Origin of the sequence: Bacillus sp. LJBV19 (assembly GCF_017797845.1) — a bacterium.
GTDB classification, from domain to species: Bacteria; Bacillota; Bacilli; order Bacillales; family Bacillaceae; genus Bacillus; species Bacillus velezensis.
The window spans coordinates 1,868,009-2,329,381 of the sequence record NZ_CP072563.1 but is presented as its reverse complement, the minus strand read 5'-3'; the positions used below and the strand labels follow the sequence as shown (position 1 = coordinate 2,329,381).

The window sequence follows — 461,373 nt, the reverse complement described above, 5'->3', positions numbered from 1 at the left end:
CGTCAGTCAGGAAATGCTTGATGAGCAGGAGAATGGGGTGATTCAATGTTTCCGTTTCATCAAAGCGCTGCTGTCACTCGGGTATGGAAACCGAAACATCAGCTTTACGGCGGTCACCCGGCAGACACAGTCCGTGTATCCGGGTGATCTGCCGCAGCCTGAGCATGCGGGCGTACATGGGTTGATCGGTTCATTGGCAAAAGAATATCCGAACTGGGACATCAGGCTGATTGATACAGAAGAAGGCAGTGATTCGTCTGAGATGAAAAACATCTGGCGCCTTCCTCCAGATCCGGACGGAAATGCTGCCGCGTACCGTAACGGAGCTTGGCACAAGCAAAAAACAGTCCGGGTGCTGACAAGTTCCGCTCCGCGTATGTCGTACAGAGAAGGCGGCGTTTATGCTGTCATCGGCGGAGCGGGCGGCATCGGAGAAGCATGGAGCAAATACATGATCACCCGTTACAAGGCACGAATGATATGGATCGGCAGGCGACCGAAGGATCAGGAGATTCAGAGCAAAATAGACAGGCTGGCGCTAGCAGGCCCCGCGCCGCATTATATACAGGCTGATGCTCAAGATGCCGCAGCGCTTAAAGCGGCCGTCCGTTCCGTAAGAGAGCAATACGGCAATATAACGGGAGTCATCCATTCCGCGATAACGCTTGCCGACAAAAGTATGGCGAATATGGATGAAGCTTCTTTCAGAAACGCTTTTTCAGCTAAGGTGAATACGAGCGTCCGAATGATCGAAGCTTTTAAGGGAGAACCGCTTGATTTTGTGCTGTTTTTCTCATCCGTTAATTCTTTCACAAAAAATGCCGGGCAAAGCAACTATGCGGCAGGGTGTACATTTCAAGACGCCTTTGCCCGCCATATCGCTTCCTTGCTTGATTGTGAAGTGAAAGTCATGAATTGGGGATATTGGGGCAGTCTGGGCGTTGTATCAGACCCGTCTTACAGAAAACGGATGGAGGCGTCAGGGATCGGTTCTATTGAACCCGATGAAGCAATGGAGGCGCTGGAAGTCTTACTATCAGAACCGTTCAGCCAAGCGGCATTCATTAAAGCTGCTCCGCACGCCTTAGCCGAGCTGACGGATCAAGATGCAATATCGGTTGTATCCGGCCCGAAGCCTTCATTTATGGAAAGCGTCAAGCGGCAAAATCCGGATCGGAATGAACGGCTTGAGACTTTAAAACGAGAAATGGAGTTGCGCATATGAACAGCCTTCTTTGCAAACTGCTCTTTTACCAATTACAGTCAATCGGGTTTTTCAGCGAGCCTGTCACCACACCTGCAGCATCCATGCGGAGCGCCGGCGTGATCGGCACATACGGCAGATGGCTGGAAGAAAGCTTGAATCTATTAAAAGAAAACGGATATATCGCGTATGACGGATACACGATCACTCTTCTCACGGATCAGCGCCCGGACGGCCGCACAGTCTGGAATGAGTGGAATGCCCATAAACGCCTGCTTCCCAATGGGGAGCTTGCGCAAGCTGAATTGGCCGAGGCGACGATAAAAGCGATGCCTTCCATTTTAAAAGGAGAACGTCCGGCTACGGATATCGTATTTCCCGATTCATCAATGCGGCTCGTTGAAGGTGTTTATAAGCATAATCCCGTTGCGGATTATTTTAATGAAGTGTTGGCAGATTCCGCGGCCGCTTACCTGAAAGCTTATCTTACAGAACACCCCGATGCCCGCATCAGGCTGATAGAAATAGGGGCCGGGACGGGCGGAACGAGCGCCATGCTGTTTACAAAACTGCAACCATTTGCAAAACAGATTGCGGAATATTGTTATACTGACGTTTCTAAAGCTTTTTTAATGCATGCCGAACAGGAATACGGACCTGATGTGCCGTATTTGACAACAGCCTTGTTTGATGCGGAGGAACCTTGCGAATCACAAAATATCAAAACGGGTGTTTACGATATTGTCATCGCCGCCAATGTGCTTCACGCCACAAAAAATATCGGTTTGACACTGCGCCGTCTGAAAGCGCTCCTGAAATACAACGGGATGATTCTGATAAACGAAATCAGCGATCGTTCTGTTTTTACCCATTTAACCTTCGGGCTGCTTGACGGGTGGTGGTCCTATGAGGATGCTGAGCTTCGGATTCCGGGAAGTCCCGGCTTATATCCAAAATCGTGGGAGTGTGTGCTGCATTCGGAAGGATACAGAGCGGTTTGTTTCCCTGCTGAAACGGCTCATGATTTAGGTCAGCAGATTATCGCAGCTGAGAGTGACGGACTCGTCCGGATGCAAGGGATCAGAGACGGCAGAAAGCCATACGCCGCCCCGGCCGAAGTTTTCCGAAAGCCCGCACAGCCTGTTTCCCGCAGCCGCGCGCCAGAGGAGCATCAAGCTGTTAAGGCTGATGGGGAATCGGTCGCTTCCCATGTCCGCTCTGTCATCAAAACAAGTATTGCCGATGTATTAAAAATGAAAGAAGAGGATATTCAGGAAGAACTGAATTTCTCTGAATACGGCATTGATTCCATTTTGGCCGTCAATGTGATTAACGAGATTAATAAGCGTTTGAATCTTACACTGCAGACAACGATTTTATTTGATTACTATCATGTGAAACTGCTGACCGGTTATATCTCGGCAGAATACGAAACCATCATAGCCTCGTCTCTGGAGACCGAAAGAGCGAAAATCCGCCCGGCGCTTCAGGAAGAACGGCCTGCTGAAAAACCTCTGCAGACGGAAAGAAAGGAAACCGGTTATCAGAAACCGAAACAAGAACGTATGCCGCCTTCTTTTGCAAAGTCCGATGACTCGGGAATGTTCCGGGTTGTGATTGACCGTCCGGGCGGCATTGAAGATCTGACGATTGTCCGCAGTGAAGTGCCTGAGACAAAAGATGACGAAGTTCAAATAGCCGTCCGCGCCTTTTCTTTAAACTTCGGAGACTTGCTTTGTGTCAGAGGGCTGTATCCGACGATGCCGCCTTATCCGTTCACTCCGGGATTTGAAGCAAGCGGCGTCGTGATCAAGACAGGGAGGCATGTAACATCCGTCGTTCCAGGTGATGAAGTGATTGTCGGCATGGGAGAGGAATTTGGATCTCAGGCGAATCTCATCACATGTAAAGAACATCAAGTCTATCATAAACCGGCCCGGCTGACCTTTGAAGAAGCATGCGCTCTTCCCACCGTGGCGGTGACCATGATAGACGCCTTCCGGAAAGCCGGACTTAAAAAAGGCGAAAAAATATTAATTCAGACCGCGACGGGAGGAACGGGGCTGATCGCGGTGCAAATGGCCCGGCATATCGGCGCGGAAATATATGCCACGGCCGGATCACAGAAAAAAATTGAGTATTTGCATTCGCTCGGGATACACAATACCATTTGCTATTTAGAAGAAGATTTTGAAACGGAAATCATGCGAATGACCGGCGGCCGTGGGGTGGATGTTGTCATTAATACCCTGGCCGGTGATGCCATGCAAAAAGGAATGAATTGCCTGGCGCCGGGCGGAAGATATATCGAAATTGCCATGACTGCGCTGAAATCCGCTAAATCAGTCGACTTGTCCGTCCTTCATAACAATCAATCGTTTCACAGCGTGGATTTGCGGAAGCTGTCCCTTCAAAATCCGGATCAGGTCAAGGACTATCAATTGGAACTGCAGCGGCTGGCGGAAGAGGGAGTCATTCAGCCTGTCATCTCAAAAATCTTTTCCTTTGAAGACATAAAAGAAGCGTATCACTGTCTGGATGACCGCGGAAATATCGGGAAAATCGTCATCAGCGTTTCTGAGCCGTATCAAATGACGTACCGCCCCGAACAAAAGGATCCGGCCGATACAGTAAAATCAGCAGCTGTGTTACCTGAAAAAGAACCGATCGCGATTATCGGGATGAGCGGGCGGTTTGCTGAATCGGAGAATCTCCATGAGTTTTGGGAACACTTAGCCGCCGGACGGGATCTGATTAAAAAAGCAGACAGATGGGATGTCTCTGACAGCCAATGCCAGTATGGCAGTTTTATAGAGGACATTGAATGTTTTGACCCCGTTTTCTTTCATATATCGGGACGTGAAGCGACCTATATGGACCCTCAGCAGCGGCTGTTTTTGGAAGAATCATGGAAAGCGCTTGAAGATGCGGGATATGCGGGAGACTCGGTAAGAGGCCGGGAATGCGGCGTGTATGCCGGCTCCTGCGGCGGAGATTACCAGGCCATTTTTAAACAGCAGGGGCCCGCGCAGGCTTTTTGGGGCAATCATAATTCCGTCACTCCGGCAAGGATCGCCTATCACCTTAATTTACAAGGTCCGGCGATCACTGTTGATACAGCATGTTCCAGTTCGCTGACAGCCATTCATTTGGCATGTCAGGGGCTTTGGACGAAAGAAACGGAAATGGCGGTGGCGGGCGGGGTTTTCATTCAATCCACTCCCGCTTTTTATCAGTCGTCAAATAAGGCGAATATGCTGTCACCGACCGGACGCTGCCATACGTTTGATCAAAGCGCGGACGGGTTCGTGCCGGGTGAAGGCGTGGGAGCGGTGGTGCTGAAACGTCTTAGCGACGCCGTTAGTGACGGAGATCATGTGTACGGCGTCATAAAAGGCTCTGCAATGAATCAGGACGGCGCTACAAACGGAATCACCGCTCCAAGCGCGCTATCTCAAGAACGATTGGAACGGCATGTCTATGATACTTTTCACATTGATCCGGAAACCATTCAAATGGTGGAAGCTCACGGAACGGGCACTGCACTGGGCGACCCGATCGAATTCGGCGCCTTAACGCGCGCTTTCCGCCGCTATACGGATAAAAAAGGATATTGCGCCATCGGCTCTGTGAAAACCAATCTCGGGCATGCCGCTGCGGCCGCGGGGATGGCCGGACTGTTTAAAATCCTGCTGTCGCTGAAGCATCGGCAGATTCCGGCTTCCCTGCATTTTCACCAAGCCAATCAGCATATTCAATTTGCGGACAGCCCGTTTTTTGTGAATGAAAAGCTGATACCGTGGGAACGGAATCCGGATGCACCGCGCAGAGCAGCCATCAGTTCATTCGGATTCAGCGGAACAAATGCCCATCTTGTGATTGAAGAGGCGCCGCAAACCGTGCGCCGGTCACCGGCAAAACCAGCCTGCCTCATTCCTTTATCTGCGCGGACGGAGCGTCAGCTGGAAATTCAGGCAGAACGCCTGCTGGATTCACTCAGCAAGAACAAAGACAGCGATCTGGGAAATATAAGTTATACGCTCCTGCTCGGCAGAAAGCATTTACATCACCGGTTTGCCTGTATCGTAAGCAGTGCGGACGAACTGAAGCGGGTATTATCGGAGTGGCTTGTAAAAAGAGAGCTTCCGGGTGTGTTTGTGTCCAATTTGAAGGATCAGAAGCCGGCAGAAGAAGCCGGAATGAAAACATTCGGAATGGAATGCATTGAACAGTGCCGCTCGGCGTCTTCGCCCGCACAGTACAGAGAAAGCCTGGCACATATCGCTGACCTTTTTTGCAGAGGGTATGATCTTCCTTTTGCACGGCTTTTTGACGGAGGGCAATATTATAAAACGCCGCTGCCTGCCTACCCGTTTTTAAAAGAAAGGTATTGGGCGGCTGATGTAAACAGTTCTTTACCAGGCCAGGCCATGAAAAAGTCTGAAACGCAAACCGTTCTCCCGTCTTCGCCGCAGCCTGAACATGAAGGGCTGATTTCTCTGACTCCTTTAACTGAGATCGAAATGAGAGCGTTTGAACCGGAGACATTGCAAAAACCGATCGTGTTACAGCCTTTGGATTGTACTGTTTCTGTCCAGCAGCCAGAAAAAGCCGTTTTCGAAGACAATAGAACATTGCTTGAAGAATTGAGGATAAGCCTGGCAGATATTTTATTTTTGTCACCGGAAGATATTGATGCTGATGAGCCTTTCATCGACATGGGGCTTGACTCCATTATCGGGGTTGAATGGATACAAACAGTAAATAAAACGCACCACACTGAGATTACTGCCAATAAGGTGTATGAACACCCGACGCTTAAGGAGCTTGCGGAATATATAGCGGGGCAAATAAAGAAACCCGAGTATGCTGAAGCGGAGGAAACAGCGGTACGTCCGCAAATCCCGGAAGCAGAAACGCCCCTTGCCGGCATCTCTGACGGCACTTTGCGCAAAGAGCTCATAGAAAGCCTTGCGGACATCCTGTTTCTGAAGCCGGAAGATATTGATGAGCATGAAGCATTCATTGAGATGGGGCTGGATTCTATTATCGGTGTGGAATGGGTTCAGTCCATTAATAAAACCTATCAAGCGTCTATTACGGCAAATCTGGTCTATGAATATCCGACAATCGCAACATTAGCCGGGTATCTGACCGGTTCTGTCCAAAAAGACACCGAGGAAGTACATGAGGAACATACGAAACAAAACGATATATCACAAGAGACAGATGATCAAGAACCGCCCGAACTGATCTGTCTTAACCCGGGGGGAAAGGGAAGACCGATTTTCTGGTTTCATTCCGCGTTAGGGGCAGTGGAGCTGTACCAGCCTGTTGCCGAACGGACCGGGCGTCCTTTTTACGGAATTCAGGCAAGAGGGTGGATGACAGACCGGGAACCGATCCGCGGCATTAAAAACATGGCGGAATATTACGTTAAGCTCATACGTACCGTGCAGCCCCGGGGTCCTTACGATGTAGGCGGCTATTCATTAGGGGGCATGCTCGCTTATGAAGTCACCCGGCAATTGCAGCTGGCTGGAGAAACCGTTGAGTCAATCGTCATGCTCGACTCCTTTGACTCAGCGGGTGCGCGGGAAATCAACATTCCTGATGAATTATTTGATAAAAATATGATGCTGCAGACGGTGAACATGGCTTTATTTGCACCAATCTATCAACATCCGGAACGCATATCTGAAACCTTGATTCATCGTGATGAACTAGATGCCGATCTTCATGAAGACATATTTTTAGAGCAATTAATCGCAAAAGCCAAACAGCGGGGGTTAACGAAGACGGACGCGTTGGTGAAAAATCTGATCAGGCAGAATATAAATGTTCAGGACGCTTACGAAATCACTGATTACGAACTCTTGCCGCTTCCGGACCCGAACGGGGTGACATGCTATTATTTCCGAAATAAAAACGGAATTTTCTTGGGTGAGCTTGATCCGTATTTTACGATCAGGGCTGATATTTTATCCGCTGATTTCGTCAACTACTGGAGCCAGTGGGAAGAGCATATGACAAACATCGCCATCATGGATGTGGCGGTATCCAACCATATGACGTTATTGGCTGAAGACAGCGCAGCCGAAACGATTTCTGAATTTTGCGGCGTTTTATATTCGGCAGACGGAATGACAGAACACAGCTTCCTGCAGCTGCAGGAAAAGATACTGAACGTGCATGGTGAGATGCTGAAGCAGCCCGCCAAAACAAGACCGTAAATTCACATATCCGCCCGCCGGGTTTACTCGTAAGCTTCGGCGGGTCATTTCAAATCTTGATCACATCTTGGAGGAATGAAAATGACCAGTTTAACAAAAATCAGACAGCAGCAGCCGTACAAGTGGTACCAAACGATGAGAGAAACCTCTCCCGTTCATTACAATGAAAAGGAAGATTGCTGGGAAATCTTCACCTATGATGAAGTGAAGCGGGTGATTTCTGACTACAGTCATTTTTCTTCCGATCATAAATACTTAAGTGCGGACAAGCAGGAAAAAATGATCCGGCATATTAACAAAGACAGCCTTTTGAAAATGGACCCGCCTGAACACACCGTCTTCAGAAAATTGGTCAATCAGCCGTTCATGCCGAAATCGGTTGAGTCTCTTGCACCGCGTATAGCCGCTATCGCTGATGACCTGCTTCAGGCCGTCCGTTCAAAAGGCAGGATGGACATTATTGAAGATTACGCATTTCCGCTTCCGATTATCGTGATCGCAGAGCTTCTAGGATTCCCTCCGAAAGACAGGGATATCTTTAAAAGCTGGGTCGACCAAAGCCAGAATGTAAAAGATGAAAAGAAAATGAATGAAGTGCAAAAGCAGATGATCGGATACTTCATGCAGTTTATTTTACAGCGGAGAAAACAGCCGCAAAATGATTTAATCAGCCATTTAATTGCAGCTGATTTAGACGGAGAGCCGCTGTCAGACAAGCAATTAATCGGTTTTTGCGGCTTGTTGATCGTCGCGGGGCACGTAACGACGGAAAATGTGATCGGAAATTCATTTCTCAGTCTCAAGGAGTTCCCGCACATTCTGCCCCGGCTGCTTGAAAATAAGGCGCTCCTTCCTGACTTTATTGAGGAAGTCATCCGCCTCAGACCTTCCATTCAGCGGGTAACCCGCTACACCGCGGTTGAGAGCGAGATTGGCGGAAAAACGATTCCGGCCGGAGAAAAAGTGTATGCGTGGATTGGATCGGCGAACAGAGATGAAAAGAAGTTTGAAAATGCCGATCAGATTGACTTGGGACGAAAGCCGAATCAGCATCTGTCATTCGGTCAGGGCAGCCATTATTGTTTAGGAGCGCCGCTGGCCCGGCTTGAAGCGAAAATCGCGCTTTCCCACTTTTTTGAACAGATGCCCGCATGGCGTTTTACTGAGGATCAAGAGCCGAATCTGGTTCCGAGCCCTGTATTTCACGGCGTTGACAGGCTGCTTGTTGAGTTTTGAACGAAAAAATAAAAGAGGCTTCCACAGGAAGCCTCTTTACTCTGGGGGCTTGGAGAAATGAATGTAGGAATCGAAGCAATGAACGTGTTTGGCGGAACCGCGTATGTAGACGTCATGGAGCTTGCGGAACATCGGAACCTGGATAAAAAAAGGTTTGAGAACCTGCTGATGAAAGAAAAAGTGGTGGCGCTTCCGTTTGAAGATCCGATTACGTTCGCCGTAAATGCCGCAAAACCGATTATCGACTCTCTGTCAGAAGAGGAACGGAATCAGATTGAAATGGTGATTACCTGTACGGAATCCGGGATTGATTTTGGCAAATCCATCAGTACATATGTCCATGATTATTTGCAGCTGAAGCGGAATTGCCGGTTATTTGAGGTGAAACAGGCTTGCTATTCTTTAACGGCCGGGTTTCAAATGGGCGTGAATTTCATCTTATCGCAAACATCGCCGGGAGCGAAAGCGCTCATCATCGGAACGGATATTTCCCGCTTTTTAGTGGCTGAAGGCGGTGACGCGTTGACGGAGGAATGGTCCTATGCCGAACCGAGTGCGGGGGCGGGAGCTGTGGCGCTTTTAGTCAGCAGCACCCCTCATGTCTTTTTGCTTGATCAAGGCGCAAGCGGGTATTACGGGTATGAAGTCATGGATACCTGCCGCCCGATTCCGGATAGTGAAGCGGGGGATGCTGATCTGTCGCTCATGTCTTATTTGGACTGCTGTGAAAAATCATTTCAGGAATACCGAAAGCGTGTGAGCGGGGCGGATTATAAGAATACATTTCAATACCTTTCTTTTCATACTCCGTTTGGCGGAATGGTAAAAGGAGCGCATCGGACGATGATGAGAAAATTGGCAAAGGCTAAGCCGCAAGACATTGAAGCGGATTTTCAGCAACGCGTGCTGCCTGGGATTCAATACTGCCAGCGCGTCGGCAACATCATGGGGGCCACCGTATTTTTATCTCTTGCCAGCACGATTGATAACGGCTCTTTTGAAACGCCGAAACGCGTCGGCTGTTTTTCATACGGTTCGGGCTGCTGCTCTGAATTTTACAGCGGTGTCGTTATGCCGCAAAGCCGGACGCGGCAGAATCAATTTCAGATCAGCCGGCATTTGGATGAACGCGTCCGTTTATCGATGGCTGATTATGACCGGCTGCTCCAAGACAGCGGCATCGTAAAATTCGGCACAAGAAATGCCGCGCCAGCAGCAGACATCCCGAATGCGCATCAAGGAAAAACACGATTGGTGCTGACTGAAATAAAAGAGTTTCACAGAAAGTATGAATGGACGACTTAATATCAGAAACACTCAGAGTCGGAAAGGCTTTGAGTATTTTTAAAGAAACGGAGAATAAACATGAATCCAATGATTGATGTACAGGAAACAGAACCGGGCATTGTGCAGGTCACAATGCAGGATACGGCCGGGAAAAACGGGCTGTCAGAAGAGTTTGTCAGAGAGCTGCACCGGGTATTCCAAGACATCAATGCCCATCCGTCCTATAAAACCGTCCTTCTGACGGGTTACGGAAATTATTTCTGCACGGGAGGAACGCAGGAGGGGCTTTTGACCATTCAGAGCGGAAAGCTCCAATTTACAGATTTAAAGCTTCACAGTCTTTTATTGGATTGCAGGATTCCCGTGATTTCCGTCATGCAGGGGCATGCGATCGGAGCCGGTTTTACGATCGGTCTGAGCTCGGATTTCGTGATTTTAAGCAGGGAGAGTTTTTATTCTTGTAATTATATGAAGTACGGATTTACACCGGGAATGGGCGCGACGTATATTGTGCCTGAAAAACTGGGAATTGTCCTCGGGGAAGAAATGCTGTTTACGGCTGCGAACTTCAGCGGCGCCGCTCTGGAAAAACGGGGAGTTCCGTTTGAAGTGCTGCCGAAAAAAGACGTCCTTCAAAGAGGCCGCGAATTGGCCCGGCTGCTGGCGGATAAACCGAGAGCCTCACTGGTTGCGCTGAAAACCAATGTGACCGCACGGATGAAAAGAGAGCTGACAAAAGCGGTTGAGGAAGAGGTGAACATGCACGAAGCCACATTCCATCTTCCTGAAGTAAAAGAGAGAATCAGCCGCTTATACGGCAGTTAAACAGAATGAAAAAAGCATGGGAAGCCCCATGCTTTATCACTGATCCGTCTTTTGCAGAACGGAGCCTGCGAATTGTTCTTTAATTTCGGCGCTCCGGGCTGCGGTTTCTGCGATGCAGTGCATGATGGCTTCTTCAAAGCGGCGCTCTTCTAATGCGCGAAGGCCTGCTTCAGTCGTGCCGCCCGGGCTTGTGATTTCCTTGCGCAGGCGTTCAGGCCGTTTGCTGCTTGTTCTGAGCATTTCCGTCGCCCCGGCCATGGTTTGTAAAATCAGCTCTTTTGCCGTTTCTTCCGGCAGGCCGGCTTGAAGGGCGGCCTTTTCCATCGCTTCGACATACCGGTACACATAGGCGGGACCGCTTCCGGCAATGGCTGTGACGGCATCAAGGTGTTTTTCTTCAAAGCGCGTCGCTTCTCCGATTGTTTCCAGAAGCTCTTTTGCCGTCCGGATTTCAGCTTCACTCGCCTCGGAGCTTGCGGAAAAACCGGTCGCCGATTGCTGAATGGCCGCGGATGTATTCGGCATCGCCCGGATGATGGTGAGCTTTCTGCCGAAATATTGCTGAATCGTGTGAATCGTCAGCCCTGCGATGACAGAAATCACAAGCTGATCTTTCACGTATTCGCGAATGTTCTCAATGCTTTCTGCCGCATCTTTCGGTTTAAAGGCGAGAACGATAATGTCGGTATTGCTGAAAAACTCTTCTTTATCCCGGCACGGTTTCACTCCGAACGTTTTTTGGAGCTCTTCAAGCCGGCTGTCATTTGAGCGGTTTGTCATATATATATGTCCGGGGGCTGTCATTCCGCTTAGCAGCAGTCCGTTCACCATTGCTTCCGCCATTGATCCGGCCCCGATAAAACCGATTTTCTTCATATAAATCCTCCTTCTTCTCAAAACACAAAAAAACCTTCCCGTCAAAAAGGACGAAAAGGTTTCGCGGTACCACCTTACATTAGCACGAATCAGCCGTGCTCAGCTCAAATCCCGTAACGAGGGGGTACGTTTAGGTTTTCCTAACCGCTCTGAGGGCAGGTTCTGTAAACAAGAGGGCCGCAATGTCTTTCAGCCGGGGACATTGCTCTCTGCTGCCGTTGTTTATATACTAGTTCCTCGTCATCGCGTTCCGTGTTTTCTAGTTTGTTGTTCATTATGCTATGCGCAAGAGCGGGATGTCAATCTTTTTTTCCGATATGCGGCAATAATGACACAGTGAAAAGAAAACGCTAAAATATGATTATTCAGGAATGAAAAGAACGAAGGAGCGTAAACATGGCAGCGAGAAAGATCATTCCGATACGTGTGCCGACTCCGTTTGCAGTCGGCGACGTTATCGTTTATTTAGTAAAAGATGAAGCCTTAACCCTTATTGATTGCGGCCCGAATACAAAGGAAGCGGCTGAATCGCTCTCATTGCAGCTTAAGGAACACAGGGTTTCTGCGGCGGATATAGAACAGGTGGTGCTCACTCATCATCACGCAGATCATTCAGGTCTGCTGCACCTTTTTTCCGAGGATACGGAAGTAATAGGGCATCCGCTGAATGACAGGTACATTACTCAGGATCAGTCGTATATCGCCCGGCAGGAGGACTTTTTCCTGTCGCTTATGACTGAAATGGACGTTCCCCTGACGCCTGAAGACATACATAAAACAGTTAAGCTGTCATACTTATTTTCTGCAAACCGTCCGTTAACGAAAACAGTGGGAGAAGGCGGAAAAATTGACGGGCTTAACGGCTGGACGGTGCTCGAAATCCCGGGCCATGCCGCTTCTCACATTGCGCTCTACCATGAAAAAAGCGGTGAAATGTTCAGCGGCGATCTGCTTTTGTCCAACAGCTCCACCAATCCGATTCTGGAAGCTCCGGAAAAGGGGGGCGTGCGCGCGGCCCCGATGCTCGACTACTTGAACTCAATGAAGCGGCTGTATGACGTAAACCCGTCCTTATTATATCCGGGACACGGCGATCTGCTGACAGACGTAAAGCCTGCTTTTGACAGGCGGCTTGAAAAACAGAGAAACCGGTCGGAATATGTGCTGCGCCTGTTGTCAGAGGATACGCTGACGGCTTTCCAGGTATGCCGGCGGCTGTTTCCGGCTGTTTATGAAAATGAAATGTTTTTAACGATGTCAGAAACGATCGGCCATCTTGACGTGCTGGCCGCCGAAGGGAAGGCTGTATCCTTTCAGTCGGGGAACACTCTGATGTTTAAAGCTGTGAAGGGGTGAAGGAAATGGGCAGATTAACGGATAAGCGGATTTGGATCACCGGAGCATCCGGCGGACTCGGAGAACGGCTTGCATATTCCTGCGCGGCAGAAGGAGCTCATGTTTTTTTATCCGCGAGGCGGGAGGACCGCTTGCAGGAAGTGAAAAAAACGATTACCGCGCGCGGCGGACAGTGTGATGTCATTCCGTTTGACGTCCGGCATGCAGAAGAGGCTGAAAACGTAAGGCGTTTGATCGGTCATGTTGACGTATTAATCAACAACGCCGGCTTCGGCATTTTTGAAACGGCCGCTGATTCATCTTTGGATGATATGAAGGCAATGTTTGAAGTCAACGTCTTCGGATTAATCGCCTGTACGAAGGCCTGTCTTCCTGTGATGCTTCATGCGAAAAGCGGCCATATTATCAATATCGCCTCACAGGCCGGCAAATTGGCGACGCCGAAATCAAGCCTTTATTCCGCTACGAAACACGCCGTTTTAGGGTATTCCAATGCGCTGCGGCTTGAGCTGGCCGGTACGGGTGTAGCTGTGACAACGGTTAATCCCGGTCCGATCAAAACAGACTTCTTTACAATTGCAGATAAAGAGGGCGGTTATGTGAAAAGCGTCGGCAGATGGATGCTTGATGCCGACCATGTGGCAGAGCGCATTACATCCGTGATTCTGACGGATAAACGGGAAATGAATCTTCCGCGATGGATGAGCCTCGGGACGAAGCTGTATCAGCTTTTCCCATCGTTTACAGAAAAACTGGCCGGCCGCGCATTAAAGAAAAAGTAACAAGGGGGAAAAAGGAATGTCCGACCGGGATATACACAAGGCATTGATGGCAGAGCCTTTCGTCAGGAAAATGGCGGAGGCGCGTGAAGTATTTTGGATCAACCCGCATAAAACCGATGATCCAGTAAAGCATGGTGCTGAATGGAAACAGGAGATTGCCGAAGCGGAAGAAAGGCTGCGCCGGTTTGCGCCTTATATCGCGTCGGCTTTTCCGGAGACGGAAGCGGAGGGAGGCCTCATTGAATCTCCGCTTGTCTTGGTCAATGAAATGAAGAAGCATCTGGAACACAGCGCCGCTCAGGCTTTCCCCGGGCGTCTGCTTTTGAAATGCGACGACGAACTTCCGATTTCCGGTTCTATTAAAGCGCGCGGCGGGATTTATGAAGTGCTGAAGCATGCCGAAGACCTCGCGGTAAAAGCGGGAATGCTCTCAGCAGACGACGATTACAGCATATTGACTGAAGAACGGTTTACCGCTTTTTTCTCAAAATACTCTATAGCCGTCGGCTCTACGGGCAATTTAGGTCTGAGTATCGGCATAATCGGCGCGAAGCTCGGCTTTTGTGTGACCGTTCATATGTCCAGTGACGCAAAGCAGTGGAAAAAGGAGCTGCTCCGGGAAAAGGGGGTTCGCGTCATCGAATATGAAGCAGACTACAGTCTGGCTGTCAAAGAGGGGCGCATGCAGGCGAAGCAGGACCCTTATTGTTATTTTATTGATGATGAGCATTCCCGGGATCTGTTTTTGGGGTATGCCGTTGCGGGAAGCCGTGTGAAAAAGCAGCTCGTTCAAATGAACATAAAGCCTGATGCAGATGAACCGCTTTTCGTTTATTTGCCGTGCGGGGTCGGAGGAGGCCCGGGCGGCGTCGCGCTTGCGCTAAAGCTGATCTATGGCGAGCATGTCCATATTTTTTTCGGTGAGCCGACGCATTCACCGTGTATGCTGTTAGGACTGTTTTCCGGCTTGCATGACGGAATCAGCGTGCAGGATATCGGTCTTGATAATCAAACGGCCGCCGACGGACTTGCGGTGGGAAGGCCGTCCGGACTGGCCGGCCCTCTGATGGAACCTATACTCAGCGGCTGTTATACCGCCGATGACGGCACGCTTTTTTCGCTGCTTTATCAATTGAGAGCGGCCGAGAATAAGAGCCTTGAACCCTCTGCACTCGCCGGTATGGCCGGAGCCGTCAAGTTTGTTCAGACCGAAGCCGGAAACCGTTATATAAAAGAACGGGGGCTTGAGATGGAAAATGCCGTGCACCTTGTGTGGAGCACCGGCGGAAGCATGGTTCCGGAGGAGGAAATGGAAGAGTACAGCCGGATCGGTTCCTCATTTGTGAAAAAAATGGGCAGACAGTGAAGCGGTTTTCCGTTACAATCTTTGTAAGCGTTTGTTTTTTTATCGGAAAGCCATACAGAGAGATTGGTGTGAATTGTGAAAAGTAAAGAATTGAACTTACATACATTGTATACGCAGCACAGCCGCGAGTCGTGGGCCGGATTCGGCGGCCATCTTTCCATTGCCGTTTCAGAGGAAGAAGCCAAGGCCGTAGAAGGGCTGAATGACTACCTGTCGGTGGAAGAAGTAGAAACGATTTACATTCCGCTTGTGCGTCTGCTCCATCTTCATGTCACGTCTGCCGCAAGACGGAATCAGCATGTCAATGTGTTTCTGAAGCATCCGCATTCAGCGAAAATCCCGTTTATCATCGGAATCGCGGGCAGCGTCGCCGTCGGCAAAAGCACGACGGCGAGAATTTTGCAAAAGCTTCTTTCCCGTCTGCCGGACAGGCCGAAGGTGAGCCTGGTGACAACCGACGGTTTCTTGTATCCGACGGCGGAATTAAAAAGGAAAAACCTTCTGTCCAGAAAGGGATTCCCGGAAAGCTACGACGTGAAAGCGCTGCTTGAGTTTCTGAACGATATAAAGTCAGGGAAAGAGAGAGTGGAGGCGCCCGTATACTCCCATCTTACGTATGACAGGGAAGAGGGCGCCGTCGAGGTTGTCGAAGGTGCGGATATCGTTATTATCGAAGGAATCAATGTCCTGCAGTCGCCTACATTAGAGGACGACAGGGAAGATCCGCGGATTTTTGTATCCGATTTCTTTGATTTTTCGATCTATGTGGATGCCGAAGAAAGCCGGATTTTCACGTGGTATTTGGAGCGTTTCCGCCTCTTAAGAGAAACCGCTTTTCAGGATCCGGCTTCTTATTTTCATAAATTTAAGGATTTGTCTGATGCAGAAGCGGATACCATGGCCGCCTCCATTTGGGAGAGCGTCAACCGTCCGAATCTGTATGAAAATATCCTGCCGACAAAATTCAGATCGGATTTGATTTTGAGAAAAGGTGATGGCCATAAAGTTGAAGAGGTGCTGGTAAGGCGGGTGTGATGTGAGGAGGAAGCGAATATTATGATACATCATATTGAGTTGTATGTATCTGACTTGAAAGCCTCCGCCCGGTTTTGGGGATGGTTTTTAGGTGAGCTCGGTTATAGGGAATTTCAAAATTGGGACTCCGGCATCAGCTGGAAAAACGCAGGATTTTATGTTGTGCTTGTACAGACAGAGGAGCGTTTTTTAACACCGGAGTACCACAGATGCCGGGTCGGGCTGAACCATCTGGCTTTTCATGCTGCATCAAGAGAGCAGGTTGACGAGATGACAGAAAAGCTGCTTGCCAGAGGATGCCCCGTGCTTTACAGGGACCGCCATCCATATGCAGGCGGAAGCGCGCATTACGCCGTATACACGGAGGACCCGGATCGGATAAAAGTGGAGCTCGTTGCTCCTGCTTCTGAATGAACTATAACTTTTCGTTTCTTTCTTCGCGCAGCGCGTCGAGTTTCTTTTCGATTCTGTCCAATTGTATGCGGCGCTTGTTCAAGCTTCTGAATACGTATATCACGGCAAACAGGAAAACCGCGGCTGCAATAAATGAAATCAATTGAAAAATGATATCACCGATGTTCATCTTTTTTACCTCCGTGTGCGGCGGGCTTCTTCAGCCCGCCGTTTTTGCATTTTGACCGATGTGAAGACATGGGGGATGAATCAGTCCTAGCTTTGTGTTTTTCTGAGAATGAATAGTTTCTGCATGTGGCTTATGACCACTTTTGCGGCCGCATATCCCGGAATGGCCAGCAGCATCCCGGCAATCCCTGAGAATTTGCCGGCGGCAAGCAGAAGAAAAATAATGGTCAGCGGGTGAATGTCCAGCTTCCGTCCCATAATTTGCGGGGAAATCAGCTGGCTTTCAAGCTGCTGGACAATGACGACGACCGTAATCACCAGCACCGCCTCGGTCGGTGAATCGAACAATCCGACAATGACTCCGGGAAATGTGCCGATCCAAGGCCCGATAAACGGAATCAGGTTTGTCACCATGGCGAACGCGCCCAGAACGAGCGGATAATCGAGCCCGATTATAAAATAGCCGATTGTGACGAGAACGCCGACACAAAAACTGACGAGCAGCTGTCCTTGTATGTATGAACTGAGAGCTTCATCCATGTCCCGAAGGATTTGTTTTCCTTCTTTTTGATGTTTTTCCGGAAGAAGCCGCAGCAGTCGCCGGGGGGCTTTGTGTCCTTCTTTTAACATGTAATACAGCGCAAACGGAATAATGGCGGCGGTGATGGCGGCATTGGCAGCCGTACCGGCCAGGCTGCTGAGAGAATCAGCGATTGAACCGGAATAATTTGCGGCTTTGTCTGCTAATTTTTTGAAGGAATCCCCATGCTGAAGCCGGGAAAACCATTTGCTGTCCTGAAGATGCCCGATCCAATTTTCAGCTTTTGCGGAAAGCTCCGGAATATGATCTGTGAAGGCTGTAAACTGTTTTTGAACGGCAGGGCCCGCCGTATAAAGGAAGAGGACAAAAAGGCCGGCTGTTCCCGCATAAATCGCTAAAATCGCGATTCCTTCGGGCAGCTTTAATTTCGCATGCAGCACTCTGACGAGCGGGCGGCACAAATAGTAAAGGACGCCCGATAATACAATAGGCGGAAACAAGGTTTTAACCGTAATCACAACAGGCTGGAACAAAAAGTCTATTAATGTTCCGAGATAAATGATGAGAAATAACAGAAGAACGGCATAGCCGATCCTGAAATAAGGCCCGACAGGCATATCCTGCACCACGCAATCTTTAAGGGTTTACTCTCGGACGTTTCCCTTATCGCCCGGTGCATAAACGTCCGTGTCAGGAAAACTGCCCCTGATTGGTGACGTAATCGTAGATAATATCTTCTACATGGGCATGGAGAACCTCATCGGGTTCTTCATTCCTTCTTTCTTCTAAAGCTTTTTTTAAACTCTGTTTTTCATAGGGGCTCAGCGGATCTGTCGACACATTCCGTCCATACTGGCGGAGGGCTTGTCCCAGCATTTTTTCTATAAATTGATCCATCATATATTCTCCTATTCTTGTCATTCATCTTTATTCTACTAAATATCATGTGATCCTCCCACTCTTCTATCATATTTTCTGTCAGGCCGGGGTAGGATTTTTATTCCAATTCAGCTGAGAGAATACGATGAAACGGCAGCGTTAACGCATCTTCATCGTTTATGATTTTTAAACGTTTTTCGTCATGCATCACTTGTTTTACCCATCCCCAAAAGCGGCGGGGGCCGTGTGCGGAAGCGTAGGTGACCGAAATGGCCCTGTCTTCTTTAATTGACGCCGCAATGATGCGGTTCATGTCGTTCAGTTGCTCTTCGCTCAGTTCCGGAGGCCGGAATTCCCGTTCTTTTCGTTTTTTCGCAAGCAGCTGCTCCCGATGTTCGGGCAGCATCATCCGGCTTGATTCCCACATGACATTATACCCGGGTGTTAATTTGTTCGGATTCATGTATATCACCTCAAATTATTTGTAATGCCCGCCGATTTTTTCAGCCCGGTGAAAGGCTTGGCCGGCCTCTGTCAGCGAAGCGGCATGGAGGAGCGACGCAGGGCCGTACCGCTCATGAATATCATCCAATACTTTGCCGAGACTGATCTTTTTTTCCTGGGCATCGAACAGGCTCAGCTGAACATAATCACAAGGCTCCAGCTGGGAAAGGGAGACGCCGGCGCTGCGGACGGGCTCACCGTTCCAATGCTCTTTGAAGAGCTTGACCGCCGCTTTAAAAATATCCATTCCGAAATTAGTCGGAGAGACCAGCTTTCTCTGTCTGTGAAAACCTGAAGGGAATTCAAAATCAGCGCCTCTGATGCTGACCGAAACCGTATGGCCGATGTATTGTTTGAAACGGGCGCGGCGGGCCACTTCTTCGCTTAACTCCAGCAGCACGACTTTGATATCCTCAAAGCGGCTGTAGTCTCTCGGGAGGGTCATGTTATGGCCGATCGCTTTTTGCCGGCTGTGCGTGTTGACGGTGACCGGAGAGGGATCGATGCCGCGGGCTGTCCGCTGAAGCAATTCGCCGTTAATGCCCCAGCGTTTTTTCAGCAGTTCGGCGGGGTGCCCGGCAAGCCCGCCGATTGTGCTGATGCCCATCCGTCTTAAATGATGCTCCATCCGTTTTCCGATGCCGAATAATTTTCCGACCGGCAGCGGCCACAAATCCTGCCTGATATTTGACATATCCAATCTGTGAATGCCGGATGCGTTTTTTTTGGCAAAATGGTCGCAAGCCATTTTCGCGAGCGCCTTATTCGGCCCGATGCCGACACGGGCATAAATTCCGAATTCACGCATAATCGCTTGCTGAATGCTTTTGGCAATTGTAAAAGGATCACCGAACAGCCGCCTGCTTCCGGTCACGTCGAGAAACTGCTCATCGATGGAGTAGGGTTCTACAAGATCGGTATACCGTTCAAACAGTTCGGTAATCATGACGGATACATCAATATACCGCTGCATCCGCGGACGGACAATAACGGCGTCGGGACATTTGGCCTGCGCTTCCCACAGCCGTTCGGCATTTTTTACGCCGTATCGTTTGGCGAGCGGACAAGCCGCAAGCACGACGCCGCTGCGTCTTTCGGGATCTCCCGAGACAATCACGGGCCGGTTTTTGAGATGAGGCGCTTCCGCTTTTTCCACAGACGCATAAAACGATTGCATATCTACAAGAAGAATATCAGCCATAAAAAAACCTCCGGGAACATTTGTTCTGTTTTTCATTGTACCCGAACAATGATCACGTTTATACTGGTAAATCATTCCCCGGCTGGAAGGCGTGCTGATTCGTTTGCTTGAAAAGAAATCATTTACAATTGCAAACAACCCACATATAATTTTTTATATTCCAATGAGAAGAGCTGACATTCATTTTGCCGGACGAAAAGGAGAGTCAATCGATAATGGATATTCGAACAATTACCTCTGAAGACTATGAAATGGTTACGTCTGTTTTGAATGAATGGTGGGGCGGCAGGCAGATGAAAGACAAACTGCCGCGCTTGTTTTTTGAACATTTTCAGGACACAAGCTTTATCACGTACGGGCCGGAGGGAATGACCGGTTTTTTAATCGGTTTTCAGTCACAATCAGACCCTGAGACAGCCTACATTCATTTTTCCGGTGTGCATCCGGATTTCAGAAAAATGCAAATTGGAAAACAGCTCTACGACCGATTTATGGAGACGGTGAAGAAAAGGGGCTGCACAAAAGTCAATTGCGTGACGGCGCCTGTCAATAAAGTATCAATCGCTTATCATACAAAATTAGGCTTTGAAGCTGAAAAAGGAACCAAAACCGTAAACGGAATCCCTGTTTTTGCGAATTATGACGGCCCGGGAGAAGACCGGATTCTGTTTGTGAAATATATGTAGAGGGGGATGAATATGGGTTTTTTAGCTGACACGCCCAAACCGCCCTATTATGCGGTCATTTTTTCATCAATAAAGGGAAAATATGATGAGGAATATGAACATACGGCAGAGCGCATGATGAATTTGGCAGGCGGACAGCCGGGCTTTTTAGGCGCGGAAAGCGTTCGGGAGGAAAACGGCTGCGGCATCACGGTTTCCTACTGGGACAGCCTGGAGGCGATTAAAAGGTGGAAAGATCATACGGACCACCAGGCGGCAAAACAAAAAGGAAAAAGCGCCTGGTATGAAGCGTACGCGGTCCGCATTACGAAGACGGAGTCACAGCGGATGTTTGCGTCAAAAGGGGCGGAAGATTGATTACATTTTTACAGCATACACAAGAACAGACCGCGCGGGAAATTGCGGCGGTTCAGCGCTGCTCTTATCAAAAAGAAGCCGAGCTGATCGGCTTTTTCGGCATTCCCGCCCTGCATGAAACACCCGATGATATACAGCGGTCACGGGAGACGTTTGCCGGTTTCAAGGAAAAAGATCAGCTTGCAGGCGTCATTTCGTATGAAAAAAAGGGATATGACCTTGTCATATGCAGGCTGACGGTGCACCCGTCCGCCTTTCGGAAAGGAATCGGACGGGCGCTTCTTCAATTTGTGATAGACGAGAACCGAGACGCTCAAAAAATAGAGGCGGCTACCGCCAGCCAAAACGTTCCGGCAGTCTCTCTCTATTTAAAAACCGGGTTCACGGAAGCCGGACAGATTGAGACGCCGGAAGGGCTGACCCTCTCGTTTTTTCATCTTTATCCGAAGAGGAAAGCGGAAGTTGTTCCGTACAAGCCGGAATGGAAAGAAATGTTTGAAAGAGAGAAGGCGGACTTGATCCGAATCTTCGGCCCAGCACTTCATTCTGTCAGCCACATCGGCAGCACCTCCATCCCGAGGATGGCCGCCAAACCCGTCATTGATATATTGGCGGAGGTCAAAGATATTTTGGATGCCGACCGATTCAGTCCGCAGCTGGAAGCGCTCGGCTATGAGGCGAAAGGGGAAAACGGGATAGAGGGCCGGCGTTTCTTTCAAAAAGGCGGCAACAAGCGCACACACCACGTCCACATATACGAAACAGGCCATCCGGACGTGAAGCGTCATCTGCTGTTCCGGGATTACCTCACTGCAAAGCCTGAAAAAGCGGCTCAATACATGGAACTGAAACGGCACCTCGCTGAGACATACCCATACGATACGGCAAAGTATAGTGAAGGGAAAAATGACTGGATCAAGGCGGCTGAACAAGAGGCAAAGGTCTGGGAGAGCGGGCTGCTGTAAAGAAAGCAGAAACAATGCATACAGCGGCTCGGTATGCTACAATGGCGAAAATGAAAAACGGAGGATCATCTATGCAAATACATGTGACGGATGCGGCGAAACACACACTTCAGCAGGCGATGGACGCCAACCCGGGGAAAAAAGCGCAGCTCCGCTATGACGCAGAAGGCTGCGGGTGCGCGGTGAGCGGCGTGCCGACCATCTGGCTGGCGGACGAATTAACGGGACAATGCGAAGCTATTGAAACCAACGGACTTCCGCTTTACATCCAGACCTCACAAAAAGTGTTTTTTGACGAGGAAATGACAATCGATTACAATGAAAAGGCAAAAACGCTCGTCTTAAAAAGCCCGGCAGAGATGCTGAGCCCGAGAATGAGCATATTAGTAAAGCAGGGAGAAACGGAAAGTGAATCAAAAGCTGAAAGCCATTAAACAGACGGCACAGCATAAAACGTGGGTATCCTTTTTGAACAACAACCATCCGTACAGTCTGCTGCACTGGTCCATCGGAGGCGCTGAATCCGTTCAGAAGGATGTCTGGCTACTTCAGGATGAGATGACCTTCAAAGCGCAGGAGTTTACGACAATCGACCTCGCCATTGACTGGATCGGAGAAAATATGGACGGGATTACCGACGTTTTATGACGGGAAAGCGAAAGAACCAGCATACGTTCTTTCGCTTTTTTACGTTTGCGTCATGGTATCTAAAAAGGTTTGAACGGCTTTGCGGTAGCTCTCCGGATTTTTGGTGTACGACATGGCATGCCCGCCCGATTCGGCCAGATAGAGCATCTTAGGGCCGCGTTTTCTGCGGTGCAGCAATTCGGAAGAAGCGGGAGGTATATAATCATCTTCCTTACTGTGAATAAACAGCACGGGCTGCCGGATACGGCTGATAACCGATAGAGGAGATACATCACGGATACGGTATCCTTCTCTCATCCGCAAAAAGAAATCAGCCAAAGGCAGAAGCGGCCACGAAGGCAGCCGGAACTCCCGCTTCAGCCTGTAGGCGAGCTGATCGCGAAAGCTTGCGAACGGACAGTCCGCAATATAAAAATCAGCGCCGTTTTCATCCTGATGCCCGCCCGCGTATAATAAGGCCGTCACCGCTCCCATCGATTCCCCGTGGATGCCGATTTGACCGCCGTCTCCGGTTTTGTGTCTCACCCAATTCACGGCTTCTTCCAAATCATCTTTTTCAAAATAGCCGTAGCTCGTCGTTCTGCCGCCGCTTTTTCCGTGCCCGCGGTGGTCATATACGAGCACATTCCAGCCTAAATCTAAAAATAAATCCATGTATTTCAATGAATTGAACGAATTTACGGTAACGCCGTGACAAATAATCATGGTGTTTGCCGTATGATGCGGGGCGACGTAAAAGCCTTTGATCTCATACCCGTGGCGTGACAGGATGACGGCCTCTTCTTTTTCCATGGCCTGAAAGGAATCAAATCTATCATACCCGTCCGCCGTTTCTTTTTTCATGATATCTTCATCCGTCTTTTTCTTCATAAACATAATCAGATTCGTAAAAGCGAATCCGGCAGCCAAAAAGACTGCGCAAGCCGAACCGAACACCGCCAGCCATTTTTTCACACAGGCACCCTCCTTTAATATGAAAAATCCTTCCTCCGGCTTTTTGGGACCGTGAACGTTGCCGGCCTCCGGCGCTCCGTGGTACACTTGCTTCACCATATTCAGATACGGGGGGCGTAATGATGAAAAAGCAGCTGCCTAAAGAAAAACACAGCTTAAAAGACGATCTGGAGGAAGATCTGAAGGCCAGGCTTTTGCAAATGAAAAGTGAGCTGAAGGAAGAAGACGAGAAAAAGCAGGCGCAGCAAAAGGCGGAACAAATCAGAAAACGAAAAGAAAAAGAAAAACATAAAAGCTTTGAAGAGCTGCTGAATGAAAGCAGTCTCGATTGGCACAAATATAAATAAACCGGCATCTGAAAAGGTGCCGGTTTTATTGTTAAGAACGATGGGCTTCGTATACGTCCCGTTTTGTATGGTATTGCAGGGCTTTGATTTCCTGGCTGCTTAAACGACGGGCCTCTGCAGCCGAACAGTTTTCTCTCAGCTGCTCAAGTGAGCTGGCTCCGGTGATGACAGAAGCGACGGCCGGCTGTGACAGCAAGTATTGAAGAGAAAGCTCCGTCATGCTTAAGTCAGGTGCGGCAGCGCTGATCGCTTTTTTGGTTTCTGCCAGTTCTGCAAAAGAATATGTTAAATAGCCGTTCTCTTTTACGCTTGCAGCCGCTTGATCAAGCGGTTTTTCCGTAAGAAGCCCTTTAGCGACAGGCCCTCTTGCGACTACGCTGATTCCGTTCTCCTCTAAAAGGGGAAGCCACTCCTCGGGGCGCCGGTCCAGCAGGCTGTATTGCATCATAACGCTGGTGATAGTTGATTTTTTCACATATTCTTTAATAACATTCGGACGAATCGAGGAAATGCCGTAATACCGGATGACACCTTCCTGTTTTAAGTCCTCAAAAGCTTCGATCGTTTCGTCAATATGGTCTTCCATCGTGCCGCCATGCAGCTGATAAAGGTCGATATAGTCCGTTTTCAGTCGGCGCAGGCTGTTTTTGACCGCTTCTTTTATGTATCCTTTGGAAGCGTCCCAATGCCAGCCGTCTTTATCATCATTCCAGCGGTTTCCGGCTTTCGTGGCTAAAATGATGTCGTGCCTGCGGTTTTTGACGGCCTCCCCGACAATTTCCTCATTTCTGCCGAAATCATAAAGATCAGCGGTATCTAAATAATTGATTCCAAGCTCGATCGCTTCATCCAAAATAGACAGCGCTTTAGCTTTATCCGTACCCAGCGACATACAGCCGAGCCCGATTTCGCTTATTTCTAAATCAGAATGTCCCAGTGTGCGTTTTCTCATCGTTTCGCTCCTTTTTATAGTCTTTTATTGACCGTAATATAAAGGCGCGAAGTTTTCAACTGTTAAGGCCCGGTGATCCAATCTCCGACATAGCGGAATGTCCGTCCGTATTCTTTCAGTTTAGCCCGCACTTCCCACGCCTTTCCGACCAATACGATACTCTTATCCTTCCGGTACACCTTCAATCGAAAAGCACCTCCCTCTCATGCATGTATGATAAAATATATGAGGCATAATAGAGAGACAGAACGGGAGATGACATGATGAAACATTTAGAAGAAAAAACACTTGCGAAAAAAAAGCTGTATGACGGGAAAGTCATAGATCTTTACTTAGAGGATGTAGAGCTCCCGAACGGAAAAACAAGCAAGCGGGAAATCGTCAAACATCCGGGAGCGGTGGCCGTACTTGCGGTGACCGAGGAAGGAAAAATCATTTTGGTGAACCAGTTCAGGAAGCCGCTGGAACGGACAATCGTTGAAATTCCGGCCGGGAAGCTTGAAAAGGGAGAAGAGCCGGAACATACGGCGTTAAGAGAGCTCGAGGAAGAAACGGGATATACGGCGGAAACCTTGACGAAAATCACCGCTTTTTATACATCACCCGGGTTTGCTGATGAAATCGTGCATCTCTTTCTTGCGGAAGGGCTTTCGCCGCTGGAAGAAAAACGAGAGCTGGATGAGGATGAATTTGTCGAAGTCATGCAGGTCACGCTTGAAGAGGCCGTGAAGCTGATTGAATCCCGCAGGGTGTATGACGCAAAAACGGCGTACGCGATTCAGTATCTCCAGCTGAAAGAAGCGCTGAAGGAAAAATGATGAAAACCATCTATGCGGATCTGCATATTCATATCGGCCGCACCTATACGGGAAAACCGGTCAAAATCACCGGGGCCAAAACGTTGACGCTGCACCGGATTTTAGAAGAAGCCAGTGAGGGGAAGGGAATTGAACTATTGGGCATCATCGACTGCCATTCCCCGGAAGTCATAGAAGAAATCGAGCGCGGAATTGATGAAGGCGGATACCGTGAGCTGAAAGAAGGCGGCATCCGGTATCGGAATACGACGCTTCTGTTGGGCAGTGAGCTTGAAATCTATGATCACACATGCCGCGGGCCGATTCACGTTCTCGTCTTTATGCCGTCTCTTGCCGAAATGAAGATGTTTTCTGAGTGGCTCGCAAAAAGGCTTAAAAATATCCATCTCAGTTCCCAGCGCATTTATGAAACCGGTTTGAATCTTCAGAGGAAAACAAAGGAATTGGGCGGGCTGTTTATTCCCGCCCATATGTTCACCCCGCATAAAAGCCTGTACGGAAAAGGGGTCAGATCTTCTTTGACAGAAGTTTTCGACCCGGCGCTCATTGATGCGGCGGAACTCGGGTTAAGCTGCGACACCGACATGGCTTCGCGGGTAACGGAACTTGATCCGTATACATTTTTAACAAATTCTGATGCGCATTCCTTAGGAAAAATCGGCAGAGAATATAATGAAATGCTTCTTAAAGAAGCGAATTTCACGGAATTTTCGCTGGCTTTAAAAGGGAAGGACGGAAGAAAAATCACGGCGAATTACGGGCTGAACCCGAAGCTCGGGAAGTATTACCGGACGGCTTGCGACCGCTGCGGCAGCCCGGTTGAAAAAGGAGCTTCCACATGTCCGGAGTGCGGGGGGAAAACAATGACAAAAGGGGTCAGTGAACGGTTGGAGGAACTGAGCGGCCCGAAAAAAAGCCGCGTGCCGCGGCCGCCGTATATTCATCAAATCCCGCTGCAGTTCATTCCCGGCGTCGGGCCGAAAACGTTAGAAAAACTGAAGCGGGCTTTCGGGACGGAGATGGCGATTCTACATCAGGCGCAAGAAGAGGAATTGGCGAGTGTCGTCCAGCCTAAAATAGCGGCTGTCATTCATAAAGCGCGCACCGGGCAGCTTGTCCTTGAGGCCGGGGGCGGAGGGACGTACGGCCGAATCAAGCCGTAAAAGCCGGTTTTTAGAGGAGCTCCTCCTGCACCTTCTTTTTCGTGCGGACAAACGCAATCAATTCGATGATTTCATCCTGATTCAGCGGCTGTCCGTCAACGGTCAGTGTGCCGCGGCCTTGTGCGGCGTTTGTTAATTCGATGGTCTGGGCAAACGGCTCCGCCTTTTTTTCAGTGCGCCCCAGTAAATCGTCGCACGTCGTGTCAAACAGATCGGCAAGCGTGCCCAGTGCCTCGAATGACGGCCGCCGGTATCCTGATTCATACCCGGCGTACGTGCTTTTGGCGATGCCGAGACGATCAGCCGTATATTGAAGAGACCAATTTTTCTTTTTTCTCAGTTCAGTTAAACGATCTAAATTCATATTCAAAACCGCTCCTTTTCACTTGAGCAAATTATATCATATCGATATGCAAAAGTGTACGCGAATTGAATAATAATCACTTGATTAATTTCATTCGTCTGTCTATAATTTGATTAAAAGTATGCGAAAAGCGAATGCTTAACACATCTTGAGAAATGGATGAAGAGGTGCAGGGTATGAAAAAATTATTGCTGTTAACAACCGGAGGAACAATCGCCTCAGTCGAAGGAGAAAACGGGCTTGCACCCGGGGTGAAAGCAGACGAATTGTTAACCTACGTATCAAAACTTGATAACGATTACACGATGGAGACCCATTCGTTAATGAACATCGACAGCACAAATATGCAGCCTGAATACTGGGCCGAAATCGCAAATGCTGTCAAAGAAAAGTATGACGCATATGACGGGTTCGTCATTACGCACGGAACAGACACAATGGCTTATACATCAGCGGCACTGTCTTATATGCTTCAGCATGCTGATAAACCGATCGTCATTACGGGTTCGCAAATCCCGATTACATTTCAAAAAACCGATGCCAAAAAAAATATCACGGACGCGATCCGCTTCGCATGTGAAGGGGTGGGCGGCGTATACGTCGTATTTGACGGCAGAGTCATTCAAGGCACACGCGCCATTAAATTAAGAACGAAAAGCTATGATGCATTTGAGAGCATTAACTATCCGTATATCGCGTTTATTACCGAAAACGGAATTGAATATAACAAACAAGTGCACATGCCAAAAGACGATGCTTTTACGGTCAATACTTCACTTTGCACGGACGTGTGCCTGCTCAAGCTCCACCCGGGGCTGAAACCGGAAATGTTTGACGCGTTAAAGGGCATGTACAAAGGAATCGTCATTGAAAGCTACGGCAGCGGCGGCGTGCCGTTTGAAGGAAGAGACATTCTCGCCAAAGTCAATGAAATGATTGAAAGCGGCATTGTCGTCGTCATTACGACACAATGTCTTGAAGAAGGAGAGGACATGAGCGTCTATGAAGTCGGCCGAAGAGTCAATCAAGATCTCATTATCCGCTCCAGAAATATGAACACGGAAGCCATCGTGCCGAAATTAATGTGGGCGCTCGGCCAGTCTCACAACTTGGCTGAAGTCAAAAACATTATGGAGACACCGATCGCAGACGACGTTGTACTGTAAAAACATGACTACCACAAAGAGAAAGTAGGGTTTTAGCATGACAAACGCGCAAAAAGAATATCGTCAGGAAAAAGATTTCCTCGGAGAAAAACAAATTGAAGCTGATGTGTATTACGGAATACAAACGCTGCGCGCGAAAGAAAACTTTCCGATTACCGGATACCGCATCCACGAAGAAATGATTAATGCGCTCGCCATCGTCAAAAAAGCGGCGGCGCTTGCCAACATGGATGTAAAACGGCTGTATGAAGGAATCGGAAATGCGATTGTACAGGCCGCAGATGAAATTCTTGAGGGAAAATGGCATGACCAATTTATCGTCGATCCGATCCAAGGGGGAGCCGGAACGTCCATGAACATGAATGCCAACGAAGTAATCGGCAACAGGGCTCTTGAAATCATGGGCCATAAAAAAGGTGAATACATTCACCTCAGCCCGAACACACACGTCAACATGTCACAATCGACGAACGACGTGTTCCCGACGGCAATCCATATTTCAACCTTGAAACTTTTGGATAAGCTCCTTGATACGATGGCGCATATGCTCAGTGTCTTTAAAGATAAAGCGAAACAATTTGATTCTGTCATTAAAATGGGGCGCACACACCTTCAGGACGCTGTGCCGATCCGTCTCGGACAGGAATTTGAAGCATACAGCCGCGTGCTTGAGCGTGACATAAAGCGAATTAAACAATCCCGCCAGCATCTGTATGAAGTAAACATGGGGGCAACGGCCGTAGGTACGGGGCTTAACGCCGATCCGCGCTACATAGAACAGGTTGTGAAGCACCTGGCTGACATCAGCGGACTGCCGCTTGTCGGCGCCGGCCATTTGGTTGACGCCACACAAAACACTGATGCGTATACGGAAGTTTCAGCCGCGTTGAAAGTATGCATGATGAACATGTCGAAAATCGCCAACGATCTGCGCTTAATGGCTTCAGGTCCGCGCGCGGGACTTGCGGAAATTTCACTGCCCGCCCGTCAGCCGGGATCATCCATTATGCCTGGGAAAGTCAACCCTGTAATGGCAGAGCTGATCAACCAAATCGCCTTCCAGGTCATCGGGAATGACAATACGATCTGCCTCGCTTCAGAAGCGGGCCAGCTGGAGCTTAACGTAATGGAGCCGGTACTTGTATTTAACCTGCTTCAATCCATCAGCATCATGAATAACGGGTTCCGTTCATTTACCGATCATTGTCTGGCGGGAATTGAAGCCAACGAAAAACGTCTGAAGCAATACGTGGAAAAAAGCGTCGGCGTCATTACAGCGGTCAATCCGCACCTCGGGTATGAAGCGGCTGCGCGAATTGCCCGTGAAGCAATCATGACGGGGCAATCTGTAAGAGATCTTTGCCTTCAAAATGATGTACTGACAGAAGAAGAATTGGATATCATTTTGAATCCGTATGAAATGACAAAACCGGGAATTGCCGGAAAAGATCTATTAGAAAAATAAATTTTAAAGCAACAACAGCCGCCTTTTCACGTTTTTTAGTGAATAGGCGGTTGCCATACAAAGGGATGAGGCAGTATAGTATAATTTGTTATATCATTTGATGAAAGCGTTTTAGCTTTTTTCTTCTAGGGGGATTTTCTTGTGAAAGAGGCCAGATTGCCAAATTTATTGGAAATTATTATCTTATTATTCGGGTTTTTAGCACTTGTCTTATCGTTCACAGTGTTTTTAGACCTGCCGATCCAGCTAGCTCTATTAATATCCTGGTTTTTCGCTATTATTCTCGGAGTCAGGCTGGGATATTCATATAAAGACTTGCAGGATTCGATTGTCACCGGGATATCAAACGGTCTTGAAGCGGTGTTGATTCTTGTTTCGGTCGGTGCGCTCATCGGGACATGGATTGCCGGCGGCGTTGTGCCGACGTTAATTTATTATGGTTTAGAGTTTATTAATCCTCATGTTTTCCTGCTTGCTACACTGGTTATTTGTTCCGTTATGTCCGTTGCGACCGGAACGTCGTGGGGAACCGTGGGTACAGCGGGGATCGCCATGATTGCCATCGGAGAGGGAATGGGTATACCGCTTCCGATCGTAGCGGGAGCCGTTTTGTCCGGCGCTTACTTCGGAGACAAGCTTTCACCGCTGTCTGACAGTACGGTGCTTGCCTCCACGCTTTCTAAGGTGGATGTGCTGTCACACGTCAGAGCGATGATGTATCTGTCAATTCCGTCCTATATTATTACGGCCATTCTATTTACCGTAACGGGATTTATATACGGCGGAAAAAATATTGATCTCGACAAAGTGGAATTTTTAAAATCTTCATTGCAGAAAACGTTTGACATTCATATATGGATGCTCATTCCTGCTGTTGTCGTCGTTGTCCTTCTGATTTTGAAAAAGCCGTCTATGCCCGTTATTATCATCGGTGCTTTGCTTGGCGCAATCTGGGCTTCCGTCTTTCAGGGAATGAATTTTGCCAGTGCCATCGCAACTGCTTATAATGGTTTTTCTATTAAAACGGACGTCGAATTTTTAAACGGCCTGTTAAACCGCGGAGGCATTACCGGTATGCTGGATACGTTAGTCGTTATCCTGTTCGGTCTTGGTTTCGGAGGAATTCTTGAGAAGCTCGGCGTATTAAAAGTGATTGTCTCAACTTTTGAGAAAAAGCTGACCACACCGGGAAATGTAACGCTTTCGACATTGATCGTCGCCCTTTTAGGAAACATTTTCGGCTGTGCGATGTACGTGTCATTGATTCTGACGCCGAAAATCATGGAGAACAGTTATGATAAACTGAAACTTGACAGAAGAGTTTTATCCCGGAACGCAGAGGTGGGCGGCACGCTTACTTCAGGGATGGTGCCGTGGTCTGATAACGGCATCTATATGGCCGGCATTCTCGGCGTATCCACATTTTCTTATCTGCCGTTCATGTGGCTCAGTTTTGTATCTATCGGACTGGCAATATTGTACGGATACACGGGGAAATTCATTTGGTACACGAAAGAAAAATCCTTGCAATCTCAAAAATTGGGTTAGGAGGTTCATTTCATGATTACAAAGCATATGATTCGGACGTTAATGATTGAAACGCCGACTGTTCCCGGAAATCTCGGAAAAGTGGCAACCGCCATCGGAGTGATGGGCGGAGATATCGGGGAAGTTGAAACCGTTAAAGTCGGCCCGAACTACACAATGCGCAACATTACGGTGCAGGCTGAAAATGAAGAGCAGCTGCAGGAAATCATTCAAGCCATTGAAGCTCTCGGTGAAGGCATCCGTCTTCATACAGTCTCAGATGAAGTGCTCTCTGCTCATGAAGGCGGCAAAATTCAGATGAAAAGCAAAATGCCGATCCGGACATTGGCTGAGCTTGGCCGTGTTTATACGCCGGGTGTCGCCGATGTGTGCAGACTGATTGAAAACGAGCCTGAAAAAGCGTCCATCTATACGACAATCAGCAATTCTGTCGCCATTGTCACCGACGGCACGGCGATTCTCGGCCTCGGCAATATCGGCTCTGTCGCCGGAATGCCCGTAATGGAAGGGAAAGCCGCGCTTTTTGACCAGCTGGCGGGTATCAGCGGAATTCCGATTTTGCTCGATACCTCTGATCCGGAAGAAATCATTCGCACGGTAAAACATATTTCTCCGGGGTTCAGCGGAATTCTGCTTGAAGATATCGGTTCGCCTCACTGCTTTGACATTGAAGACCGCCTGAAAGAAGAACTGGACATTCCGGTTATGCACGATGACCAGCACGGCACGGCGGTCGTCACGCTCGCCGCCGCCATTTCCGCTTGTAAAAGCGCCGGTCTTGATTTAAAAGAAGCGAAGGTCGGTCAGATCGGTCTCGGCGCGGCAGGCGTCGCCATCTGCCGCATGTTTATGGCATACGGAGTCAAAGCGGTCTGCGGAACGGACAAGTCAGAAGACGCAATGAACCGCCTCGCTCAGTACGGAGGTCAGCCGCTTGGAAGCATCAAAGATTTAATGGACACGTGTGACATTGTGATCAGCACCACAGGAGTTCCGGGTCTCATTAAAAAAGAGGATGTCAGAAAAGGACACGTCATTCTGGCTTTATCTAATCCGAAGCCGGAGATTGAACCGGAAGAGGCATTACAAGCCGGAGCCGCTTATGCAGCTGACGGCCGTTCAGTCAATAATGTTCTCGGCTTCCCGGGGATTTTCCGCGGCGCGCTGAACGCCAAAAGCAAGAAAATCGACCATGAAATGCTTGTGGCGGCCGCAGAAGCCATCGCCTCTTGCACAAAACACGGCGATCTCGTGCCTCAGCCTTTGGATGCGGACGTGCATCAAGCCGTATCAGCAGCCGTAGAACGGGCCGCGGCAGGAAAATAAACAACTCTTACAGTACCGGACATGTGCCGGTGCTGTTTTTTTCATGAATAGGAAGCGGAATTCTTAGGCAGGCTAACAGATAGCAAAAGACGGAATAAAGAGGTGTCGATGTGGATTATTTTCCGCTGATCCATACAAATATTTGGGATGCTGTGATCGGCGTGCCGGTCGTCTTATGCGTCACACAGCTGATCAAAGTGTTCTGCCGGGTTCCGGGCATATTCGTTCCCACGATTGCTCTTGCTGCCGGAAATGTTGTGTCTATCGTTTTCGGTCATCATGAACACGTGTATGCGGGGATTTTTATGGGGTTTTTTTACGGATACGCCGCAATGGGGAGCTATTCATCTGCCAAAACGTCTCTGCGCGCTTACCGGTCGAAACATGAGCCGTATTCATGAACACATCTGGATTTTTTTGTTATGATAAAGAAAAGGGAAAAAGGAGTGATTGGCACATGGCGAAGAGCAAAACGAAAAAAATGCGGGAGCATCTCAAAAGAAACGGGATGCGTGACGCAGTCCTGTCAAGGGGGACGGCGCCGTCTTTCAGCACCCATGAAAGAGTGACGAAAACCAAAAAAGACAGGCTTGAAAGAATAAAGCATAAAAAAAGGAACCCCTATGATCACCGGAGTGATGACGGGGGTTCTTTTTTTATGCCGGAATCTCGCACCTTTCTATGATTTCTCTGTCATGTTTTCTCTTTTCTTTCATACAATCTACTAAATCAAGTCAATAGATTAGCGGGAGGAAAGCGGTATGAGAAAACAATCGTACAAAGAACTGTTTTTTCGCCATGTAAAGGATCATCTGTCACTTTATATATTTGTGTTTGTCTTGTTTTTGATGGGGGTCATTTTCGGGGCGATCATCGTCAACAGCATGACCATCACGCAGAAAGAAGATCTGTATTACTATTTAAGCAAGTTTTTCGGACAGCTGTCTGACGGAAAACATGCCGGCGCTTCAGAAATGTTTTGGCAGGCCGTCTTTCATGATGTAAAATATTTGGGGCTGATGTGGATTCTCGGTATTTCCGTGATCGGTCTTCCGGTTATTTTCATTATGGTGTTCTTAAAAGGAATCGTCGTCGGCTTCACGGTCGGTTTTTTAGTGAATCAAATGGGGATGAACGGGTTTTTCCTGTCATTTATTTCGGTTCTGCCGCAAAACATCGTTCTCATTCCGGCATACCTTATCATGGGGACATGCTCCATCGCTTTTTCCCTGAAACTGATCCGGCAGCTGTTTGTCAAACGCAGCCTTCATGACGCGCCGATCCAATGGTTCGGACGCTACGCCTTCGTGCTGATTCTCATCGTTTTCTTCTCGGTCATCGCCTCGCTGCTCGAGGCGTACGTGTCTCCGCTGTTTATGGAAAAGCTGTCATCACGCATATTTTAGAATAATTATCACAAAATAATACTTTTATTTATCAGTTTATAATAATTATAGTTGGAACTCTGCGCGTATTTTGTTATAATGAGTCATGGAATGCGGCGTAGGAGGGAAAGACATGGAAAACCGTATTGATCGAATTAAAAAGCAGCTGCACTCGTCAAGCTACAAGCTTACGCCACAGCGGGAAGCAACGGTAAGAGTGCTGCTTGAAAACGAAGAAGACCATTTAAGCGCAGAAGATGTATACCTCCTCGTAAAAGAGAAATCTCCTGAAATTGGTCTCGCTACAGTATACCGTACATTAGAATTATTAACAGAATTAAAAGTCGTTGATAAAATTAACTTCGGGGACGGCGTATCCCGCTACGACCTTCGCAAAGAAGGCGCGGCTCACTTTCATCACCATTTGGTGTGCATGGAGTGCGGAGCCGTCGATGAAATTGAAGAAGATCTGCTTGAAGACGTTGAAGAAGTGATTGAACGTGATTGGAAATTTAAAATTAAAGATCATAGATTGACTTTTCACGGAATCTGCCACCGCTGCCGCGGGGATGAAACAGAGTAAAAGCCTACGAACCTTTTCTGCCAGGAAAGGGTTTTTTGCTGTTTTTATGTATAAAAGCCTTTGAAATTGGCATAAGGTGTACTAACAGCCGCCAAAGAAAGGGTCGATCGAAAGATGGGCAGATTCTTAAAAACAGCCGCGGATACGATCAAAGTGTTTATACTGTTCACAGGTTTTACCGCGCTGTTCTATTATGCTATGATATGGGTGAATTCAGAGTATGAAAACTATCATCGGTACGATAAACCGGAAGGCTCCGCCGTCAAAGTGGCCAAAACGGAACATGAGGAGAAAGACGGCTGGTTCGGCCGATTGATCTTTTTTTACCAAAACGGGGAGTAGATCGAGAGTGAAGGATCAAATTAAGGATTTCATCCATTACGTGAGGGTTGAAAGAGGGCTGTCCCAAAATACGATGATGTCCTATGAGCGTGATCTGAAAAGTTATTCTCTCTTCTTAACTGAAAGCCTTCAGATCACTTCATGGAATGATGTGACCCGTCTTCATATTATTCAATATTTAAAGCATATAAAGGACTCCGGGAAATCCGGCAAGACGTCTGCGAGGCATTTGGCGTCGATCCGGTCTTTTCATCAATTTCTGTTAAGGGAAAAAGCCGCGGATAAAGATCCTTCGGTACATATTGAAACACAAAAAACAGAGCGGACGCTTCCGAAAGTATTGGCGCTTCACGAAGTTGAGCGGTTATTGGACACGCCTAAGCTTGACAGCCCGTTCGGTCTCAGGGATAAAGCCATGCTTGAACTGCTGTACGCGACCGGCATCAGGGTCAGCGAGATGATCGAGCTGAAATTATCCGACGTCCATTTGACGATGGGATTCGTCCGCTGCTTCGGAAAAGGGCGGAAAGAGCGGATTGTGCCGATTGGTGAAGCCGCTTCTCATGCGATAGAAGCGTACATTGAAAAAGCCAGAGGGAAATTATTAAAGAAAAATGTAACCGAAGCGCTTTTTCTGAATCATCACGGCAGGCAGATCAGCCGTCAGGGATTCTGGAAAAACCTGAAAAAAATCGCACTTGAAGCGGGGATTAAAAAAGAGCTGACACCGCACACGCTCCGGCACTCCTTTGCAACGCACCTGCTCGAAAACGGGGCGGATCTGCGCGCCGTGCAGGAGATGCTCGGACATGCCGATATTTCCACGACGCAAATTTATACGCATGTGACGAAAACAAGGCTGAAGGACGTGTACAAACAGTATCATCCGCGCGCTTAGGAGCCGCTGCCAGAGGGGCCGCGGCTTTTTTTGCCGGATTGGCGGAATACAGAGAAGGTTCTAATTATTTGAATCGGCATTGTCAACAAGAATGTAAACGGTTTATACTTGAGTTGTCTGACCTCTGTAAGCTACAATGGACAGATGGAAGAAAAGGAGGCTTTTATGATGTCTGAATACAAATATAACCGGGTATTTTTGATCGTAATGGATTCTGTCGGAATCGGTGAAGCGCCGGACGCCGCCGATTTTAATGATATAGGCGCAAATACGCTCGGACACATCGCAGAGCACATGAACGGCTTACATATGCCCCATATGGCGCAGCTCGGTCTCGGACTGATCGGAGACATTAAGGGCGTGGAAAAAACGGAGCACCCTCTTGCGTACTACGGAAAAATGCAGGAGGCGTCAAACGGGAAAGATACGATGACGGGGCACTGGGAGATTATGGGCCTCTACATTGAAAAACCGTTTAAAGTGTTCCCGGAAGGATTTCCGGATGAACTTCTTCAGGAACTTGAGCGGCGTTCAGGACGGAAAATCATCGGCAATAAGCCGGCTTCAGGCACGGCGATTCTGGACGAGCTCGGAAAAGAACATATGGAAACGGGTGCGCTGATTGTTTATACATCAGCAGATTCCGTGCTGCAGATTGCAGCTCACGAAGATGTCGTTCCGCTTGACGAACTGTACAGCATCTGTGAAACGGCCAGAGAACTGACGCTTGATCCGAAGTACATGGTCGGCCGGATTATCGCAAGACCGTTCGTCGGAGAACCGGGCAGCTTCAAACGCACGCCGAACCGTCATGATTATGCGCTCAAACCGTTCGGCCGCACGGTAATGAACGGAATGAAAGACAGCGGATTAGACGTCATTTCCATCGGCAAAATTTCTGATATTTATGACGGAGAAGGCATTACATCTTCCCGCCGCACGGTATCTAATATGGACGGCATGGACAAAGTGATTGAAACGCTCGGTGAAGAGTTCACGGGCCTGAGCTTTGCCAACCTCGTTGATTTTGACGCGCTGTACGGACATCGCCGCGATCCGGAAGGGTACGGAAAAGCGCTCGAGGAATTCGATGCGAGGCTTCCGGAAGTGTTTGAAAAAATGAAAGAAGACGATCTGCTTATCATCACTGCGGATCACGGCAATGATCCTGTCCATCACGGCACGGATCACACGCGGGAGTATGTGCCGCTTCTTGTGTACAGCAAAAAGCACAAACACACTGAACAGCTGCCGCTTGCGGATACATTTGCCGATATCGGCGCAACCATTGCGGATAATTTCAAAACGGAAAAGCCGGAATACGGAAAAAGCTTTTTATCAAGATTACAGTAGGGGGACTTTTTTTGAAACAAAAGATCGAACGTGCTGCTGCATTTATTAAAGAACACGTGAAAGAAACACCAAAGATCGGTCTGATTTTAGGGTCAGGGCTCGGCGTATTGGCCGATGAAATTGAAGGAGCTGTCAAGCTTACATATGAAACGATCCCTGATTTTCCGGTCTCAACGGTAGAAGGCCATGCCGGCCAGCTTGTGATGGGAACGCTTGAAGGCGTGCAGGTCATCGCGATGCAGGGCCGCTTTCATTACTATGAAGGCTACTCAATGGATCAGGTCACATTTCCCGTCCGCGTGATGAAGGCGCTCGGCGTTGAATCTCTTGTCGTGACGAACGCAGCCGGAGGTATCAACACTGAATTCCGCGCCGGCGATCTGATGATCATTACAGACCACATCAACTTTACGGGCACCAACCCGTTAATCGGGCCGAACGAAGCTGAATTCGGAGCGAGATTCCCGGACATGTCAGAAGCCTATAACAAAGAGCTGTCAAGCTTGGCTGAAAAAACGGCCGATGAGCTGGGCATTCCTGTTCAAAAAGGGGTGTATACAGCTGTTACGGGGCCGTCTTACGAAACGCCTGCTGAGGTTCGGTTTTTAAGAACGATGGGTTCTGACGCTGTCGGCATGTCGACCGTGCCGGAAGTCATCGTCGCCAACCACGCGGGGATGCGCGTGCTCGGCATCTCATGCATTTCCAACGCAGCGGCAGGTATTCTTGACCAGCCGTTATCCCATGAAGAAGTAATGGAAATGACGGAAAAAGTAAAAGGCGGCTTTTTGAAGCTTGTAAAAGCCGTAGTCGCACGATCTCAAAAATAAGTCAGCATAAGTCAGCTGTTTCTTCGGAAGCAGCTGTTTTTTTATGCCCTCAACACGAAACATTTTCCAGATAAGGCGTATAAAACCACCGGATTTGGAAAAAATAAAAAGGATTATGAAATGGAGGGCTTTGGAGATGAAACGTCTTATATCCACTTTGTTGATTGGCATTTTATTAACGGCATCAGCACCGTCCGCTTTTGCAAAGCCGGACGGAAAACATACATCGGAGCTCGCTCATGAAGCCAAAAGCGCCGTGCTGATTGAACGCGATACGGGAAGCATTCTTTATAACAAGAACAGCCGGGAGCGTCTGGCGCCGGCAAGCATGACAAAAATTATGACCATGCTTTTAATCATGGAAGCGCTTGACAAAGGGAAAATAAAGATGAGCGATAAAGTCAGGACGAGTGAACATGCCGCGTCCATGGGCGGATCACAGATTTTCCTTGAACCCGGAGAAGAAATGACGGTAAAAGAAATGCTCAAAGGAATTGCGATAGCTTCCGGAAATGACGCATCCGTCGCAATGGCGGAGTATATCGCCGGTTCAGAAGAGGATTTCGTCAGCCGGATGAACAAAAAAGCAAAAGAATTGGGATTGAAAGATACCTCCTTCAAAAACCCGACGGGACTGCCAGAAAAAGACCATTACAGCTCTGCTTATGACATGGCGAAAATGGCCAAGGAATTATTAAAGTATGATAAAATCACTCAATTTACGGGAACGTATGAGGATTATTTAAGAGAAAATACAGACAAAAAGTTCTGGCTCGTCAATACAAACCGGCTGATCAAATTTTATCCGGGTGTAGACGGCGTGAAGACGGGCTTTACAGGCGAAGCGAAGTATTGTTTAACCGCCACCGCTAAAAAAGGAAATATGAGGGTCATTGCTGTCGTTTTCGGAGCCAGCACTCCGAAAGAAAGAAACGCCCAAGTGACCAAAATGCTTGATTACGCCTTCAGCCAGTTCAAAACACACCCGCTGTACAAACGGGATCAAATCGTCGGAACGGTAAAAGTAAAAAAAGGAAAACAGAAACTGGTTAAGCTGACCACATCTGAGCCGATTTCTCTTCTGGCCAAAAAGGGAGAGAACATGGACAAAGTAAAAAAAGAAGTGAAAATCAACGGCAATGTAACAGCTCCGGTTAAAAAAGGAGAGGTGCTCGGCAGCCTCGTTCTGAAAAAAGACGGAAAGGTGCTCGTTGAAAGCCCGGTCACGGCAAAAGACGACATGGAAAAAGCGGGTTTTCTCACTTTTCTGAAGCGCACGATGGGGGATTGGACAAAATTTAAATAATCGTGGCGAACGGGCACTAGTTTTGTCATAGTGAAGGAATTGCTTTCCCGAAAATCGAAACACTCATTATCCGATCATATCAAGGAGGAATGAGCATGAGCCTTGGAATTGACTTTCATGTCAAAGAATCCGTGCTTTGTATTCGATTAACAGGTGAACTCGACCATCATACGGCAGAATCATTAAAACAAAAGGTTACTGAATCGCTGGAGGCTGACGGCATCCGTCACATCGTGCTGAATCTTGAAGATCTTACCTTCATGGACAGCTCCGGCCTCGGCGTGATTTTAGGGCGTTATAAACAAATTAAACAGCTCGGCGGAGAAATGGTCGTGTGCGCGATTTCGCCCGCGGTGAGACGTCTGTTTGACATGTCCGGCCTGTTTAAAATCATCAGGTTTGAACAATCAGAACAAAAAGCGCTTTTAACGTTGGGGGTGGCATCATGAAAAACGAGATGCATCTTGAATTTTCAGCCCTCAGTCAGAACGAATCGTTTGCGCGCGTAACAGTTGCTTCTTTTATCGCACAGCTCGACCCGACGATGGATGAGCTGACGGAAATCAAGACCGTCGTATCAGAAGCGGTAACAAACGCGATCATCCACGGCTATGAAGAAAACTGCGACGGAAAGGTGTACATCTCCGTTACGCTGGAGGATCATGTCGTCTATCTGACCATACGTGACGAAGGCCTCGGGATCACGGATCTTGAGGAAGCGCGCCAGCCGCTCTTTACGACAAAACCCGAGCTTGAGCGCTCCGGAATGGGCTTTACCATTATGGAAAACTTCATGGATGATGTCACGATTGATTCCTCGCCGGAGATGGGAACGACGATACGCTTAACAAAACACCTATCAAAAAGCAAAGCGCTTTGTAATTAAGGAGATTTGTTATGGATGTGGAGGTTAAGAAAAACAGCAAAAACGCGCAGCTCAAGGACCATGAAGTCAAAGAATTGATCAAAAAGAGCCAAGAGGGCGACCAGCAGGCAAGAGACCTCCTCATAGAAAAAAACATGCGTCTTGTGTGGTCCGTCGTTCAAAGGTTCTTAAACAGAGGCTATGAGCCGGACGATCTGTTTCAGATCGGCTGTATCGGATTGTTAAAATCCGTTGATAAATTCGATTTGTCCTATGATGTCCGTTTTTCAACTTATGCCGTGCCGATGATTATCGGAGAAATCCAGCGCTTCATCCGCGATGACGGAACCGTCAAAGTATCAAGATCTTTAAAAGAGCTCGGCAATAAAATACGCCGGGCGAAAGATGAACTGTCAAAAACATACGGAAGAGTGCCGACCGTTCAGGAAATCGCGGACCATTTAGAAATTGATGCGGAGGATGTGGTGCTTGCGCAGGAAGCGGTGCGGGCGCCTTCATCCATTCATGAGACCGTGTATGAAAATGACGGAGACCCGATCACCCTGCTTGATCAGATCGCCGATCATTCAGAAGAGAAGTGGTTTGACAAAATCGCCCTCAAGGAAGCGATCAGTGATTTGGAAGAACGGGAAAAACTCATTGTCTATCTGAGATATTATAAAGATCAGACACAGTCGGAGGTAGCCGAACGGCTCGGGATTTCCCAAGTCCAGGTATCGAGGCTGGAGAAAAAAATATTAAAGCAGATTAAAGTGCAGATGGATCATACGGAAAGCTGACCTTTTACGGGCCGGCTTTTTTTATTTGTGTATCGGTGGTAATTTATGGTCTTTTGCCGCTGATGAATGAGAACAAAAGTGAACCACATACTACATATATAACCACCCGAAAGATGGTGATGCAAGATGGAAAGACGAATATTTCTCAGACTTCGCCACCGCGTGAAGGCTCATACCGGAGATATCATCACAATCGGCGACGCCGCGCAGATCGCGGGACAGCAAAAGCTGAAAAAAAAACTGTCGGCACTGCCGCTGTATAAGGTCACGAAAAAAGACAAAAATATCGTCGTGCTGGACATCATAAAAGTGCTGAAAACCATTCATACCGCTTTTCCCGCGCTTGATGTACAGACTGTCGGCGGCGCTGAAACGATAGTGGAAATCCATTACCAAAAAAAGCAGCTGTCAGCCGTTTTATTCGTCGGTGTCTGGCTCCTGCTTTTTATCGGTTCATGTCTTGCCATTATGAATTTTCATGAAGATGTCAGTATGAGAGAAGTTCATATCGCCTTATATGAAATCATAACGGGCGAACGGAATGAATACCCGTATCTGCTTCAGATTCCATACAGCATCGGCCTCGGTCTCGGTATGATCGTCTTTTTTAATCACATCTTCAAAAAGCGCCTGAATGAAGAGCCAAGCCCGCTGGAAGTCGAGATGTTTAATTATCAGCTTGATCTCGATCATTATGTCGCAATGCACGAAAATGAAGAGACGATGAAAGATCTGCATGATCGTTAGCATTCTTTTCGTTATGTTTGTCGGGCTTGGCGGAGGGCTGACAGTGGGTGCGGGCTTTGTGGCTTTTTTAACCGTTATGGGAATCGTCCCCCGCCTTATGCAGCTGACAAAAACAATGCGCTTTGTACAGGCCTACGAAGGAGCCGTTATTTCAGGAGCTGTGTTCGGCGGCTGGGAAACCTTAAATATGAATCATTTTTTTTTATCTGAATGGCTGGCCGTTCCGGTCGGGCTTTTGGCCGGCATGTTTGTCGGCATGCTGGCCGCCGCGCTTACAGAAGTGCTGAATGTGCTTCCCATTCTTGCCAAACGGATCGGCTTCGGCAGCAAAATCATCATATTGCTGATGGCCATTGTGTTCGGCAAAATAGCCGGCTCTTTATTTCATTGGCTGTATTTTATCCATCATTCATAAGGAGGAACCGACGTGACAAACTTAAAAGAAAATTACAAAACAAAAGTGAAAGACTATCAGCCGAAACCGCCATATGTTTGGAATTGCGTCAAAGCCTTTCTGATCGGCGGTTTGATCTGTCTGATCGGGCAGGCTCTTCAAGACTTTTACATCCACTTTTTTAATTTTAATGAAAAAACAGCGGGCAACCCGACGTCCGCCACTCTTATTTTAATTTCCGCCCTTTTGACCGGATTCGGCATTTATGACAGACTCGGGCAGTTTGCCGGAGCGGGTTCAGCCGTGCCGGTGACGGGTTTTGCAAACAGTATGACAAGCGCGGCTCTGGAACACAGAAGTGAAGGACTCGTGCTCGGAGTAGCGACAAACATGTTTAAATTGGCGGGAAACGTCATTGTATTCGGCGTCGTGGCAGCCTATATCGTAGGCCTGATACGGTTTGCTTGTGAAAAACTGTTTTCGTAGGAGGAGAAAAAATGAAATTGACCGGAAAGCAAACCTGGGTATTTGAAAACCCGTTATTTGTAAATGCGGCGGGGACGGCAGCCGGACCGAAAGAAAAAGACGGCCCGCTCGGTTCGCTGTTTGATAAGACATACGATGAAATGCATTGCAATCAGAAAAACTGGGAAATGGCGGAACGTCAGTTAATGGAAGATGCCATCAACTCCGCTTTGCAAAAACAGAATTTGAAAAAGAGCGATATTGATTTGTTGCTCGCGGGGGATCTTTTAAATCAAAATGTGACCGCCAACTACGTCGCCAGACATCTGAAAATTCCGTTCCTCTGTCTGTTCGGCGCCTGTTCGACATCAATGGAAACGATTGCGGTCGCATCCGCGCTCATTGACGGCGGTTTTGCGAACCGGGCGATCGCAGCCACGAGCAGCCATAACGCGACGGCAGAACGGCAATTCCGCAATCCGACGGAGTATGGCGGGCAAAAACCGGATACCGCCACTTCAACAGTCACGGGGGGCGGGGCGGTCATCATCAGCCAAAACCCTTCTGACATCAAGATTACAAGCGCAACAGTGGGAAAAGTAAGCGACCTCGGAATTACAGACCCGTTCGATATGGGATCGGCCATGGCGCCCGCCGCTGCCGACACAATCAAACAGCACCTGCAGGACTTAAACCGCACGGCGGATGATTATGATCTGATTTTGACGGGTGACCTTTCAGGCGTCGGCTCGCCGATCGTGAAAGATTTGCTCAAAGAAGAAGGCTATCCCGTGGGAACGAAACACGATGACTGCGGTCTTCTAATCTATACGCCGGACCAGCAGGTGTTTGCGGGAGGAAGCGGCTGCGCCTGCTCCGCGCTTGTTACGTACACACATATTTTTAATCAATTAAAAGCAGGGACTCTAAACAGGGTACTCGTTATCGCGACAGGAGCGCTTTTAAGTCCGACAATGATCCAGCAGAAGGAAACCATTCCGACCATCGCGCACGGTGTGGTATTTGAGCGGGCGGGAGGTGCATCATAAATGGAATATCTGTTGGCTTTTGTTTGCGGGGGAATCATATGCATTATCGGTCAGCTGCTGCTTGACATTTTTAAACTGACACCCGCCCATGTAATGACAACTTTTGTCGTCATCGGCGCCTTGTTAGATGGGTTCGGAATATATGACAAATTTATCGAATTCGCTGGCGCGGGCGCGACGGTTCCCATCGTCAGCTTCGGTCACAGCTTATTGCACGGCGCCATGCATCAAGCTCACGAGCATGGATTTATCGGGATCGCCATGGGGATTTTTGAACTTACTTCCGCCGGTATATCTTCAGCGATTTTATTCGCTTTTCTTGTAGCCGTTATTTTTAAACCGAAAGGATAATGCCTGATGACGAAACGGAAGGTCATTCTTGTGACAGACGGGGACGTATACGCCGCCAAAACAATTGAATATGCCGCGGAACAAGCAGGCGGACGGTGTATTTCCCAATCAAAAGGCAATCCGTCAACGAGAAGCGGCCCCGAACTTGTTCAGCTGATTAAAGCCGCGCCGAATGACCCGGTGTTTGTCATGTTTGACGATTCAGGCCTGCAAGGGGAAGGGCCGGGCGAAACGGCGCTGAAATATGTCGCCTCACATCAGGATATTGAAGTGCTGGGGGTGATTGCGGTCGCTTCTAAGACCCATCAGGCTGAATGGACGAAAGTCGATGTCTCCATTGACCGTGATGGAGAAGTGACGGAGTTTGGCGTCGATAAAACCGGAATGAGAGAAATGGACGAGCACAGAATGAACGGAGATACGGTGTATTGTCTGGATAAATTGGACGTTCCCCTCATTGTGGGCATCGGCGACATAGGAAAGATGGGGAGAAAAGATGACATATCCAAAGGCTCGCCGATTACGATGAAGGCGGTCGAATTCATTTTAGAAAGGAGCGAAAGCCATGCCGGAAAAACCGGAAAACATGATCAAGGTGTACCGGGATCCTAGAAAAAATGAACAATTTTTTAAAGACCGCGTCGGTATGGGAACGAGCTATGATGTCGGCGTCCGCAAAGTTCGAGTATTAGACCGGGAAGTCCAGATTTACTTTGTCAACGGATTAACCGATACTTTATTTATCATTCATTTAATGGAACAGCTCGTCGACGTCAATAATTATGACGAGAATGCGGATGAAGCGATTGACGTTGTTGAAAACAGGCTTGTCAATCAGCAGGTCCAAAAAGTCAAAACGCTCGACGAAGCAACGGATCAAGTGCTTTCCGGACTTGTGGCCGTTATCGTTGAAGGCGCGGGCTTCGCTTTCGTCGTCGACGTCAGAAGTTACCCCGGACGCACACCTGAAGAACCGGATACGGAAAAGGTCGTCCGCGGGGCAAGAGACGGTTTTATCGAAAATATCGTCATTAATACAGCATTGATCAGAAGACGAATCAGGGACGAAAGGCTCCGCGTCAAAATTACGAAAGTCGGCGAGCGCTCTAAGACCGATCTTGCGATTGTGTATATAGAAGACATCGCGGACCCGGACCTTGTCAGCATCGTCGAAAACGAAGTGAATGCGATTGACATTGACGGATTGACGATGGCTGATAAAACGGTGGAGGAATTCATCGTCAAACAGGGCTACAACCCGTTTCCGATGGTCAGATACACGGAGCGGCCGGATGTGGCCGCCAATCACATTTTAGAAGGGCACGTCATCATCGTCGTTGATACGTCACCGAGCGTGATCATAACGCCGACCACGATTTTTCACCATGTTCAGCATGCGGAAGAATACAGGCAGGCGCCTTCAGTGGGAACATTTTTAAGATGGATCAGGTTCTTCGGTATTATCGCTTCAACTGTTCTGCTTCCGATCTGGTTCCTCTTTGTTCTCGAACCGTCTCTTCTGCCTGAAAGATTGGATTTTATCGGTTTAAATAAAAATACGCATATCCCGATCATTCTGCAAATCTTTTTAGCCGATTTGGGGATTGAGTTTCTCAGGATGGCCGCGATCCATACGCCGACCGCTTTATCCACCGCCATGGGTCTGATTGCGGCGGTGCTGATCGGTCAAATCGCCATAGCGGTGGGGCTGTTTTCAGCAGAAGTGATTCTGTACGTATCGATCGCCGCCATCGGATCATTTACCACGCCGAGCTATGAGCTCAGCCTCGCCAATAAAATGATACGCCTCATCTTAATGGTGCTCGTGGCCATTTTCCAAGTGAAAGGCTTTGTGATAGGCTTTACATTGCTGCTGATCATAATGGTAAATATCCGCTCGTTTCACACGCCGTATTTATGGCCGTTTTTACCGTTTAACGGCAAGGCGCTGTGGCAGGTGCTCGTCCGGACGACAGTGCCGGGAGCGAAAGTCAGACCGAGCATTGTTCACCCGAAAGACCGTCAAAGACAGCCAAGCGGTTCATAATCGCATTGAAACCGACAGAAGATTATGATATTGTATGTCTTAACTTATACGGGACTTGTATAAGGACAGCTCAAAAGAAGCTGTCCTTTTCACCCATATGCGGATCAGAAAGAGGGAATGAGCATTGTTCTTACATGGCACAAGCAGACAAAACAAACTAGGTCATTTGGAAATCGGAGGTGTGGACGCGCTGTATTTAGCGGAGCATTACGGCACGCCTCTTTATGTTTACGATGTGGCTTTAATACGTGAGCGCGCTAAAAGCTTTAAACAGGCATTCATTGACGCGGATTTAAAGGCGCAGGTCGCGTACGCGAGCAAGGCGTTTTCTTCCGTTGCGATGATACAGCTCGCTGAGCAGGAGGGGCTCTCATTGGACGTTGTATCCGGCGGAGAGCTGTTTACGGCGGTTGCGGCTGGTTTTCCGGCTGACAGGATTCATTTTCACGGCAATAACAAAAGCGAAGAAGAGTTGAAAATGGCGCTCGATCATCAAATCGGCTGCATCGTCGTGGATAATTTTTATGAAATCTCCTTACTCGCGGAACTGTGCCGCAAATCAGGGCGCACAATGGATGTGCTTCTGCGGATCACTCCGGGGGTAGAGGCGCATACGCATGATTATATTACGACGGGACAGGAAGATTCCAAATTCGGTTTTGATCTGCATAACGGGCAAATAGAAAAGGCGATTGAACAAGTATTACAGTCGGACCATATCCGCCTTCTCGGCGTTCACTGCCACATCGGATCGCAAATTTTTGATACGGCGGGCTTTGTGCTGGCCGCAGAAAAAATCTTCGCAAAACTGAATGAATGGAGAGAATCATTCGGCTTTGTCTCTGAAGTGCTGAATTTAGGGGGAGGCTTCGGCATCCGCTACACGGAGGAGGATGAACCTCTTCATCCCGCCGTTTATGTGGAAAAAATTATCGAAGCGGTAAAAGAAAACGCAGCGCTGCACGCTTTTGACATTCCGGAGATCTGGATTGAACCGGGACGCTCGCTCGTCGGAGACGCCGGAACGACGCTTTATACCATCGGTTCGCAAAAAGAAGTGCCCGGCACCCGTAAATATGCAGCGGTTGACGGGGGCATGAGCGATAATATCCGTCCTGCGCTGTATCAGGCGAAATATGAAGCCGTATCGGCAAACAGAATCGGAGAACACCACGATAAAACGGTATCCATCGCGGGCAAGTGCTGTGAAAGCGGGGATATGCTCATTTGGGATATAGACCTTCCGGAAGTGAAAGAAGGCGATCTTCTCGCCGTTTTCTGCACGGGAGCATACGGATACAGCATGGCTAACAACTACAACCGCATTCCGCGTCCCGCCGTCGTTTTTGTGGAAGACGGCGAAGCGCATCTTGTTATTAGAAGGGAAACTTATGAAGACATTGTAAAACTGGATCTGCCGTTTAAGACGGGGGTCAAACAATAAATAAAAAAGAGACCGGAACAATGGCGTCCGGTCTCTTTTTGCATTCAGCTGTTAGAACTTGATCCGCTGTCTCCTGTGAATACAGACACGATCGCATTCCAAATCGAAGCGAAGAAATCAATGACTTTTTGAACAAAGCTTTTGCCTTCATCGGATTGAATGAACTTCGTGATTTTGTCTTTTGCCTTATCGAGCTGGCTGCCGACTTGGCCCCAATCAATCTTGGCGTTTTTCATTTTATTAAACAATGAAACGAGCTGGTCTTTTTGAGCGTCAGTCAGTGTAATGTTAAGGTTTGAAGCCGCATCATCGACCTTTTTCTCGATTCCTTCTTTTGTATCGGGCACACCGTTTTTCGCGAAATCATCTTTAATGTTTGCGATCAGCGCGGAGGCGTTTTTATCCCCGATTTTATCCCCGAGATCTGATGTCGTAACAAGCTCTTGGTTGGCGACTTGTTTTACATCTTCTGAAATCGCTTTGTCTGATGAGACTTCATATGCCTTGATGATTCCCGTTAATGCTGCGGTGCCTGATACCTCAAACGGCGCCGTCACGTATACTTTTGCATCTTTCACGCCTGCTGTCATCAGGGCGTTTAAGTACATTTCATCCGTGATGGAATCGATATTATGGGTCTTAACGTCAAGCCCGGACCCTTTCTTTGCCACCGTGATGGATGATGAAGAGATGGCTCTTGTGCCGATTTGGGCATTCGATATATATTTTCCCAGATATTCATGTTCTTCTTTATTCGTGACCGTCACTTTTGTCGCGTTATCAGGGACATTTAATTCGTCAAGCACTTTCTGACGGTTTTCGTTTGACAGATCCGCCCCCAGTGTGACGATGACATCTCCGACTGCGGCATCGGCCAGGCTGATTTTCGGTATTGTGCACAATACAACGGCCGCCGCCAGCAATCCAATCCACATTTTTTTCAAAGCGGTTAACCTCCTTCTTTTCACAAATGCCGTTTTGAAGCGGTTTGTGAGGGCCTGCGTGAAGCAGTTCCGATACATAGACGGCTGTGAAGCTGTTCTGGTTTCATTTTCTTTCTGCGGAAGCGGGGAGATTCGTTTTCCGGCTGAAGGTGTGGTATAATAGCCGCGAAAAGAAGAGCAGAGGCCTCTTCCTTCAAAAGAATATCAAAAAGAAAGCCGGCTTACAATTGAAATTCATATTGAAGAAGGCTTTGACAAAAAACAATACGGAAGTAGGAATGAGAATGAAAACTGGTTACATCGAAATGGAAAACGGCAGCAGAATCGAATTTGAACTTTATCCGAATGAAGCGCCTAATACAGTCGCTAACTTTGAAAACCTGGCGAATACGGGCTTTTATGACGGCGTTATTTTCCACCGCGTGATTCCGGGCTTTGTCAGCCAAGGCGGAGATCCGACTGGGACAGGCATGGGCGGAAGCGGAAAAACGATCAAATGTGAAACAGAAGGCAATCCGCATAAGCACGAAGCCGGTTCTTTATCAATGGCGCATGCCGGTAAAGACACGGGTTCAAGCCAATTCTTCATCGTACATGAGCCGCAGCCGCATTTAAACGGCGTTCATACTGTATTCGGAAAAGTGACAAGCGGTTTAGAGCATGCGAAAAACATGTCTAACGGAGACAAAATGAAAGAAATCCGTGTAGAAGGATAATGACGTAAAACCCGCCTTTTTCAGGCGGGTTTTTTTATGTATATGAAAATTCTCATGTGTAAATCATGAAAAAATACATATATGAACATCGGCGATCATTCTGGTATAGTGAAAAAGACCGATTACAACAATGAAAAGAGGTAGAAACGTTGGTTCAATTGGCAACCGTTTTATTTGTCATTATCATTCTCGCACTTATGATTTGGTTCAGGGTGAAAAAGGGAAACAGGCCGATTAAAGGCGGCGGCTTCGGCATCATTCTCCCGCTTTTGATTATCGCCGTCATTTTTACATTCAGCATCAGCCAGCTCATGAATATCCCAGGAAAGCCGTTTCATTTTCCCGCTCTTTGGGAGCTCGCCATCGCCGGACTGTTAGGCGCGGTATTCGGTGTCATCATGCTGTCGCAAACCGCCTATGAAATCCGGGAAGACGGCTTTGTCTACTCCAAGCGGAATAAAAACTTTAAATATGTCATTCTCGCGATTATTGCGATCCGCATCGTGCTCAGCCAATATTTCAAAAACATTGACGCGGCGGAATTCGCCGTTTTAACGATGGAACTTGCTTTTGTGTATTTGTGCATTTGGCGGATCGGAAGCTTTGTGAAATACCGTAAAATCAGCAAATCCGGCTTATAAAATGAAAAAAATGGATGGGGTGCGGGGCTTATTTGCCCTCTGTGCAGGGATTCATGGTAAAATAAAAACGACCATGGCTAATGGGAGGAAATCACTTGAAATCAGAAAAAGAAAAAACTTCTAAAAAAAGCGCCGTACTTGATTGGGCGAAAGCCATTATCATCGCTGTCGTTCTGGCACTGCTCATCCGAAACTTTTTATTTGCCCCTTATCTCGTTGATGGAAGATCAATGGATCCGACGCTGCATGACCGCGAGAGAATCTTTGTCAATATGACGGTCAAATACATAAGCGACTTCAAACGCGGCCAGATCGTCGTTCTGAACGGAGAAAATGAGCACTATGTCAAACGGATTATCGGACTTCCCGGCGACACGGTGCAAATGAAAAACGATCAGCTGTATATCAACGGCAAAAAAGTGTCCGAACCGTATTTAGCGGCAAACAAGAAAAAAGCGAAGCAAGGCGGCTATGACCGGCTGACAGAAGACTTCGGCCCGGTGAAGGTGCCGGACGACAAATATTTCGTCATGGGTGATAACCGCAGAGAATCTATGGACAGCCGCAACGGCCTCGGTCTTTTTACGAAAAAACAAATAGCGGGCACATCAAAATTCGTCTTCTTCCCGTTTAAAGAAATTCGCAAGACGAAATAAACCGTACAAGCAGTTTTCTTATAAGAAAACTGCTTTTTTATATAAATTTATCTTTCTACCCTCAAAAACAGAACATAAATTCGTATATCTATTTAATAGATAGAAAGTTTTACAGATACATGAAACATCTTCCCTTTATGAAACGTTATATGAATAACTCACGCAGGGAAGAACGGTTTTCTATTCATGAAAAAAAGGAATATGACATAGTAATGAATAGATTGATACGGGCTGGAGGTAGAAAAATGGGAAGAATTAAAACAAAAGCAGCCATTTTACTTGTACTGCTGCTGTTATTGGCGGGCGGTTATATGGTCATAAACGATATTGAACTGAAAGACGTGCCGACTGCAATCGGACAAACCCTGTCCCAGGAAAAAGAAGAATATACAGTCAAAACATATAAAATTACGAAAATCGAAGGAACTGAGTACCACGGTACGGCAGCAAACGGCACAAAAATTATTTTTAACGGCGACAAGCTGAAGCAGGATCTCTCCGATGTGAAAAAGGGAGATAAAATTAAAGCGTATTTCAGCAAATCAAACCGGATTGACGGCTTATTGAAGGTCGTCAAAGTGAACGAATAAATAAAGGCGCCTTTTATGGGAAAAGGGCGCTTTTTATTTTTCTGAATAATTAGGTGCAAATTCATTGCGCCTGCCGCAAAGGATGTTATAATAGCGGATAAGGACAAAAAAATATTGATTGTATCCTTCGGGGCTGGGTGAAAATCCCGACCGGCGGTAATAAGGCGCTTTGCGCTTTACAGCCCGTGACCCGTATGCATCTGTATACGGTGGATTCAGTGAAAAGCTGAAGCCGACAGTGAAAGTCTGGATGGGAGAAGGATGAGAGAAGCTATGCAAAAAATAAACTTACTGTATAGTCTTATTTCCTATGGATTAAAACTGGCAAAGCCCCGAACTGTGTAAACATTCGGGGCTTTTTTGACGCCAAATTGCGTGGAAGAAGGGAGGGATAACGATGGAAGAATATTATATGAATACGGCAATAGAACTTGCCAGACGCGGTGAAGGACAGACACAGTCCAATCCTCTTGTCGGCGCTGTCGTCGTCAAAAACGGACAGATCGTCGGAATGGGCGCCCATTTGCAATACGGAGAAGCGCATGCCGAGGTTCACGCGATTCATATGGCCGGCAGACACGCAAAAGGCGCCGATTTGTATGTGACGCTGGAGCCTTGCAGCCATTACGGAAAAACACCGCCATGCGCCGAACTGATAATAAAGTCGGGGATAAAAAGGGTGTTTATCGCTGTGAAAGATCCGAATCCGCTTGTAGCCGGAAAAGGCATCGGAATGCTGGAAGCAGCGGGCATCGAAGTGAAAACCGGACTTCTCAGGCAGCAGGCAGAAGAGCTGAATAAAATGTTTCTTCACTTCATGCGGACCGGACTTCCGTATGTCACCTTGAAAGCGGCTGCGAGCCTTGACGGGAAAACAGCAACTGAAACCGGTGACAGCAAATGGATTACATCAGAGGCGGCAAGGCTTGATGCCCAGCAATACAGGAAATCGCATCAAAGCATTCTTGTCGGAGCAGGCACAGTCAAAGCCGATAATCCGAGCCTGACCTGCAGGCTTCCTGATGCAGTGAAGCAGCCGGTCAGAGTGATTCTCGATACAAAGCTGACCATTCCTGAAACGGCAAATGTGCTCACTGACGGCGCTGCGCCGACATGGATATTTACGGCCAAAGATGCAGACGTGCAAAAGAAAGACCGGCTGACCGCACTCGGAATAAAAGTTATTCCGCTGGAAACAGACCGCATTCACGTCCCTGAGGTGCTCAGCATTCTCGCTGAAAACGGCATAATGTCCGTTTATGTGGAAGGCGGAGCATCCGTACACGGAAGTTTTGTCAAGGAAGGCTGTTTTCAAGAGCTTCATTTCTATTTCGCCCCTAAATTAATCGGAGGAACGCTTGCTCCCAGCTTGATCTCCGGTGAAGGTTTTCAATCAATGAAAGATGTCCCCCATTTACAATTCACACAAATCACCCAAATCGGGCCGGATATAAAACTGACGGCCATACCTAAAGATGGAAAGGATGGTGACGATGTTTACAGGAATCGTTGAAGAAACAGGCACGATCCAAGCAATCAAAAAGACAGGCCTTTCCATGGCATTAACCATCGCCGCTTCAAAAGTGACAAGTGATGTGAAGCTTGGCGACAGCATTGCGGTAAACGGCATCTGCCTGACCGTAACCGGATTTTCTGACAATCAATTTACGGTTGATGTCATGCCGGAAACAGTGAAAGCCACTTCGCTGAACGGCTTGTCAAAAGGCAGTAAAGTAAACTTGGAAAGAGCGATGTCCGCCAACGGACGGTTCGGCGGCCACTTTGTATCAGGGCATGTGGACGGAACGGCGGAAATTACGCGGATCGAGAAAAAAAGCAACGCGGTCTATTACGATTTAAAACTTTCGCCGGAATTGACAAAAACGCTCGTATTGAAAGGTTCAATTACGGTAGACGGCGTGAGCCTGACGATTTTCGGTCTATCAGACGAAAGCGTGACGGTATCCATCATTCCGCATACCATCTCAGAAACGATTTTTCAGACGAAAACAGTCGGATCGACCGTAAATATTGAGTGTGACATGATCGGCAAATACTTATACCGCTTTTTGCACAAAACAGAACAAACGAAAAGCAATCAAACTATCACGGAAGCCTTTTTAAGCGAGAACGGCTTTTAGAAAGGAAGATCGATATGTTTCATCCGATAGAAGAGGCGTTAGAGGCGCTGAAAAAAGGTGAAGTCATCATTGTTGTCGATGATGAAGACAGAGAAAACGAAGGAGATTTCGTAGCGCTGGCTGAGCATGCCACGCCGGAAGTGGTTAATTTTATGGCGACCCATGGGAGAGGCCTGATCTGCACGCCGCTGTCTGAAGACATCGCCGGCCGGCTGGATCTTCACCCGATGGTCGATCATAATACGGACTCACATGAGACCGCGTTTACGGTCAGTATTGACCACAGGCTGACAAAAACGGGCATCAGCGCGCAGGAACGATCCTTTACCATTCAGGCGCTGTTGAACGAAGAATCTGTGTCTGACGATTTTCAGCGTCCGGGCCACATTTTCCCCTTAATCGCAAAAAAAGGAGGCGTCCTGAAGCGGGCCGGCCATACGGAAGCAGCCGTTGACCTTGCAAAAGCCTGCGGATCTCAGGGAGCGGGCGTCATTTGTGAAATTATGAATGAAGACGGCACAATGGCCAGAGTGCCGGAGTTAGCCGAAATCGCCGAACGCCACCAGCTGAAAATGATTACGATAAAAGACTTAATAGAGTACCGTTACAACATTACGACACTTGTGAACAGAGAAGTTGATATTACGCTGCCGACTGACTTCGGCACGTTTAGAGTTTACGGATATACAAACGAGGTTGACGGAAAAGAACATCTCGCCTTTGTCATGGGGGATGTCCCGTTTAACAGCGAACCCGTTCTTGTCAGAGTGCACTCAGAATGCCTGACGGGCGATGTGTTTGCATCCCATCGCTGTGATTGCGGACCTCAGCTTCATGCCGCGCTTGCGCAAATTGCTGAAGAAGGCCGCGGCGTTCTATTGTATTTGCGCCAGGAAGGCAGAGGAATCGGTTTAATCAATAAGCTGAAGGCGTACCGATTGCAGGAACAAGGGTATGACACGGTTGAAGCGAACGAAGCGCTCGGCTTTCTGCCTGATCTGCGCAACTACGGCATCGGCGCCCAGATTCTCCGCGACTTAGGGGTTCAGCATATGAAACTTTTAACCAACAACCCCCGGAAAATCGCCGGCCTCGAAGGATACGGTCTCAGCATTTCAGAACGGGTGCCGCTTCAAATGGAAGCGAGTGAGCATAACAAGCAATATTTACAGACCAAAATGAAAAAACTTGGACATCTGCTTCATTTCTAAAAACAAATCTCACAAAAAAGGATGGATAACATATGAATATCATACAAGGAAACCTAGTAGGAACAGGACTTAAAATCGGAATCGTTGTCGGCAGATTTAATGAATTTATTACGAGCAAGCTGTTAAGCGGAGCGGAAGACACGTTGCTTCGCCACGGTGTAGAATCAAACGACATTGACGTCGCTTGGGTGCCGGGAGCGTTTGAAATCCCGTTTGCGGCAAAGAAAATGGCGGAAACGAAAAAATACGATGCCGTCATTACGCTCGGCACGGTTATCAGAGGAGCGACAACGCATTATGACTATGTCTGCAATGAAGCGGCAAAAGGCATTGCCCAGGCGGGAACGGCGACGGGCGTCCCGGTTATCTTCGGCATTGTGACGACTGAAACCATTGAGCAGGCCATCGAACGAGCCGGAACAAAAGCCGGAAATAAGGGAGCGGATTGCGCAGTATCTGCCATTGAAATGGCAAATTTAAACCGTTCATTTGAATAATTTGTTGAAAAGCGTTTAAAACAGCAGCGAAAATGATATAATGTGAGGAAACGGATCGCCTTTATGTATCCGTTTGATAGGACATGAATGGACATTTTGGATATAGAGGGGTTTTTATGTTAATTCGTTATAAAAAATCGTTTGAAAAGATTGCGATGGGTCTTCTGTCATTTATGCCGAATGAAAAAGATCTCAAGCAGCTTCAGCAGACAATAAAGGACTATGAAACGGATACTGGCCGCCAGCTCTTTCTTTGGAAAGAGGATGAAGATATCGTCGGAGCGATCGGAGTCGAAAAAAAGGACTCAGAAGTTGAAATCCGGCATATCAGCGTGAATCCTTCTCACCGCCATCAAGGGATCGGAAAGCAAATGATGGACGCCTTAAAACGTCTGTTCAAAACGGAGGCACTCGTTCCGAATGAATTAACGCAAAGCTTTTTTGAACGCTGTCAACATCAAAAAGATCAGGATATCTCATATAATAACTGACAAATGCTCCCGGAATCTTCACGGTTTCGGGAGCTGTTTTGATATAGAAAAAGCAGGGCTGACCGTCAGCCTCTGCTTTTTTTTCTTCTCTCAAATTCCCGTTCGCGTTCCTTAATGACATCCGTCCTGTCCCGCAGGCGGTGTTTATGAATAAGAAAGGTATCTGATACGCCGTCTTGCCCCCATGTATAGCCCTTTCGGCGGCATTCGGCAAGACATGCTTCTTTCAGGGCTTCATCTGTAATCGGCAGCATAACACTTCTGTAAGGCAGGCCCGCTTCTATATCGTCTGACAGCGTTTCTATCAGCTCAATCAGCTTCGGATGGCTGAGACCGAGAGAACAGACCGCCTGCTTTTCAGACCGGAGAATACGTAAGCTGTTGGCAATCAGCCGTTTCGCCCCGGCTTCATTTCCCCTGCGCTGGTGATACAGAGCGACGGCAAGCTGAATCAGGCCGACCCAATGAATGCTCCGCTTTTCAGCCGGGCTTTCTTTCCAATATTCCTCTAACAGTTCATGACACTCAAAATAATCTCTTGATGCGTGAAATTCGGCCAAAAAGCCGATATAAGCTTTAGGATACAAGCCGCTTCCTCCTTTTATGCTAAAACCAGTGTACCACAGCGTTATGAAAAGGAAAAAAGAGCGGCTTGGTGTCCGAAGCCTGAGGAACTAGCAGATGTAAGATGCTCCTACGACAACGAGCAAAATAAACAGAACGACAATTAATGCAAAACCCCCGCCGAAACAAGCTCCGCTCATGTGAAATCAGCCTCCCTTTGTTTCAAGTTTACACGGCTATCATATGTGCATCCGCCTTTAAAGGTATAGGCGTATATCTTCTTTTTCAGTATTTTCTAAATAACGGAGGACGTGTATAAAAGTATTGGACGAGAGCATTTCGGTGGATTATACTAAAGGGTAGCCAGTTTTTCCGGCAATGAGAGTGATATTGAAAATGGTGAGATAATGGTAGAATATCAAGTGAAAATTGATACGTTTGAAGGCCCATTGGACCTGCTGCTTCATCTGATTAACCGTCTTGAAATCGACATATACGACATACCCGTGGCAACCATTACTGAACAATATTTATTATATGTACATACAATGCAAGAGCTTGAACTTGATGTCGCCAGTGAATATCTGGTCATGGCAGCGACGCTTCTCAGCATTAAAAGCAGAATGCTGCTTCCGAAACAAGAAGAAGAGCTGTTTGAAGACGAAATGCTTGAAGAAGAAGACCCTCGGGACGAGCTGATTGAAAAGCTGATTGAGTATAGAAAGTATAAAACCGCTGCGAAGGATTTAAAAGAGCGGGAAGAAGAAAGACAAAAGTCATTTACAAAGCCGCCGAGTGATTTAAGTGAGTATGCAAAAGAAATCAAACAGACCGAGCAGAAACTGTCGGTGACCGTTTATGACATGATCGGCGCGTTTCAAAAGGTGCTTCAGCGTAAAAAAATCACGCGGCCGAAAGAAACGACCATTACAAGGCAGGAAATACCGATTGAAGACAGAATGAACGAAATCGTAAAAAGCTTAAAAACGGCGGGGAGAAGAATAAACTTCACGGAGCTTTTTCCTTCTCGGCAAAAGGACCATCTCGTCGTGACGTTTTTAGCAGTCCTGGAGCTGATGAAAAATCAGCAGATTATCATTGAACAGGAAGAAAACTTTTCAGATATATACATTACGGGGAGTGAATCCATTCATGGCGCTTGATATCGTGAATTGGAAAGCAATTGTGGAAGCCCTGCTGTATGCGGCGGGTGATGAAGGGCTGACCAAAAAGCAATTGGTGACGGTGCTTGAAATAGAAGAAGCGGAACTGGCCGGAATCATGGAAGAAGTGGCCGCTCAGTACAAGGAAGATGACAGGGGCATCGAGCTTACCGAATATGCGGATACGTATATGCTTGGAACGAAAAAAGAATTCGTGCCTTATTTGAAAAAACTAATTGAAGTGCCGTCAAAAGGGCTGTCACAGGCTTCTTTGGAAGTGCTGGCGATCGTTTCGTACAAGCAGCCGATCACACGGGCGGAAATTGAAGATATCCGGGGCGTGAAGTCTGAGCGGATTCTGCACAGCCTCGTGTCAAAAGCGCTGCTGTGTGAGGTGGGCCGCGCCGACGGTCCCGGCCGGGCGATTTTATACGGCACGACACCGGTATTTCTTGAACAATTCGGCTTAAAAACATTGGAGGAGCTCCCGCCGCTTCCTGAAAATGCGGAGGAAGACGTTCTCCAGGAGGAAGCCGATTTATTCTTTGAAAACTTCAACCAAACTTTTGAGGATATTAAATAATAATCGTTTTTCATCATACGATAGTAGGGAAAGGCCATTGATGAATGACGCAAATGACGAAGTAAAAGAGAGGAAGGAAACGGACGGAAATGGGAAATTCGATTGTGAGGGCCCATACTGAAGAAACTGGTGAATTTTTAGCCGAGGTTGTCACGATGGTCAGCAGCTATTTAAATCATACAACATTGCCGGAGATGCGGGCTCAAGGAGAGGCGGATGAGGCATACTGCCGCGACGTGCTCAGTGTGCTGAGGAGGATGACCGTCTTTTGCGAAGGCGCCCAGGAAGCCTGCCGCCGGCTCTTAATGCAGGAGCCGTTTCATGAGGTGAGAGCGGAAAAAACGCTGTATAAAGTGTATCATCAGTGCGTGGAAGAATTTTTCATGCCGAAAAAGGATACATGGTACGAAAACAGCCGCGCCGCTTATACAGGCCAAAGCGCGATTGAATTCTACCAGCAAGTGCCGGATTCGCTGCGGAGCCTTCTGCTTTCGCTCAGCAGTGAATTTCTGCGCATGCGGGAAGAATTGGCGCAATATGAAGCATCAGGCTCAAATATGGCATCAGTCAGATAAAAACTCTTCCTTTTGGAAGAGTTTTTTTATGTGAAAGTGATGCAATTGGTATTCATAAGTCATGGACATGCGCATAAACTTGTACAAACCCACAACAAGGACGTGAGCATTCATGCGCTTTCTCAAAAAAGCTGCCGTATTTCTTTTGACTTTTGTTATTCTTTTTTCCATTACAGACGGCAATACGGCACATGCCCAAATACATGTCAGCGCAAAAAGCGCGATTATAATCGACGGAGCATCTGGCCGGGTGTTATTCGCCAAGGATGAACATCATAAGCGGCGGATTGCAAGCATTACGAAAATCATGACGGCGGTGCTGGCGATTGAATCAGGGAAGATGGAAGAGACCGTAACGGTTTCCCCGAATGCCGTAAAAACGGAAGGCTCAGCCATTTATCTTCAGCCGGGACAAAAAGTAAAGCTGAAAGATCTCGTATACGGGCTTATGCTGAGATCGGGAAATGACGCCGCTGCGGCAATAGCGGAATATGTCGGCGGAAGCCTTGACGGTTTTGTATTTATGATGAACAAGAAAGCCGAGCAAATCGGGATGGAAAATACAAAATTTCAAAATCCGCACGGGCTGGACGACCATGAAAATTTATATTCAACGGCGTATGACATGGCGCTTTTGACTAAATACGCGATGAAAATCAAGGAATACCGGACCGTTTCAGGCACAAAAGTGTATAAGGCGGAAACGATGGACCGGGTATGGAAAAATAAAAACAAGCTTCTGACTGGGCTCTACCGTTACAGCACAGGCGGAAAAACGGGTTACACAAAAATCGCGAAACGGACGCTCGTCTCGACGGCCTCAAAAGACGGTACGGATCTCATCGCGGTCACCATAAATGATCCGGATGACTGGGATGACCATATGAATATGTTTGATTATGTCTTTGATCACTATAAAACCTATGTCGTCGCTAAAAAAGGCGGCATTCCGAAGCTGAAAAAGACGTTTTACGGAAAGCGCGCTTTTATTGCCCGGGATGTCAAATATTTGTTAAAAGAGGATGAAATCGACGATGTAAAAATCAGCACAACCTTAATAAAACCGAAAAAAGCCTGGAAAAAGGACGCCTCTCTCATTCCTGATGTCGTCGGCCGGATGACTGTTATGCATGATGGGAAAGTGATCGCCAAGATCCCCGTCTATTATGAAAATGAGCGCCATAAAAAACCGAAAAAGCATTTCATTGAGACGTTTACGAGCCTGTTTATGAGCGCGGCGGGCGGTTCGTCATGGTCAATTTAATCTGGGTATGTCTGACGGTAATCGGACTTGTCTTTGCGATGTTTAACGGTACCTTGCAGGATGTGAATGAAGCCGTTTTTAAAGGAGCGAAAGAAGCGGTTACGATCTCGTTCGGATTAATGAGCGTTCTCGTGTTCTGGCTCGGCCTGATGAAAATAGCCGAGCAGTCCGGTCTTTTGGATATATTCAGCAGAATGTGCCGCCCGTTTATTTCTAAGCTGTTTCCCGATATTCCCCCTGATCATCCGGCGATGGGATACATCTTATCAAATCTCATGGCAAACTTTTTCGGACTGGGAAATGCGGCGACACCGCTCGGCATTAAAGCCATGGAGCAGATGAAAAAGCTGAATGGAGGTAAGTCTGAGGCCAGCCGTTCCATGATTACCTTTTTGGCGGTAAATACTTCGAGTATTACATTGATACCAACAACCGTCATTGCCGTGCGCATGGCTTACTCGGCGAAATCACCGACCGATATCGTCGGGCCGACTATCTTAGCGACTTTAATTTCGGGAATCGGCGCGATTTTCATTGACCGCTACTTCTGGTACCGCCGCAAAAGAAAAGGGAGGTAAGCGAATGGAAATGGTGAATTGGCTGTCTTTAGCCATGATTCCGATTATTATCGCCGGTATATTGATATACGGCACGATCAAAAAAGTGCCGACGTATGAATCATTCGTTGAAGGCGGAAAAGAAGGAATTGAGATTGCGTTTTCCATCATTCCGTATTTGGTCGGGATGCTGGTGGCGATTACCGTATTCCGGGCCTCAGGCGCGCTGGATTTTGTCATGGGGCTGTGCAAGCCTTTCTTTACAGCGATCGGCATTCCCGCAGAAGTCGTGCCGCTTGCTCTGATCCGCCCGATTTCGGGGACGGCGGCGCTCGGCATGACGACAGATCTGATCGCCGTGTACGGGCCTGATTCATTTATCGGCAGACTGGCCTCGGTCATGCAGGGATCGACTGACACGACGCTGTATGTCCTGACGGTGTATTTCGGGGCGGTCGGCATCAAAAAAATGGGGGATGCTTTAAAGGTTGGTCTTCTTGCTGATTTGATCGGGGTGGTTGCATCAATCATCATAGTTACGTTATTATTTGGAAGCGCCTGAAATCAGGCGCTTTTTATATATCAGAATAACTCTCCTTGAAAAAGCTTGTTTGTTCAAGGGGAAAAAAGTAAGATTATACATGAGGTGAACGACATGGAAAGACTGCAAAAAGTTATTGCTCATGCCGGCGTGGCATCACGCAGAAAGGCGGAAGAGCTGATAAAAGAAGGAAAAGTAAAGGTGAATGGAAAAGTAATAACAGAGCTCGGCGTAAAAGTGACCGGTTCTGATCAGATTGAAGTAAACGGATTAAAGGTGGAGCGGGAAGAACCCGTGTACTTTCTGCTTTATAAACCGAGAGGAGTGATCTCAGCAGCTGATGACGACAAAGGGCGGAAAGTGGTGACCGACTTTTTCAAAGAAGTGCCGCAGCGCATTTATCCGATCGGCAGGCTTGATTATGATACGAGCGGACTTTTATTGCTGACAAATGACGGCGAGTTTGCCAACAAACTCATGCATCCGAAATACGAAATTGATAAGACATACGTCGCCAAAGTGAAGGGGATTCCTTCCAAGGAACTTCTGAGAAAGCTTGAGCGCGGCATTCAGCTTGAAGAAGGCAAGACGGCGCCGGCCAGAGCGAAAATGCTTTCCCTGGACAAAAGAAAGCAGACGAGCATCATTCAGCTGACGATTCATGAAGGCCGGAACAGACAGGTCCGCCGCATGTTCGAGGCGATCGGTCATGACGTGCTGAAACTAAAACGTGAAGAATACGCATTTTTAGATTTAAGAGGCCTGCGCACAGGAGACGCAAGAGAATTGTCGCCGCATGAGGTGAAAAGGCTGCGGGCTTTAGCTGAACACGGTAAAAACGCTTTCTAATTTTCACATAACCTTCAAAAATTACAAAACGTGTTGATGATATAATTGAATGGATTTGCAGGCAGGGGAGGGGAGCAGTGTACAATGAACAAAAAACGGCGGCGTTTATTCATTCGGACCGGCATCCTTCTCATCTTACTCTGCGCGCTCGGATATACCATCTATAATGCCGTATACACAAACGGAGAGCGTATATCTGAGGGGTCCAAAGCCCCGAATTTCGCGCTGAAAGATACAGAGGGCAGACTCATAGAACTGAGTCAGTTAAAAGGAAAAGGTGTTTTTCTGAATTTCTGGGGAACGTGGTGCGAGCCGTGCAAGCAGGAATTTCCCTACATGGAGAATCAATACAAGCATTTTAAAGACCTCGGTGTCGAGGTGGTTGCGGTAAATGTCGGCGAATCAAAAATTGCAGTACATAATTTTATGAAAACATACGGCGTCAATTTCCCGGTTGCGCTCGATACTGACCGGCAAGTGCTGGACGCGTACGGCGTATCACCTATTCCGACGACATTTTTGATCAATCCCGACGGAAACGTCGTGAAAGTGGTGACCGGCACGATGACAGAACGCATGGTTCATGACTATATGAATTTAATTAAGCCGGAGGCGTCTTCATGAAAAAGGTCAAATGTGAATGCGGGCACGTGAATCCAGCCGGGACGGTTTTGTGCGAGTCGTGCGGGAAGCCGCTTGATGATCAAAAATCGCCGCTTGCGGATATGCGGTACGACGGCAGCGCAAGGCGTTCGCAAACATATAACAAAACAATCGTAGATAAGGTATGGAACTTCTTTTCTTCCGTAAAAGTCGGAATATGGCTGATCGTCATTACTCTGGCGGCGTCTGCTTTCGGCACGGTTTTTCCGCAGGAAGCTTATCTGCCGCCGGGCGCCCAGCCGGATACATATTATGAACAGCAGTACGGCATAATCGGTCAACTGTATTATCTGCTGGGATTTCATCACCTGTACGGCTCATGGTGGTATATGCTCCTGATCGCATCCATTGGCATATCACTGGTCATCTGCAGCCTGGATCGGGTGATTCCTTTGTACAGGGCACTGAAAAATCAAGGAGTTCGGCGGAATCCGGTCTTCTTGAAGAGGCAGCGTCTATACAGCCGGACAGAAACCGAGCTGAGCGGGGATGCGGCTGATAGCCTCAGAACACGATTGAAAAAAAAGCATTATAGAGTGCGAGAACAAGAGGGAAGCATTCTGGCGGAAAAAGGCCGTTTTTCAAGGTGGGGGCCCTACGTCAATCACATCGGCCTGATCATTTTTCTGATCGGAGCCATGCTGAGATTTGTACCCGGTATGTATGTCGATGAAACGCTCTGGGTCCGTGAAGGCGAAACCGCCCAGATCCCCGGCACTGACGGCAAGTATTACTTAAAAAACAACCGGTTCACGATGCAGACATATAACAAAGGCACTGAGAAAAAAGTATTCGCCGACGCCATTGACAGAGCCGGAAACGGCAAAGTCGCCAAATCCTTCACAACGGACGCGGTTTTGTACAAGAGGGAAGGCGACATTGTATTCGGTGAAAAGCCGAAGCTTAAAAGAGTCAAAGAAAACAATATCCGCGTCAATGAACCGCTGCGCTTTGACTCCTATTCTGTGTATCAGGTGGACTATAAAGAAAACCAGCTCGATCAGATGGTATTTCAGCTGATCGACCAAAAAACAAAACAGTCATTCGGCAAACTGAAGATCAATCTTCTTGATCCCGACACGGACTATGATCTTGGTAACGGTTACAAAGTGCAGATCGCCAGTTATCTTCCTGATTTTTATTTTAACAAGGACGGAGAACCGAGCACGAAAACGAAGGTTCCTAACAATCCGGCTTTTGTCTTTAAAATCACGGCTCCTGACAAGCCGAAAGGGGAGAAAAGTTTTGTTGCGATTCAGCAGACTGTTGAAGGTTCCGAAAGTAACAAGTACAAATTAAAATTCGACCATGTGGAAACGAAAAACATTACAGGACTCACCGTCAGAAAAGACTTAACCTTATGGGTGCTTGCCGTCGGCGGCGCGATCTTTATGATCGGCGTCATTCAAGGAATGTACTGGCAGCACAGAAGGATCTGGATCAAAACAGGTGATCATGAAGTGCTTGTGGCGGGACATACGAACAAAAACTGGTTCGGTCTGAAAAAGGATATCGAATTTGTTCTTAGCGGGACCGGGATTCAAGAGCCGGCCGATCAAAAAGAATTGGCCAAAAATCAGGCCTAGTGAAAAAGGAGTGGTGTCATGGCGGAGCTGAGCGCAAATTTTCTTTATGCTGCCTTTTTGATTTATTTAATTGCCGTCCCGGTTTTCGGCGGCGCCATCCGGGGAACAAAAGGTGCTAAGGACGGTAAGGGCCGCTGGTCGGCTATCGGAATCACGTTAACCATTTTCGGATTTCTTTGTCATCTCGGCTACTTCATTGCGAGATGGTCAGCAAGCGGACATGCGCCTGTCAGCAATATGTTTGAATTTACGACGTCATTCGGCATGATGCTTGTTCTCGCTTTTATTATTATTTACTTTATTTACAGACTGCCTTCATTAGGCATGTTCACATTGTCTATCGCGCTTTTGCTTATCGCATATGCAAGCATGTTTCCGACAGACATCACGCCGCTTATTCCGTCACTGCAGAGCAATTGGCTGTACATTCACGTCACAACGGCGGCTCTCGGGCAGGCGATTCTTGCGATCAGTTTTGTAGCCGGCGTCATTTTCCTGTTAAAGCATGTCGACCAATCCAGACCGGGCAAAAAAACGTTCTGGCTTGAAGTCATTATGTTTATACTCGTGACGACCGTGGCATTTATCGCCGTCACGTCGGCATTCCGGCTGGCGGACTACAAAGCTGAATTTAATTGGGTGGATAAAAAAGAGGCCAAAAGCGTCATGATATATGATATGCCTGCGCTTGTCGGCCCGCATGACGGAGAACTGCTTACGGAAGGCGCAATGAAGCCGCTTATTGAGCTTCCGGCCATTTTTTCAGGCAGAAAGGTCAATACGGTGATCTGGTCGTTTGGCGCAGGTCTCGTTTTATACGGTGCGCTCAGGCTGATATTCAGAAAGAGAATCAGCGCTCTTATCAGCCCGCTCGTCAAAAATGTGAATCTGGACTTGGTCGATGAAGTCGGCTACCGCGCTGTTTCTATCGGTTTTCCGGTATTCACACTCGGCGCGCTTGTGTTTGCGATGATTTGGGCGCAGCTTGCATGGACGCGTTTTTGGGGCTGGGACCCGAAGGAAGTATGGGCGCTGATCACCTTTTTATTTTACGCAGCGTATTTGCACTTGCGGCTGTCAAGAGGCTGGCATGGCGAAAAGTCCGCGTGGCTTGCCGTCATCGGCTTCGCCATTATTATGTTTAACTTAATTTTTGTGAATCTCGTGCTTGCCGGACTTCATTCGTACGCATAGATGCAAAAAGCCGATACAGTTCTCAAGCTGCCGCACAGTTTGTTAAAATGAAAGTAACAGAAGGAAAGCAGGGGGAAAACGATGGATCAAACAAATGAAACTAAAATATTAGTAGTAGATGATGAAGCCAGAATTCGACGCCTTTTAAGAATGTACCTTGAACGGGAAAACTATGTGATTGAAGAAGCGGAAAACGGCGACGAGGCCATTAAAATGGGGCTGGCATCAGATTATGATCTGGTGCTCTTGGATTTAATGATGCCGGGAACGGACGGAATAGAAGTATGCCGGCAGCTCAGAGAAAAAAAAGCGACGCCGATTATCATGCTGACGGCAAAAGGGGAAGAAGCCAACCGCGTCCAGGGGTTTGAAGCGGGTACGGACGATTATATCGTCAAGCCTTTCAGCCCGAGAGAAGTGGTGCTTCGGGTAAAGGCGCTTTTAAGAAGGGCTTCCCAAACATCTTATCTGACAGCCAATACCCCGACAAAAAATGTGCTCGTCTTTTCGCATCTATCTATTGATCACGATGCTCACAGGGTGACTGCGGACGGCACAGAGGTGAGCCTGACGCCGAAGGAATATGAACTGCTGTACTTCCTGGCGAAAACACCGGACAAAGTGTACGACAGGGAAAAGCTTTTAAAAGAAGTGTGGCAGTATGAATTTTTCGGAGACCTCAGAACGGTGGACACCCATGTCAAACGGCTCCGTGAAAAATTAAATAAAGTGTCCCCGGGAGCGGCGAAAAAAATCGTCACCGTATGGGGAGTTGGATACAAATTTGAGGTAGGCGCTGAATGAAGTTTTGGAAAAGCGTAGTAGGAAAGCTTTGGTTTACCATTCTTTCACTCGTGTTAATTGTTTTATTTATTTTAACGGTGCTGCTTCTGGAATTTATAGAAAATTACCACGTTGAAGAAGCGGAAAAAGATTTAACGCAGCTTGCCGATAAAATTGCGGTCATAATAGAAAATCATGAAGACCAGCCGCTTGCCAGATCCATCACGTGGGAACTGGCGGACAATTTAACGAGCATCGCGATCATTCAGGATGATAAGCATGTCTGGTATTCGCCCAATGACGATAATCATTTATCCTCTATTACATTAGAGCAGATCAAACATGACCGGGATCTGCACAAGGCGCTGACAGACCGCAAAAAAGTAAGTAAACGCGCGGTCCCCAACAATGCCGGTTCGGATAACGAACGGCTGATCGTCGGAGTGCCGTATGAAAAAGACGGCAAAAAAGGCATGGTCTTTTTATCCCAATCGCTGCTTGCCGTCAAAGATACGACGAAACATACAACACGCTATATTTTTCTTGCGGCGGGCATTGCCATCGTCCTGACAACGTTTTTCGCGTTCTTTTTATCCAGCAGGGTGACATATCCCCTTCGGAAAATGCGGGAAGGCGCCCAAGACTTGGCGAAAGGAAAGTTTGATACAAAAATTCCGATTCTGACCCAAGATGAAATCGGGGAACTGGCTATTGCCTTTAATCAGATGGGACGGCAGCTCAATTTCCATATTAACGCGCTGAATCAGGAAAAAGAACAGCTGTCCAATATTTTAAGCAGTATGGCAGACGGTGTCATTACCATTAATATCGACGGCACCATTTTGGTGACCAACCCGCCGGCCGAACGTTTTCTGCAGGCATGGTATTATGAGCAGAACATGAACATTAAAGAAGGAGACAACCTTCCCCCTGAAGCAAAAGAGCTATTTCAAAATGCAGTGAACACGGAAAAAGAGCAAATGATTGAAATGACGCTTCAAGGAAGGTCATGGGTTTTATTGATGTCGCCTCTTTATGCGGAATCACACGTCCGCGGCGCCGTGGCCGTGCTCCGTGATATGACCGAAGAGCGCAGGCTGGATAAATTGCGTGAAGACTTCATTGCCAATGTCAGTCATGAGCTCAGAACCCCGATTTCTATGCTGCAGGGATACAGCGAAGCAATAGTGGACGACATTGCAAGCACAGAAGAGGAGAAAAAAGAAATCGCGCAGATCATTTATGATGAATCTCTTCGCATGGGCCGGCTCGTCAATGATTTGCTGGATTTGGCCAGAATGGAATCCGGACATACGGGCCTGCACTATGAAACGGTAAACCTGCATGAATTTCTGGAGAAGATCTCCCGCAAATTTTCCGGGGTAGCGAAGGAAAAAGGCGTTTCGCTCACAGAAGACATCTCGGTGTCTCAGCCGGAGTGTGTCTTTGACGAAGATAAAATGGAACAGGTGTTTACCAACCTTATAGATAATGCGCTGCGCCACACGGAGTCAGGCGGAAGCGTTCATATCGCGGCTCAGACCGTAAAAGACGGACTGAAAATCGATATCAAAGATTCCGGCTCGGGAATACCGGAAGAGGACCTGCCTTTTATTTTTGAACGTTTTTATAAAGCGGACAAAGCAAGAACAAGAGGCAGGGCGGGAACCGGACTCGGACTCGCCATCGTAAAAAATATCGTGGAAGCCCACGGCGGTTCAATTGCGGTTCACAGCAGCATCGACAAAGGGACGACGTTTACATTTTATATTCCGACAAAAGTGCAGGATGACGTCTGAAATTGACGAACAATCTTGTTCCATACGAAACACCCGCATGTTCTGCGGGTGTTTTTTATTTGTTTCTCCTTTAAAAATTTAAGAATATGTTAATATAAATTCCCTTCCAAATTCCAGTTTCTCGTAATATAGTTGTAATGTAACTTTTCAACGCATTTTTACGACAAAAAAGTGAACGGAGGGGTTTCCCATGGAAGAAACCTTTCAGATATTATATGATGCATACCATCAAGATTTATATCAATTTTTATTTTATATGGTAAAAGATAAGTCGCAGGCTGAAGATTTGGCGCAGGAAGTGTATATCCGCGTCTTGAATTCCTATCATACATTTGAAGGAAGAAGCAGTGAAAAAACATGGCTGTTGTCCATCGCACGCCATGTGGCGATTGACTGGTTCCGCAAGCAGCAGACGATCAGACAGCGTATTATGGGTACGTTTGATTGGGATACACAAGATGTCAGAGATCAGCATTTGCTTCCGGACGAACTCGCCGTACAGCATGAAAACGTCCGGGAAATTTATACCGCGCTTGATCATTGCACCATTGATCAAAGAGCTGTTATTATCTTGAGATTTATTCAGGGATATTCCATTCAGGAAACAGCCGCCGCTCTCCGCTTCTCGGAAAGCAAAGTCAAAACGACCCAACACAGAGGGCTCAAAATACTTCGGAAACAGATGGAGCTTTTGAGGGAGGAGCTAATGGATGATGAAGTCATATTGGAACGAAGAAAGAGTAGAGGAGTTGTTAAGACAACTTCCGGCGGTTAGAGATCATCGTTCACCCGAGGCCATTTACCGGAATATTGAAACAGGTAAACCGTACAGGAAAAAGCCGGCCCGAAGCTGGATCGGCCCCGCCGCAGCCGGCGTCTGCGCATTGTGCATCGCTCTGATTATATCTCCTCACCTGATGACAAACAAATCTTCCGGTGATCTGACCGCTGACAGCCGCCAGACTGAAAAAGCCAGTCAGTCAGCTTCTGTTAAGCCGCCGGATCAGAAGACGTTCGTCGTCTCAAACCAAAACAAAAACAATTACATTACTTTGGCATTTGCCGATTCAGAAACATCCGCCGTCATTCCGGTCAGTTTTGAAAAAAAGAAGCCGGATGAATCGGTTTCAGAGGCTTTATCCGAAGCGGAAAACCTAGAAGTGCCCGAATCCTTCCTGTCTGTGCCGAACCTTTTGGACGGTGTGCAGGTAACGTCGGATAAGAAGGATTTGCTTGTGCAGGTAAACGGACGGCTTTCTATCGAATCAGTTGCCGATGCTGACTTATTGAAAAAGATGCTGAAAGAGACTTTGACATGGAGTCCTTACGAGCGGATTAAATTGAAAAAGGTTCAAAACGGAGCCGGACAGGATTTTTATAAATCTTACGGCATTTCCGCTGAGATGTCCGTACATAAACAGACAAACCGGGCGTATTTTTCTTACAGAGACAGTCTGGGACAAGAGTATCTCATCCCGTCTGAACAAACCTATTATTCAGTATATCAGGCTATTGACGGGATGAAGACAACAGACGGAGGCTCACAGACCGCGAGCATTATAGAAGCAGATGCGATTGCATCGGTATCGGAAAGGGAAGACGGTGAGCAGCTGCGGATTCAATTGTCCGAAAAACATAAGGTTGAAGATTCGCTGGAAGGGATTTTAATGATCGAAGGGCTTCTGTTAACTGCGAAGGAATTCGGTTATTCTGAGGTGCTGTTCACACATGCGCATACAAAGAAAATCGGTAATTATGATGTGACAAAACCTATCGCTGTGCCTGCCGCGCCTAATCCGCTTCCAAGCCATTAAACGTAAAAAAACCCAAAACATATGAATGTTTTGGGTTTTTTGTTGGTTACGGAAGGTCAATCAGTTTAACGGAAACAATATCCTGAATTGAAGTCAGCTCATTGACGACTTTATCATCTAAATGTTTATCAAAAGAAAGCATCATAATGGCTTCTCCGCCTTTTTCTTTACGGCCTACCTGCATGGTAGCGATATTGATATCGTTATCGCCGAGGATGCGTCCGACGCGTCCGATTACACCAGTCGTATCCTGGTGCTGGATATAAACGAGGTGGCCGGCAGGATTTAAGTCAATATTAAAGCCGTTCAGTTCAACGATTCGTTCACCGAAGTGAGGGATATACGTAGCCGTTAACGTAAATGTGCTCCGGTCTCCGGTCACTTTTACGCTGATGCAGTTATCATATCCTGATTCATTGGAGGAAATCTTCTCGCTGAAGCTGATTCCGCGTTCTTTTGCTACACCGCCGGCGTTCACTTCATTGACCGTTGAGTCTACACGCGGTTTTAAGAAACCGGACAGCAGGCTTTTTGTAATAAATGATGTTTCAAGTTTGGCGATGGTGCCTTCATATTGAATCGCAACATCTTTGACGGGTTCCTTCATACATTGTGACACGAGACTTCCGATTTTATCGGCAATTTGGTGATAAGGCTGGATTTTTTTGAATTCATCTTTCGTCATCGCAGGCAGGTTGATCGCTGACATGACAGGCAGACCTTTTGCAAACTGCAGCACTTCTTCAGAAACCTGTGCCGCGACATTCAGCTGTGCTTCTTTCGTTGAAGCGCCTAAGTGAGGTGTGGCGATCACCAACGGATGGTCGGGAAGTTTTGATTCAACAGGCGGTTCCACTTCAAACACGTCAAGGGCAGCGCCTGCGACATGGCCGCTTTCCAGCGCTTCCAAAAGCGCTGCTTCATCAATAATGCCGCCTCTTGCGCAGTTGATAAGACGGACGCCTTTTTTTGTTTTGGCAATGGTTTCTCTGTTAAGCAGTCCTTTTGTTTCCTTTGTTAAAGGCGTGTGGACGGTAATGATATCCGCGCTTTCAAGCACTTCTTCGAATGTCCGGCTGTTTACGCCGATTTTGCCGGCTCTCTCTTCGGTTAAGAAAGGATCGAATACATGAACCGTCATACCGAACGCTCTGGCGCGCTGGGCAATCTCGCTTCCGATCCGGCCCAGACCGACAATGCCTAAAGTCTTTCCGTAGAGCTCCGCCCCGACAAAAGCCGTCCGGTTCCATTCTCTTGATTTTACTGAGATATTGGCTTGCGGAATGTGTCTCATTAATGAAGAAATCATCGCGAATGTATGCTCTGCAGTTGAAATGGTGTTTCCATTCGGCGCGTTTATCACGATAACTCCATGTTTTGTGGCCTCATCGATGTCGATGTTGTCTACGCCGACACCGGCTCTGCCGACGATTTTTAAAGAAGTCATTTTTTTAAACAAATCTTCGGTTACTTTCGTGGCACTGCGGACTAACAGGGCATCAAAGGTATGTAATTCATCTTCTGCATCCGCGACGTTTTTTTGAACAATTTCTATAAAGTCTGATTCCATCAGCGGCTTTAAGCCGTCATTGCTCATCTTATCTGAGACCAAAACTCGAAACATTGTTAGATTTCCTCCTAGTTTAGCTGACTAAATATCTGATAATTTATCATATTCTCAATAGAGTGTCAATGTGTATTGACGCAGTAAAGGAGAAAAGGAAACCGCGGAATCAGCTGAAAATGGGGCTTCCCCAATATTTTATTTAAATTTGAGCAGTTCTCTATACAATTGCAATTTGATCATATATAATGTGAATAAATTCATAAGATCAATCTTCGGGGCAGGGTGAAATTCCCTACCGGCGGTGATGAGCATCATGCTCTAAGCCCGCGAGCTGCTTCGGCGGCAGGATCCGGTGAGATTCCGGAGCCGACAGTATAGTCTGGATGGGAGAAGATGGAGGTTCAGCAGACGTTTTGATGCTTATATCAAACGTTTCTTTGCCAAGCCTTAGTAAGCTCCCGCTTTTTAACAAAAGCGGTTTTTTTATTGGGGCGCAAAAGAACCTTTCCTCTTTTCGAGAGATTTGATCGAAAAGGAGAGAGCATTGTGAAAGTAAAAAAATTAGTTGTCATCAGTATGCTTAGCAGTATTGCTTTTGTGCTTATGCTGTTAAATTTCCCGTTTCCGGGTCTGCCGGATTACTTGAAAATTGATTTCAGTGACGTTCCTGCAATTATCGCCATTTTGGTTTACGGGCCTGCGGCGGGGATTGCGGTTGAAGCGATTAAAAATATTCTGCAGTATATCATTCAAGGAAGCATGGCCGGCGTGCCTGTCGGGCAGGCAGCCAATTTTATCGCGGGAACGCTGTTTATTCTGCCGACAGCGTTTATGTTTAAAAAGCTCAATTCTGCAAAAGGTCTTGCGGTGAGCCTTCTGGCCGGAACCGCGGCGATGACCGTGCTGATGAGTATTTTGAACTATATTCTTATCCTGCCCGCGTATACTTGGTTTTTACATTCACCGGCACTGTCAAACAGCCAGTTAAAAACAGCGGTTGTCGCAGGAATTCTGCCGTTTAACATTGTAAAAGGCATTATCATCACCATCGTCTTTACGTTCATCTTTACGAAGCTGAAACCTTGGATTGAACAAAAACGCAGCATCCAAACACAATAAAGACTGAAAGCGTCCGCTCTGTGAAAACAGCCGGACGCTTTTTTGTTTGTGCTGATCGCAAAAAATAAGACTCCGGCCGATAACAGCCGGAGTCTTATTCAGGACGAAAAAGCTCCTCTCACGGGGAGGGCTTTTTTATTCGTATTTCAGCGGGTCGCCTTCGAACGGTTCATCCGCAACTTTGATTGAATCAGTAGGGCATCCTTCAAATGCGTCAATCATATCTTCTTCCAGAACTTCCGGAACTTCGACGACGCCTTTATTTTCGTCAAGCGTAACGAACGCAATGCCTTCATCATCATAATCATAAATGTCTGGTGCCGCAGCTCCGCAGGCGCCGCATGCAATACACGTATCTTTATCTACGATTGTGTACTTTGCCATGAATAAAACCTCCCAGATTGTTCGTGTTGGAACAAATGGTTTACCTTATATATTTTTAAATATAACACCTATTCCTCTTACTTATTGTAATGATGTTAGTGTCAAATTTCAACAGAAAAATGATTGAGAATGCTTATCACATAAGGGATTCTCTTTAGCACTTCCCCCTAAAAGATGACTTTAAACGTCAAATTTATATGAAAATCTGTTAAAATAAAAAGAACCAAAAAACGAAACTTGTCACAGAAGAAATGTAGGTGTGTTTAGATTGGCGATAAACTACTTTGATACCGTGGTTCTCGACTGTCTGGACAAAATAGACGGCGAACGGACTCCGAGTGCTGTGTTTCATTTATTAAAAGGAAAAAAGTCGTCTCAAACCATTCAGGATGCCGGCTTATTTCAGATCGCTAAATATTTCGGCATGGCTTCACATTGTGAACGCGGCGATATTGCGGCTTCTTTGCATAAACTCACCGAGAACTCATACATTACAGCCGGAAAAGAAGAGGGAACGTGGAAAGTGACTGCGCGCGGCGTTCAAAGGCTTGAACGGGCGTTTGCCGAGCGGCCTTGGCCGAAGCACTGCCACGGCGCGAATTATCAAACGCCTGCTGGCACCCTGTGGAGGCGGCTTTCCCTGCTCATTCAAGTCCTGTCAAACAAAGAGCATCAATGCAGTCAATATATCCCGGTTACCAACGATGTACAGACGCTGAGATGGGTCAAACGGTTCATGCGGAAAAACAGAGATGCTAAAGAGCTTTCCGTCCAAATGCATGACGCGCTGTTTCAGCTTCTGCAAGGCGTAAGTGAACGGCAGGCGCTTATTTTTGTCTATTCTTTAACTTCATTCAACAGAATCGGCAAAACGAATAAGCAGCTCGCTCTCCAGCTGAACGAAGATGAATGGTATGTGTCCGTCCAGTTTTGGGGAGCGGTACATTATGTTATTCAATCGCTTCCGCAATGTGCATATCCCGCTCTGCGCGAGCTGCTGTCCGATCTGCAGGCGGAAAGCGCGCTGACACAGTCTGCCAGAAAAACCTTTGAGCTGTTGGAAAAAGGGTTTCCGATTGAACGGATCGCCGCGGTCAGAAATTTAAAAACCGCCACAATCGAAGATCATATCGTAGAAATATCATTGCACCAGCCTGCATTTTTTATAGAACAGTATCTTTCTGAAGAGGAACAGCGTATGATAACGGCATTTGCAAAACAGCATCAAACGAATAAAATTAAACGGATTCGCGAAGGAATGCAGATGCGCTTCAGCTATTTTCAGATCAGGCTGGCGCTGGCAAAGACGGTGAATCAGCATGACTGAGCTGCATAAAGCTTTATCCAGGTATTTTGGTTTGCATTCCTTTAAAAAAGGGCAGGAAGAGATTATGACTAGCGTGCTCCAAAAAAAAGATACGATCGCCATGCTTCCGACCGGCGGGGGAAAATCATTATGCTATCAGCTCCCGGGTTACATGATGGACGGGCTGGTGCTGATTATTTCACCGCTTCTTTCATTAATGGAAGATCAGGTGCAGCAGCTGAAAGCGAAAGGAGAAAAGCGGGTTGCGGCATTAAACAGCATGCTGAATTCCGCAGAGCGGCATTTTATCCTCAGCAACATCAGCCGGTATAAATTTCTCTATATGTCTCCTGAAGCCCTTTCTTCACCTTATGTGCTGAACCGTTTGAAAAATGTCCCGGTCAGTTTATTTGTTATTGATGAGGCTCATTGCATATCAGAATGGGGACATGATTTCAGGCCTGATTATTCGAAGCTCGGGCCTTTCAGGCAGGCACTCGGAAAGCCGCCTGTATTGGCGCTGACCGCAACAGCGACAAAAGAAACGCTCAGAGACGTGACGGATGTGCTCGGCCTTGAGCATGCGGTGCGTCATCTTTATTCAGTCAACCGGCCGAATATTCTCCTGGCGGCAGAACATTTGGCGGATAATGCCGAGAAAATAAGCAGGCTCACGGAGCTTGCCGAAAAGCTTGAAGGTCCGGGTATCATATATTGTCCGACCAGAAAATGGGCGGAAGAGCTTGCGGCTGAGCTGAATGAAAAAACGGGAAAGCGGACGGATTATTATCACGGCGGAATGGATACAGGGGACAGAATCTTGATCCAGCAGCAATTTATCCATAACCAGCTTGATTGCATCTGCTGTACCAATGCGTTCGGCATGGGTGTGGATAAGTCAGACATCCGCTTTGTCATTCACTTTTATCCTCCCCAAACGGCCGAGGCCTTTATGCAGGAAATCGGCAGAGCGGGGCGCGACGGCAGCCCGAGTGTCAGTATTTTGCTGAGGGCGCCCGGTGATACCGAGCTTCAGCAGCAGATTATTCAGACGGAAAGCCTGTCTGATTATGACCTGGAAGCCATTCTGGCCGTCATACGGGATGCCGGTACGGGTGATGAGCGAAAGCTTCGGGACGTTCTGATCAATAAGGGCGTCCAGGAAACACAGGCGCGAACGGCCGTCCATCTGTATCTGCAAGGAAAAACCACAAAAGAGCAGCTGCAGGAAGAACTGACATACCGCGTGGAAAAGAAGCTGCGTAAAATGAATCGTTTTTCGGCGTTATTAGAGCGGAAAGAATGTATAAGAGAAGCGCTGCTGTCTTATTTTGATGAACCGTATGAGCCTGTAGGTCAAACCGGACAATGCTGCAGCAGCTGCGGACTTGATCTGGCTCCGTACGAGCAAAAAGGAGAACGTAAAAACATGGAACGGTTTGAAGATTGGAAGCTGGAATTAGGCCGGATTTTCGGTTCAGGGTCTGCGGGTGAGTTCAGCTGAGACGGCAAAGCGAATTGATCCGGCAGCTCTCAGACCGGGAGATTGTGATGCAGCTGTATGCCACCCAATTGCTCATATTGGCGGTTTCAGCTGTTATTGGCTTTTTCTTTTTCACCGACATTCACGATTTTTTAAAGCTGTGGCATATACGTGACGATAATATCATATGGTACGGTGTAACTCTTGCCGTACTTGTCATTTTTGCCGATCTTGCGGTGATGAAATGGTGTCCTTCGCATTTATATGATGACGGCGGCATTAATGTATTGCTTTTTAAGAACAGGCCGGTTTTGCACATTTTGTTTTTGACGCTTCTCATTTCGTTCAGCGAAGAGATTTTGTTCAGAGGCGTTCTGCAGACACATATCGGCTTATGGGCCGCCAGCTTCATTTTTACCGTGCTTCATTTCAGATACTTGGCGAAGTGGCTTCTGTTTATGATGGTTGCGGGCATCAGTCTTTTGCTGGGGCTTATCTATGAATGGACCGGCAATTTATTCGTTCCGGTTACAGCGCATTTTATTATTGATGCGGTATTTGCCTGTCAGATCCGTTTTCAATATGTTAGGAGGGGTTTGCATGACGGAAATGTCAAGAGTTGAAAGAAGAAAAGCTCAGCTGCGTGCCGAGCAGCAGGTTGCCGCGGCCGCGGATGAACAAATTGAATATCTTGAAGACAGCCTCCCGACAAGACAATCTGTAAAAGAGGAGCGTAAAAAAAAGGAAGAGCAGGTAAAGGAAAAAACCAAAACAAAAACGCCGCTGTTCACTTTTCTGACCGTCCTGTTCATTATCGTAACAATCGGTGTCTTTTTCGGTCTTCTTTATATGACGAACAGCAGCAGATTTGACCCGAAGGACTATGAAGATGTCTTCATAGACCACAGTGAAAGCGCGCCTGCCGTTATTCCGAAAGGCGCTCAGAAAGAAACGTCAGAAACCGCTCTTTTAGAACAACAGAAAAAAAAGTCTGACGACAAAGATAAGAAAGAAGCGGCTGCATCTGAAAAAACGAAAGAAAAACCAAGTGAAAAAACACCTGAAAAAACGGAAACGCCCTCAGAAAAACAAGTAAAGCCGACAGACACCGATTACGCGGAGACAAAACAGCAGTCTCCGCCGGCTGTCCGTGAAAAAGCGGCTCCGGCTGCCGCGAGTGATCAAGCCGGGACTGTCCCGAAAAAAGTGCGGACCGTACAGCATACTGTACAGCCGAAAGAAACGCTTTACCGCATTTCAATGAAATATTATAAAAGCCGGGCGGGCGAAGAAAAAATCCGCAGCTACAACGGATTAAACGGAAACGACGTGTACACCGGCCAGGTTCTGAACATTCCGCTGTCTGATTAAAATAAATGCATGTTTTCACCGCGTTTTTCATATAGTGTACCAATGAAAACGGACAAGGTGTGAAGCGCATGGATTCTTTATGGAAGCAATTAGACCGATTTGCTGACGGACCGACGAAACAAATGCTTCAGGCGCTGGTGAAACGGAAATTAAAATACGAAAATTATGCCGCACAATGCCGAAGATGGCAGTGGGCGTCCCTCGTTTGTTTTTCCCTGATGTGCATACTGCTGATGTTTAAAAGCTTTAATGCTCCCCAAGCCTCTCCGCAGCTGATTCTGCAGGAAATATTAGGCCATACGGTTTACTTGTGCTGGATTATGGCTTCCGCTTTTGCGTATTGCACTTCTTATTATTTTAAAAAAAAGGAAGAAAAAGCTGAGGGTGAATTTCATAAACTGAGATGTGAAATTATCCAAAAAAGCACGGATTTATGGCCCCAGCCTGAAAAATGGAGGGCGAGAGAATCTGTTTTTCACTTGATGAAACATCGGTATGATATCAATCTTTATTTTGAAAGCAAATAAAATGAGGCGTTTTCCGGAAAGGATAGAAACGTCTTTTTTTGTTTGTCCGTCTAATGTAAGACAATGACAGAATGGAGAGTGCGTTTATGAAGCTTACAGCGGGAATTCTCGGCTCATTGGCGGGAGCGGCTGCGGTTATGGCGGCCGTTATGTACAAAACGGCAAACGGCAGCCATCTGAAAACACATACATTTACGCTTGATAAAATGAAGGGGATGAAGCCGCTCACCATCTTCTTTATATCTGACGTGCACCGCCGTTTAATTGATGAAAAGCTTCTCCGCGAAGCGGCAGGTTATAAGCCGGATGCCGTTTTGCTCGGCGGTGATTTGGCGGAGGGCGGAGTTCCTTACGCCAGAATTGAAGAAAACATCAAACGTCTGACGGCTCTCGCGCCTGTCATGTATGTGTGGGGGAATAACGATTACGAGGTCAGCCAGCAAAAGCTGCTCTCTCTTTTACGGGCATACAAAGTGATCCCGCTGAGAAATGAATCGGTTCAGTTTGCTTATAAAGGGGAAACCGTTACGATCTGCGGGGTGGATGATATCAGGATGATGATGGATGATTACGATTCTGCAATCAGATATACGGATGCTGACAAAGTAAACCTCCTGCTTTGCCATAACCCGGACATCCATGAGCAGATGAGTGAGTCAGACGGGATTGACGCTGTGTTCAGCGGTCATACGCATGGCGGCCAAATCCGTTTCGGCCGGTTCGGGCCGTACGAATTGGGCGGGACGGGAACGGTAAAAAAAGCGCATTACCTGATCAGCAACGGCTACGGGACGACAAAAGTTCCGCTGAGGCTCGGGGCGAAACCGGAGACGCATATGATTACGCTGTGCGGACCGGATGAGCCGTCTTCCTGAAACAAACCCGGCCGCGGTGATAAAAAACGGCATTCTGCTTGTCTTCCCGCTGTACACGGTGTAAACTGATAACAAATTAAGAACCTATGACTCATTTATTCATATACTGTGTTATATGATTTGTGTGCAAGAAGAGGCAGGAGGGAACATTATGCGGCTTGAGCGTCTGAACTATAATAAGATTAAAATCTTTTTAACCCTCGACGATTTGACTGATCGGGGACTGACAAAAGAAGACCTCTGGAAGGACTCGTTTAAAGTCCACCAGTTATTTAAAGATATGATGAATGAAGCAAATACAGAGCTCGGCTTTGAAGCGAATGGTCCGATCGCGGTGGAAGTATATTCTCTTCAGGCACAAGGCATGGTTGTGATTGTAACGAAAAATCATGACGCGGACGCAGAAGATGACGAATATGACGATGATTATATCGAGATGCAGGTCAAACTTGACGAAAGCCCGGATATTATTTATCAGTTCCATTCGTTTGAAGATATCATTCAGCTTGCCGGAAGCCTTCACCGAATCGGGATTACCGGCGGCACCGTCTACCACTATGAGAACCAATACTATGTAAGCCTTGAAGACCTCGGCTCCCGTTCCGCCGAAGGCGTCATCGCGGTGCTGGCTGAATACGGACACCCGGCGACGATTACGATTTACAGGCTCCATGAGTACGGAAAACTCATCATGGACGGCAATGCTGTGGAGACCATCCAGAAACATTTTTCATAAAAAAGATTTGAAACGGCAGCTGTTTTCAGCGGCCGTCTTTTTTTAAGCGAAATAATGGAAAAATCATTGTCTTTCTTCTATGCACGGAGATATTGAAGGTGTATACTAGTCACTGAAAGGGAGCATGAGAGAAACAGAAGATTTTAGGAGGTTAACTCAAATGGCAGCCGATCGATTCACCGGTCATAATGAAGAAGACAAACATGATGTATTAAAATCAACCCAAACCGTAATACATAAAGCTCTGGAAAAATTGGGGTATCCAGAAGAAGTGTATGAACTGCTGAAAGAGCCGCTCAGATTATTAACGGTTAAAATTCCTGTTCGGATGGATGACGGGTCTGTGAAAATATTTACAGGCTATCGTGCGCAGCACAATGATTCCGTAGGTCCGACAAAAGGCGGCATTCGTTTTCACCCGAATGTAACTGAAAAAGAGGTGAAAGCACTTTCCATCTGGATGAGTTTAAAATGCGGAATTATTGATCTTCCTTATGGCGGTGGTAAAGGCGGAATTGTTTGTGATCCGAGAAATATGTCATTCAGAGAGCTTGAAAGGCTGAGCAGGGGATATGTCAGAGCAATCAGTCAGATTGTCGGACCGACTAAAGACGTCCCGGCACCTGACGTATTTACAAACTCACAGATTATGGCTTGGATGATGGATGAATATTCAAGAATTGATGAATTTAACTCACCCGGCTTTATTACGGGAAAACCGCTTGTACTCGGCGGATCCCACGGCAGGGAATCAGCGACGGCAAAAGGCGTCACCATCTGCATAAAAGAAGCGGCCAAGAAAAAAGGTCTCGATATTCAGAACGCGCGCGTCGTTGTACAAGGTTTCGGAAATGCGGGCAGCTACCTGGCCAAGTTTATGCATGACGCCGGCGCGAAAGTTGTCGGAATTTCTGACGCGTACGGAGGCCTTTACGATCCGGACGGTCTTGATATTGATTATCTGCTTGACCGCAGAGACAGCTTCGGAACGGTGACGAAGCTGTTCAATGACACCATTACGAATCAGGAGCTGCTTGAGCTGGACTGTGATATACTTGTCCCGGCGGCGATTGAAAACCAAATTACAGAAGAAAATGCTGACCGCATCAAAGCGAAAATCGTTGTAGAAGCGGCAAACGGACCGACGACACTGGAAGGAACGAAAATCCTGACAGACAAAGGAACGCTGCTGGTTCCCGATGTCCTGGCGAGCGCCGGCGGTGTAACGGTTTCTTATTTCGAATGGGTTCAAAACAACCAAGGCTTCTACTGGAGTGAAGAAGAAGTCGAGGAAAAACTGGAAAATATGATGATAAAATCGTTTAATAATATTTATGAAATGTCCCAAAACCGCCGGATTGACATGAGGCTTGCGGCTTACATGGTCGGCGTGCGGAAAATGGCTGAGGCTTCGCGTTTCAGAGGCTGGATATAAACCAATCGTTTGCATAAACAAAAAAAATCTCCTATGATAATATAGGAGATTTTTTATATGAGTGGAAACTTATGATGGAAATGCCAATCGCAGGAGTTGAAGGACATGACAGAAGAAAAGGCAATTATAATAGGCGGAGGTCCTTGCGGATTATCGGCGGCTATACATCTGAAGCAAATTGGCGTGAACGCGCTTGTGATCGAAAAAGGGAATGTCGTAAACAGCATTTATAACTATCCGACCCACCAAACTTTTTTCAGTTCAAGTGAAAAATTGGAGATCGGCGATGTTGCCTTTATTACGGAAAACAGAAAACCGGTCCGAATACAGGCTCTCTCTTACTACAGAGAGGTCGTCAGAAGAAAAGAGCTGCGCGTAAACGCCTTTGAAACAGTGGAGCGCGTAACGAAACAGGAAGACGGCCGTTTTCTTGTAGAAACATCAAAAGACCGCTACCTCACTCCGTTTTGTATCATTGCGACAGGATATTATGATCATCCGAATTATATGAACATCCCGGGTGAAGGGCTTCCTAAGGTATTTCATTACTTTAAAGAAGGCCATCCTTATTTTGATAAAGATGTTGCTGTGATCGGCGGGAAAAACTCAAGTGTGGACGCGGCTTTGGAACTCGTGAAGTCCGGTGCGCGCGTCACTGTGCTCTACAGAGGACATGAGTACTCCCCGAGCATCAAGCCGTGGATTCTGCCTGAGTTTGAGGCCCTTGTCAGAAACGGCACAATCCGGATGGAATTCGGCGCTTGTCTTGAAGAAGTGACGGAAGATGAAATCATTTTCCGCTCCGGCCGAAATGAGACAGTCCGGCTGAAAAACGATTTCGTATTTGCCATGACGGGATACCATCCCGATCACGGTTTCCTCGAAAAAATCGGTGTGCGGATTGATGCTGAATCAGGCCGGCCGTTTTTCCGGGAAGAAACGATGGAAACAAATGTTGACGGTGTTTTTATCGCCGGAGTCATTGCGGCTGGAAATAACGCCAACGAAATTTTTATCGAGAACGGCCGTTTTCACGGCGGCTTGATTGCAAACGAAATATCAAAACGGCTGGGTAGAGAGAGCATATGATCATTCATATGCTCTTTTTTTAAAAAATTGAAAGATGTAAAAATATGAACAACATGGTACCATAGATATAGGAATATAAAGGAAAGAGGTTGCCTGATGTTTGCAATCATCTCTGCAGGAATTGCTCCCGGCATTGCGCTGTTAAGCTATTTTTATTTAAAAGATCAGTATGACAATGAACCCGTACATATGGTGCTGAGGTCTTTTTTTCTCGGGGTTGTCCTTGTGTTTCCGACCATGTTTATCCAATATGTTCTTGAAAAAGAGCATGTGGGGGGAGGAAGCTTTTTCGTTTCGTTTTTGTCTTCGGGATTTCTGGAAGAATCGGTGAAATGGTTCGTTCTGATGATCAGTGTGTATCCGCATGCTCATTTTGATGAGCATTATGACGGAATCGTTTACGGGGCCAGTGTGTCTTTAGGATTTGCCACGCTTGAAAATATTCTGTATCTATTCGGCCACGGCGTTGAGCATGCTTTCATCAGGGCGCTTCTGCCGGTCTCCTGCCATGCGCTGATCGGAGTGATTATGGGATTTTATCTCGGAAAAGCCCGCTTTTCGCAGAAAAAAGCCCGTGTCAAATGGCTTGTGATTTCGCTGGCCGTGCCTTCATGTCTGCACGGTTCTTACGATTTTATTCTTACCGCCCTCAATCATTGGGTATATTATATGCTGCCGTTTATGCTGTTTTTATGGTGGTTCGGGCTGCGAAAGGCAAAAAAAGCACGCTCCGTCAATATGATCCAAGTGTGAAGAAACCGCGCGTCGCGTGCGGTTTCTTTTTTATGCCTTGACAGGGGATAAGAAGGAAACGTGCATAAAAATAACCTCGTGACAGACAATACGGGTACACTTTAAATTTTGCAGTAGGAGGCTTGAAGAGATGAAGTGCAAAGGAGCCTTTATGGCATGTCTCATTCTATTTTCTTTCGCCGCCGCTTTCTTCGATCATCATGAAACGGTTCATGCGTTTTCAAATCAAGTGATTCAAAGAGGCGCGACGGGTGATGATGTTATAGAATTGCAGGCCCGTCTTCAATATAACGGATTTTATAACGGGAAAATCGATGGAGTTTACGGCTGGACCACATACTGGGCCGTGAGAAATTTTCAGGAGAAATTCGGCATGAAGCCGGTTGACGGCCTCGTCGGCGCGAAAACCAAACAGGTGCTGGTTTCAAAATCAAAATATTACCGTGAATATGTAATGGAGCAGATCCAAAAAGGGAATACGTTCACTCATTATGGCAACGTCCCATTGGAAAACCAAACAAAACCGAGAGCCGGAACGCAGAAGCCGGCGGGAACGAATAAGCCTGCTCAAAAGCCGCAAAACAATACAGGCGGCCAGTCAAATCAAAAGCAAAATACGACAGCGGCCAATATGCCTGGCGGTTTCTCAAACAACGACATCAATCTTTTGGCACAGGCTGTGTACGGAGAAGCGCGCGGTGAGCCGTTTGAAGGGCAGGTTGCCATCGCCGCGGTTATTTTAAACCGTATTAAAAGCCCGTTATTTCCGAATACGGTGGCCGGCGTCATTTTCGAACCGCTCGCGTTTACCGCTGTTGCCGACGGCCAAATATATATGCAGCCGAATGAAAGAGCAAAAGAAGCGGTTCTTGATGCGATCAACGGCTGGGACCCTTCTGAAAACGCGATTTATTATTTCAATCCTGATACGGCGACAAGCAAATGGATTTGGGGACGTCCGCAGATAAAAAGAATCGGAAAACACATTTTCTGTGAGTAAAAGTACGCAAAATGAGGTGTTAACATGATTAGAGGAATCATTATCGTTCTCGGTGTCGCGATCGCCGCAACCGGATATTGGGGATATAAAGAACATCAGGAAAAAGATGCGGTCCTTCTGCATGCGGAAAATAATTATCAGAGGGCTTTTCATGAATTGACGTACCATGTAGATCAGCTTCACGACAAAATCGGGACGACGCTTGCGATGAACAGTAAAAAATCTCTGTCTCCGGCGCTCATTGATGTATGGAGAATTACATCTGAAGCTCATAACAATGTGAGCCAGCTGCCGCTGACTCTCATGCCTTTTAATAAGACGGAGGAGTTTTTATCCAACATAGGAGATTTCAGCTATAAAACATCCGTCCGGGATTTAGATCAAAAACCGCTTGATAAGAAAGAATATACAACACTGAACAGCCTGTACAAACAGGCGGAGAACATTCAAAACCAGCTCCGCAGCGTTCAGCATCTCGTCATGAGCAAAAATTTACGGTGGATGGATGTTGAGATGGCACTCGCCTCTGACAAAAAACAAAGCGATAATACGATCGTCGACAGCTTTAAAACAGTCGAAAAAAATGTAGGCGCTTTTTCTGAAGACAGCATCAGCCCCACATTTACGGGAGCAAATACAGAACGAAAAGGTTTTACGCATCTGAAAGGAAAACAAATTACGGAAAAAGAAGCGGTCAAAATCGCACAACGGTTTGCGCCTGATCATAATTATTCAATTAAAGTGGTCAAAAGCGGCAGGAAGACGAATCGGGACGTATACAGCATCCGCATGAAAGACGCCGACAACAAGTCTTTTATCTATATGGATATTACCCAAAAAGGCGGACATCCGGTCTATTTGATTCAAAAACGGGCCGTGAAGAAACAAAAGATCAGCCTCAATGAAGCATCTAACCGGGCCGTCGCGTTTTTAAAGAAAAATGGATATGAAACAAAAGGCCTCGAAATTGATGAAAGCGCGCAATATAATAACATCGGCGTCTTTTCTTTTATCCCCGTGGAGAAAAATGTCCGCATTTATCCGGAAGCCATCCGAATGAAAGTGGCGCTGGATGATGGTGAAGTCGTCGGTTTTTCCGCGCGTGATTACCTGGCGGCGCACCGCACGAGAACGATTCCGGCTCCCGCTTTGTCAGCTGATGAAGCGAAAGCGAAGCTGAATAAAAATGTTGAAGTGCGGGAGACCCGGCAGGCGCTGATCACGAATGAACTCGGTCAGGAAGTGCTTTGCTACGAAATGCTCGGGACGATCGGAAAAGACACGTATCAAATGTTCATTAATGCGGACGATGGAAAAGAGGAAAAAATAGAAAAGTTAAAAAGTGCAGAACCTATATATAAAGACCTATAAAAATAAAGGAGGAAAGGACTAAAAGTCTTTTCCTTTTTTTCGTTACATGCTTTAATAAAAGCATAAAAAATGAAAGAGTGAAGGCCCATGATAGCTGTCGGAGATTATATTTGGATTGAATACATAGAGAACAATGAGCCCAAAAAAGCGAGGAGCAAAGCAGTAAGCGTTGAAAACGGCGAACTGCACATCTCATATCCCGTCGATCTGGATTCGGGACGGACGGTCTTTTTGCATAAAGGATTGGAAATAACAGCGGAATTTATGGGGAATGGCCAAGTGCCGTATCAATTTAAAAGCATAATCAAAGGAAAGAAAAAAGACCCCATCCCGATGATCGGATTGGACATCCCCCCTCAGGAGGAAATGAAGCGGATTCAAAGACGCCGATACGTCCGTGCAGACGCAGTATTGGATGTATCCGTCAAAATGGAAGCGAAAAAAACCGCTTTCCAAACGGTTTCCTCTAATATCAGCGCCGGCGGAATCGCTGTTGTGATGCCTGAGCATATTTCCGCGGAACCAGGTGAAAAGCTGTATGTCGCATTTTCTCTTCCCGGCAAGGAAAATACGGCGGATATTACGGCCGAGGCTGTTATCCAGCGGATTTTTTATGATGAAAAGGCGGATAAACAAAAAATGACGCTTGAATTTGCAGAAATCGCTCCCGCTTCGCAGCAGCTTTTACTCCAATATTGTATGCGCGCGCAGCTGCAGCAGAGAAGAAACAGTCTGTCGGAATAAACAGCAGCGCACTTTTCCATACTAATCCTAATGGAGGTGCGCGTGTATGAAAACGTTTGAACGTCTGCTGGTCAAATTGGTCTGCATTCAGCTTATCATTTTGGGCGCGGTGCAGTTTTTGCTTCATTATCAGCCTATTGAACCTTATATTTCGAAAGCTGTGAAATATGAGGGAGTTGATAAAATGGAGAAAAAAGAATGGATTGAAACGGTAAAGCGGTAAATCAGCTCAATTTTTTCGCCCCTTTTCCGGCAGTTCATGATACAATCCATAGAGGAGTAAAGAGCAAGGAGAGAGATTATGGACAAGAAATTATCAATTGCGATCGACGGGCCGGCCGCTGCCGGAAAAAGCACCGTTGCTAAAATAGTGGCTGAGAAAAAATCATATGTGTACATTGATACAGGAGCGATGTATCGTGCCATTACATATACGGCGCTCAAGCAGAATGCCGATTTAACCGATGAAGCCGCGCTTACAGAGCTGCTGAAGCATACGGAAATTGAGCTTGTATCCGCTCCGGAAGGACAAATCGTTCTGGTAAACGGAGAAGATGTGACAGAAGAAATCCGAAAAGACGAAGTCAGCAACCAAGTATCAATCGCCGCCAAGCATAAAGGCGTCAGAGAAGAAATGGTCAAAAGACAGCAGCAGCTCGGAGAAAAAGGCGGTGTCGTCATGGACGGCCGTGATATCGGTACTCATGTGCTGCCTGATGCCGAAGTGAAAATTTTTCTGCTCGCGTCCGTAGAGGAAAGAGCGAAGCGCCGATATGAAGAGAATAAGAAAAAAGGCTATGACGTGAATTACGAGACGCTTATTGAAGAAATTGCCAGACGCGACAAACTCGATTCAGAGAGGGAAGTTTCCCCGCTGCGCAAAGCGGAAGACGCGATTGAAATCGATACCACGTCACTAAGCATTGCCGAAGTCGCAGGAAAAATTCTGGAGATCGTTGAACAGAAATCACGTTAAGCCCGGGCGGAGCGCTTTATAATTTTTTTCGAAAGACAAGATGTTATTGCTTGACAAACCAGTCCATTTATTAGAAGTTAATACTAATAAAACTTTTTATTGATCATTCAAAATCTTTTTTGGATGATTCTTTAATACATATTCGGCTGAAAAGCGGACATTCACATGTTCAGCTTTCAAACCGTATTAATTAAGCTGTGTAGGTTTGGACCAAGGAGGTTATTCAAATGACAGAGGAAATGAATCAAATTGATGTTCAAGTGCCAGAGGTTGGAGATGTAGTAAAAGGGATTGTGACAAAGGTAGAGGACAAGCATGTAGATGTCGAAATTGTCAATGTCAAACAGTCCGGAATCATTCCAATCAGTGAATTATCAAGTCTTCATGTAGAGAAAGCATCGGATGTCGTAAAAGTTGACGACGAGCTTGACCTGAAAGTAACAAAAGTGGAAGACGATGCTTTGATTTTATCTAAACGTGCCGTTGATGCTGACCGCGCTTGGGAAGACCTTGAAAAAAAATTCGACACAAAAGAAGTGTTTGAAGCTGAAGTGAAAGATGTGGTGAAAGGCGGTCTCGTCGTTGATATCGGCGTTCGCGGCTTCATTCCCGCATCACTTGTCGAAGCTCATTTCGTCGAGGATTTCACTGACTATAAAGGGAAAACCCTCTCTCTTATCGTCGTTGAACTCGACCGTGATAAAAACCGGGTGATTCTGTCACACCGGGCTGTAGTGGAAAAAGAACAGACAGCCAAAAAGCATGATTTTCTCCAAACGCTTGAGGTTGGAAGCGTGCTTGAAGGAAAAGTGCAGCGTCTGACTGATTTCGGCGCATTTGTCGACATCGGCGGAATTGACGGGCTTGTTCATATTTCGCAGCTGTCTCATTCACACGTCGAAAAACCGTCTGACGTGGTGGAAGAAGGTCAGGACGTAAAAGTGAAAGTACTGTCCGTAGACCGCGATAACGAGCGTATTTCTTTATCTATTAAAGAAACGCTGCCGGGACCTTGGAGCCAGATCGGCGAAAAGGTAAAACAGGGAGATGTGCTTGAAGGAAAAGTGCAGCGCCTTGTAAGCTTCGGCGCCTTCGTTGAAATTCTTCCGGGCGTGGAAGGACTTGTGCACATTTCGCAAATTTCCAATAAACATATCGGAACGCCGCATGAAGTGCTTGAAGAAGGACAGACTGTTAAAGTGAAAGTGCTTGACGTGAACGAAAGCGAAGAGCGCATTTCCTTAAGCATGCGTGAGCTTGAAGAAGCGCCGAAAGCCGATCAGGAGGACTTCCGCCAATACCAGGCGAAAGAAGAGCCGAGCACCGGCTTCCAGCTTGGCGATTTAATCGGAGACAAGCTTAATAAATTAAAATAAATTGGTGATAAAACGTGACACGAGCAGAACGAAAAAGAGAACATATAAATCATGCGCTGTCTACCGGCCAAAACCGGGAAACGGGGCTTGATGATATTACGTTTGTTCATGTCAGCCTACCGAACCTAGCATTGGAAAAAGTGGATATATCAACGAAAATCGGCGGACTCACAAGCAGTTCGCCGATTTTTATCAATGCGATGACAGGCGGCGGCGGACAGCTTACATACGAAATTAACAGATCGCTGGCAAGAGCCGCGCGCAAAGCCGGCATGCCGCTGGCTGTCGGTTCGCAAATGTCAGCTTTAAAAGATCCCTCCGAACGGTGTTCTTACGAGATCGTCAGAAAAGAGAATCCGGACGGGCTGATATTTGCCAATTTAGGCAGCGAGGCGGATGCCGAGCAGGCGAAAAGGGCAGTTGATATGATTCAAGCGGATGCCCTCCAGATTCATTTAAATGTGATTCAGGAGATCGTCATGCCAGAGGGTGACAGAAGCTTTACTGGCGCTCTCGGCCGTATTGAGCGGATTGCGGCGGAAGCGGGAGTTCCCGTTTTTGTCAAAGAGGTCGGCTTCGGAATGAGCAGGGAATCGGCACGTCAGTTATTTGATGCCGGCGCAGCAGCAGTTGATGCCGGCGGATACGGCGGTACAAATTTCTCTAAGATCGAAAATATGCGCAGAGAGAAGGCGCTTCAATTTTTTAATACGTGGGGAATTTCCACTGCCGCAAGCTTAGCGGAAATCCACTCGCTCTCCGCTGATCAATCAATTATCGCATCCGGCGGGCTGCAAAGTGCCCTGGATGTCGCCAAATCGATTGCCCTCGGCGCTTCCAGCGCGGGAATGGCGGGCACTTTCCTGAAAGCTCTCACCTCTAAAGGAGAAGAGGGCCTGTTTGACGAGATGACGGCGCTTTTGCAAGAGCTGAAAATGATTATGACCGCCCTCGGATGCCAATCGGTTTCCCAATTGCAAAAGGCGCCTTTGGTCATAAAAGGTGACACACATCACTGGCTTTCTGAACGGGGAATTGACACATCCCGTTTCAGCAAACGTTAAAAGGCATGCGGACCCGCATGCCTTTTTCTGTTTTTTACGATTTTCTTTTTCGGAATTCCCCGTTTTGCTCAAGGCTTGTCGCTCCTTTATGGTGAATCGAATCATCGCGATCAGATTCCACTCGTCGGGAGGCTTTCAGTTTTTTCTCCTGTCTGTCTTTTCCCATCCTTATCCGCTCCTTTCAGGCATAATTGGTTTAAAAAATGCGTTCCCGCTCCATACTGATCAGAGGAGGAGCGATTATGGAACCGTTTTATTATTACTGGTCAATGTGGTTTTTATGGATACTTGCGACTTTTATTTTTGCCAAAACGAAAAGCCGTTTTTACGTATCAGTCTTTATTTTGACTAATATGATGGCAAGCATACATCAGATTACGGCTTATTTTACGCTGAATGCGGCATATGTCATGTTTTTTACTGCGGCATTTGTTTATGCGGGAAGCCTCGGCATGCATAAACGGCTCCGTAATATTGTGATTCATCTGACGGCGTCTGCGGCGTACGGCTTTATTTTTCTTTTTGCATTATATGATCCTGTTTGGTTTATCATAAAACCTGAATGGGCGGCGGTTATACTGCTTACCGTTATTACGCTTTCCGTTGAGGGGCGGTTCCCTGAGAGGCTTTGTCTTTTTGTTCTCGGCATGTGCCAGGGGGAGCTATTGTATGCTGCGGTCATCCGCAATATTGCGGGTGCGGCAGCCGTCGGTGATTATAAATGGCTTTCAGGCTGTTCGGCGGGAGTGATTCTGCTCGTCGGGCTGACTACATATGAACAGCTTGCGGCGCGCATCAGCCAAAAAAGCAAAAAGCAGGGCAAAGGAGCGACAAAAATGTCTTGAAAACAGACGGAGACTGTTACATGAATGCGAAACATTTTGAAGAATACATTGTGATCTCAGTGAAAACTGATATAATAAATGAGTTAAGCCCTTCTGTTTGAAGGGTTCTTTTCATAGCGAAGATGATTTTTAATAACCGGTTGAACAATTTTTTGTGAAAATGTAAGCGGCTGGATTGAAAGGAAGGGTACTATGGGTAAACCTGTCGTAGCCATTGTCGGAAGACCGAATGTGGGAAAATCCACAATCTTTAACCGGATTGCGGGTGAAAGAATTTCAATAGTAGAAGATACCCCCGGAGTGACGCGGGACCGGATATACAGTTCGGCGGAATGGCTGAATTATGATTTTAACCTGATTGATACGGGCGGAATTGATATCGGAGACGAACCGTTTCTGACACAGATCCGCCAGCAGGCTGAAATCGCCATGGACGAGGCTGATGTGATCATCTTTATGGTGAACGGCCGCGAAGGTGTGACGTCTGCTGATGAAGAAGTGGCAAAAATACTGTACCGGACAAAAAAACCGGTCGTATTAGCCGTTAATAAATTAGATAATACCGAAATGAGAGCGAACATCTATGACTTTTATGCGCTCGGCTTTGGAGAACCGTATCCGATTTCGGGCACACACGGTTTAGGATTGGGAGATTTGCTCGATGCTTGTGCCGAGCATTTTAAAAACATTCCGGAGACGAAGTACAGTGATGATGTCGTTCAATTCTGCCTGATCGGCCGCCCGAATGTCGGAAAATCATCCCTTGTCAATGCGATGCTCGGCGAAGAGCGGGTTATCGTGAGCAACGTAGCCGGAACGACTAGAGACGCAGTGGATACGGCGTTCACCTACAATCAGCAGGAATTTGTAATCGTTGACACGGCGGGAATGAGAAAAAAGGGTAAAGTATATGAAACAACAGAAAAATACAGTGTGCTTCGGGCGTTAAAAGCCATTGACCGCTCAGACGTCGTCGGCGTTGTGCTGAATGCAGAAGAAGGCATCCTTGAGCAGGACAAGCGGATCGCCGGATACGCCCATGAAGCCGGGAAAGCCGTCGTCATTATCGTAAACAAATGGGATGCCGTTGATAAAGACGAGCGCACGATGAAAGAATTTGAACAAAATATTCGGGAACATTTCCAATTTCTTGATTATGCGCCGGTGCTGTTTATGTCGGCACTGACGACAAAGCGGATTCATACACTCATGCCTGCGATTATTAAAGCGAGTGAAAACCACTCTCTCCGCGTGCAGACAAATGTCTTAAATGATGTCATCATGGATGCGGTCGCCATGAATCCGACTCCGACGCACAACGGCTCCCGTCTGAAAATTTATTATGCGACTCAAGTCGCTGTTAAGCCGCCGAGCTTCGTTGTTTTTGTCAACGATCCGGAACTGATGCATTTTTCTTATGAACGCTTTTTAGAAAACCGAATCCGGGACGCTTTCGGATTTGAAGGTACGCCAATTAAAATATTTGCAAGAGCAAGAAAATAAAAAGGTGTGATACAGAGATGAAAAAAGTGGCAATGCTTGGAGCGGGAAGCTGGGGCACTGCACTTTCTTTAGTGCTGGCTGATAACGGACATCAAGTTATGATGTGGGGACACCGTGCCGAATTGATCGATCAAATCAACGAACTGCATGAAAACAAAGATTACCTGCCGGGGGTGGAGCTATCAAGTTCTATCATCGGGACAGCTGATTTAAGCGAGGCTTTAAAAGGAGCGGACTTCATCATTGTGGCAGTCCCGACAAAAGCCATTCGGGAAGTGTTGAAAAAGGCTCTGCCGTACATCCCGAAACAATCGATTTTTGTTCATGTCAGCAAGGGAATCGAGCCGGATTCGCTTCTCCGTATTTCAGAATTAATGGAAGAGGAGCTGCCTGAGGAGTACAGAAAAGACATCGTCGTGCTTTCAGGGCCGAGCCACGCTGAGGAAGTCGGATTAAGACACCCGACGACTGTTACATCATCTTCAAAAAATATCAAGGCTGCAGAAGCGGTTCAGGATTTATTCATGAACCAGCATTTCCGCGTCTATACCAATCCGGATATGATCGGTGTTGAAATAGGGGGAGCGTTAAAGAATATCATCGCTCTTGCAGCGGGGATTACAGACGGATTAGGATACGGAGATAATGCAAAAGCGGCCTTAATCACCCGAGGTCTTGCTGAAATCGCCAGACTCGGCACAAAGATGGGCGGAAATCCGCTCACCTTTTCCGGCCTGACCGGCGTAGGCGATTTAATCGTGACGTGTACAAGCGTTCATTCCCGAAACTGGCGCGCCGGCAACCTGCTCGGCAAAGGATATAAGCTGGAAGCTGTCCTGGATAAGATGGGGATGGTTGTTGAAGGCGTGCGGACGACAAAAGCTGCGTATCAGCTGTCTCAAAAATACCAAGTGAAAATGCCGATCACAGAGGCGCTTCACCAAGTATTATTTAACGGGCAGAAGGTAGAAACGGCCGTAGAATCCTTAATGGCCAGAGTGAAAACCCATGAGATGGAAGACTTGGTCAACACATTCGAAAACCGGGTGAAGTGACAATAACATGCCGTCAGCATATTCTGAAGTGACGAAAGTCCAAAACGCAGAACTCTCCGGCTGAAATCGCTTAAAACATTTGCTGATTTAGGCAGAAGAGGATGCAGACGTACGCATCTGCGCATACTATAGCATCGAAGTCCAAGAGAGTGTATCTCAGACGTACAGGTGAATATAGTCAACTTGACTGAAGCAAAGTCCCCCTCTTTGCTTCAGTTTTTTTGTTTTTTCAATAGATGGAAAACCTGTTGATCTTTTCAACATTTGTATATTAAAATGAAATATAACGCTTACAATGATGGGACGGGGGGCACGAACGTGAGTGTGGCATTGATGAAAATGTGGTTTGCGCTTGGTGCTATGGGATTAATGTTTGTTGCGGTGGCCTCTATTTATGTCAGCAGGTACAAAGTGAAAAACAAACTGATAAAAGCAGCGGTTTCTTCACTCGCTTATGCCTGCATGGTCATCTCGGGATTGATCGTGTTAATGGTCGTTTTCAGCGGGCCTGTCAATGAATAAAGCAAAAAGGGGGCGCGGAATGCATAAGTTTAAAATGGCCGTCATAACGGCAATGGCGGTGCTTCTGCTGTCCGGCTGTCTGTACCCTGAAGCGAAAAAAACTGAAAATAAAGTATCTTACAAACATCAGCTTCAGCAGGTGCAAGCGGCAGTGGATGAATTTAAAAAGGCGAACGGCGGACTTCTGCCGATTCAGACAAAAGATATGAAAACACCGCTCTATCAAAAATATCCGATAGATTTTAAGCGGCTCGCGCCCAGATACATAGAGGAGCCGCCGGCCTCAGCTTATGAAAGCGGAGGAATGTACCAATACGTGCTTGTCGATGTGGAAAATAAGCCGACCGTCAAGCTGGTCGATCTCCAAATGGCGGAAGCAATCCGCGACATGAAGCTGCGTGTCAAAATGTATCAGGAAAAGCATACATATCCTCCCTATGAGGACGCCGTTTCAAAAGGGCTGTTCACTTTAAATAAAAAAAAGCTCGGCATGAAAGACTCTCCTTCAGTCAAAAGTCCGGTTTCAGGCACGTCTCTGCCGCTTTTAATCGGCGCTGACGGAGAAATCTATGCCGACTATCGCGTCGATCTCGCCCGCTGCCTGAAGGAAAACAAAAAGAAAATCAAACCGGGCGCGGAAATTCAGGATATTTTATGGAAAGAGACTCCTTTCGTCCCGGCCTTTTCAGTCACATACACCGTAAATGAAAAACAGGAACCCGTTTTTTTAGAAAGTCAAACGAAACAGGAATGAACCTTTTTCCCGCGCATACAAATAGGGAGAAAGGTTTTTTTGATTTTGATAGAAAAGACTGCCTGAAAATTTTCTAAAGATGTCATATTGAAATAGGACAACGTCATACACATATAGTGTCCTGTATTTGATTGGAGAATGGTGAATGAAAAATGATAAGGATAGGAAGTCCGGGAGGGGATCACTTGGAAAAGGTCGATATTTTCAAGGATATCGCTGAACGAACAGGGGGCGATATATACTTAGGAGTCGTTGGCGCTGTCCGTACAGGGAAATCTACATTCATTAAAAAATTTATGGAGCTCGTGGTGCTCCCGAATATCAGCAATGAGGCCGATCGAGCGCGGGCGCAGGATGAGCTTCCGCAAAGCGCAGCAGGAAAAACGATAATGACCACAGAACCAAAATTTGTCCCGAATCAAGCCATGTCCGTTCATGTCGCGGAAGGACTTGATGTCAACATCCGTCTTGTGGATTGTGTGGGATATACGGTTCCCGGGGCGAAGGGATATGAGGATGAAAACGGCCCGAGAATGATCAATACACCTTGGTACGAAGAACCGATTCCCTTTCATGAGGCAGCGGAAATCGGTACGAGAAAAGTCATCCAGGAACACTCCACAATCGGGGTCGTCATTACGACAGACGGCTCAATCGGCGATATTGCGCGGGGCGATTACGTGGAAGCGGAAGAAAGAGTCATCGACGAGCTGAAGGAAGTCGGCAAACCGTTTATTATGGTCATCAACTCGGTAAAACCGTACCACCCGGAAACAGAAGCGCTCAGAGCTGAATTAAGCGCGAAATATGATATTCCCGTCCTCGCCATGAGTGTTGAAAGCATGCGGGAAACAGATGTGTTAAGCGTCCTCAGAGAAGCGCTTTACGAGTTCCCTGTTCTGGAAGTAAATGTAAACCTTCCGAGCTGGGTCATGGTGCTGAAGGAAAATCACTGGCTCAGAGAGAGCTACCAGGAATCAGTGAAAGAAACCGTAAAAGATATTAAACGCCTGCGCGATGTCGACCGGGTTGTCGGCCACTTCAGTGAATTTGAGTTTATTGAAAGCGCCGGTCTGGCCGGAATCGAACTTGGCCAGGGTGTCGCAGAAATTGATTTGTATGCGCCGGATCATTTATATGACCAGATTTTAAAAGAAGTGGTCGGCGTTGAAATCCGCGGGAAAGACCACCTGCTTGAATTAATGCAGGACTTCGCCCACGCGAAAAAAGAATATGATCAGGTATCAGATGCGCTGAAAATGGTGAAACAGACCGGCTACGGCATTGCCGCCCCGGCCTTAACCGATATGAGCCTTGATGAACCGGAAATCATCAGACAGGGATCAAGGTTCGGAGTAAGGCTCAAAGCGGTCGCTCCGTCCATTCATATGATCAAAGTGGATGTGGAAAGTGAATTCGCGCCGATCATCGGGACGGAAAAACAAAGTGAAGAGCTTGTCCGCTACTTAATGCAGGACTTTGAAGATGATCCGCTTTCTATCTGGAACTCCGATATTTTCGGCAGATCATTGAGCTCTATCGTAAGAGAAGGAATCTCCGCAAAACTGTCACTCATGCCGGAAAATGCGAGATATAAACTGAAAGAAACGCTGGAGAGAATTATTAACGAAGGCTCAGGCGGCCTGATCGCCATTATTTTGTAAGCTGAAGGACCTCTTCCTGAAACGGGGGGTCTTTTTTTATTCTTTTTAGATACTGGAAATCAATCAAGGATTAGGAGGAAAAAAGCAAAAAAAGGAATATTTGTTCGGTAAAACACGTGAAAACCTTGACGAGCAAGGGATTGAGGCTTTAAAATGCTTGATATGGCTTTTTATATGTGTTACTCTACATACAGAAAATCTTCACTTTGTTGGACAAACATTCCTCAAAGTGTCTGTTTTCTTATGAAAAGCCGTTTACTTGTCTGTTCTTCCCTGCTTTGATTTTTTATCAGACAGGTTTAGAATCAGGCTGAACTGTGAAGAAATGATAATAAACTGCTGATTTGATACCCTTTTGGGAGGAGGTGAAAGGCATGAACAAGACAGAACTAATCAATGCGGTTGCTGAAGCAAGCGAATTGTCTAAAAAAGACGCTACAAAAGCAGTTGATTCTGTTTTTGATACGATTTTAGATGCACTTAAAAACGGTGATAAAATCCAACTGATCGGTTTCGGTAACTTTGAGGTGCGCGAGCGCTCTGCACGTAAAGGACGTAACCCGCAAACAGGTGAAGAAATCGAAATCCCTGCAAGCAAGGTACCTGCTTTCAAACCAGGTAAAGCTCTTAAAGACGCTGTTGCAGGAAAATAATTGTGAATATAGATCGTGTATGCATCTGATACATACACTTTGTTTCTTCACAGAAAAGCCCCTTGATAAAGGGGCTTTTCATATTTAAGCAGCCTCGGTCACCGGGCAGGACTTTCGTTTTGCTTTTGGCGCGGCAAATGTGCTAGAATCGAAATTAAATGTATTCAATGGTGGAGGACACAGACAATGAAAGAAGTTAATAAAGAACAGATTGAACAGGCGGTTCGCCAGATTTTAGAGGCGATTGGAGAAGACCCGGACCGGGAAGGGCTTTTAGATACGCCGAAACGCGTGGCAAAAATGTACGCGGAAGTATTCTCGGGATTAAATGAAGACCCGAAAGAACACTTTAAAACCGTTTTCGGAGAAGACCATGAGGAGCTTGTTCTTGTAAAAGATATCGCGTTTCATTCCATGTGTGAACATCACCTTGTTCCTTTTTACGGAAAAGCGCATATTGCCTACATTCCGCGCGGCGGCAAAGTGACGGGCCTGAGTAAATTGGCGCGGGCGGTGGAAGCCGTCTCAAAACGCCCGCAGCTGCAGGAGCGCATCACTTCAACGATTGCAGAAAGCATCGTAGAGACCTTAGATCCCCACGGCGTCATGGTTGTCGTCGAAGCTGAGCATATGTGCATGACGATGAGGGGCGTAAGAAAGCCGGGTGCAAAAACAGTGACTTCCGCTGTAAGAGGTATTTTTAAAGATGACGCAGCGGCGCGTTCCGAAGTGTTAGAACATATTAAACGTGCGGATTAATAATGATAGAGGGTGCAGATATGAATTCAAAGCATTCAAGTGATTTTGTCGTCATTAAAGCGGTCGAGGACGGCGTGAACGTCATCGGTTTAACGAGAGGAACGGATACGAAATTTCACCATTCCGAAAAACTGGACAAAGGCGAAGTAATTATCGCTCAGTTTACTGAGCATACCTCTGCCATCAAAGTGAGAGGCAACGCCCTCATCCAGACCGCTTACGGAGAAATGAACAGCGAAAAAAAATAAGCCGGCTGTTTCCCGCTTTTGCCAAATGCCCGCAAACGGCGGGAGAATACAGCCAATTTCTTTTTTTTATGCTATAATGATACCTGCGTATAATAATGACGAGTAAATCTCATACATATTAGAATAAATGTGAATTTGGGGACAAGGGTGATATTTTTGCAAGACATCTACGGAACTTTAGCGAATCTAAATACGAAATTAAAACAAAAGCTGTCTCATCCTTATTTAGCGAAACATATTTCTGCGCCTAAAATCGATGAGGATAAGCTTCTTCTTTTTCACGCTTTGTTTGAAGAGGCGGACATTAAGAACAACGACAGAGAAAATTACATAGTAACTGCGATGCTTGTCCAAAGCGCCCTTGATACCCACGATGAAGTGACAACAGCCAGAGCGTTAAAGCGAGACGAAAATAAAAACCGGCAGCTCACCGTGCTTGCCGGCGACTATTTCAGCGGACTGTATTATTCGCTTTTATCTGAAATGAAGGATATCTATATGATTCGGACGCTCGCTACGGCAATTAAAGAAATCAATGAGCATAAAATCCGTCTGTACGATCGGTCTGTCAATGACTTGAATCAATTGATCGAAAGCATGGCGATTGTGGAAGCGGCCCTGTTTCACAGAGTGTCAGACCACTTTAATCTTCCGCGCTGGAAAGAGCTGGCGAGTGATTTTTTTGTATATAAGCGGCTGATGAACGGCAATGCTATATTTCTCGATGTCATCGGCAATATTGTAAAGTCAGGGAAATCAAAGGCTGACATAATGGAAGATAGCTTCCGAAAGGCAAAGCAAAGCATTGAAACGCTGCTGCCGCTCAATTCACCAATCCAAAACCTAATGCTGAACCGGCTTAAGGCGATCAGCCAGGACAAAACATATCATCAGAAAGTGGAAGAAGGGTAATCAACATGCAGGAGTCAAAAGAACAGCGCGTACACGGCGTGTTTGAAAAAATCTATAAAAATTATGACCAAATGAACTCTGTTATCAGTTTTCAGCAGCATAAAAAATGGCGCGATAAAACGATGCAGATCATGAATGTAAAAGAAGGCGCAAAAGCGCTTGATGTCTGCTGCGGAACGGCTGACTGGACGATTGCCCTCGCAGAAGCGGCCGGAAAAAGCGGCGAAATCAAAGGACTGGATTTCAGCAAAAATATGCTGAGCATCGGTGAGAAAAAAGTGAAAGAGGGCGGTTACAGCCAAATTGAGCTTTTGCACGGAAATGCGATGGAGCTTCCTTTCGCTGATGATTCTTTTGATTTTGTCACCATCGGCTTCGGGCTGCGAAACGTTCCCGACTATCTGACCGTGCTGAAAGAAATGCGGCGGGTCGTCAAACCGGGCGGGCAGGTCGTATGTCTGGAAACATCCCAGCCGGAAATGTTCGGATTCAGACAGGCATATTTTCTTTATTTTAAATACATCATGCCTTTCTTCGGAAAAATGTTTGCGAAGAGCTATAAAGAATATTCTTGGCTTCAAGAATCGGCAAGAGAATTTCCCGGTATGAAAGAACTTGCGCGTCTGTTTGAAGAAGCGGGCCTGACGAATGTCAAATACCATTCGTTTACCGGCGGAGTGGCCGCTACGCATATCGGTTGGAAATGATGAATATACAGATGTTTGGGTGAATGATATGAAATTTAAAATGGCCTATTCTTTTTTAAATGATGATATTGATGTGATCGAAAGGGAGCTTGAGCAAACGGTGCGGTCAGACTATCCCTTGCTGAGTGAAGCCGGGCTCCATCTGCTCCAGGCGGGAGGCAAGCGGATCCGCCCTGTTTTCGTATTGCTTTCCGGCATGTTCGGCGACTATGACATTAATAAAATAAAATATGTTGCGGTGACGCTGGAAATGATTCATATGGCGTCCCTCGTGCATGACGACGTCATTGATGACGCCGAGCTGCGGAGGGGAAAACCGACCATCAAAGCCAAGTGGGACAACCGCATCGCCATGTATACCGGTGATTATATGCTTGCGGGCTCACTTGAGATGATGACGAGATTGGATGAGCCGAAAGCCCACCGGATCCTGTCCAAAACCATCGTAGAAGTATGCCTCGGAGAAATTGAACAGATCAGAGATAAATACAATATGGAGCAAAACCTCAGAACCTATTTGCGCCGCATCAAACGGAAAACGGCTCTTCTCATTGCCGTCAGCTGCCAGCTCGGCGCCATCGCTTCGGGAGCTGATGAGAAGATTCATAAAGCATTATATTGGTTCGGTTATTACGTGGGCATGTCCTATCAGATTATTGACGACATTCTTGATTTCACTTCAACGGAAGAGGAACTGGGAAAACCGGTCGGAGGGGATCTGTTGCAAGGAAATGTCACTCTGCCCGTTTTGTACGCGCTCCGTCAGCCTGAATTGAAAAATCAGCTGAAATTAATTAACAGTGAAACAACACAGGAGCAGCTCGCCCCCATTATTGAAAATATTAAACGCACAGACGCGATTGAAAAATCAATGGCCGTCAGTGACAGGTACTTAAAAAAAGCGTTTGAAAAACTGAATACACTGCCGAGAGGACGTGCGCGCTCATCATTGGCCGCCATCGCCAAATATATCGGCAAACGGAAATTTTAAATTCCTTTTACGAACAAGATGTGAACATTCTCCGCCCTGGATTGATTAATTGTCAGAAAGATGTTACGATTTCGGTGTGCAACTTGAAAGCCTATACATAATGATGGGGTGGAGAATCTTATGGAAAAAACTTTTATCATGGTAAAACCGGACGGCGTACAGCGCCAGCTGATCGGAGAGATTTTATCCAGATTTGAGCGTAAGGGCTTACAATTGGCAGGAGCCAAGCTAATGCAAGTTTCAGAACAGATGGCTGAAAACCATTATGCTGAACATAAAGGGAAGCCGTTTTTCGGCGAGCTTGTGGAATTCATTACATCAGGACCCGTATTTGCAATGGTATGGGAAGGGGAAAATGTAGTAGAGATCACAAGACAGCTGATCGGAAAAACGAACCCGAAAGATGCACTGCCGGGCACGATCCGCGGTGACTACGGCATGTTTGTCGGCAAAAATATCATTCACGGTTCAGACTCCTTAGAAAGCGCTGAGCGGGAAATTCACATTTTCTTTAAACAGGAAGAGCTTGTACCGTATCAAAAATTAATGGCCGACTGGGTGTACTAAGCCGTCAGCCTTTCTTTTTCTCGTATTATGAAAAGGTTTACATCATTTATGAAAGACAGAGGCTGCGTTGCCCTGTCTTTTCGTTTCTCACAAATCAGCCCGCGGGCTGATTTTTTTATTGAAATCGTACAATTTCGACAGAAAACAGGCTATACTAGGACAAAAGACAGCGAGATTGGGAGAGAAGCAATGGAGCCTTACGACATTTTTATCACCAAGTGGAAACAAATAACCGGCGTTGATTTATCTTTATACAAAGAAGCACAGATGAAAAGGCGGCTGACGTCCCTTTATGAAAAGAAGGGGTTCAGAGATTTTCAGGAATTTGCCACCGCTTTGGAAAAGGACAAGCTTTTATTAAACGAAACATTGGACAGAATGACGATCAATGTTTCTGAATTTTACCGAAATTATAAACGGTGGGAAGTTCTTGAAACCTCAATTCTTCCGTTAATAAAGCATAACAAACCGTTAAAAATATGGAGTGCGGCCTGTTCAACGGGAGAGGAGCCCTATACTTTGGCTATGATTCTCAATCAGCAGACGGGACTGGCCGGATTTGATATATTGGCGACAGATATTGATGAAAAGGCGCTAAGCAAAGCCAAGCGGGGCATCTATCAGGAACGCTCGCTGCAAGAGGTGCCGGCTTCCGTGAAAAGCCGTTATTTCACCAAGCAGGCTGACAGCAGCTATCAAGTAAAACAAGAGATTCAGAAAAACATCCGGTTTAAGCGGCACAACCTGCTTGCCGACAGCTATGAACAGGATTTTGACCTGATCGTCTGCCGCAACGTCTTTATTTATTTTACTGAAAAAGCAAAAGAAGAGCTGTATGTGAAAATGGCGGGCAGTCTGAAAAAGAACGGAATTCTGTTTGTCGGCAGTACAGAACAAATTTTCAGCCCGGAAAAATTCGGCCTTGAGAGCACTGATACATTTTTTTATCAAAAAAGATAGAAGACATTTAATGAAAACTTGTGTTATAGTTTTACTTAAAAGCGTTAATGTGATGAAGGGAGAAAAAAGAAATGAGATACTTAACAGCCGGAGAATCACACGGTCCGCAGCTGACGACAATTATAGAAGGTGTGCCTGCGGGGCTTTATATAACTGAAGAAGACATTAATTTTGAGCTTGCCAGACGTCAAAAAGGGCACGGCCGCGGACGCCGCATGCAGATTGAAACGGACAGAGCGAAGATCACGAGCGGCGTGCGGCATGGCCGGACACTCGGTTCACCTATCGCGCTCGTTGTAGAGAATAAAGATTGGACTCACTGGACAAAAATCATGGGCGCTGCACCGATTACAGAAGAAGAAGAAAGTGAAATGAAACGCCAGATTTCAAGACCGAGACCGGGACACGCAGATTTGAACGGTGCTATTAAGTATAATCACCGCGATATGAGAAATGTGTTAGAACGATCTTCCGCGCGTGAGACAACGGTTCGCGTGGCTGCCGGAGCCGTCGCTAAAAAGATTTTAGCGGAGCTTGGCATTAAAGTCGCCGGGCATGTCCTGCAAATCGGCAGCGTAAAAGCAGAGAAAACCGATTACACATCCATTGAGGATCTCAAACGGGTAACGGAAGAATCACCGGTCAGATGCTACGATGAAGAAGCAGGCCGTCAAATGATGGCAGCCATTGATGAAGCGAAGGCAAACGGCGACTCGATCGGCGGAATCGTTGAAGTGATCGTCGAAGGTATGCCGGTCGGTGTCGGAAGCTATGTCCACTACGACCGTAAGCTGGACAGCAAGCTCGCTGCTGCCGTTCTGTCGATTAACGCGTTTAAAGGCGTAGAGTTCGGCATCGGTTTTGAAGCGGCCGGCAAAAACGGCAGTGAAGTTCATGATGAAATCGTATGGGATGAAGAGAAAGGCTATACACGCGCCACAAACAGGCTCGGAGGATTAGAAGGCGGTATGACGACGGGAATGCCGATTGTCGTCCGCGGCGTTATGAAACCGATCCCTACTTTGTACAAGCCGCTGAAAAGCGTCGACATTGAAACGAAAGAACCGTTTACAGCGAGCATTGAACGTTCAGACAGCTGCGCGGTTCCGGCAGCAAGCGTAGTGGCTGAAGCAGCAGTGGCCTGGGAAATCGCAAATGCCGTCGTAGAGCAATTCGGGCTTGACCAGATCGACCGCATTAAAGAAAATGTTGAAAACATGAAAAAACTATCGAGGGAATTCTGATGAAAGAGCTTGAGGTTCGGACAGCTTCCTCCGCATATCCCGTGTATATCGGTGAAGGCATAAGGAAACAGGCCGCTGCCCTTTTGTCTTCACTGAACAGGCCGCTGACAAAGATCCTTCTCGTCATCGATGCTGAAGTTGACCGGCTATACGGTGATGAGATGTTCCGGCTTTTAAACGAAACATGGCCCGTGAAAAAAGTGATCGTTCCAAGCGGAGAAGAAGCGAAGTCTCTGAAAGAGTATGAACGGATTCAAACGGAAGCGATCGCTTTCCATATGGACCGCTCCTCATGTATGATCGCCTTCGGAGGCGGCGTGACGGGTGATTTGGCCGGCTTTTGCGCAGCAACTTTTATGCGCGGAATTGATTTCATTCAAATGCCGACGACACTGCTTGCCCATGACAGCGCGGTCGGCGGCAAGGTGGCCGTCAACCATAAACTCGGAAAGAACTTAATCGGCGCGTTTTATCAGCCGAAAGCGGTGATTTACGATACGGAGCTACTGAAAACCCTGCCGGAACAAGAGCTGAGATCGGGTATGGCTGAAGTGATCAAACACGCGTTTATCGCCGATCATGCTTTTTTAGAAAAACTTCTCACGTTTGACACGTTGCAAGGACTGACAAGCGCTGAGCTGAATGAAATGATTTATAAAGGGATTTCAATCAAATCGGCCGTCGTGCGTGAGGACGAAAAGGAAGAGGGGATAAGAGCTTTTCTGAATTTCGGCCATACGCTCGGCCATGCCGTTGAGGCGGAATACGGCTACGGCCGGATTACACATGGAGATGCGGTCGCCCTCGGCATGCAGTTTGCCCTTTACGTGAGTGAACAGGTTGCGGGATGCAAGATGAACAGAAAAGAACTCACGCAATGGCTGATTGGGCTCGGCTACCCGGGAAGCATCAGACAAGATATTGAAACGCCGGTTCTCTCCGCCCGGATGATGAATGATAAAAAAACGCGCGGAGGCATGACACAGTTCATCGTGTTAAAGGAATTAGGCGAAGCGCGGGACTGCATGCTTTCAAAAGATGAGCTCGAAAATTTGCTGAACAAATGGCGAATGGAGGAAACAGCATGATGATACGCGGCATTCGCGGAGCAACAACGGTGGAACAAGACACCGAACAAGAAATTTTAGAAAAAACACAGCAGCTGCTTGAAAAAATCATTGAACAAAATGGATGCAAGCCGGAAGACGTTGTGCAGATCCTGTTATCCGCCACGCCTGATATCCATTCCGTATTTCCGGCAAAAGCGGTCCGCCGCCTTTCCGGGTGGCAGTACGTCCCGGTGACGTGCATGCAGGAAATGGATGTCACCGGCGCTCTGCAAAAGTGTATCCGTGTCCTGATGACGGTTCAGACGGATACGCCTCAGGATGAAATCAAGCATGTCTATTTAGAAAAAGCCGTTGTGTTAAGGCCGGATTTATCATTGACAAAAAATACTGACATGTAATACGATAAACAAAGCTTAGAAATACACAAGAGTGTGTATAGAGCTGGTAAGTAAGATATTGAACAGTTGAGTTTAGAATAGGGTAGCAGAGAATGAGTTTAGCTGAGCTGAGATAAACACGTTTTTATTCTGCCCAAAAGAATCCTTTCTTTTGGGTTTATTTCTTATACGCAAGACTCCTCTCACTCTTCATCTCATTCTCCTTACCGTAAGGAGGAGAATCATGAATTTACAATCGGATGTTTCTTTATTTTTAAAGGACAGTCTGACACACCGCACCATTCCAATCGCAGAGACTTTTACGGTCGACACGATCACACCCATTCAGATGGTTGAAAAACTGGACAGAAACATTACGTATCTTTTAGAAAGCAAGGATGAGTCGTCAAGCTGGTCGAGATACTCTTTTATCGGCCTCGATCCTTTTATCACCATTAAAGAAAGTCATAACACATTCACTGCCGCTGATCCAAACGGGCATACGCTGTTTGAAGGCGGAGAATTAAAAGCCGTGCTTGACTGGATGAATGAGAGCTTCCGCATTAAAACACCCGAGCTTGATATCCCATTTTCGGGAGGGGCGGTCGGTTATCTGAGCTATGACATGATTCCTTTGATTGAGCCTTCCGTGCCAAGCCACGCGAAAGAAACAGATTTCGAAAAATGCATGCTGTTTGTCTGCCGGAAAATCATCGCGTACGACCACGAAACGAAACAAGTGCATTTCATTCAATATGCGGAGCTTAACGGCCGGGAGACGGAGGAAGAAAAGCGGGCCGTTTTTAAAGAAAATTGCGCGGAGCTTCGTAAGCTTATCGGTATTTTGACAGAATCGAAAGATATGAAAGAGCCGTTTTTTTCTAAAGAAACGTTTGACACGCCAAGTTTTGCCGATGTGACATCCAATTATACGAAAGAAGAGTTTATGGCCGGCGTTAATAAACTGAAAGAATATATAAAAGCGGGAGACATTTTTCAAGGGGTGCTTTCGCAAAAGTTTGACATTCCGGTATCCAGACATTCATTTGAGCTGTACAGGGTGCTCCGCATCATCAATCCTTCACCCTATATGTACTATATCAAACTGCCTGACAGAGACATTGTCGGGAGTTCGCCTGAACGTCTGATCCGCGTGCATGACAGGCACCTGGAAATTCATCCGATTGCCGGAACGAGAAGAAGGGGCGCCGGAAAAAAAGAAGATGAACGCCTGAAAAAAGAGCTGATGAATGACGAAAAAGAAAAAGCTGAACATTACATGCTCGTCGATCTTGCGCGCAATGACATCGGCAGAGTTGCGGAGTACGGTTCCGTAGCTGTTCCGGAATTCACAAAGGTCGTTTCTTTTTCACATGTGATGCACATCATCTCTGTTGTAACCGGCCGTTTAAAGCAGGGCGTTCATCCCGTTGACGCGCTGATGTCGGCATTCCCGGCAGGAACACTCACGGGCGCTCCGAAAATCCGCGCGATGCAGCTTTTAAATGAATTAGAACCGACTTCCAGAGAAACCTACGGCGGATGTATCGCTTATATCGGGTTTGACGGGTCAATTGATTCGTGTATTACCATCCGCACCATGAGTGTCAAAAACGGTACGGCGTCGGTGCAGGCGGGCGCGGGAATAGTCGCCGATTCCGTCCCGGAAGCCGAATATGAAGAAAGCTGTAACAAAGCGGGGGCGCTTTTAAAAACGATTCAAATCGCAGAAGACATCTTTTCTGGCGGGGAGGAGAAGACGGATGAACAAATTTCTGCAATCGTGCGTTAAGGGCCGTACGCTGAAAATTGGAGAAGCCGAAAAGCTGATGGAGATGATGATGAACGGGGACATGTCGCAGTCTGAGATAGGCGGGATTTTATCGGTATTAGCCCACCGGGGTGAAACGGCGGAGGAGCTTGCCGGATTTGTAAAAGTGATGCGGGCGCGGGCACAGACATCAGGTGGCTTGGCGGATGTCGTTGATACGTGCGGAACAGGCGGAGACGGGATTTCTACGTTTAACATATCCACGGCAGCGGCAATTACAGCTTCTGCCGCCGGAGCTAAAGTTGCCAAGCACGGAAATCGCTCCGTTTCGTCAAAAAGCGGCAGCGCGGATGTGCTGGAAAAGCTGGGGGTTTCCATTCAAGCCACTCCAGAAAGCGTTAAACGCAGCATTGAAATGAAACAAATGGGGTTTTTGTTTGCGCCGCTGTTTCATTCGTCAATGAAGCACGTCGCCGCCGCAAGAAAAGAGCTTGGCTTCCGAACCGTATTTAATCTGCTGGGCCCGCTCAGCAACCCGCTGCAGGTGAAGCGGCAGGTGATCGGCGTCTATTCATTTGATAAAGCGCGCCTGATGGCAAGCGCTTTGGAACAATTTGATGTCAGACACGTCATGCTTGTCTCTGCCCGTGACGGATTAGATGAATTGTCCATCTCAGCACCGACCGATATCATTGAACTGAAAAACGGTGAACGTCTGGAATATTCCGTTTCACCTGAACAATTCGGTTTTGCAGAAGGTTCATTGAAGGATATTCAAGTGAGTTCATCGGAAGAAAGCGCGCTCCTCATTCAGAATATTTTTGCAAATAAAGCTCCGTCATCCGCTCTGCATATTACCGCCTTAAATGCGGGCGCGGCCATTTATACGGCAGGTCTTGCAAACGATCTGAAAGAAGGAACGAAAACCGCCTTAGAAGCGATTCAAAACGGAGATGCCAAAAGGCAGCTCGAACGTCTGAAACAGAAAGAGGAAGAAATGTATGCTTGATCAAATCATTCAGCAGAAAAAAGAAGAAATCAAATCCATCGTGCTGCCGGAAACCTGTCAAATTGAACGGAGATCCTTTAAAAAAGCGCTCCTGAACCCGAACCGTTTTATCGGGCTGATTGCCGAAGTGAAAAAAGCTTCGCCGTCTAAAGGATTGATTAAAGAGCATTTTGTTCCGGAAACGATTGCGGCGGATTATGAAGCGGCTAAAGCCGACGCCCTTTCAGTTCTCACGGATACCCGTTTTTTTCAGGGGAGAAATCAATTTCTGACAGATGTTAAACAAACCGTGTCTCTTCCCGTGCTGAGAAAAGATTTTATTATTGATTCCCTTCAGGTGGAGGAATCGTTCAGGATCGGCGCCGATGCCATTTTGCTGATCGGGGAAGCGCTGGAACCTTCAGAGCTTCATGAGCTTTATCTGGAAGCCCGCGAGAAGGGCATGGACGTTCTCGTTGAAGTCCATAATGAAACTGTGCTTGAACGGATTTTACAAGTGTTTCAGCCGGACATTCTCGGCATAAACAACCGGGACTTAAAAACGTTCCGTACTTCTGTTTCGCAAACGGAAAAAATAGCGCAGCTTGTACCGGACGGCTGCCTGCTGGTCAGCGAAAGCGGCATCGGTTCTTTGGCTGACCTGCAATTCGTCAACAAGCACGGGGCGCAGGCTGTATTGGCCGGAGAATCCTTAATGAGAGAGGATTCGCAGCAAAAGGCGATCCGCGGACTGTTCGGGGAGTGACGATATGAAAAAGCCTGAGTTAAAGTACTGCGGAATACGATCGAAGCGTGATTATGAACTTGCGGCAGCTTCAGAAGCGGATTATCTGGGATTTATTTTTGCCGCAAGCAAACGGAGAGTAACGCCGGATGAGGTCCGGAAATGGAAAGAGCAGGTCCGGACAGACAAGAAACATGTCGGAGTATTTGTAAATGAAACGATAGAAAACATCGCGCAAATCGCCTCTGATCTGGCACTTGACGTCATCCAGCTTCACGGTGATGAATCGCCTGAGGATGCCCTCCGCCTCCGCCCGCTAGTGCGCTCGGAGATATGGAAAGCGCTCCATCACGGGGAAGGGACGCTCCGTCAGATGGCTCAATTCGCACCTGCTGTCGACGGCTATGTCATTGATTCTTCAGTAAAAGGAATGAGAGGCGGCACGGGAATCGCGTTTTCATGGGCCCGTGTCCCCTTGTACCGAAAGCAGGCTCAAAATGCAAACAAGCGCTGTTTTATCGCGGGCGGCGTTAATCCTGAAACGATTACCGGCTTACTGAGATCGCGTCCGTGCGGTATAGATCTTGCCAGCGGAATTGAAAAAAACGGACAAAAGGATCAAACACTGATCCGGATTTTAGAAGAAAGGATGAATCACTATGTATCCATATCCAAATGAAATCGGAAGATACGGCGAATTCGGCGGCAAATTTGTCCCTGAAACATTGATGCGGCCCCTTGAGGAAATCGAAACGGCTTTCACAGAATTAAAGAATGATCCCGTTTTTCATGCCGAATATAAAAAACTATTGTTTGATTACTCCGGAAGACCGACCGCATTAACGTTCGCAGACAGGGTGTCGGAGTATTTGGGAGGGGCGAAAATCTATCTGAAAAGAGAAGATTTAAACCATACCGGCTCTCATAAAATTAACAACGCGCTAGGCCAGATTCTGCTTGCCAAAAAGATGGGCAAAACGAAAATCATCGCCGAAACCGGTGCGGGACAGCACGGTGTGGCTGCCGCGACAGCCGCCGCAAAATTCGGTTTTAAGTGTACGGTTTTTATGGGTGAAGAAGACGTTGCACGCCAGTCGCTGAACGTATTCCGGATGAAACTGCTCGGCGCGGAAGTGGTGCCGGTCACAAGCGGCAACGGCACGCTGAAAGATGCGACGAATGAGGCAATCAGGTATTGGGTCCAGCATTGTGAAGATCATTTCTACCTTATCGGTTCTGTAGTGGGGCCGCACCCGTATCCGTATATCGTTCGCGAATTCCAGAAAATCATCGGCGAGGAAGCGAAAGAACAGCTCCGCCGGGTTGAAGGAACGCTCCCGGATAAGGTTGTTGCATGTGTCGGCGGCGGAAGCAATGCGATGGGCATTTTTCAGGCCTTTTTAGACGAAGATACTGAGCTGATCGGCGCCGAGGCGGCCGGAAAAGGAATTGATACGCCGCTGCATGCGGCAACGATCGCAAAAGGGACGCTCGGGGTGATTCACGGTTCAATGACCTATTTAATACAAGATGAATACGGGCAGATTATCGAACCGTATTCCATTTCAGCAGGCCTTGATTACCCGGGGATCGGCCCTGAGCACGCCTATCTGCATAAAAGCGGCCGTGTAACGTACGAAAGCGTGACAGACGATGAAGCGATTGCCGCGTTACGTCTGCTTTCTGAAACAGAAGGTATTCTTCCGGCTATTGAATCTGCCCACGCCCTGGCAAAAGCGTTTGAAATGGCAAAAGACATGGATAAAGATAAAATCATTCTCGCCAGTTTATCGGGAAGAGGAGATAAAGACGTTCATACGCTGATGAATGTTTTGGAAAACGGGGTGGAGACACATGTTTAATCTGCGAGATTCTGAAAAATTATTTATCCCTTTTATTACAGCTGGCGATCCGCTTCCTGACATTTCTGTTGAGCTGGCAATATCATTGCAGAATGCAGGCGCTTCTGCCCTTGAAATCGGCGTTCCTTACACAGATCCGCTCGCGGACGGACCCGTCATACAACGGGCTTCAAAACGGGCTCTGGAAAACGGAATGAATATCGTAAAAGCAATTGAACTTGGCGGCAAAATGAAAAAAAACGGCGTTCATATTCCAATTATCCTCTTTACGTATTATAATCCTGTGTTACAATTAGATAAAGAATGCTTTTTCGCTTTACTGCGGGAAAACGACATAGACGGTCTGCTTGTACCCGACCTTCCATTAGAGGAAAGCGCCCTTTTGCAAATGACATGCAAAAAGGAGAACATCGCTTATATCTCACTGGTTGCGCCGACAAGTGAAGACCGTTTGAAAATAATTACTGAACAGGCCTGCGGCTTTGTGTATTGTGTATCCTCTTTAGGAGTGACGGGCGTACGCAGCGAATTCGATCCGTCTGTATACTCTTTCATTCGTAAGGTGAAAGAATTCAGCTCTGTTCCGGTGGCGGTCGGTTTTGGCATTTCAAACCGCAAACAGGTTGACAGGATGAATGAAATATCTGACGGTGTCGTTGTCGGCAGCGCGCTTGTCAAAAAAGTTGAAGAGCTTAAAACAAAGCTTGTGAATCCCGGCACAAGAGCCGATGCGCTTCTTGAATTTGAAGAATACGCAAAGACGTTCGGACGACTGTACAGTGTAAAATGAGGTGACTGGATTTGCAGATTAAAGAACAGCTGCGGCAGCTGAAACCGTATCAGCCGGGCAAACCAATAGAAGAAGTGAAAATGGAATACGGGCTTGAGAAAGTAGTAAAACTCGCTTCTAACGAAAATCCGTTCGGCTGTTCACAGGCCGCTAAAGATGCGCTGCATCAGGAGATTGAGCAGCTTGCGCTGTATCCCGACGGTTACAGTGCCGCTTTGAGAACACGGCTCAGTGAGCATCTGCAGGTCAGTGAATCTTCGATCATTTTTGGCAACGGCTCTGATGAGCTTGTGCAGATTATCTGCCGTTCTTTATTAAATGATCAGGCAAACACGATTACCGCCGCCCCGACTTTCCCGCAATACAGACACAATGCGGTGATTGAAGGCGCTGAGGTGCGCGAGGTGCCGCTCCGCAGTGACGGCGCTCATGATTTGGACCGGATGCTGGAAGCAATTGACGGCAAGACGAAAGTCATATGGGTATGCAACCCCAATAATCCGACGGGGACATATACTTCTGAGCAAGAGCTAATTGCCTTTTTAAACAGAGTTCCCGAGCATATACTCGTAGTACTTGATGAAGCGTACTACGAGTATGTCACGGCGGAAGATTACCCAGAAAGCATTCCGCTTTTAAAGCAATATGCGAATGTTATGATCCTCCGCACCTTCTCTAAAGCGTACGGACTTGCCGCGCTGCGTGTCGGATACGGCATTGCGGACGAAGCGCTGATCCGCCAGATTGAACCGGCGAGAGAGCCGTTCAATACGAGCAGAATCGGTCAGGCTTCGGCACTGGCAGCGCTTGATGACCAGACATTTATTCAGGAATGCGTCGAGAAAAATAAAGCAGGCCTTAAGCAGTATTATGATTTTGCAGAAACTCACGGATTAACTTGTTATCCTTCACAAACCAACTTTGTGCTCATTGATTTTAACCGCCCGGCGGATGAACTGTTCCAAGCCCTGTTGGAAAAAGGATATATCGTCCGCTCAGGACAGGCGCTCGGATTTCCGACAGCGTTAAGGATTACGGTCGGTACGAAAGAGCAGAATGAGGAAATTCTCACAATTTTAGCTGCAATATTATAAGAGGTGATCAGGCATCACCTCTTTGCTCTATTAAAATAGTTGAAAAAGGAAATGAGTGAAATGAAGGATACTATATTGCTTGCGGGGATCGGGCTGATCGGCGGATCGATCGCATTGGCCATCAAAAAGGAGCATCCGCATAAACGGATTATCGGTGTGGATATTTCGGAAGAACAGCTCACTGCCGCGCTGAAGCTCGGAATTATTGACGAGCGGGCCGGCTCATTTACGGAAGGGGCGCAGCAAGCGTCTGTTGTCATTATCGCCACGCCTGTCGCCCAAACGCTGAAAATGCTCGATGTGCTGGCCGCATCAGACATCACCCATGAACTCCTGATTACGGATGTGGGCAGCACGAAACAGAAAGTCGTCAGCTACGCCGACAAAGTGCTTCCGGCTCACTATCAATTTGTCGGCGGCCATCCGATGGCGGGATCTCATAAATCCGGGGCCGCTGCCGCGAAAGAATTTTTATTCGAAAATGCGTTTTACATTTTAACACCCGGAAAATCAACTTCTAAAGAGTCAGTAACGCATCTGAAGGAACTTTTGAAAGCGGCAAACGCCCACTTTGTGGAGATGACTCCCGAGGAGCATGACGGCGTAACGAGCGTCATCAGCCATTTCCCTCATATCGTTGCTGCAAGCCTCGTACATCAGGCTCATCATGCTGAAGAAGATTATCCGTTTTTGAAACGTTTCGCAGCCGGCGGTTTTCGGGACATCACCAGGATCGCCTCAAGCAGTCCGGCGATGTGGAGGGACATACTTCTTCATAACAAAGATAAACTGCTTGACCGCTTCAAAGAATGGAAACGGGAGATTGACACGATCGAATCTTATGTAGAAAATGAAGATGCGGACAGCCTGTTCGGATATTTTAAAAAAGCGAAAGATTATCGCGACGGTCTGCCGCTCCGTCAAAAAGGAGCGATCCCGTCCTTTTATGACCTTTATGTCGATGTTCCCGATCATCCGGGGGTCATTTCGGAAATTACGGCGATATTGGCAGAAGAAAAAATCAGTATCACCAACATCCGCATTATCGAAACAAGAGAAGATATTAACGGAATTCTCAGAATCAGTTTCCAGACTGATGATGACAGGAAGCGGGCGGAAACCTGCATTCAATCCCGCGCTAAATATGACACATTTTACGCTGACTGAGGTGGAAAACATTGAAAAGAGAAAAAGTGACGTCTTTAAACGGTGAAATTCATATTCCGGGGGATAAATCCATCTCCCACCGTTCTGTTATGTTCGGAGCGCTTGCGGAAGGAACGACAACGGTAAAAAACTTTTTGCCCGGAGCCGATTGTCTGAGCACCATTGCCTGCTTCAGAAAAATGGGTGTCTCCATTGAACAAAACGGAAGTGATGTAACGATATACGGGAAGGGCATTGACGCACTTTGTGAGCCTGACAGCCTTCTTGATGTCGGAAATTCCGGCACGACCATCCGCCTGATGCTCGGCATTTTAGCCGGACGCCCATTTCACAGTACGGTAGCGGGCGACGAAAGTATTGCAAAGCGCCCGATGAAGAGGGTGACAGAGCCTTTAAAACAGATGGGAGCCGCGATTGACGGAAGAGCGGACGGAGGATTTACGCCTTTATCCGTAAGAGGCGGACAATTGAAAGGCATTGATTACGTCTCCCCTGTTGCAAGCGCGCAGATCAAATCCGCCGTGCTGCTTGCCGGATTGCAGGCTGAAGGGACGACGACCGTCACTGAGCCTCATAAATCAAGAGACCATACGGAACGGATGCTGAACGCTTTTGGCGCCGAGCTTGCGGAAACGGAGACGAGCGCTTCCGTAACGGGCGGTCAGAAGCTTCGGGGAGCTGATATTTTCGTGCCCGGCGATATTTCTTCAGCGGCCTTTTTCCTCGCCGCGGGCGCTGTCGTTCCCGGAAGCCGGATTGTGCTGAAAAATGTCGGCCTGAATCCGACACGCACGGGAATGATTGATGTCTTAAAGCAAATGGGGGCTTCACTTGAAGTGATTCCTTCAGAAGCGGACAGCGCGGAGCCTTACGGAGACCTGGTTATTGAAACTTCAGATCTGAAAGCGGCAGAAATCGGCGGAGAAATCATTCCCCGTTTAATTGACGAGATCCCGATTATCGCCCTTTTGGCAACGCAGGCTGAAGGCACAACTGTCATTAAAGACGCTGCGGAGCTGAAGGTGAAGGAAACGAACCGGATCGACACCGTCGTATCAGAGCTCCGGAAAATCGGTGCAGACATTGAACCGACTGAAGACGGCATGAAAATACACGGCAAAAAAACGCTTGCGGGCGGAGCCGATGTGTCAAGCCACGGCGACCACCGCATCGGCATGATGCTCGGTATCGCTTCATGCCTGACAGAAGAGCCGATTGACATCCGTGATACTGAGGCGATCCATGTCTCATATCCGTCATTTTTTGAGCATTTAGATCAATTAGCCAAAAAAGCCTGAAGACGATTTTTCGGGCTTTTTTCTTCATGTGTCATAAAATCTTGGGCTTTGACATAGCTTGTCTTAAACAGAAAAATAAAAGAAAGGGGGAATGCGTTTTCGTTACAGAAACAGCCGGAACAAATTGCGCTGTTTGCGTATAAAGATGCCGTCCCCTTTTTTGCCGTTTTCCTCTTAACTATTTTCTGATAAACTATAATGCCGGGTGAAGCATCTTATTTGCGGGCAGGCCCTGTCTGAATTATGATAAGAATAACCCGAATAAAAACCCTTTTCATTGGTTGATGAGGTATAGGAAAAGAAAGGACCGGTCTGATTTGAATACATTGATTCAAGAAGCCATAAAATTAGTTGAAGCAGGTGAAACCGAAAAGGGACTCAAAGCGCTTTCAAAAGCTGAAACGCAGCTTCATGACGAAGACAAAGCCATTGCAGCCCAGCTCTACTATGAATGGGGAAACGCCGAAAAAGCGTTAGCGCTGATCAGTGATCTGCATGACCTTTATCCGGATGAGTCTGAGCTGACGAATTTTTACGCCGAATTGTTAATAGATATTGATGAAGAAGAAAAAGCTCTTGAGGTGCTGGAGACGATTTCTCCGGAAGACCCGTCTTACGCGGAAAGCCTTCTTCTAATGGCTGATCTGTATCAGATGCAGGGCTTATTTGAAGTAAGTGAGCAAAAGCTGTTACAGGCGAAAGCGATGTTACAAGATGAACCTGTTATTGATTTCGCTCTGGGGGAATTATACTTCACTCAGGGATCATACGCAAAAGCCGTTCCTTACTATGAAGAGACGGCAAAAGAACGGCACGAAATCGGCGGCGTAAATGTTCATCAGAGGCTGGCTGAGTCATTGAGCGCGGCGGGTGAATTTGAGGAAGCGATTTCATGGTATGAAAAAGCGGCGGCAGAACATACAGAACCGAATACGATTTTCGGGTACGGGTTCACAGCCTATCAGGCGGGAATGGTCAAAACAGCCATCAAGCAGCTGTCTGATTTAAAAGGGCTTGATCCTTCCTATTCATCGCTTTATATGCCGCTTGCAAAAAGCTACGAGGCAGAAGGCATGTATGAAGATGCATTAAAAACCGCTAAAGAAGGTATTACTTACGATGAATACAATAAAGAGCTTTTTCTCTATGCGGCGAAAATGGCGTTAAAGCTCGGCAACGAAGAGGAAGGCAAAAAGCTTCTTCAGGAAGCGCTGGCGCTCGATCCGGGTTACGTGGAAGCGCTCCATACGCTTTTAGCCGTCTATCATAAAGAAGAAAGCTTTGAAGAGATTATTGATCTGATTCAGGAAGTCCGCGGCTACGGAGAAGAAGATCCGAAATACAATTGGTATTTGGCGGGTGCCTATACAGGCCTTGAGCAATACGCTGAAGCGAAAAAAAGCTTCGAAGCTGCGTATCTCCATTATCAGGATGATCGGGATTTCTTATATGAATACGCTCACTTCTTATTGGAAGAGGGTCTCCAGAAAGAAGCGCTGCCGCTTTTAAAACAAGTGCTTTCAATGGATGGAACAAACGAAGAGCTTGAAGAAACAATCTTACGGATAGAGGATGAATTTTTAAGATAAGCAGGATTTTGGACCATGCTTGCTGAATGTATAAGTGATGTCAGATTATACGATCGATAGAGGAGGGAATTACATGCAGACCCCTGTTTCTGTCAATGAAAAAAAGGATTTTATCCGTTGGTTTTTAAATCATTATCAGCTTAAACGCCGGGAGTGCGTCTGGATTTTAAATTATTTAATGAGTCATGATTCATTAATGGAAAAAGTCCATTTTGTAGAACAAGCCGAATTTTGCCCGCGAGGCATTATCATGTCTACTCATTGCGTTGATGAGGTGCCGTTTAGGTTTTACAAAGAAAATGTCATGACTACGGACGCGGAAAAATCTTTTCACGACATCCGGTTAAATAAACAGCAGGATTTATTTATCCAGCTGAATTTCCGTTCGGCCTACAGCTCACCGGAATATGCCGCTGTTCTTGAATCAAATCCGCATCTGCCGAAAGACCTGTTTGAAAATAAACAGGATCAGGGGATGGCTGAAAAAATATTAGAACATGCCATTTCCACTTTCCAGCGGGAAAAGCTGCTTAAAGATATCGACGAGGCGCTGGACCGCCACGACAAAGAAACATTTGAAAAGCTTTCCCGCCAATTGAATCAGCTCACATAAATGACAGCCTTGCAGAGTATGCAAGGCTTGTTGCGTAAAGAGGAGGAACGAGACATGAGATGGAGGGCCGCTGATGCCGATGCCTATTTACAATCTGCGGATTACATTGATACCGCTGTCATTCCGTTAATTTCCATAACATCTTCAGGAGGCTTAAAAGAGGCCGTTGAACAGGGGGAAAGCACCCAATTGCTTTCTGAAGAGCTTGAGCGCCAATTGAAGGGACGGGTATATTTATTCCCCTCTTATACATATGTTGATATAGACCAATCACAAATCGCCCTGCTTCAAAAACTCAAAGAAGAGGTGATGACCAACTTCCGCCACGCCTTGTTCCTGACGGCAGACGAAAAATGGAAGGATTCTGAAATAGGGTCTGATGTCATATACATTCCTGCCGTTCCGTTTGAACATATGAAAGACTCTTTAAAGAGAAAAATTGCGGATGACAAGTGCGGAGAAATTTTGAACGTTTTGTTACAGAAGTGGAACAATTCTTAAAAACTCCATACATCCCGCAAAACACCCGTTTTGCCTCTGTTGACCTTGCTGAAAGATTCATATATTATGAGGGTGTCAAATCTCAGAATTATTTTCTATTTTAGTTAATTTTTGGTCAATCTTTAGGGGGGGGAAGAGATGGGCGGAAAACAAGATATATCAAGAAGACAATTTTTAAACTATGCGCTCACCGGCGTGGGGGGATTTATGGCCGCCAGTGCGCTTATGCCCATGGTCCGTTTTGCGCTGGACCCGGTATTAAAACCGACGGGAGATCAAAAAATGGTGCAGGTTGTCAGTGTGGATGAGCTGACGAAGGAGCCGAAGCGGTTTGACTTTAAAATTCATCAAGTCGACGCCTGGTACGAATCGGAAGAATCCAGGTCAGCCTGGGTTTACAAGCACGGGGATGAAATTATAGCGCTTTCTCCGATCTGTAAACATTTGGGCTGCACCGTAAACTGGAACAATGATCCTAAAAATCCGAACAAATTCTTTTGTCCCTGCCATTACGGGCTGTATGAAAAAGACGGCACGAACGTTCCGGGCACGCCGCCGCTCGCGCCTCTTGACCGTTATGAGCAAAAAGTAAAGGACGGCTTTTTGTATCTTGGAAAAGCAAAGCCTAGGGGGGAAGGGTGACATGCTGAATAAAATTTATGACTGGGTGGATGAACGTCTCGATATTACGCCGATGTGGCGGGATATCGCCGACCATGAAGTGCCGGAACATGTAAATCCCGCTCACCATTTCTCGGCTTTTGTCTATTGTTTCGGCGGTTTGACGTTTTTTGTAACCGTTATCCAAGTGCTGTCCGGGATGTTTTTAACGATGTATTATGTGCCGGATATAAAAAACGCGTGGGAATCCGTGTATTATTTGCAGAATGAAGTCGCTTTCGGGCAGATTGTAAGGGGTATGCACCATTGGGGCGCAAGTTTAGTCATTGTGATGATGTTTTTACATACGCTGCGGGTTTTCTTTCAGGGAGCTTATAAAAAGCCTCGGGAATTGAACTGGATCGTCGGTGTTCTGATCTTTTTTGTGATGCTCGGTCTCGGTTTTACAGGGTATCTGCTTCCGTGGGATATGAAGGCGCTGTTTGCGACAAAGGTAGGTCTTCAGATTGCGGAGGCGACGCCATTGATCGGAGCGCAGGTGAAAACTCTTCTTGCCGGCCACCACGATATTGTCGGCGCCCAAACGCTGACGAGATTTTTTGCGATTCACGTATTTTTTCTCCCTGCCGCTTTGTTTGCGCTCATGGGCGCCCACTTTGTCATGATCCGCAAGCAGGGAATTTCAGGACCGCTTTAATACAAATCTGATATAAAAGGGAGGGGATGACATGCACCGGGGGAAAGGAATGAAGTTTGTAGGAGATTCAAGGATACCGGCTGAAAAAAAACCGAATATACCGAAAGACTATTCAGAGTATCCTGGAAAGACAGAGGCGTTTTGGCCGAACTTCCTGCTGAAAGAATGGATGGTCGGGGCCGTTTTCCTCGTCGGATTTCTCGTTTTAACGATTGTGCACGAGCCGCCTTTGGAACGGGTGGCGGACCCGACGGATACAGGGTATATTCCGCTGCCGGATTGGTATTTTCTATTTTTATACCAGCTATTAAAATATGAATATGCCGCAGGGAGCTACACCGTTATCGGCGCGATGATTATACCGGGTCTTGCCTTCGGGTCGCTGCTTTTGGCTCCGTTTCTCGACAGGGGGTCTGAAAGAAGGCCGTGGAAGCGTCCGGTTGCGGTCGGGATGATGCTTTTGGCGCTTTGTGCTACGGTCTTTTTGACGTGGCAGTCAGTCGCGACGCATGACTGGGCGAAGGCGGAGGAGCAAGGGAAAATCAAAAAAGAAGCCGCCATTGATACTGAATCAGACGGTTATAAGGTATTTAAAGAACAAGGCTGTATTTCCTGTCACGGGGATAATCTTCAAGGCGGAAGCGCCGGTCCGTCCCTGGTCGATAACGGGCTGAGCCCGGAAGAAATTAAAAAAATCGCCGTCAAAGGGAAAGGGCAGATGCCAGCCGGTATTTTTAAAGGGAATGACAAACAGCTTGATCAGCTGGCGAAGTTCATTTCTGAAACGACAGCGAAATAACGTATTGTGAAGCAGACAATAGCAGGATATACTTTTATGAAAAGAGCTGACCGGATGTCAGCTTTTTTTGCATGATACATACTTTTTACGGACTGAGAGTTGATGGTATGAGGTGGATTTCTTATCTTTTAGGGTTGCGCGGCATGCTTCTGCTTGTTCTTGCCGTTAATTTTATCGGTACGGTGTACGGCTATTATTGGTATGTGCCTCAGCTTGCGGACACGCCGTTCCGATTTCTGATATTTGTGCCTGACAGCCCGACGGCGACGTTTTTCTTCCTGTTCGTGCTTCTGGCATTTCTCATGAAAAGAAACGCGCCGCTGTTTGAAGCGCTGGCTCTTGTAACCCTTGTAAAATACGGGCTGTGGGCGGTCGGAATGAATGTCTTTGTGCTGGCCAAAATGGGGCAGATGCCTTGGGAAGGGTACATGCTGATTGCTTCACATTTTGCCATGGCCGTTCAAGGCGTTTTATACAGCCCGTATTTTCGGTTCCGGTTATGGCATCTTGCCGCTGCCGCTGTTTGGACGCTTCATAATGATGTCATTGATTATCTTTTCGGCATGATGCCCCGCTACTCAATGCTCAATGACTATATGCAAGAGATCGGCTATGCTACATTCTGGCTGAGCATATTTTCACTCGGCCTTGCATACTATTTGGTGATTTCCAAAAGACGGATAAAGCTTGACTTACACTGATAGAATCTTGGTCTAACCTTGTCCCGCTCCTCATATTCTGTAAAGAGAAGGAGTGGGAGGGACCTCTATGAAACGAAAGCTGACGATCTGTCTTTTACTTGCTCTTATGTGTTTCATCACAACTGCCAAAGCTGAAGATGAGGGCGGTCTCAAGGAACTGAACGACCTTTCGGATACCGTTTTCCAAATGACGCGGCATTCGCAGTATGATGAGGCTCTGCAAGTGCTTGGCTACTTTAAGAAAAAAATGACACACGTAAACTCACTGAGCGGCGCCGAAGTCAGGCAGGTGACTCTGGGTTTCAATGATTTAGTGCGCGTTCTGAAACAGGCAGACGCCTCAGATAACGAAAAAATCCGGGCAGCCGCCCAGTTCAGGTTGGTAATGGATGCGATGGAAGACCACTCCGATCCGCTGTGGGGTTCGCTTGAAAGACCGATTATGGCGACATTCAGCGCCTTAAAAGAAGATGTCAGCGGAAACGGAAGTGAAAATTTCAATGAAAAGTGGAATGAATTTATATCATTATATGATTTAATTTATCCCAGCCTGACAATGGATGTGTCGGCCGGCCAGCTTGATACGGTGGCGAAACATATCGAGGTGATTGAGCAGGAAGGGTTTCAGCAGATGACAAAAGGAACAAAGCTTGAGCGTCTGACGCTCCTGCAGCAGGATTTAAAGCGGGTTTTTGACAAGGTGGAGCGGGATGACGCTGATCCTTCGCTGCTCTGGGTCATTCTGACAACAGGCGGTATCATTATTACTGCGCTGACATATGTCGGCTACCGAAAATACAGAGCGGAAAAAAAGAAAGAGAAAAAGCGTGAATATCCTAAGTCTAAATAAACACAAATTGCTGTAAAGGAGCTAAGCCAGTGAAAAAACTCATCCAGCAATTGGCTTCAAAACACCTCCCGCAGCCGATCAGAGGCAGAAAAGGGGCGACTGACGAAGGACCGCGAAACCTCGCGCGTGACTTCCAGAATCCTGACATGCTCGTTCCGCCTTCAACGGATGCAGGAACGGTTCAAAACTTGAAATTCTCATTTTCTGATACGCATATGAGGCTTGAAGACGGCGGATGGTCCAGAGAGGTGACGGTCAGGGAACTGCCGGTATCCAAAAATATCGCGGCGGTGAACATGAGACTGAAGCCGGGAGCTGTGCGGGAGCTTCATTGGCATAAAGAAGCCGAATGGGGATATGTGATTAACGGAGGAGTCCGTTTAACTGCGGTCGATCAAAATGGGCGGAATTTTATTGATAATGTCAGTGAAGGGGATCTGTGGTATTTTCCTTCCGGCATTCCTCATTCCATTCAAGGATTAGAGCAGGGAAGTGAGTTTTTGCTCGTCTTTGATGACGGTTCTTTTTCAGAAAACAGCACCTTTTCAGTAACGGACTGGTTTGCCCACACCCCGCGCAGCGTGCTGGAGGCGAACTTCGGTGTTCCGGGTTATGAGTTGGCTTATATTCACAAGAAAGAGCGTTACATGTTCCAGTTGGAACCTCCTCCACCTATCGAGCAGGCAGCAGTTTCTTCCCCGGAAGGCACCGTTTTGGAGCCGTTCAGCTACAAGCTTTCCCGGCAGGAGCCCCTTGTTACCAGCGGGGGAAGAGTAAAGATTGTCGATTCAAAAACGTTTAAGGTGTCAAAAACGATTGCCGCAGCTCTTGTGGAGGTCGAACCCGGGGGCATGAGAGAATTGCATTGGCATCCGAATACGGACGAGTGGCAGTATTATCTTTCAGGAGAAGCGAAAATGACGGTGTTTGCGGCGGAAGGAAGAGCGCGGACATTTAACTATCAAGCGGGTGACGTAGGATATGTTCCTTTTGCAATGGGACATTATGTTCAGAATACCGGTGACACCGTGCTTCGCTTTCTGGAAATCTTCAAAAGCGACCGTTTCGAAGACGTCTCTTTAAACCAATGGCTGGCACTGACGCCGCAGCGCTTCGTCGAGCAGACGCTCAATGTCAGTCCGGCATTCGCCCGCCGATTGAAAAAGAAAAAATCACCGGTTGTCAAATGGAAACACGAACAGTAAAGGCGGCAAAAGCCGCCTTTTTATTATCGTCTGATCGGATTTTTATTTTCATCAAGCGTAAATCCTTCGCCGAGCACATCATGGACGTCGCTTTCTGCAACAAAGGCGTGCGGGTCAACGGAAGTGATGACGCTTTTCAAAAGCACAATTTCGTTTTTCGGAACGACGCAGTAAAGAACGTCCCTGTCTTCTTTTGTATATGATCCCTGTCCTTTTAAAACGGTGACGCCGCGCTCCATCTCTTCAATGATTTTTTGCTGGATCAAATCGTTTTTCGAAGAAATAATCGTTGCCCCTTTTGCGGCATAGCCGCCTTCCTGTATAAAATCAATCAATCTCGCAGCGACAAAAACGGCTACAAGCGTGTACATCGCTTCCTTGTAAGAAAGATACGTAAACAAAGAAAGAAGAATGACACAGGCGTCAAAGGCAAACATCGTCCGGCCCATCGGGATTCCGAAAAATTTGTTGATCAGCCTGGCGATGATATCGACCCCGCCCGTCGTGCCGCCGTATTTAAAAATAATGCCGAGACCCGCGCCGATAAATACACCGGCGAATAAGGCGGCCAGCGCTAAATCATGGGACAGCGGCATATGAATTTCGTAGCGCTGAAAAACACTCAGAAAAACAGAAAGAGAAACGGTGCCGATCAGGGTATAGACAAACATCGTCCGGCCGAGCATGCGCCAGCCGATGAAAAAGATAGGAATGTTCAATACCAGGTTGGAAATAGAAGGGCTGATGTGGAATAACGCATATAAAAGCAGCGTAATGCCGGTAAATCCGCCTTCCGCCAAATTGTTCTGCATATTAAAGTGAACCAGTCCGAATGAAAAAACAGCGGCGCCGATTAAAATAAAGCAAATGTTTTTGATTCTGATTTCTCCAAGCATTGCATCAAACCCCTTTTCCTTCCATAAGATTGCGTAAATATTATAGTGGATACAAAAGAAAACAGCAAACTGCCGTTTTTAACATTTGTCAAATGTACTTGAATTAGCTAACATGGAAGAGATGACAGGAGGTATTCGCACAGTGAGTGACAAAACGATGAAAGACTTACAAGCTGAGGTCGATGAATATATCGGCCAATTCAAAGAAGGCTATTTCAGCCCGCTTGCCATGATGGCCCGTCTCACGGAAGAACTGGGCGAACTTGCAAGAGAAGTCAACCATTATTATGGTGAAAAGCCGAAGAAAACGACGGAAAATGAGAAAAGCATGGAAGAGGAAATGGGTGATGTGCTGTTCGTCCTGATCTGCCTCGCCAACTCCCTTGATATTTCATTGGAGGAAGCTCATAACCGCGTCATGCATAAATTTAATACACGTGATAAAGACCGCTGGACTAGAAAAGAAGAAGGAAAGTAGGAGAAACCATGTCAAATGAAACCATTAAAGTCGTCATTGCCGGACCGAGAGGCAGAATGGGCCAGGAGGCCGTAAAACTTGCCGTCCGCACGCCTCATTTTGAGCTTGTCGGCGCCATTGACCATACATACGATCAGCAAACATTGCGGGAAGTGATGTCAGCTGATTCAGACGCTCTTATTTATACGGATATCCGCGCATGTTTCCAAGAAACAAAACCGGATGTGCTGATCGATTTGACAACGCCTGAAATCGGCAAAAAACATACGAAAGCCGCTCTTGAACACGGCGTCCGCCCCGTTGTGGGAACGACCGGATTTTCTGAAGCGGATTTAGAGGAGCTTCAAGCTTTGACTGAAGAAAAAGGAATCGGCGCCATCATCGCTCCGAACTTTGCATTGGGCGCGGTGCTGATGATGAAGTTCTCACAAATGGCCGCCAACTATTTTGAAGATGTAGAAATCATTGAGCTTCATCATGATCAAAAGCTGGATGCCCCGAGCGGAACGGCGCTGAAAACAGCGGAAATGATCTCAAGCGTCCGTACAGAAAAGCAGCAGGGCCATCCTGATGAAAAAGAAATTCTGCCGGGCGCCCGCGGTGCTGAATTAAACGGCATCCGCCTTCACAGCGTGCGTCTGCCGGGCCTTATCGCCCACCAGGAAGTCATGTTCGGCATGGACGGCCAGACGCTGAAACTGCGCCATGATTCCTATAACCGGGCTTCCTTTATGTCAGGAGTGAAGCTGTCAGTGGAGCAAGTGATGAAAATCGACCAGCTTGTATACGGACTCGAAAATATTATCGACTGAATCGGCAAGGGGGAGAACATCAAATGAAAATTGCTTTGATTGCTCACGATAAAAAAAAGCAGGATATGGTTCAGTTTACGACCGCATATAAAGATATATTGAGCCATCATGAGTTATACGCGACGGGTACGACAGGCCTGAAAATCCAGGAAGCGACCGGATTGTCTGTTGAACGTTTTCAATCCGGCCCGCTCGGCGGAGATCAGCAAATCGGCGCATTGATTGCAGCAAATGCCCTGGATCTCGTCATTTTTCTGCGCGATCCGTTAACTGCGCAGCCTCACGAACCGGATGTCTCGGCGCTGATCCGGCTGTGTGACGTATACGCGATCCCGCTCGCCACAAATATGGGAACAGCGGAAATCCTCGTCCGGACGCTGGATGGCGGGGCATTTGATTTCCGCAATCTTGTGCGCGGAGGAGAGCCGAATGTCTGAACACGTTGATATTCTGGCGTTCGGCGCCCATAGTGATGATGTCGAGATCGGTATGGGCGGCACGATCGCAAAATTTACGGCTCAAGGAAAAACCGCGGTGATATGCGATTTGACCGAGGCCGAACTATCATCTAACGGAACGGTAGGGATAAGAAAAGAAGAAGCGGCAGAGGCGGCCCGAATTCTCGGCGTAAAAGAGAGAATCCAGCTTACGCTTCCCGACCGCGGGCTTTTGAAAAGTGAGGACGGCATCCGCCGGATTGTCAGTGTCATCAGAGCCTGCCGGCCGAAAACCGTTTTCATGCCTTATCCGAAAGACCGCCATCCTGACCACGGCAATGCGGCGGCTTTGGTCGAAGAAGCGGTGTTCTCAGCGGGAATTCATAAATACAGAGATCACCAGGAACTGCCGGCTCATAAGGCTCAGCGCGTATACTATTATATGATCAACGGGTTTCACCGTCCGGACTTTGTAATCGACATAACGGAAACCATCGATCTGAAAAAAGAAAGCCTGCACGCCTATCAAAGCCAGTTTATTCCTACGGCGCAGTCAGTGAACACACCGCTGACCAACGGTTATATCGAAATGGTGGAAGCGAGGGAAAGACTGTATGGCAAAGAAGCCGGGACGGGGTATGCCGAAGGTTTCTTTTCAAAACAGCTTCCCGTTTTGAATGATGATGTTTTTGGGGGCGGACAATGAGACCATTAAAAATAGGGATTACATGCTACCCGAGTGTCGGAGGCTCGGGTATTATTGCGACGGAACTCGGCAAGCTGCTTGCGGAAAAAGGGCACCAGGTTCATTTCATCACATCAAGCATCCCGTTCAGATTAAATACATATCATCCGAATATTCATTTTCATGAGGTGGAAGTCAACCAATACGCGGTATTTAAATATCCGCCTTATGACCTTACGCTGGCGAGCAAAATCGCCGAGGTTGCCGCGAGGGAAAATCTTGATATCATTCACGCGCATTATGCGCTGCCGCATGCGGTATGCGCTTATCTCGCCAAGCAGATGCTCAAGCGTGACATCGGCATCGTGACGACACTTCACGGTACGGACATCACCGTTTTAGGATATGATCCGTCATTAAAGGATTTAATCCGTTTTGCCATCGAAGCGTCCGACAGAGTGACGGCGGTATCAACCGCGCTTGCCGGAGAAACATATGACTTAATCAAGCCGGATAAAAAAATTGAGACCATCTACAACTTTATTGATGAACGTGTTTATCTTAAGAAAAATACAGAGAGTATAAAAGAGAAACATGGCATTTTGCCGGATGAAAAGGTCGTCATCCATGTTTCGAACTTCAGAAAAGTAAAACGTGTTAAAGACGTCATCCGCGTTTTCCGTAATATCGCAGCCAAAACAAAGGCGAAGCTCCTGCTTGTCGGCGACGGGCCGGAAAAGTGCGTCGCTTGGCAGCTTGTCGAAAAATACGGACTGCAGGATCAAGTGCTGCTCCTCGGAAATCAGGACAGAGTGGAAGAGCTGTATTCCATCAGCGATCTTAAGCTTCTTCTGTCTGAAAAAGAAAGTTTCGGACTCGTCCTCCTTGAAGCGATGGCCTGCGGCGTGCCGTGCATCGGAACAAATATCGGCGGAATCCCGGAAGTGATTAAAGATCAAGTAAGCGGTTTTCTGGTGGAAGTCGGCGATATTCAGGAGGCATCTGAAAAAGCGCTTGCCGTTTTAGAAGATAAACAGCTCAGCAAACGATTGACTGACCATGCGCTGAAAATGGTGGAGACCGCCTTTTCTTCGCAAAGAATCGTCAGTCAGTATGAACGGATTTATGACGAATTGGCAGGACCGGAGTGATCTTATGGAACAGGAATTTGTCAAAGCCCTCCCCATCCTTCATCATCTGATGAAGGCGGGCCATCAGGCGTACTTTGTCGGGGGAGCCGTCAGAGACAGCTATATGAAACGGAAAATAGGTGATGTGGATATCGCAACCAGCGCTTCGCCGAATGAGGTGGAGCGCCTCTTTAAGCGGACTGTCGATGTAGGAAAAGAGCACGGCACCGTAATCGTCTTGTGGGAAGATGAAACCTATGAAGTCACCACTTTTCGCGCCGAATCAGAATATAAGGACTACCGGCGCCCTGAAACTGTGCGGTTCATTACTTCTTTATCAGAAGACTTAAAGCGGAGAGACTTAACGATAAATGCGATGGCGATGTCTGCCGAGGGAGAGCTGCTTGATTATTTCGGAGGCGCGCATGATATCGGTCAAAAGCTGATCCGTACGGTGGGTAATCCTGAAGACCGTTTTCGGGAAGACGCTCTGCGGATGATGAGAGCCGTCCGCTTTATGAGTCAGCTCGGCTTTCTGTTAGAAAAAGAAACAAGAGAGGCCGTCATAAAAGACAGGGAGCTTTTGGCACATGTATCAGTAGAACGAAAGACCGTCGAATTTGAAAAGCTGCTGCAGGGCGATTCCTCACAAGAAGCGATTCAAACGATGGTGCAAACAGGTCTGATACAAGAGCTGCCCGGCCTTTCCGGTTATGAGCAGCAAATGCTTGAAGCGAGCGGATTTCCGTTTTCTTCTTTAGATGCACGCGAAGAACGCTGGGCAGCGCTGTTATTGTTTCTCGGTCTTTGTCCGAAAAGCGCCGAGGCGTTTTTAAAACAATGGAAACTGCCGGGAAAAGTCATAAAAAAAGCGGTGCAGATCATAAGCGTTTATCCGGCGCAGCTGGAAGCGGAAGCGATGTACCGGGCGGGAGAGGCGCTGTTTTCAGCCGTTAAAATCGGGATGCTGAAAAAGCATAAGACGATTGATGAACAAAAGCTGAAAGAGGTTCAGAGCCTGTATGAGCAGCTGCCGATCAAAAGCCTTCGAGACCTCGACATTTCAGGCGCTGATCTGATGGAGCTCAGAAACCGCCGCGCGGGTAAATGGGTGGCCGAAGAACTTCGCCGGATTGAAGAAGCGGTATTGGCAGGGAAGCTCCCTAACCGAAAACATGACATAAAGGAGTGGCTCGCATCATGGGATCAACATTAAGAACCCGATTAATTGATTTATTTTCTGAGGCGGGTGACGGCTTTATCTCCGGGCAGAAAATAAGTGACGCGCTCGGCTGCTCGAGAACCGCCGTTTGGAAACATATAGAGGAACTCCGCAAAGAGGGCTATGAGGTTGAGGCGGTCAGACGAAAAGGGTACAGGCTCATTAAAAAACCGGGGAAACTCAGTGAATCCGAAATCCGTTTCGGGCTGAAAACAAAGGTTTTGGGCAAACAGCTTCATTACCGGGACGTCCTGCCGTCCACCCAAAAAACTGCTCATGAACTTGCCAATGACGGTGCGCCGGAAGGGACGCTCGTAGTCGCCGATAAACAAACGGCAGGCAGAGGAAGAATGGCCAGAGTGTGGCATTCACAGGAGGGAAACGGGATTTGGATGAGCCTCATTCTGAGACCCGACGTTCCTTTGCAAAAAACGCCGCAGCTCACCCTGTTATCCGCTGTTGCGGTCGTTCAGGCCATCGAGGCCTTTACAGGAGTACAGCCCGCCATTAAATGGCCGAATGATTTAATGATTCACCGCAAAAAAGCCGTCGGGATTTTAACTGAGCTGCAGGCAGAAGAAAACCATGTCCGTTCGGTTATTCTCGGGATCGGCATCAACGTGAACCAGCAGGAAGCCGATTTTCCCGGCGAGCTTCAGGACATTGCGACGAGCCTGAGCATGGAAGCCGGCGAAAAAATTGACAGAGCGGGTCTGATACAAGAGATTTTGCTGACTTTTGAAAAACGCTATCAGGATTACTTGAACCACGGCTTTACACCGATCAAGCTGCTATGGGAAAGCTATGCGGTCGGACTGGGGAACGAGCTCAGTGCGAGAACGCTGCAAGGGACGTTTTACGGGAAATCGCTCGGCATTGATGATGAGGGAGTTCTTCTCTTGGAAACGAGAGACGGTATAAAGAAGATCTATTCTGCCGATATTGAGCTCAATTAATCTTAGTTGGTACAAGCCTCGTGAATTTGGTATACTTCCTATGGGCAGTATCATAATGAACTGCACCTGATCAGCAGAACAGAGATTACGAAAAGTCTGCCTTGATCCAAAAAAGGACTGGGACAGAGGGATGACATTCGCCGAACGTTAAACAAGTGGGAATCCTTCTTATTTTACAGAAGGCTTTTTTGCTTGCGAAGAATTGGCGGCTCATCTCCTCACCGTTTAGAGGAGGAGAAACAGAATGAAAACAAAACTGGATTTCATGAAAATGAAGGAAAACGGAGAGCCGATCGTGATGCTGACCGCTTACGATTATCCGCAGGCAAAGCTTGCGGAACAGGCGGGAGTCGACATGATTTTAGTCGGGGATTCGCTCGGAATGGTGGTGCTCGGACTCGATTCAACAGTCGGCGTAACGGTCAGTGACATGATTCACCATACAAAAGCGGTAAAACGCGGTGCGAAAAATACGTTTATCGTAACTGACATGCCGTTTATGTCTTACCACCTTTCAAAAGAGGATACATTGAAAAACGCCGCGGCCATTATTCAGGAAAGCGGCGCGGACGCGTTAAAGCTGGAAGGCGGAGACGGCGTTTTCGAATCCATCCGTGCGCTGACTCTCGGCGGAATTCCCGTCGTCAGCCATTTAGGCCTCACACCGCAGTCTGTCGGCGTATTAGGCGGATATAAAGTGCAGGGAAAAGATGAGCAAAGCGCGAAAAAGCTCATTGAAGACAGCATCAAATGCGAGCAGGCGGGAGCGATGATGCTCGTGCTTGAATGCGTGCCTGCTGAACTGACTGCTAAAATAAAAGAAGAAGTATCCATTCCCGTCATCGGAATCGGAGCCGGTTCAAAAGCGGACGGCCAAGTCCTTGTTTATCATGACGTCGTTGGCCACGGCGTGGACAGAACACCGAAGTTCGTGAAGCAATACGCCAAAATCGACGGCACGATTGAGTCGGCCCTCAGCGATTATGTCCGTGATGTGAAAGAACGGGTTTTCCCGGAAGAAAAGCATTCCTTTCAGATAAACCAAACTGTGCTGCAAGGCTTGTACGGAGGAAAGTAAGCGATGAAACAACTGACAGAAACTCAACAGCTGAAAGAATTGATTGCACAATACCGCTCAGAAGGCCGGACGATCGGATTCGTCCCGACAATGGGTTTTCTTCATGAAGGACATCTGACGCTGGTTGAAAAAGCAAGCAAAGAAAACGATATTGTCGTGATGAGCATCTTTGTCAATCCGACTCAATTCGGACCGGGCGAGGATTACGAAGCATATCCGCGGGATTTAAAGCGCGATGCCCGGCTTGCAGAACAGGCGGGGGCAAATGTTTTGTTTACGCCGTCTCCAAGTGATATGTATAAAGGCGAGCAAAATGTTGCCGTGCAAGTGAAAAGGAGAACTGACGTGTTGTGCGGCGCCTCCCGCGTCGGCCATTTTGACGGAGTGGCCACTGTGCTGACGAAGTTTTTCAATCTCGTTAAACCGACCCGCGCCTACTTCGGCCTGAAAGATGCCCAGCAGGCAGCGGTTGTGGACGGATTGATTGAGGATTTCTTTATGGATATCGAATTGGTTGCAGTGGACACGGTCAGAGAAGAAGACGGACTTGCCAAAAGCTCTCGCAACGTCTATCTGACTGAGCAGGAACGCAAAGAAGCGCCGATGATCTATAAAGCATTGCAGCAAGGTGCCGAACTGATCAGAGACGGTGAAAGAAATCCGGAAACCGTCATAAAAACCGTCACCGATATCATCGAAAACACAAGCGGCGTCATTGATTATGCCGAACTGTACGCTTATCCGGAGCTGACTCCGCTTAAAACATTAAACGGCAAGGTCATTCTGGCCTGCGCCGTCCAATTTTCTAAAGCCAGACTGATTGATAATATCATTATTGATATTGATGAATGGGAGAGATCATAATATGTACCGCACTATGATGGCCGGAAAACTGCACCGCGCTACCGTGACGGAAGCCAATTTAAACTATGTCGGCAGCATAACGATTGATGAAGATCTTTTAGATGCCGTCGGAATGCTCGCTAATGAAAAAGTTCAGATTGTGAATAATAACAACGGAGCGAGACTTGAAACGTATATTATTCCCGGTAAGCGGGGGAGCGGCGTCATCTGTTTAAACGGAGCTGCCGCCCGTCTCGTCCAAGAAGGAGATAAAGTCATTATTATTTCTTATCAAATGATGTCTGATCAGGAAGCAAAAAGCCATCAGCCGAAGGTGGCCGTTCTGGATGATCAGAATAAAATCGAGCAGATGCTGGGCCAGGAGCCGGCACACACGATTTTGTAAAAGAGCCCCCTTCATGGGGGTTTTCTTTTAAGATTTAGGGGCAAAAGCTGTTTTTCCGCTCCATTTCTCAACAAAACGTGTTACACTTTTCTCGTATGCAAGAATTGAGGTGTCCATTTTAATGAACAAACAACGGTTCGTTGTCATAGATGTCGAAACAACAGGAAATTCGCCGAAAAAGGGCGATAAAATCATTCAAATCGCAGCGGTTGTCATTGAAAATGGACAAATAACTGAGCGGTTTTCAAAATATATCAATCCGAATCAGGCCATCCCGCCGTTTATTGAACAGCTGACCGGAATTTCGTCCGGAATGGTTGAAAATGAACTGCCGTTTGAAGCGGTCGCAGAGGAGATTTTTCATCTGCTTGACGGCGCGTATTTTGTTGCCCACAATATTCATTTCGACCTCGGATTTGTCCGGCATGAACTGAGCGAAGCGGGCTATGAGCTGCCGGATTGTGAAGTGCTTGATACGGTTGAGCTTTCGCGTATTGTTTTCCCGGGGTTTGAAGGATATAAGCTCGGTGAGTTGTGCGCGGAGCTGAATATTGTTCATGACCGCCCTCACCGCGCAGACAGCGATGCGGAGGTTACGGGACTGGTCTTTTTAGACATTTTACATAAACTGAAACATTTGCCTTTACCGACGTTAAAGCAGCTTAGAAGGCTTTCACAGCATTTTATCAGCGATTTGACGCTGCTTTTGGATTCTTTTATACATGAAAGCAGGCCGGCGGAAGAAAAGAGCTGCATTCCATACGCCTCTTTTTCAATTAAAGAGCCCGATCACATTCCGGTTTCCCGTCCGGTGAATGCGGCCATTGACCTTGAAAAGTGGAACGAAGAAAAAGAACAGATCTTATCCGATATCATCCCCCGCTATGAAAAGCGGAAAGGGCAGCTTTCGATGATGGATGAAGTGCTTGGCGCCTTCCGCAATCGGGAGCATGCGCTGATTGAAGCGGCGCCCGGCATCGGAAAAACGATCGGTTATCTCGTTCCGGCTGTTTTATTTGCCAAAGCGGAACAAACTCCCGTGATTATCAGCACGTACTCTACTCTTTTGCAGCAGCAGATCATGTCTAAAGATCTTCCGCTTTTGGAGCGTATGTTTCCTTGGCCGGTCAAAGCCGCTATTTTAAAAGGGAAATCACATTATCTGTGCCTGCCTAAGTTTGAACATATTCTGCATGAGGAAGATGACAACTATGATGCGGTTTTGACGAAAGCACAGCTTCTCGTCTGGCTGACGGAGACTGAAACGGGCGACGCCGCTGAGCTGAATCTTCCATCAGGCGGCAGATTGCTGTGGGAGCGCATGGCTTACGATGAGAATTCTTTTTTGAAAAAAGGGAAGGACTCGGCTGCCGGGTTTTATGAACGGGCTAAAGAAAAAGCGCAGGCCGCAGATCTGATTATCACAAACCATGCTTTGCTGTTTTCAGATCAAAGCAGTGAAACGAAAAAACTGCCTGCAAGCGGAACGGTCATCATTGATGAAGCGCATCATTTCGAACGCGCTGCCAGCGAGCACCTCGGGAAGAGAGCTTCATACATCGGACTGCACACAAAGCTCAGCCGAATCGGAACCTTAAAGGAACACGGACTGTTAAAGCGGATGAGAAAACTGTTTTATACGTATGAACTGCCGGCGGAAAGTTTTTTTGACGCCGATGAGTGGATGAAGCATATTCAATCGGAAAGCGACGCATTTTTCAGTTCAGTGCATTCTTTTGTCAAACGAAGAAAACCTAAAGACGATCTGAACCGTCTCGTCTATAGTCTCAATCATAAAAGCCAGGATAAAGGGTTTCACATGATAACGGACGGAGCGGAGCGGCTTTGTGCGATGCTGGATCAGCTGCTTGACATGTTTTCAGTACAGGAGAAACTGTTACATCAAAAGCTTGAACAGATGAAAAGCGGAGCGGCTTTTTTAGCGGCTGAATATGTAAAGTGTATCAGGGGGCTGAAAGAATATCGCGATACGTTCAGCAGGCTGCTGTTTGAAAATGATGAGAAAGAAGCCGTTTGGGTTGAAATTGACGCGAAAGGCGCAAAAAATGCCGTCAGCATCTATGCGCAGCCTTTGGAGCCCGGTGAAATGCTGGCAGACCAGTTTTTCGCCCGCAAAAAAAGCGTTGTGCTCACATCAGCGACCTTAATGGTGGAGCAGTCTTTTCAATTTATGATTGAAAGGCTCGGACTTGCGGATTTTTATCCGCGCACCAAAAGCATCCCGTCTCCTTTTTCTTACGATGATCAGATGAACGTCATCATTCCGAAAGAGATGAAATCCGTTAAATATGACGGGGAGCGGGAAGTCATTGAGCATATTGCCAAGTATGCAGAAATCATGTCAAAGGGAAAACAGCCGAAGATCCTTGTCCTGTTTACGTCTCATGATATGCTGAAAAAAGTGTATCAGGAACTGAAACTCAGTATGGAGATCTCAGGCATTCAGCTTCTCGCCCAAGGTATTTCGGGCGGGAGTCCCGGTAAATTAATGAAAACCTTTAAAACGGCAAGCCGGGCGATTTTGCTCGGGACGAATCATTTCTGGGAAGGCGTTGATTTTCCGGGGGATGAATTGTCAACCGTCATGATCGCAAGGCTTCCTTTCAGGGCGCCTGATAACCCGCTTCATGCCGCAAAATGCGAATTTGCCAAGAAGCAGGGGAAAAATCCGTTTCAGACGATTTCCCTGCCTGAGGCCGTGTTAACGTTCAGACAGGGGATCGGGCGCCTGCTCCGTACGGCGGGAGACAAGGGAACAATCGTTCTTTTAGATCAGCGTGTAAAGACGGCGGGATACGGACGGCTGTTTCTTGAAGCGCTCCCGACTTCATCCCTTTTGGAGCTGACGGATGCCGAACTCGGGGCTTATGTCAGCCAAACGGAATAAAAGCCGCATAAACGCGGCTTTCGTGGTGTGGGATGAGGAATTGTTTTTATAGTAAAAGCGGGTTCATGCCGCCTTGTGATTTTATTATGCCGCGGGCGCATCCCGTTATGACTAACAAAATTTGTTCGACCGATGGAGGGTATAAAAATGGAAAGCAAAATTGAAATTCTGTCAACGATTAATGTGGAGCATTCAGATGATTTATATAAAATCGTCGATACATTAAACCGGACTTTGAAACGGGATAATCTGATGTTCGGCCTTGCGCTCGACGAAGAAAATCAAAATGAAGCGGTCTTCACCATTTATCGTACATAGGTGAAAAAGATGAGAAAAAAAGCATTAATATTTACAGCCGTATTTGGTATTATTTTTTTAGCAGTTCTTTTATTTTCGGCCAGCATTTTTAAATCTGCAATGGCTCAAAAAGAAGAAGGCCACGAAACAGCTGCCGCAGCGGCTAAAGAAAAAACGGATCTGACAGATGCTGAGAAAGTGGAGACCTTTGTCGGCAAACAGAAATATTATGTTGTTACCGGAACGGATAAACATGGAAAAGATATGTATGTATGGGTTCCGGCCGACAAAAAAGCAAAAATTCTCTCAAAAAAAGCCAGTGACGGCATTTCAAGCGGCAAGGCTGCCAAGATCGTTCGGGACGAAGGGCTTGTTTCCAAGCTGAATGGCGTTCACCCGGCGAGAGAAAACAATGTTCCGTTATGGGAAGTGACCTATATCAACAAAAGCGGGCAGTATAGCTTTAGCTATGTGGACTTTACAAGCGGCAAGATTCTCAAAAACATCACACCGTGAGACGTATTAGGGGGAGTTCAAGTTGAAATTGGCAAAAAGAGTATCCGCATTAACACCGTCTGCAACACTTGCAATTACTGCAAAAGCGAAAGAACTGAAAGCAGAAGGCCATGATGTCATCGGCCTCGGAGCAGGAGAACCGGATTTTAATACGCCTCAGCACATTATAGATGCCGCGGTGCGTTCCATGAATGAAGGCCATACGAAATATACGCCTTCAGGCGGTCTGCCGGCGCTGAAAGACAGTATCGCAAAAAAATTCAAAAACGATCAGGGGATTGAATATAAGCCGTCAGAAATCATTGTCTGCACCGGAGCGAAACACGCTCTGTATACATTATTTCAGGTCATTCTTGATGAAGGGGACGAAGTGATTATACCGACTCCTTACTGGGTCAGCTACCCTGAGCAGGTGAAACTGGCAGGGGGGCGTCCCGTCTATGCAGAAGGGCTGGAATCCAATCAGTTTAAAATTTCACCGGAGCAGCTGAAGCAGGCCATCACCGAGAAAACAAAAGCGCTCATTATCAATTCACCGAGCAACCCGACAGGTGTTATGTATACGAAAGAAGAGCTTGCGGAACTCGGAAAAGTGTGTCTGGAGCATGGCATTCTGATCGTTTCTGACGAGATTTATGAGAAGCTTACATACGGAGGAAAAAAACACGTCTCAATCGCACAGCTTTCAGATGAATTGAAAGAGCAGACGATCATCATTAACGGCGTTTCGAAATCTCACAGCATGACGGGCTGGAGGATCGGCTATGCGGCGGGTTCGGAGACGATTATTAAAGCGATGACGAGCCTTGCGAGCCACAGCACATCAAATCCGACGTCCATCGCTCAATACGGCGCCATTGCGGCCTATAACGGTCCGGCTGAGCCGCTGGAAGAGATGAGACAGGCATTTGAGCACAGACTGAACACCATTTACGCTCAGCTCAGTGAAATTCCCGGATTCACCTGTGTCAAGCCTGAAGGGGCGTTTTACTTGTTCCCTAACGCCAAAGCGGCCGCAGAAAACTGCGGATTCAAAGATGTCGATGAATACGTCAAGGCGCTTCTGGAAGAAGAAAAAGTCGCCATCGTGCCGGGCTCGGGTTTCGGCTCACCGGACAACGTCCGCTTATCTTACGCAACGTCACTTGATCTTTTAGAAGAAGCGGTCGAAAGAATCCGCCGCTTCACGGAAAAACACAGCTGATTCTGAAAAAGCGGCTTTTAAAGCCGCTTTTCACTTGCATTGACCCCGTTAGAGTAGAACGGGTATAATAAAGTGATGAAAAAAGAGATTCAGGCAGATTCCTGAATGTCTTTCTTGTTCTGGAGGGAAAGAGTTTGAAAACAACAATCAACCAAGTGTATAAACACACAGGCGAGGAAGTAACGATTGGAGCTTGGGTCGCTAATAAACGCTCAAGCGGTAAAATCGCATTTTTACAGCTGAGAGACGGTACCGGCTTCATTCAGGGAGTTGTCGTCAAAGCTGAAGTAGAAGAAGACATCTTCCAAATCGCGAAATCAGTGACGCAGGAAACGTCACTTTATGTAAAAGGAATTGTGAAAGAGGACGAGCGTTCACCGCTTGGCTATGAGCTTGCTGTTACATCCATTGAAGTCATTCACGAAGCGACTGATTATCCGATTACGCCTAAAGAGCACGGTACGGAATTCTTAATGGATCACAGACATTTATGGCTCCGTTCGAAACGCCAGCACGCAATTATGAAAATCCGCAACGAAATCATCCGTGCGACTTATGAATTTTTCAACAAAGAAGGCTTCGTGAAAGTTGATCCGCCGATTTTGACGGGAAGCGCTCCGGAAGGCACGACTGAGCTGTTCGCGACGAAATATTTTGATGAAGACGCCTTCTTGTCTCAAAGCGGCCAGCTGTATATGGAAGCAGCTGCAATGGCGCTCGGAAAAGTATTCTCTTTCGGACCGACGTTCAGAGCGGAAAAATCGAAAACGAAACGCCATCTCATCGAATTCTGGATGATTGAGCCTGAAATGGCATTTGTTGAATTTGAAGAAAACCTTGAAGTTCAGGAGAATTATGTTGCATACATCGTGCAAAGCGTGCTGGAACATTGTAAGATCGAGCTGAACACATTAGGAAGAGACACATCGAAGCTTGAACAAATCAAAGCGCCATTCCCGCGCATTACGTACGATAAAGCGATCGAATTCCTGAAAGAAAAAGGCTTTGACGATATTGAGTGGGGAGATGACTTCGGTGCGCCGCATGAAACAGCGATCGCAGAAAGCTATGACAAACCGGTGTTTATCACTCATTATCCGACGTCATTAAAACCGTTTTATATGCAGCCTGCCAAAGATCGTGACGATGTCGTGTTATGTGCCGACTTAATCGCTCCGGAAGGCTACGGGGAAATCATCGGCGGTTCAGAACGCGTTCATGATATGGATTTATTGGAAGAAAGATTAAAAGAACACGGTCTGGATTCAGATGCTTACAAATGGTATGCTGAACTCAGACAATACGGTTCTGTTCCGCACTCCGGCTTCGGCCTTGGACTTGAGCGGACAGTGGCTTGGATCAGCGGAGCGCCTCACGTGCGTGAAACGATTCCGTTCCCGAGACTTCTGAACCGTCTGTATCCGTAATAGTTATGAAAAACGAAGTCTCCTGCAAGGGAGACTTTTTCTAAGTAAAGGGGAAAGCTCCCGGAGATAACCTTTTACAGTAAGAGGTGTAAGGATGAAAAAACAGCAATTTATAGATATGCAGGAACTCGGCATTTCAAGCATTCCCAACCTGCTGCTGACACATTACCGGCAGCTCGGGCTGAATGAAACCGAATTGATCCTGCTTTTGAAGATTAAAATGCATTTGGAAAAGGGCTCTTATTTTCCGACGCCGTTTGAACTTCAATCAGGCATGTCCATCTCTGCTGAAGAATGTACAAGCTGCCTGAGAATGTTTATTCAAAAAGGTTTTCTGTTTATTGAAGAATGTGAAGACCATAACGGCATAAAGTTTGAAAAATATTCTCTGCAGCCGTTATGGGCGAAGCTGTATGATTACATGCAGCATTCACAAAACGAAACGCAGGAAAGAACGTCAGAAAGAGAACAAAAAAGCCTGTATACCATCTTTGAAGAAGAGTTCGGAAGACCGCTGTCGCCGCTTGAATGCGAGACGCTGGCCATATGGCAGGATCAGGATCAGCATGATGCGATTCTGATTAAACACGCCTTAAAAGAAGCCGTTTTATCGGGGAAACTCAGTTTTCGCTATATTGACCGGATTTTATTTGAATGGAAAAAGAACGGCTTCAAAACGGTTGAGCAGGCGAAGGCGCACAGCCAAAAATTCCGGCGTGTTCAAACGAAACAAAATGATCCGCAAAAAGAGTATACGAGGCAGGTGCCTTTTTACAATTGGCTGGAACAATAACATGAGAAGGGGAGAAACGTGTTAAATTTAAAGCAGATTGAATATTGTCTTGAAAAAATCGGCGATATGTTTCCGCACGCAGAATGTGAACTTGTCCATTCAAATCCTTTCGAATTGGTTGTGGCAGTCGCATTATCCGCGCAATGTACGGATGCTCTCGTCAACAGAGTGACAAAAACGCTATTTCAAAAATATAAACGGCCCGAAGATTATCTTGCCGTATCGCTGGAAGAACTCCAGCAGGATATTAAATCAATCGGCCTGTACCGTAATAAAGCCAAAAATATTCAAAAGCTGAGCAAAATGATCATCGAAGAGTACGGCGGAGAAGTGCCGAAAGACCGGGATGAGCTTGTGAATCTGCCGGGTGTCGGACGGAAAACGGCAAATGTGGTCGTGTCTGTTGCTTTCGGCGTACCTGCGATTGCAGTAGACACTCATGTGGAGCGGGTCTCTAAACGGCTCGGTATCTGCCGCTGGAAGGACTCTGTTTTGGAAGTAGAGAAAACATTAATGAAAAAAGTGCCGAAAGAGGATTGGTCTGTTACGCATCACAGATTAATATTTTTCGGCAGGTATCATTGTAAAGCGCAATCTCCCCGCTGTGCGGAATGTCCTTTGCTTCCGCTTTGCAGAGAAGGGCAGAAGCGTGACAAAAAAGGGCTGGTGAAACGGTGACGGCGATTGACATTCTGGCAGGCTATGAAACATACCTGCGCAGCCTTACGGACTTGGAAAGCCTCGAGATCAAAACGGCGCTGCGCCGCCATCCGCTGTATATGGATTTCAGCGGTCAGCCAACAGTGCAGCCATGGAGGGAAAGGGGCGAATATGTCCCGTTTCTGTTTCAGATTTGGAACGAAACGAAAGAAACGCTGCTTCCCGTTTTTCAAACAAGAAAATCGAGATGTGATCAAAATGACATGCTGAAGGGAATTGCCTGTCTGATTGCCGCTTTTCACTGGACGGCAGGGGAGCGGGTCACATCACTCGACTGGACTGTGCTTGAAACAAAACATTTTCCCGCCGAACCGATCAATTGGGCGGAGCGAATGGCGTTTATTTTAACAAAACCGACTCAATTTCACTCGTTTATTCAGCTGGATGAATTGATGACGGAGATGAAGAAACAATATCATAAATATGAAGCCATGAACAAATGTTAAAAACCTCCTTTTCTCATAAGGAGGTTTTTTTTGTATGAAAAAAATCCTTCACCTGTTTGAGGTGAAGGATTTCGTCCGCTAATGAGCGGAATTTGACTGGATGGTTGACGAATTGGACTGCCCATTGATATTTGAAGATGAGTCTTGGTTTTTGTCCGTTTGACCGCTGTCAGGTTTATTTGTGCCGTCTGAACCGGAATCAGAATCATTATCAGAGCCGTTATCTTGCTGTCCGTTGTTATCCGTCCCGTTACCGGGCTGATTCTGATTGTTGTTATCCGTTTGATCCTTATCGGATTGATCCTGATTTTTATCTGAGTCATCAGTTGGTGTTTGATCCGATCCGTCTGACGTATCTGTTTGATTGTCATCTGTGTTTGAATCATCGGTTTGCGTCTTGTCTTTATCTTTATCTTCATCAGACTTCTGTTCATCGTCAGTCGCTTTATCTTTATCTGCATCGTCTTCTTCATCTTTCGGGACTTTGAAAGATGCTGATGCCGTATCGCTTTTTCCGTCATCGTTTTCCGCTGTCACCTGGAAGCTGTATGTGGAGCCTGGCGTGACATCTGAGACGACGGCTTCTTTTGCCGAACTGTTTTGAATGTCACTGTAGCTTCCGCCGTCAACGGATTGTTTGACATTGAATGTTGCATCACCGTCATAATCCCAGCTTAAGGTTAATGATTTTTTATCTTTGTCGTATTTCACTTGCAATCCTGTCGGTTTATCGGCTTTTTCTTTCGTGTACGTTTTAGAAACGGCAGTTGGCTGCGTTCCTTTCACGAAGTACTCCGTCACTTTTTTATCATCCGGTGTATTCGGTCCGGCTAAAGCGGCAGGATTCGAGCCTTTCTCAACCGTTTCTTTGACGACGCTGTCAGGCTGCTTGAAGCTTCCTTTACCGTCATCAACGTATGAGATCAGCTTTTGGAAAATCCGTTTTGCGACTTGCTGGTCAGCAGAAGACAGTGATTTCTTACCTGCTTTGTTGCCAGACTCAACTCCGGTCCAAACCGCTGCTGTATATTGAGGGGTGTATCCGACAAACCATGAGTCTGGGACTCCGCCTTGTGCGATATTATATTTTTGAATGTCCTCTTTAGTAAAGTTAGTGGTACCCGTTTTACCGGCGACTTCCACGTTCGGTACTTGAGCTAGTCTGCCTGTTCCTGACTGCACGACTGTTTTGAGCATATCGGTAATCATGAATGCCGTGTAATCGCTCATAGCACTTTTCGGTTTCGGTGTTAAATCAAGCTTAGTGCCGTCATTAAATTCAATCGATGTGACCGCATGCGGTTCATTGTACGTTCCGTTATTTCCGAAAGCGCTGTAGGCGCCCGCCATTGTCATAGTAGATACACCGCGGTTATCCTGACCAAATCCTCCGATCGAATAAGATTCGGTTACACTCTCTTTGTTTAATCCTAGTCCTAAGTCATTTGCGAAGTCGACGGCATTATCTTTACCGGCTGCTTGATATGCTTTCAGAGCCGGAATATTACGCGAGTCTGAGAGGGCCTCTCGCATTGATATCATATTTCTGTATTTATTGTCATAGTCGTGAATCGGAGTGCCGTCAGAGTACGTATAAGCTGAGTCGTCAATCTGCTCATACGTCGACCATTTTTTATTTTCAATGACCGGGCCGTAATCAAGAATCGGTTTTATCGTTGAACCGGGCTGGGTTTTACCTTGTGTTGCATAATTGAATCCCCCGGTAGTTCTGTTCCGTCCTGCTCCGATGGCGCGGATTTCTCCGTTTGTCGTATCAAGGAGCGTGACGCCGCCCTGCATGCCTTCGGTAAATCCGGCTGTGTCGCCGTTCATCAATTGATCAAGATAATCTTGTGCTTTCGTATCAAGAGTCGTGTAAATTTTCAATCCGTCAGTTGAAATATCGACGTCTTTCTTTTCTTTTGTCTCAATTTCTTTCATAACTTCTTCGACAAAAGCGCTGTATTTATTTGTGTCCTTTTTATCGTATTCCTTTTGGCTGACGACGCCTTCATCTTTCATGGACACTTTCTTCGCTTTTTGGTATTCAGAATTTGAAATGAATCCTTGTTTTTCCATTAAGCTGAGAACGATGTTTCGGCGTTTTTCGGAAGCCTTCGGATTTTTAACCGGGTTATATCCGGTCGGGCTTTGCGGCATTCCGGCAAGCGTTGCCGCCTGTTCAACCGTAAGCTTGCTCAAGTCTTTTACGCCGAAGAATTCTTCAGCCGCTTTACCGACGCCATAGGCGCGCGGTGAGAAATAAATTCTGTTTAAATACATTTCTAAGATTTCATCTTTAGAATAATGGCGCTCCAGCTGCAGTGAAAGCCACACTTCCTGTGCTTTCCTTTTAATCGTTTTCTGATGGGTCAAAAGCGAGTTTTTCACAACCTGCTGGGTGATTGTGCTTCCTCCCTCTGAACCGAACCCATCCGTAAAGTTGGCGACCAAGGCGCCTCCGATCCGGATCGGGTCTATACCGTGGTGCTTATAAAAACGGGCGTCTTCAGTTGCGATAAATGCTTCTTTCACAACATCGGGTATATCCTTAATCGGGACGTAGGTTCGTTTTTCGCCGCCCACTTCCGCGATTTCTTTGCCGTTTTTATCGTAAATCGTTGAAGAGTAAGGCGTTTTCAGCTTGGCTTCGTCCAAAGACGGCGCGCCGGAAACCAAAACGGCAAATGCCGCCGCTCCGCCGACTATGCCAAGGACAAACAGAATAACCAAGGACAGCACAATCTTTTTGAATAAACCGCCTTTACGCTGTTTCTTGCCTTTTTTCGGTGAAGAGGGCTTAGTGCTTTTCGTCTGCCTTGCCTTACGGCGTTCTTCACGGCTCATAAATTGATCTGACATAACATCTCAACCTTTCGTTTATCAACCTTTCGCTCAGTCTACTGTTCCTGCGAAAAATAAAGCTGTTCAATAATACTAATATAATCAATTCTCGGTGAGTATCCAAGGGAAATCGGAAAGGAAGCATCTTCTAATTCGTCTTTGCGAATCGATTTTCTGCCGTTCTTCTCCTTTCTCTCCCAAAAGACAAACAGCTTGTCGGCTTCGAGGAAATAAACCTTTCCGAAAGCGGATATAATAACAAAACAAATGCCGTCTTGCCTGACCACCTGCTTCATATGTTCAATCTGATGATCATGAAAATTCTGCAGGGGAAATGCCGTTTTGTTTTTTGTTTCTTTTGCCTCAAAATCAATGTAGCGTCCTTTATAAATGCCGTTGTAGTCAGTTGTTGAAGACTGTTTAAAATAAGCTTCCTTAATGACTGCGGCGCTTCTTTTCGGATAGTGGACGTTTACAATCTGGACGGGTGTCGGCTTTTTGTGAATGACAGCAATTTGGTTAGCCAGATAATACTTATTCGTTTCATTCAGGTCGTCTTCGAGGGTCATGCCGCGATTACTGTATGAATGGGATCGTTTCTGGCTGTTTTGGGATGAAACCGTTTTGTTCGGCTGAAAAGTTTTTCCATTCGGGTACCGAATCACTTTTTCCATCCTCCTTATCAAACTAATAGTGACGGAAGTGAATGAACGTGCATAAACGACAGACCGTAACCGCCATTCTTCGCCTGATCGAAAAAGAGACGAAAATAAAAAATGCCGATAATATTTCCCGGACGAATGCCTATAAAGCATATTATGACCGCCATCCTGAGATCAAGTGGCCGCTTTTGGCATCCTTTGTGTCCCGCAATGCGGGCTGGTCGATGACTGATTTAAGAGGCGTCCTTTATCAGGAGGGCCTTGACAGCAGTCAGAAAAACTGGTTTTTCCTTTCGTATGAAAGGGCGAATTGGCTGATTTTTTCTGATGCCTATCCTCAGCTTCTGGTCTACCAGTGGTCAAAACAAATCGGCGAACCTCTTTTCCGTCATCTTTCTTATTTCCGCGTCTCGGCTTTTATGCAGGAAGAATGGTTCCGCTTTTGGCGTGACGGAGATAAGGAACGGCTCATGTATGCTCTTATTATAAATGAACAAAACACTATCCAAGCACCTATTATACAAAATCCTTCGTTTAAAAAGAATGTTTTTGGCACGATTCCTTTTTATTTAAGTGATTGGTTTCACTTTAATACGGTGATATTCCCTTCATTTGACGGACATTTATACGGAATTTCCGTCAAACGGTTTTCGAAAACCGAAGAAAGAATTACGCTCGGAAAACAGCTGGCCCGTCTTCTGTTCAGTCCTGATCTGCACGCTTCTTTTTACCGTTTTCTTGATACCGTTCCTCATACCGGTTCGCGCTTTGATATGGAGAAAATGATCGGCATCAAAAAAAGAACATCACCGATGCTGAGGACAACCTATCCCATTGTTGCCCACCCATTAGACGGCGAAAGGGCGGATTGGTTTCAAAAAAGGTTAAGAAAAGGGGCTTTCTTACAGGAGAAAATGCCGAAACAGCTTGAACTGACGGACTGGTACTTCCAGAAAAGACGGGAGCTCCATGCGCTCTTCGCGGTGAAAGAGTGGCTGAAGAAATGAAAAAGCCCGAAACCGTTCGCTGGGGTTTCGGGCTGCTGATGTGTTACGTGGAAGGGCGGTTTGGGCCGCCTAATTTTTTATCAAGCGTATCAGTTGTTTTTGCTTCGGTTTTTTGCTGTTTACCTGCATTTTTCGGTCTCGTTTTCATACGGCACCTCCTCAACTGTATCGTTTGCATTAACGTGCCGGTTCATACAAAGTTTGCGGCACTTTTTTGTCGAAAGGCACGCCTTTTAGGATAATCTCTGTTTGTTTGCCGAACTGCTTCTAGTTTTGTCATGTGCAGAGGAGAGCGGTATGAAAACGAGAATTATATTCTAAAGAGACGCAAGTGATAAAAGGGAGGAACATGAATGTCTGTTTACACGAGCAAGGCTGATATTCTCCGTCTGCTTTCTGATATTGAAATCCGGATTTCTGCTGCTGAAAAAACGCTTACCCAAGCAGTCAGATCCTGTCAGGCGGAAGCTGAAGAAATCAGACAGGAGAAACTTTCCCGCCTTGAGGAAGAGGCGCGGGAGCTTCATGTTTGTATTGATGACCTGTTTTTGGCTGACCGGCGTAAAAAGGATTTGCCGAGAGCCTGCCGGATCAGCTGATTTTATGCAAAAACTTTGGTACCATATGTACTGAGGTGAGTCCGTTTGCAGACACAGTCGTTATTGGAGCTGACAGAACAAATGATAGAGGCGGTTCTTGAAGCCGAAAAAAGATATCAGGATGGAAAAGAGTCCGGCCGTTCATATGATTTTTTTGAGATTATTAAACCCGATGTTGAAAAAAGAGACCGGCTTTGCGCGCTTTGGACTAAAGCAGCGCTTGCGTTTATTCAGGAAAACCGTCCGAAATACGTTCATCACGCACAAATACAGGCCGTTACAGAAAATTTCGGAGAGCTGATGCTCCAATCATATGTTCATCATATTCATAAAAAAAGATACAGGGATTTAACTGAATCTGTTTTATATACGCTTCGTATATTAAGGGATGAAATTGAAAAAGAAGGCAGCTGAAAACGGCTGCCTTCTTTTATATAAAGGGGTCGGGTATGTTATTCATACGCCGGGTTTTCTGCTCCACTTGCTTCGAGAACCTTCATACTGTTTCGAAATTCGGTTGCGGTGAGATGGCCTTGAATATAGAGGAATTTTGCAAAGTCCATCAGTTTATCTGCACAATCTGTTTCATATTTTTTCACTTCAGCAAAACGCTTTCTTAAGTATGATACGTTCATAATGGTGCATCCCCTCTCATGTATGTTGAGATTATGGTAACATAACGATTCGACTTTTTTCTGTTTTTAAAAAATTAAGACTTTCGACAGCATTTGACAAAGATCAGAATCACCGAAAGCACATAACCACGGCGGAATTCATACATATATAGCAGAAACTTAGTGAGAGACAAGGGGGAATGTCATATGCAATGGAGAGCGCAGCCCTATCAAAATATGTACCAGCAGCCGGCGGGATATTTCTACCCGCAGCAGATACAGCCATTACAGCAGCCGAGTCCGCAGCAGATACAGCCATTACAGCAGCCGAGTCCGCAGCAGATACAGCCATTGCAGCCGCCGCCATATCAACAGCAAGGGCAGTACCCGCAGCAATTTTATCCGAATCAGGAATACGGTCATATGCAGCAGCCGTTTGCTCCCCCTCCTCCTCAGGCAGCCATGCCCGGGGGGCAGCCGGGGTTTGTGAATCCTTACCCCGTTCCCAGACCGAATCAGCAGCAGTCTTCCCAATTCTCAGGCATACTCTCCCAGTTTAAAAAAACGAACGGACAGTTTGACTTTAATAAAATGATGGATACAACGGGGCAGATGGTAAGCGCCGTAAATCAGGTCGGATCGCTGGTGAAAGGCCTCACCAGTATCTTCAAATAAAAAGCATGAATGATATCCATCATTCATGCTTATTTTTTAGGGAAAAAGAGGGTAAGCGTCTGTTCATTCCAGGATGTTTCCATATCTTCTTCACTCACCTTATACGGGAGGACAACGGTTCTTGTCATGCTTGAAGACACACGGGATGAATGAGCCTGTTTATGATCGTAGCGGATTGTAACGTGAAGGTAGCACCCTTTCGTTTCCACCAGCATATCCCCGTCACGGAATGTCTCGGGAACGCTGATATCAACCGCGAGGCCCGTCGGCTCTTCTCTGACGTCAATCGTCACTTGCGCTTCAGTAAAAGCCGAATTGACAAGGTGCTGAAAACCCTGCATCAATTCTGCGAAGGGACCTGAGTGAAAAAATTGGTCCATCGCATGGCTGATGATGTCCTCATTTCTTTGTGGATCAAGTTTATCGTTTTGTGATTGATCCATATGACCACCGCCTTTTTACAAACAGACTATGCGATGTTATGCCGTATGGTTAAGAATTGAAGGAAAAAAGAAAGTATGGTTAAATAGTGGAGAATAAACTGGTAACGGATTCACATTTAGGAAGGGGAGCACAACACATTGCTGAAAAAATTATTCGGATTGGGAGACAGCCGGAAAAAGCCGGCCGAAGAAGTGATTTTTTCTCCGGCTGACGGAGCGGTGATGGATTTGGCTTCAGTGCCGGATCCTGTATTTTCACAAAAAATGATGGGGGACGGGATCGCCGTCGAGCCTGCAAACGGAGACATTGTTTCACCGGTTGAGGGCGAAGTGATTCAGCTGTTTCATACAAAACATGCTGTCGGCATCCGCACCCTTTCCGGAGCGGAACTTTTGATACATGTCGGTTTGGACACCGTCAATATGAACGGCGAAGGCTTTGAAGCGCATGTAAAAGAAGGAGACAAAGTGAAAACAGGCGATCTGCTTTTAACGTGCCGGCTGGATTTAATAAAAGAAAAAGCAAGCAGCACCGTCATCCCTATGGTGATTATGAATGGCGATGCCGCAGAACCTTTGCAATTTGCAGGCGCAAATGAAGCGAAAAAAGGACAAACAGAGCTTTTTACGATAAAAATGAAGTAGGCAGGGGCTGATTCCCTGCTTTTTTTCTTGTGCAGGATTTTCATCTAGCCAGGCAAACAAATATTCGGTAAACTGTACCTCATAAAGAGGTGTGAACGATGAAGAAAAAATCACTGAGCGAACTGATACAGGAATTAAAAAATCATGAAAATATTGTGCATTGGCATGAAGAGGAACCGCGGGAGGCGAAAACCATGCCGATGCCGGAGCAAGTAGATCCAAAAATTCGGGCGGCTCTCGAAAAGAGGGGGATCGAGCGGCTCTTTACACATCAATACTCCGCTTTTCAGACGGTTCAAAACGGAGAAAGCATTGTGGCTGTCACACCGACGGCCTCCGGAAAAACACTGTGCTATAATCTTCCGGTTCTTCAGTCTATCGCGGAAGATGCCTCAAGCCGCGCGCTTTATTTATTTCCGACAAAGGCGCTCGCGCAGGATCAAAAAAGCGAGCTGAACGAAATCATAGACGAGACGGGCATGGACATTAAAAGCTTCACCTATGACGGAGATACGTCTCCGGCCATCAGGCAGAAAGTCAGAAAGGCCGGGCATATTGTGATCACAAATCCCGATATGCTTCACTCAGCCATTCTTCCCCACCATACAAAATGGGTGAGTCTGTTTGAAAACCTGAAATATATCGTAATTGATGAATTACATACGTACCGCGGCGTATTCGGCAGCCATGTGGCGAACGTCATCCGCCGTTTAATGAGAATCTGCGCTTTTTACGGAAGCAAGCCGTCATTTATCTGCACATCCGCCACAATCGCCAATCCGAGGGAGTTGGCGGAGCAGCTGACGGGAAAATCAGTGCGCCTGATTGACGACAACGGCGCCCCGGCCGGAAGAAAGCACTTTGCTTTTTACAATCCTCCGATTATAAATAAACCGCTGCATATTCGAAAAAGCGCTACCGTGGAAGTAAACGAACTTGCCAAAACTTTTTTGAAAAATAAGATCCAGACGATTGTTTTTGCAAGAAGCCGTGTCCGGGTTGAAATTATTTTAAGCCACATTCAGGAGATCGTAAAAAAGGAAATCGGCGCGAAGTCTGTCAGAGGTTATCGCGGCGGATATCTTCCGAAAGAAAGAAGAGAAATAGAGCGGGGGTTAAGAGACGGCAGCATTCTCGGGGTTGTCAGCACAAACGCGCTGGAGCTTGGCGTTGATATCGGCCAACTTCAGGTCTGCGTGATGACGGGGTACCCGGGCAGTGTCGCGAGCGCATGGCAGCAGGCGGGCCGGGCCGGGCGCCGGCAGGGTGAGGCGCTTATCGTGATGGTGGCGAATTCTGATCCGATTGATCAATATATTGTGCGCCATCCTGATTATTTCTTTAAACGCTCGCCTGAATCTGCAAGGATTAATCCTGATAATCTCATTATATTGGTCGATCACCTGAAATGCGCTGCGTATGAGCTGCCTTTCAGAGCCGATGAAACATTCGGAGAAAATGATGCAAGAGACATTCTCGAGTATTTAGAAGAAGAAGGGGTGCTTCACGAAAACCGCGAACGCTATCACTGGGCGAGCGAATCTTTTCCCGCCTCCAACATCAGTCTCCGTTCGGCGTCACAGGAAAACGTGGTCATCGTTGACCGGTCAGAGACGGCTGATGTAAAAATCATCGGAGAAATGGACCGTTTCAGCGCGATGACGCTTCTTCATGATGAAGCGATTTATCTTCATGAAGGGGTGCAGTACCAGGTTGAAAAGCTTGATTGGGATCATAAAAAAGCGTACGTGCAAAAGGTCGATGTCGAATATTATACAGATGCCAATTTAGCGGTGCAGCTGAAAGTGCTGGACATTGACAGAACGGACAGCAGAAAGAAAACGGCCTTACATTTCGGCGATGTAACCGTGAACGCACTTCCGACAATATTTAAAAAAATTAAAATGACGACATTTGAAAATATAGGATCAGGGCCGATTCATCTTCCAGAAGAAGAACTGCATACCAGTGCTGCCTGGCTTGAATTGAAAGAGACGGATTCGGAGATCGGCGAAAAAACGCTTGAACAGCTGCTTTTAGGCATTGCCCACGTCCTGCAGCATATCGTGCCTGTATACGTCATGTGCGACCGAAATGACGTGCATGTCGTGCCGCAAATCAAAGCCGCACATACCGGACTTCCGACAATCTTTCTGTATGATCATTATCCGGGCGGAATCGGACTTGCTGATGAAGTATATAAGCGATTTGATGAAATCAATGAAGGGGCTGAGCGCCTGATCAGACAATGTCCATGTCAAGACGGATGTCCTTCCTGCATCGGCTCCGAAATAGAAGGAATAGATGCAAAGAAAGCGATACTCCGGCTCTTGAATTACGTGTAAAAGAAAAGGGGGACGAAAGATGTCCTTGAAAAATAAATTAAAGCGGATGAAAAACCACCTGAATGTGCCGGAAGCTGAAAAAAAGCCGGCAGCTTCACAACTTTCGGTCCCGGATATTCAAGTCCCATTTAGAGAAGAATGGGAGGCATTCGGAGTGAAGCCTTTCTTTTTTGAGGATGAATACTGTCTTATCCGCGAAACCGTCTATCCGCTTTCGCACCGTCACGGACGGTACAGCTTCAGTGAACTTGATGACGTCATGGCATTATGGAATAAAGGCGGTTTGACACATACTTTATCAGCAGAAGGATACGAAAAAAGCCAGCTGTTCTTCTTTGATACTGAAACGACCGGCCTCGGCGGCGGGGCCGGCAATATGATCTTTTTGCTCGGTCATGCAAGAGTGTATGAAGACCGTGTCGCGGTTAAACAGCATCTGCTTCCTAAACCGGGAAACGAGACGGCTCTTTACAAAAGCTTTTTAAGTGAGGTTGACATTACGTCTCTTGTTACGTATAACGGAAAAGCCTTTGACTGGCCGCAGGTAAAAACTAGGCATACATTGCTGCGGGACAGGCTTCCGAAACTTCCTGACTTCGGACACTTTGATCTTCTGCACGGAGCGAGACGGCTTTGGAAACATAAATTAGAGCGTGTATCGCTTTCGGCGGTTGAAAATGAAGAGCTTGCTTTTAAAAGGGACGAAGACACCCCTGGTTATTTGGCGCCGATGCTGTATTTTCAATTTTTAAAGGCGGAGGACCCGGCTCTTTTAAAGGGAGTGCTCTCGCATAATGAACAAGATGTGCTTTCTCTCATCGCTCTTTACATCCATATGTCAAAAAAGATTTTTGCATCTTCTGATCAGACGTCAGAACGTCAGGAAGCATACGCCATGGCGAAATGGTTTATCGCTCATAAAGAAACCGATCGGGCTGTTTCACAGCTGGAAGCGCTGCAAGGAAAAGCCTTTGAAGATTCAGATCGGGCCCTTTTTGACTTAGCAATGCTTTATAAAAAACAAAACCGCAGGCAAGACGCCGTGCCCCTTTGGGAGAAACTGACGGGCTCTGATCTTCACATATGCAGACACCAATCAGCGGTAGAGCTGGCGATCTATTTTGAGCATCACGCAAAAGATTACAAAAAAGCTCTGCAGGCCGCGCAGCAGGCGGCAGAAGACGGGGAAATATCGGAAAAAGAAGCCGAGAAGCTCCATGTGAGAATTGCCCGGCTCAAGAGGAAATATTCCTCTTGAAATATTGCCCGGGAAAGCGCAAAAGCCGAGCTGTTTCGCCAAAAATATTTTTTTCTGAATCCGCATCGATTTTGTTGTAGAATGGTGCCGCATCTTGTAAAATAGCGTTAGTTATTTATAGGGGAGAGTTGGTATGTATAAAGGTGTTTTTTACTTGTTCTTTGTCGTGGTTTTTTTGATTGCGTTTGTATTTTCGAATTTTAAAGACAGCTTGCTGACGCACTTTTAAATTGGGTGATTGAATTAGAACATGCACCCTCTTTTCTTCATAACCTAACAGTGTAATAAAAGTTAATGGAGAGGGGATTTAGCATGTTTCATCATCATTGTTGCAGACCAAACGTGATGCCGCCGATTGTCCATCCGACTCATTGCTGTGAACACCATTGTTTTTCTAACACAGTTGTGCCGCATATTCATCCGCAACATACAACTAACGTAAATCACCACAACTTTGAGCACGTTCATTACTATCCGCACACTTTTTCAAATGTTGACCCGACAACTCACCAGCATTTTCAGTGCGGAAGCCCTTGCTGCGATCATTAGTATTGAACGCTTAAGCAAGATCGGTTAGGATATCAGCAAAGCAAAATGGGGCCCGATGGGGAGCCCCATTTTTTAAAGCAGGTGATCAATTGAAAGTATTAGCCGTAACAGGATACAAGCCGTTTGAACTCGGGATTTTTAAACAGGATGACCGGGCGCTTGTTTATATAAAAAAGGCGATAGAAACCAGACTCAGAAGCTTCCTTGACGAAGGCTTGGAATGGATTCTCATATCAGGACAGCTGGGGACTGAGCTTTGGGCGGCAGAAACGGCGTACGATCTCAGAGAAGAGTATCCGGAATTAAAGGTTGCCGTTATCACGCCTTTCTACGGCCAGGAGGAAAAGTGGAAGGAGCCGAATAAAGAAATGTATGAAGCGGTGCTTGCTCAGGCAGATTATGAGGAGAGCCTGACGCATCGGCCGTACGAAAGTCCGCTCCAATTCCGGCAGAAAAACGCGTTCTTTATTGAAAAGTCAGATGCGCTTTTGCTTTTATATGATCCTGAAATGGAAGGATCGCCGAAATATATGCTGCAGCAGGCAGAAAAACGCCGTGAAACAGACGGATATCCGATTTATTCGATTACGATGGATGATCTCCGTGCCGCCGTTGAAGAAGAAGATTTCTTTACATAACACGTCAGAGAATATTTGACAACGGGACGTGTTTCTGAATAAAATATAACATGATGATTCACGATATGAGGTGAAAAAGATGCTTGCTGATAAAGTAAAGCTTTCTGCGAAAGACATTTTGGAAAAAGAATTTAAAACAGGCGTTAGAGGTTACAGACAAGAAGACGTTGACAAATTTTTAGATATGATTATTAAGGATTATGAAACCTTTCATCAAGAAATTGAAGAACTGCAGCAGGAAAATCTGCAGCTGAAAAAACAGCTTGAAGAAGCAAGTAAAAAACAGCCGGTGCAGTCCAATACGACCAACTTTGACATTCTGAAAAGGCTGTCCAACCTTGAGAAACATGTATTCGGCAGCAAACTTTATGACGAATAAGGCAGATACACTTGTCAAATGAGACAAGTTGCTTTATAATGAACAAGTGTTCTTAACGTTCGGGTAATCGCTGCAGATCTTTGAATCTGTAGAGGAAAGTCCATGCTCGCACGGTGCTGAGATGCCCGTAGTGTTCGTGCCTAGCGAAGAAATAAGCTAGGGCAGCCTTGATAGGCTGACGGCAGGAAAAAAGCCTACGTCTCCGGATATGGCTGAGTATCCTTGAAAGTGCCACAGTGACGAAGTCTCATCAGAAATGGTGAGAGTGGAACGCGGTAAACCCCTCGAGCGAGAAACCCAAATTTTGGTAGGGGAACCTTCTTGAAGGAACTGAACAGATAGAAGGACAGAATACTTTCTGTAGATAGATGATTGCCGCCTGAGTACGAGGTGATGAGCCGATTGCAGTACGACGGAACAAAACATGGCTTACAGAACGTTAAACATTATTGATATGACAAATTAGAGCTCTCCTTAAAAGGGGAGCTTTTATCTTGAATGAAACGAAAGCTTAAAAGAGACAGGGTGATACGATGAAGAAGTACACACTAATAGCGACGGCGCCGATGGGAATCGAAGCGATCGTCGCCAAAGAAGTGCGTGATTTAGGTTATGAATGCAAAGTAGACAACGGAAAAGTCATCTTTGAAGGAGATGCGCTTGCGATCTGCCGCGCTAACTTATGGCTCCGGACGGCTGACCGCATCAAGGTACAGGTCGCCGAGTTTCAGGCGAAAACGTTTGATGAGCTGTTTGAAAAAACAAAAGCGATTGACTGGCGCGCGTACATTCCGGAAAACGCCAAGTTCCCCGTTATCGGAAAATCCGTGAAATCAGTGCTTGCCAGTGTGCCTGACTGCCAGCGGATCGTCAAAAAGGCGATAGCGGAAAAGCTGAAACTGCAATCAGGAAAACAAAATGAATGGATTGAAGAAACGGGACCCGAGTATAAGGTGGAGATTTCCCTTTTAAAAGATAAAGCCGTACTTACACTGGATTCATCAGGAACAGGCCTTCACAAACGGGGATACAGGGTTGATCAGGGAGGAGCTCCGATTAAAGAGACGCTCGCTGCCGCGTTAATTCAGTTAACCAACTGGACGCCTGACCGTCCGTTCGTCGATCCGTTCTGCGGTTCCGGCACGATCGCCATTGAAGCCGCTTTAATCGGACAAAACATTGCTCCCGGTTTTAACCGTGATTTTGTTTCAGAAGACTGGGAATGGATCGGAAAAGAACTGTGGGACAAGGCGCGTCTTGAAGTGGAGGAAAAGGCGAACTATGATCAGCCGCTGCAGATTTTTGCCAGTGATGTGGATCACCGGATGGTAAACATCGCCAAAGAAAACGCAGAAGAAGCGGGACTTGGTGACCTGATCGAATGCAAGCAAATGAGAGTGCAGGATTTTACGACGAAACTCGAATTCGGCGTAATCGTCGGAAACCCTCCGTACGGCGAACGGCTCGGCGAAAAAAGGGAAGTCGAGCAGATGTATAAAGAAATGGGCCGGGCATTTGAATCTCTTGATACATGGTCTGTCTACATGTTAACGTCAAATGAACAATTTGAAGAGGCCTACGGAAGAAAAGCAACAAAAAAACGGAAGCTCTTTAACGGTTTTATCAAAACGGATTATTATCAGTACTGGGCTAAAGTGCGGCCGCAGCGGAAAAAGCCGCAACAAAGAGAAGACGCCTGAAACAGCGTCTTCTCCGGCATCTTTACGTTTTATTCTGCCATTACCAGCGGTGCGCTTTTGCGTTGCTCCGTAAAATAATGTTGGTCTGGGACATTTCGGTGTGGCCGTTCACTTGCGATTTAGAGCGTTTCGGCCGCGTCCAATTGTGATGAAACAATTCAGAATGCTGATCTAATCGATCTTTATAACTCATGTAACCATCACTCCCGGATAGAATAATTTTGTGAAGATGGATATTCGATCGAATATCTGTTGTAGTTTGTGCAGGTCAGGTGCGGATCATTCAGAATGGCATGTATAGAAAGTGAAGCATCGGCATAGAATGATGATTATTTCTATTTGAGAGGTGATCTTATTTTATGCTGAACAGCGAGCACTTCAGTAAAATACAAAAGGCGTTAGACGCAACTGCTTTCCGGCTGGAGGAAGCCGGAGCGGAGTTCGGTCCTTCCGCTGTGACACACGCACAGGAAGAACTTGAAAATGCGGTAAAACATACACATTCAACAGACCATCCGTTCCTATGTACACATATCATTAACCGGAAATGATCATGACAAAAACTTGGCGAGGCCAAGTTTTTTTGTTGTATTGAAAAGGGTTAAATGATATTATAGATGGTCTGAATGCCGAATAGTTAGGGGTTGGAGTTGGGTGACAACATCACGTTTGCCTTTTGCTTTAACAAAAGAAAAGAATTTTTACGAAGAATTGAACAATTGGATTGGTGACGTGTTTTACGATATCCTTCCCGAGAAAGGCTTTGACCTTCGGGATGAGCAGGTATTTATGGCGTTTCAGCTTGAACGGGCATTTAAAGAGAAAAAGGTCATGTTCGCTGAGGCAGGAGTCGGTACGGGGAAAACGCTGGTGTATCTGCTGTTTGCCATCAGCTATGCCAGATATACGGGTAAACCGGCCATTATCGCATGCGCCGATGAAACGTTAATTGAACAGCTTGTCAAAAAAGAAGGCGACATTTCCAAGCTGACAGAACATTTGGATCTGCAGATTGATACACGGCTGTCCAAATCCCATGAGCAGTATCTGTGTCTGAAAAAGCTTGAGAAAACGATGCAGCGTTCTGATGATGAAAAGTGGCTGGATCTTTATGAGTCGCTGCCTTCATTCGTACACGAATCACAAGCGATGCAGCGCTTTTATCCGTACGGCGACCGCAAACAGTACGCTGATTTGACGAATGAAGAGTGGGCAGGCGTCAGCTATGATTCCTTCCAAGATTGTTTAACTTGTGATATGAGACATAGATGCGGTTTAACACTTTCAAGAGATCATTACAGAAAATCAACGGATCTGATTGTTTGCTCCCATGATTTCTACATGGAACATGTATGGACGGAAGAATCACGCAAAAGGGAAGGACAGCTGCCGCTTTTGCCGGATCACAGCGCCGTCGTGTTTGATGAAGGACATCTGTTGGAATTCGCCGCGCAAAAAGCGTTAACCTATCGCGTGAAGCAGTCGACGCTTGAGCTGTTTTTAGAGCGTCTGCTTCAAAATGACATCAGAGAGGAATTCGCCGAACTGATTGAAGATGCCCTTGCCGCAAACGATGAGTTTTTCTATGTGCTGTCAGAGGAATCGAAGGAAATCGCCGGCTCTCACCGATTGGACATCCAAAACGACCAGCGCGTTAAGCGTGCGGCTGACGAACTGTGCCGTCTGCTCGATAAAATCGGCGAGGCGCTCGTATTTGAATCGGAAATGTATACGATTGATAAGTACGAGCTATCAGTTGTAGAAGAATACGTCGAACAAATGGCATATTCGCTGTCGCTGTATCAAAAGGATGCCATCAGCTGGCTTGAAACGCGGGATACAGACTCAACGTTTGTCGTTATGCCGAGAACTGTAGCCGAAGTGCTGGGAGAAAAGGTCTTTTCTAAAAAGATTCCTTATATCTTCTCATCGGCCACTCTTTCTGAGGGCGGTTCATTTGATTATATCGCTGACAGCCTCGGAATCCGTGATCCTTTATCATTCACCGTTGAATCTCCGTACGATTACGAGGAGCAAATGTCTGTTGCGCTTCACGGTGACATGACGTCTGAGCAGAAAACAGCCGAAACGATTGAAACCATTAAGGAGAATGAAGGACGCACCCTCGTTCTTTTCCCTTCCTTTGAAGACATGAAGGAATTTAAAGAACAGGCTGCCGCGTGGGAGCTGCCGTATCCGATATACTACGAAGGTGACGAAGAGATCAGCAGTCTGGTCGAAAAGTTCCAGCGGGATGAAGAATCCGTGCTTTGTTCCGTCCACTTATGGGAAGGTCTTGACATTCCCGGTGACTCGCTCCGGAATGTGACCATTTGGGCATTGCCGTATCCGCCTCATGATCCGGTGTTTGCCGCAAAGCGGAACGGAGCGAAAAAAGATCCGTTTGAGGAAGTTGATCTGCCGTACATGCTCTTGAGAGTCCGGCAGGGAATCGGCCGCCTCATCCGTTCTAATCAGGACAGCGGAACCATATCCATTTATGCGGGCGGAGAAAGTGAACGAGTCTTGGCCGAAGTCAAAAAGATCTTGCCTGTTACACCGAAAATCGTATAAAAACAAAAGCTGCAGGATTCTTATCCTGCGGCTTTTTTAAATCCGGGAAGTTGACTTTATCACGGCATTCCATTAGCCTGTAATTGATAGTGAAAAGGGAGGGGAATGGATATGGATTTACATACATATGAAAAAGAGTTTTTTGATCTGTTAAAAAGAGTATCCCACTATGTCGAAGCCATTGCACTTATGCATTGGGACTTAAGAACGGGAGCCCCGAAAAAAGGCTCTGATGACCGGGCGGAAAGCATCGGACAGCTGTCGGCTGACGTTTTTCAAATCCAGACATCCGACCGGATGAAAGAGCTGATCGACATCCTTCTCGCGCATGCAGAAGAGCTCTCTGAAGATACAGTGAAAGCGGCGGAACTTGCGAAAAAAGATTATGATCATAATAAAAAAATTCCTGAAGATGAGTATAAAGAATATGTCATTTTAACATCGAAAGCTGAAACGGCTTGGGAGGATGCAAAGGCGGCCTCTGATTTCTCTATGTTTGCTCCGTACCTTGAGAAGCTGATTAATTTTAATAAGCGGTTTATTTCGTATTGGGGCTATGAAGATCATCCATACAACGCATTGCTCGATATTTTCGAACCGGGTGTTACGGTAAAGGTGCTGGATCAGCTGTTTTCTGAATTGAAGGAAGCGATCATTCCGCTTATCAAAAAAGTGACGGAATCCGTCAATAAACCGGACACTTCCTTTATAACGAAAACGTTTCCGAAAGAACAACAAAGAGACCTCTCCTTGTATTTCTTAAAAGAGTTCGGGTATGATTTTGACGGCGGCCGCCTGGACGAGACGGTGCATCCGTTTGCGACGACAATCAACCGGGGCGATGTGCGGGTGACGACCAGATATGACGAAAACGATTTCCGCACGGCAATTTTCGGAACGATTCATGAATGCGGGCATGCGATCTACGAGCAGAATATTGACGAAGCGCTGAGCGGAACGAACTTATCTGACGGTGCATCCATGGGAATTCATGAATCCCAATCGTTATTTTATGAAAACTTTATCGCCAGAAATCAACATTTCTGGACCGCCTATTATGAAAAAATGGTTGAGGCTTCGCCTGATCAATTTCAAGATGTGAAAAGAGAAGATTTTGTACGCGCTGTCAACGAGGCGAAACCGACCTTTATCCGAATTGAAGCCGATGAGCTGACATATCCGCTTCATATTATTATCCGTTATGAAATTGAAAAAGCAATTTTCAGTAATGAAGTGACAGTGGAAGAACTGCCTGCATTGTGGAATCAAAAATATCATGATTATTTAGGCATTACGCCGCCATCTGACGCAAAAGGCATTTTGCAGGACGTACATTGGGCGGGCGGCGATTTCGGCTATTTCCCTTCCTATGCGCTCGGATATATGTATGCGGCACAGCTGAAGCATACCATGCTTGAGGATCTGCCTGAATTTGACCAATTAATAGAACGGGGCGATTTTGAGCCGATCAAACAATGGCTGACAGAAAAGGTTCATCAGCACGGAAGACGCAAAATGCCGCTTGACATCATAAAAGATGCAACGGGAGAAGAGCTGAACGTTCAATATCTCATTGAGTATCTCGTCGGTAAATATTCAAATTTATATTTATAAACGAAACACCCGGTATACACCGGGTGTTTTTCTAAAAATTCTAAAAAGACGAATAATCGAAAACCAATTATTTGTAAAAGTTCGGAAATATTCAAATTTCACTATGCAAAAGAAGTGTATCTTGTTATAATTTGATTAATATCATACGAACACTCATATAATCGCGTGGATATGGCACGCAAGTTTCTACCGGTCACCGTAAATGTCCGACTATGAGTGAGCAATGGAACGGCTTTATTCGGCCGTTGCGTGTAGATCATTCGGCATTGCTTGCTCTTTTTATTGAGAGCGGGCAATGCTTTTTTTATTTTTTATAAGCGGGGGTAATCATTGTGGAAGCATTAAAACGAAAAATAGCAGAAGACGGAATTGTTCTTTCTGATCAAGTGCTGAAAGTGGATTCTTTTTTAAACCATCAAATTGATCCGGTTCTCATGCAGCAGATCGGCCGGGAATTTGCGCGCCGTTTTGAAAAAGACGAGATAACCAAAATCGTCACAATTGAATCTTCGGGCATTGCCCCTGCGGTGATGGCCGGCCTTGAACTCGGCGTTCCCGTCATCTTTGCGAGAAAAAGGAAGTCTCTCACATTAACGGATGATCTGCTGACGGCATCCGTCTATTCTTTCACGAAAAAAACAGAAAGTCAGATTGCAATCTCCGGAAATCATCTGTCGAAAGAAGACCGCGTGTTAATCATTGACGACTTTTTAGCGAACGGACAGGCGGCAGAAGGGCTTTTATCCATCGTAAAACAAGCAGGCGCAGCGGTTTGCGGGATCGGAATCGTCATTGAAAAGTCATTTCAGCCGGGAAGAGATGAGCTGGTGAAAAAAGGATGCCGAGTCGAATCGCTGGCGAGAATTCAATCGCTTGAAGACGGAAAAGTGACATTTGTACAGGAGGTCCGTTCATGAAAAACGGCTATGCCAAAACACTTTCCCTCGGTATCCAGCATGTGCTTGCCATGTATGCCGGCGCCGTCGTCGTTCCTTTAATTGTAGGAGCGGCATTGGGACTGAACGCAGAACAGCTGACATATCTCGTATCAATTGATATTTTTATGTGCGGGGCGGCTACGCTGCTTCAAGTATGGAGAAATAAATTTTTCGGTATCGGCTTGCCCGTTGTGCTCGGCTGTACGTTCACCGCGGTAGCGCCGATTATTTCCATCGGTAAGGAGTACGGGATTTCAGCCATTTACGGAAGCATTTTGGCATCGGGTCTGCTTGTCATTCTGCTGTCGTTTTTCTTCGGCAAGCTCGTATCGTTTTTCCCGCCTGTCGTAACCGGATCTGTCGTGACGATTATCGGGATGACCTTAATGCCGGTCGCGATGAATCATATTGCCGGCGGGGAAGGCAGCAAGGATTTCGGTGATCCGGCTAACCTTGCCCTCGGATTTACGGTGCTCGTCATCATCGTGCTGCTTTATCGGTTTACAAAAGGATTTTTGAAATCCATTTCGATTTTAATCGGCATTGTCATCGGGACGGCCATCGCATATTTTATGGGAAAAGTGCAATTTGACAATGTGGCGAATGCTGACGCAATTCAAATGATTAAACCGTTTTACTTCGGGACGCCGACATTTCATGCGGCACCGATTATTACGATGTCCATCGTTGCCATTGTCAGCCTTGTTGAGTCAACCGGCGTCTATTTTGCTCTCGGTGACCTGACAAACCGGCGCCTGTCTGAACGTGATTTAGCAAAAGGCTACCGCGCGGAAGGCCTGGCGGTATTCATCAGCGGCATTTTTAATGCTTTTCCGTACACGGCTTATTCCCAAAACGTCGGCCTCGTGCAGCTGACGGGAATTAAGAAAAACGCGGTCATCGGTGTCACGGGTGCACTTTTAATGCTCTTCGGCCTTTTTCCGAAAATCGCAGCCTTCACGACCATCATCCCGTCTTCGGTACTGGGAGGCGCGATGGTGGCCATGTTCGGCATGGTCATTTCCTACGGCATTAAAATGCTCAGTCAAATTGACTTTAAAAAGCAGGAAAATCTTCTGATCGTCGCGTGTTCGGTCGGATTGGGACTCGGTGTAACCGTCGTTCCCGATATGTTTAAGCACCTGCCGTCTTACTTAAATCTGCTGACCACAAACGGAATCGTCGCCGGAAGCTTTACCGCCGTGATTTTGAATATTGTTTATAACATGATTCCTAAAACGAAAAAAACCCTTGATGTGACAAGGGTTCAAGAGGGTTAGTTATCCGTTTTTCTTTAAAATAACATCTTATTTTATCCAGATCGAGGATGCTTCCGAAAGTTGCTGAACTTTTTGCGAGGCATTCTCTTTCATTTTTTGAAAAAGAAACTAAATTGAGTGATGAGGCATCCGCCTTATTTCGCCGAAAAACCGTCCCGCACTATATGTACGTGAACGAGTATTTTGTGCACAGATCCTTACAAAAGAGAGTGAAAAGAAGGGAAAGCCCCTTCTTTTAATTAATCCATCCTTCAAAAGTTGCGCGATAGAACCCTTCGATTATCTCTACTTTCTTAAGGTAATAAGTAACACCATTCTTAACAGTTGTATTTGGGATATCCCTGTTGAATATTGCTGGCCTCTGGTGATCTGCAGCCTTTGAGTCAGTGTTTGCTTTAGCTATTCCAGCGCTTTTCCAACGGGGAAGGTGCGATATGAAATTTAACACTGAAACAATTGTACAAAAGTAAAATCTTTATTTAAAATGTTATAAATACGAATTTTCAATATAGGAGGTTATCTGATGGCAGAAAAGAAAAAAGCTTTAATCATTGTGGATGTACAAAAAGCCTTTGATGATAAAAAGTGGGGAGAACGAAATAACGTAAAGGCGGAAGAAAATATCAGCAAAATACTGAAATTATGGAGAGAAAAAGGATGGACAGTCATATACATACAACATATTTCTGATAAACCTGGTTCTTTATTTTATCCAAAAAACGAGGGGGTTGCTATAAAGGAAATCGTTAAACCTATGGATAAAGAAGTCATTATAACCAAGAAAGTAAACAGCAGCTTTATTGGTACTAATCTAGAAGAGCTTTTAAAAGCAAATGATATAACAACTGTCGTAATCACTGGCTTGACTACGCCGCACTGTGTTTCAACAACCACAAGGATGAGCGGTAATTTAGGATTTGATACATACCTGATTTCAGATGCAACAGCAGCCTTTGGAATGAGAGACCAAAATGATACATATTATGATGCAGAGACTATTCACAATATATCTCTGGCAACATTGCATGATGAATTCGCCACAATATTAACGACTGATCAATTAATCAATGATTTTATAGCCGGCTGAAAAGCATATTCAGGCGCATACAAGGACCTCGTCGGAAAATACGGGGGTTGCCGACTCTTTTCATCGTCGCAATATCGATTGCAAAAAGGCATCTGTTTCAGATGCTTTTTTTTGTTTCTTGTAAACCGGTTTCGGTAAAAAATGATCGGCGCGGTTAACGGTCTGATTCGACTTCGGTTTTGAATAACAAAAGGCTTTACTAATCAGCGAATTATTCAAGATTTTTTGGCTTGTGCTGAGTCTGGTGTTTTTTGATTTCCTCGAATATATTGGCTTGATCATCTTTTTGAGGCCGAGGCTCTTTGTTAAGACATTTTGGATCGATCACATTTTTAAGATCTTTGATGGTTAAAGGCTTACAGTCCTCTTTTAATTCGTAGCCTAATTGTCCATTAGCTTCTAAAATGGCATATATATCGGAGCAATTATTAAGGTCAGTGAAACTAGAAAAAGGGGACAGAGCCCCCTTCATATTCGTAACAGCGCTCATCATTCCCATACCAGATTCCGTTCCAGAAAGAAACTCCTTTTAGATACCAATTGTTGATATCGTCCAGCAGTTGCAAAAGCAGGAGATGCTGATACAAGTAGAGCAAGAGATAATTCGAAATCTGTCATAATTTTCAATTTTGACACTTCTTAGATACATGTTAGCAATCATTTATTCTCTTATCGGCACGGTAACATACGGATTATTTTTAGTTGTTACTTAGAACAAACATTCCGCGTCATGAAAAATCAGCTTTTGTAGACGGCTGTCCAAGTGCCATCAGCACCATGGAAGGTGATGTTGTCTAAATAATAGGTGATTCCATTCCGGTAAATTGAAGTAGGATAATCAGGGCCAGAACCATTAAGTATGAACGTCGCCAAAGCAGATACTTCCTTCGTTTTACTTTCTGCAGAAGGTGTATCAGCAGGACCTGCGGCAAAAGCAGGGGCGGCAGAACAGAGTAAAGCGAGTGATAGGGCTGAGCCGGCTAAAGTTTTTTTCATTTTCATTGTAAACACTCCTTTTCTTTTTTAATACAATTGTATTATTACATATTATGTTAAATAAGTACATGCTTATCTTTGTTAATTTTTTGTGAACAAACAGATAATCTATTTAAACGCAGAGTTGAAATAAGTATGATGATGAAGCAATTATCATCTATAAAAATAAGATCAGGAAGTAGCTGATTTTCTCAAAAATCATCTGCTCTTGCGAAATGAGGAGTTGCATGACATTTACGGCACGGGCGGTAGCCATTATCAAACAGATACCTGAAGGAAAAGTGATGACGTATGGTCAAATTGCCGGTCTTGCGGGAAGTCCGCGGGGAGCGAGGCAGGTTGTGCGGATTCTTCACTCCATGAGTAAAAAGCATCGCCTTCCTTGGCACAGGGTCATCAATGCAAAGGGCGAAATCGGATTGAGAGATGAAGAGATGTTTTCTGTACAGAAGCTGTCTCTTGAAGCTGAGGGGGTAGCGGTCACGTCAGACGGACGGATCGATCTCAATTTATACGTCCATGATCCGAATATGTAAAAAAACCTGCCGTATATCGGCAGGTTTTTCAGTTATATGCTGCGAGCCGGCCAGAAAGGTTTTGCCGGATATAAGGCCATTCCTCCCGAAGGATGGAGTAGTAGGCAGTATCTCTGAGGCCGACGTCGACAGCCGGAATGTGTGCGCGGCGGATCCCTTCAAATTGGGCTCCGATCCGCAAAATCGCAGTCCGTGAGCGCTGATTGCGAACATCGGTTTTCAGTGTCACCCTGACAGCTTGCCACACGTCAAACGCATGAGTCAGCATCAGAAGTTTACATTCCGTATTGACACCGGTCCGCTGCACGGCAGAGGCATACCATGTGCTGCCGATCTCACACACTTCCGGAGCTGCATCCGCCGGCCGCGTAAGCACTTCCGCATCCATAAACCTCGTGCTTCCGACGATTCGGTCTGTTTCAAGACTCCGTACTGCAAATGGCAATGCAAGTCCTTTTTCATAATCGGAAAGCGCCCGCTCAATATAACGCTTTGTTTCTTCGATTCCGTCAGGAACATGGGTGTAAGCGTAAGTCGTCCTATTTTCTGAAGCAGCGTCACAAAGTGCTTGAGTGTGATCAATCGCCATCGGCTCTAACTGTACGAGTGATCCTCTAAGAATGACAGGCTTCAGCATTCCTATCACAACCTTTTTTTTATGAATGGATCAAGTATAGTCGAACGGTTTCTTATTCAAAAGGGCCAATTTCCTATTAAAATGGCATGTCAGTGAAATCCTCGATTCAAACTTATGCATACATTCAGGAAAAAAGCGGAAACCTTTATGTAAAGAGGTGATGGGCATGGCATATGTGTTATCTGTCGGAACGAGCATTCCGAAGTATCATGTCTCGCAAGAAACGGCGGCGGATTTTGCGAGAGGGATGTTTGCCGATTCATTTAAGGATATTGACCGGCTGTTAAAAGCCTTTCAAAACGGCGAAATTGAATCAAGGCAGTTTGTCCGGCCGATTGAATGGTATAAAACGGCACGGGGTTTTTCAGAAAAGAACCGGCTGTATACGGAAGAAACCGTCAAGCACAGTGCGGATGCGGCACTTGATTGTTTAACAAACCCGGATTGTTTAACAAATCCCTTTCCGTATGAAAAAGTGGATGCGATCTTTTTTATTTCCAGCACCGGGCTTTCGACACCCAGCATTGAAGCGAAAGTGATGAATCAGCTTCCGTTTTCTGCGAAAACAAAACGGATACCGATCTGGGGTTTAGGATGCGCGGGCGGAGCGGCCGGCCTGTCCAGGGCATACGAATACTGCCGCGCGTATCCTGAAGCATACGTGCTTGTCATCGCGGCTGAACTCTGCAGCTTAACGTTTCAGCCGAACGACAAGTCAAAAAGCAACTTAATCGGAACTTCCCTGTTTGCGGACGGAATTGCCGCAGTACTAATCGGAGGAGAAAAGGCGAACCGAAACGACGTCAAACAGCCGCTTCTTCCGCGGATATTCGCCACTCAATCGGTAATGATGCCGGATGCGGAAGATGTGATGGGCTGGGAATTCACGGACAGCGGTTTTCAAGTCATTTTTTCAAGAGACATTCCCACCCTGGTTTCACAGTGGCTGAAGGACAATGTTGATGAATTTTTATTTGAATATGGTGTCAGTCCTCACGACATTAAAACCTTTCTTGCCCATCCAGGCGGGAAAAAGGTCATTGACGCCTATTTAACGAGTCTTTCAATGGACACTGGGCAGCTTGCGGCATCTCGGAAGGTGCTGCAAAAACACGGGAACATGTCTTCCGCAACTATTTTTCATGTGATAAAAGAACAGTTGCTCCACGGACGGCAGAAAGAAAACGAAAAAGGGCTGATCGGCGCTCTCGGGCCGGGATTTTCGTCTGAGCTTTTGCTGTTCGGCTGGGAAAAGGGGGCTTCTTAATGTTTTGGCTGTTTATCATGCTGCTTGCGGCCCAGCGGATTGCGGAGATGATCGTGGCTCGGCGCAATGAGCAAAAGGTGAAAAAGCAAGGCGCAGTCGAATACGGAGAAGGACATTATCCCTTTCTCGTCCTGATGCATGTGCTCTTTTTTGTCTCTCTTACAGCTGAGGTGGCGGCGTTTCAAAAAACGCTTTCTCCAAGGTGGGCCGCCATTATATGTATCATTTTATTTGTACAGGGGATCAGGTATTGGGCGCTATTATCATTAGGACGGTATTGGAATACGAAAATCCTTGTCGTGCCGGATGCGGAGCTTGTCAGAAAGGGGCCGTACAGGTGGATGAAACACCCGAACTACGCGGTCGTCATCTTAGAATTTATTTTTCTGCCGCTGTTATACGGAGCGTATTGGACACTGTTTCTCTTTTCGATTCTCAATGCCTGCATGCTCACTGTGAGGATTCGCGCCGAAGAGAAAGCGCTAGAAGAAAACACCGCAAAATAGAGATTGAAAATCATTCTCACTCATGATAAGATATAAATATGAAAATGATTCTCATTCAAGGTGGTGCCGAAAATGACAATGTTATTTTTATTTGCAGCCGTTTGTACATACAGTGTTTTAATTGGTTTCGTATTGAAAAAAGTTTCGAATAAATCGATGTCTTCTTAAACATCTGCGGTTTTTCCTGCCGCGGGTGTTTTTTCTTTATCAGCTGCCGATATCGGCGGCTTTTTTGCGTTTCCTGAAGAAAAGTGTGCCATTCTTGTGTAAAATGGGGGAGAGGTTTTTTTCAGAGCTTTCTAAAAATGAAAACGTCATTTGATGCGACAGACACAAAGGGGTAAAGACACATGACAGAAGAAGAACGCCATAACAGGGAGATTTTCAGCAGAACGGGTGCCTTATACGCACAATTTTTGGATCATCAGGATGAAAAACGGGCCGATCAGCTCGCGGCCATTATGAAAAAAGCGGCTGATGAAGAGGTTTATATCGCGTTTACCGGGCATTATTCGGCCGGAAAGTCCTCTTTATTAAACACATTGCTCGGTGAAGACATACTGCCGACAAGCCCGATTCCCACAAGCGCCAACCTCGTTGTCATCCGGCACGGTGAAGATAAAGTCGTGCTTCATACGACGGACGGGGCTTATGCAGAGATCAAAGGAAGTTACGATAAAGAACAAGTGCAGCAATTCTGTAAAGATGGTGAGCAAATTGAGACGGTGGAAGTCTATGCCGGCTTTAAGGAGTCAGAGCCTTATGCGGCCTACATCGACACACCGGGAATTGATTCGACGGACGAAGCGCATTTTTTATCTGCGGCTTCGGTTCTCCATCAGGCTGACGCTTTATTTTACGTCGTTCATTATAATCACGTTCATTCAGAAGAAAATATGATGTTTCTCAGTTCCATCAAAGACCGTATTCCGAATTTGTTTCTGATCGTCAACCAAATTGACAGGCATGATGAAACTGAAACGAAGTTTGAAGCGTACCGCAGGCAGGTGGAAGATATGCTTGAAGACGCGGGAATACCGAAAGAATCGCTTTTCTTTACGTCTGTCACTGAGCCTGACCATCCTTTAAACGGCATGGAACAGCTGAAAAAACATCTGCAGAAGCTGAAACAGCAGGCAAAAACAAATTTATGGTCCTTAACGGAGAGAAAAGTCGCACACTTAGTCACAGAGCATACAGAGATGCTCGTAAAAGAAGATAAAAACGGCAGCGGAGAGCAGTTTGACAAACAAGAAGCACTTGTCCGTTCTGTTGAAGAAGAGCTTAAAAAAGCCGTTCAACAGGCTGAAACAGCAGAGAAAGACATCAGAAAAGACGTGCAGAACATATTGCAAAACGCTAATCTGACACCCTTTGAGATGAGGGAGCTTGCATCTGCTTATATTGAATCACAGCAGCCCTCATTTAAAACCGGATTATTCTTTTCAAAAGCGAAAACGGCTTCGGAAAAAGAAAGAAGGCGTGCTGAATTTTTTGCCGATATTAAAAAAAGAACGGAAGGGGAAGCGGATTGGCATATTATCGACACATTTACGAAAGCGGCCAAGCGGTATGAAGCGGATTCGGACGAACTGATCAGGAAAATCCAGGCGTACCGTACACCGCTTTCTGATGATATCACCGCTCAGGCCCTTAAGCAGGGAGCGGCCTTTTCATCTGAATACGTATTAACTTATACGAAAGACCTCGCTGAAATGATCAGAAGGGAAGCCAAAAGACAGACAGCGGAACTCATTGAGGAGCTGACCGCTTATGTTCAGACAAAAAACGGACCGCTCATTGAGAACTTGAAAAACCGGCTCGAAAAAGAAAAGAAAATAAGGGATGAGCTCGCGCAATCGGCAAAAGAAGAACGCAATGCCTTGGAAAAAGCAGCCCGAGTCCGCGCTTTGTGGGAAGAAGAATTGACCTGTGATCCGGGAAACGGCGACTGGTATACGCGAAAAAAACGCCTTGCAAGAGCGCCCGTCCAAAAAGAGAAACCAAAAGAGGCTGTACAGCATGAAGTAAGCAAGCCCGAAAAAAATGCGATGAAGGAACTTCCTATAAAAGAGCAGACTGATCGGTTCTATGAGCTTGCCGGGATTCTTGAATCCTCAAGCATATTAGGAAAACAGGCAGAAGCCTTTCGAAGCAGGATTGAGCGGCTTGAAAACCGCCAGTTTACCTTGGCGTTATTCGGCGGATTCAGTTCCGGTAAATCATCATTTGCAAATGCGCTTGTCGGTGAATACGTGCTTCCGTCATCACCGACGCCCACAACGGCTACGATCAACAAAATAACGAAACCGCAAGACGGCAAACCGCATAAATCTGCGGAAATCGTTTTTAAAACGGAGGAGGAGCTGGACGCTGAAATGCTTCAGCTGACTGAGCTGAAAGACGCTGACGTAAAGGGGCGTTCACTGAAAGAGAGATGGAATTATGCCATTAAAAAGGGAAAAGTTCCCGATGAACTCATCCCGGTGATTCAGACGATGCTGCAGGCGTTTGATACGTATGAAGAACAGATCCGTCAAAGGCTGACACTGACGGTGCCGGTTGAAGATGTAAAACCGTACGCAGCCGAAGAAAAAACGGCCTGCTGCGTAAAAGAAGTCACCGTGTATTATGATTCGCCTCTCACGCAAAAAGGCATCACCATTGTTGATACGCCGGGAGCAAGCAGTATCAATAAGCGCCATACGGAACTTGCCTTTCAATATATAAAAGATGCTGACGCGTTCTTTTATATGACGTACTATCAGCATTCTTTTTCAAAAGGAGACAGGTCTTTTCTGAAGAAACTCGGCCTCGTCAAAGAATCATTCGGCATGGATAAAATGTTTTTTGTCATTAACGCCGCCGATCTGGCCAAAACCGAAAGCGAGCTGGAAATCGTCAAAGACTATGTCCGCTCAGAACTCTCAAAAGAGGGAATTAACCGGCCGAAATTATATCATGTCTCAAGTAAAGAAGAGCTTGCGGGTAAAAAAGCAGCTTTTTATAACAGGTTCTCTGATGTAAGAACCGGGCTTGAGCACTTTATTGAGGAAGATGTAATGAGGGCAAGCTGCGCCCAGCTGAAAACAGAGGCGGACAAATTGTGCGAGATGGTGGAACAGCTTCACGAATCTCTTCACCAGTCGGCGGAAGAAAAAGAGAAAAAGAAACAGCGTCTGGAGTCTTCCTATGAAAAAGCTCTTGCTGACATTTCAAAGCGCCGTACGTCTGAGGTCATCATTCGAAAAGTGATGAAAGATACGGAAGAACAGCTCTATCACATTAAACATCGCCTGACGTTTTATGCGAATGATATGCTGAAAACCGCCTTCCATCCGGGTCTTCAAAACGGTGATTGGAAACAAAATATATCAGCGGCGCTGAATGAAGCGCTCAAGGAATTCCGTTTTGAATATATTCAAGAGCTGAAAACGCTCGATATCCGGATGACCGGTTTTATTGAGCGCCATATGACTGAGGAATGGATGGAAAACTGTCAGAAGAAGCTTATGGAAGACGGAGATTTCTCCATTTATGTGAGCGGTGAAAACGAATTTGCCGTTCAGCTGAAAGAGGTCGCTCCGGTCATTGACGTCTCGGTATTCACACATCACATAAAAGAAGTTAAATCGCCGAAGCAGTTTTTTGAACAGAACGGAAAAGCAGCGTTTGTGGAAGGGCTCAGGCTCAGCCTGCAAAAAGTCACAGAAAAGTGGCTTGAGCAGGAGAAAGAAAGCCTTTCAGAGCGATATACTGAGCAGGTGCGACGTCTGCAAGAAGACATGGCGGATAAAAGCCTGTCCCAGATCCGTGAGCAGCGGGACACTTATTTACAAGGTCTTGCGGAAAATACGAGTGCAAGGGAAATTGAACACCTTTACGAAGCCGAAAAAGCATGGAAAAAGAAAGATGAAATGCTGAAAATTTAAAAATCCGGTTGGCGGGCAGATATCAGTCGTGGTAGACTAAAATGAAAAAAGCGAGATGAAACCTTTTATGTCAGAAGTCCATAAAGCAATTTCAGCACATTCCGCAAACCAGCATCAGCATGTCAAAACATTTGTACAGCTTGATTATGAGCGTGAACAGGCCATTGAAGAAGCCATTGTAAAATGCAGACAGAATAAACCGTTCACGACAGATGCCATCAATGGCATCACCGCAAAAATGAACCAGCTGGCGAAAAAGGGCATCGTGCCGCAAAGACGATTCGTAAGTGAAGAGATGGTGAAAGAATTCGTCAGCAGACAGTAATGGATGAACCTGCCGCGTGTGTCATCAGCGCTTGCTGTACATACTATCCGTATCTTCTCTAAAGGGGGATATGACCATGGGCAGAACAAAACTGGGAAACAGAAATGCTCAGCAGAATAACAATGCCAAAAAGAAAAACGGCTTCGGACAGAAATTTGATTCTTATGCCGGCCGTGAAGCTGAAAAGCTGATAGCAAGCAATAAAAGACACGGTGAGTAACGTGACGGCAGCATCTTCCAAATGGGGGGATGCTGTTTTTTTACCGCCTTCTTTGGTAAAATAGGAACATTGAATAAAAAGGAGTTTCGATATATGAATAACAAATTACTGCTCGTTGACGGCATGGCGCTTTTATTCCGCTCGTTTTTCGCGACGGCCGTTCATCGCAATTTTATGATAAATGAAAACGGAATTCCCACAAACGGCGTCAACGGTTTTTTAAAGCATCTTATTACGGCGGTTGATACGTTTCAGCCCACACATGTCGTCTGCTGCTGGGATATGGGAAGCAAAACGTACCGCAATGATTTGTTTCAAGATTATAAGGCCAACAGAAGCGAACCGCCGCTAGAGCTGATTCCGCAATTTGATCTAGCGAAAGAAGCAGCGCGAGAGCTCGGTTTTTTAAACATCGGCATAAAAGGCTATGAAGCGGATGACTGTATCGGTACGCTTTCTGCCCTATTTTCCGGGGAAGCGGAAATTACGATTGTAACGGGTGATAAAGATCTGCTTCAACTGCTGAATCATCAAGTTCAAGTAGCGCTGTTGCAAAAGGGTATCGGCAATTATAAGGTATATACAGATGAGATATTCAGAGAAGAAACGGGAGTTCCGCCAAAAGCGCTGATTGACATTAAGGCGCTGATGGGAGACACGAGCGATAACTATCCCGGCGTTAAAGGGATCGGGGAAAAAACGGCGTACAAGCTGATCCGTGAATATCAAAACATAGACCGGTTATTAGAAAGCCTCGCTCTCTTGCCGAAGGGCCAGCAAACGAAAATTCAGCAAAGCTTGAAAGAATTGGAGCTGTCAAGGCAGCTTGCTGAAATACATTGCGAGGTGCCGTTAGTCTGTACGCTTGAAGAAGCACTTTTTTCATTGAAGATGGAAGAAGCATCCTTAATGCTCAGACGCCATCAGATAAAAGGAATTGAAAGAATGCTCGAAAAGCTGAACGCCAGAGAGATCAGCTGATCCCTCTAGCGTTTTGTATTGCTTTTTTTTGCGTTGTTTTCAAGGGCTGATTTCGGGTCTTTATGCGCGTTTCCTTCCATATTTCCCTGAGGATTCACGCCCCCGGTCAGCCGGCCTTTATTTTCTTTTCTCATAGCTGTTCACCTCATTTGTAGGATGAACAGCGAGACGCAATTTCATTCCGGTTATTTATTCAGCCGAATCGCTTTTTTTGCGAGTTGATCGGCTGTTTGGTTTTGTCTGCCGGGAATCCACTTAATGAAAAACAATGGAAACCCGGCCTTTAATCGGACGATTTCATCCACAAACGGCTGGAAGGCCTTGTTTTTAACCGCTTCAAGATCTGCGGCCCGCTCCACGATATCCGAATCCGTCCGGAATGACACGGACTCAAATCCGCGGGCGGCACACAGCTTCATTCCTTCAATTAAAGCGAGAAATTCAGCTTCCTGATTTGAATGGTCGCCGATCGGAATTGAGAAAGATTCTGTTTTCCCGTCATGTTTAATAAAAATACCGATACCGGACGGGCCAGGGTTTCCGGCGCTTGCACCGTCTACATAAATTTCAGCGGGCATCATCCGTCACTCTCCATTCGGTGTCATTCGTTTTGCCGCATACGCATAAGGGACAGAAATGAGTGATACCGCAAATTTAATCAGGTAAGTTGAAATGAAGATGCTGAACCATACTCCCGCGGAATAAACGCCGATAAAGGCCACGGCAGTGAAGATAAATGTATCCAGCAGCTGGCTGAGCGCCGTGCTTCCGCTGTTTCTGAGCCAGAGAAGCCTGTCTGAAGGAAAGATTCTCCGAATGGCTGAATATACATAAACATCTATCGTTTGGCTGAAAATAAAAGCCAAGAGGCTTCCGAGCGCAACACGCGGCAGAAAACCGAAAATCGTCTCAAGGGCCGGCTGTGCGATATCTGACGCAGCCGGTTTATATAAAAGAGCCCCCTGCATGGCGCATGTCAAAGCGAGCAGAGTGGAAAACCCGAGCCAGACGGCTTTGCGCGCTTCCCTGGGACCGTATTTTTCATTCAGCACATCCGTTGCGAAGAAAACGGTGCCGTACATGATATTTCCCAGTGTCGCCGTAAGCCCGAACAGCTCGACTGTTTTGACAACCTGCAAGTTGGCGCACACCGTGGCGAAACCGATCCATACGAATAGGCCCGTTTTGCCAAATCCTTTATAAAACAGAAGAACAATGATAAAATGAATGACCGCAAATAAGATCCATAACACATCGTTAAACAAAACCTGCTGACTTCCTTTCAATTTGAGAATGGTTTGATTATAGCACACGCCCGTCAACTAATGAATGGTAAGGTGATTTCAATGAATCTTAAGCCGTATATCGAAATAGAAGCAAAAGGAACAGGCCCCGTCGCGTTTTTTTCCGAAGATTGGCTGACCGTTCCGAAAGCGCGCATGCTTGCAAGAGAAGTCAGCCGCTTTCCTTATATAAAAGACATTTATTTTGAGGATGAAAAAGGCGCGAGCTGGACGCTTAAAGAATTAGAAAAGCTTACTGAAGAACTTGCGCACGAACCCGACGACATTACAGTGTATTTCGACGGCGGCTTTGACAAAACAAGCGGACGCGCCGGACTCGGAATTGTCGTGTATTATTCTCTCGGCGGCAAGCGGCACCGCATACGGAAAAACAAAAGCTTAACGCTTCAGACGAACAATGAGGCGGAATATGCCGCTTTGTACGAAGCGCTTAAGGAAGTGCAGGAACTTGGCGCAAGCAGAAATTCAATCACGATAAGAGGGGATTCCCTCGTCGTTTTACATCAGCTTGACGGCAGCTGGCCGTGTTATGATGAAACGCAAAACGAATGGCTGGATAAAATTGAAGCGCTGCTCGAATCCTTAAAGCTGACACCGACATATGAAGCCGTAAACAGAAAGGAAAATCAAGAAGCGGATGACCTTGCCAGAAAAATTCTCTCGGACCGGCAGATTGAAAGCCGCATAACATTAGAAGGTAACGGAGATGACTGATATTGGATAAAAAAAGCATTTATAAAGAATTGACAGAGCTTCAGGATGAATATTGCAAAGACTGTTTCGTAAAAAAGCATTTCCGCAAAGAGTTTGGAAAAACGCACGCTCATTCTTTCTGCATCAACCAATGCACGGTGGGGGAGAAGCTGAAAGCCTACGGCAAGGTGCTGACAAATCAATAAAAAATAAAACCGCAGCTTCTGCGGTTTTATTTTTCGAATTCATCGAGCTGATGCTGGCAATCGTCGAGAAGCATTCGCTGCTTTTGCAGAAAATCCTGGTCGAGAGCCTGCAGTTCACTGGATTGTGACATCGTTCTGGCATCCTGAATCGCCTCGTGCGCAGATTCCACCAAAGTTGAATTTTGGCCCCGGGTAGCCGCTCCCGTTGTTTTCTGGGCCGTTTCCACCGCTAATTCAAGCTGGCGTTTATCCGTCAGTCCGTTTGGAAAAAATTCAGAGTCCATTAAAAAACACCTCCGCAAATAGTTTGGAGTTTTTTTTTTGAAATATGTACGGAAAATAGAAAAAAATATAGAAAATAAGCCGATATAACTATTGAACCTGATTAATTAGGGCTAATTTACTATTATTCAGGGTATCTTGGGAGAGAAGGGAAAAAACCAGCCGTGAATGATAAAGATTTAAAAACAATCCTTCAGCAGACATTTAAAGAAATATACGGTGATTTGGGAAGTTTAGCGGAAATGGCAAAAAAAGGAATGCCGTCAATGGAGAAACAAATTGAAGAAATCGAGCAGCGCTGCAAGCAGAATCTTGTCGCCATTGAGATTCAGACGGCAATCAAATAGGAGAGGCATACGCCTCTCCTCTATTTGTCATCTGATCAACATGTATTGAGTTTAGAGTTTTACAACATTAGAAGCTTGAGGTCCACGATTACCTTCGACAATTTCAAAAGAAACTTCTTGTCCTTCTTCTAATGATTTGTATCCTTCTCCTTCGATAGCAGTGAAGTGAACAAATACGTCGTCTCCGCCTTCAACTTCGATGAAGCCGAATCCTTTTTCGTTGTTGAACCATTTTACTTTACCGTTTTGCATATTGCTTAATTCCTCCTAGTACTGTAGCACCTTCGTGCTAAAAAAAATTTTGTCATCATCCAACCGTACGTATGTAAACGTTGTTAAATGATGGTTCAACTATACACCATATGGGAGCGGGCGTCAAGCGGCAGCTCCCTATTTTTTATCTTTATTTTTCCAGTAACAAAGCTTAACCGGAAAAAAACAAAAAGCACACGAATCGTTCGTGTGCTTTTCTTTTACGATAATGCCATATCCGCCTTCCCGGCCATCATTTCAGATTCTTTTATAATGTCCTGCAAAATGACTTCAGAAGAGTTGGGGAGGTGAAGGCTTTTAATATTGTCCTTCATCCGGTTCAGCTTCTCCTCATCCGCAAGAAGGGAGGTGACAGACTCTAAAATTTCTTCGTGGCGGTTGACCACGACAGCCGCACCGCGATCTTCAAAGAAAATGGCGTTTTCTTTTTCCTGTCCGGGAACCGGTTTGTACAAAATAACGGGTACTCCGATCGCCGTCGCTTCCGTCAGTGTGATGCCGCCCGGTTTTGTGATCATGCAGTCCGTAATACGGAACAGCTCGTCAATTCTTTCTACATAGCCCAGCACTTTCAGCCGGTCGGCATTGTCACCTTCCAAGCTGCTGAGGGATTCTTTCAGCGAGCTGTTTTTGCCGCATACCACCACAACCTGCACCTGATCGTCATGAACGAGATTTTCGCACAGTTCTTTTACGTTTTTCAGCACACCATGCGCTCCCGCCATAATAAGAAGAACTTTTTTGTCGGGAGAGAGATTGTATTTTTTGTAAATCGGCTCTTTCGGCATCGATTCCTCGAATTGAGGCCTGATGGGAATGCCCGTAATCTTTACGTTGTTCGGGTGAGTGCCGATTTCAATCAGTTTTTCCTTCACGTAATCTGTGGCGACATAATATTTATCAACATTTTCATGAACCCAGATTTTGTGAAGGCAGAAATCGGTCATAACGTTGAACGTCGGGATCACTTTTCCGGTTCTCCGTCTGTATTCCGGTACGACAATCATCGGAAATGTATTGATAATAATGTCCGGCTTATGCTCTTCGACGAGCTGGCCTAAACGTTTATTTCCCATTTTAAAATAAATATTGAATTTGCGTTTATTATAGATTTTGTCAACTCCGTAATAAAACAAACGATAAAACTGTTTTCCGATTGAGAAGCTTTTTAAATAAAGGTATTGAGTAACCTCTGAAACAATCGGATTTGACTCTTGATACAAATTGGAAACCGTCACATCTAAGCCGAGACGCAGACATTGTTCGTAGAGCGTTTTGGCCACTTGAACATGCCCGTTTCCGTAATTTGCAGTCAAAATTAATACTTTTTTATTGGTATTCAAGTAAATTCACCTCAATGTAATCAACAACAAGCAAGCTTCATGCATCGTAAGGAGTTATTGTCTATAGATAAACATAACACAAGTGCATCATTTTATAATAAGCGCGGCAACATATTTAAACTAAATTTAATTGATATGTTCCATTATTTTAAAGTTTTGTTATACGCATACTGAATCAAGAGTATTTTATCATATTTTTGTCACCGTATCACTCAAAACAAAAATTAATCCCATTCATACGGGGTTTCCTGATATACGTAATAATTCAGCCAATTCATAAACAATAACGTTGCATGAGCTTTCCAGCGGTTAACAGGTTCTTTCCCGCCGGGCGCAAAATAGTGCTTAGGAGCTTCTACGTTTGAAAGATTTCTCTCTATGTCTCTCTCATACTCCTGAAGTAGCGTATCGGTATCATATTCCGGATGACCCGTTAAGAAAATCTGTTTTTCGTCTTTTGAAACGATTAAACAGACCCCCGCTTCCTCTGAAACGCTGAGCACATCCAGATCCGAAGCCGATTGCAGCTGCTCCGTATTAATATCTGTATGCCGTGAGTGGGGCACATAGTATAGCTCGTCAAATCCTCTTACCAATCTCTCATGTTTTTTAAGAACGGTATGCTCAAACACACCGAAGATTTTTTTCGGCAGCTCCACTTTCTCAATGCCGTAATGATAGTATAAACCGGCTTGAGCGCCCCAGCAGATATGGAGTGTTGAAGTGACGTTCGTTTTGCTCCATTCCATGATTTCCTTCAATTCTTCCCAGTAAGAAACATCTTCAAACGGCAGGTGCTCAATCGGAGCCCCGGTAATAATCATTCCGTCAAACCGTTTGTGGCGGATACTGGAAAAATCCGTATAAAATTCATCCAGATGCTGCCTTGCCGTATTTTTTGGAGTATGTGTGCTCGGAATTAAGAACGTAAAGTGAACTTGTAAAGGTGAATTCCCAAGCATCCTGAGGAGCTGGGTTTCCGTTTGGATTTTTTTCGGCATCAGATTTAAAATCACGATCTTCTGCGGCCGGATATCCTGATGAAAAGCCCGGCTTTCATCCATTACAAAGATGTGTTCACTTTCAAGCACCTGCTTAGCGGGCAGGTGATTTGGTATATTAATAGGCAACATGCCACCTCCGTTATTCCCCGTTAATTTTCTTCATTATAGAAATTTTTAAGCCATTTTTCAATCCATCCCGGCGTAATAAACCGTATTTAACGCATAATGACAGGGATAAAAGCGGCAAATGGGCATAAATTCGGAGCGGCTCTTTATTATGACGGGTAAAGAGCCGTTTGGTTCCTCGAAAAAAACGTTTTCCGTTAAGTGGAAGGAAAAAGCGGTTACCGTTTGTTTTGCAGTGTAAAACAGGTAAAATAAATGAAGAATGTAAAAAGGAGGGCCGCAGATGACAATTTACGATATAAACGTACGGACCATAACAGGCGAAGACATGACGCTATCGGCTTACAGAGGCAAGGTGATGATCATTGTGAATACAGCAAGCAAATGCGGGTTCACATCCCAGCTCAAGCAGCTTCAGGAGCTCTATGATACATATCGGGAGGAAGGTCTTGAAATATTAGGATTTCCCTGCAACCAATTCATGAACCAAGAACCTGGAAACGAAGCGGAAATTCAAGAGTTCTGTGTGAAAAACTACGGAGTCACATTCCCGATGTTTGCGAAAGTTGATGTCAATGGAGCAGACGCTCATCCTCTCTTCACATATCTGACGGAGCAGGCGAAGGGGATGCTCGGCACAAAAGCGGTCAAATGGAATTTCACTAAGTTTATCGTGGACCGAAACGGTGAAGTCACCGGGCGTTTTTCACCGAACGTCAACCCAAAAGAGCTTGAAGATACGGTGCAGAAGCTTTTGGCCCGATAAGAGGTGATACGGTGAACGAAAAAGAGCAGCTGGAAAGCGTCAGGAATTGGGTTAGAGAAAAGCTTATCAATGAACGAACGGGCCATGACTGGCTTCATATTTCCCGGGTCGCAACACTTTCAGTTTATATGGCAAAAGAAGAAGGCGCCGACTTATTTATCACTGAGACGGCCGCGCTGGTTCATGATCTGATTGACGCCAAGCTCGAAAAAAGCGAAAGGCTGACGGCAGGCGAAGTGACAGAACGGCTGGCTGCTTTCAACATCGCGGATGTCCCCATTCAGGAGATCACGGATATTATCACGAGAATGTCATTCAGACACAGGGAACTGCTGAAAAAGCGGCCGCTTTCATTGGAGGGGAAAGTTGTTCAGGATGCAGACATGCTTGATGCGATCGGCGCAGCGGGCATTGGCAGGGCTTTTATGTTTGCCGGGGCGAAGGGTCATCCGATGTACGGAACTCAAACAAGTGTGCTGGCCCATATAGAGGATAAATTAATCAAGCTTAAAGGCTTAATGAATACAAAAACGGGGGCCGGTTTAGCAGAGGAGCGGCATCAATTTCTTTTGCAGTTCGCCGCCCGTATCCAAAAAGAGGCCGGCATTTGCAAAAGCTAAGCGGCGCAATAGAACGCTTGTGCCGACTATGTTAGAATAAGTGTCAGATTGCGCATAGGAGGACCAATATGAAGATTAAATCAATAGAACCGACGCCGAGTCCGAACACGATGAAAGTGATTTTGACTGAAGAGCTTCCGGCAGGGAAAAGCAACAATTACAAACCCGATCAGGCAGATGATGCTCCGGCCGTCGTACGTGATATTTTAAACATTGAAGGAGTAAAGGGCGTATATCACGTTGCCGATTTCCTGGCTGTGGAGAGAAACGCCCGTTTTGACTGGAAGGAAATTCTGCCTCAGGTCCGTTCCGCTTTCGGAATGGAACATACGGAGCAGTCTGAGAGCCGTTCTGAACAGGAATCGTTCGGTGAAGTGAAGGTTTTCGTACAAATGTTCAGCGGAATCCCGATGCAGGTCAAATTGACGGACGGCGAACGTGAAGAACGCTTCGGCCTTCCGGAACGTTTCCAAGAAGCCATTTTAAAGCTGCGTTCCGAAGCTTCAAATGTCGTATTTGAGCGGGCTTGGAAAGAACAAGGCGTGCGCTTCGGAGATTTTACCGAAATCGGACACGATGTCACAGAAGAGCTTCAGGCCGCCTACAGTGATGAACGGCTCAAACGTCTGACAGAAGCAGCCGCACAGCAAAAGGGTGAGGCCAAACCGGCAGTGCAGCGGAAAGCTTATAAAGTGACATTGGAGATGCTCGATGATGAAGACTGGAAACAGCGCTATGCCCATCTTGAGCAAATGGATCCGGATGAAGACGATTTACCAGTATTGGAAAAGGCGCTGCATGATCCGAAGACTTCGATCAGAAGACAAGCCGTCGTTTATTTGGGAATGATCGAAAAGCCGTCTGTGCTTCCGCTGTTATACAAAGCGCTTGAAGACAAAACGGTGACGGTCAGAAGGACGGCGGGTGACTGTCTGTCGGATCTCGGCGATGCGAGCGCCATCCCGGCCATGATGAAATCGCTCAGTGACTCAAGCAAGCTCGTGCGCTGGCGCGCGGCCATGTTTTTATATGAAGTCGGCGATGAAAGCGCGCTGGAAGCATTAAAAGCGGCGGAAGACGATCCGGAATTCGAAGTCAGCCTGCAAGTCAAAATGGCGATTGAACGGATTGAGCACGGAGAAGAGGCGAAAGGTTCAGTCTGGAAACAGATGACTGAAAGCAGAAAAAAAGAACAGTTATAACAAAAAGGTGCGCCATGCACCTTTTTTATTTGAATTCACTTTTTATAAAAATTATTTAGAATATTGTTGAAAAATGATTCAAAACTCTATATAGTAAGTACAATATTAATTGTTGGAGGGTTTTTATCGAAATACAGAAAGAATAGAAAAGCGAGACAGGGCAAAGATACTGTAAAATTTGCAGAACGCGCCCTAGAATAAACTGAAAATTTTAAAAATAATGCACAGTCTAAAAACAGTAGGGGGATCACCATGGCAGAATTACGCAGCAACATGATCACACAGGGAATTGACAGAGCGCCGCACCGCAGCCTTCTTCGCGCTGCCGGCGTAAAAGAAGAAGACTTCGGCAAGCCGTTTATCGCGGTCTGTAATTCATACATCGATATCGTTCCCGGGCATGTTCACCTGCAGGAATTTGGAAAAATCGTAAAAGAAGCAATCAGGGAAGCGGGCGGTGTGCCTTTTGAATTTAACACGATCGGAGTAGATGACGGAATCGCGATGGGGCATATCGGCATGAGATATTCGCTGCCGAGCCGCGAAATCATTGCCGATTCAGTTGAAACAGTCGTCTCGGCGCACTGGTTTGACGGAATGGTCTGCATTCCGAACTGCGACAAAATTACGCCGGGAATGCTGATGGCGGCTATGCGGATTAATATTCCGACCATTTTTGTCAGCGGGGGGCCGATGGCAGCCGGCCGTACAAGCGACGGCCGCAAAATTTCGCTTTCTTCAGTATTTGAAGGCGTCGGCGCATATCAAGCCGGGAAAATCGGTGAAAGCGACCTGCAGGAGCTGGAACAGTTCGGCTGCCCGACATGCGGATCTTGTTCGGGCATGTTTACGGCAAACTCCATGAACTGTCTGTCTGAAGCGCTCGGTCTGGCGCTTCCGGGCAACGGAACAATTCTAGCAACTTCACCGGAGAGAAGAGAGTTTGTGAGAAAATCAGCGGCCCAATTGATGGAGACCATCAAAAAAGACATTAAGCCGCGCGATATCGTCACCGAAAAAGCGATTGACAACGCGTTTGCGTTAGACATGGCTCTCGGCGGCTCAACCAACACGGTGCTTCATACGCTTGCGCTTGCCAATGAAGCTGGGGTTGAGTACTCTTTAGAACGCATTAACGAAGTGGCTGAACGAGTGCCTCACTTATCGAAATTGGCGCCGGCCTCGGACGTCTTCATTGAAGATCTGCACGAAGCGGGCGGAGTCTCGGCGGCCCTTAATGAATTGGCGAAAAAAGAAGGGGCGCTTCATCTTGACGCGCTGACTGTAACAGGCCGCACACTCGGAGAAACAATTGCGGGTCATGAAGTAAAGGATTATGACGTGATTCATCCGCTTGACAATCCGTTTACCGAAAAAGGCGGTTTGGCCGTCCTGTTTGGGAATCTGGCTCCGGACGGCGCCATTATCAAAACAGGCGGCGTACAGGATGGGATTACAAGACATGAAGGTCCCGCTGTCGTCTTTGATTCCCAAGATTCCGCGCTTGAAGGCATTATAAACCGCAAAGTAAAAGAAGGAGATGTTGTCATTATCCGTTATGAAGGGCCAAAGGGCGGCCCGGGCATGCCGGAGATGCTTGCTCCGACGTCTCAGATTGTCGGAATGGGGCTTGGCCCGAAAGTGGCGCTTATTACAGACGGCCGTTTTTCAGGAGCGTCCCGGGGCCTTTCAATCGGGCACGTATCGCCTGAAGCGGCTGAAGGCGGCCCGCTCGCATTCGTAGAAAACGGCGACCATGTCATCGTTGACATAGAAAAACGGATTTTGGACGTACAAGTGCCTGAAGAAGAATGGGAAAAACGCAAGGCCGAATGGAAAGGCTTCGAGCCGAAAGTAAAAACAGGATATCTGGCCCGGTATTCCAAACTCGTAACAAGCGCCAATACAGGCGGAATCATGAAAATATAAAACAGAGGCCTGAACAATTGAATTCCGGCCCCCTCTATAGTATCCTTGACTTCATATAAGGATTTTAGAGGGGGCTTTTTTATGTCAATGGCTTATGAAGAATATATGCGCCAGCTGGTCGTGCCGATGCGCCGTGAGCTGACGGGTGCGGGTTTTCAGGAATTAACGACTGCTGAAGAAGTAGAAAGTTTTATGGAACAGGCAGAGGGCACGACATTGGTCGTTGTCAACTCCGTGTGCGGCTGTGCAGCCGGTCTTGCCCGTCCGGCTGCGACTCAGGCTGTTTTACAGCATGAAAAAGCGCCTGATCATACGGTTACCGTATTTGCCGGTCAAGATAAAGACGCAACTGCAAAAATGCGTGAATATTTTACGGGGCAGGAACCTTCCTCGCCTTCAATGGCGCTGTTAAAAGGGAAAGAGGTCGTTCATTTTATTCCCCGCCACGAAATCGAAGGGCATGACATGGAGGAAATTATGAAAAATCTGACGGATGCCTTTGATGCGCACTGCTGAAATGCCCGATTTCCGGGCATTTTCTTTTTGGAGAAAAAATGATCACAACGAGTTACAGACCAAGCGAATATACGATACACACAGCGCAGTCACTCAGTGTCAGGCTGGGTGACACTTACTGCAGCCGCAATAAACAGCCCATTGAAAAAATGCTGGAACGAGCGGCTGGCGATCTTTTAGTCATCGGAAAGGAACGGTTCGAACTTTACACGAAGCAAGGGGAGAAGTTCTTTTTTCACCCGAATACAGCGATGTTCCGTGCAAAGCGGTTTTTGAGAGGGGAAGCCGAGCCGTTGTTAAAAGCAGCCGGATTACGCGAGGGGGATTCCTTTTTAGATTGTACGCTCGGCCTGGCATCTGATGCGATTTTGGCAAGCCTGGCAGTCGGAAAAAGCGGACAAGTTATCGGCCTGGAGAAAAACAAGCTTGTCTCATTGCTTGTTGAAACAGGACTTCAAACGTGGGAAACCGGAATGGAGCAGCTCCAAACCGCCATGAAACGCATTCAGGTCAAACATGCCGACTGCGCCGATTATTTGCGGGAGCTTCCTGATTCATCGGTAGATGTCATTTATTTTGACCCGATGTTTCACGAACCTGTTGAAACGTCAGACGGCATTGCACCGCTCCGCGCGCTGGCAGAAGAGGGTTTTAACGAAGAGTGCATCACGCAAGCCGTCCGGGCGGCGAAAAAATGCGTAGTGCTTAAAGACCATTGGAAAAGCCCGCGGTTTGAACGATACGGCTTCAAGGTGCTGAAAAGAAAGACGGCGCTTTTCCACTTCGGTGTCATACATGTAAGCTCATGATATCATGGGCTTCTTTTTCGTTAATCAGTGATTTCCATAACGACAAAATAAAGCAGCGTGAGAAGTGATACAGTCGCAAATAAAGCGTTAATCATCTCATCCCCTCCTTTTTCTCCTTCTTATTGTAAGCGGTTTATCCGCTCGGTCACAGTTACCAATTTCCCATATTGCATGATAATACGCTGCCGGACATGACGCCGCGCTTTCATCTATGCTAAAATAAAGGAAAAGAGGACAATAAAACAGAGGGGAACAATCTGTCATGAAATTGTGGATGAAAAAGACCCTTGTGGTTCTGTTTACCATTGTAACGTTCGGTCTCGTGTCTCCTCCGGCTGCTTTGATGACAGAAAAGCCTTCAGGACAGTCGAGCAGTCTTGAGCAGAATGATTACACCGCTTTTTATGATGAACATGCCCTGCCGGGAGAAGAGAAGGCAGGGCGGGAGCCTGAATTACTGTTTCAATCGTATCAGCAGCAGCTTCTCGGTGATGCTGAAAATCAATCATTTTTAAAATTCGGCAGCAAAATCTCTCCGGTCATTGAAGATGATTACAGAAGTGAAATTCTGCCGAAAATCGAAGATGTGATCACAGGACATTTAGCCAAGTTTCAAGATGATGAAGCGTATCAGGATGTGGTTATTTCCAGTAAACCGTCGGCCGGAAAAACCGAAAAAATTTTTCATGTGTATAACAGGCTGACGGGTGAAGATCTTTTAAGGTTTCACGTCCGCCGGGACCATCCTCCGCAAGACGGCTACTGGTTTAATTTTCATTACCATACCGCTGAAGACGGATTTCAATCACATTATGAGCTCGGCAGCATTTACTGGGACCGCAATACGCCGCCTGACTGGATGAGCGTGTAATAGCGAGAAGAAATAAAAAAATCATTTCTGAGAAATTTTGCAGAAATGATTTTTTATTGTGTTACACTACTAAAAGACTACTTTAAAAGGATGAAAAAAATGAAACAATATAAAGATTTGTGCCGTCATGTGTTAGAAAACGGAGAAAAAAAAGGAGACCGTACGGGAACGGGTACGATCAGCACGTTCGGCTACCAAATGCGGTTTAACCTTCAGGAAGGTTTCCCGATGCTTACGACGAAAAAGCTCCATTTTAAATCCATCGCGCATGAGCTGCTTTGGTTTTTAAAAGGAGATACGAATGTCCGCTACCTTCAGGAAAACGGAGTCCGCATCTGGAACGAATGGGCGGATGAAAACGGAGAACTCGGACCGGTTTACGGCTCTCAATGGCGTTCATGGCGCGGAGCGGACGGCGAGACCATTGATCAAATCTCCCGGCTGATTCACGACATCAAGACAAACCCGAATTCCAGACGTTTAATCGTCAGCGCCTGGAATGTCGGCGAAATTGATCATATGGCGCTTCCGCCTTGCCACTGCCTGTTTCAGTTTTATGTCGCGGACGGAAAACTGTCGTGTCAGCTTTATCAGCGCTCAGCGGATGTCTTTCTCGGCGTGCCGTTTAATATTGCGTCTTATGCGCTTTTAACAATGATGATCGCGCATGTGACGGGACTTGAACCGGGTGAGTTTGTTCATACATTCGGAGACGTCCACATTTACCAAAACCATGTGGAGCAGGTGAATTTGCAGCTGACAAGGGATGTCCGTCCGCTGCCGAAACTGCGGTTTGCGCGAAATGTTGATTCTATTTTTGATTTTACGTTTGAAGACTTTATCATTGAGGATTATGACCCGCATCCGCACATCAAAGGAGCTGTCAGCGTATGATTTCGTTTATTTTTGCGATGGATGAAAACCGGCTGATCGGAAAAGATAACGATCTGCCTTGGCACCTTCCCGATGATCTCGCATATTTCAAAAAAGTGACGACGGGTCACACCATTGTAATGGGGCGGAAAACGTTTGAATCAATCGGACGCCCGCTTCCGAACCGGCGTAACATCGTTGTAACCTCACGGGACGAATCTTTATTCCCGGGCTGTATTACCGCCGACTCGGCTGAGGAAGTGCTCAAGCTGATCCCGGCCGATGAAGAATGCTTTGTGATCGGCGGCGCCCAGCTGTACAGTGCGCTCTTTCCTTATGCGGACAGACTTTACATGACAAAAATTCACCATGTCTTTGAAGGAGACCGTTTTTTTCCGGAATTTAATGAAGCTGAATGGGAATTGACATCCCGCAAACAGGGAGTAAAAGATGAAAAAAACCCTTACGATTATGAGTACCTTGTATACGAGAAAAAGAATTGAGTTTAAGCAGGGGGACAAGAATTGATTCGTTACGGCTGCCTTGTGATGTACGTTGTATTTATGTTCATGAAAAATATTCAGGAATATATCAATCAAAAAGAGCTTGACCCGCGGCTTTCTTTTCAAAAACAGATGAGGCTGGTGTATGAGCGGCCGAAAGCCTTTATGAGAGGCTGCATTGACGTGTCGGGATCGGCAATCGGCATTCATCATGATCAGCCGATACCGGACGGCCCCGTATTGTATGTGCATCCCAGATTGCGCCCGGCTGATCTTCTTCTGCTTGCGGGACATCTTGAAGAGCCGGCTGGTTTTATCGCTGGCGAGAAAGCTTTCCGGATGCCGTTTCTCGGAAATTGGCTGCGGCTGATGGGTGTCATTTGTGACGGAGACAGCCAGGATGCCGTGTTTCAGGAGGCGGAAGTCCGTCTGCAAAAAGGGCAAAGTCTGATTCTGTCCGAAGACGGCAAAATCAATCCGGAGGAACTGGCCCTTCGTTTCGATCTCCCGATTGTGCCTGTCAGCACTTCGGGAACAGACCGGCTGCTGCGGGGCAGATTACTGAAACGGCTGAAACCGGCTGACATTGAATTACATATAAAGCCCGCTTATTATCCGGCCGATCAGAAACGGCTCCGTGCATAAAAAAAAGCACAGTCTCTATACGAGAGGCTGTGCTTTTTTATTTCAGATAAAGGGAACTTTGACGCAATAAAATAAAATACAGAAAAACATCGAGGCGCTGCCGCCTAAAACAAAACTGTGCCAAATGGCGTGATGATACGGAACCTTTCTCCAAATATAAAATATTGTGCCGGCGGAATACAATAAGCCGCCGAAAAGAAGAAGGCCGAAACCGGGGCCTGACAGCGAAGCGTACAGCGGTTTAATGGCGACGATGATCAGCCAGCCCATCATTAAATAGACAAGCGTTGAAAAAATGATAAACCGCTTCACGAAAAAGATTTTAAACACGATGCCTCCGATGGCAAGCGACCAAACAATAATTAAAAGGGTCAGACCGAGCGCCCCTTTAAGGGGTCCTAATAAAAATGGCGTATATGTTCCGGCTATTAATACGTATATCGCGGAATGATCCACAATCTCAAGAATGTCTTTCGTTTTTTTATGCTGAATGCTGTGCAAAAGAGTCGAGCTGAGATACAGCAGCAGCATTGAAGCGCCGAAGATTGAAAAGCTGACGATGTCTGTCGGCGAGCCGTATTTCACCGCGAAGATAATGAGAAAAATAAGCGCCGGAATCGACAGCAATACACCGATTCCGTGTGTGACGGCATTTGCGATTTCTTCTTTTATTGTGAACAATCAAATGTCCTCCTTTTTAAAGGATTTGTTTTTGCAGTGACTGCAAAAAGCTCAACCCTTCTAATGTAATTTTTGTTCCTGCGCGTCCTCGGCCTTTTGTCACATAGTTCATCTTTTCTAAGTAATCAAGCCTGTTTCTGACCTGCTGGGGCGATAATGTCATTGTGCTGTTTTCGCTTAATTCGGATATGCTCCGTCTGCTGGCGGGTTCGCCCTTTGTATTTAAGTCTTTAATTGATTCCAAAATAAACAAAAACTCTTCTTTCTCCATCAATGTCAGCCGTTTTTCTTTTTTCTTAGCTGTTTTCGCTTTCTGGCTGTTTTTGATATACAGCGGGACATCATCGGGATAAATCGTGCTGCCGGATGCTGCCGCGGCCATATAGTACGCCGTATTTTGAAGTTCTCTGATGTTGCCGTTAAAGGTGTGCCGCTCAAACAGCGGATAAACGGACGGATCGATATGAACATGCTGCCCCGTGGCTGTCAGCATATGCTGCAGAAGAAGCGGTATATCGCTTTTTCGTTCAGATAAAGCAGGGAGCGGAAGGCATAACACGTGAAGCCTGTAAAATAAATCTTGGCTGAACGTATTTTCCGCGCCGGTACCGCCAAGATCCGCCGTGCTGCTTGCAATGATGCGGGCGGAAAGCCCGGCGTCCAGCTCGGAAAGAAGGCGGGCCTGTACCGAGAGCGGCATGTCTCCGATTTCATATAAGAATAATGTTCCGCGGCGGGCCCTGTTTAATGCGCCTTCAGCGCCGAACAGTTCATACTCGAGCCGCTCTTCGCTTTGGCTGCAGTGAACGGTAATAAATAGTTCGCTGTTTCTGCGGGATTTATGATGGATCGCTTTGGCCATTTGTTTTTTTCCGGTTCCGACTTCACCCGTTATGAAGACCGGCAAATCAGATAAGGCAAATTGCGAGGCCAATCGTTTCGCTTCTGAAAAGGTGTGATGTTCGCCGGCCAGCTGATAAAAAGGATCAGTTTGTTCAATTACACTCATGAATTGGCTCCTTTTGGTTCTAATTGGTTTAAGTATAACACGTTTTTGCGATCGAAAATATCTTTTTCTCTTGTATCGGTTCATTTAATTTTATTTACGAAATTAAAATAATTATCTTATTGTTTGAATATTCATGTTATAATGGCATATTAAATAGGGATTTAAATAAGAAAGGACTCTGTAAATGAAACCGTTGCTTAAAGAAGACTCTCTCATCCAGGTAAAAGACATTTTAAAAGCGCACCAAAACGTAAAGGACGTTGTGATACATACGCCTTTGCAGAGGAATGACAGACTTTCTGAGAGGTATGGCTGCAATATCTATTTGAAAAGAGAAGACCTGCAGGTGGTCAGATCATTTAAGCTCAGAGGGGCTTATAATAAAATGAGGCAGCTCTCAAAAGAGCAGACTGAAAACGGAATTGTATGCGCAAGTGCGGGAAACCATGCGCAGGGGGTTGCGTTTTCATGCAAACACCTCGGCATTCACGGCAAGATTTTTATGCCGTCAACCACACCGAGACAGAAAGTATCCCAAGTGGAACTGTTCGGAAAAGAATTTGTTGAAATCATATTGACGGGTGACACTTTCGATGATGCGTATAAGAGTTCCGCGGAATGCTGTGAAAAAGAAAACCGCACGTTTATCCATCCGTTTGACGATCCCGATGTCATGGCCGGACAGGGAACGGCTGCCATCGAAATTTTAAATGACATTGACGTTGAACCGCATTTTCTTTTTGCAAGCGTAGGGGGAGGGGGACTCCTGTCCGGGCTCGGCACGTACATGAAAAACATCTCGCCGGATACAAAAATCATAGCGGTAGAGCCGAAGGGCGCAGCCTCCTATTTTGAATCGAAAAAAGCCGGACAAGTGGTTGAACTTGAGAAAATTGATAAATTTGTCGATGGGGCGGCCGTAAAAAAAATCGGCGCCGAAACCTTTCAAACGCTCGAAACCGTCGTCGATGACGTTGTGCTTGTCCCGGAAGGAAAAGTGTGCAGCACGATTCTCGAATTATATAATCAATGCGCCATCGTAGCGGAGCCGGCGGGTGCATTGTCCGTGTCAGCACTTGATCTGTACAAGGAAGAGATTAAAGGGAAAAACGTCATCTGCATGGTCAGCGGAGGGAATAACGACATCGGCAGAATGCAGGAGATGAAGGAACGCTCGATGATTTATGAGGGGCTGCAGCATTATTTTATCGTTAATTTCCCGCAAAGGGCGGGAGCGCTTCGCGAATACCTTGATGAAGTGCTCGGGCCTGATGATGACATCACCCGGTTTGAATACACGAAAAAAAATAACAAAAGCAGCGGCCCCGCATTGGTCGGCATTGAGCTTAAGCATCGGGAAGATTACGGCGCGCTCATTGCCCGGATGAATCAAAAAGGATTTCATTACATAGAGGTGAATAAAGATCAGGATCTGTTCCACCTGTTAATCTGACTTTTTTTAGAACGGCCGCGCAAAATGACAGACACGCTTTCTCAGATTGTATATAATAAAAAGAAAACAATCGAAAAAGAAGGATTGATATCTTGTTACTCAAAAGCCTAGAGTTCAAACGACAGGACGGGATTCAGGTAAAAGTGACAGAAATACCGGTTGTCACGGAAGGTGAACATTATTTTTTTCAAATTCATCAGCACCTTGAGCTTTATTTGAGAGAGGTTTTTGCTTCACAAAGTGTGAGAACAGTGTATTCATTCCGACAATATGTCAAGCGCCGTATGAAGTGGAAAGATTACGAGGCCGTTTTCAACCAAGAGATTTTAAAACATAACGCATAACGGTGCATATTCCTTAGCGCCTTCCTTTTGATAAGGGAGGGTGCGGGAATTTTTTTATGATGAATGCTGTAAGCGTTTTATCCATGGGGGGAATGGAAATGAAAAAAATGAAAATCTTCGCTGCCGTCTTTTGTTTGCTGCTCTTGTGCGCCTGCGGGGGGAAAACGATAAAAGACCCGCTGAACTATCAGATTGAACCGTTTTCATATCAGAACCAAGACGGAAAAACAGTGTCACTGAAAAGCCTGAAGGGGCATGTCTGGATTGCCGATTTTATGTTTACAAATTGTAATTCAGTCTGCCCGCCGATGACGGCCCACATGACCGAACTGCAAAAAAAACTGAAGGCTGAGAATCTGGACGTGCGGATTGTGTCATTCAGTGTAGATCCTGAAAATGATAAGCCGAAACAGCTGAAAGCATTTGCTTCCAAATATCCGCTTTCGCTTCGCAACTGGGATTTTCTGACCGGTTACAGCCAAAAGGACATTGAAGATTTTGCGCTGAACAGCTTTAAATCAATCGTCAAAAAGCCGGAGGGAGAGGACCAGGTCATACATAAAACCTCTTTTTATTTAGTCGGACCTGACGGGAAGGTGCTTAAAGATTATGACGGCGTGCAGAAGGTTCCGTATGATGATATCCTGTCAGATGTCAAAGCGGCTGAGGAGCTCAAGTAAACTGGCAGATTAGACATTTTCAAATCTGAAAAAACATGTTACACTTTCCACTAGTAGACGGGGAAGGAGCAACCAGATTGAAGCTGCGAATGTTCTCATTGATCGCCGGACTTGCTTTGCTTTTATCAGCTTGTTCTGTCCAGCGCACCGGTTCTGACACTGAAGAACCGAAAACGAAAGATCATATTGTTATAGCTGCGGTCGGTGATTCATTGACTGAAGGAGTAGGAGATCCTGACGGTTCAGGATACGTCGGCAGGGTAGCGGAGTCTCTTAAGAAAAAGGGACATGTGAAAACGGTAGATATTAAAAATTATGCGGTGCAGGGCGACAAAACGTCGGACCTGCTGGAAAAGCTTGATAATAAAAAAGTTCAGAAATCATTAAAGAGCGCCGACTATATCTTTTTTACCATCGGCGGCAATGACTTAATGAAGGTGCTCCGCCAGAATATGATGCAGCTGACGGTTCAGCCGTTCCAAAAGGAAGAGAAACCTTTTGAAAAACGATTCAAGGCGATCGTTTCAAAAATCCGCAAATATAATGAAAACGCAGAGCTGGTGTATGTCAGCATGTATAATCCATTCACGTTTACGCTGCCTGAATTAAAAGAAATTAATGGGGTTGTAACGGATTGGAACAAGATCGCCGCAAAAGAGCTGGAAAAAGATCCTCACGCCGCCGCGATGAATGTTGAAGACTTGTTCAGTCAAAAAAGCGGCAGCAGACGGATTTCAAAGGATGATGATTTCCATCCGAACGCAAAAGGGTATGCACTCATCGCCGATCGATTGTACGGCATCATTGAAAAACAAGGGTTACCAGCAGAATAGGGTGAAATGATGAAAAAGTGGAAATCGCTGTTTTTTGTTCTTCTCGCACTCAATGTGATTGCCGCCGCGGTAATTGTGACATTATTGGTTATGCCGGGAGAGCAGGCGAAAATACAAGATCAGACAAAAAGTGAGTACGGCTTTCATATCACAAGCTCCAAAGAATCTCTTGCCAGGTTTGTGAATGCGTACTTAAAAGAAAAGGCATCGAATCAGCTTGACTACAAAGTGGACATCAATAACAATGTGCACGTGGCAGGTAAAATCAAAGCATTCTCAACCTCCATTAACGCGGTCGTCACATTTGAACCGTCCGTACAGGAGAACGGAGATGTGGTTTTGAAAGTGACGAAGTTTTCATTAGGCGAATTAAGCCTGCCGATCAGTTTTGTGCTGAATTATATGGACAGCTTTTATGAACTCCCGTCATTTGTGCACGTTCATTCCGGGGATAAAAGCATCGAGATCCGTCTGTCAGAAATGCCTTTAGGCAACGGCATGTATGTAAAAGCGGATAAAATCAATCTCGACACGGATGAAATTGAATTTTCCTATTATCATCCGAAACAATAAGTCTTCATAAAAAAAACACAGATCCTTTCAGGGATTTGTGTTTTTTCGTGTCAGCGTTTTTTGTCTAGCTTGCTGAACAGTTTGATTAACGTTGCAAGCTCTTCATCAGAGTAGCAGTCAAACCGTTTAAAAAAGTATTCTGTTTTTTTCTGATTGAAATGATCGACAATTTTCTCCCCGGCTTCCGTAATATGGATTCTGATAATTCGCCTGTCCTCTTTAGAACGGATGCGGGTGATCCATTCCTTTTCTACTAAAGCGTCGGTCACTGCGGTAATGTGGCTTGCGGAAACCTCAAGAATAGGGGCGAATTCCGTTACTTTTTTAGGCCCTTGTTCACTGAGAATCCGCAAAATGGTGAATTCGTTCCTGGACAGCTCTTTATCTAGAATTTCATTAACTTCATTTCTGATTTGTTTAAACACTTTTCGAAGCAAAGCTTCCATATCATACATCATTTGTGTCCTTACTTTCAAATCATGAACCTCCAATATGTAGTCAGCGTGGCATTCGTTTAGCTTCCCCTGAAAGCAGAATTATTTTTATTCTGTTTATACATGCTATAATATAATAATACCACGTATGAACAAAGGAGGGCACCCGTATGTCAGAAAAAAAAGAAATCGCCACATTTGCAGGCGGCTGTTTTTGGTGCATGGTGAAGCCGTTTGACGAACAGCCCGGAATTGAAAAGGTGGTGTCCGGCTATACAGGAGGCCATACTGAGAATCCGACTTACGAAGAAGTGTGCAGTGAAACGACCGGACACAGAGAAGCCGTTCAAATCACATTTCAACCTGACATTTATCCGTATGAAAAACTTGTCGAGCTGTTTTGGCAGCAGATCGACCCGACTGATGCAGGCGGCCAGTTTGCAGACCGCGGAAGTTCATATCGGGCGGCGATATATTACCATAATGATGAACAAAAACAAATCGCTGAAGCCTCAAAAAAACAGCTTGAAGAAAGCGGCATATTTAAAAAGCCGATCGTGACAGACATTTTAAAGGCTGAGCCTTTTTATGAAGCGGAAGGCTATCATCAGCACTTTTATAAGAAAAATCCTGATCATTACGGGCGCTACCGTGTAGGTTCCGGACGTCAAGGCTTTCTGGATGAGCATTGGAGGGACAGATAAGATGGCTTTTAATAAAGAAAAAAAAATCAAATCATTAAACCGCATGCAATATGAAGTCACACAAAATAACGGAACGGAGCCGCCGTTTCAAAATGAATTCTGGGATCACAAAGAAGAGGGGCTGTATGTTGATATCGTATCGGGAAAGCCCTTGTTTACTTCTCTGGATAAATTCGATTCTCATTGCGGCTGGCCCAGTTTTACAAAACCGATTGAAGAAGAAGAGGTTGACGAAAAACTGGACACAAGCCACGGGATGATCCGGACGGAAGTGAGAAGCAAAACAGCTGATTCCCACTTAGGCCACGTATTTAATGACGGTCCGGGGCCAAGCGGTCTCCGTTATTGCATTAACTCTGCGGCACTCCGGTTTATTCCGAAAGACAAGCTGAAGGAAGAGGGCTATGAAGCCTGTCTGCATTTATTTGAAAAATAGAGCTCAGCAATGAGGCCTGCCTATCAGACAGGCCTTTTTTCTATGTTTTTTTTTCTTCATGTAATCGTTCAATAATCTTTACGATTGTGTCTTTTGTGATGAGCGGCGCCTGATCGGATTGATATCTGGGGAGATTGACCTTCCGAAATTCCGGATGTTTGGCGGGTTCCGGCAGTATTGCGTAAAGATTGCCCCATTCATATAAAGATTCCGTCTCATGAGGAGAGGTCAGTTCTTCATGAAGCTTCTCACCGGGGCGTTTTCCCACTTCAACAGCGGCGGGGCGCGGCAGTCCGTGCCGGAACGCATATTCTTCAAACCCGTGAAGCAGTTCTTCGAGCCTCAGGGACTCCATTTTAAAAATAAACGTTTCTCCGCCCTTTGTGATCGCTGCAGATTGCAGGGTGAGCGTTGCGGCGTCATCAATCGACATAAAAAACCTCGTCATGTTTTTATCCGTAATGGTGAGCGGGCCGCCTGCCATCAACTGCTCAAATAAAATAGGAATAACAGAACCGCGTGAACCGAGCACATTGCCGAAGCGGACCGAACAAAACACCGTACCGCGGTTTTGAACATGATGATTTGCCTGATGAAACAGCTTTTCGGACAACAGCTTCGTAGCTCCCATTGTGTTTACCGGGGAAACGGCTTTATCGGTTTTTTAAGATACTTACTGTTTTGAGGACGATTAGCGGCGGTGAGGTCAAAGACAAAATTAAACCTTAGGATAGGGGTAATTTCAAACTGAGCCGGAATTGGCCCTTTTCTTTTTTGTGTCATAGTAACGATAACTTCTTTAAAGACCATTCTTAATAGCGCGTTCTTTTTCTCTGAGCTTGATTCAATGTGATATTGATCAATTATCTTATTTATGTTGTTTCTGACTGTATTACTGTCTATTTCTGATTGCGCTTCTTGAGTTCCGTTGAGCTCATGCTTGGCAATCTGGAGTTCTTTAAATGCTTCATCTAAAACAGCTTTTCTTTTCAAAAAAAGTTCATCAGTGTAAATGCCGCTCTCATATTTCTCGAAGATAAAATTCTCTTTGTTTTTTAACTCTTGTTCTTTTTGTGAAAGATGTTCAGACATTTGCTTCTTTGTTTTCACATTACTATTCACGTCTTCGTATTTAGAAATCATTGAAATGATATGTTTTGTTAAAGTCTTATTATCTAAGTTGCTTAAAGAAGAGAGGTAATCCAAAATGGCATTTTCAACATCGTTATATCTCACATAAGTGCATTTATTCTTTTTGCAAGTGAGTGATTTAACGTGATATACACTTTTCGTGCCGTTTTTGTTTTCTCGCGTTCGCCTAGTTTCGTATTTAGATAATGGTTCACCGCACTTAGAACAAGTGCATACGCCTGCCAATTCACTTAATTCCAATGCATTTTTATTAGGCAGCAGGGGGACTTTGTTTGCAATTTTCTCTTGTGATTGTTGAAATTGTTCTTGATCTATTATAGGGGCATGTGCATCCGATACTACAATTTGTTCCTTTTCAGGTCTAATTGTTCGTTTACCGTCTTTTGTTTTTTCTCTAACCTTATATTTAACAGTTCCGATATACGCTTCGTTTTGCAGAATTGCTTTAATTGTGTATTGATTCCAGCGCTTTTTTCCTGATGGAGTAGGTATTTGTAATTTTGTTAAGTGAGAAGCAATCGCTGTATAACTATAATCTTTTCCATTCAACCCATTTAAAAAGATGTTAAAGATGAATTGAACGACTTTTGCTTTTTCTTCGACTGGGACTAGTTTGGATGTTTTTTTGTTTAACCGGTATCCATAAGGTGCTAGTCCGGAAATCCATTTACCTTGTGCCGCATATGTGTATTTAGCGCCTGTCATACGCTCTCTGGTCATTTCAAATTCTTCTCTGGCCATAAACAATTCAAAACGAATCTGACGCATGTCTGCAGGATTTCGAGGGTCATAAACTTTATATGGTGTAATGATAATCAATCGCTTGCTTTGAAGAAGGTTAACAATTTGTCCCGCATCACTGTAGCTCCCGCGGCTGAGTCTTGTTATTTCTTTAACAGCAATTGCCTGGTACTTGCCTTCCTCGAGGTCTTTAAGACATTCTTTAAAAACAGGGCGGCCCTCAATGCTTTCTCCTGACCCGATTTCCATTTTTAATTCATAGGGGATTTCAATCGACTTCAGTATTTTATTCATGAGTTCATTTTGTTCTGTTAGCGTATCTTCGCCTGTTCTTTTTTCCCGCTCCATATCCTGACGAGAGCGTCTGAGATAACCCAAAATATTTGTAATGTTGTAAGAATGAACGATGTTTTTTAACTCCAAACAATCAGCACCTCCTCTTTATTATATTTGCTGTAAAAACAGAAGTATTCGTACAATATTCTGTCTGACATTGAATACGAAAATAACCTAAATTCTGAAGATGAAACTTTTCTCGTCCAGTTGTCAGGTGCATTTTGTAATTATGAAAATGATAAAGCGAAAGAAATGAATAAACAACTATTCATTAACCGATACGGTGAAGAGCTTGGAATTAGCTCCATTAAAGGAGATAATCGATCAGAATATGAAGAAATTATTCGTACTTATGAAAAGAATAATTACAAGCAGAACGAAATTAATATAGATGAACTGCTGCAGGCATTATTTGAGACAGAGATGATGTTATCTTTAAAAGAAAAGTTTTGATAAAATCCCAATTGGTGTATCATAGGGGTTTAATCAGCCACTATAGGCCACAGAGTCCCTCACACGCTCTGTGGTTTTTTTGTTTAGATTGAATGTATCCAAATAAAAAAAGAAGCCTCAGAGGACTTCAAAATAATTAATTCTTCTCACATGCAAAGTTGTCATTGTCGCGATCCATCTTGGATGTATAGGCAGGGTGAGTGCTTGGTACACCATGCGGATATTTCTTTCTCAGCTCTGTGCAGTTTGCAAAGTGTTCTGTTCCTCCAGCAGAATGAAAGTGAGCGAATTTAAGTCCGATGAAAATTACAAGAATCTTTCAGAAGCAATAAGGATTTCACAAGGCATTATACATAAATCCTCTCACGATATGGTTTCAACCGACAGGAGAAAGGATTTCATGAAAGCTACTATTGAATTAAATCCTAAGCCTATTGGAAATCCGATAAATGAAAATAATAAAGCTGATTTCAAATAAAACAGCAGTTTTAATTAGATAAGATCTCGCTGTATAATAAAGGAAACGGTAAGGTGGGGGAGTCATGAAAATCTTAAACTTTAAATTTGATAATTCTTTCTTTGAATTACATGCAGCGTTTACTACTAATTTGGATCTTCTAACTGATTATGATATCCAGATGGATATGCTCATGATGAGTAAAGCGATACTCAAAACAGCCGGCTATAAGATCAGCTTCTTAATCCAAGATACATACATTAGAGATGAAGATAACAACTCAGTTTATTGTTCTTATCACTTTGAAGATTAAAGAGGACATATTCCCCTAGCATTGGAAGATTTTTAATAAAACTTAATTGGAGCGAAAAAATGAGTAGTTTATTTATTATAGGCAATGGTTTCGACTTAGCACATGGTTTACCGACAAGGTATAAAGATTTCTACAATTATTTATTGAAGACATATCCTGATGCAGAAGGCTTAGATCCTTCATTTGGTATTCAAACGATCCAGATGCCTGATGGTTCAGAGGAGTTTAACACAGATGAACTTGTTGCTTTTCTTATCAATGTCATCTCAGAAGTTAGTGGAGAAGACTGGAATGACTTTGAATCTAGCCTAGGTAGACTAAATTTTGATAACGACTTATACGTTATGGAAACTTTATTCGAAGATGAAAATGATGACTCTTCTCTTTTTAGAATGGCTTATAGAAATGAAGATGCTGCCGCCAACTTTTACTTGGCAAGTTTAAAAATAAAAGACTTGTTTTCGGAATGGATTAATACTATTGATGTCTCTGATGTAGAACCAAAAGATTCTTTTGAATCTCTGATAAACTCCTTAGAAGACACTTTTTTAACTTTTAATTACACGCCAGTGTTAGAAGAGGTATATGAAGCCTATGACGTATACCCGATACATGGGCAACAAAACAATGAAATAATAATTGGACACGGGGAAGATGATAAGGAAATAATAAATTCATTTGTCGGTTCTGAATATTCATTGGCCCAAATTCATTCAGCATTAAGAAAAAATACAAAAGAAATAATAGAACGTGCACAAGAAGAATTCTATGAATTGCTGCCTGGTGATATAGAAAAAGTATACTCATATGGTTTTTCTTTTTCAGATGTTGACCTTCCATACATTAGAGAAATTTGCAAAAGGTTAGATACAGAGAATATTACATGGTTTTTAAATGATTTTAATTACGAAGAAACTGGAGAATTATTTAAGAATAAAATTAAAGAATGTGGTTTTAAAGGTGAATTTAGTGTGTTCAGTGTAAAAGAAAACTCACCTTTAGAGAAAACTAAATCTAAATAAAACATGGATTTTAAAGTGATTTTAAGGAGGCATCTAGATTGATGTTGAAGAAGCTTTTAACATGAAAGGGGTTATAAACATGCAACTTTTAAGGATCTTTATTGTTCATATCTTGTCTGCGTTAATAGCTGCAGCTGTTTATGTTTACTGTATTGATTATGATGGTTACTATCCATATATCTTAATAAGTGCCATTCTCTTTATCTTTTATTTAATCTTTGCAACACCTGTTCAATACTTTTTAAATCGTAAGCCAAAAAGATTTCACCTGAAATATTTATTCATATACTTATTCTTTTCCTTTTTAGTATGGTTAGTCATCGCTATAATCACTGATCCAAAGAACACATTAGGAATTTTATTAGGATATGAAATTTATTTATTTAGTATCTCATTTGCTCTGGTCTTTTGGATTTTGGATTCTATTCTTGTTCAAAAGGGTGAAGTTAAGAAAAATTAGTTTGTAATACCCTTTTCGCAAATGAAAAATCCCCCGCAAAGGGGGATTTATTACAAGGAACCCCAGATGGATCGTCCACCAGTATGCCCAGTCTTTTTATGAATGTTCTTATCTACTAGCTGAAGCCTTCCTCTGTTTTCATGATGATGCCATAAGTAGCCTCTAGGGGTCTTTCCATTTTTAATATCTTGTATTTGGTATTTGTTAAACTTTTTTGCGTGTTCCCAAGTGTTAATTGCTTGTTTCAAAGCATAATTTGCATTCTTAAACTGAACAGCGTTTGATGATTTAATTTGCCCTAATGTCAAATTATAATTATATTTTGCTGCAAAAACAGGAAAACCTTTAGAATTAAATTTCACTCCGGTTTTTGGATGCTTTTTGCCGGCCAACTTACCATTTCTTACAGTTATCTTCTTTGTTGTGGATTTGAGTGTCTGTTTAACTAATAATTTACCCCCAACACGGCTAACAATGGCAATTGCCGGAGGAAGTAACCAACCGAACTGAGCATGAAGTTCTTCATCAGTTCCGGTTGCATCCACTTCGGGAGCAGTCTTTTCTTCAGTTCCGTTAACAATGTTTTCATCAAAAACTTTGTCAGATACATCCTGGGCTTCTTCAGATATAGAATCATCAGATAAATCATCTTCTAAATCACCCTCATAGACGGGTGCATTAGCTAAATCTGAATAATAAGGATCTTCTATTACATCTGAATAGTCTTCATAGTTTTTTTCTTCATAGCCAGCCTCATCATCTGAAATATCATCAGTGGAGGTATGTACAATGTCTGGACTATGATTTTCTTTGCTGTTTGTTGTGTGTGCTTCTGCAAAATTAGGAAGGACGAATGAGGTAAATAGAAGCAGTGGCAGAACAAGACTTATAATTCTTGTTAAATTTTTCATACCTCTCCTCTTTCTGTTAGTATTTTCTTCACTTAACATCTTAATATATTTTCAGGAAGAAATAAACAGAAAGAGGATAAAAAGTAAAAAAATTAAAGGAAGTCCTTGATTTGTGTCAAAATATTATCGACATCTTCATTCTTTTGTTTGCTTAAGTTAGCTACAATCTCATCAATACGGTCTTTAAGAATTGTGGTTTTAATATGGTTATCATACGTTGTGGCTAGTGTCATTAATAAATCTGCTAGTTCAAAAGCTTGTTCTTCGTTTAAGATATATGATGACTCTTTAATCTGATTTATGACCCATTCTAGGTCATCTGTGTCTTTTATGGGGTAGTATGCCACCCTATAAATATCCAAAGGGTTCTTTTCTTTTAATATTGTTGCAACCTCTTTACTTGTTATTGACTCAGAATTACTCAATGAGGCATTTTGAATTTCTGAGTCTTCATTGTTAGCTATTTCAGTGTCCATATCGTAATGATGCGTATACAGTTTTGACAAAAATTCATCAAACGATTTTGCTAGTTTGAAATCCTGATCAACCTCCACATCGAAGTAGTGAATTGAAGGGTTTGAGTTTGTTTCTCGATAATCCATTGCTACCCAAGTATGTCCGTCTCCATGGATAAGGAGCACATTTTCAGGTAAATCCCATTCCTTTATTAGGTATGAACTGTCTAGTATCCCTGGGTCTTCACCTAGCCCTAGTAGGTAATCAAACTCAATGTGATCTTCTGCCCATGAATTTTGAACAGTTGTGGGGAATGCATTATAATTTATCATCCCTCCATTTTGCTCAAGTATAAGCTTCTTGTACGACTCAGGTAGAATGATATTTAACCTGTTCTCGGTATGTTTGATCATCTCTTCAGTTACACTATCAAGTTTATAAGGATCTTCCTCAGTTGCTTCCCAAAAATTACGCACTGTTTTTCCTCCTTAAAAGCAATACCGCAGTATAGTTCGCATAGCTATATATGTTTTTCGACATTAAAGTAGATATACCTGTAATATTGCGAAAAAATTATAAAGGGAAACCACCTCCCGATGTGGTATTATTTGGAATAAGGGGGAGAGGAAAATGAAAAAGCTAATCTTTTTGGCTGTAATTTGCTTTGGTTTTATATTGAGTTTTAACACACCAAGTACTGAGGCGAAGCTTACATTAGACTACAAAAATGTGAATTTTCACATGAGTGAGGATACAGAGAGTTTTTCAATGGCAGATTATTTTGATCGGAATTATGATCGCACTTGGCTCTTCTACAAATTCACAATTAGCAATGCTGAGGGGTGTACTCTAAATATGAAAATCAGTAGGATAACTCTTGCAGGCTGGGTATTTCCACGTAGTGAGAAGCAGTTTGTTGGGAACTATGCTGACTATACTGCTACAGATCGAGTAGAGGGAGATGCAAACCGTAATCATGTGTTAGAGATTACAAAGAATCCAGGCTGCGGGGATGTGTGGATTAAAGGTATTTATGGATTTGAACATGAAGATTCATTTGATATTGGTAAGCTTAATACATAGTCAAGGTATATCCTTGACCTTTTTTATGCATATGGTGATAATTTATAGTGATCATACATAATGAATGTGGGGTAGTTAAATTGATTAAATCAAATTTAAAGCCGATATTAGACGAAAAGAATATCAGTATTCGAAAGCTGTCCAATGATATTGATCATGGTTTTAACACAGTCAGGAAGCTGTATCGTGACGAAATGGAGCGGTACCCAAGGGATCTGTTGGATAAAGTCTGTACATATTTAGACATTGAGCTGCATGAGCTGTTGATTTACAAAAAAGATTAAAAAGATATTGATCACTTAAAATGATCATGATATACTAAAGTTACAATAAAAGTAAATACTTACAAATTTTCTAGGGCTACATAAAATCATTCTTTTAACGACTACGAGGGATAAGATGAACAATAAAGCGCTTATTAAAAAAAATATTGTTGAAAGTATATTTTTTGCTTTTGATGAATCTGGGACAAGAATGGGAGACGCATGCGTTCACACCTCTTATCTAACAAAGGATTTATTAAAAGACAAATATAATATTAATGCAAAATTAAAAGCAGGATCAGTTAGAATTCCATCATTACAAGTTCATTACAAGTGGAATCCTCCATTTGAATTCCATATGTGGGCATTTCTATACGGCGAGATAATAGACATCGCAGGCTCTAAGATAACAGAAAGAGAAAAATTTTAAAAAATTAAAAAATCTAAAAAACTTTCAAACTTTAAACAAATTCCGGTTATTTGGCAAGCGTATCCCAGCGATGGAAAAACCTATACTGCTGTAAAGAACGGTGTAGAATTAATAGAGTCTCCAGTTAATGAAACGGCATATAAAGAGTTATACCGATATGCAAGTGAGTTTATTGATCAACGACATAGTTAATGGAGATAAATTATGACCTGGGACTTGCTTTATTGTTTTTTCAAGCACTATAACAATTAACTCAGCTTTTTTGTATAGCGATGTATGCGGTGTTTTTCCATTATTGTTTTCCCTCTAGAATAGCTTTTGCATATGTGTCCACGAAAAGAAAAACATGGATCGAGTAGTGTATTTTATTTAAATCATGAATTTGATAATGTTCACGGTAAGTATTAAGACAGATGTTCCAAAGAAGATATATCCATAGCTCTTTTGCTTCTTTGAAAGTAATTCCAACCCGACTATGATAAAAAGAACTGCAACTAATACCTGAAGAGAAAATAACAGGATTCCACTTTGATTAAACAGGGAATACACGGCTAGTAGTAATGCCATAAATGAAATGAAAATTTTTGAAGCCTTTAACATGAAAACACATCCTTAGGTAATTTGATTAACCTTAACACGTTACGGACTTTTTTTGGAGAGGCGTATGTATCAAGAACAAAGAAGTATTTTTGGAGGGGAGTGTACATGATTAAGGTTTACACAATAGGTCATGAGATACCAGAAAAGATTAAGTCCTACATCACTGAATGGAATTATTGGTCTTGGATTGCTGCATCAAATAGTGAAAAGGGCAATAAAAGTGCAAAGCGGCTTATTGAAAAGATTGAATCGGATCCAGACAAAATTGCGGAATATAAAACTGAAGACGGAATTGAAGTATATGTAAGCTACATGAATCCAGTGAAATAAAAAAGAGCATTTAGATACTCTTCTTCATACCACACACCTACGACACTCGTGTAAAAATACACCACTCTTCACTGAACTCTTGAATAAAGTATAATCACAGTTGTCACAGCATCTTATTTAACATCGGGATACTCCTTATAATCATACACAACTGTTACATCGTAGCCATTAGTCTCAAACTCTTTCTTTTCCATTAAATTTCACCTCACAAAGTATTTAACACTACTATAATACCAGACGATATATATAAGCAGGGTTTTAATTTGATTGGAATAGCATATTTCTTAATACTCTGGCTTGGTGTTGGCTTTCTAACGGGATTTAAGGCCTTATTTGTTGATCAGGTTTATGATGAAGAGTTTAAGCAGGAACTGATTGATTCATTTTCACCGGGTATGGAGCAGAATATGATTGAACTGTTCTTTAAGAATAAAATAAATATCATGGTGTTTTACATATTAATTGGATTGCTGCCACTGGCCATAAAAATTGAGGGTCTGCTGGAGAGGAGTTAGCTATGCCGGTTATCGATACCTTTTTTGTATTCAATTTGAAAATGATGATTACTTCAAGTCATTTAAATTAGAAGGCAGTGGTTATACTCAAATCGCTGCTGATAAAGGTCTTTCAGGATTGCGGCCCATTACACCGGGACACTCCTCACCTAGTAATAACTTCAATTTGTCTTATGGCGGAAGTGGCTTTAAACTCTGTATGTAGCTCGTTTGATATCACTTATGTTGAATGGAAGAGACTTTAACCAGATATAAGGAGATGACAGATGGAAAAAATATTCAAATGATGATAGAGTAAGGCATAGGAAAAATTAACTAACCAAAAGTGAGGGGTATACAATGGGGTTTAAATTTAGAAAAAGTGTCAAAATTGCTCCAGGAGTTAAACTGAACATTAACTCAAAAAGTGTCGGCATCAGTGCCGGTGTTAAAGGGGCACGTATATCAACAAACACTAAAGGTAGAACCACAACCACTGTAGGAATTCCAGGTACGGGTATTTCTTATAGTAATACCGTGAATTCTAAAAGGTCTAAAAATAAAACAATATCTTCAGATCAGGCAAGAGTTCAAGCTACTTCATTCCCAAACCCTATTCAGGAAGTCTATAGTTCCTTGAGTAAAAAATATAAAAAACCATCTAAAGATCTTCAAAAAATATTTAGTCATGCAGCCAATCGAATAAATCAAGATCAAATAGTGACTTTCGTTAGAGGGAATCTAAATGGTTTCATGGGAAATGCCGGCGTTCTTTTTGCAATGCCAGATAGGTTATTGCATTATGGTGATAAATATGCAAAGTACGAGATTGTGGAATTTGATTATAATCTGATTGATCATGTAAAAGTTAAAAGTGGGCTAACGGGTTATAAACTAATCTTTGATTATGCCGGGAAAGAAATTTCAGTTTCAACAATTGATGAAGGAAGCATTGACGAAATTTTCGCATATATCCAAGAAAAGATAGCAGAGCAATCAAATCAAAATATGAATGATGTGTCTTTTTCAAGCTCGAATGTCCCTGAACAAATTAGACAATTTGCTGAGCTTAGGGATCAAGGAATAATAACCGAAGAAGAGTTCGCGAAGAAAAAAGAGCAACTGCTTGATATTAACTAATGAATTTTTAAGTGAACTTAGACTTTAAAGTAAAGTAGGTATATATTCAATGGATGAAATAAAGCAAATAGGCTACCAAGATTTTTTTGATGTAATAAAAAACGAAAAATTTGATGTGGGTTCATTTAAAGAGTTTGTCAATTCCTTATACGGGGAGACAAATTTTCTTGATTATAAGGAGAAGATAATTGAAGAATTTAAATTAGCAAAGCTTCTCCTTGCAATGGCGAATTCAGGTGGAGGAATGATTGTTTTTGGTATTGAAGATAAAGAATATAAGCCAGTTGGGCTACAATTAGATGACAACTTTGATAAAACAGTTTTTGAGAAGAAATTGAGGAATTATGTACCTGATGAGCTTAAGTTTTTTTCTCAACTTTTAAAATACTCCGACGAAGATGTTTACGGTGATTTGAAAGGAAAAGCTTTTTTGGTTGTATACATTCCAAAGCAATTGAGATACATTCCATTCTTAGCAAAGAAAGAAACAACAGGAATCAAAGTAAACAGAATTTATGTAAGAAGAAACACGTCTGTTGAAGAGGCAAACAGCCATGAAATAGAGGAAATGGTCAAAAAACGAGTTCATAGTACGTATCACGATCTTTCATCGTTAACTTTGAATGAGCATATAGAACAATTGAGATGTTTATATGGGAATATTAATAAATATAACAACAAAAGTTATGCTTTTACATCTCTCGCACAAACATTTGCAGCACAGCTTTACACTAATAGAAAAAATCCACATTATCCGGCTGAATCTTTTGATAAGTTTATAGCAACAATGATTGATAAAAAGAAAAGAAGAATTGAAGGTATTTTGGAAGTAGCAGAGCAATTAAATTTTTGGAGAAATTAGTACAAAAAATTGAGGGGACAAGAGAGTGCCGTAGTCTTGTCTCCTTAAAATACGAATTTAATTAGAGGGATCTGAATTTTTCTTAGGGGAGAAGACTTATGGATTTACTTAATTTACATTATATCTACAATTATAGGAGCTGCTGGGTTCATAAGTTTAGCAACTACGTTTACAATTTAGAAGGGTATAACGAGAAAGGATAGAAAAAGATGGTCTCTTTCTTTGTTGAAAAGCCTTATCAAGAAGGGGATATTGTACGTGTGCCGAGGAGCCATGACGGATATACTGGAGAACCTGAAGCTATTAAATCCGATAAAACTGCCAGAAAAGATCAAAGACCGATTTAATCTAGAGAAATAACAACGACCTGTATTAAAGGAATGATGAAATTGAACAAAGAGAATATCAATCGGAACTTTATTCCGATCAGGTCAAAGGTCGGAACACTCTTCCGAATCTAGTGCGCTGCTGTCCACTCTATATATTGTATATAGTGTATCTCCTTAGAGCAAACGAACAAATTGCCTTTTGGATCAAAACAGACATTTCCTTTTGCTGGGTGAAGAATCGTTCAGTCTACAAAAATGCAGAGTGAGACCAAGGTGAGCGATACCTAAATTTTCGAAATCGCGTTTTTCGAACTAACTCAATTTGATTTTAGTCAATGAAACGGTTCTTTTGCATACCCTCAGGTGAAGGTATGTTGATTTGTAACACTACTTTAATTATGTCGGCAATGATGGAGTCTTGTTTTGTTACTCCATAACTAATTGTTCAGCGGGTCTTTTCGTGTACCATGGAGTCACACAAACATTTTAAACTACTTAGAAACAACAAATATCAATCAGAAAACTAAATCCCATGAAGTTTGATATGACAAGGGTTTGGGCAATTATTTAGGATTGTTAAAGATTAGTCAGAATACGTGTCTCGTCCTTAACAGGGTAGAGGTCTCTGGTTCGAGCCCAGTCGGAATCATCCATGGCGGTTAGAGGCGTTATATCAACGTTTCTAGCCGTTTTTTATTGCGTTGACTTAGTCGATGACTTAGGCGTATTAAGGCACAGGGTAGCGGTGGGCCGTTACCGTGTTTGAACGTTTCTTATTCTATTAAACTGGAATAGGAGGCGTTCTTTTTTTATGGATGATGTTCGGAAGGGGAAACCGATTAAACGAATATGCAGGCGTAAACTTCGTGATTTCGGTGAATTAGACATAAAAGATAAATTACTGAATAAGTCCTTCGCTCTCCAAGGTGTTATACATTACTCGCAGTGTTTTTAAGGCGTATTTATCGTGCTATCTGATAGACCTCGCTTCTTTTCCTCATCCGATATATAAACGTTCCCCTTAAATTGCACCCAATCATCGCGCATATAGTTTTTTTGTAGTGCCGTAATCTCGATCAATAGCCGTAGGAGTCGGACTATGGGTTGAGTAAAAATAACTATAGGAATAGCATTAACTCTCCTATACTATGGTAAAATTTAGAGTGTTGAGCGTCGGAAAAAGGAGAATGATATGAAGGTGTTTGAAGCGAAGTCATTACTTTCTGAAGTGGATAAAAGAACCAAAGAGTACAAGGAACTAAGAACGCAATTTATCACTCTCAGGAAAGCCTATCAGTGAATGGCTGACTTAGACGATAGTGAGTTTTCAGGCAAAGGCGCTGACAACATTAAAGCCTTTTTTCAAGATCACGCCGGCGTCACAGACAGCTGGCTTGATCTGATCGATATGAAAATCGCATTTCTCACAAGCCTTCCCGGCAAGGTCGAAGACGCCGGACTTTCCAATTCGCATGTGGAGGAATCATTTCTGGAGCACGAGCTCACCCACGCCCTCAGTAAATCAAAGGTGATTATGGAAGAGCAGAAAAAGGACATGCGCTCCATCCTCGGAGAGATCGATGACATCATCTCGCTCGAGTTGTTTTCAACCGAAAGCACAGATCAAAAGCTTTCTTCAGCTGAGAAAAAAAGAAGCGAAACGATACATAAACTCGGCAAGCTTGATCACGATCTAACGAAAGAATACGCAGAAACCGAAGCGAACGAACAGTTCATCCAAGCTGACTTCCAGCAACTTCAAAACGCCACGAGCAAAGGAAAAAGCGCAACTCCGCTTCATTACAATGCCAAGGCGTACCGTGAAAGCGACATCCATAAGAAAAAAGGCGATATCGCAAGACATTCGGATGCTTATTTGACGATTAAAAAGGAAGAAGCGAAAGAGCGGGAGATTAAGGACCTAAAGAAAAAGCTGGCCGATGGTGTGACCGATCCGGATGAGTATTTGGAAATCGCGAAGAAGATCGGATATGAAAACCTTGAACCTTCTCAGCAGCAATATGTGATCCAGCTTGAACAAGCAAAACAGATGGAAGAAGCCGGAGAAGTGACTTGGGATATATTAAAAGGAGCTGGCGTTGGTTTATATGATGTCGGGAAAGACACGGTCAGCGCTGGGTAACGCAGTAATTCACCCGGTTAAAACATATGATGCTGTTAAAGCGGCAATTGAAGAGTCGTATCAAAAGGATATGGTGAACGGGGATGCTTACTCCAGATCAAGATGGGTGACATATGCAATTGGTTCAGCAGCTGTGGCTGTCGTCGGAACAAAAGGCGCAGGAGCCGTTAACAAAGCTGATGCGGCGGGGAAGGTTATAAATAAGGCAGGACAGGCAGGGAAGAAAATTAAAGACGTTAAACTTCCAGATCTGCTTCCTTATAACTCTAAGTATGACCTTGCTCTGGCGGGTGGCGTACCATACAATATGATTAACAGCCAAAACCTTAAAAATGAACTATTAACTAATGTGAAGAAATTAGATGAGAGCAGAAAGCCATTTACAGGTAAGGAATTAACTCTCCCTTGGCTAAATAAAGAGAAGTATGGCGCCTTTGAAGTTAAAGGGAAGGTAAAAGCTTCAGGTAAAACTAAAGATGTAAGTCGAAGAGTATACACGTTGAAAGATATTGATATAAACAAAGTTGATGCTGAAAGCGGAAAAACAAATTTACAACTTATGAAAAAAGGTGACGCTCCTTTTGCTAATGATGGCACAAAAATCAACTTACATCATTTAATTCAAGAAGAGCCAGGAACGATGGTGGAAATTCCAGCTTCTGTTCATCAAAATAATAAAAAAGTTCTCCATGGATTGAAAAAAGGTGGGGAAAGTTTTAGAAATGACAGGGAGTTGCGGAATCAGTATAAAAGCTTCCAACGAAGATATTGGAAATGGAGAGCGAGCCAATTTGAGAAAGGAGAAATGTAACAATGACTTATCATGAAATTGAAGAATTTATTAAAGAAAACGCTGAAGATGATGACTTTACAGGCGGAATAACTGAAGAAAAAATCAAAGAGATACAAAATCGTTTAAATGTAAAACTTCCCGAGAGTTATAAGTGGTTTTTAAATAAATATGGCTCCGGTGGAATTTACGGGGTAAATATACTTGGCCACGGAAAAGTTTCTGCAAGGGTTGTTACAGTTACTGAGGAATATAGAACTCATTATAATTTAAGTGACGGTATTATCGTTATAGAAGATGTAGATGAATTCTCTTATTGCCTTGATACAAACAAAATGGAAAACGACGAATGTCCAATAATTGTTTGGGCAAATGAAGCCGGTTATGGTGACAAGGTTGCAGATAACTTTCTGCAATTTTTCTTGGAAGAGCTTGAAGAAGCAAAAGAAAATTGGGAAGAGGACGAAGATTGGGACGATTAAGTAGAAGTATTGCAAAGTTAAGCTCTCTTTTTGAGAGCTTTTTTTGTATGAAATAATGAAATAAGATACTGTTGATTGAAAAGAAACTGTTTTTCTATCTATTATATTTGGTGGAATTTAAGTTGAATATCTCGCTGGAATTACCGATAAATAACATGTGAAATAATACCAAACGGAAGGGGTTTGTTATACAAAGGTGAAGCGAACATATACAAATATGACCCTATACTTGGACAAAACAAAGTTGTGATAGGATGGGACAAATACATTGAAATTCCAATGAACGAACTTCCTTCAAATGAGATTCAAGTTGAAGGTCTTGGGAAAAACATGAAAATCATTTATAGCAACGTTGTAAAATTCGAGAGAGGATGAATGTTATGGAAGGTCTAAATAACTCTTACAATATCACGAAAGATCCGAAATTTTTAGCGTTTTGCAGTTTAGCGACAGAAGGTGCAGGAATTAGTTCGAATCAGCAATGTTCAATTGGTTTTAATGAATTCAAAGAAGCGCTGGAGAATGGCAAAGTAGTTGATAATAAAAACCTTAAAAGCAGTTCAGAGTTAAATCACCAGTTTGATTACTGGAAGTCCAGAATAACTGGGGGACGAGCTGTAACTGAAACTGATAATCAAGTGTTAGATATAATCAAACAAGCATACAATCTTGGAATGGTTACGAAAGATAATATGCTTTTGAGAAATCAAGCCATTAACGCGTATAAAACATCTATTTAATTTAAAATTAAAGCCCCTTATTCAGGAAGGGGCTTTTGCTTTGCAACTTATTCTTTATGTTTAATCTAAAACCATAAAGTCCTGCACTTTTGTTTCTTCTTCAGGCAAATCAAATTCATTAAGTTTCTTTTTAGTACGGATATCAAAAATCCCCATATAGCCACCAATGCCTTTTTTGTTTTCCTCTTGTGAAATCACATAAAGTTTTTGATCTTTAAACTTTGCATTCATATACGGAAATTGTAAATCGAATTTTTCAAAAGAAAAATCTTGATCGTACTCAAGTAAGCAGGCGTATCCGGATTTATTAATATATGTAACGTAAAATTTACCGCTTTTTTTGTCGTAATACACAGCGTCCGCTTGTTCGAGATCATCAGGATATTTTATGAATTTTGATTTCCATGATCCTTTTTCGATTACAGTTAGTTCATGTTCTGAGCTAGCCACAACATATTTTTCAGAGTGATCAAATACATCTCCATAGGAAGCTAATCCAATCGTTTTAATAATCTCTTCTGTTTTTCTATCAATGACGTACAAAGACATTCCTTGAATGACGTAAATATACTTATCATCGCTTTCTCCCATGGTTACGAGGGAGGGCAAAGTCAGGCTGTATTTTTTATTGAACTTTTTATCATTTACTTTCAGTTCATTTCCATTGGTGTCGACATTATAGGCTTTTACAGAAATATCTTCTCCTTGATGCCAAAAAGCAAATGGATTGGATAATTTATGTTCTTTAATGGTGTTGTTTTTTAATGTGTAATAATATGGTTCATGTTCAGCTAACAAGACGATATCGTCTGAAGAGGGGGTTTTTTCTGGATATATGGTATATCCGGTACCTTAAAGTATCGTTTATTGAATTTTTCTCCTTGTGATGTGGATATGAGTACGCTTTTCTTGATGAGTGAATTTGAATAGATAAAAAAGATTTTATCCTCGGTTGGATTAATTTTAGAAGTACTTACAGAGTGTTCACCTTTATTTATAAAGAATGCATTGATCAACAATATAACTATTGCACCAATTAGAACTCCTGAAATCCCATATAAAACATAAGACTTTTTCATATAACGCTCCTTATCTTTTATATAAAATAAAAAGACACTTGCAGAATAAATCTGCAAGTAAAATGATTAGTAGCTAACAGTTTTTGATGAACGATCAATATCTGCAGGTGTGACAAGTGCGCCTCCATTACTGTCTAGGTCGGTTCCTTTTGTGTTTTTGTATGATTGCCACACAAGTTTAGAGCAATACTATTTATTTGTGCTTTTTTGGTTGCAGCCACTGAATAAGGCTTACCTGTTTTACTACTAGCATATCTCTGGGCCTTTACCTTATCATAGATATCTGCGCTCTTAACATACTGTTTCTTTTTGCTTTTGAATCGCTTACCCCAGTTGTTCTGATAATTCCTTACCCCTTTTCCAGCCCATGCTTCCATAATTTTGTTACGGACGGGATAAGAAATAAATATGGATCTAAAGCGCTTACGAGCTGTTTCATATACACCTGGAGGCACAGCTTTGCATAGAGCAGGTTTGACAGGTGGACACAAATCATAAAATAAAAAGCCCACTCATATGAGTAGGGCTAAATTAATTAATTTTTTAACCTCCGACTGGCCTTTCAGCTATCTGGATGTTAGATGGTGAATCTGTACTCAATTGCGTTAAAGCTACTCCACTTAAAATTACAGTTAAAATAGATACGCAAAGCATAATTTTTTTCATAAGATTCCCTCCACCTGATTCATTTTCTGTTCAGCCCAAATTTTTTCATTGAAAAAGCTTGTTGCTTCTTCAAAAGCACCTATTGATTCAAACCTTTTTGCAGCTATGTAGGACAATTCATCTACACTTTCAAGGTCATTTTGTTGTTTTAAAAACTCAATGTAACGGATGCAATTATTGAAGTTGTTTTTTAATTCACCACAATATAGGTTGTATAGGATGCTAATTTTGGCTTCGTATACCTTATTCTCCATTAATATGAGTCTTTCCTGTGCTTTATTGTAAAAATTAATGGCTTTCATTTTTTCGTCAATTTTAAATAGCTCCTTAATCATCATGAATAAAGAATTTATATAATAATTTGAATTCATCCAAGATTCATTTCCAATAGCTTTTTCGAGAGATTTAATGCACTTATCAGGTTTGTCCCAATCAGAATACACGATACTAAGGTTGTGATATAACTGAGCTTCCAAATATTCATCCTTTGTTTCTTGTAAAATGTCTATTGCTTCTAAATAATATGTTTCTGACTCTTCAAACCGTTTCATATCGGAATAGTTTGCAGCCGCAATCATTGTTGAAGTTGCCAGTTTGCATTTATAGTCAGGGTGTCGCTTATATATTGCAATTGCATTCTTGATATAGTGTTGTGCCACAATGCTTTGTTTAACAAGAGTGTATAAGTAGGAGACCTTGGAGTAGAATTCAGCTGCTTCAATTTCATCCGGAATCCAAACCCCTCTTTCTGAAAATTTCCAAAATCCCTTGAAAATAATCATAACATGTCATTGAAAAAAATGTAAAAGGATGTAGAGTTTTTGTGGTTTCTAATTTGAAAAAACGGAAAAAATACACTCCTCGTTAGAGAAGGGTACGTGATCAGTTTGCTGTTGCTTTCAGAGAAGCAAGCCACTCATCTAATGTTCCAGAGAAACCTTGTTGAACAGCTAATTCATATGCTGATTTTCCATCTTTACCGGCAGCACCAGTAGCTCCTTTAGCTCCAGTACTGCCTTTTTCACCTTTTAATGAAGCTAATCATTCAAAAGTGATGAATATTTAAGTCGGGAGTAAGGGAAATTAACAAAAAAATGTGAGGGAATTTAGATGAAACGATTTATCTTGGTTATACCTTTATTGGCTGCTGTTATTGCCTCTCCAACTCAAATGAAAGCAAGTCCAATGCCTTGTACTGCAGTACTCGAACCGGTGAATCAAAAACTGAAAAATGCGAAGGGTGCGGCACTAATCTATAAAGTGCAGTTATACCCGCCAAGTGCTGTAAGAACGAATATGAGTATTCTTGCTGTCCACCTTCCTCAACCATCTTCTTATGGAAGCTACGACAGTTATGAAGGATTTGCCGCCAAAACAGGGGAAATCAGTTGGCGATTTAAACTATATCCGACTCCCGAGGAAGAGAGCCCTAATTGGGCTGGAAGGATTGATTCCATATCAGCTGAAATGACAAATGTTAAAGTGCAAGTACGCCTTTCAAATTCTAAGACACAAAAGTTGGGGCCGAGTGTATTAACAAACAATATTCAATCTTGCTATTAGAAATGTAGAGCTCTTATCAAAGAGAGCGATGCGACTGGATCTTTTGGAAAAATTCTGGTGAAAAATGAAAAAGATTCCATAAAGGTGGAGTGCAAAAGGCAACGGTATGAATGATGAGGAATTAAGAATCGTTCTGAAATCAATTCATCATTGACAGAACAGAGCCGGTAAAAGTCGATATTGCGTTTGATTTTGTACAAGAAAGACGGCATAAAAAGAAATGGTTAGCTAAAAAAAGGCAAAGAGTCAACGCTCTTTACCATCAGGTGTTTTCCTTAAGCGGTCTGCAATATGCTTAATTAAACTCAGCGCAGCAGTCACTAATCCAATAACTAAAACAATTTCAAGTAAGAGGATAAATCCAAAATTTAAACCGCGACTTTCAAAGTAATCACCAGTAAAAGAGAGCAATTGATAAATACCAAGCATTAGCACAATAAAGGAAGCGCCTATAATCGCCAGAGACTTTTTAGAGAACTCCTTAGTATGGTTAAAATTATAAACCAATAAGAACAAAAATAGACAAGCCATGGCGATCTTATGAGTCAATGAATCACTTGCTGAAAACCCTTGCACAAGTAAGGAGATAATTAATCCGGTCATTCCGATTATTTTGTTCAATATATCACCTGCCTTTGTAGTAAGTATGACTTAGATGTCAGCTTACCAATTAAAGGTGATATTCTCAACATAATGCAGTTTAAAGTTAACTTAAAATCGTAATTTAAATTTTAAAAAATTGAGGCCAAGGAAAAGAGCAGCATGAAAAGAAAGAATCTTAATATGGCAAGCACTAGCAATTAGTTTTGAAGTGCTCTTTTTTTCAAATGTGTATATTAGTGCAGGTGATGTGGTTGATCAGCCAATTGAATATTTCATGATGCAATTGTGCGGTTCTATAATGGTGAAGACCTCGCCGTGTTCCATTTGTCCAGGGGGAATATTTTAAATTCATAAACATGAGGCGTTTTAGTCTGTCATTTCCTAAAACAGTGTTTTATCCTTGTTACAAATATGCAAGAAGGGCGGTTTGAACTTGTATAGAGTGTTTATAATGCTGTTAATTTTGTTATGTATAACATTAGGGTGTCAAAACCAACATAACAAACATTTTATGGAGGCTGAGCAAACCATGGTCGGCTATGTCATTTTAAAAGGAGAGAATCAAGCAATTCTCATACCTAATGAAAAAGCTGATGTTAAAGACTATGAAAATCTTAGTGAAAAAGAGATTATTGAAAAGTATAGATCGGATATAGTTTTACTGGGACTTAGTGAACTTAACAATAAAGATGACTTGAGCAAAGGACAAAAAATTCGTATTTGGTATAAAAAATTAAATGAATCTTCACCTCCAAAAACAAACATCTCAAAGTTTGAAAGTATTTAGTACATATTCTTTCATTCCTAGGAATGCCGCTGCAAAACTGAAGCGGCATATTGAACAAAAATTAATGTCTTCAAACCTCACCTCATTCGCGGTGGCTTATTCCTGCCCCAAGATTTATTTGACGATTGTGACTCAGGTGCAGAGAAGGCACATATCAAGAATTCATTTTTGAATTACTGGGCACCTTGAATAAAACCAGCATTCCCATATTCATATGCGAAGAGGTCGGTACTGAACGCTGGATAAAGAAAAAAGTTAACGATACATTGAACAAGCTTGTGAGGCTTTGATAAAGAAAGAACAGTCAAGAGACGAACCATTACATACATATAATACTCCTGTGAAAGCGGGGGTGTAGTTTTGGAACCTTACCAACGTTATGAGGAATTAAAGAAGAAAACAATAAAGGTTGTCCATAAAGATAATTACAGTATCCGCTATATAGATCAGGATGAAGCGAGTAATGACTTAGATGAATTTTATAAACAATTTGCTCAGCATTTATTGGAGGCTGCTTTGGAAAGGAGTGCAGAGTAAGCTTCTTTTTTTGATTTGTTTGTAGTAAGTATCTTAATAAACGGCTTTATCGGTACTGATATTAATCACATGCGTCACCTCTTGCAGCAAAGCGGCTTCTGCGACATTTTGTCCGCCGATAAGGTTGGTTTGAATGGCTTCAAAGGGATTATCCTCACATGTCGGAACCTGCTTCAGCGCAGCTGTGTGAAAGACAATATCAACACCTTTCATCACTTGGTTGACTCTTCTGTAGTCACGAACATCGCCGAGCACAAACGACAGTCTTTGTTCATCCGCGTATTTTTGTTTCATTACATATTGTTTACTGTCATCTTTGCTGAACACAATGACTTCTTTAGGGGTTAAGAGCAAAAGGCGTTTTACTATTTGGCTTCCGATTGATCCTGTCCCGCCGGTGACGAGAACAGTTTTATCGTGAAAAAACGGTTGTAGCTCTACTGCTTGCTGTTTAGGCATGGCTTATCCTCCAACTCTCGTTTCTCTACCATGCATCATATGTTGAACAATTTCAGCGAGTTAATGAAAGAAACCAATAAATCAAAAATTAGAGAAAAACATTAATCTGATGCGCTTTCACTTCGCTTTACCCGATTAATAGAATAGAAATACAAATAAAACATTGTACTAAATATTCATTTTAAATATTTGCTCACGTCAATTTTTTCTCTCCGTAAATTCTCACATGCGGACAATCTTCACAAAAACTTAACACTGAACTTCCTGTATGTATTTTACAATTAAAGTGAACGTTCATTAAAAGGAGGAAGGAAAATGAATCATTCAAAAACACTTTTGTTAACCGCGGCAGCCGGATTGATGCTCACATGCGGTGCGGTTTCTTCCCAGGCCAAGCATAAGCTGTCTGATCCTTATCACTTTACCGTGAATGCGGCGGCGGAAACGGAGCCGGTTGATACAGCCGGTGATGCAGCTGATGATCCTGCGATTTGGCTGGACCCCAAGAATCCTCAGAACAGCAAATTGATCACAACCAATAAAAAATCAGGCTTAGTCGTGTACAGCCTAGAGGGAAAGACGCTTCATTCCTATCATACCGGGAAGCTGAACAATGTTGATATCCGCTATGATTTTCCGTTGAACGGAAAAAAAGTCGATATTGCGGCGGCATCCAATCGGTCTGAAGGAAAGAATACCATTGAGATTTACGCCATTGACGGGAAAAACGGCACATTACAAAGCATTACAGATCCAGACCGCCCGATTGCATCAGCAATTGATGAAGTATACGGTTTCAGCTTGTACCACAGTCAAAAAACAGGAAAATATTACGCGATGGTGACAGGGAAAGAAGGCGAATTTGAACAATACGAATTAAATGCGGATAAAAATGGATACATATCCGGCAAAAAGGTAAGGGCGTTTAAAATGAATTCTCAGACAGAAGGGATGGCAGCAGACGATGAATACGGCAGTCTTTATATCGCAGAAGAAGATGAGGCCATCTGGAAGTTCAGCGCTGAGCCGGACGGCGGCAGTAACGGAACGGTGATCGATCGTGCCGACGGCAGGCATTTAACCCCTGATATTGAAGGACTGACGATTTACTACGCTGCTGACGGGAAAGGTTATCTGCTTGCCTCAAGCCAGGGTAACAGCAGCTATGCGATTTATGAAAGACAGGGACAGAACAAATATGTTGCGGACTTTCAGATAACAGACGGGCCTGAAACAGACGGCACAAGCGATACAGACGGAATTGACGTTCTGGGTTTCGGGCTGGGGCCTGAATATCCGTTCGGCCTTTTTGTCGCACAAGATGGAGAAAATATAGATCACGGCCAAAAAGTGAATCAAAATTTTAAAATGGTGCCTTGGGAAAGAATCGCTGATAAAATCGGCTTTCACCCGCAGGTCAATAAACAGGTTGACCCGAGAAAACTGACTGACAGAAGCGGAAAATAAACATGAAAAAAGCAGCTTATCCAAGCTGCTTTTTTTGATGTGAAGAGCGTTTCATGAGAAAGTCCTGGAACGGATAGCCGCAAGCACAGCCGGCAGCCGGTCATACGTATACGCCGGTACTGTCTCTTGGTAATTAAGCGCCGCGATTTGTTTACGTTCACCCGGGTTTGTCATATAAAAATGGATCTTATCCGCAAAATCCGCAAGCCCGCTGTAAGAAACAAAGGATGAAAACGGGAGCGCGGGAGAAAGGTCTGTCAGCTGAAAGGCCTGACAAGCCGCAATGTCTAAGCTTCTCGTATTTAAACTGATATTTTCGATGCCGCGTCCGTTCTGATTGAGCGCAAACCGATAAGAACGGTGAGGGTTTAAGACCACGTCTGCGCTGTTGTAATATAATGCGGCATGTTCGGGTGCAATCCATTCATCCATTACGAGCACATTTTGCTGCCTGGCGATTTTTTTAGGCAGATGTCTGCGCCATCCCTTCCCGATAATACGAAGCGTATACGGAAGCTTCGCCGCTGCTTTCACCAGTTCAACGCGGTTCGGGTAAGGGTATCCGATCAGAAGCAGATTTGTGTGAAGAGAGGCTTCAGCAGGTTGTTTCTTAAAAAGCCGCTGATTAACGGGGATCGGGACATAATATACGTGCTGTAAGCCCATTTGCCGGTAAGCATCAAGCGCGTTTTGTTCTATCGTCAAAACGGCATCGGCGAAAGGGGCGATTGTCATGCTCACATCGAAATAAAAAGGATCCTCCGTCATCCATAGATAAACGGGAATCTGTTCTGTCTTCAGCCATTGAAGCCATTCAGACGGAATACGGTCTCCCGTCATCATCAGACTGATGTCTGGTTTGAATGCCCGTATACTGCTGATGGTATCTTCCTCAAACTCAGAAACAGAAAAAAAGCGGACGGAAGACTGTAAAAAGCCTTCCTCGATCCAGCGGTCAAAATACGTGTATATGCCTTTATATCCTGAACGGATATATAAAACGTTCATATGCTGTTACGAAGTGAACGTGACACTTTCAACTTTGTCGACGTCAAGCAATGTTGTAGCAGAGCCTGCCGGTGTAACGGAATTTTCCTGCGTAACAAAAACGATTCCGTGAATTTCGTCAAAGGCAACAAATTGAACCGGGCCGATCATGTCTCCTGAATCCATCACAATGCTGATGACAGTGCCGGGCTGAATTCTTGCAAAAATCCATCTCGCCGCTAATGAAATACCGCTTCCCAATACAGATTGTGCGCTGAGACTGTCTTTCGCCGCTGCTTCATCTATTTTTGCATCAATTGCCGATTCCAATAATTCTTTTACTTTGTTTTCCACATTATCTCCTCCATCTGTGCCGCCAGATAAAGCGCTGTTGTCAAATACAGGGGCTAAAAGAGTTTTCAATAACTCCTTTTTAAGCTCCAAACGATCCTCGCTCATGCGAACATACACCTCCTTTAACAATTTCAACCTCACGTTTATTCATATTCCTGATTGAAGAGATTGGTATAAGTCGAATGCCGTTTTGCTTGTGTTTTTTTCAATATTTAATCAAACAGCTGAATTTTCGAATCAGGCTTTGTTTGCCTATGCGGATTGTAAGAGTATGACATACGTTGTACAGATTAAAAAATGAAGGAGAGGAATACGTTGGATTCAGAAGAAACTGTAAAACACGGGGGTTTTGAGGAGGAATTTCAGCTCGTACTGCTTCTTCTTCTTTTGTTATCCCGTCAGCCGTCCGGAGATCATTCAGATTTGCGGCGTCAGCTTGTAATGGCAAAAGAGCTTGGGGTTCCTGTATCACGCGTCAATCTGATTAACGGCAGCACACTGCAAAACGTAATTGTCAAAGAAGTGCTGTCAGATTTGGCCGTTTTTCAAAATCCGCTCAATAATACGAGATCAAACGTCGCGATTTCAAGCATCGTCAGCTGGGGTGCTTTTTAATAACGGATATCAGGCTCTGTCTCTTTCGGAGCCGTTTTTTACGTTTTACAGAAGGGGTGATGGGATGGAAAAGAAGATCTCAATTATCTTAACGAGTTACAACAAACCGGATCTTGTGAAACAGGCGATTGAAAGTGTTTTGCATCAGACCTACAGCAATTGGGAGCTGTTTGTGATGGATGATCATTCAAATGAAGAAACCTCGGCTGCCATCAGTACGTATATAAAAGATCCCCGCATATATTATGACAACAGTTTTATCAATCCTGCCGAACGGCTGAAGTCGACCCGGTATGCCGTTTTGATTAATGATGCGCTTTCACGGGCTAAAGGCGAATACATCACTTATTTGACAGACGACACCGTATTTCATCCGGATAGGCTCAGCCGCATGGCGGAAGTTCTTAATCAATGCAGCGGGTTTGATGCCGTCTATTCCAGCCAGAAGGTGATACATGTAAACGGGCGCGGAACAGAACAATTCCACTTCTATCGTTTTGCTGAAGAGGTGCTTGATCAGGCCGCTTTTCTCGTTGATCACTGTTCAGTGATGCACCGGAGATCATTGCTAGAGCGTGTGAAAGAGAAGTTCGGCAGCTTTTGGGACGAAGATGTTATGCATTGGAATCACGGAGACTCTGTTTTTTGGAGCAGGCTCAACACATTTACATCATTTCTGCCGATAAAAGAAGTGTTGGATACGACCTATAAAACACCCCACTCATTTCAGAACACGTATCAATCGCTTCCGTCTGTCCTGATCGACGGGTCCTTTGTAAAGGGGACGGATCAGAAAGTATATCAGCTTGACCGAAATAAAAGGAAGCCTGTAAACGAGCGCTGGCATACGTTATATGAAGGCAGAACCGTCGTCATTCCGGATCCGTTTTTATTTCAATATGAGGAAGAGAACTCCGTCAGTATTCCGAATTTTCAGCTCGTCAGGGATCAGTTTCATGTTTATTTTATAGAAGACGGGGAGAAAAGGCTGGTTGATCATAGCGCATTTCGCTTTTACCGATTTAAACGGCATGACATCCCGGCTTTAGAACGGGACGAAATACAAGCGCTTCCGGACGGTCCGCCGATCAGCCGGGGGGCATCGGGCTGTATTCAACATCTGCCCGGGAGAATGCTGTTTCGCATTGAACGGGAATTTTATGTTTATTTGAGAGGGGTTCTCCATCCGATCAGTCATGACGTAGCGAAACGCTTTTTTGCGAATCAGAAGGCGATACCCATTTCCTTTCAGCAAATTAAACAATTACCAATTGGAATGCCGTTCTATCCGGTGTACGATGAAATTATGAGAAATCTCAATATAACAAAAGGTTGAGAGATGCAGTTGGATGTGTAAGGAAAAGGAGAGCTTTTATGACCGATCAATTTGATAAAACCGAGAAGCAGTATATAGAGCTTACTTCCGGCATTCAGAGGTTCGAGCATTTCAGTGTATATACGGACCCTTTTTTGCCGCAGATTTTTTCGCATAACTTTATTCAGCTGCACCATACATTTCCGTTAGACAAACTCCTGCCGTTTTTTTCGTCCGTTCCGGGCATGCTTCAAGCCAATTATATTCATGTGAAAGCGGCTCCGGAGCACACGTTTCCGCTTCTTCTGAAACAAACTCTGGTAAAACAGGGCTGCGTAGTGGAAGATGAGCTGTTTTTTGCAAGGAAACTGGAAAATGGGGACCTGCAGCCCGGGCACCCGCTCACTGCTTGGGGGACGGAAAAAAGCCTCGCCGACGGGTCGTCTATTATGAACATCTATGATGCCCTTTACATTGGCGAGGCGGCGGCCGAACAAAAGCTTGAGCGGAAATATCCTTTGTATAAGGACGGAACGGTTATGCTTGTCGTGTGCTACAGCGACGCCTCGCAAACGATTCCGATCGGCTGCGGAGAGCTTTTCATCAACAAAGCAGATAAAACCGCAAAAATAGAAGAAGTCGCAATTCTGGATCAATTCCAACGAAAAGGCTACGGATCGATATTGATGAATGAGCTGATGGCGGCGGCAAAGCTGAACGGCATGGAAACCGTATACCTTGTGACGTCCGGGATGGACGGTGTAAACCGCTTTTATGAAAAACTCGGCTTCAAAAGATTTCGGCGCGTGCATACAATTTTTCATTATTTTCTTACATAGTTGGGCATTCGCATAAACCAATTGGGAGTTGGCCCGCATACAATGCCGTATATCGTAAGAAGAAAGGATGATTTGCGTATGTACGGATACGGATATGGCTACGGCTGCGGCAGTTTTGGCTATGGTTACGGGCACGGCGGCTGCGGAGGCGGAACCAGCACTTTTGTGCTGATCGTGGTATTGTTTATTTTATTAATCATCGTCGGTGCGGCTTTTATTTGTTAGACTGAAAAAAATCCTATAATGAAAATCAGCCTGCAGAGAACATCACTTTCTGCAGGCTTTTTGTTATTTCCATGCTGAAAAATCAGCTTGAAAAACATTTTAATACATATTACCTTTCTGGAGAAGGGGGCGAAAATGTGAACATAACGATTGAAGAATTACCTGAATCAAGAATTGCTTATTTCCGAAACGTCGGAGAGTATGGCGGAAAGCAAAACAAAGAACTGATGGAGTCATTTAAAAACTGGGCGCAATTGAATGGTCTGCTTGATCATTCTGTCATTTTAGGAATTCCGCAAGATCATCCGAATCGTACTCCTAAAGAGAAATGCCGCTATGATGTTTGTCTTGTTACCAATCAAGACCATGTGCCTGAACCAGCCCGGATCGGTACATTTTCCGGAGGGAAGTACGCTGTTTTCTTGCTTGATCATACAAAAGAGGCAGTCAGTGGATTTTGGAACACTGTTTTTTCTGAGATCGAAAAAAATAATTTATCAATCAGAGAACAGCCTATTATCGAAAGGTATACTTTACAAAAGGTGAATCATCATTTGTGTGAAATATTGATTCCCATACAGTAAAGAAGACAAGAATTTTCCGCCTTCTGCTTATACTGATTCAGATCAAAAATGATGTGATGATGAGCTGAGCAAAGAATAAAATCAACAATAGGAATAGAATTTCCAGAACGCTCTTCAGGCTGTCGGGACATCTCCGGCAGCCTGTTTTACAGAAAGGTATTTTCTGCAAAAAACTTTCTGGAGGATAAGAATGCGGTTATTCATCTGTTCATACAATGAAGCAAATGGGTTTTCGAGGTGGAAAGATATGGGGAGCTATTTAATCAAACCGGAGCTTGACGGGAATTATCCGTCAGTCAGTCATGGAAAGGGATCATATGTGTATGATCAGGAGGGGAACAAGTATCTTGACGGAGCATCGGGGGCTGTCACTTGCAATATCGGCCACGGCACGGAGGATATTATACAAGCTTTAAAAGAGCAGCTTGACTCCGTTTCGTTTGTGTATCGCTCCCAATTCACCAGTACTCCGGCAGAAGAACTGGCTTTATTTCTGGCCGATCATCTGCCGGGCGTGCTGAATTGGTCATTTTTTGTAAACAGCGGCTCAGAGGCAGTCGAAACAGCGATGAAAATAGCCGTTCAATATTGGCAGGAAAAAGGGCAATATCAAAAATCCGTCTTTCTATCAAGATGGGGCAGTTACCACGGTATTACTTTGGGAGCGCTTTCATTATCAGGATTCTACGAACGGAGATACCGCTTCACCCAACTGCTCGAACGGTTTCCGGCCGTTTCAGCGCCTAATATGTATCGTTCTGAGCTGCAGGGAGAGGAATTTGTGAAGGCTGCGGCGGCTGAACTGGAAACGGCTGTTCAGCGGGTCGGTTCCTCATTTATCGCGGGATTTGTCGCAGAACCGATTGTCGGAGCAGCCGGGGCGGCCATCACTCCGCCGGCAGGTTATTATGAAGCGCTTGAGGATGTCTGCCGCCGGCACGGTATTTTGTTTATCGCGGATGAAGTCATGACGGGGCTCGGGAGAACAGGGCGGATGCTTGCTTCTGAGCATTGGGGGATCACACCTGATATCGCGGTGCTCGGAAAAGGGTTAGGCGCCGGTTACGCTCCGATAGCGGCAGCTGTTGCGTCTGATGACATCATTGAAACGATCAAGCGGGGCTCCGGGGTCATTATGAGCGGACATACGTACAGTGCCAACCCATACTGTGCAAGAGCGGCGCTTGAAGTGCTTCGCTATGTTAAGAAACACGAGCTGCTTCGGCAGTCAGAGGAGAAAGGCGTAATGCTGAAGCGGAAATTAGAAGAAATCAAAGAGCGCAGCGGGGTGATCGGGGATGTCCGCGGTAAAGGCCTCCTGATCGGGGTTGAATTCGTTAAGGATAAAACGACGAAGGACATTTTTTCGAAAAAACAGGCCTTCACCGAAAAAATCATTAAAGCGGCAAAAAAACGGGGCCTGCTTATTTACCCTGCAAAGCCCGGTATTGACAGCGGAGAAGGAGACGCCGTCATCATCGCCCCGCCGTTCACGATTTCATATGCTGAGCTGGATGAGCTGTCAGATCTATTTTCCCAGGCCGCAGAAGAAGTTGAAAAAATGATGAAGAAGGATTGAGCTGATATGTCTATTTTTCATAAAAAAATCGATATTCATGAAGCAATTGCCGATGTCAAGGACGAATCTGTCATCATGTTCGGCGGTTTTGGGGGAGTGGGTTCACCTCCGTCATTAATCGAAGCGATTTTGGAAAGCGGCGTTAAAGAGCTGACCGTCATCTGCAATGATGCCGGATTTCCGGAAATCGGCATCGGCCCGCTTATCGTTCATAAACGGGTAAAAAGGCTGATCGCTTCCCATATCGGCTCAAATCCTGTCGCGGGCAGGCAAATGACTGACGGAACGCTTGAGGTGGAATTTTCGCCGCAAGGGACGCTTGCTGAACGGATTCGCGCAGGCGGAGCGGGGCTAGGCGGTATTTTAACTGATATCGGCATTGATAACGCAACCGTTTGTGAAAACAAAGAAACCGTAACGATTGAGGGAAAGTCCTATTTAGTTGAAAAAGCGCTGACGGCTGATTTTGCTTTTGTGTCGGCACATACTGCTGATGAATTTGGGAATCTGACGTTTGACAAAACGGCGCGCAACATGAACCCTCTGATGGCTGCGGCGGCCGAAAGAACATTTGCTGAGGCGGCAGAGATTGTGCCTGCCGGCGAACTTGACAGCGAGCATATTGTAACGCCGGGTGTTTTCGTGGAGGGTGTCGTGCAAAGTGAAGGAGTGAAGTGGAGATGGGCTTGGGAATAGCGGAAAGAGAGAGTATCGCGAGGCGGGCCGCCAGTGAAATTACCTCAGGTATGATTGTCAACCTGGGGATCGGCATTCCTTCTTTAGTGCCGAATTTTCTGCCGGACGGCATGGAGGTAATGCTGCAGGCGGAAAACGGCGTCCTGGGGATCGGCGGAAGTCCGGAGCGCGGAGAGGAGGATGAGCTTTTATGCAATGCGGCCGGATTTCCTGTCAGTACAGTTAAGGGTGCTTCCTATTTTGATTCAGCTCTGTCTTTTGCCATGATCAGAAAAGGGCTGATAGATATTACCATTTTAGGCGCGCTCCAAGTCAGCAGGACAGGTGATCTCGCCAATTGGCTCGTGCCGGGGAAAAAAGTGCCCGGAATGGGCGGGGCGATGGAGCTTGCCCAAGGCGCGAAAAAAGTGGTTGTCGTCATGAGCCACACCGATCAGAAAGGCCGGCCGAAGCTGGTCGAAAGCTGTTCGTTGCCGCTTACAGCAGCGGGCTGTGCAGATCTCATCATTACAGAGAAAGCCGTCATCAGCATAGATGATGGGGCTTTTGTTCTTGAGGAACTGCTGAATGGCACGACCATAGACGATGTCATTCAAACAACGGATGCCGAAATCAGATTGGGAGAATGTTTTCTTAAAAGGGGGTCTGTCCATGGATCAATTAGAAAAGAAAGTCATTGATTGGGCGGAAGAAAACACAGCAAAAGCGGTAAGCTTGCTGAAACGGCTGATCGGGGAAAAAAGCACGTTCGGCCATGAATTTAACGCACAGGCAGTCGTTTTAGAAAAACTGAGACAGTTTGACATGGATATTGATGTATGGGAGCCGAGTGTCAAACATTTGAAAGAGCATCCTTATTTCGTATCGGAACGCGAAGACTTCCATGAAAGCCCGAATATCACAGCCGTAAAGAAAGGGGCCGGGGGCGGAAGATCACTGATACTGAACGGACATATTGATGTTGTCCCGGAAGGAAATCCCGCCGCATGGACGTATGAACCGTTTACCGCTGTTGAAAAGGACGGCAAAGTTTACGGCCGCGGTTCAACGGATATGAAAGGCGGCAATACAGCCCTCTTGTTTGCGTTAGAAGCGCTTGAAGCCTGCGGGATTACGTTAAAAGGAGATGTCCTGTTTCAAAGTGTCGTAGATGAAGAGTGCGGCGGCGCGGGAACGCTGTCGGCTGTTATGAGGGGCTACAAGGCTGACGGGGCGCTTATTCCCGAACCGACTAATTTAAAGCTGTTTGTTAAGCAGCAAGGGTCTATGTGGTTCCGCATTACGGTAAGAGGATTGTCCGCACACGGCGGCACCCGCTATGAAGGGGTGAGCGCCATTGAAAAAAGCCTGCATGTCATCACAGCCCTTAAAGAGCTTGAACACGTCCGCAACGCCCGTATCACAGACCCGCTTTATCGGGACGTTCCGATTCCGGTTCCCATTAATATCGGCACCGTCCAAGGGGGAACGTGGCCATCATCGGTAGCTGACCGTGTGGTGATAGAAGGCAGGTGCGGAATAGCGCCGGATGAAACGCCGGAAGCAGTAAAAGAAGAACTGGCAAGCTGGCTGAAAGATTTGGAGTACCGGGATGAATGGTTTAAACACCACCCGGCGGAAATAGAATGGTTTGGGGCTCAGTGGCTTCCGAATGATCTCCCGGATGAGCATCCGCTGATTTCCGCTCTGGAATCTTCTTTTGAGAAAATGAAAGGGGCAAAACCGGTTCGTGAAGCGTCCCCGTGGGGAACGGACGGAGGGCTTTTGCAGCACGCGGGACAGACGCCGGTCATCGTCTTCGGTCCGGGAGAAGTCAAGGCGGCGCATCAGGCGAATGAATACATTGAAATCCGGGCGTTAATCGATGCCGTCAAAATCATTTCTCTTTTTATCATGGAATGGTGCGGGGTGGCAGATGGGGGTGACGGAGCTGATAAAGGAACTGAGGGCTGAAAAGGGAGCGGCCGAGATTGATGCAGACCGTTTCAATGAGCGGCTCAGAGTCATTCGTTATGACGGGCAGATTACGGCGCTTATTCCGGCCGTTTTGGCAGAAGCAAAGCAAGAAGGAGCCCAAAAGGTAATTTTCTTTGCCAAGCGCGGCGATGAGCCGGAATTTGTCAAGCATCTTTTTATTGTTGAGGGTGTCATAGACGGGTATTACAACGGGCATGAGGCTGTTGTGATGGTGCGCTATTTATCAGAGGAACGGAGACGGTCAGATTCATATGTATCAGAAGATTCGACTGTTGACCGTTTATATGAGACACCGCCGCGGGGACTGACTCAGACTGAAAGCGCGCTGATGTTCAGGAAAGCGGATGAAGATGATGCAGACCGCTTATCGAACTTATATAAACATGTTTTTCTTACCTATCCGACTCCTGTCTTTAATCCCCTTTATATTAAAAAAACAATGAGAGAAAACACCATCTATTATGCCGCATTTGATCAGGATCGTCTCATTGGGGCGGCAAGCGCAGATATCAATCCGGTATTGGGGCACGCTGAAATGACCGATTGCGCGGTTCTGTCAGATTACAGGGGGAACTCCGTAACGGCACACTTGTTTAAAGCGTTGGAGCAGGAACTCGCGGGCCGGGGAATCATCCATCTTTTTTCCTTGGCCCGTGCAGCGTCTTACGGGATGAATGCCGTTTTGTATCATGCCGGATACGGCTACAGAGGCAGGCTTGTGAACAACTGCTGCATTTCAGAAGGGCTCGAAAATATGAATATATGGTGTAAGACTTTACGTTTGGCCATTCATAAGGAGGAATTCGTTTGACAAACAAATGGTTTCAGCCGAAGCGTCATTGGAAGGAGATTGAATTGTGGAAAGATGTGCCGGAAGAAAAGTGGAATGATTGGCTGTGGCAGCTCACCCATACTGTAAGAACCGTCGATGACCTGAAAAAAGTCATTCATTTGACCGAAGAGGAAGAAGAAGGCGTCAGGATGTCTGTAAAAACCATTCCCCTGAACATTACGCCTTATTATGCTTCTTTAATGGATCCCGATAACCCGAGATGTCCGATCCGCATGCAGTCCGTGCCGCTGTCAGAAGAAATGCACAAAACGAAATATGACCTTGAAGATCCGCTGTTTGAAGATGAAGATTCACCGGTTCCCGGTCTTACGCACCGCTATCCCGACCGCGTTCTATTTCTGGTGACAAATCAATGTTCGATGTACTGCCGATACTGCACAAGAAGGCGTTTTTCCGGACAGATCGGAATGGGGGTGCCGAAAAAACAGCTTGATGCGGCAATCGCTTACATCCGGGAAACGCCGGAAATCCGTGACTGCCTGATTTCCGGCGGAGACGGGCTTTTAATCAACGATCAGATTCTGGAATATATTTTGAAAAACCTGCGTGACATTCCCCACCTTGAAATTATCCGGATCGGAACGAGAGCGCCCGTCGTATTTCCGCAACGGATAACGGATAACCTTTGTCAGATTTTGAAAAAATATCATCCTGTCTGGCTGAACACTCATTTTAATACGAGCATCGAACTGACGGAAGAATCGGTTGCGGCGTGTGAAAAGCTCGTTAACGCAGGTGTTCCGGTCGGTAACCAGGCCGTTATTTTAGCAGGCATTAACGATTCGGTGCCGATTATGAAAAAACTCATGCATGATTTAGTGAAAATCCGCGTGCGTCCGTACTATATTTATCAATGTGATTTGTCAGAGGGAATCGGCCATTTCAGAGCGCCTGTGTCAAAAGGGCTGGAAATCATTGAAGGACTGAGGGGCCACACAACGGGCTTTGCCGTGCCGACCTTTGTCGTCGACGCCCCGGGCGGAGGCGGTAAAATCGCCCTGCAGCCGAACTACTTGCTCTCCCAAAGTCCGGAGAAAGTTGTGATCAGAAACTTCGAAGGGGTGATTACATCTTATCCCGAGCCGGAAAACTATATCCCGAATCAAGCCGACGACTATTTTGAATCTGTTTTTCCGGGAACGATGGCCAAAAGTGAGCCGGTCGGACTGAGCGCCATTTTCGCGGACAAAGAGGTTTCGTTCACACCGGAAAATGTATCGAGGATCGACAGGAGGAAAACGTTTACATCAAACCCTGATCATGAAACGCTGAAAGACCGCAGGGAAAAGAGAGATGAATTGAAAGAAAAGAAATTTATTGCACAGCAAAAGAAAGAGCAAAAAGCAGGATCGGAAGTCGGAGGTGAATCGCCGTGAAGCCATGCGAGTGGTGCGGCAATCAGAAGGCGTCAGCTTGTCAGGCGGCTGTGTACTGGGAGCTTCCTGACGGTACGAGGGCCATAGAAATTACAGAAACACCTGCATTCGCCTGTTCCTCCTGCGGCATGACTTATCAGGAGGAAGCGGTCATAGCAGAAATCGAAAATCAGCTTTTTTTAGTCAATGCAAAAAAATTACCGGAAACACTCACATATCAAGAGCTGATGGAGACAGAACGGATCTTGAAACGGAATTATTTTGACTTCTCCTAGTCTTCTTTTGTTGTAATTTCACACTTGAATTGTATAATAGTACAACAAAAGACAGTCATCAGGAGGGGAAACCCATGAAATCCTTTTATCACTATTTGATGAAATACAGGCATCCCAAACCGCAGGACGCAATCAGCCGGTTTGCGAATCAGGCATACGAAGATCACGGCTTTCCGAAAACGTCAAGCGATTATCACGAGCTCAGTTCTTATTTAGAACTGAGCGCCGACTATTTAGAAACGATGGCGACCTTTGATGAAGCTTGGGAAAAATATGAGACCGAGGTCCATCACGCCTGACGAAAAACCGCACACTGTGCGGTTTTTTTCTGTCGAAATTACTCGCTTATGAGGTGCCGTATGATCAAATCCCGCGACGCCGTCCGTTTTGATCAGCACGTAAACAAATCTACCTGACGGCACATATCACAATCAGGCAGGAGAAGGTATAGCTGCAGAGTTCACCGGATCAGCCTGCTGCCGGCGGGGTTCCGTGTAAGGAGTCTCTTTTCACGGAGAAATAATCAAACAATTAAAAATGAAGTGAGGGGAATCAAATGATCCATTAGGTAAGACAGATGAGGAACTGACGTTTGGACGGAAAAGGGGATTTTATGTGACAAGGTTGAAGCGGTTTGAAGTTGTGGCTTCATTGAAAGCCGAAACGAGTTTGGTTCTTCATGATACACAAGCAATTGCAAATATGCAGCCGGAATGGGAGTTCCATACTCCTACGGATCTTGAACATCACGGCGGTGATATTGTCAACATGCCTTCGGGCCGGGTATTTTCCTTTGCATCATAGATAAAAAATAGAAGCTTTTTGTCTCAGCATTGTTACTGCTCATTCGATCGAGAGCGGAATGTCATCGGACGCTTCTGTTTACGGTAAGTGAAAAAACGCACAAGCATGTTGCGGTTTTTGACATTTTGAACAGGTGCAGAAATAGATATTTCCTGTGGTTTTCATGCCCATGCGAAATTATGGCGGCCGGCATACGATAGCGTATGACAGTCCGCGGCAAGGGGGAGACAGCATGAAGCCAGATAAACCGAAATTTCAAGTGGGAGACATCGTGGTCGTCGTGATGTACGGAACCGTCGGCACCATTACGAAGGTTCATCAAATTGATAAACATTATCTTTACGAAGTCAATCATAATGAAGTGCTTTATTTTGAATCGTCCATCCAGCTTTATAAAGATTATGAGGGCGTGATCGTCGATATGGAGAAATTGGATATTGAATATGAATTTCTGATCGGCGACGTCGTATATGTAAAGGACTACGGAAAGGAATTATTCCGTGTCATCGGCCACAGAACTGAAATATGGAGATATTTAGAGGATGGCTGGGAGGATATTATTTATGAGCTGACTCGGCTGAAAGACGGAGAGTGGCTTGAAACGGAGGAAGAGGATCTCACGCTGGTTCTGAGAAAATATGAAATGGATCAGTTTGTGCATCAGCTGCTGTTTGTCCACTATGTTGGGGAAGCATCTCATGAGATCGGCGAGGATACCGTCGCGTCTGCTCTTCTTCAGTTTGAAGGCGATGCTGATGATCCCGATACCCTGCATGTGCTGGCGGTATCGATTGTAGATGAGCTGCTTGATATTTATAACGATTATAAGATTCTTTATCATTTGTTCGGTGACGAAGAATATAAAGATATGATGAATTTTGTGCTGGAAAGCCTGCGGGAGCATTTCAGCTAGCCGGCAAAAAAACGGACGGTGACATATAAAAACCAGGGCAGACAGCCGGCAAAGATTACAAACGACATTCCTTTCAGCACTTTTTCCAATACGATATCAAATCCATCTCCGTCCAATAAAGCCATCATTTTCGTCATCATCTTTTCTCCCTCCGGGGCTTGTTTTTTAAAAGTATATGAGCGGACAAAACGTTTAGAACTTTCGGGTATAATTTGAACGGTTTTTTCATAAAACATAAAAAAGGAGGCGGTGTTTGCATGAAAGAAATAGATCTTGTGATTGACACAGAAGAAATAGCTGATTATTTTTACAGTCAGCTTGCTATGCGCGGGTACATACCGAGTGAAGAGGAAATCTTCGAAATAGCCGACATCACCTTTGATTATTTATTAGAAAAATGTATGATAGACGAAGAGCTTGATGAAGACTGAAACTGCGGAACCGAAGTGAAAAAGCTTCGGTTTTTTCAATCAGCTCGGGAGAATGAAACATGGGGGGAAAACGTTGTACAAGCCAGCAAGTCTTTTCGCATTGTTTATTCTGCTCGCAGCAGCGATCCGGATAGAAGCCGTCCGGGTTTTTGATGAGCGTGTGATAGAAGCGGCTGTCAGGATCAGGGCTGCCTGGCTGAATGAATTGATGTTATGGATAACGGAGCTCGGCACGACCGCGGTGCTTTTGCCGCTTCTTCTTTTGACAGGCGCGGCTCTGTATATGTACAAAAAAACGCCGGATGTTGTTTTTTTGCCGCTTCTCTTTCTCATTGAACGGATTGTAAACATAAAAATAAAAGAATTGATTGAAAGAGCCAGACCCGCTTTTGAACCGCTCGTCCATGAAACCTCATACAGTTTTCCGAGCGGCCACTCCATGAATTCGGCAGTGATGTATCCCGTCATCGCTTACTTTTTGATTAAGCATGTTCCGTTTTTTACGAAAAGAAAACGGGCCGTCACCGTCTTTACCGGAGTTCTCGTCATTCTGATCGGACTCAGCAGAATTTATTTAGGCGCGCATTTTCCGACGGATGTCCTTGCCGGATTCAGTCTCGGACTTTGCCTCGTTTCGCTTTTTGCGCTCTTTGACGAAAAGTATCATCCGTTTCGACAAAAATAGAGACAGGAAAAATGAGAAAAAACGCTAATACTATTAAGAAATAAGAGGGAGGGATCTTGATGCTGTTATCGCTGCCCGTGTTTAAAAAAAAGACTTGCGCCTATGATGTGACGATTTTTCAAACGCCCCGCTACGGCGAGAAAAAGGGATACAGGGTCGTCTATCGGACAGAGCTGGCCGCTGACAATCATCAAGACGCACTGGAAAGGGCATTTTCTGTTTTTAATGTGCCTGATACGGTCCCAAACGACTATCAAGCCAGATTCATAGCGACCGGAGATGTCATACTCATAGACGAAGGAAGAAAAGGAAAGACCTATTACAGGCTTAACCCTGCGGGATGGAGCAAAATTAACCGGCTGCTCGTCCAGCCGAGGTAAGACGGGGCCGGCTGAATCTTCAGCCGGCTTCCGTATTGTCTGGGAAAGACAGTGTTAAGGCTTCCGTTTAGCGGCGGAATGCTCTTTTCCATGCGCTTCATCAGCTGCAATGACGTCTGAAACGGGCACATGATTGTTCTTTTTCTGGCCGGTCACCCGGTTGCGCTGTTTTTTGCCCATTATGTTCACTCCTTTTTCTTTAGGCTTGTCATCCCGCATATTCTGCCCAAGATCGCCCTGATCATGCTGATGATTGTCTCTTACCGTTATTCAGTGTACAATGGGTGGGAGTTTGAATAGGCAGGAGGAAAAGGAAATGAGTGTACATATAAACGCAGAAAAAGGCCAAATTGCGGATACAGTGCTTTTGCCGGGAGATCCGCTCCGAGCGAAATTTATTGCGGAAACTTATCTTGAAAATGTGGAATGCTATAATGAAGTCAGAGGAATGTACGGATTTACGGGTACATATAACGGCAAAAAAGTATCAGTCCAAGGCACCGGCATGGGTGTTCCGTCTATCTCTATTTATGTGAATGAACTGATTCAAAGCTATGATGTTCAAAACTTAATCAGAGTCGGCTCATGCGGAGCCATCCGTAATGACGTGAAGGTGCGTGATGTGATTTTGGCTATGACGTCTTCAACGGATTCACAGATGAACCGTGTCGCCTTCGGCAGTGTAGATTATGCTCCTTGCGCAGACTTCGAACTGCTCCATAAAGCGTACCAGGAAGCGCAAAAAAACAATCTTCCTGTAGCGGTCGGAAGCGTATTCACCGCCGATCAGTTTTATAATGAAGACTCCCAAATCGAAAAGCTTGCCAGATACGGCGTCCTCGGCGTAGAGATGGAAACGACTGCTTTATATACGCTTGCCGCTAAATACGGCAAAAAAGCGCTGTCTATCCTGACTGTAAGCGATCACGTATTAACGGGAGAAGAAACAACGGCAGAAGAGCGACAAACGACTTTTCATGATATGATTAAACTGGCGCTGCATACTGTATCGTAAACTTGAGATGAGGGTTATGCTGATTAAAGCAGCCCTCTTCTTTATGCATCGCCCTGATTCAAAAAAAGAAAGGTAAGTGTAAAATGAAGAAATCCACTAAATGGTTCTCGCTCGCTGCCGCCCTCAGCGTAACCGCAATCGTGGGAACCGGCTGCAGCATTTCAGGCGGCGACAGCCACAAGGACACAAAAACAGCAGCTGAAACAAAACAATCCGATGACACATCAAGCAAAAAAACAACGAAGACAGAAAACAGCGATTTTGTATTGGAGAGTAAATATTTTAATGATATTAAAGAAGTGAACGGGCTTGAGACCATTCAAAATCCGACAAATACACTTGCGCTCGTGAATAAGACATACACGCTGCCGGGAGATTATAAACCGAATGATCTCGTGATCCCGAAAGTCGAATTTTCTTTTACTGAGAAAATCGAGAAACGATATATCCGCAAACCTGCCGCCGATGCTTTGGCGGAACTATTCAGCGCCGGGAAAAAAGAAGGTTATGACCTGGTTGCCGTTTCAGGATACCGCTCTTATGACAGACAGAAAGTTATTTTCGATAATGAAGTCAGTCTGAAAGGTGAAAAAAAGGCCAAAGAAGCCGTCGCATATCCGGGGCAAAGCGAACACCAGACGGGGCTTGCCATGGACATTTCCAGCAAAAGCAACGGATATGAGCTGAATGAAGCGTTCGGAAACACGGCGGACGGCAAATGGGTGAAAGACCATGCGTATGAATACGGCTTTATCATCCGCTATCCTAAAGGCAAAGAAAATGTCACAAAGTATGAGTATGAACCATGGCATTTACGCTATGTAGGCAAAAAAGCGGCAAAAGCCATCCATGACCATCAATTAACGCTTGAAGAATATTTTAATGAAGTAAAGAAAGTGTAATGAGAAGAAGCCCGCTTGAAAAATAGAAAGCGGGCTTTCTTTATTACCAGAAGAGTAAACCTCCAAGCGCAAATCCGGTAATGAAACCAAGGCCGATACCGTAGGCTGCTCCCCAGCCTCCCCAGCCTCCCCAATAGCCGAACCCGTATCCTCTGTGACGGCCGCCGACAGGGGCGATATACACTTTACTGTTAGTCACCCGTACGATTCTTCCGACGTGGACTCTGCCGTTTCGTTCTGTAATTCTTGCTACTTTTCCCTGGTGCTGCCGGCAAAGATGATAATAGTTTTGCATCTTTTCTCCTCCTATCCAACCTATCTTTCTATGTCAGCTTATGATAGAGTGCGGTAAAAAGGTTGGACGAAAACAGGAGGACAATCGCCGTTTTACTTGTAAGCGACAAAAGCGCAGTGTCCCATATATTCACGGTACGTCTGCATAAGCTCGTAATGAGCCGTCAGCGTATCGTAGTGAACCGGCTGAATAACGGGCGATAAATCCATTTCTGTAGTCGGCTCCTGCGCATTGTTTTCATAGACAGCGGGAATGAAATCCGCTTTCTGAAAGCCTTGCTGAAGCAATCTCTGTTTCCATGCCGTTTCATCCTGCAATACGGTAAAACCGTAGAAGTCTTTTATCTGCGTGATGGCGTTTTCCGGCATGGGCTTTTGTAAAGCAGCTTCAATGCCGATCAGCATACCCCCGGGTTTAAGGACCCGCAGGATTTCAGACAGCGATGAATCAAGATTTGAAAAGGTGAGAACTGATTCGGAAAGAACGGCGGAAAATTGATTTTCAGCAAACGGAAGCCGCTCAAGCTCCGCCAAATAGCCCGGAATGGTTAAACCTTCAGCGGCAAATCGTTTTGCTGCTTTTTCAAGCATAAGGGGGTCCTTATCAACACAGGTGACGGGATACAGCAGGTGGCCGAGATAAGCGGCCGTCTGTCCCGTTCCGCAGCCGGCGTCAAGAATCGGTTCGCCAGGAGGAGGAGCCGCTTTTGTGAGAACGGCTTTGGAAAAAGCGAGTCCGCCGGGGTGAGCCCCTCCGACTCCGAATAAGGACAGCATATCTAAATATTTGCTCAAAGGCCGAATCCTCCTTTTTTCCTCAGCATATGTTGAGAGAAAAGCATAGGTTTGGGTAAACGGGAAAGAAGGGCGCCTCACGTTTGAAGTTGACGAATGAGCGTTCGTCTATGATAATAATGTAAGAATAAAAAGGTGGTGTTTTCTTGAAGCGGCAATTTAAACTGTTTTTTATTATATTGATCACCGCGGTCGCAGCCTCGGCGCTTACGCTGTTTATCACGGGCAATACGACCATTTTCGGACAAGGCTCGGCTGCTTTGACGAACAGCAAATTTGAGAAATTCAATAAAGCCTACGAGCAGATTAAAAGTGATTACTATCAAAAAACAGATGACAGCAAATTAGTAGACGGAGCGATAAAAGGCATGATCAGTTCCCTGAATGATCCATATTCTTCTTATATGGACCCGCAGGAAGGAAAGTCTTTTGAAGAAACAATTTCCGCTTCGTTTGAAGGCATCGGCGCACAAGTGGAAGAAAAGGACGGCAGCATCCTGATCGTATCGCCGATTAAAGGGTCACCTGCGGAAAAAGCGGGGGTTAAACCGAATGACCAGATCTTGAAGGTCAACGGCAAAAGCGTTAAAGGCCTTAATGTAAACGAAGCCGTCGCATTAATCCGCGGCAAAAAGGGAACAAACGTCAAGCTCGTGCTGCACAGAGCGGGTGTCGGCGATCTGAACCTGTCGATCAAACGTGACACCATCCCGGTTGAAACGGTGTACTCTGAAATGAAAAAAGGAGACATCGGCGAAATCCAAATCACATCCTTCTCCGAATCGACGGCAAAAGAGCTGAATTCAGCCATTGACAGCCTCGAAAAACAAGGAGCGAAAGGATACATTCTCGATTTAAGGGGCAACCCGGGCGGACTGATGGATGAAGCCATCAAAATGAGCAACATGTTTATCGATAAAGGGAAAAATATCATGCAGGTCGAATACAAAGACGGCACGAAAGAGGTCATGAAAGCGACGAAAGAGCGCAAAGTGACAAAACCGACAGTCGTCCTCGTCAATGACGGCACCGCGAGCGCCGCGGAAATCATGTCGGCTGCGCTGCATGAATCATCGGGCATTCCGCTGATCGGCGAGAAAACGTTCGGAAAAGGAACCGTGCAGACGGCAAAAGATTACAGCGACGGTTCTACCGTTAAGCTGACAATCGCAAAATGGCTGACAGCGGACGGAGAGTGGATTCATAAAAAAGGCATCAAACCGCAATATCAGGTTAATCTTCCTGAATATGCGAACCTGCCGTATTTAGATGCGAAAAAAACATACAAATACGGGGATTCCGGAACCACCGTCACCAATGCGCAAAAAATGATGAAAGCGCTGGGGTACAGCGTGAAAGTAAACGGCACGTATGATAAAGCATTTGAACAAGCCGTTAAACAATTCCAAGCAAAAGAGAAACTGAAACAAACAGGCATTGTAACGGGAGACACAACGGCAAAATTGATGACGGATCTGCAAAAACAGCTTGCGGACAACGATACACAAATGAAAAAAGCCGTTGAAACATTAAATAAGAATATGAAATAGTAAAAAACACCCGATGCGTCGCTCGCGCATTGGGTGTTTTTTGTTTGCGAAAAGCCCGTCTTATGTCGTTTCCTGTTCAAAAAGGTGGCTGTTCGCCTGAATGAAAAACTGTGATTGCTCATAGTGATAGGTGACTTTTGAGTAGTCAAACGGCTGGCCGTTGGTTAAATGAAAAATCGTTTCAACGCAAAGCTTAGGCGCTCCTGTAAACAGACCTAAGTACTCCGCTTCTTCCTCATTTAACATCCCCGCGTACAGATATAAATCTGAAAAACCGCGCTTTAACCCGAGACCTTCTCTAATATAATCAAATATTGATTCTGCCACGATCTCTTTATTCAAATACGTAATAATCGATTTGTTGTAAAATGACTCTTCGATACACAATGTCAGCCCGTCAATATATCTGATTCGCTTAACATAATACACGTCGCCGTCAGGCGGCATATTCAGATTTTGGGCAGCCTCAGGCGTGGGTTTTCTCACTTCCAGCGCTAATAATTTGGAAGTGACATTAAAATCTTCAAGTGATTCTTTAAATCCCTGATTAGAAAGCAGACTGATATACCCTTTTCTTTTATTCCGTCTGACAAAAATGCCGCTTCCCCTCACTTGAAACACAATCCCCTTTTTTTCTAATAAATCCAAGGACTTGGTGATCGTGCTTTTGCTCACGTTAAACCGGGTCATTAAGGTTTGCAGCACAGGCAGTTTATCCCCTTGCTGCAGCTGATGTTCTTCTATGTATTTTTCAATATCTATCGCGATTTGCTGGTATTTTAACATATACATTCCTCATTCATTTATTGTCCCGCTTCTTTCAGAATTATAGCATAATCGTTTTTAAAAGCCATTTCGTAAATTAACTATAATTGTTTATGTATTGATAAATTATACCGGTACAATTATAATGTAAACGTATAATATGAAAATAAAGGCAGGAATTCTTCTACACTATCGAAGCGGATGCTTGAAGCGGCTGCAGTGCATTTATTCGGCTTGCAAGCGGCAGTCAAATAAAGGAGGATATAAACGATGGGGACATTGCCAAAAGATTTTTTATGGGGAGGCGCTCTCGCCGCCCACCAATTTGAAGGGGGATGGAATAAAGGCGGCAAGGGGCCGAGTGTAGTGGACGTCATGACGGCAGGCGCGCATGGTGTGCCCCGGAAAATAACAGATACAATTGAAGAGCGGGAATTTTATCCGAATCATGAAGCGATCGATTTTTATCATCGTTATAAAGAGGACATCGCATTATTCAGCGAGCTGGGTCTGAAATGTTTAAGAACGTCCATCGGCTGGAGCAGAATTTTTCCTAAAGGTGATGAAGCGGAGCCCAATGAGGAAGGATTGGCTTTTTACGACCGGGTGTTTGATGAATTGCTGAAACATGGGATTGAACCGGTAATCACGCTGTCACATTTTGAGATGCCGCTGCATTTGGCGAGGGAATACGGCGGTTTCAGAAACAGAAAAACAGTCGGATTTTTTGTGAAATTCGCTGAAGTGTGTTTTGAACGCTATAAACATAAGGTGAAGTATTGGATGACGTTTAACGAAATCAATAATAAGATGGATGTGAATAATCCGATCTTTTTATGGACGAACTCGGGCGTCGCCGTCAAAGAAAACGAAAACGCAAAAGAAGTCATGTATCAGGCCGGCCATCACGAACTGCTGGCAAGCGCATTGGCTGTTTCGAAGGGAAGAGAAATCAATCCCGAGTTCAGGATCGGCGCGATGGTATCACATGTTCCGATTTACCCGTACTCATCTCACCCCGATGATGTGATGCTGGCTGAAGAAACGATGAGACAGCGTTTTTTCTTCCCGGACGTGCAGGTTCGCGGATATTATCCAAGCTATGCGTTAAAAGAATTTGAAAGAGAAGGCTATCAGATACACTTTGAAGACGGTGATGAAGAGATTTTGAAAAACGGCCGGGTGGACTACCTCGGATTCAGCTATTACATGTCTACAACCGTAAAAAGTGATGTATCAAACGATAATACCGGGGATGTCGTAAACGGAGGATTGCCAAACGGCGTGGAAAATCCTTATATTACAGCGAGTGATTGGGGCTGGGCGATTGACCCGACCGGTTTACGGTACACATTAAACCGCTTATACGACCGCTACCAGATTCCATTATTTATCGTGGAAAACGGATTTGGCGCCATTGACACATTAGAAGGGGACGGTTCAATTCATGACACTTCAAGAATTGAATATTTATCGTCACATATAAAAGCTTTGAAAAAAGCAATCACATATGATGGTGTGGATGTAATGGGCTATACTCCATGGGGAATTATTGATATCGTGTCATTTACAACCGGAGAAATGAAAAAACGCTACGGCATGATTTATGTTGATCGGGATAATGAAGGCAACGGTTCAATGAGGCGGCTTAAGAAAGACTCATTTGAATGGTATAAAAAAGTGATTGAAACAAACGGCTCATATGTATCCTAAAGGTGTAAAAAGGGAAGGCTTCACCGTTGTGTGAAGCCGGCTTTTTATCAGTAATTTTGAAAGCGTATTCATTCAAGCAGGAAGGAGGTGACTGTCCGGCTTTTCATTTAGGATCGCTTATAAAAATAAGGAAAGGGATGGTGGCTCATGTTTTTTAAAAAAGGTCTGCACATGACGCTGGTTTTTCTTATGTTTTTCTTTTTCATATCAAGCAGCATGACCGAAGTGTATGCGGCTGATCGGAAGGCTTCAGACAAAAACAAAGTAAGGGTGTGGTTCAGTTCTGAAAAAGATCCGGCTTCCCGTACGTGGTATGACGGGCCGCAGGAAGTGAAATACGCCTTAGACGAACAAACACCGCTTACATGGACAAATAAGAAAGCTTCTGACTCCGCCGCCGTGTATATTGATCCGTCGCGCCGCTATCAAAGAGTGTTAGGCGTAGGATCGTCCTTGGAAGAATCCACAATCCATAATTTATCAAAAATGACACCCGCAAAAAGAAAAGAAGTGCTGAAAAAATTGGTTGATCCCAAAGATGGTATCGGCATGGACGTTATGCGCATAACGATCGGGACATCTGATTTTACGGCACAGGAATTTTATACGTATGACGATATGCCTGAAGGCCAAACAGATCCTAAGCTCCGTCATTTCTCGATCCAAAAGGATATTGATTTACACATTACAGCAACCATCAAGGAAGCGCTGGCGATAAATCCGGAACTGAAAATCATTGCCTCACCGTGGAGCCCGCCAGCTTGGATGAAAACGAATGAAAACCTTAAGCGGGGAAAGCTGAAAGATAAATATATCGGCGAACTGGCCGTTTACTTCCGCAAATTTATTGAGGCGTACGAAAAGCAAGGAATTCCGATTTATGCCATGACCCTTCAAAATGAACCTCTGCTGAAAATCGACTATCCGAGCATGTATATGCCGCCGTCTCAGCAGCGCAAACTGGCACTGGCCTTAAAAAAAGAAATGAAAAAACACGTAATTGACACGAAAATTTGGATTTATGATCACAATGCGAGCGGGGCGTGGAACTATATTCCGCCGATTTTAGATGATAAAAAAGGAAACCGGGCGGCAGACGGCATCGCTTTTCACGATTATGACGGTGACCTTTCCGTCATGTCGGAGATCGGAAAGAGATATCCTGATCAATCTATTCACTTAACGGAGCGGTCTGTCTGGGGGACGGCAGGGGCGGACCGGATCGCGCAGTATTTCCGCAACGGCGCGTCGAGCTACAATGCGTGGGTGACGATGCTCGACAGTCAAATCAAGACGCATCATTGGATAGGCACCCCAGACCCGACGCTGTTTATTCAGGATGCTAAAAACCCTGACCGCTATTGGAATATCCCGATCTTTCATATGACAGGAAACTTTTCAAAATTTATCGACCGGGGAGCAAAGCGGATAGAAAGTAATTACGGCTCCAAAAACACAGTCTCGAATGTATCGTTCCTTAATCCTGATCAATCCATTGTGACAGTCGTAATCAACCAGACATCCGCCGACCAAAAATTCCATGTCGTTTCAGAAAATCGGCAGTTTGAAGCCGTCATCCCGGCTAAAACCGTGGCTACCTACAAATGGAAGCGGAAAAAGTAAAAACCGGCACATTTACGTGCCGGCTTCTTTCTGTTAAGCGCCTTTTTGGTTCAGTTGATCAGAAGGCGCTTTATTGAATAAACCGTCTTTGACGGCGTTTGAAGCCGCTTTTTTTACAAAAAACGGGTTTAGGATAATAACGGCTGCCATGTTAGCGGTCAAACCCCAAAAGCCTTCATATATACCGTGGGCGGATTGGGTGATATTTACCGTGAATGTCACGATAAGACCGACGAGAAGACCGATAATTGTCGCTTCTTTCGTTTGATTCTTCCAAAACAGACTGACGGCGATAGCCGGAAAGATCTGAACCATGCCGGAAACACCGAGAAGCTGAAGGGTAACGAGCGCAGTCGGGAACAGCATGCCGAATAAAAGCGCGAGCCCGATGACGACAAATACCATTGAACGGGTGATCATTGTCAGCTTGCTTGGTGACACATTCGGGTGAATCAAATCCCGATATAAGTTATTCGCAAATAAGTTTGATGCTCCGATGGCCATGATAGAGCAGGGAATCAATGACGCAAGGGCAATCGTGGAGTAAGCAAAGCCCTGCGCGACTCCGCCGTAAGACGTTTGAATCAGCTTCAATAAAGCGAGCCGCGGATTGGTATCTTCCGGCAGGACAAGAAACGCGATAAAGCCGAGAAAAATAACAAGAATCAAAACAATATTATAAAGCGGCAGAAACATGCTGTTTTTGCGGACGGCATCTGCGCTTTTTGCCGTAAATACGCCGGTTGCCGCATGCGCCCACATAAAGAGCGCCAGCGCAGATACGATGGAAGCTGTGATAAACCAAGGAATTCCTTTCGGTCCTGAGTCCGGGATCGTCAGCATTTGCGGCGCTTTTTCAGCCAAAGTGTGAATCATCGGCGTCCAGCCGTGAAAATGGATCAGCGGGAGTGAGACGACCATAAACAGCATAATCACCCACACGAGAATGTCTTTAATAATCGCCGTAAACGTCGGCCCTTTAATTCCGCTGAAAAAAGTATACAGCGCTACAAGAATAAAAGAGATGATGACGACCATATTGACATTAATGACACCCGTTCCGGCCACCTGAAGCGTATCTTGAATTCCGCTCAGCTGGAGACAAATATAAGGAATGAGCATAAGAACGCCGACAATCGCGACAAGACTGGCCAAAAGTTTACTGTCAAAACGCTCACGGGCATAATCGGCAAGCGTCGTTAATTTGTGTATTTTTGCCACTTTCCACAGCTTCGGCAGAAAGAAATAAGCGATAAAATACGCCAAAACAGAATACGGGATTGCAAAAAAAGCAACGCTTCCCCCTGTGTAGGCTGTGCTTGTTAAGCCTAAAAACGTATAAGCCGTATAAAGATCCGCGCCGACTAAAAACCAGACGAGGAGCCCCCCGAACCGTCTGCCGCCGACAGACCATTCCTCAACAGAAGTGCGTGATGATTTGTCTCTCCCGGCTATAAAGCCGATGCAGACAACGGTTAAAACGATTACGGCTGTAATGATCAATGCTGTTATATTTGCGGGCATCAGTCCAGTCCTCCTTGTTTCTTCTGCAGCCTATAAATAAGAAACGAACATAATGGAGTGACTGCGATCCATAAAAGCAGCCAGAAATGAAAAAAAGGCAGCCCGATAATGATCGGATGAACCCGATTAGCGACTGACAGCAGGGCCAGCTGGCTGAAAGGGATTAAGATGAGAACGAAAATTAGTGCTTTTCTGACCATTTACTTTCCTCCTGAAACTTGATAATGCTCCTTATCATAGCAGGTGTCAGATAAGATCACAAGATATTTTTCAGAAAAAAAAGAATTCTATTACTTTTTTAACTGAAACACTTTAGTTGCATCTTCATTCATATTAAATTAGAATAGTTAATATCTCGAAATCAAGATATTTAGGAGTGAATACATTGAATACACAAGGATTGCACCATGTTACCGCATTTGCAAAAGATCCTGCTGAAAATCTTCGGTTTTATACTGAAGTGCTGGGTTTGCGGCTCGTTAAAAAAACCGTTAATTTTGACGACCCGGCCACTTATCACTTTTATTTCGGCAACCAAAACGGAGAGCCGGGCACGATCATTACATTTTTTCCTTTTCAGGGAAGCCGCCCGGGAACCGTGGGAAAAGGGCAGGCCGGAAGAATTTATTTCTCCGTGCCGAAAGGAGCACTCGCGTTTTGGAAGCGCCGGCTTGAAGAAAACGGCTTGTCTGTAAAAGAGCAGATCATACTGTCTGAACAAGTGCTTCTCTTTAATGATACAGAAGACCTGCCGCTTGCCATAATGGAAGATGAAAGAAGCGGACAGAGTGAATGGACGCCTTCGGGCATTACTGAAAAAGAAGCGATCACAGGCATGAGAGGTGTTCTTTTGTACTCGTACCGTCCTGAAGCAACCATTCAATTTCTCATAGAACGCTTCGGTTATTCAAAGACAGGAGAAGAAAATCAGATTGTCAGGCTGCAATCGGAGGCCCGGATCGGACATATTATAGATGTTGATCTCGCGCCGAAAGAAGCAGGTATCGGCGGTTACGGGACAGTCCATCATGTCGCTTTCCGCACTACCGAAAAAGAGCAGGCGGAGTGGAAGGACATTCTTGCTGCTTCTCATCTTGCTTCATCTGACATTCTTGACAGGTCTTACTTTACTTCAATCTATTTCAGAGAAAGCGGCGGTATTTTATTTGAAATGGCAACCGATGAACCGGGCTTTATGACGGATGAATCCTTTGAAAATCTCGGAACAGAGCTGAAGCTTCCGGAATGGCTGGAAGAGCATCGCAGTCAGATTACAGCTGTTCTGCCCAAAATGGAGAAAGGAGAATGATGATGAAACATGTGTTTGAACAGGGGACGTCAGAAAATGTTCTGCTGCTTTTGCACGGAACGGGGGGAAATGAACATGATCTTCTGTCGCTCGGACGTTTTATCGATCCGAAAGCAAGTTTGCTCGGGGTCAGAGGATCAGTGTCGGAAAACGGCATGCCCCGTTTTTTTAAGCGGCTGAAAGAAGGCGTATTTGACGAGAAAGATTTAATTGAACGGACGGAAGAATTAAAGAATTTTATTGATGAAGCGGCGCAAATGTACGGATTCAGCAGAGAAAACGTGATTGCTGCCGGCTATTCAAACGGCGCCAATATTGCAGCAAGTCTTTTGTTTCATTATAAAGATGTACTGAAAGGAGCGGTTCTGCATCATCCGATGGTGCCGATACGCGGAGTGAAGCTGCCTGATATGGAAGGGCTGCCTGTGTTTATCGGTGCGGGAAAACGCGATCCCCTATGTACAAAAGAAGAATCGGAGGAGCTTTATCAGTATCTGACAGATGCTCATGCATCCGTTTCTCTTGTTTGGCAGGAGGGCGGTCATCAGCTCACACAGCAGGAAGCAGAGCAGGCGAGAACCTGGTACAGTGAGCGATTCCTATAAAAAACCCTTAGTCTGCTTAAGCGGACTAAGGGTTTCTTTCATCTTACAGCCAAGTTGACACTTTAGATACAGGCAGCCGGTTGCTTTTATGCGCCGGCTTAACGGCTTTGCCGATTGAAATCAGCATGACGGGCACGAAACGCTCGCTCACGTCGAATTCCTTAACGAATTGCTCTTTATTGAATCCGCCGATCGCGCAAGTGTCGTAGCCTTTTGCTTTAGCGGCAAGCATCAGCTGCATCGCTGCTAAAGAAGCGTTTAAAAATGCTGAATCACGGGCAAACTGATCATTTTGGTATGCGCCGTTAATCTGGCCTAAAAGCGTTTGTTTAATCTCTTCTGTGATATTGCCTTGCTCAGCCAGTTCAGCATAAACGTCTTCACCATTTTCATTTGCTTTTAAATCGCCTAATACGGCAATAACTGCTGATGAATCAATAATCTGTTTTTGATTAAAAGCAACCGGAAGCAGGGCAGCTTTTGCTTCATCACTGTGAAAGACTTGAAAATGCCAATGCTGAAGGTTCCAGGCGGAAGGCGCTTGCGTTGTGATTTCAAGGAGTTCTGTTAATTCCTCTTTTGTAATGACCGCGTCTTTATCGTATTCTTTAACAGATGCGCGTTCCTTTAAAACGTCTAATACGGATGTCATCATGTTTCCTCCTTCGGATAAACGTGTTATCATAATAGAAAAGTTAGAAGCTTACTAAATGTAACTCGAAAACTAATTTTAATGGATCACAAAAAACTTGTCAATTCATAGATGAAGGGATGAACTCACGTGGGATATACAATGTGTCCTAAAATGGAATCCGCTTTTTCTCTTTTGGGAAAGCGCTGGAACGGCCTCATTATCCATGTACTGATGGACGGGCCGAAACGATTTAAAGATATGACCGAAACGATACCGACAATCAGCCAAAAAATGCTCGCGGAGCGGCTCAAAGAGCTGGAACAAAATGAAATCGTCGAGCGTCAGGTGCTGCCTGAAACACCTGTCAAAGTCATTTATAAACTGACTGATAAAGGCATGGCCCTGCAAGCCGTTTTTCAGGAAATGCAAAAATGGGCAGACAGTTTTTGCGAGCCCGGGGGATCTGCCAACGACACATGTGATGAATAACAAAGGCTGCCCAAGGCAGCCTTTTCTTAATAATAATGTTTACTCGTCATAAAAACCATTAATATCAAAATTGTTCAGATTGAGGTTCAAGCCTTTTAATTGCTTTAATAAAGCATCGAATGTAAGGAAATGATCATTTTTACATTCCGCCGGAACATCATTTGGAGAAAATAGTTTCATTCCCCCCTCAATCCACTGTTTCCGGTATAACTGAAATGCCGCTTCAATTAAATGATCAGGCGTTACAATAAACCCTAAGCTTACGTCATGGTCCTCACTGTAGCCGAATTCAAACCCGCAGCAGGGGCAAATATCAAATGTTTTTTGATATTCGCCGTTATAAACGGGACTTGTCTCTAATCCTTTAAATCCGCATATCAAACAAGGGTACAACTCACTAACCAACATACATCCCTCTTTTATTCAGTTTGCAATCATTCAGAACAAGCGGGGGGGCCTTTTACAGTTTCCCGGTTAAAAACTGAGCCTCACCAAGCCCGAAGCTCCAATCGGCGTTCCCGTTTTCTGTAATGGAAATCATGACGTCCTCGGGTGATATGCCGCATTCTGTTTTAAGCTGATCAGCCATCAGTTGATATAATGTTTCTTTTTGATGTTCGGTGCGCGCTTTGCTGACAATGCTGATGATGACAAGATCTTTGCTTCTTTTGAAACCGAGCCCGGTATCTTCAATGATAAGCTCATGAGGCCGATGCTGGTGAACGATCTGATAACGGTCCGTTACAGGGACGTCAAAAGCTTTAACCATGGCGTAATGGGCGGTATCCAGTAATTTTTTTAATGCTGCGTCATCCCGGCCTTCAATAACGTCAAAACGAAGTAATGGCATATTTTATTCCCCCTGATGGTTTTATAATGTCGCAACTTGTAAAAAATTATAGCAGTTAATCAAAATGTAATCAAATTATAACCAAAATATTTATACATTAATGCAATATCAGAGAGAGGCACATGTTGTTACAATCGCCCAATCAATTTCCTCATTTTATGAATACGCTTAAGAATAGGCAGACATAAAGGAGGAAAAACATGTACCCTCGTCATGCATTGTATCGCGGGAATTTCGGTCCTGCCGGATTTCCGGCGAGAAGTCCTTTTTTGTTCGGCGCTCCTTTATTCGGCGGATTTTTAGGCGGTCTTCTCGGAGGCGTAATTGCCACAGGTTTTACAAGACCCCGCTATCCGTACGGGTTCGCCGGTTACGGATACGGAGGCGTCCCATACGGCGGTTTCGGTCCGGGAGCCGGCGGTTATCCGCCATTTTATTAAAGAAAAAACGGCCTGCATCGCGCGGGCCGTTTTTTTTATCTTAAAATCTCCACTTCCGATAAATTGTAGTCTTCCTGTTTTGAAAACATAACTTCAATCATCCCGTCTTTATAGACTGCTTTTGTTCCTTTCCGTTTGACGAGGCTCGGAAGGATGATTTCTTTTTTTCCTTCTCCCAGACTGCTGTTCTCTACAACGAGGCTGTGTGACGTATGCTTAATCCTGATACGGTCGAGTTCCTCTTGTTCTGCGGGAATTTTCGCAAAAACATGATCGGATGTTTCAAAAAGGTCAATTTCCGGCTTGGGCGGTTCCGCTTCGACCGGATCGGCCTTTTTGGACATTGGGTCGCGAAAAGGGAACTGTCCGGCATAACCGGCGCCGAATACGCTTTCCATCACTCGGTTGACATATGTCTCGACATCTTTCGGATCAGCATTTTTAAACGTTTCTTTAGAGAACTGATTTTGGAAGGGAAAATATCTGTTCCAATCAAACACGGCATCTCACCCTTTCTTAACGGACAACATAGTATATGCCCGCCGGAAGCATCCCGTGATATAATATAATCTGTTTACAGAAAGGAAGGGGAAGGCCGTGCAAGGGAATAACGCAAGAAAAGGAATCATTTATACCGCTTGTTCTTTCGCCATGTGGGGGCTGTTTCCGGTCTATTGGAAACTTCTTGAACAAATACCCGCATTGGACATTTTAGCTCACCGGATTTTATGGTCATTTGTTTTCATGTGTGTGCTTTTAACTGTGCTTAAGAAGTGGAAAACCGGATGGCGTGAACTGCGTCTTTTGAAATCGGAAGGGGGCCTGCTGGCGCTTTTTTTCGCTTCCGTTTTAATTTCCGTTAATTGGTTTGTGTACATATGGGCCGTCAATCACGGCTTTTTGCTTGAAGCAAGTCTCGGGTACTACATTAATCCGCTCGTTTCCGTTCTTTTGGGCATCCTATTCTTAAAAGAAAAGCTTAACAAGATGCAAACAGCAGCCGTTTCTATTGCCGGGGCGGCCGTGATCATATCTGCGTTTCAATATGGCGCGGTTCCTTATATCGCATTGCTGCTTGCATTCAGCTTCGGCCTGTACGGCTTATGTAAAAAAAGAACCCGCATGTCCAGCACGATCGGATTGACGCTGGAGACGCTTTTGATTACCCCGGCTGCACTTATTTATTTAGGATATACAGCTGACGGGAGCACTTCCGGGTCCTTGGGGGCAGGAACATGGGCGCTCCTATTTTTCGCAGGCGTATTTACGGCCTTGCCGCTGTTACTGTTTGCAGAGGGGGCAAAGCGTCTGCCGCTGTATCAAGTCGGCATTTTGCAATATATAGCGCCGACCATTACCCTTATGCTCGGCGTATTTGTGTATCATGAACCGTTTTCCGGGCAAAAAGCGTTTACCTTCATTTGTATATGGGCAGCATTGCTTTTGTTTACCTTTTCACAGATCAAATGGAAGCGGCCGATAAAAAGCCGCTAAGCCTTTCGCTTTCCAGCGATAGCTTAAATTATGTATAATCATTACGAGTATGTAAAGGAGCTGTACAATGGGCACTGATAAAGACATAGCAAAAGCCTATCAGGCACTGTGGAATAACCGCACTCTCCCGGCTTCAACTCTTGAAGAAGCGGAGAAGGCAATTGATCTTGAACTGCTTGATCAAAGAACACATCCGAGGCTCCGGAAGTCACCCGAGGAAAAGTTTGCTCTGGCGGTGCAGCGAATTGTAGATTCCCGGCTGCGGCCGATTGAGAAATATGAATTGGTTGAACTACATACGAAGCGTTTGCAATTTTTAAAAGAAGAAAGAGGGGAGCAGCTATGAAAGCGATCATAAAAGAAGATGTGCAAACTTCTTTAGAGCGATATGCCGATCGTCCTGTATATATTCATTTGGAAACAACGACCGGTTCTTATTCAGCGCATCTGAATGAGAAAAACATGACGGTTGTAGCCTATATACGCAATGCAAAAGTGACGTACCATCAGGCGAAAATCAAAGGAAACGGCCCGTACCGCGTCGGTTTGAAAACAGAAGAGGGCTGGATTTACGCAGAAGGTTTGACTGAATATACAGTAGATGACGAAGACCGTCTGTTAATGGCAGGGCATCTGCCGGGCGGAAAATTGGCGATTTCGCTTCAAATCAGCGAAAAGCCGTTTACAGTTTAAAGAAAAGGGTGAAAATCATGAAAGAACATGTACTCGTCATCCTGCCTCACCCTGATGATGAATCATACGGAGTGGCAGGGCTGATTGCTTTACACAGACAAAAAGATATTCCCGTTACGTATGCATGCGCAACGCTTGGCGAAATGGGCCGGAACATGGGAGATCCCTTTTTCGCGAACCGTGAAACACTGCCGCTGTTAAGAAAGCAAGAGCTGATTGACGCATGCAAAGCAATGGACGTTACTGACCTGAGAATGCTCGGGCTTCGTGATAAAACACTTGAATTTGAAGATGACGAGTGGCTCGCGGATATGATGGAAGAGATTATCGACGATGTAAAACCGAGTCTGATTGTCACATTCTATCCGGAGCACGGCGTCCATCCGGATCATGATGCATGCGGCGAAGCGGTCATCAGAGCGCTTTACAGAAAGAAAAAAGAGGACCGCCCGCGCACGCTTTGCATGGCAATCACCCGCAACAGGGAGGAAGCCGTCGGCAAGCCTGATGTCATTCTTGATATTAAAGAGGTTGCCGATATTAAAATGAATGCCTTAAAAGCGCACCGCACCCAAACGGAAGGCATGCTGAGAGAGCTGGAAGAAAAAATAAAAAATAACGAGCCGGTTCTTCAGACATGGTTTGAAGAAGAAGTGTATTGGACATATCCGTGGAAAGACTGATAAAAAAAGGGATAAGGCTGAAATGCCTTATCCCTTTTTTTGTGCCAGATCGGAAGCGATCGCTTCCGCAAGCGAAGACCGTATTGATAAATTTGAAAAACTCAGTCCGAGCTGCACCGCGGTTTGGGCGATTTCAGGACGGATTCCGGATAATGTCGCTTTCACGCCGAGCATTCCGAGTGATTCAATTAAGGTGAAAAGCTGTTGGGCAACCATCGTATCAATCATGGCTACGCCCGATAAATCAATGTACAGCTGCGTGATGCGCTTCTCTGAACACTGGTGCAGCGTATTCTCCAAAATCATTTTGGCTCTTGCCGTGTCAATATCCCCGATCAGCGGCAGCAGTCCGACATTGTCAAAAAGCACAATTACCGGCGAGCTCAGCTCGGTGATCAATTCTTTTTGCGCTTCAAGCTGAATGTTTGTGTTTTTATACATTTCCTCTATGAAAATATGAATGACCACATCAAACGATTTGATCAGCGTATGGAATATATCTTCGGCATCTTCTTCTGTCACGGTGTCCGAATGAAGTCTGGTAAACTGCTTTACATGGCCGACATACAAATCACGAACTCTGATAAACTCGCGAATAATATAATGGATGGGAGTTTTTAAATGTTCTTTATCCCGTGCGGCTTCAAACGCCCACTTTTCCAAGGCCGCTGTATATACTTCCTTCTCTTCAGAAAAAATCCGATTGAGTTGATAATTAAACGCCAGATTTTGTTTTTTCAGATTTGTGAGTACAGCCGGGTCAGTAGAAGCATAAACAGAATCAGGATCCGTTTCATGAAGCGTATCAAACCATGTCTGACTGATGTCCTCCGCCCGTTCAGTTAAATAATCGTACAGCAGTTTATGTTTTGGCATTGCTGCTCCTCCTTTATAAAATCATCATTTTTTTCACATAACGCTTTTGCAGTTTCATCAGTCTGAAGAATAAACCGACAGCTCCTGCGGCAAGTCCTGCAATTAACCCGATCCAGTAGCCGTATGCCCCGAGGCCCGTATAAGTGCCGACTGCGTAACCGAGCGGAAGCCCGATAATCCAATACGAAACAAAAGCCGCGCTGAGTGTATAGTTGACATCCTTATATCCTCTCAGAGCGCCTTGTATCGGAGCTGCTACGGCATCAGAAAGCTGGAAAAACAGCGCATAGATTAAAAAGTGCTGCGTCAACATGAGCACCGCCGGATCTGATGTATACATTCCGGCGATTTGCGGCCTGAACAGTAAAATGAAAGCCGCCGTGCATAAAGAAAAACTAAGCGCCATCACGATCCCGATATAGCTGTATGAGCGGGCATCTCTATAGCGATTTGCGCCTGCTTCAAAGCCGACTAAAATGGTCATGGCCATGGATACGCTGAGCGGCAGCATATACAAGAGGGAAGCAAAATTCATTGCCGCCTGGTGGGCTGCAATCGTCACCGTCTGAAAATGGCTCATAAGCAGTGTGACAGCCGCAAAAATGCTCGTTTCAAAAAATACCGCAAAACCGATAGGCAAACCGATTTTCAAAAGCTTTCTGCATTCAGACGGAGAAAAACGGTACAGTTTCCGAAATACAGAGTACCCGGCAAACGGCTCAAATCTGCAGACGATAAAAAAGCTGATGGCGCAAATACACCAGTAAGTCAGGGCGGAAGCGAGCCCCGCACCGACTCCGCCCAATGCCGGCATGTTGAATTTCCCGAAAATAAATACATAATTTAAAACAAAATTAATAGGCAATGAGCAAAGCGTAATAAGCATTGTGACTCGCGTTTTGCCGAGTGCATCAATAAACGAGCGCAAAACGGTGTACACAAACAAAGGAAAAATACCGAGGGATAAAAAGCCTAAAAAGTGTTTTGCGATCGTCCGGACACGAGGTTCCAGGCCCAAATGTCCCAAGATCATATCAACGGTGAAAAAGCCGATCAGGATAACCGCCGCACTGAGAACGGCCGCTACATAAACGGCCTGGATGACGGAAAACGGCACTTCCTTTTGTCTGCCGGCTCCAAACAGCTGCGAAACAACGGGCGTAACGGCCATTAATATTCCTGCAAGGCCCGTATAAACCGGCGTCCACAGGCTTGAACCGATTGCAACCCCGGCTAAATCGGCGGCGCTCACTTTCCCTGACATCACCGTATCCAAAAAGGTGATCAGGGAAAGGCCCGCCTGTGTGATTAAAATCGGAATGAAGATATGTAACAGCTGTCTGACCTTTTGGCCGATCGTGTTCGTTTCTCTCAAGTTAGGTTCCCCGTTTCTTTATTTTAACGAGAGAAATTATAACATTTTATGTATAAAAAGCAATGAAAGCCGGCCTACTCTTTTTTGTCCGATTTCGGCTTTTTAAACATCTTGGCATAAATGAATGAAAGTGAAATGACCCCTAAAAAGGTGCAGATATATTGCATCAGCCGTGCGAATTCCATATGATGTGCGCCTCCTTTCATGATTATGGTGCACACAGCGGCGCATATCCATGCGCACGATGCAGAAAATAGGGGAAAGGAGCTGATGTGACATGCGCCACACTCAAATGACGGAAAGCGCGTTTACCGCTGCCGTTCAAACGTATTTGAAACAAATTACGGAGGATGCCGGAATGATACTGCGGACATTGGATGAAAAAGACCAATGCCTTCTTTGCGAATTAGATGAACTGGGACATACGTTTCAGGAAATGCAGGCTGTCGCTTCGTCGTTTTACCTGCAGTCATATATCGAACATTTTACGCCTTCCTATACAGAGCTGGCGAGGGCCGTGCAGCATCTGGCGGAAGAAAAACACGGAGCGCTGATTGTGATTGAACGTGCAGATCCGCTGGACGGAATAATACAAAAAGGGACCAGCCTGCATGCCGAGATCAGTTCAGCTTTAATTGAGAGTATTTTTTATCCCGGCAATCCGCTTCACGACGGAGCCGTATTGGTCAGAGAAAACCGGGTTGTATCAGCAGCCAATGTGCTTCCGCTCACAACAAAACATGTCGATCTCAAATACGGGACGCGCCACAGGGCCGCGATGGGACTTTCGGCCGTGACTGATGCACTCGTGCTCGTTGTTTCAGAAGAAACGGGAAAAATGTCCTTTGCTAAAGACGGCGGACTGTATCCGCTTGTTTCGTCGCGGGCGCTTCATACGAAATAATAAGAAAATGGGAATATTGTACCCATTTAATATTAATAAGGTGAACATCTTTACCTTTTTCTGTATTGATGTTATCGTTTAAATATACATAAAATTTAAAAGAATAGGGAGTGGAAAGATGGCAAATGTATTGATGATCGGCTTTCCGGGAGAAGGCCATATCAATCCGTCTTTAGGCGTCGTAAAAGAACTGAAGGCAAAAGGGGAACATGTCGTATATTACGGCGTAAAGGAATATGAGAACAAAATCGCGTCAAGCGGAGCGGAATTCCGTGAATATGAAGATTTCCGAAAAGATGAATTCGGAAAAAACGCAACGGGTGATGAACAGCGGGACGCTACCGAGTTTTTACTATTAATGATTGAGACTTCCAAAAAAGCCGCTCTCCGTATTCTTGAAGAAGTAAAGGATGAATCCTACGACTACATCCTGTATGATCATCATTTTCTGGCAGGAAGGCTCGTGAGAAACCAGCTGAAACTGCCGGCATATTCACTTTGTACGACATTTGCAATGAATGAAGCATTTATTAAAGAAGTGTTTTCAAATACAAACCTTGTATCAGAGGAATCATCTCATTATCCGGCTTATACCGAAGCGGTCAGCCGGCTCAATGAAGAATTCAGCGCAGACATTAAAACGCCGTATGATATTTTCTCAAATGACGGCAGAAAAACCATCGTGTTTACTTCAAGAGCGTTTCAGCCGAAAGAAGAAGAGTTTGGCGATTCTTATCTCTTTGTCGGTCCGTCCATAACCGAAAGGGCGGCGGCTCAAGATTTCCCGTTTGAACAGCTTGAAGGAGAAAAAGTCCTGTTTATTTCCATGGGCACGATTTTTAACAATCAGAAGGAATTGTTTAATAAATGCTTAAAAGCGGCCAGAAACTTTAACGGAAAAGCCGTCATGTCAATCGGCAAACATCTTGATCCGGCGGAGCTTGATGAAATTCCTGAGAATGTCATTGTAAAGCCTTATGTTCCGCAGCTTGAGATCCTGAAGAGAGCGGACTTATTTATCACTCACGGCGGAATGAACAGTACGAGCGAAGGGCTTTACTACAAAACCCCGATGATCGTCATTCCGATGGGCGCAGATCAGTTCGCCGTCGGAAGCCAAGTGGAAAACACGGGCGCGGGCAAGATGTTTAAAAAAGAAGATGTAACAGCGGAACTGCTCACTGAAGCAATAAAAGAATTGAGCGAAAATCCTGAATATCAGACAAAAGCTTCTGAAATCGGAGAATCCCTGAAAGCGGCCGGCGGAGCACAGCGTGCAGCGGAATTGATAGCAGAAGACGTGAAAACTGCCGAGACCCGGGTTCTGTAATCAGCCGTCACCCGCTTCCTTTAAAGGAAGCGGGCTTTTTTTGATTGTTTTTCGGGAGGATTTTTCACGCCGTAAAGAGAATTGTATGAAAAACAGACAAGAAAGGTGGAATGTCGCGGAAAAAAGCCATGTTATGAAAATGATTCTAAAGTCTTTTGTGAAATGTTCTCAATTTATGTAAAATGTGTGGCATTGGTGATGATCTAAGGCCAAATGAATCGGAAATGATGTCGACTTCTGAATGAATCCTGCATAACAGGCGGCGTCCAAAGAAAAGGAACGTCCCTTTCAGCAATGATAAATAGGAGGTTTTTCGTTATATGAAGAAAAAATTCGCAGCCGGTCTGGCTGTATCTGCAGTAATGACTTCAACCTTCGCCGTGCATCCCGCTGAAGCAAAAACCATTCAAGTAAAAAGCGGCGACTCTCTTTGGAAGCTTTCCCGGCAATATCATACAAGTATTTCAGCCCTGCAGGCGGAAAATAAACTGAAATCAACGATACTCCACCCAGGACAGCGGCTGCACATTCCTGACGGCAGCGGCACACATAAAACGGGTCAAAAAGGAAAAAGAAGCACGGGTGCTTACACAGTTACATACGGAGACTCATTATGGGTGATCGCAAAAAAATACAAAATGAGCGTTTCTGAGCTGAGAAGCCTGAACCGTTTGAGTTCAGATGTCATCTATCCCGGCCAGAAACTGAAAATTAAAGGGTCTGCCGGCGGCACGGACGGAGGCGGCAGACAGACAAAGCCTGATAAAGGCGCATCAGGGACTTACACTGTGAAGCCGGGTGACTCGCTGTGGAAAATCGCCAATCAAACCGGCGTCACCATCGCCGAACTGAAAAAGCTGAATCAATTAACATCAGACATGCTGTATCCGAATCAAGTGTTAAAGATCAAAGGTTCACATAACGGAAACAGCGGCACAACACCGCCATCTCATTCAAACCCTTCTGAGAAGCCATCCACTTACAAAGTAAAAGCAGGCGATTCCCTCTGGAAAATTGCTAATCGGTTCGGCATCACCGCTCAGCTCATCAGAGAAAAAAATAAATTGACAACTGATGTGCTTCAAATCGGACAAGTTCTGGTGATTAACGGAACGGGAAAAACAGAAGATCCTGTGCGGCAGCCGGATAACAAACCGGCAAAGCCAAACAAGCCGAATACTCCCGAACCTCCGGTGACAGGGTCAAAGATTGACAGAATGATAGGCGAGGCGAAAAAACATGTCGGCGTGCCTTACCGCTGGGGAGGCAATACGCCTGCGGGCTTCGATTGCAGCGGTTACATCTATTACCTTTTAAATAAGGTAAGCTCTGTTTCCCGTCTGAGCACGGCCGGATATTGGAATACGATGAAACATATCAGCCAGCCGTCAGCTGGCGACTTCGTCTTCTTTACGACATATAAAGCGGGCCCTTCTCATATGGGAATGTATTTGGGCGGAGGAGATTTTATTCACGCAAGCTCCTCCGGGGTTGAAGTTTCAAACTTAAGCAATCCGTATTGGAAAAAAGCGTATTTAGGAGCGCGCAGTTATTTTTAAAAAAAGCCTTTCGGGGCTTTTTTTTGTTTACCATTTTCACGTTTTGACAAGACTGATGGGTAAAAAAATAAGGGGGAGGAAGCATGAATCGTCTCTTGCTTTTTCTCATGCTCGCATCAATTACGCTTTGCGGCTGCGGGGGGAGACCCGCTCCTGTTCCGCCCAAAAAACATGAGGAAAGCCGCGCATTGGAAGCATCTGCATACCGTGAGCATGCCGGACTCATCAATCAAAACGGAAAAACGATCGGATATATCGAAGTGAGGGAATCTGATGATGAAGGATCAGACATTCATATATCAGCGGGGCATCTGCCGCCCGGCACTTCTCTCGGATTTCATATTTATGAAAAAGGGACATGTCAGGCACCTGATTTCGAATCAGCCGGCGGTCCGTTCAACCCTTTGAACAAAGAGCACGGCTTTAACAATCCGATGGGTCATCACGCCGGGGATCTCCCCAATCTTGAAGTGGGGGCTGACGGTAAAGTGGATGTCATTATGAACGCGCCGCAAACTTCATTAAAAGAAGGGAGCAGACTCAGCCTGCTCGACCGGGACGGAAGCGCGTTCGTCATCCATGAACATACGGACGATTATTTAACAAACCCGAGCGGAAATTCCGGAGCCAGAATCGCCTGCGCTCCCCTGACAAAAAGCGCCCGCAGGGAATGAGCCCTTTTGTATTGAGTATACAAGGGCTTTTTTAGTATACTCGGTTATGGAATACAAATGGAAAGGAAACATCACCTATGACTTCAGAATTACAGCACCTATCACTTCCGGAAGATATACAAAACAAACTGCAGGCTTATCAAAATCATCCCGTTTCCCAAGAATTCCGGGATTTAATCGGATCATCAGGCTATGAGGCCGAAGATAAAGCGATTGTATTCGATGCCGTCATCGCTTTGGCAATGGGAAAAAATATCTTATTAAAAGGACCGACGGGTTCAGGGAAAACAAAATTGGCGGAAACGCTTTCGAACTATTTTCATAAACCGATGCACAGCGTCAACTGCTCCGTAGACCTCGATGCAGAAGCGCTTGTCGGCTATAAAACGATTGAAAATGAACAGGGACAGGCGACAATTGAATTCGTTCCCGGACCTGTAACAACCGCAATGAACGAGGGACATTTTTTATACATTGACGAAATCAATATGGCAAAGCCTGAAACCCTTCCGATTCTAAACGGCGTGCTTGATTACAGAAAAATGATGACAAATCCCTTTACAGGAGAAGTGATTAAGGCAAGCGAAGGATTCGGTGTTATCGCCGCGATTAATGAAGGCTACGTCGGCACCGTTCCGCTGAACGAAGCCCTTAAAAACCGTTTTGTCATCATTGATGTTCCGTATATTAAAGGAAGCCTCCTGAAACAGGTGCTGACCTCTCAGTCTGTCTTAAAAGATGAGAAATTAATTGAACGCTTTATGACGCTGTCTTCTGATTTAATCGCACAAGCGCATAACGGACAAGTGTCAGAAGAAGCGGCGTCCATCAGGGCTCTCATTGATACGTGCGACTTGGCTGCGTACATCCCGCCGAAACGGGCGATTGAAAGAGGCATCGTAGAAAAACTTGACGACGACAGGGAAAAAGCCGCTGTCAGAAATATTGCAGAAACGCTGTTCGAATGAGGGATATACAATGAAGTTTATCAAATTTAACGACAGCACGATTGATTCGTTTTTGTTCATGATGCTGACTGACCTGGCCAAAACACTGACCAGAAGCAGTGAAGTTGAAGTGGAATACGGCGTGCAGTCTTACTACAATCCCTTTGAAAAGAAAATTTACATGAGCCACTTTTGGAAAGACCGATCAGCCGGGGATATGGAAGCCGGCCTGAAAAGCGATGTCTATTTGCGCGCTGTCGGAACACGCAGCAGCTCATTTCGGGAATTTGCGGGGTTTTTAAATGACGTTCACCGGCACTTCACCCGCCAAAGCTTTGCCAAGCAGCTGTTTATGCTGCTTGAGGATATCAGAATTGAAGAGCTGATCAAAAAAGAACGGCCGGGAACGAAACGTGTTTTTCAGAAGCGGAGGGAGATGTACAGGAAATATTTCACGACGCAGCTGACATTGAATTTAGAACGGAGCATTTTCACCGACGCTTTGTATTGCGCGATGTTTGTCAAGCTGACGGCTGAGTCTCCGCTTGAAGACATTCCTTCCATGCATGAAAATATTGATATGATGATACCGTATATTGAACGTCAGCTCATCCGGGTGTATGAGGCGGATTCTACGGAACAAATCGCAAGAATAACGGAAGACCTCATGGAAGGCCTTGATGAAGTGCTTGAGAAAGATATGCTGAACACGTACTTTTTTCTGCCGGAACTTGATTACGAAAAAGCGGCTGAAGAGCCTTTATTCGAAAGCGTAAAAAAAGCGCCTTCGTTAAGTGACGATCTCACGCTCCCTGAGTCTTCCGACGGAGATGAAGAAATCCTTGAAGAGAAAATGAATACGTGGCACCGGGAAACCGAAGCGCCGTCAAAAAGTTTCCTTCAATTTGATATTGAGCACGGCGCGAAATCAGATCTTGGGAAAGACGCGGCCAGAGAAGGCGATGACGGTGACCAGGCGCTCGGCTCCGTTCAAGGTTCCGCACGTCAGACGAAAAGAGAGGATTACTCCAAACTGGAAGCGCTTGAATCCATTCAGGATGAACATAAGGGCGCGGGGCTGGCTGACGGAAAAGAAAACAAATTTGCCTTCCCGGTTTATCAAACGCCTCATAAAGCGTCTCCTGAAGAGGAGCAGTCTTATAAAGAACAGGCAAAAACGATAGAATCATATCAAAAACGCCTGAAGCAGATGATACAAAAAACACTTGAGCACAAAAAAACGCTCCCGCGGACCGACCTTCACGCAGGCCGGCTGAATCGCAAACTGATCCGCTATTTTACGGAGCGGAACCCGCGCCTTTTCTATAAAAAGCAGGACCCGTCTTCAGACATTGACGCCGTTTTTACATTGCTTGTCGATTGTTCGGCCAGCATGTTCGACAAAATGGATGAAACAAAAAGAGGGATCGTTCTTTTTCATGAAGCCTTGAAAGCAGTGTCTGTACCGCACCAGATCGTCGGATTTTGGGAGGATACGAACGAAGCGACCGAAACGAGCCAGCCGAATTTCTTCAATACCGTCATTCCGTTTGAAGAGTCGCTGCTGCAGGCGGCGGGTCCGCTGATCATGCAGCTTGCGCCTGAAGAAGATAACAGAGACGGGTACGCCATCAGACAAATGACGAAACAGCTGATGCGGCGGAGTGAGGCGCAAAAATTTTTAATCGTGTTTTCAGACGGAGAGCCGGCAGCATTCGGATACGAACAAAACGGCATCGTCGATACGAGCGAGGCTGTCATCGAAGCGAGAAAAAAAGGGATAGAAGTCATAAATGTTTTTCTGTCCAATACTGCGATAGAAGAATCACAGATGAAAACCATTCAGGATATGTACGGAAAGTACAGTATTTTTGTTCCGGATGTCGATCAGCTGCCCGATGTGCTGTATCCGCTCTTGAAAAAACTGCTTCATAAAAGCATAGGATAGGCTTTTTCCTATGCTTTTTCGCTTTTTATTTTAAAATGATTTAATTTTTTCGGTATTGATCTGTTTTTTTTACTATTTTGTGAACAATCAAGGTAGAATCCAAACGCAATCAGTGGTAAAATATCCTTGGAAGCGTTTTTATTACATAATTTTGGGCACAGCGTTCAAAAGTTATTTCAAGATAGTGAATTGATCACTTGATTATCTAGGTTGGGGGTAATATTCAAATGTTTCAAAATAATATGAAACAAAGAATGAATTGGGAAGATTTTTACGGACCGAACCTCGGCTACGCACTGGAGCTGTACGACCAATATGCTGAAGATCCAGACAGCATTGATCCGGATCTGAAAGACATGTTTGACGAACTCGGCGCTCCGCCAAGCCAAATAAAAGAGGCATCGGGAACAAAGGAACAGGGACGCGTCACCGCAGATCTGATTCAAAAGATCGCAGCAGCAGTTAAACTTGCAGAAGATATTCGAACCTATGGCCATCTGAACGCTTCCGTCAATCCGCTCAGAAAGGATCCGAAAAAGAGCGAGCTCTTTCCGTTATCCGAGTACGGGCTTACAGAAGAAGAAATGAAAGCAATACCCGCGTCTGTCATCTGTAAAGACGCACCTGCCAATATAACAAACGGCTTAGAAGCCATCCAGCATTTACGCAATACCTATAAAAGAACCATCTCCTTCGAGTTTGACCATGTGCATGATTTCGAAGAGCGCGCATGGATTACAAAAATGGTCGAATCCGGAGAACTGTTCCGGAAAAATTCACCGGAAAAACTGTCAGCCGTTTTAGAAAGACTGACGGAAGTAGAAGGATTTGAACAATTTTTACACCGGACATTCGTCGGTCAGAAGCGTTTCTCAATTGAGGGATTAGACGCGCTTGTGCCGGTTCTTGACGACATTATCGCTCAGTCTGTGAAAGCGGGCACAACCAATGTCAATATCGGGATGGCGCACAGAGGCCGTTTAAATGTGCTTGCGCATGTGCTCGGCAAACCGTATGAGATTATTTTCTCAGAATTCCAGCACGCGCCGAATAAAGACCTTGTGCCGTCTGAAGGATCGACCGGCATCAGCTACGGCTGGACGGGCGATGTAAAATATCACCTCGGTGCAGACAGACAGCTTCAGGATGCTGAAACCAAAAGCGCGCGGATTACGCTTGCAAATAACCCGAGCCACTTGGAATTCATCAATCCGATTGTGGAAGGAAGCACGCGGGCGGCACAGGAAACAAGAACGCAAAAGGGGTACCCGGTTCAAGACGAAACAAAATCGCTCGCCATTTTAATTCACGGTGACGCAGCGTTTCCGGGAGAAGGCATTGTCGCCGAGACGCTGAACTTAAGCTCTCTGAAAGGCTATCAGGTCGGCGGGGCCATTCATATCATCGCCAATAATATGATCGGCTTTACAACAGAAAGCGATGAATCACGGTCCACGAAATATGCCAGTGATTTGGCGAAGGGCTACGAAATCCCGATCGTTCACGTCAACGCGGATGATCCGGAAGCATGCCTGTCAGCCGTTAAATTTGCGGTTGAATACCGGAAGCGGTTCAATAAAGATTTCTTAATCGATTTAATCGGGTACAGACGGTACGGCCACAATGAAATGGATGAGCCGTCAACGACACAGCCGATGCTGTATGACGCCGTCAGAAAACACCCGACTGTCAAGCGGATCTTTGCGGAAAAACTCGTAAGTGAAGGACTGATCAGCGAGGAAAAAGCGCAAAACATCGAAACGGCAGTGACAAAACGTATTGAAGACGCCTATAAAAAGGTGCCCGCCAAAAAAGAAGACGCCGTACGGGAAATTGAATTGCCGGAACCGGTGTCCAACGGTTTTCCAGACGTTGACACAGCCATTGATTTTGATGTTCTCCGCAAGCTGAACGGCGAACTTATCAACTGGCCGGAATCTTTTAACGTGTTCGGCAAGCTGAAAAGAATCCTGGAAAGACGTGCAAAAGCGTTTGATGATGACCGTAAAGTTGAATGGTCATTGGCTGAATCGCTTGCGTTTGCTTCCATTTTGAAAGACGGCACGCCGATCCGGCTGACCGGACAGGATTCAGAGCGCGGAACGTTCGCTCAAAGAAACCTTGTGCTGCATGACAGCGAAACAGGAGAAGAATTTGTTGCCCTCCATCACTTAGACGACTGCGCTGCTTCATTTACGGTGCATAACAGCCCGCTCTCTGAAGGATCGGTTCTCGGCTTTGAATATGGATACAACGTGTATTCGCCTGAAACGCTTGTGATGTGGGAGGCGCAGTACGGGGACTTTGCCAATGCGGCTCAAGTCTATTTTGATCAATTCATATCTGCAGGACGGGCAAAATGGGGACAAAAATCAGGCCTGGTCATGCTGCTGCCTCACGGTTACGAAGGGCAGGGCCCTGAACACTCCAGCGGCCGCGTCGAGCGGTTCCTGCAGCTGGCGGCGGAAAACAACTGGACGGTGGCCAACCTGACAAGTGCGGCTCAGTATTTCCACATTTTAAGAAGACAAGCGAAAATGCTGCTTCGTGAGGAAATCCGCCCGCTTGTGATCATGACGCCAAAGAGCCTGCTGCGTAACCCGAATACGGTATCTGAAGTGCAGGAACTGAGCGAAAGCCGATTCAAGCCTGTCTATGAGCAGTCCGGACTTTCCCATGCTTACGAAAAAGTGACTCGCGTCGTATTATCAAGCGGAAAAGTGTCAATTGATATCAGCGATCACTTCAACAAAATGGAAGGCGATAAGGATTGGCTTCATATTGCCAGAATCGAACAGCTGTATCCGTTCCCGGCAAAAGATACGAAGGAGCTTTTCGCCAAACTGCCGAACCTGCAAGAGATCGTTTGGGTTCAGGAAGAGCCGCAGAACATGGGGGCATGGAGTTATATCAGCCCGTATCTGACGGAAATCGCGCCAAAAGGAGTAAATGTCCAATACATCGGCCGAAGAAGACGATCCAGTCCCGCAGAAGGAGATCCGACAGTCCACAAAAAAGAACAGGAACGCATTGTATCTGATAGCTTGACTCGCAAAAACTAAGGGGGAAATGAAAAAATGGCGGAAATTAAGGTACCTGAATTAGCAGAATCAATCTCAGAAGGAACGATAGCCCAATGGTTAAAGCAGCCCGGTGATTATGTAGAACAGGGTGAGTACTTGCTTGAACTGGAGACGGACAAAGTAAATGTTGAATTGACAGCAGAAGAATCGGGTGTTCTAAAAGAGGTATTGAAAGATTCGGGTGATACCGTCCAAGTAGGAGAAATTATCGGTACCATTACAGAAGGCGCTGGCGAAAGTTCTGCACCCGCCCCTTCAGAAAGTGCTCCAGCTAATGAACAAACGAAAGAGGAAGCAAAAGCTGAACCTGCTGCACAAGAAGTCAGCCAGGAAGCACAATCAGAAGCGAAATCCAGAACGATAGCGTCTCCGGCTGCACGCAAGCTGGCAAGGGAAAAAGGAATTGATCTATCACAAATTCCGACGGGGGACCCGCTCGGCCGCGTGCGCAAACAAGATGTGGAAGCTTATGAAAAACCGGCTTCAAAACCTGCGGCACAGCCGAAACAGCAGGCTCAAAAAACACAGCAAAGCTTTGACAAACCTGTCGAAGTGCAAAAAATGTCCCGCCGCAGACAGACAATCGCGAAACGATTGGTTGAAGTGCAGCAGACTTCTGCGATGCTGACTACATTTAACGAAGTTGACATGACGGCCGTTATGAATCTAAGAAAACGCCGTAAAGACCAATTCCTTGAGCAAAACGATGTAAAACTCGGTTTCATGTCGTTCTTTACAAAAGCCGTCGTGGCTGCATTGAAAAAATTCCCGCTCCTTAACGCTGAAATTCAAGGCGATGAGCTGATCGTGAAAAAATTCTATGACATCGGTATCGCTGTCGCGGCTGAAGAAGGGCTTGTCGTCCCAGTCGTGCGTGACGCTGACCGCCTGACGTTTGCCGGCATTGAAAGAGAGATCGGCGAACTTGCGAAAAAAGCGCGAAACAATAAATTAACATTAGGTGAGCTGCAAGGAGGCTCCTTCACGATCACAAACGGAGGTACATTCGGATCGCTTATGTCAACACCAATCCTAAACAGCCCTCAGGTTGGGATCTTAGGTATGCACAAAATTCAGCTGCGCCCAGTAGCGATTGATGCGGAGCGCTCTGAAAACCGTCCGATGATGTACATCGCTTTATCATACGACCACAGAATCGTAGATGGTAAAGAAGCGGTCGGATTCCTTGTCACCATTAAAAACCTGCTTGAAGATCCGGAACAGCTGTTGCTGGAAGGATAATTTGAGACAGACAAAAAGTACACTGCCCTTACAAGCAGTGTACTTTTTTTATTGAGAGAAGGGGAGAATGTATATGAAAAGCTGTTATCCGCTTGAGATCGAATTTGAATATAATGAAGAATTGCATTCTATCACTCCGGTTCTTCTGCAAGACGAACATGACACGATATTAATAGACTGCGGATATCCCGGTTTTACAAACCATCTTCAACATGCTGCTGTCCGGCATGGTATGTCGCTTCATTCATTGACAAAAATCATTGTAACGCATCACGACATAGACCATATCGGCTCACTCGCTGCATTATACCGTTTGCATCCGGATGTCAGCGTGACAGCACATGAGCGTGAAGCGCCGTATATTGACGGCTCTAAAAAATCTTTACGGCTTGAGCAGGCTGAATCAACGTTTTGTTCATTGCCAGAGGATGCAAAGCCTTATGCAAAACAGTTCATCCGCTCGCTTCAATCAGTCGAATCGGCTCCAGTTCACCGGACAGTTACTGACGGCGAGCTGCTGCCTTGGTGCGGAGGCATTCGCGTTGTAGCCACGCCGGGTCATACACCCGGCCATATCAGTCTTTATCTGCCTGCCGAAAAAACTATGGTTACAGGTGATGCGGTCGTCATTGAAGACGGAAAGCTGAACCTTGCTAATCCTAGCTATACGTTACATATGGATGATGCGGTCCGTTCTGTGCGGCGGCTGCTCGATTACGATATCCGCCAATTGATTTGTTATCATGGAGGTCTATTTCAGGGGGATGTGAAAAAAGCGCTTTTGCGTCTGTTTCGTGATCTGCAGAATAAAAAAGGATAGGAGCGGCCAGCCTATCCTATCCTTGTTCAGTTATGAAAACGGAATCTTTGCCGTTTCTTCTTCTTCGGTGCTGTTTTTCTCTTTTTTCTTAGACCAGTAGGTGGCAAGAACAGACCCCGACAGATTGTGCCATATGCTGAAAATTGCGCTCGGCACGGCTGACAAAGGGGAGAAATGCGCTGTCGCAAGCGCTGCACCCAGTCCGGAGTTTTGCATTCCGACTTCGATCGCAATCGCTTTTTGTGAAGCATAATCCATTTTGAACAGCTTTGCAGTCAGGAATCCTAACAAATATCCGATTCCGTTATGTAAGATGACCACAGACACAATCAGCAGTCCTGATTGAAGCAGATGCTCACGATTTACGCTGACGACAGAGGATACAATCGCTACGATGCCGATTACCGACACGAGAGGAAGCGCGTGCACGGCTTGTCCGACCTGTTTTTTGAAGAACAGCTTCACAATCACCCCGAGGACGATCGGCAAAAGCACGGCTTGCATAATGGAAACAAACAGTGAACCGAAAGAAACGGGGAGCCACTCTTTCGCAAACAGCATAATAAGTGCCGGCGTTACAATAGGAGCAAGCAATGTTGAGATCGTGGTGACCGCAACAGAAAGCGCCGTATTGCCTTTCGCCAAAAACGTCATGACGTTTGATGCCGTACCGCCCGGACAGCATCCGACCAGAATGACGCCCGCGGCGATTTCTGCGGGGAGGCGGAGCCCGATTGATAAACAGAAAGCCGTAAGCGGCATAATCGTAAACTGGGCAGCGACTCCGATCACGACATGCCAAGGCTTTCTGATTAATTCTTTAAAATCGTCTGCTTGAAGAGTAAGCCCCATCCCAAACATAATAATACCAAGGAAAATCGTCATATAAGAACTGATCCAAGAAAACAAATCAGGGCAGGCGAATCCTAAACCGGCAAAGACGATAACCCACAAGCCAAAGGTTTGGCCCGCAAACCCGCTTATTTTTTTCAGCCATTCCATAAACACAGCTCCTTTTACATTCAATCAATCAGTCAGAAAATATGACTGACTTTTCTGTATTCCATTATAAATAATTTTCTGAATAATTCAATATTTAATATAAGTTTTCAATAAAATTATTATGTAAACTAACATCTTCTTGACTATTCAGACATATATTCTTACAATTGATTTTTATACTGAAATGAATTGGGAGTGCTGAAGTGAAAGAAGCTAATCAATGGTCATCTAAGCTGGGATTTATTTTAGCTACGGCCGGCTCTGCAATCGGGCTCGGCGCAATATGGAAGTTCCCTTACGTAGCGGGAACCAGCGGAGGCGGCGCTTTTCTGCTTGTTTTTATTTTATTTACTGTTTTAATCGGACTGCCGCTTTTGCTTGCTGAATTTATTATCGGCAGAAAAACACAAAAAAACGCCGTTGAATCCTATAAGGCGCTCGCGCCGGGGAAAAAGTGGCACTGGATCGGATATCTCGGAATCATTACGTGTTTTATTCTATTATCCTTCTACAGCGTAGTGGGGGGATGGATATTAATCTACATTATAAAAGGCTTTACAGGCGGTTTATCGCTTTCTTCGGGGTTTGATACGTTATTTATCGATACCATTTCAAATCCTTATGCAGCGGTTTTCGGTCAGCTGCTGTTTATCGTGCTGACGATTTTAGTTGTGGCAAAAGGGGTGAGCAGCGGCATCGAAAAGGTAAGCCAGGTGCTGATGCCGGCTCTGTTTATTCTGTTTATTCTTTTAATGATCCGCTCCGTTACGCTGCATGATGCAGCGAAGGGATTAAAATTCTTCTTCATGCCTGATTTTGGCGCGATGGATGCCAATACCATTTTATATGCGATGGGACAATCATTTTTCTCGTTAAGCGTCGGAGTGTCCGTAATGGTTACATACAGCGCATATTTAGAAAAAGAAGAAAATATTGTTCAATCCGCCGTATCGGTGACGGTATTAAATGTCCTTGTTGCTGTGATGGCGGGAGTGGCGATTTTTCCGGCGGTGTTTGCATTCGGCCTCAAGCCGGATCAAGGCCCGCAGCTTTTATTTAACGTGCTGCCGACTGTCTTTAACCAAATGCCGTTGGGCATCGTGTTTTTACTCGCCTTTTTGCTGCTGTTTTTATTTGCGACGCTGACATCGGCTTTTTCAATGCTTGAAATTTTAGTTGCTGTTTTGTCAAAAGGCGATTCGGCAAAACGGAAGCGGTATGCATGGATCGGGGGACTTGCTATATTTATTGTCGGGGTCCCTTCGGCGCTGTCGTACGGAATTTTGAGTGATGTTTCTCTTTTTCACCGCAGTATTTTTGACGCTGCGGATTTTCTGGTCAGCAATGTCTTAATGCCGCTGGGCGCGCTTTTAATTGCCGTTTTCGTACCGCTGAAAATTCCGAAACAGATGTTGTTTGACGAACTGAAAAGCGGTTCCGGTATAAAACGAAAATGGTTTGCAGTCTGGCTCCTATTAATCCGTTATGTGGCTCCTGTAGCCATTATTATCGTTTTTCTGCACGTGCTTGGTATTTTTTAAACCAAAAGAAGCACGCCCCCGTTCAAGACGGGGGCTTTTTTAATAAAGCGGCCATATCACGCGGTGCGCTTGCTCGAACCGTTTCTCCGCCTCCCGCCAATCAACGACATTCCACCATTGATCCACGTAAGCCGCGCGGTCGTTTTTATATTGTAAATAATAAGCGTGTTCCCACACATCCAGCGGAAGCAAAGGAATGACGTCCCACTGGCTGTAGAGCTGATGCTTCTCAGCGGCCAAAATCTCCAGCCGCCCGGCGCGCGGCGCCCAGACTAGGATAGCCCAGCCGACTCCTTCGACTTTTTTCGCCGCTTGAGAAAATTGCTCTTTAAAAGCGGAATAGCTTCCGAATGACACATCAATCATTTGAAAGAGTGCACCCGTCGGCCGTCTTTTTCCGTTTGGATTCATCGAAAACCAGAAAATACTGTGCAAATAATGGCCCGCGCCGTGAAACGCCAATTGCCGCTCCCAATGTGCCACTAAGTCGTACTGTTTCGTCTGTCTCGCTTTTTTGAGCTCCAGTTCTGCTTTATTCAGACCGTCAACATAGCTCTGATGGTGTTTGGTATGGTGGAGTTTCATAATCTCTCTTGAAATATACGGTTCCAGTGCGGAATAACTGTATGGCAGTTTAGGGAGGACATGCTTGCCGATCGGCACATAGGCTCTGCGCTCATCCGGCTCTTCGGGTTCAGTAATGTCCCGGTAAAGTGCTGATGCCTGTTCGTACCATTCCGCCTCCGTTAATCCATCATCCTGAAGGGTGTGAAAAATCCGGTCGATTTGTGCCGCGAAGCGATCGAACCGACCTTGCTGAATGACTTGTTCCTTCAAGGTTTCACACCAATTCAGCATCTCGGTTTGATAAGCGTGCCGTTTCATTTTTCTTCCTCCTTTTCACTCATTTTCATAAAAGTGCTGAGCGCAAGCAAAGAAAACACATACGGGTAGCTGTGATATCTGATGTAAAACTGTTTCGGCAGGCCGATTCCAGTCGGATAGCTGAAAGCGGCTCCTTCGTAATGCCGGTTTTCAATAAGAAAAGATATGCCTTTTGTGACGGCTTGATGATGAGGTTTTTCGTATTGCAGCAAAGCTTCGGCCGCCCAAGCCGTCTGTATAAGCGTCCCGTAAGAAAGCGGAACATAGGTTTTCTCTTCTGCACTTTTACAGGATTCCCCCCAGCTTCCGTCCTCGTTTTGAATGGACTTCAGCCAGCGGATCGCTTTTTTCACGGCCGGGTGGTTTTGGCTCACGCCGCAAGCCTTCATCCCTGTCAGCGCCGCCCATGTGCCGTAAATATAGCAGACACCCCATCTGCCGTACCACGATCCGTCCTCTTCTTGATGGCGGATCAGCCATTGGACGGCTTTTTCAATCTGAGGGTGATCAGAAGAAAGCCCCGCTTCTCCTAAACAGTGCAGCACCCGTCCGGTTAAGTCGCTTGTTGAAGGATCGATGGCAGCTTCTTCAGCCGATTCCAGCGGCAGCAGGCGGACCAGCGGATGATTGACATTTTTCTCAAAAGCAGAGAAGCCGCCGTCACTGTTTTGCATGGACAAAAGCCAGCTCAGTCCGCGTTCCCATGAGGCGGGATAACGTTTTCGCGGAATGGCTTTGAGCACTGCGGCTGTGTCATCACAATCAGGATTATTTGTATTGATGTTTGAAAAACCCCATCCTCCCGGTTCAGCATGCGGGTTGTGAACGGCCCAATCAGCGACTTTCGTCTGCTGCCGTTCACGCAGAAACCGGGCGGCGCTGGTTATCATTTGATCGTTATCTGGGATGCCGCTTTTCATAAGCGCATAGTTGAGAAGCGCCGTATCCCAAACGGTCGACGTTGAATTTTCCAGGTACGGTATATTGCCGCAAGACGTGAGCAAAGCTTTCGTGCCGGCAAGCGCTTTTCTGATAACGGGGGAGTGGCGCGATACACCGAGAGCGAGCAGGCCGTACACCATAAAAATAGTGGCGCTCGCATAGCTGTATAATGTGCCGTCTTCTTCAATCCGGTCAAGCATATACGTTTTGGCCGTACGCAGACCGAGCTGGTGAAAAGCGGCAGGAATCTGCAAAACCCGCTTCCAGTGCGCGAAAAGAGAAGAGAGGTCTCTGTTCTCATCCTGATCGGAACGAAGCCATGTAAACGGATTTTTAGTCATATGCCGATCTAAATGCGCGAGAGACGGAACGTTGGGATTTTTCAGCGAAAATCTTTTGTTAAGTGTCACGGCCATCGGTACAAAATGAATACGGGCATATGTACTGAACTGGTAAAAATGCAGCGGGAAGGATGGGGGAATGACTAAGAAAGATAATGGCAGATGCAGCGCGGGCCATGGATAAAGGCCGTTTGCCGCAAGCATCCACTTTGTCATGAAGTGTACGTTGCGCAAGCCGCCATTTGAGATGATAAAGCGTTCGGCCTGAATCATATGCGCCTCAGAACGGCTATATAAACCGGAAGCCAGCAAGCCGGCATAGCCCTGTACAGTGGCGGTCACATTTCCTTTCCGGTCATCAGGATAGTTGGCAAAAGTTCCGTCCGGGCGCTGTTTAGCGCGAATGCCTTCTGCAAGCTCAGCGATCAGTTCTTTATCATTGTCTCCAAGAGAAGTGAGGAGGAGGATCAGAAAGGCGTTTGTCAAAATCGGTCCTTCAAAACAAAATGACCATGAGCCGTCCGCATTTTGCGTTTCTCTTAATAGGGAGATGGTTTTCTTTTGGCGGCTTCTGACGTTTTCATGAATTGTGCTCACACTCGCTCAACTCCTTCAGAAGCATATATATTCATATGTAAAAGGCGGCATGACAAAAGAAAGAAACTGCTGACAGGCAGCAGTTTCTTGTTTGATTAATCTTCCAGATTGATCCAGACGCTTTTCACTTCTGTATAATTATCCAGAGCGTAAGAGCCCATTTCCCGCCCGAGGCCGGATTGCTTATAGCCGCCGAAAGGAGATGCCGCATCGAAAACATTGTAGCAGTTGACCCAAACGGTGCCGGCTTGGAGACGGTCAGCAATGTAATGGGCGTTTTTCACATTCTCAGTCCAAAGTCCGGCTGCAAGGCCGTATTCCGAGCGGTTCGCCCGCTCAATCACTTCGTCTACCGTATCATACGGAATGGCGGCTAAAACCGGGCCGAAAATTTCTTCTTTTGCGATGGTCATGCTGTCATCCACATCCGCAAATACAGTCGGGGAGACAAAATACCCTTCTTCAAACGGGCAGCTGCCGCCCGCGACAGCTTTGGCTCCTTCCGCTTTTCCTTTTTCAATATATGAAAGCACGCGCTCATGCTGTTCCTGACTGACGAGCGGGCCGATTTGTGTATCCTGGTGAAGGCCGGCGCCTTGCTGAAGCGATTTCGCATATGAAACCATTTCGCTGACGACCTCATCATATTTGTCTTTGTGAATGAAGACACGGGAGCCTGCGCAGCATACCTGCCCCTGATTAAACATGACCCCGTTTAAAGCGCCGGGAATGGCTTTCTTCAAATTGGCGTCAGGCAAAATGATGTTAGGTGACTTTCCGCCAAGCTCCAGTGTCACGCGTTTAATTTTTTTTGCGGCTTTTTCCATGATTTTTTTGCCGATTTCTGTAGAACCGGTAAAAGCGAGTTTATCGACATCGTCATGGTTGGTCAGCGCTTCCCCGGCCGTTTCGCCGAACCCTGGGACAATATTGATGACGCCGTCAGGGAAGCCCGCCTGATCTATTAATTCCGCTAAATAGAGGGCAGTCAGCGGTGTCTGTTCCGCCGGTTTCAAAACGATTGTGCAGCCTGTGGCAAGGGCGGCGCCCATTTTCCACATCGCCATAAGGAGCGGGAAGTTCCAAGGGATGATCTGCCCCACGACGCCGACAGGCTCATGGCGGGTGTAATTAAAATATGAGCCGGCGACCGGAATTGTTTGTCCGGTTATCTTTGTAGACCACCCGGCATAATAACGCATATGCTCAATTGCGAGCGGGATATCCCCATTCGTCGTTTCATTAATCGGTTTTCCATTATCAAGTGTTTCAAGCTGCGCGAGTTCCGTTTTGTGCTCTTCCATTAAATCGGCAAGCTTATACATCAGCCTGCTTCTGGAAGCGGCCGGCATAGTGCGCCATTCGCCGTGATCAAAGGCTTTGCGTGCCGCTTTCACTGCACTGTCAATGTCTTCTGACTGTGCCTCGTAAAGCGTCATCAGCGTTTCCCCGGTTGCCGGATTCGGTGTGACAAATGTTGATCCTGAAGCGCTCGGAACAAATTTTCCGTCAATATAAAGCTTCTTCGTGCCCTGTAAAAATGTTTCCAGCCTTTTTGTGATCTGCATCGTTAAAGAACTCATTCGTAACAAACCTCCCGAAATTTTTTTATGGTCTGTTTTGAGCATCTTGATGTCCGCGCAAAGTAAGCGCATACAGTCATTCTATAATAACACCTCCGGTAAAATCAATCGATAACCGTTATTGCAATTCACAAGAAAAAACGGCTACAATAAGCTTATCGATTAAGAAAAGGAGTTTTATAAATGATTCATAATAATTGGCAGATAAAAGAAAGCGTCAAAAAGGTCAAATGCGTACATACAGATGCGAAAAAATACATTGTCAAAAATGTGCTGACGCCGGGTAAAGAGTATGAAGTCAAAAATGAAACAGAAGAATTCATTTTTGTTGTAGACAATACAAACAAAGTCGGAGGCTTCTACAAAGAGTATTTTGAAGAAGTTTAAAGCTGAATGAATTTATTTTGCCTGAGCCATACTAAAAAAGACTACATATAAAAGGTGGCTGCAAAATGAAAAAAATAGAGCAAGACAAACAAAATAAAACATCAGATCAGCTTCAGCAAGTGCAACCTGAAGAAGGCACCGACACGACGATGGAACAAATTTCAGATACCTATAAAGAAGGAACGATTGAAGATACGGATCGTTGATGTTTTGTTGAAACCGCGGCATTGGAGAAGCCGCGGTTTTTTATGGCGAAAATAAAAAACTGACTTTTCGAAAAAAATATCGTTTTCTTGAAACCTTTTCTTCCGCTGAACCGTATTACTTCATAACAGCGGCACCTTTCGCGAAGGGCTTTTTTGATGAACGTTCTAAAAATGTAATCTGTTCGTAATGGTTTAAATGCCGTCTATGTCGTATTCTTATATAGGGATAAAGAACTTATTTTTTTATGATTGTAATAAAACAATAGTATAGAAGCAGAAAGTGGGGTTCTTCATTGGGAATTTTTTCTGTCAGCAGATCAACCGACACAAAAAAGCTGGAGGCTTTGCTCGTTGAGGGAGAACGGATCGAAACGATTTATAAACTGCGGGTTGACCAAATATGCTTTACGAATAAACGAGTGATTTTCTTTGATAATAAAATGTTCTCCAAAAAGAAAGTGCGCGTATTTCTTCCATATAAAACAATTGAAAGCTTCGCCATTCAAGAAGCGGGGATGTTTGATCCCGATACCGGGCTTGTATTAATGACAAGGGGAAAAACTTTCGAATTGGAATTTGCAAAAGAAACGGACTTGACTGAGGTTCAAGCCATCTTAACAAAATACTTATGCAGTTAAATATCACATAAAAGCCATCCGAATGCATGCGGATGGCCTTTTTATTATATAATGCTTGTTTTTCCGGAGTTCGAATCAATGAGATCCGGATCAGCAATAGAACTGATGGGGATATAAATCGGCGCCAAATCACCATTTTCTTCACCGAATCCGTAGTTGATCTTATTGGATAAAAAATAATCGATTTGCTGATACGGGCCGATCGTAATGGAAGAACCGCGGTCGACTGCATTTACTTTAAAGCCTCCTACATTTACCAAAACCGGCGAAAACATCATAATGGGCCTCCTTTTCCGGCAGGGATTTTATCGCATGCAGACTCAAAGGCAGATGGAGAATCAATTTGATCCCGGTCATCCACTTTGCCGTTCGTGCCGATGAAGCCGCTTGCATCTCCGAAGTTCTGTCCGTATCCCTGATTCTTTTTATCAGAATTCTGCCATTCCGCCAGTAAATTTTGTCCGACATTCACCGCTGAAGCATTTTCAAAGGAATTAATTTTCAACATGAAAATATTAATATTGATATATGGAGTTGGTTGAACCACAGGCAAACCTCCTTTAATACAGGTGTATGCCGGCTGTTATGACCGTATGCTTAGACAGGGGGCGATAAAAATGGATTTCGATAAGATGAAGCAGTGGATGGAAATGGCGCAAAACATGTCCGGCGGCGACTTTTGGAAAAACGTTTTTGATGATGAACAACTGAAATCATTTCAAAACGGCCATTCTCATTTTCCCTTTCAACAGGGAGATGGGCAAATGAGAAGAAATGAGAATGCTTTTCCTCTTATAGATATTGTGGAAACCCATGATGAGCTCCAATTTTTACTGTATCTGCCCGGCTACCGGAAACAAGATGTTCAGCTGCTGTCCTACGGAGAATATATCGTCGTAAAAGGCACGAGAAAATCCTTTTTTAATGAACAGGATTTTAAACAGAAGACCGGAAAATACGGCGATTTTGAAAAAAAACTCGACCTTCCGCATTCCGCTCAAGGAACGAAGGGAATGCAGGCGGTATTCAAAGACGGGATTTTATATATATCGATTGCTAAACATCTGGGGGATGCAAGCCAGATCATTATCGAAGGCTGATCTTGTTTGCTGTGCCATCTATCAGATCTGAATCATCGATACTCATGATAGGGATGACGACAACGGTGCAATCCCCGTTTTGTTCACCGTACCCTTCATTTCTTTTATTGGCTGCTGTGTTTCTCACCATAACGGAAGAGCCGGTGTTAAAAGCTGCTCCGCCGCTGATTCCGTTCATTTTTATATACTCAAAGTTGATAACGGATGGAAAAAACATCATGATTCGCCTCCTTTTTGTATATCATGTTTATATATTCGCAATGCGGGACGCATAGAACTTTCCAAGAGTGACGGGGAAAGAAGTGATTTTCTTTGAAAAAAATAATGAAAGAGATTTTCAAAAAAGTGTGTGAAGAAGAATTAGACCGGCTTAAGAAAGTGGAACAACAGCTTGATGAGCTTCAGGATAAGTGTCATTTTGAGCCGCAAACGGTTGAAGGGGAAAAAACATATGTCCATATTGAGCACGTCAAAGTGGACAAGGTTGAATACAATATTGATTTTGAAAAGCTGAGTATAGAAGAGCTGAGCGGTATGCTGAATATCGGCGCCACTTACCATACACCGGTGCACAGGCTCAAACAAGCCTGCGCTGAAGAATGTCGGGACAACCCGCAAAATGATGCTGCGAAAGAAAAAAGACAGACAAAGCAGCAGACACCCAATGTCACCATCAGGGGAAGAAAGCATTGACTCCGTTGTTTCAGCCTCCTTTTTCGAGGGTATGTATTAACAGATGCAGCGAAGAATACAGACGAAAAAGGAGATGATGAATATGTCATTATCAAAAGAACAGCAGGACAGCCTTTATCATAAATTAATCGATTTAAAGGAAAGTCTTCAGGGAGAATCAAAAGAAAATCATTCAATGAGCGAAGACACAGGAGAACTGTCGAACGGAGTAGATAATCACTTAGCTGATCACGGAAGCATTTATTTGGACAGGGTCACGAATCAGACGCTGGACGGTGTCGATCAGAATCTTTTAGATGAGGTGCACGCCGCGCTTGAACGAATGGATAAAGGAACATACGGGATTTGCGAGAAAACGGGAAAAGAAATTCCTTATGAAAGACTTGAAGCTGTGCCGTACGCCAGAATGACCGTCGAAGCGCAGCGAGAAACAGAAGGGGATGTGAAAACAGACGCTCCGTCATATGAAAGGGAATTTCACGAGCAGGTGAAAGACCTCTCAAATAAAGAAACCGTTGATCAAAAAAGCTCACAAACTTACGAAATCCTGGATCGCGAGCAGGATTCACAATAATAGCAGCAGGTACATTCATATGTACCTGTTTTTTTTTCATAAAAAATCTCAGAATCGAAATAAAATCATTGACTTTATATAAAAAAGAAAGTAACATACTATTTGTAAGTAAATATTAAAAGATTACCGGGAGGAATTTAGAATGTCTCAAGTATTATTTGTAAAATCAAGTGATCGTACGGCTGAAGAAGGCGTATCCGTAAAATTATACGAAGCGTTTCTGGCTGCTTATAAAGAAAACAATCCGAATGATGAAGTGATCGAACTTGATCTTCATAAAGAAAACCTTCCTTACCTCGGAAGAGATATGATTAACGGAACATTCAAAGCTTCAAAAGGAATTGAAATGACAGACGAAGAGAAAAAACAAGCGTCAACTGCTGACATTTACTTAAATCAATTCGTCAAAGCTGACAAAGTCGTGTTTGCATTCCCGCTTTGGAACTTCACAGTGCCTGCTGTGCTTCATACTTATGTTGATTACCTGTCTCGCGCAGGAGTTACTTTCACATACACGCCTGAAGGCCCTAAAGGTCTGATGGGAGATAAAAAAGTAGCGCTCTTAAACGCACGCGGCGGTGTATATTCTGAAGGACCGATGGCATCTCTTGAAATGTCATTAAACTTCATGAAAACCGTTCTCGGTTTCTGGGGTGTCCAAGATCTTCACACTGTTGTCGTTGAAGGCCATAATGCTGCACCGGATAACGCTCAAGCGATCATTGAAAAAGGACTGCAAGAAGCGAAAGATCTGGCTGCAAAATTCTAATTTCCATTAACTCTTGCGCCCATACAGGGTGTGAGAGTTTTTTCTATTATAGAAGAAGCTGGCGGCAGCTTTCGGTCTGATCTTATATTGATATATTGATATTTTGTCGAAAAAACAATTTTTATGTAGAATAAAGCATTTTTCACAAAGAAAAAAGGTTTTCTGTAAAAGAATTAACCCTCTTGCCAAAATACGACTGATGGTGTAGGATATAAGAGAAGCTACATTGTTCGTATTGTTAATTAAGTTTTAACCTTTAAGCTGTAATAGGGAGTTTTATATCGAAGCCGGAATGTCATGCCTCCATTGCAGAGGACGACAGGAACGCTTCTGCAAACACCCACTTTGAGGAGTGGTGGTTTAAAACTTTCTTACTTGCGTACGGCATACGTAGCGAAAGCCATTTCCCTTGCGGAGATGGCTTTTTATTTTGAATTGCCCTTGAGCAGCGTACTTTATCTGTATGATAAAATGAAAGAATCAAAGACAAAGTGAGGTTTTACAACTTATGCTGGATAAAGCCCAATCCCTTCTGGCGCATTATTTTGGTTACGACAGTCTACGCGCGGGCCAAAAGCAGGCGATACAATCAGTTGCAGAGGAGAGAAAAAACACGGTCTGCATTATGCCGACGGGGGGCGGAAAATCAATCTGCTATCAGATTCCCGCACTGCTGTTTGAAGGAACCACAATCGTTATTTCCCCTCTTATTTCCTTAATGAAAGATCAAGTCGACGCGCTTGAAGAAGCGGGTATCGCGGCAGCTTATATTAACAGCACCCAGACAAGCCGTGACATTCATGAGCGCCTGACCGGTTTGAAACAAGGGGCTTACCGGCTCTTTTACATTACACCGGAGCGTTTGACTTCTTCTGAATTCATTCACATCCTGCAGAATATTACGGTTCCTCTTGTCGCCATTGACGAAGCTCACTGTATATCGCAATGGGGACATGATTTCAGGCCGAGTTACCGGAATATCGAAATCCTTTTTAATGAATTAAAAGAACCGCCCGTCATCATCGCATTAACGGCGACGGCTACGCCTGAGGTTCATGATGACATCTGCAAGCAGCTTCATATTAAGAAAGAACAAACTGTATATACCGGTTTTGCCAGAGAGAATTTAACGTTTAAAGTAGTAAAGGGCGAAAACAAAGATCGGTTTATCGAGCGGTATCTGGAAAAAAATAAACACGAAGCCGGCATTATATATACAGCGACAAGAAAAGAAACCGACCGTTTATATGAGAAATTAAAGCGCAGCGGCATCAATGCCGGCCGTTATCACGGCGGATTGGCGGATGATGACAGAAAAGACCAGCAGGAGCGGTTTCTTAACGATCAGATACAAGTGATGGTAGCTACGTCCGCTTTCGGAATGGGAATCGATAAGAGCAACATCAGGTTCGTTTTGCACGCGCAGATTCCGAAAGATATGGAGAGCTATTACCAGGAAGCCGGACGGGCCGGGCGCGATGGTCTTAACAGCGAGTGTGTGCTCTTATTTTCGCCGCAGGATATTATGGTGCAGCGTTTTTTAATAGACCAATCGGCCGCCGGAGAAGAAAAACAAAAGCAGGATCTCAAAAAACTGAGACAGATGGTGGATTACTGTCATACGGAAGATTGCCTGCAGCGGTTTATTCTGAAGTATTTCGGCGAGAATGAGGCGGAAGCTTGCGAAGCATGCGGCAATTGCACTGATACAAGGACCGCCCATGACGTCACAAAAGAAGCGCAGATGGTATTATCATGCATCATCAGAATGAATGAGCGCTTCGGAAAAACGATGGTGGCGCAGGTGCTTAGCGGCTCAAAAAATAAAAAAGTGCTGGAAAACGGCTTCAGCAGCCTGTCCACTTACGGCATTATGAAGCATCAATCCGCAGCGGAAATCAGTGATTTTATCGAATTCCTTATTTCAGATGAATATATCAGAATGGCGGACGGCACATTTCCGACGCTTATGGTCACCCAAAAAGGCAGGGACGTTCTGCTTGGAAAAAGCGCAGTCGCGAGAAAAGAAGCCTTACAGGCCGCTGCCGTTACTGAAAATGATGAATTATTTGAGCTTCTCCGGCGTCTCCGCAAAGAGATTGCAGCTGAACAGGGTGTGCCTCCATTTGTCGTGTTCTCGGATCAGACGTTAAAAGAAATGTCGGCGAAACTTCCGAAAACGGATCAGGATCTTCTTTCCGTAAAAGGGGTCGGGGAACAAAAAAGATTGAAATACGGAGCGGTTTTTTTAGAAGAAATCCGAAATTATGTAAGAGAAACAGAGTGAAAAAAAGTTTTTTTAGAAATTTGCACATTGTGTTTTCCATTCGCGCCGGAAAAATCAGAAGCTTGAAAACCCTTGCTGTATCAAGGTTTCAGCAAGACTTACCAAGCGAGAGAAATGTTTCATGTAAAGGAACTGTAATCTAATTCAAATCGTTTTGTTATTGAACTGACATTTTCATATGTTACGATATCACCTGTTAGCCGCCAATAAAAAGCTAACAAGGGAGGATTTACTTATGAAGAAGACGATTATGTCCTTTGTGGCAGTTGCAGCAATTTCAACAACTGCATTTGGAGCTCACGCTTCTGCTAAAGAAATCACGGTGCAAAAGGGTGACACGCTCTGGGGGATCTCGCAAAAAAACGGAGTGAACCTAAAGGACTTAAAAGAATGGAATCAGTTATCTTCTGATTTAATCATTGAAGGAGAGAAACTGACTATTTCTTCAGTAGAAACAACCACATCTGGGCAGTACACAGTGAAGCAGGGCGACAGCCTCTGGAAAATTGCTCAGAAATTCGGAACATCAGTCGGCAATCTGAAAAGCTTGAATAACTTGCAATCAGATATAATTTACGCAGGCACAACGTTAAATGTGAAAGGTCAGGCTCAGGCTGCACAGCCGGCTCAAGAAGCAAGCCAGCCGCAAACTGAACAAAAACCAGCTGCTGAGACAGAACAGCCTAAACAAGAAGCTGTCAAAAACGAGCAGCCTAAACAAGAACCTGTTCAAGAACAACAACCTAAACAAGAAGCGAAGGCTGTCGAAGCAAAACAGCAGCCTGTTCAATCAAATACAAACCAACAAGAGCCTAAAAAGCAGCTGACAATGACTGCAACTGCTTACTCTGCTAACGACGGCGGCATTTCCGGTGTAACGGCAACCGGTGTTGACTTAAACAAAAACCCTGATGCAAAAGTCATCGCGGTAGACCCTAGTGTCATTCCGCTTGGCTCTAAGGTTTATGTTGAAGGTTACGGAGTGGCAACAGCAGCAGATACAGGCGGCGCAATTAAAGGAAATAAAATTGACGTATTTGTTGCAAAGAAAAGTGACGCTAACAACTGGGGCGTCAGAACAGTAAATGTTAAAGTATTAGACTAGTTTCATATAGAGATGAAGAACACAAGGCGAAATGCTTTGTGTTCTTTTTTTCTTCCCTTTTTTGACTGTATATAATCGTTATATGCGGAAAAAGAAAAAGCGTTTCTCTAATATTGTATAGAAGGAATGGATGTGAAAACGGAATCTGAAGGGGTGTATGAATCTGGTGGAGCCGGAATTTATATGTTTATGGAATGCCTTCACAGAATCACCGGTGTTTCAAGCATGTATCTGTACCGCTTTGGCCATTGTGATCGTTATCGGACTGTCTATGCCGGCTGTCAGGCTGTTTCAGGCGCTTGACAGAGGGAGAGGAAGGCCAGCCGTTATTGAAAAGGTGAGACGTACTGGTGTGATGAAGAATGGCAGGCACGAGCTTGTGCTTATTTTAAACGTAAAAAACCAAGACGGAACGCATGATAAACGTGAACTGACACATGCCGTATATAATGAAGAGATCAGCCGTTTTTATGAAGGAGCTTCCGTATGGGTGACGGCAGCGGCTGGCGGACGAATTATGATCGCTCCGCGCACGCCGCCATAAGGCGTCAAAATAAAAAGACGGGGGGTTTTCCCGTCTTTATGTATTAATGCCGATCGATCCATATCCTTACGCCTTCTGAGCCGGCTTCTATCCTGCATGTTCCTCCGATCGGGAATGTCATCAAAGGGGAGGTATGGCCGAAATCAGCATTTGCGATAACAGGCATGGATGACAGTTCTTCTTTTGTACGGATGACGGCACAGAGAGCCTCCTCAGACACATTTGAAGCATGCTGGAAACGTCCGATGACAATTCCCTTCACAGCTGAAAAAGCGGGAAGGTGGATGAGTGACTGCAAATCCCGGTCAAACATATGAATGTCCGACATATGATCATCTTCTATAAACAGAATCACTTGTTCCATCTCCGGAAAGTATTCGGTGCCCTGCAGAAGATTCAGCGTGCATAGATTTCCTCCGATCAGTGTTCCTTCCGCATATCCGGGTTGAATAACGAGCGGTCCCGGATTCCGATAAAAACGTCTGTCCTCCTGGTTCAAATACCATTTATCATCACTCCACTCGGATGAAGGCTTTACCTCATACGGGTTGTCAGAAGCACAGCAGGCCAAGAAAGAGTTAATCGTATAGTCCAGCCCTTTTTTCATGGCAAATGAAGAAAAATGGGGACCGGAATATGTAATAAGGCCGGTTTTTTGATATATGGCATGGCCGAGAGCCGTAATATCTGAATAGCCGCAAAGGATTTTCGGATGCCGCTTGATGTTTTCATAATCAAGATAGCGAAGCAGCTGATTTGATTGGAACCCGCCGAGTGTCGTCAAAATCGCTTTGATGTCAGGATCAGCGAAAGCTTCGTGCAGATCCTGTACACGCGATTCAATGGATGATGAATCAAATTCATTTATTTCTTTTGCATGCTCTGAAAAAGAGACACGAAAGCCGAGCTCCTCCAATTTTGACTTTGCGGCATTTATATTTTCATCTGACATAACGGACATGCTTGTGGCCGGAGACACAATACGAATGCCGTCGCCTTTTTTCAATTTTTCCGGATACAAAAAAAACCCTCCTTATATGGTTTAATCTATTACACCATATAAAAGAGGGTTTCTCTATTATTTTTTTACAAGTCGACCCATTTAATGCCGCCTGATTGCGTATCATTGTCAATCCAGACATCAAATTGATGCTTTTCATAAAAATGAACGAGTCTGTCGACATGATCCCAATCACGCTTAGCGATGTCGCCCGTCACTTTCGGGATATTCTGCTCTCTGGCGATATGTTTTAAAAATTTCATGCAGATCGAGCCGTAGCCGTGGTTCGGCGGGCCTTTAATGTCCCCGATATGAATGGCATTGTCATAATAAGAGGCGATCAGTGAAAAACAGCCTCTTCCCCGGTAGGCTGACTCACAATCAGTCAGCATAATCTTACATGTTTGGCCATCATCAATCGAGGAAACAATGATCCAATCGTCATTGTTCGATTGATCAATACCAAGCACTCGCGCGTCTTTTGATACATCTATCAGATTTTCCCGCATTCTGAAAATCTGAAATTCAAGTTTATGAAGCTCTTTTTCCAGCTCTTTCTGATCTCTTTCTTCTGCAGTAAACAAAATCATACTCCTTTCACAGCGTAAAAGTCTTAGTTAAACACAAGTATCCATTGTAGTAAATGATGTCTTGGTTTGTAAATGGGTTTTGCAAAAACTTTTTTAGAAAAGTCTGCCGTTTATATGTGGATTGACGTTTTTAAGGCGGTGCGGATAGGGAAAGGAACAGTGAGCAGCGGAAAAAGGAGGAATCTATAATGGCAATTGACTCACTCATCGGCAAATTGAAGTACGTAATGACGGAATCTCCTGATAAAATGCTTTCCTTATATGTAAATACGGATATGAGAAATCCGGATCAGCAGGGGGGAGAGTGGAAAATCGCCTTGAAAACCGGTTTTCGGAGATTAAAAGAGTATCTGTCTGCCAGTGATCCGGAAGAAGAAAAATCTCTCGTCCGCATCATGGAACGTGTCTATCAATATATCGATGAGCTTGGTAAAGAGATGCCGCGAAGTCTCGTATTTTTTGCATCGGGAGAAGGCGGTATTTGGGAGACGATTGAATTGCAGGTGCCTGTCGAGACACGATTTTATTGGGAAGAAACGGCTGTCCTTGATCAATTAGAACTTCTCCGTGAACAATTTCCGAGTACGGCTTTTATTCTCACCCAGCAGAATGAAGTGAAGATCATAGAAACTGTACTCGGAAAAATTGAAGGGGTGGAGCATTATCAATACGACGTCATCAATGAATCGTGGAAACCGCAGGATGTAAGCGAAAGCTCCGCCTCAATGGACGAAGACGCCGCCAAAGTCCACGTCGAAGAAAACCAAAACAGGCTGTATAAACGATTGGCTTCAAACCTTGATCAGAAGGCCGCTTCACACCAATGGGAGCGTCTCGTAATCGCAGGGGACAAAGAAACAGCCGATATTCTCGATCAGCATATGAATAAACCGATAGATCGGATCATTCCAAAAAATCTGTTGAATGAAAACGAACATAAGGTGATAGAAGAACTGTTGAAGGAAGCATAATATGACGAAAGGCCGGGTCTCAAACACCCGGTCTTTTTAGGGCTTAAGTTTGTCTAATTTCTGACGAAGCGGACGAAACCGTTGACATCAAAGCTGAATTCTCATACCATTTGGATAGTCAGTAAAATTGAGAGAGGTCATAAGATGAATCAGACAGAAAACAAACCTAAAAGTTATACCGGTATCGTGCTGACATTGACCGTTCTGATCAACGGGTTAATTGCGGTGCTGTTTTTTATGCCGAAATCAGGTCAGGTCAGCATTGCCAATATTCATATTCTGCCGATGTTAAATGCCATTTTTAACAGCTTTACTTTTATCTTTTTGCTGGCAGCGCTCTTTATGATTAAGCAAAAAAACATTCAAGCGCATAAACGTTTTATTTTAGCGGCGTTTACGACGACTTTGCTGTTTTTGATCTGCTATGTCGTGTACCACTCGATAGCTGAGAATACTTTATTCGGCGGCCACGGCATCATGCGCGGGATTTACTTCTTTATTTTAATTACGCATATTTGCCTTTCCTTCATCATCGTGCCGCTTGCGCTGTTTACGCTGATCAGAGGATTCAGTATGCAGGTGGAGCGCCACAAAAAAATCGCCAGATGGACGATGCCGCTCTGGCTGTATGTCAGTCTGACGGGTGTCATTGTATACTTAATGATATCGCCGTATTATTAAAAAAAGCCGTGCTCTGCGCGGCTTTTTTCTATTGATTGAAAAAGGCGCCTCATCAGGGCGCCTTTTACTCTTCAAGCGTTTCAAGTGTTGTTACATTTAAGGATTGTTCAACGGTTTTTGTTTTTGCTTTTACTTTTTCTGCGTACGTGTAATCACCATAGCAGTAGGGATAACGGAAATTGTCTTTGTTCCCTCCGCAAGTGTAAAGTTTCGGATTCTTTTTGACCTGCTGCTCGGAGTATTGTTTTGCCAGTTCCTCAGTATGCGATCCTCCATGTTCAGCCACAAAATCAATATAGCCGGCTCCCATGTTGTAGCTTTGTATAATCGTATCCAAGTCTACGCCTTTTTTCTTGCCTGTTTGGTACATGAGAGTGAATTGTTTGATTCCCTGTTTGATACTGGTTTGAGGGTTTTTAATCTCATTTCGCTTTAAACCCAGAGATTCTGAAGACTGCATGGGATCATTTCCTCTTCCTTTTGACTCCTGATATATCATGCCGAGTACAAGCGATGTATATTTGGTGAGTCCTTTTTCATCCAGCTCGTCTTCAACAAGCGGTTTGTAATCTGTCAGCCGTTCAAGGACGATCGGTTTGACATCAAACGGAAGACTTTTGAGCAATTCATTATTTGAAAATAACAGAATGAGGAAGAAGGAAACCATGACAAAAACACATATCATCATAAGACCCGCGGCAGCGAAACAGCCTTTTTTCTTTTTCTCCACTGTGTTTCACCCTCAATTTCAGGAGCATTATGACTTTTTCATTATGACACAGATGAATGCGCGAAACCAAGCGGAAACCCGTATTTGAAACATAAATTTAAAATAACGGTTCTTTTGTCAGGCGCAGGATGTATCTGTATCAATTGACATTTGGTATAATTGGGCTACTTGAGAAAAGAAGGGTGAGGTATATGACTGAATTTCACGAATCCGGAAACACGAATGACCCCGCTGTCGATTTAGATGAGGAAACTTTATTTTTGGTTGCCCAGACTTTTAAGGCGCTGTCTGATCCGACCAGAATCAGAATTCTCCATTTGCTGTCACAGGGTGAGCACGCGGTAAATGATATCGCAGAAAAGCTGAATTTGCTGCAGTCTACCGTTTCTCATCAGCTGCGTTTTCTTAAAAATCTGCGCCTCGTCAAATCACGCAGAGAAGGAACATCCATCTATTATTCTCCTGAGGATGAACATGTGTTAGATGTGCTTCAGCAAATGATTCACCATACGCGGCACGATTAAAAAACATCCCTGCTTTTTAGACAGGGATGTCAGCCGTACTGACTGTTATTGGTTTGGTCTCTGCTCGTTTTTAAAACATAAAAAGAGAAGCCGCTGTAATACACTGCGATGAAATAAAAGATACTGATGGTCAGCGGATCGGCCCCGACCGTTTGGCTGTATGCCTCCGGATGGGTAAAGTCCGCTGTGACCCGGTAAATTTCAATAACGCGATAAACAAATCTCGATAGGAATAACGTTAATAGAATAAGTTCAATCCATAGGTGAGTGCGAAAATACATTTTTCCGCGGCGTTCTTCAAAAGAAATGTTCCGTTTAGCAAACAGGACCAGAAGCCAGCCGCAAAAAGTGCCGAATATAAGATGGCCGTATAAAGCCGGGTGTGTGATGCTGAAAAACGCCAGAGCTGCGGCCAGCAATGAAAACAAAATCATTCTGGTATAAAGCCAGCGGGGTTTCAAAGGCTGAAAGCCGACAGACCGTTTCACCTTTTTATACAGGAAAAAGGCAATCATTAAGACAGGGCAGATGCTTTGAAGTGTGATATGCATGGTGTGGAACTCCCCCTCCGTTGAGTAGTGTATGCTTATCCGGCTGGTTTTAGTAGTGTGATTTATTCGCAGGCTGAAAGCATCTTTTATCACAGTATGCGCGTTTCTTTTTTTTGCATAAGAGAAGCGCCCGCGCCTTTTTCAGGATTTAAACAGAAAACTCTTGATAAACTAACAGCATTAGTTATAATAAAACTAATGATATTAGTTTTAGGGGGATGTTGATGAGAATCTTACAATACGGAACCGTTTGGCAGCTGACTTTTTTTCCAGCGCTTTTTCCGGTGAATTGTTATTTGGTTGAAGAAGAAGAAGGAGTAACCCTGATTGACGCCGGACTGCCTAACAGTCATAAAGGAATCAAGCAAGCATTGCGGCAGCTTGGGAAGCCGCTGAATGACATATTACTCACCCACGCGCACGGGGATCACATCGGTTCGCTTGACTCATTAGCTGCGGAATTTCCGGATGCTTCCGTCTGTATTTCTGAGCGGGATTCTTTCTTGCTGAAAGGTGACACTTCATTATTTGAGCATGAAGCACAAACGCCGATAAAGGGGGGAGTGCCGAAAAATGTTCAGACCGAACCTGATCGCCTGCTGAAAGGCGGCGAGCGGATCGGATCTTTACTTGTCATTCCCGCTCCCGGTCATACGCCGGGAAGCCTCGCTTTTAAAGATATGAGAAATGATATGCTGATCGTCGGAGATGCCTTTCAAGTACGGGGCGGCCTTGCTGTTTCTGGGAAGCTGAAATGGAAATTTCCGTTTCCGGCTTTTGCTACGTGGAATAAAGAAGAAGCTGTAAAAACAGCAAGAACGCTTATCGCTCATCAACCAAGCAGTCTGGCCGCCGGACATGGAAATGTTCTCTGCAATCCCGTTGAAATGATGGCTGAGGCTGCTGAGGAAGCCGAACGAAGCCTGCCGGGAGGCCGATCATAATGTCACCGAGAGTCGGAATGAGCCTTGACATGATATTGAGAGCCGCAGCAGGCATCGCTGACGAAAAAGGGCTGAACGAAGTGACGCTTGCGGCTGTTGCAAAGTCCTTAAACGTAAAATCGCCTTCCCTTTACAATTTTGCCAATGGCCTTCAAGGAATTAAAACAGAGCTGGCTGTCTCCGGTTTAACTATGTTATATGAAAAAATGGCGGCCTCTGCAGAACGACTGACGGGCGAAACGGCTTTGCTTGCTCTTGCCGATGCCTATATCAATTTCGCCGAAGCCAATCCCGGATTATATGACGCAACATTTCAAAAGATAAAAGACGGGCGGATTGAGAATCTGTCAAGCCTGCTTGTAGAGCTTGTTGTCAGGCAGCTGACAGCGAACGGTTATGCACAGTCTGACACTGCGATTCATGCTGCGAGAGGACTGAGGAGCCTTCTTCACGGATTTGCCGTGTTGAGAAAACAGAGTGCATTTGAATTAACCGAATCAATTAAGGAAAGCCGGAAGTTTGCAGTTGTTGCTTTCCTAAGAGGTTTGCAGTCGAGTGAACAATAATATTATTATGTAAACTAAATAAAAAGACGCATCATATAAAAAGGAGGGACAAATGGATTCATTACAACATATCATTTGTGAGCGGCGCACCTATTCACATATTTTTGATTCTCATGCACACACATACTGCCAAATGCTCTTTCCGCTCGAAGGACAGCTGGACCTGGAGACAGAAAGACGTGAAATCAGATTAAAACCTGATCAAATGCTGTATATTCCGCCCGGGCATGAACATCGGTTCCGTTCTTTGGAGCGAAATGAATGTCTCGTTCTCGACATACCGGCATATTTTTTCAAAGGTTCCTTTGACCCCGGCGTTCTGAATAAGCTTGATCCTTTTTGGACATCGATTCGGTTTCTGCTGACAGAAGAGACAAAGCAGCAGTCGGCTCATTCATTGAGTCTGCTTGCAGAATATATTGCTGAAAAGATACAAGAAAAACGTACGAATCATTCAATTGCGTATATCCGCCGAAATCTCTCAAAGACTTTTACAATTAAAGAGCTTGCCGCAATGGAACATTACCACCCGGCGTATTATTCCGACTGGTTTAAAAAGCAGACGGGAAAAAGCCCGCAAGCTTATATTGCTGAGCTCCGTATGAAGAAAGCGGAACAAATGCTTATTGAAACAAAATGCCGGCTGACAGACATCAGTCAGGAGGTCGGCTTTCAAAATTTGTCGTCCTTTACCAGATGGTTTGTCAGACATAAGGGAATAACGCCCCGCGTCTTCCGAAACACCTTTCAATCTGATAAATAATCCTGAAAATCGGTTAAATAAACTGCTTCTTTTTTTGGTATCATGATTGTAAAAAAGGAGTTTTTGATATGGCAGTCATCGAAGATTTTATCAAGCTTGATCTTAGAATAGGAACGGTCATAAAAGCGGAAGTATTCCCGGAAGCAAAGGTGCCGGCCATTAAGATGACAATAGATTTCGGCGAAGAGATCGGCATGAAACAATCAAGCGCCCAGATTACAAAACGGTACAAACCGGGTGATCTGACGGGCAGACAGGTTACCGCTATTGTCAACTTTCCGCCGCGGCGGATCGCCGGATTTAAGTCAGAAGTTCTCGTTCTCGGCGGCATCCCGGAAAAAGGAGATGTTGTCCTGCTTACGCCAGAGCAGACAGTACCGAACGGAACGAAAATCGGATAATAAAAAAAGACGTTTGCAGAAGCAAACGTCTTTTGCGTATTGAGGCGATACACCACACGCCACATTCGTGTGTGCCGCAAGGGCATGTGCATCGGCTTACACAATTCAGCTCATCGCTATATTAATATAGCATAGCGGGTGTGGAAATGCAAGAGATTTTTTAACATATGTTATATCTGGCTTTGTTTTGCCGATCCCAGATTCCTTCGTGTAAGGTTTTGTTTGAAATTTTATGATCTTGAATAAAGCAGTTCGACAAATGCAAGAGATTCATCTAATCTTATATCCTATGGTAAAATTTAGACAGAAAGAAGCGGAAAGGAGACGTAAATGAAAGTATTTGAAGCAGCCTCGTTCATTTCAGCCGCAGAAAAGCGGGCTAAACAATACGATCAGATTAGAGAACAATTTATCAATCTCAGGAAAGCGTTTCAGGGAATGGCTGACTTGGATGACAGTGAGTTTTCAGGTAAAGGTGCTGATAACATCAAAGCATTCTTTCAAGACCATGCAGGTGTTACTGACAGCTGGCTTGATTTGATCGATATGAAGATTGCGTTTCTTAACAGTATTTCAGGAAAAGTAGCTGATGCCGGATTGGCCGATTCGTTTGTGGAAGAGTCATTTTTAGAACACGAGCTGATTCATGCGAAGAATAAATCAAAAGCTATCATGCAGGAGCAACGAAATGAAATGAGGGATATTCTTAACGAGATAAGCGATATTGTCCATCTTGATGTTTTCTCTACAGAAGATGTCGATCAAAAGCTGGAATCAGCAGATAAAAAAAGGAACGATACCATACATAAACTCGGAAAGCTTGATCACGATCTAACGAAAGAATACGCGGAAACCGAGGCAAATGAACATTTCATTCAGGCAGATTTTCAGCAGCTCCAAAATGCTACAGGTAAAGGGAAAAATGCAACACCACTTCACTATAACACCAAGGCGTACAGAGAAAGTGACATACATAAGAAAAAAGGCGAGATTGCAAGACACTCAGACACATATTTAACGTTTAAGAAGGAAGAAGCGAAAGAGCGGGAAATCAAGGATCTGAAGAAAAAGCTCGCTGATGGAGTAACTGATCCGGATGAATATTTGGAAATTGCGAAGAAGATCGGCTATGAAAACCTTGAACCTGCCCAGCAGCAGTATGTGATTCAGCTTGAACAAGCAAAACAGATGGAAGAAGCCGGAGAAGTGACTTGGGATATATTAAAAGGAGCCGGTGTCGGCCTTTATGATGTCGGGAAAGACACGGTAACCGGTCTATGGGACTTCATAACCGATCCGGGGGAAACGCTGTCAGCACTGGGGAATGCAGTACTTCATCCTGTTAAAACATATGATGCTGTTAAAGCGGCAATTGAAGAGTCGTATCAAAAGGATATGGTGAACGGAGATGCTTACTCCAGATCAAGATGGGTGACATATGCAATTGGTTCAGCAGCTGTGGCTGTTGTCGGAACGAAAGGGGCAGGAGCCGTTAACAAAGCTGATGCGGCGGGGAAGGTCATAAATAAGGCAGGACAGGCAGGGAAGAAAATTAAAGACGTTAAACTTCCAGATCTGCTTCCTTATAACTCTAAGTATGATCTTGCTCTGGCTGATAACGTACCATACAATGTGGTTGACAGCCAAAACCTTAAAAATGAACTTTTGACCAATGCAAAGAAAATCCCGGATGGAACGAGAAAGCCGTTTACTGGTCAAGAAATAAACCTTCCTTGGTTAAATAAAGAAAAGTATGGTGCTGTTGAAATAGATGGCAAAGTAAAAGTTAAAGGACAAATTAGAGATGTAAGCCGTAGAGTCTATACCTTAAAGGACATTGATATTAATCAAAAAACTCCAAAAGGAAAAACCAACCTGGAATTAATGAAAGATGGTAAGTCTCCTTATGCTATAGACGGAACACAGATTAACTTACATCACCTCATACAAGAAGAAAGTGGACCGTTGCTTGAGATACCTAATAGTTTACATACAAAGTATAGCGACGTAATACATGGCCTTAAAGGTAATGGAGAAAGCTTCAGGAATGATGTTTACCTGGAGAAACAGTACAATAACTTTAAGACAAGGTATTGGAAGTGGAGAGCAAAACAATATGAGAAAGAATAAGGGGTTATAAACCATGGATTTTTATTTGAAAGTAAGAGAATTCATAGCTGATAATGCAAAAGAAAAAGATTTTACGGGTGGGATTGGAGAAGATAAAATTTTAAAAATTGAGCAAGATCTTCAAGTCACGCTGCCAGATAGCTACAAATGGTTTCTTAGAAACTATGGTTCTGGCGGGGTTTATGGAATCGATTTATTAGGCCATGATTTTGGCGGTGCTTCAGTTGTAGAAACAACCAGGGAATATCATGAATATAGGGGATTGCCAAGTGGCTTAGTAGTCATAGAACATGTTGATTTTTTTGGGTATTGTTTAGATACCAATAAAATCAACAGTGAAGGAGAATGTCCAGTTGTTATTTGGAGTGAATTCGGTGGCTATAAAGAACTTAATTCTGCCCATTTTATAAAGTTCTTTTATGAAAGACTTCATGAGATGAAAGAAAACTGGGAAGAAGATGAAGACTGGGACGATTAATAAAAGAAAGCTCTCTTTTAGAGAGCTTTTTTCAGATTTTCAATTTTTCAATTTTTAACAGGCTTTATAATGAGCAAACAGGCATTACTCAAAATACTCGCCGCGCCTATCCAAAGCAGCCATTGTGCTGCGGTCAGCCATGAGGCAGTTAGGATAAAGAGTCCGATGGCAATTGATATATAATTGCCGGCTCGGTCCAGTTTACGTTTGCAATGAATTTTATATTTAGCATGAGAAATAAATTGATCAATTTTATCTTTCAGCTCATAGCATTTTTCCTTCATCTTATCCTCTGTTTCTTTTACTTTTCGATAAAGCATATTATTCATCGTCTGCACCCCCATATCGCCGTTTTGAAAATTCAGCCATGATTTTTTCTTCATAGTCATCTGAGATGAATTGTGCCTGATCTTCAACTTTTAAATGTGCTTTTTCTTCAAAACCATCCTGTTCTTCACCATCAAAACGATAAAGTTTTTGCAATAGCCTCCAGAATGTTTCAATTTCATCAGTTGTGAAGTCTTGAAACATATCCGCTAAAAAATAGGTGGATTTTTCTGAACAGGAAATTAACGCTTTTTTTCCTTCAGCGGTAATCTCAATATTGATTGCACGTTTATCCAGTTTGCTTGGCACAGTGTGAACATATCCTTTTTTCGCGAGGCTTGAAATTAATTTGTTAGCGGTTTGTTTTGTTGTGCCCAGCTTTTTAGCGATATTCATAAGCGTGGTATCTTCCGTCGGTAAATGGGCAATAGCAATAAGAGTCATGTGCTGTCGGGAAGTCAACAGTTCTAAGTATTCGTCCCCCCGAGCCTGCACTTTATTGACAACCGAAAATAATGATGCGTAACTTTGTTGCATAACATGCAGTTCCTTCATTAGTAAATTAATATCCATAAGGTATCTCCTATCTGAATTGTCACCATGTTGACAATTACAATATACATCGAAATAGAAAATAAGTCAACATGGTGACTAATAGTAGCGGGTGCGGCTGTTTTCAAAAATGTCACAGGCAGTCGGAGTGTTTACAAAAGGGGAAATAAGTATAATAAATGCGAAAAGGGCATTAATCCAAAGTGAGAAGGTGTTTGACATGCAAAAAGTGAACTGGTCAGAACAGTATGAATGGTTCAATAAACAGGATGAAAAAGACGGGCGTTTAATGGTGCTCCTTCGTCATGAGCTTACATATGAGGAAGTCATACGGTTATATAAGAAAGGGTTTTATTTGAAATCTAAAGAAGGGGATGTTTCGTTAAGTAAGAACGATATCTGTCGTATGTTTGGGGTTGAAGAGAGGCAGGGCGGCATATCTTAATGAACGGGAAGAGAAAAACTCTTCCCGCTTTTCATGGCAGCTGTTATTCTTTTTCCAGCATAGAAGTCAGCCATTCTCTTAATGTATTCTTCTGCACATACCGCTTTCCGTTTCTCGTGATATGCGGAATGTCAGAGGTGTCGGGCACGATTTGTTTTGCTTCTTCCTTCGTAACTCCTAAATAATAACCAATATAGAAGTGCAGATCTTTTTCTTTAATGAGAATGTGGTCAGTGTGTTCATGAGGATCAGGTGATTTAAAGTTTTTCAATCCGTCTCCGATGAAATATCCGGCTAAAGCGATTCCGATGCCGGTAATGATATCCATACAGCAAACCTCCAATAAACGTTATCACTTTTTATACGGTGAAGCCGGCCGAAAGGATTCAGCCTTCATCAAAACCGCCCGGCGTTTATTGCGGACGGTTTTGATTGCTGAGCTTTTCCACCTGCACCTTTCCGGAGAAGAAAACAGCGCCTCCGCCCATATCCGCCAGCCGATCGGGCGTGAGCGAGTTGACAAGCTGTTTTTTATCATCCATATCGGCCCAAAGACCTTGGCTGACTGCAACGCCGGGAAGCACCTGTTCGCCGACCGAAGCTGTTAATTCACACTCGCCGCGGTGATTCCAAACTCTAACGGTTTCCCCGTCTTCTATGTTCCGGCGTACAGCATCTTCTGTATGAATAAAAAGCTTTGGCGCTTTTTCTAATTTTACGTGTTTTTCATTATTCGAAAATGTTGAATTTAAAAAATTATGATTCGGTCCCGGGACAAATAAAAGCGGAAAATCGTCATCGCTCTCAAGAGGGATGTGTGTCGGCAGCGCCGGATAACCGTCCTGTTTCATCTTTTCCGAATATAATTCAATTCTTCCGCTCGGTGTCTTGAGCTTTCCCGGAAAAAGCGGTTTTTTCCGTTTGGCTTTCATGAAGGAACGGCGTGAGAGCGCTTCGTAATCAATATCCTCGATATACGGATTGTCGGGAAAGTCCAGCGCCTGTCTGATCAATTCTTCATCGGAATCCTGAAGCTCCTGCTCGGTAAATCCCATTGCTCCGGCAAGCAAACGGAACACTTCCGTATTCGATTTGCTGTCCCCGTAGGGTTCGATCACCGGTTTTTGCAGCTGAATAAAATGATGCCAGTAAGACGTGTAAAAATCTGTGTTTTCAAATGCGGATGAAGCAGGGAGCACGATATCCGCATATTTGGCGGTTTCCGTTAAAAATAGATCGTGAACGACTGTAAATAAATCCTCCCGCAGCAGGCCTTTTCTGACTTTATTCGCTTCCGGCGCAACCACTGCGGGATTCGTACCGTAAATAAACAGGGAGCGTACGGGCGGTTTTGTTTCTAAAAGAACGCTTCCGAGCCTGTTCATATTAAATGATCGCGGCTTCCTGCCGTAAAGCAGATCAGGCCGCTGGAGCGCTTGTCTGTTATAGTTTAATACCGCGCTGTTGTGCTTGATTGCGCCTCCTCCGGTGTTGAGCCACTGTCCTGTAACAGCCGGAAGGCAGGCGACGGTGCGGACGATCATTCCGCCGTTGTCATGGTGCTGAATGCCGTTTCCGATCCTGATAAGGGAAGGGGAGGTTTCCCCGTACATTCTCGCAAGACGTCTGATATCGTCGGCTTTAACGCCTGTAATAGCAGAAACCGTTTCCGGATCATAGTGTTTAACATGCGCTTTTAATTCGTCACTGCCTTCGGTGTATTCTGTGAGAAATGCTTCATCGTGAAGGTTTTCGTCGAATAAGACATGCATGATACCGAGGGCGAGTGCGGCATCTGTGCCGGGGCGAATGGGAATAAACCAATCGGCAAGCCGGCCGGTTTGGTTCTTATGTACATCGATAACGACAATTTTAGCCCCTTTTTTCCGGGCTTTTTGGGCAATCATGACTTGATGCATATTCGTGCTGACGGCATTGATTCCCCAAAAAATAAAGAGCTTTGCATGTATGGTCTCCTCCGGATCAGTACCCGCTCCTTCACCCATTGTATAGTTATAGCCTTCAGATCCGGCTTTGCTGCAGATCGTCCGTTCGAGATGACTCGCTCCGAGACGATGGAAAAAACGGCGGTCCATTCCCTCTGCCGCCAGTTTTCCCATATTGCCGTAAAAGCTGTACGGAAGAATGCTTTCTGCTCCTTCTTCGGCAATAAGCTCTTTCCAGCGCGCACTGATCGTATTGATCGCTTCCTCCCAGGAAATAGGCGCAAACGCGGCTTCACCTTTTTTACCGATCCGTTTTAACGGAACGGTTACGCGCTTCTCATCATAAATACGCTCAGCCATGTGTCTGACTTTGTTGCAAATATTCCCTGATGTGACCGGGTGATCGGGGTCTCCCTGAATATTAACGATTTTTCCGTCTTTTTTTGTCACAAGCAAGCCGCATTGGTCGGGACAGTCTAGTGAGCATACCGACTTAAAGACCCCGTTCGGCTGTGTTGCAGCAGAATTCATAGCCCATTTCTCCTCTTTGTTTATATTGTAAGCATTATAACATTTCAAAATCGAACGTCAATTCAGAAAAAAAGTGTTGACATCACGGAAAGACTTTTCTATGATGAGTTTATTCTTTTAAACAGCCTGACAATTTCATCATTTTATTTTCTATCCAGAGAGGTGGAGGGACTGGCCCTATGAAACCTCGGCAACATTTATTGTGCCAATTCCAGCAAGCGTATGCTTGAAAGATAGGAAAGAATGATCTATACATATTTGTGCGCTTCAAGCGCATAAAGACGGTATATGAATCTCTTTCCTTCTTTGGGGAAAGAGATTTTTTTATGAAAAAATTTATGTGAAAAGGATGTTTTGCACCATGACGGTTTTAATTACCGCACCATATCACGACGAGGGGCTGAAGGAGCTGACTGAGCTGTTCGGCCGGACTGTGCACCGGCCGTGGAAGAAGCACGGCCGGGCCTATCGGGAAGATGAATTGATCCGAATGATTCAAGAGACAAACGCGTCGGGGCTTATTACTGAACTTGATGAGGTGTCTGAGCGTGTTATTGACATATTGCCCGATACCGCTTTTATCGGTGTCTGCAGAGGAATGCCGTCTAATGTGAATATTGCGGCGGCGACTAAAAGAAAAATCCCCGTTTTCTTTACACCGGCCCGCAATGCCCAGGCCGTTGCTGAAATGTTTATCGGAAATGTGATTTCATTTTTGCGTCATACGTATTCTTCCCATCAGTGGCTGAAGGACGGGAAGTGGAATGGTGATTATTTGCAGGCTTACGTCAAATTCAGAGGAAATGAGCTGACAGGGAAAACAGTCGGCCTTATCGGTTTCGGAGCTGTCGGACAGAGAATCGCCCGGCTATTGGCCGCTTTTGACTGCAAGGTGCTTTACTATGACCCATTTGTCCGTCATGAAAACCGGGAGTATGAAAAAACGACGATTGAACGGGTATTTTCTGAAAGTGATATTGTTTCCGTTCACTTGCCGCGCACAGAAGAAACCATCGGCCTTATCGGCGCCCGGCACTTTCAATTGATGAAACAGGAAGCTGTTTTTGTCAATACGTCAAGAGCGGCGGTTACAGACAGGGAAGAGCTGCTGCGGGTGCTGAAAGAACGGCGGATTAAGGGAGCGATCCTTGACGTGTTTTATCACGAACCGCCTGAATCTTCTGATTATGAATTGATCTCTTTGCCGAATGTGTTAGCGACTCCCCATTTAGCGGGCGCAACGTTTGAAGTGGAGGATCATCATGTGAAGATTTTAAATGGAGCGCTTTTCAAATGGAAACAAGATCAAACCTGTTCAATACGTGAACTTTATAACAAAAGAGAACTTGAAACGGAAGGAGGAGGCTGTAATGGCTGAACAAAAAGGCTACCTTGTATTTGACATCGGGACGGGGAATGCGCGAGTCGCGGTCGTGACTGCCGGCGGCGAAGTGACCGCGCTTGAAAGGGAAGACATTGAATATGTGACGGATCCGCTTTATCCGGACGGACGATATTTCTCACCGGAAGGGCTATGGACGCAAATCAGCGCTATGGCAAGGAAGGTTATTGCCAAAAGCCCTCATATTACATTAATCGGAATCACCTCAACAAGCCAGAGGCAGGGAATTGTTCTGATCAATAAAGATAAAAAGGCATTTCTCGGTCTGCCCAACATTGATAACAGAGGCCGTGAATGGGAAGACGGGATTGAGGCAAAAGAAGAAGTGCATCAGCAAACCGGACGTCTTCCGAGCGCTTTATTTTCCGCCATGAAACTTGTCGGATTAAAAGCTAGACAGCCGTCTTTATGGAAAGAAGTGAAGTACATCACAAGCATCAGTGACTGGGTGACATTTGAGCTGAGCGGCATTTTGAGCTATGAACCGTCACAGGCTGCTGAAACACTGCTGTTTGACGTAAGGAAAAAGGCGTGGTCAGAGAAATTATGCAACATCTTCGGTGTGCCTTCTGCCATTCTTCCTTCACTCGTCCGATCTGGGACGGTTGTCGGAATGTTAACGTTTAAGAAAGCGGCGGTTCTCGGTCTATCTGAAAGAGTGCCTGTGATTGCAGGCGGGGGAGACACACAGCTTGCCATCAAAAGTGCAGATGCAAAGCCGGGAGATATCGTCATCGTATCCGGGACGACGACGCCGATTACAAAGATAACAGCGGAGACCGGAACCGAAAGTATAAAGAATGCATGGCTGAATTGCCATACAGAAGAAGGTCAATGGCTTCTTGAAACGAATCCGGGTGTAACAGGACTCAATTATCAAAAATTAAAATCCATTTTTTATCCGAATGAATCCTACGGCGTCATGGAACGGGAAATCGCAAGTCTGCCGAAACACGATCATGCTTGTATTTCTGCGTTAGGCTCCTATTTATCGCCTGAGAAAAACGCACTGGCAAAAGGCGGATTTATTTTTGACGCTCCGCTGTCCCAAAACTTAAGCAGAGCCCATTTTGTCAAAGCCGCACTGCTGGAAATCGCTTTTTCAATCAAATGGAACTATGAGGCGTTAACAGAGGTGGCTTCCTTTTCACAAGATTATGTGAAGGTGTGCGGCGGCGGTTTCCAAAGTGATGCTTTGACGCAGTTTCTTGCTAACCTTCTGCAAAAGAAAATCTATAAGAGAGAGGGGTTCAGCCAGGCATCCGCAATGGGAGCGGCGATGATTTGCAACGAAGCTCTCGGTGTGAAAGCAGAGCTTTCGAGCCGCACAAAGGTAATTGAGCCGGAAGCGGATCAGACGGATCTCTTCCTATATGAAGAATGGAAACATACGCAAGAATTATTTACTCATTTTCAGCCGGCGGTGAAAGCCTGACTTGGGGATGAGATGACAACATGAAAGATTGCTGAGGAGGAACAAAAATGCTTAATAAAATAGGAATTCCGAAACAGCTCGCCTGGGGATTTTTGGGAGTTGTGCTGTTTATGATGGGGGACGGCCTTGAACAAGGCTGGCTCAGCCCGTTTTTAGTTGAAAACGGCTTGACGGTACAGCAATCAGCATCCCTGTTTACGGTTTACGGTATTTCTCTCGCTGTGGCGTCTTGGTTTTCAGGGGTCTGCCTCGAAGCCTTCGGCGCAAAGCGGACGATGTTTATGGGGCTGTTGTTTTACGTGATCGGAACAGCCGCGTTTATCGCATACGGATTTGAAAATCTTAATTTGCCGGTGATGTATGTCACGTATTTTATTAAAGGGCTGGGTTATCCGCTGTTTGCCTATTCATTTTTGACATGGGTGATTTACCGGTCGCCGAAAAACAGGCTCAGTACGGCGGTCGGCTGGTTCTGGATTGCATATTGCTGCGGGATGTTTGTATTCGGTGCTTGGTATTCAAGCTGGGCCATCAAATCCTTCGGCTATTTGAATACACTGTGGAGTTCAATTTTCTGGGTCTGCCTCGGCGCGTTTTTTGCTTTGATTTTAAATAGGGACCGCTTTGAAAAGAAAAAGGCAGATAAGCGGGAAAAGGCGCAGGAATTAATGAAGGGAATCACCATCCTTGCTGTAAATCCGCGCGTGCTCTCTGGGGGGATCATTCGGATCATTAACAGCATCGGAACATACGGATTTCCGGTATTCCTCCCGATGCATATGGCGCAGCACGGCATTTCTACAAATGTATGGCTTCAAATTTGGGGAACGATCTTTCTCGGAAATATCGTCTTTAACTTAATCTTCGGCGCAGTCGGCGATGCCTTCGGCTGGAAAAAGACTGTCATGTGGTTCGGGGGAGTGGGCTGCGGCATTTTTACTCTTTTATTATATTATGCACCTGTTGTATCACATGGGAACTTGCTTTTCGTCAGCATTGTCGGTTTTATATGGGGAGGGCTCCTCGCCGGGTTCGTTCCGATCGGGGCTATCGTGCCGACAGCGGCCGGCAGCGATAAAGGTGCTGCCATGTCTGTGTTAAATCTGGCTGCGGGACTGTCGGCATTTGTCGGCCCCGCGCTTGCCTGGGCGTTCATCGGACTTGTCGGCGCACAAGGCGTTGTATGGATTTTCGCAGCGCTCTATTTCGTAAGTGCAATCTTGACAAATCAAATCAAAATACCTGAAGAGAAAACGGCAAAACACAATAAAGCATTGCCTGAATACGCTTCTTAACAGCAGCGCCCCGAAAATTCGGGGCGTTTTTTACAGCTGCTGAAGAAACCCGGCAAAGCGCTGAATTTGTTCACGTAACGATTGTTTGTTTTCGTGAAATTGTTTGAAACGATGTCCGTTTGCTCCGGACGGATGCGGGAAGCCTTCCAGAATGACCGCATGCCTCATTCTGCCGTTCTTCTTCAGCATGCGGCAGGCTGATTCTGCTGCTTTACCGAGAGGGATAAGCAGAATGTCCTTTTCCATCATTTCTATTTCATCCGGAAAACATCTCAGCGCGTAACGGCTGAGAAGAGCTGATCTGCTGATTGCCGGCCGATGTCCCGTATAGTTTTTCTGTTTATAAAAAACAGGGTGTTTGATAACGGACGTTGTATGAAGAAGCTCCCGTTTTGAATCAAATAACCGGGATGAATCCTCAACGTGAAGCGCGGCCGGCAGACCGCATTCATTAAGCATTTCGATGATGTTCTGTCTCATTGAACCGGAAAGTCCGGCCGCTTTTTTTGTTTCATACGCTATTGTTTCAAGAGTTTCGCCTTCTTTTAAAAGCTGTGCCGCTTTTTTGTAAGCCAGCTGCATTTGAAAAAAACCGGGTGTGATTCCGGAAATGGCAACGACTGCATGAGGGTTAATATATTCATTATGAGGCGAATAATACAAATCCAGATCTCCGTCCTTGGCTAAATGGAAAGCCGGAGTCAGCAAATCCGATTTTGTAAACCCTCCCGAAGAAGATGGTGATTTAAGCTGCTGCAAAAAATGCGCAAGCCGCTCACGATCGCAAATCATGTTATGCCTCCTTGAATCCGCCGGTTTCTCTTAGTGTCATCAAAAACGTCGGATGACATGCAGGCTCATACATCACTTTTACCGGCGTTCCAGAGCATTTTTAAGACGTGAGGCGTTCCTTTAACTTCAGCCGCCGTCGTTTGCACGGCTGTTTTTTTAGTGAGAAAATCTTCCTTCAGCTCTTTCTGCTTTTGCGATAACAGATCGGTTTCTGTTTTGATTTCATCAACGGCCGTCTGCATGGACGCTGTCGCGGCGTTAATTTTCTTTATATCAGGCGCTGTGTTTCTTTTAAAACGCACGGCGGATACGGCTGCATAAATTAAAGCGGCAGCCGCAACGGCAGCACTGATATACAAAATGATGATCATCTGCTTTTCACTCCTTTTTTTCAGTTGATACCCTTTACGGATCGTGTTGAATCATTTTATTTGCTAATTGTTTTTTTTCTGCTTATAATGTGAAATCGTACATAAGGACATTCAGAAAGGGTGAAAGACGTGGAAAGCTTACAAAACAAAACGGCTCTTATCACGGGTGCGGGCAGAGGAATCGGCCGCGCCGCCGCTATCGCTTTAGCCAAAGAAGGAGTCAATATCGGTTTAATCGGCCGCACAGAAGCAAATGTCGAAAAGGTTGCGGAAGAAGTGAAAGCCCTTGGTGTAAAGGCATCATTCGCTGCTGCCGATGTAAAAAACCAAAAAGAGGTTGAGCAAGCCGTCTCCTCTATTAAAGAAGAACTCGGTGAGATTGACATCTTGATTAACAATGCCGGAATCAGCAAATTCGGCGGATTTTTGGATCTTACGCCTGAAGAGTGGGAAGACATCATTCAAGTTAATGTAATGGGTGTATACCACGTGACACGCGCCGTTCTTCCTGAAATGATTGAGAGAAAATCAGGAGATATCATTAATATTTCTTCTACGGCGGGCCAAAGAGGCGCCGCGGCGACAAGTGCGTACAGCGCTTCTAAATTTGCCGTTCTCGGTCTGACCGAATCTCTCATGCAGGAAGTCAGAAAACACAATATCCGTGTCAGCGCAATGACTCCGAGCACGGTTGCCAGCGACATGTCTATTGAATTAAATCTGACAGACGGCAATCCGGAAAAAGTCATGCAGCCTGAGGATCTTGCAGAATATATGGTTGCTCAATTGAAATTACATCCGCGCATTTTCATCAAAACTGCCGGTTTGTGGTCAACTAATCCTTAAACAAAAGGGGACCTGTCTTCGTGACGGGTCTTTTTTTGTTTCCGCAACCCGAATAAATAGGCATAAAGATCCGTTTTTGCAGAAAAAAGAGTGAAAAAGAAACCGATATCAGTTATAATTAAACTAAATAAACTATGTACCAAATGTTCATTAAGATTATTTTTCCCCGCTCTCCAAAAAACAAATCAATACAAATCAAACTGTCCGAACGATAAAAAGGAAAAACGGGATATAAAGAGAATATTTAGTACATGGAATAATTTGTTAGAAGGAAGGGTGTGCACATATTGAAAGAAGAAAAAAGAAGTTCAACCGGTTTTTTAGTGAAACAAAGAGCTTTTTTAAAGCTTTACATGATTACAATGACAGAGCAGGAACGGCTTTACGGACTGAAGCTTCTCGAGGTGCTGCGTTCGGAATTTAAACCCATCGGTTTTAAGCCGAATCATACCGAGGTGTACCGTTCACTTCACGAACTTTTGGATGACGGGATTTTAAAGCAAGTGAAAGTGAAAAAAGAGGGAGCCAAACTCCAGGAAGTCGTTCTCTATCAATTTAAAGACTATGAAGCTGCGAAGCTTTACAAAAAACAGCTGAAGACAGAGCTTGACCGCTGCAAAAAGCTGATAGAAAAAGCCATTTCAGATAATTTTTAAATCCGGCCGGAACGCACCCGGCCTCCCGGGCTCAAAAGATTTGTAAGGTTTGTTTTGTGATTCATTATACATAATAACAGGCTCGGAACAATACACATCAATAAAACCTTCAAACTTGACATCGACTCCTGAAGTGGTAACATAAAAAACGTGTGAAAAATACGAACAAAATACGAACAAGGGAGATGTTACCGATCTTAGATCAAAAGAAAATTGCTTTTATCGGAGCAGGATCAATGGCTGAAGGAATGATATCAGGCATGGTCCGCGCAAAAAAAATTCCCAACCAAAACATCTGCGTGACAAACCGCCGCAATACAGAGCGACTCGCTGAATTGGAACATCAATACGGAATTCAAGGCATTGCTTTTGACAGCATGAAAACCGAAGACATTGATGTCTTTATTTTAGCCATGAAACCGAAGGATGCTGAAATCGCTCTTGCTACGCTGAAACGGCGTATTCAACCTCATCAAATCATCCTGTCTGTTCTGGCAGGCATAACAACCTCATTTATACAACAATCATTACATGACCGTCAGCCAGTTGTAAGAGTGATGCCGAACACATCCAGCATGATCGGCGAATCGGCAACAGCTGCGGCTTTCGGAGACCATGTCTCTTACGGTTCAGCAAAAACCGCGGTATCCCTTTTGGAATGCCTCGGGGAAGTATACGTGATCAAGGAAGATCAGATGGACATTTTCACCGGCATCGCAGGCAGCGGACCGGCGTACTTTTATTATTTAATGGAGTTTATTGAAAAAGCAGGTGAAGAAGCCGGCTTAGACAAACGGCTGTCCCGCAAAATCGGCGCGCAAACGTTATTGGGCGCAGCTAAAATGCTGATGGAAACGGGTGAAAAACCGGATGTGCTTCGGGAAAACATCACCTCTCCAAACGGCACGACGGAAGCCGGCCTCGATGCGCTCAGGTCAGAAGGCGGCGGAGAAGCCATTGCCAAAGCCATTAAACACGCGACCGAACGTTCTATTGAGATCAGCAAAACAATTGAAAAAACGGCAGCACTATAATCGTTAAAAAACAGGAGTGATACAGTGACGTCTCGGACGAAGATCAAAAGAGTCGCGGTGAAAATCGGCAGCAGCTCACTGACGAGCCTGCACGGGGAAATCAGCAGAAGAAAGCTGGAAGCATTGGTGGATCAAATCGCACAGCTGAAAGACAGCGGCTATGAAGTGATTTTAGTATCTTCCGGCGCAGTGGCGGCAGGTTATCGGAAGCTCGGATTTATTCAGAAACCGGAAAGCCTCCCTGAAAAACAGGCTTCCGCTTCCATCGGGCAGGGATTATTAATGGAGGCTTATTCAAAGCTGTTTTTAGCGCACGGTTATGTCGCATCACAAATATTAATTACAAGAAGCGATTTTTCCGATGAATGCCGCTACCATAATGTCCGCAATACGATGAACGTCCTTTTGGAACGGGGCATTATTCCGATTATTAATGAAAATGACACGGTCACAGTCAACCGGCTGAAATTCGGAGATAACGATACACTCGCAGCGAAGGTGGCAGGTTTAATTGATGCCGACATGCTTGTGATTTTATCAGACATTGACGGTTTATATGATGATAATCCGCGCAGCAACCCGAAGGCGAAAAGAATCAGACATGTAAGTGACATTACCCCGGAAATAGAAGCGAGCGCGGGAGATGCCGGGAGTGAGATGGGAACAGGCGGAATGCGTTCGAAACTGGATGCTTTTAAAATTGTGATGGCCTCGGGTATTAAAGGCTTTCTCGGGCAGGCTAACATTCCGGACATTCTGCTTCAAGCGGTAGATGAGGCTGCTGAAGGAACTTATTTTGAAGCGGAAGGAACCCTGCCGTTAAACCACAAAGAACAATGGCTTGCGTTTAATTCCGGTCCAGAAGGTGAAATTGTGATGGAAAAAGAAAGCAGCCGTGATGTCGCGAACGGAAATATGGAGCTGTCACCGCAGGACATCGAGCAGATTAAGGGCAGATTCAGCTGCGGAGCGGTTGTCAGGTTGCTTGATCAGCAGGGAGAAGAGCTCGGACTCGGCATCGTCAACTATTCCTCAGCCCAGCTGAAGACATTTAAAGAAACGCCGCATAAACAGGCCGATCAATCAGTCATTGATCCGGAAGCATTTGTCTGTCACGTTGAACTATCCATTCCGATCGGCTGAGAAAGATCTATAAAAATATGAAAAAGCCCGAGGCTTCGTTTTGAAGCTCGGGTTTGTTTTTTATTGATATTGTTCAAGTTTGGAGAAAAATTGAATGACAAAATGATAGAAATCATTTGCAGACGGAGCCAGTTCCCTTCCTTTTGGTTTAATAATGCCTACGGTGCGCTTCACTTGAGGAAATTCAATCGGAATTTTGACCGTGAACCGGGGTGTGGTTTCTGCAAAGGTGCTTTCAGGTAATAAAGTCACTCCCATCCCCGCGGAGACTAATCCTTTAATGGCATCTAAATCCTCGCCCTCCGTCGATACAAGCGGCGCAAAGCCGGCCTGTCTGCAAGCGTCAATCGCCATGTTTCGGAGAATAAACCCTTCAGGAAATAAAACGAATTGGTCGCCGCGCAGATCAATTAAATGAATATTTTTCTGTTTGGCAAGCGGATGATGCAGCGGAACAAGCGCGTAAATCTTTTCCGTGAATAAGATATGGCCTGTTATGTCGGGGAATTCCGTCGGAACGGGGCCGAGCAGCGCCGCATCTATATCCCTGTTTCTTACGGCTTCAATTAAAAACTTATAAGACCCCTGACGGAGCAAAAACTCAACGTTCGGGTATTCCTCTTTAAATGCCGAAATCACCGTCGGCAAAAGCTGGCTTGCAAGGCTCGTCGGAAATCCTATTTTGACGGTTCCGCGATTTGGATCAAGATATTCATCAATTTGTTCCTTCGCGTAATCAATTGCTTTCATCGCCGTTTTAACATGTTCTAAAAATTGCTTGCCGATCGGCGTTAATTTAATATTTCTGCCTTCCCGTTCAAATAAAGTGACTTTCAGCTCTTCTTCAAGATTTGCAATCTGCCTGCTGATGGCGGATTGTGCGACATGCAGATGATCAGCCGCTTCTGACACATGTTCCCGTTCTGCTACCTCCATAAAATACCGAAGCTGGCGTAATTCCATTGCGTTCACACCCATCTATCTCATTTTGAGATGTATTTGATCTAAATTATATATTGTTTATATTGTTTTGAAAACTTACAATTAATTTAAAGTTGTCAGATTTTATGACCGATAATTAACGGAAACTGATCGGGGGAGAGGAATTATGACTTACAATCAAATGCCGAAAGCACAAGGTCTCTACCGTCCGGAATTTGAGCACGATGCATGCGGAATCGGCTTGTATGCCCATTTAAAAGGGAAACCTTCACATGACATTGTCAAAAAAGGACTGAAGATGCTTTGCCAGCTGGATCACAGAGGAGGACAGGGCAGTGATCCGAATACGGGTGACGGCGCCGGCCTGATGGTTCAGATCCCTGATGCTTTTTTTAAGAAAGAGTGCGGAGAAATGAGACTGCCGGAAAAAGGCCGTTACGGGGTAGGAATGGTCTTTTTCTCGCAAAATGAAGAGGAAAGAAAAAAGATCGAAAAACAGGTGAATGCATTCATTGAGCAGGAAGGACAGATCGTTCTCGGCTGGAGAACCGTCCCTGTAAATGTCGGAAAAATCGGAACAGTGGCACAAAGCACTTGCCCGTATGTGCGTCAAGTATTCATCGGCGCCGCAAACGATTTGAAAGACAGCCTTGCTTTTGAACGCAAACTGTATGTCATCCGAAAGCAGGCGGAAAATTGGGGCGTTCAAGAACAGCTTGATTTTTACTTCGCAAGCTTGTCAAGCCAGACTATTGTTTATAAAGGATTGTTAACGCCTGAGCAGGTTGACGCTTTTTATTTGGATTTGCAGGATGAAACCTTCGTATCTGCATTTTCACTCGTGCATTCAAGATTCAGCACAAATACCTTTCCTACTTGGGAACGTGCCCATCCGAACCGCTATCTGATTCATAACGGAGAAATCAATACGCTCCGGGGCAACATCAATTGGATGAGAGCGAGGGAGCAGCAGTTCGTTTCAGAAAGCTTCGGAGACGATCTTCACAAAGTGCTGCCGATTTTAAATGCTGAGGGCAGTGACTCATCCATTCTTGATAATGCGTTTGAATTTTTCGTGATGGCGGGGCGGAAACCGGCACATACGGCAATGATGCTGATTCCGGAACCATGGACGGAAAACACTCACATGTCTAAAGCGAAACGGGCTTTTTATGAATATCACAGCTCTTTAATGGAGCCGTGGGACGGGCCGACCGCCATTTCGTTTACGGACGGAAAACAAATCGGTGCCATCCTTGACCGTAACGGTCTGCGTCCGGCACGTTATTATGTGACAAAAGATGACCATATTATTTTCTCATCTGAGGTCGGCGTTATTGAAGTAGAGCAGGAGAACATTCTTCATAAAAAACGTCTGGAGCCCGGAAAAATGCTGCTCATTGACTTAGAGGAAGGCCGGATTATTTCAGATGAAGAAGTAAAAACAGAAATCGCCAATGAATTCCCGTATCAAAAATGGCTTGAAGAAGAATTGGTTCAAGTGAATCCTGATCCGGAAATCCGGGAAGAGGAACAATTCGATGATCTTCTCGTCCGTCAAAAAGCGTTTGGCTATACGTATGAAGATATTCAGAAGTATTTAATTCCTGTTATTAAAGAAGGCAAGGACCCGCTCGGCTCTATGGGAAATGATTCGCCGCTCGCCGTTTTATCCGATCGCGCCCAATCACTGTTTCATTACTTTAAACAGCTGTTTGCCCAAGTCACAAACCCGCCGATTGACGCGATCCGCGAGCAGCTTGTGACCTCCACGGTGACATGGCTCGGAGCTGAAGGCGATCTGCTGCATCCGAGTGAAAGAAATGCACGCCGCATAAAATTGTATACTCCTGTATTATCAAACGAACAGTTTTATGCGCTGAAAACACTTGTGCACCCTGACATTAAGAGCCAGAACATCCGCGCGCTGTTTTCCGATGACCTGGAAAAAGGCCTGAAGGATTTGTTTCAGCAGGCGGAAAAAGCGATCAAGGAAGGCGTATCTCTGTTAATTTTATCTGACAGGGCAATGAGTAAGGAATTGACGCCGATTCCGCCGCTCTTGGCCGTCAGTGCGCTGCATCAGCATTTGATCCGCCAAGGCCTGCGAACAAAAGCAAGCATTATCGTTGAATCCGGGGAAGCGCGTGAAGTTCATCACTTTGCGGCTCTCATCGGGTATGGTGCCGATGCTGTCAACCCGTATTTGACTTACGCTACGTATAAGCAGGAAATCGATGAAGGCCGGCTTGATATTCCGTATGAAGAAGCTGTCAGCAAATACGGAAAGAGCGTAACAGAAGGCGTCGTGAAAGTGATGTCAAAAATGGGGATTTCAACTGTGCAAAGTTACAGGGGCGCCCAAATTTTTGAAGCGGTCGGCATCGGTGAAGACGTTATCGCCAAATACTTTACCGGTACTGCATCTCAGCTTGGCGGAATCGATATCGAAACGATTGCGCAAGAAGCGAAACAGCGCCATCAAGCTGCGTACAAGGATGATTACAGCCAAACTCTTGATCCGGGAAGTGAATTCCAATGGCGGAACGGGGGAGAGCACCACGCTTTCAATCCGAAAACCATCCATACCCTGCAATGGGCGTGCCGCAAGAATGATTACAGCCTGTTTAAGCAGTATTCTCATGCAGCGGATGAAGAACGAATCGGATTTTTACGCAATCTGTTCGCCTTCAAAGAAGACCGCAAGCCTTTAAAATTAGAGGAAGTTGAATCAGCTGCGTCCATCGTGAAACGTTTTAAAACAGGAGCGATGTCATTCGGTTCATTAAGCAAGGAAGCCCATGAGGCTTTAGCGATAGCGATGAACAGGCTTGGCGGAAAAAGCAACAGCGGAGAAGGCGGCGAGGACCCGAAACGTTTCGTTCCGGATGAAAATGGCGACGACAGAAGAAGTGCGATTAAACAGATCGCTTCCGGCCGTTTCGGCGTAAAGAGCCATTATCTCGTCAATGCGGATGAATTGCAGATCAAAATGGCGCAAGGGGCGAAGCCGGGAGAAGGCGGTCAGCTTCCGGGCAACAAGGTATATCCTTGGGTCGCGGATGTCCGCGGTTCTACACCAGGTGTAGGGCTGATCTCACCGCCTCCTCACCATGATATTTATTCAATTGAAGATTTGGCGCAGCTGATTCATGATTTGAAAAATGCAAATCGAAGCGCGCGTATCAGCGTCAAGCTCGTGTCAAAAGCCGGTGTCGGCACGATTGCGGCCGGTGTGGCAAAAGGCACTGCGGATGTCATCGTCATCAGCGGCTACGATGGCGGAACGGGCGCGTCGCCGAAAACAAGTATTAAACATACGGGTCTTCCGTGGGAGCTTGGTCTTGCAGAGGCTCACCAAACGCTGATGCTGAACGGTTTACGGGATCGCGTGGTATTGGAAACGGACGGTAAGCTGATGACAGGCCGAGATGTCGTAATGGCCGCCTTGCTCGGTGCGGAGGAATTCGGCTTTGCTACAGCGCCGCTTGTCGTTCTCGGCTGCGTTATGATGCGCGCCTGCCACTTAGATACATGTCCTGTAGGTGTCGCGACGCAAAACCCAGAGCTCCGCAAAAAATTCATGGGCGATCCTGACCATATCGTAAATTACATGCTGTTTGTCGCAGAAGAAGTGCGTGAATATATGGCGCAGTTAGGCTTTAAGACGCTTGATGAGATGATCGGACGGACAGACGTTCTTCATGTTAGTGAACGTGCGAAAGCGCATTGGAAAGCGGGCCAGCTTGATTTATCCACACTGCTGTACCAGCCTGAAGGCGTACGTACTTTCCGTACGGCGCAAAACCATAAAATCGACGAGTCGCTTGATATGACGGTTATTCTTCCGGCGGTTCAGGCTGCAATTGAAGCCGGTCAGGAAGCGGAAGCTGAAATCAAGATCAATAATACAAATCGCGTAGCCGGAACCGTGACGGGAAGTGAAATTTCTAAACGCTACGGAGCGGAAGGCCTGCCGGATGATACGATCAGACTTCATTTTACCGGATCAGCCGGACAGAGTTTCGGAGCATTTGTCCCTAAAGGGATGACGCTTCATTTGAACGGGGATTCAAATGACTACGTAGGCAAAGGGCTTTCAGGCGGAAAAATCATCGTGAAAGCGCCTGATGCCTTCAATTGTGAAACACACGATAACGTTATTATCGGGAACGTCGCATTTTACGGAGCAACAAGCGGGGAAGCGTACATTAACGGGCGCGCCGGTGAACGTTTTGCAGTCCGTAACAGCGGAGTCAATGTCGTTGTAGAAGGTATCGGAGACCACGGCTGTGAATACATGACAGGCGGCCGGGTTGTCGTCCTCGGCGAAGTCGGCAAAAACTTCGGGGCGGGAATGTCAGGCGGTATCGCATACGTCCTGAGTGATGATGCCAAAGCATTTAAACGCAAATGCAACATGGAAATGATTTCATTTGAAAAGCTGACGGATGAGGCTGAGATCAAAGAAGTGCAAGAAATGGTCAAACGGCACGCGGCGCTGACAAACAGCAAAAAAGCCGCAGATCTCCTGGACAATTGGGAAAAAGCCGCAGAAACCTTTATCAAAGTCATTCCGAAAAACTATAAACAAATGCTCCTCAGCATCGAAGAACAAAAAGCGGCGGGTTTATCAGAAGAAGACGCAATTATGTATGCTTTTGAAGCCAATACAAAGGTTCACCAAACGCCTGCCAAAGAACATAAACAAGCGGTAGTACAGTAAGAAAGGGGAGAGGAACATGGGGAAACCAACTGGATTCATGGAAGAAAAACGAGAAAAACCGGCTGAGCGGGACCCTCTCACTCGCTTAAAGGATTGGAAAGAGTATTCGGCTCCATTTTCAGATGAAGCGTCAAAGCGGCAGGGGGCGCGGTGTATGGATTGCGGCACACCGTTTTGCCAAATCGGCGCTGATATCAACGGTTTTACCTCCGGCTGCCCGATTTATAATCTGATACCGGAGTGGAATGACCTCGTCTATCGGGGGCGCTGGAAAGAAGCCTTGGAGCGTCTTCTGAAAACGAATAACTTTCCTGAATTCACAGGGCGGGTCTGTCCCGCTCCTTGTGAAGGATCTTGTACGCTGGCCATTTCAGATCCGGCTGTTTCAATTAAAAACATCGAGCGGACGATCATTGACAAAGGTTTTGAAAATGGATGGATACAGCCGAGAATTCCAGCGAAACGCACAGGTAAAAAAGTCGCTGTCGTCGGTTCAGGCCCGGCAGGTCTGGCAAGCGCTGATCAGCTGAACCAAGCCGGTCATTCCGTAACGGTCTATGAGCGTGCTGACAGAGCCGGCGGCCTGCTGATGTACGGCATTCCGAGCATGAAGCTTGAGAAAAATGTCGTCGAACGCCGTATTAAGCTTTTGACACAGGAAGGTATAGATTTTGTAACAAATACCGAAATCGGCGTTGACATAACGGCAGATGAGCTGAAAGAACAATTTGATGCCGTCATTTTGTGCACAGGCGCCCAAAAGCAGCGCAATCTGCTGATTGAAGGCCGGGAAGCAAAAGGCGTCCATTATGCGATGGACTATTTAACACTGGCGACGAAAAGCTATTTGGATTCCAACTTCAAAGACAAACAATATATAGACGCTAAAGGGAAAGACGTCATCGTAATCGGCGGAGGAGACACAGGAGCTGACTGCGTGGCAACCGCGCTGCGCCAAAAAGCGCGCAGCGTGCACCAGTTCGGGAAACATCCTAAACTTCCTCAGACGCGCACGAACGACAATATGTGGCCTGAACAGCCGCACGTCTTTACCCTTGAATACGCTTATGAAGAAGCGCAGGCAAAGTTCGGCAAAGACCCGAGAGAATATTCAATTCAGACGACAAAAATGGTGGCCGATAAGCAGGGCCGCTTACAAGAGATTCACACCATTCAAATGGAAAAAGTCAGAAACGAATTCGGAAAGTATGAATTTCATGAACTGCCCGGGACAGAAAAAGTATGGCCTGCTCAGCTGGTGTTCATCGCCATCGGTTTTGAAGGGACAGAACAGCCATTATTGAAACAGTTCGGTGTCGATACGGCAAATCATAAAATTCAGGCGGCATATGGGGATTATAAAACGAATGTTGACGGTGTTTTCGCCGCAGGGGATGCGAGAAGGGGCCAAAGCCTGATTGTATGGGCGATTAATGAAGGCCGGGAAGCAGCGCGCGAAGTCGACAGTTATTTAATGGGGAGCACTGTTTTACCGTAAATAAAGGGGTTTATTTATAAAACCGGCTGGGATCAGCCGGTTTTTCGTATTGAAATGAGTATATAAGGATAACGTGGAAAGGAAGATAACATATGGAATTTTGTTTATCAGAGTGGAGAGGTTGTTTTCTTCCGCAGACTGAGACGATTTGCAAGCCTTGAGCAGTCGATCACGGTGCTGCTGACGGGATCTGTGTGTCTGCAGTCGATTTGCGGGCAGATTTTAATTGATGAAGAAAAACATATTGAATTTCAAGCGGAAGCGCTTATAAACAAATAAGGGAACGGACGGGTCCGCTCCTCCTTTTTTAGACATCTATACGAAAGCCGATATTGCCGAACTGCCGTCCTTCTCGCATTCTGTTAAAAGCGGCAGCTGCTTCACTGAGAGGGTACATGCGGTCGATAATGGGACGGATGCCGCAGCGGTTTATCAATTCCAGCATATCCGCGAATTCCTCATTGCTTCCCATTGATGTACCGAGAATATGAATCTGCGGGAAAAACAGCGAGCGAATAGGAAATCCGAGCTGATCGCCTGAACTGGCGCCAAATGTTACGATCCGGCCATTCGGTTTCATAATGTCAAGATAGTGTTGAAACAAGGCGGGGCCTACACCGTCAAGTATGATATCTGCTTTTTCGCCATTCAGCGCCTCATTCCAGTCACCGTAGCTGTCAATCGCCCGGTCTGCACCGTATGACAGTGCGGTTTGTTTTTTGTTTTCGCTGCGGGAAGTGACGCTGACTGTCGCTCCGATAGCTTTTGCCATTAATAAGGCGTAAGTTGCCACGCCGCTTCCGATGCCCGGAAGGATAAGGTGTTCGCCTTTTTTTAATTGTCCTTTTGTAAATAAGGCGCGATAAGCGGTTAATGCTGATAACGGCAGCACGCCCGCTTCCTCCCAAGTCAGGTGTTCGGGTTTTAAAACGGCATTTTCCTCAGGAACGATGACATAAGGTGAAAATGTTCCGTCGCTCGGACCACCTAAAATATCAGGGACGGCTGGTACGTCCTCAACAGTCTTCCAATTCAGCACCGGGTTGATGATGACTTCTGCATGCAGTAAATGAGACCGGACGCCGTGTCCTATTTCGGTTACGATTCCCGCGCCGTCTGAACCGAGAGTAAATTCATGGTTTCCGGTTTTGTGTTTTTTCATTAAAAACAAATCGCGATGGTTTAATCCGGCTGTTTTCAGCTTTATTTTTACTTCGCCGTTTCCCGGCCGTTTGTCAGGTGCCTGCCTGAAATCAAAGCCATTTTCGTGTATGATAAGGGCATTCATCATTCTTCTCTCCTTTATGATTGATGAGAAAGATTTTACAGGCTGTATCAGCTGCAGTAAATAAATGAAAATTGATAGCCGGCTATCAATAAAAATCATAGCAAGAAGGTGTCCTTACATGGAAAGCGGAGACTTAAAGATTTTTCAGGCTGTCGCCCGCAAAGGAAGTATTTCAAAGGCGGCAGAAAGCCTGCATTATGTTCAATCAAATGTGACAAACCGGATTCAGCAGCTGGAACGGCAATTGCAAACACAGCTTTTTTACCGCACAAATCGGGGGATGACGCTGACGCCCGCAGGTGAAAACTTATTGAAAGACGCAGACAGAATCCTTCAATTGCTGCATGAGGCGCAAAAAACGGCGCAAGAGGCAGGCGATCCGAACGGCCCGCTTCGAATCGGTTCTCTTGAAACGGCGGCAGCCGTCCATCTCCCTCAATTTTTCACGGAGTATTGCAGCCGTTACCCGAAAGTACAGCTGTCTCTGTCAACCGGTGATACACATACCTTAGTGCAGCGCGTCTTACATTATGAGCTGGACGGCGCTTTTGTTTATGGACCGGTCGAATACGAAGATCTTGAGCAAGTCGCTGTATTTCAAGAAGAATTGGTCTTGGTTTCAAATAAGCGGGAAGGCAGTTTGCAAGACTTGTTGCGAGAGCCGATTCTTTATTTTGCCGCGGGCTGTTCGCACCGCCGTAAAATAAAGAACATACTGAAAGAAGTGGCAGTACCCGCACATAAAATCATTGAATTCGGTACGTTGGAAGCCATTATTGGGGCGGTGCAGGCGGGGATGGGAGTTTCCTTTCTGCCTGCATCAGCCGTCCGTTATTTTCAAAACAGGAAAAATCTTTTTCTTCATGAGCTCCCTGAACATTTTCGGGATATGAATATATCATTCATCTACCGGAGTGATTTATTTTTGACATCGGCGTTTGAAGAACTGCTGAATGGATTAAAAGCATTACCGAACGGAAGATGAGAAAACAGGACAGCTGTGTACGCCAATTTTTTTCGTTCTGGTTTTTCTTAAAAAAACTTTCTTTTTCGGAAAATTTATGTATAATAAAAGAAAGTTTTTCGGATAAAGTATCTGCAATGATAAGGACATGAGACATTTTAACCGGCCATACAGAGAGGGAAGGCACGGCTGAGACCTTCCCGGCACGAAGAATGAGCTTACCGCCTTTTGAGCTGTATTGGTGAACGAAATCAGCCGATACCGTATAGCCGCGTTACGGCAAAAATGAGCCGTCACTTGAAGTGGCGGGAATTTGGGTGGAACCGCGGGTCTGACACACACTCGTCCCTTTTTTTGGGATGAGTGTGTTTTTATGTTTATATAAGAAAAATGGCAATGATAAGGACATGAGACATTTTTACCGGCCATACAGAGAGGGGAGGCGCGGCTGAGACCTTCCCGGCACGAAGAATGAGCTTACCGCCTTTTGAGCTGTATCGGTGAACGAAATCAGCCGATACCGTATAGCCGCGTTACGGCAAAAATGAGCCGTCACTTAAAATGGCGGGAATTTGGGTGGAACCGCGGGTCTGACACACACTCGTCCCTTGCTTTGGGATGAGTGTGTTTTTTATTTTATTAAAAATAAAGGAGAGATCAGACCGTGAAGCAGCCACACATTGTGATTACTTTTCCTGATGGAAAACAAAAAAAATACCGGAAAGGCGTTACGTTAGAAGAGATCGCCCAATCAATCAGTCCGAGTCTGAAAAAGGCGTCTGCCGCCGGAAAGATAAACGGATCGTTATATGACCTTAGAAGAAGCATTCAGAAGGACGCGGCGATTGAACTGTGCAGTTTTCAGTCTGAAGCGGGACTGGAAGTGATGAGACACACAGCAGCACACGTATTGGCGCAAGCGGTAAAACGTCTGTATCCGAAGGTTTGTTTAGGGATCGGACCCGTTATTGAAAATGGCTTTTATTATGACTTTGATATGGATGAAACGATTACTGAAAAAGACCTGGCCGTCATTGAAAAAGAGATGAACCGAATCATTTCGGAAAATCCGGAAATTATCAGAGAAGAAATCCCCAGAGAAGAGGCAGAGCAGCTGTTTTCTCATGAACCGCTGAAGCTTGAGCTCTTAGCGGGTATTCCGCAGACTGATACAATCAGTATATACCGCCAGAGCGAATTCATTGATTTATGCCGGGGTCCGCACTTGGCGTCTGCCGGACAGATAAAAGCTTTTTCGCTCACTCATGTATCAGGGGCTTATTGGCGCGGCGACAGCAACCAAAAAATGCTCCAGCGCATCTATGGGAAAGCATTTTCCTCAGAAAAGGAGCTGAACAGACATTTTCAGCTGTTGAAAGAGGCGGAGATGAGAAATCATCGGAAATTGGGAGCGGAGTTACAACTTTTTATGTTTTCGGAAGAAGCGCCGGGTATGCCTTTTTATCTGCCGAACGGTCAGTTTATCCGAAACACGCTTGAATCATTTCTGCGTTCAAAGCAGGATGCCTATCATTATCAGGAAGTGCGCACCCCTATGATGATGAACCAGCGTCTTTGGGAGCAATCCGGCCACTGGGATCATTATAAAGAGAATATGTATTTCTCAGAAGCCGATCATCAGCGCTTCGCGTTAAAGCCGATGAACTGCCCCGGCCACATGCTCATATTTAAAGAAAAGCTTCGTTCTTATCGTGATCTTCCGATTCGGATGGCTGAGTTCGGTCAGGTGCACCGTCACGAATTCAGCGGGGCGCTTAATGGCCTGCTCCGCGTCAGATCTTTTTGCCAGGATGACGCACACATTTTTGTAACGCAGGATCAGATCGAGAGTGAGATCGCTTCGGCACTGCAGCTGATTCACGAGGTGTACACCGCATTTGGTTTTTCCTATGATATTGAGCTGTCAACAAGACCGGAAGATTACATGGGAAGCGAACGCTTGTGGGACAGGGCTGAGAGCGCATTAGAAAAAGTATTAAAAGAACAGGGATATCGTTTTCGGTTTAATCGGGGAGATGGCGCATTTTACGGACCGAAAATTGATATTCATATAAAAGATGCGCTGAACCGGAGCCATCAATGCGCCACTGTCCAACTGGATTTTCAAATGCCGGAGAAATTTGATTTAACATATATTGATGAAAAAAACCAAAAAGTCCGTCCTGTTGTCATCCACCGAGCGGTATTCGGATCTCTCGACAGATTTCTCGGAATCATTACAGAACATTTCGGGGGAGCGTTCCCTTTATGGCTTGCACCGGTACAGGCAAAAATCATCCCAGTATCAAACACCGCACACCGGGACTGCGCAGAACAGGTGCACCTGCAAATGAAGAAAGCGGGTATCCGGGCTGAGCTCGATCAGCGCGATGAAAAACTCGGCTATAAAATCAGAGAAGCACAAATGAAAAAAATACCGTATATTGCTGTTGTGGGAGATCGAGAGTGCCGCCATCAATCTGTACATGTACGGCAATACGGGCGGGAAAACACATTTGAAGAGAATGTGAGTGATTTTATGTCCCGGATCATAAGAGAGGCAAAACAAAAAATAGAGATTGAAGAAAAACAACATTGACATATCGTAAAATCACGATATAATAAAGCGTATGAAACCTATTGATGTTTTTAAAGCGTTGTCTAATGAGTCACGGCTTGAGATTTTACAATGGCTGAAAGAGCCGGACCGTCACTTCGCCCCGCATGATGGCATTGATATGAATGAGATCGGAGTATGTGTCAGCCAGATCACCGATAAGCTTCAGATGACACAGTCAACGGCGTCTCAATATCTTTCCATTCTTCAGCGGGCGGGCCTTATCCAAACAAAACGGATTGGCAAATACACCTATTATAAAAGAGATGAAGAAGCGATAAAGGCGATGGCCGATTATTTTCAGCGCGAAATGTAGGGCTGAATCCTTTAGAAGAGGGATTCAGTTTCTTTTTCCGACTACACATCGACATATTGCGATTTGTTTCTGTTTGTTCAACTCTTTATATCGATATATCACAATATATCTTTATATAAATCATCAATGAAGGAGTGTGTCAGGTGCAAAATACCTGGAAGATTTACATTTTGGCAATTATCAGTTTTTTAGTGGGGACGTCTGAATATGTGATATCCGGGATGCTTGATAAAATTGCAGGTTCCTTGGGAGTTACTGTGGCAGCGGCAGGGCAGCTGATTACGATTTTTTCACTTGTTTATGCAATCGGAACGCCTGTCATGATGGCCCTTACAGCAAAACTGGACAGAAGGAAGCTCATGATCTATGCTCTTGGATTGTTTGTAATCGGAAATATCATTTCTTTCCTTGTGCAGGGATTCGGCTTATTTGCGGGAGCGCGGGTGATCATGGCGCTTGGAGCAGGAACTGTGGTGGTCACCGCGCTTACGATCGCAGCAAAAATCGCTCCCCCGGGAAAACAGGCAAGTTCTCTCGCAACCGTCATTATGGGGTTTACGGCGGCGCTCATTATCGGTGTTCCGATCGGAAGAACCGTGTCTGAAGCTTTTGGCTGGAAGGTGGTTTTCGCCGGAATTGCGGCAATCGGAATCATTGCCATGCTTATTATACGTTTCGCGCTGCCTGAGATAAAAGGAGATAAACCGGTGCCGCTCATTCAGCAATTTTCTCTTTTGAAGAAACGAAAGGTGGCTGTCGGGCTGGCCATTACGTTTTTTTGGCTCGGAGGCTATTCGGTTGCGTATACGTACCTTTCTCCGTATTTACTGAACGTTACTCATATCGGAAGCGGAATACTGAGTACATTGCTGCTTATTTTCGGTGTTGCAAGTCTTGCCGGTTCTAAAGCAGGCGGTTTCAGCGCAGACAAATGGGGGGCGCGTATGACATTAATCGGCGGAATGGCGCTTCATGCTATCATGCTCATGTTATTGCCGTTTGCCACACATTCTGCTTTCGGAGCGGCGGCAGTGCTTATATTTTGGTCCTTCGCCGCCTGGTCATCTGGGCCTGCTCAGCAGTATCATTTGGCAACGATGGAGCCTGAATCATCGGGTGTATTACTTGGCCTCAACCAGTCTGTGATGCAGCTGGCTATGGCAGCCGGGGCGGGCATCGGGGGCATTGTTGTCACTCATCTGTCTCTTGCGTCAGTGACATGGATCGGATCAGCGGGTGTTGTCATCGCGATGTGCGGCGTGCTTTCGCTTGCGTCATTAACGTCTGAAAAAAACTCATCTGAATACAGTGCAGAATAAACAAAAGCCTCATTTCTCAGCTTGAGAAACGAGGCTTTTTGTCTTGTTATTTTTTATAATTTTTCAAGTTTACGCCGATTGCGGCTCCGTTTCGGCTTGAGTCGGCGACTCCGGTGAAGGTGCCGTTTTCACGGTCGATCAGGATGCTTTGCACATTACCGATATCAACCGGGCTGCTGCCGAATTTATGCCCCATTTCGTTCAGTTTTGTGCGGGCTTCTTCCGGCACTCCTTTTTCATATCGATAGGATGTCATGCTGTTTGTGTAAATTCTCGGCTCTTCGACCGCCGCTTTCAGATCCATGCCGTACTCAACTTTGTTCAGGATCGTTTGCAGGACGGAAGAAATAATCGTTGCTCCGCCGGGGGAGCCGACAGTCAGGACAGGTTCGTTATTTTTGAATAAAATAGTCGGAGTCATGCTGCTGAGCGGACGTTTATTCGGCTGCACTTCATTTGCGCCGCCAGGCACCGCATCGAAGTCTGTTAACTCATTATTCAGCACAACGCCGTATCCGGGAACCATAATGCCGGAACCGAACAGCTGTTCAATCGTTGTCGTATAAGATACGACATTGCCGAAGCGGTCGGTTACCGTGAAGTGAGTCGTTTGACCTTCTTGTTTGTCAGTCGGCTGCTCCACTTGTTTATAGTTTGCAGAACCTTCCTGATAGGCCCAAGGATCGCCGGCTTTCGGTTTTTTATTGACTTTATCAATATCTATCAGCTGTCTGCGGGCATTGATATAATCTGGATTCAAGAGACCTTTGAGAGGGACGTTGACGAATTCTGGGTCCCCGGCAAATGCGGCGCGGTCAGCATAAGCCAAATGCATCGTTTCTGCGAGAAGCTGATATTTTTGCCAAGAACGGATATCATATTGAGAAAGCTTAAAATCATCCAGGAGGTTCAGCATTTGCAACAGGAAAACACCGCCCGAGCTTGGAGGAGGAGCAGTTGCGATATGATAGCCCTGGTAATCTCCCCAGATCGGTTCGTCAATCGTCACATTGAAGTTTTTAATGTCTTTTTCTGTCATTGAGCCGCCGAATTCCTGCACTGTTTCTGCAAGCTTTTTGGAGAATGCACCGTCATAGAATGCTTTTGTGCCTTTGTACTTAATAGCTGTAAATGTTTTGGCTAAGTCTTTTTGGATGAGTGTGTCTCCTTCTTTCAGAGGTTCTCCGTCCGGAAGAAACACGTCTTTTGCAGCAGTGTGTGATAATTTGTCTTTATAATCTGAGATGGCATCAGCTAAAACCGAATCGATCGGAAAGCCTTTTGAGGCAAGTTTAATGGAAGGGGTGATGAGTTGTTTCATGGAGCGTGTGCCCCATTTGTCTAGCGCTTTTTCAAGTCCTTTTAATGTTCCCGGAACACCGACTGCAGTCCCTTTCGTAACGCGTTCGGAGAAAGGAATGGCTTTGCCGTTTTCGTCAAGGAACATATCCGGTGTTGCGCCTGCCGGTGCGCGTTCCCTGCTGTCGATAATGGTGGTGTCTTTCGTCTTCGCATCATAAACCATCATAAATCCGCCGCCGCCGATTCCAGACATCATAGGTTCAGTTACGTTTAATGCGAATTGAATGGCAACCGCGGCGTCAATTGCATTGCCGCCTTTTTTCAGCACGTCGGCACCGATTTGTGAAGCGAGAGGATGGGCGGTGGCAACCATGCCGTCTTTGCCGACATCTACCTGTTTGTAGTCGTCATAGGAAAACGGGTGTTTCTTAGCCTGAGCGTGATAAGGGATGCTTCCGGCCGCGAGCAAAGTACTGAGCAGAACGATAAAACAGAGATTCATAAACTTTTTCTTTTTCATAGTCTGCCTCCTTTGTTTTCCGCTTACAATTATAGAGTAAGTAAAATGTGCTGTTTTCACAAGTGACAAACGGAATAGTCCGGTGTGCAAAAAGTTGGGGTTTCTGTGTGAATGTAATCAGTCGCAAATAGGCTAAATGGGAAACCGGACTGAAAAAGCTGTGAAACAAGCATAAAGACAAAAAATAAGCTACAATAAACAAAACAGAATTCACTCACATGACATATGAAAGGAACGTGAGCCATGTATTTAACGATCAAAGAGACAGCTGAGTTTACCAGTCTTCCTGAAGAATATGTGCACAATCTTGTTTTGACGAATAAAATAAGAGCCGTCCATGACGGACAGCAATATTTAATCAACAAGGAACAATTTCAAACCCATCTCGAACAGCTGGAAAAATATAAGGAAATGATTCAAGAGTTTTTAAATGAGCCGCTTCCTGAAGACATTGATGTAAAAGATGAAGATTAGGACACAATTTCATATTGTGTCTTTTTTTTTCATTTTTTTCGGTTGCTCACAAAAAAATGGATGCTCAGATTTCATTTTAAGGCCTATGTTTTCATTTTTTAATACCTTGAGTCTCTATTTGTTTAAAAGCTTGTCAACGGGCTGAAAATGATGTTTTTGAGGAATTCGTTGAAACTGCGTATCTGATTCACCTTATGTAACACTATGTATATTATGTTACATAAGACCCTTTATCCTTTATCATTCAACGGGTTTCGGTTATAATAGTAACATAATGCTCAATATGTTACTTTACCAATTATAAGGGGTTTTTTGATGCATATCGTACAGCCGATCCGAAGTTTGGAGAAGATCCAGGAAGTCAAACAGTATTTAATGAAAAAAAGTGATCGTGATTATTTTTTATTTATTTTCGGCATGAACAGCGCACTGCGGATTTCAGATGTTCTGCCGCTTCGCGTGAGGGATGTAAGGAACAAAGACCATGTGTGGGCAACCGAAAGCAAAACGAGAAAGAAAAGAAAAATTCTGATACTGGAGTCTTTAAAGGCCGACATATACGCTTATACAAAAGACATGAAAGAGGATGACTATTTGTTTAAATCGAAACGGACGAATAAGCCCATATCCCGGATTCAGGCATACAGAATATTAAAGGAAGCGGCTGCCGCTTGCGGGTTGGAGGAAATTGGGACGCATACGCTTAGAAAGACGTTCGGGTATCATTTTTATCAGAGGACAAAAGACATTGCTGAACTGCAGAGGATTTTGAATCATTCTTCTCCGTCTATTACAATGCGTTATATCGGAATAGATGAAGATACAACGAGAGCCGCCTATAAAGTGTTCGGAGGGCTGTAGACTTGAAAAAAACGGCCGCCAGCGTTACTATAATAGAAGCAGGCTCTAGTAGCACAGCGGATAGTGCAGCAGTTTCCTAAACTGCAGGTCGGGAGTTCGAATCTCTCCTAGAGCGTTTTTTGTATGAGATAGGCGCAGCTTAATAATGTCGGCAAAACAGAAACCCCCTTGTTATACAAGGGGGTTTTGAGTTGAATATTTTGTGAGAACCTAGTGGAAATGATGTGAAAAAAGCCCGCTGTAAGCAAGCGGGCTTTTTCTTATATGACAGCATCAAATTGATTGACTTTCCAAACGTTGTTTTCTTTTACGAATGTTACATCGCGTTTAGCTGACGGAGAACCGTCAAGAGTCGGTACAGTGAAGCGGTATGTTTGAGCGCTTCCTTTTTTAGAAAGAAGAGTCATTTTTGCTTTTTTCCAATTCAGGAGGTTATCTCCGTCGCCGACCGGAACAGCCAATTTGCCGTCTTTTACAGTGAAGTGGTAATCTTTGAGCCCTTTGTCAATCGCTTGCTTTGTAAAAGCGGGTGTCAGATATTTTACGGCTTTCGCTTTTGTTCCGAGGTCTTTGCACATAAATACATATTGCAGATTTTGATATTCAAACGGTTCAGAAGTGCAATTTGCGTTTGATTTAAGCGAACCGCCGCTCATTGTGTTCCAGAAATGTTCTCTCGCTGACAGGGCCAGCTGAAGCGCTTGTTTTTGTGTAAGGTCATTAGGTGCATTTTTTGCGGTCGCCGCAGTGCCCAATGACAGAATCAATGTAATAGTAGTGAGGAATAATAGCCATTTTTTCATGATATAATCTCTCCTTCAATCAATCTCTTTCTCTTATGTTACAAATGTTACAATAATTACGGTAAGATTACAATACCTTTTCAGAAATATTTTCCGGACTTTTTATTTTTATGGTTTATTTCCATGTAAGACGTGAGAAAAAGATAAAGAGTTTCATTGAACAAAAGGTTTTTACAAGCTGTCTGCTGAATAATAAAATGGAAGAAAATCAAAAAAGGAGTCCTACATATGGAAGTACAAGATCATTTAGAAACAGCGGAAGGCCGCGGCCAGTCTGTCTGGCGATCGATGTCACTGTTTTTAGTGCCGCTGCTTTTAAGCAATGTATTGCAATCTGTCGGCCAATTGGTCGGAATGGTATTTGTCGGAAGGTGGCTCGGAGTTGATGCGCTTGCCGCCGTATCGTCTTTTTTTCCGCTGTTTTTTCTGCTGATCTCCTTTACGATCGGAATCGGTTCGGGAAGTTCCATTCTGATCGGGCAGGCTTACGGCGCGAAAAACGAAGAGAGGATGAAGGCGATTGTCGGCACTACACTGACTTTTACCTTTATGCTCGGTGTTGTTCTGGCAGTTGTCGGCAGTGTGTTTACGCTTGATATTCTGCGGCTGATGGGAACGCCGGAAAACGTAATAGATGTCAGTGTCCGATATGCGCGCATTTTGTTTTGCGCAATGCCGCTGATGTTTTTATATTTTGCGTATACGACATTTTTACGCGGAACGGGAGATTCAAAGACCCCGTTTTATACGTTAATCGTCAGTACAGTCATAAACATCGGGCTCTTGCCCTTATTGATTCTCGGGCTTTTCGGACTTCCGAAGTTCGGCATTTACGGTTCGGCGTATGCAACCGTGATTTCAAACATCGTGACATTTATCGTACTCATGGTTTATTTACGGAAAAGAAAACATCCATTGGCATTTGACCGGACTGCGCTCCGTTCTCTTAAAATGGACAAAAAGCTGCTCGCGCTTTTACTCCGTCTCGGTATTCCGTCGAGCATCAATATGATTCTCGTGTCACTTTCTGAAATTGCGGTCATTTCATTTGTCAATCATTACGGATCAAACGCGACGGCTGCTTACGGGGTCGTCAACCAAGTGGCGAGTTATGTGCAGATGCCGGCGGTAAGCCTCGGTATCGCCGTTTCAATTTTTGCCGCCCAATCCATTGGCGCCAATCAATTCGGCCGGCTGAAACAGGTCATCAAAGTCGGCATCGGCCTGAATTATTTGATCGGCGGGGTGTTGATCCTGCTGATTTACACCTTCTCCCGGCAGATACTGGCTTTGTTTTTAACAGATCAGGATACACTCCACATTGCCCGCAATCTGATTATGATTACCCTTTGGAGCTATTTGATTTTCGGTCACGCTCAGATCGTTTCAGCAACAATGCGGGCGAGCGGTACGGTGTTATGGCCGACGATTATCAGCATTTTTGCGATTTGGGGAATTGAAGTGCCTGTGGCCTTTATTCTTTCTCATTATACGAATCTCGGCATTCTCGGCATTTGGGTCGGTTATCCGGCGGCTTTTGTCGTCAGCCTGCTGCTGCAATACGGATATTACCGGTTTGTATGGAAGAAAAAACAGATTACCCGGCTGATTCAATAAGGTTTTACCGCACATCGCTCAGTTCATACGGGCGATGTTTTTTTAGAGCAGGAAAATGAGTTTAGAAAATGGAATTCCTATACATGCTAGAAAACAAGGAAAGGGCAGGTGCTTATGACGATTGAACATACGACTTATTTAGGGGTTTCAGCCATAAAAGCGGAGACTGATCAGGCTGAATGCATCATTGTGCCGGAGTGGGGATCAAATGTCATATCGCTTCGGGATAAAAGAACCGGTATGCGGCTTCTCAGAGAACCGGAAACTGCGGAGCAATTCCGCGCAAAACCGATGCTGTACGGCATTCCCGTTTTATTCCCGCCGAACCGGATTACGGACGGGACGTTTCGTTTTGACGGCCGCGCGTATCAATTCGAGATAAACGAAGAGGATAAACATAATCATATTCACGGCTTTCTTCACAATCAGCATTGGAAAGCGGCGGCAGCGAAAGAAGAGGGAGATGGAATGACAGTCGAAACAGAAATTGATCTTTCAAAGATTCCCCGTGTTCATAAACAATTTCCGCACGATGTCATTGTCCGGATGACCTATACATTAAAAGACAATGTGTTTACGCAGCGGGCGCTGATTACCAACAAGGGAACGGAGGCTTTTCCTTGGGGGCTCGGCTATCATTCCACATTTGTTTTCAATGAAGAGCGATCCCGTCTTTTTCTGACGGCTGACCGCATGTGGGAATTAAATGAACGTTTCGTGCCGACGGGCCGTTTATTGGATGTGCCTGATAAAGAAGCGTTCCGTCATGGGATGTCTTTGAAAAATAAACAGTTTGACGATGTTTTTCTTTCTTCCGGACGGAATGGCGGCAATAACGAAGCTGTTATTTATCATCCGGATGAGAAATTATCCGTTTTGTATCAGGCAGACACGTCTTTCAAGCATTGGGTGGTATATAACGGTGACGGAAAGCAGGGGTTTGTCAGTCTTGAGCCTTATACTTCCGTTACAGATGCTTTTAATCTGAATCAGCCTGCATCACTGACAGGGCTTCAGATTCTGAAACCGGGCGAAGAAGCGGCTGCGTCATCCAGGATCACCATTTTGCATGACGAAGAATAGGAAAGAGGCGGGATAACATTGAAAATATATGTGAAACGCTTGAGCGCGGTGATTCTGCTTTTGATCATTGCCGCAGTTCCTTATATTGATGATGCGGCTAAGGCGGCTGAACAAAAAAATACTCTGCAAAAAGAGCTGGAACACATTCTGGATGAAGAACCTGCTTTAAAGGGGGCTTCAGCGGGCGTCAGTGTCCGGTCAGCAAAAACAGGGGAGGTGCTGTTCGGCAGCCGGGAAGATATGCGGCTGAGGCCTGCATCACTGATGAAGCTGCTGACGGCATCTGCGGCGCTTTCCGTTCTCGGAGAAGATTACACCTTTAAGACAGAAGTACGGGCAGACGGCGCCGTGAAAGGAAAACAGCTGCGCGGAAACCTTTATCTCAGGGGAAAAGGCGATCCGACCCTATTGGTTTCTGATTTTGAGAAGATGGCTAAACAGGTCAAAGCCAGGGGCATCCATGTCATTAAAGGAGATCTGGTCGGGGATGACTCGTGGTATGACGATACCAGGTATTCAGTTGATCTTCCGTGGAGCGATGAAGGCCAATATTATGGAGCGCAAGTGTCAGCTCTTACCGCTTCCCCAAATGAGGATTATGATACCGGAACGGTGATTGCGGAAATCAGCCCGGCGAAACAGCCCGGTAAAAAGCCGCGCATTTCAATTTCTCCCCATACGGACATCGTTCGTGTGAAAAACGAAGTGAAAACCGTCGCTTCTGATGAAAAGAAAGAATTGACGGTTGAACGGGAGCACGGTGGCAATGTGATTACGATAAAGGGAACCATACCTGCCGGCTCGGCACAGGCAAGAGAATGGGCGGCAGTGTGGGATCCGTCGTCCTATGCTTTAGATTTATGGAAACAAGCGCTTACTAAACAGGGTATAACTGTAAAAGGGAAAATCAAAACAGGGCGAATGCCGCACCGCACCCAGCTTGTCACATCACGGACATCCATGCCTCTTTCAGAATTATTGATCCCATTTATGAAACTGAGCAACAACGGGCACGCCGAAATTCTGATCAAGGAAATGGGAAAAGTGAAAAAAGGGGAGGGCAGCTGGGAAAAGGGCTTGGACGTGATGAAATCGGAGCTTAAATCGTTCGGGCTGAATCCGGATGAATTGATTGCAAGAGACGGATCCGGCGTTTCTCATGTTAACGGCGTATCCGCCGGCCAAATCGGAGAGCTTTTGTATGCGGTTCAGAAAGAAAAGTGGTACCCGGCTTTCCTTCGTTCGCTCCCTGTCGCCGGCGCAAGTGACAGAATGACGGGAGGAACCCTTCGGAATCGGCTGAAGGGCACCCCGGCGGAGGGCAAAATTAAAGCGAAAACCGGGTCACTAACATCAGTCAGTTCGATTGCCGGCTATGCAGACACAAAAACAGGAGATACGCTTATTTTTTCCGTGCTTCAAAACGGGCTGCTTGACGAAGATGACGGAAAAGACATTGAAGACAAAATCGCAGTCGTGCTGGCAAATCAATAAGAAGGGCCGAATCCTTAGAGGATTCGGCTTTTTTGATGTCTGTAAAACATTATATTGCGATTATGAATCAATCTTTTCAAAAAGTAATATCGGCAATATCCTTCCTTTTTTTTACATGATACTTTCTTACTTGTTCACCGATTTTTCATTTTTTAACGTAAAACTTCTTTTAAGGAGGCAAAACCTTTTTAAAAGCGCAATTAATTATACATTTTATTCCTTATTATAGTGTTTAAGAACCAGTTTGTAGTGTGCATACATACCGTTTTACATGGTATAAAGATTATAGAAATGAAGAAATGAAGTGAGGAATATATACTATATTCTAAAAAATGTTAGAGAAAATTTAATTTTTTATTGTGATTTCTAAAATATGTTTTAAAATAATGCTTATATGGATGATTTAGTCATATGCTGTCGAAATTTAATTGTAATTATTTCACTTTCTTATCCTCTTAAATTGAAATGGAGGGATTCCATTGAAGAACACTGTTTATTCTTTAACTCACGCCCAAAGAAGAGTCTGGTTTACAGAGCTGCTCGAGCCGGGCACAAGTATCTGCAATCTCGCGGCGTGCGTCAAATTCAGGGGGGACATCGATTTTGACGTACTGCGCCATGCTTTAGATTTTTCTATCTCGCAAAATGATTCACTCAGGTTTCAACTGACAGAAGGGGACGGATCAGAACCCCAGCTGTATCTGGCGGGGCATCGGCCGATTTCTCTAGAGACTGTTGATTTTACTCATACTGATCAGGCAGAGCGGGACGCATGGATTGACACGCAGACCCGTGTTCCGTTCAAGCTGTTTCATTCACCTCTGTATCAATTTACTCTGCTTGTCATGTCAGACGAAGAAGTTTGGCTTTATTCAAAATTTCACCATATTATCATGGACGGCATCTCGCTCAACCTGCTCGGCAACCAGCTCATTGATATCTACCAAAAGATCATGCGGGGCGAGGATTTAGCTGAACATCACAGACCTTCCTATCTCAGCTACATGGAAAAAGAACAGCAATACTTACAGTCTTCCCGTTTTCAAAAAGACCGTTCATTTTGGACTGAAACATACCGAACCGTTCCGGAACACCTTTCACTGGCGGAACGAACCTCTCATCTTAGACAAAGCACTGCGGCTTCCAGAGATACAATCACTCTTTCTCACTCCTTAGAACAATCTATCCGGCGTTTTTGCAAAGAAAATAATATCAGCATCATCTCTCTGTTTATGGCTTCGTTATACATATGCATCAGCCGTCTGACGGCTAAAAAGGATATTGCCATCGGCACTTATTACGGAAACCGGGGCTCCAGGCTCGAAAAGGATATGCTCGGCATGTTCGTCAGCACACTGCCGATCAGAATGACGGCAGATCCTGATGCGGAGTTCCTGTCCTTTGTCCGCAGCGTAGGAAAAGAGCAGCTGTCTGTTATGCGGCACCAGAAATATCCTTACAATCTTTTTGTGAATGAATTAAGGCAGACTCATCACGACCTGCAAAATATCATCGGGATTTCGATGCAATACCAGCCTCTCGCGTGGCGTCAGGCAGAAGGTTTCGATTATGAAACGGCGATGTTTTTCAGCGGACATACGGCAAATGAGCTGTCCATTTTAATTAAGGAGCGGACAGATACGGGATTGATTGAGCTGAATTTTGATTATCAATCCGCTTTATTTACTAAAACATCGATTAAACGAATTCAAACTCATTTGCTGACGATCGTTGAAAATGCCGTTAGAAATCCAAACCAGCTGATTCGGCATATTGATATGGCGGATGAAAATGAAAAGAAACGGGTGTTAACTGCGTTTAACCGTACAGAAGCGGTTGAACCGCCGGCTCCGACGCTTCACGGACTGTTTGCCCGCCGTGCCGCGCTTTCGCCGCATCGCCCGGCGCTCCGTTTTCCGGGCAGCATGCTGACGTACGCTGAGCTCGATCAGTACACAGACAGGCTCGCTGTTCGGCTCCGCCAAAAAGGCATCCGCAAAGAAAGCATGGTCGGCGTGCTCGCCGAACGCTCGCCGGAGATGGTGGTTTCTGTGCTTGCCGTGTTAAAAGCGGGCGGCGCCTATGTGCCGCTTGACCCGGAGTATCCTGAGGACAGGCTGCGCTATATGCTCAATGACTGTGCAGCTTGTCTTCTGCTTGCACAGCCGGGATTATCCGTTCCCGGTTTTTCCGGAGAAACGCTAGAAGTGTCTCTTTCTTCTCTGACAAGTGAGACGGAGACAGGGGCTGTCTCTGAAGAAGCGGATGCCGATTCGCTCGCTTATATCATTTATACGTCCGGTTCGACGGGAACACCGAAGGGAGTGGCTGTTGAACACCGTCAAGCCGTCGCCTTTTTATCGGGGATGCAAGGGCAGTTTCCGTTAACGGAAGAGGATATTATCGTGCTGAAATCATCCTTTTCTTTCGATGCTTCCATCTGGCAATTGTTTTGGTGGACGATGTCCGGCGCCTCCGTGTATCTGCTTCCGGCCGGATGGGAGAAAGATCCTGTGCGGATGATTGAAGCTTTTTCTTCTGAAAAGGTGACGACCGCGCATTTTATTCCGGCGATGGTCAACAGCTTTTTAGACGCGCTGGAAACAGAGCCTGAGGAAACAAGAACACGCCTCGGCAGAACACTGACACGCGTGTTTGCCGGAGGGGAAGCCCTTTCCCCGCTTACGGCTGCCCGGTTTGCCGATCTGTTGCCGGAGACCATGCTTATTCACGGCTATGGACCGACAGAAGCGACGGTTGATGCGGCGTTTTACGTCTGTGACCGAAAACGGGACAGCGGACGGACAAGGCTTCCGATTGGTAAACCCGTTCCTGGTGCCCGTCTGTATGTATTAGATAGCGGAGGAACCATCCAGCCTGCGGGTGTGGCAGGAGAGCTGTACATCGCGGGGACAGGGGTGGCCCGGGGCTATCTGAACCGGCCTGAGCTGACGGAGGAGCGTTTTCTCGATGATCCGTTTTATCCGGGAGAGCGCATGTATCAGACGGGCGATATCGCACGCTGGACAGAAGACGGCCTTGTCGAATGGCTCGGCCGTTCAGACGGACAGGTGAAAGTCCGCGGTTACCGGATTGAACCGGGGGAAATCGAAGCGGCGATCCGGCGCATCGACGGCATTCGTGAGGCGGCAGTCACCGCCCGGACCGAACACGGCGAAACCGCGCTTTACGCTTATATCGAAGGACGGGAAAGCGATGACGTGCGGGCGGAGCTTGCGGCACGCCTTCCGGCCTACATGATGCCGGCTCAGTTTATAGAGATGAACGAATGGCCGGTCACGCCGAGCGGAAAGCTTGACCGCCGCGCGCTGCCGGCTCCCGGCGGAGCGGCAGACAGACAGGCGTACACCGCCCCGCGGAACGTCACGGAAATGAAGCTTTGCGCCCTTTGGGAAGAGGTGCTGAAAAACGGCCCCGTCGGCATCCGGGATCACTTTTTTGAGCGGGGCGGCCATTCGTTAAAAGCGACGGCTCTCGTCTCCCGCATCGCCAAAGAGTTCGGTGTTCAGGTGCCGTTACAGGACATCTTCGCCCGGCCAACGGTGGAAGAACTCGCTTCGGTTATTCAGGACTTGGAAGAGAGCCCGTATGAAGCGATTCAGCCTGCGCAAAAACAGGACACCTATCCGGTGTCTTCGGCGCAGAAACGGATGTATGTGCTCCAGCAGCTTGAAGACGGCGGTGTCGGCTACAATATGCCGGCTGTGCTGGAACTGACGGGCCCGCTTGACCGCAGCCGGCTGGAGGAGACGTTCCGGCAGCTTGTGGAGCGGCACGAGTCGCTCCGAACGTCCTTTGAAACGGGGCCTGACGGCGAACCGGTGCAGCGCATCCATGACAGCGTGCCGTTTCAGCTGGATGAGGCCGAGTCAGCTGACGCATTCGTCCGGCCGTTTGGTCTGGAGGAAGCGCCGCTCTTCCGCGCGGCTCTCGTGAAAGAATCCGACGAACGTCATCTTTTATTAACGGATATGCATCATATTATTTCTGACGGTGTGTCCGTCAACACCTTGATTAAAGAATTCGGCGAGCTGTACGCAGGCCGTTCGCTTGCGCCGATGCGCCTTCAATATAAAGACTATGCCGTCTGGCAGCGGTCGTTTCAGGAGAAGGAAGGATATCAGAAGCAGGAAGCCTACTGGCTGAAGCGGCTAGAAGGAGAGCTTCCGGTGCTTGAGCTTCCGGCTGACAAGCCCCGTCCGGCTGTCAGAAGCTTTGCGGGCGGCAATGTATCGTGCACGCTTGACGCTGAAACGGCATCCGGCCTTCACCGCGTCGCCCGGGATCACGGCTCCACTTTGTATATGGTGCTTCTCGCCGCGTACAATACGTTACTCGCGAGATTGAGCGGGCAGGAAGACATCATCGTCGGCTCGCCGATTGCCGGGCGTCCGCACAAAGACCTTGAACCGATTCTCGGCATGTTCGTCAACACGCTCGCCATCAGAACGGAGCCGAAAGGAGACAAACGGTTTACCGATTATTTGGCGGAAGTCCGCCAGGCGGCGCTTGAGGCGTATGAGCATCAGGACTATCCGTTTGAGGAGCTTGTGGAACGGCTCGGCGTGCAGCGGGACATGAGCCGCAATCCGCTGTTTGATGCGATGTTTATTCTTCAGAATATGGAGCGAGAAGAGATAAATCTGGCCGGTCTGAAGGCGTCACGATCAGAGCATACCGAACATGATGTATCAAGTTTTGACCTGACCTTATCAGCGGCTGAATCCGATGGAAACATCCGCTTTGAAATGGAATTCAGCACCGAGCTTTTTATGAAAGAAACGATTGAACGATGGATGGGCCACTTACTGAATCTCTTGCGCCATGTTGCCGCCGAACCGGAAGTCACACTATCGAAAGCTGACATTTTGGATGAAGAAGAAAAACAAAAGTTACTGATTGAGTTTAATAACACACAAACCGAATTCATGGAAAAACACAAACTATTTCACCAGCTGTTTGAAGAGAAAGCAGAAGAAACGCCTCATCAGACCGCTGTTATTGAAGGAGCACAACAGATCAGCTATTCGCAGCTTAATGAGCGGGCAAATCGGCTTGCGCGAACATTACACAAAAATGGATTCGGTCCGGGAAAAAGAGCAGCTATATTGGCAAACCGTTCGATTGAAGCGATCGTCAGTGTTCTCGCCGTCATGAAATCGGGAGGGGCGTATATACCGGTTGACTCCCATTATCCCGAGGAACGGATTCGCTATTTATTAAAAGACAGCGCGGCATCCGTCTTGATGGTGCAGTCAGAATACAAAGAACTTGCTTCACAGCTGACGGATAACAACTTATTTCTCATTCAGCTTGATCATGAAGATCAATACGATATTTGTGCAAAGAATATTCAGCCGGCAGCGTCACCGGATGATACTGCATATATCATATATACTTCGGGAACAACGGGAACGCCGAAGGGAGTCGAAGTCAGAAATCGCAGCTTTACGCATGCAGCACTTGCATGGCGCAGGATTTATGAGCTTGATCTTATACCGGTCAGAGTGCTGCAGATGGCGAGTTTCTCATTTGATGTATTTTCAGGGGATCTTGCACGCGCCCTGCTAAACGGGGGAACGCTTGTCATTTGTCCGGATGACGTCCGGCTTGAGCCACAACAGCTTTATCGGCTCATTGATCAGCACCGTATCACGTTTATGGAGTCGACACCCGCGCTGATTGTTCCGTTTATGGAATATATATATCGCCGGAAGCTCGCGCTGCAAAGTGTAAAAATACTTGTACTGGGTTCAGATATGATCAAGTCGCAGGATTTTTATACGCTTCATGAACGCTTTGGGAAAGAAATGCGAATTATTAACAGCTACGGTGTAACAGAAGCGACAATTGATTCTTCGTATTATGAAGCCGAAATGAGCGAAGTGCCGCGGGAAGATGATGTGCCGATCGGTGTTCCGCTTCCGAATGTGCAAATGTACGTCTTAAACAAAGACAAACAGGTCCAGCCGATCGGCGTTTTCGGAGAGCTGTATATCGGGGGCGCCGGCGTCGCCAAAGGATATTGGGGACAGCCTGAGCTGACAGAGGACGCATTCAGTGACCCGTTACAAACGGGAGAAACGCTTTACAGAACCGGAGATCAGGCTTGCTGGCTGCCGGATGGCACTCTTCGTTTTCAAGGGCGGATTGATAAGCAGGTAAAAATCAGAGGATACAGAATTGAGACGGGAGAAATAGAAAGTGTGCTTTTGAAACACGATCAAGTCAAAGAAGCGGCTGTTACCGTGATGAAAGATGCCGAAGGACAAGCCCGATTAGCGGCATACATCGTTCCTAAAGAGGCCGATATCTCATCACTTCGCCAGTCTCTTATGCAGGAGCTCCCGGCTTATATGATGCCGTCTCATATTATCGGTTTAGACAGCATGCCCCTGACACTGAACGGCAAACTTGATAAATCGGCATTGCCGGCAGAAGAGATACATTCATCACAGGCATTTGTCGCGCCCGGCGATGAAAAACAGGCGATGTTATGCCGGATTTGGGAAGATGTGCTTCATATTCAGAAAGCGGGAATTCATCACTCTTTCTTTGAGCTTGGGGGAGATTCCATTAAGGCGCTTCAAGTGTCAGCCCGACTCGCCGGAGAAGGCTGGAACATGTCGATCCGCGATTTGTTTCAGTTCCCGACGATTGCAGAACTCGCGAAGCACCTCACGCCGGCTGTTGCAACGGCTGATCAGGGGCCGATAGAAGGAAGCGCTCCGCTGACACCGATCCAGCAGAGATTTTTTGAGGAGCCGGGTGCGTTTGAGCTTCATTATAACCAATCAGTCATGCTGTGCACTGAAGACAGCCTCCAAATAGATGCGCTGTACCAGGCGGTTTGCGCGCTGACAGAACATCATGATGCGCTGCGAATGACTTTCACTGAAAATGAGCATGGGGAAGCCGTTCAATATAATCGCGGAATCACAAAGCAGCATGAAGAAATATTTACGCTTAACGTCATAGATATTTCAGAAGAAACGCAGCCCGAAAAACGGATAGCCGCTGAGGAAAAAGAAATACAGCAGGCTATGCGCCTTGATCAAGGCCCTCTGCTTCATCTCGGAGTGTTCCGGCAGAAGGAAGCCGACCATCTTCTTATAACGATTCATCATCTTATCGTGGACGGCGTGTCATGGAGGATATTGCTTGAAGATCTGCAGACAGCTTATCAGCAGGCATTAGAAGGCAAACAAATCGAACTGCCGCCGAAAAGCGATTCTTATATAAAGTATGCCGAAGAGCTTTTTGACATTTCCAAGAGCAAAGTATTGCTGGAGGAAGCCGCATACTGGGACAGCGTGATGTCTGGTGAAACAGCGCCGCTGCCGAAAATAACTGATGAAAACGCCGGACGATTGCAGGAAAACGCGCGCACTGCATCGTGGATATTAAGCAGCGAAGTCACGAAACAGCTGCTGTTGGAAACACAGCAGGCATACGGAACGGATGTTCATGAATTGCTTTTAACGGCGCTTGGAATGGCGCTTCATGAGTGGACGGGTTCTGAACAGATCCTTATCAGCACTGAGGGGCACGGGCGCCAGGGGCATATTCCTGACATTGATATGTCAAGAACGGCAGGATGGTTTACATCTGTTTACCCGGTGCTTTTGGATATGAGAGTGCCGGGCGGCTCAGGCGAAAAAACCGCTCACCGCATAAAGACGGTAAAAGACATGATGAGACGGGTTCCTCATCACGGAACCGGCTACGGGCTGCTGAGATATTCACGAAACATTCTTTATAAAGACCCAGAAATAAGCTTTAACTATCTCGGTGCGTTTGACGGTCTTGAGGGAACGCTGAAGATGTCACCGTTCAAGCCGCAGCATGATATAGCGGCCGGGCGCATCCGCGAGTTTGATCTGGATATTAACGCGATGGTGGCGGCCGGGCAACTGGAGGTAAAAGCCGTTTATACCGATGTATTTGCACCGGGGGCAATCGAGTTTTTCATGAATCGTTTCCATACTCACCTCGAGGACATCATCGCCCACTGTTCCGGCAAGAAAGAGCGGGAAAAAACATTAACGGATTACAGCCATACAGAATTGACCGCTCAAGCACTATCAAGCATTGAAGATCTCGTAAAAGGACTTTAATTTCATAAAAAGGTGTGTGGCATTCGTGACACAAGCGACAGAAATTCAAGATATTTACCCTTTATCATATATGCAGGAAGGCATGCTGTTTCATTCGCTTCTGGATTCCGGATCAAACGCATATGTCGAGCAGATTTCGTTTACAGTCAGCGGGGATTTATGCATTGATACATTCCAAAAAAGTCTGGATATGCTTGTCAGCCGCTATGATATTTTCAGAACGATTTTCATAAAAGAAGTGCCTGACCTTGAAGGTCCGCAGCAGGTTGTCCTTTCACGCCGTGACACAGCCGTACAGACTGAGAACATTTCAGACTATTCGGAAGAACGGCAGCAAAGCATCATTGACAAATTCAAGGAAACCGACCGGCATAAGGGGTTCGATCTGCAAAAAGGCCCCTTAATGCGCCTGACTCTTTTTCAAACAGGAGAAAACCGCCATACATGCGTTTGGACTCATCATCACATTATGATGGACGGCTGGAGCTTGGGTATTGTACTGAAAGATTTCTTCAGCATGTATTATGCAATCCGAAACGGGCGGCCTGTAAACCTCGGCAGTCCGGCTCCTTACAGCTCTTATATCAAATGGCTCCGAAGCCGGAATAAAGAAGAAACGTCAGCGTTCTGGTCGCGCTGCTTGGAAGATTACGGAGAAGTCGTTTCCGTTCCGCAAACGAAGAATAAGCCGGCGCAAAACGGTTATGCATCTGAGCATTTTCAATTTTCCCTTGAGTCTGAAACCGTGCAAAAGCTGACAGACATTGCCCGAAGCACCGGGGTCACGCTGAATACTTTATTTACGAGCATTTGGGGACTGCTTCTCCACCGTTACAACGGCACTGAAGATGCGGTATTCGGTTCAGTTGTTTCCGGCAGGCCGTCAGCTATCGCCGGCATCGAATCCATGGCCGGGCTGTTTATCAATACCGTGCCGGTAAGGGTGCGCGCGGCTGGGGATATGACTTTTTCTTCTCTTCTCAAAAAGGTGCAACAAGAGTCACTCGCTGCGGAAGAGCACAGCTATTATCCGCTGTATGACATCCAAAACGAGAGCGGCCTGCAAAAAGATCTCTTGAATCACATCCTGGTCTTTGAGAATTATCCGGTTCAAATGCAGACTGCGGTAAACGGCTGGCAGCAAACGGAAAGCAGTGCGCTCTCACTTGAAAACTTTTCGATGGCGGAAGAAACCAATTACGATCTTAACGTCGTCATCGTTCCGGGAGAAGAGTTTTATGTGAAATTCAGCTACAATGCGGGCATCTACGATCGGGAAGACATGAAACGGATCAAAGGGCATATTCTGGAGGTCATCTCCTGTGTAACGGAAGATCCGGACAGGCTTTTATCAAGCATCAGTCTCGTGCCTCCGGAGGAAGAAGCCTTGATTCATTCGTTTAACGAAACGAACCGTCCGTACCCTGAGACAACCGTTCATGGGCTGTTTGAAGAACAGGCGGCAAAAACGCCTGACCAAGAGGCGTTGAGATATAACGGGGTAAGCTGGAGCTACAAGAAATTAAATCAGCGGGCGAATCAGATTGCGCATGCGTTAAAGGAAAAAGGCGCACGCCCCGACCAGATCACCGCTGTTATGCTGCGCCGATCAATGAGTACGGTTGCCGCTCTGCTCGGAATTTGGAAGTCGGGCAGCGCCTATATGCCGATTGATGCGGAATTTCCGCCTGAACGGATTTCATTTTTACTGAGAGACAGTGAAGCCTCACTGCTCGTGACTGAAAAAGACCTGCTCCCCCTCATTCCGCCGCATTTCAAGGGCAGCGTCGTCATCATGGAGGAAACGGTTTCCCAGCAGACCGCACCGCTTCCGCCGGTATCTGACAGCGGAAATTGGGCGTATGTCATTTACACCTCCGGAACGACAGGCCGGCCGAAAGGGGTGCTTGTACAACACAAAGCGATCAGCAATACATTGCAATGGCGGCGTGAAGAATACGGGATGACAGAAGGGGACGTAGCGCTTCATCTTTTTTCATACGTATTTGACGGGTCATTAACGAGTCTTTTCACTCCGCTTCTGTCAGGCGCCTGTGTATTGTTAACTGATGAAGATGATGCGAAAGACGTCCTTTCAATAAAACAGAAAATCACCCGCCACGGGGTGAGCTATCTTCTGATCGTTCCGTCTCTGTATCGCGTTCTGCTTGATTCGCTGACGAAAAAGGATGCGCAGACGCTTCGGGCGGTGACATTTGCCGGGGAAGCGGCCACTCCTGATATCGTGGAAGCGAGCCGCGGCATATGCCCGAATGCCGAGCTGCTGAATGAATACGGTCCGACGGAAAACAGTGTAGCCACGACGATTCTGCGTAATCTGCAAAAAAGCAGCCGGATTACGATCGGACGCCCGATCGCCAACACTTCTGTCTATATGATGCACGGAGATCGGCTGCAGCCGGTCGGAGCCGTCGGTGAACTGTGTATTTCCGGAAAAGGTCTGGCGGACGGATATTTTCAGCAAAAAGAGCTGACGGACAAAGTCTTTACCCCTCATCCGTTTCGTGAAGGTGAACGGCTGTACAGAACGGGAGATGCAGCCCGATTTTTACCGGATGGAACGATTGAATATATGGGACGCTTTGACGATCAGGTGAAGGTAAGAGGTTACAGAATTGAATTAGGAGAAATCGAAACGGCACTCAGAAGTCTGTCCGGGGTAAAAGAGGCGGCAGTCACCGTGCGCAAAACGGCGGACGGGGAACAGGAGCTTGCAGCTTATGTCGTGCTGGAAAACGCGGGTGTGACATTTGACCCTCATGCCGAATTGGCCGGGAGATTACCTGCTTATATGATACCGGGAAGCTTTACCAAATTAACGGAGATGCCGCTGTCTGTGAGCGGAAAACTTGATCGGGCCGCACTTCCTGAGCCGAAAGAAGCCGGGAGAACCGGTGATTATCAAGCTCCGCGCACAATGCTTGAGACTGAGCTGCTGTCTATTTGGCAAGAAGTGCTGAAACGGGAACACATCAGTATGAGAGATGATTTCTTCCAAATCGGCGGACAGTCGCTGAAAGCCGCGTCGCTTGTTTCAAACATACATAAACGGCTGCAAATTGAGCTTGCCGTCCGCCATGTTTTTGAACATCCGACAATCGAGAGCATGGCCCGCTTCCTTGAACAGAGGAAAAGAGGAGAATATGCAGAAATCACGCCTGCTGTGGCAAAGGACTTGTACCCGCTATCTTTTGCGCAAAAAAGGCTCTATGCCCTTCACCAGCTTGCGGCGGACAGCACGGGCTATCATATGCCCGCTTGTCTGGAACTGAGCGGCAGACTCAACCGGGATCGTCTGCACGAAGCCTTTTCAGCGCTGTTACAAAGGCATGAAGCGTTACGCACATCATTTGTTTTACGAAACGGGGAGCCGATGCAGCACATACATGCACATGTCGATCTTGACCTCACAGAGATTCACATGCCATCCGGGAACCTTCTTCAAGAGGTGATGGAAACTTTCGTCAAACCGTTTGACGTGGAAAAAGCGCCGCTTTTGAGAGTGACTTTAGCCAAAGTCACTGAAGAACGTCATTTTCTGCTGCTTGATATGCATCATCTTATCGCAGACGGTGTGTCAATGAGCGTTCTGATTCAAGAATTGACGGATTTATACAGAGGAAAAGAGTTGCGGCCGTTAAAACTCCAATACAAAGATTTTTCCGTCTGGCAGCATGAGCGGTTTGCCGCTGAAGAATTCAAAAGACATGAGCGTTATTGGCTGGAGACGATCGGGGAAAACATTCCCGTACTTGATCTGCCGCTCGATAAAAAGCGCCCGCAGCTTCCTGATTTCAGCGGGTCCGTTGTTCGAACGCGCCTTCAAAAGGAAACGGCGGAGAATTTACGCCGGCTCATGGATGAGACGGGTTCGACGCTGTATATGATTCTTTTGGCAAGCTACTCCTTGTTCCTTTCTAAATTGAGCGGGCAGGAAGACATTGTCGTCGGTTCACCTGCGGCCGGCAGAAGCCGCGCTGAGCTTGACGGGGTCATCGGCATGTTTGTAAATACCGTGGCAATGAGAAGCAGGCCGAAAGGGGATAAGACATTCCGCGCTTATTTAGAAGAGGTGAAAATGCTCGCCCTCGGCGCGGCCGAACATCAGGACTTCCCGTTTGAAGAACTTGCCCAAAAGCTTGATACACACCGGGAAGTCAATCGCAATCCGCTGTTTGATGCCATGCTCGTTTTGCAAAACAGTGATGATTTCGAAGTGAACCTTCCGGGCTTAGCCGTTTCTTCACATGCAGTGAAACATGACATTTCAAAATTCGACTTGACGCTTCATGCCGAGGAACGGCCGGATGGCTCACTGGATTTTCATTTTGAATACAGTACCGCGTTGTTTGAAAAAGGTACGATCGAACGGTGGGCCGGTCATTTTAAAGAGCTTTTAGGACAAATCGCATCGCATGATGAGCGGAAGCTGTCTGACATTCATTTGCTGGGCATAAACGAGCGGCAGATGCTTCTTCAAGCGGAAAATCAAACGGCGGAGTATCCGAGGCATGAAACGATCGTCAGTTTATTTGAAGCACAGGCGGAAAAAATGCCGGATCAAATTGCAGCCGTCATGTCTGATGAGCGTCTCACCTACCGCGAGCTCAATGATAAGGCGGATCGAATCGCCGATATGCTGTCGGAAAACGGCATCCGCTCCGGACAGATTGTCGGAATTATGACCGAACGATCTCCGGATATGCTGATTGGGATTCTCGGTATTTTAAAAGCAGGAGGAGCTTATCTGCCGATTGATCCTGACTATCCGGACGAGCGGATTTCATTTATGCTGACTGACAGCGGCGCGCGTGCTCTGTTGACGCAATCGGGTCTTGGGATATCCGGAATGGACGAGCTGCCGGTATTATACATCGATAAGCCTGAATCCGTTTCAGCAGACAGAACGAAAGAAATGATAACGCCTGAACAGCCGGCTTACGTGATTTACACATCGGGCACAACCGGAAAACCGAAAGGCGTTATGACGGAACACCGCAATGTCATCAGCCTTATCACACATAAAGGACTGCCGTTTGATTTCGGCTCTGAAGACGTCTGGACGCTGTTCCATTCCTATTGCTTTGATTTTTCTGTCTGGGAAATATTCGGCGCGCTCTTATACGGCGGAAAGGTAGTCATCGTGCCGAAAGACACAGCCCGTGATCCGCATTTGTACCGGCAGCTGCTGCAAAGTGAAGGCGTAACGGTGCTGAACCAAACGCCGACGGCTTTTTCCGGACTCATTCATGAAGAAGCCGGGCATACGGACAAGCTGAAGCTTCGATATGTCATTTTCGGCGGAGAGGCGCTTCAGCCCGGCATGCTGAAAAGCTGGAAAGAGAAGTACCCGGAGACGGAGCTTGTTAATATGTACGGTATTACGGAAACCACGGTTCACGTCACATGCAAAAAACTGAATATGGATGATATTGAGAGAAACAAAAGCAATATCGGCAGACCGTTGGAAACCCTTCATGCTTTTGTCATGGACGCTTATATGAATCCGCAGCCGATCGGAATTCCCGGTGAGCTTTATATCGGCGGGGAAGGCGTCGCGAGGGGGTATGTAAACAGGGATGATTTAACCGCCTCCCGTTTCATCACGAATCCGCACGGCATGCGGCTCTACCGGACGGGCGATATCGCCAAAAGGCTCTCAAATGGCGAGCTGGAATATGTCGGGCGGAAAGATGCGCAAGTAAAAGTCAGAGGCCACAGAATTGAGCTGGGAGAAATTAAATCAGCGCTGCAGGAGCTTTCCTTCGTGAAAGAGGCCGCCGTGATCACACGTGCTGATCAGCACGGTCAGCACTCCATTTACGCATACGCGGTCTTACACGGAAACGAAAAGATAAAAGAAGCAGAGATTCAGGCCTCTCTCAGAGCTTTTCTGCCGGAATATATGATTCCCGCCCGCTTGATAGAGCTTGATGAACTGCCTTTGACGGCGAATGGGAAGCTGGACGAGAAGGCGCTCCCGCAGCCTGAATTAAATGATAGCCTTGGAGATGATATCAGCCTGAGAAATGAAACTGAAGAAATGATGGCTGACATTTGGGAAGAACTCTTAGGTGTTGAAGGCCTCGGTCCCAATGCTCATTTCTTCCATCTCGGCGGGGATTCGATTAAAGCGCTGCAAGTATGTGCGAGGCTGAAACAGCAGGGCTATGAAACGACCGTTCGCGAGCTGTTCGAGCATCAGACACTGGGAGAAGTATCGATGCGGCTTCGGAAAGTCCACCGCGTGATTGATCAGGCTCCCGTCACGGGAGACGTGCCGCTGACGCCGATCCAGCACTGGTTCTTGTCGCAATCATTGCCGCACGATCATTTTAATCAGTCCGTTATGCTCCGCAGTTCGGACAGAATCAATGAAATCGCCATGAGAAAGGCGCTGGCACAGCTCGCGGTTCATCATGACGCATTACGGATGATATGCGGCACGCAAAACGGATCGGTGATTCAATATAACAGAGCGGAAAACCTTTCTGAAGAAGAACTTTTTACGTTTGAAACGTATGACGTGAGAGGGAAAGGGTCATTACAAGAGGAGCACGCCGCAATCGAACAGGCGGCCGCCCGTATTCAAACTTCCATTCGGCTGGAGACGGGGCCGCTCGTAGCTGTCGGATTATTTCACGCTAATGATGGCGATCATCTGCTGCTTTCCATTCATCACCTTGTCATTGACGGTGTATCATGGCGGATTTTATTTGAGGATCTCACCGCGTGCTACAGGCAGGCGCTCGAAGGAAAAGAAACCGCGCTTCCGGCAAAAACCGATTCCTATCAGACTTACGCGAAGCAAATCTCTGATTATGCAAAAAGCCGCCGGCTGTTACAGGAAGCAGACTACTGGTCCGAAAGAGAAAAAGCGGCGGTCAAACCGCTTCCGAAAGATGCCCGCATCTCTTCCAATCTTCTGAAAGATACAGATGTGATGACCGTTACATTGACAAAACAGGAGACTGAGCAGCTGTTAACGGAAGCAAACAGAGCATACACAACAGAGACGGGCGAATTATTGCTTGCCGCGTTAAGCCTTGCGCTGAACAGATGGACCGGAAACGAGACATTCAAAATCAGCATGGAAGGCCACGGAAGGGAAGAGCACTTGGAACATCTTGATATCAGCAGAACCATCGGCTGGTTTACGTCAATTTATCCGGTATTGGTTGACGCAAGTTTTCAAGATCAGGCTGATGACGGCGAGCGGCTCGGCTATCACATTAAACGGACAAAAGACATGATGCGCCGCATTCCGCATAAAGGAGCGGGATACGGGGTGCTGAAATATATAAGCAAACTCTGGGAAGAAACTGAATCTGATTCTCCTGAAATCAGTTTTAACTATCTGGGGCAGTTTGACAGGGAGATCCGTTCCAGCGGCTTTGGTGTTTCTCCCGTAAAAGCGGGAAATGAAGTCAGCCCGGACTGGGAACGTCCGTACACACTTGATATCAGCGGCTCCGTATCGTCGGAATGTCTCAGCATGCATGTTGTGTACAACCGTTTTCAGTATCAAAAAGAAACGATTGAAGTTTTGACGGGACATTTTCATGCCTTTCTCAAGCAGATCATCACGCATTGCACAGGCAAAGAGGAGCGTGAATGGAGCGCCGCTGATTTCAGTGACGAGGAGTTAACGCTGGAAGATCTGAGTGACATTATGGGAGCCGTCAACAAACTATAGAAAAGGAGTGGCGCAATGGGGCAGCAACCGGAAATACAAGATATATATCCTTTATCTTTTATGCAGGAGGGCATGCTTTTTCATTCTCTGTTGGATCATGACTCAAGAGCCTACTTCGAACAAGCGGTGTTTACGATCAACGGACAGCTTGACCGGGAACGATTCCAAAAAAGTTTAGATGCTGTTTTTGAACGATACGATATTTTCCGTACGACATTTATTCATAAGAATGTGGCGAAGCCCCGCCAAGTCGTGTTGAAAAACAGGCCGAGCCGCGTTCAGTTTCATGATATTTCTCATTTGGACGAGAAGGCACAAGACAAATATGCCGACCGGTTCAGAAAAGAAGATAAAGATAAAGGCTTTGATTTGCAATCAGACCCTCTCATGAGAGTCTCCATTTTGAAAAAAGCGCCCGAACGCTATGTTTGTATATGGAGCCATCATCATATCGTCATGGACGGCTGGTGCTTCGGAATTGTCATGAAGGAATTTCTGATGATCTATCAATCTCTCGGAGACGGACGGCTTCCGTCTCTCGAGCCTGTTCAGCCATATGGAAAGTATATTAAATGGCTCATGAAGCAGGATCGTAAAGAAGCCGAGATTTTTTGGAAAACGAGACTTGCCGATCTTGAGCAATCGGCGTCTCTTCCGAAAAAATCCGCGGAACCAAATGGCGAACTTGAGCAGGCGGTTTTCACCATTTCTGAAGAGCAGACAAATGAGCTGAAGAACATTGCGGCAAGGGCGGGAGCAACGCTGAATACAGTGTTCCAGGCACTGTGGGGCATTTTGCTGCAGCGTGTCAGCCGCTGTGATGACGCCGTTTTCGGTTCAGTCGTTTCCGGCCGGCCGTCGGATCTCGCAGGCGTGGAAAAAATGGTGGGACTGTTTATTAATACGATTCCCGTGCGGGTGAAAAGCGGTTCATTTTCTTTTCTGGAGCTCGTCGGGCATTTGCAGCAGGAGACGCTGCAAGCAGAAGCGTACAGCTATTATCCGCTGTATGACATTCAGGCGCAAAGCCCTCTGAAGCAAGCGCTGTTTGACCACATTATCGTGTTTGAAAATGTGCCGGCCCAGGGTGAAATTGAAAATGTGAGTCAGGCCGGTTCATTTGATTTTGCGGTAGAAGATTTCACGATGGAGGAAGTCACAAACTACGGATGCAGCATAAAGGTGATTCCGGGAAGTTCTCTTTATATCCGCTTAAACTTTGATACCGGTATATACGATCGTGTTTTTATGAAGAATATTGAAACATTTTTACGGCATATGATGAAGTCAGTCATTTCCGACCCTGAAATGAGCGCCTCCGAGATCGCATTGCTGGATGCGTGTGAAGCCAGAAATATGCTGGATGCGTTTAACCGTACAGAAACGGCTGAACCGCCGGCCCCGACGCTTCACGGATTGTTTACCCGCCGCGCCGCGCTTTCGCCGCATCGTCCGGCGCTCCGTTGTCCGGGCGGCATGCTGACGTACGCTGAGCTCGACCAGTACACAGACAGGCTCGCTGTTCGGCTCCGCCAAAAGGGCGTCCGCAAAGAAAGCATGGTCGGCGTACTCGCTGAACGCTCGCCGGAGATGGTGGTTTCAGTGCTTGCCGTGTTAAAAGCGGGCGGCGCCTACGTGCCGCTTGACCCTGACTATCCTGAGGACAGGCTGCGCTATATGCTCGAGGACTGCGGCGCCTGCCTCCTGCTTGCACAGCCGGGATTATCCGTTTCCGGTTTTTCCGGAGAAACGCTAGAAGTGTCTCTTTCTTCTCTGACAAGTGAGACGGAGACAGGGGCTGTCTCTGAAGAAGCGGATGCCGATTCGCTCGCTTATATCATTTATACGTCCGGTTCGACGGGAACACCGAAGGGAGTAGCTGTTGAACACCGTCAAGCCGCCGCCTTTTTATCAGGGATGCAAGGGCAGTTTCCGTTAACGGAAGAGGATATTATCGTGCTGAAATCATCCTTTTCTTTCGACGCCTCCATCTGGCAATTGTTTTGGTGGACGATGTCCGGCGCCTCCGTGTATCTGCTTCCTGCCGGATGGGAGAAAGATCCTGTGCGGATGATTGAAGCTTTTTCTTCTGAAAAGGTGACGACCGCGCATTTTATTCCGGCGATGGTCAACAGCTTTTTAGATGCGCTGGAAACAGAGCCTGAGGAAACAAGAACACGCCTCGGCAGAACACTGACACGCGTGTTTGCCGGAGGGGAAGCTCTTTCCCCGCTTACGGCTGCCCGGTTTGCCGATCTGTTGCCGGAGACCATGCTTATTCACGGCTATGGACCGACAGAAGCGACGGTTGATGCGGCGTTTTACGTCTGTGACCGAAAACGGGACAGCGGACGGACGCGGCTTCCGATCGGAAAACCCGTTCCTGGTGCCCGTCTGTATGTATTAGATAGCGGAGGAACCATTCAGCCTGCGGGTGTGGCAGGAGAGCTGTACATCGCAGGGACAGGGGTGGCCCGGGGCTATCTGAACCGGCCTGAGCTGACGGAGGAGCGCTTTCTCGATGATCCGTTTTATCCGGGAGAACGCATGTATCAGACGGGCGATATCGCACGCTGGACAGAAGACGGCCTTGTTGAATGGCTCGGGCGTTCAGACGGACAGGTGAAAGTCCGCGGCTACCGGATTGAACCGGGAGAAATCGAAGCGGCGATCCGGCGCATCGACGGCATTCGTGAGGCGACGGTCACCGCCCGGACCGAACACGGCGAAACCGCGCTTTACGCCTATATCGAAGGACGGGAAAGCGATGACGTGCGGGCGGAGCTTGCGACACGCCTTCCGGCCTACATGATGCCGGCTCAGTTCATAAAGATGACCGAGTGGCCGGTCACGCCGAGCGGAAAGCTTGACCGCCGCGCGCTGCCGGCTCCCGACGGAGCGGCAGACAGACAGGCGTACACCGCCCCGCGGAACGTCACGGAAATGAAGCTTTGCGCCCTCTGGGAAGAGGTGCTGAAAAACGGCCCCGTCGGCATCCGGGATCACTTTTTTGAGCGGGGCGGCCATTCGTTAAAAGCGACGGCTCTCGTCTCCCGCATCGCCAAAGAATTCGGTGTTCAGGTGCCGTTACAGGACATCTTCGCCCGGCCGACGGTGGAAGAGCTCGCTTCGGTCATTCAGGACTTGGAAGAGAGCCCGTATGAAGCGATTCAGCCTGCGAAAACACAAGACACCTACCCGGTGTCTTCGGCGCAGAAACGGATGTATGTGCTCCAGCAGCTTGAAGACGGCGGTGTCGGCTACAATATGCCGGCTGTGCTGGAACTGACGGGCCCGCTTGACCGCGGCCGGCTGGAGGAGACGTTCCGGCAGCTTGTGGAGCGGCATGAGTCGCTCAGAACGTCCTTTGAAACGGGGCCTGACGGCGAACCGGTGCAGCGCATCCATGACAGCGTGCCGTTTCAGCTCGATGAGGCCGAGTCAGCTGACGCATTCGTCCGGCCGTTTTGTCTGGAGGAAGCGCCGCTCTTCCGTGCGGCCCTCGTGAAAGAATCAGACGAACGTCATCTTTTATTAACGGATATGCATCATATTATTTCTGACGGTGTGTCCGTCAACACCTTGATTAAAGAATTCGGCGAGCTGTACGCAGGCCGTTCGCTTGCGCCGATGCGCCTTCAATATAAAGACTATGCCGTCTGGCAGCGGTCGTTTCAGGAGAAAGAAGGATACCAGAAGCAGGAAGCCTACTGGCTGAAGCGGCTAGAAGGAGAGCTTCCGGTGCTTGAGCTTCCGGCTGACAAGCCCCGTCCGGCTGTCAGAAGCTTTGCGGGCGGCAGCGTATCGTGCACGCTTGACGCTGAAACGGCATCCGGCCTTCACCGCATCGCCCGGGATCACGGCTCCACTTTGTATATGGTGCTTCTCGCCGCGTACAATACGTTACTCGCGCGATTGAGCGGGCAGGAAGACATCATCGTCGGCTCGCCGATTGCCGGGCGTCCGCACAAAGACCTTGAACCGATTCTCGGCATGTTCGTCAACACGCTGGCCATCAGAACGGAGCCGAAAGGAGACAAACGGTTTACCGATTACTTGGCGGAAGTCCGCCAGGCGGCGCTTGAGGCGTATGAGCATCAGGACTACCCGTTTGAAGAGCTTGTGGAGCGGCTCGGCGTGCAGCGGGACATGAGCCGCAATCCGCTGTTTGACGTTATGTTTGTGCTCCAAAATATGGAGCGTGAATCCCTGGGGTTAAATAAGCTGCATTTGGCTCAAGCTGCGGATACAAGTCATAAAACCGCAAAGTTTGATGCCACGCTTTACGCGTCAGAAGGGTCTGACGGTTCCATCAGCTTTGATTTTGAATTCAATACAGATATCTATCAAAAACAGACAATTGAAAAATGGCTTTCTTATTTTACCCGTATTCTTACAAAAGTAATTGAAAACCAAGCGATACCGCTTGGTGACATTCATGTACTGGATGATGCTGAAACAAATCGCGTCATTTATCAGTTTAATCAGACGAAAAGCGATTACCCAAGACACGAACCCATCAGCCGTTTATTTGAGCGTCAGGCAAAAGAAACCCCCGATGCCCGGGCAGTTGTATATGATGGACAAATCTTGACATACCGTGAGCTGAACGAACGGGCTAACAGAATAGCGGCGGCTCTCCGATCAAATGGCGTCGGTCCGGAAAGCGTTGTCGCCTTATTAACCGGCCGCACAACAGAGCTTGCTTCCGGAATCCTCGGAATATTAAAAGCGGGAGGCGCCTACTTGCCTATCGGTGACGATGTGCCGCGGGAACGGGCTGAATGGATGCTTAAAGACTGTAAAGCTGATATTCTTCTCCAATCTGATAAACTTGACGGTCTGCCGCTTTCAGGAAAACGTTTATTCATAGAGGATATTCAAACAAAGGCCGGCTTGAGTTCGGAAAATCCCGAACCGCTCGGCGGACCTGAATCGTTGGCCTACATGATTTATACGTCCGGGTCAACAGGTGCGCCAAAAGGCGTCATGATTGAACAGCGAAGCGTGATCCGCCTTGTGAAAAACAGCAATTATATTGATTTTACGCCGGAAGACAGACTGTTGTTTACTTCATCATTAGGATTTGACGTTACGACATTTGAAATATTCGGTCCGCTTTTAAACGGCGCTTCTTTATATGTAAGTGACCAGGAAACCTATCTCGATTCTGATGTTCTGGAAACATTTATACAGCAAAACGGCATTACGACACTGTGGCTGACATCGTCTCTGTTCAACCATTTATCAGAACAAAATAAAGACGTGTTTTCCGGATTATCCCGATTGATTATCGGCGGGGAAGCACTGTCCCCGAGCCATGTAAACCGGGTTCGGAATGCGCTGCCGCATCTCTCAGTATGGAATGGATACGGACCGACTGAAAACACGACGTTCTCGACTTGCTTTTTGATTGAACAATCATACGATCATTCAATCCCGATCGGGCGCCCTGTCGGAAATTCAACCGCATATATCATAAACAGCAGGGGAACACCGCAGCCGATCGGCGTCATCGGCGAATTGTGCACGGGGGGAGACGGTGTGGCAAGAGGATATTTCGGCCGCCCTGAGCTGACGGAAGAAAAATTTGTCCCTAATCCTTTTGTTCCCGGAGAACGGATGTACCGCACCGGAGATTTAGCCCGCTGGCTGCCGGACGGAACGATCGAATATGCCGGGCGGATGGATGATCAAGTGAAAATCCGCGGTTATCGGGTCGAGCTGGGAGAGATTGAAGCCGCACTGAGGAGCCTGGACGGTGTGAAAGAAGCTGCCGTGTCAGTCAGAACCGGGCAGTCCGGCAATAAAGAACTGATCGCATATATGAGTCTGCAGGCGGACATGGATACAGAAAAAGTGCGTTCTTCACTTTCTCAGCAACTGCCGAATTACATGGTTCCGGCTTATATGATGGAACTTGAGAAGCTGCCGCTTACGCCGAACGGTAAATTGGATCGGAAAAATCTGCCCGAACCGGAGCTTACGCTTCAAACCGCGTACACAGCTCCCCGCAATGAGCTTGAAGAACAGCTTTCCGTGATCTGGCAGGAAGTGCTCGGCACAAAACAAGTCGGGATTGAGGACTCATTTTTTGAATTGGGCGGCGATTCAATCAAAGCGCTGCAAGTTTCCGCACGGCTCGGACGCTATGGGTGGAAAATGACGGCAAGTGACTTATTCCGGCACCCGTCCATTAAGGAACTCGCGCCTTTTATCCGGAAAGCGGAAAGAGTCATCGATCAGCGGCCGGTGGAAGGAGACATACCTTGGACACCCGTTCAGCACTGGTTTTTATCACAGCGGATGGAAAACAGAAATCATTTCAATCAGTCCGTCATGATGTTCAGCTCTGACGCATTGCATAAACAGCCGCTCAAAGAAGCCTTGGAGCATCTTGTCATTCATCATGATGCACTCCGGATCACCGTCAGTGCAGAAAACGAAAGTTTCAGACAAATCAATCACGGTATTCAAAAAGCTGAACTGTACACCTTGGACATTTGGGATATGTCTGAGACAGATACTTGGGAAAGAGAAATAGAAACTGAAGTGGCTGCGCTCCAACAGCGGATGGATATTGAAAAAGGGCCGTTATTAAAAGCCGGCTGGTTCAAAACCCGGTCCGGGGATTATTTATTCATCACCGTACATCACCTGGCGGTTGACGGAGTGTCATGGCGTATTCTGCTGGAGGATTTATCTGCCGCTTACACTCAAGCCGTAAAAGGTCAGCCGGTCCAGCTTCCGCCAAAGACCGATTCGTTTAAACAATACGCCGTAAGGCTTTCGGAATACGCAAAAAGCAGCAAGCTGATGCGTGAAGAAGAATATTGGCGTTTTATTGAAGAAGAAACAGCCGCCGAACTTCCTTATGAAAAACCGCAGCATCAGACGGGAGCCGACAGCATTCGGCAAACGGTAAGCTTTACGCTTACAGAAGAAGAAACGTCCGTTTTGCTTCAGCAGGTCAACCGGGCCTACCATACCGATACGCAAGATATTCTTCTGACTGCCGCAGCTTTGGCTTTACGGGACTGGACAGGGGGCGGCAGACTGTGCATCGCGATGGAAGGGCACGGGAGAGAGCACATCATGCCGGAGCTCGACATCAGCCGCACCGTAGGCTGGTTTACCTCCATGTATCCGGTGCTCATTGACTTGAACACAGCAGGCGCTGAGCTTGGAACGGCGGTAAAAACGGTCAAAGACACACTCGGAAGAATACCGGATAAAGGAATAGGCTACGGCATTTTAAAATACATGACACCGCCTGAACAAAAAACAATCCGCTTCAGACAAGCGCCTGAAATCAGCTTTAACTATTTAGGGCAATTCAATGATACAGAAGATCAGCACACGTTCAGTCTGTCCGGTCTCGCGAGCGGGCACGACATCACGCCGACATGGCAGCGGGAACAAGCGGTGGAAATGAGCGCGATGGCCGCACAACATAAACTTCACTTCAGTTTGAGCTATCCGCCGAGCCGCTTCTCCAAAGAAACGATGGAACAGCTGCTGCAAACTTTACAGCAATATTTGCGTGATATTATGGCGCACTGCACCGGCAAAGAGGAATCAGAAAAAACCGTTAGTGATTTTAGCAGCAAAACGTTAACATCTGATGATTTGGACAGCATAGCGAGTTTTGTCGAGGAACTGTAGAAAAAGGCGACGGGGAGATTATAACATGACAAAAAAGAATGCAATTCAGGATATTTATCCGCTGTCTTATATGCAGGAAGGAATGCTTTTTCATTCCCTCCTGCAAAAGGAATCACAGGCTTACGCCGAGCAGGCCTCCTTTTCTATAACGGGGAAGGTTGACACCCGCGTGTTTGAAGAGAGTGTTCATGCCCTTTTCGAAAGACATGATATTTTCAGAACGATCTTTATCAGCCAGAACGTGTCCGTGCCGCAGCAGGTCGTATTAAAAGAGCGGAACGTCAGCATTATTGAGGAAAATCTCACTAATTTAAATAAGGCTGATCAAATCAAGTATATCGAAGAAGCCAAACGAAGAGACCGTAAGAAAGGGTTTCATCTGCAAAAAGACATGCTGATGCGGGTGACGCTGCTTCAAACCGGAGAATGTGAATATACGTGCATATGGAGTTTCCATCACATCATTATGGATGGCTGGTGTCTCGGAATCGTGCTGAAAGAGTTCTTCCAGATATACGCCTCGCGGCTCCGCCGGACACCGTTAACGCTTGAGCCCGCTGTGCCGTACGGGACCTACATCAAGTGGCTGATGGAGCAAGATAAAGAAAAAGCCGCTTCGTACTGGGAGCGATACCTTGAAGGCTTTGAGCAGCAGACTGTACTGCCGAAGCAAAAAAAAGCCGGTAAAAGCAGACAAGAGGAAGTGACGTTTTCCTTTTCAAAAGAGGACACAGCTAAGCTAAAAGAGCTGGCCGTAAAAGAAGAGGTCACGCTGAGCACCATTTTCCACACGCTCTGGGGCATTTTGCTTCAGGCGTATAACCAGACAGAAGATGCGGTTTTTGGTTCTGTTATTTCCGGAAGGCCGTCTGAAATCGAAGGCATCGAGCGAATGATCGGCCTGTTCATTAATACCGTGCCTGTCCGGATCAGCGGGGCGGACATCCCGTTTCAAAAGCTGATCAAAAACGTGCAAAAGGACGCTTTGAAAGGACAGGCTTACAGCTATCATCCGCTTTATGACATACAGGCGAATTCACAGGTAAAACAAGGCTTAATTGACCACATTCTTGTCTTTGAGAATTATCCGGTTGAACAGGAGCTTGATGTGCTGAACAGCAAGGGGGACACGAAAGACCTTTTTCACATCCATGATTTCAGCATGGAAGACGAAACCAACTACAGTTTTTACCTGATGGTGGCGCCGGGTGACGAGATTCATTTGAAAATGAGATACGATTCAAGCGTGTATGACCGCCAATTTATCGAAAATATCAAAGGCCATTTGGCACACATCGTCTCCCAAGTTCTCGACAAACCGGACATCACGCCGGACAAGCTTGAAATCATCACTCCAGGGGAAAAAGCTCAGCTGCTTGCGCCGATTTCTGAAGAGACCGAAAAGCCTGAATATGACACGGTTCATGCAATGTTTGAACGGCAGGCCGCAAAAACACCGGATCAAATCGCGGTTCGGTATAAAGGTGAGTCAGTGACGTACAAAGAGCTGAACGAATCGGCTAATAAGCTGGCCCGCCTGCTGAAAAAACGCGGTTTAAAGCGGGAGGAGCCGGTAGGCGTCATGCTCGGCCGTTCCCCTTCTTTAGCGGCGGCTGTTCTCGGTATTTTAAAAGCAGGCGGCGCCTTTGTCCCGATAGATCCGGGCAGTCCAAAGGAGCGTATCCGATATGTCATTGAAAACAGCGGCTGCGTCCATGTTGTAACAGAGCGGCATCAGTCAGTCCCCGCGGAACAAGCGCTGCAAGTTACATACATAGAAGAGGCCGGGACGGAAGCGGACGGAAGCAATGTGCAATCCATTAATACGGCGGACGACCTCCTTTATATGATTTATACATCGGGAACGACAGGGAAACCGAAGGGCGTGCTGCTCGAACATAAAAATATGGCCAACCTGCTTTCTCACCAATTGACGAACACAGACATTGATTTTTGCACAAATGTGCTGCAGTACGCATCTTTGGCGTTTGACGTCTGCTATCAGGAGTTATTTTCAGTACTCTTGAGCGGCGGCACCCTTTGTATCGTGCCGGAATCAATCAAACGGGACGTTTCTCAGCTGTTTTCTTTTATTGATCAGCACAACACGGAAGTGGTGTTTTTCCCGACTGCGTTTGTCAAGATGCTTTTCAATGAAGAGGGTTATGCACAGTCTTTTCCCCGCTGTGTGAAGCATGTCATTACGGCCGGGGAGCAGCTGACCGTTTCGCGTTTGTTCAGGCAGACGCTCCGTTTACACGGTATGCATCTGCATAATCATTACGGCCCGTCAGAAACTCATGTGGTTTCAACGTATACGATTTCTGCGGGAGATGACATACCTGAACATCCGCCGATCGGAAAACCGATCCATCATAACAAGATGTATATTCTCAGCAAAAACAGGCAGCTTCAGCCTCTCGGAATTGCGGGAGAATTGTATATTTCCGGGGCGAATACAGGAAGAGGCTATGTGAACAATCCGGCGCTGACCGAAGAGAAATTTTTGCCCGATCCGTTCAGAACGGACGCCGTCATGTACCGGACCGGAGATTTGGCAAGACTGCGTGCGGACGGCCAAATTGAATACATCGGCCGGACAGATGATCAAGTGAAGATCAGAGGGTACCGGATTGAACCGAAGGAAATTGAAACCGTCCTGGCAAATCATCATGCCGTGAAAGAAGCTGCCGTTCTGATCCAAACGAATGAGTCGGGCGAAAATGAATTATGCGCTTACTGCAGCGTCTCACAAGCGACTGATCCTTCTCAGCTCAGAAGAGATTTGGCTAAAGAGCTGCCTGATTATATGATTCCGGTCAAATGGGCTTTTGTTGACGCGATTCCGCTCACTGCGAACGGAAAAGTCGATCAGCGGGCCCTTCCGGAAGCTTCGGCATACGCCGCAGGCCGTCAATATACAGCTCCCCGGAATGTGACGGAGCTGAAGCTTACCCGCATATGGGAAGAAGTGCTTCAAAGCGGCCCGATCGGCGTTCACGATCACTTTTTCGAGCTTGGCGGCCATTCATTAAAGGCGACGGCACTCGTTGCAAAAATAGCTAAAGAGTGCAGTGTGCAAATCCCGCTGAGTGATGTCTTCAGCCATCCGACTGTAGAAGAACTCGCCAAAATCATCAGTGAAGCAGAAGAGAACCCGTTCGCATCCATAGAAAAGACAGAAATGAAAGAAACCTATCCTGTCTCATCCGCCCAAAAACGGATGTACGTCCTTCACCAGCTTGAAAATGGCGGTGTCAGCTATAACATTCCAGCCGTTTTAGAGGTGAAGGGGCCGTTTGACCGAAACAGGATGGAAGCCGTGTTCAAGGAACTGATCCGGCGGCATGAACCGCTCAGAACGTCCTTTGAAGAAAAAAACGGCCTGCCCGTGCAGAGGATTCATGACGAAGTGCCGTTTGCATTTACAAAAGAACAATCAGCCGAAGCGTTTATCCGGCCGTTCGATCTCGGCAAAGCGCCCCTTTTCCGGGCGGGATTTGTCCAAATAGAAAAAGACCGGCATCTGCTTTTAGCTGACATGCATCATATTATTTCAGACGGCGTATCCGTCAATCTTTTGATACGTGAATTCAGTGAGCTGTATGCTGAGAGAAGTCTGCCGCCGTTACGGATTCAATACAAAGATTATGCCGTCTGGCAGCAATCATTTATGGCGGGCGCCGCATATCGGAAACAAGAGGAGTACTGGCTGAACCGGCTTGCTGGTGAGATTCCCGTGCTTGAATTGCCGGCTGATAAGCCGCGTCCCCCGGTGCGGAGCTTTTCCGGTGACCGGGTGTCATTTGTCATCAGCGAAAAACATACAGCACAGTTGAAAAAGCTGGCGAAAGAAAACAAATGCACACTGTATATGACGCTGCTTGGTGTGTACACGGTTCTGTTAGCCCGTTTAAGCGGACAGGAAGATATGATTGTCGGGTCTCCGATTGCAGGGAGGCCTCATGCCGACCTTGACGCCGTTCTAGGCATGTTTGTCAATACGCTTGCTTTCAGGACGCGTCCCGACGGAAGCATGACATTCAAAGAATATTTAAAGGAAGTTCGCCAAACAGCGCTTGAGGCTTACGAACATCAGGATTACCCGTTAGAAGAGCTCGTCGATAAGCTCGGTGTGCCGCGGGACATGTCCCGAAATCCGCTGTTTGACACAACATTTGCGCTGCAAAATATGGAACAGCAGAAGCTTAGGGCAGCCGGACTTGAACTGCAGCCGGCAGACGTCAGCCTGCCGATTTCTAAATTTGACTTATCGCTGTACATCTCTGAAAACGCCGGTGAATTGTACTGCCAGTTTGAATACAGCACCGATTTGTTTGAGAGAAAAACGATTCAAAAATGGGCCGAATTTTTTACGACACTTGCCGAAAACGCCGCGGCTGATCCGGGCTTGGAATTAGACGATATTTCTGTTTTGACAGAAAAAGAAGAAGCGTCTCTGCTTCAAGATTTCAGCCCCTTGCAGAAAACAGCGTTTCCGCTTCATCAGCCTCTTCATGATCTGCTGGAACAGCAGGCGGAAAAAACGCCGGACCGTCCGGCGATTTTAACTGATGACATTTCGATTACGTATCAGGAACTGAACGAAAGGGCAAACGAGCTTGCGCATCAGCTGATCAAGCGGGGGATAAGGCTGGAGGATAAAACTGCCATTATGGGCCGGCGTTCTCCTGACATGCTGATCGGCATTTACGCTGTCTTAAAAGCAGGCGGTGCATATCTGCCGATTGATCCGGATTACCCCAAAGAGCGGATTCGTTTTTTACTGAAAGACAGCGGCGTGAAATTCTTACTGGCAGAACCAGAACTTTTGGCCGCAGATCTTTTTGAGGGAGAAATGATCTCTCTGAAAAGCGGACAAACAGGAAACCCTGAAGCTGCGGCCAACCCCAATGTTCCGGTAAAACCTGATTCATTGGCTTATATCATCTATACATCCGGTTCTACGGGACGCCCAAAAGGCGTGCAGGTTGAACATCAGTCAGCCGTAAACTTTTTATACTCACTGCAAACGCGTTATGGATTAAGTGATTCTGACATCATTTTGCATAAAACATCATACTCTTTCGACGCTTCGATTTGGGAGCTGTTTTGGTGGCCGATCGCGGGAGCTTCTGTTTTCCTCCTTCCGCAAGGAGGCGAAAAGGACCCTGAAATGATACTGAACGCATTGGAGAATAACCGCATAACAGCGGCCCATTTTGTGCCATCCATGCTTCATGCTTTCTTGGAATATATAAATTCCAGAAAACAGCCGATCAAAAAGACCTGCTTAAAAAGGGTTTTTGCCGGCGGCGAACAATTGGGCCCGCACCTGGCTTCCCGTTTTTATGACCTTCTGCCGGGAACGGAATTGACAAATTCCTACGGTCCGACGGAAGCGACAGTAGAAGCGGCGTACTTTGATTTGCCGCAAGGAAAAGAATTTCACAATGTTCCGATCGGCATTTCCGGACATAACATGCGGCTGTATATTTTAAATCAAAAGAAACAGCTTCTGCCGCCGGGCTGTATCGGAGAGCTGTACATCGCGGGGACAGGGGTGGCCCGGGGCTATCTGAACCGGCCTGAGCTGACGGAGGAGCGCTTTCTCGATGATCCGTTTTATCCGGGAGAGCGCATGTATCAGACGGGCGATATCGCACGCTGGACAGAAGACGGCCTTGTCGAATGGCTCGGCCGTTCAGACGGACAGGTGAAAGTCCGCGGCTACCGGATTGAACCGGGGGAAATCGAAGCGGCGATCCGGCGCATCGACGGCATTCGTGAGGCGGCGGTCACCGCCCGGAACGAACACGGAGATACCGCGCTTTACGCCTATATTGAAGGACGGGAAAGCGATGACGTGCGGGCGGAGCTTGCGACACGCCTTCCGGCCTACATGATGCCGGCTCAGTTCATAGAGATGAGCGAATGGCCGGTCACGCCGAGCGGAAAGCTTGACCGCCGCGCGCTGCCGGCTCCCGGCGGAGCGGCAGACAGACAGGCGTACACCGCCCCGCGGAACGTCACGGAAATGAAGCTTTGCGCCCTTTGGGAAGAGGTGCTGAAAAACGGCCCCGTCGGCATCCGGGATCACTTTTTTGAGCGGGGCGGCCATTCGTTAAAAGCGACGGCTCTCGTCTCCCGCATCGCCAAAGAGTTCGGTGTTCAGGTGCCGTTACAGGACATCTTCGCCCGGCCGACGGTGGAAGAGCTCGCTTCGGTTATTCAGGACTTGGAAGAGAGCCCGTATGAAGCGATTCAGCCTGCGCAAAAACAGGACACCTACCCGGTGTCTTCGGCGCAGAAACGGATGTATGTGCTCCAACAGCTTGAAGACGGCGGTGTCGGCTACAATATGCCGGCTGTGCTGGAACTGACGGGCCCGCTTGACCGCGGCCGGCTGGAGGAGACGTTCCGGCAGCTTGTGGAGCGGCATGAGTCGCTCAGAACGTCCTTTGAAACGGGGCCTGACGGCGAACCGGTGCAGCGCATCCATGACAGCGTACCGTTTCAGCTGGATGAGGCCGAGTCAGCTGACGCATTCGTCCGGCCGTTTTGTCTGGAGGAAGCGCCGCTCTTCCGTGCGGCCCTCGTGAAAGAATCGGGTGAACGTCATCTTTTATTAACGGATATGCATCATATTATTTCTGACGGTGTGTCCGTCAACACCTTGATTAAAGAATTCGGCGAGCTGTACGCAGGCCGTTCGCTTGCGCCGATGCGCCTTCAATATAAAGACTATGCCGTCTGGCAGCGGTCGTTTCAGGAGAAAGAAGGGTACCAGAAGCAGGAAGCCTACTGGCTGAAGCGGCTTGAAGGCGAGCTTCCGGTGCTTGAGCTTCCGGCTGACAAGCCCCGTCCGGCTGTCAGAAGCTTTGCGGGCGGCAATGTATCGTGCACGCTTGACGCCGAAACGGCATCCGGCCTTCACCGCATCGCCCGGGATCACGGCTCCACTTTGTATATGGTGCTTCTCGCCGCGTACAATACGTTACTCGCGCGCCTAAGCGGGCAGGAAGACATCATCGTCGGCTCGCCGATTGCCGGGCGTCCGCACAAAGACCTTGAACCGATTCTCGGCATGTTCGTCAACACGCTCGCCATCAGAACGGAGCCGAAAGGAGACAAACGGTTCACCGATTACTTGGCGGAAGTCCGCCAGGCGGCGCTTGAGGCGTATGAGCATCAGGACTATCCGTTTGAAGAGCTTGTGGAACGGCTCGGCGTACAGCGGGACACAAGCCGCAATCCGCTGTTTGACGCCATGCTTGTCGTTCAGAATATGGAGCATGAGGAACTGCTGTTGGACGGTTTGCATATTCAGAATGCGGACGTGTCCCGTCCGGTTTCCAAATTTGATGTCACTTTGCAGGCTTCTGAAGGCGGGGGACAGATTCATTTTCTGTTTGAATATGCGGCGTCATTATTCCGGAAAGAAACGATGCAGCGCTGGGCTTCCCACTTTATGACGATGCTTGAACACATTGTCCGTGAACCGGAAACTTCTATACAAGCGATCAGCATGCTGACTGCTCCGGAACGGAACCGGATTCTTTCGGACTTTAACGGCATGGCGGATCAACAGCTGCCTGAAAAAACAGTTCATGAACTGTTCATCACCCAGGCGCGAAAAACACCGGATGCGGCAGCCCTTATCAGCGGGGAAACTTTAATCACATATAAAGAATTAGATGAATGGTCGAATAAAATCGCCAGAGCTCTGCAAAAACGGCAGATCGGACCGGATGCCGCCGTCGGCATTGTGATACCAAGATCACCGGAACAAGTCGCGGCAGTCTTCGGGGTTTGGAAAGCCGGGGGCGCCTACGTCCCGATAGATCCTGAATATCCGGAGGAACGCAAGCAATATATCATCTCAGACAGCGGCACAGCGCTTCTCCTTACCGTACACGGCGCAATAGATCAAGTGCCTGATCATTTTAAAGGTGAAGTGCTCGCACTGGAGGATATCCAAGAACAAGACGCATCACCGGTTCAGTCATTATCAGCACCGGAAGATTTGGCTTACATCATTTACACGTCCGGGACGACAGGCAGGCCGAAAGGGGTTATGGTCGAACATCGTTCCGTCAGCCAAACCCTTCAATGGCGGAGCGGATTTTATGATCTGAATGAGAAAGATACGATTCTTCAGCTCTTTTCATTTTCATTTGACGGTTTTGTAACAAGTATGTTCACACCGCTGATTTCCGGTGCGAAAGCGGCCGTTTTAGCTGAAGATGAAGCGAAAGATATTCTTACTATTAAACACTATCTTGCATCTTACCGCATCACTCACATGATCATTGTTCCCGTGCTGTACCGCACACTGCTTGACGTACTGGAGCCGGGTGATGCCGAGTCTCTCCGGATTGTCACATTAGCGGGAGAAGCCGTCGACCAAAACGTTATCAGCCGCAGTTTATCAGTTTGTCCACACACTGAGCTTGCCAATGAGTACGGACCGACGGAAAACAGCGTCGCCACTACAGCGGCAAGACATATAGAACAAAGTGAGAACATTACGATCGGCCGTCCGATTGAGCATTCACACGTTTATATTTTAAACGGAGATAACCCGCAGCCGATCGGTGTAACGGGAGAACTTTGCATCTCGGGTTCCGGCCTTGCAAGAGGATACCGCAATCTTCCTAAGCAAACGGCCCAATCCTTTGTCCAAGACCCGTTCCGGAAGAACCGGCGCATGTACCGCACGGGCGACCTGGCAAAATGGCTGCCGGACGGCACGCTGCAATATATCGGCCGAATGGACGAGCAAGTCAAAATCAGAGGCTACCGGGTGGAACTGAAAGAAATTGAATCCGCCTTAACAGGCATAAAAGGTGTCAAAGAAGCAGTCGTCACCGCTCTGCCCGCATCAGCAGGCCAAACGGAACTATGCGCTTATATCGTGACAGAAGAAGGAACGGAAAGTGAAACCGTGCAGCAGGCGCTCAGAAATGAAATGCCCGCTTATATGGTGCCGGCGTTCTTTGAAACACTTGAAGCCCTGCCTGTCACACCGAACGGGAAGCTTGACCGCCGCGCGCTTCCTGAGCCGCAGAAAAAAGCGCACACCGGACGGGCATTTACCGAGCCTGAAAGCGACATGGAAAAAGAGCTTTCCGCGATTTGGAGCGAAGTGCTCGGGACTGAAAATATTGCCGCGGATCAATCATTTTTTGAACTGGGCGGCGATTCCATCAAAGCCCTGCAAGTATCAGCCCGATTACATCAGGCAGGAAAACAGATCGCCGTAAAAGATATTTTCAGCCGGCCGACAATTAGAGAGCTGGCGCCTTATGTCCGTACAGAGCGGCAGCCGGTCAGCCAAGCTCCTGCAGAAGGAGAAGTAAAGTGGTCGCCGGTTCACAAATGGTTCTTCACACAAGACATGAAGGAAGCAAACCATTTTAACCAGTCCGTCATGCTGACGAGAACAAATTCAATAGATGAAGAGGCCCTGAGGAAAACGTTAAAAGCCATTACCGTTCATCATGATGCCTTGCGCCTTGTCTGCAAAAAAGACGAAGAGAAAGGTCTTCTCCTCTTCAACAGACCGGCTGACCTCGCAGATGAGCAGCTTTACAGCCTGACCATTTTAGAAACGGAAGGCGATGAGCATGAGAAGGAACGTTTTGTAAAACGCCGCGTCGCCGAGCTTCAGAGAAACATGGATTTGGAGAACGGGCCGCTTGTACAGGCGGGGCTGTTCCGCTCTGAAGCAGAAGATTACTTGTTTCTGACGGTCCATCATCTCGCTGTCGACGGGATATCATGGCGGATTTTATTGGAAGACTTGGCTTCTGCTTATGAGCAGGCCGTCTCTGGACAGGAAATCAAACTCCCTCCGAAAACCATGTCATTCAAAACATATACGGAGCAGCTGGCCGATTATGCCGAAAGCAGACAGCTTCTTCAGCAGGCGGAGTATTGGCGGGAGATTGAACACTATGAAACAGAAAGTCTTCCTTACGAGCAGGCAGATTTATCTCAAACTCCTGCAAAAAAACGGAACACGGTATCCTTCACTCTGACAGAAAGTGAAACGGACGCCCTGTTGAAAGATGTGCACAGCGCCTACAATACGGATACGCAAGATGTGCTTTTGGCTTCCGCCGTGCTTGCCGTTCAAAAGTGGTCGCCACGGCACGCGTTGAAAATCGCCCTTGAAGGACACGGACGCCAATCGGAGCAGGCAGGTGCGGACATCAGCAGGACGGTGGGGTGGTTCACTTCCATTTACCCGGTGCTTTTCCGGAGCGGAGTTTATGAACCTCATGAAGAATATGAAATTCGCACATTGAAAACCGTCAAAGACACATTGCGGCGCATTCCGGATAAAGGGAACGGATACGGCGTCCTCAAATATTTGACACCGCCGGAGCTTGCCGGGATGACTTTCGGGAAAGCACCGGAGATCAGCTTTAATTATCTCGGACAATTCGATGCGCCCGGCGGGAATCCGGCAGAAACGGAACAGCCAGACGCGTTTCAGTTTTCTCCTTTGGGAGGCGGAGATGATGTGACAGATACATGGAAACGGGAGCAGTCACTTGAAATCAGCGCGATTGCGGCAAAAGGCCGGATGACCGTCAGCATTTCCTATGAAACGGAGCGCTTCCGGCAAGGTACGATCGAACGGCTGTCCGAAAGCTGCCGGTATTATCTCCTGAAACTGTCGGAACACTGCCTCGGCAAAACCGATACGGAGAAGACCGTCAGTGACTTTGATGATCGGGAGCTGACTGAGGAAGCCTTGCAGGATATTGCCGACTTACTCAGCTTCCACTAAAATCGAGCGGGAGGAACACATGGACAAAACGAAAAATATCCAAAACATTTATCCCCTCAGCCGAATGCAGGAAGGAATGCTTTTTCATTCCTTTCTGCAAAAGGAGGGGGCTGCATATATCGAGCAATCCGGCTTCACCATAAAAGGCCGGCTTCGTCCGGAATTGTTTGAGCAAAGCGTACAGTCTGTCATCAGCCGCCACGATATTTTCAGAACGGTTTTTTTACCTCATGTCGCTCAGCTGAACGGCCCCCGCCAAGTTGTGCTGCGTGAGAGGGAATTCCGGCTGCACCGCGAAGATCTTACACATTTGGACGAAGCGGAACAGAGCGTCTATTTACAGCGATTTAAGGAACGTGACCGCTTAAAAGGCTTTGACTTGCAAAAGGATATGCTGATGCGTGTTTCTTTGTTTAAAACGGCAGACGAGGAATATGTATGCGTCTGGAGCCACCATCACATCCTTATGGACGGCTGGTGCCTCGGCATCGTCCTTCAGGAATTCATGCATATGTACCGGGCGATTGAATCAGGCTCACCCGTCACACTGGCGCCCGCAAAGCCTTACAGCACTTATATTACATGGCTGACTGATCAGGACAAAGACGCGGCTTCTGAGTATTGGAAAGGATATTTAGAAGGCTGCGAGACACCCTCAGGACTCCCGAAAATACCGGCCCGTCCTCAGGAAAAAGGCTACCGTAAGAAAGAGCTGCTGTTTTCTTTAGATCAAAATCTGACAGACAGGCTGAAAACCATCGCCAAAGAAGAGGGCGCTACGCTCGCGGTTCTTATGCAGACTGTATGGGGCCTGATGCTGCAGCGCTACAACCGGACGGACGATGCCGTATTCGGCGCCGTCGTATCAGGGCGGCCTTCCGTCATTGACGGCGTGGAAAGCATGATCGGGCTGTTTATCAATACCGTGCCGGTACGCATTAAAACGGGTGATGAAAGCTTTAGAGAACTGCTGGGCCGCTGCCAGAAAGAAATGCTTGATTCAGAGGCGTTCAGCTACCATCCGCTTGCTGACATCCAATCTCAGACTGAGCTGAAACAGGATTTAATCGACCATATCATCGTGTTTGAAAATTATCCGATCCAGCAGCAGATGAAAGACGCGGAAAAGGAATCGGATGCACCGTTCCGGATCGGGAATGTCAACGTGTCGGAACAATCGGGCTACGATTTTAACCTCATCATAGCGCCCGGCGATGAGCTGCTCATCAAATTCAGCTACAATGCGAACGTTTATGACGAAGTATGGATAGAGAGCGTAAAAGGACACTTGGAAGAAGCTCTGCGCGGCGCCGCCTTCAATCCCGATGTTCCCGCTGATCGGCTACCGATGCTCGGACAAAAGGAAAAATCAAGAATAATCGGCGAATTTAATGACACGAAAACAACTTATGAAAGAGACGAAAGCATCATCAGCCTATTCAGCCGACAGGTGAAGGAAACCCCGGACCATCAAGCGCTTCACGCCGGCGGGCTGACGATGACGTACCGGGAGCTCGATGAACGGTCAACTGCATTCGCCCGCACCCTGCTGGAAAACGGTTTGGCGCCAAAGGGAATTGCCGGGATTCTGGCCGAACGCTCACCGGAATTTATCATCGCTGTTCTCGCTGTATTGAAAGCGGGAGGGACGTACCTTCCTCTTGATGCAGAACTGCCAACCGACAGGATCGCCGATATGCTCACTGAGAGCGGAGCACAGCTGTTAACGGTGCAAAAAGGGATTGAGACTGACTTTGACTTTTCTCACATCATCTCTATCCCGGCTGCCGCAGAGAAACAAACCGCTGATGCGGGAAAACTGAATACCGATACAGCACCTGATGACCTTGCCTATATTATGTATACATCCGGTTCAACAGGAAAACCGAAGGGCGTGATGATTTCCAACCGAAACGTCGTATCGCTCGTGTCAAACAGCAATTACACGTCGGCCGGCATGACGGACCGTCTCATTCTGACAGGGTCCATCGGTTTCGACGCAGTGACGTTTGAAATCTTCGGAGCGCTTTTGAACGGGGCCTGTCTTCATGTGGTTGACCGCTCGACAATGCTTGCCCCTGAGAGGTTCGGCAATTATCTTTCTTCCAACCGGATTACGATTTTGTTTTTGACGACGGCGCTCTTTAACCAGTTTGCCCAGACAGATCCGGAGATGTTTTCCGGATTGCACACCTTATATGTCGGCGGAGAAGCATTGTCCCCGGCGCTCATCAATAAGGTCAGACACCGCTGTCCGAATCTCAGCCTTTATAACATATACGGACCGACGGAAAATACGACATTTTCTACCTTTTACGAAATCAGGCACGATTTTTCTCAGCCGATCCCAATCGGAAAACCGATCAGCAATTCAACCGCGTATATCATTGATAAAAATGGCGGACTTGCGCCGATCGGCGTGCCCGGTGAGCTTTGTGTCGGCGGTGACGGGGTTGCCAAAGGCTATTTAAACAGGCCTGACTTAACAAGTGAAGCGTTTGTCAGCCATCCGGTTCATCCTGAAGAAAAGATCTACAAAACAGGCGACTTGGCACACTGGCTGCCTGATGGAAGCATCGGATACATCAGCCGTATTGACCGTCAATTCAAGATTCGCGGGAAGCGGATTGAGCCGGCCGAAATTGAAGCACGCTTGACTGAAATAGATGGAATCAGGGAATCGGCAGTCATCGTAGCAAAAGAAGGACAAGAAGCAATCCTTTGTGCGTATTATACGGGCGCGCATGTTGAAGAAAAAACCATTCGATCTCTATTGGCCAGGTCGCTTCCCGACTATATGATTCCTCAGTATGTGATTAAGCTTGACCGTATGCCGCTTACCGCAAACGGCAAAGTGGACCGCCGCGGGCTGCCTGCGCCAGAACGGAAAAAAACGTCATCAAAAGCCGTTCCGCCACGAAACTGGGTGGAGCGTGAGCTGATCGACATTTGGACGCCGATCCTCGGCTGCGGGGAGCTGGGCATACAGGATGACTTCTTTGAGCTGGGCGGCCATTCTTTGAAAGCATTGCAAGTGATTCATCAGCTGAAGACCAGGCAGCAGATGGATGTGCCGATTGAAATGATATTTGAATATCCGACAATTGAACAATTGGCTGAAAAGCTGTATTCAAACACACTGTCAGAAGCTGCAGAGCAGCATATCAGCAGACTGAACCAGCCGAAAGGCCGCAATCTTTTCTGTTTTCCGCCTATCTCAGGTTTCGGCATTTTCTTTAAAGATCTTGCGGCGGCATTAAATGGACGGGCTGCTGTGTACGGTTTTAACTTTATTGAAGAAGACAGCAGAATGGAACAATACATTGATAAAATGCTGGAAATCCAGCCGGAAGGCCCTTATATCCTCTTCGGATATTCAGCGGGCGGCAATACGGCATTCGAGGCGGCAAAAGCGATGGAAAAGCGCGGCTTAGAAATCAGTGACGTCATTATCGCAGACGCGTACAGAAAGCTTGACGCACTGCCTCAGCAGCCAACAAACGCAGCAGCCGACAACGTCCCGGAAGCCGTCAGAGAAGCGGTCATCAAAAAGACAGAGCGCTATCAAACATACTGGTCAGAACTGATAAATGACGGCCAAATCGCGGCAAACCTCCATTTTATCGAGGCCGGCATAAAGGAAGAGCACAGTGATAAGACCGAGCCGATGAAATGGGAAGGCGCCACAACGGGACTCTATCAGGAATATCAAGGCGGGGGCGCCCATAAAGATATGTTTGAACCCGCCTTTGCACAGCAAAATGCTGAGGTCATACTGGACATCATTGCAAACAGCGGAAGACGCTTGGCGCGGAATCTGTAACATCCGGCAGAATGGCTGAAGAAGACAAAGGGCAAGATAGGGGAATCAAACTCAGTTTTTTTGGAGGCTTTGACATGACGAACCTATCTTGGCTTACGTATGTAATGATCATTCTTGCCAGTTACCGGCTGACCCATTTGATCGTATTTGATAAGATTACGGAATTCATAAGAAAACCCTTTATAAAGCAAGAAAAAACCGTCGATCAAAACGGGCGCGCCGTCCAAAAAAAAGTCCCTTCCTCCGCATTCGGTTATATGCTGCAATGTTATTGGTGTGCGGGCGTCTGGTGCGCCATATTGATCGGCATCTGCTATTTGGTCTGGCCCCGCTATGCACATCCGGTTATTTTCATTTTGTCCATCGCCGGAGCGCAGGCCATTCTTGAAACTTGTGTCGGCGTCGGAACGAAGATCATTGACGTGCTCGCCGCCATGAAACATAAAAAGTCCTGAAGCGTTTTATTCGCTTTAGGACTTTTTTCTTTCCCTTTTAGGCTGAGAGGAGCAAAGCAGGCTTTCTGATTCACCGCCCGGAATGCTTCGGAATACCGTAAAGCAGAGAGGGGGAAAAACATGAAAAGCTGCCGTTTTAGCATGATATGGTTTTTGGCCGTTGTACTGACAGCCGGCATCTTTACATTCTCAGCATCCGCACAAGCAAGCGGCACTCAGCCGGAGAGAGAAATGAGAGCCGTATGGATCGCGTCTGTCACCAATATCGACTGGCCCTCTAAAAAAGGGCTGTCACCGGAAGAGCAAAAAAGAGAATACAGCAAGCTGCTGGATGACGTTCAGGAGATGGGAATGAATGCCGTTATCGTCCAAATTAAGCCTGCGGCTGATGCTTTTTATCCATCAGATTACGGGCCTTGGTCAGAGTATCTGACAGGAACACAAGGCAAAAATCCCGGCTACGATCCGCTTGCTTTTTTAGTTGAAGAGACACATAAACGGAATCTTGAATTTCACGCTTGGTTCAATCCTTACCGGATCACGATGAATCACACAAATTTGAATGCGCTTTCAGATGATCATCCCGCGCGTTCCCATCCGGACTGGGTCGCTGCATACGGAAAACAGCTGTACTATAATCCGGGCATTCCGGAAGTAAGACAATTTATAACGGATGGAATCAAAGAGGTGGTCAGCCGTTATGACATTGATGCGGTTCATATGGATGATTATTTTTATCCTTATAAAATTGCCGGACAGGAATTCCCCGATCAGGCGGAATACGAACGGTACGGAAAAGCTCACTTTGCATCAGTTGATGACTGGCGCAGGGATAACGTCAACCGGCTTGTAAAAGAAATCAACCAAACCATCAAACGAGAAAAACCTTATGTCAAATTCGGAATCAGCCCGTTCGGCGTATGGAGAAATGCCGCAGATGACCCGACAGGCTCCGAAACGGCCGCCGGGGTGCGGAACTACGATGATTTATATGCTGATACGAGAGAATGGATCCAAAAAGGATACATTGATTACATCGCACCGCAAATTTACTGGAGCATCGGATTTAAAGCGGCGGCATATGACGTCTTAGCGGATTGGTGGGGAAAAGAAGTGAACAATCGGCCGGTGCATTTATATATCGGGCAGGCAGCTTATAAAATCAACAACAATGCTGATCCGGCCTGGGCCGACCCGGGGGAATACGGAAGACAGATTGCTCTTAACAGGGGATCAGCATGGATAAAAGGCAGCATGCATTTCAGTTTAAAGGATTTAAACCGTAATCCGCTCGATGTGAAAAACCGTTTGATCAAAGACATGTACAGCCGGCCCGCATTAATTCCCGAGATGCCTTGGCTCGGACATTCCGCTTTAAAAAAACCGGCTGTCAAACGGGCGGAGAAGAACGATTCAGGCCATATACTCTATATTGAAGATGCGAAATCCAACGGTGAAAAAACGGCTTATTACGCCATTTACCGCGCAGAAAAGGGAAAGCAGCCTTATTTAGTGGATACAGTCAGAAAAACATCGTCACGGACGCAGACATTTTCAGATACTGATATTCGGGCGGAAGAAGCCTGTACCTATATCGTTACTTCCGTTGACAGGCTACACCATGAGAGCCGTCCCTCCGCAAAACGGACGGTTAAATAGCCATTATTAATAAACTGACAGTTGCGGCGCTGTCAGTTTTTTTGCGGCGGATGAGTCCGAATGTTCAGACTTCATTTGGATGGAATGAATAAAGACCCCCATTAATAAAATGTAGAAAGCAGCAGAAGGAGGAAGGTTAATGAATTTTCAACTGACAAAAGAACAGCAGATGGTGCGCGAAATGGTCAGAGATTTCGCCAAAAATGAAATTGCCCCGAAAGCCCATGAGGTTGATCAATCAGCCGTCTTCCCGATAGACACATTTAAAAAAATAGGCGAACTCGGGCTGCTCGGAATTCCGTTTCCGGAAGAATACGGCGGGGCGGGCGGTGATACCATTTCATATGCAGCAGCGGTCGAAGAAATCGGAAAAGCCTGCGGCAGCACGGGGCTGAGCTACGCGGCAGCCGTGTCACTCGGCGCAAGCCCATTATACTATTTCGGTACTGAACAGCAAAAGCAAGAACATCTTATTCCGCTTGCTTCGGGAAAAGCGCTCGGATCATTCGGGCTGACAGAGCCGAATGCCGGTTCAGATGCCGGCGGCACCCAGACAAAAGCCGAGAAAAAGGGCGATGACTATGTGATAAACGGAGAGAAATGCTGGATCACTAACGCAAATTACGCCCGCACGGTCATTGTCACCGCCGTTACGGGAAAAAACTCCGCCGGAAAACCGATCATTTCAGCTCTCATCGTCCCCACAGACACACCGGGATTTACGATCACAAATCCGTACGACAAGATGGGTGTGAGAGGGTCGGATACGGCCGAGCTTGTGCTTGAGGATGTCAGGGTGCCTGCCGATAACCTGCTCGGTGATCCTGAAAAAGGTTTTAAACAATTTTTATATACATTAGACGGCGGGCGGATCTCGATTGCGGCACTGGCTGTCGGTATCGCTCAAGGCGCGCTGGAGGCGTCGCTGTCATATGCGAAGGAACGCAAGCAGTTCGGCAGTCCGATATCGTCATTTCAAGCCATTCAATTTAAGCTGGCCGATATGGCGATGGAAATTGACCTTGCCAGACAGATGGTGCTTAAAGCGGCATGGCTGAAGGATCAAAACCTGCCATTTACGAAAGAAGCGGCATTCGCCAAGCTTTATGCTTCTGAAATGGCCGTCAGAACGTGCCTTCAGGCCATCCAAATTCATGGCGGTTCCGGTTATATGAAGGAATGCGGTGTCGAACGTATGCTTCGTGACGCAAAGCTGATGGAGATTGGCGAAGGAACGTCAGAAATTCAAAGAATGGTCATCGCAAGACAGCTTTTGAAGTGAAATGAAAACGTTTACCAAGACAGGGATGGAAGGGGGCAGGTCATATGGCTGAACTTATCCATTTAACAGCCGGAAAGCTGCTTGAGCGGACCGCGAAGCTTTTTCCGGATCATGAAGCGGTTGTTTACCCTGAGCGCAGCCTTCGTTATACGTATGCCGAGTTTGACCGGTTATGCCGGCAAACCGCAAAAGGGCTGATGAAGCTGGGAGTTGAAAAAGGAGATCATGTGGCCATATGGGCATCCAACATTCCGGAATGGCTCGCGGCGCAATTTGCAACGGCGAAAATCGGCGCCGTTCTGGTCACCATTAATACCAATTTTCAAATCGCAGAGCTCGATTACCTGCTGGCACATTCAGACGTCTCGGCCTTGATAATCATGGATTCCTACCGGCAGACATCTTATGTTGAGATGGTGAATAAGCTGATTCCGGAGCTGAAAACTTGTGAGCGCGGCAGGCTGCGTTCGAAACGTTATCCATTTTTACGGACGGTGTTATATATCGGTGATAAAAGCCCGCCCGGGATGCACCGTTGGGATTCTTTGCTGAAGGATGCCGAGTCTGTAACGGATGCAGAGCTTGACGGAAGGATGGACAGCCTGAAAAAGGATGATTGCATTCATATGCAATATACATCAGGTACGACCGGATTTCCGAAAGGCGTCATGCTCTCACATTTTAATATCGTAAATAACGCGGCCAATATCGCAGAATGCATGAAGCTTACTTCATGTGACCGTTTATGTATTCCCGTGCCGTTTTTCCACTGCTTTGGGTGTGTGCTCGGCGTGCTGGCATGTGTTTCCGCGGGTGCGGCGATGATTCCGATCGAACAGTTTTCTCCGCCGGCCGTTCTGAAAACGGTGGAGAAAGAAGCCTGCACGGCTCTGCACGGTGTACCGACGATGTTTATCGCCCTCCTTCATGACAGCCGTTTTTCTGAATATGATCTTTCCCACGTCCGAACCGGGATTATGGCAGGCTCGCCATGCCCGGCGGAAGTCATGAGAGAAGTGATCGGCAAAATGGGGATGACCGACATTACCATTGCCTACGGACAGACCGAAGCATCACCTGTTATTACGCAGACAAGAACGGATGATTCATTTGAAAGAAGAGTGGAAACAGCGGGGCGCGCGCTTCCCCATATCGAAGTCAGAATCGTTCGGCCCGGAACATCCCAAGAAGCCGCCCGGGGCGAACAAGGAGAGCTCTGCACCCGCGGATATCATGTCATGAAAGGCTATTATAAAAATCAAGAAGCGACCGAAGAAGCGATAGACAAAGACGGCTGGCTGCATACCGGTGATTTGGCGGTCATGGACGAGGACGGGTACTGCAAAATCACGGGCCGTCTGAAAGACATGCTGATCAGGGGCGGCGAAAATATCTATCCGCGCGAGATTGAGGAAATGTTATATCGGCATCCCGCGGTAGCAGACGTTCAGGTCGTCGGCGTGCCTGATCCGAAATACGGAGAAGAGGCCGCGGCGTGGATCAGGCTCAAAGACGGACAAACCGCTTCCGCAGAAGACATCAGAGCCTTTTGCAAAGAACATATCGCCCGCTATAAAGTCCCCAGGTATGTTTTGTTTACAGATGAATATCCAATGACAGCCTCCGGAAAAATTCAGAAATTCAAGCTGCGGGAAAAAACGATTGAAGAGCTCAAGTTAACTTAATGAAAAAGGAGTGCTTCACATTTGTTTAAAAAAGTCCTGATTGCCAACAGAGGAGAAATCGCCTTAAGAATTATCCGCACCTGCAAACGTCTCGGCATCCCCTCGGCAGCTGTGTATTCAGAAGCCGACCGGGACGCGCTGCATGTAAAAGCGGCTGATGAGGCCTATCCGATCGGTAAATCGAGAGTAAATGAAAGCTATTTACATATCGACAGAATCATAGAAGCCGCTAAATCCGCCGGAGCGGACGCCATTCATCCGGGCTACGGGCTGCTGTCAGAAAACAGCCTGTTCGCCGAACGCTGCCGGAAGGAACAAATCACATTTATCGGTCCGCCCGGTGATATCATTGCCAAGATGGGCAGCAAGATAGAAGCCCGAAAAACGATGCAAAAAGCAAAGGTCCCGATCGTTCCCGGTGTTTCAGAGCCATTGCCCGATGTTCACTCCGCCTTAGCCGAAGCCCGTGCCATCGGTTTTCCGGTCATGCTGAAAGCGTCCGCAGGTGGCGGCGGAATCGGCATGCAGATCGTACATTCAGAAGAAGAGCTGGCCAAAGCGTTCGAAGGCAATCAAAAGCGGGCCGCCTCCTTTTTTGGAGACGGCGCAATGTACATGGAAAAGGTCATTGAAAATGCCCGTCATATTGAAATTCAGATACTCGCAGATTCTTTCGGCAACACCGTTCATCTGTTTGAACGTGACTGTTCAGTCCAAAGGCGCCACCAAAAAGTGATAGAAGAAGCGCCGTCGCCGTTTGTTGACGATGAATTAAGACAAAGACTCGGTGAAACCGCCGTTAAAGCCGCAAAATCGATCGGCTACCAAAATGCAGGCACAATAGAATTTCTCGTCGACCAAAAGAAACAAATCTATTTTTTAGAGATGAACACAAGACTGCAGGTGGAGCATCCGGTGACAGAAGAAATTACAGGACTGGATCTTGTGGAAGAACAGCTGAAAATTGCCGCTGGGCAGGCGCTGACTTTCTCGCAGAAAGATATCAACCACCGCGGTCATGCGATAGAAGTGCGGATCTATGCGGAAGATCCGGTCACCTTTTACCCGTCACCCGGTACCATCTCGTCTTTTTCCGTTTTAAGACACCCGTCAGTGCGACACGAATGCGCCGTCGAAAAGGGAAGCGTCATTTCTCCGTTTTACGATCCGATGATTGCCAAAATGATCGTCACGGCGAATACGAGAAAACAAGCCATTGAACAACTGAAAACCGCCCTTGGCGAATATCATGTAGAAGGGATTAAAACCAACATTCCGCTGCTGACAAAAATTGCCCATTCAGAAGTGTTTGAAAAGGGTGAGGCGACAACCGGCTTTTTACAAACAATGAACGAGGGGGCGTCAAAATGAGCATCATAAAAATTCAGATGGCGGGAAACCTGTGGAAAATTCATGTGAAGCCGGGTGATGTCATTGAAGAAGGACAGGAAGTGGCCATCTTGGAATCTATGAAAATGGAAATTCCGATTATCGCTGATGCAGCGGGTACGGTGAAAGAAGTAAAAAAATCAGAAGGTGATTTCACTGATGAAGGAGAGGTCCTGATTGAACTTCAATAAAACGGGAGGTGCAGCATGAACTGTCCGAAACATGTCCGCATCAATGAAGTAGGACCGCGTGACGGCTTGCAGAATGAATCGGCGTGGGTGGATACAGAAGATAAGATTGAGTGGATCAATATGCTTTCAAAAACAGGCCTTCCCTATATCGAAGTGACATCATTCGTGCATCCGAAATGGATTCCGGCTCTTCGTGACAGCCTGGACGTCGCAAAAGGCATTGCCAGATCTGAACATACGGTCTACGCGGCTCTCGTTCCGAACCTCATCGGACTGGAGCATGCGGCAGAAGGCGGAATCGATCAGGCATGTGTATTTTTATCTGCAAGCGAAACCCATAACCAAAAAAACGTAAACAAACCGATTGACCGGACCGTTCAAGAGCTCAGGCGGGTTATTACTGAAGCAAAAGCTGAAAAAATGGCGACGAGAGCTTATCTGTCCACTGTGTTCGGCTGTCCGTACGAACAGAACGTGCCGGTCGAACAAGTCATCCGCCTGTCAGACACCCTGCTCGAAATGGGTGTTGATGAAATATCGCTCGGCGACACGATCGGCGCGGCAAACCCCTTGCAGGTCATAGCCGTGCTTGAAGCCCTTTTGCCGAGAATTCCCGCCTCAAAAATCGCACTCCATTTCCATGATACAAGAGGAACGGCTCTAGCGAATATCATTCCCGCTCTTGATATGGGCATCACATCCTTTGATACTTCCTCAGGCGGGCTTGGCGGCTGCCCGTACGCCCCTGGATCAGCAGGCAACGCTGCCACAGAAGACGTCATTTATATGCTCGAACAAATGGGGATTGATACCGGGACGGACATGAATAAACTTCTTTATGCCGCCGGCTGGATCGCGGATAAAATAGGCAAAGACCTGCCAAGCAGAAACCTGCAGGCATTCAGAACGAAATGAGAAAGGAGAAGCCATGGGAGATTGCGTCTTGTATTCCGTCTGTCAAGAAACAATCGGTCTGATCACGCTGAACCGCCCGCATGCGGCCAACTCGCTGTCTTCAGAAATGATTGATCATTTACAGCGTGTGATTGAAGACATCAAAAACTCGCCATCCATTCGTTGTGTCATTCTCACCGGCACCGGGAACACATTTTGCGCCGGTGCTGATTTAAAAGAAAGAGCGGGGATGGACCATGAACAAGTCAAACAAAGCGTCAGGCGTATCGGTGAAACGGCCGCATCCATTGAAGCTCTCCCGCAGCCGGTCATTGCAGCGCTGAACGGAACCGCTGTCGGAGGAGGCCTTGAACTCGCTCTCGCCTGCGATATCAGAATCGCCGTCAGCCGGGCGGGCCTCGGCCTTCCTGAAACAGGGCTTGCGATCATTCCCGGAGCGGGCGGAACGCAGAGACTGCCCCGGCTTATCGGTCCCGGCGCGGCAAAAGAATTGATCTATACCGGCCGAAGGCTTTCTGCCGAAGAGGGAAAAGACATGAAGCTGATCGAGCATGTTTGTGAAGCCGATGAACTTATGGAAAAAGCAACAGCACTGGCCGGCCGCATCGCCGCTAATGGGCCGATCGCCGTCAGACAAGCAAAATCCGCGATAAACAAGGGTCTGGAGACAGATCTCAATACAGGGCTCGAAATCGAACGAAAAGCATATGAACAAGTCATCCCCACACTTGACAGAGAAGAGGGCCTGCGCGCTTTTAAAGAAAAAAGACCCCCTGAATACAAAGGAAAATAAAACATGGAGGGACTCGAATGGATTACGAAAAAGAACGGCAGACACGCAGCAAAACGATTGAAAAGGGAGGAGCCGCGAAATATCACGCAAGCAACGAAAAGAAGGGAAAACTTTTTGTAAGAGACAGGCTGAAGCTTTTATTCGATGATGGCATATCCGTTGAAGACGCTTTTTTCGCCGAGTGCATGTCAGACGGACTGCCGGCTGACGGGGTCGTTACCGGGATCGGAACCATCGGCGGCAGAACCGTTTGTGTGATGGCAAACGACTCAACCGTAAAGGCGGGCTCGTGGGGCGCGAAAACGGTGGAAAAGATCATCCGCATTCAGGAGACGGCGGAAAAGCTTCAGTGTCCGCTCTTGTACTTAGTCGATTCCGCAGGTGCGAGAATTACGGATCAGGTCGACATGTTCCCGGGCAGAAGGGGAGCCGGCCGCATCTTTTATAATCAAGTAAAGCTGTCGGGCCGCATTCCGCAAATCTGTTTATTGTTCGGCCCTTCCGCTGCGGGCGGCGCTTACATTCCGGCCTTTTGCGACATTGTCATTATGGTCGAAGGCAATGCATCCATGTACTTAGGCTCCCCGCGTATGGCGGAAATGGTGATCGGCGAGAAAGTATCGCTTGAAGAAATGGGCGGCGCCCGTATGCATTGTTCCGTATCAGGCTGCGGTGATCTCCTCGCCCCGACGGAACAAGAAGCAATCATGATGGCGCAGACATATCTCAGCTACTTTCCGGCAAATTATACTGAAAAAGCGCCCGTCAACAAATCTAAGAACCCGAAAGCTTTTGAAAAACCGCTCTCAGATGTCATCCCGGCACATCAAAACGCACCGTTCAACATGATGGATTTAATTGAACGTGTCATTGATGAAGACTCATTTTTTGAGATTAAACCGTTATTTGCGCAGGAATTAATAACGGGGCTTGCGCGGATTCACGGACAGCCGGTCGGTATTATCGCCAATCAGCCGCGTGTCAAAGGCGGGGTTTTATTTCTCGATTCGGCGGATAAAGCCGCAAAATTTATCGCTTTGTGCGACGCATTCCATATTCCGCTTCTGTTTTTAGCAGACATTCCCGGATTCATGATCGGAACGAAGGTTGAGCAGGCGGGCATCATCAGGCATGGCGCAAAAATGATCTCCGCAATGGCGGAAGCGACTGTTCCGAAGCTTTCCGTTATCGTCAGAAAAGCCTACGGTGCCGGATTATACGCGATGGCGGGGCCTGCTTTTGAACCGGACTGCTGTTTAGCGCTTCCGACTGCGCAAATTGCCGTAATGGGTCCTGAAGCAGCGGTGAATGCGGTCTACGCAAAGAAAATCAGCGAGCTAGCCCCTGAAGAAAGGCCGGCTTTTATTCAAGAAAAGCGTGATGAATATAAGGAAGACATTAACCTTTACCGGCTTGCCTCTGAAATGGTGATTGACGGCATTGTTCCTGCTGATTCCTTGCGGGAAGAACTCAATAAACGTCTCACTGCTTACATGTCCAAACAACTGACATTCACACACCGGAAACACCCCGTATACCCGGTATAAATAAAAAAAAGACTGCATAGATCCGGCTCACAGCCGTTCTTATGCAGTCTTTTTTCACAGTCTTGATCTCATTTTCTTCACAACAAAATAAACAACAATAAATACGAGAGCCAAGATAATGATCGGAGTTGTATACATTCCGGCATAGCTGTCTACGTCTTTCCACTGTCCCCCGAGCTGATACCCGAGATAAACGAAAATGACAGACCACGGAATAATGGCAAGCGTCGTCAATATGACAAACTTGGAAAGAGGCATTTTCGCAAGGCCGGCCGGGATGGAAATCGCATGTCTGACGACCGGGATAAACCGCGCCGAAAACACAACGCCGGCGCCGTAACGGCGAAACCAGTTTTCCGCAACATCAACATGATGCTTTTTCAGAAGTAAGTACTTGCCGTACTTGTCCAAAAACGGCCGGCCCCCATAACGGGCGATCCAGTAAATAAAGCACTGCGCGATCGTTCCCCCGATCACACCGGCGACAATGGCGCCGATAAAGCTGATCGTGCCTTCTGACACCATATAGCCTCCGTAAGCCAGAACGATTTCACTCGGAATGATTTCGATCATTAATCCGAGCGCAATCCCTAAATAGCCCATACTTGTCAGCCAGGATAATATTTCACTAATAAAATTGCCCACACTGTTCACAACCTCTTTATCTTTTTACCCAATTATATGACTGATTGACAAGCAAAATGGTTACAAATTATTTTTTAACGCACGATTTCTTCAGATTCTCTTTTTAACACCTCTTCTAAATAAGCTAAAAGTTTCGGTCTCATTTCTTCCCGCAGAAGCCCGATCTCCGTGCCGGCCTTAAAACAGCCGAACTTATCTCCTATATCAAACCGGCTTCCTTCAAGCTCCCGCGCATAAATGCTTCGGGTGCGGCACACCTCGCGCAGCGCGTCTGTCAATTGGATTTCGTTGCCCGCGCCTCTTCCGATCGTCTTCAGCGTTTTAAAAATGGCAGGGGTTAATATGTAGCGGCCCATCACGGCAATATGAGAGGGCGCCTTTTCAACAGCCGGTTTCTCAATCAGATCCTCAACCTGGTATACATGACCGCTCTGCCGCCCCGTCTGTATAATACCATATTTGCTGACATCAGCAGGATCGACGGGCTGTACGCCGATCGTTTCTGTGCCGTGTTGGTTATAGACGTCTATGAGCTGTGAAAGAGCGGGAGTATCAGATACCATAATATCATCACCTAATAGAACGGCAAAAGGCTCATCTCCGATAAAATGCTCCGCACACAGCACCGCATGGCCTAATCCGAGCGGTTCTTTCTGGCGGATGTAATGAATGTTGGCCAAATCGGCGATCTGCTGCATTTCTTCAAGTGTCTCCGTCTTGCCTTTTTCCCGCAGATTGAATTCCAATTCCGCCGACCGGTCAAAATGATCTTCAATCGAGCGTTTGTTTCTCCCTGTAATAATCAATATATCTTCAATTCCTGACGCTGCGGCCTCTTCGACAATATATTGGATGGCCGGTTTGTCGACAATCGGCAGCATTTCTTTCGGCTGCGCCTTTGTCGCCGGCAGAAATCTCGTTCCTAAACCTGCTGCGGGAATGACCGCTTTTCTCACTTTTTTTCTCATTCATCTTCACTCCTGATCCTGTATGTTTTTCAGCGAATCTCCAAATACCCAGATTCGGTTTCCGATAAAATTCATCATCATTCCGCCGATAGTGGCGGCTAACTTACTCACCAATAGCGAACAGCCGCCTTTTTGAAACGCGTAAAGCAGCAAAAAGGTGATTCCCGACGCGGCAAGATTAATCATGAGAAATCGCATGATCTCTTTCCCGTCAGCCTTGCGTTTTACACGAAACGTCCACTTCCGGTTCCATACATAGCTGTTGATGATCCCTGCCGAATAGGAGCAGATCTGCGCCGGAAGATAGGGGACATGACAAGCGGCGAGAAGAAAGAAGACACCAAAATCAATCAGCGTATTGCCGACGCCTACAGTGCAAAAACGGCCTGCTGTCTTTACTTTTTCTTTCAGCATAACGGCATCCGGCTTTGACCTCCCTTCATAAGTAAGATGCGGATCGCTGTCCTATTTGTTGATATGGATTACTTTAACGGACAGTGTTGAATAAACAATTACTAAAATATGAACAAAACATGAAAACGTAATGAGGCTTTGCAAAACTCATTAAGTTAACAGTTTGATAGTTTAGGTTGACATATTCCGTAAGGGGCACTAATATTCTGTATAAGTGTTAACCTTTAATCATTTTGGTTAACATTAATTTTCAAAGTAAGAGAAAGGAGGGGAATATATGCGGGAAGAAACCTATTACAGCGTCAGAATGAGAGCTTCCCGAAACGCCCCCCATGAGCAGGGCGGAAAACACATTTCCGGCGGAGAACGGCTCATCACTTACGGCGGTTTACAGGAAGCGGTAGATGGCTTATTACATAAAGGCTTCTCGCACTCAAGAGGGATACCTGATTTTATGCAAATTCAGCTTGAAAGCGTTAATGAACCGATCGAAACGATCCGCCCTTTGCCGGTTGCTATCCATCAAACAGACACGCCGGAAAAAGGACAAGCGATCGCCCGCAAGCTTCTGCAAAAGGCGGGGATTCCCCCGCACATGATAGAGAAAGCGTACGAAAACATTGCGGAATATGCAGACGCAAGAGGAGCGGTCCTGTTTGATATCCGGGCAGGAAAACGCATTGACGGCAGAGGAAATAGAGGTGTGCGGGTATCCCGAGTGGATTGGCCGTCACATGATTTTCAAAAATGGGCTTTTACTCACAACATGCCGGAAAATTCACGAATAAAAGAAGCACATGCCATCGCGGCAAAAGTTTGCGCATATCCGGGGATTATTGCTGAATTGTGCTGGTCGGATGACCCTGATTACATAACAGGCTACGTTGCCGCAAAGAAGCTGGGATATCAGCGGATTGCCAAGATGAAAAATGCCGGAGATGAAAGCGGCTGCCGGATTTTCTTTACAGATGGCTCCATAGATACAGAGAGCTGTATCCATTTTTTGGAGAAGCAGCCTGTATTCATTCAGCGGGAGGAGAAATGATGAAACAATCAATGATTGAAAAAAGCAAACAGCATCTTTGGCTGCCTTTCACACAAATGAAAGATTACGATGAAGATCCGTTAATCATTGAAAGCGGAAACGGGATCATGCTGAAAGACATCAGCGGCAAAGAATATTATGACGGCTTTTCTTCAGTATGGCTCAATGTACACGGCCACCGCAAAAAAGAAATGGATGAAGCGATTCAAAAACAGCTTGAAAAAATCGCTCATTCGACTTTGCTGGGTATGACGAACGTTCCCGCAACAGAACTTGCCGAGATGCTGACAGGCATCACACCGGAAAAGCTGACACGCGTTTTTTATTCCGACAGCGGAGCGGAAGCAATGGAAATCGCTCTGAAAATGGCCTTTCAATACTGGAAAAACATAGGGAGACCCGAGAAACAGACGTTTATTTCTATGCAGAACGGCTATCACGGCGATACGATCGGAGCCGTCAGCGTCGGCTCCATTGAACTCTTCCACCATGTGTACGGCCCGCTGATGTTTGAAAGCTACAAAGCCCCGATTCCGTATGTATACAGATCTGAAAGCGGCGACCCCGTACAGTGCCGGGATGAATGCCTTCACGCGCTCGAACAGCTGCTTGCAAAGCACCACGAAGAGATTGCCGCACTTACGATTGAATCGATGGTGCAAGGCGCATCCGGGATGATCGTCATGCCTGAAGGCTTTCTGGCAGGCGTACGAAAGCTGTGTACGGCATATGATGTGTTAATGATCGTTGACGAAGTGGCGACGGGGTTCGGCCGCACCGGAAAAATGTTTGCCTGTGAGCATGAAAATGTCCAGCCGGACTTGATGGCGGCAGGGAAAGGCATTACGGGAGGCTATTTGCCGATCGCTGTGACGTTTGCCACAGAAGCCATTTATGAAGCCTTCTACGATGACTACGACAACATGAAAACATTTTTCCACGGCCATTCCTATACAGGAAATCAGCTTGGCTGTGCCGCGGCAATTGAAAATCTGCGTTTATTCGAATCAGAGCGCATCGTTGAACAAGTCGCCGAAAAATCAAAAACGGCAGCGAAATTTCTTCATGATCTGAAGCAGCTTCCCCATGTCGGCGATGTCCGCCAGCTCGGTTTCATGTGCGGCATAGAGCTTGTGCAGGATAAGGGGACAAAACAGCCTTATCCGCCTGAAAAGCGGATGGGATACAAGGTGTCCTTGAAAATGAGAGAGCTTGGTATGCTGACACGGCCGCTCGGAGACGTCATCGCCTTTCTGCCGCCGCTTGCCAGCACAACCGATCAGTTACAAGCCATGATCTCCATTATGAAAGAAGCGATAGCCGAGGTGACCGGCCGTGGATTTTAACGGATGGCTCCTCAAAAGGCTCGATGCGGTGAAAAGAGACGGGCTGTATCGGACGCTGCGAATACAGGAAACCGCTCTCAAAACCAAGGGGCAAAAGCGGCAGACCTGGGCGTCCAATGACTATTTAGGCCTGTCAAAAGATGAGCGGCTGATCACAGCCGCGCAAACGGCGCTGAGCCGGTTCGGAGCGGGAAGCGGCGGCTCACGGTTAACGACAGGAAATACTGTGTGGCACGAAAAACTTGAACAAACAATCGCGGACTTTAAACGGACGGAAGCGGCTTTATTGTTTTCAAGCGGTTACTTGGCAAATATCGGCGTGCTTGCCTCACTGCCTCAAAAAGGCGATGTCATTTTAAGCGATCAACTGAACCATGCGAGCATTGTTGACGGCTGCCGTTTATCAAAAGCGGAAACCATCGTGTACCGCCATATTGATATGGCTGATCTTGAGAAAAAACTTGCCTCCGTCCAGGCTCGGAACCGCCGCTTTATCGTCACAGACAGCGTCTTCAGCATGGACGGCACCATCGCGCCTCTTGACCGCATAATGGCGCTTGCAAAGCAGTACCAGGCATTTGTGATAGCAGATGACGCGCATGCAACCGGTGTACTCGGGGAAAACGGCGGGGGAACCAGTGACTATTTCGGTGTTTGTCCTGATGTTGTCATCGGCACATTAAGCAAAGCGGTCGGAACGGAAGGCGGTTTTGCCGCGGGATCAAACATTTTCATTGATTTTTTGCTGAATCAGGCGCGGACGTTTATTTTTCAGACGGCCCTCCCGCCGTCAATTTGTGCGGCTTCGCATACGGCATTTGACATCATATCAGATATGCACGATACGCGCCGTGAGCTGCAGACGTCTGTCAAAACGATAAAAACGCGTCTGGCCGATATGGGCTTTACCGTAAGAGGCGGAGATACACCGATTATCCCCGTCATCATCGGTGATGCAAAAACAGCGGTTTCAGCCGCTGCGCTGCTGGAGAAAAAGGGAATCTGCGCCCCGGCCATCCGCCCGCCCGCCGTTCCGGAAGGCGAAAGCAGAATCAGGCTGACCGTTACGGCGGATCGCAGCTTACAGGACATAGACGAGCTGACAGAAGCATTTGATTCCATTAGAAAAGAGCTGAATATAAACAAATGAGAAGTTTTTTTGTTACAGGAACAGATACCGGCGTCGGAAAAACCATCGTTTCTTGCGGACTTGCTGCGGCATTCCGGCAGAAACAGGCGGATATCGGAGTGTTTAAGCCGTTTTTAAGCGGCGTGCCGCGGACTCATCCGGAAAGTGACACCTCGCTGTTGAAAGACATGTCACAAACCGCACTGTCTCATGAAGAAATTACGCCATTTGAATGGAAAGAGCCGCTTGCGCCGTACACGGCCGCCATGCTTGAGGGGAAATCCGTGAGCATGGATGAAGTCATGGCCCACTGGAGTAAGATCAAAAATCGTCATGAGTGTTTCATCGTCGAGGGGGCAGGCGGCATTTCCGTCCCGCTTGGTGAAAATTACTTAGTCAGTGATCTGATAAAAGCCTTGGAATTGCCGGCAGTGATTGTCACCAGGCCTGATCTCGGAACCATCAACCACACATATTTAACCGTTGAATATGCGAAAAACATGGGGATAGAGGTTCTCGGCATTATTATCAACGGCATAAGGAGCAGGCCGGGGCTGGACGAAAAGACGAACCCGAGCATGATTGAAACATTATGCAAAGTTCCGATTTTGGGAATCACACCGAAGCTGGATCACGTTTCACCGGAAAACATTCAACACATGATTGAGAAACATATAGATGTTACCTCTTTCATGAATCTGACACAAATGGGGAGATAAACATGAATCAATGGATGGATCTTGCAGAGAGAGTGCTGGACGGGGCGGAAGTAACGAATCAAGAAGCGCTGGCCATTTTAAATTGTCCTGATGAGGATCTTTTATTGCTGATGCATGCCGCTTTTCATATCAGAAAACGATTTTACGGAAAAAAAGTAAAGCTGAATATGATTATGAATGCAAAATCAGGCCTGTGTCCGGAAAATTGCGGGTACTGTTCACAATCTTCAATATCAAAAGCGCCGATCGAGTCTTATCGGATGGTGGATAAGCATATATTGCTGAAGGGGGCAAAACGCGCCCACGACCTGAATATAGGGACATACTGTATCGTCGCCAGCGGGCGGGGACCGTCGAACAGAGAAGTAGATCAAGTTGTTGATGCTGTCAAAGAAATTAAAGAAACGTACGGTTTGAAAATCTGCGCATGCCTCGGTCTGCTGAAGCCCGAACAGGCAGAGCGGCTGAAACAAGCAGGAGTAGACCGGTACAATCATAACATCAATACATCACAAAGGAATCACTCAAACATTACGACCTCCCACACGTATGACGACAGGGTCAACACAGTGGAAACGGCGAAACAATCGGGGATGTCACCTTGTTCTGGTGTCATCGTCGGCATGAAAGAGACGAAACAGGACGTCATTGATATGGCGAACAGCTTAAAAGCGCTTGACGCCGACAGCATCCCGGTTAATTTTCTGCATGCGATTGACGGAACTCCGTTAGAAGGGGTAAGCGAATTACATCCGGTGTATTGCCTGAAAGTGCTCGCCTTGTTCCGTTTTATCAATCCGTCAAAAGAAATCCGTATCTCAGGAGGCCGGGAAGTCAACCTTCGTTCGCTGCAGCCGCTGGGACTTTATGCCGCAAATTCGATTTTCGTCGGAGATTACTTAACGACAGCAGGGCAGCAAGAAACAGAGGATCATCAAATGCTCCATGATTTAGGTTTTGAAGTCGAATCCGTTGAAGAAATGAAAGCCGGCCTGCAATCCGCCTGCAATACGGAGGTATAAGATGACGGCGGGCCTATCGATTGCACATCCGTCTCTTCATGCGGATTCGGATTTTTGGAATGACCCTTACCCGTTTTATGAAAAACTGCGATCCATTGATCCTGTTTATAAAGGGACCGTATTAAAATATCCGGGCTGGTATGTCACCGGGTACAAAGAGGCGGCAGCGATTCTGAAAGACACCCGGTTTAAAAACCGCATTCCTCTTCCGGAAGCTTCAACGAAATATCAAAATCTATCGCATATCCAGCACGATATGCTGTTATTTAAAAATCAATCAGACCATAAGCGGATGCGGATGCTTATCGGTAAAGAATTTACCGCAAAGACGGCGGAATCACTTCGCCCTTGTATAAAAGAAACGGTTCATGACTTGTTGGATCAAGTCCAAATCAAAAAAAACGCTGACCTTGTTTCAGAGTTTGCCTTTCCATTGGCAAGCCTTATCATTGCGGAGATACTCGGAGTGCCGAAAGAGGAGAGATATCAATTCAGACAATGGACGGCAGACGTCATTCAGGCCATTGATCTTACCCGATCAAGAAAGACGTTAGTCAGAGCCAGCGACACCGCAGGCAGGCTGACGTCATACTTCAGAGATTTGATTCACAAGCGGAAAGCTCACCCTCAGCAAGACTTGATCAGCAGGTTTATTATGGAGGAACAGCTTTCAAAAGAGGAAGTGCTCGCGACATGTATCTTACTTGTCATAGCCGGACACGAGACGACGGTAAACCTCATGTGCAACGGTGTGTTTACTTTATTGAAACACCCTGAACAGCTTAGCGCACTGAGAGAAAACCCCTCGCTTATTGAAACTGCAGTTGAGGAATGTTTGCGCTACGACAGCCCCGCGCAGCTGACGGCACGCACCGCTTCAGAAGACTGTGAAATAAATGGGAAGACCATAAAAAAAGGAGAGCAGGTATATATCCTTTTAGGAGCAGCCAATCGCGATCCAAGCATATTCGATCAACCTCACAAAATGGATATCCAAAGAAAGCCGAATCCGCATCTTGCATTCGGAAGGAACGCCCATTTTTGCATAGGCTCCTCATTAGCGCGCATCGAAGCACAAATTGCAATTCTCACACTGTTTGAGCGGATGCCTAAGCTTCGGCTGGCCGCACACCGCCTTGAATACCGCAAGCTCATTGGTTTTAGGTCGCTCAAAGAGCTTCCGGTTGTCATTGGCTGAATGACCATGCAGGAGGGCCGGATTTTATCGGTTCCTCTTGCAGGAAATAAATGAAAGAAAAAAGAATACATATTTATAAAGCAAAAATCCTCTCTGATTCATCTCACTATCCCTAAAAAACTCACTGCTCAGTCAATCAATATAATGCAGCAAGGGTCTCCTTTTCTTTCGCCAAAACGGAACATTCACCATGATGCACATTTTTTCAGCCTCAAAAACAGTGCAAAACCGGCATGTTTTTTGCTTTATTTTCTCGATTTTTTGTAAGCGCTTACTAATATGAGCAGAAAAGAGGGGGATTTGTGGACATTGTTATTATTTTATTGGCATTAGGCATGCTGATGTTTGCGGCTTACCGGGGCTTTTCAGTCATTTTATTCGCTCCGATTTGCGCGCTGTTTGCTGTGCTCCTGACAGATCCAAGCTTCGTACTTCCTTTCTTCTCGAATATATTTATGGAGAAGATGGTAGGATTTATTAAGCTGTATTTTCCCGTATTTCTTTTAGGGGCCGTTTTTGGCAAGGTTGTTGAAATATCCGGGCTCGCCGAGTCGATTGCAAAAACAATCGTCAAGCTTGTGGGAGCAAAAAGAGCCATTCTCGCCATCGTCTTAATGGGTGCGATTTTAACGTACAGCGGCGTCAGTCTCTTCGTAGCGGTGTTTGCCATTTATCCGTTTGCTAAAAACCTATTTATTAAAGCTGATATTCCCAAGCGTCTGATACCCGGTACGATTGCATTGGGCGCCTTTACATTTACAATGGATGCGCTTCCCGGCACACCGCAAATTCAAAATGTCATTCCGACAGCATTTTTTAAAACAAACATTTATGCCGCTCCCTGGCTCGGACTGATTGGTGCAGCATTTGTGCTTACGGCCGGAATGATTTATTTAGAATCCCGGCGCAAAAAAGCGGCCAATGCCGGAGAAGGCTATGCTGGATTTCAATCTGAAGTTTCCGCTGCAGAGGAATCCTCAGGTCTGGCTAATGAAAAACATTCGCCTGTTTTACCTCGGGAGGCAGAACCCAGCCCCGCGCGGCAAGTGCTCGCCTTTGTTCCGCTTATCCTTGTGGGAGTCATGAACAAATGCTTCACGATGTGGCTCCCGCATTGGTACCCTGACGGATTTGATTTTGCGCCGCTCGGTTTAGAAGCGTTCGGGAAGATTGACCTTTCCTCCGTCACTGCGATCTGGTCAGTCGAACTCGCACTGTTCATCGGAATCATGACAACGATTTTGTTCGATTGGAAAAAAGTCCTCTTCAATTTGAAAGAAGGACTGAATGAGGGCATCGGGGGTGCCTTGCTGGCGTCGATGAATACAGGAGCCGAATACGGATTTGGCGGCATCATTGCGGCGCTTCCCGGCTTTAAAATGGTCAGCAGCGGCATATCGCAGACGTTTACTGATCCGCTCGTCAACGGAGCGGTGACGACCACTGCGCTTGCCGGGATTACAGGATCGGCATCAGGAGGAATGGGCATCGCTTTAAGCACGATGTCAGCAGCGTATACAGAAGCAATCAATACATTCCACATCCCGCCGGAGGTCATGCACCGGGTAATTTCGATGGCCTCCGGCGGGATGGACACTCTTCCGCATAATGGCGCCGTCATTACGCTGCTCGCGGTCACCGGGTTGACCCACCGCCAATCTTACAGGGATATCTTTGCCATTACCGTCATTAAAACAGCCGCTGTGTTTGTCATCATCGCCATTTTCAGTCTGACGGGCCTTGTGTAGCCAAAACAGAAAGGGGAAACGAATATGGGAAAAGGAAAAGTGATGGACTCTTATCAAGATGCTGCTGCACTGATCAAGGACGGAGACACCCTCATCGCAGGAGGCTTCGGCCTGTGCGGCATTCCGGAACAATTAATTCTTGCGATCAGGGACAGCGGCGTAAAAAACTTGACCGTTGTCAGTAATAACTGTGGTGTTGATGATTGGGGGTTAGGCCTCTTGCTTGCAAACCGGCAGATCAAAAAAATGGTCGCATCCTATGTGGGAGAAAACAAAACCTTTGAACGGCAGTTTTTAAGCGGAGAGCTGGAAGTCGAATTGGTGCCCCAAGGAACGCTCGCAGAAAGAATTCGCGCGGGAGGGGCGGGCATTCCGGCGTTTTACACACCTGCGGGCGTCGGAACATCAGTAGCCGAGGGAAAAGAACATAAGACATTTGACGGGCGCACCTATCTTCTGGAGAAAGGGATTACAGGGAACGCCGCCATCGTAAAGGCCTGGAAAGCCGATCCTCTGGGCAACCTGATGTTCAGAAAGACGGCAAGAAATTTCAATCCGCTTGCTGCAATGGCAGGCAAAGTGACGATTGCAGAGGCTGAAGAAATCGTCGATGCCGGAGAGCTTGATCCGGATCAAATTCATACGCCGGGTATTTTTGTGCAGCACGTGCTGCTCGGCGGGATTCATGAAAAACGGATTGAACGCCGCACCGTCCGGCAAGCATGATAAAGGAGGCTGACAGAATGAGAGATAGCAGAAAACGAATGATCAAACGGGCTGTAAAGGAAATAAAGGACGGAATGAATGTGAACTTGGGGATAGGGATGCCGACGCTTGTAGCCAATGAGATACCGAATGATTATAACGTCCTGCTTCAGTCTGAAAACGGCTTGCTCGGGATCGGGCCTTATCCGGCGGAAGGAACGGAGGACCCCGATCTGATCAATGCGGGAAAAGAAACCATTACCGAGGTAAAGGGAGCCTCGTATTTTGACAGTGCCGAATCCTTTGCCATGATTCGCGGCGGCCACATTGATGTAGCGATCCTCGGCGGGATGGAAGTTTCCGAACGGGGAGATTTGGCGAACTGGATGATCCCCGGAAAAATGATCAAAGGAATGGGCGGCGCCATGGACTTGGTCCACGGAGCAAAACGGATTATTGTCATCATGGAGCACGTTAATAAATATGGGGAATCTAAAGTGAGAACGGAATGTACGCTTCCTTTAACCGGCAGGCAGGTGGTCGATCGGCTGATCACAGATTTGGCTGTTTTCGATTTTCATGATGGCCGTATGACGCTCACCGAACTGCAGGAAGGTGTAACAATGGAGGAGGTCTTTGAGAAAACAGAAGGTCATTTTACTGTCAGCCAGTCGTTAAAAAACGGGGTCAGACCAAAATGAGGAGGTGCCGTCATGCATTCATTGCTTATTGAAAAAACAGCCGTTGTAACAGGAGCAGCCGGAGGAATCGGGCTTGAAATCGCAAAAGAATTCGCCCGTGAAGGAGCAGCCGTCATCATCTCTGATGTAAACGAACAAGCGGGGAAAGAAGCGGCGGCAAGACTGAAAGATGAAGGCTGTGAAGCAGTCAGCATCACATGCGATGTAACAAATGAAAAACAAGTGGCCGACATGCTGCAGACGGTCGAGAAACAATTCGGACGTCTCGATATCCTTGTGAATAATGCGGGCATTCAGCATGTCGCGCCCATCGAGGAATTTCCCACCGAACAGTTTGAACGGCTCATTCGTCTCATGCTGACTGCGCCATTTATCGCAATGAAGCATGCATTCCCCATTATGAAAAAACAGCAATTCGGTCGAATCATTAATATGGCGTCTGTCAACGGACTGATCGGTTTTCACGGGAAAGCGGCATATAACAGCGCCAAGCACGGCGTCATCGGTTTAACGAAAGTCGGCGCACTTGAAGGCGCGGCTGACGGCATTACCGTCAATGCGCTTTGTCCGGGATATGTGGACACTCAGCTTGTCCGCAATCAGTTAAAGGACATTTCCGCAACAAGGAATGTACCGTACGAACGGGTGCTTGAGGACGTGATCTTTCCGCTCGTTCCCCAAAAACGGCTGCTGTCAGTGAAGGAAATCGCTGATTACGCCGTATTTTTGGCCAGCGACAAAGCAAAAGGGGTCACAGGTCAGGCCGTAGTCATGGACGGCGGGTATACCGCTCAATAGTTCTTATACTTTTTAAAAAAACAGCCGCTCTGAACGGCTGTTTTTTTATGCCTGAAAACCTTGTTCACTCAATAGGCCGATTTACTGCGTCAATCGGTATCCGGGCTGGGTCATTCACATGTTCTGCGGCGTATTTCGCCCTTGCAGATTTTCCTCATTCAGATCCATCTCTTGCGCCACATTTATAATCAAGCGCAATCAGTTTACAATCCTTCACAGATATACAAATGATTTTTTACAATAAACAGAAAATATGTAATTTCTGACACAATTATGCCGATAGCCCTAAAACATATGAAACATAAAGAGCGCGTTCTAAGTGAAGAAGAGCCGGTAACAGGCTCCACGCCGGCTTTCATCATCTCTCTTTAAGACTGATTTTCGGTGAAACCTCCATGTTTTATTTTATGAATAAATATATCTAATTCGTTTGTAAAATCGAACAATAACTCCTCCGAAAGTATTCTATACACATTTGTTATAATCATGCTAGGATGTTAGATAAAGGGATATTTTGTAGGATATTGTATTCCCTGTTCAATATGATCGGAGGAATCTCATGAACAATCTTGCCTTTTTATTTCCTGGACAAGGGTCTCAATTTGTAGGAATGGGCAAACAATTTTGGAATGATTTTATGCTCGCAAAGAGATTGTTTGAAGAAGCGAGCGATGCGATCTCCTTGGATGTAAAAAAACTGTGTTTTAACGGAGATATGAATGAATTGACAAAGACAATGAACGCGCAGCCCGCTATTTTAACGGTCAGTGTGATTGCTTTTCAAGTGTATATGCAGGAAATAGGGGTGAAGCCCCGCTTCCTGGCAGGCCATAGCTTAGGCGAATATTCAGCGCTTGTCTGTGCCGGCGCCCTTTCTTTTCAGGATGCCGTTACACTTGTAAGGGAGCGGGGAATTCTTATGCAAAATGCGGATCCCAAGCAGCAGGGGGCGATGGCCGCCGTGACTCACCTCTCTCTTCAAACGTTGCAGGAAATATGTTCGAAAGTGTCGACGGAAGACTTTCCGGCAGGAGTAGCCTGCATGAATTCAGAACAGCAGCATGTGATTTCCGGACACCGGCAAGCTGTGGAACGTGTCATCAAGATGGCGGAGGAAAAGGGTGCGGCATACACTTATTTGAATGTCAGTGCGCCTTTTCACAGTTCGATGATACGATCAGCCTCCGAACAATTCCAGACTGTATTACACCGGTATTCCTTCCGGGATGCCGCATGGCCGATCATTTCAAATGTCACCGCGCGCCCTTACAGCAGCGGAAATTCGATCAGCGAACACCTCAAGCAGCACATGATGATGCCGGTAAGATGGACAGAATCGATGCATTATTTGCTTTTACACGGAGTGACGGAAGTCATCGAAATGGGTCCGAACAATGTCCTAGCCGGTCTGCTGAGAAAAACAACGAATCACATTGTACCTTATCCCTTAGGACAGACATCCGATGTTCCCCCGCTTTCCAATTCAGCGGAAAGAAAGAAACATATTGTCCATTTACGCAAAAAACAACTGAATAAATTGATGATTCAATCCGTCATTGCGCGAAATTACAACAAGGATTCAGCGGCTTATTCCAATATGACGACGCCATTATTTACGCAAATCCAAGAGCTGAAAGAGAGAATGAAAAGGCATGAAGACGTGCTTTCAGAACAAGAACTCGAACATTCGATCCATTTATGCAAATTAATTTGTGAAGCTAAACAGCTTCCGGCTTGGGAAGAATTGCGGATTTTAAAATAAAGCGCCCAGGAGGGGACCTATGTATACCAGTCAATTCCAAACCTTAGTAGATGTCATTCGGGAAAGAAGCAATATCTCTGATCGCGGGATCCGTTTTATCGAATCCGATAAAAACGAGACGGTTGTCTCTTATCGCCAATTGTTTGAAGAGGCGCAAGGGTATCTTGGCTATTTACAGCATCTCGGCATTAAGCCGAAGCAGGAAATTGTATTTCAAATCCAAGAAAACAAATCATTTGTCGTTGCTTTTTGGGCTTGTATATTAGGAGGAATGATCCCGGTGCCGGTCAGTATCGGAGAAGATGATGACCATAAGCTGAAGGTCTGGCGCATTTGGAATATATTAAATCATCCGTTTCTGATTGCCTCTGAAAAAGTATTGGACAAAATAAAGAAATACGCTGCAGAACACGATTTACAGGATTTCCATCATCAATTAAACGAAAAATCTGACGTCATTCAAGATCAAACCTACGATTACCCCGCTTCGTTTTATGAACCTGATGCGGATGAACTCGCCTTTATCCAATTTTCTTCCGGATCGACAGGAGATCCAAAAGGAGTCATGTTAACGCATCACAACTTAATACATAACACGTGCGCCATTGGGAATGCCCTACACGTTCATTCGAAAGACTCTTTCTTATCATGGATGCCTTTAACGCATGATATGGGGCTCATCGCCTGCCACCTTGTTCCCTTCATAACCGGAATCAATCAAAATCTAATGCCTACAGAGTTATTTATTCGCAGACCTATTCTTTGGATGAAAAAAGCTCATGAACATAAAGCCAGTATTCTATCATCTCCTAATTTCGGGTACAACTACTTCCTTAAATTTCTGAAAAACGAACCAGACTGGGATTTATCCCACATCAAGGTCATCGCAAACGGTGCAGAACCGATATTGCCGGAGCTGTGTGACGAATTTTTAAAAAGATGCGCAGCATTCAATCTGAAAAGATCCGCCATTTTGAATGTTTACGGTTTAGCGGAAGCTTCGGTTGGCGCAGCGTTCTCTAAAATAGGTAAAGAATTCGTTCCCGTTTATTTGCATCGTGACTATTTAAATCTTGGTGAAAGAGCTGTAAAAGTCAGCAAAGAGGACCAAAATTGCGCTTCATTCGTCGAGGTGGGACAACCTATTGACTATTGTCAGCTTCGGATCTCCGATGAAACAAATGAAAGAGTAGAAGACGGAATCATCGGCCATATCCAGATCAAAGGAGACAATGTGACGCAAGGGTATTACAACAACCCCGAGAGTACGGAAAAAGCGCTGACTTCTGACGGCTGGGTAAAAACAGGAGACCTCGGATTCATTAGTGAAAGTGGTAACTTAGTCGTAACCGGAAGAGAAAAGGACATTATTTTCGTGAACGGAAAAAATATCTACCCGCACGATATTGAACGGGTCGCGATTGAAATGGCAGAGGTTGACTTAGGAAGGGTTGCCGCCTGCGGTGTATATGATCAAAAGACACAAAGCGGAGAAATCGTGCTCTTTGTTGTTTACAAAAAATCACCTGAAAAATTTGCACCGCTTGTCAAAGAGATAAAAAAACATTTGTACAAGCGGGGCGGCTGGAGCATAAAAGAAGTCCTTCCGATCCGAAAACTCCCTAAAACAACCAGCGGAAAGGTTAAACGCTACGAACTTGCCAGACAGTATGAGGCAGGGAATTTTTCAACAGAGTCCGCCGCCATCAATGAATGTTTGGAGAGCAGCACGGAAACATCCGGACAGACACCCATTCATGAGATAGAAACGGAATTGCTGTCTATCTTTTCCGAAGTGCTCGATGGAAAAAAGGTTCACCTCGCTGACAGTTATTTTGATATGGGAGCAAATTCATTACAGTTATCGCAGATTGCCGAGCGCATAGAACAGAAATTCGGACGCGAGCTTTCCGTTTCAGATCTCTTTACGTATCCTTCTATCACTGATTTAGCGGTATATCTGTCTGAAAGCCGGGCTGAAATCAAGCAGGACGCGGCAGCGAAACCAAGCCATGTGACACCGAAAGATATCGCCATTATCGGGATGTCGCTCAATGTCCCGGGAGCGTCAACGAAAAGTGATTTTTGGAATCTGCTTGAAAAAGGTGAGCACAGCATTCGAGAATACCCCGAATCCCGGCTGAAAGATGCGGCGGAGTATTTAAAGTCCATCCAAAGCGAGTTCAATGAGAATCAGTTTGTGAAGGGCGGCTATTTAGATGAAATCGACCGCTTTGATCATTCGTTCTTCGGTTTAGCTCCTAAAACGGCTCAGTTTATGGACCCTAACCAAAGACTGTTTTTGCAGTCTGCATGGCATGCGATTGAAGATGCGGGCTATGCCGGCGGCAGCATGAACGGGAGCCGTGTCGGGGTATATGCAGGGTACTCGAAGGTGGGCTACGATTATGAACGTCTCCTTTCTGCGAATTATCCGGAGGAACTTCATCAATATATCGTGGGCAATCTCCCTTCCGTGCTAGCCAGCCGAATCGCTTATTTCTTAAATTTAAAAGGGCCGGCGGTCACAGTGGATACGGCATGCTCCTCATCGCTTGCCGCCGTTCATATGGCATGTAAATCTTTAATGTCCGGCGATTGTGAAATGGCTCTTGCCGGCGGTATCCGGACATCGCTCTTGCCGATCTGTATCGGACTTGATATGGAATCTTCGGACGGGTACACGAAAACGTTCAGCAAAGATTCAGACGGAACGGGCACAGGTGAAGGCGCCGCCGCAGTTCTGCTAAAACCTTTGCAGGAGGCTGTTCGCGACGGAGACCATATTTACGGCGTAATCAAGGGAAGCGCGATGAATCAAGACGGAACAACCGCCGGGATTACAGCACCGAATCCGGCAGCTCAGACTGAGGTCATTGAGACGGCTTGGAAAGACGCGGGCATTGCTCCTGAAACACTATCTTTCATCGAAGCGCATGGCACCGGAACGAAGCTCGGCGATCCGGTTGAATTTAACGGGCTTTGTAAAGCGTTTGAAAAGTATACGGCAAAAAAACAATTTTGTGCGATTGGTTCTGTTAAATCGAACATCGGTCATTTGTTTGAAGCGGCAGGCATCGTCGGACTGATCAAATCTGTCCTCATGCTGAATCACAAGAAAAATCCGCCGTTAGCGCACTTTAATGAACCTAATCCGCTCATTCATTTTCACTCATCACCATTTTATGTGAATCAGGAAGTTTCGGAGTTCACATCGGGTGATGAGCCGCTGCGAGGCGGAGTCAGCTCATTTGGCTTTAGCGGAACGAACGCTCATGTGGTACTGGAAGAATATATTTCTCAAAGTGAGTATGCGCCCGAGGATGAACATGGGCCGCACCTATTTGTTTTATCCGCTCATACTGAAAAATCACTCTATGAACTCGCACAGCAGTACCGGCAATTTGTATCGGATGACAGCCAAGCTTCATTAAAGTCCATTTGTTATACAGCCAGTACGGGCAGGGCTCATTTGGATCATGGCATTGCCATGATTGTATCCGGTAAACAAGAACTATCGGATAAGCTGACCCGCCTGATTCAGGGAGACAGAAACCTTCCCGGTGTATACATCGGTTACAAGAATATGAAGGAAATGCTGCCTGCTCATAAAGAAGAGCTGAATCAACAAGCAGCCGCTCTGATTAAGCAGCGTTTACGTACGCAAGATGAACGGATCACATGGCTGAATCGCGCAGCCGAATTATTTGTGCAAGGAGCCGTTATCGATTGGCGCGCGCTTTATTCCGGTGAAACTGTACAAAAGACGCCATTGCCCCTGTATCCGTTTGAACGGAGCCGATGCTGGGCTGAAGCTGACCAGTTGCGCTTAAACGAGGGCGAAAAGAGAGGAGAAGCGGCATTGAATATCAATCAATCGAAGGCGCATATTGAATCCTTCCTGAAAACTGTAATCAGCAATGCTTCGGGGATCAGGGGAGAGGAACTCGATCTGAATGCTCATTTTATCGGGCTCGGAATGGATTCTATCATGCTGTCACAGGTCAAAAAAGCCATCGCGGACGAATTTGGGGTAGACATCCCGATGGATCGTTTTTTTGATACGTTGACCAACCTTCAAAGTGTCATAGATTACTTGGCTGATACCGTTCCATCGTCCTTTGCATCCGCTCCGCCTCAAGAGAATGTTCCGGCGCAGGAAATACAGGTCATTTCAGAAGCGCAGTCTGAATCGGATCGCAGAGAAGGTCATCAAGAGCATATGCTCGAAAAAATCATCGCTTCTCAGAATCAATTAATTCAGGATACCTTGCAAGCTCAATTAAATAGCTTTAATTTGTTGAGAAACAGCGGACATCATTCCGATGAGAAAGAATACGCTAAAGCGCAAGAGAAATCAATTCCTTCTGTCAAGCAGGGGCCTCCGACCGTCATTGCAGAACAGAAAGCGGCTCAAGAAGCGAAACCCTATGTTCCTTTCCAGCCTCAGAACCTGAATGATCAGGGACACTATACCGCACGGCAAAAACAATACTTAGAAGATTTCATCAAGAAATACGCAGATAAAACGAAAGGTTCCAAACAATATACGGACAATACCCGATTTGCTCATGCAAACAACCGCAATTTGTCCAGCTTCCGTTCGTATTGGAAGGAAATCGTATACCCGATTATCGCCGAACGTTCTGACGGTTCTAAAATGTGGGATATTGACGGAAATGAATATATCGATATCACCATGGGATTCGGGGTTAACCTTTTCGGGCATCATCCTTCCTTTATTACACAGGTTATCGATGATTCAACCCGTTCATCATTGCCTCCGCTCGGCCCGATGTCAGATGTCGCCGGTGAAGTTGCCGACCGGATCCGCACATGTACCGGAGTGGAAAGGGTCGCTTTCTATAATTCCGGAACAGAGGCCGTCATGGTTGCCCTGCGTTTGGCGCGGGCGGCGACAGGAAGAAAGAAAGTCGTGGCGTTCTCGGGATCTTATCACGGCACGTTTGACGGCGTATTAGGGGTTGCCGGCACAAAAGGCGGGGCTGCGTCTGCGAATCCGCTGGCTCCGGGTATACTGCAGAGCTTTATGGATGATTTGATTATTTTACATTACAACAATCCCGATTCGCTGGATGTGATCCGCAGTCTTGGTGATGAATTGGCAGCCGTACTGGTGGAACCGGTACAAAGCCGCAGACCGGATTTGCAGCCGCAGGCATTTTTGAAAGAATTGCGGGCGATCACGCAGCAATCCGGAACAGCTCTGATTATGGATGAAATTATTACCGGATTTCGGATCGGTCTTGGCGGCGCACAGGAATGGTTCGGCATTCAGGCTGATTTAGTGACCTACGGAAAAATCATCGGCGGCGGACAGCCGTTAGGGGTAGTTGCCGGAAAAGCTGAGTTCATGAATGCGATCGACGGGGGTACCTGGCAGTATGGGGACGATTCCTACCCGCAAGACGAGGCGAAGCGCACGTTTGTGGCCGGCACCTTCAATACTCACCCGCTTACCATGAGGATGTCATTAGCCGTCCTTCGCCATTTACAAACCGAGGGAGAACATCTGTATGAGCAGCTTAATCAACAAACAGCCTACCTGGTCGATGAGCTGAATCACTGCTTCGAACAAGCACAAGTGCCTATCCGCATGGTTCGATTCGGTTCTTTATTCCGGTTTGTCTCATCGCTTGATAATGACTTGTTCTTTTACCATCTCAACTATAAAGGGGTCTATGTATGGGAGGGACGCAACTGCTTCTTGTCTGCGGCGCATACCGCGGATGATATCGAAAATATTATTCAAGCGGTGAAAGACACGGTGGAGGATCTTCGCCGAGGCGGATTTATTCCGGAAGGTCCGGATTCCCCTGATGGCGGAGGCCGTAAAAAGTCCGGGACGCGCGAGCTTTCACCTGAACAAAAGCAGTTGGTTATGGCATCCCATTACGGGAATGAAGCTTCCGCCGCTTTAAACCAGTCCATTATGCTGAAAGTGAAGGGCGAACTGCAGTATACACCATTAAAACAAGCCGTCCGGCATATCGTTGACCGTCATGAAGCTTTACGTACGGTGATTCATCCCGATGACGAGGAACAGCAAGTGCAGGAACGGATGAATATAGATATACCTGTCATTGATTTTACCGGTCTCCCGCAGGAACATCGGGAGACGGAAATCCAAAAATGGCTGACAGAAGATGCCAAGCGGCCGTTTCATTTCCATGAACAAAAGCCTTTGTTTAGAATTCATGTGCTTACATCGGCTCACAATGAACATCTGATTGTGCTCACGTTCCATCATATCATTGCCGATGGATGGTCAATCGCCGTTTTTGTTCAAGAACTGGAGAGCAACTACGCGGCAATAGTACAAGGAAAACCGATTTCGCCGAAAGAGGCAGATGTTTCGTTTCGCCAATACTTAGACTGGCAGCAGGCACAGATTGACAGCGGCCATTATGAAGAAGGGGTCCGTTATTGGCGGCGTCATTTCTCTGAACCGATACAGCAGCCAATTCTGCCAAGCACAGCTTCTGTCCGTTATCCGAACGGGTATGAGGGAGACCGGTGTACCGTCAGGCTTGGACGGCCATTGAGCGAGGCTTTAAGGTCATTAAGCATTCAGATGAAAAATAGCGTATTTGTGACGATGCTGGGTGCATTTCATCTTTTTCTGCACCGGCTTACCAAACAGTCAGGCCTTGTGATCGGGGTCCCCGCAGCAGGTCAATCGCATATGAAACAGCATGATCTGATTGGAAATTGCGTCAATATGATTCCGGTGAAGAACACGTCTTCTTCAGAAGGCACTTTATCCGGTTATCTTGGCAGTATGAAAGAAAGCGTGAACCTTGCAATGCAGCACCAAGCCGTCCCAATGACACTGGTGGCCAGAGAGCTTCCGCACGATCAAGTGCCGGATATGCGTATTATCTTTAATTTAGACAGGCCTTTTCGAAAGCTGCATTTCGGAAAGGCGGAAGCGGAGCCCGTTGCATACCCGGTAAAATGCACCCTGTACGATTTATTTCTTAACATAACAGACGCGCATCAAGAATATGTTCTTGATTTCGACTTTAATACGAACGTCATCAGTCCGGAAATCATGAAAAAGTGGGGAGCGGGTTTTACAAAATTGCTGCAAAAAATGGTTGAGGGAGATTCAATCCCTCTTGACGCCATGATGATGTTTTCCGATGAAGAACAGCATGATTTACAAGCACTTTACGCCGAACACCAGAAGCGGGTCTCTTCAATAGGAAGCAATACGGCAAATTTTACTGAAGTCTATGAGGCGCCGGTAAATGAAACGGAGCGGCAGCTGGCGCGGATTTGGGAGGAACTTTTCGGCCTTGAACGGGTTGGCAGATCAGATCGCTTCCTGGCTCTGGGAGGAAACTCACTCCAGGCGACGCTTATGCTTTCCAAAGTTCAGAAGACATTTCATCAAAAGGTTTCAATCGGACAATTTTTCAATCACCAGACTGTTAAGGAATTAGCACGTTTCATTCAGAACGAAACGAAAGTCGTGCACCTCCCGATGAAGGCTGCCGAGAAAAAAGCGTATTACCCGACATCGCCGGCGCAGCAAAGAGTATATTTCCTGCACCAACTGGAACCGGATCAGCTGGCGCAAAATATGTTCGGCCACATCTCAATAACAGGGAAGTACGATGAGCAAGCCCTGATCTCATCTCTTCAACAAGTGATGCAGCGGCACGAAGCGTTTCGCACGTATTTCGACATTATAGATGGCGATATCGTTCAGAAACTTAAAAACGAAGTTGATTTTAACGTTCATGTCCGGACAATGAGCCGGGACGAATTTGATGCCTATTCAGACCGGTTTGTAAAACCGTTCCGCCTGGACCAAGCTCCGTTAGTTCGTGCGGAGCTGATCAAGATTGAAAACGAGCAGGCCGAACTGCTCATCGATATGCATCATATCATTTCGGACGGTTATTCCGTCAACATCCTTACAAATGAATTGCTGGCTTTATATCATCAGAAACCATTACCGGACATTGAATTTGAATATAAAGATTTCGCAGAATGGCAAAACCAACGGCTGAATGACGATGCCATGAAGCGGCAGGAGACATATTGGCTGGAACAATTTCAAGACGAAATTCCCATCCTTGACCTTCCGACAGACGGTTCCAAAGCGGCAGAACGGTCTTCTGAGGGACAGCGTGTGACATGCTCCTTACAGCCGGATGTCATCCGTTCACTTCAAAATTTGGCGCAAAAGGCGGAAACGACTCTCTATACGGTTCTTCTGGCCGCCTATAATGTGCTGCTTCATAAATATACGGGACAAGAAGACATTGTCGTAGGCACGCCTGCTTCAGGAAGAAATCATCCGGATATCGAAAAGATCATCGGTATTTTCATACAAACCATCGGAATCCGGACGAAGCCGCACGCCAATAGAACGTTTACGGATTATCTGGAAGAAGTAAAGCGGCAGACGCTTGACGCTTTCGAAAACCAAGACTATCCATTCGACCGGCTTGTGGAGAAATTAAATGTGCAGCGGGAAACAACCGGAAAGTCTCTGTTTAACACGATGTTTGTGTTTCAAAACATTGAATTTCATGAAATCCGGCACGATGAATGTACATTTAAAGTGAAAGAACGAAATCCAGGGGTCTCTTTATATGATTTGATGCTTACGATCGAAGATGCCGGTCAACAGATAGAGATGCATTTTGATTATAAACCGGGACGATTCACAAAAGACACCATTGAACAGATCACCAGACACTATACCGCCATTTTAAACAGTCTTGTTGAGCAGCCGGAGATGACATTGTCTTCCGTTCCTATGCTGTCTGAAACCGAACGGCATCAACTGCTGACGGAGTGTAATGGCACAAAGACGCCGTATCCGCATAAGGAAACGGTATATCGGTGGTTTGAAATGCAAGCGGAACAGAGTCCCGATCATGAAGCCGTTATTTTTGGCAATGAGCGGTATACGTACAGACAGCTCAATGAACGGGCGAACCGATTGGCGCGGACGTTACGGACAAAAGGCGTACAAGCGGATCAATTCGTTGCCATCATCTGCCCGCATCGGATCGAGCTGATTGTCGGAATTTTGGCTGTTCTGAAAGCCGGCGGCGCATACGTGCCCATTGATCCTGAATATCCGGAAGATCGGATTCAATATATGCTGAGAGATTCAAGGGCGGAGGTTGTGTTGACACAGCGCAGCCTGCTGGATCAATTACCGTATGATGGCGACATTGTGCTTTTGGATGAGGAAAACTCATACCATGAGGATCACTCGAATCTTGAACCGGACAGCGATGCGCATGATTTGGCCTACATGATCTATACGTCAGGTTCCACGGGAAATCCAAAAGGTGTACTCATTGAGCATCAGGGGCTGGCTGATTATATTTGGTGGGCGAAAGAGGTTTATGTAAGAGGTGAGAAAACCAACTTCCCATTATACTCTTCCATCTCTTTCGACCTGACTGTGACCTCGATATTTACACCGCTGGTTACGGGAAATACCATCATTGTTTTTGACGGCGAAGACAAAAGCGCCGTGCTTTCTGAGATTATAAGGGACACAAGAATAGACATGATCAAATTGACCCCGGCACATCTGCACGTCATCAAGGAGATGAACATCGCTGGCGGCACTGCAATACGGAAAATGATTGTCGGCGGAGAAAATTTAAGCACCCGTCTGGCCAAAAGTGTCAGCGAGCAGTTTAAAGGCCGGCTGGACATTTTCAATGAATACGGACCGACGGAAGCTGTCGTCGGATGTATGATTTATCACTTCGACGCAGAACGGGACAAGCGGGAATTTGTACCGATCGGCACTCCGGCTGCCAACACGGATATTTATGTGGCCGATGCAAGCAGAAACCTGGTTCCGATCGGGGTAATCGGCGAAATATATATCAGCGGACCGGGTGTTGCCAGAGGGTATTGGAACCGCCCGGATTTAACGGCAGAGAAATTTGTTGAAAACCCGTATGTACCGGGAGCGAAGATGTACAAATCAGGGGATTTGGCTAAGCGATTGAAGGACGGAAATCTCGTATATATTGGGCGCGTTGATGAACAAGTCAAAATCAGGGGACACCGAATCGAGCTTGGTGAAATTGAAGCAGCAATGCATAACGCGGAAGCGGTGCAAAAAGCCGCGGTTACAGTGAAAGAAGAAGAAGACGGCTTAAAACAATTATGCGCGTATTACGTAAGCGACAAGCCTATAGCGGCTGCGCAGCTTAGGGAACAATTGTCATCGCAGCTTCCGGACTACATGGTTCCGTCCTATTTTGTCCATCTGGAGCATATGCCGTTAACATCCAACGGGAAAATAAACCGTAAGGCACTGCCTGCACCAGAAGCGAGTCTGCAGCAGACAGCTGAATATGTTCCGCCGGGTAATGAGACGGAGTCCAAACTGACAGATTTATGGAAGGAAGTGCTCGGAATAAGCCATGCGGGGATCAAACATAATTTCTTTGATCTCGGAGGCAACTCCATCCGAGCTGCTGCCTTAGCCGCCAGAATTCACAAAGAGCTGGATGTGAATCTGTCTCTCAAAGACATATTCAAGTTTCCTACCATTGAACAATTGGCTGACAAGGCGTTACACATGGACAAAAATCGATATGTACCGATTCCTGCTGCAAAGGAAATGCCATATTATCCGGTTTCTTCAGCTCAGAGGCGGATGTATTTGTTAAGTCACACAGAAGGCGGCGAGCTGACTTACAATATGACGGGTGCCATGAATGTGGAAGGGACGATCGATCCCGAACGGTTAAACGCCGCTTTCCGAAAATTAATCGCGCGTCATGAAGCGTTGCGGACCAGCTTTGATTTATATGAAGGCGAGCCGGCACAGCGTATTCATCAGAACGTCGACTTTACGATAGAACGAATTCAAGCAAGCGAAGAAGAAGCGGAAGACCGTGTGCTTGATTTCATCAAAGCGTTTGACTTAGCCAAACCGCCGCTGATGCGGGCCGGACTGATTGAAATTGAACCTGCGCGGCACGTGCTTGTGGTTGATATGCATCATATCATTTCTGACGGCGTGTCCGTCAATATTCTGATGAAAGATTTAAGCCGAATCTACGAGGGGAACGAACCGGACCCGCTCTCTATTCAATATAAAGACTTTGCAGTTTGGCAGCAATCGGACATTCAGAAACGGAACATCAAGAGCCAGGAAGCGTATTGGCTGGATCAGTTTCACGGTGATATTCCTGTACTGGATATGCCTGCGGATTATGAGCGGCCTGCCATACGCGATTACGAAGGCGAATCATTTGAATTTCTTATACCCGAACACTTGAAACAGCGTTTAAGCCAAATGGAAGAAGACACAGGAGCAACACTGTATATGATTTTATTGGCAGCCTATACGATTCTTTTATCCAAATACAGCGGACAAGAAGATATTATCGTAGGAACGCCATCTGCCGGGCGGACTCATTTAGATGTAGAGCCGGTCGTGGGAATGTTCGTCAATACGTTAGTCATTCGCAATCACCCGGCGGGCCGTAAAACATTTGATGCCTACTTAAATGAAGTAAAAGAAAACATGCTGAACGCCTATAAAAATCAAGACTATCCGTTGGAAGAATTAATTCAGCATCTGCATCTTCCAAAAGACTCAAGCCGTAATCCTTTATTCGATACGATGTTTGTGCTGCAAAATCTTGATCATGCTGAATTGACTTTCGATTCCCTTCAACTCAAGCCGTATCCATTTCATCATCCGGTTGCCAAATTCGATTTGACCTTGTCGATTCAGGCAGACCGCGACAACTATCAAGGACTGTTTGAATATTCGAAAAAACTGTTTAAGAAAAGCAGAATCGAGGTTTTATCAAACGACTACTTACACATCCTATCGGCGATTTTGGAACAGCCAAGCATTCTAATCGAACATATCGGATTGAGCGGCAGCAATGAGGAAGAAGAGAACGCGCTTGATTCTATTCAATTGAACTTTTAGGGAAAAGCATTATTTCTTTAAAATATATAAAATGAGGTGCTCCAATGTCGGTATTTAAAACTCAAGAAACGTACTGGGAAAACCTGTTTGATGAAGAAGACGGCCTAAGCGCATTCCCTTACTTTAAAGCAGCGGATAAAGCATCGTTGGCCCGTACCGGCTACCAGGAAAAATGCATCTGCCGTTCCTTATCTCCGGAAGTATCTCAAAGAATCATGACAATGGCGAATCATTCCGATATGGCTGCCTATCTGATTTTATTGGCGGGTATTGAATGCTTGTTATATAAATATACGGATCAAACGAGCCTGATTCTTGGCATTCCAACGGTATCGAAGCAAAAAGCCGGCCAGTCAGCCGTTAACAACATTGTCCTCTTAAAAAATACGCTTTCAAACGAGAGCACATTTAAAACCGTATTCGGGCAGCTGAAAGAAGCCGTTAATGATTCTCTGAAAAATCAAAACCTGCCGTTTAGAAAAATGGTCCGGCATCTGAGCGTGCAATACAATGACGAGCATATGCCTCTGATTCATACCGTCGTTTCGCTTAACGAAATTCATTCCTTGCAATTTAAAGAAGATACTGCAACCGATACGCTGTTTCACTTTGATTTGGAGAACAACGGGATTCATTTGAAGCTTTTTTATAACGGCAATCTGTACGATGAGCGCTATATCAATCAAATTGTATCCCATTTGGATCAGCTGCTGTCTGTGATCCTGTTTCAGCCTCAAGCCGCGATCCATACGGCAGAGATCTTACCGGAAGCGGAAAAACAGAAGCTATTGTTTGATTTTAACGACACCGGCGCAGATTTCTCCGGGAGCAGAACAGTCGATCAATTATTTGAAGAGCAGGCAGAAAGAACGCCTGAGCATACGGCCGTCAAGTTTAAAAACGACCATTTGACGTACAGGGAACTGAATGAGAAGGCGAGCCGTTTGGCAAGAACATTGCGTAATTGCGGGGTTCAACCCGATACGTTAGTCGCCATTCTCGCTGATCGTTCTTTAGAGATGATCGTATCCATTATAGCCGTTTGGAAGGCAGGGGGCGCTTATGTGCCCCTGGATCCTGAATATCCAACAGAGCGGCTTCAATATTTGCTTCATGATGCGGATGCAGACGTTCTCCTTGTTCAGCATCATTTAAAAAACAGTCTCGCCTTTGACGGCCCGGTGATCGATTTGAATGATGAAACATCATACCATGCCGATTACTCATTGTTATCATCAGTAGCGGGACACAGCCATTTAGCCTATGTCATTTATACGTCGGGTACAACAGGAAAGCCGAAAGGGGTCATGGTTGAACACGGCGGCATTGTAAACTCGCTTCAGTGGAAGAAGGCGTTTTTTAAGCATTCTCCGGCGGATCGCGTGCTTGTCTTGTACCCGTATGTTTTTGATGCGTTCATTTTAAATTTCTTCGGCCCGCTCATCTCGGGGGCAACTTTGCACCTTTTGCCTAATGAAGAGAATAAAGAAACTTTCGCCATTCAAAATGCCATAAAACAAGAAAGAATTACCCATTTCTCAACTTCTCCCCGTCTTCTGAAAACGATGATCGAACAGATGAACAGAGAGGATTTCATCCATGTTCAGCATGTTGTTGTAGGCGGTGAGCAGCTGGAAACAGATACAGTTGAGAAGCTGCATTCTCTGCAGCCTCGCATTCGGATCAATAATGAATACGGACCGACAGAAAACAGCGTGGTATCTACATTTCACCCTGTTCAGTCCGCTGATGAACAGATCACAATCGGCAGCCCGGTGGCCAACCATCAAGCTTATATTTTAGGAGCGCACCATCAAATCCAGCCGATCGGCGTACCGGGAGAGCTGTATGTCGGAGGAGCGGGAGTGGCCCGCGGCTACCTCAATCGGCCTGAATTGACGGAGGAAAAATTTGTGGAGCATCTGCATGTCCCTGGTCAAAAGATGTATAAAACGGGGGATCTCGCCAGATGGATGCCAGATGGACGGATTGAATATTTAGGGCGGATTGATCATCAAGTGAAAATTCGCGGCTACCGGATTGAGATCGGCGAGGTAGAGGCAGCCATGTTCAACCTGGAAAACGTTCGTGAAGCCGCAGTCGTCGCGCGGGAAGGCGCAGACGGGGCCAAACAATTGTATGCCTATTATGTCGGCGAGCCTTCTTTGACCGCTGCGCAGTTCAGAGAAGACTTATCCCGGGAACTGCCGAATTATATGATTCCCTCCCGTTTTATCCCTTTGGAACGCATTCCGCTCACTTCCAATGGAAAGATTGATCTGAAAGCTTTGCCTGCTGCTGACGAAAATACGCGGACGGAAAACGAATACATACCCCCGCGGAACACAATAGAAGAACTGCTGGCGTCCATCTGGCAAGAAGTATTAGGGGCAGAACGTATAGGAATTCTGGATAATTTCTTTGATTTTGGCGGAGATTCGATTAAATCAATTCAGGTGTCATCCAGATTGTATCAAGCCGGATACAAGGTTGATATGAAGCATTTGTTTAAACACCCCTCGATTGCTGAACTTAGTCAGTTTGTAGCGCCGGTCAGCAGGGTGGCTGATCAAGGAGAAGTGAATGGCGGAACCAAGCTGACCCCGATACAGCATTGGTTTTTTGAGCAAAAAATGCCGCATGCACACCATTACAATCAGGCCGTCATGTTATATTCGGCGGAAGGCTTTCAAGAGGCTCCGCTTCGCCGGACGATGGAACGGATCGCGTCGCATCACGATGCCTTGAGGATGATTTTTGAAAAAACGCCGGATGGATACGCTCCGCGAATTACAGGAACAGATGAAAGTGAACTATACCATCTGGAAGTGATGAATTATAAAGGGGAAACCGATCCGGCTCAAGCGATTGCCGATAAAGCGAATGAGATTCAAAGCAGCATGGTATTAGACAAAGGGCCATTGATGAAGCTCGGTTTGTTCCAATGTCCGGACGGAGATCATTTGCTGATTGCAATTCATCATTTGCTGATTGACGGAGTATCCTGGCGTATTTTGCTCGAAGATTTTGCAAGCGGTTATGAGCAGGCAGAACGCGGACAAACGATCCAGCTGCCGCAAAAAACAGATTCGTTTCCATTCTGGGCCGATCAATTGTCCAAATATGCGGCGGAAACCGATATGGAAAAGGAGATTGCGTATTGGACTGAGCTTTCAAGTATAAAGCCTCAACCATTGCCTAAGGACACTATCAGCGAAGGATCGTTATTAAGAGACAGCGAAGAAGTGACGATTCAATGGACAAAAGAGGAAACGGAGCAATTATTAAAACATGCGAACCGCGCCTACAACACGGATATCAACGATCTGCTGCTGACTTCGTTAGGGCTGGCCGTTCACAAGTGGACAGGCACGGAAGACATTGTCGTGAATTTGGAAGGCCACGGGAGAGAACCGATTATTCCGGATGCTGACATTTCCCGCACGATAGGATGGTTCACAAGCCAGTACCCTGTCGTCCTGAGAATGGAAGCCGGAAAAAACCTGTCGCAGCGGATCAAGATCGTGAAAGAAGGGCTGCGCCGTATCCCTGACAAAGGAATGAATTACAGCATCATCAAATATATATCCGGGCACCCGGAAGCCGACAGCCTGCAGCTGAATCCGGAGATATCGTTTAACTATTTGGGACAATTTGACCAAGACCTGAAGCATCAGGCTTTACGCATCTCGCCTTTTTCCACAGGGTTATCAATGAACGAAAACCAAGAGAGAACGGCCGTGCTTGATTTGAACGGCATGATTGCCGAAGGGACATTATCACTGACACTGAGCTACAGCAGCAAACAATACGAAAGATCTACTATGGCGCAATTTGCCCGGGGGTTGAAAGAAAGTCTGCAAGAAGTCATTGCGCATTGCGTAAGCCGGCAGCAGACTTCTCTCACACCAAGTGACATCCTGTTAAAAGACATCTCAATCGACGAACTGGAACAGCTTTTGGAGCAGACGCGTGAATTAGGCGAAGCGGAAAATATTTATCCATTAACGCCGATGCAGAAGGGCATGCTGTTTCACAGCTTATTTGATCCGAATTCAGGTGCTTATTTTCAGCAAACGATGTTTGATCTGCATGGAGATCTGGAGATTGATTCATTTTCAAAAAGCTTGGACGGCTTATCGCAAAAATATGATATTTTCCGCACAAATTTTTACAGAGGCTGGAAGGATCAGCCGCTCCAAATCATATTCAAAACGAAAAAAATCGGTTTTCAATTCAATGACTTACGAGAGATGAAGGAATCACAAAAAGAAGCGATGATTCAGCAGTATGCCAGAGAAGATAAGATGCGGGGGTTCGACTTAGAAAAAGGCGCGTTAATGCGGTTATTCATCCTTCGTACGGATGAAAAAACATACCGTTTTATCTGGAGTTTCCACCATATTTTGATGGACGGCTGGTGCCTGCCGCTGATTACAAAAGAAATATTCGAGAATTACTTTGCCTTGCTTCAGCAAAGGCAGCCTGAACAATCATCAATCACTCCGTACAGTCAATATATTGAATGGCTCGGCCGGCAAGATGCGAAAGAGGCCGCGGCTTATTGGGATCAGTACTTAGAGGGATATGAGGAGCAAACCGGCCTTCCTAAGGATCACCATGCAGCGGAAGACGGACGATACGTTCCTGAAAAAGTGACGTGTGACATAAGCTCCGATCTCACTTCGAAAATGAAGCGGACGGCAGGCAAGCATCATGTCACGCTGAACACGCTGCTGCAGACGGCATGGGCGGTTTTGCTGCAGAAATATAACCGAAGCCGGGACGTTGTGTTTGGAAGTGTTGTATCCGGAAGACCTGCTGGAATTCCAAACGTGGAAACCATGATCGGCTTATTCATTAACACCATTCCCGTCCGGTTCCGGTGTGAAGCAGGGACAACGTTTGCCGGGCTTATGAAAGAGGCGCAGGAAAGGGCTGTAGCGTCTCAACAATTTGAGACGCACCCGCTGTACGATATTCAAGCGCGTACAACGCAAAAGCAAGATTTAATTACACATTTAATGATATTCGAAAATTATCCGGTTGATCAGTATATGGAAAGTATAGGCCGCCAAAACGGAACATCCATCACGATTTCCAACGTACAAATGGAAGAACAGACCAACTATGATTTTAATTTGACCGTTATACCGGGCGACGAGATGAACATCTCTTTTGAATACAATGCAAATGTGTATGAGCGGGCAAGCATAGAGCGGGTTCGGGAACATTTCATGCAAATCCTGCATCAAGTCGTGACAGATGCGGATATCCGGGTGGATCAAGCGGAATTGTTAACGGAAGGAGAAAGAAAAACCCTTCTGCAGACGCTTAACGACACGGCCGCGCCGTTTCCGCAGACGCCGGTTCATCAATTATTTGAAGAGCAATCGCAGCGTACGCCCGATCAAGCAGCCGTCATTGATAAGGATAGGCAGCTCACGTACGGAGAGCTCAATAAGCGGGCCAACCGCCTGGCGCGAACGTTAAGAGCGAAAGGAGTGCAGACGGATCAGCCTGTAGCCATCATCACAAGAAACAGCATCGAATCGGTGGTCGGAATCCTTGCCGTTTTAAAATCAGGCGGAGCCTATGTCCCTATAGATCCGGAATATCCGCAAGACCGCATCCGGTATATGCTGGATGACTCCCAAGCCGGAATCGTTTTAATGCAGCGGGACGTCAGGAAACAGCTTGCCTATGAAGGCGTCACGGTTTTACTTGATGATGAAAGTTCTTATCACCAAGATGGCTCTGACCTTGCTCCGATAAATGATGTGAGCCATTTGGCATATGTCATTTATACGTCAGGTTCCACAGGCCGGCCAAAAGGCGTACTAATCGAGCACCGAGGCTTGACCAATTATATTTGGTGGGCGAAAGAGGTTTATGTAAAAGGCGAGAAAGCCAACTTCCCATTGTATTCGTCAATTTCTTTTGATCTGACGGTGACTTCTATTTTCACGCCGCTTGTCACAGGCAATGCAATCATCGTCTATGACGGAGAGGATAAAACAGCTCTGCTTGAATCGATTGTGCGGGACCCGAGGGTGGATATCATTAAATTGACCCCGGCCCATTTGCAGGTTTTGAAAGAAATGAACATTGCCGATCAAACGGCTGTCCGAAGAATGATTGTGGGCGGGGAAAACTTAAGCACACGGTTAGCCCGCAGCATTCACGAACAGTTCGAAGGCCGGATTGAAATATGCAATGAGTACGGACCGACGGAAACCGTTGTCGGCTGCATGATTTACCGTTATGATGCCGCAAAGGACAGGCGGGAATCGGTACCGATCGGAACCGCTGCGGCAAACACGAGCATTTACGTTCTTGATGAAAATATGAAACCCGCACCGATCGGTGTCCCGGGAGAAATCTATATCAGCGGCGCCGGTGTGGCAAGAGGATATTTAAACCGTCCCGAATTAACGGCGGAAAAATTTGTCGATGACCTGTTTGAACCCGGAGCCAAGATGTATAAGACCGGAGATTTGGCGAAGTGGCTGGCGGACGGAAACATTGAATATGCGGGCAGAATAGATGAACAAGTGAAAATCAGAGGCTATCGTATCGAATTAGGCGAGATCGAGGCGGCACTGCTTCAAGAAGAAGCGATCAAGGAAGCTGTCGTTACAGCCAGAGAGGATGTCCACGGGTTTAAACAATTGTGTGCATATTACGTGAGCGGCGGACAAACAACGGGAGCCCGGCTCCGGAAACAATTGTCTCAAACCCTTGCAAGTTATATGGTTCCGGCTTATTTTATCGAGCTTGATGAAATGCCTTTAACTTCTAACGGAAAAATAAACAAAAAAGGGCTGCCGGCTCCGGATTTCGAACTGCAGGACAGAGCAGAGTATAAAGCTCCCCGAACAAAAGCGGAAGAAATATTAGTTTCTGCCTGGGAATCGGTATTAGGCGCTGAAAACGTCAGTATTCTTGATAATTTCTTTGACCTTGGCGGAGATTCCATTAAATCCATTCAAGTATCCTCCAGATTAAATCAGCAAGGATACAAAATGGAAATCAAAGACTTGTTTCAATATGCAACAATTGCAGAATTGAGTCCGCATATCAAGCAGAATCTGCGTATAGCCGATCAAGGTGAGGTCAAAGGAAAAGTCAGCCTGACTCCTATTCAGCATTGGTTCTTTGATCACATAACGACAGATCAGCATTATTACAATCAAGCCGTCATGCTGCATGCGCCGGAAGGTTTTCAGGAAACGCAGCTTCGTCAAACCCTGCAAAAGCTTGCTGAACATCACGATGCGCTCCGCATGACGTTCCGGACTACGGAAAATGGCTGTGAGGCACAGAATGAAGAAATCGCCCAAAGCGGACTGTACCGCTTAGACGTCCTGAATCTGAAAGAAGATTCCGACCCGGGACGGACAATTGAAGCCAAGGCTGATGAGATACAAAGCAGTATGCGTTTAAGTGATGGGCCGTTAATGAAAGCCGGGTTGTTTCAATGCGCAAATGGAGATCATTTGCTCATTGCCATCCATCATTTGATTGTAGACGGGATTTCATGGCGCATTTTACTGGAAGATATCGTTAGCGGCTACAAGCAAGCCGAGAACGGGCGAGTGATTCAACTGCCGCAAAAAACAGACTCTTTCCAATTATGGGCTAAGAGACTTTCAGAATACGCGCAAAGTGAAACCATAAAACAAGAACAGGAATATTGGACAAAGATCGAACAAACCGAAGTCAAACCGCTGCCTAAAGATTTTCATGAAACTCATACTACTGCAAAAGACAGTGAAACAGCAGCTGTGGAATGGACGAAAGAGGAAACGGAGCTCTTATTAAAACAAGCGAATCGCGCTTATAACACGGAAATAAACGATTTGCTCTTAACTTCTCTGGGTCTTTCCATATCGCATTGGTCAGGACTGGAACAAATTCCGATTCATTTAGAGGGACACGGCCGAGAACAGATTATACAGGATATAGATATCTCCCGCACGGTCGGGTGGTTTACAAGTCTGTATCCGGTTGTGCTGCACGCGCAACCGGGCAAAGAAATCTCTGATTATATCAAGACGACCAAAGAAGGATTGCGCCAAATTCCGCATAAAGGGATCGGATATGGAATAACAAGGTACTTAAGCGGCGGAATGCCATCGAAACTCAATCCTGAGATCAGCTTTAACTACCTGGGACAGTTTGACCAAGATTTACAGCAGCATGGGGTTCAATTATCTTCTTATTCTTGCGGTTCAGACTCAAGCGGAAATCAAGAAAGACCGTATGTATTGAATATAAACGGAATGATCACCGAGGGCCGGCTGAAGCTTACGATCAGCTACAGCAGCAAACAGTACGCAAAAGAAACGATCATGCGGTTATCGGAAACGATTCAAAGCCGCCTGCGGACCATCATTACGCATTGCGTTCATAAAGAACAATCGGAACTGACGCCAAGCGATATTTTGTTAAAAGGCATGTCCATTGACGAATTGGATCAGCTCCTCATTCAACTGCCGCATGCAGGTGAGGTTGAAAACGTGTATCCGCTCACTCCGATGCAGAAAGGAATGCTCTTCCACAGCCTGCTGGACGAGGCCTCAAGTTCTTATTTTGAACAAGCATCGTTCGATTTGCAGGGAGAGTTAAAGATTGATTGGTTTAAAGCAAGCCTTGAACGATTATTTGAAACATACGCCGTGCTCAGAACCCGTTTTTACAGCGGCTGGAACGATACTCCTTTACAAATTGTCTATAAAACGCAAACACCGCAAATTCATTTTGCAGATTTGCGTGATAGAGAGGAGCACCTGCGCGAGGATGCAATCGCAGCCTATCAAAGAGAAGATAAGGCAAAAGGATTTGACTTGGCTCGGGATCCGCTGATGCGCATAGCGATTTTCCGTATGGAAGACCGCAAATATCATTTGATTTGGAGCTTCCATCATATTGTGATGGATGGCTGGTGCCTGTCTCTTATCACGAAGGAAGTGTTTGATCATTATAGCGCCTTACAGGAAGGCAGGGAACCAGAACCGTCATCGGCAGCTCCTTACAGCGACTATATCGAGTGGCTTGACCGCCAAGATCAGGGAGCGGCAAAGCGGTACTGGAGCGGGTATCTTGAAGGATATAAAGGTGAAACCACGCTTCTTCATAAAATAGCGCAGCATGAACAAAAAGAATACGCCTATGCCAATGTGATCTGCCGATTTAATCACGAACAGACAAAACAATTACAGCAGATCGCAAATCAGCATCAGGTTACATTAAATACGTTGATCCAAACGTTATGGGGAGTTTTATTACAGAAATACAGCGGGTCCGCAGACGTTGTCTTCGGCAGTGTTGTGTCGGGAAGGCCGGCGGAAATTCCTGATGTGGAACAGATGATCGGCCTGTTCATCAATACCATTCCGGTTCGCATCCGCTGCGATGAAGACAGCACTTTTGCTGATACGATGCAAATGGTTCAACAAAACGCGCTGGCTTCCCAATCGTACGATACCTATCCTTTATACGAAATTCAGGCCCAAACGGAACAAAAGCAAAACTTAATTGATCATATCATGATCTTTGAAAATTATCCGATAGGGCAGCAAGTTGAAGAGGGCCATGATGCTGCGGATTTAAATATCGTGAATTTCCATATAGAAGAACACACCCATTACGATTTTAATGTAGTTGTCATCCCTGGCGAACAACTCACCGTTCATTTTAGTTTTAACCGAAATGAATATGGACAATCAGAAGCAGAGCGGATTCGCGGACATTTTGAACAGCTTATGCAGCAAGTATTGCAGCTGCCGTCTGTCAAAATAGAAGAAATGGAACTTCTGACGCAGCAAGAAAAAGAACAGCTGCACAGCCGTTTTCAGTCTAACGAAATGCATTACCCACGTGAACAAACGATTCATCAGCTGTTCGAGGAACAAGTGCTCCGGACGCCGGACCATGAGGCGATTATATTCGGGGGGCAGCGTATGACATACCTTGAGTTAAATGAACGGGCCAATCAACTAGCACGTACTTTACGAGCTGAAGGCCTACAGGCCGACCAGCTTGTTGCGATCATGGCTGAGCGTTCTCTAGAAATGATGGTGGGGATTTATGCAATCCTGAAAGCGGGAGGCGCTTATGTGCCAATCGACCCGGATTACCCGGAGGAACGCATCCGCTACATCCTTGAAGATTCAGGAGCGACCCTGCTGCTGTCACAGCGTCACGTGAAAGAACGGGTTGCTTTTGCAGGAACGGTCATCGATCTCGATGATACTTCCGTTTATGATGATGACGTTTCTAACTTGGAGCCGCTGTCCGGTGCGGGCGATAGGGCATATGTAATTTACACGTCCGGATCGACCGGCAAGCCCAAGGGGGTTATGGTTGAACATCGTCCGGTTATAAACCGGTTGATGTGGATGCAAAAGGCTTATCCGATCGGCAGCGGCGATACGATTTTACAAAAGACAGCGATCACCTTCGACGTCTCGGTATGGGAGCTGTTCTGGTGGGCTTTGACCGGTGCGAAGGTGTGCCTGCTTCCGCTCGGTGGAGAGAAAGACCCTGAAGTGATTTGGAACACAATAGAAGAGCAAAGTATCACGACAATGCATTTCGTCCCGGCGATGCTGCACGCCTTCCTGAAGTTTGCGGAAACACAGACGGCGAGCGGACAGACAAGCAAGCTGCGTACGTTGCGGCAAGTGTTTGCAAGCGGCGAGGCATTAATGCCGGCACATACGGCAAGATTTCATCGCCTTATTACGCCTGTGAACGGCGCCCGACTGATCAACCTGTACGGCCCGACGGAAGCAACGGTCGATGTCTCGTACTTCAACTGCGAAGCGAACCAAGCGTATGCATCAGTACCGATCGGCAAGCCGATCTCGAATATACAGCTGTATATGATGGCACCGGGATCAATGCGTCTACAGCCAGTCGGAGTACCGGGAGAGCTTTGCATCGCAGGCGACGGACTGGCGAGGGGGTACCTGAACCGTCCGGAGCTGACTGCGGAGAAGTTCGTGGATCATCCGTTCGAACCCGGCAAACGGATGTACCGGACGGGCGATCTGGCGAGATGGCTGCCGGACGGTAACATCGAATATTTGGGCCGGATCGATCATCAGGTGAAAATTCGAGGATACAGGATCGAACTCGGCGAGGTGGAAGCTCAGCTCTTAAAGATAGGGTCGGTACAGGAAGCAGTAGTCACCGCTCTTGAAGACGGAGACGGAGAAAAGCAGCTATGCGCATACTTTTCAGCGAACACCGAGCTGATGGTGAGCGAGCTGCGAATAGCGCTGTCGCAGGAACTGCCGGGGTATATGATCCCGTCGTACTTTATCCAACTGGAGCGTTTGCCGCTCACGGCAAACGGAAAAGTCGACCGCAAAGCATTGCCAGCACCAGAAGGAGGCGTGCAAACGGGGGGCGAATACGTTGCTCCCCGTACAGCGGCGGAAGCGCAGCTGGCGCATATCTGGAAAGAGGTGCTTGGACTTCCGCGTATCGGCGTGAAAGACAACTTCTTCGACATCGGCGGTCACTCGCTGCGGGCAACGACTCTGACGGCGAAGCTGCACAAAGAGATGGGGGTCAGCCTGCCGCTGCGGGAAGTGTTCCGGTCGCCAACAATTGAAGAAATGGCAGAAACGATTACCGGAATGAAACACACGGCATATACATCTATCCCGACCGTTGAAGCAAAAGAATACTATGCCGTCTCCTCGGCGCAAAAACGGCTGTACATTTTGAACCAGCTGAAAGGCGGAGAGCTGAGCTACAACATGCCGAGTGTCATGAGAGCCGATGGAGCTCTGAATCGGGAACTTGTCGAGAAGGCGATCCGCAAGCTGATTCAGCGCCATGAAACGCTGCGTACCGGCTTTGAACTGATAGATGGAGAACCGGTGCAGCGGATTTATGACGACGTCCCATTTGCAGTGGAATTCACTCAGGCGAAAGAAGAACAGGCGGAAGCCCTCGTTCATGGGTTTGTGCGGGCATTTGACTTGGAGAAAGCGCCGCTGCTGCGGGTAGGACTGATCGAGCTTGCAAAAGACCGCCATTTGCTGCTGTTTGACATGCATCATATCATCTCAGACGGCGTATCTATCAAGAATTTGATTGAAGAGTTCGTTTCATTGTATGAAGGAAAAGAGTTGCCGCCATTGCGGATTCAGTATAAAGATTATGCGGCGTGGCAGCTGTCGGATATGCAAAGCGAACGGATGAAGAAACAGGAAGCGTACTGGCTGGATGTGTTCAGCGGAGAGGTTCCGGTGTTGGATATGCCAACCGACTACGGAAGACCGGCTGCGCGGAGCTTTGAAGGAGGACAAATCGAGTTTGTCATCGGACCGGAGTTGACGGAACAGCTGAAAGGCTTGGCGGTGAAGAGCGAAAGCACGCTGTACATGGTGCTGCTGGCTGCTTATACGACCATGCTGGCCAAATACAGCGGGCAAGAAGACATCGTAGTAGGCAGCCCGATTGCCGGAAGAACCCATTCGGATTTGGAAAGCTTAATCGGCATGTTCGTGGGCACACTGGCGATACGAACGAATCCGGTCGGGGAAAAAACATTCCGGGAATACGTGCAGGAAGTCAAAGAGCATACATTAAAAGCGTACGAAAACCAGGAGTATCCATTCGACGAACTGGTGGACAAGCTGAATGTGTCCCGGGATTTCAGCCGCCATCCGCTGTTTGACACGATGTTCATATGGCAAAACACAGAACGGGGAGAATTGAGCCTCGATGATGTGCGTTTTACCCCTTATCCGGACAACCATGCGATGGCGAAGTTCGACCTGACGTTCCAAGCGGCAGAAAATGAAGACGGAATTACAGGTATGATCAGTTACGCGGCAGCGCTGTACAAGCAGGAAACTGCGGAACGCATGGCAAAGCACTTTATCCAATTGATCGAGGCGATTGCGAATGATCCGCAGGCGCCGCTTTCATCGCTGGAGATGATCACCGCGAAGGAGAAAGAGCAGATTGTGGAGAGATGGGGCCAATCGGCGATAGACTGCCCAAGGGACAAAACAATTCACCAATTATTCGAGGAGCAGGCGGAGCGCACGCCGGAACATACGGCCGCAGTTTACGAGAAAAGCCGATTCACATACCGTGAGCTGAATGAGCGGGCCAACCGCCTGGCGCGGATTTTAAGAAGCGAAGGCGTACAGCCTGACCAGCCTGTGGGTATTCTGGCAGAACGTTCTCTGGAAATGATCGTGGGGATTATGGCGATCCTGAAAGCCGGGGGCGCGTATGTGCCGATGGATCCGGACAGCCCGCAGGAACGCATCCGCTATATTCTGGAGGATTCAGGAGCAAAGGTTCTGCTGGCACAGCCCCATTTACAAGATCGTGTATCCTTTGCCGGAGAGATTTTACTGCTGAATGACGAACGAATGAACAGCGGGGACGGCTCGAATCTGGTGACGGCAGCCGGACCGGATCACTTGGCGTATGTGATTTACACATCAGGCACAACCGGCAAGCCAAAAGGCACGCTGATTGAGCATCGCCAGGTCCTTCATTTGATGGAGGGGCTCCGCGGACAAGTGTACGGTGCTTATGATTCGGGATTGCGTGTGTCTCTGTTGGCACCGTACTATTTCGACGCATCGGTCAAGCAAATTTTCGCGGCACTGTTAGGGGGACATGCACTGTATATCGTCCCTAAAGCATCAGTATCAGACGGTTATGCCTTGTCAAACTATTATCGCACCCACCGCATTGACGTAACAGACGGAACACCGTCACATTTGCAATTGCTTATCGCTGCAGACAGCCTTCATGGGGTAACGATCCGGCACATGCTTATTGGAGGAGAGGCGCTCCCGCAGGCGACGGCGGCGCAATTGCTTGAATTGTTCGCTTCGAACGGGTCATCAATGCCGCTCATAACCAATGTATACGGTCCGACGGAAACCTGTGTGGATGCATCGGTCTTTCATATCGTACCGGAGACATTGGCATCCGCTGACGACGGCGGTTACGTGCCGATCGGCAAACCGCTGGGCAACAACCGTGTGTATATTGTTGATTCCCATGATCGGATGCTGCCTATAGGTGTAAAGGGTGAGCTGTGCATCGCCGGAGACGGAGTAGGACGAGGATATCTGAACTTGCCTGAATTAACGGGCGAAAAGTTTGTGGCCGATCCGTTTGTAATCGGAGAGCGGATGTATAAAACAGGCGATCTTGCCCGTTACCTGCCGGATGGAAACATTGAATATGCCGGAAGAAAGGATCATCAGGTCAAAATTCGCGGTTACCGGATCGAACTTGGCGAGGTGGAAGCCGCTCTTCTCAACATCGAGCATGTACAAGAAGCGGTGATCCTGGCCAGAGAAAATGCAGAGGGGCAAAGCGATTTGTATGCCTATTTTACAGGGGAGAAGTCACTGCCGATCAATCAGCTTAAAGAAAAACTCTCCGATCAAATACCAGGCTACATGGTTCCTTCATACTTGATGCAGCTGGAGCAAATGCCGTTAACCTCCAATGGAAAAGTGAATCGCAGCGCGTTACCGCTGCCTGAAGCAGGCTTGCAGACCGGGATTGACTATGTTGCTCCAAGGACAAAACCGGAAGAGCAGCTGGTTCACATCTGGAAAGAAGTATTGAAGGTAGAACAAGTCGGCGTCAAAGATAACTTTTTCGATCTAGGCGGGCATTCGTTACGGGGAATGACGCTCGTTACCAAGATCCATAAGCAGTTCGACAAAAGCATTTCATTGAGAGAAGTGTTTCAATACCCGACGATTGAAGAAATGGCGAGGGTCATTGCAGGCGCGGAAACCAGCGGACCGGCTGAAATCCCTGTTGCAGAAGCCAAAGATGTTTATCCTGTATCTTCTGTACAAAAGATGGTTTACCTGTCTACACAAATTGAAGGCGGAGAACTAAGTTACAACATGCCGGGCATTTTGACATTGGAAGGCAGGATCGACATGAATCGTTTACAATCTGCGTTCCAAAGTCTGATCCAGCGCCATGAATCGCTACAAACCGGATTTGAAATGGTCCGCGGAGAGCTGGTGCAGGTGATCAAGCCGCAGGCGGATTTCTCTATAGAAAGGTACAAAGCAGCTGATGAGCAGGTCGAGGAGCTGTTCCGCAATTTCGTGCGGCCTTTCGATCTCAGTCAGGCTCCGTTGCTTCGGGCCGGACTCATCGAATTAGAACAGGACAGACATGTTTTCATGTTTGACATGCATCATATCATTTCAGACGGCGCTTCTATGAATATTTTTGTTGAAGAACTGATTCAATTGTATGACGGCAAAGAATTAACCCCGCTCCGGATTCAATACAAAGATTACACTGTATGGCAGCAGCAGGCGGAGCAGAGGGAACGCATCAAGAGGCAGGAGAACTATTGGCTGAACGTATTTCATGAGGAACTCCCGCCATTTGAGCTGCCGAAAGATTTTGCCAGACCGCGAATTCGAAGCTTTGAAGGCAAGCGATACAATTTCGCTCTCGATGAGACCGTGGTCCAGGGGATAAAACAGATGGAAGAATTGACCGGATCGACCGCTTACATGATCTTGCTGTCAGCCTATAACATACTGCTGGCCAAATACAGCGGTCAGGAAGATATCGTCGTCGGTACGCCTATTGCGGGAAGAATGCATGAAGATTTACAGCATATTATCGGGATGTTTGTGAATACGCTGGCCATCCGTACGGCTCCGGCTGGAGAAAAGACCTTTATGGACTATGTAACGGAAACAAAAGAAACGATGCTGAAAGCTTATGAAAATCAAGAGTATCCTTTTGAAGAATTAGTTGAGAAACTGGGAGTGAAACGGGACTTAAGCCGTAATCCGTTATTCGATACGATGTTTGTTCTGCAAAATACGGAACAAACGGATATCGAATTGGACTCTCTCGCGGTCAGACCATATGAACAAACGAATACGGCGGCCAAATTTGATTTGCAGCTGACCTTCGTGATGAATCCGCACGAGATTCAAGGAAGCTTTGAGTACTGCACGAAGCTGTTCAAACAGAAAACCATCGCTACGCTGAGCAAGGATTACGCCATGATTCTGTCGGCGATCATAAAAGACCCATCGATTCCTTTAAAAGAAATTCAATTAAGTGAGAAAGTAAACAAAAGTGAACACTTTGCAAGCGAAATCGAATTGAATTTCTAAAAACGGCCGGTTCCGGCTGTCCCCGGCATGGTGTTTTTACGGGGACAGCCATCAGCCGGCTAAAACTTACTGGAGGGATATTAATGTCAGAATTTAAGCAACAGGAGTTGTTCTGGAGCAGCATGTTCGATGCGGAAGATCGTCCCAGTGCAATCCCTTCGTTTCAAATGTCGGACTCAACAATAGAGCACGATGCGCCGAGTGCACCCAACCGTATTCACAGTTCATTGAGCTCCGATGTATCCCTGCGCATCATGAAGATGACGAATAAATCGCCAATGGCCGTTTATATGGTTCTCCTGGTCGGAATCGAGTGTCTTTTATACAAATATACGGGGGAAGAGGGCGTTATTGTAGGTGTTCCGACCTTTGAAGACGAAACCGATGAAGACCTTCGTTTAGATCAAGTCATGTTAATCAAACAAAACATAAATGCGGACGGCACGTTTAAATCCATATTTAATGAATTCAAGCATACGCTGAACGGAGCCATCTTACATCAGCACGTTCCTTTCGATAAAATGGCCGGTCCATTAAATCTGAACTACGATTCAAATCATTTGCCAATGATCCACACGATCGTATCACTAGATCAGCTTCACCCCATTCGTTTTATAGAAACGGCCGCTGCTGATACGTTATTTCAGTTTTCCATAGAAAATGATTCGATTCATTTAAAGTTAACTTATAATGAACAAGCTTATGATCGCCAGTATATGATGCAAGTGATCGAACATGTAAACCGGATTTTTTCGATTTTGTTATTCCAACCCGACCTTATGATCCGCCAGCTTAATATTCTGTCAGACTCAGAGACAAATCAACTCATCACCTATAATCAAACGGCTGCAGAGTATCCAAAAGAAAAAACGATTCATCAATTTTTGGAGGAACAAGCGGGACGTACCCCTGATCAAACGGCTGTTGTCTACGAGGATAGCCGTCTGACGTACCGTGAATTGAATGAAAGGGCGAATCAACTCGCTCGGACACTGCAATCTGAAGGCGTGCATCCGGATCAGCCGGTCGGGATTATGGCCGAACGCTCCCTGGATATGATTGTAGGGATCTTCGGGATCTTGAAAGCCGGCGGGGCGTATGTACCGATTGACCCGGGCTATCCCGAGGAACGGGTTCGATACATATTGGAGGATTCGGATACGAAGTTGTTACTCGTGCAGAATCAATCGCAAGAGAGAGTACCTTTTACGGGAAAAGTGCTGGATATGAAAGATCCGCAAAACTTTTGTGAAGACGGGTCGGATGTAGAGCCGGCTGCTGGTCCGGATCATCTGGCCTATGTTATTTATACATCGGGTTCAACGGGCAAGCCGAAAGGGGTTATGGTTGAGCACCGGTCGGTCATCAATCGGCTGGTGTGGATGCAGGAAAAATACCCTCTCGATGAGCGGGATGCGATTCTGCAAAAAACTGCGATCACCTTTGATGTATCAGTGTGGGAACTGTTCTGGTGGACGATGGCAGGTTCTAAACTGGTGCTGCTGCCAAGCGGAGGAGAAAAGAATCCCGAGCTGATTTTAGATACAATTGCACAAAAAGGTGTCAGCACAATGCATTTTGTACCGGCGATGCTGCATGCCTTCCTGGAATCCATGGATCAGAAGCCAAGCGGGATGTTGAAACAAAAATTAGCGTCATTAAGACATGTGTTTGCAAGCGGGGAGGCTTTGAAGCCTGTACATGTCGCAGGCTTCAAACGCATCATCACGTCGGTGAGCCAGGCTCAAATCATCAACTTGTACGGACCGACTGAGGCAACAATTGATGTATCATACTTTGATTGCCAGACGGAAGAAACGTATGCATCGATTCCGATAGGCAAACCGATTTCCAACATTCAATTGTATATATTACATGCTGATTTGGAACATATGCAGCCGACCGGTGTGGCGGGAGAACTGTGCATAGCGGGCGATGGGCTTGCAAGGGGCTACTTGAATCGTCCGGAACTGACGGCCGAGAAGTTTGTAAACCATCCGATTGCAGCAGGAGAACGGATATACCGGACGGGAGACTTGGCAAGATGGCTGCCGGACGGCAATATCGAGTATTTGGGCCGGATTGATCACCAGGTGAAAATCCGCGGTTACCGCATTGAAATCGGCGAAGTCGAAGGCGCTTTTTTTCAGCTGCCGGCGATCAAAGAAGCCATCGTTATCGCCCGGGAAATCGATGGGGAAACATCCTTGTGCGCCTATTATACCGCACAACATGCTTTAACTGCAGGCGAGCTCCGTGAAGAGCTGTCCCGGCAGCTTCCATCCTATATGATACCTGCTTATTTCGTTCAGCTGGAAGAGATGCCGCTTACTTTCAACGGAAAAATAGACCGTAAATCCCTTCCTTCTCCAAGAGAGAATCTTACAGGCATGAACTATGAAGCTCCTCGAACAGAACTGGAAAAAATACTGGCCGCGGTGTGGGAGTCGGTCTTAGGCTTAGAACGGGTCGGAATCTCAGATCATTTCTTCGAATTGGGGGGCGATTCCATTAAGTCGATTCAAGTGTCCTCAAGATTATACCAAGCCGGGTATAAGTTTGAAATCAAACACTTGTTTAAATACCCAACGATCTCCGAGCTTGTTCCATACGTAGAGCCGGTAACCCGAATCGCAGAACAAGGAGAAATTAAAGGCCGGGCGCTGCTGACACCGATTCAGCATTGGTTTTTTGACCAGAAATACCCGGAATTACACCATTATAATCAAGCGGTTATGCTTTATTGGAAAGAGGGACTGGATGAATCAAAGCTTCGGGACGTCATGAAGAAGATCACAGAGCACCACGATGCTTTGCGCATGGTCTATGTTCCGACAGAAGATGGATATGAAGCCCGAAATCGGGGGATCGAAGAAGGTGATCTGTTCAGCCTTGAAGTGATCTCATTACGCGAAGAAAAAAATGTGTCCCAGACGATAGAAACCATTTCCAATGAGATTCAGCAATCCATTCATTTAGCCGAAGGACCGCTCATGAAACTGGGATTGTTCCGGTGTCAAGAGGGAGATCATTTGCTGATTGCGGTTCATCATCTGGTCATCGACGGCGTATCGTGGAGGATTTTACTTGAGGATATAGCGGCAGCTTATGAGCAGCTCCAAAACGGCGAAGCGATCCGGCTTCCGAAGAAAACGGACTCTTACCTGTTATGGGCTGAACAGTTGAATCGTTATGCAGAAAGTCAGGAATTCGAAGCGGAAAATCAATACTGGTTCAGACAGAAACATAATCCGCAGCATACATTGCCAAAGGACAATGAACAGGAGACCGGTCTGGCCAAAGACCGGGAAACGGTCATCGTTAAATGGACCGTTGAGGAAACCGAACGTTTATTAAAAAACGCTCACCGGGCTTATTCGACCGATATGAACGATTTATTACTGACCGGTCTGGGAATTGCTATTCATCGTTGGACCGGATATGAAGACATTCTCATTGATCTTGAAGGACACGGCAGAGAGTCTATCATTCCGGATCTCGATATTTCGCGTACGGTGGGATGGTTCACAAGCCTATATCCGGTTTCGCTTCAAATCAAAGCTGATCAGGATATCCCGCAGCGGATTAAAACAGTGAAAGAAAATTTGCGTCAGATCCCCCAAAAAGGAATAGGTTACGGCCTGATCAAATATTTGTCCGATCACCCGAAGGCACATGAATGGACCGGACATCCGGAAATACGTTTCAATTATTTGGGTCAATTTGATCAAGATGTCCGGAACGGCAAGATGGAGGTATCCCCTTACTCAAGCGGGAAAACAGCCAGTGACAATCGTCCCTTGACCTATACACTTGATATCAACGGCATGATTTCAGACGGCCGATTGTCGCTGGCCATCAGCTATTGCGGTAAACAATATCAGAGAGAAACAATGGAAGCCTGTGCCGATCTCTTAAAAAACAGCCTGCAGCAAGTCATCGCACATTGTGATGCTCAAGATCAAATTCACCTGACGCCAAGCGACATTTCGTTAAAAGGTATAACGATCGGTGAATTGGATCAATTTGTGCAGCAGACGAGTCATCTCGGTGACATTGAAAATATATACCCATTAACCCCGATGCAGAAAGGAATGTTGTTCCACAGCTTGATCGATTCGGCTTCCGAAGCTTACTTTGAACAAGCCGCTTTTGATCTGAAAGGATTCTTGGATATCGATGCATTCAGGATGAGTTTGGCGCATCTGGCCGAAAAATATGACATTCTTCGGACTCTTTTTTATACAGAATGGAAAGATCAGCCTTTACAGATTGTATTCCGGCAAAAGCCGATTGAAACGGCCGTTGAAGATATTCGCAGCATGAACAGTCATCAGCGCAGCGAGTTTATTGCCGATTTTGCAAGAAGAGATAAGGCGCGGGGATTCAACCTCACCCGGGATGCTTTAATGCGCGTATCGATCCTGCGGACAGAGGAAGACCAAGCGCGATTGATATGGAGCTTTCATCATATTTTAATGGACGGCTGGTGTTTGCCTCTTGTTACGAAAGAAGTGTTTGAAACCTATTATGCGATACTCGAGCAAAGGCAGCCGAAGCGGGGAGCCGTCACTCCATACAGCCGATATATCGAATGGCTGGATCAACAAGACCACAAGCAGGCGTCAGCCTATTGGTGTAACTATTTAGAAGGTTATGAAGGGCAAACTGTTTTGTTACAAGAACAATCTTCCGGCCGGGCGAAAGGATACGAAAAAGGTGAGCATGAGTTTCGTTTAGGAAAGCGGCTCACAGACGAAATCAAACGGGCCGCAAGCCGTCAGCAAGTCACCGTCAATACATGGATACAAACCGCATGGGGCTTATTGCTGCAAAGATACAACGGGAGTCAGGATGTCGTCTTCGGCACGGTCGTATCCGGCAGACCGGCAGAAATTCCGGGAATTGAAACCATGGTCGGTTTATTTATCAATACCATTCCCGTACGTATTCATACGCAGCCTGAAATGACAGCTGCACAAGTATTGAAAATGAATCAGGAGCGGGCACTGGCTTCTCAAAAATATGATACATTTCCGCTGTATGACATTCAGGCTCAAACTGAGCAAAAGCAGCAGTTGATCAATCATATTATGGTATTTGAGAATTACCCGGTTGAGAAACAAATAGAACATATGAAGCAGGATGACAACGCATTAGACATTCTCGATTTTCATATGGAAGAACATACTCATTACGATTTTACTTTTATAGTGATGCCGGATGGAGAAATTGACATTCGTTTTGTATACAATCGCGATGTTTTTGATCAAGCAAGTGTCGAACGGATGCAGACGCATTTCATGCAAATCATGAAGCAAATGGCGGACGATCAGGACATTCGCGTTCAAGACCTTGATATCGTAACAGCGGATGAGCGATCGCTCCTGATAGATAAGTTCAACGATACGGCGGCCGAGTATCCAAAGGAAAAGACGATTCATCAATTGTTTGAAGAACAAGCGGAGCGAACGCCGGAGCACGTGGCGATTGTTTTTGAAGATAAGAAGCTGACGTATCGGGTAGTAAATGAACGCGCCAATCAGCTGGCCCGAACCTTGGTTGCCAAAGGACTTCAGGCCGAGGAGCTTGTCGGCATTATGGCGGAACGTTCACCGGAGATGGTGATAGGCATCCTTGCTATTTTGAAAGCCGGGGGCGTTTATGTACCGATCGATCCGGATTATCCGAAAGAACGCATCCATTATATGCTTGAGGATTCTAACGTCTCTATCTTATTATTGCAGCATCATCTTCTGGAAGATACCGATTATCAAAGTCATACTGTCTTCCTTGACGATCCGTCATCATACGGCGCCGAATCATCTAATCTCAATCTGAACGTGATGCCAAATCAATTAGCCTACGTTATTTATACATCAGGAACAACAGGGAATCCGAAAGGCACGCTCATTGAACATAAAAACGTGGTTCGTCTGTTATTTACCAACAAAAATGTTTTTGATTTTAACGCATCGGACACATGGACTTTGTTTCATTCCTTCTGCTTTGATTTTTCAGTATGGGAAATGTACGGAGCGCTGCTGTATGGGGGCAAATTAGTGATTGTTCCGAAACAAACAGCAAAAAACCCGGAAAGGTATTTGCAATTGTTAAAATCGGAAGCTGTGACCATTTTAAATCAAACGCCGAGTTATTTCTATCAACTGATGCAGGAGGAGAGAGAAGATCCCGAATCCAATTTAAAAATCCGAAAAATCATATTTGGCGGAGAGGCGTTAAATCCATCCTTCTTGAAAGACTGGAAGCTTAAATATCCTTTAACCCAATTAATCAATATGTACGGCATTACCGAAACCACCGTTCATGTCACATATAAAGAAATCACGGAACGGGAAATCAACGAAGGCAGAAGCAACATCGGACAACCTATTCCTACTCTGCAAGCGTATATTTTGGACGAATATCAGCGCATTCAGGTAATGGGCATACCGGGCGAGCTCTATGTGGCAGGAGAGGGACTGGCCAGAGGATATTTGAACCGCCCGGAATTAACGGCTGAGAAATTTGTTGAACACCCGTTTGCCGCAGGCGAAAAAATGTACAAAACGGGAGATGTCGCCCGGTGGCTGCCTGACGGCAATATCGAGTATTTGGGAAGAATTGATCATCAGGTGAAAATCCGGGGCTACCGGATTGAAATTGGCGAGGTCGAAGCGGCTCTATTGCAACTGGAATCTGTCAAAGAATCGGTCGTCATCGCGATTGAAGAAGAGGGCTCAAAGCAGCTGGGCGCCTACTTGTCAGGAGACGATTCATTAAATACGGCGCAGCTGAAGCGTCATTTACTGAACAAACTGCCCGCTTATATGATACCGGCTTACTTTGTACAAATGGAGAAGATGCCGATAACCGCAAATGGAAAAATAGATCGAAAAGCTTTGCCGGCTCCTGAGGGAAATAGGCTCACCGGAACCGAATACGAAGCGCCCGGAACGTTAATTGAAAAGCAGCTGGCCGAGATATGGAAGAACATTTTAGCACTCAGCGACCCGGGAATTAAAGATAACTTCTTTGACGTTGGCGGCCATTCGCTCAAAGTATTGCAAGTTATTCATCAAATCAACGACCGTATGGGAATCAAAATGCATTATCAAGCCGTATACGATTTTCCTACCATCGAAACAATGGCACGCGCCATTCAAGCGGCAGTTTTCGAGTCCAAGACGGATAACGTATTCGTCAAGATGAATCAGAACGGTTCAATCCCTGTGTTCTGTTTCCCGCCTTTAATCGGGTACGGGCTGGTCTATAATGAAATGGCGAAAAGACTTGACGGCCGCTGCACCGTCTATGCCGCTGATTTCCTAGAAGAGCCGTCTTACGAGCAAGAGATCGTTGACCGGTATGCAGAAAGCATGATAGGCATTCAGGAACAAGGGCCCTTTGTTTTACTTGGTTACTCCTCGGGGTCGAATTTGGCTTTTGAGGTCGCCAAAGCCTTGGAGAAGCGCGGACGCATCGTATCGGACATTATGATGCTTGATTCTAAAAGAGCCGTTTCGGTGAATTATTTTTCGGAAGAGGAAACCGAAGAGATCATTCATCGGAATCTGGATATCATTCCGGATTATTATAGAGAATTATTAACCATTCCTTCCATTAAGGATAAAATCAGAAGCTATCTCACATATCACAATAAACTGATCAATTCCGGCGCGGTGAACGCCAACATTCATCATTTTCAATGCGGCGAGTTGACCGATAGAGGATGGACGCAATCAACCGCACAGCATTACCTTGAGTACAAATTAAAAGGAGACCATGTGACGATCTTTGACCCTCACAATATCGAAGAAAATACCGATGCAATTCGATCTATTATCAAAAGGATTGAAGAACGGCATCATCACGGACTTGTTCTTGAAGAACAACTGTCAATAGGATCGTTTGCCGGCGACACGAAGTTTGACAAAATGTAAATGATCCAGAGAATGCCGCTGACTGCAATCGGCGGCATTTTTCATAAAAGAGGGTCAGATATTTGCAGCGTTTTCACTCTAAAAATCATTCATTTTACACATTCTTCATGACCTGTTGTTATCATATTTTTTAAAAACCTAATATGCGGAAACAGGAGGATGTTAAGCTGATGAAAAAGTGCAGCGTATGTTTATTGATTCTTGCTTTATTATTGAGCTGTTTACCTGGGGAATATGCGAATGCGGTAAGCACTCCAATTGCAAAACATGCCGGGAATTCAAATCCGCTTATCGACCATCATCTGGGCGCAGATCCGTTTGCGCTGACCTATAACGGAAGAGTCTACATCTATATGTCAAGCGATGACTATGAATATAATAGCGACGGCACGATTAAGGATAATTCATTTGCCAATTTGAATAAAATATCCGTCATATCTTCAGCGGATATGGTGAACTGGACAGATCACGGAGCGATTCCCGCAGCGGGTGCCAATGGGGCGAATGGCGGCCGGGGGATTGCCAAATGGGCAGGAGCATCATGGGCCCCGTCAGCCGCAGTGAAAAAGATCAATGGTAAGGATAAATTTTTCCTTTATTTCGCAAATGGCGGCGGAGGTATCGGGGTTCTCACCGCAGACAGCCCGACCGGCCCATGGACAGATCCGATCGGAAAAGCGCTGGTAACGCCAAATACGCCAGGAATGTCCGGTGTTGTATGGCTTTTTGATCCGGCAGTATTCGTAGATGATGACGGCACCGGTTACCTATATGCCGGCGGAGGCGTTCCGGGCGGTTCAAATCCCGCACAGGGGCAATGGGCCAATCCTAAAACAGCAAGAGTCATGAAATTAGGGCCTGATATGACCAGTGTTGCCGGAAGTGCATCGACCATTGATGCGCCTTTTATGTTTGAAGATTCGGGAATGCATAAGTATAACGGAAAATATTACTATTCCTATTGTATCAATTTCGGGGGCGCTCACCCGGCCGATAAACCTCCAGGTGAGATCAGCTATATGACCAGCTCAAGTCCTATGGATTCTTTTTCGTATAGAGGGCACTTTCTGAAAAATCCGGGAGCATTTTTCGGAGGCGGCGGGAACAATCACCATGCTGTTTTCAATTTTAAAAACGAGTGGTATGTGGTGTATCATACTCAAACTGTCAGCTCCGCTCTTTACGGGGCCGGCAAAGGATACCGTTCTCCCCATATTAATAAGCTTGTGCATAATCCAGATGGCTCCCTGCAAGAGGTAGCGGCAAATTTTGCAGGTGTCAAACAGCTATCCAACTTGAATCCATATCACCGGGTAGAAGCGGAAACGTTTGCCTGGAACGGACGGATTTTGACAGAGGCATCCTCAGCACCCGGCGGGCCGGTCAATAATCAACATGTCACAAACATTCATAACGGAGACTGGATTGCTGTTGGAAATGCAGACTTCGGGTCAGGCGGCGCCAAGACGTTCAAAGCAAATGCAGCGTCCGCTAGAGGCGGAAAAATAGAAGTGCGGCTAGACAGTGCAAACGGTAAGCTTGTCGGAACCTTGAATGTCCCTTCCACAGGCGGAACGCAATCCTGGAGAGAAATAGAAACTGCGGTAAGCGGCGCATCCGGTGTTCACAACGTATTCTTTGTATTTACCGGAACTGGTACAGGAAACTTGTTTAATGTTGATTACTGGCAGTTTACACAAAGATAAGCAAAGGGAGACAAAGGTACGTTTTCTATGTCCATAAACGACATATGAAGGAGAGGGAAAAATGATGTCGAGCGTAAAAAAAACAATTTGTGTATTATTGGTATGTTTCACAATGCTGTCCGTCATGCTCTTAGGACCGGGAGTTACTGAAGTTTCAGCAGCAAGTGATGCAACAGTTAATATATCTGCAGATAGACAAGTGATTCGCGGTTTTGGAGGAATGAACCACCCGGCTTGGATTGGAGATTTGACTGCGCCTCAACGGGAGACCGCTTTTGGCAATGGACAGAATCAGTTAGGTTTTTCGGTCTTAAGAATTCATGTAGATGAAAATAGAAATAATTGGTACAAGGAAGTGGAGACTGCAAAGAGTGCGATCAAACATGGAGCAATCGTTTTTGCTTCCCCTTGGAATCCGCCAAACGATATGGTAGAGACTTTCAATCATAATGGTGACACATCAGCTAAGCGGCTGAGATACGATAAGTACGCCGCATACGCGCAGCATCTTAACGATTTCGTTAATTTCATGAAGAGTAATGGTGTGAATCTGTATGCGATTTCTATGCAAAACGAACCTGATTACGCTCACGAATGGACATGGTGGACGCCCCAAGAAATCCTGCGTTTCATGAGAGAGAATGCCGGTTCGATTAATGCCCGCGTGATTGCGCCAGAATCATTTCAATACCTGAAAAATATATCGGACCCCATTTTGAACGATCCGCAGGCGCTTAGGAATATGGATATCCTCGGAACCCACCTGTACGGCACTCAGGTCAGTCAGTTTCCTTATCCTCTTTTCAAACAAAAAGGAGGAGGGAAAGAGCTATGGATGACGGAGGTATACTATCCGAATAGTGACAACAATTCAGCGGATCGCTGGCCTGAAGCTTTAGGTGTTTCAGAGCATATTCATCATTCAATGGTAGAGGGAGATTTTCAAGCTTATGTGTGGTGGTACATCCGCAGATCATACGGCCCTATGAAAGAAGATGGGATGATCAGCAAACGCGGATACAATATGGCTCATTTCTCAAAATTTGTGCGCCCTGGCTATGTAAGGATTGATGCAACGAAAAATCCTGAACCGAATGTTTACGTGTCAGCCTATAAAGGAGACAATAAAGTCGTGATTGTTGCCATTAATAAAAATAACACAGGGGTCAACCAAAACTTTGTACTGCAGAATGGAACTGCTTCGCAAGTATCCAGATGGATCACGAGCAGCAGCAGCAATCTTCAACCTGGAACGGATCTCAAAGTAACGGACAATCATTTTTGGGCCCATCTTCCGGCTCAAAGCGTGACAACATTTGTTGTAAAGCGTTAAAGGCATCAGCATTGCAATAAGCCAATTTTCTTACTCGAAAAAGAAAATTGGCTTATTTTCTGTGGGAGAGAAGTGTTGATTTTTTTAACGATACACGGACATTGGGTATAATAATGACAATGACTTCAAGGAGTGATCAATATATGTCACGGCTTCACAGCAAAGTATTAATCATAGACGATGAAAAAGAAATTTTGGAACTGATCAAAACCGTATTAATAAGAGAAGGCATTGATCGCGTAGTGACCGCTTCGACTGCCCGTGACGGATTGGCTCAATTTCATCAAGAAAATCCCGATCTGGTGATATTGGATATCATGCTGCCAGACGGTGAAGGCTATGATATCTGCAAGCAAATAAGAGACATTTCACACGTTCCTATTATCTTTTTGTCTGCAAAGGGGGAGGAAACGGATAAAATTGTAGGACTTGCCATCGGCGGGGACGACTACATTACAAAACCCTTCAGCCCTAAGGAAGTTGCATACCGGGTCAAAGCGCAGCTGAGACGGGTCTCTTACTTACAGCCTTCTCAAACCGGAACCGTAATAAAAAAAGGGCCATTTGAATTAAACCAACAACAAGCCGAGCTCACCAAAAATGGAGCGGCTATTGAGTTAACACCTAAAGAACTTATGCTTATGACCTATTTTTTGCAGCATCCCAATCGGGTGATCAGTAAAGAAACACTCTATCAAGCTGTATGGGGAGAAGATTTCTTCGGTTCTGACAACACGGTGATGGTTCATATACGCAGGCTCCGTGAGAAAATAGAAAACACCCCATCAAAACCAGACTTTCTCGTCACTGTGAAAGGGTTAGGCTACAAATTTGTTGTAAAGGATGCGTAAGGATGAATTGGCGATTAACAGGCAGATACATGGTATCTGTCATCATAGTGACCATCATTACAGTCTTCATTAATTTATTTATTTTTATGTTTTGGCTCGTTTTCCAGGCGAACAGCCAACATGACGAAGAAAGTACACCGGAAACTTTCACAAGATCATTCCGACAATATGTCACGTTATCGAACAATGGTATCACAGTAAACAAAGAGGGCCAAAAAGCTTTAAAAGAGCAGAATGCATGGATTCAAATATTAGATGAAAACGGACGGGATGTTTATCATGATAGAGAACCTAAAGGACTGAAGAAAAAATATACGCCTATTGAAATTGTAAATTTACATAAATATAAGGATGAACAATTATTATCAACCATTTACGCCGGCGGAAAAAAAGTAAACGGCAAGGAGTACAGTTATTTTATAGGGTTTAAAAATCCCTCTCTCGGAAAGTATGTCATCTCATATGATACCAAGGAATTTGTGACGAAGTTCAATGCAGGGACCATCATATTATTATCAATAGATGCATTGATCGCGTTACTCATCGGCTATCTATTCAGCCGGCAGCTCACAAAACCGCTCGGCCGTGTCATTCAAGGAATCCAGCGGTTAGCTAATGGAGATTATACGATCAAAATGAAATCCAAAGGCATTTATAAAGATGTCTTCTATAATGTCAATCATTTATCGGAACAACTATCTTCAAGCAAAAAAGAAAAAGATAAATTAGAGCAAATGCGTGAAGAGTGGATCAGTCATATTTCTCATGACATTAAAACACCATTAGCATCTATTCAAGGCTATGCAGAAATCATCCAAGATCCGAATTATCATCTAACAGTCGAACAGATCAGAGAGTACGCCCAGATCATTGAGAGTAAATCCCTCTATATGAAAGATGTGATGGAAGATTTAAATTTAACGACAAGGCTGAAAAACAACGATGTGATGTTACATACAGAGCGGGTAAACCTTGTATCGCTGCTGCGGGAAACGTTAATTGATATGTTAAACGATTCTAGATATGCGGATAAGTCCATTGAGCTTCAAACGAACCTGGAAAAGCTGATGCTGAACCTTGATGCGATATTGATTCGGAGAGCGGTCACGAATCTCATTTTAAATGCCCTCGTTCACAATGATCCTGATGTGAAGATCGTTGTACGGCTTGAACAAAAAGAACGGACTCATGTGACAATTAAGGACAATGGCAAAGGGATAGAAGAAGGGGAGCTGGAAAAAGTGTTTGATCGCTATTACAGGGGGACAAATACAGGAACGACGCATGCAGGCTCTGGTCTTGGAATGGCCATAGCAAAGGATATTATCCAAAAGCACGGAGGGGACATCACCATTCACAGCACCGCGGGAGAAGGGACAACGATAGATATACAATTATCATAATGGCTATACAAAAAAACGGTTCTGCTGATTAATAACAGAACCGTTTTTTCCTATTGCTCCGAAAATACTTTGATTCCTTTGACAATGTTCCAAATGAAAAAATAGATCGCCACAAGGAATGTAACAGCATACGTCGCAAGCAGGAAAGGCCCGGCGTGCCTGATGTCATTCATACCAAGTAAACCTGAAGCGATGATGCCAATTCCAAAAATCAAATAAGGAATCAGATGCGTCCACAAAGATTTTTTCGCATGATATTTCACATCGTCCTGTCCTAAGAAATAGACGATAATCGGAAACAGAAACGGCGCAAAAAATATACTGAAGTAACATAATGAAGACAAAATTTTATTTTCTCTCAAACCTTTTCACCTCTATGATTTATTGAAGGGGGAATTCTTCTGGCTGAATCCCTCACTGAAGTACAATCTTATTGTACAACTCCAACCTTAACCCGTATTAATCCGAACCTTACATCAACCTTACATTAACAAGGACGGGCAAGGGCTCGTCTTCTTACAGCAATCATAAGATTCAATGCCATATTGAGACTCATCACATTCAGCATGTCTGCGTTGGAAATACATTTAATTTTCCGATTCGATTGAAAAATGACGTGTAAAGTCCCGATTCAGTCCGGTTTTCTTTGTTCTATATGTGTCAGGTATGTCTTATTCAATAGAGATAGAGCAAATTGACAGGCTTTTACACCTACCAAAAACAAGAAATTAGGTTGATAGACAATCATGAGAAAGATTTTTACAATGAGTTCGAGCTCATAAGAAGTGAAGAGCCAAAATGATGCGAAGGAGGAAAAGATCAGATATGAAACGGTCAATTTCTATTTTTATTACGTGTTTATTGATTGCGGTATTGACAATGGGCGGCTTGCTGCCTTCGCCGGCATCTGCAGCAGGGACAAAAACGCCAGTAGCCAAGAATGGTCAGCTTAGCATAAAAGGTACACAGCTCGTAAACCGCGACGGCAAAACGGTACAACTGAAAGGGATCAGTTCACATGGATTGCAATGGTATGGCGATTTCGTCAATAAAGACAGCTTAAAATGGCTGAGAGACGATTGGGGCATCACCGTTTTCCGCGCGGCGATGTATACGGCAGATGGCGGTTATATTGACAACCCGTCCGTGAAAAATAAAGTAAAAGAAGCGGTTGAAGCGGCAAAAGAACTTGGGATATATGTCATCATTGACTGGCATATCTTAAATGACGGCAACCCAAACCAAAATAAAGAGAAGGCAAAAGAATTTTTCAAGGAGATGTCAAGTCTTTACGGAAACACGCCAAACGTCATTTATGAAATTGCAAACGAACCAAACGGTGACGTGAACTGGAAGCATGATATTAAACCGTATGCGGAAGAAGTGATTTCCGTTATCCGCAAAAATGATCCAGACAACATCATCATTGTCGGAACCGGTACATGGAGCCAGGATGTGAATGATGCTGCCGATGACCAGCTAAAAGATGCAAACGTCATGTACGCGCTTCATTTTTATGCCGGCACACACGGCCAATCTTTACGGGATAAAGCAAACTACGCACTCAGCAAAGGAGCGCCTATTTTCGTGACGGAATGGGGAACAAGCGATGCGTCTGGAAATGGCGGTGTATTCCTTGGCCAGTCGCGGGAATGGCTGAATTATCTCGACAGCAAGAACATCAGCTGGGTGAACTGGAATCTTTCTGATAAGCAGGAATCATCCTCGGCTTTAAAGCCGGGAGCATCTAAAACAGGCGGCTGGCCGCTTACAGATTTAACTGCTTCAGGAACATTCGTAAGAGAAAACATTCGCGGCTACAAAGATTCAACGAAAGAACGCCCTGAAACGCCAGCACAAGATAACCCCACACAGGAAAAAGGTATTTCTGTACAATACAAAGCAGGGGATGGGCGTGTGAACAGCAATCAAATCCGCCCGCAGCTTCACATAAAAAATAACGGCGATGCGACGGTGGATTTAAAAGATGTCACTGCCCGTTACTGGTATAACGTGAAAAACAAAGGCCAAAACTTTGACTGTGACTACGCGCAGATTGGATGCGGCAATCTGACCCACAAATTTGTGACGCTGCATAAACCTAAGCAAGGTGCAGATACCTATCTGGAACTGGGGTTTAAAAACGGAACGTTGGCACCGGGAGCAAGCACAGGGAATATTCAGCTTCGTCTTCACAATGATGACTGGAGCAATTATGCACAAAGCGGCGATTATTCCTTTTTCCAATCAAATACGTTTAAAACAACGAAAAAAATCACATTATATCATCAAGGAAAACTGATTTGGGGAACAGAACCCAATTAGTAAGCTTTAGGCGGACATCAGCAACGATGTCCGCTTTTATCATCTTAAACAGCAATACAAGGAGGTTTACGTGGCGGATGAAACTCTGAAACAGCATATGGGCCTGTACAAATGTTGTTAGCAATCTCAAGAAAGCCAAGGAGTAGATGTGATTCACTGAACATATGATGTAATGAAAAGCGTTTGTAGCGCAATGTATGTATTTCACATCCGCCACTTTTATTACGTAAGGGGGAACAAGAGAATGAAAAAGTATGACGCATTTCCAGAGCCAATTGGCGGCTATACTGTCGGCCGAACCCAGATGGATTTTGAGTACACGGCATCAGATCATACAAAAAGAGAACTGACGGTGTTTGTGTACTATCCGTCCGACAGCAGCGAAGGGAAGGCTACATCAACGTACATGTTTCCTGAAGTCTGCGAAATGCTTGATGAGCAGCCGCTTCTCACTGCGTTGAAGGATGCTTACTCTATAGATATCAAGACCCAATGTTACGACGACCTTGCTCTCTCCGGGAAGGAAAAGCGCTATCCGGTGTTATTCTATGTTTGCGGCGGGGGCGGTTCTCCAGAATGGGGTACAGTGATCTGTACAGACTTGGCAAGCATGGGATATGTTGTGGTAAGCATCGGCCATCAGAATAGCACGATGTATAAGCGTAAAGATGGGCGAATGTTTAATATATCAAAGGATTTTTCGGATGTCATTATGGCGTTTTCTGAAGATCCGGAGATGATGGCTTTGTCTGGTAAGATGGAGATGCGGCCCGACGATGAAACTGCCATTGAGATGTGCCGAAACGTGCTTACACTGCCGATACTTACCAAGTTAACAAAGCATAGTGAATTACAGTCAGAAGATGTAAGGTATGTAGCCGATTATCTTGTCAAACTGGACTCTGGAGAGCTTAATTCCATCTTTAAGGGCAGATTGTTGCTTGACATCGGCATGGGCATAGTCGGACATTCTTATGGAGGGCCTACGACGGCGATTGTTTGCCGGGACGACGAACGGTTCACCTGCGGGATTGGCTTGGATAGCGGTGCGTTCGGCCTTCAGGGCAGCGACCTTAAGAAACCCTTTTTGCTGCTGTTTTCTGAACCTAACTACAACATGAATGCGATCATTGGCGCTAACAATAGCATGGATACCTATTATTTCTCTGTTGATCGTGCTGCGCATTTAGATTACTGCGACATCGTGTTTACCAGTGTGAATGAGGAACTTAGAGGCGAACGGGATGCCATGGAGATGCGAAATCTTGTTACAGACTATACGAAGAACTTTTTTGATCATTACATACTGCAGAAGGCTGCAAGTGTGGAAAGTCTGGCATACGATGGCGTGGACTTGATCAAGAAGACCAGCAACAAGTGACATAACCGATTAAAATACTCAAACTGAAAAACCTTTATGACCAATTTAATTTATTAAGGACGTAGAGGTTTTTTAATATTACACTACAAAAAGGGAATGCTGTTAGAATAGATCTACTTTTATATTCTCTTCACAATTCCTAGTTTACATAATATATATTCTAGGAAGTTAAATCTTTAATGAAAATTCTGTCTCGTTATCTTAAGTATACTTAGTTGATGAGACAGAATTAAAAAAATAGGATGTATTACGATTTACAATTAATCTTGAACATAACACCGATCTTTAATAATCGCCTCGCACTTTACTTCGTCTACATCAGTTTTGCCATTGGATAATCTTGTGTACACATAAACCCAATTTTCACCGTCTCTTTTGAAGTAATCAAAATCGTAAGCATTCGGATATTTATCTCTTACCCAAATTAATCCTGGCAGAGTCTCCGCCATTGCTGGTGATCCAGATACTAGTATGGCGCCGACAAGTGCTGTAGCTCCTACTATCTTTATGTTCGGAAAAAATACAAAATTATGTTAATTATTTTCCCATTCTTGAATTCTGAAACTTTTCGGAGGGCTTCTGATAGCGTTCCTCTTTGCAAATGTGCTTACATAAAAAAACCGGCGTGTTGGCCGGTCCTTTCTTCTAGACAACATGTACCCTTCTTGATTACTTCGTGAGGAAGCATTAAAGCCTTTATTAAGCCTCGTAATTTCTGCTGTTTGATCCTAAATTCCTAAAGAGTAAAGAAGAAAGCAGAGCTAACACAAAATAAACAACAACGAATCCACCCCAGAAGATTATTGCTTGATCAAAAGGTAAGCCAAACATTCTAAAGATTACTCTGTGAACGATTCCTGTAATAATAATCAGGACACTTGTAGACAGTGCAAAAGTAATATGTTTCATTTAGAACCTCTCCTTATGAAAGATTGATCACTCTATCCGAACCATTGGCGATTTCTTGATCATGAGTAACACAAATAATCGTTTTCCCCATACCTTTTAACTGATGGAACAAAGACAAAATAATGCTTTTGTTATATTTGTCTAAGTTTCCTGTCGGTTCATCAGCCAGAATAATATCACAAGGCTTCAAAATAATTCTTGCGATGGCCACACGCTGCTGCTCTCCACCACTCAGTTGATAAACCTTTTTCTTTAAAAAGCTTTTATCCAGACCAACCATTTCTAAAGCTTTTGTCAACTTTTCTTTCTTAAAGTCTTTTGCATAAGCCGTCGAAAGCTGTAAATTTATTAATACTGTTTCATTGTCCATAAGCACGTAATTTTGAAAGATATACCCTAAGTTTTCTCTCCTTAGTTTCATAACCTCCGTAGGTTTAGGATTTCGAAAGCCTAAAATTTCAACATCTCCTGAGTGCGGAGTATCAAGAAGACCTATGATATTTAGCAGGGTAGTCTTCCCTGAACCGCTCTTACCAACAATTGAAACAAATTCATTTTCTTTTATCTGAAGAGAGAAATTCGAAAGAACAGGTTTTTCATCAAACGTCTTTGATATGTTGTTGAGTGTAATCATATTCTATCTCCTTTTAAGATCCTATTCATGTTTCTCCTGTTCAAATAGACACTCAGAAAATAAAGAATAAGCAGCTCGATTACAATAAACAGCGCGATGAAAATTGTTAATTCAAAGATTTTGTAATAAATACTGCATCCTAAACCTATAAGGCAATTGGTTAAAAGGGAAAAGATGATTAAATTTTTATTTCTGGTCCAATATGAATATCCAAAAAGCTCTTTAAGGTACAGCCGATATGCATTTGCGCTGTAATACGACCAAATATAAGCAACAAGAAAGGCTATGGAGAGGATAACTGTTATTGTTAGTCCAATTAAATTCTGCAAGAATTGATTCTGAATTCTTGCTATACCGTCGCTTAGCTCTTGATAGACCGAAATTGATGAATCAATTAGATCTCTCGTATTGGTCTTCTCCAAATAAGGAACTATGCGGTCATACGCCATGCCTTTTGAAGAATCTGAAAAGAATAAACATGAGGTTGAGTAAGCACCTATAACAGATGGATCAACGTTGTCCGTGAAAATTGCAGCTATTGGATCAACAATGTTATTTTTATTGCCGGCATCACCAAGCTCACTATTAAAGGTGAAATACTCCTGCCTATTTTTAGTATAAATAATGTTGATTTTCAATTCATCTTTTTTAATGGTGTTTAAAGGTTGCTTCATCTCCTTGTTATACATATTATCTAATTCAACTTTATCAAAGAAAAAGTGATCTCTATATGCTTCTATGATGTCTTCTTTATATTTTGCATACTTTTGTGGCACAAGCAGATTCAATGAATTTGAGTCAAACCATAATTCTTTTTTGTTTATGGCTTTTCCATTAGCACCGATAATGGGATTCACCTTTAAATAATTAGGGCTGATTGTAATGCTTCGTCCAGAAGGAGAATAAATTTCATTTTTCTTTGTCGTATTTAAGGTGTAAAAATAAACAGGTTTTTTTCCATCTTTCCTTAGTAAAGCATAGTTATGTGCATCAATGACGAACGCATTTTTATGCTTCTCTAATTGATGATACAACGCTCGTACTTTAACATTTTTCTCCCTGTCTAATTTTAAATCACTATAGTCTATCCCGGTATATGCAAAGCTTGTTTTATAAGTGTTTTGTGTCTTTTTCCAGTATGATTGATTATCAAGCTGCTGTTTGAGATCGAATACGTTAGAAAGTGAAAACGCAACAATATTGAAAAGCAATATCGTGATAACAATTTTAAAGCCTACAGATAACCATTGGAATTTTTTAATCGGTGTGCTGCCTTTGATCGAGCCACTAATGTCGCTGTTGTTATACAAGACGAGGGTAACCATGATGGTGTATACCATCATGATAAGCGCGCCAATCACCGCGTTTCTAATGTAAATTCTAAGATATACAGCCAACCAGTCATTTAAACTGAAAGAAAAGGCTAGCAAAGCCACAATAATTGCGCCGCAAAATATGATTATAATTAGAGGCTTCAAAAACATTGCTGGGTAAGAAAGCAGTGTTTTAACTTTGGAATACCCCCATAACTTTTGCAGCAGAAGCCGCTTGCGATTTTTAATTACAAAATAAAGGATGCCAATAAACAAAATCAGCATAGAAAGCAACACTAGCATAAGCAAAGTTTTGTTAAACATAAAAGCAGTATTCTCAGTGATGTCCTCATAACTTACTTCACCATAGTCAGCAAAAAGATTTTGTGCTTTTTCCAATACCTTTTCATCGTTAGACGAAATATAAAATTTGCTTCCTATGCCTATATTCTTTATTTGATTGAAATCAAAATATCTGATTTTCCATGTCGAAAGTGGAAAGGTAATGCTGCCGATCATCTTCTGCTCTGAATGGCCTCTTAGAAAATTTGACACAAGTTTATTGCCGTTATGTATTGATGGTTCATTTTCAGGGCTAGTAGAATAGATGTTTAAGCTCTTTTCATCCAAGAAATTGTATTGAGAAATGTTCACTTTGTTTTCTTTGGAGAAGGCGACCAATCTCTTTATAAAGTCCTCACTTTTAATTTCTGAGGTATAATCGATTATCAATGCTTCTTTATTGGAGAATAAAGTGTAATAGATTTGTTTGTTAAGAGTGTAATGATAGCTTGACATATTCATTGAGAGCAAAACCAGAATGAACAATAAATAAATCGTTTTCTTCATTGGACAGCCTCCATAAAAAGAAATCCGGTGCTGTCTTGTATTCAAGTTTGACCACACCGGAAGAAAAATTTAAAAATCACTTTGCTTTATTTTGTATTCAAAAAGCCTTGTTTCCGAAAAGGGTTTCATACACAGAAGCGTAAGTATACCCTTCATCTTTTTTCTTCCATTCGGTTACCTGCGGAAGCGTGAGTGATCCGATAATGCACAGTTAAAAATTTCAGTCCGAACAGCCACATATGATGAACGGCCTTCAGGCTTGTTTCGCTCTGGGCTGAAATAAGAAATGTCTCTGCCAGCGGAAGATGACACGCCCCCCATTTCGTCTGCAGATAAATCCCTTCATCACCCGCTCCGCTTTTTCGCCGTCTGCTTGTCAAAACAAGATTCTGCTTACGCGCATAAGGTTTTAAAATGCCCGTCATTTGGCCGTACGGCAGCGGGAGAGATATATTCATGTATCCTTCCCCTTTTGCCCTGTACGCTGAATACAGCGCAGTAAAAACGGTTTCCTGCTTTTCATTTGTTCTGATCCACGCACGGACATTTTTTCTGCCGTCTTTGTCAGAGTCAACGCCTATAATATCACTGTGCATAATATACCAATCCGGATTCATGGACAGGTGAATCTGCCCCGCTCTTCTGCTGAACGGCTCGTACACGCGCGCGAACGGACGAAACCATCCGCTCCACGTCACTTTTGCCATGATGTCATAATCAATTGTCTCTTCATAAAAGGAAATAACGGCCGACGCCAGTTTTTCAATTGAAAAGTCTTCAGAATGCAGTTCTCTCATCTGATCCAGAAGGCCGGTATAATGGATGTCATTTGCTGCATGAATATCAGTCAAAAATTCTTTGCCTATCGTTCTCTTCCCGTAAATACGGCTGAACGTTCTATCACTGCCCTCATCAAACGGTCTCGGATTTTCCAACCTCCACCCCGCCAAAGCCGGCAGGATAACGCCGAATGCATTGACGGCCCCGTGAATCCAAATCATCTGGCTGATCGTGAGCGTTGCCTCCTCGCGGTAAACACCGTACGAATATATCAAAGAAAAAGCAATTGTGATCATTAACACAGCCGAAGAACTCCTGATCAAGATCCTGCCTGTTTTCGTAACAAACGGCGCCTTAAAGACGAGATATGCATTTACATACAGACCCGCCAGATACAGAGCGACAGCAATCACATCAAGTGTCTTTGAAAATGTAATCCCCAAGGCAATAAGGATCGGCGAAATCAAAATAATGACCGTGCTCCACTGGTAAAGTTCGCGTTTCTCCCGTATGATCCTGCCGAGCAATCCGTTAAAGATCGGAATGAGAAAAGCGGAATAGTGAAAGTGCACCGCCGTCAGCAGAACGATAAGCGGGCCGAAATTCATGACGGGAATCTCAAGGACATATGCGAAGAACCAGAATCCGCCCCCGGCCAAATAAATGAAACCCGCCATAACAGACATCTCTTCTGTTCTGTGAATATTTGTTTTCATCAGCCGCCGGACAGCATACAGTGCCAGCCCAAACGTATAAATGAGCCACACAACGGCAAAAAAACTGAAGTCTGTGACAAGCGCAAGCACCGCACATAAAGCGGCAACAGGATAACTCCGTAACAACACATTCTCTAAGGTCTTTGACGGCCGAAAAGCAAAATCGAATACAGCAGGAACGAAAAAAAGTACAGAAAATAAAACAAACGTCTCAGCAGCTGATATATGCGGAGCTTCAGCCGCCGCAAATCCCAAAAAGCAAATCACGCTTACCATGAGATGACGCTTCAGCATGTTTCTCCCTCTGTTTCCCGGAAAGTCCCCCGGTAAGAGAAAAGCGTGCCGAGTATCCGATTTTTTACATGAACCTTTATGCTGAAGCAATTCATTTCCTCATCATAAGCCTCATAAACGGTTGAACTGCCGCACAGCCATGCCGGAAGCGGGATTTTCTTTCCGCCTATCAGGAGCCACTGCCTTCCGGATGTAATAACAAGCCCTCCTTCTGAAGACGCTTCTAAATGCAGTTCAGACAGTAGGATGTGAGGTTTGCCAAAGTAATCCAGAATTCTGTTTTCCCGCTCATCATATTCCATGACCGCATCAAAAAAACGCGTTTTGCCTTTAAAGAAAAAGGTACGATTCCATTCCACGCCATTTTGCCTGTTTTTGTTTTCGATAGTGAAAGGGATATCGTTTCCCCTCTCTGAGAAAAAACATCTGAAAAAAACACCTGTCTTTAAAAGCATTCTGACAAGAAAAGAACCTCCCTTTATTTCTGACATAACGCCTTCTCCGCAAAACGTGCGTGATCCGTCAAATCTGTACCGTTTCTGCAGCATCGGGTGCAGTGATTGATAATGAGTAATCGCTTTTTCATACATTGAATCCGTCATTTCACTTCTCTCTTTCGTTTTGTATGCCAGGCGCTCGGCAGCTTGAGCTTAAGAATCATGCCGGCTATCGTAAGTACTCCTAATGAGATCAAGAATCCGCCGCCGGAATATAGCAGTGCCGTTACACAAAAGAAGGCCGACTGTCCGGCGTGAATCAGCCACTTTCTCCGCATGGGAAGCAGCCATAATACCCCTAACCCTGTCTCCAGCGCTCCCCTCACGACCTCTGCATCGGCACAGCCATCATGAAAGCCTTGAAGAAACCAATACAGACTGAATATGAGACACATACAGACATAGACAAATCCGAAACGGACTGATATCTTCGGATGTCTGTTTTGTTCTATCCAAAGCCGCAACGCATCAAAGCTCCATGCGGTAGCCCAGCTTAGCAGCGGACGAAATAAAAACCGGTCTATCCAACTTCCCGGCAGACCGCGGGCCGTTTCATATTGATATTGAGTCAAAAATGCGGTTTGTCCGTTATCCCGCTCTATATACTTCCAGTAGCCCCTGCCTTCTTTTATAAGTGACAGCGGATGATCAGAGGCAAAAGCGAGCGAAGACACTCTTTCTGACGAGCGAGGCCTTATGTCACCTATTGATTCGCCCGTGCCGGATACCTTCAGCCCAAAACCGATTCGTGTTTCATATAGAAATCTCTGCGGTTCATCTGGCAGCCTATGAAGATATGTAATGTCAGAAAAACGCAGATCCCATTCCTTATGAAGATGCGGGGTTTGCGTATATTCCCAAAGTGTTTCTATATCAGATGCAATATTGATTTCGACATATATCGGCTTCTGTTTCATGCCCCCTCCTCTTCCCTTCTTTTGTAAACAATTCCTATATTATCATAGGAACAAATCAAGCGGCAGAACGAAAAGGCCATCTCGTTATCGGCAGGACAGCCTCAGTGGCTTTGATGACTTACGAATAAGGTATCGTGTCTTTTTTATCTTCAGAAGCGGTTTGAATGATAATCGGGCGCACGAAACGGATTACCGCAGCCGAGGCCAAAACGGCTAATCCGCCTGCAAGCAAAAACGCCCCCGAGAATGATCCGCTTTTGTCCGCGATAAAGCCGGTTAAAGCAGGCCCGATAATACCGGCCGTGTTTGCAAGAAAATGCATAAAGCCGCCGACTGACCCGACATTCCTTTGATCAACCACATCATGAATGACCGCCCAATAGATAGAGCCCGTTATATATAAAAAGAAAACTGATAAAGCAACGAGAATAACGGCACTTACGGTAGTGGTAACAAGTCCGGCAAATCCGATCAGTACAGCGGAAGCGAACAGACAAGTGACAAGAATGACTTTCCGTGAGAACAAAACGCCTTTTCCGGCGGTTTTTTTGAATACATAATCAGAAATCATTCCGCCTGCCGCCAAACCGATAAATCCAAGAATCCAGGGAATAACAGTCACCACGCTCATAAATTCAACACTTAAACCGCGTTCTTTCACCAGATAGCTCGGAAACCATGTTAAGAAGAAAAATAAAATGTAGTTGTAGGCGAAAAAGGCAAAAGCCGTGAAGAGAACCGTTTTTTGTTTCAAATAAAAGGTCATCGGGATATGCTGCTCATGCGACTGAATCTCCGCTTTCATTGCCGGGGCGTCTTCCGTCGGCGCCGGCCGTTCTTTGACAAATTTAAACCAGATGACCGCCCAGACTAAACCGATAATCATGATCAGGACAAAGGAAACTTTCCAGCTGAACGCCACAGCAATCATCCCGACAATCGGGCCGGAGATCGCTCCGCCGAGCGGCGTTCCGCTGTTTGTCAGGCCGATGACCGTGGCGCGCTGAGACGGAGGAAACCAATTGTTGACCATTTTGCTTATGGCAGCCGACAGCGGCCCCTCCCCCATACCGAATAAAACACGGATAATCAAAAGACTTACAAATCCGAAAGCAAGCGCAACCGCTCCGCTGAAAAGAGACCAAACGATCATCGCCGTACACAATGTCAATTTAGCCCCGTACCGGTCAGATGCAACACCGCCGAGAAAGTTAAACACAGCGTATCCGACAGAGAAACTGCTGAAAATCAGCCCCATTTGGGTTGCCGACAATGTGAGATCCTGCTGTATGAACGGCGCTGCAATAGACAGCGCTGAGCGGTCTAAATAGTTAATCACCCCGGCTGAAAATAAAAGAAGAATAATAGGGAATCTATCCTTTGAGAACATAAAATCCCTCCCTCTTATTTCTTAATATTCAGATATTAAAATTGCCGGAGTAAACCGGTTTATGCAATGAAACCGGTTATCCGGATTGCCTTGCGAGCAGCGCCGGTTTATAGCGGTGAATCCGTTTTTCACCGCCATCTTTTTCTTGTATCTGGCGAAGAAGAAGGCTTCCTGCTTTTCGCGCCATTTCTGCCGCAGGCTGAACGATCGTCGTAATCGGAGGAGTAAAAAAACCCGCAAAAGGAACTTCATCAATTCCGATGACGGCTGCCTTATCCGGAATTGTCATATCATGCTCCTTCATATACTTCAGCACCTCAACAAGAACGATATCGTTTGCCGCCAATATCGCTTTCGGAGGCTCCTGAAGTGAGAACAGCTCTGACAAAACATTGGAAATATCAGCCGCATCGGCTGTTTTGATATATTCATTCCGCACCATCATTCCGTGGCGGTCAAGCGCCTTCTTATACCCTTCAATTCTTTCTACCCTCGGACTGATTTCCCGAATAATGGACGTCGTAATAATCGCGATTCTCTTTATGCCGCTTTCGATAAACCGGTCAACGGCAAGACCGGCTGCATGATGATTATCAAGCATCACTGTCGGAATCCCGAGTTCTTCAATGGTTCTGTCCATAAACACGACCGGAAACGTATCGCGTTTCATCTTTTCATATAAAGATAGATTTTCGCCCGTCGGAAAAATAATAATTCCGTCCACCTGCTTGGCCCGCAGCATTTCAATATATTTCTTTTCTTTTTCCGGTTCATCATCCGCATTGCAGACAATAATATGAAATCCTTGTTCATGAAAATAGTCTTCCACCGCCCTGATGACCTGAGTGGAAAAGGTGTGAAGAATATTAGCCACCACCACACCTACTGTAAATGTTGATTTCTGTTTTAAGCTGCGGGCGACGAAATTCGGCTGATAGTTCAGCTCTTGAATGGCCGCTTCTATTTTTTGTTTCGTTTTCTCGCTCATATAGTCATAGCGCTGATTTAAAAATTGAGATACGGTGCTTTTAGATACGTTTGCATATTTCGCCACATCAGAAATTGTAATGGTTTTCATAGACTCATCCCCGTCTATCTTCATTTTTCACTAGTATAAGTCAGAAGTAAATGGTTTACAATCTGACAGGGACATGGATTCTGTCACACTCCGGAATAAGCCATAAAACCTCCGTCGACGGGAACGGTGACCCCTGTGACAAAGCCTGAGCATGAATCATCCGAAAGCCACAGGAGCGTTCCCAGAAGGTCTTCCGGTTTCCCGAAACGTTTCATCGGTGTATGTGCCATAATCTTATTGGATCGGTCTGTCAGACTTCCATCTTCCTGTAATAACAACTCACGGTTTTGCGCTGTCAAAAAGAAACCCGGAGCGATGGCATTCACCCGCAGACCTTTTTTTGCGAAATGAACAGCCATCCACATCGTAAAATTCTGAATCGCCGCCTTGGCCGCGCTGTAGGCGGGCACCTTTGTCATCGGTGTATACGCACTCATAGAAGAAATATTAATAATCGCGGGACATTCCGCCTTCAAAAGGTCTTTTCCAAACACTTGCGATGCCAGAAATGCACCGGTAAAGTTGGTTGAAAATACGCTGGAAAACCCCGTTTCGTCCATATCAAAAAATGATGTGCCCTGTTCATCCTCTTCATACGTCTCACTTGCAGTGATCGCATCAGGGTGATTTCCCCCGGCTCCGTTAATTAAAAGATTGACAGAACCGAACCGGCTGATAATCTCGTCTTTTGCCTTTTCGAGCGAATCACGGGCTGAAACATCAGCCGGTACAGAAACCGCGGTTCCTCCAGCGTCAGCAATCTCGCCCGCCGCACGCTCTGCTTTATCAGCATTCCGGCTGACGATCGCAATTTTCATCCCCTGCCGTGAAAGCTCCTTTGCCATTGCTGAACAGAGAACACCGCTCCCGCCTGTTATGACAGCGGTTCTTCCTGATAAACGTTCATGAATCGGTCTCATCTCTTCACCCCTTTCTCATGAGACGAGAACGCATCCCACAGTCCGTTCAAGTACATAATTCCTAAGGCGCGATCATATAAACCATAACCCGGCCGGCATTGTTCGCCCCAGATATGACGGCCGTGATCAGGCCGTACATATCCTTTATAGTCTTGGCCGTGCAATTCTTTTACCACACCGGTAATATCAATGGACCCATCACTGGTAAGATGCGAAGTTTCCGTAAAATCACCGTTATTGCAGATTTTCACATTTCGTATATGGGCAAACGGCGCAGCTCCCGCATAGTGTTTGGCAATCTTCACCATATCATTGGCGGGATCCGCTCCCATCGAACCCGTGCACAACGTAATACAATTGGCGGGTGAATCTGAAATCTCTCGCAGCTTTTCGTAGCTTTTCTCACTGGTGATAATACGGGGCAGGCCAAAAATTGACCAGGGCGGATCATCCGGATGAATGGCCATTTGAATGCCGTGTTCCTCCGCTACAGGAAGAATTTCATGTAAAAAGAACTCAAGATTGGCCCAAAGCTGTTTTTCACCGACCGTTTGATAGGCCTCAAACAGTTCCTTGATCCGGGCCATTTTCTCCGGCTCCCACCCGGGAAGCGTCAAATCAGAAGATTCTTCAACCGTGCGGATGAGTTCCTCAGGAGGGAGACTTTCCACTTTCGCTTTTTCAAAAAACAGTGCGGTTGACCCATCCTCCAGCGCGCGGAACATATCGGTACGCGTCCAGTCAAATATCGGCATGAAATTGTAACAGATGACTTTCACGCCGAATTCGGACAGATTGCGAACGGTCTGTTTATAATGTTCAATATATTGTCCGCGTTCTTCATGACCGAGTTTAATGGCTTCATGAATATTCACGCTTTCCACGACCTCTGCATGAAACCCATAGGATTGAATGAATCTGACTTCCGCTTCAATGTCCTCCTTTTCCCATACTTCGCCCGCGGGCTTCTGGTGAAGAGCCCAGACGATGCCTTTGACCCCGGGAATTTGTCTGACATGTTCAAGAGTCACCGTATCATTACCTTGGCCATACCAGCGAAACGTGATATTCATGTTACACCCCCGTATATTCGTTTTTTCGGCAGACGTATTCTTTGCTGAGGGATACGGCAGCTTCATAGCCGCCCTTTTGATATGCTTTTGTCAAGTCGCTTCCCACACCCACCGCGACCGCTCCGGCAGAGAGCCAGTCATTCATGCTGTTTAATGAGATACCCCCGGTCGGCATAATGCGGACATTCGGCAGAGGACCGTTGACCGACTTGATAAATGAAGGGTCAAACGAATTAGCGGGGAACAGCTTTACCACATCACATCCGGCTTCGAGCGCCAAAGCCATATCAGACACGCTCATGCATCCCGGAAGATACGGTACGCTGTACTGGTTGCATAGAGATGCTATCTCTTTTACAAAATGAGAGCTGACGATAAATGAGGCGCCTGATAAAATGGCGTGTCTCGCCGTTTCTGTATCCATTACAGAGCCGGCTCCAAGAAGAATATCTTGATGCCGGAGTTCCTTAAAGACATCTTCCACTTCAGGAGTTGTGTATGTAAGCTCAATGGCGCTGATACCTCCTGAAATGGCCGCTTTTGAAACTTCAAGCGCCTCTTGGCTGTTTTGTCCCCTTATGACAGCCACCACTTGTGCATGCAGAAGTTTTTCGTAAATAGCGTACTTAGGCAGCATTCTCGCTCCTCCTTTAATCAAACGTAATGATTGCTTTTCCCACCTTGCCCGGGTGCTGTTCGATCAACTGAAATGCTTGATGGACGTCATCTGCTGAAAATGTATGTGTAATAAGACCGCCGTGCGTTAACAGGCCTTTATTCAGTAAGTCTGTAATGTACGGAAACTGATTCGTCTGCAATCTTGAACCGGTTATCGTGACTTCCTTTTTTGTGATCGGAAGCTGAGAAATGCCGGCAGTCCTCTCATCAAAACCAAGCACAACCACATGACCGGCCGGAGACACCGCGTCAATGGACGTTTCAAACGTTGAGGGGAGACAGACGGCATCAATGACGGCATTGGCGCCTTCATTTTTTGTCCATTCGTTCACCCGCAAAACGGGATCTTCTTTTTGCGCGTTGACGGTAACGTCCGCACCGTTTTTTTCAGCGAATGCCAAGCGTTCATCATTCAAGTCGGTTATCATGACGGAAGCGCCTTTGAGCTTTGCCATTTTTAATATGCAGATTCCGATCGGCCCCGCCCCCTGAATCAAAACGGTATCTTCCTTCTCGACTCTGCCTCTCCAAACGGCCTGGGCGCCGATCGTATATGGTTCTGCCATGACCGCTTCCTCCCAGGGCAGATCGGGCGAAACGGCATGCAGCTGCTTTTCCGGAAGCACGATATATTCCCGCATCCCGCCATCTTCATGAACGCCGAACACCGAAAGCGCTTTGCAGACGTTCGGACGTCCTTTCCGGCAGGCATAGCATGTTCCGCAATAAGATATCGGTTCAATCACTACGCGGTCACCCGGCTTGAAACGCCGGACAAGAGAACCGGTCTTTGCGACTTCCCCTGTGACTTCATGACCGATTACTCTCGGCAGGGACGCTAACGGATTTGTCCCATGATAAATATGCAAATCTGATCCGCAAATTCCGACCCGCTTCACCTTGACAAGAACATCATCCGCATGGGCAACAGACGGTTTCTCACATTCCGTCACCACCAGATCAAATGCTTTCCGTACTAGAACCGCTTTCATTTTCTCACCCACTTTTTAAGTTGTGCTTGCTAACGTTCAATCACAGTCTCTTTGTTTACAAATGACAGAACCTCTTCTAGATAGGGAAGCCCTTCATTGTCACCGGAAACTGTGGTGACGAGCGCACCGACCGCATTGGCAAACTCCAGACGTTTTTCCGGTTCAAAACCATGCAGATAACCGTACAGGTAACCGGCATTAAAGCCGTCACCCGCTCCTACCGTGTCAACAGGCGCAACCGGGAAAGCCTCTTTGTGAACCCACTTATGATCATGATACAGCGCAGAACCTGCTTCACCGTCTTTTATGACAAGCTGACTGATTGAATAGGTCTCTGCAAACCGGGCTAATGCTTCATTTTCCCCTAGACCTGTCAGCTGTTTCATTTCGTCCCGGCCCGCCAGAAGAATATCAGTATGCGGAAAGATTTGATGAAATGCCGCACGCGCCTCCTCAATCGTCCACAGCTTCAGCCTGATATTCGGATCAAAAGATACGGGAATCCCCCTTGCTTTGGCGATGGAAAGCACCCTTTCAGCAATTTCAAGGTTTTTCTTATCAAGCGCGAGGAACACACCGGTAAGATGAACGATGTGAATGCCGGCAAACATATTCTCTGTTATATCTTCCGGTGCAAGAGTCAGAATTGGTGAATTGAAACGATAATAAAACGTCTTGCCTGAACCGTCATTTCTGATCTCTTTGACATTTAAAGATGTAGGAAAGCCTTCAACATAGGAGACGTCAGTCACATCAATTCCTTCTCCTTTGGCAAACTGATAAATCACTCTGCCGAACTCATCCTTCCCCAGCCTGCTGACCCACTTTGAGTGCAGATTCAACCTGACGCATGCAATCGCAAAATTCAGTTCAGCTCCTCCTGCTTTTCGTTCAAAATGGGTAACAAAACGCAAAGGCCCTGTGCTTGCGGGATTTAAGGTGATCATCGCATCACCGATCGTAAAAATGCCATAATCAGAAGCCACATTAATACTCCTTTCCTTTAAGACTAAATCGGTTTGGTAAACCGGTTTAGTTAAACTTTATATGAAAGCCCTTACACACGCAAGATAAAAATACAATAAATTCATAAAAATCTGTTTTCGGCAAAAATAACCCGGTTTTTCACATGAAAAAACCCCTCACAACAAAATGTAAGGGGTTTTTTGAAAATTGTATGCATGTTTCCTCAGTTAGCAGTCTTACGTTCGGGGCTTGTACCTTCTTCTTCCGCCCATGTTTCAATATGCCTGAGCTCCGGAGTATTCTCGGCTTTGAATACGGGATCAAGACCTTTTTTGCGCTGAGCGGCATAATCCTTATAGATCTTGTAGGCTACATTACTCAGCAATAAGATTGCCACTAAGTTAATGAGAGCCAAGAGTCCCATAAACAAGTTTGCCATGTCCCAGACGATCTGGAAGTCAGCCAAACATCCGTATACCACCATCACTACGACGAATACGCGGTAAATATTAAGCCATGTTTTGCTTGTTTTAATAAATTCAATATTCGTTTCACCATAGTAATAGTTGCCGACGACAGAACTGAATGCGAATAAAAACATCGCAATCGCAATAAATGTCGGCGCCCATCCGCCGAGGTGGTGCTGCAGTGCGGCTTGCGTCACTTGGATGCCGTCTCCTTTAGGCGTAAAGCTGTACAATAAAATGATAAAGGCAGTCGATGTACAAACGATAAATGTATCAAAAAACACGCCGAGCGTCTGAATTAATCCCTGCTTAGCCGGATGCGACACATGTGCAGCCGCTGCGGCATTCGGCGCGCTTCCCATACCCGCTTCGTTTGAAAACAGGCCGCGCTGCGCACCGATAATAATGATGCTTCCTAAGCTTCCGCCGACGATCTGTTCAAGACCGAACGCATTTTTCACAATCGTAACAAACAGCTCAGGTACCGCTGTAATATTTACAATCACGACATACAGCGCGATCAGAATATACATACCCGCCATGACCGGAACGATTAATTGCGAGACGGAAACAACACGTTTCAGACCGCCGAATATAATGAAAGCCGTTAATACAGCTAAAATGATTGCGATAACTGTTTTATTCACATGGAATGCTTCGTCAAACGCGACAGAAATCGTATTTGACTGCACGGCGTTAAAGATAAGTCCGAAAGAAACGGTAATCAATACGGCGAATAAAATACCGAGCCAGCGGGCGCCCAGTCCCTTTGCCATGTAATATGCCGGACCGCCGCGGAATTCGTCACCGGAACGCACTTTATACAGCTGCGCCAAGGTGCTTTCCACAAAGCTGGAAGCCATACCGACAATCGCTACGATCCACATCCAAAATACTGCGCCGGGACCGCCTGTTGCAATCGCCAGCGCGACGCCGGTCAAGTTTCCGGTTCCGACACGAGAAGCGGCTGAGATAAAGAATGCCTGCATTGAAGACACTCCTTTATTTCCTTGCGGCTTCTCCCCGACGATTCTGAACATTTCAATAAAGTATTGGAATTGAATAAAGCGAAAACGGAACGTAAAGTACAATCCGATCCCGACTAAAATATAAACAAGATACTTCCAAATAAAATCATTTGGAACATTTATGATTTCACTGATGAAAGCCTCCATGTTTAACCTCCCTTTTACGTATCTTTTACTGTCATTTTTGCTGCATATGTTAGATCTTTTAACACAACGAGTATTATTATATCACAACAACAGTGGTTGAGAAGTTTTTTTAAGAAAATGTTTCGGTTTCTTCATCACGTCTTTTGCTGTCATGCCCCGTTTTTTATCTTACAGCCCGAAAAAATGTTGTCACGTCATAAGGAATGAGTGCATATCATAACAAATAGGTCTTTAAGAAAAAAGAGATGAAAAGATGGATGAAATGGTATATACTTAACCAGGATAATAATTTTTTAAATTTAATAAATGTGTTTACTTTACATTTAAATTAGGGTATTATAATAAAAATATTCAGAATTATGAAGGGGGGAGAACATTTGAAAAAAATCTTGTTTTTAAAAGCTTCTATTTTATTTTTAGCGATTGCAAGCTTTCATTTGCTCTCCATTCCCCATGCGTTTGATACTGCTCATCATTTTAAAGCGGTAGCCGACCAGCAGGAAATGCACGAAATGAAGGCCGGCCAAAATGCTGATGATGAGAAAAAATCGCTGACGGGCTCATATATCTTGACGGCGCTTTTTGCCGCTTCTGTCTCACTGATCGTGATATCAGACAGGAGACGCCCCGCTTCCCGGAGAAGACAGCGAAAGAAAAGCTTTTTAATCGCTAAATTTTATCAGTCCTCGTATTTCGATGAGCTTCATGTTCAACATCGCCTATCTATGTAACATAAAATGAGGAGGTTGTTAAACATGTTGTTTATCTTACGAATGGTGATTTTAGGGTTGTTTTCATTCACTGCATTGAATTTATTTGTATGGCAGGGAATCGAAGTCATTCACGCTATCACTGACTTATTCGGCAGCCATGAAAGCTAAATAGTAAAACCTCCGCTCAATGAGCGGAGGTTTTTTTTATTTTATTTTTACTCTTAAACATCAGACGCGGGGATACGCCATACATCTGTTACCGGCCCTGTCTCAGCTTCATCGGTAAAGAAGGAACCGTTGCTGTATCGGTCATTCGCCCGCAAGGACTTCACGGCGATTTCGATTCTCTCGCCTTTTTCTGTTTCCGCAGCGATCATGTCGGCTAAAGCGCACGCGAATACGCCGACTGCGCGATGCGGGTTCTTTTTAAGCTCACGCAGCATGATGACACCGCGCTTCGCCCTGGATGTTTTTTCGAATTCAGATAGGTTCATCCGCTTGATTGCTCCCCGCTGTGTGACGAGGACAAGCGAATCTGTCTCATGCAGGATTTGTCCTGATACGACGGTATCACCGTCTTTTAGATTTATGCCCTTTACGCCGGCCGCACGGGCACCGACTACATTTACTTCATCTTCACCGAACCATAAACCGTACCCGAGGCGGGTGGCGATAAACAGCTGGCTGCCGCCGTCTGTGACATGAACATCAATCAGCTCGTCGTCCCCTTTAAGGTTAAGGGCAACAAGCGCTTTCGAGTAACGCTGCGCTTTGTAATGCGTCATTTCAGTTCTTTTCACCATGCCGTTTTTCGTCATAAACAATAAATATGAAGATGGATCAAATTCTTTTACCGGTATAGCTTTCACGATGGTTTCATCACGGTCAATCGTGATGATGTTCGTTACGTGCTGCCCCATGTCTTTCCACCTGATATCGGGAAGCTGGTGAACCGGACAATAAACATAGCTTCCCTTATTGGTAAAGAGCAGAAGAACATCCGTTGTATTCATTTCAAATTGGTGAATCAGCCTGTCAGTATCCTTCATACCGAAATCCTGGCCGTTAGAAGCGGCAAATGACCGCTGGCTTGTTCGTTTTACATAGCCGTCTTTTGTGACTGTCACATATACGTCCTCAGAGGCAACCATGACTTCAAGATTGATTTTAATTTCCTCAATCTTTTCTTCAATGACAGACCGTCTGCTGTCAGCATAGGTCTTTTTCAATTTTTTCAAGCTGCTTGTAATGACTTTTAACAGCTTTTTATCATGACTTAAAATGGCTTCGAGCTCCTGAATTTTCTTGCTGAGCTCTTCCGCTTCCTCTTTTAACGCCGTAATATCCGTGTTTGTCAGACGATACAGCTGCAAGGATACGATCGCTTCAGCCTGCGGCTCCGTAAATGCGAATTTAGACATTAAGTTTTGTTTCGCATCTTTCTTGTCGCTGCTTGCCCGGATGACCGCTATGACCTCATCTAACACAGACAGTGCCTTCATCAGTCCTTCAACGATGTGATGCCGCTCTTTTGCTTTTTGCAATTCAAAGACGGAGCGGTTTGTCACTACTTCCTTCTGGTGGGAAATATACGCATCCAGGATGGCTGTAAGACTCATCAGCATCGGCCGGCGGTTATGTATGGCGACCATATTAAAGTTATATGTTGTCTGCAGATCAGTGTTTTTATATAAGAAATTCAAAATGCCTTTTGCATCGGCTTCTTTCTTTAACTCAACGACCACCCGAAGCCCCGTGCGGTCAGTTTCATCCCGGACTTCAGAAATGCCTTCGACTTTTTTGTCTATGCGGTACTCGTCCATTTTCTTTACGAGATTGGCTTTGTTTACTTCAAACGGAATTTCTGTAATGACGATCTGCTCCCGTCCGCCTCTTACGGATTCCACTTCAGCCTTGCCGCGGATAATAATTTTGCCTTTCCCGGTTTCATAAGCCTTCCGAATGCCGTCGACTCCTTGAATAATGCCTCCTGTCGGAAAGTCAGGCCCTTTAATCACCTGCATCAAGTCATCGACGGTGCAATCCGGAGATTCAATCCGTTTAATGACGGCATCAATGACCTCACCCAGATGATGAGGGGGAATATCAGTCGCATAGCCCGCCGAAATCCCGGTTGATCCGTTGACAAGCAAGTTAGGGAACATGGCGGGCAAAACAACCGGCTCTTTACTTGTGTCATCAAAGTTCGGTACGAATTCAACCGTATTTTTATCAATGTCACGCAAAAGTTCTGATGCGATAGAAGATAATCTCGCTTCCGTATAACGCATGGCAGCCGGCGGATCACCGTCAATGCTTCCATTGTTGCCGTGCATCTCAATCAGCACATTCCGCACTTTCCAATCTTGGCTCATCCGCACCATCGCTTCATAAACGGAGCTGTCACCGTGCGGATGATAATTACCGATAACGTTTCCGACCGTTTTCGCCGCTTTACGGAAATTTTTATCGAATGTATTTCCGTCTGCGTGCATGGCGTATAAAATTCTCCGCTGCACCGGCTTTAAACCGTCACGAGCGTCGGGCAGCGCCCTGTCTTGAATAATGTATTTACTGTAGCGTCCGAAACGGTCGCCGATTACTTCTTCTAACGGTAAATCATGAAATAATTCTGGCTGTGCCACTATTAAACCTCCTCAGCGACCGACAAGTTTTCATTTTCTAAAATATTGCTTTCCTCATCTAATCCGAAGGCAACATTCTTTTCAATCCATTTTCTTCTCGGTTCTACTTTGTCTCCCATTAATGTCGTTACACGGCGCTCTACCCGTGCCGCATCGTCGATCTTGACTCTGACGAGCGTTCGCGATTCGGGATTCATCGTCGTTTCCCAGAGCTGGTCTGCGTTCATTTCTCCCAGACCTTTATAGCGCTGGATGGTATACCCTTTGCCGACTTTCTTTAAAACGCCGTCCATTTCTTCGTCGGACCAAGCATATTCAATAATCTCTTTCTTACCGCTTCCTTTGCTCACTTTGTAAAGAGGCGGAAGGGCGATGAAGACTTTTCCGTGCTCGATTAAAGGTTTCATATAGCGGTAGAAAAACGTTAACAGCAAGACTTGAATGTGCGCGCCGTCGGTATCCGCGTCCGTCATGATGATGATCTTGTCATAGTTGATGTCGTCTATATCAAAATCTGCGCCGACACCGCCTCCGATCGCATGAATAATCGTATTGATTTCTTCATTTTTGAAGATGTCTGCAAGCTTTGCTTTCTCTGTGTTGATGACCTTTCCGCGAAGGGGCAGCACGGCTTGGAATTTCCGGTCTCTTCCCTGTTTTGCAGAACCTCCCGCAGAGTCTCCCTCCACCAGATACAATTCATTCTTCGCCGGATTTCTGGAACCGGCCGGTGTGAGTTTTCCGCTCAGCGTCGCTTCTGATTTTTTGCGTTTTTTGCCGCTTCTCGCTTCTTCTCTCGCTTTACGGGCCGCTTCACGGGCCTGGCTTGCTTTAATCGCTTTTTTGACAAGCAGGGTCGCCGTATCGCGGTTTTCTTCCAGGAAATAAGCAAGATTCTCGGAAATGACGGCATCCGCGGCGGATCTCGCCTCACTTGTGCCAAGCTTCCCTTTCGTCTGGCCTTCAAATTGCAGCAGTTCCTCCGGGATACGCACGGAAATGATTGCGGACAAACCTTCCCTGATATCGGCGCCTTCAAGGTTCTTGTCTTTCTCTTTTAAAAGGGCAACCTTTCGCGCATACTCGTTAAACGCTCTTGTCATTGCCGTTTTGGCTCCTGATTCGTGGGTGCCGCCGTCCTTTGTTCTGACGTTATTAACGAATGACAGCATATTTTCTGAATACCCGTCATTAAACTGAAACGCGAAATCGACTTCAATGTCATGATGCTCGCCTTCAAAGGAAACCACTTCGCATAAAGCGTCTTTTTCCTCGTTTAAATAAGCGACAAATGCTTCAATTCCGTTCTCATAATAAAATACTTCTTTTACGCCGTTCCGTTCATCAATTAATTCTATTTTCAAACCTTTTAACAAGAAAGCTGATTCGCGCAGACGTTCTGACAGCGTGTCAAAATTATAAACCGTTGCGCTGAACATTGACGGATCAGGTTTAAATTGGGTAAGCGTTCCCGTTTTTTTGGTCGTTCCGATTTTTTCAAGTGAAGTCACGGGCTTGCCGCCGTTTTCAAATCGTTGTTTATAAACATATCCGTCACGCTCAATAGTAACTGTCAGCCACTCCGATAACGCGTTTACGACAGATGCGCCGACACCGTGCAGACCGCCGCTTGTTTTATAGCCGCCCTGTCCGAATTTCCCCCCGGCATGCAGCACGGTGAAAATAACTTCCGGCGTCGGCTTTCCGAGCTTATGCATCCCGGTCGGCATTCCGCGTCCTCTGTCCTGTACAGAGATGCTGTTGTCCTTATGTATCGTTACGATAATATGATCTCCGTAGCCGGCAAGAACTTCATCGACGGAATTGTCGACGATCTCATATACCAGATGGTGCAGGCCGCGTGCGTCCGTCGAACCGATGTACATTCCCGGTCGTTTTCTGACGGCTTCCAGGCCTTCAAGCACCTGTATGGCATCTTCGTTGTAATCAAATTGCTGTTTTCTAGCCAAACGTACAAACCCCTTTCAAAAAACCTGCTCTTAATCATTCTCTTTTTTAAATGTTTTCATGTCTTTGTTTTTCAGTATGCGCAAGCTTCGGTCCAATTCTCCTCGGACTCACAATTATAACCAATATGCTTGATTTCGCAACATATTTAAGCGAATGGCTCGTTTTTTAGGCCGCAAGACATACATTCGAACGGCTTTTCATCTTTTTGGTGCCCTTTTCGGCGGATAAGAACATGAGTTCGCTTTCTATTATATAGCTTTATGCCGGCCATCGCAAACAGACTGTAAACCCCTGTATAAAGGGGTTTCTAAAAAAGCTGTTCATGCTTTATTGTATCTGTTTCATCATCATACGCAAAGAGTATTCTTTCAATAAAAAAGCAAAAACCCCTGATTTGCCAAGGATTTTTGCCTTTTTTGTTCCTATTTTATAACAGCGCGGGCGACTTTTATACATAAATCCATAACAGCCGTCCGTCCTTTGTCTGTAATCATGCGATACGCTTCTTCATTTGCAAGACCCTGCTGCGCCCAAAAAACGGGAGCGTCCGTCTGTAAAAATTCTTCAGCGACGCCGGGAAGCTGCTCAGAGCGTCTGAACACATTCACGATATCAATCGGTCCCTCCACGTCTTTTAATGAAGCGACGGCTTTAACGCCAAGCGCCTCATCAATCGTTGGATTGACGGGAATAATTTCATACCCTTCATCCTGCATCGCTTTGGAAACCATGTAAGAAGTCCGGTCGGGACGGTCTGACAGCCCGACGACTGCGATCCGTTTGCTCCGGTCCAGAATTTCTTTAATCTCTGACTTTGAAGGATTTTGCATCTTTACCATCTCCTTTTGATATATTGTACATGACCGCTTCGCCGGAATCAAAAAAAGCGCTTTGTCAGCTTAATTCTCAAAAAACTTGTCATCAGACGGTAACAACTCGTGTTAAAATAGAGTGAAGGGACATTGAAAAGGAGAAATGTAGATGTTGATTGCTTTATTGATTATTTTGGCCTATGTAATAGGCAGCATCCCGTCAGGTTTAATCGTAGGCAAACTTGCGAAAGGGATCGATATTAGAGAACACGGAAGCGGCAATTTGGGCGCCACAAATGCTTTTCGCACGCTTGGCGTTAAAGCGGGATCTGTCGTCATCGCAGCCGATATTTTAAAAGGCACCTTGGCCGCGGCGCTCCCATATTTGCTGCACGTCCCCATTCATCCTCTTCTCGCAGGGGTGGCAGCAGTAATCGGCCATGTATTCCCCGTGTTCGCAAAGTTTAAGGGAGGCAAAGCCGTAGCCACATCAGGGGGCGTCCTGCTGTTTTATGCTCCGCTGTTATTCGTTACGATGGTTGCAGTATTTTTCGTATTTTTATTCCTTACGAAATTTGTTTCTCTGTCTTCAATGTTAACAGGGATTTATACGATTATTTACTGTCTGTTTGTAAAAGACCCTTATTTATTAATCGTAGTGACGCTCTTGACCGCGTTTGTTATCTACAGACACAGGGCAAACATCAAACGGATTATAAACAAAACAGAACCGAAGATCAAATGGTTTTGATGAAACTTCAATTTTGACATCAAAATGCCATATGCGTTTATAATAGAGATAATTTCTTTATATGAGAAACAAAAAGGGAGTGTTCCGGATGAACATGAAAGTAACGAAAGGCGCGCTGGATTGGTACAAAGAAGAGCTCGATCTGGAAACAGGCGACCACGTCCGTTTCTTTGTCCGTTACGGGGGATGCAGCAACGTTCAGAAAGGCTTTTCTCTCGGCATTTTAAAAGACCGGCCGATGAACATCGGCACCAGCACGGAAGTTGAAGGCATTACCTTTTTTATTGAAGAAAGCGACTTATGGTACTTTGATAATCACGATTTGTCAGTCACATATTCAGATCAGGCAGAAGAGCCGGTATTTGATTATGTGTAAAAAAAAAGAACGCAGCGGATGCGTTCTTTTTTTTTACAGCCTGAACCTTTTGAGATGATCAGTCAGATGTTCTTTTTCTAATATGTTTCTTTGCGTATCACCGAGCAGGTCAAAGTGGGGAAATTCATTTTTATGGTGAATCCACTCCGGCTTCAGCCCGTACTCCGCTCCCCATCTGATCAGTTTATTGAGATCGCTTGAACCGGCCTTCGTCACGGTCTTAGCCTCCGGAAAGCGGTCGTCCAGCCAGTAATGCGTTAAAAAAGCGATTTTCCCTTCCGATACATCCCACTTCCATCTTTCCAGTTCCTTACGCGTAATTCCAAATGCCATAACTGCAGCCGCTCCTTATTTTTTTGCCTTTTCGTAAGCGGCATGCCAATCAGGAAAAGCCTTGCGAAACTGAATCGGTTTGAAGCTCTCTTTATCAACGCATATATGAGAGGATGTCGCTTTGATGGCAAGTTCTTGATCCGGATTATAGATGTGGTAGCCGTAAACGGTTTTAAATCCGTTATATTCTTCAATCCAAGTATGTACGACAGCCGTTTCTCCGTAGCGGAGCGGCTTTTTATAAGAAATGCTGATATCCAATACAGGGGACAGCACTCCTCTATCTTCCATATCCTTGTAAAGGAATCCGAGTTCCTTAATCAGCGCCGTTCTGCCGACCTCCATCCAGACTAAGTAATTGGCATGATAGACGATGCCCATTTGATCTGTTTCCGCATAACGCACTTCTATTTCTTTTTTTGACACATGCAACGTTCTCTGCTCCCTTATTATCAGATTAGCCCCATTTTATCACAACGAGCCGGAAAGAGAAAAAAACCAGGTTTCCCTGGTTTTTATTATGATTGATAGCCGTTTTCTCTTGCAGCCGATTCATCCTGGATTTCACTGCGGAACGATTCAATGCTTTCATTGCGTCTGGCATTCTTCTCTTGAATGCGCTGTTTTTCCTCATCTGTCGCAAATTCCATTGATTCTTTGGCTTCTTTTATATTTTCAATTGTATTCTGCACCATATCCTGCAGCTTTTCAACGTTATCGGAACGGTCATCCGGATTCGGTTTTTGATAATTGTTTGTCATAATGTCTGCTCTCCTTTGATGATGTTATTCGCCTTTCGTCTGCATGACAATCGGATGTCCGTTTGACTTGTCATGAAACTTTTCCCCTTTGTTGCGTTTATATTTAACGGGTTTTGTCCCTAAGTGGCTCGGAGCGTATTGCGGCTGGCCGTCTTTCTTGTTTATGCCCATGTTCATCCCTCCTTAAGAGTATATTTTGCAAAAGGAGGTGCAAACATGACTGCAAATTAAAGGTTATTTTTGTTTGAACCGCTGCTCCAGCTTTTCTTCAAGCTGATTCAAATATTCCGTATTGGTCATCAGCTCACGTTTATTTTCCATAACCAATTCATGAAAAGAACGTTTTCGCATTTTTTTCAATCTTCTCACCTCCGTGTTTTCATTCATTTTTTCCAATTTTTCAAAACCTAAGCCCTTCACAATAAAAAAACTGAACCTCTATTCGAGATCCAGTTTTTCTTTCATTTCTTTTTTTGTCATTGTGCCTACGCGAATATGCTGAATGGTTCCTTTTTCGTCTAATATGTATGTTGTCGGATAAGAAAGCACGTTGAAATCTCCGTTAATTCCGCTTTTGTCAATCAGAATAGGAAATGTCAGCTGATAATGATCAGCAAATGATTTCACAGCCTGTATATTTTTTTCAGAGGACGTAAAATTAACGGCTGCTACCGCAATATCAGGATATTCTTTCTGCAGCTCCTGCATATCGGGCATTTCCATTCGGCACGGTTTGCACCACGTCGCCCAGAAATTGAGGAGCACTTTTTTTCCTTTATAATCAGAAAGGGAGATGCTTTTTCCTGACAATGTATCAAGTGTAAAGTCAGGGGCTTTCATCCCTTCTTCTGTCCCTTCTTTCGGACTTTTTTGTACAGAATAAATGTTCCAGCCCGCATACACTAACAACCCGATAAGTAATATTCCGCCCAGCCATTTCGCAAGCATCTTAAGGCCTCCCGCATAAAAAGAGAGAAAGCAGACTGCTTTCTCTCCTTTGTTCATTCTGCTACTGTTTCATTTTATCGCGAAGCACCATTTGTAAAATGCCGCCGTGGCGATAGTAATCAATTTCCACTTCACTGTCAAAACGGACAACAACTTCAAATGTTTTTACCGTACCGTCTTCACTGATTGCTCTGACAGTCAGCAAGTCGCGCGGACGTACAGATTCATCAACATCCACCTCGATGACTTCCTTACCGGTTAAGCCGAGTGTATCCGCGTTTTCACCCTGTTTGAACTGAAGCGGCAGCACACCCATGAAGACGAGGTTGCTTCTGTGAATTCTTTCAAAGCTTTCGGCAATGACTGTTCTGATGCCGAGCAGGTTTGTTCCTTTTGCAGCCCAGTCACGTGAAGAGCCCATTCCGTAATCTTTTCCGGCAAGGACGACAAGACCCGTTTTATCTTCTTTATACCGCATGCAGGCATCATAAATAGATGTCACTTTCCCGGTAGGCCAATGTGTTGTGTATCCGCCTTCTGTACCCGGTGCGATTTGGTTTTTAATGCGGATATTGGCGAATGTTCCTCTCATCATGACTTCATGGTTTCCGCGGCGTGAGCCGTAAGAGTTAAAGTCACGAGGAGAAACGCCTTTTTCCTGCAGGTATTTGCCCGCCGGTGTGTCTTTTCCGATCGCTCCGGCCGGAGAAATGTGGTCAGTCGTCACGGAATCGCCGAATTTGCCGACAACGCGAAGTCCTCTTAAAGGCTCAACTTTTCCCGGCTCTACAGACATTTCCTCAAAGAACGGCGGGTTTTGAATGTAAGTGGAATCCTGATCCCACTTGTACAGCGCTTCATCCGTCGTTTCGATTTCGTTCCAGCGCTGGTTGTCGTCAAATACCGTTTCATACTCTTTGCGGAATAATTCCGGCGTAACAGTCTGTTTGACGAGAGAATTGATTTCATCCATGGACGGCCAGATGTCATCGAAATAAACATTTTGTCCGTCATTTCCGACACCGATCGGATCCGTTTTCAGGTTGATATTCACAGTGCCTGCTAATGCGTATGCGACAACAAGCGGAGGTGACGCAAGGTAGTTTCCTTTGACAAGCGGATGGATCCGGCCTTCAAAGTTTCTGTTACCCGACAAGACAGAAGTGATCAAGAGATCATTTTTAGCAACCGCTTCTTCAATCTCTGGAGAAAGCGGGCCGGAGTTCCCGATACATGTCGTACAGCCATACCCTACGAGGTTAAAGCCGAGCTCCTTCATGTAAGGAAGCAGGCCTGAGTTGACTAAGTATCCAGTAACAACCTTAGACCCCGGTGCAAGTGATGTTTTAACATAATTCGGCACTTTCAAGCCTAATTCTACCGCTTTTTTGGCTACCAATCCGGCACCGATTAATACATAAGGGTTTGATGTATTCGTACAGCTTGTAATAGCGGCGATTGCAATCGCCCCTGTTTTCATAACCGCATCTTCACCGCTGTTAAGTTTAAATGAAATTTCTTTGTTCTCTTCAGCAGCATCCGCTCCGAATCCTTGGTTGCCGGCCGGGCTGACAAGATGTTCTTTAAACGTTTCCTGCATAACGGAAAGCGGGATTAAATCCTGCGGACGTTTCGGTCCTGAAAGGTTCGCTTCGATTTTTGACAGATCAATTTCCACAACGTCTGTAAAAATCGGCTCTTCCGCGTCAGGCGTATAGAATAAACCGTTGTTGCGGCAGTATGCTTCCACAATATCGATCTGCTCTTCTTCACGGCCGGTCAGACGCAGGTAAGAAAGTGCTTCCTCGTCAACCGGGAAGAATCCGCAAGTCGCTCCGTATTCCGGCGCCATATTGGCAATAGTCGCACGATCCGCAAGCGGAAGCTCAGCAACACCAGGACCGAAGAATTCAACAAATTTATTGACTACGCCTTTTTCGCGCAGCACTTGAGTGACTTTCAGCGCCAAGTCAGTCGCCGTCGTTCCGTTAGGCAGTTTTCCGACAAGTTTCGCGCCGATGACCTCAGGAACAGGGAAATATGAAGGCTGGCCGAGCATTCCCGCTTCCGCCTCAATACCGCCGACACCCCAGCCGAGGACGCCGATTCCGTTAATCATTGTTGTATGGGAATCTGTTCCCACCAATGTATCAGGATATGTCACAAGTTCTCCGTCTTCCTCTTTCGTATGAACGACACTTGCCAAAAACTCAAGGTTTACCTGATGAACGATACCTGTTGCAGGCGGAACAGCCTGATAATTGTTAAACGCTTTCTTTGCCCAGCTTAAAAATTTATAACGTTCTGCATTTCTTTCGAATTCTAAGTCCATATTAATGGCTAACGCGTCTTCCGTACCGGCTTTGTCGACTTGTACGGAGTGGTCAATGACCAGGTCAACCGGAATTTCAGGATTGATTTTATCAGGGTCTCCGCCGACAGAGGCCATGGCTTTTCTTAAAGATGCCAGGTCAACTACGGCCGGAACGCCGGTAAAGTCCTGTAGAATAACCCGTGACGGTTTAAACGGCACATCGATATCTTTTAATTCAGCAGTACCCCATCTTGCTAAATTTTCAACATGTTCTTTTGTAATGACACGTCCGTCTACCTGACGCAAAACAGATTCCAAAAGAACCTTAATAGAATAAGGAAGTTTTGAAACATTGCCGACCCCTGCGTCTTCCAATGCTTTTAATGAATAGTAGTTGTATGTTTTCCCATTTGAAGAAAATGTTTTTCTTGCTTGGAAAACGTCTTGTGTTGCGACTTTTTGCTGATTTGTCATTCTCCAAAATCCCCCTTCAATGATCAAGATCGTTCTTTAGATGAATGTTCACATTCCATCACAATTTTCTCACAATTTCATCTTAGTATAAAATCATACATAAGTAAATATCAATGTTTTTATTAAATACAATAAGATCGTCTTATCAGCATGATTTTCGGTAAATTTTGTCCGATTTTCCGCCTCATACAACGGGCTGTAAAGAGCCATATTAATGTTGAGGTGATGATCATGGTAAAACGGAAAGCCAATCATGTAATTAACGGCATGAATGATGCGAAAAGCCAAGGCAAAGGCGCGGGTTATATAGAAAATGACCAGCTCGTCCTGACGGAAGAAGAACGGCAGAACAATAAAAAAAGAAAAACAAACCAATAGCCGGAACACCTTAAAAAGGAGGCTTTAACATGACAAATAAAAATACGAGTAAAGATATGCATAAAAATGCTCCGAAGGGCCATAACCCCGGCCAGCCGGAACCGCTGAGCGGAAGCAAAAAAGTGAAAAACCGCAACCATACAAGACAAAAACATAATACAAGCCACGATATGTAAAACAGACCCCGGTGTCTGTTTTTTTGTGCCATTCACCCATTCAAAGCTTCTGCATACGTTATAGCAAGGCTTTTTAATATGGAGGGATGCTTCCATGAATCACTCAAAAAACGCTGAAGAATTTGATGATACGGAAGAATGGCTGCGGCAGTTTTACGAGGACCCGTATGCTTGGTATGACGAGACGCTGCCGATCGATCTATATGAAACAAGCCGTCAATATATCATTGAAGCCGACCTGACGGCGCTGAAGCAGGTGCAAGCGATGACCGTCACTCTTTCGGGAAATGAGTTTATGCTCTCTGTTAAAATGCTTGAACGGACGTTAAACAAACAAATGATGCTTCCTTTTTATCTGAATGACAAACATATTTTCACTGATTTCACCAACCATATTCTGACCGTCTCCATGAACAAGGAGCCAAATGAGACTCCTGCCTCTTTTTCCTTTCAATTTCCTCTATAACATAAAAAAGCCGCTTTCATCCCTCAATGGAAGCGGCTTTTTTGTCCGGTCATATCAGTCATATACCCTCAAAGTGAATCTCCCATGGCCAAATAGCAGAATCACTATACGATAGAATATGTTCTAGCAACCGGAATGACTGGACATCTATCATTTTTTCTATTCTTTTTTTCATGTGTTCTTCTATTCTGTCTTCGTTTACAATATGGTTAAAGTAAGGAGGAGATAGAACAATGCTGGAAGGCTGGTTTATGTGGTTTATTTTATTTTGGGTCATCGTGATGATCGGATTGCTGTCTATCGGCGGGTTTTTTATGTTTCGAAAATTTTTAAAACGCTTACCGAAAGAAGACGGCCGGTCAGAACTGGATTGGCAGGACTATTATATTGAAAAAAGCAAGCACTTATGGAATGAGGGTGACAAGGCGTTTTTGGATGAACTGGTCACCCCCGTGCCGGAGCTCTTCCGGGATGTAGCCAAAGCGAAAATCGCCGGAAAAATCGGTGAACTTTCCTTAGCGGAGGAAGCTGAACAAATAAACCGTGATTTAATCATCAGGGGTTACATACTGGCCACTCCTAAGCGTGATCATCAATTTTTAAAAAAGCATCTCCGTGAAAAACAGATTGATCTTACTCCTTATCAAGACCTGCTCAAATAAAAAACCTTTCCGGCGGACGGAAAGGTTTTAATTCATCTGAATATCAGCGGTCTTCAGTTCATTCGAAAGTTTGCGGTAAGACAAAAACATCGCGATGCGCCACGGGACAATCATTCCGAAAGCAAGAATCCAAAACATCCCGCTTAAAGCTCCGTAATCAATCGTCGTGCTCAAAATGGATTTCATAGCGATTCTGATAACCAGCAAACCAATCAGGATAAACACAAACGCTTTTGACCGTTTTAAATAGATTTCATTATTTTTAATCTCAAATTTAGATGTTTTAATCAGAAAAATAGAGAAGATTACGCCCAGCGTAATGGCCTCCAAAAATTCTTCGCCCGTCACTCTGAAAATCGGAAAAAGGAACATAAGCGCTCCCGTACTCATGAAAATCGGCGGGAGAATTATTTTTTTAGGTGAAGCGGGCTTGTCGGAGGATTTAATCCTGACGATCATCACGGAAATTGCCATGGCCGCTGCAATAACGGATGAAATTATAATCATCATCTTTATCATTCCTTTGCTTGCACGGAGTTTGATACTATATACTATACTCCAAAAACATAAAAAAAACCAATTTGAAAAGAGAACACGTTTACGTTCCCGTTACCCGCCCTACGGCTTCCAGCACTTTAGATGCTTCAAACGGTTTAACGATAAAGTCTTTAGCGCCTAATTCAATCGCTTCCAGAACGATCCGCTGCTGCCGCATGGCGGTGCACATGATGATCCGGGCTTTCGGGTCAAAAGCTAAAATATCCTGCAGCGCCTGTATACCGTTTTTGACCGGCATGGTAATATCCATTGTCACCAGGTCGGGACGGATTTTTTGATATACTGCCAGAGCTTCCTCACCGTCAGCCGCTTCCCCGGCCACTGTGTAATTCGCCGATTCCAGAATCTCTCTGATTTTCACCCTCATGAACTTGGCGTCATCTACAACTAAAACTCGTGTCATATTCCCCTCCACATATTTAACATTAACTAGTCTTATTGTACCAAAAACGAAAGGGTATATAATAGTTCAAAAGTTATTAATCCGTTACAGACCCGTAAATCCTCCGAAAAGATTTGACAGAACGATCAGAATGTAGCTCATCCAGTTAAAAAACAGCATAACCCCGATCAGAATCATAAGAATGCCGCCGATTTTCATGATAAGCAGCTGATGCTTGCGAATCCAATTCATTCTGGTAATAAAAAATGAAAGAACAAGAAAAGGAATCGCAAATCCGAGAACATATAAAAACATATACGGCACTGCTGAAGAAGGATTTGTATTGGCCAGCGAAAATACCGCTCCTAAAATGGGCCCGCTGCACGGCGACCAGCCGGCTGCAAACGCAAGACCGATCAGAACCGAACCGATAAACCCCTCCGGACGGCGCTTAAAGTGAATGCGCCGCTCTTTCATCATGAATTTCGGCTGAAACACACCGGCAGTAATCAGCCCGAAAAGGATCAGCATGATAGCGCCAAACTGGCGGATCGCTTCATGATATTGGGTGAAAAAACTGCCGATAAATGAAGTTCCATATCCCAATGCGATAAAAATCACGGAGAAACCAAGCAAAAAACAAAGTGTATGCACGAGGCCACGCTTTTGCAGCATCACCTTTTCTGTTTTCACCTCGTCCATACTGACACCAGTTATGTAAGATAAAAAGGCGGGGTACAACGGCAGACAGCATGGAGAAATGAAAGACAGAAATCCGGCCCCAAACGTCAGAAAGTAATTAAAACTCACGATGACACACTCCCTTCGAGTTATGACAAAATCATTTCATTTTTTTAACACTTTCCCGAGAAGGATTACTTTTTATAGAAAAAGCTTATATAATTTAATTTGACATCGAGATATTATACTCCTTCTTATTTGAAAAACAGTATAAATGTGGATATAATAATAGCGACTCAGGTGAAAGATTTATGTATGAAAGGATATATCCCTGTGATTAGAGAGCATCTATTAAATGAAATTGAAAAAAAACGGGCAGAGCTGCTTAAAATCGTCATGACAAACGGAATGACATCAAACATTACGATAGAACTCAGCCAGGAGCTTGACCACCTTCTCATACAATATCAAAAAGAACTGCACACCGGCAGTTGGGGTGAAACATGACGCCAAAATAAAAAACCCTCTCCGGGTTTTTTATTTTTATAACCATGTATCTCTATATCATAATCTGTACGTATTATTTCGCTTGATTATTCATGGCTTTCATCATTTGATTAATTTTCTTTTGAGAAGGTTTCATTCCCATTTGCATCATCATCATGCGTAACATTTGTTCATTAATAGGCGGATTCTTTTTCAAATAGCTCATCATATATTTACGAGCAATAAAAAACCCGAGTGCAACACCTATGAGCAATGCGACAACGCCCACTAGGATGCCAACCCATAAAGTCATTTTATTTCCTCCTTCATGTTGTCTAGTTTAAAGTGTACTAAACCAAAGGCTATTATACAACATTTACATCTCTTTTTCCTCGTTTTTAGACAAAATTTCTTTCTCTGACCGGATTTAACCACCCGTAGCGCCGTGTCTTGAAATCCATTGCAAGAAAACAGGGGCTGATTTTACGCAGAATCTCAAAGAAAATCGTTTCCGCCTCATAATCTCCCGAAGCTGCAATCTCAATTAAACTGTCTTTCATCATGAAGGTGGCGCGGCCCTTTTCTCCGGGCAGTGTAAGCCGGTAAATGGAATCCAAACGGCTGTAACTCATTCGGTTTAAATGCAGCTGGAGACGCTGATGCATATGTATCACCGGAATCGGTTCCGTTATATATTGAACTTGCTTTTCTGTCATTTGATATTTCTGGGGTGTCAGATCTGTCCAATGATAGTCTCGAAACAACTCAAACATAGCCGTTTCCCGCCCGAAGTAGTGGTTCGCAAACTCATCCTTTATCAGGTGCGTATAGTAATGACGTTCCATTTCCTCATCCCCTTTTACAGCGCTTCGTTATTGCTTTCTATTATACAAAAGGAGAAAAGAAAGAATTGTCTATTACTGTTACGCCGCCCCTTCTATTTTTGTCGCATAAACAGGAAAAAGAGGATGATTTGACTCATCCTCTTTTGTCTCGTTATTTGTTTAAAAGTTTTTTCACGCGGTCAACCACGTTTTCTGCAGTAAACCCGTATTCTTTCATAATTGTTTCTCCCGGAGCTGAAGCACCGAAACGGTCAATTGCGAGAACGTCTCCTTCAAGACCGGTAAATTTGCCCCATCCGAAGCTTGAACCCATTTCGATCGCAAGACGTTTCGTCACATTCGGAGGAAGCACGCTGTTTTTGTACTCGGCCGATTGTTTTTCAAAGCGGTCCCAGCTCGGCATGCTGACTACAGATACGTGAATGTTTTCTTCAGCCAGTTTCGCTTGAGCTTCGATCGCAAGTCCGACTTCAGAACCTGTCGCTAAAAGAAGAGCGGCCGGTGATTCTGTTTGGGCTTTGGAAACGATATAAGCCCCTTTATCCACGCCCGCATACGCTTCTTCAGCCTGCTGATCAATCGTCGGCAGGTTTTGGCGTGTCAATACAAGAGCTGTCGGATGATCTTGGCTTTGAACGGCAACCTTCCATGCAGCTGCGGTTTCATTTCCGTCAGCAGGTCTGATCACAGAAAGGTTAGGAAGTGCGCGTAAAGAAGCAAGCTGCTCAATCGGTTCGTGAGTCGGCCCGTC

The 461,373-nt window shown here is 46.0% G+C and carries 431 protein-coding genes, 1 tRNA gene, 2 other RNA genes, 13 pseudogenes and 4 riboswitches (2 of these 451 only partly in view); of the genes and pseudogenes, 329 read left to right on the top strand and 118 right to left on the bottom strand.

Features of this window, described 5'->3' with window-relative positions:
* The 5 genes from J6600_RS11260 to J6600_RS11240 form a co-directional block, all read left to right on the top strand.
* Positions 1-1,225, top strand: the 3' end of a protein-coding gene (locus J6600_RS11260; RefSeq protein ID WP_209387407.1) for a type I polyketide synthase. The gene continues 4,931 nt to the left of window position 1, outside the view; 1,225 of the gene's 6,156 nt are visible here — the last part of the coding sequence; its start codon lies beyond the left edge, outside the window; the stop codon is at positions 1,223-1,225.
* Entirely contained in the window at positions 1,222-7,437 is a 6,216-nt protein-coding gene (locus J6600_RS11255) for a beta-ketoacyl synthase N-terminal-like domain-containing protein (protein ID WP_209387406.1), read from the top strand. The genes J6600_RS11260 and J6600_RS11255 overlap by 4 nt, the downstream gene beginning before the upstream one ends.
* An 81-nt stretch (positions 7,438-7,518) precedes the next feature.
* The gene (locus J6600_RS11250) at positions 7,519-8,673 is read left to right on the top strand and encodes a cytochrome P450 (RefSeq protein ID WP_077722559.1); all 1,155 of its coding nucleotides are present in this window, start codon (positions 7,519-7,521) and stop codon (positions 8,671-8,673) included.
* Between the two features lie 57 nt (positions 8,674-8,730).
* On the top strand, positions 8,731-9,978 hold the full coding sequence (locus J6600_RS11245; protein WP_007409381.1) for a hydroxymethylglutaryl-CoA synthase family protein: 1,248 nt from the start codon (positions 8,731-8,733) through the stop codon (positions 9,976-9,978).
* A 60-nt stretch (positions 9,979-10,038) separates the two neighbouring features.
* Complete coding sequence (locus J6600_RS11240) at positions 10,039-10,785, top strand: polyketide synthase (protein ID WP_022553005.1); 747 nt, start codon at positions 10,039-10,041, stop codon at positions 10,783-10,785.
* A gap of 36 nt (positions 10,786-10,821) precedes the next feature.
* Here J6600_RS11240 and proC (J6600_RS11235) read toward each other — a convergent pair whose 3' ends face one another.
* Positions 10,822-11,661: a pyrroline-5-carboxylate reductase gene (gene proC, locus J6600_RS11235; RefSeq protein WP_209387405.1), complete on the bottom strand. Its 840-nt coding sequence runs from the start codon at positions 11,659-11,661 to the stop codon at positions 10,822-10,824.
* Positions 11,662-12,057: 396 nt separating this feature from the next.
* Between proC (J6600_RS11235) and J6600_RS11230 the strand changes: the two genes are divergently transcribed.
* The 5 genes from J6600_RS11230 (at position 12,058) to J6600_RS11210 (ending at position 16,614) form a co-directional block, all read left to right on the top strand.
* On the top strand, positions 12,058-13,017 hold the full coding sequence (locus J6600_RS11230) for an MBL fold metallo-hydrolase (RefSeq protein WP_209387404.1): 960 nt from the start codon (positions 12,058-12,060) through the stop codon (positions 13,015-13,017).
* 5 nt (positions 13,018-13,022) lie between these two features.
* Positions 13,023-13,799: an SDR family NAD(P)-dependent oxidoreductase gene (locus J6600_RS11225; RefSeq protein ID WP_017418085.1), complete on the top strand. Its 777-nt coding sequence runs from the start codon at positions 13,023-13,025 to the stop codon at positions 13,797-13,799.
* A gap of 16 nt (positions 13,800-13,815) precedes the next feature.
* Positions 13,816-15,165: a D-serine ammonia-lyase gene (gene dsdA, locus J6600_RS11220; protein WP_209387403.1), complete on the top strand. Its 1,350-nt coding sequence runs from the start codon at positions 13,816-13,818 to the stop codon at positions 15,163-15,165.
* A gap of 75 nt (positions 15,166-15,240) precedes the next feature.
* Positions 15,241-16,200, top strand: coding sequence for a type I pantothenate kinase (coaA, locus tag J6600_RS11215; RefSeq protein WP_003153290.1), 960 nt, complete (start codon positions 15,241-15,243; stop codon positions 16,198-16,200).
* 24 nt (positions 16,201-16,224) lie between these two features.
* Positions 16,225-16,614: a VOC family protein gene (locus J6600_RS11210; protein ID WP_025649819.1), complete on the top strand. Its 390-nt coding sequence runs from the start codon at positions 16,225-16,227 to the stop codon at positions 16,612-16,614.
* A gap of 1 nt (position 16,615) precedes the next feature.
* On the opposite strand, the gene J6600_RS11205 is transcribed toward J6600_RS11210, so the two are convergent.
* The 5 genes from J6600_RS11205 to J6600_RS11185 form a co-directional block, all read right to left on the bottom strand.
* The gene (locus tag J6600_RS11205; RefSeq protein ID WP_129091129.1) at positions 16,616-16,783 is read right to left on the bottom strand and encodes a DUF4083 family protein; all 168 of its coding nucleotides are present in this window, start codon (positions 16,781-16,783) and stop codon (positions 16,616-16,618) included.
* An 86-nt stretch (positions 16,784-16,869) separates the two neighbouring features.
* The gene (locus J6600_RS11200) at positions 16,870-17,940 is read right to left on the bottom strand and encodes an AI-2E family transporter (RefSeq protein ID WP_014418301.1); all 1,071 of its coding nucleotides are present in this window, start codon (positions 17,938-17,940) and stop codon (positions 16,870-16,872) included.
* 73 nt (positions 17,941-18,013) lie between these two features.
* Positions 18,014-18,220, bottom strand: a complete 207-nt coding sequence (locus J6600_RS11195; protein WP_209388347.1) for a YqzH family protein — start codon at positions 18,218-18,220, stop codon at positions 18,014-18,016.
* A 100-nt stretch (positions 18,221-18,320) separates the two neighbouring features.
* Positions 18,321-18,665 (bottom strand): YolD-like family protein, encoded by a 345-nt coding sequence (locus J6600_RS11190; protein WP_014418300.1) that lies wholly within the window; start codon positions 18,663-18,665, stop codon positions 18,321-18,323.
* A gap of 15 nt (positions 18,666-18,680) precedes the next feature.
* A complete protein-coding gene (locus J6600_RS11185) occupies positions 18,681-19,907 on the bottom strand; it encodes a DNA polymerase IV (protein WP_103526777.1) in 1,227 nt (408 codons plus the stop codon).
* Positions 19,908-20,122: 215 nt separating this feature from the next.
* Here J6600_RS11185 and J6600_RS11180 point away from each other — a divergent pair, with 215 nt between their 5' ends.
* From J6600_RS11180 to J6600_RS11160, 5 genes and pseudogenes are all read left to right on the top strand, one after another.
* Entirely contained in the window at positions 20,123-20,593 is a 471-nt protein-coding gene (locus tag J6600_RS11180) for a GNAT family N-acetyltransferase (RefSeq protein WP_012117908.1), read from the top strand.
* Between the two features lie 12 nt (positions 20,594-20,605).
* On the top strand, positions 20,606-20,950 hold the full coding sequence (locus J6600_RS11175; RefSeq protein ID WP_007409393.1) for an antibiotic biosynthesis monooxygenase family protein: 345 nt from the start codon (positions 20,606-20,608) through the stop codon (positions 20,948-20,950).
* A pseudogene (locus J6600_RS11170) lies at positions 20,947-21,912 on the top strand (GNAT family N-acetyltransferase); the annotation flags it as partial. The gene J6600_RS11175 and the pseudogene J6600_RS11170, both read left to right, overlap by 4 nt.
* Positions 21,913-21,986: 74 nt before the next feature.
* Positions 21,987-22,349, top strand: coding sequence for an iron-sulfur cluster biosynthesis family protein (locus J6600_RS11165; protein ID WP_014305346.1), 363 nt, complete (start codon positions 21,987-21,989; stop codon positions 22,347-22,349).
* Positions 22,324-22,563, top strand: coding sequence for a DUF2552 family protein (locus tag J6600_RS11160; RefSeq protein ID WP_003153307.1), 240 nt, complete (start codon positions 22,324-22,326; stop codon positions 22,561-22,563). Before J6600_RS11165 ends, J6600_RS11160 begins: the two co-directional genes overlap by 26 nt.
* A 39-nt stretch (positions 22,564-22,602) precedes the next feature.
* Here the strand turns inward: J6600_RS11160 and J6600_RS11155 are convergent, their stop codons facing one another.
* Complete coding sequence (locus J6600_RS11155) at positions 22,603-23,517, bottom strand: alpha/beta hydrolase (RefSeq protein ID WP_100262133.1); 915 nt, start codon at positions 23,515-23,517, stop codon at positions 22,603-22,605.
* 122 nt (positions 23,518-23,639) lie between these two features.
* Between J6600_RS11155 and J6600_RS11150 the strand changes: the two genes are divergently transcribed.
* Positions 23,640-23,864 carry a YqkE family protein gene (locus tag J6600_RS11150; RefSeq protein WP_007409396.1) on the top strand — a complete coding sequence of 75 codons (225 nt, stop codon included), beginning with the start codon at positions 23,640-23,642 and terminating at the stop codon, positions 23,862-23,864.
* A gap of 31 nt (positions 23,865-23,895) precedes the next feature.
* Here J6600_RS11150 and J6600_RS11145 read toward each other — a convergent pair whose 3' ends face one another.
* Together J6600_RS11145 and mciZ are read right to left on the bottom strand one after the other, a co-directional pair.
* On the bottom strand, positions 23,896-24,816 hold the full coding sequence (locus tag J6600_RS11145) for an aldo/keto reductase (RefSeq protein WP_025649814.1): 921 nt from the start codon (positions 24,814-24,816) through the stop codon (positions 23,896-23,898).
* 62 nt (positions 24,817-24,878) lie between these two features.
* Positions 24,879-25,001 carry a Z-ring formation inhibitor MciZ gene (gene mciZ, locus J6600_RS11140; protein WP_003153315.1) on the bottom strand — a complete coding sequence of 41 codons (123 nt, stop codon included), beginning with the start codon at positions 24,999-25,001 and terminating at the stop codon, positions 24,879-24,881.
* A gap of 78 nt (positions 25,002-25,079) precedes the next feature.
* Between mciZ and J6600_RS11135 the strand changes: the two genes are divergently transcribed.
* Both J6600_RS11135 and J6600_RS11130 read left to right on the top strand, forming a co-directional pair.
* Positions 25,080-25,634: an NUDIX hydrolase gene (locus J6600_RS11135; protein WP_003153317.1), complete on the top strand. Its 555-nt coding sequence runs from the start codon at positions 25,080-25,082 to the stop codon at positions 25,632-25,634.
* Positions 25,634-26,797: a TIGR00375 family protein gene (locus J6600_RS11130; RefSeq protein WP_209388346.1), complete on the top strand. Its 1,164-nt coding sequence runs from the start codon at positions 25,634-25,636 to the stop codon at positions 26,795-26,797. Before J6600_RS11135 ends, J6600_RS11130 begins: the two co-directional genes overlap by 1 nt.
* A 10-nt stretch (positions 26,798-26,807) precedes the next feature.
* On the opposite strand, the gene J6600_RS11125 is transcribed toward J6600_RS11130, so the two are convergent.
* The gene (locus J6600_RS11125) at positions 26,808-27,161 is read right to left on the bottom strand and encodes a helix-turn-helix domain-containing protein (RefSeq protein ID WP_209387402.1); all 354 of its coding nucleotides are present in this window, start codon (positions 27,159-27,161) and stop codon (positions 26,808-26,810) included.
* A gap of 176 nt (positions 27,162-27,337) precedes the next feature.
* Between J6600_RS11125 and J6600_RS11120 the strand changes: the two genes are divergently transcribed.
* The 24 genes from J6600_RS11120 (at position 27,338) to lysA (ending at position 47,525) form a co-directional block, all read left to right on the top strand.
* Positions 27,338-28,327 carry a type I asparaginase gene (locus tag J6600_RS11120; RefSeq protein WP_003153321.1) on the top strand — a complete coding sequence of 330 codons (990 nt, stop codon included), beginning with the start codon at positions 27,338-27,340 and terminating at the stop codon, positions 28,325-28,327.
* Between the two features lie 37 nt (positions 28,328-28,364).
* Entirely contained in the window at positions 28,365-29,792 is a 1,428-nt protein-coding gene (aspA, locus tag J6600_RS11115) for an aspartate ammonia-lyase (protein WP_003153322.1), read from the top strand.
* 141 nt (positions 29,793-29,933) lie between these two features.
* Entirely contained in the window at positions 29,934-31,340 is a 1,407-nt protein-coding gene (nhaC, locus tag J6600_RS11110) for a Na+/H+ antiporter NhaC (protein WP_021494261.1), read from the top strand.
* 12 nt (positions 31,341-31,352) lie between these two features.
* The gene (locus J6600_RS11105; protein WP_070082058.1) at positions 31,353-32,666 is read left to right on the top strand and encodes an NAD-dependent malic enzyme; all 1,314 of its coding nucleotides are present in this window, start codon (positions 31,353-31,355) and stop codon (positions 32,664-32,666) included.
* A 110-nt stretch (positions 32,667-32,776) separates the two neighbouring features.
* Positions 32,777-33,067, top strand: a complete 291-nt coding sequence (locus tag J6600_RS11100) for a hypothetical protein (RefSeq protein ID WP_003153325.1) — start codon at positions 32,777-32,779, stop codon at positions 33,065-33,067.
* Positions 33,068-33,123: 56 nt separating this feature from the next.
* Positions 33,124-33,351 (top strand): hypothetical protein, encoded by a 228-nt coding sequence (locus J6600_RS11095; protein WP_029973632.1) that lies wholly within the window; start codon positions 33,124-33,126, stop codon positions 33,349-33,351.
* Positions 33,352-33,427: 76 nt separating this feature from the next.
* Positions 33,428-34,072: a stage II sporulation protein M gene (spoIIM, locus tag J6600_RS11090; RefSeq protein WP_007409404.1), complete on the top strand. Its 645-nt coding sequence runs from the start codon at positions 33,428-33,430 to the stop codon at positions 34,070-34,072.
* 112 nt (positions 34,073-34,184) lie between these two features.
* The gene (gene fur, locus J6600_RS11085; RefSeq protein WP_003153330.1) at positions 34,185-34,634 is read left to right on the top strand and encodes a ferric iron uptake transcriptional regulator; all 450 of its coding nucleotides are present in this window, start codon (positions 34,185-34,187) and stop codon (positions 34,632-34,634) included.
* Between the two features lie 114 nt (positions 34,635-34,748).
* A complete protein-coding gene (locus tag J6600_RS11080) occupies positions 34,749-34,976 on the top strand; it encodes a YqzK family protein (RefSeq protein ID WP_003153331.1) in 228 nt (75 codons plus the stop codon).
* Between the two features lie 7 nt (positions 34,977-34,983).
* Entirely contained in the window at positions 34,984-35,874 is an 891-nt protein-coding gene (gene xerD, locus J6600_RS11075; protein WP_007612347.1) for a site-specific tyrosine recombinase XerD, read from the top strand.
* 168 nt (positions 35,875-36,042) lie between these two features.
* Positions 36,043-37,227 carry a phosphopentomutase gene (gene deoB, locus J6600_RS11070; protein WP_015417748.1) on the top strand — a complete coding sequence of 395 codons (1,185 nt, stop codon included), beginning with the start codon at positions 36,043-36,045 and terminating at the stop codon, positions 37,225-37,227.
* 11 nt (positions 37,228-37,238) lie between these two features.
* Positions 37,239-38,057: a purine-nucleoside phosphorylase gene (locus J6600_RS11065; protein ID WP_209387401.1), complete on the top strand. Its 819-nt coding sequence runs from the start codon at positions 37,239-37,241 to the stop codon at positions 38,055-38,057.
* Between the two features lie 136 nt (positions 38,058-38,193).
* Positions 38,194-39,363 (top strand): D-alanyl-D-alanine carboxypeptidase family protein, encoded by a 1,170-nt coding sequence (locus J6600_RS11060; protein WP_021494259.1) that lies wholly within the window; start codon positions 38,194-38,196, stop codon positions 39,361-39,363.
* 95 nt (positions 39,364-39,458) lie between these two features.
* The gene (gene spoIIAA, locus J6600_RS11055; protein ID WP_007409411.1) at positions 39,459-39,812 is read left to right on the top strand and encodes an anti-sigma F factor antagonist; all 354 of its coding nucleotides are present in this window, start codon (positions 39,459-39,461) and stop codon (positions 39,810-39,812) included.
* Positions 39,809-40,249 carry an anti-sigma F factor gene (spoIIAB, locus tag J6600_RS11050; protein ID WP_003153347.1) on the top strand — a complete coding sequence of 147 codons (441 nt, stop codon included), beginning with the start codon at positions 39,809-39,811 and terminating at the stop codon, positions 40,247-40,249. Before spoIIAA ends, spoIIAB begins: the two co-directional genes overlap by 4 nt.
* A gap of 11 nt (positions 40,250-40,260) precedes the next feature.
* Positions 40,261-41,028: an RNA polymerase sporulation sigma factor SigF gene (sigF, locus tag J6600_RS11045; RefSeq protein WP_003153348.1), complete on the top strand. Its 768-nt coding sequence runs from the start codon at positions 40,261-40,263 to the stop codon at positions 41,026-41,028.
* Positions 41,029-41,154: 126 nt separating this feature from the next.
* On the top strand, positions 41,155-41,775 hold the full coding sequence (locus J6600_RS11040; protein ID WP_007409412.1) for a stage V sporulation protein AA: 621 nt from the start codon (positions 41,155-41,157) through the stop codon (positions 41,773-41,775).
* Complete coding sequence (locus tag J6600_RS11035; protein ID WP_014418289.1) at positions 41,765-42,190, top strand: stage V sporulation protein AB; 426 nt, start codon at positions 41,765-41,767, stop codon at positions 42,188-42,190. The genes J6600_RS11040 and J6600_RS11035 overlap by 11 nt, the downstream gene beginning before the upstream one ends.
* Positions 42,191-42,202: 12 nt before the next feature.
* On the top strand, positions 42,203-42,655 hold the full coding sequence (gene spoVAC / locus J6600_RS11030; RefSeq protein WP_007612334.1) for a stage V sporulation protein AC: 453 nt from the start codon (positions 42,203-42,205) through the stop codon (positions 42,653-42,655).
* 11 nt (positions 42,656-42,666) lie between these two features.
* Entirely contained in the window at positions 42,667-43,683 is a 1,017-nt protein-coding gene (gene spoVAD / locus J6600_RS11025; RefSeq protein WP_209387400.1) for a stage V sporulation protein AD, read from the top strand.
* Complete coding sequence (gene spoVAE, locus J6600_RS11020) at positions 43,684-44,034, top strand: stage V sporulation protein AE (RefSeq protein WP_007409415.1); 351 nt, start codon at positions 43,684-43,686, stop codon at positions 44,032-44,034.
* 3 nt (positions 44,035-44,037) lie between these two features.
* Positions 44,038-44,646, top strand: a complete 609-nt coding sequence (gene spoVAEA, locus J6600_RS11015) for a stage V sporulation protein SpoVABEA (protein ID WP_087920769.1) — start codon at positions 44,038-44,040, stop codon at positions 44,644-44,646.
* Complete coding sequence (locus J6600_RS11010; RefSeq protein WP_209387399.1) at positions 44,600-46,081, top strand: spore germination protein; 1,482 nt, start codon at positions 44,600-44,602, stop codon at positions 46,079-46,081. Before spoVAEA ends, J6600_RS11010 begins: the two co-directional genes overlap by 47 nt.
* A gap of 124 nt (positions 46,082-46,205) precedes the next feature.
* Positions 46,206-47,525 (top strand): diaminopimelate decarboxylase, encoded by a 1,320-nt coding sequence (gene lysA / locus J6600_RS11005; protein ID WP_012117893.1) that lies wholly within the window; start codon positions 46,206-46,208, stop codon positions 47,523-47,525.
* Between the two features lie 44 nt (positions 47,526-47,569).
* Here the strand turns inward: lysA and J6600_RS11000 are convergent, their stop codons facing one another.
* The gene (locus tag J6600_RS11000) at positions 47,570-48,469 is read right to left on the bottom strand and encodes a DUF1002 domain-containing protein (protein WP_022553018.1); all 900 of its coding nucleotides are present in this window, start codon (positions 48,467-48,469) and stop codon (positions 47,570-47,572) included.
* 284 nt (positions 48,470-48,753) lie between these two features.
* On the opposite strand from J6600_RS11000, the gene J6600_RS10995 reads away from it, so the two are divergent.
* The 9 genes from J6600_RS10995 to ribT all read left to right on the top strand — a co-directional run bounded on the left by J6600_RS10995 (position 48,754) and on the right by ribT (position 55,412).
* The gene (locus tag J6600_RS10995) at positions 48,754-49,185 is read left to right on the top strand and encodes a peptidylprolyl isomerase (RefSeq protein ID WP_003153363.1); all 432 of its coding nucleotides are present in this window, start codon (positions 48,754-48,756) and stop codon (positions 49,183-49,185) included.
* Between the two features lie 149 nt (positions 49,186-49,334).
* Positions 49,335-49,826 (top strand): CcdC protein domain-containing protein, encoded by a 492-nt coding sequence (locus J6600_RS10990; protein WP_029973634.1) that lies wholly within the window; start codon positions 49,335-49,337, stop codon positions 49,824-49,826.
* A gap of 80 nt (positions 49,827-49,906) precedes the next feature.
* Positions 49,907-50,482, top strand: a complete 576-nt coding sequence (gene lepB / locus J6600_RS10985) for a signal peptidase I (protein ID WP_209387398.1) — start codon at positions 49,907-49,909, stop codon at positions 50,480-50,482.
* Positions 50,483-50,727: 245 nt separating this feature from the next.
* Positions 50,728-51,072, top strand: a complete 345-nt coding sequence (locus J6600_RS10980; protein ID WP_003153366.1) for a hypothetical protein — start codon at positions 50,728-50,730, stop codon at positions 51,070-51,072.
* 119 nt (positions 51,073-51,191) lie between these two features.
* A riboswitch (FMN riboswitch) is annotated at positions 51,192-51,338 on the top strand.
* Positions 51,339-51,469: 131 nt separating this feature from the next.
* On the top strand, positions 51,470-52,585 hold the full coding sequence (gene ribD, locus J6600_RS10975; RefSeq protein WP_061862348.1) for a bifunctional diaminohydroxyphosphoribosylaminopyrimidine deaminase/5-amino-6-(5-phosphoribosylamino)uracil reductase RibD: 1,116 nt from the start codon (positions 51,470-51,472) through the stop codon (positions 52,583-52,585).
* Positions 52,566-53,213 carry a riboflavin synthase gene (ribE, locus tag J6600_RS10970; RefSeq protein WP_007409425.1) on the top strand — a complete coding sequence of 216 codons (648 nt, stop codon included), beginning with the start codon at positions 52,566-52,568 and terminating at the stop codon, positions 53,211-53,213. The genes ribD and ribE overlap by 20 nt, the downstream gene beginning before the upstream one ends.
* A 14-nt stretch (positions 53,214-53,227) precedes the next feature.
* Positions 53,228-54,424, top strand: coding sequence for a bifunctional 3,4-dihydroxy-2-butanone-4-phosphate synthase/GTP cyclohydrolase II (locus J6600_RS10965; RefSeq protein ID WP_003153371.1), 1,197 nt, complete (start codon positions 53,228-53,230; stop codon positions 54,422-54,424).
* Positions 54,425-54,456: 32 nt separating this feature from the next.
* Entirely contained in the window at positions 54,457-54,921 is a 465-nt protein-coding gene (gene ribH / locus J6600_RS10960) for a 6,7-dimethyl-8-ribityllumazine synthase (protein WP_003153372.1), read from the top strand.
* Positions 54,922-55,037: 116 nt separating this feature from the next.
* The gene (ribT, locus tag J6600_RS10955) at positions 55,038-55,412 is read left to right on the top strand and encodes a GNAT family N-acetyltransferase RibT (RefSeq protein ID WP_003153373.1); all 375 of its coding nucleotides are present in this window, start codon (positions 55,038-55,040) and stop codon (positions 55,410-55,412) included.
* Between the two features lie 65 nt (positions 55,413-55,477).
* On the opposite strand, the gene J6600_RS10950 is transcribed toward ribT, so the two are convergent.
* Both J6600_RS10950 and J6600_RS10945 read right to left on the bottom strand, forming a co-directional pair.
* Complete coding sequence (locus J6600_RS10950; RefSeq protein ID WP_061862346.1) at positions 55,478-55,999, bottom strand: DUF309 domain-containing protein; 522 nt, start codon at positions 55,997-55,999, stop codon at positions 55,478-55,480.
* 87 nt (positions 56,000-56,086) lie between these two features.
* Entirely contained in the window at positions 56,087-56,176 is a 90-nt protein-coding gene (locus J6600_RS10945) for a YjcZ family sporulation protein (RefSeq protein ID WP_003153376.1), read from the bottom strand.
* A gap of 207 nt (positions 56,177-56,383) precedes the next feature.
* On the opposite strand from J6600_RS10945, the gene J6600_RS10940 reads away from it, so the two are divergent.
* The 14 genes from J6600_RS10940 (at position 56,384) to J6600_RS10875 (ending at position 69,347) form a co-directional block, all read left to right on the top strand.
* Positions 56,384-57,139, top strand: coding sequence for a segregation/condensation protein A (locus J6600_RS10940; RefSeq protein WP_007409427.1), 756 nt, complete (start codon positions 56,384-56,386; stop codon positions 57,137-57,139).
* The gene (gene scpB, locus J6600_RS10935; RefSeq protein WP_007409428.1) at positions 57,129-57,722 is read left to right on the top strand and encodes an SMC-Scp complex subunit ScpB; all 594 of its coding nucleotides are present in this window, start codon (positions 57,129-57,131) and stop codon (positions 57,720-57,722) included. Before J6600_RS10940 ends, scpB begins: the two co-directional genes overlap by 11 nt.
* 89 nt (positions 57,723-57,811) lie before the next feature.
* A complete protein-coding gene (locus J6600_RS10930; protein ID WP_003153380.1) occupies positions 57,812-58,297 on the top strand; it encodes a DUF3907 family protein in 486 nt (161 codons plus the stop codon).
* Positions 58,298-58,409: 112 nt separating this feature from the next.
* The gene (locus J6600_RS10925) at positions 58,410-59,561 is read left to right on the top strand and encodes a D-alanyl-D-alanine carboxypeptidase family protein (RefSeq protein ID WP_173613484.1); all 1,152 of its coding nucleotides are present in this window, start codon (positions 58,410-58,412) and stop codon (positions 59,559-59,561) included.
* Entirely contained in the window at positions 59,549-60,139 is a 591-nt protein-coding gene (locus J6600_RS10920) for a nucleoside recognition domain-containing protein (protein ID WP_003153385.1), read from the top strand. The genes J6600_RS10925 and J6600_RS10920 overlap by 13 nt, the downstream gene beginning before the upstream one ends.
* Positions 60,140-60,143: 4 nt before the next feature.
* Positions 60,144-60,680, top strand: coding sequence for a spore maturation protein SpmB (gene spmB, locus J6600_RS10915; protein WP_015240119.1), 537 nt, complete (start codon positions 60,144-60,146; stop codon positions 60,678-60,680).
* Positions 60,681-60,773: 93 nt separating this feature from the next.
* Positions 60,774-61,508, top strand: coding sequence for a 23S rRNA pseudouridine(2605) synthase RluB (gene rluB / locus J6600_RS10910; RefSeq protein ID WP_007612296.1), 735 nt, complete (start codon positions 60,774-60,776; stop codon positions 61,506-61,508).
* Positions 61,509-61,592: 84 nt separating this feature from the next.
* Positions 61,593-62,132, top strand: coding sequence for a thiol-disulfide oxidoreductase ResA (resA, locus tag J6600_RS10905; protein ID WP_014418277.1), 540 nt, complete (start codon positions 61,593-61,595; stop codon positions 62,130-62,132).
* Entirely contained in the window at positions 62,129-63,757 is a 1,629-nt protein-coding gene (resB, locus tag J6600_RS10900; RefSeq protein WP_209387397.1) for a cytochrome c biogenesis protein ResB, read from the top strand. Before resA ends, resB begins: the two co-directional genes overlap by 4 nt.
* Positions 63,758-63,775: 18 nt before the next feature.
* Complete coding sequence (ccsB, locus tag J6600_RS10895) at positions 63,776-64,951, top strand: c-type cytochrome biogenesis protein CcsB (RefSeq protein WP_003153395.1); 1,176 nt, start codon at positions 63,776-63,778, stop codon at positions 64,949-64,951.
* An 81-nt stretch (positions 64,952-65,032) separates the two neighbouring features.
* Positions 65,033-65,755, top strand: a complete 723-nt coding sequence (gene resD / locus J6600_RS10890; RefSeq protein ID WP_003153397.1) for a DNA-binding response regulator ResD — start codon at positions 65,033-65,035, stop codon at positions 65,753-65,755.
* Positions 65,752-67,533 (top strand): ATP-binding protein, encoded by a 1,782-nt coding sequence (locus J6600_RS10885; protein WP_007409435.1) that lies wholly within the window; start codon positions 65,752-65,754, stop codon positions 67,531-67,533. The genes resD and J6600_RS10885 overlap by 4 nt, the downstream gene beginning before the upstream one ends.
* Before the next feature lie 190 nt (positions 67,534-67,723).
* Positions 67,724-68,308 (top strand): RNA polymerase sigma factor SigX, encoded by a 585-nt coding sequence (gene sigX, locus J6600_RS10880; protein ID WP_014418276.1) that lies wholly within the window; start codon positions 67,724-67,726, stop codon positions 68,306-68,308.
* The gene (locus J6600_RS10875) at positions 68,244-69,347 is read left to right on the top strand and encodes a sugar dehydratase (RefSeq protein WP_481748173.1); all 1,104 of its coding nucleotides are present in this window, start codon (positions 68,244-68,246) and stop codon (positions 69,345-69,347) included. Before sigX ends, J6600_RS10875 begins: the two co-directional genes overlap by 65 nt.
* 46 nt (positions 69,348-69,393) lie before the next feature.
* Here J6600_RS10875 and serA read toward each other — a convergent pair whose 3' ends face one another.
* Positions 69,394-70,971, bottom strand: coding sequence for a phosphoglycerate dehydrogenase (gene serA / locus J6600_RS10870; protein WP_209387396.1), 1,578 nt, complete (start codon positions 70,969-70,971; stop codon positions 69,394-69,396).
* A 207-nt stretch (positions 70,972-71,178) separates the two neighbouring features.
* Positions 71,179-71,313: riboswitch (FMN riboswitch) on the top strand.
* A 147-nt stretch (positions 71,314-71,460) separates the two neighbouring features.
* Here serA and J6600_RS10865 point away from each other — a divergent pair.
* A complete protein-coding gene (locus J6600_RS10865) occupies positions 71,461-72,033 on the top strand; it encodes a riboflavin transporter FmnP (RefSeq protein ID WP_003153402.1) in 573 nt (190 codons plus the stop codon).
* A 135-nt stretch (positions 72,034-72,168) separates the two neighbouring features.
* Here J6600_RS10865 and J6600_RS10860 read toward each other — a convergent pair whose 3' ends face one another.
* A complete protein-coding gene (locus J6600_RS10860) occupies positions 72,169-72,417 on the bottom strand; it encodes a ferredoxin (RefSeq protein ID WP_003153403.1) in 249 nt (82 codons plus the stop codon).
* A 268-nt stretch (positions 72,418-72,685) separates the two neighbouring features.
* Here J6600_RS10860 and J6600_RS10855 point away from each other — a divergent pair, with 268 nt between their 5' ends.
* The 17 genes from J6600_RS10855 (at position 72,686) to fni (ending at position 88,523) form a co-directional block, all read left to right on the top strand.
* Positions 72,686-73,744 carry a YpbB family protein gene (locus J6600_RS10855; RefSeq protein WP_209387395.1) on the top strand — a complete coding sequence of 353 codons (1,059 nt, stop codon included), beginning with the start codon at positions 72,686-72,688 and terminating at the stop codon, positions 73,742-73,744.
* Entirely contained in the window at positions 73,737-75,227 is a 1,491-nt protein-coding gene (locus J6600_RS10850) for a RecQ family ATP-dependent DNA helicase (protein ID WP_095272899.1), read from the top strand. The genes J6600_RS10855 and J6600_RS10850 overlap by 8 nt, the downstream gene beginning before the upstream one ends.
* Positions 75,228-75,241: 14 nt before the next feature.
* Positions 75,242-75,829, top strand: coding sequence for a CPBP family intramembrane glutamic endopeptidase (locus J6600_RS10845; RefSeq protein WP_007409441.1), 588 nt, complete (start codon positions 75,242-75,244; stop codon positions 75,827-75,829).
* The gene (locus J6600_RS10840; protein WP_061862339.1) at positions 75,807-76,577 is read left to right on the top strand and encodes a LysM peptidoglycan-binding domain-containing protein; all 771 of its coding nucleotides are present in this window, start codon (positions 75,807-75,809) and stop codon (positions 76,575-76,577) included. Before J6600_RS10845 ends, J6600_RS10840 begins: the two co-directional genes overlap by 23 nt.
* A gap of 68 nt (positions 76,578-76,645) precedes the next feature.
* Complete coding sequence (locus J6600_RS10835; protein WP_007409443.1) at positions 76,646-77,104, top strand: YpbF family protein; 459 nt, start codon at positions 76,646-76,648, stop codon at positions 77,102-77,104.
* An 86-nt stretch (positions 77,105-77,190) separates the two neighbouring features.
* Positions 77,191-77,979, top strand: a complete 789-nt coding sequence (locus tag J6600_RS10830; protein WP_209387394.1) for a metallophosphoesterase — start codon at positions 77,191-77,193, stop codon at positions 77,977-77,979.
* 151 nt (positions 77,980-78,130) lie between these two features.
* A complete protein-coding gene (locus J6600_RS10825; protein WP_003153412.1) occupies positions 78,131-78,715 on the top strand; it encodes a genetic competence negative regulator in 585 nt (194 codons plus the stop codon).
* A 160-nt stretch (positions 78,716-78,875) separates the two neighbouring features.
* Positions 78,876-80,150, top strand: a complete 1,275-nt coding sequence (gene gudB, locus J6600_RS10820; protein WP_003153413.1) for an NAD-specific glutamate dehydrogenase — start codon at positions 78,876-78,878, stop codon at positions 80,148-80,150.
* A 105-nt stretch (positions 80,151-80,255) separates the two neighbouring features.
* Positions 80,256-81,239 carry a YpdA family putative bacillithiol disulfide reductase gene (locus J6600_RS10815; protein WP_014418270.1) on the top strand — a complete coding sequence of 328 codons (984 nt, stop codon included), beginning with the start codon at positions 80,256-80,258 and terminating at the stop codon, positions 81,237-81,239.
* A gap of 96 nt (positions 81,240-81,335) precedes the next feature.
* Positions 81,336-81,992, top strand: coding sequence for a glutamic-type intramembrane protease PrsW (prsW, locus tag J6600_RS10810; RefSeq protein WP_003153415.1), 657 nt, complete (start codon positions 81,336-81,338; stop codon positions 81,990-81,992).
* A 130-nt stretch (positions 81,993-82,122) separates the two neighbouring features.
* Positions 82,123-82,992, top strand: coding sequence for a spore cortex-lytic enzyme (sleB, locus tag J6600_RS10805; RefSeq protein ID WP_022553025.1), 870 nt, complete (start codon positions 82,123-82,125; stop codon positions 82,990-82,992).
* Positions 82,993-83,016: 24 nt separating this feature from the next.
* Positions 83,017-84,363 (top strand): germination protein YpeB, encoded by a 1,347-nt coding sequence (gene ypeB / locus J6600_RS10800; RefSeq protein ID WP_209387393.1) that lies wholly within the window; start codon positions 83,017-83,019, stop codon positions 84,361-84,363.
* Positions 84,364-84,450: 87 nt separating this feature from the next.
* Positions 84,451-85,107 carry a flagellar brake protein gene (locus J6600_RS10795; protein ID WP_017418047.1) on the top strand — a complete coding sequence of 219 codons (657 nt, stop codon included), beginning with the start codon at positions 84,451-84,453 and terminating at the stop codon, positions 85,105-85,107.
* 46 nt (positions 85,108-85,153) lie between these two features.
* Positions 85,154-85,330 carry a YpfB family protein gene (locus J6600_RS10790; RefSeq protein WP_003153420.1) on the top strand — a complete coding sequence of 59 codons (177 nt, stop codon included), beginning with the start codon at positions 85,154-85,156 and terminating at the stop codon, positions 85,328-85,330.
* Between the two features lie 78 nt (positions 85,331-85,408).
* Complete coding sequence (gene cmk, locus J6600_RS10785) at positions 85,409-86,083, top strand: (d)CMP kinase (protein WP_209387392.1); 675 nt, start codon at positions 85,409-85,411, stop codon at positions 86,081-86,083.
* 227 nt (positions 86,084-86,310) lie between these two features.
* Complete coding sequence (rpsA, locus tag J6600_RS10780) at positions 86,311-87,459, top strand: 30S ribosomal protein S1 (protein ID WP_003153426.1); 1,149 nt, start codon at positions 86,311-86,313, stop codon at positions 87,457-87,459.
* A 14-nt stretch (positions 87,460-87,473) separates the two neighbouring features.
* Entirely contained in the window at positions 87,474-88,523 is a 1,050-nt protein-coding gene (gene fni, locus J6600_RS10775; RefSeq protein ID WP_095272885.1) for a type 2 isopentenyl-diphosphate Delta-isomerase, read from the top strand.
* 34 nt (positions 88,524-88,557) lie between these two features.
* On the opposite strand, the gene J6600_RS10770 is transcribed toward fni, so the two are convergent.
* Positions 88,558-88,689, bottom strand: coding sequence for a YpzI family protein (locus tag J6600_RS10770; protein WP_003153429.1), 132 nt, complete (start codon positions 88,687-88,689; stop codon positions 88,558-88,560).
* Between the two features lie 76 nt (positions 88,690-88,765).
* On the opposite strand from J6600_RS10770, the gene J6600_RS10765 reads away from it, so the two are divergent.
* From J6600_RS10765 to J6600_RS10595, 35 genes are all read left to right on the top strand, one after another.
* The gene (locus tag J6600_RS10765; protein WP_207168983.1) at positions 88,766-89,368 is read left to right on the top strand and encodes a YphA family membrane protein; all 603 of its coding nucleotides are present in this window, start codon (positions 88,766-88,768) and stop codon (positions 89,366-89,368) included.
* A gap of 192 nt (positions 89,369-89,560) precedes the next feature.
* A complete protein-coding gene (gene der, locus J6600_RS10760) occupies positions 89,561-90,871 on the top strand; it encodes a ribosome biogenesis GTPase Der (protein WP_003153433.1) in 1,311 nt (436 codons plus the stop codon).
* A gap of 17 nt (positions 90,872-90,888) precedes the next feature.
* Positions 90,889-91,926, top strand: a complete 1,038-nt coding sequence (locus J6600_RS10755) for an NAD(P)H-dependent glycerol-3-phosphate dehydrogenase (protein ID WP_003153434.1) — start codon at positions 90,889-90,891, stop codon at positions 91,924-91,926.
* A 318-nt stretch (positions 91,927-92,244) separates the two neighbouring features.
* Positions 92,245-92,448 (top strand): DUF2768 domain-containing protein, encoded by a 204-nt coding sequence (locus tag J6600_RS10750; protein WP_003153435.1) that lies wholly within the window; start codon positions 92,245-92,247, stop codon positions 92,446-92,448.
* A gap of 19 nt (positions 92,449-92,467) precedes the next feature.
* Positions 92,468-93,202: a hypothetical protein gene (locus tag J6600_RS10745; RefSeq protein ID WP_109567373.1), complete on the top strand. Its 735-nt coding sequence runs from the start codon at positions 92,468-92,470 to the stop codon at positions 93,200-93,202.
* 185 nt (positions 93,203-93,387) lie between these two features.
* A complete protein-coding gene (gene spoIVA / locus J6600_RS10740; protein ID WP_003153438.1) occupies positions 93,388-94,866 on the top strand; it encodes a stage IV sporulation protein A in 1,479 nt (492 codons plus the stop codon).
* A 374-nt stretch (positions 94,867-95,240) separates the two neighbouring features.
* Complete coding sequence (gene hbs, locus J6600_RS10735) at positions 95,241-95,519, top strand: non-specific DNA-binding protein Hbs (protein ID WP_003153447.1); 279 nt, start codon at positions 95,241-95,243, stop codon at positions 95,517-95,519.
* 186 nt (positions 95,520-95,705) lie between these two features.
* Positions 95,706-96,278, top strand: a complete 573-nt coding sequence (gene folE / locus J6600_RS10730) for a GTP cyclohydrolase I FolE (protein WP_003153448.1) — start codon at positions 95,706-95,708, stop codon at positions 96,276-96,278.
* Between the two features lie 20 nt (positions 96,279-96,298).
* A complete protein-coding gene (gene mtrB / locus J6600_RS10725; RefSeq protein WP_003153449.1) occupies positions 96,299-96,526 on the top strand; it encodes a trp RNA-binding attenuation protein MtrB in 228 nt (75 codons plus the stop codon).
* A gap of 156 nt (positions 96,527-96,682) precedes the next feature.
* Positions 96,683-97,438: a heptaprenyl diphosphate synthase component 1 gene (gene hepS / locus J6600_RS10720; RefSeq protein ID WP_007409455.1), complete on the top strand. Its 756-nt coding sequence runs from the start codon at positions 96,683-96,685 to the stop codon at positions 97,436-97,438.
* A gap of 5 nt (positions 97,439-97,443) precedes the next feature.
* Positions 97,444-98,145, top strand: a complete 702-nt coding sequence (gene menG, locus J6600_RS10715; protein ID WP_003153453.1) for a demethylmenaquinone methyltransferase — start codon at positions 97,444-97,446, stop codon at positions 98,143-98,145.
* 28 nt (positions 98,146-98,173) lie between these two features.
* Positions 98,174-99,136, top strand: a complete 963-nt coding sequence (gene hepT, locus J6600_RS10710) for a heptaprenyl diphosphate synthase component II (protein ID WP_003153454.1) — start codon at positions 98,174-98,176, stop codon at positions 99,134-99,136.
* A gap of 120 nt (positions 99,137-99,256) precedes the next feature.
* Positions 99,257-99,703 carry a nucleoside-diphosphate kinase gene (gene ndk, locus J6600_RS10705; RefSeq protein WP_007409456.1) on the top strand — a complete coding sequence of 149 codons (447 nt, stop codon included), beginning with the start codon at positions 99,257-99,259 and terminating at the stop codon, positions 99,701-99,703.
* Positions 99,704-99,892: 189 nt separating this feature from the next.
* Positions 99,893-100,663: a protein-glutamate O-methyltransferase gene (locus J6600_RS10700; RefSeq protein WP_209387391.1), complete on the top strand. Its 771-nt coding sequence runs from the start codon at positions 99,893-99,895 to the stop codon at positions 100,661-100,663.
* 71 nt (positions 100,664-100,734) lie between these two features.
* On the top strand, positions 100,735-101,907 hold the full coding sequence (aroC, locus tag J6600_RS10695; protein WP_029973644.1) for a chorismate synthase: 1,173 nt from the start codon (positions 100,735-100,737) through the stop codon (positions 101,905-101,907).
* A complete protein-coding gene (aroB, locus tag J6600_RS10690) occupies positions 101,907-102,995 on the top strand; it encodes a 3-dehydroquinate synthase (RefSeq protein WP_014305310.1) in 1,089 nt (362 codons plus the stop codon). Before aroC ends, aroB begins: the two co-directional genes overlap by 1 nt.
* Positions 102,992-103,375, top strand: coding sequence for a chorismate mutase (aroH, locus tag J6600_RS10685; protein WP_003153463.1), 384 nt, complete (start codon positions 102,992-102,994; stop codon positions 103,373-103,375). Before aroB ends, aroH begins: the two co-directional genes overlap by 4 nt.
* Positions 103,376-103,598: 223 nt before the next feature.
* Positions 103,599-105,146 (top strand): anthranilate synthase component I, encoded by a 1,548-nt coding sequence (gene trpE, locus J6600_RS10680; RefSeq protein ID WP_095272877.1) that lies wholly within the window; start codon positions 103,599-103,601, stop codon positions 105,144-105,146.
* Complete coding sequence (trpD, locus tag J6600_RS10675; protein ID WP_209387390.1) at positions 105,118-106,134, top strand: anthranilate phosphoribosyltransferase; 1,017 nt, start codon at positions 105,118-105,120, stop codon at positions 106,132-106,134. The genes trpE and trpD overlap by 29 nt, the downstream gene beginning before the upstream one ends.
* Positions 106,127-106,879 carry an indole-3-glycerol phosphate synthase TrpC gene (gene trpC / locus J6600_RS10670; protein WP_209387389.1) on the top strand — a complete coding sequence of 251 codons (753 nt, stop codon included), beginning with the start codon at positions 106,127-106,129 and terminating at the stop codon, positions 106,877-106,879. The genes trpD and trpC overlap by 8 nt, the downstream gene beginning before the upstream one ends.
* Positions 106,880-106,883: 4 nt before the next feature.
* A complete protein-coding gene (locus tag J6600_RS10665) occupies positions 106,884-107,537 on the top strand; it encodes a phosphoribosylanthranilate isomerase (protein ID WP_101287828.1) in 654 nt (217 codons plus the stop codon).
* Positions 107,518-108,720, top strand: coding sequence for a tryptophan synthase subunit beta (gene trpB / locus J6600_RS10660; RefSeq protein WP_209387388.1), 1,203 nt, complete (start codon positions 107,518-107,520; stop codon positions 108,718-108,720). The genes J6600_RS10665 and trpB overlap by 20 nt, the downstream gene beginning before the upstream one ends.
* Complete coding sequence (gene trpA / locus J6600_RS10655) at positions 108,713-109,510, top strand: tryptophan synthase subunit alpha (protein ID WP_025649797.1); 798 nt, start codon at positions 108,713-108,715, stop codon at positions 109,508-109,510. Before trpB ends, trpA begins: the two co-directional genes overlap by 8 nt.
* A gap of 11 nt (positions 109,511-109,521) precedes the next feature.
* Complete coding sequence (gene hisC / locus J6600_RS10650; RefSeq protein ID WP_014418253.1) at positions 109,522-110,604, top strand: histidinol-phosphate transaminase; 1,083 nt, start codon at positions 109,522-109,524, stop codon at positions 110,602-110,604.
* Positions 110,605-110,655: 51 nt separating this feature from the next.
* Positions 110,656-111,771: a prephenate dehydrogenase gene (locus J6600_RS10645; RefSeq protein ID WP_025284926.1), complete on the top strand. Its 1,116-nt coding sequence runs from the start codon at positions 110,656-110,658 to the stop codon at positions 111,769-111,771.
* 11 nt (positions 111,772-111,782) lie between these two features.
* The gene (gene aroA / locus J6600_RS10640; RefSeq protein WP_060562784.1) at positions 111,783-113,069 is read left to right on the top strand and encodes a 3-phosphoshikimate 1-carboxyvinyltransferase; all 1,287 of its coding nucleotides are present in this window, start codon (positions 111,783-111,785) and stop codon (positions 113,067-113,069) included.
* Between the two features lie 317 nt (positions 113,070-113,386).
* Positions 113,387-114,658: a tetratricopeptide repeat protein gene (locus tag J6600_RS10635; RefSeq protein WP_014418250.1), complete on the top strand. Its 1,272-nt coding sequence runs from the start codon at positions 113,387-113,389 to the stop codon at positions 114,656-114,658.
* Between the two features lie 73 nt (positions 114,659-114,731).
* A complete protein-coding gene (locus J6600_RS10630) occupies positions 114,732-115,271 on the top strand; it encodes a ReoY family proteolytic degradation factor (RefSeq protein ID WP_003153482.1) in 540 nt (179 codons plus the stop codon).
* Positions 115,272-115,325: 54 nt separating this feature from the next.
* Positions 115,326-115,772 (top strand): YpiF family protein, encoded by a 447-nt coding sequence (locus tag J6600_RS10625; RefSeq protein ID WP_003153483.1) that lies wholly within the window; start codon positions 115,326-115,328, stop codon positions 115,770-115,772.
* 138 nt (positions 115,773-115,910) lie between these two features.
* The gene (locus tag J6600_RS10620; protein ID WP_003153484.1) at positions 115,911-116,414 is read left to right on the top strand and encodes a Rieske (2Fe-2S) protein; all 504 of its coding nucleotides are present in this window, start codon (positions 115,911-115,913) and stop codon (positions 116,412-116,414) included.
* Position 116,415: 1 nt separating this feature from the next.
* Complete coding sequence (gene qcrB, locus J6600_RS10615; RefSeq protein WP_003153485.1) at positions 116,416-117,090, top strand: menaquinol-cytochrome c reductase cytochrome b subunit; 675 nt, start codon at positions 116,416-116,418, stop codon at positions 117,088-117,090.
* 31 nt (positions 117,091-117,121) lie between these two features.
* Positions 117,122-117,889 (top strand): menaquinol-cytochrome c reductase cytochrome b/c subunit, encoded by a 768-nt coding sequence (locus tag J6600_RS10610; protein WP_007409471.1) that lies wholly within the window; start codon positions 117,122-117,124, stop codon positions 117,887-117,889.
* A gap of 107 nt (positions 117,890-117,996) precedes the next feature.
* Positions 117,997-118,590 carry a lipoprotein heptaprenylglyceryl N-acetyltransferase LhaT gene (lhaT, locus tag J6600_RS10605; RefSeq protein WP_021494235.1) on the top strand — a complete coding sequence of 198 codons (594 nt, stop codon included), beginning with the start codon at positions 117,997-117,999 and terminating at the stop codon, positions 118,588-118,590.
* A gap of 67 nt (positions 118,591-118,657) precedes the next feature.
* Positions 118,658-119,440, top strand: coding sequence for a sporulation protein YpjB (ypjB, locus tag J6600_RS10600; RefSeq protein WP_021494234.1), 783 nt, complete (start codon positions 118,658-118,660; stop codon positions 119,438-119,440).
* A gap of 29 nt (positions 119,441-119,469) precedes the next feature.
* Positions 119,470-120,645, top strand: a complete 1,176-nt coding sequence (locus tag J6600_RS10595) for an oxalate decarboxylase family bicupin (RefSeq protein ID WP_022553036.1) — start codon at positions 119,470-119,472, stop codon at positions 120,643-120,645.
* A 23-nt stretch (positions 120,646-120,668) separates the two neighbouring features.
* Here J6600_RS10595 and J6600_RS10590 read toward each other — a convergent pair whose 3' ends face one another.
* Entirely contained in the window at positions 120,669-121,541 is an 873-nt protein-coding gene (locus J6600_RS10590) for a YitT family protein (protein ID WP_209387387.1), read from the bottom strand.
* 142 nt (positions 121,542-121,683) lie between these two features.
* On the opposite strand from J6600_RS10590, the gene J6600_RS10585 reads away from it, so the two are divergent.
* The 18 genes from J6600_RS10585 to J6600_RS10500 all read left to right on the top strand — a co-directional run bounded on the left by J6600_RS10585 (position 121,684) and on the right by J6600_RS10500 (position 137,899).
* The gene (locus J6600_RS10585) at positions 121,684-122,019 is read left to right on the top strand and encodes a nucleotide pyrophosphohydrolase (RefSeq protein ID WP_003153495.1); all 336 of its coding nucleotides are present in this window, start codon (positions 121,684-121,686) and stop codon (positions 122,017-122,019) included.
* Between the two features lie 8 nt (positions 122,020-122,027).
* Positions 122,028-122,831, top strand: coding sequence for a 4-hydroxy-tetrahydrodipicolinate reductase (gene dapB / locus J6600_RS10580; RefSeq protein ID WP_003153497.1), 804 nt, complete (start codon positions 122,028-122,030; stop codon positions 122,829-122,831).
* A gap of 23 nt (positions 122,832-122,854) precedes the next feature.
* Complete coding sequence (gene mgsA / locus J6600_RS10575; protein WP_003153499.1) at positions 122,855-123,268, top strand: methylglyoxal synthase; 414 nt, start codon at positions 122,855-122,857, stop codon at positions 123,266-123,268.
* The gene (bshB1, locus tag J6600_RS10570) at positions 123,261-123,974 is read left to right on the top strand and encodes a bacillithiol biosynthesis deacetylase BshB1 (RefSeq protein WP_003153501.1); all 714 of its coding nucleotides are present in this window, start codon (positions 123,261-123,263) and stop codon (positions 123,972-123,974) included. The genes mgsA and bshB1 overlap by 8 nt, the downstream gene beginning before the upstream one ends.
* On the top strand, positions 123,971-125,104 hold the full coding sequence (gene bshA, locus J6600_RS10565; RefSeq protein WP_029973651.1) for an N-acetyl-alpha-D-glucosaminyl L-malate synthase BshA: 1,134 nt from the start codon (positions 123,971-123,973) through the stop codon (positions 125,102-125,104). Before bshB1 ends, bshA begins: the two co-directional genes overlap by 4 nt.
* A gap of 4 nt (positions 125,105-125,108) precedes the next feature.
* The gene (locus J6600_RS10560; RefSeq protein ID WP_209387386.1) at positions 125,109-126,299 is read left to right on the top strand and encodes a CCA tRNA nucleotidyltransferase; all 1,191 of its coding nucleotides are present in this window, start codon (positions 125,109-125,111) and stop codon (positions 126,297-126,299) included.
* On the top strand, positions 126,284-127,261 hold the full coding sequence (locus J6600_RS10555; protein ID WP_209387385.1) for a biotin--[acetyl-CoA-carboxylase] ligase: 978 nt from the start codon (positions 126,284-126,286) through the stop codon (positions 127,259-127,261). Before J6600_RS10560 ends, J6600_RS10555 begins: the two co-directional genes overlap by 16 nt.
* A gap of 244 nt (positions 127,262-127,505) precedes the next feature.
* Positions 127,506-128,339, top strand: coding sequence for a 3-methyl-2-oxobutanoate hydroxymethyltransferase (gene panB, locus J6600_RS10550; protein ID WP_007409480.1), 834 nt, complete (start codon positions 127,506-127,508; stop codon positions 128,337-128,339).
* Positions 128,340-128,342: 3 nt separating this feature from the next.
* Positions 128,343-129,203 carry a pantoate--beta-alanine ligase gene (panC, locus tag J6600_RS10545; protein WP_061862322.1) on the top strand — a complete coding sequence of 287 codons (861 nt, stop codon included), beginning with the start codon at positions 128,343-128,345 and terminating at the stop codon, positions 129,201-129,203.
* Position 129,204: 1 nt separating this feature from the next.
* Positions 129,205-129,588, top strand: coding sequence for an aspartate 1-decarboxylase (gene panD / locus J6600_RS10540; protein WP_003153510.1), 384 nt, complete (start codon positions 129,205-129,207; stop codon positions 129,586-129,588).
* 121 nt (positions 129,589-129,709) lie between these two features.
* Positions 129,710-132,496, top strand: a complete 2,787-nt coding sequence (gene dinG / locus J6600_RS10535; protein WP_209387384.1) for an ATP-dependent DNA helicase DinG — start codon at positions 129,710-129,712, stop codon at positions 132,494-132,496.
* 147 nt (positions 132,497-132,643) lie between these two features.
* Positions 132,644-132,814 carry a YpmA family protein gene (locus J6600_RS10530; RefSeq protein WP_003153512.1) on the top strand — a complete coding sequence of 57 codons (171 nt, stop codon included), beginning with the start codon at positions 132,644-132,646 and terminating at the stop codon, positions 132,812-132,814.
* Positions 132,815-132,823: 9 nt separating this feature from the next.
* Positions 132,824-133,309, top strand: coding sequence for a cell wall elongation/penicillin-binding protein regulator TseB (gene tseB / locus J6600_RS10525; protein WP_007409483.1), 486 nt, complete (start codon positions 132,824-132,826; stop codon positions 133,307-133,309).
* A gap of 22 nt (positions 133,310-133,331) precedes the next feature.
* Complete coding sequence (locus tag J6600_RS10520; RefSeq protein WP_007612190.1) at positions 133,332-134,513, top strand: pyridoxal phosphate-dependent aminotransferase; 1,182 nt, start codon at positions 133,332-133,334, stop codon at positions 134,511-134,513.
* A gap of 134 nt (positions 134,514-134,647) precedes the next feature.
* Complete coding sequence (gene asnS, locus J6600_RS10515) at positions 134,648-135,940, top strand: asparagine--tRNA ligase (RefSeq protein ID WP_003153515.1); 1,293 nt, start codon at positions 134,648-134,650, stop codon at positions 135,938-135,940.
* 94 nt (positions 135,941-136,034) lie between these two features.
* The gene (gene dnaD / locus J6600_RS10510; protein WP_003153516.1) at positions 136,035-136,733 is read left to right on the top strand and encodes a DNA replication protein DnaD; all 699 of its coding nucleotides are present in this window, start codon (positions 136,035-136,037) and stop codon (positions 136,731-136,733) included.
* Positions 136,734-136,751: 18 nt separating this feature from the next.
* Positions 136,752-137,411, top strand: coding sequence for an endonuclease III (nth, locus tag J6600_RS10505; protein WP_007612187.1), 660 nt, complete (start codon positions 136,752-136,754; stop codon positions 137,409-137,411).
* Positions 137,408-137,899 carry a YpoC family protein gene (locus J6600_RS10500; RefSeq protein ID WP_012117839.1) on the top strand — a complete coding sequence of 164 codons (492 nt, stop codon included), beginning with the start codon at positions 137,408-137,410 and terminating at the stop codon, positions 137,897-137,899. The genes nth and J6600_RS10500 overlap by 4 nt, the downstream gene beginning before the upstream one ends.
* A 78-nt stretch (positions 137,900-137,977) precedes the next feature.
* Here the strand turns inward: J6600_RS10500 and J6600_RS10495 are convergent, their stop codons facing one another.
* Both J6600_RS10495 and recU read right to left on the bottom strand, forming a co-directional pair.
* Complete coding sequence (locus tag J6600_RS10495) at positions 137,978-140,761, bottom strand: PBP1A family penicillin-binding protein (RefSeq protein WP_209387383.1); 2,784 nt, start codon at positions 140,759-140,761, stop codon at positions 137,978-137,980.
* Positions 140,762-140,799: 38 nt separating this feature from the next.
* Positions 140,800-141,408, bottom strand: coding sequence for a Holliday junction resolvase RecU (recU, locus tag J6600_RS10490; RefSeq protein WP_003153521.1), 609 nt, complete (start codon positions 141,406-141,408; stop codon positions 140,800-140,802).
* A 41-nt stretch (positions 141,409-141,449) separates the two neighbouring features.
* On the opposite strand from recU, the gene J6600_RS10485 reads away from it, so the two are divergent.
* A complete protein-coding gene (locus tag J6600_RS10485) occupies positions 141,450-142,412 on the top strand; it encodes a DUF2515 domain-containing protein (protein ID WP_209387382.1) in 963 nt (320 codons plus the stop codon).
* A gap of 43 nt (positions 142,413-142,455) precedes the next feature.
* Here the strand turns inward: J6600_RS10485 and sspM are convergent, their stop codons facing one another.
* Entirely contained in the window at positions 142,456-142,560 is a 105-nt protein-coding gene (sspM, locus tag J6600_RS10480) for an acid-soluble spore protein SspM (protein WP_003153525.1), read from the bottom strand.
* A gap of 205 nt (positions 142,561-142,765) precedes the next feature.
* Here sspM and J6600_RS10475 point away from each other — a divergent pair, with 205 nt between their 5' ends.
* Both J6600_RS10475 and J6600_RS10470 read left to right on the top strand, forming a co-directional pair.
* The gene (locus J6600_RS10475) at positions 142,766-143,011 is read left to right on the top strand and encodes a DUF5446 family protein (protein ID WP_014418233.1); all 246 of its coding nucleotides are present in this window, start codon (positions 142,766-142,768) and stop codon (positions 143,009-143,011) included.
* Positions 143,012-143,056: 45 nt separating this feature from the next.
* Positions 143,057-143,425, top strand: coding sequence for a YppE family protein (locus J6600_RS10470; protein WP_014418232.1), 369 nt, complete (start codon positions 143,057-143,059; stop codon positions 143,423-143,425).
* A 38-nt stretch (positions 143,426-143,463) separates the two neighbouring features.
* On the opposite strand, the gene J6600_RS10465 is transcribed toward J6600_RS10470, so the two are convergent.
* Positions 143,464-143,646: a YppF family protein gene (locus J6600_RS10465; RefSeq protein ID WP_003153532.1), complete on the bottom strand. Its 183-nt coding sequence runs from the start codon at positions 143,644-143,646 to the stop codon at positions 143,464-143,466.
* 186 nt (positions 143,647-143,832) lie between these two features.
* Between J6600_RS10465 and J6600_RS10460 the strand changes: the two genes are divergently transcribed.
* Positions 143,833-144,300 (top strand): YppG family protein, encoded by a 468-nt coding sequence (locus tag J6600_RS10460; protein ID WP_159354303.1) that lies wholly within the window; start codon positions 143,833-143,835, stop codon positions 144,298-144,300.
* Positions 144,301-144,329: 29 nt separating this feature from the next.
* Here the strand turns inward: J6600_RS10460 and J6600_RS10455 are convergent, their stop codons facing one another.
* Positions 144,330-144,743: an Hsp20/alpha crystallin family protein gene (locus tag J6600_RS10455; RefSeq protein WP_029973660.1), complete on the bottom strand. Its 414-nt coding sequence runs from the start codon at positions 144,741-144,743 to the stop codon at positions 144,330-144,332.
* A gap of 138 nt (positions 144,744-144,881) precedes the next feature.
* Between J6600_RS10455 and J6600_RS10450 the strand changes: the two genes are divergently transcribed.
* The 9 genes and pseudogenes from J6600_RS10450 (at position 144,882) to J6600_RS10410 (ending at position 152,257) form a co-directional block, all read left to right on the top strand.
* Positions 144,882-145,388 carry a PTS sugar transporter subunit IIA gene (locus J6600_RS10450; protein WP_012117833.1) on the top strand — a complete coding sequence of 169 codons (507 nt, stop codon included), beginning with the start codon at positions 144,882-144,884 and terminating at the stop codon, positions 145,386-145,388.
* Positions 145,389-145,486: 98 nt separating this feature from the next.
* The gene (locus J6600_RS10445) at positions 145,487-147,733 is read left to right on the top strand and encodes a DEAD/DEAH box helicase (RefSeq protein WP_209387381.1); all 2,247 of its coding nucleotides are present in this window, start codon (positions 145,487-145,489) and stop codon (positions 147,731-147,733) included.
* Between the two features lie 19 nt (positions 147,734-147,752).
* Positions 147,753-148,991 carry a ribonuclease H-like domain-containing protein gene (locus tag J6600_RS10440; protein ID WP_012117831.1) on the top strand — a complete coding sequence of 413 codons (1,239 nt, stop codon included), beginning with the start codon at positions 147,753-147,755 and terminating at the stop codon, positions 148,989-148,991.
* A 121-nt stretch (positions 148,992-149,112) separates the two neighbouring features.
* A pseudogene (locus tag J6600_RS10435) lies at positions 149,113-149,220 on the top strand (hypothetical protein); the annotation flags it as partial.
* A gap of 83 nt (positions 149,221-149,303) precedes the next feature.
* Positions 149,304-149,540 (top strand): spore coat protein CotD, encoded by a 237-nt coding sequence (gene cotD, locus J6600_RS10430; protein WP_003153539.1) that lies wholly within the window; start codon positions 149,304-149,306, stop codon positions 149,538-149,540.
* An 89-nt stretch (positions 149,541-149,629) separates the two neighbouring features.
* Positions 149,630-150,178, top strand: a complete 549-nt coding sequence (locus J6600_RS10425; RefSeq protein ID WP_014418228.1) for an SLOG family protein — start codon at positions 149,630-149,632, stop codon at positions 150,176-150,178.
* Positions 150,179-150,257: 79 nt separating this feature from the next.
* Positions 150,258-150,557 (top strand): cell division regulator GpsB, encoded by a 300-nt coding sequence (gene gpsB / locus J6600_RS10420; protein ID WP_003153541.1) that lies wholly within the window; start codon positions 150,258-150,260, stop codon positions 150,555-150,557.
* Between the two features lie 55 nt (positions 150,558-150,612).
* Positions 150,613-150,994: RNase P RNA component class B (gene rnpB / locus J6600_RS10415), an RNA gene on the top strand.
* A gap of 96 nt (positions 150,995-151,090) precedes the next feature.
* The gene (locus tag J6600_RS10410; RefSeq protein ID WP_022553050.1) at positions 151,091-152,257 is read left to right on the top strand and encodes a THUMP domain-containing class I SAM-dependent RNA methyltransferase; all 1,167 of its coding nucleotides are present in this window, start codon (positions 151,091-151,093) and stop codon (positions 152,255-152,257) included.
* A gap of 40 nt (positions 152,258-152,297) precedes the next feature.
* On the opposite strand, the gene J6600_RS10405 is transcribed toward J6600_RS10410, so the two are convergent.
* The gene (locus J6600_RS10405; RefSeq protein WP_003153548.1) at positions 152,298-152,450 is read right to left on the bottom strand and encodes a YpzG family protein; all 153 of its coding nucleotides are present in this window, start codon (positions 152,448-152,450) and stop codon (positions 152,298-152,300) included.
* Between the two features lie 166 nt (positions 152,451-152,616).
* Here J6600_RS10405 and J6600_RS10400 point away from each other — a divergent pair, with 166 nt between their 5' ends.
* From J6600_RS10400 to J6600_RS10375, 6 genes are all read left to right on the top strand, one after another.
* Positions 152,617-152,808: a hypothetical protein gene (locus tag J6600_RS10400; protein ID WP_014418226.1), complete on the top strand. Its 192-nt coding sequence runs from the start codon at positions 152,617-152,619 to the stop codon at positions 152,806-152,808.
* Between the two features lie 103 nt (positions 152,809-152,911).
* Positions 152,912-154,831 (top strand): ATP-dependent DNA helicase, encoded by a 1,920-nt coding sequence (locus tag J6600_RS10395; RefSeq protein ID WP_065180546.1) that lies wholly within the window; start codon positions 152,912-152,914, stop codon positions 154,829-154,831.
* A 111-nt stretch (positions 154,832-154,942) separates the two neighbouring features.
* Complete coding sequence (locus J6600_RS10390) at positions 154,943-156,445, top strand: carboxypeptidase M32 (RefSeq protein WP_209387380.1); 1,503 nt, start codon at positions 154,943-154,945, stop codon at positions 156,443-156,445.
* 133 nt (positions 156,446-156,578) lie between these two features.
* A riboswitch (purine riboswitch) is annotated at positions 156,579-156,678 on the top strand.
* Positions 156,679-156,777: 99 nt separating this feature from the next.
* A complete protein-coding gene (xpt, locus tag J6600_RS10385; protein WP_003153553.1) occupies positions 156,778-157,362 on the top strand; it encodes a xanthine phosphoribosyltransferase in 585 nt (194 codons plus the stop codon).
* On the top strand, positions 157,359-158,663 hold the full coding sequence (gene pbuX, locus J6600_RS10380) for a xanthine permease PbuX (RefSeq protein WP_110085500.1): 1,305 nt from the start codon (positions 157,359-157,361) through the stop codon (positions 158,661-158,663). The genes xpt and pbuX overlap by 4 nt, the downstream gene beginning before the upstream one ends.
* 523 nt (positions 158,664-159,186) lie before the next feature.
* The gene (locus J6600_RS10375) at positions 159,187-159,750 is read left to right on the top strand and encodes a cysteine hydrolase family protein (RefSeq protein ID WP_072177197.1); all 564 of its coding nucleotides are present in this window, start codon (positions 159,187-159,189) and stop codon (positions 159,748-159,750) included.
* 211 nt (positions 159,751-159,961) lie between these two features.
* Here J6600_RS10375 and J6600_RS10370 read toward each other — a convergent pair whose 3' ends face one another.
* Entirely contained in the window at positions 159,962-160,249 is a 288-nt protein-coding gene (locus J6600_RS10370; protein ID WP_245207587.1) for a DUF421 domain-containing protein, read from the bottom strand.
* 239 nt (positions 160,250-160,488) lie between these two features.
* Positions 160,489-160,752, bottom strand: a complete 264-nt coding sequence (locus J6600_RS10365) for a hypothetical protein (protein ID WP_017418009.1) — start codon at positions 160,750-160,752, stop codon at positions 160,489-160,491.
* Between the two features lie 221 nt (positions 160,753-160,973).
* On the opposite strand from J6600_RS10365, the gene J6600_RS10360 reads away from it, so the two are divergent.
* Complete coding sequence (locus J6600_RS10360) at positions 160,974-161,282, top strand: MGMT family protein (protein ID WP_061862309.1); 309 nt, start codon at positions 160,974-160,976, stop codon at positions 161,280-161,282.
* 28 nt (positions 161,283-161,310) lie between these two features.
* Here J6600_RS10360 and J6600_RS10355 read toward each other — a convergent pair whose 3' ends face one another.
* On the bottom strand, positions 161,311-161,919 hold the full coding sequence (locus J6600_RS10355; protein ID WP_209387379.1) for a GNAT family N-acetyltransferase: 609 nt from the start codon (positions 161,917-161,919) through the stop codon (positions 161,311-161,313).
* Positions 161,920-162,085: 166 nt separating this feature from the next.
* On the opposite strand from J6600_RS10355, the gene J6600_RS10350 reads away from it, so the two are divergent.
* The 7 genes from J6600_RS10350 to J6600_RS10320 all read left to right on the top strand — a co-directional run bounded on the left by J6600_RS10350 (position 162,086) and on the right by J6600_RS10320 (position 169,150).
* Positions 162,086-163,186, top strand: a complete 1,101-nt coding sequence (locus J6600_RS10350; RefSeq protein ID WP_209387378.1) for a type III polyketide synthase — start codon at positions 162,086-162,088, stop codon at positions 163,184-163,186.
* Positions 163,186-163,692 (top strand): isoprenylcysteine carboxyl methyltransferase family protein, encoded by a 507-nt coding sequence (locus tag J6600_RS10345; protein WP_003153565.1) that lies wholly within the window; start codon positions 163,186-163,188, stop codon positions 163,690-163,692. Before J6600_RS10350 ends, J6600_RS10345 begins: the two co-directional genes overlap by 1 nt.
* 72 nt (positions 163,693-163,764) lie before the next feature.
* Positions 163,765-163,860 (top strand): Fur-regulated basic protein FbpC, encoded by a 96-nt coding sequence (fbpC, locus tag J6600_RS10340; protein WP_025284905.1) that lies wholly within the window; start codon positions 163,765-163,767, stop codon positions 163,858-163,860.
* Between the two features lie 182 nt (positions 163,861-164,042).
* Positions 164,043-167,624, top strand: coding sequence for a dynamin GTPase (gene dynA, locus J6600_RS10335; protein WP_209387377.1), 3,582 nt, complete (start codon positions 164,043-164,045; stop codon positions 167,622-167,624).
* Positions 167,625-167,691: 67 nt separating this feature from the next.
* Positions 167,692-167,949 carry a YpbS family protein gene (locus tag J6600_RS10330; protein WP_095060814.1) on the top strand — a complete coding sequence of 86 codons (258 nt, stop codon included), beginning with the start codon at positions 167,692-167,694 and terminating at the stop codon, positions 167,947-167,949.
* A gap of 76 nt (positions 167,950-168,025) precedes the next feature.
* Positions 168,026-168,169: a hypothetical protein gene (locus tag J6600_RS10325; RefSeq protein ID WP_014418168.1), complete on the top strand. Its 144-nt coding sequence runs from the start codon at positions 168,026-168,028 to the stop codon at positions 168,167-168,169.
* Positions 168,170-168,262: 93 nt separating this feature from the next.
* Positions 168,263-169,150: a 5'-3' exonuclease gene (locus J6600_RS10320; protein ID WP_021494215.1), complete on the top strand. Its 888-nt coding sequence runs from the start codon at positions 168,263-168,265 to the stop codon at positions 169,148-169,150.
* A 5-nt stretch (positions 169,151-169,155) separates the two neighbouring features.
* On the opposite strand, the gene sspL is transcribed toward J6600_RS10320, so the two are convergent.
* Genes sspL through J6600_RS10305 form a run of 3 tightly spaced genes read right to left on the bottom strand, consistent with a single transcriptional unit; the run spans position 169,156 to position 170,415 of the window.
* Positions 169,156-169,284: a small, acid-soluble spore protein L gene (sspL, locus tag J6600_RS10315; RefSeq protein ID WP_003153575.1), complete on the bottom strand. Its 129-nt coding sequence runs from the start codon at positions 169,282-169,284 to the stop codon at positions 169,156-169,158.
* A 51-nt stretch (positions 169,285-169,335) separates the two neighbouring features.
* The gene (locus J6600_RS10310; RefSeq protein ID WP_031378992.1) at positions 169,336-169,728 is read right to left on the bottom strand and encodes a reverse transcriptase-like protein; all 393 of its coding nucleotides are present in this window, start codon (positions 169,726-169,728) and stop codon (positions 169,336-169,338) included.
* A 6-nt stretch (positions 169,729-169,734) separates the two neighbouring features.
* Complete coding sequence (locus tag J6600_RS10305; protein ID WP_012117815.1) at positions 169,735-170,415, bottom strand: queuosine precursor transporter; 681 nt, start codon at positions 170,413-170,415, stop codon at positions 169,735-169,737.
* Between the two features lie 81 nt (positions 170,416-170,496).
* Here J6600_RS10305 and J6600_RS10300 point away from each other — a divergent pair, with 81 nt between their 5' ends.
* A complete protein-coding gene (locus J6600_RS10300; RefSeq protein ID WP_014418166.1) occupies positions 170,497-171,168 on the top strand; it encodes a ribonuclease H family protein in 672 nt (223 codons plus the stop codon).
* Positions 171,169-171,170: 2 nt separating this feature from the next.
* The gene (locus J6600_RS10295) at positions 171,171-171,353 is read left to right on the top strand and encodes a zinc-finger domain-containing protein (RefSeq protein WP_003153581.1); all 183 of its coding nucleotides are present in this window, start codon (positions 171,171-171,173) and stop codon (positions 171,351-171,353) included.
* 26 nt (positions 171,354-171,379) lie between these two features.
* On the opposite strand, the gene J6600_RS10290 is transcribed toward J6600_RS10295, so the two are convergent.
* A complete protein-coding gene (locus J6600_RS10290; protein ID WP_209387376.1) occupies positions 171,380-171,637 on the bottom strand; it encodes a DUF2564 family protein in 258 nt (85 codons plus the stop codon).
* 162 nt (positions 171,638-171,799) lie between these two features.
* Between J6600_RS10290 and J6600_RS10285 the strand changes: the two genes are divergently transcribed.
* Positions 171,800-171,982, top strand: coding sequence for a hypothetical protein (locus tag J6600_RS10285; RefSeq protein ID WP_012117812.1), 183 nt, complete (start codon positions 171,800-171,802; stop codon positions 171,980-171,982).
* A 51-nt stretch (positions 171,983-172,033) separates the two neighbouring features.
* Here J6600_RS10285 and cspD read toward each other — a convergent pair whose 3' ends face one another.
* The 4 genes and pseudogenes from cspD to metA form a co-directional block, all read right to left on the bottom strand.
* The gene (gene cspD, locus J6600_RS10280) at positions 172,034-172,234 is read right to left on the bottom strand and encodes a cold-shock protein CspD (RefSeq protein WP_003153604.1); all 201 of its coding nucleotides are present in this window, start codon (positions 172,232-172,234) and stop codon (positions 172,034-172,036) included.
* Positions 172,235-172,249: 15 nt separating this feature from the next.
* Positions 172,250-172,361, bottom strand: a pseudogene (locus tag J6600_RS10275) (hypothetical protein); the annotation flags it as partial.
* A 94-nt stretch (positions 172,362-172,455) separates the two neighbouring features.
* Positions 172,456-173,598, bottom strand: a complete 1,143-nt coding sequence (locus tag J6600_RS10270; protein WP_007409520.1) for a diglucosyl diacylglycerol synthase — start codon at positions 173,596-173,598, stop codon at positions 172,456-172,458.
* 224 nt (positions 173,599-173,822) lie between these two features.
* Positions 173,823-174,728 carry a homoserine O-acetyltransferase MetA gene (gene metA, locus J6600_RS10265; protein WP_003153608.1) on the bottom strand — a complete coding sequence of 302 codons (906 nt, stop codon included), beginning with the start codon at positions 174,726-174,728 and terminating at the stop codon, positions 173,823-173,825.
* Positions 174,729-175,011: 283 nt separating this feature from the next.
* On the opposite strand from metA, the gene J6600_RS10260 reads away from it, so the two are divergent.
* The 10 genes from J6600_RS10260 (at position 175,012) to J6600_RS10215 (ending at position 183,462) form a co-directional block, all read left to right on the top strand.
* A complete protein-coding gene (locus J6600_RS10260; RefSeq protein ID WP_014418163.1) occupies positions 175,012-175,494 on the top strand; it encodes a glutathione peroxidase in 483 nt (160 codons plus the stop codon).
* An 11-nt stretch (positions 175,495-175,505) separates the two neighbouring features.
* Positions 175,506-176,114 (top strand): HD domain-containing protein, encoded by a 609-nt coding sequence (locus J6600_RS10255; protein WP_209387375.1) that lies wholly within the window; start codon positions 175,506-175,508, stop codon positions 176,112-176,114.
* A gap of 68 nt (positions 176,115-176,182) precedes the next feature.
* On the top strand, positions 176,183-177,316 hold the full coding sequence (locus J6600_RS10250) for a conserved virulence factor C family protein (protein ID WP_032873313.1): 1,134 nt from the start codon (positions 176,183-176,185) through the stop codon (positions 177,314-177,316).
* Between the two features lie 252 nt (positions 177,317-177,568).
* On the top strand, positions 177,569-179,245 hold the full coding sequence (gene ilvD, locus J6600_RS10245; protein ID WP_209387374.1) for a dihydroxy-acid dehydratase: 1,677 nt from the start codon (positions 177,569-177,571) through the stop codon (positions 179,243-179,245).
* Positions 179,246-179,326: 81 nt separating this feature from the next.
* Positions 179,327-179,761 carry a BrxA/BrxB family bacilliredoxin gene (locus tag J6600_RS10240; RefSeq protein WP_003153619.1) on the top strand — a complete coding sequence of 145 codons (435 nt, stop codon included), beginning with the start codon at positions 179,327-179,329 and terminating at the stop codon, positions 179,759-179,761.
* Between the two features lie 38 nt (positions 179,762-179,799).
* Positions 179,800-180,570 carry a class I SAM-dependent methyltransferase gene (locus J6600_RS10235; RefSeq protein WP_017418003.1) on the top strand — a complete coding sequence of 257 codons (771 nt, stop codon included), beginning with the start codon at positions 179,800-179,802 and terminating at the stop codon, positions 180,568-180,570.
* A gap of 262 nt (positions 180,571-180,832) precedes the next feature.
* A complete protein-coding gene (locus J6600_RS10230; protein ID WP_209387373.1) occupies positions 180,833-181,441 on the top strand; it encodes a YpjP family protein in 609 nt (202 codons plus the stop codon).
* A gap of 99 nt (positions 181,442-181,540) precedes the next feature.
* Positions 181,541-182,335 carry a thymidylate synthase gene (locus J6600_RS10225; protein WP_003153622.1) on the top strand — a complete coding sequence of 265 codons (795 nt, stop codon included), beginning with the start codon at positions 181,541-181,543 and terminating at the stop codon, positions 182,333-182,335.
* Positions 182,332-182,817, top strand: coding sequence for a dihydrofolate reductase (locus J6600_RS10220; RefSeq protein ID WP_007409527.1), 486 nt, complete (start codon positions 182,332-182,334; stop codon positions 182,815-182,817). Before J6600_RS10225 ends, J6600_RS10220 begins: the two co-directional genes overlap by 4 nt.
* Positions 182,818-182,838: 21 nt before the next feature.
* Positions 182,839-183,462: a lysophospholipid acyltransferase family protein gene (locus J6600_RS10215; RefSeq protein WP_209387372.1), complete on the top strand. Its 624-nt coding sequence runs from the start codon at positions 182,839-182,841 to the stop codon at positions 183,460-183,462.
* A 42-nt stretch (positions 183,463-183,504) separates the two neighbouring features.
* Here the strand turns inward: J6600_RS10215 and trhA are convergent, their stop codons facing one another.
* Together trhA and J6600_RS10205 are read right to left on the bottom strand one after the other, a co-directional pair.
* On the bottom strand, positions 183,505-184,143 hold the full coding sequence (gene trhA, locus J6600_RS10210) for a PAQR family membrane homeostasis protein TrhA (protein WP_007409529.1): 639 nt from the start codon (positions 184,141-184,143) through the stop codon (positions 183,505-183,507).
* Positions 184,144-184,159: 16 nt separating this feature from the next.
* A complete protein-coding gene (locus J6600_RS10205) occupies positions 184,160-185,152 on the bottom strand; it encodes a sigma 54-interacting transcriptional regulator (protein ID WP_209387371.1) in 993 nt (330 codons plus the stop codon).
* A gap of 184 nt (positions 185,153-185,336) precedes the next feature.
* Between J6600_RS10205 and ilvA the strand changes: the two genes are divergently transcribed.
* From ilvA to J6600_RS10180, 5 genes are all read left to right on the top strand, one after another.
* On the top strand, positions 185,337-186,605 hold the full coding sequence (gene ilvA / locus J6600_RS10200) for a threonine ammonia-lyase IlvA (RefSeq protein WP_209387370.1): 1,269 nt from the start codon (positions 185,337-185,339) through the stop codon (positions 186,603-186,605).
* A 92-nt stretch (positions 186,606-186,697) separates the two neighbouring features.
* Entirely contained in the window at positions 186,698-186,949 is a 252-nt protein-coding gene (locus tag J6600_RS10195; RefSeq protein ID WP_007409532.1) for a DUF2535 family protein, read from the top strand.
* 98 nt (positions 186,950-187,047) lie between these two features.
* Entirely contained in the window at positions 187,048-187,629 is a 582-nt protein-coding gene (locus J6600_RS10190) for an SCO family protein (RefSeq protein ID WP_044802186.1), read from the top strand.
* Between the two features lie 77 nt (positions 187,630-187,706).
* Positions 187,707-188,462, top strand: coding sequence for an SGNH/GDSL hydrolase family protein (locus J6600_RS10185; RefSeq protein ID WP_209387369.1), 756 nt, complete (start codon positions 187,707-187,709; stop codon positions 188,460-188,462).
* Between the two features lie 9 nt (positions 188,463-188,471).
* Positions 188,472-189,035: a YpmS family protein gene (locus J6600_RS10180; protein ID WP_209388344.1), complete on the top strand. Its 564-nt coding sequence runs from the start codon at positions 188,472-188,474 to the stop codon at positions 189,033-189,035.
* 50 nt (positions 189,036-189,085) lie between these two features.
* On the opposite strand, the gene J6600_RS10175 is transcribed toward J6600_RS10180, so the two are convergent.
* A complete protein-coding gene (locus J6600_RS10175; RefSeq protein WP_003153639.1) occupies positions 189,086-189,511 on the bottom strand; it encodes a MarR family transcriptional regulator in 426 nt (141 codons plus the stop codon).
* Positions 189,512-189,639: 128 nt separating this feature from the next.
* Here J6600_RS10175 and msrA point away from each other — a divergent pair, with 128 nt between their 5' ends.
* Both msrA and msrB read left to right on the top strand, forming a co-directional pair.
* Positions 189,640-190,173, top strand: a complete 534-nt coding sequence (gene msrA / locus J6600_RS10170) for a peptide-methionine (S)-S-oxide reductase MsrA (protein WP_003153641.1) — start codon at positions 189,640-189,642, stop codon at positions 190,171-190,173.
* Between the two features lies 1 nt (position 190,174).
* Positions 190,175-190,609: a peptide-methionine (R)-S-oxide reductase MsrB gene (gene msrB, locus J6600_RS10165; RefSeq protein ID WP_209387368.1), complete on the top strand. Its 435-nt coding sequence runs from the start codon at positions 190,175-190,177 to the stop codon at positions 190,607-190,609.
* Positions 190,610-190,649: 40 nt separating this feature from the next.
* Here msrB and J6600_RS10160 read toward each other — a convergent pair.
* Both J6600_RS10160 and J6600_RS10155 read right to left on the bottom strand, forming a co-directional pair.
* Positions 190,650-191,270, bottom strand: a pseudogene (locus tag J6600_RS10160) (polysaccharide biosynthesis protein); the annotation flags it as partial.
* Entirely contained in the window at positions 191,246-192,925 is a 1,680-nt protein-coding gene (locus J6600_RS10155; RefSeq protein ID WP_209387367.1) for a recombinase family protein, read from the bottom strand. The gene J6600_RS10155 and the pseudogene J6600_RS10160, both read right to left, overlap by 25 nt.
* A 165-nt stretch (positions 192,926-193,090) precedes the next feature.
* Between J6600_RS10155 and J6600_RS10150 the strand changes: the two genes are divergently transcribed.
* Complete coding sequence (locus tag J6600_RS10150) at positions 193,091-193,291, top strand: hypothetical protein (RefSeq protein WP_223255059.1); 201 nt, start codon at positions 193,091-193,093, stop codon at positions 193,289-193,291.
* Between the two features lie 136 nt (positions 193,292-193,427).
* Here J6600_RS10150 and J6600_RS10145 read toward each other — a convergent pair.
* Positions 193,428-193,562: pseudogene (locus tag J6600_RS10145) on the bottom strand (excalibur calcium-binding domain-containing protein); the annotation flags it as partial.
* Between the two features lie 9 nt (positions 193,563-193,571).
* On the opposite strand from J6600_RS10145, the gene J6600_RS10140 reads away from it, so the two are divergent.
* The 4 genes from J6600_RS10140 to J6600_RS10125 all read left to right on the top strand — a co-directional run bounded on the left by J6600_RS10140 (position 193,572) and on the right by J6600_RS10125 (position 195,543).
* Positions 193,572-193,769, top strand: a complete 198-nt coding sequence (locus tag J6600_RS10140; protein ID WP_209387366.1) for a hypothetical protein — start codon at positions 193,572-193,574, stop codon at positions 193,767-193,769.
* Positions 193,770-193,833: 64 nt separating this feature from the next.
* On the top strand, positions 193,834-194,061 hold the full coding sequence (locus J6600_RS10135) for a hypothetical protein (RefSeq protein WP_095272818.1): 228 nt from the start codon (positions 193,834-193,836) through the stop codon (positions 194,059-194,061).
* 59 nt (positions 194,062-194,120) lie between these two features.
* On the top strand, positions 194,121-195,083 hold the full coding sequence (locus tag J6600_RS10130) for a bacteriophage abortive infection AbiH family protein (protein WP_095272816.1): 963 nt from the start codon (positions 194,121-194,123) through the stop codon (positions 195,081-195,083).
* A 79-nt stretch (positions 195,084-195,162) separates the two neighbouring features.
* Positions 195,163-195,543 (top strand): UPF0715 family protein, encoded by a 381-nt coding sequence (locus J6600_RS10125; RefSeq protein WP_176464760.1) that lies wholly within the window; start codon positions 195,163-195,165, stop codon positions 195,541-195,543.
* Positions 195,544-195,593: 50 nt separating this feature from the next.
* Here the strand turns inward: J6600_RS10125 and J6600_RS10120 are convergent, their stop codons facing one another.
* Entirely contained in the window at positions 195,594-196,454 is an 861-nt protein-coding gene (locus J6600_RS10120; protein ID WP_209387365.1) for an HNH endonuclease, read from the bottom strand.
* Between the two features lie 92 nt (positions 196,455-196,546).
* Positions 196,547-197,386, bottom strand: a complete 840-nt coding sequence (locus J6600_RS10115; protein ID WP_209387364.1) for an SMI1/KNR4 family protein — start codon at positions 197,384-197,386, stop codon at positions 196,547-196,549.
* Positions 197,387-197,540: 154 nt separating this feature from the next.
* Between J6600_RS10115 and J6600_RS10110 the strand changes: the two genes are divergently transcribed.
* The 4 genes from J6600_RS10110 to J6600_RS10095 all read left to right on the top strand — a co-directional run bounded on the left by J6600_RS10110 (position 197,541) and on the right by J6600_RS10095 (position 199,616).
* A complete protein-coding gene (locus J6600_RS10110) occupies positions 197,541-197,993 on the top strand; it encodes a hypothetical protein (protein WP_209387363.1) in 453 nt (150 codons plus the stop codon).
* 80 nt (positions 197,994-198,073) lie between these two features.
* Positions 198,074-198,277, top strand: coding sequence for a helix-turn-helix domain-containing protein (locus J6600_RS10105; protein ID WP_209387362.1), 204 nt, complete (start codon positions 198,074-198,076; stop codon positions 198,275-198,277).
* A 115-nt stretch (positions 198,278-198,392) separates the two neighbouring features.
* Positions 198,393-198,686 carry a hypothetical protein gene (locus J6600_RS19595; RefSeq protein ID WP_245207586.1) on the top strand — a complete coding sequence of 98 codons (294 nt, stop codon included), beginning with the start codon at positions 198,393-198,395 and terminating at the stop codon, positions 198,684-198,686.
* A 705-nt stretch (positions 198,687-199,391) separates the two neighbouring features.
* The gene (locus J6600_RS10095) at positions 199,392-199,616 is read left to right on the top strand and encodes a hypothetical protein (protein WP_095272806.1); all 225 of its coding nucleotides are present in this window, start codon (positions 199,392-199,394) and stop codon (positions 199,614-199,616) included.
* A gap of 10 nt (positions 199,617-199,626) precedes the next feature.
* Here the strand turns inward: J6600_RS10095 and J6600_RS10090 are convergent.
* A pseudogene (locus J6600_RS10090) lies at positions 199,627-199,810 on the bottom strand (DUF8096 family protein).
* Positions 199,811-199,879: 69 nt separating this feature from the next.
* Here J6600_RS10090 and J6600_RS10085 point away from each other — a divergent pair.
* The 7 genes and pseudogenes from J6600_RS10085 (at position 199,880) to J6600_RS10060 (ending at position 206,596) form a co-directional block, all read left to right on the top strand.
* Positions 199,880-200,131: a hypothetical protein gene (locus J6600_RS10085; protein ID WP_095272804.1), complete on the top strand. Its 252-nt coding sequence runs from the start codon at positions 199,880-199,882 to the stop codon at positions 200,129-200,131.
* Between the two features lie 339 nt (positions 200,132-200,470).
* Complete coding sequence (locus J6600_RS10080) at positions 200,471-201,250, top strand: DUF4236 domain-containing protein (RefSeq protein WP_209387361.1); 780 nt, start codon at positions 200,471-200,473, stop codon at positions 201,248-201,250.
* A gap of 49 nt (positions 201,251-201,299) precedes the next feature.
* Complete coding sequence (locus tag J6600_RS10075; RefSeq protein ID WP_076425307.1) at positions 201,300-202,112, top strand: AlbA family DNA-binding domain-containing protein; 813 nt, start codon at positions 201,300-201,302, stop codon at positions 202,110-202,112.
* Positions 202,113-202,270: 158 nt separating this feature from the next.
* Positions 202,271-202,472: pseudogene (locus J6600_RS19760) on the top strand (DUF1093 domain-containing protein); the annotation flags it as partial.
* A 1,161-nt stretch (positions 202,473-203,633) separates the two neighbouring features.
* Positions 203,634-205,395, top strand: a pseudogene (locus J6600_RS10070) (T7SS effector LXG polymorphic toxin).
* 2 nt (positions 205,396-205,397) lie between these two features.
* Positions 205,398-205,856, top strand: coding sequence for an SMI1/KNR4 family protein (locus J6600_RS10065; protein WP_021493947.1), 459 nt, complete (start codon positions 205,398-205,400; stop codon positions 205,854-205,856).
* Between the two features lie 380 nt (positions 205,857-206,236).
* Positions 206,237-206,596 (top strand): hypothetical protein, encoded by a 360-nt coding sequence (locus J6600_RS10060; protein WP_021493945.1) that lies wholly within the window; start codon positions 206,237-206,239, stop codon positions 206,594-206,596.
* A 60-nt stretch (positions 206,597-206,656) separates the two neighbouring features.
* Here the strand turns inward: J6600_RS10060 and J6600_RS10055 are convergent.
* A pseudogene (locus J6600_RS10055) lies at positions 206,657-207,675 on the bottom strand (YncE family protein).
* Between the two features lie 380 nt (positions 207,676-208,055).
* Here J6600_RS10055 and J6600_RS19585 point away from each other — a divergent pair.
* Positions 208,056-208,173: pseudogene (locus J6600_RS19585) on the top strand (DNA polymerase); the annotation flags it as partial.
* A gap of 45 nt (positions 208,174-208,218) precedes the next feature.
* Here J6600_RS19585 and J6600_RS10050 read toward each other — a convergent pair.
* The gene (locus J6600_RS10050) at positions 208,219-208,341 is read right to left on the bottom strand and encodes a PhrK family phosphatase-inhibitory pheromone (protein ID WP_029974280.1); all 123 of its coding nucleotides are present in this window, start codon (positions 208,339-208,341) and stop codon (positions 208,219-208,221) included.
* Positions 208,338-209,075 (bottom strand): annotated as a pseudogene (locus J6600_RS10045) (tetratricopeptide repeat protein); the annotation flags it as partial. The pseudogene J6600_RS10045 and the gene J6600_RS10050, both read right to left, overlap by 4 nt.
* Positions 209,076-209,451: 376 nt before the next feature.
* Here J6600_RS10045 and J6600_RS10040 point away from each other — a divergent pair.
* On the top strand, positions 209,452-209,904 hold the full coding sequence (locus J6600_RS10040; protein WP_209387360.1) for a YoqH family protein: 453 nt from the start codon (positions 209,452-209,454) through the stop codon (positions 209,902-209,904).
* A 246-nt stretch (positions 209,905-210,150) separates the two neighbouring features.
* On the opposite strand, the gene J6600_RS10035 is transcribed toward J6600_RS10040, so the two are convergent.
* A complete protein-coding gene (locus J6600_RS10035; RefSeq protein ID WP_021493939.1) occupies positions 210,151-210,525 on the bottom strand; it encodes a YoqO family protein in 375 nt (124 codons plus the stop codon).
* Positions 210,526-210,958: 433 nt separating this feature from the next.
* Here J6600_RS10035 and J6600_RS10030 point away from each other — a divergent pair, with 433 nt between their 5' ends.
* The 3 genes and pseudogenes from J6600_RS10030 to sprB all read left to right on the top strand — a co-directional run bounded on the left by J6600_RS10030 (position 210,959) and on the right by sprB (position 211,831).
* A complete protein-coding gene (locus J6600_RS10030; protein WP_223204378.1) occupies positions 210,959-211,294 on the top strand; it encodes a DUF3221 domain-containing protein in 336 nt (111 codons plus the stop codon).
* 185 nt (positions 211,295-211,479) lie between these two features.
* Positions 211,480-211,652, top strand: a pseudogene (locus J6600_RS19755) (hypothetical protein); the annotation flags it as partial.
* Between the two features lie 2 nt (positions 211,653-211,654).
* Positions 211,655-211,831, top strand: coding sequence for a recombination directionality factor SprB (gene sprB / locus J6600_RS10025; RefSeq protein ID WP_007612049.1), 177 nt, complete (start codon positions 211,655-211,657; stop codon positions 211,829-211,831).
* 33 nt (positions 211,832-211,864) lie between these two features.
* On the opposite strand, the gene J6600_RS10020 is transcribed toward sprB, so the two are convergent.
* Entirely contained in the window at positions 211,865-212,290 is a 426-nt protein-coding gene (locus J6600_RS10020) for an SDR family NAD(P)-dependent oxidoreductase (RefSeq protein ID WP_003153663.1), read from the bottom strand.
* A 315-nt stretch (positions 212,291-212,605) separates the two neighbouring features.
* On the opposite strand from J6600_RS10020, the gene phyC reads away from it, so the two are divergent.
* Positions 212,606-213,757, top strand: coding sequence for a 3-phytase (gene phyC / locus J6600_RS10015; protein WP_014418150.1), 1,152 nt, complete (start codon positions 212,606-212,608; stop codon positions 213,755-213,757).
* A gap of 51 nt (positions 213,758-213,808) precedes the next feature.
* On the opposite strand, the gene J6600_RS10010 is transcribed toward phyC, so the two are convergent.
* Both J6600_RS10010 and J6600_RS10005 read right to left on the bottom strand, forming a co-directional pair.
* A complete protein-coding gene (locus tag J6600_RS10010; protein WP_209387359.1) occupies positions 213,809-214,765 on the bottom strand; it encodes a CgeB family protein in 957 nt (318 codons plus the stop codon).
* Positions 214,766-214,771: 6 nt separating this feature from the next.
* A complete protein-coding gene (locus J6600_RS10005) occupies positions 214,772-215,203 on the bottom strand; it encodes a hypothetical protein (RefSeq protein WP_094295955.1) in 432 nt (143 codons plus the stop codon).
* A gap of 210 nt (positions 215,204-215,413) precedes the next feature.
* On the opposite strand from J6600_RS10005, the gene cgeC reads away from it, so the two are divergent.
* From cgeC to J6600_RS09930, 15 genes are all read left to right on the top strand, one after another.
* Positions 215,414-215,713 carry a spore maturation protein CgeC gene (cgeC, locus tag J6600_RS10000; protein WP_007407929.1) on the top strand — a complete coding sequence of 100 codons (300 nt, stop codon included), beginning with the start codon at positions 215,414-215,416 and terminating at the stop codon, positions 215,711-215,713.
* 64 nt (positions 215,714-215,777) lie between these two features.
* Positions 215,778-217,049, top strand: coding sequence for a glycosyltransferase family 2 protein (locus J6600_RS09995; RefSeq protein WP_110124205.1), 1,272 nt, complete (start codon positions 215,778-215,780; stop codon positions 217,047-217,049).
* Positions 217,050-217,087: 38 nt separating this feature from the next.
* Positions 217,088-217,867, top strand: coding sequence for a GNAT family N-acetyltransferase (locus tag J6600_RS09990; protein WP_209387358.1), 780 nt, complete (start codon positions 217,088-217,090; stop codon positions 217,865-217,867).
* Between the two features lie 78 nt (positions 217,868-217,945).
* A complete protein-coding gene (locus tag J6600_RS09985) occupies positions 217,946-218,092 on the top strand; it encodes a YjcZ family sporulation protein (protein WP_014418145.1) in 147 nt (48 codons plus the stop codon).
* 137 nt (positions 218,093-218,229) lie between these two features.
* Positions 218,230-218,676, top strand: a complete 447-nt coding sequence (locus tag J6600_RS09980) for an AraC family transcriptional regulator (protein ID WP_209388343.1) — start codon at positions 218,230-218,232, stop codon at positions 218,674-218,676.
* Positions 218,677-218,923: 247 nt separating this feature from the next.
* Positions 218,924-220,255: an aspartate aminotransferase family protein gene (locus J6600_RS09975; protein ID WP_209388342.1), complete on the top strand. Its 1,332-nt coding sequence runs from the start codon at positions 218,924-218,926 to the stop codon at positions 220,253-220,255.
* Positions 220,256-220,261: 6 nt separating this feature from the next.
* Positions 220,262-220,951, top strand: a complete 690-nt coding sequence (locus J6600_RS09970; protein WP_209387357.1) for a CoA transferase subunit A — start codon at positions 220,262-220,264, stop codon at positions 220,949-220,951.
* A complete protein-coding gene (locus tag J6600_RS09965) occupies positions 220,936-221,631 on the top strand; it encodes a 3-oxoacid CoA-transferase subunit B (protein ID WP_209387356.1) in 696 nt (231 codons plus the stop codon). The genes J6600_RS09970 and J6600_RS09965 overlap by 16 nt, the downstream gene beginning before the upstream one ends.
* The gene (locus J6600_RS09960; protein ID WP_481748172.1) at positions 221,603-222,904 is read left to right on the top strand and encodes a peptidase; all 1,302 of its coding nucleotides are present in this window, start codon (positions 221,603-221,605) and stop codon (positions 222,902-222,904) included. The genes J6600_RS09965 and J6600_RS09960 overlap by 29 nt, the downstream gene beginning before the upstream one ends.
* Positions 222,867-223,739 (top strand): putative beta-lysine N-acetyltransferase, encoded by an 873-nt coding sequence (gene ablB, locus J6600_RS09955; protein WP_245207585.1) that lies wholly within the window; start codon positions 222,867-222,869, stop codon positions 223,737-223,739. The genes J6600_RS09960 and ablB overlap by 38 nt, the downstream gene beginning before the upstream one ends.
* The gene (gene kamA / locus J6600_RS09950) at positions 223,736-225,157 is read left to right on the top strand and encodes a lysine 2,3-aminomutase (protein ID WP_072177837.1); all 1,422 of its coding nucleotides are present in this window, start codon (positions 223,736-223,738) and stop codon (positions 225,155-225,157) included. The genes ablB and kamA overlap by 4 nt, the downstream gene beginning before the upstream one ends.
* On the top strand, positions 225,154-225,432 hold the full coding sequence (locus tag J6600_RS09945; protein ID WP_012117773.1) for a YokU family protein: 279 nt from the start codon (positions 225,154-225,156) through the stop codon (positions 225,430-225,432). The genes kamA and J6600_RS09945 overlap by 4 nt, the downstream gene beginning before the upstream one ends.
* Positions 225,433-225,506: 74 nt before the next feature.
* Positions 225,507-225,731, top strand: a complete 225-nt coding sequence (locus tag J6600_RS09940; RefSeq protein WP_003153684.1) for a YozE family protein — start codon at positions 225,507-225,509, stop codon at positions 225,729-225,731.
* 316 nt (positions 225,732-226,047) lie between these two features.
* A complete protein-coding gene (locus tag J6600_RS09935; RefSeq protein WP_209387354.1) occupies positions 226,048-226,236 on the top strand; it encodes a hypothetical protein in 189 nt (62 codons plus the stop codon).
* A 232-nt stretch (positions 226,237-226,468) separates the two neighbouring features.
* On the top strand, positions 226,469-227,149 hold the full coding sequence (locus J6600_RS09930) for a hypothetical protein (protein ID WP_014418138.1): 681 nt from the start codon (positions 226,469-226,471) through the stop codon (positions 227,147-227,149).
* On the opposite strand, the gene J6600_RS09925 is transcribed toward J6600_RS09930, so the two are convergent.
* Positions 227,146-227,289: a hypothetical protein gene (locus J6600_RS09925; protein ID WP_012117771.1), complete on the bottom strand. Its 144-nt coding sequence runs from the start codon at positions 227,287-227,289 to the stop codon at positions 227,146-227,148. The two genes, J6600_RS09930 and J6600_RS09925, sit on opposite strands and share 4 nt — an antisense overlap.
* Before the next feature lie 117 nt (positions 227,290-227,406).
* Between J6600_RS09925 and J6600_RS09920 the strand changes: the two genes are divergently transcribed.
* From J6600_RS09920 to J6600_RS09910, 3 genes are all read left to right on the top strand, one after another.
* Positions 227,407-227,580, top strand: a complete 174-nt coding sequence (locus J6600_RS09920) for a YozD family protein (RefSeq protein WP_003153696.1) — start codon at positions 227,407-227,409, stop codon at positions 227,578-227,580.
* Between the two features lie 73 nt (positions 227,581-227,653).
* Positions 227,654-228,265, top strand: coding sequence for a phosphatase PAP2 family protein (locus tag J6600_RS09915; RefSeq protein WP_209387353.1), 612 nt, complete (start codon positions 227,654-227,656; stop codon positions 228,263-228,265).
* A 59-nt stretch (positions 228,266-228,324) separates the two neighbouring features.
* Positions 228,325-228,645, top strand: coding sequence for a YodL domain-containing protein (locus J6600_RS09910; protein WP_003153700.1), 321 nt, complete (start codon positions 228,325-228,327; stop codon positions 228,643-228,645).
* Positions 228,646-228,699: 54 nt separating this feature from the next.
* On the opposite strand, the gene J6600_RS09905 is transcribed toward J6600_RS09910, so the two are convergent.
* Entirely contained in the window at positions 228,700-228,825 is a 126-nt protein-coding gene (locus J6600_RS09905; protein ID WP_003153701.1) for a hypothetical protein, read from the bottom strand.
* Positions 228,826-228,961: 136 nt separating this feature from the next.
* Between J6600_RS09905 and deoD the strand changes: the two genes are divergently transcribed.
* The gene (gene deoD, locus J6600_RS09900) at positions 228,962-229,660 is read left to right on the top strand and encodes a purine-nucleoside phosphorylase (protein WP_003153702.1); all 699 of its coding nucleotides are present in this window, start codon (positions 228,962-228,964) and stop codon (positions 229,658-229,660) included.
* An 83-nt stretch (positions 229,661-229,743) separates the two neighbouring features.
* Positions 229,744-230,562 carry a M15 family metallopeptidase gene (locus tag J6600_RS09895; protein WP_003153703.1) on the top strand — a complete coding sequence of 273 codons (819 nt, stop codon included), beginning with the start codon at positions 229,744-229,746 and terminating at the stop codon, positions 230,560-230,562.
* A gap of 43 nt (positions 230,563-230,605) precedes the next feature.
* On the opposite strand, the gene J6600_RS09890 is transcribed toward J6600_RS09895, so the two are convergent.
* Positions 230,606-230,857, bottom strand: a complete 252-nt coding sequence (locus J6600_RS09890) for a hypothetical protein (RefSeq protein WP_007407946.1) — start codon at positions 230,855-230,857, stop codon at positions 230,606-230,608.
* Between the two features lie 92 nt (positions 230,858-230,949).
* Positions 230,950-231,651: a class I SAM-dependent methyltransferase gene (locus tag J6600_RS09885; RefSeq protein ID WP_017417982.1), complete on the bottom strand. Its 702-nt coding sequence runs from the start codon at positions 231,649-231,651 to the stop codon at positions 230,950-230,952.
* Between the two features lie 146 nt (positions 231,652-231,797).
* On the opposite strand from J6600_RS09885, the gene ctpA reads away from it, so the two are divergent.
* Positions 231,798-233,201 carry a carboxy-terminal processing protease CtpA gene (gene ctpA / locus J6600_RS09880; RefSeq protein ID WP_209387352.1) on the top strand — a complete coding sequence of 468 codons (1,404 nt, stop codon included), beginning with the start codon at positions 231,798-231,800 and terminating at the stop codon, positions 233,199-233,201.
* A 60-nt stretch (positions 233,202-233,261) separates the two neighbouring features.
* Here the strand turns inward: ctpA and J6600_RS09875 are convergent, their stop codons facing one another.
* Positions 233,262-233,987 carry a GntR family transcriptional regulator gene (locus tag J6600_RS09875; protein ID WP_014418133.1) on the bottom strand — a complete coding sequence of 242 codons (726 nt, stop codon included), beginning with the start codon at positions 233,985-233,987 and terminating at the stop codon, positions 233,262-233,264.
* 249 nt (positions 233,988-234,236) lie between these two features.
* Here J6600_RS09875 and bglA point away from each other — a divergent pair, with 249 nt between their 5' ends.
* Both bglA and J6600_RS09865 read left to right on the top strand, forming a co-directional pair.
* Positions 234,237-235,679, top strand: a complete 1,443-nt coding sequence (bglA, locus tag J6600_RS09870) for a 6-phospho-beta-glucosidase BglA (RefSeq protein WP_209387351.1) — start codon at positions 234,237-234,239, stop codon at positions 235,677-235,679.
* 147 nt (positions 235,680-235,826) lie between these two features.
* Positions 235,827-237,302: a glycoside hydrolase family 30 protein gene (locus J6600_RS09865; protein ID WP_209387350.1), complete on the top strand. Its 1,476-nt coding sequence runs from the start codon at positions 235,827-235,829 to the stop codon at positions 237,300-237,302.
* Positions 237,303-237,335: 33 nt separating this feature from the next.
* Here J6600_RS09865 and J6600_RS09860 read toward each other — a convergent pair whose 3' ends face one another.
* Positions 237,336-238,826, bottom strand: a complete 1,491-nt coding sequence (locus J6600_RS09860) for a sodium:solute symporter family protein (protein WP_012117763.1) — start codon at positions 238,824-238,826, stop codon at positions 237,336-237,338.
* Entirely contained in the window at positions 238,826-239,026 is a 201-nt protein-coding gene (locus tag J6600_RS09855) for a DUF3311 domain-containing protein (RefSeq protein WP_003153716.1), read from the bottom strand. Before J6600_RS09855 ends, J6600_RS09860 begins: the two co-directional genes overlap by 1 nt.
* Positions 239,027-239,211: 185 nt before the next feature.
* Between J6600_RS09855 and J6600_RS09850 the strand changes: the two genes are divergently transcribed.
* On the top strand, positions 239,212-240,135 hold the full coding sequence (locus tag J6600_RS09850; protein WP_022553221.1) for a ring-cleaving dioxygenase: 924 nt from the start codon (positions 239,212-239,214) through the stop codon (positions 240,133-240,135).
* Positions 240,136-240,137: 2 nt separating this feature from the next.
* Positions 240,138-240,740 carry an alpha/beta hydrolase gene (locus J6600_RS09845; RefSeq protein ID WP_021493917.1) on the top strand — a complete coding sequence of 201 codons (603 nt, stop codon included), beginning with the start codon at positions 240,138-240,140 and terminating at the stop codon, positions 240,738-240,740.
* A 43-nt stretch (positions 240,741-240,783) separates the two neighbouring features.
* Here J6600_RS09845 and J6600_RS09840 read toward each other — a convergent pair whose 3' ends face one another.
* Positions 240,784-241,392: a nitroreductase family protein gene (locus J6600_RS09840; protein WP_003153727.1), complete on the bottom strand. Its 609-nt coding sequence runs from the start codon at positions 241,390-241,392 to the stop codon at positions 240,784-240,786.
* Between the two features lie 129 nt (positions 241,393-241,521).
* On the opposite strand from J6600_RS09840, the gene yodB reads away from it, so the two are divergent.
* A complete protein-coding gene (yodB, locus tag J6600_RS09835; protein ID WP_003153729.1) occupies positions 241,522-241,863 on the top strand; it encodes a transcriptional regulator YodB in 342 nt (113 codons plus the stop codon).
* 39 nt (positions 241,864-241,902) lie between these two features.
* Here the strand turns inward: yodB and J6600_RS09830 are convergent, their stop codons facing one another.
* Together J6600_RS09830 and J6600_RS09825 are read right to left on the bottom strand one after the other, a co-directional pair.
* Positions 241,903-242,271 (bottom strand): hypothetical protein, encoded by a 369-nt coding sequence (locus J6600_RS09830; RefSeq protein WP_012117758.1) that lies wholly within the window; start codon positions 242,269-242,271, stop codon positions 241,903-241,905.
* Between the two features lie 52 nt (positions 242,272-242,323).
* The gene (locus J6600_RS09825; protein WP_003153733.1) at positions 242,324-242,713 is read right to left on the bottom strand and encodes a tautomerase family protein; all 390 of its coding nucleotides are present in this window, start codon (positions 242,711-242,713) and stop codon (positions 242,324-242,326) included.
* Between the two features lie 200 nt (positions 242,714-242,913).
* On the opposite strand from J6600_RS09825, the gene J6600_RS09820 reads away from it, so the two are divergent.
* Complete coding sequence (locus J6600_RS09820) at positions 242,914-243,153, top strand: hypothetical protein (protein ID WP_003153736.1); 240 nt, start codon at positions 242,914-242,916, stop codon at positions 243,151-243,153.
* Positions 243,154-243,188: 35 nt separating this feature from the next.
* Here J6600_RS09820 and J6600_RS09815 read toward each other — a convergent pair whose 3' ends face one another.
* Positions 243,189-243,653: a hypothetical protein gene (locus J6600_RS09815; RefSeq protein WP_014418128.1), complete on the bottom strand. Its 465-nt coding sequence runs from the start codon at positions 243,651-243,653 to the stop codon at positions 243,189-243,191.
* A 97-nt stretch (positions 243,654-243,750) separates the two neighbouring features.
* Here J6600_RS09815 and rarD point away from each other — a divergent pair, with 97 nt between their 5' ends.
* The 4 genes from rarD (at position 243,751) to bshB2 (ending at position 246,023) form a co-directional block, all read left to right on the top strand.
* A complete protein-coding gene (gene rarD / locus J6600_RS09810; RefSeq protein ID WP_012117756.1) occupies positions 243,751-244,647 on the top strand; it encodes an EamA family transporter RarD in 897 nt (298 codons plus the stop codon).
* 67 nt (positions 244,648-244,714) lie between these two features.
* Positions 244,715-244,993, top strand: coding sequence for a hypothetical protein (locus J6600_RS09805; RefSeq protein WP_003153742.1), 279 nt, complete (start codon positions 244,715-244,717; stop codon positions 244,991-244,993).
* The gene (locus tag J6600_RS09800; RefSeq protein ID WP_007611980.1) at positions 244,990-245,340 is read left to right on the top strand and encodes a YojF family protein; all 351 of its coding nucleotides are present in this window, start codon (positions 244,990-244,992) and stop codon (positions 245,338-245,340) included. The genes J6600_RS09805 and J6600_RS09800 overlap by 4 nt, the downstream gene beginning before the upstream one ends.
* Before the next feature lie 17 nt (positions 245,341-245,357).
* A complete protein-coding gene (gene bshB2, locus J6600_RS09795; protein WP_007407961.1) occupies positions 245,358-246,023 on the top strand; it encodes a bacillithiol biosynthesis deacetylase BshB2 in 666 nt (221 codons plus the stop codon).
* Positions 246,024-246,050: 27 nt separating this feature from the next.
* Here bshB2 and J6600_RS09790 read toward each other — a convergent pair whose 3' ends face one another.
* Both J6600_RS09790 and J6600_RS09785 read right to left on the bottom strand, forming a co-directional pair.
* A complete protein-coding gene (locus tag J6600_RS09790; protein WP_029974256.1) occupies positions 246,051-246,899 on the bottom strand; it encodes an STAS domain-containing protein in 849 nt (282 codons plus the stop codon).
* A gap of 13 nt (positions 246,900-246,912) precedes the next feature.
* Entirely contained in the window at positions 246,913-248,274 is a 1,362-nt protein-coding gene (locus tag J6600_RS09785) for an MATE family efflux transporter (protein ID WP_209387349.1), read from the bottom strand.
* A gap of 277 nt (positions 248,275-248,551) precedes the next feature.
* On the opposite strand from J6600_RS09785, the gene cdaS reads away from it, so the two are divergent.
* The 9 genes from cdaS (at position 248,552) to J6600_RS09740 (ending at position 260,781) form a co-directional block, all read left to right on the top strand.
* A complete protein-coding gene (cdaS, locus tag J6600_RS09780; RefSeq protein WP_209387348.1) occupies positions 248,552-249,178 on the top strand; it encodes a sporulation-specific diadenylate cyclase CdaS in 627 nt (208 codons plus the stop codon).
* Between the two features lie 118 nt (positions 249,179-249,296).
* Complete coding sequence (locus J6600_RS09775; RefSeq protein ID WP_209387347.1) at positions 249,297-250,508, top strand: macrolide family glycosyltransferase; 1,212 nt, start codon at positions 249,297-249,299, stop codon at positions 250,506-250,508.
* Between the two features lie 320 nt (positions 250,509-250,828).
* On the top strand, positions 250,829-252,067 hold the full coding sequence (locus J6600_RS09770; RefSeq protein ID WP_209387346.1) for a C40 family peptidase: 1,239 nt from the start codon (positions 250,829-250,831) through the stop codon (positions 252,065-252,067).
* Between the two features lie 83 nt (positions 252,068-252,150).
* On the top strand, positions 252,151-252,741 hold the full coding sequence (locus J6600_RS09765) for a superoxide dismutase family protein (RefSeq protein WP_095060687.1): 591 nt from the start codon (positions 252,151-252,153) through the stop codon (positions 252,739-252,741).
* 77 nt (positions 252,742-252,818) lie between these two features.
* Positions 252,819-253,709, top strand: coding sequence for an AAA family ATPase (locus tag J6600_RS09760; protein WP_209387345.1), 891 nt, complete (start codon positions 252,819-252,821; stop codon positions 253,707-253,709).
* A 10-nt stretch (positions 253,710-253,719) separates the two neighbouring features.
* Positions 253,720-255,636: a nitric oxide reductase activation protein NorD gene (locus J6600_RS09755; protein ID WP_209387344.1), complete on the top strand. Its 1,917-nt coding sequence runs from the start codon at positions 253,720-253,722 to the stop codon at positions 255,634-255,636.
* A 227-nt stretch (positions 255,637-255,863) separates the two neighbouring features.
* Entirely contained in the window at positions 255,864-258,698 is a 2,835-nt protein-coding gene (gene sucA, locus J6600_RS09750; RefSeq protein WP_022553224.1) for a 2-oxoglutarate dehydrogenase E1 component, read from the top strand.
* Between the two features lie 15 nt (positions 258,699-258,713).
* Positions 258,714-259,961 carry a 2-oxoglutarate dehydrogenase complex dihydrolipoyllysine-residue succinyltransferase gene (gene odhB / locus J6600_RS09745; RefSeq protein ID WP_014418119.1) on the top strand — a complete coding sequence of 416 codons (1,248 nt, stop codon included), beginning with the start codon at positions 258,714-258,716 and terminating at the stop codon, positions 259,959-259,961.
* 73 nt (positions 259,962-260,034) lie between these two features.
* The gene (locus tag J6600_RS09740; RefSeq protein WP_209387343.1) at positions 260,035-260,781 is read left to right on the top strand and encodes an MBL fold metallo-hydrolase; all 747 of its coding nucleotides are present in this window, start codon (positions 260,035-260,037) and stop codon (positions 260,779-260,781) included.
* A 30-nt stretch (positions 260,782-260,811) separates the two neighbouring features.
* Here the strand turns inward: J6600_RS09740 and J6600_RS09735 are convergent, their stop codons facing one another.
* The gene (locus J6600_RS09735; protein ID WP_095272744.1) at positions 260,812-261,783 is read right to left on the bottom strand and encodes a bile acid:sodium symporter family transporter; all 972 of its coding nucleotides are present in this window, start codon (positions 261,781-261,783) and stop codon (positions 260,812-260,814) included.
* A 203-nt stretch (positions 261,784-261,986) separates the two neighbouring features.
* On the opposite strand from J6600_RS09735, the gene J6600_RS09730 reads away from it, so the two are divergent.
* Positions 261,987-263,324, top strand: a complete 1,338-nt coding sequence (locus J6600_RS09730; RefSeq protein WP_061862282.1) for a sodium-dependent transporter — start codon at positions 261,987-261,989, stop codon at positions 263,322-263,324.
* A 39-nt stretch (positions 263,325-263,363) separates the two neighbouring features.
* On the opposite strand, the gene J6600_RS09725 is transcribed toward J6600_RS09730, so the two are convergent.
* The 3 genes from J6600_RS09725 to J6600_RS09715 form a co-directional block, all read right to left on the bottom strand.
* A complete protein-coding gene (locus J6600_RS09725; protein ID WP_007611962.1) occupies positions 263,364-264,209 on the bottom strand; it encodes a superoxide dismutase in 846 nt (281 codons plus the stop codon).
* Complete coding sequence (locus J6600_RS09720) at positions 264,206-266,089, bottom strand: terpene cyclase/mutase family protein (RefSeq protein ID WP_209387342.1); 1,884 nt, start codon at positions 266,087-266,089, stop codon at positions 264,206-264,208. Before J6600_RS09720 ends, J6600_RS09725 begins: the two co-directional genes overlap by 4 nt.
* Positions 266,090-266,184: 95 nt before the next feature.
* A complete protein-coding gene (locus J6600_RS09715) occupies positions 266,185-267,672 on the bottom strand; it encodes an aldehyde dehydrogenase family protein (RefSeq protein ID WP_017417962.1) in 1,488 nt (495 codons plus the stop codon).
* Positions 267,673-267,855: 183 nt separating this feature from the next.
* On the opposite strand from J6600_RS09715, the gene J6600_RS09710 reads away from it, so the two are divergent.
* From J6600_RS09710 to J6600_RS09700, 3 genes are all read left to right on the top strand, one after another.
* The gene (locus tag J6600_RS09710; RefSeq protein WP_022553228.1) at positions 267,856-268,059 is read left to right on the top strand and encodes a DUF6501 family protein; all 204 of its coding nucleotides are present in this window, start codon (positions 267,856-267,858) and stop codon (positions 268,057-268,059) included.
* A gap of 65 nt (positions 268,060-268,124) precedes the next feature.
* Positions 268,125-268,265: a DUF4025 domain-containing protein gene (locus J6600_RS09705; RefSeq protein ID WP_209387341.1), complete on the top strand. Its 141-nt coding sequence runs from the start codon at positions 268,125-268,127 to the stop codon at positions 268,263-268,265.
* A 293-nt stretch (positions 268,266-268,558) separates the two neighbouring features.
* Positions 268,559-268,903: a PH domain-containing protein gene (locus tag J6600_RS09700; protein WP_003153783.1), complete on the top strand. Its 345-nt coding sequence runs from the start codon at positions 268,559-268,561 to the stop codon at positions 268,901-268,903.
* Positions 268,904-268,947: 44 nt separating this feature from the next.
* Here the strand turns inward: J6600_RS09700 and J6600_RS09695 are convergent, their stop codons facing one another.
* Complete coding sequence (locus J6600_RS09695) at positions 268,948-269,181, bottom strand: hypothetical protein (protein WP_003153785.1); 234 nt, start codon at positions 269,179-269,181, stop codon at positions 268,948-268,950.
* Positions 269,178-269,450: a hypothetical protein gene (locus J6600_RS09690; protein WP_014418114.1), complete on the bottom strand. Its 273-nt coding sequence runs from the start codon at positions 269,448-269,450 to the stop codon at positions 269,178-269,180. The genes J6600_RS09695 and J6600_RS09690 overlap by 4 nt, the downstream gene beginning before the upstream one ends.
* A gap of 70 nt (positions 269,451-269,520) precedes the next feature.
* Here J6600_RS09690 and J6600_RS09685 point away from each other — a divergent pair, with 70 nt between their 5' ends.
* A complete protein-coding gene (locus J6600_RS09685) occupies positions 269,521-270,003 on the top strand; it encodes an Hsp20/alpha crystallin family protein (RefSeq protein ID WP_209387340.1) in 483 nt (160 codons plus the stop codon).
* Here the strand turns inward: J6600_RS09685 and J6600_RS09680 are convergent.
* Positions 269,990-270,223, bottom strand: coding sequence for a hypothetical protein (locus tag J6600_RS09680; RefSeq protein WP_014418113.1), 234 nt, complete (start codon positions 270,221-270,223; stop codon positions 269,990-269,992). The genes J6600_RS09685 and J6600_RS09680 overlap by 14 nt on opposite strands.
* A gap of 92 nt (positions 270,224-270,315) precedes the next feature.
* Between J6600_RS09680 and gerPC the strand changes: the two genes are divergently transcribed.
* From gerPC to J6600_RS09645, 7 genes and pseudogenes are all read left to right on the top strand, one after another.
* Positions 270,316-270,696, top strand: coding sequence for a spore germination protein GerPC (gene gerPC / locus J6600_RS09675; RefSeq protein ID WP_103526825.1), 381 nt, complete (start codon positions 270,316-270,318; stop codon positions 270,694-270,696).
* Between the two features lie 82 nt (positions 270,697-270,778).
* Complete coding sequence (locus J6600_RS09670) at positions 270,779-271,270, top strand: TraR/DksA family transcriptional regulator (RefSeq protein ID WP_017417961.1); 492 nt, start codon at positions 270,779-270,781, stop codon at positions 271,268-271,270.
* A gap of 142 nt (positions 271,271-271,412) precedes the next feature.
* The gene (locus J6600_RS09665) at positions 271,413-272,039 is read left to right on the top strand and encodes an FMN-dependent NADH-azoreductase (protein ID WP_003153791.1); all 627 of its coding nucleotides are present in this window, start codon (positions 271,413-271,415) and stop codon (positions 272,037-272,039) included.
* Between the two features lie 215 nt (positions 272,040-272,254).
* A non-coding RNA gene (gene ssrS / locus J6600_RS09660) (6S RNA) lies at positions 272,255-272,440 on the top strand.
* A gap of 107 nt (positions 272,441-272,547) precedes the next feature.
* A complete protein-coding gene (recQ, locus tag J6600_RS09655) occupies positions 272,548-274,326 on the top strand; it encodes a DNA helicase RecQ (protein WP_003153793.1) in 1,779 nt (592 codons plus the stop codon).
* 235 nt (positions 274,327-274,561) lie between these two features.
* Positions 274,562-275,431, top strand: a complete 870-nt coding sequence (locus J6600_RS09650) for a 3D domain-containing protein (RefSeq protein ID WP_007407985.1) — start codon at positions 274,562-274,564, stop codon at positions 275,429-275,431.
* 157 nt (positions 275,432-275,588) lie between these two features.
* Positions 275,589-275,988, top strand: a pseudogene (locus tag J6600_RS09645) (hypothetical protein).
* A gap of 30 nt (positions 275,989-276,018) precedes the next feature.
* On the opposite strand, the gene J6600_RS09640 reads toward J6600_RS09645, so the two are convergent.
* Positions 276,019-276,996 carry a S66 family peptidase gene (locus J6600_RS09640; protein ID WP_209387338.1) on the bottom strand — a complete coding sequence of 326 codons (978 nt, stop codon included), beginning with the start codon at positions 276,994-276,996 and terminating at the stop codon, positions 276,019-276,021.
* Between the two features lie 65 nt (positions 276,997-277,061).
* Positions 277,062-277,565: an N-acetyltransferase gene (locus J6600_RS09635; protein WP_014305189.1), complete on the bottom strand. Its 504-nt coding sequence runs from the start codon at positions 277,563-277,565 to the stop codon at positions 277,062-277,064.
* A gap of 188 nt (positions 277,566-277,753) precedes the next feature.
* On the opposite strand from J6600_RS09635, the gene J6600_RS09630 reads away from it, so the two are divergent.
* Positions 277,754-278,536: a VLRF1 family aeRF1-type release factor gene (locus J6600_RS09630; protein ID WP_209387337.1), complete on the top strand. Its 783-nt coding sequence runs from the start codon at positions 277,754-277,756 to the stop codon at positions 278,534-278,536.
* A gap of 144 nt (positions 278,537-278,680) precedes the next feature.
* Complete coding sequence (locus tag J6600_RS09625) at positions 278,681-279,217, top strand: DUF420 domain-containing protein (RefSeq protein WP_007611945.1); 537 nt, start codon at positions 278,681-278,683, stop codon at positions 279,215-279,217.
* A gap of 64 nt (positions 279,218-279,281) precedes the next feature.
* On the opposite strand, the gene J6600_RS09620 is transcribed toward J6600_RS09625, so the two are convergent.
* Positions 279,282-279,947, bottom strand: coding sequence for a lysozyme family protein (locus J6600_RS09620; RefSeq protein ID WP_017417956.1), 666 nt, complete (start codon positions 279,945-279,947; stop codon positions 279,282-279,284).
* Between the two features lie 191 nt (positions 279,948-280,138).
* Here J6600_RS09620 and czrA point away from each other — a divergent pair, with 191 nt between their 5' ends.
* Positions 280,139-280,471, top strand: coding sequence for a Zn(II)-responsive metalloregulatory transcriptional repressor CzrA (czrA, locus tag J6600_RS09615; RefSeq protein WP_007407993.1), 333 nt, complete (start codon positions 280,139-280,141; stop codon positions 280,469-280,471).
* 29 nt (positions 280,472-280,500) lie between these two features.
* On the opposite strand, the gene J6600_RS09610 is transcribed toward czrA, so the two are convergent.
* Positions 280,501-281,022 carry a CcdC protein domain-containing protein gene (locus J6600_RS09610; RefSeq protein ID WP_007407994.1) on the bottom strand — a complete coding sequence of 174 codons (522 nt, stop codon included), beginning with the start codon at positions 281,020-281,022 and terminating at the stop codon, positions 280,501-280,503.
* Between the two features lie 224 nt (positions 281,023-281,246).
* Here J6600_RS09610 and J6600_RS09605 point away from each other — a divergent pair, with 224 nt between their 5' ends.
* From J6600_RS09605 to J6600_RS09580, 6 genes are all read left to right on the top strand, one after another.
* Positions 281,247-281,966, top strand: coding sequence for an MBL fold metallo-hydrolase (locus J6600_RS09605; RefSeq protein ID WP_014418104.1), 720 nt, complete (start codon positions 281,247-281,249; stop codon positions 281,964-281,966).
* Positions 281,966-282,532 carry a TetR/AcrR family transcriptional regulator gene (locus J6600_RS09600; RefSeq protein WP_209387336.1) on the top strand — a complete coding sequence of 189 codons (567 nt, stop codon included), beginning with the start codon at positions 281,966-281,968 and terminating at the stop codon, positions 282,530-282,532. The genes J6600_RS09605 and J6600_RS09600 overlap by 1 nt, the downstream gene beginning before the upstream one ends.
* A 52-nt stretch (positions 282,533-282,584) precedes the next feature.
* Positions 282,585-283,295 (top strand): AraC family transcriptional regulator, encoded by a 711-nt coding sequence (locus tag J6600_RS09595; protein WP_209387335.1) that lies wholly within the window; start codon positions 282,585-282,587, stop codon positions 283,293-283,295.
* A 68-nt stretch (positions 283,296-283,363) separates the two neighbouring features.
* Entirely contained in the window at positions 283,364-283,696 is a 333-nt protein-coding gene (csaA, locus tag J6600_RS09590; protein WP_209387334.1) for a chaperone CsaA, read from the top strand.
* 330 nt (positions 283,697-284,026) lie between these two features.
* Positions 284,027-285,826 carry a T7SS effector LXG polymorphic toxin gene (locus J6600_RS09585; protein ID WP_209387333.1) on the top strand — a complete coding sequence of 600 codons (1,800 nt, stop codon included), beginning with the start codon at positions 284,027-284,029 and terminating at the stop codon, positions 285,824-285,826.
* A 13-nt stretch (positions 285,827-285,839) separates the two neighbouring features.
* The gene (locus J6600_RS09580) at positions 285,840-286,304 is read left to right on the top strand and encodes an SMI1/KNR4 family protein (protein ID WP_209387332.1); all 465 of its coding nucleotides are present in this window, start codon (positions 285,840-285,842) and stop codon (positions 286,302-286,304) included.
* A gap of 47 nt (positions 286,305-286,351) precedes the next feature.
* On the opposite strand, the gene J6600_RS09575 is transcribed toward J6600_RS09580, so the two are convergent.
* Both J6600_RS09575 and J6600_RS09570 read right to left on the bottom strand, forming a co-directional pair.
* Entirely contained in the window at positions 286,352-286,633 is a 282-nt protein-coding gene (locus J6600_RS09575) for a hypothetical protein (RefSeq protein ID WP_209387331.1), read from the bottom strand.
* Positions 286,626-287,204, bottom strand: a complete 579-nt coding sequence (locus tag J6600_RS09570) for a MarR family winged helix-turn-helix transcriptional regulator (RefSeq protein ID WP_017417951.1) — start codon at positions 287,202-287,204, stop codon at positions 286,626-286,628. The genes J6600_RS09575 and J6600_RS09570 overlap by 8 nt, the downstream gene beginning before the upstream one ends.
* A 199-nt stretch (positions 287,205-287,403) precedes the next feature.
* On the opposite strand from J6600_RS09570, the gene J6600_RS09565 reads away from it, so the two are divergent.
* Positions 287,404-287,628, top strand: coding sequence for a hypothetical protein (locus J6600_RS09565; protein WP_209387330.1), 225 nt, complete (start codon positions 287,404-287,406; stop codon positions 287,626-287,628).
* 43 nt (positions 287,629-287,671) lie between these two features.
* On the opposite strand, the gene J6600_RS09560 is transcribed toward J6600_RS09565, so the two are convergent.
* Entirely contained in the window at positions 287,672-287,956 is a 285-nt protein-coding gene (locus J6600_RS09560) for a hypothetical protein (protein ID WP_014418096.1), read from the bottom strand.
* A gap of 85 nt (positions 287,957-288,041) precedes the next feature.
* The gene (locus J6600_RS09555; RefSeq protein WP_209387329.1) at positions 288,042-290,105 is read right to left on the bottom strand and encodes a molybdopterin oxidoreductase family protein; all 2,064 of its coding nucleotides are present in this window, start codon (positions 290,103-290,105) and stop codon (positions 288,042-288,044) included.
* A gap of 147 nt (positions 290,106-290,252) precedes the next feature.
* A riboswitch (SAM riboswitch) is annotated at positions 290,253-290,345 on the top strand.
* A gap of 121 nt (positions 290,346-290,466) precedes the next feature.
* On the opposite strand from J6600_RS09555, the gene J6600_RS09550 reads away from it, so the two are divergent.
* Genes J6600_RS09550 through J6600_RS09540 form a run of 3 tightly spaced genes read left to right on the top strand, consistent with a single transcriptional unit; the run spans position 290,467 to position 294,237 of the window.
* Positions 290,467-291,483: a 2-hydroxyacid dehydrogenase gene (locus tag J6600_RS09550; RefSeq protein ID WP_209387328.1), complete on the top strand. Its 1,017-nt coding sequence runs from the start codon at positions 290,467-290,469 to the stop codon at positions 291,481-291,483.
* Complete coding sequence (locus J6600_RS09545) at positions 291,476-292,942, top strand: FGGY-family carbohydrate kinase (protein WP_209387327.1); 1,467 nt, start codon at positions 291,476-291,478, stop codon at positions 292,940-292,942. The genes J6600_RS09550 and J6600_RS09545 overlap by 8 nt, the downstream gene beginning before the upstream one ends.
* Before the next feature lie 47 nt (positions 292,943-292,989).
* Entirely contained in the window at positions 292,990-294,237 is a 1,248-nt protein-coding gene (locus J6600_RS09540) for an RbtT/DalT/CsbX family MFS transporter (RefSeq protein ID WP_104843525.1), read from the top strand.
* A gap of 30 nt (positions 294,238-294,267) precedes the next feature.
* On the opposite strand, the gene J6600_RS09535 is transcribed toward J6600_RS09540, so the two are convergent.
* Both J6600_RS09535 and J6600_RS09530 read right to left on the bottom strand, forming a co-directional pair.
* Complete coding sequence (locus J6600_RS09535; RefSeq protein WP_209387326.1) at positions 294,268-295,029, bottom strand: hypothetical protein; 762 nt, start codon at positions 295,027-295,029, stop codon at positions 294,268-294,270.
* Positions 295,030-295,094: 65 nt separating this feature from the next.
* A complete protein-coding gene (locus J6600_RS09530) occupies positions 295,095-295,400 on the bottom strand; it encodes a DUF948 domain-containing protein (protein ID WP_209387325.1) in 306 nt (101 codons plus the stop codon).
* A gap of 129 nt (positions 295,401-295,529) precedes the next feature.
* On the opposite strand from J6600_RS09530, the gene J6600_RS09525 reads away from it, so the two are divergent.
* From J6600_RS09525 to proB, 4 genes are all read left to right on the top strand, one after another.
* Positions 295,530-296,246: a 3-ketoacyl-ACP reductase gene (locus tag J6600_RS09525; RefSeq protein ID WP_007407344.1), complete on the top strand. Its 717-nt coding sequence runs from the start codon at positions 295,530-295,532 to the stop codon at positions 296,244-296,246.
* Between the two features lie 287 nt (positions 296,247-296,533).
* Entirely contained in the window at positions 296,534-296,902 is a 369-nt protein-coding gene (gene rtp / locus J6600_RS09520; RefSeq protein WP_003153833.1) for a replication termination protein, read from the top strand.
* 185 nt (positions 296,903-297,087) lie between these two features.
* Entirely contained in the window at positions 297,088-297,936 is an 849-nt protein-coding gene (gene proC, locus J6600_RS09515; RefSeq protein ID WP_021494173.1) for a pyrroline-5-carboxylate reductase, read from the top strand.
* A gap of 24 nt (positions 297,937-297,960) precedes the next feature.
* Positions 297,961-299,079: a glutamate 5-kinase gene (gene proB / locus J6600_RS09510; protein ID WP_017417943.1), complete on the top strand. Its 1,119-nt coding sequence runs from the start codon at positions 297,961-297,963 to the stop codon at positions 299,077-299,079.
* Positions 299,080-299,139: 60 nt separating this feature from the next.
* Here proB and gltC read toward each other — a convergent pair whose 3' ends face one another.
* Positions 299,140-300,042, bottom strand: coding sequence for a glutamate biosynthesis transcriptional regulator GltC (gltC, locus tag J6600_RS09505; RefSeq protein ID WP_014418086.1), 903 nt, complete (start codon positions 300,040-300,042; stop codon positions 299,140-299,142).
* Between the two features lie 145 nt (positions 300,043-300,187).
* Here gltC and gltB point away from each other — a divergent pair, with 145 nt between their 5' ends.
* Entirely contained in the window at positions 300,188-304,747 is a 4,560-nt protein-coding gene (gene gltB / locus J6600_RS09500) for a glutamate synthase large subunit (RefSeq protein ID WP_209387324.1), read from the top strand.
* A 16-nt stretch (positions 304,748-304,763) separates the two neighbouring features.
* Complete coding sequence (gltD, locus tag J6600_RS09495) at positions 304,764-306,245, top strand: glutamate synthase small subunit (RefSeq protein ID WP_044802245.1); 1,482 nt, start codon at positions 304,764-304,766, stop codon at positions 306,243-306,245.
* Positions 306,246-306,552: 307 nt separating this feature from the next.
* Here the strand turns inward: gltD and J6600_RS09490 are convergent, their stop codons facing one another.
* Positions 306,553-307,533, bottom strand: a complete 981-nt coding sequence (locus J6600_RS09490; protein WP_209388340.1) for a zinc-binding dehydrogenase — start codon at positions 307,531-307,533, stop codon at positions 306,553-306,555.
* A 118-nt stretch (positions 307,534-307,651) separates the two neighbouring features.
* On the opposite strand from J6600_RS09490, the gene J6600_RS09485 reads away from it, so the two are divergent.
* From J6600_RS09485 to J6600_RS09470, 4 genes are all read left to right on the top strand, one after another.
* Complete coding sequence (locus tag J6600_RS09485) at positions 307,652-308,518, top strand: LysR family transcriptional regulator (protein ID WP_128496672.1); 867 nt, start codon at positions 307,652-307,654, stop codon at positions 308,516-308,518.
* Between the two features lie 643 nt (positions 308,519-309,161).
* On the top strand, positions 309,162-311,096 hold the full coding sequence (gene thrS, locus J6600_RS09480) for a threonine--tRNA ligase (protein ID WP_209387323.1): 1,935 nt from the start codon (positions 309,162-309,164) through the stop codon (positions 311,094-311,096).
* Positions 311,097-311,127: 31 nt separating this feature from the next.
* Positions 311,128-311,430 (top strand): ArsR/SmtB family transcription factor, encoded by a 303-nt coding sequence (locus J6600_RS09475; protein WP_007407355.1) that lies wholly within the window; start codon positions 311,128-311,130, stop codon positions 311,428-311,430.
* Between the two features lie 143 nt (positions 311,431-311,573).
* The gene (locus tag J6600_RS09470) at positions 311,574-312,749 is read left to right on the top strand and encodes an MFS transporter (protein ID WP_209387322.1); all 1,176 of its coding nucleotides are present in this window, start codon (positions 311,574-311,576) and stop codon (positions 312,747-312,749) included.
* Between the two features lie 46 nt (positions 312,750-312,795).
* Here J6600_RS09470 and ggt read toward each other — a convergent pair whose 3' ends face one another.
* Positions 312,796-314,571: a gamma-glutamyltransferase gene (gene ggt / locus J6600_RS09465; protein WP_014418078.1), complete on the bottom strand. Its 1,776-nt coding sequence runs from the start codon at positions 314,569-314,571 to the stop codon at positions 312,796-312,798.
* Between the two features lie 243 nt (positions 314,572-314,814).
* Here ggt and J6600_RS09460 point away from each other — a divergent pair, with 243 nt between their 5' ends.
* The 3 genes from J6600_RS09460 (at position 314,815) to J6600_RS09450 (ending at position 316,021) form a co-directional block, all read left to right on the top strand.
* Entirely contained in the window at positions 314,815-315,045 is a 231-nt protein-coding gene (locus J6600_RS09460) for an excisionase family DNA-binding protein (protein WP_003153848.1), read from the top strand.
* A gap of 315 nt (positions 315,046-315,360) precedes the next feature.
* Positions 315,361-315,906, top strand: coding sequence for a site-specific integrase (locus J6600_RS09455; RefSeq protein ID WP_003153850.1), 546 nt, complete (start codon positions 315,361-315,363; stop codon positions 315,904-315,906).
* A 42-nt stretch (positions 315,907-315,948) separates the two neighbouring features.
* Positions 315,949-316,021, top strand: a tRNA-Arg gene (locus J6600_RS09450).
* 145 nt (positions 316,022-316,166) lie between these two features.
* Here J6600_RS09450 and J6600_RS09445 read toward each other — a convergent pair.
* Complete coding sequence (locus J6600_RS09445) at positions 316,167-316,709, bottom strand: IseA DL-endopeptidase inhibitor family protein (RefSeq protein WP_017417934.1); 543 nt, start codon at positions 316,707-316,709, stop codon at positions 316,167-316,169.
* 228 nt (positions 316,710-316,937) lie between these two features.
* On the opposite strand from J6600_RS09445, the gene J6600_RS09440 reads away from it, so the two are divergent.
* The 17 genes from J6600_RS09440 (at position 316,938) to J6600_RS09360 (ending at position 368,963) form a co-directional block, all read left to right on the top strand.
* Complete coding sequence (locus tag J6600_RS09440) at positions 316,938-318,326, top strand: MATE family efflux transporter (RefSeq protein WP_014418076.1); 1,389 nt, start codon at positions 316,938-316,940, stop codon at positions 318,324-318,326.
* Positions 318,327-318,440: 114 nt separating this feature from the next.
* The gene (locus J6600_RS09435) at positions 318,441-319,409 is read left to right on the top strand and encodes an aldose 1-epimerase (protein ID WP_029974636.1); all 969 of its coding nucleotides are present in this window, start codon (positions 318,441-318,443) and stop codon (positions 319,407-319,409) included.
* Positions 319,410-319,427: 18 nt separating this feature from the next.
* Positions 319,428-320,903, top strand: coding sequence for a D-alanyl-D-alanine carboxypeptidase/D-alanyl-D-alanine endopeptidase (gene dacB, locus J6600_RS09430; protein WP_209387321.1), 1,476 nt, complete (start codon positions 319,428-319,430; stop codon positions 320,901-320,903).
* 479 nt (positions 320,904-321,382) lie between these two features.
* Complete coding sequence (locus J6600_RS09425; RefSeq protein ID WP_209387320.1) at positions 321,383-329,041, top strand: non-ribosomal peptide synthetase; 7,659 nt, start codon at positions 321,383-321,385, stop codon at positions 329,039-329,041.
* 25 nt (positions 329,042-329,066) lie between these two features.
* Positions 329,067-336,758: a non-ribosomal peptide synthetase gene (locus tag J6600_RS09420; RefSeq protein WP_209387319.1), complete on the top strand. Its 7,692-nt coding sequence runs from the start codon at positions 329,067-329,069 to the stop codon at positions 336,756-336,758.
* A 15-nt stretch (positions 336,759-336,773) separates the two neighbouring features.
* A complete protein-coding gene (locus tag J6600_RS09415; protein ID WP_209388310.1) occupies positions 336,774-344,423 on the top strand; it encodes a non-ribosomal peptide synthetase in 7,650 nt (2,549 codons plus the stop codon).
* A 25-nt stretch (positions 344,424-344,448) separates the two neighbouring features.
* Positions 344,449-355,224: a non-ribosomal peptide synthetase gene (locus J6600_RS09410; RefSeq protein ID WP_209388309.1), complete on the top strand. Its 10,776-nt coding sequence runs from the start codon at positions 344,449-344,451 to the stop codon at positions 355,222-355,224.
* A 19-nt stretch (positions 355,225-355,243) separates the two neighbouring features.
* A complete protein-coding gene (locus J6600_RS09405) occupies positions 355,244-359,047 on the top strand; it encodes a non-ribosomal peptide synthetase (protein WP_209388308.1) in 3,804 nt (1,267 codons plus the stop codon).
* A 74-nt stretch (positions 359,048-359,121) separates the two neighbouring features.
* Complete coding sequence (locus tag J6600_RS09400; RefSeq protein ID WP_014418069.1) at positions 359,122-359,502, top strand: DUF1360 domain-containing protein; 381 nt, start codon at positions 359,122-359,124, stop codon at positions 359,500-359,502.
* A 120-nt stretch (positions 359,503-359,622) separates the two neighbouring features.
* Entirely contained in the window at positions 359,623-361,161 is a 1,539-nt protein-coding gene (locus tag J6600_RS09395) for a glycoside hydrolase family 10-like protein (RefSeq protein ID WP_209388307.1), read from the top strand.
* Positions 361,162-361,300: 139 nt separating this feature from the next.
* Positions 361,301-362,443 carry an acyl-CoA dehydrogenase family protein gene (locus J6600_RS09390; protein ID WP_003153894.1) on the top strand — a complete coding sequence of 381 codons (1,143 nt, stop codon included), beginning with the start codon at positions 361,301-361,303 and terminating at the stop codon, positions 362,441-362,443.
* Between the two features lie 44 nt (positions 362,444-362,487).
* Entirely contained in the window at positions 362,488-364,128 is a 1,641-nt protein-coding gene (locus J6600_RS09385) for an AMP-binding protein (protein ID WP_209388306.1), read from the top strand.
* A 21-nt stretch (positions 364,129-364,149) separates the two neighbouring features.
* Positions 364,150-365,499, top strand: a complete 1,350-nt coding sequence (locus tag J6600_RS09380; protein ID WP_021493381.1) for an acetyl-CoA carboxylase biotin carboxylase subunit — start codon at positions 364,150-364,152, stop codon at positions 365,497-365,499.
* Positions 365,496-365,708, top strand: a complete 213-nt coding sequence (locus tag J6600_RS09375; RefSeq protein ID WP_061862266.1) for an acetyl-CoA carboxylase biotin carboxyl carrier protein subunit — start codon at positions 365,496-365,498, stop codon at positions 365,706-365,708. Before J6600_RS09380 ends, J6600_RS09375 begins: the two co-directional genes overlap by 4 nt.
* 15 nt (positions 365,709-365,723) lie before the next feature.
* Positions 365,724-366,623 carry a hydroxymethylglutaryl-CoA lyase gene (locus tag J6600_RS09370; RefSeq protein ID WP_007611850.1) on the top strand — a complete coding sequence of 300 codons (900 nt, stop codon included), beginning with the start codon at positions 365,724-365,726 and terminating at the stop codon, positions 366,621-366,623.
* A gap of 13 nt (positions 366,624-366,636) precedes the next feature.
* Positions 366,637-367,416: an enoyl-CoA hydratase gene (locus J6600_RS09365; protein ID WP_209388305.1), complete on the top strand. Its 780-nt coding sequence runs from the start codon at positions 366,637-366,639 to the stop codon at positions 367,414-367,416.
* A 17-nt stretch (positions 367,417-367,433) separates the two neighbouring features.
* Positions 367,434-368,963, top strand: coding sequence for an acyl-CoA carboxylase subunit beta (locus J6600_RS09360; RefSeq protein ID WP_021493384.1), 1,530 nt, complete (start codon positions 367,434-367,436; stop codon positions 368,961-368,963).
* A 54-nt stretch (positions 368,964-369,017) separates the two neighbouring features.
* Here J6600_RS09360 and uptA read toward each other — a convergent pair whose 3' ends face one another.
* From uptA to J6600_RS09345, 3 genes are all read right to left on the bottom strand, one after another.
* The gene (gene uptA, locus J6600_RS09355; protein WP_007410125.1) at positions 369,018-369,608 is read right to left on the bottom strand and encodes an undecaprenyl phosphate transporter UptA; all 591 of its coding nucleotides are present in this window, start codon (positions 369,606-369,608) and stop codon (positions 369,018-369,020) included.
* Between the two features lie 74 nt (positions 369,609-369,682).
* Complete coding sequence (galU, locus tag J6600_RS09350) at positions 369,683-370,576, bottom strand: UTP--glucose-1-phosphate uridylyltransferase GalU (protein ID WP_100261825.1); 894 nt, start codon at positions 370,574-370,576, stop codon at positions 369,683-369,685.
* 6 nt (positions 370,577-370,582) lie between these two features.
* The gene (locus J6600_RS09345) at positions 370,583-370,990 is read right to left on the bottom strand and encodes a GtrA family protein (RefSeq protein WP_017417912.1); all 408 of its coding nucleotides are present in this window, start codon (positions 370,988-370,990) and stop codon (positions 370,583-370,585) included.
* 277 nt (positions 370,991-371,267) lie between these two features.
* On the opposite strand from J6600_RS09345, the gene J6600_RS09340 reads away from it, so the two are divergent.
* From J6600_RS09340 to J6600_RS09255, 18 genes are all read left to right on the top strand, one after another.
* Positions 371,268-372,035 (top strand): 6-carboxyhexanoate--CoA ligase, encoded by a 768-nt coding sequence (locus tag J6600_RS09340; RefSeq protein WP_209388304.1) that lies wholly within the window; start codon positions 371,268-371,270, stop codon positions 372,033-372,035.
* A complete protein-coding gene (bioA, locus tag J6600_RS09335) occupies positions 372,035-373,381 on the top strand; it encodes an adenosylmethionine--8-amino-7-oxononanoate transaminase (protein WP_209388339.1) in 1,347 nt (448 codons plus the stop codon). The genes J6600_RS09340 and bioA overlap by 1 nt, the downstream gene beginning before the upstream one ends.
* Positions 373,371-374,531 (top strand): 8-amino-7-oxononanoate synthase, encoded by a 1,161-nt coding sequence (gene bioF / locus J6600_RS09330; protein ID WP_209388303.1) that lies wholly within the window; start codon positions 373,371-373,373, stop codon positions 374,529-374,531. The genes bioA and bioF overlap by 11 nt, the downstream gene beginning before the upstream one ends.
* Positions 374,528-375,229 carry a dethiobiotin synthase gene (gene bioD, locus J6600_RS09325; protein WP_209388302.1) on the top strand — a complete coding sequence of 234 codons (702 nt, stop codon included), beginning with the start codon at positions 374,528-374,530 and terminating at the stop codon, positions 375,227-375,229. Before bioF ends, bioD begins: the two co-directional genes overlap by 4 nt.
* A gap of 2 nt (positions 375,230-375,231) precedes the next feature.
* Positions 375,232-376,251 carry a biotin synthase BioB gene (gene bioB / locus J6600_RS09320; protein ID WP_007410132.1) on the top strand — a complete coding sequence of 340 codons (1,020 nt, stop codon included), beginning with the start codon at positions 375,232-375,234 and terminating at the stop codon, positions 376,249-376,251.
* Position 376,252: 1 nt separating this feature from the next.
* Positions 376,253-377,449, top strand: coding sequence for a cytochrome P450 (locus tag J6600_RS09315; protein ID WP_209388301.1), 1,197 nt, complete (start codon positions 376,253-376,255; stop codon positions 377,447-377,449).
* A gap of 302 nt (positions 377,450-377,751) precedes the next feature.
* Positions 377,752-379,197, top strand: a complete 1,446-nt coding sequence (locus J6600_RS09310) for a GntP family permease (protein ID WP_209388300.1) — start codon at positions 377,752-377,754, stop codon at positions 379,195-379,197.
* Between the two features lie 24 nt (positions 379,198-379,221).
* Positions 379,222-379,923: a CoA transferase subunit A gene (locus tag J6600_RS09305; RefSeq protein WP_007410135.1), complete on the top strand. Its 702-nt coding sequence runs from the start codon at positions 379,222-379,224 to the stop codon at positions 379,921-379,923.
* Between the two features lie 17 nt (positions 379,924-379,940).
* Positions 379,941-380,603 carry a CoA transferase subunit B gene (locus tag J6600_RS09300; protein ID WP_007410136.1) on the top strand — a complete coding sequence of 221 codons (663 nt, stop codon included), beginning with the start codon at positions 379,941-379,943 and terminating at the stop codon, positions 380,601-380,603.
* Positions 380,604-380,615: 12 nt separating this feature from the next.
* The gene (locus J6600_RS09295; RefSeq protein WP_014418050.1) at positions 380,616-381,401 is read left to right on the top strand and encodes a 3-hydroxybutyrate dehydrogenase; all 786 of its coding nucleotides are present in this window, start codon (positions 380,616-380,618) and stop codon (positions 381,399-381,401) included.
* Positions 381,402-381,960: 559 nt separating this feature from the next.
* The gene (gene bamD / locus J6600_RS09290) at positions 381,961-383,163 is read left to right on the top strand and encodes a bacillomycin D biosynthesis malonyl-CoA transacylase BamD (protein ID WP_094295892.1); all 1,203 of its coding nucleotides are present in this window, start codon (positions 381,961-381,963) and stop codon (positions 383,161-383,163) included.
* A 19-nt stretch (positions 383,164-383,182) separates the two neighbouring features.
* Positions 383,183-395,131, top strand: coding sequence for a bacillomycin D hybrid PKS/NRPS BamA (bamA, locus tag J6600_RS09285; RefSeq protein WP_209388299.1), 11,949 nt, complete (start codon positions 383,183-383,185; stop codon positions 395,129-395,131).
* Positions 395,132-395,175: 44 nt separating this feature from the next.
* Positions 395,176-411,300, top strand: coding sequence for a non-ribosomal peptide synthase/polyketide synthase (locus J6600_RS09280; protein WP_209388298.1), 16,125 nt, complete (start codon positions 395,176-395,178; stop codon positions 411,298-411,300).
* A gap of 83 nt (positions 411,301-411,383) precedes the next feature.
* On the top strand, positions 411,384-419,243 hold the full coding sequence (gene bamC, locus J6600_RS09275) for a bacillomycin D non-ribosomal peptide synthetase BamC (protein WP_209388297.1): 7,860 nt from the start codon (positions 411,384-411,386) through the stop codon (positions 419,241-419,243).
* Between the two features lie 167 nt (positions 419,244-419,410).
* Positions 419,411-420,949, top strand: a complete 1,539-nt coding sequence (locus tag J6600_RS09270) for a glycoside hydrolase family 43 protein (RefSeq protein ID WP_209388338.1) — start codon at positions 419,411-419,413, stop codon at positions 420,947-420,949.
* A gap of 61 nt (positions 420,950-421,010) precedes the next feature.
* On the top strand, positions 421,011-422,282 hold the full coding sequence (gene xynC / locus J6600_RS09265; protein ID WP_209388296.1) for a glucuronoarabinoxylan endo-1,4-beta-xylanase XynC: 1,272 nt from the start codon (positions 421,011-421,013) through the stop codon (positions 422,280-422,282).
* A 143-nt stretch (positions 422,283-422,425) separates the two neighbouring features.
* Positions 422,426-423,133, top strand: a complete 708-nt coding sequence (locus J6600_RS09260; RefSeq protein ID WP_017417897.1) for a response regulator transcription factor — start codon at positions 422,426-422,428, stop codon at positions 423,131-423,133.
* 2 nt (positions 423,134-423,135) lie between these two features.
* Entirely contained in the window at positions 423,136-424,536 is a 1,401-nt protein-coding gene (locus J6600_RS09255) for a sensor histidine kinase (protein WP_209388295.1), read from the top strand.
* A gap of 50 nt (positions 424,537-424,586) precedes the next feature.
* Here the strand turns inward: J6600_RS09255 and J6600_RS09250 are convergent, their stop codons facing one another.
* On the bottom strand, positions 424,587-424,898 hold the full coding sequence (locus tag J6600_RS09250) for a magnetosome magnetite crystal formation protein family (RefSeq protein ID WP_017417895.1): 312 nt from the start codon (positions 424,896-424,898) through the stop codon (positions 424,587-424,589).
* A gap of 463 nt (positions 424,899-425,361) precedes the next feature.
* Between J6600_RS09250 and J6600_RS09245 the strand changes: the two genes are divergently transcribed.
* Positions 425,362-426,861, top strand: a complete 1,500-nt coding sequence (locus J6600_RS09245; RefSeq protein WP_209388294.1) for a cellulase family glycosylhydrolase — start codon at positions 425,362-425,364, stop codon at positions 426,859-426,861.
* Between the two features lie 244 nt (positions 426,862-427,105).
* Positions 427,106-428,242: an alpha/beta hydrolase gene (locus J6600_RS09240; protein WP_209388293.1), complete on the top strand. Its 1,137-nt coding sequence runs from the start codon at positions 427,106-427,108 to the stop codon at positions 428,240-428,242.
* 699 nt (positions 428,243-428,941) lie between these two features.
* On the opposite strand, the gene J6600_RS09235 is transcribed toward J6600_RS09240, so the two are convergent.
* The 14 genes from J6600_RS09235 to J6600_RS09170 form a co-directional block, all read right to left on the bottom strand.
* Complete coding sequence (locus J6600_RS09235; RefSeq protein ID WP_029973839.1) at positions 428,942-429,151, bottom strand: bacteriocin-like WGxF protein; 210 nt, start codon at positions 429,149-429,151, stop codon at positions 428,942-428,944.
* 13 nt (positions 429,152-429,164) lie between these two features.
* On the bottom strand, positions 429,165-429,785 hold the full coding sequence (locus tag J6600_RS09230; protein WP_029973840.1) for an ATP-binding cassette domain-containing protein: 621 nt from the start codon (positions 429,783-429,785) through the stop codon (positions 429,165-429,167).
* Positions 429,782-431,947, bottom strand: a complete 2,166-nt coding sequence (locus J6600_RS09225; RefSeq protein ID WP_209388292.1) for a DUF1430 domain-containing protein — start codon at positions 431,945-431,947, stop codon at positions 429,782-429,784. Before J6600_RS09225 ends, J6600_RS09230 begins: the two co-directional genes overlap by 4 nt.
* Before the next feature lie 152 nt (positions 431,948-432,099).
* On the bottom strand, positions 432,100-433,737 hold the full coding sequence (locus J6600_RS09220; protein WP_209388291.1) for a YndJ family protein: 1,638 nt from the start codon (positions 433,735-433,737) through the stop codon (positions 432,100-432,102).
* Positions 433,731-434,339: a DUF4166 domain-containing protein gene (locus tag J6600_RS09215; protein WP_017417889.1), complete on the bottom strand. Its 609-nt coding sequence runs from the start codon at positions 434,337-434,339 to the stop codon at positions 433,731-433,733. The genes J6600_RS09220 and J6600_RS09215 overlap by 7 nt, the downstream gene beginning before the upstream one ends.
* Positions 434,336-435,151 carry a hypothetical protein gene (locus J6600_RS09210; protein ID WP_209388290.1) on the bottom strand — a complete coding sequence of 272 codons (816 nt, stop codon included), beginning with the start codon at positions 435,149-435,151 and terminating at the stop codon, positions 434,336-434,338. Before J6600_RS09210 ends, J6600_RS09215 begins: the two co-directional genes overlap by 4 nt.
* Before the next feature lie 118 nt (positions 435,152-435,269).
* Positions 435,270-436,541, bottom strand: coding sequence for an MFS transporter (locus J6600_RS09205; RefSeq protein ID WP_072177665.1), 1,272 nt, complete (start codon positions 436,539-436,541; stop codon positions 435,270-435,272).
* Positions 436,542-436,617: 76 nt separating this feature from the next.
* Positions 436,618-437,619 carry a substrate-binding domain-containing protein gene (locus J6600_RS09200; protein ID WP_032875062.1) on the bottom strand — a complete coding sequence of 334 codons (1,002 nt, stop codon included), beginning with the start codon at positions 437,617-437,619 and terminating at the stop codon, positions 436,618-436,620.
* An 83-nt stretch (positions 437,620-437,702) separates the two neighbouring features.
* Positions 437,703-438,539, bottom strand: a complete 837-nt coding sequence (locus J6600_RS09195) for an SDR family oxidoreductase (RefSeq protein ID WP_017417885.1) — start codon at positions 438,537-438,539, stop codon at positions 437,703-437,705.
* Positions 438,536-439,612, bottom strand: coding sequence for a mannonate dehydratase (gene uxuA, locus J6600_RS09190; RefSeq protein WP_209388289.1), 1,077 nt, complete (start codon positions 439,610-439,612; stop codon positions 438,536-438,538). The genes J6600_RS09195 and uxuA overlap by 4 nt, the downstream gene beginning before the upstream one ends.
* A 1-nt stretch (position 439,613) precedes the next feature.
* Entirely contained in the window at positions 439,614-440,249 is a 636-nt protein-coding gene (locus J6600_RS09185; RefSeq protein ID WP_012117658.1) for a bifunctional 2-keto-4-hydroxyglutarate aldolase/2-keto-3-deoxy-6-phosphogluconate aldolase, read from the bottom strand.
* A gap of 13 nt (positions 440,250-440,262) precedes the next feature.
* The gene (locus J6600_RS09180) at positions 440,263-441,282 is read right to left on the bottom strand and encodes a zinc-binding alcohol dehydrogenase family protein (RefSeq protein WP_209388288.1); all 1,020 of its coding nucleotides are present in this window, start codon (positions 441,280-441,282) and stop codon (positions 440,263-440,265) included.
* Between the two features lie 29 nt (positions 441,283-441,311).
* Positions 441,312-442,268 carry a sugar kinase gene (locus J6600_RS09175; protein WP_209388287.1) on the bottom strand — a complete coding sequence of 319 codons (957 nt, stop codon included), beginning with the start codon at positions 442,266-442,268 and terminating at the stop codon, positions 441,312-441,314.
* Positions 442,269-442,471: 203 nt separating this feature from the next.
* Positions 442,472-443,890, bottom strand: coding sequence for an alanine/glycine:cation symporter family protein (locus J6600_RS09170; protein WP_100261812.1), 1,419 nt, complete (start codon positions 443,888-443,890; stop codon positions 442,472-442,474).
* A 377-nt stretch (positions 443,891-444,267) separates the two neighbouring features.
* On the opposite strand from J6600_RS09170, the gene J6600_RS09165 reads away from it, so the two are divergent.
* A complete protein-coding gene (locus J6600_RS09165; RefSeq protein ID WP_003153956.1) occupies positions 444,268-444,621 on the top strand; it encodes a hypothetical protein in 354 nt (117 codons plus the stop codon).
* 24 nt (positions 444,622-444,645) lie between these two features.
* On the top strand, positions 444,646-444,771 hold the full coding sequence (locus J6600_RS19690; protein WP_003153957.1) for a hypothetical protein: 126 nt from the start codon (positions 444,646-444,648) through the stop codon (positions 444,769-444,771).
* Between the two features lie 53 nt (positions 444,772-444,824).
* Here the strand turns inward: J6600_RS19690 and parC are convergent, their stop codons facing one another.
* The 3 genes from parC to J6600_RS09150 form a co-directional block, all read right to left on the bottom strand.
* On the bottom strand, positions 444,825-447,248 hold the full coding sequence (gene parC / locus J6600_RS09160) for a DNA topoisomerase IV subunit A (protein WP_209388286.1): 2,424 nt from the start codon (positions 447,246-447,248) through the stop codon (positions 444,825-444,827).
* Positions 447,249-447,250: 2 nt separating this feature from the next.
* Complete coding sequence (gene parE, locus J6600_RS09155) at positions 447,251-449,218, bottom strand: DNA topoisomerase IV subunit B (protein ID WP_209388285.1); 1,968 nt, start codon at positions 449,216-449,218, stop codon at positions 447,251-447,253.
* 423 nt (positions 449,219-449,641) lie between these two features.
* The gene (locus tag J6600_RS09150; protein WP_007410316.1) at positions 449,642-450,049 is read right to left on the bottom strand and encodes a CoA-binding protein; all 408 of its coding nucleotides are present in this window, start codon (positions 450,047-450,049) and stop codon (positions 449,642-449,644) included.
* A gap of 151 nt (positions 450,050-450,200) precedes the next feature.
* On the opposite strand from J6600_RS09150, the gene plsY reads away from it, so the two are divergent.
* Both plsY and J6600_RS09140 read left to right on the top strand, forming a co-directional pair.
* The gene (gene plsY, locus J6600_RS09145) at positions 450,201-450,782 is read left to right on the top strand and encodes a glycerol-3-phosphate 1-O-acyltransferase PlsY (protein ID WP_014418024.1); all 582 of its coding nucleotides are present in this window, start codon (positions 450,201-450,203) and stop codon (positions 450,780-450,782) included.
* 88 nt (positions 450,783-450,870) lie between these two features.
* Complete coding sequence (locus tag J6600_RS09140) at positions 450,871-451,158, top strand: HesB/YadR/YfhF family protein (protein WP_007410318.1); 288 nt, start codon at positions 450,871-450,873, stop codon at positions 451,156-451,158.
* Between the two features lie 33 nt (positions 451,159-451,191).
* Here the strand turns inward: J6600_RS09140 and J6600_RS09135 are convergent, their stop codons facing one another.
* The 7 genes from J6600_RS09135 to acnA all read right to left on the bottom strand — a co-directional run bounded on the left by J6600_RS09135 (position 451,192) and on the right by acnA (position 455,988).
* Positions 451,192-451,491 carry a hypothetical protein gene (locus J6600_RS09135; protein ID WP_209388284.1) on the bottom strand — a complete coding sequence of 100 codons (300 nt, stop codon included), beginning with the start codon at positions 451,489-451,491 and terminating at the stop codon, positions 451,192-451,194.
* Positions 451,492-451,506: 15 nt separating this feature from the next.
* Entirely contained in the window at positions 451,507-451,923 is a 417-nt protein-coding gene (locus tag J6600_RS09130) for a YbgC/FadM family acyl-CoA thioesterase (RefSeq protein WP_003153973.1), read from the bottom strand.
* A gap of 86 nt (positions 451,924-452,009) precedes the next feature.
* A complete protein-coding gene (gene tlp, locus J6600_RS09125; protein WP_209388283.1) occupies positions 452,010-452,252 on the bottom strand; it encodes a small acid-soluble spore protein Tlp in 243 nt (80 codons plus the stop codon).
* Between the two features lie 24 nt (positions 452,253-452,276).
* The gene (locus J6600_RS09120; protein ID WP_003153977.1) at positions 452,277-452,423 is read right to left on the bottom strand and encodes an acid-soluble spore protein N; all 147 of its coding nucleotides are present in this window, start codon (positions 452,421-452,423) and stop codon (positions 452,277-452,279) included.
* 63 nt (positions 452,424-452,486) lie between these two features.
* Positions 452,487-452,612, bottom strand: coding sequence for an FbpB family small basic protein (locus J6600_RS09115; RefSeq protein ID WP_012117651.1), 126 nt, complete (start codon positions 452,610-452,612; stop codon positions 452,487-452,489).
* 78 nt (positions 452,613-452,690) lie between these two features.
* Positions 452,691-453,200: a TlpA family protein disulfide reductase gene (locus J6600_RS09110; RefSeq protein WP_022553283.1), complete on the bottom strand. Its 510-nt coding sequence runs from the start codon at positions 453,198-453,200 to the stop codon at positions 452,691-452,693.
* A gap of 61 nt (positions 453,201-453,261) precedes the next feature.
* Complete coding sequence (gene acnA, locus J6600_RS09105; RefSeq protein WP_209388282.1) at positions 453,262-455,988, bottom strand: aconitate hydratase AcnA; 2,727 nt, start codon at positions 455,986-455,988, stop codon at positions 453,262-453,264.
* Between the two features lie 231 nt (positions 455,989-456,219).
* Between acnA and sspO the strand changes: the two genes are divergently transcribed.
* From sspO to J6600_RS09085, 4 genes are all read left to right on the top strand, one after another.
* Positions 456,220-456,366, top strand: coding sequence for a small acid-soluble spore protein SspO (gene sspO, locus J6600_RS09100; protein ID WP_003153982.1), 147 nt, complete (start codon positions 456,220-456,222; stop codon positions 456,364-456,366).
* A gap of 29 nt (positions 456,367-456,395) precedes the next feature.
* Positions 456,396-456,542, top strand: coding sequence for a small acid-soluble spore protein P (locus J6600_RS09095; protein ID WP_003153984.1), 147 nt, complete (start codon positions 456,396-456,398; stop codon positions 456,540-456,542).
* A gap of 94 nt (positions 456,543-456,636) precedes the next feature.
* Positions 456,637-457,008, top strand: coding sequence for an Hsp20/alpha crystallin family protein (locus J6600_RS09090; RefSeq protein ID WP_209388281.1), 372 nt, complete (start codon positions 456,637-456,639; stop codon positions 457,006-457,008).
* A 233-nt stretch (positions 457,009-457,241) separates the two neighbouring features.
* On the top strand, positions 457,242-457,670 hold the full coding sequence (locus J6600_RS09085; protein ID WP_209388280.1) for a DUF2621 domain-containing protein: 429 nt from the start codon (positions 457,242-457,244) through the stop codon (positions 457,668-457,670).
* 27 nt (positions 457,671-457,697) lie between these two features.
* Here the strand turns inward: J6600_RS09085 and J6600_RS09080 are convergent, their stop codons facing one another.
* The 3 genes from J6600_RS09080 to J6600_RS09070 form a co-directional block, all read right to left on the bottom strand.
* On the bottom strand, positions 457,698-458,189 hold the full coding sequence (locus J6600_RS09080) for a CcdC family protein (RefSeq protein ID WP_007611735.1): 492 nt from the start codon (positions 458,187-458,189) through the stop codon (positions 457,698-457,700).
* Positions 458,190-458,268: 79 nt separating this feature from the next.
* Positions 458,269-458,631 carry a response regulator gene (locus J6600_RS09075; RefSeq protein ID WP_007410327.1) on the bottom strand — a complete coding sequence of 121 codons (363 nt, stop codon included), beginning with the start codon at positions 458,629-458,631 and terminating at the stop codon, positions 458,269-458,271.
* A gap of 84 nt (positions 458,632-458,715) precedes the next feature.
* A complete protein-coding gene (locus J6600_RS09070; protein ID WP_088056486.1) occupies positions 458,716-459,423 on the bottom strand; it encodes a cytochrome c biogenesis protein CcdA in 708 nt (235 codons plus the stop codon).
* A 201-nt stretch (positions 459,424-459,624) separates the two neighbouring features.
* Here J6600_RS09070 and J6600_RS09065 point away from each other — a divergent pair, with 201 nt between their 5' ends.
* Complete coding sequence (locus J6600_RS09065) at positions 459,625-459,798, top strand: aspartyl-phosphate phosphatase Spo0E family protein (protein ID WP_012117647.1); 174 nt, start codon at positions 459,625-459,627, stop codon at positions 459,796-459,798.
* Between the two features lie 73 nt (positions 459,799-459,871).
* On the opposite strand, the gene J6600_RS09060 is transcribed toward J6600_RS09065, so the two are convergent.
* The 3 genes from J6600_RS09060 to tkt form a co-directional block, all read right to left on the bottom strand.
* Entirely contained in the window at positions 459,872-460,090 is a 219-nt protein-coding gene (locus J6600_RS09060) for a YneF family protein (RefSeq protein ID WP_003153994.1), read from the bottom strand.
* An 85-nt stretch (positions 460,091-460,175) separates the two neighbouring features.
* Positions 460,176-460,622: a sporulation inhibitor of replication protein SirA gene (gene sirA, locus J6600_RS09055; protein ID WP_021493417.1), complete on the bottom strand. Its 447-nt coding sequence runs from the start codon at positions 460,620-460,622 to the stop codon at positions 460,176-460,178.
* A gap of 151 nt (positions 460,623-460,773) precedes the next feature.
* Positions 460,774-461,373, bottom strand: partial view of a transketolase gene (tkt, locus tag J6600_RS09050; protein ID WP_014418018.1) — the 3' portion only. It continues 1,404 nt past the right edge of the window; only the last 600 of its 2,004 coding nucleotides appear in the window; its start codon lies off the right edge, out of view; the stop codon is at positions 460,774-460,776.

What these genes read in the sequence shown, in the direction of transcription:
- J6600_RS11255 (WP_209387406.1), top strand. Translation starts at nt 1,222, where the DNA reads ATGAACAGCCTTCTTTGCAAACTGCTCTTTTACCAATTACAGTCAATC.
- J6600_RS11250 (WP_077722559.1), top strand. Translation starts at nt 7,519, where the DNA reads ATGACCAGTTTAACAAAAATCAGACAGCAGCAGCCGTACAAGTGGTAC.
- J6600_RS11245 (WP_007409381.1), top strand. Translation starts at nt 8,731, where the DNA reads ATGAATGTAGGAATCGAAGCAATGAACGTGTTTGGCGGAACCGCGTAT.
- J6600_RS11240 (WP_022553005.1), top strand. Translation starts at nt 10,039, where the DNA reads ATGAATCCAATGATTGATGTACAGGAAACAGAACCGGGCATTGTGCAG.
- proC (WP_209387405.1), bottom strand. Translation starts at nt 11,661, where the DNA reads ATGAAGAAAATCGGTTTTATCGGGGCCGGATCAATGGCGGAAGCAATG.
- J6600_RS11230 (WP_209387404.1), top strand. Translation starts at nt 12,058, where the DNA reads ATGGCAGCGAGAAAGATCATTCCGATACGTGTGCCGACTCCGTTTGCA.
- J6600_RS11225 (WP_017418085.1), top strand. Translation starts at nt 13,023, where the DNA reads ATGGGCAGATTAACGGATAAGCGGATTTGGATCACCGGAGCATCCGGC.
- dsdA (WP_209387403.1), top strand. Translation starts at nt 13,816, where the DNA reads ATGTCCGACCGGGATATACACAAGGCATTGATGGCAGAGCCTTTCGTC.
- J6600_RS11205 (WP_129091129.1), bottom strand. Translation starts at nt 16,783, where the DNA reads ATGAACATCGGTGATATCATTTTTCAATTGATTTCATTTATTGCAGCC.
- J6600_RS11200 (WP_014418301.1), bottom strand. Translation starts at nt 17,940, where the DNA reads ATGCCTGTCGGGCCTTATTTCAGGATCGGCTATGCCGTTCTTCTGTTA.
- J6600_RS11195 (WP_209388347.1), bottom strand. Translation starts at nt 18,220, where the DNA reads ATGGATCAATTTATAGAAAAAATGCTGGGACAAGCCCTCCGCCAGTAT.
- J6600_RS11190 (WP_014418300.1), bottom strand. Translation starts at nt 18,665, where the DNA reads ATGAATCCGAACAAATTAACACCCGGGTATAATGTCATGTGGGAATCA.
- J6600_RS11185 (WP_103526777.1), bottom strand. Translation starts at nt 19,907, where the DNA reads ATGGCTGATATTCTTCTTGTAGATATGCAATCGTTTTATGCGTCTGTG.
- J6600_RS11180 (WP_012117908.1), top strand. Translation starts at nt 20,123, where the DNA reads ATGGATATTCGAACAATTACCTCTGAAGACTATGAAATGGTTACGTCT.
- J6600_RS11175 (WP_007409393.1), top strand. Translation starts at nt 20,606, where the DNA reads ATGGGTTTTTTAGCTGACACGCCCAAACCGCCCTATTATGCGGTCATT.
- J6600_RS11165 (WP_014305346.1), top strand. Translation starts at nt 21,987, where the DNA reads ATGCAAATACATGTGACGGATGCGGCGAAACACACACTTCAGCAGGCG.
- J6600_RS11150 (WP_007409396.1), top strand. Translation starts at nt 23,640, where the DNA reads ATGAAAAAGCAGCTGCCTAAAGAAAAACACAGCTTAAAAGACGATCTG.
- J6600_RS11145 (WP_025649814.1), bottom strand. Translation starts at nt 24,816, where the DNA reads ATGAGAAAACGCACACTGGGACATTCTGATTTAGAAATAAGCGAAATC.
- J6600_RS11135 (WP_003153317.1), top strand. Translation starts at nt 25,080, where the DNA reads ATGAAACATTTAGAAGAAAAAACACTTGCGAAAAAAAAGCTGTATGAC.
- J6600_RS11130 (WP_209388346.1), top strand. Translation starts at nt 25,634, where the DNA reads ATGAAAACCATCTATGCGGATCTGCATATTCATATCGGCCGCACCTAT.
- J6600_RS11125 (WP_209387402.1), bottom strand. Translation starts at nt 27,161, where the DNA reads ATGAATTTAGATCGTTTAACTGAACTGAGAAAAAAGAAAAATTGGTCT.
- J6600_RS11120 (WP_003153321.1), top strand. Translation starts at nt 27,338, where the DNA reads ATGAAAAAATTATTGCTGTTAACAACCGGAGGAACAATCGCCTCAGTC.
- aspA (WP_003153322.1), top strand. Translation starts at nt 28,365, where the DNA reads ATGACAAACGCGCAAAAAGAATATCGTCAGGAAAAAGATTTCCTCGGA.
- J6600_RS11105 (WP_070082058.1), top strand. Translation starts at nt 31,353, where the DNA reads ATGATTACAAAGCATATGATTCGGACGTTAATGATTGAAACGCCGACT.
- J6600_RS11095 (WP_029973632.1), top strand. Translation starts at nt 33,124, where the DNA reads ATGGCGAAGAGCAAAACGAAAAAAATGCGGGAGCATCTCAAAAGAAAC.
- spoIIM (WP_007409404.1), top strand. Translation starts at nt 33,428, where the DNA reads ATGAGAAAACAATCGTACAAAGAACTGTTTTTTCGCCATGTAAAGGAT.
- fur (WP_003153330.1), top strand. Translation starts at nt 34,185, where the DNA reads ATGGAAAACCGTATTGATCGAATTAAAAAGCAGCTGCACTCGTCAAGC.
- J6600_RS11080 (WP_003153331.1), top strand. Translation starts at nt 34,749, where the DNA reads ATGGGCAGATTCTTAAAAACAGCCGCGGATACGATCAAAGTGTTTATA.
- deoB (WP_015417748.1), top strand. Translation starts at nt 36,043, where the DNA reads ATGTCTGAATACAAATATAACCGGGTATTTTTGATCGTAATGGATTCT.
- J6600_RS11060 (WP_021494259.1), top strand. Translation starts at nt 38,194, where the DNA reads ATGAAACGTCTTATATCCACTTTGTTGATTGGCATTTTATTAACGGCA.
- spoIIAA (WP_007409411.1), top strand. Translation starts at nt 39,459, where the DNA reads ATGAGCCTTGGAATTGACTTTCATGTCAAAGAATCCGTGCTTTGTATT.
- spoIIAB (WP_003153347.1), top strand. Translation starts at nt 39,809, where the DNA reads ATGAAAAACGAGATGCATCTTGAATTTTCAGCCCTCAGTCAGAACGAA.
- sigF (WP_003153348.1), top strand. Translation starts at nt 40,261, where the DNA reads ATGGATGTGGAGGTTAAGAAAAACAGCAAAAACGCGCAGCTCAAGGAC.
- J6600_RS11040 (WP_007409412.1), top strand. Translation starts at nt 41,155, where the DNA reads ATGGAAAGACGAATATTTCTCAGACTTCGCCACCGCGTGAAGGCTCAT.
- J6600_RS11035 (WP_014418289.1), top strand. Translation starts at nt 41,765, where the DNA reads ATGATCGTTAGCATTCTTTTCGTTATGTTTGTCGGGCTTGGCGGAGGG.
- spoVAD (WP_209387400.1), top strand. Translation starts at nt 42,667, where the DNA reads ATGAAATTGACCGGAAAGCAAACCTGGGTATTTGAAAACCCGTTATTT.
- spoVAE (WP_007409415.1), top strand. Translation starts at nt 43,684, where the DNA reads ATGGAATATCTGTTGGCTTTTGTTTGCGGGGGAATCATATGCATTATC.
- J6600_RS11010 (WP_209387399.1), top strand. Translation starts at nt 44,600, where the DNA reads ATGCCGGAAAAACCGGAAAACATGATCAAGGTGTACCGGGATCCTAGA.
- J6600_RS10995 (WP_003153363.1), top strand. Translation starts at nt 48,754, where the DNA reads ATGAAAACTGGTTACATCGAAATGGAAAACGGCAGCAGAATCGAATTT.
- lepB (WP_209387398.1), top strand. Translation starts at nt 49,907, where the DNA reads ATGGGAGGAAATCACTTGAAATCAGAAAAAGAAAAAACTTCTAAAAAA.
- J6600_RS10980 (WP_003153366.1), top strand. Translation starts at nt 50,728, where the DNA reads ATGGGAAGAATTAAAACAAAAGCAGCCATTTTACTTGTACTGCTGCTG.
- ribD (WP_061862348.1), top strand. Translation starts at nt 51,470, where the DNA reads ATGGAAGAATATTATATGAATACGGCAATAGAACTTGCCAGACGCGGT.
- ribE (WP_007409425.1), top strand. Translation starts at nt 52,566, where the DNA reads ATGTTTACAGGAATCGTTGAAGAAACAGGCACGATCCAAGCAATCAAA.
- J6600_RS10965 (WP_003153371.1), top strand. Translation starts at nt 53,228, where the DNA reads ATGTTTCATCCGATAGAAGAGGCGTTAGAGGCGCTGAAAAAAGGTGAA.
- ribH (WP_003153372.1), top strand. Translation starts at nt 54,457, where the DNA reads ATGAATATCATACAAGGAAACCTAGTAGGAACAGGACTTAAAATCGGA.
- ribT (WP_003153373.1), top strand. Translation starts at nt 55,038, where the DNA reads ATGTTAATTCGTTATAAAAAATCGTTTGAAAAGATTGCGATGGGTCTT.
- J6600_RS10945 (WP_003153376.1), bottom strand. Translation starts at nt 56,176, where the DNA reads ATGAGCGGAGCTTGTTTCGGCGGGGGTTTTGCATTAATTGTCGTTCTG.
- J6600_RS10940 (WP_007409427.1), top strand. Translation starts at nt 56,384, where the DNA reads ATGGTAGAATATCAAGTGAAAATTGATACGTTTGAAGGCCCATTGGAC.
- scpB (WP_007409428.1), top strand. Translation starts at nt 57,129, where the DNA reads ATGGCGCTTGATATCGTGAATTGGAAAGCAATTGTGGAAGCCCTGCTG.
- J6600_RS10930 (WP_003153380.1), top strand. Translation starts at nt 57,812, where the DNA reads ATGGGAAATTCGATTGTGAGGGCCCATACTGAAGAAACTGGTGAATTT.
- J6600_RS10925 (WP_173613484.1), top strand. Translation starts at nt 58,410, where the DNA reads ATGCGCTTTCTCAAAAAAGCTGCCGTATTTCTTTTGACTTTTGTTATT.
- J6600_RS10920 (WP_003153385.1), top strand. Translation starts at nt 59,549, where the DNA reads ATGGTCAATTTAATCTGGGTATGTCTGACGGTAATCGGACTTGTCTTT.
- spmB (WP_015240119.1), top strand. Translation starts at nt 60,144, where the DNA reads ATGGAAATGGTGAATTGGCTGTCTTTAGCCATGATTCCGATTATTATC.
- rluB (WP_007612296.1), top strand. Translation starts at nt 60,774, where the DNA reads ATGGAAAGACTGCAAAAAGTTATTGCTCATGCCGGCGTGGCATCACGC.
- resA (WP_014418277.1), top strand. Translation starts at nt 61,593, where the DNA reads ATGAACAAAAAACGGCGGCGTTTATTCATTCGGACCGGCATCCTTCTC.
- resB (WP_209387397.1), top strand. Translation starts at nt 62,129, where the DNA reads ATGAAAAAGGTCAAATGTGAATGCGGGCACGTGAATCCAGCCGGGACG.
- ccsB (WP_003153395.1), top strand. Translation starts at nt 63,776, where the DNA reads ATGGCGGAGCTGAGCGCAAATTTTCTTTATGCTGCCTTTTTGATTTAT.
- resD (WP_003153397.1), top strand. Translation starts at nt 65,033, where the DNA reads ATGGATCAAACAAATGAAACTAAAATATTAGTAGTAGATGATGAAGCC.
- J6600_RS10885 (WP_007409435.1), top strand. Translation starts at nt 65,752, where the DNA reads ATGAAGTTTTGGAAAAGCGTAGTAGGAAAGCTTTGGTTTACCATTCTT.
- sigX (WP_014418276.1), top strand. Translation starts at nt 67,724, where the DNA reads ATGGAAGAAACCTTTCAGATATTATATGATGCATACCATCAAGATTTA.
- J6600_RS10875 (WP_481748173.1), top strand. Translation starts at nt 68,244, where the DNA reads ATGATGAAGTCATATTGGAACGAAGAAAGAGTAGAGGAGTTGTTAAGA.
- serA (WP_209387396.1), bottom strand. Translation starts at nt 70,971, where the DNA reads ATGTTTCGAGTTTTGGTCTCAGATAAGATGAGCAATGACGGCTTAAAG.
- J6600_RS10860 (WP_003153403.1), bottom strand. Translation starts at nt 72,417, where the DNA reads ATGGCAAAGTACACAATCGTAGATAAAGATACGTGTATTGCATGCGGC.
- J6600_RS10850 (WP_095272899.1), top strand. Translation starts at nt 73,737, where the DNA reads ATGACTGAGCTGCATAAAGCTTTATCCAGGTATTTTGGTTTGCATTCC.
- J6600_RS10840 (WP_061862339.1), top strand. Translation starts at nt 75,807, where the DNA reads ATGACGGAAATGTCAAGAGTTGAAAGAAGAAAAGCTCAGCTGCGTGCC.
- J6600_RS10835 (WP_007409443.1), top strand. Translation starts at nt 76,646, where the DNA reads ATGGATTCTTTATGGAAGCAATTAGACCGATTTGCTGACGGACCGACG.
- J6600_RS10830 (WP_209387394.1), top strand. Translation starts at nt 77,191, where the DNA reads ATGAAGCTTACAGCGGGAATTCTCGGCTCATTGGCGGGAGCGGCTGCG.
- J6600_RS10825 (WP_003153412.1), top strand. Translation starts at nt 78,131, where the DNA reads ATGCGGCTTGAGCGTCTGAACTATAATAAGATTAAAATCTTTTTAACC.
- gudB (WP_003153413.1), top strand. Translation starts at nt 78,876, where the DNA reads ATGGCAGCCGATCGATTCACCGGTCATAATGAAGAAGACAAACATGAT.
- J6600_RS10815 (WP_014418270.1), top strand. Translation starts at nt 80,256, where the DNA reads ATGACAGAAGAAAAGGCAATTATAATAGGCGGAGGTCCTTGCGGATTA.
- prsW (WP_003153415.1), top strand. Translation starts at nt 81,336, where the DNA reads ATGTTTGCAATCATCTCTGCAGGAATTGCTCCCGGCATTGCGCTGTTA.
- sleB (WP_022553025.1), top strand. Translation starts at nt 82,123, where the DNA reads ATGAAGTGCAAAGGAGCCTTTATGGCATGTCTCATTCTATTTTCTTTC.
- ypeB (WP_209387393.1), top strand. Translation starts at nt 83,017, where the DNA reads ATGATTAGAGGAATCATTATCGTTCTCGGTGTCGCGATCGCCGCAACC.
- J6600_RS10795 (WP_017418047.1), top strand. Translation starts at nt 84,451, where the DNA reads ATGATAGCTGTCGGAGATTATATTTGGATTGAATACATAGAGAACAAT.
- J6600_RS10790 (WP_003153420.1), top strand. Translation starts at nt 85,154, where the DNA reads ATGAAAACGTTTGAACGTCTGCTGGTCAAATTGGTCTGCATTCAGCTT.
- cmk (WP_209387392.1), top strand. Translation starts at nt 85,409, where the DNA reads ATGGACAAGAAATTATCAATTGCGATCGACGGGCCGGCCGCTGCCGGA.
- rpsA (WP_003153426.1), top strand. Translation starts at nt 86,311, where the DNA reads ATGACAGAGGAAATGAATCAAATTGATGTTCAAGTGCCAGAGGTTGGA.
- J6600_RS10770 (WP_003153429.1), bottom strand. Translation starts at nt 88,689, where the DNA reads ATGGGAAAAGACAGACAGGAGAAAAAACTGAAAGCCTCCCGACGAGTG.
- J6600_RS10765 (WP_207168983.1), top strand. Translation starts at nt 88,766, where the DNA reads ATGGAACCGTTTTATTATTACTGGTCAATGTGGTTTTTATGGATACTT.
- der (WP_003153433.1), top strand. Translation starts at nt 89,561, where the DNA reads ATGGGTAAACCTGTCGTAGCCATTGTCGGAAGACCGAATGTGGGAAAA.
- J6600_RS10755 (WP_003153434.1), top strand. Translation starts at nt 90,889, where the DNA reads ATGAAAAAAGTGGCAATGCTTGGAGCGGGAAGCTGGGGCACTGCACTT.
- J6600_RS10745 (WP_109567373.1), top strand. Translation starts at nt 92,468, where the DNA reads ATGCATAAGTTTAAAATGGCCGTCATAACGGCAATGGCGGTGCTTCTG.
- hbs (WP_003153447.1), top strand. Translation starts at nt 95,241, where the DNA reads ATGAACAAGACAGAACTAATCAATGCGGTTGCTGAAGCAAGCGAATTG.
- folE (WP_003153448.1), top strand. Translation starts at nt 95,706, where the DNA reads ATGAAAGAAGTTAATAAAGAACAGATTGAACAGGCGGTTCGCCAGATT.
- mtrB (WP_003153449.1), top strand. Translation starts at nt 96,299, where the DNA reads ATGAATTCAAAGCATTCAAGTGATTTTGTCGTCATTAAAGCGGTCGAG.
- menG (WP_003153453.1), top strand. Translation starts at nt 97,444, where the DNA reads ATGCAGGAGTCAAAAGAACAGCGCGTACACGGCGTGTTTGAAAAAATC.
- hepT (WP_003153454.1), top strand. Translation starts at nt 98,174, where the DNA reads ATGAAATTTAAAATGGCCTATTCTTTTTTAAATGATGATATTGATGTG.
- ndk (WP_007409456.1), top strand. Translation starts at nt 99,257, where the DNA reads ATGGAAAAAACTTTTATCATGGTAAAACCGGACGGCGTACAGCGCCAG.
- J6600_RS10700 (WP_209387391.1), top strand. Translation starts at nt 99,893, where the DNA reads ATGGAGCCTTACGACATTTTTATCACCAAGTGGAAACAAATAACCGGC.
- aroC (WP_029973644.1), top strand. Translation starts at nt 100,735, where the DNA reads ATGAGATACTTAACAGCCGGAGAATCACACGGTCCGCAGCTGACGACA.
- aroB (WP_014305310.1), top strand. Translation starts at nt 101,907, where the DNA reads ATGAAAGAGCTTGAGGTTCGGACAGCTTCCTCCGCATATCCCGTGTAT.
- aroH (WP_003153463.1), top strand. Translation starts at nt 102,992, where the DNA reads ATGATGATACGCGGCATTCGCGGAGCAACAACGGTGGAACAAGACACC.
- trpE (WP_095272877.1), top strand. Translation starts at nt 103,599, where the DNA reads ATGAATTTACAATCGGATGTTTCTTTATTTTTAAAGGACAGTCTGACA.
- trpD (WP_209387390.1), top strand. Translation starts at nt 105,118, where the DNA reads ATGAACAAATTTCTGCAATCGTGCGTTAAGGGCCGTACGCTGAAAATT.
- trpC (WP_209387389.1), top strand. Translation starts at nt 106,127, where the DNA reads ATGCTTGATCAAATCATTCAGCAGAAAAAAGAAGAAATCAAATCCATC.
- J6600_RS10665 (WP_101287828.1), top strand. Translation starts at nt 106,884, where the DNA reads ATGAAAAAGCCTGAGTTAAAGTACTGCGGAATACGATCGAAGCGTGAT.
- trpB (WP_209387388.1), top strand. Translation starts at nt 107,518, where the DNA reads ATGTATCCATATCCAAATGAAATCGGAAGATACGGCGAATTCGGCGGC.
- trpA (WP_025649797.1), top strand. Translation starts at nt 108,713, where the DNA reads ATGTTTAATCTGCGAGATTCTGAAAAATTATTTATCCCTTTTATTACA.
- J6600_RS10645 (WP_025284926.1), top strand. Translation starts at nt 110,656, where the DNA reads ATGAGTGAAATGAAGGATACTATATTGCTTGCGGGGATCGGGCTGATC.
- J6600_RS10630 (WP_003153482.1), top strand. Translation starts at nt 114,732, where the DNA reads ATGCAGACCCCTGTTTCTGTCAATGAAAAAAAGGATTTTATCCGTTGG.
- J6600_RS10625 (WP_003153483.1), top strand. Translation starts at nt 115,326, where the DNA reads ATGAGATGGAGGGCCGCTGATGCCGATGCCTATTTACAATCTGCGGAT.
- J6600_RS10620 (WP_003153484.1), top strand. Translation starts at nt 115,911, where the DNA reads ATGGGCGGAAAACAAGATATATCAAGAAGACAATTTTTAAACTATGCG.
- qcrB (WP_003153485.1), top strand. Translation starts at nt 116,416, where the DNA reads ATGCTGAATAAAATTTATGACTGGGTGGATGAACGTCTCGATATTACG.
- J6600_RS10610 (WP_007409471.1), top strand. Translation starts at nt 117,122, where the DNA reads ATGCACCGGGGGAAAGGAATGAAGTTTGTAGGAGATTCAAGGATACCG.
- lhaT (WP_021494235.1), top strand. Translation starts at nt 117,997, where the DNA reads ATGAGGTGGATTTCTTATCTTTTAGGGTTGCGCGGCATGCTTCTGCTT.
- ypjB (WP_021494234.1), top strand. Translation starts at nt 118,658, where the DNA reads ATGAAACGAAAGCTGACGATCTGTCTTTTACTTGCTCTTATGTGTTTC.
- J6600_RS10590 (WP_209387387.1), bottom strand. Translation starts at nt 121,541, where the DNA reads ATGCTTGGAGAAATCAGAATCAAAAACATTTGCTTTATTTTAATCGGC.
- dapB (WP_003153497.1), top strand. Translation starts at nt 122,028, where the DNA reads ATGTCAAATGAAACCATTAAAGTCGTCATTGCCGGACCGAGAGGCAGA.
- mgsA (WP_003153499.1), top strand. Translation starts at nt 122,855, where the DNA reads ATGAAAATTGCTTTGATTGCTCACGATAAAAAAAAGCAGGATATGGTT.
- bshB1 (WP_003153501.1), top strand. Translation starts at nt 123,261, where the DNA reads ATGTCTGAACACGTTGATATTCTGGCGTTCGGCGCCCATAGTGATGAT.
- bshA (WP_029973651.1), top strand. Translation starts at nt 123,971, where the DNA reads ATGAGACCATTAAAAATAGGGATTACATGCTACCCGAGTGTCGGAGGC.
- J6600_RS10560 (WP_209387386.1), top strand. Translation starts at nt 125,109, where the DNA reads ATGGAACAGGAATTTGTCAAAGCCCTCCCCATCCTTCATCATCTGATG.
- J6600_RS10555 (WP_209387385.1), top strand. Translation starts at nt 126,284, where the DNA reads ATGGGATCAACATTAAGAACCCGATTAATTGATTTATTTTCTGAGGCG.
- panB (WP_007409480.1), top strand. Translation starts at nt 127,506, where the DNA reads ATGAAAACAAAACTGGATTTCATGAAAATGAAGGAAAACGGAGAGCCG.
- panC (WP_061862322.1), top strand. Translation starts at nt 128,343, where the DNA reads ATGAAACAACTGACAGAAACTCAACAGCTGAAAGAATTGATTGCACAA.
- panD (WP_003153510.1), top strand. Translation starts at nt 129,205, where the DNA reads ATGTACCGCACTATGATGGCCGGAAAACTGCACCGCGCTACCGTGACG.
- dinG (WP_209387384.1), top strand. Translation starts at nt 129,710, where the DNA reads ATGAACAAACAACGGTTCGTTGTCATAGATGTCGAAACAACAGGAAAT.
- J6600_RS10530 (WP_003153512.1), top strand. Translation starts at nt 132,644, where the DNA reads ATGGAAAGCAAAATTGAAATTCTGTCAACGATTAATGTGGAGCATTCA.
- tseB (WP_007409483.1), top strand. Translation starts at nt 132,824, where the DNA reads ATGAGAAAAAAAGCATTAATATTTACAGCCGTATTTGGTATTATTTTT.
- dnaD (WP_003153516.1), top strand. Translation starts at nt 136,035, where the DNA reads ATGAAAAAACAGCAATTTATAGATATGCAGGAACTCGGCATTTCAAGC.
- J6600_RS10495 (WP_209387383.1), bottom strand. Translation starts at nt 140,761, where the DNA reads ATGTCAGATCAATTTATGAGCCGTGAAGAACGCCGTAAGGCAAGGCAG.
- J6600_RS10485 (WP_209387382.1), top strand. Translation starts at nt 141,450, where the DNA reads ATGAACGTGCATAAACGACAGACCGTAACCGCCATTCTTCGCCTGATC.
- sspM (WP_003153525.1), bottom strand. Translation starts at nt 142,560, where the DNA reads ATGAAAACGAGACCGAAAAATGCAGGTAAACAGCAAAAAACCGAAGCA.
- J6600_RS10475 (WP_014418233.1), top strand. Translation starts at nt 142,766, where the DNA reads ATGTCTGTTTACACGAGCAAGGCTGATATTCTCCGTCTGCTTTCTGAT.
- J6600_RS10465 (WP_003153532.1), bottom strand. Translation starts at nt 143,646, where the DNA reads ATGAACGTATCATACTTAAGAAAGCGTTTTGCTGAAGTGAAAAAATAT.
- J6600_RS10460 (WP_159354303.1), top strand. Translation starts at nt 143,833, where the DNA reads ATGCAATGGAGAGCGCAGCCCTATCAAAATATGTACCAGCAGCCGGCG.
- J6600_RS10455 (WP_029973660.1), bottom strand. Translation starts at nt 144,743, where the DNA reads ATGGATCAATCACAAAACGATAAACTTGATCCACAAAGAAATGAGGAC.
- J6600_RS10445 (WP_209387381.1), top strand. Translation starts at nt 145,487, where the DNA reads ATGAAGAAAAAATCACTGAGCGAACTGATACAGGAATTAAAAAATCAT.
- J6600_RS10440 (WP_012117831.1), top strand. Translation starts at nt 147,753, where the DNA reads ATGTCCTTGAAAAATAAATTAAAGCGGATGAAAAACCACCTGAATGTG.
- cotD (WP_003153539.1), top strand. Translation starts at nt 149,304, where the DNA reads ATGTTTCATCATCATTGTTGCAGACCAAACGTGATGCCGCCGATTGTC.
- gpsB (WP_003153541.1), top strand. Translation starts at nt 150,258, where the DNA reads ATGCTTGCTGATAAAGTAAAGCTTTCTGCGAAAGACATTTTGGAAAAA.
- J6600_RS10410 (WP_022553050.1), top strand. Translation starts at nt 151,091, where the DNA reads ATGAAGAAGTACACACTAATAGCGACGGCGCCGATGGGAATCGAAGCG.
- J6600_RS10405 (WP_003153548.1), bottom strand. Translation starts at nt 152,450, where the DNA reads ATGAGTTATAAAGATCGATTAGATCAGCATTCTGAATTGTTTCATCAC.
- J6600_RS10400 (WP_014418226.1), top strand. Translation starts at nt 152,617, where the DNA reads ATGCTGAACAGCGAGCACTTCAGTAAAATACAAAAGGCGTTAGACGCA.
- J6600_RS10390 (WP_209387380.1), top strand. Translation starts at nt 154,943, where the DNA reads ATGGATTTACATACATATGAAAAAGAGTTTTTTGATCTGTTAAAAAGA.
- pbuX (WP_110085500.1), top strand. Translation starts at nt 157,359, where the DNA reads ATGAAAAACGGCTATGCCAAAACACTTTCCCTCGGTATCCAGCATGTG.
- J6600_RS10375 (WP_072177197.1), top strand. Translation starts at nt 159,187, where the DNA reads ATGGCAGAAAAGAAAAAAGCTTTAATCATTGTGGATGTACAAAAAGCC.
- J6600_RS10370 (WP_245207587.1), bottom strand. Translation starts at nt 160,249, where the DNA reads ATGGGAATGATGAGCGCTGTTACGAATATGAAGGGGGCTCTGTCCCCT.
- J6600_RS10365 (WP_017418009.1), bottom strand. Translation starts at nt 160,752, where the DNA reads ATGAAAATGAAAAAAACTTTAGCCGGCTCAGCCCTATCACTCGCTTTA.
- J6600_RS10360 (WP_061862309.1), top strand. Translation starts at nt 160,974, where the DNA reads ATGACATTTACGGCACGGGCGGTAGCCATTATCAAACAGATACCTGAA.
- J6600_RS10355 (WP_209387379.1), bottom strand. Translation starts at nt 161,919, where the DNA reads ATGCTGAAGCCTGTCATTCTTAGAGGATCACTCGTACAGTTAGAGCCG.
- J6600_RS10350 (WP_209387378.1), top strand. Translation starts at nt 162,086, where the DNA reads ATGGCATATGTGTTATCTGTCGGAACGAGCATTCCGAAGTATCATGTC.
- J6600_RS10345 (WP_003153565.1), top strand. Translation starts at nt 163,186, where the DNA reads ATGTTTTGGCTGTTTATCATGCTGCTTGCGGCCCAGCGGATTGCGGAG.
- fbpC (WP_025284905.1), top strand. Translation starts at nt 163,765, where the DNA reads ATGACAATGTTATTTTTATTTGCAGCCGTTTGTACATACAGTGTTTTA.
- dynA (WP_209387377.1), top strand. Translation starts at nt 164,043, where the DNA reads ATGACAGAAGAAGAACGCCATAACAGGGAGATTTTCAGCAGAACGGGT.
- J6600_RS10330 (WP_095060814.1), top strand. Translation starts at nt 167,692, where the DNA reads ATGTCAGAAGTCCATAAAGCAATTTCAGCACATTCCGCAAACCAGCAT.
- J6600_RS10325 (WP_014418168.1), top strand. Translation starts at nt 168,026, where the DNA reads ATGGGCAGAACAAAACTGGGAAACAGAAATGCTCAGCAGAATAACAAT.
- J6600_RS10320 (WP_021494215.1), top strand. Translation starts at nt 168,263, where the DNA reads ATGAATAACAAATTACTGCTCGTTGACGGCATGGCGCTTTTATTCCGC.
- sspL (WP_003153575.1), bottom strand. Translation starts at nt 169,284, where the DNA reads ATGAGAAAAGAAAATAAAGGCCGGCTGACCGGGGGCGTGAATCCTCAG.
- J6600_RS10310 (WP_031378992.1), bottom strand. Translation starts at nt 169,728, where the DNA reads ATGCCCGCTGAAATTTATGTAGACGGTGCAAGCGCCGGAAACCCTGGC.
- J6600_RS10300 (WP_014418166.1), top strand. Translation starts at nt 170,497, where the DNA reads ATGAATCTTAAGCCGTATATCGAAATAGAAGCAAAAGGAACAGGCCCC.
- J6600_RS10290 (WP_209387376.1), bottom strand. Translation starts at nt 171,637, where the DNA reads ATGGACTCTGAATTTTTTCCAAACGGACTGACGGATAAACGCCAGCTT.
- cspD (WP_003153604.1), bottom strand. Translation starts at nt 172,234, where the DNA reads ATGCAAAACGGTAAAGTAAAATGGTTCAACAACGAAAAAGGATTCGGC.
- J6600_RS10260 (WP_014418163.1), top strand. Translation starts at nt 175,012, where the DNA reads ATGACAATTTACGATATAAACGTACGGACCATAACAGGCGAAGACATG.
- J6600_RS10250 (WP_032873313.1), top strand. Translation starts at nt 176,183, where the DNA reads ATGAAGATTAAATCAATAGAACCGACGCCGAGTCCGAACACGATGAAA.
- ilvD (WP_209387374.1), top strand. Translation starts at nt 177,569, where the DNA reads ATGGCAGAATTACGCAGCAACATGATCACACAGGGAATTGACAGAGCG.
- J6600_RS10240 (WP_003153619.1), top strand. Translation starts at nt 179,327, where the DNA reads ATGTCAATGGCTTATGAAGAATATATGCGCCAGCTGGTCGTGCCGATG.
- J6600_RS10235 (WP_017418003.1), top strand. Translation starts at nt 179,800, where the DNA reads ATGATCACAACGAGTTACAGACCAAGCGAATATACGATACACACAGCG.
- J6600_RS10230 (WP_209387373.1), top strand. Translation starts at nt 180,833, where the DNA reads ATGAAATTGTGGATGAAAAAGACCCTTGTGGTTCTGTTTACCATTGTA.
- J6600_RS10225 (WP_003153622.1), top strand. Translation starts at nt 181,541, where the DNA reads ATGAAACAATATAAAGATTTGTGCCGTCATGTGTTAGAAAACGGAGAA.
- J6600_RS10220 (WP_007409527.1), top strand. Translation starts at nt 182,332, where the DNA reads ATGATTTCGTTTATTTTTGCGATGGATGAAAACCGGCTGATCGGAAAA.
- J6600_RS10205 (WP_209387371.1), bottom strand. Translation starts at nt 185,152, where the DNA reads ATGAGTGTAATTGAACAAACTGATCCTTTTTATCAGCTGGCCGGCGAA.
- ilvA (WP_209387370.1), top strand. Translation starts at nt 185,337, where the DNA reads ATGAAACCGTTGCTTAAAGAAGACTCTCTCATCCAGGTAAAAGACATT.
- J6600_RS10190 (WP_044802186.1), top strand. Translation starts at nt 187,048, where the DNA reads ATGAAAAAAATGAAAATCTTCGCTGCCGTCTTTTGTTTGCTGCTCTTG.
- J6600_RS10180 (WP_209388344.1), top strand. Translation starts at nt 188,472, where the DNA reads ATGAAAAAGTGGAAATCGCTGTTTTTTGTTCTTCTCGCACTCAATGTG.
- msrA (WP_003153641.1), top strand. Translation starts at nt 189,640, where the DNA reads ATGTCAGAAAAAAAAGAAATCGCCACATTTGCAGGCGGCTGTTTTTGG.
- msrB (WP_209387368.1), top strand. Translation starts at nt 190,175, where the DNA reads ATGGCTTTTAATAAAGAAAAAAAAATCAAATCATTAAACCGCATGCAA.
- J6600_RS10150 (WP_223255059.1), top strand. Translation starts at nt 193,091, where the DNA reads ATGAATAAACAACTATTCATTAACCGATACGGTGAAGAGCTTGGAATT.
- J6600_RS10135 (WP_095272818.1), top strand. Translation starts at nt 193,834, where the DNA reads ATGAAAATCTTAAACTTTAAATTTGATAATTCTTTCTTTGAATTACAT.
- J6600_RS10130 (WP_095272816.1), top strand. Translation starts at nt 194,121, where the DNA reads ATGAGTAGTTTATTTATTATAGGCAATGGTTTCGACTTAGCACATGGT.
- J6600_RS10125 (WP_176464760.1), top strand. Translation starts at nt 195,163, where the DNA reads ATGCAACTTTTAAGGATCTTTATTGTTCATATCTTGTCTGCGTTAATA.
- J6600_RS10120 (WP_209387365.1), bottom strand. Translation starts at nt 196,454, where the DNA reads ATGAAAAATTTAACAAGAATTATAAGTCTTGTTCTGCCACTGCTTCTA.
- J6600_RS10110 (WP_209387363.1), top strand. Translation starts at nt 197,541, where the DNA reads ATGAAAAAGCTAATCTTTTTGGCTGTAATTTGCTTTGGTTTTATATTG.
- J6600_RS19595 (WP_245207586.1), top strand. Translation starts at nt 198,393, where the DNA reads ATGAACAATAAAGCGCTTATTAAAAAAAATATTGTTGAAAGTATATTT.
- J6600_RS10095 (WP_095272806.1), top strand. Translation starts at nt 199,392, where the DNA reads ATGATTAAGGTTTACACAATAGGTCATGAGATACCAGAAAAGATTAAG.
- J6600_RS10080 (WP_209387361.1), top strand. Translation starts at nt 200,471, where the DNA reads ATGGGGTTTAAATTTAGAAAAAGTGTCAAAATTGCTCCAGGAGTTAAA.
- J6600_RS10075 (WP_076425307.1), top strand. Translation starts at nt 201,300, where the DNA reads ATGGATGAAATAAAGCAAATAGGCTACCAAGATTTTTTTGATGTAATA.
- J6600_RS10065 (WP_021493947.1), top strand. Translation starts at nt 205,398, where the DNA reads ATGACTTATCATGAAATTGAAGAATTTATTAAAGAAAACGCTGAAGAT.
- J6600_RS10060 (WP_021493945.1), top strand. Translation starts at nt 206,237, where the DNA reads ATGGAAGGTCTAAATAACTCTTACAATATCACGAAAGATCCGAAATTT.
- J6600_RS10050 (WP_029974280.1), bottom strand. Translation starts at nt 208,341, where the DNA reads ATGAAAAAAATTATGCTTTGCGTATCTATTTTAACTGTAATTTTAAGT.
- J6600_RS10040 (WP_209387360.1), top strand. Translation starts at nt 209,452, where the DNA reads ATGAAACGATTTATCTTGGTTATACCTTTATTGGCTGCTGTTATTGCC.
- J6600_RS10030 (WP_223204378.1), top strand. Translation starts at nt 210,959, where the DNA reads ATGCTGTTAATTTTGTTATGTATAACATTAGGGTGTCAAAACCAACAT.
- J6600_RS10020 (WP_003153663.1), bottom strand. Translation starts at nt 212,290, where the DNA reads ATGCCTAAACAGCAAGCAGTAGAGCTACAACCGTTTTTTCACGATAAA.
- phyC (WP_014418150.1), top strand. Translation starts at nt 212,606, where the DNA reads ATGAATCATTCAAAAACACTTTTGTTAACCGCGGCAGCCGGATTGATG.
- J6600_RS10010 (WP_209387359.1), bottom strand. Translation starts at nt 214,765, where the DNA reads ATGAACGTTTTATATATCCGTTCAGGATATAAAGGCATATACACGTAT.
- J6600_RS10005 (WP_094295955.1), bottom strand. Translation starts at nt 215,203, where the DNA reads ATGAGCGAGGATCGTTTGGAGCTTAAAAAGGAGTTATTGAAAACTCTT.
- J6600_RS09995 (WP_110124205.1), top strand. Translation starts at nt 215,778, where the DNA reads ATGGAAAAGAAGATCTCAATTATCTTAACGAGTTACAACAAACCGGAT.
- J6600_RS09990 (WP_209387358.1), top strand. Translation starts at nt 217,088, where the DNA reads ATGACCGATCAATTTGATAAAACCGAGAAGCAGTATATAGAGCTTACT.
- J6600_RS09985 (WP_014418145.1), top strand. Translation starts at nt 217,946, where the DNA reads ATGTACGGATACGGATATGGCTACGGCTGCGGCAGTTTTGGCTATGGT.
- J6600_RS09975 (WP_209388342.1), top strand. Translation starts at nt 218,924, where the DNA reads ATGGGGAGCTATTTAATCAAACCGGAGCTTGACGGGAATTATCCGTCA.
- J6600_RS09970 (WP_209387357.1), top strand. Translation starts at nt 220,262, where the DNA reads ATGTCTATTTTTCATAAAAAAATCGATATTCATGAAGCAATTGCCGAT.
- J6600_RS09965 (WP_209387356.1), top strand. Translation starts at nt 220,936, where the DNA reads ATGGGCTTGGGAATAGCGGAAAGAGAGAGTATCGCGAGGCGGGCCGCC.
- J6600_RS09960 (WP_481748172.1), top strand. Translation starts at nt 221,603, where the DNA reads ATGGATCAATTAGAAAAGAAAGTCATTGATTGGGCGGAAGAAAACACA.
- ablB (WP_245207585.1), top strand. Translation starts at nt 222,867, where the DNA reads ATGGGGGTGACGGAGCTGATAAAGGAACTGAGGGCTGAAAAGGGAGCG.
- J6600_RS09940 (WP_003153684.1), top strand. Translation starts at nt 225,507, where the DNA reads ATGAAATCCTTTTATCACTATTTGATGAAATACAGGCATCCCAAACCG.
- J6600_RS09930 (WP_014418138.1), top strand. Translation starts at nt 226,469, where the DNA reads ATGAAGCCAGATAAACCGAAATTTCAAGTGGGAGACATCGTGGTCGTC.
- J6600_RS09925 (WP_012117771.1), bottom strand. Translation starts at nt 227,289, where the DNA reads ATGATGACGAAAATGATGGCTTTATTGGACGGAGATGGATTTGATATC.
- J6600_RS09920 (WP_003153696.1), top strand. Translation starts at nt 227,407, where the DNA reads ATGAAAGAAATAGATCTTGTGATTGACACAGAAGAAATAGCTGATTAT.
- J6600_RS09910 (WP_003153700.1), top strand. Translation starts at nt 228,325, where the DNA reads ATGCTGTTATCGCTGCCCGTGTTTAAAAAAAAGACTTGCGCCTATGAT.
- J6600_RS09905 (WP_003153701.1), bottom strand. Translation starts at nt 228,825, where the DNA reads ATGGGCAAAAAACAGCGCAACCGGGTGACCGGCCAGAAAAAGAACAAT.
- deoD (WP_003153702.1), top strand. Translation starts at nt 228,962, where the DNA reads ATGAGTGTACATATAAACGCAGAAAAAGGCCAAATTGCGGATACAGTG.
- J6600_RS09895 (WP_003153703.1), top strand. Translation starts at nt 229,744, where the DNA reads ATGAAGAAATCCACTAAATGGTTCTCGCTCGCTGCCGCCCTCAGCGTA.
- J6600_RS09890 (WP_007407946.1), bottom strand. Translation starts at nt 230,857, where the DNA reads ATGCAAAACTATTATCATCTTTGCCGGCAGCACCAGGGAAAAGTAGCA.
- J6600_RS09875 (WP_014418133.1), bottom strand. Translation starts at nt 233,987, where the DNA reads ATGTTAAAATACCAGCAAATCGCGATAGATATTGAAAAATACATAGAA.
- bglA (WP_209387351.1), top strand. Translation starts at nt 234,237, where the DNA reads ATGGGGACATTGCCAAAAGATTTTTTATGGGGAGGCGCTCTCGCCGCC.
- J6600_RS09865 (WP_209387350.1), top strand. Translation starts at nt 235,827, where the DNA reads ATGTTTTTTAAAAAAGGTCTGCACATGACGCTGGTTTTTCTTATGTTT.
- J6600_RS09860 (WP_012117763.1), bottom strand. Translation starts at nt 238,826, where the DNA reads ATGCCCGCAAATATAACAGCATTGATCATTACAGCCGTAATCGTTTTA.
- J6600_RS09855 (WP_003153716.1), bottom strand. Translation starts at nt 239,026, where the DNA reads ATGGTCAGAAAAGCACTAATTTTCGTTCTCATCTTAATCCCTTTCAGC.
- J6600_RS09845 (WP_021493917.1), top strand. Translation starts at nt 240,138, where the DNA reads ATGAAACATGTGTTTGAACAGGGGACGTCAGAAAATGTTCTGCTGCTT.
- J6600_RS09840 (WP_003153727.1), bottom strand. Translation starts at nt 241,392, where the DNA reads ATGACATCCGTATTAGACGTTTTAAAGGAACGCGCATCTGTTAAAGAA.
- J6600_RS09830 (WP_012117758.1), bottom strand. Translation starts at nt 242,271, where the DNA reads ATGTTGGTTAGTGAGTTGTACCCTTGTTTGATATGCGGATTTAAAGGA.
- J6600_RS09825 (WP_003153733.1), bottom strand. Translation starts at nt 242,713, where the DNA reads ATGCCATTACTTCGTTTTGACGTTATTGAAGGCCGGGATGACGCAGCA.
- J6600_RS09820 (WP_003153736.1), top strand. Translation starts at nt 242,914, where the DNA reads ATGTACCCTCGTCATGCATTGTATCGCGGGAATTTCGGTCCTGCCGGA.
- J6600_RS09805 (WP_003153742.1), top strand. Translation starts at nt 244,715, where the DNA reads ATGGGCACTGATAAAGACATAGCAAAAGCCTATCAGGCACTGTGGAAT.
- J6600_RS09800 (WP_007611980.1), top strand. Translation starts at nt 244,990, where the DNA reads ATGAAAGCGATCATAAAAGAAGATGTGCAAACTTCTTTAGAGCGATAT.
- bshB2 (WP_007407961.1), top strand. Translation starts at nt 245,358, where the DNA reads ATGAAAGAACATGTACTCGTCATCCTGCCTCACCCTGATGATGAATCA.
- J6600_RS09790 (WP_029974256.1), bottom strand. Translation starts at nt 246,899, where the DNA reads ATGCCAAAACATAAACTGCTGTACGATTATTTAACTGAACGGGCGGAG.
- cdaS (WP_209387348.1), top strand. Translation starts at nt 248,552, where the DNA reads ATGCGCCACACTCAAATGACGGAAAGCGCGTTTACCGCTGCCGTTCAA.
- J6600_RS09775 (WP_209387347.1), top strand. Translation starts at nt 249,297, where the DNA reads ATGGCAAATGTATTGATGATCGGCTTTCCGGGAGAAGGCCATATCAAT.
- J6600_RS09770 (WP_209387346.1), top strand. Translation starts at nt 250,829, where the DNA reads ATGAAGAAAAAATTCGCAGCCGGTCTGGCTGTATCTGCAGTAATGACT.
- J6600_RS09765 (WP_095060687.1), top strand. Translation starts at nt 252,151, where the DNA reads ATGAATCGTCTCTTGCTTTTTCTCATGCTCGCATCAATTACGCTTTGC.
- J6600_RS09760 (WP_209387345.1), top strand. Translation starts at nt 252,819, where the DNA reads ATGACTTCAGAATTACAGCACCTATCACTTCCGGAAGATATACAAAAC.
- J6600_RS09755 (WP_209387344.1), top strand. Translation starts at nt 253,720, where the DNA reads ATGAAGTTTATCAAATTTAACGACAGCACGATTGATTCGTTTTTGTTC.
- sucA (WP_022553224.1), top strand. Translation starts at nt 255,864, where the DNA reads ATGTTTCAAAATAATATGAAACAAAGAATGAATTGGGAAGATTTTTAC.
- odhB (WP_014418119.1), top strand. Translation starts at nt 258,714, where the DNA reads ATGGCGGAAATTAAGGTACCTGAATTAGCAGAATCAATCTCAGAAGGA.
- J6600_RS09740 (WP_209387343.1), top strand. Translation starts at nt 260,035, where the DNA reads ATGAAAAGCTGTTATCCGCTTGAGATCGAATTTGAATATAATGAAGAA.
- J6600_RS09735 (WP_095272744.1), bottom strand. Translation starts at nt 261,783, where the DNA reads ATGGAATGGCTGAAAAAAATAAGCGGGTTTGCGGGCCAAACCTTTGGC.
- J6600_RS09725 (WP_007611962.1), bottom strand. Translation starts at nt 264,209, where the DNA reads ATGAAACGGCACGCTTATCAAACCGAGATGCTGAATTGGTGTGAAACC.
- J6600_RS09715 (WP_017417962.1), bottom strand. Translation starts at nt 267,672, where the DNA reads ATGAGTTCTTTAACGATGCAGATCACAAAAAGGCTGGAAACATTTTTA.
- J6600_RS09710 (WP_022553228.1), top strand. Translation starts at nt 267,856, where the DNA reads ATGATTCATAATAATTGGCAGATAAAAGAAAGCGTCAAAAAGGTCAAA.
- J6600_RS09705 (WP_209387341.1), top strand. Translation starts at nt 268,125, where the DNA reads ATGAAAAAAATAGAGCAAGACAAACAAAATAAAACATCAGATCAGCTT.
- J6600_RS09695 (WP_003153785.1), bottom strand. Translation starts at nt 269,181, where the DNA reads ATGATGTTTTCGCCGGTTTTGGTAAATGTAGGAGGCTTTAAAGTAAAT.
- J6600_RS09685 (WP_209387340.1), top strand. Translation starts at nt 269,521, where the DNA reads ATGGATTTCGATAAGATGAAGCAGTGGATGGAAATGGCGCAAAACATG.
- J6600_RS09680 (WP_014418113.1), bottom strand. Translation starts at nt 270,223, where the DNA reads ATGATGTTTTTTCCATCCGTTATCAACTTTGAGTATATAAAAATGAAC.
- J6600_RS09670 (WP_017417961.1), top strand. Translation starts at nt 270,779, where the DNA reads ATGTCATTATCAAAAGAACAGCAGGACAGCCTTTATCATAAATTAATC.
- J6600_RS09665 (WP_003153791.1), top strand. Translation starts at nt 271,413, where the DNA reads ATGTCTCAAGTATTATTTGTAAAATCAAGTGATCGTACGGCTGAAGAA.
- recQ (WP_003153793.1), top strand. Translation starts at nt 272,548, where the DNA reads ATGCTGGATAAAGCCCAATCCCTTCTGGCGCATTATTTTGGTTACGAC.
- J6600_RS09650 (WP_007407985.1), top strand. Translation starts at nt 274,562, where the DNA reads ATGAAGAAGACGATTATGTCCTTTGTGGCAGTTGCAGCAATTTCAACA.
- J6600_RS09635 (WP_014305189.1), bottom strand. Translation starts at nt 277,565, where the DNA reads ATGATTTTGTTTACTGCAGAAGAAAGAGATCAGAAAGAGCTGGAAAAA.
- J6600_RS09630 (WP_209387337.1), top strand. Translation starts at nt 277,754, where the DNA reads ATGGCAATTGACTCACTCATCGGCAAATTGAAGTACGTAATGACGGAA.
- J6600_RS09625 (WP_007611945.1), top strand. Translation starts at nt 278,681, where the DNA reads ATGAATCAGACAGAAAACAAACCTAAAAGTTATACCGGTATCGTGCTG.
- czrA (WP_007407993.1), top strand. Translation starts at nt 280,139, where the DNA reads ATGACTGAATTTCACGAATCCGGAAACACGAATGACCCCGCTGTCGAT.
- J6600_RS09610 (WP_007407994.1), bottom strand. Translation starts at nt 281,022, where the DNA reads ATGCATATCACACTTCAAAGCATCTGCCCTGTCTTAATGATTGCCTTT.
- J6600_RS09605 (WP_014418104.1), top strand. Translation starts at nt 281,247, where the DNA reads ATGAGAATCTTACAATACGGAACCGTTTGGCAGCTGACTTTTTTTCCA.
- J6600_RS09600 (WP_209387336.1), top strand. Translation starts at nt 281,966, where the DNA reads ATGTCACCGAGAGTCGGAATGAGCCTTGACATGATATTGAGAGCCGCA.
- J6600_RS09595 (WP_209387335.1), top strand. Translation starts at nt 282,585, where the DNA reads ATGGATTCATTACAACATATCATTTGTGAGCGGCGCACCTATTCACAT.
- csaA (WP_209387334.1), top strand. Translation starts at nt 283,364, where the DNA reads ATGGCAGTCATCGAAGATTTTATCAAGCTTGATCTTAGAATAGGAACG.
- J6600_RS09585 (WP_209387333.1), top strand. Translation starts at nt 284,027, where the DNA reads ATGAAAGTATTTGAAGCAGCCTCGTTCATTTCAGCCGCAGAAAAGCGG.
- J6600_RS09580 (WP_209387332.1), top strand. Translation starts at nt 285,840, where the DNA reads ATGGATTTTTATTTGAAAGTAAGAGAATTCATAGCTGATAATGCAAAA.
- J6600_RS09575 (WP_209387331.1), bottom strand. Translation starts at nt 286,633, where the DNA reads ATGAATAATATGCTTTATCGAAAAGTAAAAGAAACAGAGGATAAGATG.
- J6600_RS09570 (WP_017417951.1), bottom strand. Translation starts at nt 287,204, where the DNA reads ATGGATATTAATTTACTAATGAAGGAACTGCATGTTATGCAACAAAGT.
- J6600_RS09565 (WP_209387330.1), top strand. Translation starts at nt 287,404, where the DNA reads ATGCAAAAAGTGAACTGGTCAGAACAGTATGAATGGTTCAATAAACAG.
- J6600_RS09560 (WP_014418096.1), bottom strand. Translation starts at nt 287,956, where the DNA reads ATGGATATCATTACCGGCATCGGAATCGCTTTAGCCGGATATTTCATC.
- J6600_RS09555 (WP_209387329.1), bottom strand. Translation starts at nt 290,105, where the DNA reads ATGAATTCTGCTGCAACACAGCCGAACGGGGTCTTTAAGTCGGTATGC.
- J6600_RS09550 (WP_209387328.1), top strand. Translation starts at nt 290,467, where the DNA reads ATGACGGTTTTAATTACCGCACCATATCACGACGAGGGGCTGAAGGAG.
- J6600_RS09545 (WP_209387327.1), top strand. Translation starts at nt 291,476, where the DNA reads ATGGCTGAACAAAAAGGCTACCTTGTATTTGACATCGGGACGGGGAAT.
- J6600_RS09540 (WP_104843525.1), top strand. Translation starts at nt 292,990, where the DNA reads ATGCTTAATAAAATAGGAATTCCGAAACAGCTCGCCTGGGGATTTTTG.
- J6600_RS09535 (WP_209387326.1), bottom strand. Translation starts at nt 295,029, where the DNA reads ATGATTTGCGATCGTGAGCGGCTTGCGCATTTTTTGCAGCAGCTTAAA.
- J6600_RS09530 (WP_209387325.1), bottom strand. Translation starts at nt 295,400, where the DNA reads ATGATCATCATTTTGTATATCAGTGCTGCCGTTGCGGCTGCCGCTTTA.
- proC (WP_021494173.1), top strand. Translation starts at nt 297,088, where the DNA reads ATGTTACCGATCTTAGATCAAAAGAAAATTGCTTTTATCGGAGCAGGA.
- gltC (WP_014418086.1), bottom strand. Translation starts at nt 300,042, where the DNA reads ATGGAATTACGCCAGCTTCGGTATTTTATGGAGGTAGCAGAACGGGAA.
- gltB (WP_209387324.1), top strand. Translation starts at nt 300,188, where the DNA reads ATGACTTACAATCAAATGCCGAAAGCACAAGGTCTCTACCGTCCGGAA.
- gltD (WP_044802245.1), top strand. Translation starts at nt 304,764, where the DNA reads ATGGGGAAACCAACTGGATTCATGGAAGAAAAACGAGAAAAACCGGCT.
- J6600_RS09490 (WP_209388340.1), bottom strand. Translation starts at nt 307,533, where the DNA reads ATGAATGCCCTTATCATACACGAAAATGGCTTTGATTTCAGGCAGGCA.
- J6600_RS09485 (WP_128496672.1), top strand. Translation starts at nt 307,652, where the DNA reads ATGGAAAGCGGAGACTTAAAGATTTTTCAGGCTGTCGCCCGCAAAGGA.
- J6600_RS09475 (WP_007407355.1), top strand. Translation starts at nt 311,128, where the DNA reads ATGAAACCTATTGATGTTTTTAAAGCGTTGTCTAATGAGTCACGGCTT.
- ggt (WP_014418078.1), bottom strand. Translation starts at nt 314,571, where the DNA reads ATGAAAAAGAAAAAGTTTATGAATCTCTGTTTTATCGTTCTGCTCAGT.
- J6600_RS09460 (WP_003153848.1), top strand. Translation starts at nt 314,815, where the DNA reads ATGTATTTAACGATCAAAGAGACAGCTGAGTTTACCAGTCTTCCTGAA.
- J6600_RS09455 (WP_003153850.1), top strand. Translation starts at nt 315,361, where the DNA reads ATGCATATCGTACAGCCGATCCGAAGTTTGGAGAAGATCCAGGAAGTC.
- J6600_RS09445 (WP_017417934.1), bottom strand. Translation starts at nt 316,709, where the DNA reads ATGAAAAAATGGCTATTATTCCTCACTACTATTACATTGATTCTGTCA.
- J6600_RS09440 (WP_014418076.1), top strand. Translation starts at nt 316,938, where the DNA reads ATGGAAGTACAAGATCATTTAGAAACAGCGGAAGGCCGCGGCCAGTCT.
- J6600_RS09435 (WP_029974636.1), top strand. Translation starts at nt 318,441, where the DNA reads ATGACGATTGAACATACGACTTATTTAGGGGTTTCAGCCATAAAAGCG.
- J6600_RS09415 (WP_209388310.1), top strand. Translation starts at nt 336,774, where the DNA reads ATGGGGCAGCAACCGGAAATACAAGATATATATCCTTTATCTTTTATG.
- J6600_RS09410 (WP_209388309.1), top strand. Translation starts at nt 344,449, where the DNA reads ATGACAAAAAAGAATGCAATTCAGGATATTTATCCGCTGTCTTATATG.
- J6600_RS09405 (WP_209388308.1), top strand. Translation starts at nt 355,244, where the DNA reads ATGGACAAAACGAAAAATATCCAAAACATTTATCCCCTCAGCCGAATG.
- J6600_RS09400 (WP_014418069.1), top strand. Translation starts at nt 359,122, where the DNA reads ATGACGAACCTATCTTGGCTTACGTATGTAATGATCATTCTTGCCAGT.
- J6600_RS09395 (WP_209388307.1), top strand. Translation starts at nt 359,623, where the DNA reads ATGAAAAGCTGCCGTTTTAGCATGATATGGTTTTTGGCCGTTGTACTG.
- J6600_RS09390 (WP_003153894.1), top strand. Translation starts at nt 361,301, where the DNA reads ATGAATTTTCAACTGACAAAAGAACAGCAGATGGTGCGCGAAATGGTC.
- J6600_RS09385 (WP_209388306.1), top strand. Translation starts at nt 362,488, where the DNA reads ATGGCTGAACTTATCCATTTAACAGCCGGAAAGCTGCTTGAGCGGACC.
- J6600_RS09375 (WP_061862266.1), top strand. Translation starts at nt 365,496, where the DNA reads ATGAGCATCATAAAAATTCAGATGGCGGGAAACCTGTGGAAAATTCAT.
- J6600_RS09370 (WP_007611850.1), top strand. Translation starts at nt 365,724, where the DNA reads ATGAACTGTCCGAAACATGTCCGCATCAATGAAGTAGGACCGCGTGAC.
- J6600_RS09365 (WP_209388305.1), top strand. Translation starts at nt 366,637, where the DNA reads ATGGGAGATTGCGTCTTGTATTCCGTCTGTCAAGAAACAATCGGTCTG.
- J6600_RS09360 (WP_021493384.1), top strand. Translation starts at nt 367,434, where the DNA reads ATGGATTACGAAAAAGAACGGCAGACACGCAGCAAAACGATTGAAAAG.
- galU (WP_100261825.1), bottom strand. Translation starts at nt 370,576, where the DNA reads ATGAGAAAAAAAGTGAGAAAAGCGGTCATTCCCGCAGCAGGTTTAGGA.
- J6600_RS09345 (WP_017417912.1), bottom strand. Translation starts at nt 370,990, where the DNA reads ATGCTGAAAGAAAAAGTAAAGACAGCAGGCCGTTTTTGCACTGTAGGC.
- J6600_RS09340 (WP_209388304.1), top strand. Translation starts at nt 371,268, where the DNA reads ATGCGGGAAGAAACCTATTACAGCGTCAGAATGAGAGCTTCCCGAAAC.
- bioA (WP_209388339.1), top strand. Translation starts at nt 372,035, where the DNA reads ATGAAACAATCAATGATTGAAAAAAGCAAACAGCATCTTTGGCTGCCT.
- bioD (WP_209388302.1), top strand. Translation starts at nt 374,528, where the DNA reads ATGAGAAGTTTTTTTGTTACAGGAACAGATACCGGCGTCGGAAAAACC.
- bioB (WP_007410132.1), top strand. Translation starts at nt 375,232, where the DNA reads ATGAATCAATGGATGGATCTTGCAGAGAGAGTGCTGGACGGGGCGGAA.
- J6600_RS09315 (WP_209388301.1), top strand. Translation starts at nt 376,253, where the DNA reads ATGACGGCGGGCCTATCGATTGCACATCCGTCTCTTCATGCGGATTCG.
- J6600_RS09305 (WP_007410135.1), top strand. Translation starts at nt 379,222, where the DNA reads ATGGGAAAAGGAAAAGTGATGGACTCTTATCAAGATGCTGCTGCACTG.
- J6600_RS09300 (WP_007410136.1), top strand. Translation starts at nt 379,941, where the DNA reads ATGAGAGATAGCAGAAAACGAATGATCAAACGGGCTGTAAAGGAAATA.
- J6600_RS09295 (WP_014418050.1), top strand. Translation starts at nt 380,616, where the DNA reads ATGCATTCATTGCTTATTGAAAAAACAGCCGTTGTAACAGGAGCAGCC.
- bamD (WP_094295892.1), top strand. Translation starts at nt 381,961, where the DNA reads ATGAACAATCTTGCCTTTTTATTTCCTGGACAAGGGTCTCAATTTGTA.
- bamA (WP_209388299.1), top strand. Translation starts at nt 383,183, where the DNA reads ATGTATACCAGTCAATTCCAAACCTTAGTAGATGTCATTCGGGAAAGA.
- J6600_RS09280 (WP_209388298.1), top strand. Translation starts at nt 395,176, where the DNA reads ATGTCGGTATTTAAAACTCAAGAAACGTACTGGGAAAACCTGTTTGAT.
- bamC (WP_209388297.1), top strand. Translation starts at nt 411,384, where the DNA reads ATGTCAGAATTTAAGCAACAGGAGTTGTTCTGGAGCAGCATGTTCGAT.
- xynC (WP_209388296.1), top strand. Translation starts at nt 421,011, where the DNA reads ATGATGTCGAGCGTAAAAAAAACAATTTGTGTATTATTGGTATGTTTC.
- J6600_RS09260 (WP_017417897.1), top strand. Translation starts at nt 422,426, where the DNA reads ATGTCACGGCTTCACAGCAAAGTATTAATCATAGACGATGAAAAAGAA.
- J6600_RS09255 (WP_209388295.1), top strand. Translation starts at nt 423,136, where the DNA reads ATGAATTGGCGATTAACAGGCAGATACATGGTATCTGTCATCATAGTG.
- J6600_RS09245 (WP_209388294.1), top strand. Translation starts at nt 425,362, where the DNA reads ATGAAACGGTCAATTTCTATTTTTATTACGTGTTTATTGATTGCGGTA.
- J6600_RS09240 (WP_209388293.1), top strand. Translation starts at nt 427,106, where the DNA reads ATGAAAAAGTATGACGCATTTCCAGAGCCAATTGGCGGCTATACTGTC.
- J6600_RS09235 (WP_029973839.1), bottom strand. Translation starts at nt 429,151, where the DNA reads ATGAAACATATTACTTTTGCACTGTCTACAAGTGTCCTGATTATTATT.
- J6600_RS09230 (WP_029973840.1), bottom strand. Translation starts at nt 429,785, where the DNA reads ATGATTACACTCAACAACATATCAAAGACGTTTGATGAAAAACCTGTT.
- J6600_RS09225 (WP_209388292.1), bottom strand. Translation starts at nt 431,947, where the DNA reads ATGAAGAAAACGATTTATTTATTGTTCATTCTGGTTTTGCTCTCAATG.
- J6600_RS09220 (WP_209388291.1), bottom strand. Translation starts at nt 433,737, where the DNA reads ATGCTGAAGCGTCATCTCATGGTAAGCGTGATTTGCTTTTTGGGATTT.
- J6600_RS09215 (WP_017417889.1), bottom strand. Translation starts at nt 434,339, where the DNA reads ATGACGGATTCAATGTATGAAAAAGCGATTACTCATTATCAATCACTG.
- J6600_RS09210 (WP_209388290.1), bottom strand. Translation starts at nt 435,151, where the DNA reads ATGAAACAGAAGCCGATATATGTCGAAATCAATATTGCATCTGATATA.
- J6600_RS09205 (WP_072177665.1), bottom strand. Translation starts at nt 436,541, where the DNA reads ATGTTCTCAAAGGATAGATTCCCTATTATTCTTCTTTTATTTTCAGCC.
- J6600_RS09200 (WP_032875062.1), bottom strand. Translation starts at nt 437,619, where the DNA reads ATGAAAACCATTACAATTTCTGATGTGGCGAAATATGCAAACGTATCT.
- J6600_RS09195 (WP_017417885.1), bottom strand. Translation starts at nt 438,539, where the DNA reads ATGAGACCGATTCATGAACGTTTATCAGGAAGAACCGCTGTCATAACA.
- uxuA (WP_209388289.1), bottom strand. Translation starts at nt 439,612, where the DNA reads ATGAATATCACGTTTCGCTGGTATGGCCAAGGTAATGATACGGTGACT.
- J6600_RS09185 (WP_012117658.1), bottom strand. Translation starts at nt 440,249, where the DNA reads ATGCTGCCTAAGTACGCTATTTACGAAAAACTTCTGCATGCACAAGTG.
- J6600_RS09180 (WP_209388288.1), bottom strand. Translation starts at nt 441,282, where the DNA reads ATGAAAGCGGTTCTAGTACGGAAAGCATTTGATCTGGTGGTGACGGAA.
- J6600_RS09170 (WP_100261812.1), bottom strand. Translation starts at nt 443,890, where the DNA reads ATGGAGGCTTTCATCAGTGAAATCATAAATGTTCCAAATGATTTTATT.
- J6600_RS19690 (WP_003153957.1), top strand. Translation starts at nt 444,646, where the DNA reads ATGTTGTTTATCTTACGAATGGTGATTTTAGGGTTGTTTTCATTCACT.
- J6600_RS09150 (WP_007410316.1), bottom strand. Translation starts at nt 450,049, where the DNA reads ATGCAAAATCCTTCAAAGTCAGAGATTAAAGAAATTCTGGACCGGAGC.
- plsY (WP_014418024.1), top strand. Translation starts at nt 450,201, where the DNA reads ATGTTGATTGCTTTATTGATTATTTTGGCCTATGTAATAGGCAGCATC.
- J6600_RS09140 (WP_007410318.1), top strand. Translation starts at nt 450,871, where the DNA reads ATGAACATGAAAGTAACGAAAGGCGCGCTGGATTGGTACAAAGAAGAG.
- J6600_RS09135 (WP_209388284.1), bottom strand. Translation starts at nt 451,491, where the DNA reads ATGGCATTTGGAATTACGCGTAAGGAACTGGAAAGATGGAAGTGGGAT.
- tlp (WP_209388283.1), bottom strand. Translation starts at nt 452,252, where the DNA reads ATGACAAACAATTATCAAAAACCGAATCCGGATGACCGTTCCGATAAC.
- J6600_RS09120 (WP_003153977.1), bottom strand. Translation starts at nt 452,423, where the DNA reads ATGGGCATAAACAAGAAAGACGGCCAGCCGCAATACGCTCCGAGCCAC.
- J6600_RS09110 (WP_022553283.1), bottom strand. Translation starts at nt 453,200, where the DNA reads ATGCTTGCGAAATGGCTGGGCGGAATATTACTTATCGGGTTGTTAGTG.
- acnA (WP_209388282.1), bottom strand. Translation starts at nt 455,988, where the DNA reads ATGACAAATCAGCAAAAAGTCGCAACACAAGACGTTTTCCAAGCAAGA.
- sspO (WP_003153982.1), top strand. Translation starts at nt 456,220, where the DNA reads ATGGTAAAACGGAAAGCCAATCATGTAATTAACGGCATGAATGATGCG.
- J6600_RS09095 (WP_003153984.1), top strand. Translation starts at nt 456,396, where the DNA reads ATGACAAATAAAAATACGAGTAAAGATATGCATAAAAATGCTCCGAAG.
- J6600_RS09090 (WP_209388281.1), top strand. Translation starts at nt 456,637, where the DNA reads ATGAATCACTCAAAAAACGCTGAAGAATTTGATGATACGGAAGAATGG.
- J6600_RS09085 (WP_209388280.1), top strand. Translation starts at nt 457,242, where the DNA reads ATGCTGGAAGGCTGGTTTATGTGGTTTATTTTATTTTGGGTCATCGTG.
- J6600_RS09080 (WP_007611735.1), bottom strand. Translation starts at nt 458,189, where the DNA reads ATGATAAAGATGATGATTATAATTTCATCCGTTATTGCAGCGGCCATG.
- J6600_RS09075 (WP_007410327.1), bottom strand. Translation starts at nt 458,631, where the DNA reads ATGACACGAGTTTTAGTTGTAGATGACGCCAAGTTCATGAGGGTGAAA.
- J6600_RS09060 (WP_003153994.1), bottom strand. Translation starts at nt 460,090, where the DNA reads ATGACTTTATGGGTTGGCATCCTAGTGGGCGTTGTCGCATTGCTCATA.
- sirA (WP_021493417.1), bottom strand. Translation starts at nt 460,622, where the DNA reads ATGGAACGTCATTACTATACGCACCTGATAAAGGATGAGTTTGCGAAC.